Consider the following 360,517-nt stretch of genomic DNA (forward strand, 5'->3'; position numbering starts at 1 on the left):
GCGCCTTATATGGAATTGCAGGCGGATTGCTTCGCTGGAAATTTCGATAAGTATGCGGAAACGGACTTAGGCTACGCCTCTTTCATTGAAAACGCCGTACGCTCAGCGCGCGACGCGGCAGACTACTCGGAGCATGGTACGCCGCAACAGCGCGAAAGCTACACCCGTGAAGGCTATCAGAAGCGTGAGGAAGGTTGTTTCGCCATTAGCGGCGATCCCGGCGGGGATGATGGTGGAGACGACGGCGGTGATGATGGCGATTGCCCACCTTGGATCTGCGATGGCGGAGACGACGGCGATGATGGTGGTGACGACGGCGGCGATGACGGAGACTGCCCGCCCTGGATCTGCGATGGCGGAGACGACGGCGATGATGGTGGTGACGACGGCGGCGATGACGGAGACTGTCCGCCCTGGATCTGCGACGGCGGAGACGACGGCGATGATGGTGGTGACGACGGCGGCGATGATGGTGGTGACGACGACGGCGGCGATGATGGTGGTGACGACGGCGGTGATGACGGAGACTGCCCGCCCTGGATCTGCGACGGCGGAGACGACGGCGATGATGGTGGTGACGACGGCGGCGATGACGGAGACTGCCCGCCCTGGATCTGCGACGGCGGAGACGATGGAGGCGATGACGGTGGTGACGACGGCCATTGCCCGCCCTGGCTGTGCGGCGATGGCGGCGACGATCACGGTATCCCTTGTCCTGAATGGTTATGCGGCGGAGACGGCGGCACGATTCCCTGTCCACCCTGGTTGTGCGGTGGCGGGGCCAGTGGCGGAATCCCGGGCTGCCCGCCCTGGATTTGCGGACGCTTCGATCACTAAGGCAGTCAGCCCGGCCTTGAGCCGGACATGCTGAGACGCAAAGTTTACCCGGACTACGGTCCGGCGACCCTGGGCTTGGGGGCGCCGGGCTGAAGGCCCGGGACCATGCGTAAACCTAACCAATCGCAACCTGACAACAGGTGATGGAGAGGAGCAATGATAGGGAAGAAAACCATATTCGCCCTGAGCGGCGGCATGTTGGCCGTTGGCGCAGCGGTGCTCGCCACCGATAACAGTTTTACCCAGGGATGGCTGATGGCGGAGACAGGCGCTGTCGCCCGATCTGAGGTTGAGCAGAAGACGGGAGGGAAATCCGCGACGGCTGATTCAGCAGCAATGACGGATCAGGATATACCAGCGGATGCGGCGATGGACGCAACGGCGTTCAGCCCGGCAGTCGCAAATGGCGCGTCGACGGCGCAGTCCGACGCGAAAAAAGCTGACAAAGCGGACGATAAGGCCGATGCGGAAAACGCCGCGGCGGAAATGAGTCTGGCGGAGCGCTATCCCAAGCAGTGGCTTGAAGACATGGGATATCTCATTCCTCCAGAGTTGCACAGCTATGACCTCACGACGCTGGAGTCTCTGGCGACGCAGGGCGACACCAACGCCATGGTGCATCTGGGCGAGCGCTATCTGTACTTCATTAAAGACAATCCCAGACACCCCGATTTCCGTAAAGATGTGAATTACCCCGCTCTGGCGAAAAGCTATTTTGGCGAAGCGCTGAAAAGAGGGCACAAGCACGCTGCGGCGATTCTGTCCGAGGCGTATTTCTCTGAAGACCGGATGGTTGAAGCCTATGCCTGGAACCTGGTGGCGGAGAAGCTGGGAGATCAGCTCAGCGTCGACTGGTTCCGCAGCACAGACAAATACCAGACCTTGTCGGATGAGCAAAAAGCGCAGGCGGATCTGATGGCCAAGCTTTACGAGAAGCAACTTAAGGATCGCAATCAGGAGTTGGGCGGCGAGTCACTCTTCAATGAGGGGGCTGCAGCGGGATGACATCGTTCAAGGCCGTCTCTGAGCCCATGTGGAAAGAGCCGGCCGCCTGTCGACGCGCTGCTGGATTGAGTCGTTGTAGCAGGTCACTGGCTTGTTAAAGAAGTAGGTGTTTTTTTATGTTTGAATCAGAGCAGCTCGCGGCTCAATTATTATGAATGTATCTTCGCCGTTGAAAGTGTCGCGTCTGGCCATCGAGGCGGATCAGTCCCGTGATCTGCCTGTCCACTCTGAGGGGCGGTTGTATTGGTTGGAGCAGGGCGCGATTTTCTGTCGTAGCGATCGGTTTCACTGGCTGACCGCTCCTCGACAATTAACCTGGGTTCCCCCAGGTTTTCAGCATGGCGTTCGGCCTCTATTAAAGGCCAGAGGGGCGCTGCTGCAGCTTCGGGAGGATCTGGCGCCCGCTTTACCGCAAGAGCCTGTGACCCTGCAGCCTCATCGATTGTTGGAGGCGACGCTGCTCAGACTGATTGAGTTGTGTCCCGAATCAGACTGGCTGGAACGGCATGAGCACCTGCTACAAGTGCTTCTATATGAGGCAAGAGAGGCAACGCCTTTGCGGCAACGATTGCCGATGCCTCATGACGCCCGGCTATTGCGCATGGCGAATTCATTGTGGCGGGCTCCCGAAAGCAATCCAGGTCTGGACGCATTGGCGTTGGAATATGGTTTCAGCCGACGTACGTTGACCCGCAAATTCATGCAGGAAACCGGCATGTCCCTCAGCCAATGGACGCAACACGCCAAACTCCTGCGCGCCTTGGAATTACTGGCGGCGAATGAGTCAGTCAGTAGTGCTGCGTTTGCCGTGGGCTATCAAAGCGTCAGCACCTTCTGCGCCGTGTTTAAGCAGGTGTTCGGCATGTCGCCAGGGGACTACAAACGGCGCTTTCTGAGTCGCGAGAAATAGCGGGAACATCCCTGAGGCCCCGGTCAGGCGTCTTCCGGTCTGAACCAAAGCTCTTTCCTTTGCAGCGGCGTGTCCGCCGGCAGCATGGGATTGTCGAGATAGATGATGCGGCGTTGCTTTATATGAGCGCGGTGGATATCGTCGCCGAAGCGACGCTGGAAAATTTTGTCGAAGCTGCCGTTGGCGATTAACTTATTGAGGCCGTCCTCCACGCGTTGCGCCAGGCGCTCGTTGTCCTTGGACATAAAGAAATAATAGGGCCAGGGATAGTACAGCAGGATGTCTTCTTCTATTTTCAGATTGGGGTAATCTTTTTGATGGGCGGCCAGTTCGTCAAAAGCTTCATTGATGCCTCTGGGAAACAAGTCATATCGGTTGCGCGCCAATTTGGTAAATAAATCATTGTATTGGAACACCCCAAGCACCTTTACCTGGTTGTGTTTGTAAACGGCGACATCTCCCCAGTCCTCGCCTTGTCCGACTTTCAGCGCCCGTAGCGAGTCCAGTGTCTCTACGTCCCGCAGTTTCTTCTGCCCTTTGTCCGTCACCAGACTGATGCGATAACCGAGAATGCCTTTGCGTAACGGAATACGTATGGGACGTAGACGAGCTTCCTTTTCGATACTGGTGGAGCTCCAGGCGATATTGACCAGGCGGTTTTTCTCCGCCTCCGAAAGCGTTCTGGATTCGATCAGATCCGCCTTGGTGGCGCGCAATTCATAAGGGCCATATTCCTCTGTGGTGGCTTCCAGCGCAGACGTCAGCAGTTCCAGCACATCGTGAAACCGTAGGTCGATTTTAGGGTGAACGTACACATCCGTGGCGACGGCGTGTGGGGGCGATAGGGCGGCGGCGATGGTTAACATCGCCATGGACAGGGCGTAAGCGAGCTTGTGCATAACAGCGCTCCCAATGGACTTTTTATTTTATTGGGTAAGGAAGTGGGTAGTATCTTGCTGATCAGATTATTATTTGATCATAAAACTAGAATAAACATTCTATTTGGTCAACAAAAAAAGAAAATTTGTTTTATTTTGGGGGCGTTGAGAGTAGATACCGGCGCAGCCCGGGTGAGCTGCGCCTGGCAGAACAGGACTATTGTTTGTTTTCGATGGTGACTAACCATTTGCGCAGCAGACCGGCAAGCTGCTCTTGATCGTCCCCTTCCAGCTGCTTGAGAAGCTCCCATTCTGTTTCCACGTGACTTTCCACTGCCTTGTCAATCAGCTCCATTCCCGCGTCAGTAAGCGCGACGATGACGCTGCGACGATCATTTTCATCGGGCTGGCGCTGTATCAGTTGTTTGCGTTCCAGTTTGTCCAGACGGTTGGTCATGGCGCCGGAGGAAAGCATCGCCGCTGTATAGAGCTGTGTGGGTGTGAGGCGATAGGGCGCGCCGGAGCGACGTAATGTGGCGAGCACATCGAACTCGTCAATCGAGAGCCCGTAGCCAGCCAGTGTTTCCTTGATCGTTTGGTGGGTGAATGCGTGTATCCGGTGCAAGCGCCCGAATATGCCCATAGGCTGGGCCTGCAGGTCGGGTTTTTCGGTTTTCCACTGCCGCAGGATAGCGTCAACATGGTCTTTTTGATCGTTCTGATTATTTTTCTTCATATAAAGATACTTGACGTTAAGCTAGTTAAAGAGGAATATCTCCACATAAAGATATCACGTTAAAAACGAGCGTAAACAGAAAACTTGAAGGAAATGTTGTGTATTGGTTGCTTGGCGTACTCGCCCCGGCCGTATGGGGCACCACTTATGTCGTCACTCAGGCTTGGTTGAATGATCTCGGCCCCTTGTGGGTATCTGTGTTGAGAGCATTGCCCGCCGGATTGTTGTTGATGTGTCTGGATCTGAAATCCCTGCGCCATATGGACATGCGTCGTAGCGCCATGCTAGGCGCGTTGAACATCAGCGTATTTTTCTTTTTCCTGTTTACCGCGGCGCTTCGGTTGCCCAGCGGTGTGGCGGGCACTTTGATGGCGCTGACGCCGCTGACCACGCTTCTGTTTCTATGGTGGTGGCAACGACAGGCGCCGAATCCCATTCAATTGTTGTGCGCTTTCGGCGGCTTGATTGGTGTGGGAGTGGTGATATTTCAGCCTTCTTCTCAAATTGATCCCATTGGCGTCGCCGCTTCTTTTGGCGCTGTCGTCAGCCTGACTGTGGGAACGTTCCTGGCCAAAAAATGGTCTCCGCCCAAAGGTATTCTGGCGTTTACCGGATTACAGTTGTTTCTCGGCGGTATGCTGTTGTTGCCTTTGGCCTTTTTGCTGGAGGGACCCATGCCTGCGCTGAATCGTGAAGCGATGCTGGGATTGCTGTGGGTGGATCTGGTGAATACCGCTCTGGGCTATCTCGCCTGGTTTATCGCCATGCGCCGTCTGCCTGTAAGCGCCTTGAGTTTCCTGGCGCTGCTGAGTCCTGTCAGTGCGGTGATCAGCGGGCGTCTGGTGTTGGAAGAGTGGTTTACGCCTGCACAGTATGCGGGAATCGCCATGGTGCTGCTCAGCGTGACACTGGCGCAGTTCGCCAAGGCCAAACCTCAGCCGAAGATGGCGCAACAGGCTTCTTGAGTCGCGTCAGGCTCCCGGGCGCAGCCAGAAAATCATCGGTTTCGAGCTGGCTGCGCTGTCTCCAATATCTTTCCAGGAATACTGGGTGACCATATTGGGATACTTGATGTAACCCCGTTTCACCCAGAACAGATCCATCGGCCGATAGCCCGGTGGGCGCAGGGGGTGGTCAATCGGGCGTTCGACGACGCAAAACGCAGTGATGCTGTAGCCCAGTTCTTTGGCGAAAGACTCCCGCTCATCGAAAAAGCAGTGCCCCAAACCCTGTCCACGAAACTCCGGCTCCAACACGGACTCTCCGAAGTAAAACACGTTTCCGGCGGAAATATGGCGATCACGGAAAGGCTGTTGGAACTCTTCATCCGCATCGCTTAACGGCAATCCGGTGGATACGCCAATCACTTTTTTTCCTTCCAGCGCCAGCACAAATAAGCTGTTGGCGGAGTCGGCATAGTTGGCCAGATAGCTTCTCTCGTATTCCATATCACCATCGTAAAGATAGGGAAATTCACGAAATATCTTGATGCGCAGTTTGGCGAGTTCGTCCAGCCAGGGGTGAATGGCGGCTCCGGCGACACGGGTGATTTTTGCCATAGCTATGCCTCTTATGGTGGTTGGACGCCTGCTTTTATTCCAATTGGTTGCAAGCGCCGCAAGTATATTCCCAGTTAATCTAATCCTAGGCTGGTTAAACGGCGTACACTAATACTGAGTATAAATTTTTTTCAGCGAAGGAGGTCTTCGATGAAAAGGCTTTATTACCTGACGCCCACGTTGCAAAGCGCAGAAAGAGTGTCTGAAAGTCTGCATGAACATGGCGTTACTGACTGGCATTTTCATATCCTCAGCAAGGACGAGGCGGGTCTGAGTCGTAGACGTCTGCATTCCGCGAATGTGCTGCATAAGCTTGATCTGATTCACTCTATGGAGAGAGGCTTGCTATGCGGCGGTCTGTTGGGCGGAAGTTTTGTAATTACCGCAATGATCTTCAGCGAATTGGGTGATTTGGCTCCACCCGCGGTATGGATCGCGCTGTTGGTATTCTGCGTGCTGGCCGGCACCTGGATTGGCGGTATGGCGGGCGTCAACATGGAGAATTACAAAATCCGTCGTTTCCATGACGCCATTGAAAACGGCATGCACCTGTTGATGATTGACGTGCCGAGAGAAGACGAGACTGTGGTAAAAACGCTGTTGGCTCAGCAGCATCCTGACGCTGTGGAGCAAGGGGAGGATTCAACGATCATCAATCCGTTTACATCGGAAGACGGCAAAGTCCATATCGTTTGACGCCCTTCATTTGCGTGGCGGCGAATGTAGCGCCGTCAGCATATACAGGCGGGAAGCAGGGTTTCCCGCCTTTTTCTTATTGAGCCGGTTCAGACATTGAGGATGGAATGAAAGGAATTGTTTCCAGAGCCCTTCGCGGCCTGATGTTAATCGTTTTATTGACGACACAAAGCGCTGAAGGCGCGGATAAGTTCAAGGTCGAGACGGTGTTGCAGTATTTGGATCAGCCATGGAGTATGGCGTTTCTTCCCGATGGCGGCTTGCTTGTCACCCAGAAAACCGGCGATCTGTTACGCATAAACCTTAAAAAGCAAAGTTTCACGGTGGTGAAGGGGACGCCGGAATCCGTTGTTCACGGACAGGGCGGGCTGCTGGATGTGATGCTGCACCCTGAGTTCGACGCGAACCGTTGGGTCTACCTGACGTTCACGCAGAAAAAGCCGGGGGGGTATACCACCGCTTTGGCGCGAGGGCAGTTGCAAGGTGATGAGCTGACTGGAACGAAAATACTGCTCAGCGCACGCGCTGTGAGCGGTGAAGGCAGGCATTTTGGCTCGCGGCTGGCGTTTGATGAACAAGGCTTCTTATACATGACCATAGGCGATCGGGGAGATCGTCGTAATGCGCAGAACCTGCAGTCCCATGCCGGCAAAGTCCTGCGATTGACGGCGGACGGGGCTGCGGCTCCCGGGAATCCTTTTTTGAACCGCGCTGACGCATTGCCGGAAATTTTCTCCTACGGTCATCGTAATCCCCAAGGTTTGACATACGACTCAGGCAGTCAACGTTTATGGTTGCACGAGCATGGTCCCAAAGGTGGAGATGAAGTCAATCTGGTGCAAGCCGGAAAAAATTACGGTTGGCCATTGGTCACCTACGGTAAGGAATACTGGGGCGGAACCATTTCTGAGCAGACGGAAGCGCCCGGCGTGGAAAAGCCTGTCTGGTATTGGGATCCGTCCATTGCGCCGTCAGGCATGGCGATATACCGGGGGGATATGTTTCCTCATTGGCGTGGGGACTTACTGGTTGGCGCGCTCAAGTTTCAATTGCTGGCCCGGGTGGAAATGAACGAGGTGCGGGCGCAAAAGGAAGAACGCTTTCTGCAGGAGCGTAAGTCGCGTATCCGGGACGTCAGGGTTGGGCCTGATGGCGCCGTATATGTCCTGACTGACGGGAGCAACGCGGAGCTATTAAGGCTTTCCCCCGCTGATTAGACCACTTCTGCAAGCGGGCTTTGTCGCTGATAGCCGACATGTAACCATTTGATATTTAAGTATTTATTTTTACTTGCAAATCATCCTGTCGCTGATCAGAGACAGAAATCCCTTCTGCTACGCACTCAAAATCCGACTTTAGGCGCTCCAATATTCGTATCTATTTGAAAATAAGAGACTTTTCTGAATTGGCGCCGATATTGTTACTAATCTCTTCGAGGGGAAGCTGAAGTGGCCGACGCCGGATCGCTGGATGCGAACTATCGCGGCAAACAGGCCGAAGGCTTCAATTCACCGCCAATGAAAAGCGCACTCCGGAGAGAGAGCGTTATATACCACATAAAGTGAAAGAGGAAAGTTTACCATGAAGAAGATTGTTGCCTTTGCATTAGCATCTGTTCTGGCTGGCCCTGTTTTGGCTGAAGATACCCAGACTACAGACATGATGGAATCTGAAGCCGAGTTTGTCGCATTAGATGCTGACAAAAATGGTTCAATCTCCCAAGAAGAAGCTGCAGCAGACGCTGGTCTGGCGCAAAGCTTCGCTAAAGCAGACGCTGACCAAGACGGCGCTGTAAGCAAGGACGAATTCGTCCTGTACACTGGCGAAGCTACTGCAGCTGGTCAGTAATTGACCCAACCGGCGCTTTATGCGCCGGTGACACGTTCTTTACTACCTAAAGAACTGTCTTCCTAGCCCTGTTGATGTCGTTTTGAACTCTAGATGAGTTGCCGGCCCCTTCGCAGCGTTCCAGTTCGGCGGAATTAGCTGTTCTTGAAGGCGGCCGGGTCTATTTCATACTTAGCCAATAACTTGTAGAAATCCGTTCTGTTCCTTTGGGCCAGCCTGGCCGCCTGACTAACGCTTCCTTCCGTAATTGACAGCACTTTGGTGAGATAACCACGCTCAAAGGTCGCCCGCGCTTCGTTGAAAGAAGGCAGTTCCGGCGCACGATTAGCCAGCGCCTGTTTAACCAGCGCTGCGCTGATGATGGGATTGGTGGTGAGCGCAAGGGTCTGCTCCACTACATTCACTAATTGACGGATATTGCCGGGCCATTTGGCTTCGCATAACAGCGCCATGGCTTCCGGCGCAATGCCTTTCACGAAACCGTTACGCTGATCTTTGCGTGTGGAGAGGATGTGTTTCACCAGGGCGGGAATGTCCTCGGTGCGTTCTTCCAGCGGAGGCAATGCGAAATTGACCACATTCAGACGGTAATACAAATCCTCGCGGAACTCATTATCCTCCATGGCCTTTTCCAGGTCACGGTGCGTCGCCGATAAAATACGCACGTCCACCGCTTCGTTTTCTACGGATCCCAAAGCGCGAATCTGTTTTTCCTGAATGGCGCGCAGCAGTTTCACCTGCAGAGATAGCGGCATGTCGCCGATTTCGTCGAGAAACAGCGTGCCTCCAGATGCGGATCGGAACAGTCCCGGATAATCTTTGACTGCGCCAGTGAAAGCGCCTTTGGTGTGGCCGAATAATTCTGATTCCAGCAACTGTTCCGGCAAGGCGCCGCAGTTGATGGTGACGAAGGGTTTGTTGGCGCGTGGACTGGCTTTATGAATCGCCCTGGCTAACAGCTCTTTACCGGTGCCGCTGGGGCCGGTAATGAGAATGTTGACGTTGGTTTGCGCCGCCATTTTGGCCTGCTCCAGCAACTGCTGCATGCGACTGCTGGTGCTGATGATTTCCTCACACCAGGATTCGGACATGTGGTGTTGAGTCTGGGACAACGCCGCTTCAATAGTGTTGAGCAGTTGCTCCTTTTCAATCGGCTTGGGCAGGAAGCCGAACACCCCTTTTTGTGTGGCGGACACCGCCTCGGGGATGGTGCCGTGGGCGGTGATGATGATCACCGGCAGACTGGCGTTGATCGTTTGCACACGTTCGAACAGGCCGATGCCATCGATCTCGTCCATGCGCAGATCAGTGATCAGTAGATTGAATTTATGTTGCTGCAGTTGCTTCAGCGCTTCCGCTGCGGACTCGACCGCACACACGTCATAGCCCGCAGACTCCAGTCTGATCGACAGCAAACGCAGCAGGCTGCTATCGTCGTCAACTAACAGGATTCTGGGTTTGGCGGGATTTTTCATAGGCTCGACTGATTCTTGTCTGAGTTAATACTGGTCCTGCGTCTCTTTCTTTTCCGTGAGATTCTGCTCGATGTTGGTCAACGCCTCAATCTTCTTGCGCAATTGATCGACCTGACGTTCGAGACGTGCATTTTCCCTTCTTAACTGGCTGGTGGAAGTAATGCCGTCGAGGCGGAACTTCAACTCCGACTTCAGCCAGCGCACGTAGTCGCCGGGAACATCGTCCTCGGACTCCGGCATGGTGTTGATAAGCAGCATGGCTTTACGCCAATTGTCAGGACCGCTTGGCAGGGCGGCGAGTAATGTGGCCCGTTGCAGGTGTACTTTCCAGAGGGGAATGCTGTCTTGAGGAATCGCCAGCAGGCTTTCCAGGGCCAGCAGTCTGGCTGAACGCTCTTCCTGGCTTAAACGCTCTCCGGTGAGGTAGTAGTCCAGCCAGTTATACTCGGGATTTGCTTCCTGCGATACCGCCACTAACGCATCCGTCTCTCGAACCGGCGTATCGACAATCTCTAACTGCTGGATTCCGGGTTGGCTGGCGGGGCGACTCTCATCGTTGTCCCCTCGCTCCCAGTCCATCGGCCACTGGACACAGGCCGACAGCGATAAGCTCAATGGTAAGAGGTAGAAGTAGCGTTTCATAAGTAGTGAATGTTCCTATATTGCGCTGACGACTGTCCGCGGCAGATAAATGGCGAAACTGACCAACTGTCCAGTCGTGGTCAGCAGCTTGAGTTCGCCTCCCTGAGTCTGTATGCAGTCACGCGCCACAGACAAACCGATGCCCGATCCTTTCACTGCGCCGCTGCGTTTGACCGAACCCTGATAAAAAGGTTCGAAGATGCGGCTGCGTTCTGCTTCTGGAATCGGCGCGCCCGTGTTGGTGACGCGCAATATAAAGTGATCGCCTTCTATATTCCACTCCAGCCAGATGCGGCCCTCGCTGGCGCCGTAGGCGATGGCGTTGGAAATCAGGTTGTCCAAAGCCGAATGCAGCCGTGGACGCTCTGCAGTAAGCGTGAGTTGTGGCCCGCCGACGCAGATAATCTGGCGTTTGTGCGTCAGCGACAGCCAATGCAGGTGCAGCAGTTCTTCGACCAGCGCAGACATATCAAAGGTCATTTTTTGCGCTTGGCCGGAAAAATTCAAGCGATTGAAACTTAAAAGATTTTCAATTAACTGTTGCAGCGCGCGGCCATTCTCATTCACGAGATGGAGCACTTCACGCTGGCCGTGGGAGATCTGCCCCACCACCTCTTCCTGTAACAAGGCCACGCCCTCACGAATGCTCGCCAGTGGCGTTTTCAGTTCATGGGATACGTGGCGCAGGAACTGCTGCTTCTGATTCTCGACTTGCGACAGGCGCTCCTGCAATGAATTCAATTCTTCCGCCAGTTGCACCAGCTCTTGCGGTCCAAACAATTCGATAGGCTTGTGGCGCCCGATGCTGAGTGTGCGAATCGCCGCTTTGAGTTGTCTGACGGGGCGTACGATGAGATAGGTGAATAAGACAATCAGGGCCAGCGTCACTGGCGCCAGCACCAGTGTAGATTGAATCACGTTTTCTCTCGCCTGCGCAGCGGCTCGGCCCAGCTCATGCAGTTTATCTTCAGAAAAGGTGCGGGCCTGCAGAATCAAGCGGTCGGCGGAGCGTTGCAGAGAGGAGAATTCCGCCATTTCCTTGGTCAAGGCCGGACTGTTGGGCTTCTCTTTCTCCAGTTTGGTTTGCAGGTCCAGTTGTTGATCTTTGACTTCCTTCAGTAAGGCCTGCGCTTCGGGAGTCCCCAGCAACTGCGCTATTTCGGTCAGCGGCGCCAGGAATTGTTCCGAGGCCGATTTGAACAGGTCCACCAGCGCTTTATCGCCAATGACCATGTACTGACGCGCGACTCTCTCCATATCGATCAAAGAGGCTTTGGCGTTGCGGCCGTTCTGCGCCATGGCGACGGAGTCTTCGGTCACTGCGCGACTATCCAGCGCCAATGTCTGTAACGAGACGGTGGTGTGGTACAGCAACAGCCCCAAAGGCGCGACCACTGTCATCAGGGAAATAAGCACCAATTGCCAGACTGCTTGGGGTTGAAGTCGCTTGAACATGATTTTCCGGAAAATGCGCGGCGGGGCCGACAGATATAGACGTGCAATCGGCAGCCTACCGTTAAGCCGCTGTACTGTCTAGCGTTGCTACCGCGGTTTAATCTTGCGTTCAGATTCAGAGCGCAATCATTTTCAGGCTGGACAGGGTAATGCTGACGCCAATGAGCAAGAGCCCGATAAACACCATACGGCGCAATTGCGCATCAGCCAGAGGCAGGCGATAACGTTTCGCCGCCAGCGTGCTCAGCCATACTACTGGCAATCCCGCCAGCCACAGCCACCAGGACTCTGGTGAAATACTTTGTAGCGCCAGAGCCAAGGCGACCCGAAGTATGGAAGAGGTAAAGAACATCGCCTGCAACGTGCTGCGGATAGCGTCCAGGGACAGAGGCTGGCGATACATCAGGAAGGCCGCCGGGGGACCGAAAGTGGCGAAGAGTCCGCCCATCATGCCGGCGAGGGCTCCAGTGGCGGCGAAGGTCGCGTCATGACTGGGCTGAGGCGCCGCATGGGGCTTGAAGGCGATGATCAGACTGCTGACCGCCAGCGCTACGCCAAGAGTCAATTGAATATAGGCGCTATAGGCCTGCGCATATTCCAGCAACCAGACGCCGGCGGCGATACCGGGGACAGCAGCGGCCAAGCACCAGAATAACGAACGCCATTGTACATGATGAGTCATGCCCTTCAGGGCGGTGGTGGTATTGGTCAGGCTGAGCAAACTGATGGCCAGTGTGAGTGTTTTCAAGTCGGATAAACCTAACAGAGTGCATCCGCCAAGAAACACCAGGCCAAACCCGAAGCCGACCCAGGTTTGAATGGCGGCGGCGCCAGCCAGAATCACAAATATCAGCGACCAGTCAATGAAAGCCATACCATCAACAACCTGCATCAATGCGAGTGGGGTAACCGGCCAGGTCTGAAACAAGTGCGTGGGAGCGACCCTTCGCTTGCGACAAAGAGTTGTGACTGGGCCGGTGACGACTTTTGCGGGGAGCCCGCAAGAATGCCGCAGAATAGCGCAAATTTTGACGAGTGGTCTAAGTAAATGCGCAATCGGGGTGCATATGTTAGGTGTTAATACCTATAATGCATTCCGGCAATAAAGGGACAGTCTGTCTTGTTATGGTCCGCTGGGCAGGGTGAGGCGTGTCCTCCGCCTCCTCGGGCCAGGGTTGGCTTGTCGCTTGCTTGATATTGCTGTCGAAAGATGTAGGAAGTACCAACGCTATCAGGAGGAAGCATGGTCTATACAAAGGAAGCGATCGACTTACTGCAACTACTCAGACGCCGGTTTCGTGACGAGGACATCGGTCTTTTGCACCTGAATGATCCAGAAGCATTGGAACATGTGATTGTCTGGGCGCAGAGATCAACCAACGGAGAAACCAAAGATCTGGCCTTTAAACTAGCGCAGATCGCCAATATGCCGCTCAGCCGTCGTGATCTTGAACGGGCGCCAGGGGAAATGAGCCGGCGCCTGTACCGGGGCCAGGAAATTCTGGTGGAGCGTAAGTCCCGTGAGGACGGAAATGAGCGCCCTGTGCGCATGTATCGGGGGCAGGTGGTGGCCTGACCTGGTAACGGTTCAATTGGCGTTGTCGGCGGAGGCCTGACGACGCCGCAAGTTTTTGCGACGTTTCAGGTTCAACATTTCTACCGCCAGAGAGAACGCCATGGCGAAATACACGTAACCTCTTGGAATATGGAAATCCAAGCCTTCTCCCAGTAGCGCCACGCCAACCAGTATCAGGAAACTCAGCGCCAGCATCTTGAGAGTGGGGTGCGCATCAACGAAATCGCCAATAGGTTTGGCGGCGACCATCATAATCAATACGGATAAGACAATGGCTGTCACCATTACTGGGATGTGGTCGACCATTCCGACAGCGGTTATGACCGAGTCGAGACTGAACACGATATCAATGATGGCGATTTGTGTGAGGATGCCGGCGAAGCTCGCGGCTTTGGGCTTGAGGCTTTCCTCTTCGCCGCTGCTTTCTACGTCGTTGTGAATTTCATGAGTGCTCTTTGCGAGCAGGAACAAACCACCGCCGATCAGAATCAGGTCGCGTCCCGATATTTCCTGACTCAACAGGGTGAACAAGGGCTCTGTAAGCGTCATGATCCAGGTCAGGGAGAGTAATAACAAAAGGCGGGTGGCCATCGCCAGTCCCAACCCTAATATTCGCGCCTTATCGCGCTGATGTGGCGGCAGACGACCGACCAGGATGGAAATAAACACAATATTGTCGACGCCCAGCACAATTTCCAGTGCAGTCAACGTGGCGAGCGCAATCCAGGCTTGTGGATCAAGTAACCATTCCAACATCAATGTGCTCCTTTCATTATCGGTACGGTCATTGAAGGGGGAAGGCCGCCTCCCTCAAAACGTTCATCGGGCCCGCTTTTTTAATTGTAATAAGCTGTTCTTCCTTTCCGCAGAGTAGTGCGCCTACAAATCCCAGAGCGTTAATGGATATACCCTGAAAGCGCTCGTTACGGCGAGGAACCAACATCATCCAGCGGCGAGTGGCCAGTAGATTGTAGGGGGCGGGTGGCGTATCGGGCGTGACGGCCAGATCCAGCTCCCTCAGCCATTGGCGGTAAGTTTCGTGCAATGCGGCCGGCTCTGGAAGCGAATCAGAGAAGCGCATGAACCCGTGTCGGAATGGCAGCGAATCTTCAGCGCTGGGCGACGACGCCAGGCGAGCGTCCAGTGGCGTAGGCATATTTTCTTGGCTGGAAGAAAGCGGCAACGGAATCGTTTGTAGATGCTTGTGCCTTTGGCTGGCCCCCGCCAGTTTACCGCCGTTGAAGAACACCAGACCATCTACCGCCTGCAACGCCCAATGCAGCGCTTGCATGTCGGAAATGCTGAGCGCTTCGCTTTGTTCTTCGAACTGCGCCGTCACCATCAAAAAGTGATTGGGCAATACGTTGAACTTGTTCAGGAGGCAGACGTAGCCATCGTTAATGTGTCCTACGTACAGCGCTTCGTCATAGGGCAAAAACGGATTGTCGGCGGTTTTGGGCGCTGAGCCGTCCTCCTGCAGCGTGGCGTTGGCGTTTTTACGTTCAAGGTTTGTCAGCAACCGCAGAACGAAAGGAACGCCTTCATCTGGATAGATTTCCTCTCGCGTAGGAAGGGATACCAGTGCGCCGCTGGCGAGGGCGCTTTCTGAAACCTGCCGCAACCGTTCAGGCAGCGCTTGGGGCGTTAGCGTGATCTTGCTCGACATCGGCGGCGATGACTCCGTTGCTATTCATCTGGCGGACAAGTAGAGCCTTTCTATATAGTCTGCAATGAAGGGGCTCGCGTATGTCAGGTTCTGTTTTCTGCGGCTTGTCGCCGCGCAGTGGCGTTCGGGAATTCAGCGATTATTGAAAGCCAGCCCATGGCAAATAGCAACCGCTAAGACGCTGATTAACGAGATGGTCATTCAACAAATAGACATGTCCAGTTCGATAGGCCTTGGCTATCAGGCGTGTTTCCCCTAATCTTTCCGGGTTTTCCCTCAAAGCAGTCCAGAATAATGAGCGATAAGACGTTTATAGAATTTTTCGCCGGTATTGGTTTGATGCACGCCGGATTAGTGGGGACTGGTTGGCGATGTAAGTACGCCAACGATATCGACCCCAAGAAGTACCATATGTATCGTGATCGCTTTGGCGACGCCGGCTACTATCACATTGGCGATGTCTGGGAGACCGACGAGGTCGTGGGGCGGATCGAGCAGACTCCGTTACTGGCGACGGCCTCTTTTCCCTGCGTAGACCTGTCATTAGCAGGCAAGCGCAGTGGCTTGTCCGGAGACGAGTCCGGCACATTTTATGGTTTTGCCGCGGCGTTAAGGGGGCTGAAGGAAAAAGGCCGTCAGCCCAAGATGGTGCTGATCGAGAATGTCATGGGGTTTCTGACCGCCAACAAGGGCCGGGATTTTCAGGCGGCCTGTCAGGAGTTGGCGGATCTGGGCTATTGGATCGACGCCTTCTCTGTGGACGCCAAGCATTTTGTGCCGCAAAGCCGTCCGCGGATATTCATTCTTGGCTGCTTGCAGGAAGCGCTGCCGGACGGGCACAGTCTAAAACCCGACGATGTTGTCGGCGTCGCCGATTCGGAATGGCGTCGCCGTATTGACGCTCAGGAAGGGATACGCCCCAAGAGTGTCAGGGCGGCTTTGTTGGGCATGAATTTGCCCACCGGTCTTTTTTGCCAGGACGTTAAAGACTTGCCGCCGGTCAAGACCAATCTGAGGGATGTGATCGATGTTGACGCTGGCGAATGGTGGGAGCCGGAGCAAGTCAAGAAGCACTGGAATGAGATGAGCGCCGGACATCAGAATGTGCTCAGTGAGTTGAAGCGTCAGGATGAATTCAGCGTTGGCGGCATGTATCGCCGGGTGCGTAATGGCGAATCGCGGACGGAAATCCGCACGGACGGTATTGCAGGCTGTTTACGTACGCCAAGAGGGGGCAGCAGTCGGCAAATGGTGTTTGTCGCAGGCAAGGGAAAATTGAAGATGCGATGGATGTCCCCGGTCGAGTATGCGCGCCTGCAAGGCGCGTCCGACTTTCCCATCAGCGTGGGCGTCAATCAGGCGTTGTTCGGCTTTGGCGACGCAGTGTGCGTACCCGCTATTGAGTGGATCGCCCGTCATTGTCTGGAGCCGATTTATCATACTTTGACGTTGCGGGAGAGCCGTAAGGAGAGTATTCAGGCGGACTTGTTCGCCTCCAGTCCGGCCTGACGCCGGACTTGGATTCATCAGAAGGAGTGGGGCGGCGAGCAAATATGAAGCGAAGCGAAATCATGGCGGCGGTAAAGTCGAAAGACACGACCCCCGAGCTGAAAGTTCGCAAACTGCTCCACTCCCTGGGTTACCGTTACCGACTGCATGCGGGCGATCTGCCCTGCAAGCCGGATATTGTCTTTCGATCCCGCAAGAAAGTGATCTTCATCCATGGCTGTTTCTGGCATGGACACCCCTGCAAACGCGGCGCCCGCATGCCAAAGACCAACGCGGAGTATTGGGTCAAGAAAATTGGTCGCAACATCGAGCGCGACCGACGCGGCTATGAAGCGCTGCATAATCTGGGGTGGCGTTGCCTGGTTTTGTGGGAGTGTGAATTGAAGGACGAGGAAGCGTTGCAAGCCACATTGCAGGCGTTCCTGAAAGAGGATTAGTAGAACATTCGTATAAGTCTTTAATTTACAATTTCCCTAGGGTATTCCCCATCAGCCCAAAGACCTCGGGCGCTTAGGCGATGGTTATTTACTGTTCACTAACTAGAATTATTGCCTTTCTGGTTATTACAAGGACAGTATCATGCAGGAACGGACTCTGCCTCCCTCTCATCAACTTATCCCGTTGGAATACCCTCAGACTGGCTGGAGCCTGCGTAAAAAGCGCCACGGCAAGCAGGTCTACATCACCCGTGAAGCCAATCAGTTTCTACTCAATTTGAACGACTATCAGAAAAACGAAGTCTATCGCGCCCTATCCAAAATCGTCGCCGAAGGCGGCTATGGACTCACCAGCGGCGGCCTGAAAACCCGGCCCATGGCCATGCGCTCAAAAACCGACGCCATTGCAGCGGCGGGGATTCTTAATCTGGTCTACTCCGTGAACTCAGAGAAGATTGTGGTAAATGCGATTGGGTTGAATAACGAAGCTATTGGCTATAAAAATCCTGTGTCCCAAGAACAGACATGTTTATATGAAATCTCACGTAAATCATCCGTCAGATACGATGAGTACTCTTCAGCGCAAGATATTCAGGATTTAACCGGAGCATGGGGGGAACCCATAGGAGTCATTGAAATTAAAACGGATCATGCCGCGGTAAATGGTATGCAAAACCCGTTAGATAAGGCCCGATGGTTAATGGGAGTGCATCTGGATACTGCATACTGGGATGATCATATTAGTCGATATACACTCTTCCATAACCCGACTCAGGGCTTTGTTCAAGATGTTTTCGAGTGTATTCAGGACAAGATTGGAAGCTCGAAAGCCGCAAAACAACTCGCAGCAGTTATGGTGGACTGCCAAAGAAAGGGACGCTCCGTTAAGTGGGTATGTCATAGCCAAGGCGGTATCATTTTCAGTCGTGCGGTAGAGTTGGTAAATAGAATGGGGGTTACACTGGAAGGTCAAAAAGTAGCTATTCATGCGGGAGGGAACAAGAAAGCGCGTGCCGCTAAAGCATTCGACTCAGCTAACCTTGAAGTTGTCGATATGGACAGAGACAGTCCGTTTGATTTTGTGCCTAATCTAGCTGGTGGAAATAATTGGTCTTGGTCTTCAGTACGTCGCTGCTACCAGTTTGCGAAGTTGGTGGTTAGTGATAAAAACCCAATGCAGACGAGTCCCCATACGTTACCTTTTCTTAGTTTGGAATGTAGCATCCGTCACCTGCAAATGAATGGATACGAGGACGAAGCAAATCGTGTCATTCGAGAACAAAAAAGGTTGAGTCTAGGATGATGATTAAAAAGATACTGATGCCTTTTATAACTGGTAAGGGGCCAGACTTTGGACAATTAAAACCACTAAATTGTAGAGCTGGCGATTATCTGTTGCATTGCCAGCTGCCCGGCAATGTCCACATGCCCACTAAAGGGAGGGAGAAAAAGCCTGATGTGGTTAACCTTCGACAGGACATGTTTGAAAGTATGTGCGGGCAAGTGTTTAACCGACGCTGCATTTCCATTGGTTTTGAGTGGTGGTCATACAGAGGGCTCATCTTCCAAGGTGCGATGGGACAGCTTGGCGACTTGAGCTTAAATATAGACGTCAATCAAACAGCACCTACCAAGCGCTTAGTTCCCAATGACCTCTTAAACTTAGAGTCTTATTTGAGACAAGACTTCTGGGATTATTACGAGACAGAAGGCGATGGCGGTATTAACTGGAGGGCGCGAGAAAGATTTAAGAATGACCCTTTCACAAACGGCGTTGCTCCCCAGCAATATCTAGTACAGCTACCTGACAACTATGAGGTTGTTGATATCAATAATGTCAGCTGGCTTGCATACTACTTAGTGGGGGAGGGGACGACAGGCACTAAGCATAGTTATTATTGGGCTTGCCCCTTAAATGAAAACTTTTATCTAACTGTGCGATTTCAAATCAACTTTGAACTAGGCGATGCGAGCATAAGACTGGAACGCATGCTAACCGACGCAAAAAAAATCATGTCGATGGTGGAGTTGCGCAAGGAGTGAGGTCTTTCGTTGCTTCAGTTAAATCCTGAATGACCTGATCGTTCAGGCCATTCAGGCTATCCGCTGCACTTACGTTTATAATTTTATATCGTCTTACCGGGTTTACGCCGGTTTATAGAGATCGTTAATCTCAGGCCGCGCCTAAAGCAGCGTGTTGAGATCGGCATTGCTCTGAGCCACTGGACCAGTGGTAGGTCATCTGCAGAATACGGGCGTCGCCGCTGGCGCGGTGACGAGGCAGTCCCAGCATTTGTTCGACTCTGGCGCGGGTCGCGCCCCAAACTGATTTCTGCGTTTCCGACATCAGCATGCTGAGCGGCTCTACTTTAAACTCCATCGGTACGCCAGCTTCTGCGAACAGCAGAGACAACCAGGCGAAATCCTGTCCCCAGGCGTCGCTATAGATGGTTTGCCCGGCTAATTGGGCGTTAAGATCCCGGGCCACGTCCCGTACATCTTTACCCCGGGCGGCCAAGGTCTGTCGGCTGACGCCGTGGGCCTGTTGGGCGCTTTCATCCCAATCCGTCCAGGTAGGTTGTGGTTTGATCAGACTGCAATAAGAAAATCCATCCGCGCGAATAAAACCTACTTCAATGGGGTAGCTGCCCCGGCCGAAACCAGAGGCCTCCACATCGATAATCGCAGGTAAGCTAGCTTTTGGTTGGTTTTGAGCCATGTCAACCTCGCGTTGAGTTAATGGTGAGGCTTGATGTACTTCTTCTTATTTTGCTCGGGCCCTTAGGTCCAACGTTTGATACGTGGATCTACGTACCCGCTGTTGAGTGTGCAAGCATGTGTCAAAACCGGACTTTACGCAAGCTATTCTTTATCTGATTGATTTAGCTAGGATTTCTTCGCCGTAATTTCTCCGGCGCGAGGCTTGCTGATTGCCGTCCGAATTTCGTCACTGCTTAGGCCCAGGGCGCATAAATGATGCAGTTTGGCGAAAGCCGCTTCCACGGTCATATCGCCGCCTCCCAACAGGCCGGTCTTCGCCAGCTCCGAGCCAGCGGCGTAACTGCCCAGATTGACGCTGCCGGAAGTGCACTGGGTCAGACTCGTTAGGACCACGCCGCGTTTATGGGCTTGCTCCAGCGCTTTCAGGAAGGGTTTATCGAGGCTGGGTCCGTTGCCGACGCCATAAGTGCGCAAGATCAGCGCGCGACAGGGCGTCTGCGTCATCGCCTCGATGACTTCCGCTTCAATCCCCGGATACAACGACAACACGCGCACTTGGGCGAAGTTATAATCCGGCAGCTCAAAACGGATCTTATCGGGAACAGGCAGTAGCGCGTGTTGATTCAGCTCAATATAGATGCCGACGTCGGCGAGATGGGGGTAATTAGGACTGGCGAAGGCTTCAAAGCCTGTGGCGAGCAATTTGCTGCTACGGTTCCCTCGCAGCAAGACGCCGTTAAAGTACAGGCAAACCTCAGGAATACGGTAGGAACTGGCGAGTTCAATCGCGGTCACCAGATTGGTTTGAGCGTCATTGCGCAGCTCGCTGAGGGGAATTTGAGAGCCAGTGACGATGACGGGTTTGGTCAGGTCTCGCAACAGGAAAGACAACGCAGAGGCGGTGTAAGCCATAGTGTCAGTGCCATGCAAAACGACGAAGCCGTCGTAATCGTCATAGCGGTCGCTGATGTCTTTGGCGATACGGGCCCATTCCGGCGGTCTGATGTTGCTGCTATCAATGGGGTCTGGATATTCGAAGAGGTCGTAATCCGGCATGTCCATGGACAAGCGCGGAGGAATCTTTTCATCGATCAGTTTCTGCAGGCCGCTGACGGCCACATAACCTTGTGGAGAGCGCACCATGCCGATGGTGCCGCCGGTATAGATGATGAATATACGTTTGCTCATTCGGAATCCTCGTTCATCAGGAAACGTTCGGCTACGCGGGCGAAGAGTTCCGGCTTCTCCGCGTGCAGCCAGTGTCCCGTATGCGGAATGACCCGCAAGCCTGCTGCGGGAAACAAACGCGCTATATGCTCACGATGCTTGGGCTGGATGTAGTCGGAGTTTCCACCCTTGACAAACAAGACGGGCCCGGTGAAAGGCTGCTGTGCATCCTGGCCCGCCATAATATTCATGTAGTTCTGCTGAATCGCCGGTAAGTTCATGCGCCAGGAAAAGCGTCCGTCCACGCCTTTCTGCAGATTCTTCAGCAAAAACTGACGTACGGGCAATTCCGGCACGTAGGGTTTGACCTGCTCGTCGGCTTCCTGCCGGGAGGTCAGCGACGCAGGGTCCAGAGCCGTGAGCCCGGCGAGAATGTCTTTGTGATGGGGTGGATAGGCGACTGGCGCAATATCCGCCACGATCAGTTTTTCAACGCGCTGAGGGTATTCCAGCGCAATCTGCATGGCGGTCTTGCCGCCCATGGAGTGTCCCAGCAGGTGGGCTTTGGCGATGCCTGCATTGTCCATGTAGCGGATGACGTCCGCCGCCATGAGGGAGTAGTCCATCATCTGCGCATGAGGCGAGCGACCGTGATTGCGCATGTCCAGGGAGTGAATGACAAAATTATCGGCAAGCAATCGGGCGATGCCGCCCAGATTTTCCATAGAGCCGAACAGGCCGTGGATCAAAACGAGGGGCGCTTTTTCTCCAGCAGATTCCTGAGTGTTTCCCTGAACGCGATGATGCAACTGCAGCATTAATGTTTACCTTCGAATAACCAACACCAATAGGCTAGTTCGCCCAAAGCCGTGGAGTTTAGCAGATAGGCGGACTGATGTTTGCCCGCCAGCAGCTGAATCTCCCGGAATACGGTTGGAAGAGGCGTATTGTCGGGCTTGAGCTGGGAAAACTGAGAAATATAGCCCCACATATGCCAGACCGCGTTGCGTAAACCTCCCAGAGGAGGCGGCACGCGCAGGGCGGCGACCAGTTCTTCCGCCAGATCGCCCAAGGCGATTTCACGGGCGGCGACGGCGCGGCCAAGGGATTGATACATGCCTTGATTACGCGCCATGACCGAGTATTTATGCTGCGCCCACAGGGCCTGGTCGTTGCGAGGGCTGGGAAGACGCGCGCCAGCCTCTGCTTGTGGCCATTGTTCTTCCACGGGCATGCCGGGGCGGGCGGGCCAGATCAAGGATTCCCCTGAAGCGTGAATATAGGGAAGGGTGCTGTTCTGCCGCAGGTTAATCTCGCTGACCACCAGGTTATACATGGTCATCAATGCGTCAACATGTCCCCGCCACGACTTCAGATGGGGATCCTGCTGGATTTTTTCCGGTTTCCTGATGGCTCCCTGCAGCATATTTAGCTGGTGCTGCAGCTGAGGTAGGCTGAGGTAGCCTGGATCGATGTCAAAAAGAAATTGTGGCATAGGGTTCGCCAGATGGCCTCTTGTTCGGTTGGTTGTCTCGTTCTCTATAGTCGTTTTAGTTATGAGTCCGTCATTTACAGCGCCAGACGCCCAAAATAACGTTTTGCAAAGGCAAAATGTAGACGCATGTGCAGCAAAGAACGACATTAATTTCCGCACTATGTGAAAAAAGTATTGCTGTTGCGATGTGAAAGCGCCGTGGTCCCACGGTTCGGCCTAAAAAATGTCTTATTCGGCCATTGGTCTGTTGCGTGGCGGACTTTTATGATGGTTTTTACGCCGCGTTGCGGCGCATACTCTGAAGCATCGGGACCTGAGCGGTAAATATGAAAAAAAGGTTAGACAAAAAGTAACAGCTTGACGCTGCTGGCGTCAGCCAAAAAGCTCTGGTTCCCGAACTGGATATAACAATACCAAGAAGAGCGAGGTCCGCGCATGACTGTGAATACTGGCGCCGAACAAGAGTCCCGGCGACTCCATTTTAGAAACTGCACGCTGTGCGAAGCCATGTGCGGCCTGCGCATCGAAACCCATGGCGACGAAGTGGTCAGCATCAAGGGCGACGCCGAGGATCCATTCAGTGAAGGGTTTATCTGTCCCAAAGCGGTGGCGTTGCAAGACCTGCAGAATGACCCGGATCGGCTGCGTCAGCCGTTGCGCCGCACGGCCGATGGCTGGGAGGAAATATCCTGGAACGAAGCCCTGGATTATACTGCGCAGCGCCTCATTCAAGTGCGTGAGGAGCATGGACGCAATGCGTTGGGGGTGTATTTGGGGAATCCCAACGTGCATGACCACGGCAACACTCTCTTTATTCTGCCGTTCCTGCGCGCATTGGCCACCAGAAAGCGTTTTTCCGCCACGTCTCTCGACCAGCTTCCGCATATGCTGGCCAATCTCACTATGTTTGGCAATCAGGGGCTGTTTCCGGTGCCGGACATTGACCGCTGCGACCTTTTTGTCTGCATAGGCGGCAATCCTTTGGCGTCCAATGGCAGCCTGATGAGCGCAGGCGGCGTTGAGCGCAGACTCAAGGCTATTCGCGAACGCGGGGGCAAAGTCGTCACCATTGATCCGCGTAAGGCGGAAACAGCGAAAGTGGCGGATGAGCATATCTTTATCAGACCTGGGACGGATGTGTTGCTGTTGCTGGCGATCATTAACGCGCTGTTCGACGAGGATCTGGTCAACCTGGGCCATCTCGGCGAGATCATTGAGGATGTAGAGTTAATCAGGCTGGCGGGAGAGGCCTATCCCGCTGAACGCGTCGCGCAAGCCACCGGCGTGGCGGCGGAGGACATTCGGCGATTGGCCAGGGATCTTGCGCAGACCCGTCAGGCAGTTTTATACGGAAGGATGGGCGTCAGCGTGCAACGCTATGGCGGTTTATGCGTCTGGTTGATTTACTGCATCAACATACTGACTGGCCATCTGGATCGACGCGGCGGCCTGATGTTTACCCAGCCCGCTATTGATCTTCCCGCCATCGGCGCGATGTCTGGACATAAAGGACATTTTGACCGCTACCGTAGCAGCGTGCGTGGTTTGCCGGAATTTGGCGGCGAGTTGCCAGCGGCGACACTGGCGGAGGAAATTCTGACCGAGGGGCCCGAGCAGATCAAAGCCATGGTGGTGGTCGCGGGCAATCCTGTGCTGTCTTCGCCCAATGGCGGACGGCTGGATGAAGCGTTTAACTCCCTGGAGTTTATGGTGAGTATTGATATGTACGTCACCGAAACCTCCCGTCATGCGGATATCATCCTCCCGCCCGCAGGTCCCTTGCAGCGCAGCCATATTGATATCGTGTTCGCCACGCTGGCGGTGCGCAACACTGTGAAATATTCCCCGCCATTGTTTCCGAAGGAGGAGAACGAGCTGCACGATTGGGAGATATTTCTGGAGCTGTCGCGGCGTTTGAGCAGTCGTGATTTGCGTTCGTCTATTGAAGCGGAGATCAAGTACAAACTACTGAAGCGCTTGGGGCCTGATGGTCTGGCGGACATTTATCTTCAGCTGGGTCCCTATGGCCGCGACCTGCCGGCGTCGGAGCGCTGGTCCGGTTATCTGGAGAGAGCGTTGCAGGCGCTACATCCCGGACATCCGTTGCGACAGCTCTGGAAACAGGGCCCCTTGAGCGATGAAAATCGCGACTTACCGAAAGGGCTCTCAATCAAGACATTGCTACAGCATCCTCACGGCGTGGACCTGGGCCCTCTGCGTCCCTGCCTGCCGCAGCGTTTATTCACCAAGGACAAGCGCATTAACCTGGCGCCGAAGATATATCTCAGCGACTTGTCCCGGGTGAAAGCGTTACTGAGTGAAAGTGCGGACGAGGCTTTGCTGTTGATCGGCCGTCGCCATGTACGCTCCAACAATTCCTGGCTCCACAATAGCCATCGTCTGGTGAAGGGCAAAAACCGTTGTACGCTGCTGATGCATCCCCGCGACGCCAGCCGCTATGGAGTCCGTGACGGCGAAGACGCGGAGGTGCGCTCTCGGGTGGGCGTGGTGACCTTGCCTGTGGAGGTGACGGAAGACATTATGCCCGGCGTCGTCAGCATTCCCCATGGGTGGGGACACAAGCGCAGCGGCGTTAACTGGCGCACGGCCAGCGCTCATGGAGGCGTCAGCGTAAATGACCTGACTGACGAGTTATGGGTGGATCCTCTGTCCGGCAATGCGGCGCTGAATGGCGTTCCGGTGACAGTGAAGTTCGCAACTGGACGCAAAGGCAAAAGCCGAGGCGCGGCTGCGCAGAAGCAGGACGGCTCCGTGGCGGTGTGATTCAACCCCACCACTGCAACGCCGACGTCAGCAGGGAGAGCGCCAGCGGCATGGTGATCATGGCCATCAGCGTTTGCGCGCTGATGATGCCGGCCATCAATGGCGCATCGCCGCCGAGTTGGCGCGCCAGGATATAGGAGGCCGTCGCAGTAGGCAGGCAACCAAGTACGGCGAATACGGCGACATTGAGCGGCGGCAGCTGCAACGCCAACGCGCTGCCGACGAATATCAGCGGGAACAAACCCAACTTGAAGGCGCTGCTGATCATGAGTGAGCTGCCGGCACCCTTCAGGTTACGCAAGTCCAGTGCGGCGCCGACGCACAACAGGCCCAACGGCAGCGCCATGCCGCCCACCAGCTTTAATACCTGATTGACGGCGTCGGGAAAGCCGACCCCCAGACTGTTGAAGGTCAGTCCCGCCAGACTACCCAGTATCAGTGGGTTCGTGACGATCGCTTTGCCCACGCCGCGCCAGCCGGGCGCTGATTGCTCCACATAAAGCGCGAAGGCGCCGATGCACAGCACATTGATCAAAGGGATCATAATAGACATGGACAACGCCGCCAGCGCCAGTCCCTGATCGCCCTGTAACGCCTGCACGGCGGCCAAGCCCACATAAGAGTTGAAGCGTACGGCGCCTTGATAAACAGAGGTGAAACGAGAGCCTGACCAGCGCCGCCAGCGTTGTATCGCTAGCATCAAGGCGGATGCAATGGCAAACGCCAGTAGAATCGCCAGGAATAAACGATCCAGCATCAGCCCGTCCCGTTTGGCGTAGGTGAGCTTATCCACCAGCATCATGGGAAACAGAAAATAATAAAGAAACTTTTCCGCGGGCGGCCAGAAGCTGTCGCCGGGAAAGTTAAGCCGGCGCATGCCGTATCCAATGAGGATGAGTATGAAAACGGGAATGAGGGCGGCGCTGACCTGCATATATTAGCGTCCGTTAGGATGTCGAAAATGAAGATTATCGGGGCCGCCCGCCCTGTGGATCTATACGCAGTAATGGCTAAGCGGCGGAATCAGTCGATACCTAAGATTTTATGGAGCTGCACGCTCAAGCGCCATTTTGGATGGCGCATACAGAAATCCATCGCCAGCTTGGTATTGTGAATCTTGCGCTCGTCTTCGCCTTCTTGCGCCAAAGGGTTGGCCATGGGAGACAAATAATAGCGGCCGGCGCGAATATCATCGAATCGTTCCGGCGGCGCTTCCGGCTGCGGGTAGACCAACTTGAGTTCGTCGCACTCTTTGATCACCACGTCAGCACGGCCTTTGGGGCTGACGCATAGCCAGTCGATGCCGGCGGGTGTGGGCAGGGTGCCGTTGGTTTCCACGGCGACTTCGAAGCCTTTGGCGTGGAATGCCTCAATCAACGGCTCATCCAGTTGCAACAGGGGTTCGCCGCCGGTGCAGACAACAAAGCGCTCGCCTTCTTCCTGCGGCCAGAATGACAGAATGCGTTCCGCCAGTTCCTCCGCTGTCGCGAATTTGCCGCCATTCTGACCGTCCACGCCGACGAAATCCGTATCGCAGAAATTGCAGACGGCGCCGGCGCGGTCCTTTTCACGTCCCGTCCACAGGTTGCATTTACTGAAGCGGCAGAACACGGCGGGGCGTCCTTGGTGCGCCCCTTCCCCTTGCAGGGTGTAGAAAATTTCTTTTACCCGGTACATACAGACTCATACGCCACGGGATCAACCGCGTTATTCATTTCGAAGGCTTCCAGACGTTCGACGCAGGAGCCGCACTTGCCGCAGGCTTTTTCGCGACCGTTATAGCAAGTCCAGGTTTGCCCGTAATCCAGACCCAACGCCAGACCTCTGCGCAGAATTTCGATTTTCGTTTCGTACAGGTACGGTGCGCGGACTTCAACCGGCTCATAGTTGGCCAGCTTGGACGCTTCACTCATGATTTCCACGAACGCCGGGCGGCAGTCTGGATAGATCGCGTGGTCTCCGCCATGGGCGCCGTAATAAACAGCCTCGGCTTTAAGAGACACGGCATAGCCAATCGCCAGAGACAACAAAATCATATTGCGATTCGGCACCACGGTGGACTTCATGTTCTCTTCTTCATAGTGCCCTTCCGGCACTTGAATATCGTCAGTCAGAGACGAGCCGGCCAGCAGAGAATTGATGGCGGTGATGTCGATGATCTTATGGGCGACGTTCAGGCTTTCGCATACTTGTCTGGCGCATTCCAGTTCTTTGCTGTGCCGCTGCCCATAGTTGAAGGAAAGGGCGAAAACTTCTTTGCCTTCCGCCACTAACTCGTTGAGAAGAGTGAATGAGTCCATACCGCCGGAGAAGATGGCGACGGCGCGATTCGGAATAAGGGACGTGTCAGACTGATTCATTGCCTACCGCTTGTGAGAGAACAAAAGCGCATTATACCGCGGGCTATAGTGGCTGTCGTCCGTTCATGCCCTGATCCTGGCGTTGGAAAAGCGGCAATTTGGGGAAAATCTGCTATACAGAAAAGAAGGGCCGGCGTCCCGTGATGCGCCGCGCCCTGGCGTCGTTTCATCGCGATCTCCGCTCCCGGGCGAGAGAAGTACCAAGGGGGAACGCCTATGAGTCCGGTTCAGCTAGCCCTATTGGGTCAGGTCTTCGCAGTCGTACTCTGCCTGATCGCCGCTCTGGCGATGCTTGGATTGGGCGCGGAAAGAATGCGCCGTCAGCCGATCAAAATCAAAACGGAAGAGAAGCGGCGTCGCCGTCAGGGCGGCATGTTTATCATCGGCGCGTTAGTCTGGGGTGGATTGGCCTACCTGCAAACGCCTGAGCGCAGCAATTGGGAGATGGCGGCGCAAGTGGAGGATTGGCCCAGTCTGCTCAACATGATGCCCGCCGCTGCGGCAGGCATTCCTCCGCAGTTCAGCGATCTCTCCACCGAAGACAACGCGTTGATCACGGCGCGAGTGGCTAGTCTGGCGGAGGAGATGTTGTTGTTCCCGGATAATCCTGATTTCGTCAGTCTGCGTAACTATCTCGCCAGTGAGTTGGTGCAGTCTGAGCAATTTGATCGTTATCCCGATCCGGTGCTGATAGACCTCTCCAGCCGCGCCGACAAGGCCGCCATCAAGTACATTGCGGATGAGCGTCCCGGGATACTTACGGTCATTTACTATACCTCCGGCGCTAAAGATCAGAGTATGCTTGTCTACTGGCCTGAAGTAGCCGGCGACCAAATAATATACACGCCCATATCGGGAGCGTCGGCTAAAGCCGCAGTCATTCTGCTGGAAAAGGAACTTGCCGACGCCGGAGCGGGATAGGCGCTCCGCCGTGTTTAAGATCGACGTCCTCCACATCGGTCCGTTCGCTACAAGGCGCGTTGTTGAAGTGGCCGGTATTGGCGCCCCGTCTTGCGACAGGGGATCGTGGCGGATACGACGCCGCACAGAGGATGCCGTGAGGAGTATGTGAAAAACGAACCGAATATGTCCTTTGAGACAATGGCTTCGCAGATAGAAGCATTACAAGAACAACCCTGCTTTATCGATTTTGAAGCATCGAGTTTGGATCTGATTTGCAGTTATCCGATTGAAGTAGGCGTTTGTCTGCCGGATGGCGCCATCCATAGTTGGCTGCTGCGTCCCGCCCCCTTGTGGACAGACTGGTCTGAAGAGGCCTGCGCCATTCATGGCATCACTCGCCAGCAACTGCAGCAGGAAGGCGTCAATGTCGTTGATGTGGCGCATGCGCTCAACGAACTGCTTCCCGAGCATGTCTATTGCGACGCCTGGACCTTTGACAGCTTTTGGCTGCATCGTCTGTTCCGGGCCGCTAAGTTACAACCTGCCTTTAAACTGGAATCCATCGCCGCACTTCTGGCTCCGCAACAGGTGAACAACTGGGCGGATACGCGTCGTCGCGCGATTGAGATATTGGGCGTGGACACCCATCGCGCCGCCAACGACGCGCAGATTCTCTACACAACCTGGAAAATGGTCATCGAACAAGGCCTGTGACCTGAGTGGCAGGCGCAAAAAAAGCGGGAGACTGCTTGCGCCTACAGTAACCCGCTCAGGAGAGCACTTTTGTGCCTACATTAAGGAAATGCAAGAGGGTATGGAGTGCGTTGGGAGTCCAACGTTCCCGTGTCTTCTAAACCCTACAATTGACACACTAAAAAGTATGGTTCAGCCACCCTGCTTTTACTGTAGGTGAATACCGAGGCGCTTATTTTCCTAGGTCTGACGTTAGATTGAGCCTGTCTCAACCGCTTGTAATCCCTGCGCCAAAGCCTCTTGCGTTTGCTCTCTCAACCAGATGTGAGCGGGCTCTCGATCCGTGGACCTGTGCCAGTAGAGATAAGTCTCCAATGGGGGCAGCGTCAGAGGAAAAGGCATGACCTGCAATGGGATAGTTTGCGTTAGACGCCGCGCAACCTGTTCTGGCGCGCACAGGATCAAATCGCTGTTGGCCGCCGTCAACGCCGCGCCGTAAAAGTTGGGGGTGCGCAGCCCCAATTTACGCTGCAGGCCGTGCCGGGATAACTGGATATCTTCATACCCTGGTCCATGCTCGCGGGAAGAAACCTGCACATGAGGCCAACGCAACATTTCCGCCAGATTCCATTCGTCAGCCAGGGCGGGATGGTCTTTGCGCAATAGACAGCTCAAACGATCTTCAAACAGTTTTTCATGACAAATGCTGTCGTCGTGACTGATCAGCACATCCGCCGCCAGATCAATGCGGCCGCTGGCCAGATCATGCAGGATTTGCTCACGGGGCGTGCGCAGACAGTTAAACACTACTTTGGGGGCGATCGCCCGGCAATTCTTGATCAGCGCCGGTAACAGCAGCACATCGAACAGGTCCCGCACGCACAGTCTGAAGCTGGTCTCCAATTGTGCGGGGGCGAATTCCTGACCCTGTTGCAGGCCTCGTTGCAACTGATTCAGCGCCTGTCTCACCGTGCCGATTAATTGATGGGCGTAAGGGGTTGGCGTCATGCCACGGGAAGAGCGGATGAACAGCTCGTCGCCAAGCGCTTCCCGCAGACGATTGAGAGCATGACTTACGGCTGGCTGGGTCAGATGCAGCACTTCCGATGCGCGAGTGATGCCGCCTTCACTGTAGATGGCGTCGAACACCACAAACAGGTTCAGGTCGATGCGATTAATATGCATGATATTTATATTTATCTATTTCTATTATTCATTTGTTTAATTATATGGCGATGACTATGGTTTAGCCATTAACCCATGCGCTTCCAGCGCGACAGGCGATGCGCGCTCAGGCGTTCGTCTGAACTGGCCAAACTCGACTTTGAGGTGAGCAATGGAATTCGATCATTCGCCGCGTGCTGCGGGCTACATTCAGCGAGTTCGCGACTTTATCCGCGACCGGGTCTTACCTGCGGAACAAGAGTATTACGCCCACTTGGCGGAACCCGGACAGACCTGGACCCAACCGCCGATTATGGAAACTCTGAAAGCGGAAGCAAAGCGGGAAGGTCTGTGGAACCTGTTTTTACCGGAAGAGGAGTTCGGCCCCGGACTCAGCACGCTGGAATACGCGCCGTTGGCCGAGGAAATGGGCTGGTCGTTCATTGCGCCTGAGGTTTTCAACTGCAACGCGCCGGATACTGGCAACATGGAGGTGTTGGCGCGCTATGGCTCTCGCGAGCAACAAGACGCTTGGCTGAAGCCCCTGCTGGCGGGTGAGATTCGCTCCGCGTTCGCCATGACTGAAAAGGATGTTGCTTCTTCCGACGCCACTAATATGCAGGCGACCATTGTCGTTGAGGGGGATGAGGCAGTGGTGAATGGCCGCAAATGGTGGACTTCCAACGCTGGTCATCCTCGTTGTGAATTTTTTATCTTCATGGGCGTCACCAACCCTGACGCTGATCGTCACCAACGCCACTCTATGGTCATCGTGCCGCGCAACACGCCGGGTGTGAATGTGAAGCGCATGCTGCCGGTTTTTGGTCAGTTGGATGAGCCATACGGTCATGGCGAAGTACATTTCGAAAACGTGCGTGTCCCCATTGGCAATATCATCGCTGGTCCCGGTCGTGGCTTTGAAATCGCCCAGGGTCGATTGGGCCCGGGCCGCATTCATCACTGCATGCGCGCTATTGGCGCAGCGGAGAGGGCATTACAGCTCATGTGCGAGCGGTCGTTGAGTCGTATCGCTTTCGGCAAGCCATTGGCTAAGCTGGGAGGGAACGCGGATATTATCGCCAACGCGCGTATGGATATTGAAATGGCGCGGCTGCTGACGCTGCAGGCGGCGTATAAAATTGATAAATACGGTGTGTTTGCGGCGATGAGCGAGATTTCGCAAATCAAAGTTGTGGCGCCGAGTTTGTGTCAGCGTATTGTGGATCAGGCGATTCAGATGCACGGCGGCGCCGGCGTCTCAGATGACTTTCCGCTGACGGCGCTGTTTGGATATGCGCGAGTGCTACGCTTGGCGGACGGGCCCGACGAAGTGCATCGGGCTCTGATCGCCAAATATGAACTTAAAAAATACCAACGATAGACCAGAGGAGGGGATATGCATCGATTTCCAGAAAAGCGCGTTGCGATAACCGGCGCCGCCAGCGGATTGGGACTGGCCACTGCACGGCATTTTCTCAGCCGGGGTTGGCGGGTGGCTTTCGCGGATGTGCAGGATGAGACCGGGAATGCGATTGTGGCGTCGTTGGGTTTGCCCGAAAACCGCGCCTTTTATCAGCATGTAGACGTCACCAGGGTGCGGGATATACAGGCCTGGCGGCGCAAAATTGTAGAGCTATGGGGCGGTCTGGATATCCTGGTGAATAACGCCGGCGTGGCGGCCCATGGCGGAATCGGCGAAGCGCCGCTGGAAGACTGGGAATGGGTGATCGATATTGATCTCATGGGCGTGGTGCGTGGTTGCAAAGAGTTCGCCCCATTGTTTAAACGGCAACGCTCCGGCCAGATCGTTAATATCGCCTCCATGGCGGGACTGGTGCATGCCCCGGAAATGGGCTCGTATAACGCCGCCAAAGCCGGTGTTGTGGCGCTCTCTGAAACCCTGGTTGGCGAGTTGTCTCCCTTTGGCGTTGGCGTAAATGTCGTTTGTCCAGGCTTCTTCTCAACCGGACTTGCAAGTACGGCGCGCTCCCCCAATCCCAAACTCAAAGAAACCATGGAAAAGTTATTCGCAGGCTCCAAGCTGAGCGCGGCGGATGTGGCGGAACGTTTGTATGACGGTGTGGAGAAGCAGCATTTCTACATCTTGCCTCACGCCAATTACCGGCTGTTGTGGTGGTTAAAAAGATACGCGCCCGCAGTCTATTTGCGAAGCATGAAGACCCTGGGACGTCGCCTTTTGGCGAAGCGACAGGACAATGATGAGAGTGTGGAAACGGCGGAAAAGGGGCGAGCGGTAGGATGAGTGCAATGACATTTGCTGACAGCGCGGGCGCGGTTCGCGCTGGCGAAGAACTTAACGCAACGGTGATAGACGCCTTTCTTAAGCAGCATTTGACGGGGCTGTCGGGCGAACTGCAGATTCATCAGTTTCCCGGCGGCGCCTCCAATCTGACCTATCTCCTGAAGTATCCCGATCAGGAATTTGTGTTGCGACGCCCTCCCTTTGGACGCAAAGCGAAATCCGCTCATGATATGGGGCGCGAATACCGAGTAATGCAGGGCTTGCGAGGGATATATCCCTATGTGCCTGCGATGGTGGCGTTTTGTGAGGACGAGAGCGTTATCGGTGGCGAATTCTATGTCATGGAGCGTCTCAAGGGCGTCATTCTGCGTGGCGACCCGCCAGCGGGAATGCCGTTCAGTGAAGCGGATCAGCGCGCACTTTGCCATAACATGGTGGATCGACTGGTGGAGTTGCATCAAGCGGACTGGGAGAACACGCCCCTGAAAGCCTTATTGAAGGAAGGCGATTACGTCGAGAGGCAGATTGATGGTTGGTGCGATCGCTATCGACGCGCAAGGACGGAGGACGCGCCGGATTACGAAGAAGTGATGACCTGGCTGCAGCAGCACAAGCCGAAGCAGATACGGCAATGCATGGTGCATAACGACTATCGCTTCGACAATCTGGTTCTGGACGCTGACAACCTGATGAACATTATCGGTGTGCTGGACTGGGAAATGGCCACCATTGGCGATCCGTTGATGGACCTGGGCAACAGTCTGGCGTATTGGGTGCAACGGGATGACCCGGCCCCTTTGCATATGCTGCGGCGTCAGCCCACGCATTTGCCAGGGATGATGAGTCGTGCGGAGATTGTCGACTATTACCTGCAGCGAGCCGATCTCAGTATTCCCAGCTTTGATTTCTACGAGGTGTACGGCATGTTTCGATTAGTCGTCATCATTCAGCAGATCTATTACCGCTTCCACCACGGACAGACACAGGACAAACGTTTCGCCAGCTTTATTCAGGCTGTGCAGTATCTGGACGGCTACTTAAGGGACAAAATTCATGCGTCCTCTCTATCCTGATTGGGGTTACATAGTCGTGCATGGGCTTGTACACGATTTTGCGCGCGAGAACGCTTGATGGGCGCGGTCTATTTAATTCGCCATGGGCAAGCCAGTTTTGGCGACAACGACTACGACAAGTTGTCTGAGCTCGGGCGCGTCCAGGCGCAGAGGCTGGGCGGTTATCTGGCTGAGAAAGGCCTGCGTCTGGATGCATGGCGAAGCGGTTTGCTGAATCGTCAGATAGACACTGCGTCCATTGCGCTCAACGCGATGGGCTCAGAGGCGGAAGTCGCTCGCCGCCATGGCTTCAATGAATTCGACCATGTCGCTGTATTGGCCAAAGTGCTGCCTGAACTGGCGCAACGGGATGCAGATGCTGCGGCCTTTGTAGGCGGAGGGAGTGACCGCAGGCGCAGCTTTCAGAAAGTGTTTGAAAAGGTGATTGCCGCCTGGCTTGAGAGGGACGAATGGGAGGACGTGGATTCCTGGTCGATATTCAGCGACCGAGCCGTTCAGACATTTGAATCCACACTGGAGGAACTTGGCGGCGGTCGCAATATCGCCATTGTAACCTCAGGCGGCGTCATTACCGCGATATTGCAGAGAGTGCTTGGTCTGTCTTCGTCCGCGGCGTTCAGCATGAATTGGTCCATTGTGAACGCCTCCATTACCAAAATCATGTACAGCGGCGGTGGGCGTCGCTCGCTGGCTTATTTCAATAATTACAGTTATTTGCAGTGCGGCAGGGATCGCAGTTATGTCACCTGGCGCTGAACTGACGCGAACATAAAGGGCCTTATTATGCATAAAGACTTATTTCAATTGACGGGACAGATCGCGCTGGTCACTGGCGCCAGTCGCGGGATCGGCGAATCTATCGCCAGGACATTGGCGCAGTATGGGGCGCATGTGATTGTGTCCAGTCGCAAAATAGAAGGCTGCGAATCAGTGGCGCAGTCGATTCGCGACGGGGGCGGGTCCGCTGAGGCTATCGCCTGTCATATCGGTGAGATGGAGCAAATATCCTCACTGTTTGAACAGATAAAAGAAAAGCACGGCAAACTGGATATTCTGATCAACAACGCGGCCACCAACCCTTATTTCGGGCATGTGCTGGAGACGGACCTGGGCGTATTTCAGAAGACGGTAGATGTGAATATCCGTGGCTATTTCTTTATGTCAGTGGAAGCCGGCAAACTCATGCGGGCGCAGAAGAGTGGCAAGATCGTGAATGTGGCGTCGGTCAACGGCGTCATTCCCGGGCACTTTCAGGGCATCTATTCCATCACTAAAGCGGCGGTTATCAGTATGACCAAAACTTTCGCCAAGGAGTGCGCAGGCTTGGGGATTCGGGTAAATGCGTTGCTGCCGGGGGGAACAGACACCAAGTTCGCGTCTGCGCTCACACAGAATGAAGCGATACGTAAACAACTGCTGCAGCATGTGCCGATGAATCGTATCGCAGAGCCGACGGAAATGGCTGGCGCAGTGCTGTATCTGGTTAGCGACGCAGCTTCCTATACGACAGGGTCCGTGCTGGCGGTGGACGGCGGTTATCTGGTTGCGTAAACCGTAAGGGGCGCAACGCCAAGACGCTGCGTCCTATTGATTGCTGCTTCAGGATTCTGGCGGTTGTGTCTGAATAAAAGAATCGCGTTTAAACAAGCGGTCTACATAGTCCGCAAGATGCGGGTGGTTATTGCGCCATCCTGAATCGCCGAAGCGGAAATCATACCAGCCCACCACACAGCCAATGGCGATGTCCGCAAGCGTGAGGTGGTCTTCATATACCCAATGCCTGCCGACAGTGGCTTTTTCCAGGGCGGCTAATCCGCGCTCCACTTTCTGCTCCTGGCGGGCGATCCACTCCGGGCCTTGCCGCTCTGATGGGCGCTTTTTCTCCAGAAAGATGGCGATGGCCGCTTCGCAAACGCCGTCCGCAAGCGCTTCTAGCTGACGTACTCTGACTGCGTCGATAGACTTAATTGGAACCAGGCGGTGGCGGGTTTCCAGAGTCTCGATATATTCGGCGATAACTGGCGAATCAAACCAGATTTCGCCATGCTCGTCGATTAATACGGGAACTTTGCCCAATGGGTTGAATTTGGGTACGGATGTATCCGCATTCCAGGGAATCTCCTCCAGCAGGGAAAACGGAAGCCCCTTTTCCAATAACTGTATGCGGATCTTCCTGACAAAAGGACTGGTAAGTGAGCCGATGAGCTGCATATGATTTCTCCGTTAACAACTCCCTATCGTTGAGGTCTTCTATAGTCAATAACTTAGACTGTAGACGTCAACTGTTTTCGTTCACTGTAAAAAATACTGACGCTGAAACGAAAAACGCCGGCGGATGCCGGCGTTTATGTGAAAAATAGCTCTGGCTTGGTTTAAGCTGAGCGACGACGGAAAACCAGCAGTCCGGCTAACGCGATGCCGAATAAGGCCAGATTTGTAGGTTCCGGTACGCGGTAACTTCCGTCATGAGAGAACGGAGCGAAAGCCACAATCGGTTTTTTCAAGTCGAAGTCCAGCGCATACAAGTCAAAGTGCAGCCCAGATCCGATGGCTCCGGTAAAGCCTGATACGTCGAAGTTAAAGGCGTTGTAGTACAGGTAGTCGCCTGATCCACCGTACAGAGCGAAGCCATCTGGATCGTCCTGAACGTTGTAAGGCGTTGCTTTATTACCTGTGTCGAAAGAGAAATCGACTTCGTAGTAATAAGTGTCGTAAATACCATGACTTGGCAGATCAGTACTGCTGGTGACTGCTTCTATCGGCGGGGTGCCGTAAGTCATATCATCGGTAATATCAATGGTGATGCCATTAACGACAATGCTGCCCAAGTCAGTCGGCGTCGACAGTTTTGGCGTGACGGCGATGCTGAGGCGGAAATCAAATAAACCAGCGTCAACGATACCTGTATCGGCTAAGGCATAAAGTGTAAAGGCGGTGGCGCTGGTTACCGAATCCTCGGAGGCCATGTCATAGGTTCCATCTTCAATTCCAATTTGCAGCGCCGGAAGAGCGAATGCTCCTGTTGAGGCGAGCATGGCAGATGAAAAGACAAACGCTTTGAGTGAGGTTGTTGTTTGTTTCATGACTTTTGAGCCTGTACTGCGAATGTGGTTAATGACAGGGTGGACTACACGAGAAAACAGGCAATTCTCCCGCCATACTAAAAGTTAATGAATGTGAACAGGCACTTGCTGAGTTACGCGATGTTACAAATAATCGGTAAATGTAAATTTTTGTGACACATATCGTAAATTGAGTCGCGTTAATTTGACAGAACCTATCCTTAAAGCCCTGGGACCCAATGAGATGGGGATGAACTTATCGCAAGGTTTACTGTGAATTGCTTGTTTTTGTTATGCTGAGCCCCCATCAAGCGGGAAGTTATTTCGCTACGGCACTTTTTCTCAATCTTGTATGACTTAGGCGGAGATCATGGAGCGTTTTATTGAAAATTTGATGTATTCAGCGCGCTGGATACTGGCCCCGATTTATCTGGGCCTAAGCTTGGCCTTGTTAGCCTTGGGGGTGAAATTCTTCCAGGAGATTTTCCATGTGTTGCCTGTGATCTTCTCCATGAAAGAGGCGGATCTGGTGCTGGTGGTGCTGTCGCTGATTGATTTGGCTTTGGTCGGTGGCCTGTTGGTCATGGTGATGTTCAGCGGTTATGAAAACTTTGTTTCACAGTTGGATATTGCTGACGGGCAGGAAAAGCTTAGCTGGCTGGGGAAAGTGGACTCCGGCACCCTAAAAAATAAAGTGGCGGCTTCTATTGTCGCCATCTCCTCTATTCATCTGCTGAAAATATTCATGAACGCGGAGAATGTGGAGGAAACGTATCTATTTTGGTACGTGGTGATTCACATGACTTTTGTGGTGTCCGCATTCTGCATGGGATATTTGGACAAGATCACCCGCAAGGACCACTAACTTTAATCGTTGCCGGACGCAGATATTTCCCAAGCCAGGCGAGATGCGCTTATTCTGAAAAAAAACCGGGGCCTTCAAGCCCCGGTTTTCGTTTGTGTCTCAATGCAATTTGAGACGTGGACGAATGATCTTGTTAATGCGTGCGGAAAACATGATCAGCGCGGTTTTGATATAGCCATGCAGGGCGATTTGATGCAGACGATAAAGGGAAATGTAGACGAAGCGTGCGATGCGCCCCTCAATCATCATGGATTTGCCGGTCAGATTCCCCATCAAATTGCCGACAGTGGAGTAACGGCTTAGCGACACCAGTGAGCCGTGATCCTTATATATGTAGGATTTTACCGGCTTGTTGGCCAGCAGGTGGCGCAGGTTGACGTAGACATGGCTGGCCATCTGATGGGCGGATTGCGCGCGCGGGGGCACTTTGGAGCCGTCTGGCTGAGGACAGCTGGCGCAGTCGCCGATTGCGAAAATGCGGTCGTCTTTGGTCGACTGCAGGCTGGGCAGTACCTCGATCTGGTTGTTGCGGGTGGTTTCCAGTCCGTCGATGCCCTGAAGGAAATCCGGGGCTTTGACGCCTGCCGCCCAAACACGCATGTCGGCGGTGATGAATTCGCCGTCGCCGGTTTCGAACCCCTTATCCGTGACCTTGGTGACTTTGGTATTGGTCTGGATGGCTATGTTCAGTTTGCCGAGTTCTTCGACCACTGCGTTAGAGATGCGCGTAGGCAGGGCGGGCAGGACTCTGGGGCCGGCTTCGATAATGGTGACTTTCAGATTCTGGGGGCCTAACTTCAGACCGTAGGCGCTCAGCAGCGCGGTGGTGTTGTGCAGCTCCGCAGCCAGTTCCACCCCTGTGGCCCCAGCGCCGACGATGCCTATCTCCAATACTACCGGCTTACCTTCCGACGCCTGACTGCTGAGGCGCAGGTAGGTGTTGATGAGGTTCTTGTGGAAAAGGTCGGCTTGTTTGCGGCTGTCCAGGAAGGCGCAGTACTCGGCGGCGCCTGGCGTGCCAAAGTCATTAGTCTGGCTGCCGAGAGCCAGCACCAGGTAATCATAAGCGAGTGTACGTTCAGGACTGATTTCATCGCCCCTCGCGTCATGCATGGGCGCCAGGCTTATCGTGCGCGCCTGACGATCCAGACTGTGCATTTTGCCGAGGTGGAAAGTGAAGCCGTGGTAAAAAGCGTGGGAACGGTAGCTGATTTCGTCGATGCCGGAGTCCATAGAGCCTGTGGCGACTTCATGTAGTAACGGCTTCCATAAGTGGGTAGGGTTGCAATCCACTAGGTGGATCTCCGCCCGCTTCTTCTTGCCGAGCGCGTTGCCCAGGCGGGTGACCAGCTCCAGCCCCCCTGCGCCGCCGCCGACGACGACTATTTTAGGTATGCTCATAAAACAACTCCCCGAAATAGCTAGGGATTATAAGGTGAAATACCCAGGAAATCCCGGCTACGGTAAAGAAAATCCGCTGACTTGCATATGGGGGGAGCGAAGATGAAATCTGCCTTGGGCTTTCGCCCTGAGTGGCCAAAAAAGGGAGGGCCTTTTGTCCGCCTGGATCCAGCGGGTGCGCCCTCCTAAAAGCAGGCCTGTAAAACGTACGTCTCGGCGTCGGGTGAATCAGGGTCGGTCCATCACCTTCAGGAATCATGCTGAGACGTCCATTGGCGGCCGGCTTGCGTTGAATCAGCGTTGCAACCGAGAGCGGCTCTTTTGGAACCTGTCGCCCTGAATGCGCCGGCGAAATCGGTCCGCCGCCTTGATCAGGACGCCTTAACGCTGCGTTTTCCCTTGAGTGCGGCAGTCTAGGGAGAAATGCGCCCCCCTGCATCCGTATAGGATACGGACATGGGAGGGGCGTCCTGATGGGAGCTTATTCTTGTTTTGTCCCTTGCGGGGCGTACCGGCGGGGTTATCCGGTAGCCTGCAACGGCTGATCCTGGTGGTTCGACTGATACTCGGTGATGTAGCTGCCTCCCATCAACACGAGCGGAATGTGCAGTTTGTTGCGTATCAGCAAGTCAAAAAACTTGATTTTGTTGGTGATGGAAAACTTGTTTTTGATGTTTTCCCGATAAGTCTCCACCGTTCGTGGCGACAAACCCAGCACCTGGCTGCTTTCTTTCGCGGACAAACCGCATAGCCAGAGTCCGATGGTCTGCGCTTCTCGGATGGAAATTGGAACGCCGCTCAGCCGCGCTAGTGACGGCAGCAGATCGTCTTCCGCGGGCGCGCCGCGGTACACAGTGGGGAGGTCATTTCCTTTTGTAACCATGGTAAGCACTTTTACGTCCTATCCTTACATCCATTACTGTTTAACATGTCCCTTTTTGGCGCCGTCCTTGATCGGGAATCATTCCCTATCTGCGCCCAGCGAGTGCTCTAGTGTTATCTTATGACGCTAACTGATTAAAAAATAATGATTAATTTTCATTTTGTGTTGCCGTAAAGTAATCATGTTGTATTAAAGGGAAATTTTACATGACTAGGGAACAGCTACGCATATTCGCCGCAGTGGTGAGCGAAGGCGGGTTCAGGGCGGCGGCCAAAAAATTCTACCGCAGCCAATCCGCGATAAGCAAAACCATCCGCGCGCTGGAGGAGGAAATTGGTTTCCAATTGTTCCAGCGCGATCGATACCGTCCCAAACTGACCGAAAAAGGGGAGGCTTTCTCCGGAAAAGTGAACGAACTTCTGGCGAAATTCTCCGATCTTGACTCTTACACCCGCGAACTGGCCATGGGATATGAGCCAGTCATCCGCGTCGCCGTCAATCATATCTGTCCCCTGGAGAAGGTATTGCCGTCTTTGCGGGAGTGCGCCGCACGCTACGCCAATACCCAGGTGGATTTTTATATTGAAACCCTGGAAGGCGCTATGCAGCGCTTACAGGAGAATCAGGCGGATATCGCCATCACGTATCAGGAACGGGTGCATGCCTCTCTGGAAGTGGCCCCATTCAGCCAGATTGTCTTGAAAGTGGTGGCGACGCCGGATTATCTCGCCAACTTGCTGCGTTGCGACAATGGCGAGCCAGATCTGTGTCGAAGTACGCAGATAGTGGTGGAGGACAGCGCCATCAAGCGCCTCGATGAACGCTATCTGTTGGTGGATAACGGCGGTAAGTGGGCGGTCAATGACCACAATCTGAAGAAGCGCATGATCCTCGCCGGGCTGGGCTGGGGGCGTCTGCCTTTGCATGAAATCAAAGAAGAGCTGGCCCAGGGCGAGTTACTGCCGATGCCCCATATCCCATGTGACGCCACTGAAAAAGTCGATCTCTATGTGTTGCGCAAACTGGAGAAGCCCCACGGTCCCGCTGTGCGCTTTTTATGGGAAAGCCTCACCCGGGCGACGCAAAGAGTTGGCCTGGCCGAGCCAGTCGCGGCTATTTGAGGGAAAGATGCCGGTAATGTCGGGGAAAATATAAGCATCTTCCCTGATAACCGTAATAATCGCGGATACTGACCTACTGGGCCTGCTGCTAAGTTCTGCTGCGCACTCCGGCCCGCCGTCCATGATCAGGGCCGCTCATCAAGCCGGCAGGACGGTGCGCAACAGATTGTTGCCGCGCACCTATGGTCATGACCGCGTCCGGGACCATATTCCAGGGAAAACGTAAGTAAAGGAAGATGTTATGGACGCTGAAAGAGCTGTCGCCAGCGCGCTCTTACGGTTATCGCCGTTATTCTACTCAACGGGCGCAGACGCTGGGTATCGCGCCACTGTGGAGGAGTGCCTTTTATGAGCGCTCTACAGTATTTGGAAGCCGCCCAGGGCGATGCGTTGATCACCGCTCGCGAACGTATGAGTTTCGCGAAACTCCGTCAGGAAGCGGATGCGCTTGCCATCCGTCTGAAAAGCTACTCGATTTGTCGTGTGGGCATCCTGGGCGACAATGACGTCGCCTGGATTATCGCCGATCTGGCCGCCGCCCGCGCGGGCGCTCTGTGCGCGCCGCTCTCCCCGACGCTCAGCGATGAACAGCTACGTCACGCCATCCGTCAGGCGGGTCTCGAAGCGATTATCTGCTTTGACGCCGCTAGTGTGCGGTTACGCAAATTATGGCCGGAAAGTCGTCTATTGCAGGTCGGCGGCCACCAGCTGGTTTTGACCGGTTTATACAGCGACCCCATGGAGGACGTGGACCGGATCGCTTTTCATGTGGATGACGAAGACATGCTCCGTGGCGTATGCCTGAACCGCCAGGCGCTGGACGCCGTGACGGCGTCGGTGTGCGCCAGCGCCAATATCACGGCGCAAGACCGCCATTTTTGCTTATTGCCGCTGAACTCGTTGGCGGAGCAGATGGCTGGAACCGGCGCCGCCCTGGCGGCAGGCGCGGCGACAATCATGCTTCCCGCCGAGCAATGTGGATTTGGCTCAACCATCTTTAATCCGGCGGAACTTTATCGCAGCCTGGTGGATTATCGCGCCTCCACTCTGCTGATTACTCCTGAACTGTTAAAGCCCCTGCTCAGTTATATGCAGTCCCGTTCCCTGACCCTGGAGGCCATGCGCTATATGACCCTGATTGGCGCTCCGGCGTCCAGGCGTCTAATCAATGCGGCGCGACGTCAGGGGGCGCCGGTATATGCGGGGTATTGCTTGAACGAAGCTGGCTCAATGGTGTGCTTGAGTACGCCCAAGGCGTATAAGCCAGGCTCTGTGGGAAAACCTTTACCGCACTCGCGAGTGCGCATCAGTGAAGAGGGAGAAGTCATGGTGAGCGGGGCGCAGAGCCTCGGTTACCTGGGCGGCGGGCCGCGTCGCCCCAATGCACAATGGAACAGCGGAGACCTGGGATATATGGACAACGAAGGATTTTTATTTATACGCGGGCGCAAGAAAGATGTGCTGGTGACCGCTGAAGGACGCAGAATTTCCCCGGACTGGATCGAAGCGGAGCTGACCGGAGATCCGCAGATCCGACAGGCGGCGGTATTTGGTGCGGGAAAGTCCAGTCTGGTGGCGGTGATTGTAGCGGAAGATGCGGATGAACTGACCGCCGTTGTGGAAAGGGTGAACCGTCGCCTGCCGGAGTTCGCGCAGATCAAGGCGGTGGTTGGCGCAACGCAGGCGTTCAATGTAGCCAATGGATTGCTGCAGTCGTCGGGTCGTAAAAATCGCGAGGCCATCCAGCAAACCTATCAAGACGATATCGACGCGGTGTATGAGTTGCTCGAAGCCACCAAACGCATGGCCTCGCAGAAGGAGGACAGCAAGGCAGGGGAGGCGCTGTCTTGATCCCGTTTCCCGAATATGAAAAGTATGACGCCATCGGACTGGCGGAGCTGGCGCGATCTGGAGAGATGAGCCCGGATGAGCTGCTGGAGGCGGCGATCGCTCGCATTGAGTCCCGCAACCCGCTGGTGAACGCGGTGATCAACAAACTCTATGATCAGGCCAGAGCGCAACTTGACCAGTTGCACCCGCAACAGCCTTTATATGGCGCGCCGTTTTTGCTGCAGGACCTGAATGCAGAAGTGCGCAAGACGCCGACCTCCGCCGGCTCGCGTCTGTTTTGTTCGCGTCCGGTATTTCATGACTGTGAACTGGTGCAGCGTTATCGACGTGCGGGGCTGGTGATCGCCGGCAAGACTAATACGGCGGAGCTGGGACTGGCGATGACCACGGAGCCGCAACTCTTTGGCGCTTCCCGTAACCCCTGGGACCTGAGTCGTTCGCCGGGCGGCTCCAGCGGTGGCGCTGCAGCGGCGGTGGCGGTGGGCATGGCCCCGGTAGCGCATGCAGTGGATATTGGCGGCTCTCTACGGACGCCGGCGGTCTCCTGCGGTCTGTTTGGCTTCAAACCCTCCAGAGGACGGGAGCCGGAGGGACTCACTTGGGGACGGCGCCTGCAAGGCATGGCGGTGGATCATGTGATCTCCCGCAGTGTGCGCGATAGCGCCATGCTGTTAAGTGTGAGCGCGGGGCTGGATAAAACCGAGCAATGCTATCGTCGGGCGCTGACGGGACCTCGTCGTCCCTTGCGAATCGCCATTTGCGAAAAGCCCTTTTTCAGCGCCACGCTGAATAATGACAGCCTGCTGGCGCTAGACCGCGCCGCCATGGTCTGCGAGGACATGGGCCATGAAGTGATACAGCATACGCTCAGTCTGGATGAAGAAGAACTGACTCAGGCCTACCTGACTATCGTGGCGGGAGAAACCGCGCAGATGGTGCGGCAGGTCAGCCCCAGCGGCCGACCGCGTCGAGGGGACCTGGAGTTGGCGACGCATCTGTTGTTCAACTTGGGATTGAGCAAGACCGCCGCGGAATTCGCCTGGGCGACCCAGGTTATGAATCAGGCGGGACGCAGGCTGGAAGCCTTATTCCAGCAGTTTGACGTATTGCTTACCCCGGCGATGGCCGGCCCACCGGCCCGTCTTGGCGAATTAGCGCCTTCCCAACAGGAAAAACTATTGTTGGAACTGGCGCGCAGCTTTCCGATGACGCCGTTGTTGAACCTGCTGGCGCAGAATATTCGCGCCAAAAGTTTCTCACTGACCCCATTCTCGCCTTTGTTCAACATGGGGGGGCAACCCGCCATGATGTTGCCGGTATGGTGGAATCAGGATGATCTGCCCATTGGCGTTCAGTTTGCCGCGGGCATTGGTCAGGAGCGTCTTCTGTTCAGTCTGGCGGCGCAGATGGAGCGGGCCTTGCCCTGGTTTCACCGACGACCGCCGCTGGCGGAACCCGCCGATCTGACGTCAGCCGCGCATCTGGCGTGGCGGAGAACGGCGGGTTATGACTTGGGAGGTCTGATGGCGGCGGAGGGATGATCCCTCGCCGCCGTAAGAGCGTTGGTTAACTGACGGGGGCGTTCAGGTCTGGCATAAACAGCCGTCTAAAGCGTTCGATCCAGCGACCGATGGGGCCCGCCAGACACACCGGCGCGTCCAGATAAGCAAGGCAGATGCAGTCCTCGTTTTCCAGGGCGCGGGGACGATGACGTTGATCTCCGCTGCGAATGACGAAGTCGCCTTCTTCGTACACGCCCATTTCATCGGAAAAGCCTCCCTGTAACACGACAGTCACCTCCTGGCCATAGTGCGCGTGCAAAGGCGCGCGGCCGCCGGCGGAGATCTTTTGCAGACTGAGACGCTGCCGGCCTTTGCGTGAGACTTCCAGCACGTATTCGTACACTTTGAACCATTGCTTGCGCCAGTTTACGGCGTTCAAGCCGTCAGGCAGCCAGCGCTGTAGCAGATCTTCCACGGGCTTTTGCAGCGTCGCCGGCGCGCTTTCCTCCAGCTCGATACGCAACATGATGCGTTCGAATAATGCTTCGCTTAGGTCTTCCTGCGGCAGTTGCTGCAGCATTTCCCCGCCCAGGGCGCTGAGGCGCTGGATGCCGGCGCGGCAATGAGGACAGTACTGCAGGTGAACGGCTACGCACAAGGCGAGGTGCGGTGAGGCGCAACCCGCTGCGTACTCCATCAGGATGTCATCACTGGGGTGATGTTGACTCATACTGCTTTTTCCCGTTCCTGCAAAATCACCTTCAGTTTCTGCAGAGCCAGACGGACCCTGCTTTTCACAGTACCCAGCGGCAGGCTGAGTTCTTCCGCCACTCGCTGGTGAGACTTGTCTTCCAGATAGACTTTGGCGATGACGTCTCGTTGCTCTTGCGGCAGATCCCCCAGCGACTGACGGATATTGCGCACGATCACGGCCTGTTGGAACGCGCCAGTGGGCTCGTCGGAGCCCGGCAGGCTCCACAAATAGTCCGTTTCCACCTGGGTTTCCTGGCTGGAGCGCCCCAACTTGCGCAGCAGGTCGATGCGCGCATTACGGGCGATGGCGAACAACCAGGTTGAAGCCGCCGCCTTATCGCGGTCGAACTGGGCGGCGCGCCGCCACACGTTGACCATGACTTCCTGCACCAGTTCCTCTGCGTGTTCCTGCATGCCCTGTTTGATGGCGTAGGCCTTCACTTTGGGGGCGAACGTCTGGAACAGTTGACGGAACGCATCCCGGTCCCGCTGTGCGGCTACCGCTTCTATTAAGGGCGCCAGGACATCTTTTGCCGAGGAGGTGTCCTCGTCTGCGTCCTGTTTGTTTGGGTCCATCTTTCGATTAATCGGTAGCACTATGACGTTGTTACTTACCTGCATAGCGTAGCAGCTCCAAAATAAACCGGGCAAATAATGTTCTAACTACGCTGCTGGTGACGTTTTGGATCAGTTCAGTCGAGTGTTAGTTAAATTCAGTCGAATAAAGGTAGCAGCGCTTCCTTTATTTCTGTACGAAGCAGAGGAGACCAGGCGAGTCCCAGCTCCCGTTTGATGTCCGGGAATCCCTCAATCTGCGACAGAGGGATGGCGATGATCCCATCGGATGCGCTGGCGTCGATTCCCTGTGGCGCCAGACAGGCGCCGACGCCGGCGGCGACCAGCGCGAGGGCCCACTCTTCATTGTCGGTGCGGGCGGTGATGGCGAAATCCAGCTGATGCCGCTCCGCGAAGGCGCGCCATTGTCCGGACAGATCGCAGAAGGAGCGTTCCACCAATCCAATGCCGTTCAGGTCGTCGACGCCAAGTTGGTCTCGTAGGGACAAAGGATGATCGGCGGGCAGTAACAGGCAGTATTCATCGCGCCAGAGGGGATTAAAGCGGTAGTTTTCCGGACAGCGGTCGCGGCTGACGATGCAAATATCCGTGTTTTCCTCGCCGCGCAGCAGCTCCAGTTGCATCCGGGATTGCAGCGGCGCCAGGCGCGCCAGCAGCGCTTTAACCCGCTCCAGGCTGACAACGAGGTCCAGGCCAATGCGCAGTGGCGGCAACGGCGCGCTTTGCTGGAAATGCTTCACCAGGGCGTCGCTTTGCGCCAATAAACGCCGGGCCATATGATGCAGTTCGCGGCCGGCGCGTGTGGTGCGTACGCCTTTTTTGCCCCGTTCCAGCAACAGCGTATCCAATTCACTTTCCAGCTTACTGACCGCCAGGGAAATGGACGGTTGCGCCACATGACACTGTTCCGCCGCCGCAGTGATGCTGCCGGTTTCCACGGCGGCGACGTAATAACGCAAGGCTCTCAAATCCATACTGGCTCCGTTGGTGGAAAGTTAAGCCATTGTCTCTTCACTACTGTGAAGAGAACACAGGGTAATGGGGCAGGCTGGCGGCGATCAATTCATCATGCGCCGGCACAATGGTCAGGTCCGGCTCCTGCTGTTGCAAGTTGTGTAATTGAGTCACCATACGCTCAGTCAGGTCGTCGTCATCATTTAAGTTCGCCATCCAGCGCACGAATCCTGGGCGAGGACTGTCATCCTGAACCCCTTTCAGGGTCCAGGTGGCGTCGCCGATGAAGAAGTACCGCGTTTGCGGGTTCAGGGTCAAATATAGCCCTAATTGACCGCGGGTATGACCGGGAATCTCCACCAGGACGACGGAGCCGTCGCCGTATACATCCAGACTGCGTTCAAAGCCTTTGAATTCCGCGTCCTCCAGCGTCAGGAAGCGCCATTGAATGCTTGCTTCCTCCAGCTGAGAGTGCAGAAACGCCGGCGGCTCGCCCTGCAAGGCCGCACCATACTCCTTTTGCTGCACCCAGATGGGAACGCCGGGAAAGTCCACCACGCCGCTGGCGTGATCCCAATGCAGATGGGACAGCACGATCGCCTTCAGGCTTTTGGCGTCATAACCATTCGCCGCCAACTGGTCGGCGACAGGAACGCCTTTTTCATAGGCGAACAACGAGCGCGCCCACCAGGGATTGACCTCGAATTGAACGTCTACCTGACGTCCCAGCCCGGTGTCGTAAAGCAAGTCGCCGTCAGGATGGTGAATCAGCACCGCGCCATGGGATAACTTGCGGCGGGTAAACCAGCTGCCGCTGGCCACCACCATGGCTTCCTGGGCTCCGCTGGAGGCCCCGGTTTCAAGGTAAGAAAAACGAATCTCCTCGGCGTGTCCAAGTGGCGCAAGCAAAAGTTGCAACGCCATGGCTGCGACGACCGCCTGCAGTCGGCTGATGAATACTTTGTGTGAATGAGGGCTCCAGAATGTCATGTCTTATTCCTGTGGATGGGTGTCCCTGCAGAATAAGACAGACGTTTTTATAGTTAAAATATAGTGTTTTTATACGATAACAATAAAAATTATATGGATGAAGTGCGAGTGATATTTGTCAGGGGAATGATACCTGTACGCGCAGTCCGGGTTGCTGGTCTTCCCGGTCGTCTAGAGAAATGCGCGCCCGGTGCAGATCCGCAATGCGTTGGCAGATGGAGAGGCCAAGACCGCTGCCGATTTCATTCTGCTGCTTGCCGCGGTGAAATCGCTCCATCGCCTGCTGACGTTGCTCTGGAGGAATGCCGGGACCCTGATCTTCAATTACCAGGGTTTTATCCTTCACCAGTAGAGTGATCTGCGAGTTTTTGGGCGAATAGCGCAAGGCGTTGTCCAGCAGATTACGCAGCAAGATACTGAGTGCCGCGGGATTGCCCTGAATCGGCGCGCAGCCGTCTGCATTGAACTCCGCACGGATATTCTTCTCTTCAATCAAGGGCTGTGATTCCCGCAGGATGTCCTGGCACAGCATATCTATCTGCACCAGCTGGGCGTCGCTGAGGGCGCGCTCGTGGTCGAGGCGGCTGAGCTGCAGCAACTGCTCCACCATATGAATCAGACGATCCAGGCCGCGCAGGGCTTTGTGCAGGCAGTCGGACACAGGCTCGGATTGCGCCATTTCCTGGGCGTTCTGTAAATGCACTTTCACCCCGGCGAGAGGGGTGCGTAGTTCGTGGGCGGCGTCGGCGGTGAATTGTCGTTCGCGATCCGATGTGGCCTGTAGACGCTGGAACAGATCGTTGATGGCGTCGACCAGGATGGCGAGTTCAGAGGGATAGTCGGCGTCATCCAGGATTTGCAGGTTGGCGTAGTCCCTTTGCTTCAGCTCCTTGGAGATGGTGGAGAGGGGCCTCAAGGCGCGCGTGACCGCCCAACTGACGCCCAGCAGAATAATCGGAATAAGCAGCAACGACGGCCAAATCACATGCTCGGCGATTTCCTTCGTCAACTCGCTGCGAACGTCTTCCTGTTGCGCTACCTGAATCCAGATACGCAGATTCTCATCGAACAAGGTAAAGGTGCGCCATGATTCGCCAGCGACCTTATCGGAGTTGAAGCCAGCCTGATGACGGGTAAATCCCTGTGACGCGGCCTTGGTCTGAATCAACAGCTTACCGCTCTCGCTCCAGACCTGAAACGCCAGTTTCTTCTCATACTTGTGGCCCAGAGGCGTGTATTCCTCGCCGTCGCTCAATTCCGCTTCTTCTTTCTCGTCGAGAGCATAGTCCTCATACACCAGGGCGTCCTGCAGGTGTTCCAGATTGGTCCTCTTCATCTGGCTGGCCAGCAGGCTTTGCAGCATGCGGGCCATTTGCGCCAGCTCGGCGTCGAACAGTTCTTCCACCTGCTCCTGGGAGTCATGGTAATTGGCCAGGGCGGTGAAAAGGCCGCCCAGACAGATAATAGAAATCAGTGAAATCAGCAGAAAGCGTTTGATGGAGCGCATTATTCCTTCTCGATCATGTAACCCATGCCGCGAACGGTTTTAATCAGGTCGGCGTTGAGCTTTTTGCGCAGGTTGTGAATATGTACTTCCATGGTGTTGCTGGACACATCGTCGGACCAGCCGTAGACAAGCTCTTCCAACTGGTCTTTGGACAGCACTCTGCCGCGATGGGAGGCGAGTTCATACAGGAGCGCATATTCCCGGCGCGACAGGCGCACTTCCTCGTTGTTTTTATAAACCTGATAGGAAGAGGGCAGAATGCGGATATTGGCGAGCTGGATTTCCGGGTGCGCATTACCTGAGCCGCGTCGGCTCAGTGCGCGCAAACGGGCCTTGAGCTCGCTCACATCAAAAGGCTTCAGGAGGTAATCGTCGGCCCCGGCGTCGAGGCCCTTGACGCGGTCCTGTACCTGGTCGCGGGCGCTTAGAATCAGAACGGGTATCTCATCGCCGCGATCACGCAGTCGCTTCAAGACCGTGAATCCGTCGATATCAGGTAATCCCAGGTCCAGGATGACGAGATGGAATTGTTCCAGCTTCAGAGCGTGAAGAGCGGCCTCGCCGGAGGCCACCCAGTCCACTGTATTGGCCTGTTGGGTCAAACTGGTTTGGATGCCGTCGGCCAGTAATTCGTCATCTTCCACCAATAAAATGCGCATTGCGCTACATCATGCTCCGTGTTTATTTCATTTTCTTCAGTAGCGCCTGAATTTCGCCGCGACGTCCGGCGTCGGCTACTTGGCGGTCGGGGCGCGGCGTCGCCTGCAACGCCTTTTCAAGGTAAAGCTTAGCTTGTTTGAGGTCGCCTTGCTCTCGCAGATAGTCTCCGTAGAAGAAGTTGGCGTCAATACCATCCGGATTTATTTCCAGACCTTTACGCAACAGTTTGCTGGCTTCCTTATCGTCGCCGAAGCTGAGTGGCCATCCTGGCGCCTGATAATAGAGTGCGCCGAGACTGGTGTAAGCGGAGCCGCCAAAGGCGTTGGCGTCGATGCTCATGGCCTTTTCGAAGCAGTCCCGAGCCTCTTTCACCAGGGAAAGGGCTTTGAGACCGCCCTTGGCGCCGGCATAGGTGCTGGTGATGACGCCTTTCCAGATCCAGACATTGGGATCTTCAGGATGCGCATCCACCGCCTGATCCGCCTGACCTTTCAAGTCCTGGTAACCTCTCTCCTGCTCTTTGGCGTCGACTTCATAACGAACGTGCGCCCAGCCGTGATAAAGATCTTTGACGTAACCCGCAACCTCCTCCCCATGAGCGGAGGCCGCACCGAGGGACAGGGCTCCGGCTACAATCAGCGCGCGGGCCATAAGTGTGTATGACATAAAAATTCTCCTCTTTTGTTCGGACGCGATGACGTTGAGAGTCAACGGAGTCAAGCGCTCTGGCGCGCCAGATATTTGCGAATAATGGGAAGCTGTTTACTGATGGAAGCCGCCACCAGGGCTGGAAATAAGGCGTTGATACGCACGAACAGTTTCTCCGGCCAGCCCAGGTACACCCGTGGAGAGCGTCGAATGATGGCGGCGCAGATTTGCTCCGCCACCCAGTCCGGCTCGTCCATGTGGTTACCCAGCTCCGCATTCATGGATTCGACGGCGGAGCTGTTGATGGCGGTGCGAGTGGCGCGGGGCGCTACGTGCAGCACCTGCATTGGCGAGTCCGCCAGCTCTCGCTGCAAGGCCTCGCTGAAACCGCGCATGGCGAACTTGCTGGCGCAATAGGCGGCGAAACCGGGATAGCCGATGGAGCCGAACGTAGAGCCGATATTGACGATCATGCCCTGCTGAATGCGCAACAGCGGCAGCAGGCGTTGGGTGAGCAGCATGGGGCCGGTGACGTTGGCTTCCATCAGAGTGTGGATGCGTTCCGGGCTTTGGTCTTCGAACTCCTTGAAATCGCTGACGCCGGCGTTGTTGATGAGCATATTGACTTTGGGTTCCCGCGCCGCCTCCTGGGCTACTATGGACAGCCCGGCCTCCAGACTGATATCCGCCACGATGCTGCGGCAGCGTCCGCCGTTGGCCAGAATGCGCGCCTGCAGCGTTTGCAGTTTGTCAGCGTTTCTACCAGTAATGACAAGCGTCGCGCCCTGTTTGGCGAGTCGCAACGCCAGGGCTTCGCCGATGCCGCCGGTGGCGCCGGTGAGGAGGATGGTCTTATCTTTAAGCTGCATGATGACTCTCCTGGTTGTGCGCCCCGCGCTCATGGTTCCGAGGCAAAGCGCGGAAGACGGCGCCGTACAATTCGTAGAAAACCTTGCTGGCGTGGAGGATGGCCTGTTGGTCCTCATGGCGCTTGATTTTGTTCATCAGGTCCTCGAAAAAGCGGATATGCTCCTGATCCAGACTGCCGTGGGAGAACAGGTAACTGAACGCCTGATTAGGCAGTCCCAGCGTTTTCTGAATGATTTCGCCAGCCTGTGTGGCGGTAGTGACGCTGACGCCCTCCAGCACGTGCACCATGCCGAAAAATCCCAATGGGTTGATCCGCATGACGGTGTCATAGGCGTACGCCACCATCAATTCCGTGGTCAGATGCGGTCGACTGCGACGCACTTCTTCCTTGTCGCCGCCGCAAACGGCGATATCGTTGAGAATCCATTCCTGATGGCCGCGTTCTTCCTCAATGTATTCCGCCACCGCTTCCCGCAGCCATTCATAGTGTTCCGGCAGCCGTCCACCGCAGCTCATCAACAGGGGCACGGTGTGTTTGACGTGGTGGTAGGCTTGAGTCAGAAAAGCGACATACTGACTCAATGTAATTTCGCCGCGCAGCGCATCCTGGATAATTGGGCTGGATAGTAGTCGGTTGCGTTCCTGTTGGGTTTCCGCCTGCAGACGTTGATAAAAGCTCATGGCATGCTCCTGGTGAAAGGCTGGGAAGATTGAAATAAGTCGTTGAGACGGTCCTTGTGCCTGGTGGCGATGGCGCATCTACGCACCCGGCCGTTGGCGGTCAGCTGCCCATTGGCGGCGCTGAAGGGGGCGTCGCTGATAATGATGTCGCGTACCTGGGCGTAATCCGGCAAGCGCTGGTTAACCTGCGCCACCGCCTGCATCAGCAGCTCATGACCGATGTCAGGACTGGCGGGCGTCACCACCGCGACATTGAAAGGTTCGCCATCGCCGAATAAAACCGCTTGGGCGATGCAGGGCGCGGACAATAACTCACTCTCCACCCATTCCGGCGACAGGTTGCGGCCAAATGCGGTGACGATCAGGTTCTTCTTTCTGCCTTCGAGATAAAGGTAACCGTCATCGTCCAGGTGTCCGATATCGCCTGTGTGGACCGCTTTAGAAGTTTGGATGGGCTCTCCCAAATAGCCGCAATAGGCGGCGCCGGCGACAATAATTTCTCCGTCATCAGCGAAGGACAGACTGACATGAGGCAAGGGCTTGCCGACGCTGCCGGGGCGCGACGCCGAAGGGCGGTTGAGGCTGACTACGGAGGCGCATTCGGACAGACCGTAACCTTCGTATACAGGAACGCCCAGTTGCGTCGCCTGCGCCAGCAGCACGGGCGATACCTTGGCGCCGCCCACGGCGACAAATTGCAGTCTTTCCAGCCGCAGTTGCCCGCCAGCGATGAGAAACAGCAGCGCTTTCAGCAACTCTGGCGTAAGGATCAGCGTTTGCGGATTCCAATGCTGCAGAGATTGCGCCCACTGCTTCAGATCCAGGCCGCTGGAGCCGCTCAGTCCCAGGCTGGCGAGACCGGGCGCGAGAACCCTGCCGCCTTTATATAGTGCGACATACACTCCCGCGATGTTTTCCAGCAAGGTGGCTAAAGGCAACGTGCACAAGTGTCCGATAGGTTCATTGATTTCAACCGCTGTCGCCAGACTCAGCATCACTGTCTCCAACGCGGCGGCGCTTAAGCGTGCGCCTTTAGGATGACCGGTGGAGCCGGAGGTGTAAGTGATCTTGATGATGTCTTCGGCGGTCTCCTGTGCAGGCGATGGGGCCTGGGTCGCTATTGCATACAGGCCCAGATCCGCATCCAGGACCACCGCATCCGCAGTTGGAGGCTGTGCGGACTGTGCGATCAACGTCTCAATGGCTGCGTCTTTGAGCAAGTGTTCCCGCTGCGGCTTGGAGAAAAATAGAGGGACTGGAATCAGCGTGACGCCCGCGTGTAAACAAGCCAGATCGGCGCAGATCCAGGCAGGCCCATTATCCGCCTCCAACGCCAGACGGCGAACGCCCAGCCGATGCAGTTTGCGTGACAGATTTTCTACCGTGCGCCATAGCGCCTCATAAGTCAGCGCACCTTGTTCATTCTCCAGCGCGATGTGGTTGGGCGAGGTCTGCGCGTGTTCGCGCAGGCGTTGTATTAAGGCGTTTGCAGTCATGTAAGCTCTCCCTGAGTCAGTTAGTCTCTTCGTGTACTGGCTGTGGACAACGCTCCAATACCTTCGCCATCACCGGGTTGCTGATCAGGCGGTTGATGCCGTGTGGAATGGAAATGGCCATTACCGTGGGGGATTTTTCGTAGTAGCTGCCCCAGTCTGCGGCGTCCTGGCTCAGGGCTTCCGGCTTCGCCTTGGCGAGTTCGATCATAGGCAGATCAAAGCGACGGAAGCTGTTCAGTAGTTCTGGAATAACGGTCAAGGTCAGCCACTGATATTTGCGTTCGGAAAAATAGCGGCCCAGCACCAGGATCAGGCGGCGCAACGCCCCTTGGGTGGTGGACGCCAGATTGCCCACCTCGATAATCCCGCTGCGTGAACAGGGAGCGCCCTGAATCTGCGCCAGGACCTGCTCGATCGGCGCATCCAGATATTGCTCCAGAAATAACGGGTGGGATTGGGCGCATTGGTAGCCCAGGACGGAGATCAGTGTGTCCTGTTCATAACAAAGAACGAAGTTTTCCATGAAGTATCGGATGCTGGCGCCGTACTCCTGATCAAATCGCTGACGGACGAATGATTCGGCGACTGCGCGTGAACGATGTCCCAGTCCCGCATGGATGTAACGATTGCCGATAGTCGTGGTCGCCTCAGGGGCGGGAAGTATGTCCGGGTGCTGCATAAAGCCTCCTCATGGATGTCTCTACGCAGATTAATTTGGCAAGCTTAAGGAACCCTTAAGTAAAAAAAATTTCTCGAAGTATGAGAACTCGTGAACTTTTCAGAAACGGCCCAGTCAAACCAATCGTTGTCGCCAAACTGGGACGACGAAAAATTCTCAATCACTACTTTCTGCTTAAGGATACTTTTATGAACCAATCACAAAAGAAACTGACTGGCGCTGCTCTGGCTATCGCTGCGGCTGGATTTCTCGGTACTGCTGCGCTGACTTCCACGACTGCAGTCGCGGCGGAAGCACAGGTTCATTGCTGGGGCGTTAACAGCTGCGCCGGTCACAATGACTGTAAAACCGCTAACAACGATTGCAAAGGTATGGGCAGCTGTCAGGGCCAAGGTTTCCTGAGCATGACTGCGGACGAGTGCAAGGCGAAAGGCGGCACAGTCAAGTAACCACGGACGCCAATTGGCCGTTGATACGCGCTGGTCCGGCGGCGACGCCGGACGCGCCTTTTCAATAAAACGGTCTATATTGTTTTCGACTTTTCATTCCATCACGACGCATTGAATCTCTATGAATACCCGTCCCGCTTTTTCCGGTTTTGGTTTAGGGCTCAGGCCCGATTACTACTCCCATATTCTGGAAACCAGACCGCAGGTGGACTGGTTTGAGATCATCAGCGAGAACTACATGGTTGAGGGCGGTAAGCCGCTGTATTTCCTTGACCGCATTCGTGAACACTATCCCCTGGCGATGCATGGGGTGTCTCTGTCCATTGGCTCAACCGCCGCGTTGGATACAGGTTATTTAACTCGCCTGAAAACCTTAATTGATCGGGTAAATCCGCTATGGGTGTCCGACCATCTATGTTGGACCGGTCTCAGCGCCCATAATTCCCATGATCTGCTGCCATTGCCTTATAACGCTGAGAGCGTACGTCATGTGGCGGAGCGGATAAAGCAGGTGCAGTCTTTTTTAGGACGTCGCATCGTCCTGGAAAACTTATCCAGCTACGTAAACTTCAGTGAGTCCGATATGACGGAGTGGGAGTTTGTCGCGGCCGTCGCCGAGGAAGCGGACTGTTGGCTGTTGCTGGATATCAATAACATATACGTGAGCGCGCGCAATCATCAGTTTGACGCGCTGACTTATATGAACGGCATTCCACAGGATCGGGTGATTCAGTTTCATGTCGCCGGCCACTCCGATTACGGCGACTATATCGTCGATACCCATGACGCTCCCGTGGCGGACCCGGTTTGGGAGCTTTATAGGCTGGCGGTGCGTCGCTTCGGTAAAGTGTCGGCGATGATCGAGCGGGACGATAATATGCCGGAATTTTCAGAACTTATGCGCGAATTGGCGATATTACGCAGCATCGCGGAAGCGGAGTTTCCTCAGATTGCCGATGCGCGGGGCGAGGCGGCTTATGTCTGACTTATCCCGTTTGCAGCATGATTTCCTGACCGCCATTAGCGCGCAGGAGGGCGGCTCGGTGGATTCTGCGTTGAGTGCTGGACCGTTAAGCGCCGCGCAACGCATCGAGATTTATCGCAACGCCTATTTCACCCGGCTGATCGGTGTGTTGTCGGAAGACTATCCCACTGTGAGAGGGTTGTTGGGCGATGACGCCTTCAAGCAGATGAGTCGCGACTTTATTATTTTGCACCCGTCTTCGAACACATCAGTGCGCTGGTTTGGCGAGGCGTTGCCGGATTATCTGGCGCGTACGGAACCCTATAGCCGTCACGGCGTGCTGACTGAACTGGCGGAATGGGAGCGCTTATTGCGACTCATGTTTGACGCCAGCGACGCGCAGCCCATAGACATGTCGGCCTTTCAGTCGATTGCGCCGGATGCCTGGCCGACCTTGCGCTTTGACTTCATCCCGGCGCTGACGCTGCATCGCCATCGCTTCAATACAGCGCCGATCTGGAAAGCGTTGAAAGAAGAGCTTACGCCGCCTGCCCCTCAGGTTTTGGAGCATGAGGAAACCTGGCTGTTGTGGCGTGCGGAGTGGGTGACTCTATTTCGTTCCCTGGCGATAGATGAGGCGGCGGCCATTACAGCGGTGAGCGAGGGGGCCAATTTCGCTGACCTGTGCGAACTGTTATGGGAATGGCATGGCGACGCAGCGGCGCAAAGAGCGGCGCAGTTGCTACAGACATGGACGCAGGCGGGATTGCTGCAGGGGCTCACGCAAGAGGCGTGAGGCGTTCCAGAAATGCGAAAGGCGACCGAGGTCGCCTTTCCGGGTGAGGGATCAACCACTTAGTGGTGGTGTCCGCCCTCGCCGTGAACGTGGCCGTGGGACATTTCTTCTTCAGTCGGCTCACGCATTTCCATAACTTCCACGTCAAAATGCAGAGTTTGGCCCGCCAGAGGGTGGTTGGCGTCGATGGTGGCGGTGTCGTCGGACACTTCCATTACCACGATGACGCGCGCGCCGCCTGCAGTCTGTGCATGGAACTGCATGCCAGGCTCAACTTTCTCCACGCCTTCGAAGGCTTCCAACGGAACGACCTGAACCAGCTCGGCGGAGTATTCGCCATAAGCGTCGGAAGGATCGACCGATACTTTTTTCTTGTCGCCGGCGGACAGTTCCCGCAAGGCGTTTTCCAGTCCCGGAATGATGTTCTGCGCGCCTTCCAGATAGGCCAACGGCTCACCGCCGACGGAGCTGTCGATCACTTCGCCATCGTCGTTAGTCAGAGTGTAGTGAATGCTCACAACCCGGGGTTTGATATCAGACATAAAAGCACCTTTAAGGTTTGGTGAGGTGGTTGAGCACGCCGCCGTGGGCGTTCCCTCGTGTGTTTCCGCCTCGTTATCGTAAAACTCAATCGGACCGGGTTTAAAAGCGCAGATAGGCAACTGGCGTTAAAACAGGGGAACGATATTAAGAGTTAAGTTGGAGCGGTCCCATTGTCAAAAGGGGACCGCCTGCCGTACCCGCCAGTCTAGTGAGGTTATGCCCAGTTCTCAAGGGTCGCCGGACAATCCGCGGAGGATAGATTGCGACAGGCGCTGGGGTGTTTCCAGCAGCGCCGCTTACATGGACGATTCCAATTGATACTTATCCAGAACTTTCTGTGCTTCACCGTCTTTATATAATTGCCGCAAAGTCTTGTTGAACTTGTTGATCACTTTGCGCGATGTATGGCCCTTTACGAAGCCTACATAGTAGTTGATCGATTTGTGGTTCCAGGCGAAGCGAATATTTTTAAGGCCCAATTGACGCAGAATTTCAAAGCCGACATCGCGGTTGGAGTAAACCGAGTCCACTTTCTTATCGCTCAGCATGCGGAAAGACAGCAAGTCGTCTTTCGCCAGAACGATTTTCATAGTGGGCATGGCGGTGCCGATGGTCTCCAGTGTCTTAGAGGTGTTGGAGGGGCCGAAGACGCCAACCTGATGTTCGGAAAAGTTATATAGCGTTGAGTACTGCCGGGTGTCGCTTTCGTTAACAAAGAAACCATAACTGGTTTTCAGGATGGGCAGGGAATAATGCAACCATTGGCTGCGTTGTTCGTTCCAGCCAATGACATAGAGACCATCTACCTGCTTTTCCTTGGCCTGCTGCTGTGCGATTGTCCAGTCCAGTAAGTTGAACTCGCATTGGATCTCGGAAGATTTGCAGATGAGTTTGACCAGCTCAGTGCCTGGGCCGGCGACTTCGCCTTTTTCCAGAAATGTGAAAGGTCTGAAATCCTGCGTGTTGAAGATCAGCTTGTCTTCGGCGGAAGCCAGCGTCGCCGCTCCCATGCACAGTGCGGTTAGGGCCGCAGTTAGGATTTTCATTATTGCCTCCGGGTATGTGAATATTGCTTGTTATTATTTCATGTTATTCCCGATGGTTGTATTTCCTTGTTTTATATAATTTTTTGTTATGTTTTTCTGTCTCGTCGGTCAGTAAAAAAAGGGGTAGTGGGACCTACCCCTGAATATCCGCGAGAGTCTGCGGATGTTTGCGAATTTGGTTACGTTCTCTAACGCCTCCGTTATTTGTGCGCCCTTTAGTTGTATCCCTGTAGCTTGTCGATATATTCCGGCAGGAACAGAGAGATCTGAGGCACGTACGTAATCAGAATCAGGAAGCCCAGGAGGAGGCCCAGCCAGGGCAGGGCGGCGCGAATGACCCAGCCGATAGAGCGATTGGTGATGCCCGCCGTCACAAATAAGTTTAGTCCTACTGGCGGCGTTAGCATGCCTATTTCCATGTTCACCACCATAATAATGCCAAGGTGTATCGGGTCGATGCCCAACTGGGTGGCGATGGGGAACAGAATCGGCGCCATGATCAGCAGAATCGCGGAAGGCTCCATGAAGTTACCCGCCATCAGCAGCAGAATATTCACTACGATCAAGAAGCCCCAGGCCGGTAAGCCCCACTCTACGATGGTTGCAGCAATAGCTTGTGGAATGCCTTCAGAGGTCAGCACGTGAGCGAACAACATGGCGTTGGCGATGATGAATAACAGCATCAGACTGACCTTGGCCGCGTCCAGCACCACATGGCGTACTTCTTTATCCGCTACGGACTTTGGTAACGCCAAAGCGCATTGCAGGGTGTTGCGAATAACCGCGCTGGGAATCGCCTCTCCCTGGTTGCGCCAGGCGACGTCTTTCAGGGGACCGATATCGCGATAGCCGATCACGGCGATCAAGTAAGCGTATACCGCGGCTACCGCCGCCGCTTCCGTGGGGCTGGCGACGCCGCCATAAATTGAGCCCAGCACAATCACGATCAGCATGATGCCGCCCATCGCGATGACGCCTGTTTTAACCAGCGTTTTAACGCCGGGGAATGGCTGAGAAGGTAGTTTCTTTATGCGTGCGGCGATATATATGGCAATCATCAGAATGCCGCCCATCATCAGTCCGGGAATCAGGCCCGCCATGAACATGCGCGCAGCGGAGACTTCCGTGGCGGCGGCGTATACCAGCATGACGATGGAAGGGGGGATCAGGATTCCCAATGTACCAGCGTTGGCGATAAGACCGGCGCCGAAACTTTGCGGATAGCCCGCACGCACCATACCCGCGATGACGATGGAACCGATCGCCGCCACAGTGGCGGGCGAAGAGCCGGACACCGCTGCAAACAACATACAGGCCATAACGGAAGCCATTCCCAGACCACCGCGGATATGACCAACGCTGCTGACGGCGAAATCAATCAAACGGCGCGCCACGCCGCCAGTGGAAAGAAATGCCGAAGACAGAATAAAAAACGGGATCGCCAACAGCGTATAGTGGCTGGAAGTCGCCTCAAACATCTTCAGCGCAATGGACGCCAGAGAGGTATCCGGGGCGAAAAACAAAATCGTGACAATACTGGACAGTCCCAACGCCACGGCGATCGGCATGCCCATCAGCATACAGGTGAACAGCAGGATAAAGAGTACGGTGGCGGTCATGGGCGATTACCTTGCGCTGAAGTGGAAGACCCCGCCGTCTCATCAGCGAGATGCATGCTTTCTTTGGCTTCATCTACGAACTCGAAGCCGTTCGACTTTCCGGCGATGATCGCCCACAGCAATTGCAGAAAACGAATAGCCAAGAGGATGAAACCAATGAACAGGATGCTTTGCGCGGCCCAGCGAGGTACAGGAATGTCGCTGAGCTCGATACCGATCTTGTACATCTTGGCGAGGTAGATCCAACCGCCATACAAGAACAACCCGCAGTAGACCATGCACATCACGACGGCCAACGCGGCGACGGCGCGACGGGGTCCTTTCGGCAAAAGCTTCACAAAAGCGTCCACGCCAATATGGGCGTTTACCCTGACGCCATAGGACGCGCCGAATAACACCATCCAGGCGCCCAAATACAGGGTGGCCTCTTCCGCCCACAACAGGCCGGTGTTGAAAAAGAAACGAAGCATGGTTTCCGAGAACACCAGCAGGGTCATGGATACCAACAACAGACACAGAACGCTTTCTTCAAAGCGATGGACGATTCGACCAAACATGATGGGACCTAATTCTGGTTATTGTACGGCTTAAAACGGTTCTACAGCTCGAATAACAAAAGTATAGGAGCAACCAGGAGGTTGCTCCTTTTCCCTGAGAGGGTTATTGATTGGAGGCTTCAGCGGCTTTGATCAGATCCGCGCCGATTTCCTTCTCGAACTTTTTCCAGACAGGCTTCATGGCGTCAACCCATTGCTTGCGCTCTTCTGGAGTCAGAGAGGTCACCTTGGTGCGGCGGGAAGCGATGATTTCTTCTTTATCGCTGTTGTCCTTCTCGGCGGCGATGCTGTTGCCGTAGGCGATGGACTCATCCAGGCTCTTCTTGATGGTGTCGCGCATGTCATCCGGCAGATCCATCCAGAACTCTTTGGAGGTCACCACCAGGTAGTCGAGCAGACCGTGGTTGGACTCAGTGATGTGATCCTGAACTTCATAGAACTTTTTGGAATAGATATTGGACCACGTGTTTTCCTGGCCATCGATAGCGTTAGTCTGTAGCAGCGTGAACACCTCAGAGAATGGCTTTTTCACAGGGACCGCTTTGACCGCTTCGAACTGCGCCGCCAGTACGTCGGAAGTCTGGATACGGAATTTCTTACCAGCGATGTCAGCAGGAACGCGAATCGGAGCGTTAGCGGACAGTTGCTTCATACCGTTATGCAGGTAACCCAGGCCTACCAGACCTTTACGCTCCAGCGCGGACAGCAGTTCCTGACCGGCGGGTCCATTCTGGAAGCGCTCTACCGCCGCCATATCCTGAAACAGGAAAGGCAGGTCGAACACTTGCAGTTTTTTGGTGTAGTTGTCGAACTTGGACAGGGAAGGCGCGGCCAATTGGACGTCGCCCAGCAGCATGGCTTCCAGCACGTTATCGTCGCCGAACAGCTGGGAGTTGGGGAATACTTTTACTTCTACTTTGCCGGGCAGGCGTTCTTCCATCAATTGCTTGAATTTAATCGCCATCTGTCCTTTTGGAGTGTTTTCCGCCACAACGTGGGAAAACTTGATTTGGATGGGCGCGGCGAAAACGGAGAAAGACAGGGTAGCGCCAACAAGGGCGGTCAGGAGTTTTTTGAAACGCATGTTATACCTCGAATGTTGTTTTTGTTGGGTTTAGGCGAAAGCCATAGTCGATTACATAAGAGCAACCTCCGGGCCAATTTCTGTATTAACGTGAAATTTTAGTAATAACAGTGTGTTATCAGAGTCTGTCGGAAAAGCTGGATTTTTAAATGGGTGGAAATCCACCCATTTCACTGGATAGCGGTAGGCGGGAATCCGCATATTTTTCTCAGGTGGAACTGCGGAAATGACATCGGCGAGCGAGTCTGGAGGTTTAAAAGCTGGCGAAGCGAACTAAGGAAGAGGAAGAACGGGTGAAGTTCTGTAGCTCCCTCTATCGCGGCGTTTACTACAGAACTTGGTGTTGGGAAGGATTGGTTTTATTGGTGAAGATATAAATGAGGTAACGTATTGGCCCTATTAATCGGCGGCGTTCAGATAACTGAGGTAGGCGGATAAGCCTTCCTGCGCCTGTTCTCTCTTATCGTAAGGGCCAAGGGGAATTTGCTCGCGAGTCATGTAATACCACTGACCGTCCTGCTCAAAAAAGCGCTCCCTGCGCTGGTGATGTAAAACCTGCTCGTCATTGTTACGCTGGATTCTCGACATAAACTACTCCGTTAGAATCTTTTGGTACAGATTTACAAAACGGGCTGCAGTTTAATCAATGGACGGTCAGATAGTAATCAGCCTATCCCCACAGAGACTGTGAGACATCTCTCACAGAATCACATGGGGCAGATAACGGGAAAGGTCCTGCGTCACCAGGGCTTTATCTTCCCTGACAGAGATACCCGCCGGTTGGTCGTTCACCAGCCAGGAGCCGATCAGCGTGTAGTTCTCTCCGAACTTGGGGAGAGGGTGATAGGCCTGAAAGATAAAGCCTTCCTCGCCATAAGGGCCGTCCGTATCGAAAAGTACTTCGCCGTCGCGATAGAGAGCGACATTGGCGCCTTCGCGGGAGAAAATCGGCTTTTTCACCAAATCCACCCCTGGCGCATGCTCGACTTCATCCTCGAAATAAGCGGGCAGCAAATTAGGGTGATTCGGGAACATCTTCCACAACATGGGCAGTAGCGCTTTATTGGACAGCACAGACTTCCACAAGGGCTCAATCCAGCGCGTGGGGTTCTGTAAAATCAGCGGCGCAAATTCCTCCCGCTGCATGAATTCCCAGGGATACAGCTTGAACATCAGCTCAATCACCCGGTCATCCAAGTCAGTGAATTCACCGTTCTCGCCTTGCCCTATATCGTCAATATAGATAAAGCGGTTGGGAATGCCTGCTTCCGCAGCGCAGTCCTGCAGATACTGAATCGTCCCCCGATCTTCTTCGGTGTCTTTGCAGCAGCTGAAGTAGAAATCAGGTCCATCAGTTTGCGCATAGATTTCCGCCAGCCTGCGCACCAGCTTTTCCTGCAGGGAATTGAACTGGTCGCAAGCGCGTGGCAGGCGACCGCTGCGCACGTTTTCTTCCAGCCACAACCACTGCCAGAAGCCTGACTCATACAGGCTGGTGGGCGTATCGGCGTTGTTTTCGTACAACTTGGCGGGGTTGCGGCCATCGTAGGCGAAGTCCAGGCGCGAATACAGACTGGGCTGCTGATCGCGCCAGGAAGCGCGCACGGCTTCCCAGAACATCTCAGGAATGCTGAACTTCCGCAACAGGCGCTCGTCCTCCACCACACGATCGACTACTTCCAGACACATGTGGTGGATGTCCGCCGTGGGATCTTCGAGCCCGGTCTCTATCTGTTCCAGAGAGAACTGATAGTAAGCGCTCTCATCCCAGTAGGCCTCGCCATGCATGGTGTGAAACAGGAAGCCGTATTCATGGGCGAGATCACGCCAATGGGCCCGCTCCTGGATCGGTATGCGCAGCATTGCTTAACCGCCCCAACTGCTTCTTGAACTGGAGCTGGACTTGGAAGAACTGCTCCAGGAAGACTTAGCGTTCACTGTCGAGCCGAAGCCGCCGCGGGAAATGGTCCGCGTCACAGCAGGTTTGGGTTGAAACGCTTTGTTGTCCACCGTGACTTTACGGCTGTATGTGCTGCCATAGCGATAGCCATCGGAGGTCACCCAGCTGCCGTAAAACGGCGAGCCGCGATAGTAGGAGGTGAACACCGGCTGGTAATCGTAACGGCGGTTCGAGTCCAGAATCTTGGCGAACATGAAACCCGCCATAGCGGGCATGAACCAGCTCTGGCCAGAGCTGCCCTGGTAGCTGGTGCAGGCATTGGCGCCGAACTCAGCTTCACAGTCTCGCATGGACATGTATTTGGGCGCCGTTTCCGTCGCCCGTTTCAGCGCCTGCTGATACGCCGCTTCACATTCTGAGGCATAGCTTGGGTTTTCATTGATGCACTCGCTCATGTCTTTATAGACCTGAGCTTCGCGGGTATCCGAGCAGGCGGTGAGCGTGACGCCGGCGACAGCGACAGTGATGGGCCGCAGCAGGAAGCTCTGGCCGTTCTTCTTCATCCTGTCCAGATTAATTTCTTTCGTACGCTTCATTCCACTGCTCCTTAGTAGGTCATGCAAGCCGCGTTCAGGATGCCGACCGCCACGGAAAACCCGCCCAGTACGACGCCTGCGGACACTTCGCCGTCAGTGATGCGTTGCACAATTTTAGGCATGAAAATGAAGCGAATGATGGCGAAGGCGACTACCTGAGCGATCAACGCCACTGCCGCCCAGACCCAGAAATCCAGCAGGGATACGGAGTTGGAAGCGGCTCCGCCGAGTGCGATGGAAAAGCCAATCACGGCGCCGATAAGGCCTGTCGCAGCGGCGACGCTTTTACCCTCTTTGACCAGTTTCCACTCGTCGTGAGGCGTAACCAGGGTATACAGGAATTTGAACACCAACAGCAGGACTAATGAGGAAGAAAAGTAAATCGCAAAATTCGTTAGGCCTAACAGCGAATGTGCGATAGCGTCCATGGACAGCTCCTTCTTTAATAATTATGAGGTATTGTGGGTTGAGGAGGATAAACGCGGCGTCGCCGCATTTATCCGATGATAACAATGTCCGCCGGCCGCAGATTAATGCCGGTGGACAGCACCAGACAGCGGTCGGCGCGGTTATCGATGATTTTTTCTTCGCCGCAGACCATGAGAAACTCGTCCAGGTCCTCATTGACAGACCTTTCATACAGCATGGCGAACTGATCCGTTTCTGTGACCTCGCCGGCCTCGGTTGTGGTTTTTTCCGTCATAGCCACGGGTGGTGACGCTTCTCCAACGCTCTCCCAAACACGCTGGAAGCGATGGCCTTCGATACTGTATTCAGGCTGGCTGATCTGGGAGTTGATCAACATATCCCAGTCCGCCTGACTGCCGACGGCGCGGGTTTCGTAAAAGTACCAGAGTTTGACGTCTTCTACATGGTTTTCCGTCATGCCGCCGTTCAACACCACCTGGATAAAGCCATCGTCGTCGGTGTAGAAGCGCAGCAGGGTGCTGCTGGCGTCCAGCTGTACTTGACCTACCGCCTGAATTAACTGGGTTTTGGCTGCGCCTTCGAAAATCACGGAGGGCTCTATCAGCCTGAGTCTGAGTTGATCGAGTTCGAATGCGCCGCCGAGGCGTAACCCCATGATTTCCGGAGCGGAAGGGGACTTAGGTTCATCTTTTTTGAAAAACTTGCTAAACACAGAGTTTCTCCCAGTCAAGACCATCAATGCGCTCGTCCGCGATGTAGTAAATCGTGGTTCCCGGCGCAACCGTATGGCTCATAGGTGGATTCAAAGTCACGGCCCCTTTGCCGTCGCCGACGGCAATCAGGATCGCATCATAACGTTCTTTTAACGGCAGAAACAAATCCCGCAGCGGGACGCTATTGGCTTCAGCCGGGTATTTTATGGAGTACTGCGTCATGCCGTCCTGCACGTTCAGCAGGTCCTGATGCAATACGCTGGAGCCGGGATGCATGGCGGTTTTCGCCAGCAGCTCCACATCCACTGAAGGTGTGCATTCTATATTGGGGCAGTGGACTTTCAACAGACGGCTTAGATTGTCGTCATTGAAGTACGCAATCATATGCGCGTCTTTATTACGGCTGGCGCAATACAGCGCCGCGGTCATGGTGACGTCGTCTTCCGGGGCGTCGATAATAATAGTGGACGCGCGCTCCAGACAGGCCATGCTCATTTGCTCGTCGTTGTTGTAGCTTTCAACTCTGACGAAACCGATCTCTTCCGGCATCGGGTTTTCAATATCGGCTTTGGCGCACAGCACCACCGGACGGGTCTCCTCACTGCCCAACTGTTCGCGTAACAGGAGTCGGATCAAGTGAAGCGTGCGCCTTTCGTTCCAGCCGATGACGAGAATATGATTGTCGCAATCAAGTTGTTTCAAACCTTTCACTCCCTTTTTCCAGTGGTAGGAGGCGAATACGGCGACTCTACCTACGAATAACGCGAATAAACTCAGACCGAACGGAATGATGAATATGGAGACGGCGAGTTTGCCGCTGGGGGTTTGCGGAGAGAAGTCGCCATATCCGACAGTGGACGCGGTGACCACCAGCCAATACGCAAAATCCGGCAGAGACAGTAAATCCGTCTCGCCGGACAAATAAAGAAAGAAATAACTTAGTCCCACGTAGGAAAGCAATGCGATGGCGACTCCTTGCCATCGCAGCTCCATAAAGTGTCGGATAAAGATTCTCTTGATCTTATTTATTATTAGCATCAGACGAACTCTTAAACTCAGTTGCCTCCGAGTATACGCGCCAGTTCGTCATCTGCGTTAGCGTTGGAGCCGTTAATGCCAGCCGCCTTCAATTTTGCGTCCAAAGAGTCGCCGCTTTCTTCTGAAGCCAGCTCTTCCGCTGCATCCAGTTCGGCTGAACGTTGGTTCTGGCGGTTCTGAATGCGTTGCAGCGATTCCGCCGCAGTCTTCATTTTGCTGTTGGCGCCCATGTGGCGCGAGGATACGGCTACTTGAGCTTTTTGTACTGACTCAGTCGCTTTCACCATGTCGATTTGCTGCTCCATACGACGCAGGTTGGACTTGGCTTGCGCAATATTGCGACGCAACGTCTGTTCAGACTGATTGAACTGATCCACGTATTTCTGCTCTGCGTCCATTTGGTCGCGCAGCTCGACCACTTTCTGCGCGCATTCCAGCGCCAGGTTACGGTCGCTGTCCGCGGCTTTGCGGGCGTGGCTTTCATATTCGGCGATAGAAGCTTTCAGGCTCGCCACTTTCTGGTCGGCCAGTTTTCTCTTCGCCATAATCTGGGTCAGCGCGTGATCGGATTTACGCAACTCTTCTTTAGCTTCACGGATTTCCTGGTCCAGAATGCGCAACGCTTGACTGTCCACAACCGCTTCCGCCGCTTCGTTGGCTCCGCCCTTGATGGCGGTCACTAATTTTTTCCAAACGCTCATAATTCAACTCCGTTAACAAGATGGTTCTGGTATGCGTCCAAAAACGCCTCAACGTTTTGGAACAACATATCAACCTCGATCAGGATGCTTTCTTCTTTGGATTGGGCCGACAGGGCGCCGAAAGCCATGTAATAGTCCTCGCCTTCCACATTGGTGATGCCAATAGTGGTGAGAGGAAATATTTGATGCGTCTTCAAAATGTCATCATTCAGAAGGGCGCAATCTTTGACTTGGCCTTTTGCAAACAGCAGAGACTCGACAATAATTTGTTCGCCGCTGATCGCGAGATAGGCGTCGATGCCGTCACTATTAGTAATGCACAGGCAGGTCGCTTCTCTGGTGACTGCGTAGTCATCGCGTTGACTCAAAAGGCTTTCCAGCTTTAAGAGATCCCAGCTCATTTTGTTCTCCTATTAATTTTTACCCCGATTGAAGGCTTGTAGAAAAATGTACACGAAGATTTTTATTTGCACAAACTTTTTTTTGCTCTATAGTAAATTTTAACTCATAAACGTAAATTATCTTTTACATAAAGAAGAAATGGACGCCATGGCAAACGAAACCAAACCGTCAATGAACTCTTGGAGAGAACTGGCTTCGCGCATCATCAAATTCGAAATGGCCAAACGTGGCGTTAAGTATAGCGACCTTAGCGACAGACTGGCCCGAATCGGCACACAGCAGAGTGCGGATAACCTCCGCAACAAGATTAATAAAGGAATTCTCGGCGCCGATTTGTTTCTACAGATTATTCTGGTGTTGAACGTCAGGAAGCTGGCGCGAGAAGAATTAATGGACATCCTGCATGACCTCGGCGTGAACCATTCTGATCTGGAATGAACTCCCCGGCCCTGGCTCCACTAGACAGTTTCCTTCGTACGATGATTGACTCTGACCTGCTTACGCCAGGCGGCGGGTGTGGAGCCATAGTGTTTTTTAAACTGTCTTATGAAGTGAGTAACGTCGCCCCAGCCCACACTGCCGGCGATTTTGTCCACTGATTCCCCTGTGTGCGCCAGCTTCAGGCTGGCCGCCTGCAATTTGTTGCGGGTAATCCACTCGCCCACAGAAAAGCCCGTGGATTTCTTGACCGCCGCCGCCACATGGGCCGGCGTGCGATGTACCGCGGCGGCGACATCCTGCAAAGATATTTTCTCCAGACAGTGGCCTTGAATATATTCCAGCGCCCGCGTCGTCAGACTGTCCGCAGGCGGCGCGGCGTTTGGCGAGTCCGTTCGCATAGCGCGGTTGATTTCCGCCAGTATCAACAACAGCAGACAGCGCGTGACAATGCCGGTTTCGGGCGTGTTGCGCTGGCACTCTTCGCGCAGATCCGCAAACAGAGACAGCAGACGCGCCCGGCGTGCAGGTTCTATGGCGATCATCGGCGGCATGCCGGAGCGGACCCGTTTGAAGGGGGACATCAGAGGGTGAGTTTCATCGATATCCAGGCAGCCGGCGCAAAAGCCCAGCCACCAGGCTTCCAGATTGTTCGCCGACAGCAAACGGTGAGGCATGCCTGCGGGAACCAGAGTGACGACACCCGCGCCCAGCGTAATGTCATCACCGTGCCGGATACGCGCGCTGCCGTCCAGAACCAGGGATAACACGTGTTCGGCGTGGGAAGCCTCTTCACTGTGTTCGTTAAAGCTCATGACGCCGTGCTCGACGGCGATAGGTTGTGTTGCGTGCATGGGAGGAATATAGCCGATTTATGTTTTACCGGCGTAGTTAATCAAGCAATAAATCTAAATATCAGCCGATTTATTCCCATATTCCGCTCTGCGTTGAGGCGCTTGTGAGGTTTAACATTATTCGAGTGTTCAACCAGGGGATAAGCGAGTATGTCGGAGAGAAATCATCATCAACCTGAATGGGATGAGGCGGTCACGCGTTGGTATTGTGAAAACTACGGTGAGTGGCCAAGCAATGAGTTTGTGGTGGAGGCGGCGGACTTAAAGCCGGATAGCTGCGTGCTGGATATTGGTTGCGGCGGCGGGCAGGCGTTGCGGTTAGCCTCTGAGGTGGTGACGAAGGGGCGACTGGTGGGCGTTGAACCCACTCCGTTGATGCTGCAATTCGCCAAAGAACATAAGGATAACGCCGCATCGATTGAGTATCTGGCGGGCGCAGCGGAATCACTGCCGCTGGCGAACGCCTCCGTGGATATCGCCTGGGCGGTGAATACGCTGCATCATTGGCGCGATATACCAGCGGGGCTGACGGAGGCTGCGCGTGTCATCCGCCCAGGCGGGCAGTTGATCCTTGCCGAGGATGCAGACGTGACGGACCGCTCCGCTATGAGTGAGGAAGCGCTGCGCAGCGCTCTGGAGCAGGCGGGGTTTATGGATTTTCGAATTGTCCCCACCCAGCGAGGAGAAGTGCTTTGTTACCTTTACCAATGTCGCAGGGGACAGGGCTGAACGCCTTTCAGGCCGGGCTTTGGGCAATAATGGCGGCTGTCAGGCGGTTTACACTGTTTCACCATTATCTCCTTTACTAATAGGGATTATGGGCCACAATTATGATAATCGCGTTCAAGCATTTCGCCCGGGGAGGGCGTGTACGTGTATCCGCTCGGAAGCCTGTTGTTTGTGAGGTAAACACCGGTGACACGTTGGTATCTGGAATGTTATTCAGGCCAGGGTAATCAATTAAAGCGTCTACCGGTCAGGGAGTTTCCGTTTGTTGTCGGTCGCAGTGACAACGTCAGTTTCACCATAGACGCCACCGACGTATCCCGGCAGCACGCAGAGTTCCATCAAGAGGGAGGGCAGTTGTTCGTCCGCGATTTGTCCTCCACCAACGGCACTTTCGTCAATCACTGCCGTATTAATCAAGTGACCCCGGTTTGTAGCGGAGATGTTATCCACTTCGCCCATATCGAGGCGCGCGTGGTGGATGAAGAAGACCGTCCGCCTACGCCTACGGAGTCCACCTATTCCACCATGGTGATGCAAGGCGATCTGTCGCAGCGTATTCCTTTGGGAGCGAGAGATCTGAAGGAGCTGATTGCTCAAACACTGGTGAACGCCGTCTTTCAGCCCATCGTCGACATCAAAGGTAAGGCGGTCGCCTACGAGCTGTTGGGGAGAGGCGCGCATCCGAATCTGTTGCCCAGTCCGGGGCCGCTGTTCACCATTGCAGAGAGCGTTGATTTGGCGGTGGAGCTCAGCGAACTGTTCCGAGTGATTGGCATCAAAGATGCGGCTGATCATAAACTGAGACTGCCGTTGTTCGTGAACACCCACCCGCAAGAGTTACTGGATGGTCCACGTTTGCTGGCCACGCTGGAGCATGTGCGCAAGACGCACCCGAATGTAGAGCTGGTATTGGAGATCCATGAGCAGGCGGTCACTAATTTTATGGTGATTCAGGCCCTCGCCAAAGAAATCCGCACCATGGGAATTGGTTTGGCCTATGACGATTTCGGCGCTGGGCAGGCGCGTTTGGTGGAATTGGCGGAAGCCCCGCCGGATGTAGTGAAGTTTGATATCGCGCTGATTCGCAATATTCACAAATCGCCTCAGCGTCAGGAGTTATTGGAGCTGTTGGTGTCTATGGTGCACAAGATGGGAGTGAAGGCGCTGGCGGAAGGCGTCGGCTCCAAAGAGGAGGCCGTGGTATGCCAGCGCATGAATTTCGATCTGATCCAGGGGTTCGCCTTCGGTTACCCCATGCCCATCACTGAGTGGTTGAGTAAGTAGTCATTGCCTCTCCATCCCGTTGGTTATTCTGTGCGTCGTTTGCTCTTTTTACCTGTCTACCTGAACCCTCAAACAGGCGATAAAGAACCGGCGCCACAAATAACGTCAGCAATGTTGAGGTGGTGAGGCCGCCAATAATCGTCCAGCCCATAGGCGCCCACATCGATGATCCGGTGAGGGTTAGAGGGAGAAGACCTCCAATCGTGGTCAGCGACGTCAATAGGATTGGAATCAAGCGGGTTCGGGCGGACTGCGTCATCGCCTCGCTGACTTCGACGCCTTCCGTGCGAATCTGGTTGGCGTAATCCACCAGAATAATGGAATTGTTGACGACAATGCCCACCAGTGAAGTGAGTCCAACAAAGGCGGTGAACGAGAAGGTATTGCCCGTTAAGTAGAGGCCGAGTATCGCCCCGATAATGGCGAAGGGCAGGGCGGCGAAAATGATCAATGGTTGCGAGAAAGAGCGGAACTGCATCACCAGTACGGCGAAGATGCCGATAATCGCCACCAGCAAAGCCTTCGCCATGCCGCCGAATGACTCTTTGCGGTTTTCCTGCTCGCCGCCCACGGTATAGTGGACGCCCTGAGGCCAGGAATAGGCGTCCAGTTTGTCTACAATTGCGTTGGTGACGGCCTCTGTCTGATACCCGGGTTTGACGTCAGCGGTCACCATCGCCATGCGCTCCAGGTTATAGTGTTGGAACTTGGGGACGGCGGTTTCCAGCTCAACATCCGCGACCTGGATAAGCGGCGTCAGCACGCCTTCCGCATTGGCGACCATCATGCGCTGAAACTGGTCCAGCTCCGGCTCTGCGCGTTCTCGGGCGGTGACGATAATCGGGTAATCCTCCCCATCGTCATCCCGCAGTGATCCGACATTCAACCCCACCAGACCGCCGCGCACGGTGCGGTCGATGGCGTCCAGACTGACGTGATGAAACGCCGCCTTGTCGCGGTTGATGTTGACGCGAAGATCTACCTTATGGCGACTGATAGGGGCGTCCACGTTAATGGCTCCATCTGCGTTGGCGATGATGTCGCTGACATCCTGTGCCGCCTGCCGCAGACGCTCAATATTGTCTCCGGTGACGCGGATGGTGATGGGCGCCTGCACGGGCGGCCCCTGATGAAACTCCTTGAAGCGCACCTGAGCGTCAGCGAACGACTTGTAGTGTTCACGTTGCTCGCTCACCCACTGCTCAATCTCCTGGTATGGCCGTGGAGTCAGTTGCACCAGTAACTGCGCGTAATTGGGCTGCTGTTTGCTGTCCATGGTGTTGTAGTAAACCCGAGGATTGCTCTTGCCGATATTGGTGGCGACGGCGATGACCCCGGGTTGCGCCATCAGGTTTTGCTCTACTTCCTGGGCCGCTTTACGGGTGGATTCAAAGGTGGAGCCTTCCGGCGTTTCCACGTTTACCAGAATCATTGATTTCTCCGCCTTGGGAAACAGGCTCACTCCCACATGACCGAACAGAGACATGGCTCCCGCCAGAAACAGGACGGAAATCAGCAGCACCAGCCATGGCCGGCGCAGACTCCATGTCAGACCGCGAGTATAGGGGCCGTCTGCGAAGGTTGTCAGTGAGCGCAATAGCCAGCCCGGTGCGGAGGACGTTACGCCGCTTTTTAGAAAGCGACTGGCCAGAAGCGGCGTAATGGTAAGGGCGATCAGCAGGGAGGCGGCCAGTGTCAGGATGACGGTGACCGGCATTGAGCGAATAAAAGTGCCGGAGCCGCTCTGCAGTAACAGGATCGGCAGGAACGCCAGCACGGTGGTGACGGTGCCGCTCACTACCGCCCAGCCAACTTGTGAGGTCCCTTTAATGGCGGCGTCTTCCCGACTGTCGCCTTGGCGCAGATAGCGTTCCACGTTTTCCGTGACCACAATGGCGTTGTCCACCAGCAAGCCTAGAGCGATTACTAGTCCGACGATGGACATCTGCTGTAAGCCAAAACCGGTCAGGTCCAGCCATCCCAATCCGATGAGGATGGAAAAAGGGATCGCCAGCACGATGACGAAAGCGGCGCGCGCGCCTAGGGACGTCAGTACTACAACGGCGACCAACAATAGGCCCTGCCAAAGATTTTCGAAGAAGCCGTCGACCCGTTCGTTGACACTCACACTCTGATCATGGGCGAGATGCGTCTGGAAGGTCTCCGGCAGCTCCGCAGAGAAGGCGGCGAGGGCGCCTTTCACTCCCGCCATGACATCGAAGATATTGCTGCCCTTGCGTTGAACCACTGTGATAAAGACAGCGGGCTCGCCTTGATAGCGAGCGCGGTAGGTGGGCGCGCCGTCTTGCAGGCGGATATCCGCCAAGTCGCCGATGTAGACCGCATGGCCGTCGCGAGTACGTACGACGGTGCGGGCGAGCGTTTCAATGTCTTTATAATCGCCGCTGGTGCGAACGTTGAAACGGCGGTCGTCGCCGTTGACGTATCCCCCGGGCAGATTTTGCGCCGCTCTGCGCACCACTTCCGCCAGTTCGTCCAGTGACACGCCATGACGTCGCAGCAATACCCAGTCCGCTTTCACCTGCACTTCCAGATTCGCCAGCCCTTTGACGTCGACGCGTTTGACGCCGGCGACTCTCTCCAGCCGGGTTTCCAAACGCTCCGCGTAGTATTTGAACTCTTTGGTGGAGGCGGAACCGGAAACCAGAGCGATCTGCAGAATATTCACATCCGCCGGCGACAATTTCTCCGTGTTCAGACGAGCAAGATCAGGGGGTAACTCGCTGCGAATACTTTGAATGGCTCCGACGACATCCTCAAACTTATCTTCTGGATCGCTGCCGTATAGAAATTCCGTTCGCACCAGCACCAGACCGTCTTCGATCTCGGTGTAAACCGACTTCAGATCCTCCAATTCGTTGATGGCGTCCTCAATGGGATCGACCACCAGGCGTTCCATGTCCACAGGCGTTGCGCCGGGGTACAGAACGGTGGTGAGCGTGGTGGGGAAGTCGAATTGTGGATCTTCCGAACGCGGCATGGTGAGAAAGGAAACCAATCCGAGGCCGAGCAGCAGTAAAACGGCGACCCAGGCGAAGGCGTGATTACGGATCGCTAATTCCGGCAGGCGCATGGCGGGGTACTCCGATTAGATAAGTCAGGGATTGGAAGCCAGCGCGACAGGCGTCGCCAGCATACCTTCCACCAGACCGGTGGCGCCGCGAGTGACCAGGGTTTCCCCTGCCTTCAGTCCATGAGCCACAGCGACATGGGACGCGGAAAAGTCACGCAATACGATACGGCGGCGATGCGCGCGGTTATTGGCGTCCAGTACGAAAACCTCGGCATTTTTACCGCCGGCGCTGATGATGGCGCTGAGCGGAATCATGACCAGTTGCACCTCCGCTTTGGGCGTCAGCGTCACGCGCGCGACCATGCCTGATAACAGGCGTGCGTCATGGGGGTGCAGACGTACTTCCACTTCAAAAACGCCGCTGCCGGGACTGGCTTTCGCTGCGATTTCGTAAACGTCCCCACTCAGAGCCTGACCGGGATATGCGTCCAAGCGCACCTCCGCCTTGTCCCCTTCTCTCAGGCGCACAATTTCTTTGTCGCTGACGCCAACGCGAATAACCCATCCGGCATTTTCTTGTGCGAAGACGAATGCAGGACGTTGCGCGCTGACCAGTTCGTTGGGCTCAATCAGGCGGCGCAGTACAACGCCATCGCTAGGGGCGACGATTTCAGAATGTTTGAAATTGAATTGTGCGACTTTGAGACGGGCGCTCGCCACCCGCAATGCGGTTTCGGCGGACTGCACCTGCTCCAGCGGTGCGACCTTGCTGCCGTACAACTTATTGAATCGCTCCAGATTGCGGCGGGCGTCGTCACGGTAAGCTTCAGCCTGCGCCACTTCCGCGGCGATTTCCTCTCTGTCGAGGATAGCGATCAGGTCCCCGGCGCGCATTCGCTGACCTTCTTTCACTGCGATGTCCGCAACGATTCCCGACGTTTTAAAGGACAGCGTTTGTTCCGATTGATTGGCGAGGACGCCGCTGGTTTCTATGGGGAGGGAATAGGCTTCCAGACGAACGGTTTCCGTATGCACGACAGGCTCGTCTGCGGCGGCCACAGGCGCAACGCCATAGATCAGCGTCGCCAGAGAGAAGGCCACGGCATGGTAAAGGGGGCGCATGGAGGTGATCCTTGTTTATGTTTTAAGTGTAAACATTTTAGGTTTGCAAAATATTCGGTGTCAACATTTGAGTGGATGAGGGTGTGATATCTGAATCAGAAGCGTGCATTTTCAATTAAGGTATCGAATGGCGATACTTGGAGGCGGTCATTCAGCACCCATTCAGATTTAGATTCAAAAATAGCAGGGGCGACAGCAGAGTGAGCGGGACATCGGATCATACAGAGGGACAACTCATGACAGTTGCAGAAATCCAGAGTAACTCCAAAGGTTGGTTGTTTTACGTGAAGTCTTCTTTCGTCATCGCGCTGGCTGCGGTGGCCGCCGGCATCTTTTTCATGCCGGTGGATTTGCTTATCAAAGGTTATTTCAGCATCAGTACGCTGTTTCTCATCAGCTCGACTATCACGCTGTCTAAAACCATGCGTGATGAACATGAATCTCATCGCCTTATTCACAAGATCAATGAAGCCAGAACCAACCAAATGCTGCGGGACTATGCAGAGTAACCGGATGAAAGCAGGCCGCAACCCGTCCGCCAAGGACGACCTATGAATCACGAGGTGCTTTATATGTACTACATGCAAAAAATGATGACCGCCGTACGCGGCGCAACACGTGAGAGCGCTGAGCGGGTGGTGGACGCAAACGCTATCCGCATCTTTGAACAGGAAATCTACGAATGCGAATGCGCCATGGGGCAGGCCAAGCACGATCTGGCCCGGGTGATGGCGGAAAAAATGCGACTGGAGCGGGGTATCGCCCGTCGCGCCAGATATGTGGCGGAAAAGGAAACACAAGCCGGTCAGGCGCTGGAAAAAGGATTGGAGGACTTGGCTCAGGATCTGGCTACTGTGATTGCCGATCAGGAAAAAACGCTTGCGGATGAGCGCAAGGCGTCGGAAAAGCTGGGAGAGCATGAGAGAAAGTTACGCCTGAGTCTGCAATCCGCAGCCCAGAGCATCCAGAACTATCGACGTGAGCTGCGCATGGTGCAAGCCACACAGAGTACGCAGCAGGCGACGGCCTCCCTGACCGTTCGCGCCAATTCCATGGGGTCGCGTATCAGCGATATGCAGGATTCCCTGCAGCGCATTAGAGACCGTCAGGAGCGCTTCGATGATATGAAGCGCGCTATGGAGCAGTTGGATGATGGGCTGAACGACGATGGTCTGGAGGATAAGTTGCGGAAAGCGGGCATTGGTCCCAGAACCGAGGCCGACGCGGTACTGGAGCGCATTCGTAAAAAATCAGCCTGATTGTTCGCCGCAGAAACGGCAAAAAACCGCGCATTTTGCGCGGTTTTTTGCGTTAAAACTTGGAAAGTTAATCAATTACCCTTAACTTCCCGTATATGATTGGTTGACCTTTAATGAAGGCTGAGACAGCGGCTTTAAGATTGTACGGACCATGACCCACGCGTATTACCACCCCCGGGAGCAGTACCTCAAGGTAAACTCCATTCAGATTTGTTACGAAGAACTGGGCGACCCAGATGGCGAGCCGGTGTTGCTCATCATGGGGCTCGCCTGTCAGATGACGGCCTGGCCGCCGGAATTTCTGGAGCCATTGGTGGAGGCGGGCTTTCGCCTGATCCGGCTCGATAATCGGGATATCGGCCACTCCTCGGAAATTGATTGCCCCCATCGGGCGCCGGTGCCAGTAGACTTTGTGCGCTCCAAGCTGGGCTTGCCGGTCACGGCTTCCTATACGTTGTACGATATGGCGGACGACGCCATTGCATTGCTTGACGCCTTGAATATAGAGCGCGCGCATCTGGTGGGCGTCTCTATGGGGGGAATGATTTCGCAGATTGTCGCAGCGCGACAGCCGCAGCGGATCAAGTCCCTGACTTTGATGATGACCTCCAACAACAGCCCCAAGCAACCGATGCCGGATCTGGGAACGCTATGGCGCATCAACGGCGGCGGTGTTCGCGGACATCATCAGGAGGCCGCGTTGAGACGCGGCGTAGCGTTCTGGGAGACGGTGCAAAGTCCGTCCTTCCCTACACCCAAAGAGCGCATTCTGCAGCGCATCGCCAGAGATTATCAGCGCAGCTATCGACCCAAAGGCATTGTCCGGCAGATGCGGGCGATCCTCGCCACAGGCAGTCTGGAGAAGCTGGCGCGGGACATCACCATGCCAACACTGATTTTGCATGGCTCGGCGGATCCTTTGATGAAACCCAAGAATGGGCAGATGCTGAAGCAAAGCATCGCCCACGCGAAGTTAGAGATGATTCCCGGTTGGGGGCATGATCTGCCGCTGCCTTTGTTGCCGAAACTGGCGCAAAAAGTCATCGAACATGCGCGATCTGTCGGTTAAATCCAGCCTTTCTTGCGCAGATAGACGATTTCCAGCACCAGTAGAGCGACCAACAGAACCGAGAACAGCCAGAACGCATTGCCGTCATCTACGCCTGGCATGCCGCCGATATTAATGCCGAACAGGCCGGTGAGCAGGCCCAGCGGCAGGGATACTGCGGCGACTATGGAGAGCAGATACAGGTGGCGGTTCAGGCGGTCGTTCATGGCCGCCGCCAACTCGTCTTTGATCACCTGAGAACGCTCGCGGATAGCGTCCAGATCCTCCACATAACGGGTCAGCCAGTCCATTACCTCCGTTAGTCTGCGCTTGTCGTTAGCGCTGATCCAGGGCAGCTCCGACGTTTGCAGACGGGCGATCACATCCCGTTGCGGTGAGATATAGCGACGAAACACGATTGCTCGCTTGCGGGTGGAAATGATGGATTCACGAATGGACTCGTCCTGAGACACCAATACCCGATCTTCCAGATCGTCAGTGGTTTCGTTCAGTGTGGTGACAGCGCTTTGCATGTGATCATAAAGCTCGACGCACATTTCCGTGAGCCACTCGCCGGCGCCGCAGGGGCCCATGTTCTGCTCCAGCTTTTCGATTATGTCCGCCGTCGCCTTCAATTGCCGCCGCCCGGCGCTGATGACGCCGTATTCGGTGATCCAGGCCCGCAGCGACACCATGTCTTCCGGCTCCGCTCCCTGGTTCAGGTTGACGCCGCGCAGAATGATCAATACTCCTTCATTCAGCTCCATCATCCGAGGACGGGTTTCGTCGGCCATCAGCGCCTCGGCGATGAGCCAGTCCAGGCCGAGTTGATTTTCCAATAAATTAAGCGCGCCGGGATTCAACACATTGATGTGTAACCAGGTCAGGCGGGATTTGTCCTGCGCCGCCTCGGCGGCTTCTTCTACGGGGATGGGCGTTGCGCTGCCGCCGCCGTCCAGTTGAAATGCGTGAATAATCGGATGGGAGTCAGTCACCGTCTCTTCCTTCCGTTAAGGTTGATCGGGAAAACGTTGATCGGGTTAAGCAAGTCGCCGGACTAAACATCAACCTTAAGCGGTTGCATAGAGCCGGTAACGCTTTTGGCTAAGACTAGATGCAGTCGCCAGCAGGCGCAATCGGCCAAGATGCCTGCGTCTTTTCACCGGGCGCTTCACCAAAGGCTGAAGTTAAGCGTGTGCGGGCGATGGCAAACCTGTTCGTTACATGTCTGGAAATGCAGAGCCAGACGCACCGGTGAAAGTGTGGAGCGACGTAAAGTCAGCTCAATGCAACAGTGATCGTCATAGACTTCCAAGGCATTGCTTTCATTGTGATCCGTCCATACGTTTGCTGGGGGATACCGTATGTCCAGCAGGTCGTGATCAGTGTGCGACAGCAATTCCACTTGCGTGCGGTGGCCGTCAGGGGTGGGGCAGTTGTGGCTTTGAATGCGCCACCCCTCGCTCATGTGTATATCCAGTTGCACTTCCAGCAAGTGGTCCTCTTTGTATTCTTTCACAGCGACCGCGGCCCACATTTGGCCGGACGCGGCGTATTGCAGATTGACAGGATTCGGCGCCAGCCATTCGTTCAGCCCTTTCAGAAACACTGGCGCTGATAATGGATGGCGGTTGATTTGCCCGGTAAAAGCGGCGATCTGGTTCTCCGCCATGCGCTGTACGTTGAGGTCGCCAGTGCGCAGACGCAGCGCCGCCAACACCGACGCCAACTGCGAATTGCCGCTGACCGTGGCGTTGTCGCCGCAGTGTTTGCTGCGTACTAGCAGCGGGCCTTGCGCATTCTTTGGGGTGATGAAAAATCCGCCTTGTTCGGCGTCCAGAAACTGCTCTTCCAACGTGGTCGCCAAAGCTTCCATTCGCTCCAGCCAAAGGTGGTCATGGGTGTAGTCATACAACTGCAACAGTCCTTCCATGTAATGCACATAATCTTCCAGCAACGCGTCGTCGCTGGGGAGATTATCCAGACTGATGCGGTGGAACAGGCCGTCTTCCCCACGCTGACTGCGCCATAATTGGTTCGCGGCGATGACCGCCGCGTCTCCGTAAGCGCTGATGCCCGTGATGACGGCGGTTTCAGCCAGCGCGGCGATCATCATACCGTTCCATTCCGTTATCACTTTGTCATCGCGCAGAGGTGGAACGCGCTGGCTTCGAGCCTGTAATAGGGTCGCTTTCAGGTCCGCCAGTTGCTGCAGTAACTCCTCGTAAGTCAGACCCAGTGTTCCAGCGCTCTCCTGCAAAGAACAGGGTAGATGCAGAATATTGGCGCCTTCAAAATTGCCTTTCCGGGTGACGCCATAGACCTGCTTGGCCAGAGCCAGACCGGGTTTGTCGAGAAGCTGGCTCAGTTCCTGGTAGGTCCATACGAAGTACTTGCCTTCCTCGCCTTCGCTGTCTGCGTCCGTGGCGGAATAAAACACGCCTTCCTGAGAACGCATTTCTCTGAGAGCGTAATCCAGGGTTTCCCTGCTTACCCTCAAATATTCAGGATCCCGGCTCAGGTTATAGGCGCGGGCGTAGCAGCGCGCCAGCTGCGCCTGGTTGTAGAGCATTTTCTCAAAGTGAGGGACCTGCCAGCGTTGATCCACTGCGTAGCGATGAAAGCCGCCGCCCGCCTGATCGTAAACGCCGCCGGCGAGTAGCGCGTCCAGTGTGCTCTTTACCACGCTCCAGGCGGGTTGTCGGTCCAGCGGTCGGGAGTCGCGTTCAATGATGTCGAGCAGGAACAGAAGGTTGGGCTCCTGAGGAAACTTGGGTTCGCTACCGAAGCCGCCCCATTCGCGATCGCTATAACCAATTAGCTTTTCCGCCGCCGTTTCGATCAGATTTTCCGCCAGGTTTTCCGAGATCGGCTTTGGCCTGAGATAAACGTTGACGGCGTCCGCCAGCCGACGCCCCTGTTCCAGCAGGTTCTCCTGCTGATCCACCCACAGTTCATGAACTTTTTGCAGGAGGCTGATGAAACGAGGGCGGGGAAAATAGGTTCCGCCGAAGAAGGGTCTTCCCTCAGGAGTAAGAAAGCTCGACATAGGCCAGCCGCCGTGCCCGGTGATGATTTGCACGGCGGTCATATAAATCTCATCCAGGTCGGGTCGCTGCTCCCGGTCCACTTTGACGGGGATGAAGTAGCGGTTGAGGGTTTGCGCCACGTCTTCATTATCGAAGCTCTCTTCCTCCATGACATGGCACCAATGGCAGGTGCTGTAACCGATGGAGAGAAATATCGGTTTGTTCTCCGCTTTGGCTAAGGCGAAGGTATCGTCGTTCCAGGCGCGCCAGTTCACGGGATTATGAGCGTGCTGCAGCAGGTAGGGCGAGCCTTCCAGTATCAGGTGATTGGTATAGACGGGAATTCCGTCTTGACGCCGGTAACGGGTGCGCACGGGGTAACTGCCTTGTTTGCCTGCCCGGGCGAGTTGCAACGGATCACTGGCGGACATAGGTCTTTCCTTTGTGGCGATGAGTGCTTATGGCCCTGCACTACTGAACATAATGCATATCTTCCGTTTCATGCAAAATAATCCCTGATCTTTCCCCGATTTTTGAGCGTAAAAGCTGGTGCGGAGGGCGACGTTTCGCCTGTCTGGAGGCAACGGGGGGGAGGCATGATCGCCGGGGAAAGTGAAAAATACGTGCGTATGAGCGCCATTCTGGGGGCCGCGCCGCTGCTGGTTCTGGGCGTGGCCTGCGTTCTCGGCGGCGAGGAGGGCCCGCTGTTGCGGTCTATGTTCGACTACTACAGCATGGCTTTGTTGGCGTTCATGGCCGGCGGCGTTTGGTTGATCGGTATGCGGGGAGAAGGGCCGGCAACGCCATCGCGATTGTTGTGGGCCAGTATTGTCTGTCTGATTGTGGCCTGGACGGCGCCGGGACTGCCGCCCGGCCTGCGCTCATTGACGCTGGCGGCGGCGTTTCTGTTCTTTTACGGACTGGACCGATTCGTTCTGGAAGACTACTGGCGTGCGGATTACCAGCAGATGCGCTGTCATCTGACCTTGTGCGCCGCGGTGATGCAGGCGCTGGTCATGCTCGCTTGATCAGTGATTCAGAATATCGATGATTTCCCGAGTGGACTTGATAATTTTGATGATCTTGTCTTCCACATAAACTGTTTCGACGCCATCGTCATCGTGGTAAACCACGCCGTGGTCATAAACGGACTGATCCAGGATCTCGCCCTTATGCAGCTTCTTTTGCCAGCCTGGAGGCAGTTGGCCGCCCCGGTCCACTTTTTTCTGTAATCCCGGCGGCAGATCGCGCTTTTTGTCATCCTTGGTGTAAGCGTTGAAAGAAAGAGCGAAAATGGAAATCAGCAAAAGCATTTTGCGCATGAAGCTTACCTCTTGACGGCGCCGTGAAAATGGTTGTGTCCGGGCGACGCTTCAGTATAGCGGGCCCTGGCGGAATTAGGCCAGGGCGCTGCGCAGAATGAGCCTATTGCAGGGCGGAAATTTGCAGCATCGGCCAGATACGGTGCCAGCGTTTACCGTACACGCGGGAGACGAAGATATCCTCTGCATAACGCACGTCCGGATTCGGACGCACTTGCATGGACCAATTCTCCAGCAGGCCGAACTTGGCGGTGAACTTGAACTTGTCCAGATGCTCCAGTCTGACGCCCACGCAGGTCGGCACTTCGACCCAATGAGAGATAGCGTCGGCGGTATCGCGATAGGGATTATGTTGATTATGCAAGTGCATCCTGGCCTGGTTTTTCACTTCCCATTTCACGCCGGGGACCATTTTTCTCAGCTTGGCTTCGATTTCCTTATCGCGTTCTTCGGAGGTGTCGTCGGAGTCGAAATACACCAGATCAACATCATTCAGCGGGGTGGCCTGAGGAAGTTTGTGCAGGTGATCCCAGATGGCGTTGCGCAGAAATCCTGCTGCAAGATACCAGTCCTTCAGGCCCAACGATCTGGCGGCGGCCAGACAACGCATACGCAGTAAATCTTTTTTCAGCAGTACAATAGTGTCTTGTTCCATATGACAAACTCCATTCCTGTTTATTGTTTGATATCGGGGCGTTCGCGAGAACGCGTTCTGCGAATTGTCTCTCCAGATGGCCCCCGGCGTCCGTGAAAGTTTCGCACAGCAGCGTGAGAAATTATCCACTGGGAACCATTGCAATCTACCCAACCGCTTTAAAGCGCCCGTCGGGCGTCCGCCAGCACCCGATTGATCTCCTCCACCACAAAGTCCGGGTGGGATAGCGGAAGATAACGGCGGGCGTTGGCGATTACCCTGAATCGCGCTTGCGGCATATGCCGCAGCCACTCGCGGTGGCTTTCAATCCATTGTCTGCGGTCGCGATGAGTCGGTTCCGGCGTTTGCGCCGAAGTCTCTGGCGGATTGTCGCCCACAAGGATACTGGTTGGCGCGTTATTGAGAAAGGGGATGGATCGCCCCCTTTCCGTTGCGCCCAGAACGTTATGGCTCTCTGCATTGTCCGCCGCTTCTGCGTCGTCGTAACCGTCCACGAATACCTGACCGACGACTTCATTGGGATATTTATGCGCGAAGTAACGGATATGGGCGGCGCCGGCGCAATGGCCGACCAGGATGTAGGGAGGCTTGATATCGGCGACCTGGAGCAGTTTGCGCAGGTCGGCGACCATGTTTTCGGCGCTTCTGCAGGAGAGGCTGGCGTCGGTGTCCTGCAGGTCGGCGCGGTCGTAGGAAAGTGTGCGGGTAAAGAGACTGATCAGGGGCTGCACTCGCTCCCAAGCGTCAATGCCTCCGCCCAGGTCAGACTCGAAAATGACGGTGGCGTTGCCCGAACCCTCCGCCAGATAACGCAGGCTGACGTCACCAATATCCGCATAGTCATAGGATCGTTCCATCTAAGTTCCCTTTATCCTATTGAGTAGTCTTTTTTCATTTTTTTGACGTGACGCACTATCCTGACTTCGCGTCATCCAGGCCGTTGATGGCGCCGGCGCCGGTGATCTCCAGCGTACGCCTAGGCATAACGGCCATAGCGATCCGACTTATCCTGTCCGATCGCGAAAAGCAAATATAATCAACGGGATGCGCTAAAACAAGAGCGCCCGCCCAAGCGCTGCCTTTCTGTAACGAAGGGCGCTTATTCGTGATTTTCGGCGGGTGGATTATCCAAGTGTTAAGCCTTTTCTCCCCCGCGCTAGGCGCATTGCTCTACACCCTTTAACCGAGTGTTTTCCCTAAAGACAATCGCTATGGTAGCTCCGTGGATCAACGCCACGTAGAAACTATCTCATAGCCAGTCGCGTTCCTGGTGGCGCAGGCGGTGAGATAGTTTTTTCATCTCTCTCTTTCATCCCGCATAGGGGGCGAACACAGTGAAGTGCTCTAGAATTCTAAAAAGACGTGCGCTTGTAAAGAAAACATCCGCTCATATTCCGGCGTTTTTAGCGTCGGTATTCGCCGCCGGCCTGTCCCTCACCGCCTATTCCATTGCGCCTTCGGATTCAGCGCGTAGTTCCGCTTTTGTATCCAGTTCCAGCGCCGGTGTGGTGGGAACGGCTTGGAGTCAGTCTGATCCTTTTGCCGGCTCCGGTGATTTTGTTGGTTTTCAGCAGTTGTCCGATTGGCGCGGCGCCGTATCCGCGCTGGCCGATAAATCCTGTATTTCCAGTCTGTGGTATGGTCCCGTGCGCGCCAGCGATGCGGACTGTGCGACGGAGCTGAACTGGCTGGGTCGTAATGCCGGTTCCGACAGCAGTAACTCCCCGCACATATTTGACTGGGAAAGCTTGTAAGTCAGGGTATTCACCGCCAACCCTTTTAATCGTGTTTGTACGACAGAAATAATAACTACAACCTCAACCAAGACGCCCCGCGGAGCGGAAAGCTCCCCGGGGCGTCGCTTTTTGGCTCAGAAGGGCGTAAAGCGGTAATAATCCACTTTCATCTCCGCATTGGCGGCAGGATAGTCCGCGGGACTATAGTTAAACCAGTGCCAGGGCGAATGCCACAGGTTCAGCATGAAGATGGCCGGACGCTGTGGAACCATCGCCGCATCGCGCATATCCCACAATGTCACTTCTTTCCCATTCAGCTTGATGTACCAGCGGATACGGTCGGCATGCCAGTCGAAACCGACGGTGTAATAGGTATCGGCGCGGGGGAAGTCCGCCAGTTTGATATTGGGCAGAGCGCCTGCGGGAACCGTTTCGTAAGTGCCCTCCATGCCGGCCGGGGTTTCGCGATAGGCGCCGGTGGCCATGTCGATGGCGCGGCTCTTCTTGCGGAACTGGTTTTCACTATCGCCGCCGTAGTCAGTCCAGGTTGTCAGCCACAGTACGTTAGGCTCGCCGCACAACAGTTCGATATCGATTTCCGTGTTGTCCGCCAGTCCGTTGCCGTTCTTGTCCGTGCCGTCATTGTCGTAGATGAAAATGCCGTTGACGGCCTCTTCGCCGGGGCTGCAGGAGGCGAATTTCACCCGGGTCTCGTAGCGGCCGTAATGGGTTTTCTGGTTATAGCCAACTTCGGATGCGTAGTACGGCGATGCATTGTCGCCGCTGTTCAGATCGGGATTACCCGGGAACAGTAATGACAACGCGGCGTTATCCCCCGCCGCGGCGTCGGCGGCGCCAAAATCCACGGCGCCGTTGGGCTGCCGGCGTGAATACCATTGGCCCTGATTGGCGGTGAACTCGTCGTTGATCTGCGGGACGCCCGGATCGGGATCGCCATTGTCGTCGCCGTCATCGTTATCGTCGCGTGACACCAGGCTGATGTCCGCAATGTCGTATTCCACGCCGCTCTGCAGGTTATCCGCCACCAGCGCATGGACTTTGCTGAGGTCGGATAGCTTGAAGTCTTTCAGAGGGATCAACACTTCTTGAGCGCCGGGCTCCACTGTCACGTTAACGGCCTGTGAGGCTCCCTGGCGGGTGGCGCAGCTGGCGTCGCGGGTATCCAGGCTGAGCGACAGATCGGCGCGTTGGGAGGCGCTCAGGGTGAGTTTGAGGTGTGTATAGGGGGCGGCGTCGAAGCAAGTGTCTGTGGCGAGCACGCTGTACCAGTAGCCGCCGCCCCCGGATATCAACCTGAGTGCGCCGTTACTGACCTGATCGCTTTGCAGACTGCCGTCGTCGTCGGTCCAACCGCCGAGCAGATTCTGGTGCAGGCCTTCGTAGCGGGACGCATCGGCGAAGGCGTCTATCACCAGGTCAGCCACAGGCGCTTCAGGCTCAGCCAAGGACAAAGGCGCTGAATCCTGTTGACCAGGATAGCGGCTGTCTCCGTTGAAGTAATCTCCGGCGTGAATGCTGCCCGCTCTGGCGCGAACGAAGTAGGCGCCCGGCTCATCGGCCTGAAAGTCACCGTCGCAACGGAACTGGGCGCGGGTGGCGAGTTCCGGCGTACGGCATTGAAAGCTATGTGCGGGGCTTTCCTGTCCCTGTTTCATGACGTCCACATACAGAGTGAAGATTCCGGGATCGCGCAAGTTACGCAGCTCTGCGTAGGGATGCAGGTTCACGCCGGTTTGCGCCTGTTCCGTATTGAATCCTGCGGCGGCGACGCCGGCGTTGTAGGCCGCGGCGAACGTGGCTGGCGCGAGCAGGGCGCTTGCGCCCAGAGCCAGCGCTCCGATAGTCAGTGTGCGTGTCTTCAAGGCCATCCTCCTGAATTGCTTTGAGGCGGAACCGGCGCGCTTTATTGTGCGGCTGATTCGGCGTCTTTCCGATTAATTTTTGAAAGCGCTTTCATTGTAGCCCTGTCAGTTCGGAAGTGGGATGGGCGAATTGAGTTAGGCCATGTGGAATAAGGCGTAGACTGGAATAAGGGGGAGAACTGAAGCAAGGCGCTTCTGTACGCCTTGCTCGCAGAGTGCGCTTTTTATACGCCGAGAGTCGCGCCGCCGTCGATGCAGAGGTTGTGCATGGTGATGTGGCGAGCCTTGTCCGAGGCGAGAAAGGCCACCGCCTCGGCGATGTCTTCCGGGGTGGCGATGCGCTTGAGAGGAATGCCTGTGCGATAGGAGTCGAGAGAGCCGTTCAGCACGGCCTCCAGCGCCTGATCGTCGGTCCAGAACTGGCGCTGCATGGCGGTGTCGGTGGAGCCGGGCGAGACAATATTGCAGCGCACGCCGTACTCCGCCAGCTCCAGCCCCAGACATTTGGTGAAATGGGTCGACGCCGCTTTAGACGCGGCATAGGCCGCCATTTTGGTGCGTGGTATGGCGGCGGCGTTGGAGCCGACCGTGACGATGACGCCGCGACGACGCTCCTTCATCAGGCGGCTGACAGCGCGGCTCAGGAAAAATACGCCATGGGTGTTGACGGCGAAGGTGTCCAGCCAGTCGTCGGAAGTCAGTTCAGTGGCGGAGGCCAGGCGTAGAATACCCGCCACATTGACCAACACCTCCACTTCGCCCAGGCCGGCTTCGATATCGCCGACCACCGCTTCGATGGCCGCCGCGTCGCTGATGTCCACGATGAAAGGGCGCACCTGCAAACCCCGTGCGATGAGAGTGGAAGTGGTGTCGCGCAGGGCTTTTTCCTGCACGTCGAGAGCGGCGACCTTGGCGCCGCGTTCAGCCAGTGTCGCCACGACGGCGGCGCCAATGCCTTGCGCGGCGCCGGTGACGATGGCGACTTTACCGGCGAAATCCCCGCCGGCGCTCTGTGTAGTGGAATCAGACATAAGATTGCTCCTTGCTGTTGGAGGGGGACAGAGAAGAAAACGCGCCGCCCACCGCCGGAGTAACCACCGGATTGCCGTCAGGGTCGCTCAGAATGTGCGCGTCGACGTTATAGAGTTCGCGCACCATTTCCCGGGTCAGTATCTCGCGGGGCGGGCCGCTCGCCACCACCCGGCCCTCGCGCATGGCGGTGAGGGTGTCGGCGTAGCGGGCGGCGGCGATGAGGTCATGTAGCACCATCATGATGGTGATGCCTTTGGCGGAAAGGTCGCGCACCAGATTCAGCACTTCAACCTGATGCCCCAGATCGAGCATGCTGATGGGCTCGTCCAGCAGTAAAAGATTGGTTTCCTGAGCTAGCGCCATGGCCAGCCAGCAACGCTGGCGCTGACCGCCTGAAAGGTGATCCAGAGGCGCGTCCATGAGATCTGCGGTGTCGGTGGCGAGCAGGGCGCGGCGCACGGCGTCTTCGTCGGCGCTGGTCCACTGGCGGAACAAGCCCTGATGGGGATGGCGACCGTGTCGCACCAGATCCGCCACGCGGATGCCTTCAGGCGCGGTAGGCGTTTGCGGCAACAGGGCTAATCGGGTCGCCGCCTGTTTTCTGCTGAGCGACCAAACGTCTTCGCCTTCCAGAAGAATGCGGCCGGAATCCGGTCGATGCAGACGCGCCACGGCGCGCAGCAGGGTGGATTTACCGCACCCGTTGGGGCCGACGATGATCATCAATTCTCCCGGCCGGGCTTGCAGGCTGACCTCTTTCACCGTTGGCGCCGCGTCGGTTTTACCGCCGCGCCCGTTCGCGTAACTGAGGGAAACGTTCTGAATAGCGAGTCTTGGCTCGGACATCAATCAATTACCTTGCCTGGATTGGGGTTGAAACAGGATGACAGCCAGCAGGAACGGCCCGCCCATCATGGTGGCGATGACGCCCATGGGCGTCTCCACGTCGCTGTAAATGCGCCCAATGGTGTCCGCCACGATCACGAACAGGGCCCCCAGCAAGGTGGAGCGCAACACTGGCGTTTGATCCGGGCGCGCCAGAAAGCTGGCGGTCACCGGCGCCATCAGCGCTATGAAGTTGATAGGGCCGGATACAGTCACTGACAGTGCGGTCAGCACCGCCACGGTCAATACGACGGCGATCTTCAGACGCTCGGGATTCAAACCCAGGGAAGCCGCGGTGTCTTCGCCGAACTGCAATAAGGTCAGTTGTCGCGCCAGCACTACCGCAACCGGCAGCAACAGGCAGAGACCGAAAAACGCGGGAGCGGCGATGGCGTAATCTCTGCCCAGCAGCGTGCCGATGCTCCAGGTGTACATGGCGCTGGCTTCATGCAGAGGCAGGTAGGTCACCAGCACTTCCGTCATGGCGCGCAGCAGGTAGGTCAGTCCCAGACCAATCACCAGAATACGGTAACCGTTGGAGCCGAAGCGGCCGCTGAAGGCCAACACGCCCAACAGCGTGGCGGAGGCGCCGATAATCGCCGCCCACCAGGAGTCCAGCACGCCGCCAGCGCCCGCCAGCATGGCGATGACTACCGCCAAGGTAGCGCCTTGATGTACGCCGAGAATATCCGGCGTGGCCAGGCGGTTGCGGGCGAGTCCCTGCAACAGACAGCCGGCGGCGCCCAGACAAGCGCCTACCACCAGCCCGGCGGCGATGCGGGGCAGACGGATCTGCATGGTCAGCAGCTGGTGGGCGGGACTGCCTTCTCCCAATATGGCCTGCCACACCTGGGACAGAGACAGGTGCGTGGAGCCCAGCATCAGGGACGCGCAAACCGCCAACAGTATCACCAGCAGGATAAGCAGAGCGCTTATCAAGTCATGCAGGTTGAAGGTCATGGAAAGGGAGCCGATTCGGACCACCCGGCTACCGGCCGGGAGGAAGGATGCGGCGTCAGGAAGCCCGAGAGATGGGGCGGCCTGCTCGACAGAGGGCGACATACGGCTCATCGCGGATACCTCCAGGCCTAACTGAACATGCGATTGGAATGGACGATGCGAATAATGATTGGGACGCCGATAAAGGCGACCACGGCGCTGACCGGGGCTTCGAAGGGACGATTGATTACCCGCGCCAGAATGTCCGTGGACAGCAGCAGAAACGCGCCGGCGACGGCGGAATACAGCAACTGGTTGCGCAGATGGTGTCCGGCCAGCGCCCGGGCGATGTAAGCGGCGATCAGTCCCAGCAGAACGATTGGGCCGGCCAGAGCCACCGCTGCGGCGCTCAGCAGGGTGATGCTGAGGGACAACAGGGCGCGAATCAGATTTGGGTTGTGCCCCAGAGCCTTGGCGGAGTCATCCCCCAAAGTCAGTGCGGAAAGCGGTCGCGTCAGCGCCGCCGCCAGGGCCAGCGCCGCCAGCACCGCGGGAGCGATCTGGCTGACCGCCTCCATGGTGATGCCGGACAAGGAGCCCAGAATCCAGTAACGGTATTGATCAAAGGCGGCGATGTGGTCATGCAGCAGCAGGGAAGTGAATCCCTGGAACGCGGCGTTAATGGCCACGCCCGCCAGCACCAGACGCAATGGCGTCATGCTGGCCGCGCCTACTTGAGCCGCCAGCATGACGGCGCCATTGCCGACCAGCGCGCCGGAAATGGCCCAGATCAGCATGGAATAGGAGCTGCTGGCGTGAAAGAAACTGATGCCGATCACCACGCCCAGCGCGGCGCCGGCGTTGATGCCCAGCAGGCCGGGCTCGGCCAGAGGATTGCGGGTGACGTTCTGCAGCAGACTGCCGGCGACGCCCAGCGCCACGCCGATGATGACGCCGGCGAGGGTGCGGGGCAGGCGCAGCTCCGTCATCACCATGCTGACATAGGCGTCGGCGTTGTCCGCCGGAGACAGCAGGTAGGCGAGACTGTGGGCGGCGTCCAGTTGCCCGGACCCCACCAGCATGGAGGTTAATACGACGCCAGACAGCGCCAGCATCAACATGGCGACGGACGCCCAGTTACGACGGCTGACAGCCGGGCGAAGCGCCTGCGACATCAATACTCCTTTAACCTCGACTACCCTTGTTTGCCCAGCATGGCCTGCTCAATGTCGTCCAGCGCCGCCATGGCGGCCAGAGGTCCGCCGACGCTGGTCCACAAAGAGCCGTCGATCAACACCAGATGTCCTTTGTTGACGCCGGACAGCTGTTTGAAGGCGGCGTTGTCGCGAATTTCCGCAAAGGTATCCGCCGCGTCGCCTACCGGGCTGAGGGTGCCGACGAAGATCCAGTCGCCATCGATTTCATGCAGGGCTTCCAGGCTCAGAGGCGCGGAGTGAATGCCGCTTTCCTGTTGCGCGGGAGGACGGGACAGGCCGACATCCGCAATGATCTGGCTGATGAATACGTCACGCAGCATATAAGTGGGGCCTTTGGGGCTCCAGCGCACGACGCTGACGGACACATTTTCCGGATTTCCCAGGTTTTCGCGAATTTTAGCCGCTTTTTCATCGTATTTAGCTAGAAACTTTTCCGCTTCGCTCTCTTTGCTCAAGGCCACGGCGATGCGTTTGAACATGTCGCGCCAGTTTTCTGAAGACGCGGAGGTGATCACGGTGGGAGCGATCTGCTGGAGCTGGGAAATCAGCTTTTCGTCCTGAATGGTGCCGGTCAGAATCAGATCCGGCTGCGCGGCGATTACTTTGTCGATGCTGGGTTGCGCCAGGCGTCCGATGGACTCGACGTCAGCGCTGAGGTCTTTCAAATAGTTAGGCGGCGTCTGTTGACCGCGGCCATCGGTCACTCCCACCGGCTTCATGCCCAACGCCAGCATGGCGTCCATATCGAATTCGCCCAGGGCCAGTACGCGCTTGGGCTCCACCGGCACGCTGACGCGGCGGCCAGCGGCGTCGGTAATATCTTTAGTCGCGGCGGCGGTGGGTTGTTCCGCAGGCGCTGCGGACTCCGTTTGCGCCGTCTCGGGCGTTGCAGGTTTCTGCATGGCCAGCGCGGTAAAGCCCAGAGCCAGCGCGGCGCTGATAGCCAGTAGTGCGAATTTCTTGGTCGGGGAGGAGTTGTTATCTGCCATAGTCACCTGCTTCCAGCATGCTGTCGCAATCAGGGTGGATTCCTTCGGCAAGAATAAGGACGGTCAACGCAACTGTGGGCGCGGCCCGGGAAACGAAAGGGGGTTTATCATCTCCGGCGAAAATTTAACCGGACTCTTGCCGTTATCGGAGCACACTCTACGATAGAATAGAATGCTTGTAAAATGATAATCATTATCGTTTGTGTTCAAATAATCAACACCTTTCTTATTTGCACATGATTACGCATGAGCAGGCGGATCAAATTGAAAGCGCGATGATGGGAGCGAGGTGTTAGGGGTGTGGGGGGTGAAGAGGGCATTCCACCTCCTTAGCGGAGATGACTCTCCGCTCTGGTGGAACTCTTAGCAAATAGAAGTGGTTGACTTGTAACGGAGAGTGCGGCGAACCGTCTGTCTCTCCGCGAGCGATCAGGGTTTAGCTGCAGACGGCGCCGGCGCCGCTTTCATACTCGCCGCCAGCAACAGCGCCGCCAGCGCCAGAGAGACGCCTCCGGCGACGGCGAAAGTGGCGGAAATACCGTAATGATCGATCAACGGCTGGGTTAACAACGGACACAGGAACTGACCGATAAAGAAACAGGTGGTGACGCCGCCAATAATGCGGCCGCGCAGCATCGGCGGCGTGTAGGAGAACAGCCAGACGATCAGGTTCGGACGAATCATCCCGAAGCCGACGCCCGCCACCGCCATGCCCGCCAGAGCGACGCCGTAACTGGGGGCGAAGCCTAGCAGGCCCCATCCGATGGCGATCAATAGCCAGCCGGCGCCATGCAATACCGGGAACGGGAACAGGCCGCCGAATTTACGGTAATACAAGGACACCGTCGCCGTGAGCAGCAGCATGCCGGCGATGGCGAAGCCGATTTCAGAGCCGTCGGTCACGCCGAACTGGGCCACGTAGAACGGGTAATGCAGTGGCGCCATATACAGCGCTAATACTTCAAACGCCGCCAGGGCGTAGCACAAGGCCAGGGGGCCGCCGAGAGGCGTGGGCGCCGCGCCGCCCGGGTCGCCGCCGGGAATCTCTTTGCGCTCCGGTTCGTCCAGGAACAACATGGCGCCGGGCAGCACGATAAATGCGAACAGATAGATCAGGAACGGCGCCGTCCAGTCGATATCCGCTAACAGACCGGCCATGCCCAGAAACAGAACGCCGCCGAAACCGCCGAATGCCGCTTGCACGCCCATATATCGCGCCAGATGGGGACCGGCGAAATAATCTCCGGCCAGCGTGGTGCAGGCGACCATGACGCCCGCCACCGCTACGCCCAGGGCGATGCGTCCCAGCAAAATGGCGATCAGCGAGTCATGCAGGAAATAACCGGACACGCCGGAAACGCCATACAGACAGAGCGCCAGAATCAGCACCTGTTTTTTCTTCCAGTGATCCAGCAGCCAGCCCACCATGGGAGCGCAGCAGGCGATTAACAGGCCGGGCGCGGACAGGATCATTTTGACCCAGAACTCCGCGTTTTCCTCTTGCGCAAAGGCGGCCTCCATACCTGGCAGCGCCGGGGCCAGGGTGGCGCCGGCCATCACCGTCATGGTGCTGGCCAGGAGTAGAAAAAGGCTTCTTCCATTCATGGTGGGCGCAGTCATTGGGGACGTAGCCATAGCGGTTTCCTTCTCTGTCATGTTGCGTTAAACATCCTGTTTATTTGCGTTGTATGCGCGCACGCGCCGACGCTACCGCCAGACGGTAATCCGTCAGCAGTTCGGCTTCGTCGAACAGGGCGCTGCGGCCGTCCTGCACCACGATGCGGCCGGCCACCATGACGGCCTCCACATCCCGGCTGCCGCCCGCCACCAGGAAGGTGCGCAGGGGGTGATTGCCGAGGCGATAGCGCCAGTCGTCGATACCGATGACCACCAGATCCGCCTGCTTGCCGACCTCGATGGAGCCAATGCGATCGCGCCAGCCCAGGGCGCGGGCGCCATTCAGGGTGGCCATGCGCAGCGCCAGGGTCGGCGGGCAGGCGGTATTGCAATTCTGCGCTTCGTTGTGGCCCAGATGCGCGGCGCGCATGGCTTCCGGCATGCCGCCGATATAGGAGATATCGCCGTCTGTGCTGCAGGACACATGTCCGCCGTCCTTGATGAAGCGTCCGATCTGGCCGGTTTCGCTGACGGTGGCTTCGCCCAGCATGCCGTAATGGGCGGGGGAGTGGCAGATATTGACGCCGGTTTCCAGCAGACGTCGATACTCATCTTCGCTGGCGTAGGCGGTATGCACCGCCAGCAGGCGATCGGTGAGCATGCCCAAGGCGTCGAAGCGACCCACAGGCGTGCGGCCGAACACCGCTTGTACGGCGGCGGTTTCATTACGCAGCGGCGCCAGATGGGTGGCGTAGGGCGCCTGATAACGGTCGGCGATATCGCGCAGGGCGATCAACTGTTCGTCGGAACTGCCGAAAGCGCCCATGACGGAAGGCATGCCGCCGATTAGACCTGAAGCGTGGTCGTTCCAGGTTTCCATCAACGCCGCCCAGTCGTCCGCCTGCGCCTGGGTATCGGCGATGCGGCGAAACTCTTTGGCTCCGTTGGGGATCATGATGTCCGATCCCCAACGACTGACGCGGATGCGCATGCCCAGATCCAGCGCCGCCTGCGCCATGGCGTCGGCGGTGTTGGCGGAACCCACGTCGCCCAGCGCCGTGGTTCCAGAGCGCAGCTGCGTCCACATGCTCCAGCGTGCGATGGCGACGCCTTCCGCATGGGTCAGCTTCTGTCCCACGGTGGAGATGAAGGCGAACATGGAGCCTAATGCTTCAATATCGCCGCCATTGGAATAGGGCGTCGGTTCCAGACCGGCATCGTCCGGGCGCTCGAAATTAGGCGCCACGAAACTTTCGTGCCAGTGCGGATTGATCAGCCCTGGCAGCACCAGCTTGCCGGCGGCGTCGATGACCTGATCGCACTCCGGCGCCGGCTGCTCGGTGGAACCGATGGCGGCGATGCGATCGCCCACCACCAGCACCCAACTGTTTTCGATCACTGTATTGGCGTCATCGCCGGCGTACAGAAAACCGCCTTTGATCAGTGTGCGCGCACCCTCACCGGATTGCGGGCCGCCGTCACGGGCGCGGGGTTCCGCCGCCAGCCCGTTGAAGGTTTCGCCATGCGTTGACCCCTCCGATCCCGCCGCTTGTGCGGCGAGCGGCGCAGGACGGGAGGCCTGGGACAGCATCAGCTTATGCAGCCAGGACGCCGCCCCGGCGTGTTTCATGCAGCAGATCATTGAGCCGCAGCTCCCTCTTCCGCCTTGGCGAACAGGCCTGCGTCCAGCATGGCTTGCAGTGAGGCTTCCACCGCGTTGATGGCGAAGTCGATCTGCTCTTCCGTATGCACGCCGCAGATGAAGTTGACTTCGCGACGCAGCAGGACGCCGCGCTTCGCCATTTCCGCCAGGAAAGGCTCGGCGAGCTTCACGTGCTCCACGGGATTCTTGGAGAACAGGAACATGGGGATAGGATCATAGCCCACCACCTGCAGCGGCGTTCCCAGCGCTGCGGAGACTTTATTGACGCCTTCTTTCAGGCGTACGCCCAGTGCGGCGATGCGGCCGACGAAATCCGAACGACGATACTCATTCAAGACGGCGTCGCACACTTCCAGGGACAGCATTTCCCCACCGAAGGTGGTGGATACCTGCAGCTCTTCCATGCGCTTCATGTGCTTGGCGGAACCAACCACCGCAGACAGCGGCATGCCGGCGGCGATGCCTTTCGACAGAGTGACCAGATCGGCGGAGACGTCGAAGTATTCCTGCGCGCCGCCCAGAGCGAGACGGAAACCGGTGACCACTTCGTCCATCACCAGCAACACGCCTTTGTCATTACAGGCTTTGCGCACCTGGCGCAGGAACTCGCCAGTCAGCACGCGGTTGTAAGGAACCGACAGCAATACCGCCGCCAGCTTGTCGCCGCGCTCGGCGATCAGGTCCAGCACCGGTTGTTCGTCCATAGGCGTGAACAGCGGCATGCGGTGGGTGTACTGACGAATGACTTCCGGCACGCCGGGGGTGTCGAACATGTACTGATCGTGCCAGCCGTTGTAGCCGACGGTGATGATTTCTTCTTTACCGGTGATGTGGCGGGCCAGCCGCACGGCGGCGGAGTTGGCGTCAGCGCCGGTCTTGAAGAAGCGCGCCATTTCCGCGCCGGGAATGATGTCGGTCAGGGTTTGCGCCGCTTTGACTTCCACCGGGGTCGGCAGAGAGTGAATCAAGCCCTTGGACAGGTTTTCGCTGATGGCGCTGACGACAGTGGGATGATTGTGTCCCAGCGTGTTGGCGGCCAGACCGCAGATAAAATCGATGTATTCATTGCCGTCGACGTCAGTGACGATAGCGCCCTGGCCGCTGGCGATGTAAACCGGGAAATGACCGGGAGCGAACTGCTCCGGCTTTTTCATCATGGACTGGGTGAATCCCGCCACCAGCTTCTCGCTCTCTTTGGCGAGTTCGAAGGACTTGGTCAGGTTCAGCGTTTCCCCGTTGGGAGTTACCGGCAATGTCATAGTTATCCTCGTGATGAGATCAATTAGGGTTTATTCACAGCGGTCCGGTTTGCGGTGCGCAACAGGCCCGATTCAATGGCGTACTGCAGATAGCGGTGGAACAGGGGCTGATCGATGACAGGCATCGTCAGGCCCAGCTCCTCCATACGTTGTCGAAATTTGGCGTTGTCGATGCCGCCGGGCTCGAAACTGGGCGCGCCGGCGTCATGACTGCGTTGTTCAAAAAAGCCCAGGATCGCCTGATCCTCTTCCGCGCCTCTTTCTTTGACGCGCTGGCTCCACTGGGATAGCGGCAGGGTGTCGAAGTCGAAACCGTACTCCCGCAGCCAACCGAAAATGCGCGCCAGACTGACGTCCTGGGGCGGGGTGACGTTGTAAACGCCGCCGCCCGGGCGGGACATAGCGTCGGCGACGATGAATTGCGCCACCGCGTCCACTGGCGTCCAGGGCTCGCTGATAGGCAGATCCGGCAATGCGTCACTGCGCATCCCCGCCTGAATGATGCTCCACACCAGATCTTTGGCGTTGATGTAGCCAAAATCGGAGGCGCCGGTGACCCGGGCGAGTCGATACAGATTGACGGGGTAGCCTTTGTCGCGGGCGATTTCCGCCATGCGTTCGGAGGCCCACTTGCTCTGTTGATAGCCGTCGCCCAGCCCGTCATGAATGGGCGTGAAGTCCTCGCGCAGGCTGGGGGCGGCGGACGCCGGCGGCGCCACGGCGATGGTGGACACCAGATGCAGGGGAACGCCCCGCACGGCGGCCAGCTTGAGTAACTCGCCGGTGCTCAGTGCATTGGCGGCGCGCAGGGATTGGTAGTCGCGCATGACGCTGGTGACGGCGGCGTTATGGATGACTGCGTCAATGTGCTGAGCGAGCTGTTCAAAATCCGCCACGGACAGTCCCAGACGCGGCTTTTCCATATCCGCAAGCAGCACGCGCACCCGCCGAAACGCGCTGCAGGGCAGGCCCTGTTCCGACATCGCCTGCTCCAGACGATAGAAGGCTTCGGCGTCGGTGGCGCCGCGCACGGCGCACAGGATATCGGCGTCGGTTTGATAGAGCAGTTGATGCAGCAATTGCGCGCCGACGAACCCTGTGGCCCCGGTGAGCAATATCTGCCTGGGCGCTGCGCTCAGGTCGAATGCAACAGCCGGCGCCGGCGGCAGGGATTGAGCGAAAGCATCGCAGTCCGCCAGAATCTGTTCCAGCAAGTCCCGTGATTGCGGCTGCGCGTCATCCGTCGCAAACAACGCCTGAGCCAGCGCGGCGACGGTCGGACTTTGAAAAATCAAAGTGACCGGCACTTCCCGGCCAATGCGCGCGCTCAGTCTGTTGGCCACCTGAATGGATTGCAGGGACTGTCCGCCCAGCAGAAAGAAGTCGTCTTCCGGCTTGATGGCGCTTTGGCCCAGCACGTCGCGCCAGACATCAATGATGAGTTGCTGTTCCGCGCTGGCCTCAGCTTGAGGCAAGTCGCTTGTAGATGCTGTTTCGATCGCGTTGAGCTGCTTGCGGTCCACCTTGCCGGCGGCGTTTTTGGGCAGGCGCTCATGCATGACCAGCGCAGATGGCGTCATCGCCGCCGGCAGCCTGGATTTAAGCGCCTCCCGCAATTCTGCGATGGCGTAGGGCTGTCCCGCCAGATGCGCCACCAGACACTTCACACCGTTACCTTGCTGGCTCAGTGTCACGGCGGCTTCCTGTACGCCGGGCAGGGCGCTGAGCGCAGACTCAATTTCCAGTGGGTCGATGCGATGGCCGCTGATCTTGATCTGATCATCCAAACGTCCCAGGAACTCGACATTGCCTTGCGCATTGATACGCGCACGGTCGCCGCTGCGATAGGCGCGCTGCGGCTGTTTGGCCCAGGGGAAATGCGCCTGGATAAAGCTTTCTGCGGTCTTCTCCGGCAGATTGAGGTAGCCGTCGGCCAGTCCGCCGCCGAGCAACAACAGCTCGCCTTCCTCGCCCCGCGGCAGCAGTTCCATCTCTGGATTGACTACCGCGACGGCGCGACCGCCCAGAGGCTGGCCGATGCTGATGACGCCTGCGTCAGCGCTGAGGTTCGCGCTGGTGGCGACCACCGTGGCTTCACTGGGGCCGTAAGTGTTGTACAGGGCGATGCGGTCGCCGAAACAGCCGCGCCATTGCGCCACCCGCTCCGGCAATACCGCTTCGCCGCCGATAATGACAGCGCGCAGACTGGGTGGGAGTTCCAGCGACGCCGTCGCGCAGCCGAACGCCAGCTCATGCCAGTACGCCGTGGGCAGATCCAACAGGGTGACGCCCCATTGGCGGCATTGCTCCAGAAAGCGCGGAGCGGATTCCAACATGGCGTCATTGCGCAGAATAAGGCGCGCTCCCTGCGCCAAGGTGACGAAAATCTCTTCGATGCAGGCGTCAAAATGCAGCGGCGCAAACTGCAGTACGCGATCCGAAGCGGTGACGGCGTAAGCGTCGATGGCGCCGGCGACGAACTCCGCCAGAGCCTGATGTCCGATAACCACGCCTTTCGGCGCGCCGGTAGAGCCGGAGGTGTAGATCAGGTAAGCGGGGCCCGCCTGTGTCGTCGACTCCGGCCACAGTACTGTTTTGCTGACTGCGTCCAGGGATAACGCCGCCAGACTCACTACCGGCGAGTTGGCGTCGACGTTTAACTCGGAGTCCGAGTTCTCCGTCACCACCAAAGCGGGGCGGGCGTCTTCAATGATCAGGCGATTGCGGGCGATGGGCGCGGCCGGATCCAGAAAAACGAACGCGGCTTCGGCGGCCCAGGTCGCCAGCGCCGTCACGATGGCGCCTTCGCTGCGAGGCAGCGCCAGGGCGACGATATCACCCGGATTCACTCCAGATTGTCGCAGGCGTTCGGCAATTCCAGTAACGCGCTCGCCCAGCTCTTCATAGCTGAGGCAACGCCCGTTCGCCTGCAGGGCGATGGCCTGCGGGGTTGTCATAATGCGTTGGCGCAACGCAGTGAGAACAGGTTGCGGCGTCTGGCTGGTGGCGGGGCCCTGCAGCCAGGACAGCGCATCACGATCAACCTGAATGGGCTGCTCCATATCGACTGCGACCTGCTCCAGCAACGTCAGCATCTGCTGCTGAATGTTCTGCAAATCGGTTTGGCTGTAACGGTTCGGGTTGGCGTCCAGATCGAAACGCAGGCCGCCGTCCTTGTTCAGAATAAAGGCGAAGGACAAGTCCTCCACCGGACCGGCGCAGAGATTATGAGTGCGGGAGACGCAGCCCTGAAATTCCACATGGCGGTCGAACGGCATGATGTTCACCACCGGGCCGAACAGACGTTGATCACCGCCCACGCGATTGAGGTCGCGACGCAGCTGCTCATAGCGGTAGCGCTGATGCATGCGGGTCAGACGGGTTTGCTGCGCAGCGAGTTGCACCAGGTCTTTAAAGGAATCCACGCCAGCGACCTGCAGACGCAGAGGAATAATATTCATCACCATGGCGGGTACGCGCAGGGACGCGGAGCCCATGCGTCCCATGACCGGCGCGCCCAGCGTGACTTCGCGGGCGCCGGTGCGGCGATGAATCAGATAAGCGGTGGCGGCGGTGAGCGCATCCGACCACGTGGCTCCGACCGCGCTGGCCGCGGTTTGCAGTCGCTTGATCAACTCCGCCGGCAGGCTGCGCTCCACCCGCGTCGCCATGTCGGCGATGGGCGCGTTGGAGCGGCTGAGGCTGACGGGCGGCGTCTGGCCTTCCAGATAGCCTGCCCAGAAATCCCGGTCCTTGGCGAACGCCGGTGATTGGCGATAGCGCAGGTCTTCCTCCAGCACTTTATCGTAGTCGCCAAAGGCGCGTCCCACCGTGGCGGGGTCTGTTTCCGGGTTGGCCGCCAGGGCGTTGTAGATTTCCGCCACCCGTTGCGACAACAGGGCGAAGGCGAAACCGTCGCAGGCGATATGATGGATGCGTTGATGCCAGCAGTAGTGGTCGTCGCCGAGTTTGATCAGAGCCTGGGTGAACAGCGGCCCTTGCGACAGGTCCACAGTGGCGGTCAGATCGCTCAGCATCCACAGGCGCGCCTGCTCCAGCGGCGCTTCGAAGTGGCTGTAATCTTTCTGCACCAGGACGAACTCCGGCGCGTGCAGACGTTGCGCCGTTTCCCTGGCGCCGGAATGGAAGGTAGCGTGCAGCGCAGGCGCTTCGATCAACGCCTGGCGCAACGCGCGCTCAAACAGCTGGATGTGCAGCGGTCCGCGCAATTCCACATATTCAGCCGCGTTGTACATGGGGCTGGCGGGGTTGATCTGCTGGCCCAGCCATATCCCGTTCTGCGCGGCGGACAATCCTTTGATCAACGTCTCGGCCGGAGTGGTCATCAATCTCAGGCCTCCGTCGTCGTCAGGCGTGGTTCGATGGTGCGCCACCATTCACTGATGGTCAGCGACTCCGCCAGATCCACAAAGGTGATGTCGGCGCCGCGGGCGCGCCAGTTTTCCAGCAGGGACATGACGCGAATGGAGTCGAGTCCCATGTACATCAGATTCTCTTCCGGGTCCACGTCTTCCGGGCTCATCATCAGAATGGCGGCGACGTCGCGACGCAGGGCTTCCAGACTCAACGGTTCGGCTGGAGCGGCCGCGGTGTTGGCGGTTGCGCCGTTCAGCGCCGCCAGCACCACTTCCAGTGGGTCGACGTGGCCACAGCGCTGCGCCACATAGTTCAACGCCATTTTCTGTTCCTGTTCGGAAAAATCGGCGACGGCGTCCGCCACCACGAAAGGCTTGATGTCGAGCATGAAGGCTTCCAGTGAGGTGGCCAGCACGCCGATGTGAGCGTAGACGCCGCAGATGATGAGCTGGTCTTTGCCGTTTTCACGCATGTAATCCAGCAGGGGCGTGCGTTTGAACGCGCTGTAGCGCCATTTCACGTATTGGATGTCGTCGTCTTCCGGCGCCAGCTCCGCCACGATGTCGGTCAGGTTGGGATCGGCCGCCAGACCGGTTCCCCAGAAATCCGTCAACAGCGCACGGTCTTCCTGCGTCTGGTCGCCAGGCTGGGCGGTATACACCACGGGCACGCCGGCTTTTTTGCAGGCCGCCTTCAGCGCCTGGATATTGGCGAGCAGAGGGCCCATGGGCTCTCCGTCCAGATTGTAGAAGTTAACGAAATAACGCTGCATGTCGTGCACCAGCAGCACCGCCCGCGACGGATCGATAGTCCAGTCGGTCTTGTTGCTTGGCAGGGCGGATGCGTTCGCCAGGGAATAATCAGCGATTTTTGGAATAGCCATAGGGGTCCTTATCAACCTAAATCTTGTTCTGGTTTAAGCCATGGTGGGCGGCGCGATCTTATCCGCGATCATCTGCCGCAACGCCTTCTTGTCCACCTTGCCCAGACGGGTTTTGGGGAAGGCGTCGACGAACTCGATGCGGTCTGGGATCTTGAACACGGCGAGATCGCGCTCGCGCAGAAATTTGAGCAGATCCTGCGGGCGCGGGCGTTGCCCCGGCGCGGCGGCATGAGTCTGCGGAATGACGTAGGCGCAGGTGCGCTCGCCAAGGTAGGGGTCCGGCATCGCCACGACAGCGGCGTCGTGCACCAGCGGGTGCGCCAGCAAATGGTTCTCCAGCTCGTCTGCGGCCACTTTTTCACCGCCCCGGTTGATCTGGTCTTTGGCGCGACCTTCCACCACCAGATAACCGGCGTCAGTCAGGCGCACTACATCGCCGGTGCGATAGAAACCGTCGGCGGTGAAGGATTTGGCGTTGTGCTCCGCCGCCTTGAAATAACCGCGAATCGTGTAGGGACCGCGGGTCAGCAATAGCCCGGTGGCGCCAGGCGCTACCGGCTGGTCGTCCTCGTCCACGATGCGCACTTCATCCGCCGGCGAAATCGGGCGACCCTGGGTGGTGACGACGGTGTCGATGTCGTCGTCCAGGCGGGTGTAGTTCACTAGGCCTTCCGCCATGCCGAATACCTGCTGCAGCTTGCAGCCTAGGACCGGCGTGACGCGGCGGGCGGCTTCTTCAGTAAACTTGGCCCCGCCCACCTGCAATACCTGCAGGCTGGACAGATCCGGCGGCGAACCGGCGTTCTTCAGATTGTCGCAGGCGGTCATCCAGGCCAGGGCCAGTGGCGGCACCATGGCGGTCATGGTGACCCGGTGACGGGCGATCAACGGAAACGCGATATCCGGCGCGCCGGACTCGGACAGCACCACGGTTCCTCCTGCGAACAGAACGCCCAGGACGCCCGGGGAACTGAGCGGGAAATTATGCGCGGCGGGCAGCACGGAGAGGTACACGGTCTGCGGCGACAACTCGCAAATCTCGGCGCTGGCGCGCACGCTGTACAGATAGTCGTCGTGGGTGCGCGGAATCAGCTTGGACATGCCGGTAGTGCCGCCGGACAGCTGCAACAGCGCGATCGCGGAAGGATCGATCTCCGGCAGTGAACAGGGTTCCTGGAATAAACCGTCGAGAGGGACAAAGTCTCCCGCGTCGCCGGCGATGATGACATGCTGCACCAGGCGCTCGTTTTTCAATTTCCCGCCGATATCGCGATAGTCGAACCCGCCGCTTTTGGCCGGTGCGATATAGGCGACGGCGTCGGCGAATTCGCAAAAGTAGCTGATCTCGGCGTAGCGGTGGGTGGGCAGGGCCATGATCGGCGCCGCGCCCAGGCGAAACAGCGCAAAAATCACTTCAATGAATTCGCCGATGTTAGGCAGTTGCACCACGACCTTGGAACCCGGAGTAATTCCGAGGGTAATTAATCCTGATGCCAACTGATCCGCCCTGGCGTTAAGATCGCCATAAGTCCAGGAACGCTCGCCGGCGATCACCGCGGTGCGGTCGCCGAACGCCTGAGCGCCGCGGCTCAGAATGCTTCCCAGGTCGTCACCGGTCCAGTAGCCGGCGACGCGGTACAGCTCCGCCTCCGCAGCGGGCCAGGGCGTGAGTTCGATCTGCTCCATGCTCGCGGACATCAGGCGATCTCCACGCGGGTAGGCGCGGACGCATGGCTGTCGAGGCCGATGGCGTTCAGCATGGTCTTTAACTTGGTGGAGGTCTCATCCAGTTCTTTCTGTGGGTCGGAGCCTTCGACTACGCCTGCGCCTGCGTAAAGGCGAAGCAGGCGGTCCTCCACTTCCGCACAGCGGATGGTGACGGCCCATTCACCGTCGCCGGAGGCGTCGCTCCAGCCGACCATACCTGTGAAAAAGCCCCGGTTAAAGGGCTCCAGTTCACCAATCAATTCCCTGGCGCGCTCCGTGGGATAACCGCACACGGCGGGCGTGGGGTGCAGCGCCTGCGCCAAAGCATAAGAGGTGATGGCCGGATCGATCAGCTCGCCAGTGATTTCCGTGGACAGGTGCCACAGCGTCGGCGTTTGCGTCAGTGAAGGCGTGCTGGGCACATCCAGATTGCGACAGAATGGCGCCAGCGCTTTGGCCACCGCGTCGATCACGACAGCATGTTCATGCAGGTCTTTTTCCGATTGCAGCAACGCGCCGGCGCGGCGGGCGTCTTCTTTGCGGTCCGGGCTGCGCGCGACGGAACCCGCCAGCGGATTAGCGAATACGCGCATGCCACTGCGCGAAACCAGCAGCTCCGGGCTGGCCCCCACCAGAAAACGGCGGGGATGGGCCGCATCCGCCAGATTGGCGGCGAAGTTATACCCTTTCGGATTGGCGCGGCGCAGATTGGTGAGCAACTGTACAATGTCGATAGGACGGTCAGCGCGCAGTTCCAGGGAACGCGCCAACACCACTTTGCTGATGTCGCCGCGGCGAATATGCTCCAACGCGCTGTTCACGCTTTGTTTGTAGCCCGCGCCGGATGGTACTTCCTTCGCCTCATAAGACCCGAAATCGGTGATGACGCCGGTGCGCCCGGAAACCACGTCGCGACGACGCCAGGACCGGGTAGGCACAGTCAGCATGGGCGCTTCCCCTGGCAGGAAAGGAGCGGCGCCGACCACCATGGGATCTTCGATACCCTGTTCCCTGGCCTCGCGCAGGGCGGCGGGGATGGCTTCATTCAGATCTCCAGCGCCCAGACGGGCGAAGACGCCGGCGGTCATCAGGGTTTGCCGGGGTGAGGAGAAGAAAAAAGGAGTTTCCGTCAGATGTTTTTTCAGCAATTGGAGAAACGCTTGATCATCCGCCTGTGGTTCCAGATGCAACGTCAAGTCATTCATGCCTGCTCCTTAGGTGACTGGTTATCAGACAGGCTGCTCCTCAGAACCGGTGAGCCGCCCCGCGTTAAGAAATGTAAAATATAATCTAAATGAAAATAATTCTCATTTGAAGAGAAATTTTCTTGTCCCACAGGGTGGAAAATGACAAGTTCGGACCTGATTTACGTACCGCCAGGCAGGAGCGGCGCGCATCGCAAGGGAAACGGACGGGACGTCCGCCTTCGCGAAAGAAAATCAATGTTATTTGATATTGATTATTATTTGCAACCGATTGTTAGACGTATTGATTCGTCCAGAGGGCAGTCTTCACCGGTCTGACTTTACCAAAAACCGACTAAGCTCCAGCGTCGTCAACGTTCTGAGTTGCGTCGATGGCGGCGAGAAAGCGCTGGCGATGCGGCGGCGGCAGTAGCTGCGCGCGTCGGCGCATCTCCGCCAGCGGCAACGGGTTGTCGCCGCAGCGTGGAAAAGTCTTCCGTTTGTGGGCGGCGCCGAGAAACAGATAGCCGTCGAACAGCTCCCGCACAGGGCGTTCGGCGAGATAAGGAACCCGTTGACTGAGCGCGGCGAATGGCAGAGCGCCCAAGGCGCTGCGGGCGGTGTGAACCAGCGCGGGCGTCCGCCAGTTTTCACGTTGTGCGACTGCCGTGACATCGGGGCGATGGCCGAAATGAGGCCAGAGATAATAACTCTGCCCCGGATCAAGGTTGCGCAAGCGGCTGGCCAGGGGCGACCCGTTTATTCCTGGCGGGTTGTTTGTTGCTGGCTGTGTATGCATTCCCGGCATAGCGCCAGATGGGTAACCGCGAAGCAGGTGGAACGCGCCAAAGATCAACAGCGCGCGCCGATTGCGTGCGATGACTTCCTGTTCAATCAACCCCTGATAGTGGACTTCCCGTCGCTGGTTGGCCTCTCGCCACTGGCGTCCAGCGTCGGCGGCGCGCCAGTCGATAGGCGGGTCCGCCGCCAATACGCGTATTCGGGGCGCTGGCAGGCGTTGATTGATGTGTCGCACCGCTTGAAAAAAACGTCGGTAAACCTCGGCGAACCAGGCGCAAAAATGCAGGGTATCGCCGCAAACGGCGTCGATTTTGTCTTCAAGTCCTGGTTTGCCGGCGATATAGGCGTCCAACAGAGGCTGACTGCAGGCGGCGGCGAACTCAACGACGATGGTGTCCAACAATGGCGCGGTATCCGGGCGCAGCAAACAGTCGATAAGCCATTGCAGGATCGCCTCCACGCCATGGGCGTCGCCGACCCCGACGATCTGGTATTGCCTCAGCAACGCCGCCAACGCAGGCGTTGCGGATTCGTGGACAGGGAATCTGGGGGAATGCGGGGTCACGCGTCGTCTACTACCTTGGGGGCTAGTCGCTTGTTCTACAGGAAAAAAAGAGTCTACCTGTAAGACGACTTATTGTCATTTGACAATGATTATCATTTGCAATAGTCTGGGCCCGCTCGTAAGGACAGCGCGCCGTCACTCCGCCTCCCGCAGTATTTGCGGACTCTGACGCACTTCCATTTCTGGAGTCGCCTGATTTCCGCTGTCATTCCGACGTCGCCTCCGAAGACGCGCCCGGCGCGGTTTGCTTCGCAATATTCCATTTCAGTTTTATCGGTAACAGCAGTCATGAAAAACAGTTCGCATCGTATGCTCGTTCGCTCTTTGGCGTTATACGGAACCTGTGGTCTTGTCGCCGCCTCCGCCGCTGCGGCGGAAACCCAGGGAAGCGCCCAGTTATTGCAGCCGGTGGTGGTGACCGCCTCGGGTAAAGGCCAGGATGAAGCGACGGCGCCGGCCAGCGTCAGTGTTATCAGCGGTGACGAACTGCAGGCGAAACCGGTGCATGATCTGGTGGATGCGTTGGGGGAGATCGAGGGCGTCACTGTGAGTGGGAACGCCAACCGCCGCACCTTGCAATTGCGCGGTCTGGACCGCGCCTATGTGTTGATGCTGATCGATGGACGTCGCGTGGACAGCACGTCGGCGGTGTTTCGCGGCAACGATTTCGATACCGGCTGGATTCCCGTCGAAGCCATCGACAGAGTCGAAGTGATTCGCGGCCCCATGTCTTCGCTGTATGGCTCCGACGCCATTGGCGGGGTGATTAACATCATCACTAAACCGGTGAGCGAGCAGTGGCATGGCTCTGTCACGGTGGATACGGTTGTGCAGGAAGACAGCGCCGCTGGCGACAGCCGCAAGCTGGGCTTTTATGTCAGCGGCCCGTTGGCGGAGAAAAGTCTGGGCGTGAAGGTCTACGGCAGCGTGGATCGCCGCGAAGCTGACGGCGCAGTGAACCCAGACCCGGAAAGCGGCGGCGAACCGCTGGACGGTTTCGCCAGGAACGACAACCACGCGCTGAACGGCGAACTGACCTGGGCCGCCAGCGCTACGCAGAATGTCAGTCTGGCGCTGGAAAGCTCCTCCCGGGAGCACGATGAACAGGATCTCGACCGCCTCGGCGTGGCGCTGACCCACAAAGGCAAATGGAGCTTCGGCGATACTGAAATCAAGGTGTATGGCGATCGCATCGAGAACAACACCGGCAACATTGGCGGCCAAACCAATCCCAATAAGGCGCACAACGCCAGCATTGACGGCCGGGTGACCCTGCCCATCGACGCCTGGGCGCAAACCCTGACCCTGGGGGCGGAAGCGCGCTATCAGAAACTGAAAGACCCTTCCACGTTGACGGGCAGACCGGGGACGGACTCCTTCGGCCAATCCGATTCCACTGATGTCAGACAACAGGCGCTGTTCATTGAAGACGAGTTCATGCTGCGGGACGACCTGTTGCTGACTTTAGGCAACCGTCTGGATCACCATGAAAACTTCGGCAATCACAACAGCCCACGGGCGTATCTGGTGTATCTGCTGAGCGATGAAATCAGCGTGAAAGGCGGCTGGGGCAAGGCGTTTCGCGCGCCGACGCTGCTGCAGAACAGTCCTAATTGGGGCTCCGCTTCCTGCGGCAGCGCCACAGCGGGATGCTATATCGTCGGCTCCGACGAACTGAAGCCGGAAACCAGCGAGAGCAAGGAAATCGGCGTGCGCTTCGACTATTCCGAATGGGGCGGCGCGCTCACTGTCTTCCGCAACGATATCGAAGACATGATCGATATCTCCAGCCGCACCCGCGACCCGGATCTGGCCCCGACCTTCGATAACTTTGTCGGCTTCCTGCCCGATGGGCGGCCGATATTCGCCTACCAGAACGTCAGTAAAGTGAAGACGGAAGGCGTCGAGGCGTCATTCCGCTATAACCTGACGACGGATCTGGATGTGCGCGCCAGCTACACCTACCTGGACGCCAAGGATGTCAGCGACGGCCAGGACGCCAAGCCCCTGCTGTATCGTCCGCGTCACTCCGGGACGGTGAAGCTGGGCTGGTCCGTCAGCGATCAATGGGATCTGGGGCTGACCGGCAATTATGTGGGCGAGCAATACGCCTATATTTCCCGGGATGGCACCGAGCTGATCAAGCTGCCGGAATACGTCACCTTCGATCTGCAATCCCTGTACGCGATCAACGACTATTTCTCCGTCGGCGCCGGCGTGCTGAACCTGGCGGACAAACAAGTGGATCGCGAGCAGAGCTATGAAATCAATGAAGACGGTCGCCGTTATTACCTGTCATTGAAAGCTCAGTTCTGATCCTGCGCGGACAGATGGTCCTGCTCCAGCGCCGCCGCTGAGAGCAGGTCCGACGCTAGCTGCGTGGAGGTAATGCAAAACGCCGCCGCCAGGGTTCCCGCCCGTAAACGGCGGCGCATGTCCCAGCCTTGGCAATAGCCGTAGAGAAAACCGCTGAAGAAGGCGTCGCCGGCCCCGTTGCTGTCCACCAGCTCAAATCCTTCCGCAATACCCTGTTCATACCAGTTCCCCTCGTCGTCCAGCGCCGTACTTCCCTGTGCGCCATGAGTGCAGACCACAAACTCCTTGCCGGCGGCCACTTGCTGCGCCATGAAAGCGCGGTAGTCCGGAAAATTATCACTGGACAGAAACAGGGCGTCCGCCGTTTGAATAAACTCATCGTGATGCGGGTTGGCGCCGTCGTAATCATGCAGGTCAATCCACAGCGGTTTGCCCAGCTCTCGCGCCCGCGCCAACACCGGTCGGGTGTAGTTGAGTATGCTGACGGCGGCGATATCGCACTGCTTCAGCGCCGGGTCCAGGTCACTCCAATGCAGCGGCGCCTCGTCCGCGGAAGGATGCGTGAAGATGGAAATGCGTCCGCCGTCGGCGGCCATCAGGTTGGTATGCTGTTCCGTGGGTTCATCGATCAGTTCGACAATGCAGGGCAGATCGCGGCGCCGACATTCCCGCAGGATGGCGTGGCCGGCTTCGTCTTTGCCGAGAATCATGTGCAGACGCACATCCATGCCCAACTGTTTAAGGTTGAACGCTTTGCCGGCGCCAGTGCCGCCGACCGCCTGATAGCTGCCTTTGGCGAGCAGGGTCTGAGGCTGGGGTTGCGGGAAGTTATCCAAATGAATCAGAGTGTTGAAAGATGCGCCGCCGACGACCAATACGGACTTGGACATAGGATTACCGCCTGAATGCAAAAGGGAGTGTGGAGTTATTATTCGCTGGCGGACAAGGCTTCGCCTTTTGGGCAAAATAGCCGCCGCCGTTCAGGCAGAATAACCGCAAAAACGACAGGTCTGCTCCCTCGTCGCCAGGGATTCGCCGGAGTAGGGCGGGGGGGGAACCGGGCGTTCTTGGAGGACTTCGAAAGGATGAGTGAGAAACGCGAAGAAAATGGCCTTATTTACTGACATTTTGGCGGTATTCCGCCGCTATCTGCACGGAGATGTAATCCTGTCCGGTTGGATCGCGGAGTATGACGGCGCGTTGCGGGAGGAAGGGGATGAGCTGGTGTTTTCTCTTCCTGGATTATTTGAATTCTGTCTTCGTCACGGACTCTTGCGCGACCCGGATATTCAATACCCTCAGTTTCGCGCGGCGTTGTACCAGAATCCCACCAATACGGAAGTGAACGCCATGGGCGGTAACCTGCGCATCTACGCCAACGCCGGCAAAGTAGACGCCAGTTTGTATGCGTTAACGCGCCCGCCCGCAGGGGCGGACGCATCTTTGGCGCGGACGGATTAGCGTCTCAGGCGCACCGCATCCGCCGCTCTGCGGGCCAGGTTGTACATGAAGGAGGTGAATACCTTCAGGGTCCAGCGCAGGAAATTCACGGTGATGCTTTCCACTTTGGAAATTGCATAACCCACCGCATTGAGCATCTTCAGAATCAGGCGCTCCACCAGTCCCGCCATCTCTTTGCCCATGCGCACCGCCTGATCCAGCAACATCGCTAACTGGTCCATGACTGTCAAACCCGCCGCCAGGGCGACGTTGATGCCGATGCCAACGCCGTGCAGCACCTTCTTCAATACCCAGATCAACGCTTTGTTGATCATATTGAAGGAGTTGACGGTAAAGGAGATGGGGCCGTCCGACTTCAGCCACTTCTCGACGTCATCCGTCAGGCTGGCGCTGGGTTGTCTGATCTTCAGCGACTCCCAGGTCTTGCCTTCCACCGAGTCAATATAGTGGTCCATCAGGTGGTTCTTGGAGGCGAAGTTCATCCCGCAATCGATGAAGCATTCCGTTCCCGGGTTAGGCACGTGGTAGAACGGCCAGGTCGGCACCCAGGGCACGGGGTCGGTGCTGTGGGCGACGCGATAGATATTCGCGGCGTTCACCTGGCGGGTCAGATTAGAGGCGAAGCCGGATGAGCCCACCCGTGGGCTGCCGAAGGTGTACAGCACCGGCTCCGCCACGTTGTTTTCCACCAGCCACTCCGCAATCAATGACGCCAGTGCGCCGCCCAGGCTGTGCCCGACGCAATGCACCCGCCGCGGACTGTAGCCTTGAAAGAACTTGCGGATGTCCTGTTCGAAGGACTTGTAGGTGGTGTTGAAGCCGGTATGCACGAAGTTGCCGCTGCTGGAGCGCTGCACAGACGTGTGCGCGTCCGTCAGTATGTCCCGGAAGTTGGTGGCGTCGGTGCCGCGGGTGACGATGAAAGCGTCGTCGCGAAACTCGTTGCAGGTATCGCTCACGCCGCGGGCGGCGAGACCGAAGCCGGATTGATATTTGAAAATGGACGCGCCGGCGACGCCTTCGAAACGCGACTCGTTAGTGAGAGCGAACTTCCCCGCCAGCTTATTACCGAAAAGACTGACGTCTCGTTCATGAATGATGCGATACGAACGCTCTGCAGCGTACGCCGCCTCAGATGGAGTTAGAACTGCCACGACTGATTTCCCCTGTAATGACTACTTTTGTTTTGGTTATGCGGTCATTCCAATTGGCATATGCCCTTGACTACATAGGAGCGACCTTCCTTGACTGACTCCTCGTCGGCGAGGTCGCATTTAAGACGAATCTTGACGTCCTTGCCGAGTTCGGAATCTTCATCGAAATTCAGTTTACTGGTCGTCCAGGCGAGGTATTCCTGACCGTCATGGCGAATGATCATTTTCTGATGAATGACGGGTTGACCAGGTAAGTATTTGGATACAGTGCGGGAATAATATGCGGGAAATTGGAAGCGGCCCTGGGCGTCGGTGGAGGTTTCTTCGACGGCGTTTTCGTCATTGCCCCAGGTCAGCGTGCGTCGCACCTGCGCGCCGGCGACGGGGTCGCCGTTGAGGGTGACGACAGCCGACATGTGCGAAGCGAGACAGACCTTTCCGATATCGAAAATAGACATAGACCATCCTTTGCTAGACAGACATATCGATAGAACAGCAACCATCCAGATAATATTTTTGGTAGTCACGACTCTGAGTTCTTCTTATTAGTTTAGTTTCTCAATGTGCGCTGGCGATAAAACAGCCTGCAGACATTGGATATGCGTTCCCGCGGGACAATGCAATAGTAAGCGCTGACTTTTTATGAAATGCGTCAAAATATTCCGTATTTTTTTACGAGAAAATATAACTGATTGATTTTTCAGAAATATGAAAAAGGAAATATTTTTTGACCAGTTAGATCAATAGTTAGACAGGCGGTTTTTTAAGCTTGGAAAGGGGGAGACAAGGCTCCCGTCAAAAAACAGGAGCGAAGGGAAAGTGTGAAATTGCGAGGGAGTGGCTTACAAATTCTCCCGCACCCATTGAACCAGTTGTGGACCCTGTAGTGCGCCGGAAATACGGGCGACTTCTACGCCTTTCTTGAAGATCGCCAGGGTGGGGATGCTGCGGATCTGGAATTGTTGAGCCAGTTGTGGGTTGCTCTCTGTATCCACTTTCACGCAACGCACTGCAGGCTCCAATTGCGCGGCGGCCTGCTCGAAAATCGGCGCGAACATTTTGCAGGGGCCGCACCAGGGCGCCCAGAAGTCCACCAGCAGGGGCAGGTCGCTGGTCTGCAGGTGTTTGCCGAAGTTATTCTGTCCGAGGGCGACGGGATGTCCAGCGAACAGTGGTTGTTTGCAACGGCCGCATTTGCCGCCGGCGGTGAGTTTGGCTGCGGGAACCCGGTTGGTGGTGTCGCAATGGGGACAGACAACCTGTAATGTATCGCTCATTTCTTTAACGCCCTGAATGTTTGAACTCTATGCTAGATGGGGGAAGGACGAAGGTGTTTCAAGTTGATTTGCGCGCATGCGCCGCCCGTAAGAGATGATATTGGTTGTATGACAAAGGTTCCGCTGGTTTATCACCCCGAATACAGTCCTGAAATTCCCGCTGGTCACCGTTTTCCCATGGAGAAATTCCGCTTGTTGGCGGAGTTTCTGCGCGCTGAGGGGGTGCTGACGGACGCCAATCTGTTTGCGCCGGAAGCGGCGACCCAGGACGACATCGCCCTGGCTCATTGCGCGGATTACGTGCGCGACTTTCACCATGGCGAACTGTCCCCCAAGCACATGCGCCAGATTGGTTTGCCCTGGTCGGAAGGCGTCTGCACGCGGACTTTCCGGGCGGTGGGCGGCACTTTGCTGACCGCGCGACTGGCGCTGAAATACGGGCTGGTAGCGCACCTGGCGGGGGGCACCCATCATGCGCATTACGATCATGGCAGCGGCTTCTGCGTGTTCAACGATCTGGCGGTGGCGGCGCGGGTTTTGGTGCGTAGGGGCGAGGCGTCACGGGTGCTGATCATCGACTGCGATGTGCATCAGGGCGACGGCACCGCGCGCATCCTGACGGACGATCCGGACATTTTCACCTGCTCTTTCCACTGTCGTCAGAACTTTCCCTATCGCAAGGCGCACAGCGATTTCGATATCGAGCTGGATCGCGGCTCTGATGGCCGCGCTTACATGCAGACCATGGAGCATTGGCTGCCTTATATCTTCGACCTGACCCAGCCGGACTTCGTACTGTACGACGCCGGCGTCGACGTGCATGACGATGATGTGCTGGGACATTTGCATCTCAAAGACGCGGATATCGCGGAGCGGGATGAATATGTCATCCGCCAGTGTCTGGAGCGCGATGTGCCGGTGGCCTGCGTGATCGGCGGCGGGTATGACAAGGACCGCAAACGTCTGGCCGCCCGTCATGGCATTATGCATGGTGTGGCGGACCGTCTTTATCAGGAGTATGCGTTATAGGGGACGGCCAGGCCGTCCTTTGTTTCTCTCGTCCGCCATCTTCTTCCAGCCGCCGCTCTAATCACAGCTCTCTTTAATCCTCTGATTTTGCGGATAGTTCGTCACATTTTTGTCATCTGTTTCGCGTAAATCTGTCACCGGTTTCCTGTTGCATTAGACAGGTTTTCCCGGAAACGACTTCCTCCCCCGACGGTTCGATGATTTCCAGGCTGGAGCGCCTGACGGTCGCATTTATCTGCGTCCGCGTCACAAGGTAAATATCCGGAATCCGGATCAGATCGCATAATCACCGTCCGCCGATAAGCTAGACTAAGCCTGCCCGTTAGAGAAAACGGGTGGGGATAACTCGATAATAAATAAAGTAAAAAGGGAACAAACATGACTACCAAGCCAAGGTTCAAGGTATCCGCGTTGTTATTGGGCATGGCGATGCTCCATACCGGCGCGGCCCACGCAGCGGCGGACCTCTTTTTCTCTGAGTATGTGGAAGGCTCCAGCAACAACAAAGCATTGGAAATCTATAACGGAACCAGCGCCGACGTTGACCTGAGCGCCTATGAAGTGCAGATGTATTTTAACGGCTCCTCCAGCGCTGGCGTGACGCTGAATCTCAGTGGAACCCTGGCGGCGGGAGACGTCTACGTCATCGCCCACAGCAGCGCGGATCCGGCGATTCTGGCGCAGGCGGATCTAACCAGCGGCGGCGGCTTTTTCAACGGCGATGACGCCATCCTGTTGCTGAAAGGCGGCGCGGCGGTGGACTCCATCGGTCAGATCGGCGTGGACCCCGGCAGTGAGTGGGGCAGCGGCGACGTCAGCACCGCTAACAACACGATGCGTCGCAAATCCGACGTGGATGCGGGGGACAGCGATCCTTACGATGCCTATGACCCCACCCTGCAATGGGACGGTTATCCCAACGATACCTTTGATGGCTTGGGCTCCTATGGCGACGGCCCTACCGATCCGGGCGGCGAGCCGGGTGAAATTGGCGAGTGCGGCGATCCCGCTACCTTGATCAGCGCCATCCAGGGCGATGGCGCCAGCTCGCCATTGAACGGCCAGCAGGTAGTGCTGGAAGCGGTAGTGACCGCGGACCTGCAAGGCGCGGATGAGCAGAAAGGCTTCTTCGTGCAGGAAGAAGACGCGGATCAGGACGGCAATGACAAGACCTCGGAAGGCGTATTGGTGTATGCGGACGCCTCTGTGCTGGACGTAAGCGTGGGCCAGAAGGTGCGGGTGCTGGGCACGGTGACCGAATACCACGACCTGACCGAAGTGAACGCAGTGCAGGCGATTAAAGTGTGCGGCGACAACAACCAGGTGACTCCAGCGCAGGTGTCTCTGCCTCTGGATAGCGCTGACGCCCTGGAAAAAGTGGAAGGCATGCTGGTGACCTCCGCGCAGCCCTGGACCGTCAACGAAGTCTATAATCTGGGCCGCTATGGCGAGGTCTTACTGGGTAATGGCCGTCGTTATATCCCGACGCATTTAGCGGCGCCGGGAGAAGACGCGGCGGCGGTGGCGGCGGCCAACGCCCTGAACCAGTTGGTGTTGGATGACGGCAGCACTAAACAGAACCCGGCGGTGATTCCATTCCCTGCGCCGGAACTGAGCGCGCTGAACACCCTGCGGGTGGGCGACAAGGTGAACGAACTCACTGGCGTCATCAGCTACAGCTTCTCCGTATACCGCATGTATCCCACCGTTACGCCAGCGTTTGTGGCGGAAAATCCCCGCACCGACGCCCCTGTGACCACCGGCGCCGGCAACCTGACAGTGGCCAGCTTCAACGTGCTCAACTTCTTCAATGGCGATGGCCAGGGCGGTGGCTTTCCGACCCCTCGCGGCGCTTCCACAGCGGAAGAGCTGGAGCGTCAGGCGGCGAAAACCGTGGCGGCCTTGTTAGCCATGGACGCAGATGTTGTGGGTCTGATGGAGATTGAAAACGACGGCTATGGCGAAGATTCCGCGATTCAGGATCTGGTCAACCGACTAAATGCGGCGGGCGGCAATTATGCGGTCGTCAATCCGGGGCTGTCGTCCCTGGGCGGCGATGCAATCGCGGTGGGCATGATCTATAAAGCGGACAAAGTGACGCCCGCCGGCGCCGCCAAGACCTTGAGCAGCTATCCGTTCGATGACTTCAATCGTCAGCCACTGGCGCAGACGTTCTCCCTGAACGACAACGACGGCAAGCTCACCGTGGCGGTCAACCACTTCAAATCCAAAGGCTGCACCAACGCGGAAGGCGATAACCAGGATCAAGGCGACGGCCAGGGCTGCTACAACGCGAAGCGTAGCGAAGCCGCGGTGGCGCTGGCGGACTGGCTGGCGAGCGATCCTACCGGCGCGGAAGACGCGGACGTGCTGATCATCGGCGACTTAAACGCCTACGCCAAGGAAGACCCGATTATGGCGCTGCAGGCGCAGGGGTATCATAACCTGCCGGCGGAGTTGATCGGCGACGCAGCTTACTCCTACGTTTTCTCCGGTGAAACCGGCTATCTGGACCACGCTTTGGCCAGCGCGTCGCTTGCTCCGCAGGTGGTCGGCGTTTCCGAGTGGCACATCAACGGCGATGAGCCGCGGGTGCTGGACTACAACGTGGAATTCAAAACCGACGCTCAGGTGTTGAACCTGTACAGCCCGGATGCGTATCGCTCCTCAGACCATGACCCGGTCATCGTGGAAATCAGTCTCGATGGCGTCAAAGAGGAAGTGAAAGGCGACTTCGACGGCGATGGCGACGTAGACGGTCGCGACCTGTTGATGCTGCTGAAGCAACTGTTCCGTCCGGTCAATGACGACAACCGTCAGTATGACCTGAATGAAGACGGCCGCATCAGCTTCCTGGACGTGTTCGCCTTCCTGCGCCTGCTGTAGTCGGCGTGCGCCAGGATTGTTAGGCTAAGCGTCGGCGCGATGCGCTGAAACGGATTTCCTCCTCCTCGACTTCTGCGGAAGCGGGGAGGAGGAGGCTCTACCTGCCTGAACAATCTTTACGAGGGCGCTTATGTCCGTCGGCTACGAACATATCAACCAGACCAAGAAAGAACGCATCACGTTCGCCCATCTTCCCGTCAGTACGCAAAATGAGATTGTCGGCCATCCTGTCTCTGCGACTATGGTGTGCTGGTATCTGATGAATAACATCGGCGACGACATTCAGTTTGTTTCCGACACCTATGACGACTGGCCGTTTCGCTCCGGTCAGCGTAAAGATTATCTCGCCTACCCCGATCGCACCGACGCTATCATCGCAACACTTGTTCAGGAAGGCGTTTTGCAGGAGGATGGCGTTCTTTATTTGGATAAAGACGAAATGTGGACGAAGACGAACCTCATTCCGTATACATCCGGGCGTTGCGCAACGTCTGGCTGGATAACTGAATAGAGATTGATCGCAACAAAACCCAAGGAGCCACCATGATCTACAAAGGCAGCTGTCATTGTGGCAATATCGCGTTTGAAGTCGAAGGCGAACTGACGGAAGTTTTGGCGTGTAATTGTTCCATTTGTTCCCGTAAAGGGTCGCTGCTGTGGTTCGTGCCGCGGTCGCAGTTGACGCTGACGTCCGGGGAAAACGCCATGAGCACCTATACCTTCAACACACACGTTATCCAGCATCGATTTTGCCCTACCTGCGGCATTCATCCTTTCGGGGAGGGAAGCGATCCCTCCGGCGTCAAGATGGCGGCGATCAACACCCGCTGTCTGGAAGGGGTGGATCTGGACGCGTTGAAAGTGAATCACTACGACGGGCGCTCGAAATAACTCACGCGCCTGTCCTTGCTAATCTTGAGAAAACTTATGCTGGAAGAAATTAAAGAAGCCAAAGAAAACGGAACCCTGGTCTCCATCGAGCGGGATGAAGTGGACGAGAACTGTCTGCAGGCGTTTGTGCTGGATTACTCCGACGAGCTGGTGCTGTTGCAGTACGTGTATGACTTCAACCTCGACGGTTTGATGGTGATTCGCATGGGCGACATTACTGATGTCTACATGGGCGCTATCAATATCCTACAGACGCAAATGCTGAAGGAAGAGGGGCTCTACGGGAAGGTTGAGTTCGACATCCAGTGCGACCTGAGCAACTGGCGCTCTACGCTGTCCACCCTGGGGCAGCGCTACGACTACTTGATTCTGGAAGACGAAAACCCTGAAGACCCCATGTTCCTGATGGGCAAACTGACGGAAGTGAGCGACGACAGCGTGTTCGTCAACGGCTTTGACGGTGAGGGGTTGTGGGACGACGAAGCGACGGAACTGGGCTATGACGAAATCACCGCCATGAAAGTCAACAACAACTACATAAATTTCTACAAACGGTATTTCGAAAGAAATCCGTCCGCTGTCGACTACGAATAAACGCCTTTCCAGGCCGTTCGCCGCGCATTTCCATCGCTCTGCGCGGCGGGGCCTCCCCACCTTCTCCCCGTTATCACCCGCCTTGCGTAATCTCAAACATGGTCTAAAACTTTTGTAATGTCAGGTCGCCGACATCCTGGAGGGGGGATGCATCGGATGAAGCGCGACTGACCCCGCAACGGCGCGTTGTCGGGATAAAAAGTGATTGCCATGGGTGCAAAGGAGCCGTGACGTTGGCGTTGACCGCCGCGTTGCGCTCACATAGCGAGGAGGTTGCTATGCGTAAGGATGTTCTGACCCTCGTCGGCGGCGTATCCGTCTGTTTGTCGGTGTTGCTCACCAGCTGTCGTACGCCGGAGTCGGGAGCCAACTCCCCGCCAAGGTCGCAATCCGCCAGTCAGTCCGACGGTCAACCCGCCGATCTCCCGTTACCCACCAGCATGCCTTTGCGGGACTACGAAAAAGTCCTCTACACTTGGCTACTGAAATTCGATTACAAAAAGCTCGGCTGGAAGCACGACAAGGGCGTGCGCGACACTGGCCCTTTCATCCGCAACGAATATTTCGGCACGCACCCCGCCGCACGCATCTTTTACTCGCCGGAGGTCATGCGCTGGCTGGAAGGCGGCCGTCAGGGCGATATTCCCGACGGCGCCATGATCGTCAAGGAGATGTACACCGCGCCCGGCGTGCTCTATCAGGATCTCGCCAAAGACCCCAAATATCAGGCCGACCCCGACGCTTATGAAGCCATGCTCGGCAAGCTGCTCACCGCCTGGTCGGTGATGGTGCGTGATAAAGCCGGCTCCAAGGACGGCTGGTTCTGGGCGGGACCCAGCGCGGCGGGAGAAGGGCAGACCATTGAGAAAGCAGTGGACAGCCAGTTGGATAATTACAGCCACGCGCCGTACTCCAGTTTCGGCGCGCCCTGCCTGCGCTGCCACGGTTCGGCGGAGAATATGTTCACCTTCAGCGCGCTGCGTAATGTTGAAGGTTTCTTGCCGGAAGAATATCCCCTGCGCTTTTTCGTCGACACGTCCTGGCGCAGTCCCGATCATCTGAGCAGTTACCCCCTGTCTTTGTTAAAAGACGATCCCTACGCCCAGTCGGTGTTCGAAATTCCTGAATTGCAACGCCCCTGGGAAGACTCTGAAGTACCCGGTCTGCAGGCCTTCCTCAGCCAGCATATGGGGCAGGCGGAGCTCTCCGCGCTGCCGATGAAGAACGAAGCCCTGCCTAATCCGAACAGCGCGTTCCTGAAGCAATTTCCGGAGTTAGCGCGCAGCGTCTATCTAAAGGTGAAACCTTTCCCGTCGCAGTGGGCCGACCATGTGGTTCCCGGTCCCGATGGCGCGGAAGCGTTCATCACCTCCAGTAACTGTCTGGGCTGTCATGGCGGTCTGGGCGGCTTGCCGTATGGCGTCACCATGTTCCTGCAGACCGGTCCTAATTACGGCGACGGCTTTAATGTCTCCGAGTACGGGGAGTGGCGTTGGTCGCCCATGGGGCTGGCCGGGCGCGACCCCATCTTCCACGCACAGCTGGAAAGTGAAATGGCTTATGTGGCGGCGGATGGGCTGATGACCCCGACGCCGTTGAAAGGCAGCGTCGCTGATACGCAAACCGCTATCACCAACACTTGCCTGAGTTGTCACGGCGCGATGGGACAGCGTCAGTTGGAAATCGACGCCGCGGTCGATCCGTCCCTCGATCCCAACTTCAAGGTGGATTACTTCTATCTCACTCAGGTGCTCTCCGCCGCTGAGCCGAAACCCGCGGACTACGCCTATCACAAGTATGGCGAGCTGGCGCGGGAGGGCATTAGCTGCGTGGTGTGTCATCACATCAACGAGCCTTCCGCCGAGCAGGTCGCGAGCTGGAATCCAAGCAATCCCGGCTGGCTGACGCCGTTGACGCCGAAAGAGCTGGCGTTTGGCCTGTTCCACAATTCCACCGGGCGCTTCGAGCGCGGACCGGATGATGAGTACTACGGTCCCTTCAAGGATGTGTCCACCCGCCCCATGGAAGACGTGCTGGGCGTGAAGCCGGTGCATAACGGCTTCATGAAAGACTCGCAGATGTGCGGAACTTGCCACACCATCAACCTGCCCAATATCGGCATGACCCAGAATCCCTACCCGGTGCTGGACGCCGCTGAAACCAATCCGGCATTCAAGGATTACGCTCACACCATTGAACAGGCCACTTTCCTGGAATGGCAGAACAGCGCCTTCGCCCAGGGTGAAAACGACCCCAACTCCGACTTCAAAAGCTGCCAGGGCTGCCATATGCCCGGCGGTTTCGAAACTCTGGACGGCAGTATCGACATCGATCAGCTCGTCACCCAGATCGCCACGATTCAGGACGCTAACTATCCGGCGGCGGAGCACACGCTGCCGCTGGAAGACATCGATATTCCCCTGCGTCCGGACTACAACCGTCATGAACATGTGGGCCTGAACGTATTCCTGCTGGAGATGTTCGATCAGTTCCCGGACATTCTCGGCGTGGATAAAACCGACTACATGACCGGCGCGGACAACGGCGTGGATCTGGCTATCGATAACATGATTTTGCAGGCGCAGAAGGAGACCGTGGATATCGACGTGAAAGTAGAGGGCGTCAGCAACGGCGTGCTCACCGCCAACGTCACCCTCACCAATAAAACCGGCCACCGCTTCCCCAGCGGCGTGGCCTTCCGCCGGGCCTTCCTGGAGTTTCTGGTGATGGACGGCGACAAAGTGGTGTGGGGCTCCGGCCGCACCAACTCCGTTGGCGTGATCGTGGACGGCAAAGGCATCCCCCTGAAAACCGAGTTCCTGCCCAGCCCGGACGCCTACCAGCCGCATTATCAGCTGATCACCCGTGAGAATCAGGTGCAGATCTACGAAGAGCTGAACCAGAACGCGCAACACGAATTCACCACCAGCTTCGTCCACCGCGTCTACAGCCCCAAAGACAACCGCCTGCTACCCAAAGGCTGGCGCGTCTCCACTGTATTCAAACCCGAAGGGCAGGTGATGGAGCAATTCATGGCCTCCACCGACCCCCACGGCGTCGGCGACGACCCGGACTACCAGGACCAGGGCCCCGGCTTCAAAGGCCAGGACGCGCTCACCTACAAAGTCACCCTGCCATCCGGCGTCAACACCGGCGCCCTCAGCGTAAAAGCCACCCTCTACTACCAATCCATCCCCCCCTACTGGCTAAAACAACGCTTCACCACCGCCCCCAACGGCGCGGCCACACAGCGTCTGTACTACATGGTCAGCAGACTGAACCTGGAAGGAACCCAAATGGAGAACTGGAAGTTGGTGTTGAAGAGTATGAAGGTTAGTGGGTTTTGATGAGGAGGATAAATGAAAATTAAATCTATAGAAGTTAATGGACTAAGCAATAAAATAGATGCAAGGTATAAATTCAATGATGATATTAATATTATTACAGGAGTTAATGGATCTGGAAAAACAACTTTGCTAAAGCTAATTTGGTACTTGATATCTGCAAATGTGGAGAGGGTTTCCCCAGAAATAAATTACGATTATGTTAGGCTTGAAACAACAGAGTATAGTCTTGAGTTAGAAAATAGAGAAGGAGCGGTGAAGTGGAATTTTTCTAATTCTAATGTTGATAAAAAGGGTAAGTTTTATGTGGCTGCAGAAGATATTGGAGAGCTTGGAGCTCAGGAAGTTAATAGTTTAGTTATAAGTCATGATGCAAACTCCTTATTCTTTCCAACATTCAGAAGGATAGAAGGAGGGTATTCTATGGCAAACACTAGAAGAATTAGAAGGCGAATTGGCAGCGATAGGTTTGTAACTGAAATAATAGATAGAGATGATATTCAAAGTGAATTGGAAACTGTATCTGAAAGGCTAAGCGTGAGAGGCCATAAGTTCGTCTGCTCAATATCTACGCATGATATAGTTAATCTGCTTACAAAAAGATATGCATTGATATCTGAGGGTTTGAATGAGCACTATAAAAATTTCAGTACATCTATAATAGATTCAATACAAAGCGCAAAATCAAAAGGTAAAGAAAGAGTTGAGATTGACTCCTTTGAAATACTTAACTCGATTCAGTCAAAGGCTGATGAAATAAATAGAAGAAGAGAGGAGCTATTAAAGCCTTTTGATGTGCTTTCAATTCTTACAGCTAAAATATTTAGGCATAAAGGCATTAGAATCAGGACAGTAACTCTGGGGCACTCTGTGGATGCAATCGACTCTGGGACTTTGTCTGCTGGAGAAAAACAGATGCTTAGTTTTCTTTGTTACAATGCCTTTTTTTCATCTTCAATAGTATTTATTGATGAGCCTGAGCTTAGTTTGCACCCGGATTGGCAAAGACGTTTATTTCCAACTTTGTTGAAGCAACAGCCATCCAATCAATTTATTGTTGCTACTCACTCTCCATTTATTTATGCAAAGTATGAGGATAAAGAAATAGTTGTAGATGAAAATAAGGGAGAGTGATTTAGTGAACAGAATTAGTATGAATATCGATGAAACTGTTGCCTATTTGAAAAGGACCTGGCTCCAGGCAAATCGCACTATGTGGTTGAATAGTAGGCAGTAAATTCATAGAGTACGCCTCTTTTTCTCCCCTAATAAGGACTGTTATGGGCTCTTCTTTAATTGACGGCGTTAAACACCATTTCTCCAGCCTTTCTGATCCTCGTCGAGAGACGCTCAATATGCGGCATAATTTCTATGATGTTCTCACCATCGCGCTCTGCGGGATCATCTGTGGGGCTGACGATTGGGTTACCATCACTCGGTTTGGCGACGCTAAAAAAGAGTGGTTTGAGTCTTTTCTGGAGCTGCCCAACGGCATTCCCTCCCACGACACCTTCAACAACATCTTTGCGAAGTTAGATCCCGAGGCGCTAGAGACAAGCTTTCTATCCTGGGCTTCGACGCTGGCGGAGCAGATTCCAGATGATCAGATCGCAATAGACGGCAAAACGTTACGGCGCTCATACGACCGATCCTCTTCCAAACCCGCCATTCATATGGTTAGCGCCTGGTCGACAGCGAACGAACTGGTGTTGGGACAGGTGAAAACTCAGGAGAAGTCCAATGAGATCACTGCTATTCCTAAACTGTTGAAGGCATTGTCATTAAAAGGAAGTCTCGTCACCTTGGACGCGATGGGATGCCAGCGGGAGATCGTGAAGCATATCCGTCACGCGGAAGCAGACTATTTAGTGGGTGTGAAGGAAAATCAGGCCTCATTACACGATGAGATTCACGACCGGTACGTGGACGCTGAGGCTAAAGGCTTCGGCGAGGATTTTGTCGACTTTGTATGCGAACCAGGGCGCGTTGAGGATGAGAAGCGGCGCTGCCGCGTTTCAACGAATCTGGAGGGTCTGGAAAAGCAACAAAGTCGCTGGCAAGACCTGAAGAGTTTCATCGTCGTAGAAACAGAGCGAATGGAGTCAGGACAAAGAACGCTGGAGCGCCGCTTGTATATTTCGAGTCGAGAAGGCGATGCGAGATATTTCCTGAATGCGACGCGAAAGCACTGGCACATAGAGAACAAACTGCATTGGGTGCTGGATGTAGCGTTTAAAGAGGATGACTCGCGGCATCGCATGGGACACAGCGCGGAGAATTTAGCGGTGTTGAGACATATGGCGTTGAATTTACTGAAGAATGAGAAGACGGACAAAGGAGGTATAAAAACTAAGAGGCTACGAGCAGGCTGGGATCATGGTTACTTAAAAAAAGTGCTATCGGGCCTGGCTACTTTGTAGCCACATAGTGCGATTTGCCTGACCTGGCTCCCGACTGTCCTTGTAGAAGGCGAAGATGACAAAACTGTATACAGGTATATTGAAGAAAAGTTTGGTGATTTAGATATCGACATACTTCCATGCTTCGGTAGAGATGCTCTATTGAAAGTATTCAAGAGAAAGGAAGAGTACGAGGGATCTAAAGTTGCTTTCGTTGCAGATAAGGATATGTGGTACTTTACAGGAATCCCAGAAGAGTATAAAGAGAACATAATATTTTCTTATGGCTACTCGATTGAGAACGACTTGTACGTCAGAGAGATTTTTGAAAAACTTCTTGAAAAAGAAGAAAAAGAATTATACATCGGGTTAATAAAAGAGCTTTCTAAATGGTTTGCTTTTGAGGTTGAAAGATATAGGAACACAGGCGAGTGTCTATGTGATATTCATGTAAATCAGGTTGTGCCTGATTTTGAATTAAATAAAGAATACTTGGAGAAGGTTGGGTTTTCAGAACCTGCAGAAAAGTTGATTGATGAGATTTTTGAAGAATACCATAAGGCTCTTCGAGGTAAAAATTTGTTTCAAGCATTACTCCGCTTTCTTAGTAAAAAAAAGCGTGCCTCAAAATACAGTCGTGAAAACTTATTTGAAATGGGAGCAAAAATGGAAAATGGAGTAATTAATAACCTATATGAAAAGCTAAAGGTTGCGTTATACGAAACAGATTCCAAGGCAGGTTAAACGTTCACATGTGAACCTCCTATTGAGGTAAATTTGCTCCAAACTGTTTTCCAGCCCCAATGGAGCAAATCAAATGAAGGGCAATCGCATTATCAAACAAGCACTGACCATCCTGGCCGCCCGCCTGCGCGAGCCCGGCGCAGTGATCGCCAGCCCCCGCTTCGCCTACGACTTCCTGAAACTGAATCTGGCTGAACTCCAGCACGAAGCTTTCGGCGTGCTGTTTCTGGATAACCAGCACCGCGTCATCGAATTCGATCTGATGTTCCGGGGCACCTACAACGAATCCACCGTCCACACCCGCGAAATCGCCAAAAAGGCGCTCTCACTCAACGCCGCCGCCGTTATCCTCGCCCACAACCACCCCTCCCAAAATGCCCGACCAAGCCAAAGAGACATCCGCCTCACCCGAGAAGTAAAACGCACCCTTGACCTATTGGAAGTACGAGTGCTGGACCATGTGATTATTGGAGGGATGGAGGAGTTTAGTTTTGTGGAGAATGGGATTTTGTAAGGGAGGGGGATTTGAGCTACTCCGAATGTTGGAAGGCGCTGCGCTTTTCCAACCTACGAAAATTCGGCGGCGTCAGTGATAGAGATGTTCTGTTAAGAATGCGTGGCGTGCGCCCAGGAAAGCAACTGGGCGTATGGCAATAACCGTAGGTTGGATAAGCGAAGCGCCATCCAACATTGTGCGTATGTTACTGGTTCTTATCTTCAAAAGGCAGGAGATCGGCGACTTTCGTTAAAAACTCATCCAAGGGAATATAAGCGTCGCAGTGCTCCAAAGGAACGCTCCATCCAAACTCCTCATCCCAGGTCATCACGTCGTACATATAGCGAAGGGCGGCAAGACAAGGATTTGTGCGATCTGGCTCGCCATATTGCCATTGGATAATGGCGTCTGGAACTTTAGAACCATCAGAAGGATCTAGAACACCAGTGAAGGCGCCTATGACTTCAGAAACGGGTATGAAGCCGACTACCTTGGCGATTTTGGAGTCGAAGGGCACCCAGTAACTATCTCCACTTGGATCAACCTGCCAAAAGAGAACATCATAAACAGTGCCTGCTGGATACTGGATGGCGGAGACATAATAAATACCGCCTTTTTCTGGAGCGCCCTGGCGCCAATTGACTTCACTATTTGAAGCTACCATAGCATTGTCTCTCCTTTATTTACCGCTCTTTCAAACTCATCAACCATTTCTTGAAGTCTGAATTTAGAATTTGTATTGAGCTGGCCATGCGCATCAAGCCAGAAATCCAGTATTCCAAATGCGCTTCTTTCTTTATGTGGAAGTTTATCTTCTGACCAAAGCGTGCAGTATACTAGGGCGTAATTGCTTGTCCAGTCTACTTGTTTGTTAACGTTGTATCTTCTTGTCGCCTTCAGATGCGAGGGAGAGCCTTTTTCTAGAATATGTGCGTGGTATGTATCTTCTAGCTTAAGAGGATCTTTGTCATAAGGAACATCTCTCCCGATAAGATATCTAATGTTTATATAGTTATTTGTGTCATTGAATTTTAAGTTTTCTTTCTTGTACTCGATAAAATCCCTTATTAAGTCTTGAAGCTCTGGAATTGCTTGGAACTGGCTTTTTATCTGTGGACTAAGCCAAACCTTTTTAGCCTTACTCATCAACTGCTTCCCTGCGGTTTAGTAAACAATCATGGTCCACTTGTGTCCATTTATCTCTGCATCCTTTCTTGCTCTTTCGAATGCATCAGCGACTTTCTTTATATTTTCAGGGGTCGGCTTAAAACGAGGTACGTAAGCTGGCTTGTTTGGGGTTTCGTTTTTTGTCTTGTCGGTCATAGTGACTAATCCTTTAAGCGTGTGTAAGATGATTTTGAAATGCGAAATTCATATCTATTTTGACAACGATTTTTGATTATCTTGTGTGTGTCGAATGATGTATAGAAAGCTGGCTTGGTTTAATGTTAAAAATGATTAACTTTGATGGTAGGCATATAATTCTGTGAAGTTTTGGGTGGAAGGCATAAATGTGGCTATATATCGCATTGTTCATGAGGAATCCTATCTAACTTTCGTGATTCCCACGGGCGAAGTCCTGAAAAAGCTGGGTCGTGAATACCCGTTTCACATCAAGCGTTTTCCTGTGCCTTACAGCGCTATTTGGAAACCGTTAAGTATCCGATTTAAAGCGACAGACAGCGGCGTTGAAACTATCCCAGATATAGCAGCCAGAAACGGTCGACTTTTCTTTAATGAAAAGGCGTACAACACATTGAGCGGCCTTTTAGCCGAAGTAGGGGAGTTTTTACCGGTTAACTTCGATGAATCCCACGGTTACCTGTTCAACCCTTTGCGAACAGCGGAAGAAGTGGATGGCGTGGATCGGCGTTTGACGGCGTACGATGCAAATCAAAATTTGGTAAACATCGCCTTTGACGAGTCCAAGGTTGGCGGCTTTCCTATATTCCGAACGGAACTGGATACCTTCCAGGGCATATTTTGTAATGAAGCCTTCGCTGAGGCATACAAACACTCAGAACTAACCGGAATTTTTCTCCATTCGGACTTATCCAATCCGCTTGGCGAGAGCTACGGCGTAAAGCATTGATGCTCTGAACCCCAGTCACCGTAGGTTGGATGAGCGAAGCGCCATCCAACAGTTCTTCTTACTTGTCGCGATACGTTTTTCGCCTTCCGGTGATGCCTGTTTGTTTCTCTCCACGACGGACTTTAGGCGTTGTTATCGCTATATTCCTTTCGGGAAGACGCTCGGATAACATCACAGCGTTTCTCCATTTTCCGGAACCTGATCTCCCTTCACTCAACGAGTAATACTTTTACAACCTCATATGAAAAAACATTATTTGGCCGGACTGCTGTGTGGATTACTGATAAGTGGCGCCGGCGGGCGTTCCGCCCTCGCTGCAACGTCGGAAGAGTTGTTCAACAGCGGGCAGTATGAAGAATTTTTTTCTCAGGCTCATGAGGCGGCGGCCAAGGGCGACGCAGACGCTCTGTTTTTGCTTGGTAAAGCTTACGACCTGGGAAAAGGCGTTAAGGAGGACCGCGAGCAGGCTCGTGTTTTTTATCAACAGGCTCGGGAGAAAGGTTCTGCGCGGGCCAGCCATAACCTGGGCGCAATGGAGATCGACGCCGGGCGACCCAAGGCCGCTATCCCGCTTTTGCAGGAAGCGTTGGAGCGGGGGTTGAAGATGCCTACCTACATTAACCTCGCGATTGCGTATAACGAGCCCGATCCTACCTCTGTGTTCGCCGTGGCGGGCGTGCTTCCCAACATTCTCAAGTCCGGCGATTACTACGCCCAGGCGTATGAATCGGCGCCGGACGCAGGATATGACTTCGAAGCCTCCCGGCAATATGTGCGCGCTTACCAGATGTCCAGGCATCTATTGCCGGGAGAGCGTGATGGTTTTGACTCGTCCGCCATGAGAAAGCAGGCGGTGGAGTGGCTGCAGAAGGGGATGGACAGAGGTCTTAGACAGGCATGGACCAACTACGGCGTGCTAATGCTTGATGAGAAAAACTACGCGGAAGCCCAATCCGCCTTCAGCAAAAGCGCAGCGCAGGACGAGCCGGTGGCCCACTATCATCTGGCCCGCATTGCGGAAATGGGATGGGGTCAGGAAGAGCGCGACAGAAAGCAGGCGTTGGTTCATTACGAGAAAGCCGCCCTGTTAGGGTTAGAAGCGGCCCGCCAACCCGCCAAAAGCCTGTTGGAAGAAGAACTCAGATACGAAACCGACATAGATAAGCTGGAACAAGGCCTCAAACGGCTGGAGGCCCTACGCAAGCCGGATGATTATAACTACATATCGCTGAACTCGCCTGAAGCCCGCTTGATGTGGGGGAAATTTTTGCGTGATCAAAAACGAAAAGCTCAGCCTCTCCCCGCGCTGCCGATCGTTCTAAAGGCCTGCGGCTTGGGATTCAGTCAGCCTTATGGAGAGCAATTTAACATCGGAGAAAATTCGAGCTGGCGTTTGGAAGCGCACAACGCACTAGGCGAAGTCGAACCGCTTTCTTTCAGCGGTTTAGTGAACGCCGAGGGCTGCGCGGAACTGGGCCAGGAAATGCCGGCGAATGTGCGCGCTTTACTCAACGAGGGGGCGGTGCTAGCGCTCAGATTCCCCAACTACTCGTTGCCTCTGCAGTGGAAAGAAGAAGCAAAAAATATCCTCCTCGACATGCAACCCATCGGCGCTCCACTGCCAAGCGGGATTTAACTACTAAGCCGCTGACATTGCTCTATCCTGAAAACGCCCTGAACCTCTTCGATAGGCAGGGCGTTTTTCTTTATTTGGGCTTATCCAATCTGCTAGGCGAGCACTACAGCGTCAAGCATTGTTGCACCGAATCTCAGTCACCGTAGGTTGGATAAGCAAAGCGCCATCCAACAGCGCCCCAGAGCCATCACTTCATACCTCACGAATATCAACTGAGCAGGCTTAATCAGCTCCGCCAATGCCCATATAAAAGCTCAGGCTTGATTGCAGGATGTTGCTCTCTTTATTCGGCAAAAAGGAAACGCTGTATTCGACAAAATCGTCGAAGGTGAGTGGTTCTTGAGGCAACCCAAGTGAGAGAGGCTTTTGACCATCAAAAGCGTTTTTCTCCAACTCGGATGTCACTATGCTGCTCAGCGAGGGTGAATAGGTTGGCGTGAGCTGAGCGTATTGAGCGTGCTTTTCGATGATTTGCCCAATGGACTTGCTTGTGGGGGCTGGATTCTGACTGGAGAAAGCATAACTGACCTCAAAGTTATACATGTCACAGTATTTGTGCTCAATAACGGCGATATCGCCATTTTTATATACGAGATAAAGCTTTTTTATAAATTCATCGCTTTTTCTGTCTCGTTCTGTGCTCCAGTGTGAAAGCGCCACGCTGTTATCTGTTACGGGCGCCTCCTGAACAAATGACGCTTTATAGCTGCACTGGGCTTCTTCCGCACAAAAAGCGACAGGCGTAATAAGCATGAGAACAGAAAAACTAATGGCTTTCATTAATGTCATTATCTTGTCTTTATATCAAACTCATTTAAGTAGTGAAGGAGCTTCCCAAATAAGCCTGCCTGGATTTCAAAGAACTCGCTTTCATGAGCCTCATCATACTTGGGATGGCCATCACTCCAGTAGGGATACTTCAACTCCGCCTTCATATGCTCAACTATCGCTACATTTGCAAGCGCTTGAGCTTCCTCACGGGTAAGCCTAATCGCAGTCATAGTGTCAGCCGTTTCCATATCACTGGGTGAGGGCTTGTTTAGAATACGCGTCACTTCAGGATAGTTTTCGCTTTCGGCAATGGCTTTTACTTGTGCAATGAGTTCGTCGGGAAGAAACACGGTTTTCATGGCTGTTTAACTCTGATAAATGTACTCAGATGAAAGGTGAAAATCATTATCATCTCTCTCTGAGTCGTCCAAGGCATGTTCGCTAGTGCTCCAGGCATAGAAAGATTTCTTCTGCTCTAACACTTCTGCTGAAATCAATGCGATTGTTCTATTTTCTTCGGTAGGCTCGGAAAATTTTTTAGGATGATATTGCTCACACTTCCATATCGCTATAACTTCCATTTTATTCTCGCTTAAATACGCATCGAAGTTGTCTAGGGCTTCTCTTATGGTAGAACCGGGAACTATTGCAACTCCGACTAGAAAGTCAGATCCATCAAAGTTTAATGGGGACATTGCATCTAAAGATGCTCTATGGTGAAAGATCCAGGCAGATACAGGGCTCATAAATACCTCATTCAGTTGATAACAAGCAGCTTGTACTACTCTAATGCCTAATAGATGAGCAATGAGCTCGAAGGAAGAAAAATACTGCGCTCATAAACAGGTGGCGCCTTGTAATATTTTCGGAGCCCATCGCATCGATATTCATTGGGCTTAGCATAAATGGAAAGTCCTATTATGTTGTCTTTAAAATACAATGTATAGAAAGCCAGCTTGTTAACTATTTGGTAATTTCTTATCGAGTGTTTGTGTGGATATATTATTGAAGTGTTTAAATCTACGGGTGATGAAAAGAGATGGCTAGTCATGTTTGGTGAAATTAATAGATTGATTGCCTGAAGAAATAATAAGGATGAAGCATGGCCTTAAAGACAGCGACTTTATATGCATGGCTGATTTTTATCTCGTTTTGTATTGTGACCATTAGTATCGATTACATCATGAGAGTAGCTAGCGACGATTTTTATACCGGCGGACTGTCGAAAACGCTATGGACTACAATCCCAATTTTGGGCGGACTGATCAGTCTTTCTATACTGGTTAGTGGAGCTAAAAACATAAGAAAAAACTGGCGAAAGATCTGCTTAATTTTCTTAAATGCTCTTTGCGGTGCGCTGCTCTACTTCGTCGTTGTTTTTCTTTATGTCATTGAGCTTGGTATTGACTCACTGTAGAAGCGTGGCGAACATTGCCTTAATAAGTCAGAGGGGCGCCAGAAGGAGTTACTGAATGGTTACCTCGGTGAGAGACCCAATGTCATGGAAACCAAAGAGTGAATAACAGGATTATTTCAATAAACAACGAAAAGCTGGATTCGTTTCCCGCTATTGAGGATTACGCTTCTCTTCGTGAGCTGTCATTGAACGGCAATCGCATCAGCGCTATTCCGCAGGATATCGGGAGCGCGAAAGGGCTGAAAAAATTCAGCATCTTCGATAACCAGATCGCGGAGATTGCGTCTGAAATCTGGAGTCTGACTCAGCTTGAAGATTTGAATGTCAGTAAAAATCAGTTAGCCGCGATTTCCAGTGAGATTGGCAGTCTGAGCAAGTTGAAGATTATCGATATCGCGCATAACAGATTGAGCGAGATTCCGGGTTCGATTGCCAACTGTCGTGACGTGGCGTTTTTATACGCCAGCAACAACAAGATTGCTGCGCTGCCCACTGCTCTGACGCGTTTGGATAAGCTGCTTTACCTTAATCTGAGCGATAATCCGCTGGCGGCGCTGCCGGAGGATTTCAGTTTTGAGTCACTGGTGGAGTTCAGGCTGTATAACAGCGGTCTTGCCGCGTTGCCGGATTCCTTCTTTCTGTCTCGAACGCTGAAAGAAGTGTACCTCCAGAACAATCGTTTAACTGAACTGCCGAAGACGATTGGCCGCTCAATCAAGCTGCGTAAGTTATTCCTGGAGGGCAATCAGATTAAGGCGTTGCCTGATGAAATCGGGGGCTGTGCGTCGTTGGAAGAACTCGATTTGCGCAACAACCCGGTTGAGCGCCTGCCAGACTCCATCGGCGAACTGAAACAACTGCGTCTGTTGGATCTCAGAAAAAATCGTCTGGAAACGCTGCCGGAGTCGATCCTGTCGTTGGAGAATCTCTGCAAACTGGACCTGCGTTGGTCTGAGCGGCTGCAAGCGCCGGAATGGCTCGACGAACTCAGAGCACGAGGCTGTCTGGTTTACTGCTAATGCGTGTTCTCCAGAACGTTTGCTTTGACGACATTGATTATCGTGACTTAAGGCCGACAGCAGGTCTTGCGGGTTAACGGCATATATCTGGCGGCTGCGTTCAGAAATGTATCCAGCGGGATATGGCCGCGGCAGTGGGCGATGGGCGTACTCCAGCCGAATTCTTCTTCCCAGGTCAGGATATCGTAGGAGCCTGGGGCGGCGGCGATCTGGGGCGCTTTGGCGTCTGGTTCGCCGTCGCGCCAGGCCAATATGGAGTCGTCGGCTTGGTAGTTTTCATCGATGTAGTAGGCGCCGGTCAGGTAGAGCAAGGCGTCTTTGACGGGCATGTAGCCCACCACGTCTGCGGTGGGGGAATCAAAGCCGTTCCAACATCGTGTCTTGCCGCCCTGGCGGTCATAAGCGCGGTACATGGCGTCATAAACCAGCCCCGCCGGATAGGCTATCGCCACCAGATAGAGGAGACCGACTTTACACTCTGATCCAGATAGCCACATGGGCTTAGCAATCGTCGGCGATGTCATTAAATTTCACTTTTTCCTGTTCTACTTTCCCGGCGTATACTCGGGGTGAAGCGGTTCGCTTTGCGCGGAAAATTATCTATGTTGAGGGCGCAGATGTATAGAAAGCCGGCTTGGTGATGGGCGGTTAATTCTGAGAAATCCGCTGCATCCGCGCGGGGTAAATCCTTCTCCCGCTGGTTAAACCGGGAATAGTGGGCTATCTGTTTTAGCAGAGAAGAAGGAAAAGACTTTTAGTAGTGGGCATCTGAGAGACGAGTTGAGCAGGGTTATGGCTAAAGCAAGCGCGATAAATACGCCGGTGCATATTGTTCTGGTCGGCGACTCCATTTTTGATAACGCATCCTACGTCGATGAAGGCGATTCCGTTGTTGAGCTGCTTCAGGCGACGATGGACGATCAAGTGAAGGTAACTCTGATCGCGGTGGACGGCAGCGTCACCACGGATGTGTCAGAGCAGCTGGTGGATTTTCCCGACGACGCTTCTCACGTCATCGTGAGCTGTGGCGGCAATGACGCCCTGAGCGTGATTAATATTCTGGACGCCCGCGTCAACACCGTCGGCGCAGCCATGCGCGCAATGGACCGGGAGCGCGACGCGTTTCGCTCCAACTACAGCAACATGTTGGAAGCCTTGCTGGAAAGAAGCCCGAATCTGGTGGTTTGCACCGTTTACAACAATATCCCCGGACTGGGGACGGAAGCGGTGGCCGGGTTGGCTCTGTTCAATGAAATCATTCTGGAGGAAGCCATCGCCAGACGGCTTCCCATTATCGATCTGCGCAACCTTTGCCAGGACGTGGAAGATTACTCCGCTACGTCACCCATTGAACCCTCCGCCCAGGGCGGGAAGAAAATCGCCAAGGTTATTCAGCGGGTTGTGGCGCTGCATGCGTTTGGGACGGGCGAGACTCGCGTCTATGTTTGATATCGGCGCGCCAGCTTTCCCCGTCCTCCAGAATAACCAGTTGGTCCTGTAATCCCTCGCGCTCCCGTCGCGCCCGCAGCTCTGCGCGAGTGACCGGACAGTGATCCAACGCCTCCAGATGGTTGGCCAGCACGACTCCGCCGCTGAGCGCGCACATCCTGCTCACGTCGTCCGCGCCCATAATAATCTCCCCACCCAAATCAAATTGCGCGCCGCCGGCGGGCATGACGATCACGTCGGGGCGATAGGTTTCGACCGCCCGTTCGATGACATCGGTGAAAATCGAATCGCCGATAATGTAGAGCGTTGGCTGGCCGGGAAACGCCATCACATAGCCGAATCCATGGGCCATAAAGCGGCCGACCAGACCTTCGCCGTGAACGCAGGGAATCGGCGTGATCCGTCCGCCCAGAAACGCCTGACGGGACTGATCCTGGATTGGCTGGACAACCAAGCCTTTGTTTTTCAGGTACGCCGCATCCTGCTGCATGCAAAACACAGGGATGCGCCGTTCTCTTAGCCACTTCACTCCCGCCCGGTCAAGATGATCGAAATGCCCTTTTTGACAGTGGGTGATCAGGCAGTGGGTGACTTTCTCCAGGATTTCCGGCGCGGTTGGCGGCAGGCCCACCAGCGGGTTTCTGCGTCGAGTGCGGGTGGCGTACTTCAGCGACGGAATCGCGCCCTGCGGCGCCAGCATGGGGTCCACCAAAATGGCCATCTCGTTTATTTCCACGAGGAGAGTGGCGTTGCGCAACTGTGTGATGATCATGTCCGGGCTCCGGCTGTCTGTTAGCGTTGGACTCATTGTAGGGAGTCCAGACAACGGCTAGCATGTCTATCCAAGACATAAAACATACATTTTTGGACAGAGTGGCGAGACCATTATGAATATCGGTTTGCTTTTATATCCCGGATGCATTGCGTCAGGATTGCTTGCGTTGGCGGATATCTTCAAAGCGGTAAATCTGCGTTTGCATAAGCCACAGTTCGAGGTGAACTGGCTGACCCTGTCCGGTGAGATGTTTGAAGTGGGGAATGGCGTCAGCATCGCCACCAACAAATTGAGCGACGCGAATCTGGGCGCGTTGGTCGTACCCGGCGCCTGGCGGGATGCGACCACGGTGGTGACGGCGCAGGATAACGCGCTGGTGGCGGCGCTGAGCAAGCTGCCTGATCAGGTGACCTTATTAAGTTATTGCACGGGCGTATGCCTGGTTGCAGAAGCGGGCAAGCTGACCGGGCAGGCTGCAACCACCACATGGTGGCTGGCGGAGACCGCCGCAGACCGGTTTCCCAGTGTGCGCTGGAAACCGGCGTCCACGGTGGTGATGAACGCTCGCAACGCCACCGCGGCGGGCGTTAACGGTTATCTACCGCTCGGCATGGCGTTGATTGAGCAGCATTGCGGTCGCAGGGTGGCGGAGGAAATACAGAAGTACATGGTGCTGCCCCGGTTCAAGGAGCGTCACACCCCATTTCAGGGGATTCCCGGCCTGCTGCAACAAGGGCCTTTCATGCGCGCGGTCGCGTTATGGGTGGAGCAATGTCCCGCCGTGGCGCTGACCACGGAGGCGTTGGCCGATCACCTCAACTTATCCAGCCGCACCCTGGCGCGACGGATAAAACGGGAAACCGGCTACAGCAGCGGCCAGCTCATGCGGTTGATCAAACATAACCAAGTCAGCGACGAACTCATCGCCACCAGCAAGTCCATCTACCGGATCAGCGATGAGCTGGGCTTCGCCGACGACGCCACCCTGCGTCGCAGTTTCAAACAACTCACCGGCGTTACCCCAAGCGAATACCGACAGCGGTTTGAATAACCGTTTTCAGAAGATGCGCTATTATTCCGCCGGTCCAGTTTGCGCGAGATCATCCTGATAATCCGCAAGAATATGCTGGTCCAGCAGCTCCAGCCTGACCTTCAACGCCTGCGCGTATTCAGGCGTCGGCGGCGCATTCACCGGAATCAGATTCTGCACCGACTCGCCTTGCTCCACCGCCGCCACCCATTCCTCCATGGCTCCGATATAGCCATCCAGGGCGCAGGCGGCATTGGGCGCGTCTTCCGTGGTGATATACGCGGTTGGCAAATCGCCGGAAATCACCCATACCCACTCATCTACCTCCGGCCGCGCCGGGCGAATCTGAAAAAGAAACACCCCCAGAATGCCCGGCGTATACATGCCGATATAAGACTGCAAAACCTCCTCACACCAATTGTAAAAAGCGAGCTCATCTCCTGCGGCGCGCAGAAGCTCGGAAAAATCGTCTTTATCCTGTGAAAGCGTTTTTAAGTAAGCGGAGGTTTCCACCACCTTACTCATATCGACATAGTGCAAGTCAGACTCCTGATAAGCTGTCCCATTAAAATCAGCGCCTTTATGCCAAAGTTATTCGAACAGGGAAAGAGCCATCGACTGGCCTCAAGCGAAAAGAAGCGAATAAATCGGGACATAAAACCCCCCGTTCGCCCTGAGCCCGTCGAAGGGCCTCCCAGAGCGTCAACGAACCCACAGCAAAGACTAATCCAATACAACTCCCACTCACACATACTCTCATCCGTCGGGCCACCCTATGCCCAGTTCGCCCTGAGCCTGTCGAAGGGCTTCCCAGAGCGCCAACGAACCCACAGCAAAGACTAATCCAATACAACTCCCACTCACACATACTCTCATCCGTCGGGCCACCCTATGCCCCGTTCGCCCTGAGCCTGTCGAAGGGCTTCCCAGAGCGCCAAAGAAACCCCCGGTAGCCCAGACGCCTTTGCTTGAACCAAACAGCTAACCCTATACTCACCGGCGCAATAAAATACACAGGACGCAAGCAAGCGTGTGGAAGTTACTGAAGTACCTGTCTCTAACCGTTTTTATATTAGCGCTCCTGGCGGTGACGGCGCTGGCGTATTTATGGACGACCCGTGAACCGGATGAATGTTTTATTCCTGATCAATACAGCCTGCTAAGCTCCAAAGACACGAACGGCGACGCTTATCAGCTTTATTATGTCGTGGCGGGGTGGGCGGATAAGCTTGAGTTTTTGACACTGTATCGCGGCGACCTTGTTTACGATAAATGCGGTGGCGTTAGTTCCGAAGCCCTTGATAATGTTGATATCGACAGAGGACCCGAGGGCGCGGCGAATCAAGCGCCGACCAAAATTATTATTGAAGGCGAGCGGATACGTATTGAGTATGCGCCATTGAGCGAAACGATGACGCCTGTGTCTGAGTTGCCAGTCGAATGGCGACGTCCCTCGAAGAACGCGGAGAACTTATAGACGGGCTAGTACATGAACAAAAGAGTGACATTAAAAAGCGTCGGCGCTCTCCGCCGGCTGCGCGGAATGGCGGCCTTGTGCGCGCTGCTCTGGGCTGCGGCGACCTTTGGCGTTGAGAAAGACGTTGATCGACAAAAAGTACTGGCCTATGTGGAGAAGCTGAGTGAGATCAAGGCGCCGCAACAGGCCTTGGACTACTGGCGCACACTGGAGCCGGAATTGGGCGGAACGGATGGGCGTTATGAATACTGGCTGGGAAAAATCTACCAGGATCTGCAACAAAATGAAGCCGCGCTGCAGGCGTTTAACCAAAGCGTCAAACTTGATCCTGGCAATCGCTGGCCCTACGTAAAAATCGCCGAGATAGGAATCCAGCAAGGCGCCTACGAGGCGGTGGAATCACTGATGAATAAGCTCATCAACGCCTACCCCGACTGGTCTGTTCCTCCACTGATCCTGGCGCAGTCCTACTACGCCAGCGGACGCTATGACGACGCGGTGAAAGCCGTGACGTCCTCCCTGAAGATTGAGCTGACGCTGGAAGGCTACGTACTGCTGAGCAAAGCCGCACTGGAGACCCAAGACTACCTCACCGTCGTCCAAGCTGGCGTGACGGCGCAGGAAAGCGATCCACAACTGCAAAAAGACCCTGAGCTGTCCGAACGCATTGTACAGGCGCTGGTCGGGATGGAGCGTCGCGACAAAGCCGCCGTCTATCTTGATGGCCAGAAGTCCGCATTGTCTGCAGAGACGATTCGGGCGTTGCAGGAAAAATACGCGCTTAAGTAATTCCAGCCTCAGCAGTCCTGAGCTGCATGCACGCCTTGATAAGCGTTGATGCGGGCTTTTTCCAGGGCGTTGACGGCGCGCTCCACATCGCCGTGTTCAATAAACTGGCTGAAGATACGGATGGCGTCGTCAGCCATCTCTTTCGGAGTATCGCGGTCGAAGAATTGTGCGAAGCCGGCGCTCTTATGCAGTGCTTTGATGCCTTCCTTTACGAAGTAGGTATCTTGAGCCTGAGCGTCGACGTTGACTGGGATCATGAACAAACCGCTGGTAAGCAGCTCCTGAATGTCCGGACGCGCCAGAAAGGCTATCAGCTCGTTAGCATAGGGTTTGTTGGCGGCGGCTTTGCTGAGAAAAAAGACATCCGTGGGGGCGTCTTCGTAAGCCGGCACGTTTTCGGCGATGCGGGGAAAGGGGAGAAAGCGCATGGCTTCCTTAACTCTTTCCGGGATGTTGACGAGGGCGGTCTCGGCAAAATTCCCGGTTAGAGTGAAGACGGTTTTGCCCCGGTAGATTTCCGGGAACACGTCTCTCCAATCATGCTCCGCAGCGCCGGGAGAGAAATAACCGGCGTTGATCAACTCCGCCCATAACCGCATGACCTTAACGACCCTGTGATCCCAATAAGGCACGCAACCGCGGGTAAGCGCCTGATGAAAAGCCAGACCATTCAGGCGCAAGTCGATATAGTCGAACCAGCCGGCGGCGGGCCAGAAGTCTTTTGTGCCGATGCCGAAACAGTACACGTTTTGCTGTTTCAATACGCCGCAGACCTTTAACAGTTCGCTCCAGGTCTGCGGGGGCTCCAGATTGTACTGGGTCAGGGTGAGGGCGTTGTAGTAGAGCCCCCATTGATAGTACGCGAAGGGAATGGCGTAAACCCGTCCGTTATAGCTCACCGAGGCCTTGATGCCGGGCTTGAACTGCTCGTCCAGCTTCTCTTTGTTCCAGATAGCGCTGATATCCGCCACCAGATCTTTGCGCACCAGACGATAGAGGCGCTCCCCTGCGTTGCCGAAATAGATATCTGGCGCGTTGTCGCCGCCTTTCTCCAGCCAGGGCAGAGTGGAGAGCTTGAACGCCTCGTCGTATTTAGCGATGACCTCCACCTTGGCCCCCGGGTACAGCGCTTCAAAGCGGCGCACGGCTTCGGTGACGCCTTCGCGAGCGTCGCCGGAGGCGGTCAGCAGTCCCACGCCGAGTTTAAGAGGCTCCGCCGCTGTGGGGAGCCAGATCAGCAGACCGCAGATGGCCAGCAGGACGTGGTAGATCATTACAATTCCCTGTGACAAGAGTCTGTGTACGTAGCCGGTATGCAGTAAGTATATGCGGAGGTCGCCAATGTCGCCCGGACTCAGACAGGATCGCCGCAAAGTTGACGATTTTTCGGCGGCGCGCCGGCAGGGCGTTTAACTGATTGTTGAGGAATGAAATCTGTTTGTAACCCTGCTGTCACCTCTTTCCGGTATTTCTGGCCCACTGCGTTCTGAAGTGAACTCTGATGAGAAGAGGTTTGAGTATGTCCGACATAAAAAAATTCGAATTCGACAACTCCGGAATTGATCCAGTCACCAACTTTTCCGGAAACCGCCCTTTCGCTTCCGTGCTTGAAACCCGCATCGCCCGCCGCACCGTCATCAAGGGCGGCGTTAGCGCCGCGTTGGCGGGCATGCTTGGCGTGTCGCTGATCGGTTGCAGCAACGATAACGATGGCGGCGACCCAGATGACAACCAGGGCCCATTACTGGGCTTCACCGCGATCGCCACCAGCGTGGCCAATGAGGTGAAAGTAGCCGCCGGTTATACTGCGACGCCGTTCGTTCCCTGGGGCACGCCTTTGACCGGCGCGCTTCCTGACTATCTGGGCGATGGAACCAACACCGGCGCCGATCAGGAGCAACAGGTAGGCATGAACCATGACGGCATGCACTATTTCCCCATCGATGTGAAAGAGGGCGGCTCCAATTCCGAAGAAGGCCTGTTGGTGATGAACCACGAATACATCGAGCCGGACTTCCTGCACCCTGACGGCCCCACTGAAGTAGGCGGCGCCAGACCCCAGGACGAGGTGCGTAAAGAAGTGGCGGCTCACGGCGTCAGTGTTATTCACATCAAGAAAACCGCCGGCGTTTGGGATATCGTCCACGGTAGCCAGTACAACCGTCGCGTGACCGGCGCTACCGACATGGAGTTGCGCGGACCGGTGCGCGGAACCGACTATGCCGTCACCAAGCACAGCAACGACGGAACCCTGGCTCGCGGCACCCTGAATAACTGCTCCATGGGGTATACGCCTTGGGGCACCTATCTGGCCTGTGAAGAGAACTGGGCGGGCTACTTTAAGAGCGATGACGATCCCAAACCGCGCAACCTCTCCCGTTACGGGGTGGGAACCCGCTCCCGTTATGGTTGGGACACGGTGGCGGGCGTGGATGTATATGAACGTTTCGACGCCACCAGCAAAGGCGCCGGCGCTGCGGACGACTACCGCAATGAGCCCAACACCTATGGCTGGATCGTGGAAATCGATCCATTCGAACCGACCTCCACGCCGCAGAAGCGCACTGCGCTGGGCCGCTTCGGTCATGAAGGCATCATTTTCGGTCTGGTCGAAGAAGGCAAACCCATCGTTTGCTATTCCGGCGACGACTCCCGTTTTGAATACATCTATAAGTACGTGTCCAATCAAGCCTACTATGCAGACACCGCCAGCGGCGCGCTGCTGGACGACGGCAAGCTGTACGTAGCTAAATTTAACGATGACGGCAGCGGCGAGTGGCTGGAGCTGTCTCATGGCGTCAACGGCCTGACGGTGGACAATGGCTTTGCGGACCAGGCGGATATTCTGATCAATACCCGCACTGCGGCGGATTTCGTCGGCGCCACGCCCATGGATCGTCCTGAATGGGGCGCGGTGCATCCTACTACCGGCGAGGCGTACTTTACGCTCACCAACAATAGTCGACGCACCGAAGATCAGGTGAATGCGGCGAACCCACGCCCCAATAACCGATACGGCCATATCATTCGCTGGCGTGAGAGCAGCGATTCCGTGACGGCATTCCAGTGGGATATCTTTGTGCTGGGCGGTCCCGCCGGCACAGCGACGCCGGGTGAGAGCGCGGCGCTGGTGACGCTGGACGACAGCAACAAGTTCAACAGCCCGGACGGCCTGTGGTTCGATAAACGCGGCGTGTTGTGGATTCAGACTGACACTGGCGGCACAGAAGAATTCGGCAACGATCAGATGCTCGCCGCTGATCCGTCCACCCGTGAGATCCGTCGCTTCTTCACCGGTGTGGTGGACTGCGAAGTGACCGGCGTGACCTCCACGCCGGACCTGAAAACCATGTTCGTCAATATCCAGCATCCGGGCAGCAAAAACGGCGACGGCAGCTACACCAGCAACTGGCCGGATGGCGGTTCCGCGCGTCCTCGCGCCGCTACAGTCATCATCACCAAAGACGACGGTGGCGTCATCGGCAGTTAAGCCTCGCTTAGAACGTCTGCCGGCCGCGGATGAGGAACTGGACGCCGTCGATTTCCTCTCCGCCGCCTTCGTCCCGGTCTAACGGGACTGCGATATCCAGGTGCAGGACGCGTGTGACCTGGATACGGCTTGAAGTCAGACGCAGACCGATCCCGACATCGTGCAGGACGCCGTTGTTGGGACCATTATCCGCGCCGGGAAACCATGCCCGTCCCATGTCCACGAAGACCGCTCCGCCCAGGCGAAACAGTTCGAACGGATACCAGTTGGAGTAGTAACGCCGTTCCAGCGTGAGCAGAAAGCTGCGATCCCCCGTCTGATAACGCAAAGGGTAACCGCGCAGGCCGTTATCTCCGCCCAGGGTGAGCTGCAAGTCTGAGGTCAGGCCTTTGCTGTAAGCCAGGTTCAGCGCTGCGTACCAGCTGTTCTTGCGTTTGGACTCGGTGCGCAGGTAACGGGTCTGCAGGCCTAGGATCAGATTTTCCATCCGGTCTCCCGAAGGGCTCCAGTAACCGCTCTGGTCGAACTGGATATCCGCGAATTGCAGGCGCTCCGCCAGCAGCGCGCGGCTGATTCCGCTTTTCAGCACCCACTGATCCTCACTGGCGCCAAAAGATTCCGATGACCATCCCAGGCGCGCATATAAGCGCATGCCGGTGGGAATGTCTTCAATCTGTTGGATTTGATTGAAATTGTAGGTCTGGAAGTAAAGATCCTCGCTGTACTCGTAACCGATCCAGGGGTAACTGAGGATGCGGTCCTCGGGGAAGGGATCGGGGGGCGTTTCTCCTGCTTCTTCCGAGAAGTCGTAATGGGCGTATTCATAGCCATAGAGCAGGCGGTGATCATTGAAATCGTCGCCGCCAATGGAATGACCGCTGAACAGGCCGTAACTCTCCGTGCGCTGTTTGAATTCGCTGACGCTATCGCCCCGGTAGTAGAGCTTTTGCGTCAGTTGCTCCCGGTTGTAGGCGACGCCGCCGGACCAGTTGGCCCCGACTTTATAGAAGGGCCGCACGAACTGGGCGGCGCGGCGGTAGCCATCGCTGTTTTCCGAAAGCGTCAACTGAGAGGTCCAACGGGAGCCGAGCAGGTTGGGGTCCTGGTAATCGACGGTAAAGCCGGTGCGGGATTCATCCTTCTTGTGGCTGAAAGCCAGACGCTTGCCGTATCCCAGAAAGTTTTCGTCGGTCAGACCCAGTATGGTGGTGTTCTCGCCGCCGCTGCGACTGAAGCCCAGCGCGGGCAGCAACGTCCACAAATCCCGCGTGACCACGGCGATATCCACCACTCGCCCGCACACACGGAAAGGCCGCACCCAGGCGTTGTACAGGTAGGATTTGTCGCGCAGGCTGCGCTCGCTTTGCTGCAGGATATGCGGGTCGTAGGGATCGCCGCTTTTGAACAGAAGCTGGTAACGGGTGGCTTCTTCGCGGGTACGAATATGCAGGGCGTTGGTGGTGCGGTAAATCCAGTGATCTTCTTCCGGATCGGTGGCGTCGAAAATCTCCCGATTGAAGACATAGACTTCGCCAATCAACGCATTGTCCGGGATGGCTAACCCCAGCTCCTGCCGCAGTTGCTCGCGAGGGTTGTCGAAGTCCACCTCGCTGGGCTGGATGTCCGCATACTGACAGCTCAACGCCGCTTCTTGCTCGGCCCAGGCCAGTTCGACGCAGCAAACCGGCGCAAGGGCGACGCACCAGCGGAATAATTGGCGAGGAGAGATTGGGTTCATTGCGTATCCATCGAGAGGAAGTCCTGATTGATAAGCGATTTTTTATTTATAGCTTAGCGGTTAATGGCGCAAGATGGCCCTTTAACTTTACCATCTGATGACTGAGCGTTTTTCTGAGGTATCCCTAGATACTGTGGGTACCTTTGAATACTGTACGTTTGTCTGATTCATAGCGCCACTCCGTTCGCCCTGAGCCTGTCGAAGGGCTACGTACCTACTGTGCCTCAATAATCGGAATCAGCCGTTCGCCCTGAGCCTGTCGAAGGGCTACGTACCTGCTGCGTCTCAATAATCGGAATCAGCCGATCACCCTGAGCCTGTCGAAGTGCTGCGTACCTGCTGCGTCTCAACAATCGGAATCAGCCGTTCGCCCTGAGCTTGTCGAAGGGCTACGTACCTGCTGCGTCTCAACAATCGGAATCAGCCGCTCGCCCTGAGCCTGTCGAAGGGCTGCGTACCTACTGTGTCTCAATAATCGGAATCAGCCGTTCGCCCTGAGCCTGTCGAAGGGCTTCCCAGAGCGCAAAACTGAATCAGGAGTGGAAACATGCCTATTCCACCGCCGCCAACGCCGCCGCGCATTTCTCCCGCAAAAAGTCCCGCAACAAAAGCGCGGCGGGCGTCACCTGTTTCTTCCCGGGGCACACCAGATACATGCTGATTTCCGCGCAGGCGTATTGGCTCAGGGTGGCGCGCACGCGACCATGGAGCAGGTCGTCGCTCATATCGAGCATGGACTTATTGGCCAGACCGACGCCGGCGACGGCCCAGCGGTGGACGGCTTCGGCGTCGTTACTGATGCGGTCGCCATTGACGTTGACGGTGATGCGCTGGTCGCCGTCGTGAAATCCCCACTGGTCATAGGCGCGCTCATCTACCAGGTACAGCAGGCAGTTATGGTTGCGCAGGTCTTGCGGCGTCAACGGATCGCCATAACGTTCGAAATACGCCGGCGAACCGCAGATGATGCGTCGGGTGTTCACGATGTTGAAGGCGACATGGTTGGAGTCGGGCGGCGCGCCGTAGCGCAGGGCGATATCCACATTTTCCCGATTAATGTCCGCCACCCGGTCCGTCAGCTCCAGGCGCAGCACGAGATTGGGGTATTGGACTTGAAACTCGTCCAGCCAGGGCATCAGCAGATTGCGCCCAAAATCTGAAGATGCGGAGAGGCGCAAAGTCCCGCCGATTTCACCTTTCTTCGCCAGTAACTCCCGGCGTCCCGCGTCCAGGGCGTTCAGCGCCGCGCGGCAGTGATGCAGGTAGCTCTCCCCCTCGCTGGTAAGGCGCAGGCTGCGGGTGGAGCGTACGAACAGAGTGGTGTCCAGGCTCTGTTCCAGGCGCTTGATGGCGGCGCTGGCGGCGGCCGGGGTCATATCCAGTTCCCGCGCGGCGGCGGTGAGGCTGCCGTGCAAAGCGGTCTGGTGAAAAACGGTAAGGTCGTTGATGGAGGACATTTTCAAAAAATTTTTGAAAAAGAAACAACTAATAGGCTGTTTTTCGTTAACAGTCAATGGGAGAGAATGCCTCATCGCCGCACTACGGCCCCGAATTCACCTTCACAGGAGCACGAACATGAAAGCTATTGGTTATCTGCAAGCGCAGCCCATCGAGCATCCAGAATCACTATTGGACATCACTCTGCCGGACCCGCAGCCTCAAGGGCGCGACCTGTTGGTGGAGATCAAGGCGGTGGCGGTTAACCCCGTGGACGTCAAAGTACGCAGAAGTTCCTCTGCGGAAGGGGACGCTCACAAGGTGATCGGTTGGGACGCTTCCGGTGTGGTGAAAGCCGTGGGCGATCAGGTCAGCCTGTTCAAGCCCGGTGATGAAGTTTACTACGCGGGTTCTATCGCCCGTCCCGGCACAAACAGCGAGCTGCATCTTGTCGATGAGCGCATCGTCGGGCGCAAGCCTTCCAATATCGGTTTTGCGGAAGCGGCCGCGTTGCCTTTAACGGCGATCACCGCCTGGGAAATACTGTTTGAACGTCTGGAGATCGGCAAGCAGAGTGATGCAGCCGGTCCCGCCCGGCTACTGGTTGTCGGCGCCGCTGGCGGCGTGGGCTCCATCATGCTGCAGTTGGCTCGCAAACTGACTGACGCGGTGATCATCGGCACGGCGTCGCGTCAGGAAACCCGTGATTGGGCGCTGGCTATGGGCGCGCATCATGTCATCGACCATCGCCTGCCTTTGCATGAAGAACTGAAGCGTATCGGCATTGACAGCGTGACTCACGTGGCGAGCCTGACGCACACAGAGAAGCACTACGGCAGCATTGTAGAAGCGCTGGCGCCGCAGGGTCGTCTGGCCTTGATCGACGATCCCTCCACGCCGATCGATATCATGCCTCTGAAGCGCAAGAGCCTGTCTCTGCATTGGGAAATGATGTTTACCCGCTCGCTCTATGAAACCGCGGACATGATTGAACAGCATCGCCTGTTGAATCGCGTGGCGGAGCTGGTGGAGGAAGGCGCAGTGCGCACGACGCTGAAGCAGAATCTGGGCAAGATCAATGCAGAGAATCTGAAGCGCGCCCACAGTCTGATTGAGAGCGACACAGCTATCGGCAAGATTGTGTTGGAAGGATTCTGACACTTTTGGTCTCTTCGGCGTTTCCGTATTGCAACCGCTCCATGCCCGGCTAAGCCGGGCGTTTCCGCTGTTTTCAGCGGCCTTCCGCAAAGTCCAGTTACTTTATTGCAACGGATTTGTGAGTCATGCCTAGGACCTCCCCGGTCTTTTCCCCATCGAAGCTTGCATTGGCTGTCGCTTCCGATTTTTATTTTTCTTTCAACTTTATGTTTTTAAAAGGAAAATAATTCTATTGGGTTTTCTTCTTCAGTTTGTACGCATTATTCAGGTTTCCTGGTATGAAACTTGAAACTCTATCAGCAGTTTTCGTTGAACTGTTGTAGCGCCGCAGAGTGTAAGAGGAGGCTTTTAATGCAAAAAGTGAGAGTTCTTGGTTTTCTGGGCGCATTGTTCATGGCTGGGATGGCGCAGGCTTCCGTCATCGGTGAAGCGGAAGAGGCGGCTTGGAGCCCGGGTCGAACCCATGCGGGAGAAATGGCTGCGCAACGTCGCGGCTTTGCGCATGAACATCCACCCCATGAGAAACGGCAGCCGCAGGCGTCGAATGAGCCGGACGGCTGGCTGGAGGCCTACGTGCAGGAAATGTTTCAGGTAGAGGCGCGGACGCCGCGCTTCATTGGCGCTGAGCCGGTGGTCAAGCCGCATTGGTTCACCCTGCTGTTGTCCGACGTCGCCTCCGTGCGTTGGTTATTCTCGCATCTGGGCGGCAATCTGTGGGTGATCGACCACAATGGGCCGGTGTCCAATGTACCGCAGCCGTCCACGCTGGCGCTGATGGGACTGGCCGGATTCGCCACCCTGACAGTGGGATTGCGAAATAAGCATAAATATTGTTAAGACATCCGGGGCCTGGATGTGTCAATATAGGGCCCCTTCAAAAATATTCCGAATTATTAAAGAGTTGCCTGCGCCGGTCCGTTCCGCTCCGTCTTCCTGCGGACGGGCCGGCTTGGGGCTTGTTGTGCTCACGATTTGCCACGGTTTGGTGTTGAAGTATCGGCAATGAAGATTAGGCGAGCTTTCTCGGAAGAGTGTGTTGTATTGAGTGAGATCGCCATGGAAAGCAAGGCGGTCTGGGGTTATTCCCAGGAATTTATGGACGCCTGCCGGGCGGAGCTGACCTATTCCGAAGACTACATGTCCCGACACACGGTATACACAGCGGTGGCCCGCAGCGGTGAGATCGCCGGCTTCTATTCTTTGCGCGCGCTGTCTCCGGTCTGTACGGAGATGGATGCCCTGTTTGTGCGCCCGGACTACATGCGTCAAGGCATCGGCCGCGCTCTGATCGAGCATGCGGTGCTGTGGGCCTATCAATCCGGTTATCACCTAATGATGATTCAGGGTGATCCCAACGCCGCCGGGTTTTACGAATCCTTTGGCGCCACGTTGATTGGCTACGCTGACTCCCCCCGCTTCCCTGGGCGCAAGCTGCCTCTGTTCCAGGTTGCCTTGATCGATCAAGTCTCCGCAATCAGCGCGACTTTGTAATCCCCCGTAACCATTTCCCGTGTCTTTGTGTCGTTATTGGTCCTCTATGTGATTATTTTTTGAACTGTGTCACAAAAAGGACTAATTTATAAGACATCACCAAGAGTCTCTATCAGTAGCGAATTGTCTGACGCCTGACAGGCGACGATGTGTTCCTGAACGGCGCCGACGCGACAATAACAATATAAAGGCTGAGGATTATGGAAACTCTCAATGCTGTCATCACTATCGCCAGCGTGTTGCTGGTGTTGAGCGGCGTCGCTTTGTTCTTCGGGGGCAAGCTCGCCAATCATGGCGCGGAAGCGCGGCAGACGGGCATCTACGCGAACTTCAACGCGCCCACCGTGATTTTGTTGCTGGCGGGCGTCGGAATGGCGCTGACTCCGCGACTGACCAACAACAGTCAATATGGGTTCAACCAGTTACCAGCGCCGGCGGCGGGGATCGAGAACATGTCCGACGCCTCCAACAAGATCGCCGACGTGGCGCAGTCGGAAAGCCAGCCGCAAGTTCCTATTCAAGCGAAAACGTCGTTATTAACGGCGGGCGGCTACGAACTCATGAGCTATTCCCGTGACAACAAACAATTGCACCTCGTGGGCGGGATGGATCTCTATGCGCTCAAAACCGACCAATATCAGATTTTCGTGGAACTCAACGCCTACGACGACCAAGGTCTGCGTGATATCTACACCGGCAGCGGTCTGCTGTATTTCGACGGCTCCAACTGGATGCTGGATATGGAGGGCGGTGTTGGACCGGCCATGTTGACGCAGCGGGAAACCCCCGTGAAGCTCACCAAGGAAGGGGATTTTATAATGCTGGCCTACGAGACGGACGGGCGCTCTTACCAGTTGATCTGGCTGCAGGATTAAGCGCCCGCGCGGCGTTCACCAACGCCCGAACATGTGAAAAGCAGAGGGGCTGCCGATAGGCGCGCTGAAGTCGCCATGTTTGCAGTCCCGCACCAGCGTTTCGAATTGCTGATGATTCATGTGAATCAGATCCCGATGATCGCCCGCCTCCAGGTATAACTCCGCTGAACGCAGCAGTTCATCGTCGACGATGGTTTCCATCTGATAGGCCAGTCCGACGGCGGGAATAGCGCCGAGGGAACAATCGTCAAACAGGGAAGACAGGGACTTTTCATCCGCCAGCTTTAACCCTCGTTGCACGAGGGCGCCCAGTTTTCTCATCTGCACTTTGTTGATGGCGGGAAGCACCGCCATCAAGTGGCGGCCTTCATGATCCTCCATCACCACGGCCTTGGCCATGTTCTTAAAGGGCACATGGGCGGCGATGGCGGTCTGTACGGCGCCTTCGCTATAAACATGGTGGGTGACGTCATAGGAGATCTGTTGGTTGTTGAGGTACTGTCTGACTCGGTAGGCAATAGACATTTTCTCGCCCTCCTAAATCTTTTTAACGCACAAGCCACGCCTGATTGAACAGGCGCAGACGGATAAATAGTGAGGAAGCTATTTGTCCGCTGGGTTAATAAATTATAGCCCTTAAGGTGTCGGATTGATTGTTTTTTGTACGGTATTATTGGGGCTGACCCAGACGCGGATATTGGCCCTGGTCCGGATATTGCTCTAAGCCTCATTTGATTCAGGCCGCGCCAGCGCCGGCGATCCCGGCATCGACGCGGCGGCGTATTGAGCGATCCTCACATACATACAGGAGCAGTAGATGTCCGTGCAGTGGCGTAAAGGTCTTGCAATCGTTGAGGGCTGCGCCCTCGTAGCCTTAGGGCTGGTGTTTCTCAATAGTTCGCACTTGCTGGTCAGCGGCGTCGCCGGGTGGGCGCTGATCATCGAGCATTGGATTCCCCTGAGCTTCGGCGGCCTGTTTTTTCTGCTGAATTGCCCCTTCTTTGTGCTGTCATGGCTTACCTTGGGGCGCGCTTTCACCTTTAAGTCTCTGGCGGCTATCGCTTTTGTCAGTCTGTTGAGCGATGCGCTGATGGCGTCGATTGCGTTACAGGCCACGCCTCAATGGTTGGCGGCGTTGATCGCAGGCGGCCTGATTGGCGCGGGGCTGACCTGGATTATGCGTCACGGCGCTTCCCTGGGCGGCGTCAACATTGTCGCGGTCTGGGCGGAGCACCGTTACGACCTGCAGGCCGGCCAGACTCTGTTTGCGGCGGACTGTTTAGTGGCCCTCGTCGGCGCCTGGGTGTTCAATGGCTGGGAGCTGCTGTGGTCCCTGATGGGATTTGTGGTGCTGAGCTGGGTGGTGGGGCGTTATCACAAGCGGGATCGGCTGCGGAGAGAGGAGGCTGAAGGCTGCGAATCGCCCTCCGTTGAGCTGGGAGCCAGGTGATTATTGCAATCCTGGTTGTATAAACGATGTTCAAGTATTAGGTCTTAGAGTCTAGATTGGGGGTAATGTTTTAGACCGTAAAGATGATAAAAAGCCGTTTTCCCCTTTATTTTTCAGGGCTCTGAGCCTGGGGTGGTGGCGTTGCAGGCGCAGAAAAGCTATTATCGGCGGCCCATTAACCGCAACGACACTAGTATTTTGTCCCTATGAACGCCAACACGGACGTATACTTCCGAGAATCCGATGACAAATCCTTCGCCGAGCGGGTGATCCGCGAGAGCATGGCGGAGTACTTCAACAAGTATGAAGTGGAGTGGACGCCGGAGCGGGTTTCGAAATACTGGGGCGACCACGAAAATTACGATATTTTTTATCGTGAAGAGAAAGTCGGAGTGTTGCGTCTGGCGTTTGACGAAGAAGCCTGCATTGTGCGCGATATGCACGTACTGCCGGCCTACCGCAATCTCGGCGTTGGCAGTCAGGCCATCCAAAGAGCATTCACCGCCGCCTGGGTGCGCGAACTGCCCAGCGTCCGCCTGAAAACCTTCGTCTGTAATCCATCAAAAAATCTGTACCGTCGTCACGGCTTCGCCCTGATCGACAGGAAAGACAATCTGATTTTGATGGAAAAAAAGGTCGACTAAGTTACTAATCCGGCAGGCGCATGCACGCGCCTGTTGCTCACAGACTTCCCTCAGCCTGCTCATCCAGCTCTAGTATCAGCGATTCAATACGCTGCCGATAATCCCCAGGCTCCTTCCAGAGCCCGCGCTGCATGGCTTCCAGCAGACGTTCCGCCATTTCCTGCAACGCCTGCGGATTGTGTTCGCGCATAAAGGCCTGATTGGCGGCGTCGAAGGCAAGGGCCTCGGAGACATTCGCGTATTGGTAATCGTCCACCAACCCTGTGGTGGCGTCATAGGCGAACAGGTAGTCAACGCTGGCGGCCATTTCGAAAGCGCCTTTGTAAGAGTGGCGCTGCATGGCGGCAATCCATTTGGGATTGGTCACCCGTGAGCGAATAACCCGGTTAAGCTCCTCTTTCAGCGTGCGTATTTTCGGCGCAGCGGGGTTGCTGTGGTCATTGAGATAAACACTGGGCGCATCGCCGCGCAGCACGCTGACCGCATTGGTCATGCCGCCCTGAAACTGGTAGTAATCGTCGGAATCCAGAATATCGTGTTCACGGTTATCCTGATTCTGCATCACCACTTCCAATTGGCCGAGGCGATAACTGAACGCGCCGAAGGCTTCTTCACCTTTCTCATTTTGTCCGTAAGCGTAGCCGCCCCATTGCACGTAGGCGCGGGCGAGGTCGTTTGGCGTTTCCCAACAGCGCTCGTCAATCAGACCCTGAAGCCCCGCTCCGTATGCGCCGGGTTTGCTGCCGAAGACGCGGAATCCCGCCTGCCGTCTGGCTTCCTGCGTTGGCGCGCCGGCGGCCACCAGTTGCGCCTCCCGTTCCCGGATATGGCGCTGAATAAGGTTGCTGTCGCCGGGCTCCTCCAGCTCCGCCAGTTTTTGTACGGCGGCGTCGAACAGCTTGATGACATTGGGGAAGGCGTCGCGAAAGAAACCGGACACCCGCAGGGTCACGTCCACGCGGGGGCGGTTCAAATAGAACGCCGGGATTATTTCGAAGTCCACCACGCGATGAGAGCCGGGCGCCCACACCGGTTTGACCCCCATCAGGGCGAAGGCTTGCGCGATATCATCGCCGCCGGTGCGCATGGTGGCGGTGCCCCAGACCGACAGGCCGATTTGCCTGGGGTAGTCGCCGTGCTCCTGCAGGTGGCGCAGCACCACTTGCTCCGCTGACGCCTGACCCAGTTCCCAGGCGGTTTTGGAGGGAATCGCCCGACTGTCCACGGCATAGAAATTACGCCCGGTGGGAAGCGTATCCAGACGTCCGCGCGTGGGTGCGCCGCTGGGGCCGGGGGGCACGAAGCGACCCGCCAGGGCGCGCAAGCTGTGTTGAATCTCGTTGTCTGCGCTACGTTGCAACGCCGGTTTCAGCACGGTTTGCATATAGCTCAGTAAGGCGCAGGCGCTGGGCAGGCTGTCACGCAGCTCCGTTAACGCGGAGTTGGTCAGAACATATTGTTCAACCAGTTGCTGCGCAAAAAGTTCCAGACGCTCCCGCGTATGCTGCTCCGTCCGCCAGACTGACTCCAACAGCGCGACCAGCAGCTGCGGTCGTTCGCCTTGCCAGAGGCGGGCTTGCGGTTGCAGGGGATCGAATGGGTCATCGCCGTTGACGGACATCTGCATATCCGCCGCCAGCGCATGCAACAGGCCGCGATCATCAGGCTGCTCGCCACGAGGCAGTCGCACCAGCGCCGTCAGAGTGTCGCGCATTTGCGCGGGCTCCGGCAGTTCCCCCAGGCAATGCAGACCATCGCGGATCTGCGCCTCTTTGATGTCGCAGAGATAGGTGTCCAGTTCCTGCAGCACGGCGTCATCGTCCGGCTCCGCGCCTGTCCGCGACAGTTCCGTCAGCACGTTGGCGCTGCGGGCTTTTTGCAGAATTTCACGGCGCAGGTGATTCTCTCGACGGGTATCCAGGCCCATGGCCTGATAGTACTCGTCCACCATGCGCTCCAGCTCCGCCAGTTCGCCATAGACTTCCGCCCGGGTCATGGGCGGCATCAAATGGTCGATGATCACCGCCTGAGCGCGGCGCTTGGCTTGCGCGCCTTCGCCGGGATCATTGACGATAAATGGATAGATATGCGGCATGGGACCGAGGGCGATATCCGGCCAGCACTGCTCTGACAGCGCCACGCCCTTGCCCGGCAGCCATTCCAGGTTGCCGTGTTTGCCCACATGCACGATAGCGTCGACGTCGTAGGCGTGACGCAGCCAGAAGTAGAACGCCAGATAGCTGTGAGGCGGAATCAGGTCTGGATCATGATAGTTGGCGGCGAGGTCCATGTTATAACCCCGCGCAGGCTGAATGCCGACGAAGGTGTCGCCGAGGCGGACGCCGGACAGCATCAACCTGCCGGCGCGACATTTCGGATCTTGCTGCGGCGCTCCCCAGCGCTCCAGTACGGCCTGTCGGCAGCTCTCCGGCAGGCGATTAAAACAGGCTGCGTAATCAGCCAGGGCCATGCTTTGATGGCAGGGAAGCAGCTCAAGCGTATCCGGGTTGTTAGTAATGGACGACTGTAATAGCTCGATCAGCGCGGCGGAGTTTTCGGGAATATCCGACACTGGGTATCCCGCTGCTTGCAGGCCCCGCAACAGGTTTAACGTGGAGCGCGGCGTATCCAGGCCGACGCCGTTGCCAATGCGGCCGTCCCGAGTCGGGTAGTTGGCCAGCACCAGCGCAATGCGTTTGTTGGCGTTGGGCTTAACGCTCAGGCGGCTCCAACGCAGCGCCAGTTCGGCGACGAAGCGGGCGCGCTCTTCCTGCAATGCATAACGCACCACATTCAGCTGACAGCGTTCGCTATAGTAATTGGAGTCTTTGAAGCCCACTGCGCGGGTGATGATTCGGCCGTCCAATTCCGGCAGGGCGATATGCATGGCGATATCCCGGGAACGCAGGCCGCCGTTTTGCTCGCGCCAGTCCGCTTCGCTGCTGGATGCGAGAATGACCTGCAAAATAGGGATATTGACGTTCAGAGGATGGGTATAGTCAGTAGGCGTTGATGAGAGAGACGCGTTGCCGGTGTTTTGCAGCGCGAAAGCAGTGGTGTTGAGAATGACCGTCGCCGCACTGCGTTGGCACAGCAGATCTACCGTTTCCAGACAGGCGGCTTCTTTCAGGGAGGCCACCGCCAGCGGCAGCGGGTTCAAGCCTTGTTCCTGCAACACACGGATCAGCCCGTCGAACATCGCGGTATTGGCTTCCTGCAGGTGGCTACGGTAGAACAGCAATAGCGCGGTGGGCTGATCCGCGCGCCACTCATTACGCCAGTCCTGCAGGGTGGCGTCGGCGATGTGCGGATGATAGATCAGCGTGCGTGGGATAACCTGCGGCTCAAGCCACGGCAGGTTCCAAGCGAAAAAAGTCGTCGCAAGATAACGGAAAAGTTGTTCGCTGTTGCCGCGTCCGCCTTCCCGCAAATAGCGCCAGACGCGACGAGCGCAGGCGGCCTCGACGTTGCCGCCGTTCAGCAGTTGCTGGTCTTCGCCGTCATCGCCGGGAACCACAACCAATGTGCGTCCGGGACGCCGCGCCCAGTCCTGCAATTGCTCCAGTCCATAGGGCCAGTAAGACGCGCCGCCGAGCAGCGACAGCACCACGACTTTGGCGTGGTCCAGCACTTGGTCCCGATAGAGGTCGAACGCCGCCGGCTTGCTCAGGTGCATCCAGTTGGCGAGCCGCAGGCTGGGATAATCATCCTGCAGCGTCTCCGCCACCTGGGTGAGCAGCGCAAGCGCGCCGTCCGCCGCCGTCAATATAACCAGATCCGCTGGCGTTTGTTGCAGATCGACGATGCCTTCGCCGTCGTTAAAACCACCCGGTTGCGCCGCCAGCAGATGCATGGAGTTAGACTTCCGCCGCGCTCAAGGCGTCACGCAGCGCAGAGGCGTCGATGCCCTGGCCGATAAACACCAGACGGGTTTTACGGTCTTCGTCGGCGCCCCACAGGCGGTCGAAATAATGCGCGATGCGGTCGCCCACTGCCTGCACTACCTGGCGCATGGGCTTATCGCCGTTGGCGACGAAGCCTTTGACCCGGTAGATCGTATTGGCGCTGATGAGGTCGCGGGTAATCGCCAGGAGCTTGTCGCTGTCTACGGCGCCCAGCGTGATGACGCAGGAGTCAAAGTCGTCATGAGCGTGGCGATGATGATGTCCGTGATCATGGTGATGATCATGATGGGTGTGGATGGCCTCGATGCGCTCTTCCGTCGCGGCTTCCAGACCGATCAGCACTTGTGAATCGACTTCGCCATTAGCGACGAACAGGGTTTTCACCCGTTCCGGCAGTTTCGCCTGCACTTGTTGCAGCGCCTGCGCGCGGGCGTCTTCATCGAGACAGTCGCTCTTACTGATAACCACCAGATCCGCCGAACTGAGCTGGTCGTCCAGCAGCTCCCGCAGGCTGGGGTTGTGATCAAGGCTGTCGTCCGCCAGACGCTGTTGCTCTACCCGTTCCGGGTCGTGAGCGAAGCGGCCCGCCGCTACTGCCGGGCCGTCCACCACGGTAATCACCGCGTCCACGGTGCAGAACTGCTTGATGTCCGGCCAGTTGAACGCCTGCACCAGCGGCTTGGGCAGCGCCAGACCGGAAGTTTCAATCAGGATATGGTCAATCTGATCGCGGCGCTCCACCAGCTTCTGCATCACTGGCAGAAATTCCTCTTCCACCGTGCAACAGATACAGCCGTTGGCGAGTTCGTAGATGCCGGAATCGGTTTGCGTAGCGGCGTTATCGTCGCAATCCAGAGGGCAATTACGCAACAGATCGGCGTCGATATCCAGCTCGCCGAATTCATTGACGATCACTGCGATGCGTTTGCCGTTGGCTTGTTTCAACAGATTGGACAGCAGGGTGGTCTTGCCGCTGCCAAGAAATCCAGTGACGACAGTAGCGGGAATTTTATTCAGTTGCACGTTGGGGCCTCTTGCAGTGTTCCTTAAGATGCGGCGGCGCGTACACCTGCGCCTCGGTTAATGTGCCGCATTCTGCGCCAAATCTCCCGGATTTTCATCCTCTTAGAGTGGGTAAAGACGGGCGGCCAGATGAAAAAGACTGCATGCAGGCAAGCAGGATCGCGGGTAGTATTCGCGGCGCACTATTATCTTGCGCCCTGTGAATGAGGATTAGCGCGGCGGGCGCGTATTGACTTTACCGCCGGAGATTTACATCTTTAGCAAACTTAACCTTGGAAGCGTTAAGCGTCGAAAGGACCTGCCTGAAAAGGATGTGATGTGAACGCTACTGCTATTGTCCGCATTCTCTGCACTCCGTTGGCCTGGGTGGCCGGTGTTCTCTATGGCGCGTTGTTGGCGCTTATTTACTACAACCTGCGCGTCGAGTGGGGCTGTGATCCTGAAATGTATGGCGGCGGCGATTGCCTGGCGGAAGGCTGGGACGCGTGGCCGGGACAGGTCAGGTTTGTCTGCGCCGGATTGGTGAGCGCCTGCGCGGTTGTCGCTGCAACTTTTATCGCTCCCGCCTGGAAGCGCGGCGCCTCAGCGGCGGCCAGCGTGGCTGGAGGAGGTTTGATGTATCTGTTGTTGGGCATTTATGCGTTGGCCGGCGCTCTGGCCTGCGGCGCGATTGCCGGCGTGGTCTACGACGCCTTGTCACGACGCAATAAGGCGCTCAAGTGAAAGAATACTCCCGTTTGTGGGAAAGTCCCCGCGTGCAGGGCGTAGAGCTGCTTTCCGCCGCGTTTAACCATTTCTCATTCAGCAAGCACTGGCATGATCAGCTTGCCGTGGGCGTTATTCTGCAAGGCGCAGAGGGGCTGGATTATCGTGGCGGTAAAGTGGTGATTCCCCGTGGCCAGATCGTCGCCATCAATCCTGCGGAGCCGCATACCGGATTCGCCGCCAGTGATGGCGGTTGGCGTTACCGCATGTTCTATTTCGAAGAAGCCTTGCTGCGGGAGACGTTGCGTGACCATCGCAATGGTTTCTCTCCTTTTCTGCGGGGACCGGTGATTGACGACCCGGTTGTCTTCTCTTTATTGCTGGAACTGCATCAGGCGTTGGAGACGGAGAGTTTTTCTCTGGCTCAGGATTCATTGCTGACCGCGGCGCTACACCAGCTTTTTCAGCGCCATGGCGATAGCGGCGAATTAGAGGCGAAGCGCGTTCAAGACCTGCAAGGTTGCCTGCGGATTCGCGATTACTTGCACGACCACTGGCGTCGCAATGTCGCTCTGGACGAATTGGCGGGGCTGACCGGCATGAGCCGCTTTCAGTTAATTCGCGCCTTCAAGCAACGCTTTGCGCTGACCCCTCATCAATTTCTGATATTGCTGAAAACCCGTGAAGCCAAACGGCTGTTGGAGGCCGGTATGGAGCCGCTGACGGCGGCTTTGGAATGCGGTTTCTTCGATCAAAGTCATCTGCATCGTAACTTCAAACGAGTGTATGGCGTGACCCCAGGCAGTTTCGCCAAACGCAATTTCGTACAAGAACCTGTCTGATCTCCTGATTTAGATTAGCGCCTCAGTTGTCGCCAGCGGCGTTCGTTGGCGGCGGCAGGCTTGGGAAGCTATTCATGCGGCCTGACATGCGCAGGCTCTGTCGTATGTAGCCAAGCAGAAGGAAGCTGGTTGTCTGCAGGATAAATATCAGGAAGTACGTCGATGTCGTTAAGCTTTATCGCGGCCTGGCTGGCCGTCATGTTCCCCCTTGTATTCAGTCCCGGACCCGCCAATGTGGTGTTCGCCGCTTCCGGCGCGCAGTTGGGCGTAAGGCGTTCACTGCCTTTGATGGCGGGAATCGATCTGGTGTTTCTTCTCAAATCATTGCTGGTGGGCTTTGGCCTGGGAGCGGTGATGCAGGAGTATCCGCAGAGCTACGCCATTTTACGCACCGCTGGCGCTTGTTACTTGTTTTATCTGGGGTACTGCTTTTTCCGTCCGGCGCTATCCGGGGAGTCGACCTCTCCCAAAACCCTTGGCTTCAAAGACGGCCTGATCATCCAGCTGCTCAACGCTAAAGGGTGGGTGATGGTGGTTCTGATGTTCTCCTTGTTTGGCGCTCAGGGAGACGAGGCGACGGCGCGAGCGCTATGGCTGGCGGCGATGTTGGCCTGTCTTAATATCTGCACGCATTTGACCTGGATCGCCGCTGGCGCGGTGCTGGTGAAACGCCTGACCGGTGGTCTTGGCCAGCATATGCAGGCTGTTTTGTTCGGCGGCGGGTTGATCGTTGTCGGCGTCTGGTTACTCCTGGGTTGACCTACCCTATCTTGCACCCGGCTTCGGCCGGGCCTTTTTTATTTGCTCTCTTTGATTGGGAGTTTTTAATTTTCCACGACGGGTTTTCGTCACTTTCATCGCTTTCATTTCTTTGGCGCGCGATGGGCATCGTCCTCCATTGCACCCAGCGCCAACCTTTTCATGCATAGAGTTTTGGAGCAGATAATGGAAGAAGTATATAAAACCCCGGAATCCTCCCTTATTGACGGCCGCAGTAGCCGCAAGCCCGTTGGCGATTACCGTCTGTATAAGTTGCCCGCAGTAGGGCTGGCGACGTTTTTTGGCACTATTTTGGCCGGCGGCATTATCCTTTCCCACAACTTCAAGCAGCTTGGTCGTGAAGACATGGCCCGCAACGCTTTGGTCTTTTCTTTCCTGGCGTTGGTGGTGATCTTCGGATTGGCATTTTTTGTGCCGGATATTCCTGGCGTCAATGTGGTGTTCACGGTAGTGCAATTGGTGGCGATGATGCAGATCGCCAAAAAGTACCAGGGGGAGGATGTCGAACATCACATGGCGAACGGCGGCGCCATGATCTCGAATTGGGCGGCGTTTGGTATTTCGTTGCTGGTGCTGATTGTCGTGATCGGATTGTTGTTCGGCATTGGCATGTTGCTGCCGTACTGATCGAATAAAACTCATTCGGAACCTAAGAAAACGCCCGGACTAAGCCGGGCGTTTGCGTTTTAAATACTGGCGGTCTGCAGTGTGAACTTGCGTTTGCGATGCAGGGCGGCGAACGCCAGCATCAGGCCGGCCAGCCCTATCAACAGCCACTCTTCAGGCTCAGGGACGGGAGACGCGCTGAACATATCCATGGGCGCGCTGAAGGCTTCCTGCCCGGTTTCCACTTCACGATCAAAACGATCCGCCTTTTGCTCCGCTTCCTCCAGCGCTTTTTTCTGACGCTCTTCCACCAGCACGATCATGGAAGAGTAATCCGTCACCATGTGTTCGGCTTTGGCGATTGCGTGCAATTGATCCAGCACTTGGACATCAGAGGTGTCACGGGTCTGCGCCAGATACTCCAGCCAGCGGCGCGCGGCGATAGCGGAGAAGAAGTCCTCCCCGGTTTGTGTACTGCTTTTCTCCGCTTCAGCGTTTGCATTTTCTTCCGCGTACCAAAGGTAGTGGGGGGTGATGGCGAACAAGCCGTCCTCCGTTCGCCCTTGCCGGAACTGATGGGCGATGATCGCCTCCTGTAGCGACTGAGTGACGCCGCCATGGCTCTGCTTGAGCAAGTCCAGTGTCTGGTCGTGATAGGCGTAAGCCAGAGCGCCGCCCAGGTGAACCAGCCATACCGGCGGCATCCGGGTGGCTTTGAATGAGACCTGGGATTCCAACTCATAGCTGCCGGCGTCGGTCAGCAGCATCACCGCGTCATAGTTCTGCTTTGCGTTTCTGCGCCAGGCGGCTAACTGATTCATGGGCAGGCTGTCGCCATAAAATTCGTCGGCTGACGGCAGGGCTGTCATGGGCTGGCAGCGCTCATGGCATAGAAATATTTCGTGGGCGATATCAAGTTGCTGTAGCTGTTTCAAGGCCGCCGCCACCTTTTCCGCCTGTTCGCCCATGCTGTAGGAGCCATCGATAAGAATGGCGTAAGGCGTTGTTGATGCTTGGATATCCCATTGCGCATCAGCGCCGGTGCGGGGAACGGCGCGAACGCGCTGGCCAGCGACGATGGCATCATGCATCTTGCGCGAGGCGGCCGCCGACATCGGCGCAGTAGCGGGGATCCATGCATCCTTTTCAGTGTGGATTGGCTGGTCGTTCAAAGTGCGTTGGGTTTGATCGCTCCAATAGGCGTTGCGCTTTTCCAATAGCTGAGGCAACGGCCAGGCGCCGTGCTCGTTCATAGTGGCTTTGTATTCGAACGTCAAATACATGGGGCTGACTTCATAGTCCGTACCCAGTCGCAGGACCATGGAGCGGTTGTAACTGGCTCTGCGAGGCGGAACGGGAAAGGCGCGCAAACGATACTGACGAGGCCCGACCTGTTCCAGCAAAGAGGGGTCGATGCGCCGACTCACTTCGTCGTTGTAAACCTGTTGCGCTGCGCCGCGAGGCGCTACGGCATAGACAAACTTATCCAGATCTTCCGCATCGTCGCTCAGCCAGAGGCCCGTGAGCGCGGCCTCTTCCGGCAGACTGAAATGAAACGTGACTTCATGATTGTTGTAGGTCTGGTTCTCCAGGGTTTGCACTATGCGAATGCGCGCACTGTCGTCTTGCGGCTCGACCGTGATCGCCATGTTGGTGATCAATACATGCCGGTTTAGCACATCCACCAGTCCTGCAGCGGGACGGCCTTGATCGAAGGTGGCTTTGAGGGCGTTTAGAATCGCCTCCGGTTCTCCTTTTTCGATGGGCTGGTCGAAGAATTTTCGGTAGTAACGGGCGGCGCGCTCTTTATCCTCGCGGAAGTAGGCTCCATCGTAGAGAAAGGGCGTCGCCAAAAAGTCGAAGACGGCTTGCGACCCTTTCGCCAAAGCATGGTCCGCATCGTCAAAAGCGCCCAGGTAGGCGTTATACACGGCGCTGTTTCTTTCTGTCGTCGATAGATAACGATAGGGCGCCAGATAGGCGTTGATCAGCCCTTTGCGCAAGGCGTCGTGTTCTTCTCGCGGAATACTGGGGATGGTCTCGCCGGGTCTGAAACGCTGATCCAGGAACGCCATGCGTTCAAACGTCGCCTGTTGCGGCTGCTGATTCAATGCGGCGAACAGGATGGCGTTCAACCCCAGTACTCCTGCTGCGATGGCGCTGGCTTTGGCGCGCCCAAGGCGGGCGTCCGCGATGCGCCATTCACGCAGAAATTCCCGGAGGTAAAGGAAAATCAGCACAAAGGGGAGCGCCAGGAAGACGACGCAAGTCGATAAGCCACATACCAGCGCTACCAGGAGGAGTAGATAGTTAAAAATATTACCCATGTGGCGCAGGTTGATCTCTCCCAGTAATTCGAAAAAGCCCGCGGTGGCGGGAATAAAGAACGGCGCAAGCAGCAGCGCGCAATACAGACCGGTCAACAGTATGGTCATGGCGAGACAGAGTCTCAGCCACAGAGGGAAACGAGTGTTGACGCCGCCCCACAGACAGGCGAGATAGGCGAATAGCGCGACCAGTATATTGATCAGCACGTGCGTGACGCCCGGGTTCAGCTCGCGCAGCAGGAACATCGTGCTCAGCATGATAAAAATGATGGGCATCTCCACGCCGTAAAACAGTTTGATCAGCGTGCTGGGATTTTTCCGGAAACGGGTGAAACCCAGACCGATGCAGAGCGCGGGTATCGCCACCAACAGAGTGGAAAATACCGCTGTCATCCAACTATGCAGTCCGATGAATGCGCCGCTGATTGCGGGCAGCGTAAAGAAAGGAACTATCAGGACGCCCGCAAGGACGGCGTAGGTCAGGTTCCAGAACCAGAACAAAAGGTAGCAGCAAACAGCTACCCACACAGGTAACTTCTTATTTTCCATTGTCGCTCCGTTCAGCGCCGGAAGTCTCAGCTCCGGTCAGGATGTGTTGAATATGTTGGCGCAGTAAAGCCGTCGCCTGCGCCGCAAGGTCGGGGGAAATCATGCTGTTCCAGGCGACGGAAACCATCACCCAGGATTGCTCCGGCTCACTCCAGGCGGAAAAGACGCGGGAGGAGTAATCCGCGGTCTGCCTGTCTGCGGACTGAAACCAATAGAATGCGGAGCGGGCGCCTTGATCGAGGCGTAGATATTTAATCTCGCTATGGTCCGGCAGCACCCAGGTTTTCTCATCATCAATACTGACGCCCTGGGATCGGTAGCAATTGCGGGGATCGTGCTGAGCTTTCCAATAGCGACTGTGCACCAGAATCAAACTGCCCTGCATACCTTGCCAGGAAAACAGGTATTTGCGGGCGGTGGCGGCGTTGCGATCAAAAAAGCCGGCTTCAATATCTGTTAAGGGAGCAGCCTGTGCGGCGAACTGTGGCGGCGCCGGCAGGTTGATTGATGCGTCGGCCAGCGCCAGTTTTGGGTGTGGCGTATAGCCGAGCAGCGCCAGGACCAGGAGAGCGGCAATGGCGAGCTCCCCTTCACGACGCCAAACCGACGGTTCCGTCGACGCGGAGCCAGAGAAAAGGGTGAACGATGGTGGCGCATCGCTCCGGTCCGCCGGAGGACGCGACGGCGCCAGCGTTAGAGCGAGCCAGGCCAGGGCGCAGGAGAGCACGAATCCCAGCGCGCCCAGGGAAGTATGAATAAGGTCCGCCGCCTGTGGCGCCCCCAGCGCCAGGTCTGTATACACCAAGGCGGTAATGCGCAATGCGTTGAAGAATATCAGCGTGCTGAGAAACAACGCCAGGACGGCCAGCCAGCGCCAGGAGAGCGCCTTGCGCTCCAACCAGGTGAGCAGCAGAAAAAAGATCATGCCCGCCCAGATTCCTTTCAGGCCGCTGCAGGCCAGATCGACCACTGCCGCTCTGTTTTCAATCAGGATGATGGACTCATTGGACAGAGGCGGAACGCCCAACACGGTAAGTAAATCGCCTGCGAGATGGGCGCAAAGCAGGCGCAGGGGAAAGCCAAGATAGATATCGAGATAGCCCTCAAAGGGCAGTGCGAAGATCAGCAACGCACAGGGGATCAACGCGCTGCGCCACAGGCTGGGGGCGACATACAGGCCGAGCAGGCCGTAACCGGCGGTGGTCATTAGCGTGGCGGAAAAGATATGAATGCCGGTGACGTACTCGTTGAGCAGATACGCCAGACAACTCATCGTCAGCAGGGCGAAGGGAAGAGCGCGCCATTGAAACCCCAGTTCGCGTCCTGAGGGCGCTCTTCGCCTATAAGCATGAACCGCCACGCCGACCAGTAACAGGCAGGCGATCACGTGGAACTCGTTTTCCGGCGTCAGCATCTGGTTCCATACCCAGACCAGAACAGGATAGAACAGCCACAGAAAAAGGACGGCGATAACAACGCGAACGCCGAAACGATAAAGCGGCGGGCTGAACAAGGAAATTCCGGGCAGTGCGTTTGGCGACATGCGTATCTGGAGGTCAGGATGGAGAAATCAGAAAGGCATTATCTCTGCTTAATCAGGCGAAAACATAGCGGAAAAATGATGAATTATGGCGGCGCCAGGCTTCAGAACCAGTTTGTGTTCTGAAAGTAGGCGCCGAACTGATCGAACAGGCCGACGATGATGGCGTAGCGGGCGCCTTTGCCGGCGAAAGTGAGAAAAACAAAGATGGGTAGTCGTATGCGCATGAGGCCGGCGATAAAGGTCAGTGCGTCGCCAAACAGTGGAGCCCAGGCCATGAGCAGGGACCAAACGCCATAACGTTGAAACCAGCGCTGGGCGGGCCCCAGGTTTTTTTCCTTGAAAGGAAACCAGCGCCGATCTTTGAAGTGCAGTAGGTAACGTCCCAGCGCCCAATTAACGACGGAGCCAAGGGTATTGCCGACCGTGGCGAACACCCACAACAAAGCCGGATCGTAGCCGGTGGCGAGCAGACCGGCGAGCATAATTTCGGAATAGGCGGGCACCAGCGTCGCCGCCAGAAAGGCGATGAAAAACAGGCTGAAGTAAGCTTCCATCGCCAGCGCCTATTGGGAGTACACGCTGACTTCGATCAGGTTAAGGTCCGGATCGTTGAAATAGACGGAAGTAATCGCGCCCATGGCGCCGCTTTTAGTGACGGGGCCTTCCACGATATCGACTTGTTCCGCCTGCAGATGAGCGATGACGTCTTCCAGTTTCCACTGCGTGATCAGGCACAAATCTCCGGAGCCCACACCCGCGCGATTACGGGTTTCCTGTCCCAGTGTCTGCAGATTGATTTTCTGCATGCCGAATTTCAATGCGCGGCGTCCCGCGGCGAAGGTGACAGGCTCCATATGCAGGACGCGCTGATAAAACGCTACGGAACGCTCAATGTCCGCAACGGTGAGAACAATATGGTCAATATGGCTGATCATCCGAAAAATATCCCGTTTTAAGAATTTTCAGAATCTATATGCTGGATTTGTGAAATCGGTGAGTCAATCTTTTGGAGACAAAAGAATTCTGGCTCTTACCAATTTTGTGGAAGGGAGTATAATCGATCTCCTAATCGTCGTTCGGACCGGGAAGGGCCGACGGCAGAGTTGCGCGGGAAAGGCTCTGCGCCTCCCGCAGTGAAATCAGGAATAAGGCTAAGGAAGCACGCGCGACCAAAGCCGCAAGTTAAACATGGAAAGGGAGAGATCATGCAGTCAGGAGAAAGAACTACCGGCATGGTGAAATGGTTTAATAACGCAAAGGGATACGGTTTCATTGAAAGCGCCGAAGGCGATGTGTTTGTACATTACAGCGCCATCAGAAAAGACGGCTATAAAACGCTGCGCGCAGGCAGTCATGTGGAGTACGAAGTGCAGCATTCATCCAAGGGCCTCTTCGCGCAGGAGGTTAGCAGCTCGGAGTAAGTCAGCCGCTTAACTTCTATCTTCGCCCGGATAAAGAAAGGGGGAGCCTGACGCTCCCCCTTGTCGTATCTGACTTTCACTGATTAATCCGCCAGGATGCGCATTAAAGTGAAAGCAAGAATAAGCTCACATTTACTTGCGGAAGCATCTCCGCATGCCCAGTCCCAATAGTCCTGTCATAAACAACGCCAGCACGGAAGACTCGCTGACTGGCGTCGGCGGCTCAATACGCAGGCTGGTGGTGATATTGAAGTTGGACTGAGTGGTGTGGCGCTCAGCGAAAAAGATGTCGAGATCGTAAACGGTGTCTTCCAACAGGCCCAGGCCCAGTAAGTCCGAGCCAGTGAAATGGCCATTGGCCGGGCCGTGTACGCCGCCCAGATCCATCACCAGTTTGCCGTTGATAAACACCCACAGGTCGTCATCACCGGTGAAGTCAAACATATCCATCTCTTTGAAGGAGGTTTTGCCTTCCAGGTGCATGGCGAAGTGATAGTTGTGGCTGCGTCCTTCATTGCCGGACAACTCGCCATCGATAGGGAAGAATGTGGAATCGCTGTACGAGTACATGCCGCTTCCGTTGTCCGCCAGATTCAATTCCACGGATTTGGAACCATGGGAATCGCTCCACCAATTATCGAAGCTGGCTGCGCTTTGCACGCCGCCGTAGCCGCCCGTACCAATGTAATCAGGTAGTCCGTCTGAGCCCAACGTGGAAGCCAGCATACCTCGTGAAAGGCCGCTGATGGCGTCTTCGAAGTCGGCTTCAGAGGCGACGTGATCGTAAATGGTTCCGGTCAGCAAATAGGCTTGTGCGGCTCCGCTCAGGGAGAGCGCCAGAGTGGCTGCGATAAGGGTGGGATACTTACTCGGCTTCATGCCTTTATCTCCTTTCTGTCATTTATCAACATCAATGTTGCTGACTTCCGTCAACGAAGCGGAATACAGCACAAACTAGGCCGAAAAGCCTAAACGAGTGTAAATCCAACGATCTGTTACCTATAGACGGAAGACGGTAGGAGTCGAGTTGTAAAATATCTCGACTCTCTTCGCCGCAAGATTGGCTAATTCTGTAAATGCCTGGAGAATAACGTTTTTTAGTCTCTATTCGGTGCGCCGAGGGGGAAGTTTTTGCGATAGGGGCGCGCTTCATCCACGGCTCTGGCGAAGGAAGGGCGCGCCAGCAGACGCTGTCGGTATGCAATCAAACTGGTGTGCTCAGGCGGAATCGCATATGTCCAATCAGCGTAAAAAAGAGAGGGCGCAGCGGCGCAATCCGCCAGGGTGAACGCATCCCCCGTCGCCCACTCACGTCCCGTCAGGGTGGTATTCAGCCACGCGTAAGCCTTGCCCAGCCTCTGTTTCGCTTCCGCAACGCCTTGCAGGTCGTGAGCGCCTTCTTCCCGCATATGGTCATACACCAGCTTCTGCATAGGCGTCATGACATAGTTATCGAAAAAGCGATCCATCATGCGCACGGGCAGGGCGGCTTTGGGATCTTTGGGTATCAATGGCGCAGGCCCCGGATAATACAGATCCAGATGCTCAATGATCACGCTCGATTCTACAACCGTCGCTCCTTGATCCACCAACACCGGGAACTGCTTCATCGTCCACAGGGCTTCAAGCCGTCGCCACGCCTCCACATCGTCGTGAGCGACCAGACAAAACTCAAACGGCGTCTGATTTTCGTAAAGCGCGGTTAACACTTTCTGGCAATAGGAAGAAAAAGGATGAGCGTAAAGCTGGAGTGACATAATCGATTCCCTGGTAATAAACGTGTGGCTCAGATCGCCGTAAAAAGTCGGCGAAGTATAAATCCTTGTCGTTTGAGCTTAGCTGGAATCGACAGTGGTTTTTGATAACGAGTGCTAAGTTAATCGCTCTGAAAGTCGGCTGACGATATCGCGTTTTTCGTGGATGACGCCAATGATAACCGGTCTTGTGAAGCCCTCGGTTAAGTAAAATATGTAATGAAACCGGTGCTTAACTGCGCGTAGTTGTGGATAGTTGTCTGAAAACTGACGGGATGCAACTTGATTGTCGCCTATCGCGGCGAAAGTCTTCGCCAAACCAGCACGATACTCCTCTAGAGATTTCTTTCCCCACTGTATAGCGGGCGACATCTCGTAGGTCATTCTCAGCGTCTTTGGTTAATACATAAGCATTCATTCTGACGAAGACATCTCTTTCAACACTTCGTCGAAAATTTCATCCACTGATTTGGAGGAATATTCTTGGTTTTTGGCAGCATCAATCCGAGGGGCTAGAAATGACTCAAGCCTCTTTAGGGATTCCTGTTCTTCAAAGTCTGGCAAGGTTCTCTCAAGAACATAGTCCTTAATAGATTGGCCTTTTAACGCAGCGGCGGCCTTCAGGCGTTGATGTTGCTCAGGTGATATTTCGATAGACAGGCGCATGGCGTTTACCAAAGTAGTCTTACATACGTTCAAGGCTATTTTTGAAACAACAAAATGTCAATAATGCACAAAAGTTGCTTCTTGTGATGTCGCTTACCCCTTCACAATCAAATAAGCCCCACTCCCCACAAGTACCCCGCCTGCTGCGGTTTTGGCCGCACTCGCCATGGGGCTGTTAATAAATCTCGCGGTTATCTTTTGCGCCAGGCGGGCGTAGAGGAGCTTTACGCCACCGACGGTAATGACGGTGATTGCAATGATGGCGGTTATGTCGGGCGCGGTCAGTGATGACATGTCCACGAAGACAGGGAACAGGCTTGAGTAAAACAGAATGGCTTTGATATCTCCCAGCGTCAGCAGCAAGCCGGCGCTGAAACTGGTCGTCAGGCGAGATTTTGAAGACGCTGTAAACCTAAAGTCGAGGGCCGATCGCGAGCGGATCAGGCTGGCTCCAAACCAGATCAAATACGCGCCCGCCAGGTAGCGGATGATCAGGAAAAGCCCTCCCAGGGTGTCCGCCAGGGCTGTCAGGCCCAGAATCGCAAGACAGACGAATATCAAATCGCCACAAACGACGCCTGCCGTCACCGCGGCGCCATGAGCAAAGCCGGAAACGGAAGACCGGGCGACAACCAGCGCCACGCTGGAGCTGGGAAGCGCCGCCAGGGCGAGCATTATCAGGCACAGACTGAGAGCGTTGAGCGCATCCACAAGGCTTATTCTTCTCTGCTTGTAACGGAAAGTGATCCCTGAAAAGAATAACCGAATAGTCCCTTGACCTGTCTATAACTTCATACCTCAAAGTAGCTTTCGTCGGCTGCGCAGCTGTACGTTTTTCACTGAACTATCGGGAGATGAATCATGAGCGATACTGTGATGAATAAAGCGCAATGGGTGGAAGTTCTAAGGGCGGCGGGATTTGATGAGGAAGCGATGCGGCGTTGGCATCGGGAGTTCGAAGTCCGCTATCCGCAGGCGCATCAAAGCCTGTTGGAATGGTTAGGGATTTCCGCGGAGGAAATAAACCGCATCCGGGCCCTGTAGAATACTGACTAGAAACACAAAGCGGTCGTTATGACCGCTTTAATTGAACGGCAAAATGATGAGGCGGATGGATGTACACCATTGGTCAGATGGCGCGTAAGTTTGGCGTATCACGCAGCACATTACTGTATTACGACTCGATCGGACTGCTGAGTCCCAGCGCCCGGAGCGAGGCCAATTACCGGCTGTATTCCGAGGCGGACCTCGGCAGGATGGAGAAGATCGCGTTTTATCGCGAGGCGGGGCTGCCTCTGGAAAACATTGCCGACGTGTTGGCGCAACCCCATGACGGCGTGCAGGCTATTCTTGAACAGCGTCTACAGTCGATTAACCGGGAAATACAGCGCCTGCGCGCTCAACAACAGGTTATCGCCACTATCCTGAAGAGCGAGCGGGGGCGTAAGAAATCTCGTATTATCGACAAGCAGGGCTGGGTGGCCATGCTGGCGGCGGTAGGGCTGGATGAGGCGGCCATGCGGCAATGGCATGTGGAGTTTGAATCCATGTCGCCGGAGGCGCACCAGGATTTTCTGGAATCCCTGGGAATACCGGCGGAAGAAATCAAAACGATTCGGCATTGGTCCCGCAACGGGGGATAAGTCTGACGTTGTTTGAAATTTAAAAGGAATGTCTAAGGAAGTTGCATGTACGAAGTGGTTGAGAAAGTTGCGGAAGTGGATGATTTCATGCGTTTACGTCAAATCACCGGTTTGACCCCAAGGCCCAGAGACGCGGCGGTAAAAGGCCTGCCGCGCAGTTTGTTCGGCGTGTGCGTGATGCTGCAGGAGACCTGCGTTGGCATGGGACGGGTGGTCGGTGACGGCGCCCTGAACTTTGAGATTGTCGACGTCGCTGTGGACCCCGCGCATCAGGGCAAAGGGCTGGGGCGGAAAGTGATGGAAAGCATCATGGCGTACTTGCAACGGGAAGCCCCGGACGGGGCTTATATCACGCTGATGGCGGATGTGCCGGAACTCTACACCCGCTTTGGTTTCAAGCTGACGCGTCCCGAGAGCGAAGGCATGTATATCGTCAAGGGACGCTAATCAGCCAGCGTCCAGTCCTGTCAGGCCTCAGTTAGAGGCCTGTTTCATATCCGGTTTTCTTTCCGCCATATGCTTCAGATAGGCGATGAGGTCGTCGATTTCCTCGTCTTTCCAGATATCGTCCTTCACCCACACCATTTTCATGTCGGACCACTGGCGTACGGAGGTGGGGTCTTTAATAAATTGCTTCAGCGCCGCTTCATTGAAGTATTCGGTAGGGTTCATTGGCTGGTTCAGGTCAGGTCCCAGTTTCGCCGCGCCCTGGCCATTGATCTGGTGACAGTGCATGCAGCGCGCTTTATACACTTGAAAGCCTTTGCGCGCGGGATCGTTGGCGGCGAGATGGCCGGAGGGCAGGAGCGCTGGGAAGATGCGTGCGAAGCCTTCCTCCACGTCCAGCGAACTCAGTTGATAGGGCCAGAACTCTGGAGGAATGGCGGACTTTTCCGGATTGCTCCACACCAGATAGAAAGGACCGGCGCTTTGCTTGGAGGTGTTGGCGCCTTTGGGCAATGGCGGCCACTTTTTATCATCGGGTTCAATCGCCAGATAAGCCCGGGCGGCGTCAGGATCGTCATTGAGCAGATACTTCTTCTCCAGCACGCCAGAATAGCCGTCAAGACAGGTGAAAATGAGCACGGAGGCGTCCGTCAGGTGCATGTCCTGCAACAATACGGAGATGGGAACGGCGTTAATGGGGATGTCTTGGTCGGGGTAATTGAGAAGGGGAATATTGAGCACTTGTCTGGCGGGATGGTTCAGTAGCTGGCTTTTGCTCCAGTGCGCCTCCTTATCCCCGGCGCGGATGGTGAACCCCGCTTCGCTTCTGGCGTAACTCAGCGAATGCAGCGCCGCCAGCAATACGCCCAGAATTATCGGCAAAAATGATTTGTTCATACTTGATCCTATTATTTTTTAATTATGCTTCCTGAACTTGAGGTTGCGCGGCGAACACAGCAGGACCGACCCGAAGGGCGCCGCCGCAACGCTAAAATTACTCGTTAACAGGCTGATAAACAAGATGAAACGGTCTGGGCGGGGAGTGCTTTGAAGGACGATAATCTGGCGTCGATGGCGCGTCGTTTTAAGGTGTGACTGCAAACAAGACGGCGGATAAAGGCCGGCGCTGGGGCCGACCTGGTCAGCATTAGGCGTTAGCTACTTTCAACAGGATTTCCCGGAACTTGCCATGCTCGCCGTTATTGAAGTTCTTGGCGTTATCCAGCAGTCCATTGACCATCTTGTCACTGGAATGGAATAGATAACTTTGCTTGCCAATGTATTCCGCCGCGAAGGTCTTCAACGTGTCCACGTACTTCACGCCACGATCAAACTCGTACTGAGAAATCACATAGCCGTTATCGCGGAACATATTCAGGAAGTGCATCTTGTCGCCGCAGATACCGCTGTTCAGCGTGAAGGCGGCGATCAGGGCGGACTTGTCCACATAGCCTTCGAACCAATCTTTGAAGCGGATGGGGTTCTGGTGCACGCCACGGGTTTTGCCCGAGCTGATGTAAACGTTCCAGTGTGAGCGCGCCTCTTTGCAGAAATGGCGGATATGGGCGATTTCACGCAACCGCAAGATGAACAGCGTGACGGTTTCCAGACAGGTGAACACCAGATTCATCACGGCGCCGGTAATGCCGCCGATGATGAATGTGGAAGCGGAAAACGCGCCTTTGAGCGCATCGTAAAGGCCTGCGCCCATGCCTTTGCACATCTGCGTGCGCAGGGCGTCGCAAATCACCTGGGGATGGCCTTCCAGCACGTTCACGCCGCGTCCGCGCCACCAGGTGGTAACCGCTGTGACGGCGTGGTCGGTGGTGTTCACCAGGCCTTTGAAGACATCCATGCTGCCCGCTACGTAAGGTGCGGCGGAGGATGCGAACTTCACTACAATCGCCTTGATGACCGTTTTGATGGCGGTCATGGACAGCGACACCTTGTCCTTGAACTTGGACTTAAGCGCATCAACCAGTTTGCGGCAATAGTCTTCGATCCAGTGCAGCGCCTTCATAAACACATTGCGACTGGCGCCGGTCTCCGCCAGATAGCCGGAGCCCTCCACCGCTTCGATGATCTTCTGCCCCGGCAACATGACATAACCCATGTTCACGCGTTTGCTGGTCAGACTCTGGGCCGCCGCCGTATGGCCGTTGGAAGTGAGTATTTCTGAGTGCATGCGCATGCCGGCGGAAGCAATATTGATGGCTCCGGCGGCGAAGGCGCTGATCAAGGTGTCGTGCAAGTGAGTGTGGGACCAGAGGTAGACGGCTCCCAACCGGGCGTGATCCAGATCGCGTTGATAAACCTTTTTGAGGTCGTTCAGCTCAGGGCCTTGTCCGGCCATTTTTTTACTGAGCTCTTCAATGGCGCCGTGCCGGTTGCGCACGCTATTACGCCATTCGCCGTTGGGACCCTTGCTCTTCTTCCATTCCTCCAGTTTCTGATTCAGATACCATCTTTCGGCGCCGCCGCCGAACATCTCGTAGGATTTGATGTGGCTGTCCAGCTGTTTAAGGAGGCGACTGCGTGGCTTGCCCGTGGCTGCAGTCCGCTTCATCCATTCGTCGTACGAAATTAAATCGCTAGGCATTATTTAGTTCTCCTTATTTAATGCTGAATGCGCGATAACTCGCCCGTCGGGGAGGGGACCCCGGTTACAGGCGCTAATTTTCAAGACGCTCGAATCAACCGTACCTGACGCTCAAGACTGATCAAAAACTGCTGGACCGACTACACTTTGCGACTGGGCGCGGTCCGGTATGACTAAGAACTCCCGCTCTGTTCGGCATGAGATTGGATTACCAGAGCGATGCGGACTTCCGCATACCGTCCGGCGGTTTAGTTCCTTGGTTGCGACAAAACACTGTGATCCAACATCGCAGGTTTTCCTAAGTAATTACTAAGGAAACACATAGAGTTCAGTTATTTGTGGCGGGACTAATCCGTCGTTATTTGGAAAGTAGCAAACTTGTTTTAACTGGAGAACTAGGTATTTATACACCTGTTCCTTAAATCCGTTGTATATCGGCGGGTATGAGTCTTATAAGTAATTGTTGCTTGGTCTTATGGGCTAGACCATTAATGGTTTTTTCAGTCTTGTTTTCTAATGAAATATACCTGACTAATTAACTTTTCCTTTAATTAGATATTTCTTATTTAAAAGTGTTGTCTTATTCAAGTTGCTGTTTGTTATGGTATTTGTCCGATGCTTTTCTTCGCCGATTCATACGAAAGACCTGCGTGTCACGTTGCGGTGTATTGCCGAGTATCTGTGGATGAATAATGAATTGAATTCAATGTTAGGCAATTAGGTGAATGGGACTGGAGAAGAATTAATTGTATATTTTTAATGTACAAATGTGAGCTTTGTCACAATGTGATGGCGGGTTCCATTACTGTTTGCCGCTATAGCGATAAATATTCAATTTCCCCTCAAAGGATTTCCAAATGGGCAGTAAGACTAACGCCAGAGTAAAGGTGTTGAGCCTGATGGCTCTGACGGCGATATTCACCGCAGGATGCAGCGGCGATAACGCCTCCTCCAATGATGCGAACAGCCCCGGCGGCTCAAGTCCTGGCAACGAAAATCCACCAGCGCAGGAAAACACGCCTCCGGTCGCGGCGTTCGCCATGCCGTCTTCCTCCTTACTCGGCGGCGTTGTCGAACTGGACGCTTCCGCCAGCTATGACGCCGACAACGACACGCTGAGCTATCAGTGGGAGCTGATCAAACCGGATACATCCTCTTCGCAGCTCAGCGCGGACAAACAGACAGCGGGATTTACTCCCGATGTGACTGGCGACTATGTCGTCAGGCTGGTGGTGAGCGACGGCGCCAGCCAAACTGTTATTTCGAAAACGGTGCATGTGCTGAAGGCCCCGGACGCATACGCGATCAAGATAGAAAGCGCCTCGGACGCAGCGCAAAGCGATGTCCCTTTTACTTTCGCCTATGTGTTCAAGCCGGGGGAGTTCGCGGCGGATAAGGCGTTTTCGCTGACTTTCAAAGACAGCAGCCAGGTGGTGGATCTACAGACTGACGTCAAAGCCACCCACAGCGACGGCTCGATTCGCCACGCCGTTTTTTCCGGCACGCTGGCCAGCATCGGCCCCAGACAAACACTGACAGGCTCCATGGCGCCGCGAAACGCTGATTCCCGTCCTGCTCCGGTGAGCCTGGACGCACTGCTAAACGGTTCCTGGAATGCGGATTTTACAGTCACCGTGAATGGCGAGGTTTATTCCGCCAACGCCAAAGACCTGCTGCGGCAGTCCGCGACGCAATGGCTGGCCGGACCGGTCGCCAACGAGTGGTACGCCCAGGGGGCCTTGAAAAACAGCGCCAATGAGGAGCATGACCAACTCTCCGCCTTGTTCTATGTCCGCGTGTACGGCGACCTTGAACACATCCGTTTCGGCGTGGTGGCGGAAAACGGGTGGGCCTTTGGCGACCACCCAAGAAACATCACCTATGATTCCGTCATCCGCCAAAACACATTGGAACTGGATCGGCAAACCGGGCTGAATCACCTGCGCCATGCTCGTTGGAGCAAGTTTTTCTGGTCCGATAATGAACCGGCCATTAGCATCTCCCATAACCCGCAATACCTGATCGCCACCGGCGCCGTTCCCAACTTCGACCCCACTCTGATCGAAAATGTCAGCGAGACGAAGCTGGACTGGTATGAACAGCAATGGCGCGACACGCAGGTCACTGTCGCGGTGGACGATAACGGCTATATTGTGCCTGTCGGCAGCGGGGGCCATGAATTCACCTACAACAAAATCGGTCCCATGGGGCTGGGTCTGGCGCATCCGCAAATGCCGACCACCGGCGCCCGACCGGACATCGGTCCGCTGCCTACCTGGGCGGCCATGTATCTGTTGAGCCAGGATCAGCGCGCCAAACTGGCGGCGGTGCAGATGGGCAGTCAGGCTGGCTCATACTCCATACATTATCGCGATCGCCTCACCGGCAAGCCGGTTTCTGTGGATGCCTATCCATACGCCTCCACGATCTGGGATAAAAACCTGACCAAGAACCCGGACACTGGCGAGTTTGAAAATATCGCCCGCTGCGATTCCGATAAGATAAGCGACTGTGTGCTGCCCTATCGCGCTGACGCTTCGCACCAACCGTCCTTGGCTTACGTGCCTTATCTGGTCACTGGGGATCATCTCTATCTGGAGGAGCTGCAATTCTGGGCCAATTACAACTTCATCATGCTCAATCCGCATTACCGTGGATTCAGCGCCGGGTATTTTGAGCGGGCCATGCAGGATCGGGCGCAGGCCTGGTCTATGCGCACCCTGGCGCACGCCGCTTATATCACGCCGGATGCGGACCCGTTCAAGAACTACTTCCACAGCAAATTGCTGGGCAACATCGCCAAGTACAATGAGAAGTACCTCACCGCGCCGCCCAATGGCTATGGAGCGATGATTCCCAATTACTCCTATCCCACCGCTTCACCCTGGATGGATGACTTTTTCACCTGGTCGTTGAGCGCAGTGGTGGACCTGGGCTACGCGGAAGCTGCTGACCTGCTGAAATGGAAAGCGAAATTCCCCATCCAGCGTATGGGATTGGGGACTGATAACGGCGATGACTATTGCTGGATTTTTGCCTCCGCCTACCACTTGCTGGCGGCGCCGGATAAAGACAGCGATATGTTCGCTTCGATTGCAGAGGTGTATCAAAACACCAACGGTCGGGACATCCCCTACGGCGGCGCTTTTGACGATAAAGGGACCGAATGCGGCAGTATCGAACAGGCCGAGGCGCTGGGCTTGCAGCAGGGCGAAATGATCGGCTATTCATCCAGTCCTGCAGGCTTCCCTTCCAACTTGCAGATTGCCCTGGCCGCAGCGGCGGATTCCGGGGCGGACAAAGGGCGGGAAGCCTGGGAGAAATTCATGGCCCGGCCGGTGAAGCCGGACTACTCCGCCGCTCCCAATTACGCCATCGTACCCCGCTATTAGGCGGAGCGATGCGCTTTTCTAAAGGGCGAGAGTCTGCTCCGCCCTTGCTCTATCAAGCCTGACTTCTACGCACTTTGCGCGGCGTCGCCGGCTTGACCTTGGGGCGATAGATATGGGCCTGCGCCGCGTCGTACAGATAAGATTCGTTGAAGTCATCGCTGGCCAGTACATGCCCCACCAGAATCAGCGCCGTGCGGGTGATCTTGGCGGCGCGCACTTTTTCCACAATGTCTTCTAGCGTGCCCAGAATGTGTTGTTGGTCGGGCCAGCCCACCCGATAACATACGGCGACAGGACAGTCTGAACCGTAATGGGGCGTCAGGTCCTCGACAATCTGGTGCAGGCGGGTGACGCCCAGATGTATCGCCAGGGTGGCGCCGTGCTGCGCCAGAGAGACGAGGTTCTCCCGCTCGGGCATGGGCGTCTTGCCGGCGTAGCGGGTCAGGATGACGGTCTGGGAAACCCCGGATAACGTCAGCTCCTTGCCCAGCAGCGCGGCGGCGGCGCTGGTGGAAGTGACGCCGGGAATGACTTCAAAGGGAATCGCCAGCGCCTGCAGGCGTCGAATCTGTTCGCCAATAGCGCCATAGATGGACGGGTCGCCGGAGTGAATCCGCGCCACATCCAGCCCTCGCGCATGCGCGTCGACGATCAGTTCCAGAATTTCATCCAGATTCAGGGACGCGGTGTCGGTAATCTCCGCGGCGGCGTCCGCCTGCGCCAGAATTTCCTCCGGCACCAGCGAACCGGCGTAAAGAATTACCGGGCTGCGTTGAATGATGCGCTGTCCCTTGATGGTCAGCAGATCCGGGTCGCCAGGGCCGGCGCCGATAAAATATACGGTCATGGCGCGGCGCCCTCCAAGGGCGTGAGCTTGCGGGCATAGCCCCTCGGCGTGTACACCCACTGTTTGTCGCCATTCTGAAAGCAGCGAGTGGCGCTGCTGCCCACCAGCACCAGGGTCAGCATGTCCACTTGCTCCACATCCAGCTCCGCCAGCGTGCAGACGCTGACCCGTTCGTCCTGACGGGTCAGGTTGCGCCCCAATATCACCGGCGTGTCAGCGGGACGCCGCTGCATCAAGAGTTCCTTGGCGCGGGCCAACTGCCAGCGGCGCTTGCGGGATACCGGATTGTAGAAGGCGATGACGAAATCCGCCGCCGCCACGGCGCGAATGCGGGTCTCGATAGTCTCCCAGGGCGTTAGCAAGTCAGACAGGGACACGGCGCAAAAGTCGTGGCCCAGCGCGGCGCCCATGCTGGCGGCGGCGGCCTGCATGGCGCTGACGCCGGGCATGACCTGAATGTCGACCTGACGCCAGTCATGATCGTCCGCTCCTGTTTCGGCGCCGCTGAGCTGACGCTCCAGCAGCTCGAACACCAGGGTCGCCATGGCGAAAATACCGATATCCCCGCTGGAAATCAGCGCTGTGGGTTTACCGGCGGCGGCCAGATTCAGCGCCAGCCGGGCGCGCTCGATTTCCTCGCCCAGGGGCAGGTCGTGCAAGGTCTTGTCGCGGGTGCGATCCCCCAGCAACTCCAGGTACAGGCCGTAGGCCACCAGATCGCTGCTGGCGGCGATGGCTTGCTCTACTTGAGGCGTGATCATCAATTCCGAGCCTGGGCCGGAGCCCAGTACGTAAAGTCGTTTCATTCTTCTGTTTTCCGCGATAAATAGCTGCGGGCGACGGCGCAGGTGGCGCGCCGGTTTTTGTGTTTGGGCAACGCCAGTTCGGCTGGCGCGCCGCTCAGTTGGGCTGCGGCGGCCAGGGCGGCGGCTTCCGCCACTCCGTAGACGCCGGTTTCCCTGAATACAATGTCGGACTTTTGCGTTAACTGACCTTCGAACGCGGACAAGTGCGCCGGACTCCATGTCTGATACGTCCAGTTGCGGCGGCGGGCGAGCTCGATCAGACCCACTTCATCCGCTTTGATATCTATGGAGGCGAGGGTTTGAATCTGTGCTGACAGCAGCCCCATCTGGGCGAGACACTGATCCGCCAACTCTTCTAACGCTTCCAGCGGACAATGCCGCTCACAGCCCATACCGAGCGCGTACACGGGTTCCAGGTAAGGCTGCGCGGTGGTCAGCACCAGTTGGGCGCTGAGGCGTTCCGCGATCTGGCGTCCCCATTCGTTGGCGCCGCCTTCATGGCCGGACAGCAACGGGATGACGAAGCGCCCGCTTTCATCCAGCACCAGCACTGGCGGGTCCTGATACTTGTCCTGCAAAACCGGCGCGAGTGTGCGCACAACAATGCCGGCGGCGCAGATAAAAATAAGCGGCTCGCCCTGTTGAAACAAACACTGCGCCGTTTCCTGAAAGGGTTTGGGCTTGTAATGCAGCGCCATTGGCGTTGGCGACAAAATCTGCAATCGCTCCGCCAGGGCGCGTCCGGCTGGAGTCAGTGCGATTATCGCCGTCATTGCGCGCCCTTGCGGCGACTCACCAGAAACAGGGAGAAGTAAGGCCCAGGCTCTTCATCCAGCGTAGTCACGTCCCGCACGATGCGCTGCTCGGTGTGGGTCAGATGTTCCAGATACACCGCGTCCCGGGTGCGGCCGGCGGCGGCGATCAACGCCAGCACCTGACTGCGTTTGCGTCCGCCCTTGAGGATCGCCAGATTATCGAAGCGGGTCAGGGCGTCGAGAAGCTCCGCATCCGGGCAACGGGCGCTGATCACCGCCAGATTCTCGTGCTGCAGCGCCAGGGGCAGCAGCGTGGCGGCGGAGGCGGCCTGAGGCGAGCTGATCCCGGGAATGGAAACGCAGGGATAATGCGATTCCAGGCGCGCCAGCAGATAGGCGAAGGAGCCGTAAAACAACGGGTCGCCTTCGCATAGAAACGCCACATCCTGGCCTTGGTCCAGCAAGCGGGCGATGCTGACGGCGGCTTCGTCATAAGCCTGCTCCGCCTGACGCCGGTCGCTGCACATCTCGATGCGAATTGGCAGTTGCGTTTGCGCTTCCGCGCGCAGATGTGGGGTTGCGATCTGTTTGGCCAGGGAATGCCCGTCGCTGTTGACGATGTAAGCGAGCGCATCCGCTTGCTGCAGATGGCGTACGGCTTTCAGCGTCAGCAGCTCCGGGTCGCCGGGTCCGACGCCGACGCCGAAAAACACGCCGGTGGAAATGGGAGTCGTCATGAAGAAGATGTCCGTTTGCTGAACTTGACCAGAGTGACCGGCAGCTGCGGCCGCATCAATAATTGTCCCGCCAGGGTTTCCCCCCGGCTGACGGCGATTTGCGTCCACTCGGCGTCGCCGTCTTGCAGCTGTGTTTGAAACTGCAACAGACGGCCTTTGCTGTCTTCGGTGACCGCGCTGACCACCAGTCGCCCGCCAGGGGGAAGCAGTTCCCAGCAGTGATGCAGCAGCATATCCATCGCGCCGTCGCTGCCGCCGATGAACACGACATTGGGGCGGGGCAGGTCCGCCAGGGCGTCCGGCGCCCGTCCCGCCACTATGTGCAGGTTGCGGACGACGCCGAAGTGTTCGCGATTGGTGTGCAACTGGCGCAAGCGCTCTTCGTGGCGTTCAATGGCGTAAACCTGTCCCCGCGGGTTCCAGCGCGCCCACTCCACCGCCACGCCGCCGCAACCGGCGCCGACGTCCCAGCCAATATCATCGGCGCAGGGCTGGAGCAAAGACAGGATACACAGGCGCACCTCCCGCTTGCTGAGCATGCCTTTGCCGGGCTCGCCGTCGGTATGGAAGTCGGGGTCCGCAATGCCGGGAAATTCGGGCAGGACGCCGCCAGGACCGGCGGTCTGCAACAGCGTCACATGCAGAGCGTGGACGTCCGGCGGAGAAGCGAGCAGTTGCGCGACGGAAAACTCGCGAATGCGTTGCTCGGGGTAGCCTAATTGCTCGCACACCCACAGCGTCGAATCCTGCATACCCCATGTCTGCAAGGCGCGGGCGATAGCCTGAGGGTGGCTGTGCTGATCCGTCAGCAACGCATAGCGGCGACGATTGCGAAGCTGGGCGCGCAGGCTGGCGAAAGGGCGTCCGTGCAGGCTGATCACCTGCATGTCATGCTCATCCAGCCCTACTTCATGACAGGCGGCCTGCACGCTGGAAATCTGCGGGTAAAAACGCAGGCGCGAGGCTGGCAGATTGCGGTTAAGCCAGTTGCCGACGCCGAAAAACAGGGCGTCGCCGGACGCCAGCAGGGCGATCTCCTGTTCACTATCGCTGTTCAACAGCTCCAGCAAGTCGCTGAAAGGCGAAGGTAATGGCGTGGTGCGGCTCTGGGATGGATAGCTCGCCACGGTTTGCAATTGCCGCTCGGAGCCAATGATCAGATCGGCGCGAAGCAATGCCTCCTGCGCCGCGGCGCTCAACAGCGCGCGTTCGCCGACCCCCAGGCTGATGACATGCAGCAAAGGTCGATGCAAGGCGGACTGACTCATCAGAAATAGATTCCCCGGCTGATGCGCAATAACGCGTTGAAGGCGGAGGCGGTGAGGGCGCTGCCGCCCTGTCGCCCCAGTAATACAATCGCTTCCAAACCAAGTTCGCCGCAATGTCGCCAGAGCGCGTCCTTTGACTCCGCCGCTCCCACGAAGCCTACCGGCATGCCAATGACCAAGGCGGGTTGGGCGGCGCCGTCGCGCACCATTTCCAGTAAACGGAACAAGGCGGTGGGGGCGTTGCCGATCAGCACCACGCTACCCGCCAGCAGAGGACGCCACAACTCCAGCGCCGCCATGCAGCGGGTTTCGCCGCGGGCCTTGGCCAAATCCGGTGTTTCCGGCGCATTCAAAAAACAGTGAGCGGGCGTCTCCAACATGCGTTTGGTAAGGCCGTGACGCACCATTTCCACATCGCACAATACCGGCGCGCCAGCGCGAATAGCGGCGAGTCCCGCCTCCATGGCGCTAGGAGTGAAGCGCAACTGCGCCATGATCTGCGGATCGCCGCAACTGTGAATCAGACGCATCGCCACCTGGGCTTCGTCCTGAGACAGTGAGGTCAGGTCGGTCAGCGCGCGAATCTGGCGGAAACTTTCCTGCTCGATGGCCAGGGGATCTTTTTCGTAATCGAAGTGCATAGCCCCTCAGGATTTCGCCTCTTCCTGGTCATGACTGTGATCGTGATCATGATTGTGGTGAGAGTGACCATGATGACTGTGACCCTGGTCATGATGGTGGTGGCTATGGCCGTGGTGATGGTCATGATGATGGTGGTGATCGTGATGATGACTGTGGTCGCCATCGGTGCCAATGCCGCGCACATGGTGATGATGGCCTTCCTGCGGCAGCCCCACCTTGTGTTCGTTGCCGACGATCTGCACCCGGTACTGACACATCTGGCAATTCATGTTGGGGCTGCCCTTTTCGATCTCTTCCAGACGATCGGCGAAAGTATCGAGGATTAGCGGATGATCATTGAGGTAAGGCGCTTTCACCACTTTTACGTCGGGGTGTTCAGACTGATAGCTGTCGGCCCAGTCGTAGATCTTTTTCACCAGACGTCCGGTAAACAGGAAGTAGGGGAATACGATGACCTGCTTGAAGCCCAACCCGTGCGTGCGCTCCAGCGCGTCTGGAACCAGGGGCGTAGTGACGCCGCTGTAGCAGGTGATGGCCCAGCCGAAGCCCATGCCTTCCTCCAGCATGCGGGTGATCTTGCTGATATTGGAGTTGGCGTCCGGGTCGGAAGCGCCGCGCCCCACGACTACCAGCAGGGTGTCCTGACGGGAGTAGCCCTCGCCGAACTCCGGCTCCGCTTCTTCGATGCGGTCGCGGGCGGCGCGCAGCATGTTGGGGTTCACGCCCAGCTCTGCGCCGTAGTTGATGCTGACGCCTTCGAACTCTCTCTGCAATGTGTTGAGTTCGCTGGGAATGTCGTTCTTGGCGTGGCCCGCCGCCATCAGCATGCCGGGAATGGCGCTAATGCGGGTGGCCCCCTGTTTCACCAGTTCATCCACGCCGTCGGCGATGACCGGGCGGGCGAACTCCAGAAAACCGGTGGCGCAAAGGCGGTCCGGAAAGCGTTCGCGAAAATGTTTGGTCAGCTGATGAAACTGCTCCACGGCTTCGTTATCGCGAGAGCCGTGCCCGACAAATAAGATGGCGGGTTTATCGCTGTTGGACATGATCGTTTTCCTCTCGTGTGCTGTCTCGGGCGCAGGAAGGCCCTCTATCAGAGTGTTTGTTATAGGTTTGATCCGGTTGGCGAAACAGGGGCGTCATGGCGGCGCAGTGCTCAATAAAGCGCTCCAGATCGTCAAATTCCCGTGTCGCCGTGGGTGTGGGCGGGCGACGGAGCATGAATACCGGCAAGCCCCGCTCCGCGGCGACCTGCAATTTGGCTTCTGTGGCTGCGCCGCCGCTGTTTTTGCAGACCAGCGCATCCACGTTGAAGGCGTCGAACAGGTCTCTTTCTTCTTGCAGCGCGAACGGCCCACGCGCCAGGATGAAATTCACGTCATCCCGGGAGGCGAGCATCGCGGGCGCCGGCAACGCGGAGCGAATGAGCCAGCGCTGCTCCGGCGGCAGACCCAGAGACTCCGCCTGCGCCAGCAATGGAAAGGCGCTGCGCCCCAGGGTGAAAAACGGCCGTCGATAATCTTCAAGGCGACGCAACAGATCGTCGCCGCCGTCCGTCTCTATCCAGCGATCCTGTGGACCCGGCCGCCAGGGCGGACGCTGAAAGCGCCAGCAGGGAATATCACATCGTCGCGCCGCGCGGACGGCGCTGGAGGAGATCATCGCGGCGTAGGGGTGGGTCAGGTCCGCCACCGCCGTGATCTGATGGTCGCGGAGGTAGTTCGCCAGACCGCTGACGCTGTCTGCGCCGAAGCGCGCAAAGCCGCCGCTGATAATCGGGTAGGGGGCGTCGTGACGCTCCAGGAGTCCCGCGAGGCTGTAAACCAGCGGGACGCCCTGGGCGTGCAGCCGGTCTGCACAGAGTCTGGCGTCGCGCACGCCGCCGAGTATCAGCAGGGTCATAAGTCTTCTCCCGTGTAGGCGCCCACCGGCTGGCCTTGGCGATCGATCGCCACCACTTCCAGCTGCATGCTGTTGTGCATGGTGTAGGCGGCTTTTTCCCAGGCGCGACGACAGATCAGATCGCCCAGGGGCAGGTCGCCGGCCAGGCGTAACGCCTCGATACTGGTGTTGGCGGCGCGCATGGCGACCAGGGTCTCCGCCGCAGCGCCCAGGGACTCGGCGGCCTCAGCGATGAAGCCCAGGTCTATTTCCGAGGCTTTGCTGTGCAGATCCAGATGCCCGCAGGCGAGTTTGCTGATCTTGCCGAAGCCGCCCACCAGCGTGAGCCGGCGCAAAGGCGAGCGGCGCAGGTATTTCAGCAGGGCGCCGGCGAAGTCGCCCATTTCGATCAACGCCATATCCGGCAGGCCGTACTGACGGCGCGCGTAGTCTTCGCTGGCGTTACCGGTGCAGGCGGCGATGTGGCCGTAACCATTGGCGCGGGCCACGTCCACCCCCTGATGGATGGAGGCGATATAGGCGGAGCAGGAAAACGGCCGCACGATGCCGGTGGTTCCCAGGATGGAGAGCCCACCCACGATGCCCAGGCGCGGATTCATGGTTTTCTGCGCCAGCGCGGCGCCGTTCTCCACGCCGACCGCCACGTCGAAAGCGCCGTTGTAGGCGCACTCGTCCGCCAGTTCCAGCAGATGTTCGCGAATCATGCGGCGCGGAGTCGGGTTGATAGCGGGTTCGCCCACCGCCAGGGACAGGCCGTCGCGGGTCACCGTGCCGACGCCGTCGGCGGCGGAGAAGCGTACCTCTCCTGCGCCGGTTCCCAGGCTGGCGATGACGAATACCTGGGCGCCATGGGTGACGTCAGGATCGTCGCCGGCGTCTTTAACCGTGGCGGCGTAAGCGCTATACAGGTCGAGACGGCGGCATTCGGCGATGGGCAGACGCACTTTCTTGCCTTTCGGCAAAGTGACTTTGCATTCGTCACAGGACTTTCCGGTCAGCAACAGGCGGGCGGCGGCGAGGGCGCAGGCGGTGGCGCAGGTCCCGGTGGTCAGGCCTGTGCGCAGCGGCTGTTGGCGCTCGGGGCTCTCCCGCCACATGCCTCAGACTTCCGTCGCGCCCGGCCGGAACAGGTTGGCCACGGCGCTGGGATTGGAAGGGAAGAACAGATGCAAATAGGTGGCGGTCAGGCCCTTGCTGCGCACGATGAGCTCGCCGGGAGCGGGATGACGCTGACGGCGGCCATAAGCGATGGGCGGCAAGGTTCCATGGCTGCGGGAGTGATGGTGGGCGTGAGCGCGCACGTCGCCTTCCGGCAACGGCGCCGTCTGCATGCCCTGACAACCGCGCTTGGCGCGCATTTCCCCAGCGCCGGGAATCAGTCCGGCCATGGCGAAAATACGATCCTGCTGATCGGTGAGCGTCTCCTGCGCATACAGCATGCCGCCGCATTCAGCGAGTATTGGGCGGTCGTCCATATAAAAACGTTTCAACGCCGCTTTCATGGCCTGATTGGCCGACAGGCGCTCGGCGTGCAGCTCTGGATAGCCGCCGGGCAGCCACAGCGCATCCGCAGGCGGCGGCTCGCTGTCCTCCAGGGGAGAGAAGAATAGAATTTCCGCGCCCATTTCCTGTAACAGACGCAGGTTGGCGGCGTAGATAAAGCTGAACGCCGCATCCCGGGCGACGGCGATGCGCATCCCAGTGAGCATTGGTCTGACGGTGGGCAGCAGCGCGGGCTTGAACATCGCGGCGGCGGGCATATTGGCCAGCGGCGTATGGGCGATGGCGGCGGCGGCCTGATCCAGGCGCTGCTCCAGTCCCTGTTGCTCATAAGGCTGCACCAGACCCAGATGCCGCTCCGGCAGGGCGATGGCGTCATCGCGAAATATCCCGGCCAGCAAAGGAACCTGTGAGGGCAGGCTCTCGGCGATCAGTGACAGGTGCCGCTCGCTGCTGAGGGCGTTGGCGATGATCCCCACGCACTGAAAATCGCGTCGGTAATTGGCGAGTCCATAGGCCACCGCAGCGGTGGTCTGCGCCATGCCTTTGGCGTTGATCACGACGGCGACGGGAAGGTTGAAGCGGGCCGCGAGGTCGGCGCTGCTGGGGTCGCCGTCCAGTAAACCCATAGCGCCTTCAATCAGGATCAGGTCGGCTTCGCGGGCGGCGCGGTAGAGCTGGTCGCGACAATACTCCTCACCCGCCATCCACAAATCCAGGGGCTCCACCGGCGCGCCGGACGCAATCTGCAAAATCTGCGGATCGAGGTAATCCGGGCCGGTCTTGAAGACGCGCACCTTGCGTCCCTGATTGCGATGATAGCGCGCCAGGGCGGCGGTGACGGTGGTTTTGCCCTGGCCGGAAGCCATGGCGGAAATAAACAGAGCGGGACAACGGGCCTGCATCAGTGCGCTTTCTCCATCAATCTTCACTCATCATCAATATTCGATTCCCGCTTGCGCTTTCACGCCCAAACGGAAGGCGTGCTTTTCATCCTGCACCTGACTGATGGTGTCGGCGATGTCCTGCAGCTCCGTCGCCATGGTGCGCCCGGTAATCATCACATTTTGATGCTGGGGACGGTTTTGCAGCGCCTTGACCATGGGCTCCACCGGCAGATAACCGTACTTGACCATGTAGCTCAACTCGTCGAACAACAGAAAATCATAGCTGCCGTCGGTCAGTAGTTGCTCCGCCAAGGCCCAGGCCTGTCGGGCGGCGGAGATGTCCTGCTCGCGATCCTGGGTTTCCCAGGTAAAGCCATGGCCCATGACATGAAAGTCCACCCGGGGATGGTCTTTGAAAAACAGGTATTCGCCGGTGGCGTTGCGGCCCTTGATGAATTGAATCACCGCGCAGCGATGGCCATGGCCGAGGGAGCGCGCCATGGTGCCGAAGGCGGAACTGCTTTTGCCTTTGCCATTGCCCTTGAGCAGGATCAGCACGCCGCGCTTTTCTTGGGCTTGCGCGATGCGCTCGTCAATGATGCGCTTCTTGTTGGCCATGCGACGGCGGTGTTTTTCGTTTTCGTCCAGCATCAGTCGTATCTCCGAGGCGTTAGTGTTCCAGGGCGGCGCGCACCGCGGCCAGCGGGGCGTAGGCGGCTCCGAGGCGTTGCGCCAGTTGTCGGCAGCGATTGAGTCTGACGGCGGTCTGCTCGGTATCCACCACCCACAGGGGCGAGTCCCAGGTCAGATCGTCCAGCGGATCGCGGCTGCGCCCGTCAGTCAGCAGCAACGTACGGCAGGTCAGATGCGGGTTGGCGCGGGTCTGGCGCGCCAGCAGTTGGCGCGCATGCAGCAGCGCCTGTCGCAGCGGCGTACCGCCGCCAGCGGGAAGATCATTGAGCAGGGCGGCGATATCTTTGGGCGCGCGCCGACAGGGGATGACCCACTCCGTGCGCTGCGCGCCAAACGCCAGAACGGCCAGCTTCTCCCGCGCTAGATAGGCCTGCCGGGCCAGTCCCAGAATCACCCCTTTCGCCTGCGCCAGCGCCCGCTGACTAAGAGTGGAGGCGGAGGTGTCCAGCAAGACGCAGTTCAGGGTGTCGCGATTCTGGCGACGGGGTTGATAGCGTATTTCGCGCAATCCGTCGTCCCGATTGTCGGGATGGATGAGCGTGGCGAACCAGTCCGGCTGTGAGGATAGCGCCTGCCGGCTACGTTGTGCGCGCCCGAGGGCCGTGCCTTGTCGTTGTTCCGCGCCGCCGCGCTGTACGTCGCGTCGGGACGGCGGAGTACGTAGCGTTGGGATCTCGGGCAGTTGTGGCGTTACCGGCTTATCCGCCGCCATCAGTTGCGGCGGCATGGCGCCCCAGTCGCCGGAGATTCCAGAGGACGAGGAGGGTGACGAACCCCCGGAGCCGCTGGCGTCTCCGCCGCTTCCCTGTGAGGGCGGTGAACCTGTGGGCGGTGACGTATCCTGGTGATTGGCGCGATGACTAAGCGCGAACGAGCGCGTCGCCGCCACGTCTTCCGCGTTGACCTCATCGCGTCCACTCAAGGCGGCGTGGGCGATGGCGGCGCGGCGCCAGCAAATGTCCGCACGCACGCCTTCTACGCCGGCGGCGAGGCATTGGCTGGCGATGTCCCGTTGTATATCCGTCGGGCAGAGAACTTGCGGCAGGCGCTCGCGGGCGGCGGTGATGCCGGCTTTCAGTTTTTGTTGCGCATCGCGCCATTGCGCCTGAAACGCGTCGCGATCTTGTTCGAAGTCCAGACGTCGCTCCACGATGGCCATGCGCTGCTCAACGTCATAGGTTTCATCGAGGGTGACGGCGAGACCGAAACGGTCCTGTAGCTGCGGACGCAGTTCACCTTCATCCGGGTTCATGGTGCCGATCAGAATAAATTGCGCCGGATGGCTATGGCTGAGGCCGTCCCGCTCGACAAAGTTCACGCCTGAGGCCGCCGTATCGAGCAGGGCGTCCACCAAGGGGTCAGGCAGCAAATTGACTTCATCAATGTAAAGTACGCCGCCGTGAGCTTTGGCCAGCAGGCCGGGATTAAACTGCACGCGTCGCTCGCCCATGGCCTGTTGCAGATCAATGCTGCCGATCAGGCGTTCTTCAGACGCGCCCAGGGGAAGGGTGACGAACTTGTCCGCCGCCTCCGGTAGCAGATCCGCCAGTCCCCGCGCCAGCGTCGATTTGGCGGAGCCGCGGGGGCCGCTGATCAATACGCCGCCCAGATGGGGATTGATGGCGGCGAGCAGCAATGCGGTTTTTAGCGGCTGCTGACCGACCACCGCGGCGAAAGGGTAGGCGGCGAGGGCAGGCTGGGCGGCGACGTCCATTGACTCAGCGCGCCTGCAGCGCGGCGTCCTGGTTGCTCCAGCGGCGCAGGAACCAGGCGCAGGCCAACCCGACGATCACCCAGAACAGCGCGTTGGTCAGGGTGGCGGCGGTGATGAATTGATGGTGCAGCATCTGTAACGCCTGCAGCGCCTGTGGATTGGTGGCGGCGAATTCCGGCGCATTGGTGTGCGGCGCGCCCACCAGATGCGGAATGACCAGCAGAGGCAACCCGCCCAGCTTTTTCCATCCCGGCGCGAACGCCAGTAAAGCGAAACCGATAGCGGTGACCAATGCGGTCGCGACCCACCATAGCTGGCGATTTTCCAGCGCGGCGGCCTGCATGCCGGGAATCTCCGGCGGTAGTCCAATGGCGGGAGCGACAAAGAACACGCCATAGCCCGCCAGTCCCCATAATAATCCCGCGCCCCAGCCTGCGCCGCTCTTGCCACTGAGTCTGGCGGCATACATACAGGCCAGCATCAGCGCGCTGAAGCCGATACCGGCGAGCACGTTGGCAAGCAGGGTGTACAGTGTGCGCTCCAGGCCGTCTTCCGGGCCCCAGGCGTCTTCGCCATGGTGGTGGCCGCCGGCTTCGGCGCCGCCGTGCTCATGTTCATGATGGGCGTCCGCCGCAGCGTGCTGGTGATTTTCCACTACGACAGGTTCAGGCTCCTCGCCGCCTTCGTAGGTTTCCGCCTCCAGAATAATGCTGGTGACCTGGGAATGCTGTACGGCGCTCAGCAGCCCGCCGGCCAACAGGCCAACCAGCAGCGACGCCAGGATAATACGCTGAAACAACATGTCTCTTCCTCATGTAATGCGGTGTGACGTCGCTATGCGCGCAAGCGCCGTACGCAGGGTGCGGCGTCAAGACGGACAGGCGAACGTTTGGCCCTGGCGGGGCCTCAGAATTCAGTAACTGTTAGTGACAGGGGAAAGCAAACGCGTGCCGGGTGTCGTGAGCGGCGTTGTGAGCCGCATCCATGGACAGAAAGCCCACTGCGAACAGAATCAGTCCGCCGAAGCACATGGCGCCGATAAGTTGTAGCGCTGCGTTATTGGAAGCCAGCAATGGAAGAGAGAGATTTTTAGTTTGCATGATCTGCGCACCTACCCGTACGAACTGCAGTGGATTAAGCAAGGCCGGTCTCCGGGCTTACGAAAGGTCGAAGCGTTTTCGACACAACATTTGCGCCTTCCCATGTCAAAACTGACGACACAGTGGCGTTAGCAAATTACTTTCGATTACCGTTGCGGGGGCAGCACTGGATTAGCGTAATGCGCACCAGATTTCCCGATTATCTCGCGGTCGAGCACCTTGGTCAGCGGGATATGCTATTGGCTGAACGCAGGGGAAGTCAACAAGTTAGCGGGTTGCAATGCGCGCGGACCATGGTGAGAATAGGCCGCCTCATCACGAGCCTGGCGCATACTGACCAATGGATACATTGCTGATTCTTGTCCTCGCCCTGACTTTCGACGCCCTGTTGGGAGAACCGCGCCGGCTGCATCCTTTGGTTGGTTTCGGGCGTTACGCCGGCTGGGTGGAAGGAGCGATTCGCATCGCCGACTTCTCTTCATCAGCAACCCGCGCGCTTGGCGCGGCGGCGGTGACGGCGGCGATTCTACCCTGGACTGCGCTCGCCTGGCTGGCTAGCGAGTGGAGCGAATCCTCCGCCTGGGGACACATTATCTTTTCCGCCTTCGTGCTCTATCTCACCATCGGCTGGCGCAGTTTGCTGGAGCATGTGCGTCAGGTCGCTGCGCCATTGCGCAGGCATGACGCGGAGGCGGCGCGGCGCAGTCTGTCCATGATCGTCAGTCGCGACACGGCGGAACTGGGAGAGGAGGAGATCGCCTCCGCCGCCACGGAATCCGCCCTGGAGAACGGCAACGACGCTATCTTCGCCGCCATCTTCTGGTTCCTGCTCGCCGGGGTTCCCGGCGTAGTGATGTATCGCCTCAGCAATACGCTGGATGCGATGTGGGGCTATAAAAACACGCGTTATGTGCATTTCGGCTGGGCGGCGGCGCGTCTGGACGATGTCCTCAATTGGGTCCCCGCCCGTCTGACGGCGTTCAGTTACGCCTGTTGCGGCGCGTTGGACAGCGCTCTGCGGTGCTGGCGCGCCCAGGGCGGACACTGGAAAAGTCCCAATGCGGGACCCGTAATGGCGGCGGGCGCGGGCGCGCTGCGGGTACGACTCGGTGGCGCGGCGACGTATCACGGCAATCTGCAGCACCGGCCTATACTGGGCTGTGGCGACGCCGCCTCGGCGCAATCCATCGAGCGCGCCTGCACGCTCATCAACCGCACTTTGATTTTGTGGACGGCGACGGTGGCCTTGGGAGCGGGCGCGCTGTGGTTGTGGGGGGCGGTTTGAATGAACGGGAGTGACTTTGATAACGGGGCCGGCCATGCGGGCCTTCAGGCGGAAGAGCCGGCTCCCGTCCATGGCGGCGATCTGGAAAAGTACAGTCAACGCTACGGTATTGCCCCTGATGACTGGCTGGATCTGTCCACTGGCGTCAGCCCCTTTCCCTATCCGCTGACAAGCATTCCGGCAGAGGTGTTTCGACGTCTGCCTTATCCCGACCCAGCGCTGCAACAGGCCGCCAGCGCCTATTACGGGACCGATTCCCTGCTGGCGATTCCCGGCACGCAATGGGCGATTCAACACCTGCCCGCTTGTTGCGCGCCCGGTGTGGCGGCGCTGCCGGACGTCGGCTATCGCGAACATGAGCATCACTGGCGTCGTCAAGGCTTCAGAATCATTCATTACCCTGCGGGAGATCTGGCGGGCGCGACGGCGCGTCTGGCGCAGACAGAAAACTTGCGCGTCCTGGTGGCGATTAATCCGAATAACCCCGCCGCCCGTAGGACGCCATTGGCGGCGCTGCGTGAGTCGGCGCTGCGTCTGCAATCTACGGGCGCATTGATGGTGGTGGATGAAGCCTTCGCCGACGCGGAGACAGATTCCAGTCTGCTGGGCGAGACCCTGCCGGAGAACGTTGTGGTGTTGCGCTCATTCGGCAAGTTTTTCGGATGGCCGGGAGTGCGCCTGGGGTTTGCGGCGGCCGCGCCTCACTGGCTGGCTGCATTGCAGGGTCGGCTTGGTCCCTGGACGGTGAACAGCGCCGCGCAATATGTGGCGACCCGGGCGTTGCGCGACGAGGTCTGGATTGCGGCCATGCGTGAGAAGTTGTCCCGGGTGAGCCGCGACCTGCAGGCGCTTATTCTGGCGCAGCCGGTATTCAAGGGCGCGCTGGAGTGCCGGCGCACGCCGTTGTTTGTGTCCGTGTTGACGTCGACAGCGCAGGCCGAGCAGATTTTCGAACGTTGCGCGCAGCAAGGCGTGTTGATTCGCCTTTGGCGGGTGAATGCGGAGCTGGCGTACTTACGGTTTGGACTTTTTGATTTGGAGGACGCCGGTCTCGTACGGAGACTGACCGCCGCCCTCGCTGACAGATAAGGCGATTCATGACGGACAGCGGCTATTCACCTGAAGAGAAACAGGCGGTGTATCGTGCGATATATGAGCGACGCGATATGCGTCACTTCCTGCCGGACCCGGTGGACGAGGCAATCTTGCAGCGCATTCTGCAAGCCGCCCACCACGCCCCCAGCGTGGGCTTCATGCAGCCCTGGCGCTTTATTCGCATCACCGAACCCAGCCTGCGCCGGGACATCGCCGCCACGGTGGAGAAAGAGCGATTATTGACGGCGGAAGCCCTGGGTGAACGCGGCCAGGAGTTTATGCGTCTGAAAGTGGAAGGGGTGCGTGAGTGTCCGGTATTACTGGTGGTGATGCTCACGGACCGGCGTGAAAAATATATTTTTGGCCGTCGCACCATGCCGGATATGGATCTGGCGTCCGCCAGCTGCGCGATCCAGAACCTCTGGCTGGCGGCCCGTTGCGAAGGCGTCGGCATGGGCTGGGTGTCGCTGTTTGATCCTGTCGAATTAGCCGCGTTGCTGCAATGCCCGGAAGGTAGCGAGCCCATCGCCATTCTGTGTCTGGGACATGTGGATAAATTTTATGACGCGCCAATGCTGCAACAGGAAAACTGGAGCCAGCGCAAGGAGTTGCAGGAGCTGGTCTGGTTCAACCAGTGGGGCGGCGCGGGCTGACAGAATTACAATAAATAACAATTTCTCATGACTGGAAGGCGTCTCCAACGTCGCTCCCTGGATCGCACTGAAATTGGATTGGCGTTGTCTCCGCAACATTGAGTTGAGACGAGCTAAACTCTGAGATCCGTAACTAAAAAGGAGTGGGATCATGGGATTGGGATGTATAAGAAACGGCGGAACCGCGATGGTTTACCGTATGAGTTGGGACGGCAAGTTCTCTGAGAGTCAAACCAATGTCGGCGGCCCCTGGCCGAACGGCGTGGTGAAGGTGTTTGTGCCCGAGGGGCTGGACAGGGAATATGTACAGACTGTACGTACGACATTCCGCCGCTGGGAGCACTGCGTTCTGGAATATTGGGGCACGCAGCTGATCAAGTTCGTTGAAGTGGTCGCGGCGGGTAACGGCGTAGCGACGCTCAATTTCGCCAGCAACTCTGCGGATATTGGGTATTTTCCCGGCGCCAGCACCAAGCTGGGGGTTAATGGCAAAGCCAATATCAAATCGCTGCCCCATGAAGTAGGACATGCTTTGGGGTTGGCTCATGAGCATGAACGCGATGATGCGCCCGAGAGCGTGCTCCACACCTGGGGGGCCAACAAAATGGCGTTGGACGCCTACAAGCTGAACAAGCGCAACAGCACCCGCAAGTTTGAAACCTATGGCACCGACTTCGACCCCAAATCCATCATGATGTATGCGGATCAGGCGGTGGGGCTCCTGGACTCCGTCGACAACACACGTTATGGCGGCTGCAAGATTGATCCCGGCCATGTGGTCAGCGGCGATTGGAACCCCAGTATGGGCGACCTGGAGGTGCTTGGCCGCATCTACCGGCACTATTCCACTCTCTAATCCATTCCACTTTCTAATCCATTCCACTTTCTAATCCGTACTTGGAAGTCGGGCGTGTGGAGTGGCTCAGATCGCTTTGACCGACTCCCGCTCAATTATCTTGTGCGGGATGATCACGCTCTCGGCTTCCAGGGTTCCGGCGGCGGACATGTCCAGCAGCATTTCCGTCGCGCGGCTGCCCATGGCGAACAGCGGCTGATGCAGCGCGGTGAGCGGCGGCGTCGCCATTTCCGCGATGCGGGTGTCGTCGTAGGCGATAATCGACAGATCATCCGGGATGCGGACGCCATGGCGGTGAGCGCAGGACAGCGCGCCCATCGCCAACTCGTCGCTGGCGGCGAATACGGCGCTGAACTGGCCGGGCTTGTCCCCCAGTAATCCTTCCATGCACAGCGCGCCGCTGTGAAAGCCGAAAGATTCAAATTCCGCTCGAAAGCGAATCAACGACTCATCCACGCTGAGCCCATGGTCCCGCAGGGCCTGAACATAGCCCTCGATGCGGGGCGCGCCGGCGATGAGGTCGGCGCGATCGCCGCTGATCATGGCGATATGGCGGTGGCCTTTGTCGATGAGATGGCAGACGGCGCTGTAGGCGGCCTGCTTGTCATCCACCTTCACGTAGGGAAAGGGATAGGAATAGGAGAGGGTGGAAATCAGCACGACGGGCAGATTCAGGCTCAACAGCGCGTTGCTTTTCTCCGACGTCATGTACTCGCTCACCGCGAGCACGCCGTCCACCTGCTTCTCTTTCAACGTCCGCACGTATTCCTGAGAACGGTCGCCGGAATAATTGGTGTTGCAGACGATGACGCTATAGCGCTGCTCCTTGGCCACCGTCTCAATGCCCTTGAGGATCTCAGCCGCCAGCATGCCGGAAACGTCCGGTAACATGACCCCGATAGTATGAGTTTTTTTACTGACCAGACCACGGGCTACCGCGTTGGGCCGAAAGCCCATTTCGTCGATGGCGGACAGCACTTTTTTGCGTGTGTCGTTGGAATATCCCCCCAACCCGTTGATGACCCGGGACACGGTGGCGATGGAGACGCCGGTGCGTTTGGCGACGTCTTTGATAGTGGTTTTCATGGCTTCAATTTCGCCTTAAACGTCTTAATTTGGATTTGTTGACGTAAACGTTTACGTTGCCTAGCATCCGATGAAAATCCCGTAATAAGCATGAATATTCGTATTTATATAGAAAATCATGCTTTGTTTGAAACAATTTTAGTTAATCGTTTACGTTCAAGCAGATGAGGTGCGAGCCATGGCGGAGAGAAGTGCAATGCAGGGACAAACACAGCCTTCGGATTGGAGCGAGGGCGGCGTGATCTATCAGATTTATCCGCGCAGTTTTTGCGACTCCAACGGCGACGGAGTAGGGGATCTGAACGGCATCACGGAAAAGCTGGACTATATCGCCAGTCTGGGCGTGGACGCTGTGTGGATTTCGCCGTTCTTCAAGTCTCCTATGAAGGACTTCGGCTATGACGTGGCGGACTACTGCGACGTTGATCCGATATTCGGCACGCTGGCGGACTTTGACCGCATGCTGGCGGCGATGCATGAGCGCGGCCTGAAACTGCTGATCGATCTGGTTCCCTGCCATACCTCCGATGAACATCCCTGGTTTCAGGAAAGCCGCTCCGACCGCAGCAACCCCAAGGCGGACTGGTACGTATGGCGCGACGCCAAACCGGACGGCAGCCCCCCCAACAACTGGCGCGCGCACTTCGGCGGACCGTCCTGGACCTGGGACGGCCGCCGCGCCCAGTACTATCTGCATCACTTTCTGCCGGGCCAGCCCAATCTGAACTACCGCAACCCGGCGGTGACGGAAGCCATGCTGGCGCAGGCGGAATTCTGGTTCCAGCGGGGCGTGGACGGCCTGCGCATAGACGCCATCGCCACCCTGGCGTACGACCCTGAACTGACGGATAACCCGGCGCGGGATCTGGATGATCCGTTCCGGCAATCCGCGGCGGCGCGGGCTAACCCGTTCCATTTGCAGCACCATCGGCACTCGTTCAACCAGCATGATGAAGTCGTGGCCTTCCTGACCCGCCTGCGGGCGTTGGCGGATCGTTATGAGGGTCGCTTTCTGCTCGGGGAAGTTGGCGGCGACGGTATGGCGGTGAGCGCTCAATATACGGCGGGAGAAGACCGTCTGCAGTCCTGCTACAACTTCTCTCTGCTGGGCGCGCCCATCAGCGGGCGTGTGGTGAAGGACATTGTGACGGCGGTGCTGGCGGAAGTAGGGGCCGGTAAACTGACCTTCGCCGTGGGCAACCATGATGTGATGCGTGTGACCTCCCGCTGGGCGGCGGAGGCGTCGCCGGCGCAACAGCAGACGCTGGCGAAAACCGCGCTGACCCTGCTGATGACGCTGCCGGGCAAAGCCTGTGTATATCAGGGGGAAGAACTGGGGCTGACCCAGGCGGACTTGCCCTATGAACTGTTGCAGGACCCAGAAGGCATCAATGGCTGGCCGCACGCTAAAGGCCGCGATGGCTGTCGCACGCCGATGCCCTGGCGCGACAATGCCGGCGGCGGCTTCAGTGTCGGAGAGAGCTGGCTGCCTTTGCCCGAGGAACATCTTGCGGCGGCGGTGAATCGACAGGAAGACGCGGCGGATTCGGTGCTGCGTTATACCCGACAGGCGCTGGCGCTGCGCAAAGAGCGGCCGGAGCTGCGCCGGGGATGCACGGAGCTGCTGAACGCACCGGATGAGCTGTTCGTCATCCTGAGGAAAGAAGGCGATAGCCAGGTATTAGGGATATTTAACCTGTCGCCTCAGGCGCAGACTTTCGCCCTGCCTGGAAACCGCTGGAGTGAGCCATTACTCGCTTCAGAAGCAGCTGTCGCCAATGGCGTTGTCACACTTCCCGCCTTCTCCTGTAGCCTGTTGGAGAATGTGAAATAGTCGGCGCTGAATCCGACATATAGGGTCGTACTGCTTGCGAGGATGACTCCACCGCATCGCCCGATTCCGCTCCTGAGCATTCAATCAGGGCGGACGCGGGCCTGATACGGGGAATCAACGCATAAAGGAGGACCCATTATGAAAACCCCGCTGATAGGATTGACGCTCATGCTGGAGGCCGGCGCTGTGCTGGCCCAGCCTCTCGCTACGGATATTTATGGTCGCCCGCTGGGCGATGATCGCCTGACTCCGCCCATGCTGGCCCCTCGCTTAGCCACCGTCGAAGCGATGAAATTCACCGCCGAGGAAGACTCGGGATTCACGGTCGGCGTCGCCTACAAACCCGGCAAAACCTGGATCGACGCCGTCGGTTTTGGCGACGTGGACGGTGACGGCGACATGGAGCTGGTGGCGGTTTCTTCTTATTACTTCGATGCAGAAAACGACTACAGCGTTTTCGTCTTTCATCCCACCGCCGCCGGTCTCGGCGAACCCACTCGCATTGGCTATCAAGCCACCGGCAACCGTAACGGACTGTCAATCGCCGATCTGGATGGCGATGGCGCAGAAGAGATTATTGTCGGTCATGGTCAGGGCCTGACCATTATTACTCAAGATGGCGCGGGCGGTTTCCAAACCTCTCTGGTCGGCTCTGCGGCGGCGGACACATTGGATGCGGTGGATATCAATCGGGATGGTATCCCTGATCTGATCGGGTTGCCCTGGTCCGCGCCGGCGACGCAGTATTTCGGCGCCGGAGACGGCTCCATCGCCTATCAAACCACCTTGGCCACCAACGCCAGCGGTTATAACGATCAGGCGTTGGGAGACTTCAACCACGACGGGGTGATGGATCTGGCGATTATGTCCGGGCAGGGCTCCGGGCCGGATTTCTCTCTGCATTTGCATAACGGCGTCGACGCATTCACTGCGGCCATGCCCTTCTATCTGGACCTGAACGACCGCGCCAGCGGCATCGCTTCCGGCGACTTCAATGGCGACGGTCGGGACGATCTGGTTATCGCCAGAGGGCGTAACTCGCCGACTTATCTGTGGGTCTACACGCAGAACGCCGCCGGCGCCATGGATACGCCGGTGCAACTGACGTCTCATGATATTCCGGAAACCCTGCGCGCAGCGGACCTGGATGGCAATGGGTACGATGACATTCTGGTCTTGCACGGCGGCTGGAACACCTTGGGCGTGTATCTGAACGGACCGGATGGTATGGGTGAGGAAACCCGCGTGAGCATTCCATACGCAAGCCATTACGATCCAGAAGGGCTGGCGGTGGCGGACACGGATGGCGATGGTTGCCCGGATATGATCGCCATCGCCGACTATAACCAGGGCGTGGTGCCGGTGACGTTCAAACTCTGTGAAACGCCGCCGCAGCCGACCACTGGTTCACTGGAGGGGAGCATTGGCTGGGAGCCGGTTTACCATGAAGTGACGGTTTCCGGCGGTAAGATCGACGCTCTGCTGCGTTTCTCAGGCAGACGCAACGATATGGATCTGTACTTGTACAATCCCGATGGCGCGCTGGTAGCCAGCGCCGCTACTAACGAAGCGCCGGAAAAGCTCAGCTATGACACGGAAGGGGTCGCGGGAACCTATAAGTTCAAGATTGTGTCGAGGAAATCCCGTGTGGCCAACTTCAGCCTGGATTATGTCTATCTGCCCTGAAAGCAAGTCTGCAGGCTGACCAAGATACGTAAAAAAGGCGGGGAATCCCGCCTTTATTCGGATTGCGTCTGGTTGGCTGGCTCTAACAGTGAATCAGAGCGACAGCCAGTACTTGTCAGGAATATTGCTGGTGGCGTCGCTGAGGGATTTGTTCTCCTCTATGTGAAACACCTTCCGGCCCTCCATTTTCTGTAATGAGTCTTTCACCAACGGATGATTGTTGAAGAACTCCAGGAAGGCGTCGTAATGGTCGGTGAAGGCGGTGTTCAGCACGTCAATCAAATCCTGACGCTTGGGCGACACGAAATACAGCATGGGGAGTTTGTAGACCACCAGGATTTTGTCGTCCACTAGCATATTCTTGTCGGTGCAGACGTAATCCGCGCCCAGATTGCAGCGCGACCCCAGCTCGCCGTAAGGCTCGATAATGGACCGCGGGAACAAGTCCGCCCTGCCGCCGTCGACCATCTTAAACAGGTTGTCGAAGGTTGAGTTGGTCTGCATTTTGGTGAAGCCGCCGCCCACCAGAATGGGAATGTCGCCCCAACCCTGGCCTTGCACCACACTGAATTCTTTTAGCTGATCGAACGTCATATCCTTGGACAGCTTGGCGCTGGTTTCCTTGTTGGTGATGAACACCCGGTGGCCCAGCAGCCCCCGCAAAATGGGGAAGCGGACAGGCGGCACGCGTTCTTCTATCTCCGCCGTGGCCCCCAGCCAGTCAATATCGTAAGAGCCATCCTTCAACAGCATTTCCCGGCGGGTCTGCGCGCTGGAAGGCTGGAAGGAGATGAATTTAGCGTCGGTTCCGGTTTGCGCGACAAGAAACTTAAGCAATTCGAGCGCGTATTGATCCAGCGTAGAGCCCTCTCTCAGGGCGACATGACGGATTTCCATCGTCTCTGCGCGGACGGAAACAGTGAAGACAGAGATCAATACAGCGATGAGGAAAGGTCTGATCATAACTGTGCCTCGGCATGGATGTTAGATTTGTTTTAGATGACGGCGATCATTCATAGAAAAGTGTAGCAGGCGCGCTGGTATTGGGGCGTTAAACTGGGGGAAAGTGTTAAGTTTATATTTATGAACTGGCAACACGGATGGCGCGCCGGTCAGTTTGAGTGATTGGAAATGGGGAGCTGGACTGAGCCGGCGGCGGACTCTGGCGTCGCTACCGCCGATAGCTGGCGAACGCCATTGATAAGGCCAGTTGAAGATCACGCATAGGCGAACATAGGCGTGCGCTTGAAAGTCTTGTCGTACTCTGATTCTGTCATCAACTTTGCGATATCTGATTCCTCCATAATTTTAACTATGAGCAACCAGCCGTCGCCGTATGGATTGCCGGTGTCTATGGAAGGATGGTTATTGACGCCAACGATGTAGCCTGAAACGGGTATGTAAAATGGCAGCACTTCGCCATCCTGGGTTTCAAGCGTCCCAATCTGTTCTCCCGGGACGTACACCTTGTTGTAGTCCACATCACAGGACAGTTTTATAGAGCCTTTTAGACCTGATACAAACTCTGTTACGCCAACGATAGCAAAGCTGGCTAGAATGCGGACCCATTCGTGACATGAATAGTATTTTAGTGTGGATAGAGTCCCAGACATGATGTCTCCTGGTCGGTTACAGCATTTAGGGGTATTAAATTGGCAGGTGGGGGGGAAAACCTGAGAGAAATGCCGGTAGCGATACCCGAGCGCAAGCGGTAGCAAGATGCCAGTGCAAGGTGCATCTCTTACCCTATGCCTTATTCATGGGAAAAGATATCTTTTGTGTGTTTGTTGATCATATTGTAATGCGGCATTACCTAAGCCTCGGCGAGGGATGAGCATATTTCCGTTGTTTTCTTGAGTCACTGTCTTCTCCTCCCGAGACGCAAGCTTCTGCATTGGGCAAGTCGCCTCTTTTGAACTAACTTTTCTGAAGTGGGGTGTCTCACGACGATCTGTTTTTCAGGAGGAAATCAGGGTGAAAAGACGTTTCCTATTGTGCCTTGTCTGCCTGACCCAGGCGGCGACGGCGAGTGAGCGCGATGTGGATTCGCTGTTTGAATATCTCAGGATCGATCGCGATATTCCGCTGTATGAAATGCCGCGGGCGGTGCGCCAGCGAATAGCCAGCATCGCCGAGCAGGTCCGGGTCAGTCGCGAGGATGGGCTGATCATGGAGCGCAGCAGCTATACGGACCTGAAAGCCTATATCGAGGACCTGCTGAGCGACCTGGAAGTGGGATCCGGCGCCGTTTATGTCTGTCCGCCGCTGGAGATTTACGCCCAGGGAGATCGCCGCATGCCTGATGGCCGCATACGTCGCGATACGGTGGGCCGCATCAGTGTGACCGGCGATTGTCGCTGGTTCGGCGGCGGCGACAACGGGCAGACTGGCTGGCTGGATATCGATAAGTTCTGGAATTGTTCGGGCAATGTGCACTACGACTATGGGCAGGCGTATTTTGAGGCGGGAGAGAAGTCCGTTAAGGTTGCGGACACGGAGTATTATTCGGTTTATCCTCAGGAAGAGAGTCGCGATATTGTGGTGTACGGTCAGGTTTCACCCTCTCGCTGCATACGCTGTTGTCCCTGACGCGTCCTGGGCGTTTTTCATCTGAACGCGTCGCTGTTCAGGCCGGACGCACTGTTTTATCCTCTTGGTATGAACCTTAATCCACAGGCGTAAGCCAGGAGGGGCGCATGACGCAAGGGGATGTGACGCGACGCAGGCTATTGCAGGGAATGGCCGCCGCCGCGCTGATGACGCATATGCCGTCAATCCGGGCGCGTAAGCCGGAGACTGCGCCGCTGGCGCGCCCGATACCTTCCACTGGCGAAATGCTGCCCGTTGTCGGACTGGGCAGTTGGATCACATTTAACGTCGGTAATGATCGCCAGTTGCTGGACGAAAGCGCCGCCGTCATCGATGCCTTTCTCCAAGCCGGTGGCGCCTTGATTGACTCCTCTCCCATGTATGGCTCCGCTCAAGCCACTATTGGCTACGGTCTGGCGCAATCCAGATTGGGCGGGCAAGCGTTTGCTGCGGATAAAGTCTGGCTGCGCGACGCCGAGGCGGGGGCGCAGCAGATTGCGGATTCTCTGTCCCACTGGCGGAAACCCCGTTTTGACCTGTTACAGGTGCACAATCTGCTGTCCTGGGAAGCGCACCTGGATACGTTGCAGGCCATGAAGCAACGCGGCGATCTGCGCTACCTCGGCGTCACCACCTCCCATGGCCGCCGGCATGACGCCATGGAGCAGGCGATGCGCCAGCGCCCTCTGGATTTTATACAGCTCACCTACAACCCGCTTGATCGTGAAGCAGAACAGCGTCTGTTGCCGCTGGCGGCGGAGCGGGGCATTGCGGTGATCGTCAATCGACCCTTTCAGCAGGGCGACCTGACCCGTCGCCTCCGCCGCGAGCGTCTGCCGGGGTGGGCGACAGAGATTGGCGTCACTTCCTGGGCGCAGTTCATCCTCAAGTTTATTCTGTCCCACCCCGCTGTCACTTGCGTGATTCCCGCCACTACGCGGGTGGACCATGTGCGCGAGAACATGGCCGCGGCGACGTCGCCTTTCCCTGACGCAAATCAGCGCAGGCGTATCGCGGACGATGTGCGGAAACGGCTCGCATGAGTGAATGGTGGACCTATCGCCCGGAGCATTTTCTGCTGTTTTCCAACCGGGTGTATTGGCGTTTATTTGAGTTATACAACCAGGCCTGGTGGCCCTGGCAATGGCTGTTTCTGCTGGCGGGCATGGGACTGTTGACGATGATGGCGCGCCAGCGTGTCTGGAGCGGCAGGGCGATCAGTTTGATCCTGGTGGCGTTGTGGTTATTCGTCGCCTGGGCCTTTCTGTGGCGGCGCTATGCGACCATCAACTGGGCGGCGGAATATGTCGCCTATGCGTTTGTGGCGCAGGCGGCTTTGCTGGGTTGGCTGGGCGTCATCAGAGACCGGGTGAGGTTTGCGCCTCTTGCGGATAAACGCTTCTGGTTGGGAGCCAGTCTGTTTCTCTATGCTCTGCTGGCGCATCCATTGACGGCGCTGCTGTTTGACAGACCGCTCGTCGCTGCGGAAGTGTTTGGGATGACGCCGGATCCTTTGGCGATAGGGACGCTGGGGATGGCGGCGGCGATGTCAGGCGGCGTCGCCCGCTGGCTGGCGCCGATTCCCGGCGCTTGGTGTCTGGCCAGCTGGTTAACCTTGGATACCCTGGCGGAGCCTGGCGCCTGGATTCCATTACTGGCGTTGTGCTGGGCGTTGGCGGCCTTCTGGATCGGGCGGAAAGTGAAATCCGCCTCTGCTTAGGCGTGTCCCGCAGCAGACGGGCTAGGCGTCCCGCAACAGGCTGGCCGGTTTGATTTGCAGACGCCGCATTAAGTAACGCGCTCCCAGGTTTAACGTAATGGCGCTGACGCTGAATGCGGTGACGATTCCCAGCCAGATGAGGTCTTCGGAGGGCAGTTTCAGGCGCAGATGCAGCAGAGGTAAAGCAATGGCTGAGCCGAGCGCCACGGCGAACAGGGACGTTATCAACGCCAGCAGGGCGTATTCCATATGCAGGCCGCGTTTGATTACCGACATTCTGGCGCCGAGAGAGTGCAGCACGGTGGCGTCGTAAACCTGCCGGGCGCGTCCGGCCGCCATGACGCTGGTCAGCACCAGCAGGCTGGCGGCCAGACTGACGCCCGCCACCACCGCCAATCCGGCGCCGGCCTTGGCCAGCAGTTCCCGGGCTGTGCTCAGCAGGACGGCGGTGCGCACGGTGATGACATTGGGAGCGATCTGGGCGATGTGGTTTTGCGCCGATAACGCGTCAGCGTCGCTCATATAGGCGGCCCCCACATAGCGATGAATGAACGGCTCCAAGGCGCCGTCAGCAAGAATGCCTTCAAACCAGAATCGGGTTTGCAGGCCCTTTTGGCTGTAGATGGCGGCGACTTCCGCCTCCAGCTCGCGGCCTTCGATCTGAAAACGAACGACGTCGCCCAGTTGCAGACCAAGCTGGCGCGCCTCCCGGTCCTCCATGGCCAGATTGGGGAGTCCCGCCTCGCTTAAGGGCGCGTCGTCCGGCCACCAGGCGCCTTCCATCACGTTTACATTATCGATGTTATCGACGGAGTAGCTGAGCTTGTATTCATCCTGCTGGGTGTCGCGCAACCGTTCCAGATCCTGAGTGAAGCGCTCGCTTAACGGGCGACCGTTAATGCTGATAATGCGTGAGCGCACCAATGGGGCCATGTCGAGCCGGGCTTCGTGAGGGCCTTGTATGGCGGCGACTACCTCGTCGTATTGATAGGGGAAGACGTCGTACAGCACCAAGGCTGGAGATTCCTCCGGAATGGTGGAGTGAATCGCCCGCACCAGCGCGGCCACTACCAGTGTGGACGCCACCAGCAGGGTGAGCGCGGAGCCAAGAGACAACAGGGAGGTGCGCAGCGGCGCATTGGGGCGGTGCAGATTGGCGATCGCCAGCCGCAAGGTGAAACGCCCGCTGAGAACGGGGTGGCGATCCAGCGCTATGGCGCCGCGCCGCAGTACGCGCACCAGAATATCCAGCAATAACAACAGTAGACCTACCACCACAACAAAGCCGACGCCAAACAAGGGATCGGGTAATGCGGTAAGGACCAGCGCAATAATCGCACCGGCGCACAACAGGGTCGCTATCCTCCAGAGGGAGGAGGGCCTGTTGGTCGTTGCGTCGGTCCCTCGAAACAGAGCGGCCGGAGAAGCGGCGAGGGCTCTCCCGATAGCGGGCAGGGCGAAAGCATAGGCGGTAAGCAAGCCGAAGGCGAAGGCCGCCAGACTGGGCGAGGCCAATACACTGAAGGTGGCGGCGATAGGAATCTCCGTCGCCGCCGCTTCCGCGCCAAGCAGGGCCATCGCGCCGCCTGACAGCGCGCCCGCCAGGGTTGCGCCGCCAGCCATGATGCCAGTCTGCAACAGGTACAGCGCCGCCAGTCTGCCATTGCGCAACCCTAGCGCGCGTAACGTGGCGATGGTCTTCAGTTTGCCCTGCAGGTAGGCCTGAATGCTGTTGAATACGCCCAGGCCGCCAATGAACAAAGTGCTGAAGCCGATAATCAGCAAACCGGAGGCGATCTGATCCAGACGTTCGGAGATGCGTCGGCTGCGGTCTTCAAACGTGCGCACCTCCCAGGGTTGATCAGGAAAGGCCTGATAAAACTGCTCGCGCCACGCCAGAGCGGGCGTATTGGTGCGGACGCGGTATTCATAATCCACCCGGCTGCCGGGTTGTATCAGGCCGCTCGCTTGCAGCGCGTCCTGGGAGAGCAACACCGGCGCGCCCCGCCAGTTTGCGTTCAGATTACGGTCCGGCTGCTTCAGCGTCAGTGCGCGCACTTCCAGAGTCAGTGAGCCGACTTTGACCTTATCGCCGACGTGGAGGTTGAGTTTGTTCGCCAGATTGGGATCAATCGCCGCTCCCCAATGCCCATTGGCGAAGGCGGTGATCTGCGCCAAGTCCGCAGCCGGGTCCAGGGTCAGCTCGCCATAGAGAGGGTAGTTGGCGTCCGTGCTTTGCAGCTCCACCCGCAGGAAAGCCCCATCAGGTCCGCCCAGCATCGTGTCGAGTTCCGTCACCAGGGAAATATCTCCCCGTGCGCGCATCCAGTCCAGCGTCGCCGGCGGCAGTGGCGCGTTGCTGTCCACCTCCAGATCGCCGCCCAACAGCATTCGGGTATCCGCCAGCAAGGCGGCGCTGATCATACGGTAGAGCCCGCCTGACGCCGCCACCAGCGTGACGCCCAGTAGCAGGCAGGCGCAGAACACCCACAGCGAACGACCGCTGGCGCGCAAATCCCGCCAGGCCAGCTCAAGCAGGAAGCGCATGAGGCTCCTCCACCAGTTTGCCTTCATACAGGCGCAGCACCCGGTTGCAGCGTTTGGCGATTGCTTCGTCGTGAGTCACCATTAACAGCGTGGAGCCGGTTTCGCGATTGAGGTCGAACAGTATGTTGCTGACCTTCTCACCGGTATTTAAGTCAAGGTTGCCGGTGGGTTCATCCGCCAGCACCAGTTTGGGGACATGCACCAGGGCGCGGGCGATGGCGACGCGTTGCTGCTCGCCGCCGGACAACTGCGCCGGATAGTGGTTCTCCCGTTGCGCCAGTCCGACTTTCGCTAACATTTCCCGCGCTCGCTCGCGGGATTGCGGGTGGCCGGCGATGTCCAGCGGCAGCGCCACATTGGCGAGGGCGGTGAGGCTGGGAACCAGATGAAAAGACTGGAAAATAATGCCGAGTTTGTCGCGTCGCATATCCGCCAGGCCGTCCGCATCCAGCGTTGATAAGGCGGCTCCGTCAAGGCGGATTTCACCTCTTTCCGGTTGCTCCAGGCCGGCTAACAGGATCAGCAGGGTTGTCTTCCCTGAGCCGGATGGCCCTATAATGGCCACTGTTTCAGCGTCGGCGATGGCGAGGTCCACGCCGGAAAGCACGTTCAAGCGACTGTTTTCCAGCGCATAGGACATGGTCAGGTCGTTCAGTTCAATCATCGGTTCACCGGTTGGGAAGTTGGGGCTGCGGGCTATTTCAGGCGCAACAGCGGCGATCCCGAAACGACATAGACCCTAGCGGTAATCACTGACTGACTGGGGCGCGGGCATCGAATAAAAAGCCAAGTCGGCGACTGCGCCCTTTATCTCTGCAGCCATGTTAGTAAAAATAGACCTTACACCTCTAGAGACCAAAATGTTCCTTCTACATACGAGAAACCATCATGGAAATAATTAAGACCCTGGGCGAGTTCATCATCGACCGGCAGAAAGACTACCCGGACGCCAGCGGCGAGCTGACCTCGCTGTTTTCCTCCATCCGTCTGGCGGCGAAAATTCTGCACCGTGAAATCAACAAAGCAGGCCTTGCCGACATCACCGGCGCCGCGGGCGACGAAAACGTGCAGGGTGAGCAGCAACAGAAGCTGGACGTGTACGCCAACGAGCGTTTCAAAAATGCGCTGGCGCAACGTGGCGTGGTGTGCGGTATCGCTTCTGAAGAAGAAGAACAGTTTGTCCGCTTTGAAGAGACCAAGAACCTGGGCGGCAAATATGTGGTGTTGATCGATCCCCTGGACGGTTCTTCCAACATCGACGTCAACGTGTCCGTGGGTACTATTTTTTCGGTGTATCGCAGAGTGTCTCCAGAAGGCGAGCATGTGACCGAAGAGGACTTCCTGCAGCCTGGCCACAAGCAGATCGCCGCGGGTTACATCATCTACGGTTCCTCCACCATGTTGGTGTACACCACCGGCAACGGCGTCAACGGCTTCACCTATGATCCGACCATTGGCGTATTCTGTCTGTCCCACCCGAATCTGCGCATTCCGGAAGACGGCACCATTTATTCCATTAACGAAGGCAACTACATTCACTTCCCTGAAGGCGTGAAGAAGTACATCAAGTACTGCCAGGAAGAAGACGACGCCACTCAGCGCCCTTACACCTCCCGTTATATCGGCTCTCTGGTGTCCGACTTCCATCGCAACCTGATCAAGGGCGGCATTTACCTGTACCCCACCTCCAGCCGCTATCCGGAAGGCAAGCTGCGTCTGCTGTACGAATGCAACCCCATGGCGTTCCTGATCGAGCAGGCCGGCGGTAAGGCCATCGCCAACCCAGGACAGCGCATTCTTGATATCGAGCCGAAGAAACTGCACCAGCGTTGCCCGCTGTTTGTCGGCTCGCCGAAGATGGTGGACAAATTGGAGCAGTTCATCAGCGAACTGGGCTGATCACGACTACTGCTTTCTGCAAAACGGCCCCTGGCGGGCCGTTTTCTTTTGCGCGGGCGTTATAGATACAGACAGGCGTGTTGCTGTGGCGCCGCCAAGGCTTTGAGCATATCCATAAACACGGTCTTCAGGTAGGAAGAGAGCATCCCGTCGCCATGATCGACGGCGTGAAGGGCTCGGGCATAGGCCGTTAATTCCTGCTGTGTCACGTCGTCGAGCGCTGCGACCTTTTCGTACAGCTTGTCCGCAAGATAGTAAAGCCAGATGTTCTCGGCACTATCATCATCAACGGCGTCGAGTTGCGATGGATCGACCTTCCTGGCCCAGGTTTTCGCCTTCGCCGTCAGCCATTTCAACAGAATGTTGAACTCTTCCTGGGCGTCTTTGGATAATGTGGCGTAGTGACGCCGCTCTTCGGCTTTGGCCAAGTCCAGGGAGGATGGTTTGAGTTCCTCAATGGGCGCGCCGGAGGCCTGCAGCAAGGCGACGATGGCTTGATGCCTGCGTGCGGCGGCTTCGGACATCGCCGTGGCGCCGTCCGCGTCCTGCACCTCGGTCTGTGCGCCATGGGAGAGCAACATTTCCACGACGCGGATATGCCCTTTGAAGCACGCCGCCATTAGCGGTGTGCGCCCGTTGCTTTCGGTCTGGTTCACCGTGGCGCCGTGCTCCAGCAATAGCGCCAGCATTTCTTCGCTGCCTGCATGGGCGGCGAGCATCAGGGACGTCCAGCCATCGTGGCGGTTTGCGTTGACGTTTGCGCCTTGTTCAAGCAATCGCGACGCCAATTCAGGCAGGTTATAAGAGGCGGTTTTCATCAAAGGGCTGGTCCCATCGTCCATGGCGACGTTGACGTCCGCCCCAGCCTGCAGCAGGCGCTCAATAATTTCAGGATGCCGCCACTCCACCGCCATGGCCAAAGCGGTGGAGCCTTGCTTACCTTGGATATTCACATCCGCACCCTGAGCCAGCAGATAGTCGATCATATCGGCGTCGCCGACGGCGGAAGCGATAATCAACGGCGTACTGCGTTCTGTGGCGGCGAATGGGCTGCGCGTATTCAGGTCGAGTTCCGGGTTATCCAGAAACAGCTTGCGTAAGCCTTCCAGGTCCTGTTTCACCGCTGCATGAATCACCGCTTTGACTAAATCCACCTGATGACCCCACCTGCTATCTGTTTGATGGGATCATCTAAGCGGAAAGCGGTCGCCAATGCAACACACTGAGGATTGGCGTTATTTGTATTCGCCTTTGCGGGATTCCTGCAGGTATTTATCGTAACGGCCATCTTCAATCACTTTCTTCAAGCCGCGATTGAACGCGTCGAGAAGGTGTTGGGCATTGGGTGTTTTCTTGCTGATCAATACGGAATATTTGCGCGGCTCCAGGGTTTTGGGGTGTGGGATCAGCTTATCCGCAAAGCCGAAACGGGTGATGCTCTCTATACCGACTTCGGTATCTTCCAGCACGATATCCAAACGTCCAGCAGCAAGCTTTTTATAATTGCCTTCCTCGTTGCCGATACGATCGATTTTGACGGCGCCCTGATTTTCAAGCTCTTCAATCCCGTAGGCATAGCCGATGATGCCGCCGACTTTGTATTTGGCGAGATCTTCGGGCGCACTCCAGTCGATGGGGTTGTCTTTGTTATAAAACAGAGAGGTGCCCAGCGTCGCGACGGTATCGGAAAAATAGAAATCCTTGGCGCGCTCATCGTTATAACCCCAAATTAACGTCCCTTCGAATTTGCCTTCTTTGGCGTCCTCATAACCCCGCTTCCAAGGAAGAAACACATAATCCACCTCAATGCCTTCCTCTGCAAACGCATCCTTGACGATCCGGGACATAAATCCGTGATGCTTCAAATTCTCAGACAGATAAGGCGCCCATTCACCGTTCGCCAAGGTAATTTTCTCCGCCTGAGCAAAAGAAGTGATTAGACACAAAACAACACTGACAATTAACGCTTTCATATCATTCTTGCCTAATTCAACGTGCAGTTAGGAAACAAGGAAGCCGGAACGGCCGCCAACCTCAAGCGCCTAAATATAGGCGTTATTAGGAAAGTATAGACATGATTGAGAGATAAACAGGGATCTTAAGTAGGTCAGTTATCTATTGGCCCGGTACTCTAAATTGAGACTTTTCTAACGCCGAGGTTACTAAATATTGCCCAGTAACCATCGACTTGAAAGGCCCATGGATATGCATGTTTCTAACTCTAATGGCGTAACCTCAGACCAGAGCGTTTCGCCGCAATCTGTCTCGCCTCAAAGGACAAACCCAGTAGCTACTTCCACACCAGTACAAACTTCCGCATTAGCTGGGAATATGGAGGCTGGAACAAGCAGGATGGACCCAGGTCAGCTGCAGAGTTCGTTTAAGGGCTTTGAGGCAAAGCTTCCCGATGGTTCAGGGGAATATTTTAGTAAGAACTTGAAGAGCATTGACGCGACGCTAACCGCTGCAAACAACATTGGAAATAACGGATCCGCCAGTTTGGCTGAAAGCTTTTTTGTGAAAGAAGATGCGACTTACCTATCCAGAATAAAAGAAGTCATGCTGGAGAACGCAAACTTGTCCGCGAAGACTTCCAGTACTGGTGGGAAAGATAATCTGACAGGTCAGGAAGCCCGTCGGGGTGGAGATGATCAACTGAATCGTTTGGAACAGTATCGAACGCCGAATAAACCGCTGGAAGGTCAGAAGCCTCTCTCATCTGACGCTCTCAACCTCTTGGATAAGGAACTGAAAAGGACGCATAGCACATTACAGTACAAACTCAACACCATTGAAAGAATGAATAAATACTCTGGAGATGAAAAAAGTTTGGCTAAGGTGAAGGGGCTTACAAAAGGTGAAGCATACTCAACCAATATTCGGCCTAAGCTTGAGTCCAAAGATATTATGCTTTTGCCACAAGGGGCTCCGTTAGCAGGCGTATTTCCACAGAAAGACCATTTGAAGCTAAGTGGTAGTGAAGATATATCTAATTTCGACCGTCTTGTTGAGCACGCGAATAAGTTGCTGACCGAATACAATCTGACGGATGTGCCGGAAGCTAACGATAAGGGTAATCCAAAGGATAAAAGTAAAAACGATACAAATAATAGAATACTGCCAAATAAAACAGGATGCGTCTGTATTATGTACGCCAAAGAGAAAAATAAAGCAGGAGAGGTAACCTATATTCCTTTCTTTGGTGTAAGCGGAACAGCTAAGTCAAAGGACGATATGGTCGACCAATTTGGATTGCCCCCTCTGATAAACAATGATCAATTGGATAATACTGGAAGCGAAAAAACGTTGTTAGGAAAAACGATGCAGGATCGTTTCTTTGGCGTACTTGAGAATAAGCTAATACGAGATCATTTAGGCCTTAAAAATCCTTCCCTTCAGGCTACGATGAGCGCTGTGACCTATGAAAATAAGATTGATGGCGGAAGGGAGGGGCGGGTTGGCACTTGGGCTGATCAAAATTACGGCAGTGATAAGCAGGATATTCGCAAGCACAGCTCGCAGATTGAGAGTTGGAATTCTTTGCATTGCGCTGAGCCTGCAGCAGTGTTGGCGGCGGCAAATCTTTATCCAAGAATGGCGGATATGGACTTATCGATTCCGTACGAGGCAACATTATCTGATCAGCGTAATGTAAATACTTTTGGTAAGCATACATGTGGCCGATGCGCCATCTCAGAAGTGCGTTTCGCCGGCTATGCGGAAAACAACGCTAGAGTTGAAGTAAAAATGTACTCAGTTCTACTGGGTAACCAAAACACTATTGATAATGAACTAAGCCTAAAAAATACGCTAAATGATAGCAAGTTGCTAAATAATAAATCTCAGGATGGAGAAAGCAGACAGGCATATGGTTCCAAGTTCGATGACATGGAGAAAACTATTCAGCTGTTACATGATCTTGGAATACACCATAGCTCTAGTAGTCCGTTCGCAAGAGAAGCTGGCGCGGAGCCGGGCATTGTTAAGCAAACTGATCGCGTGAGGGCGCATAGATCGAATTCTTATTAATGTTTTTGCATCCGCAATCCTATCTGGCCATCTTCACTGATGGCGCGCGGGATCTGAGCCATAGAAAGCGATGGCTCCCGCGCTTTTACAAAACTGATCCGTGCGCAGAACCATAATCTGAGCATTTTCTCTCTCCATGGATAAATAGTTCGCAAGCGGGTGAAGGGGTAACGGGTCGAAAAACGCCATCCTCGTACAAGCGTAGGGAATAACGCGTATCACTCTACGCGATAAAAATAACACTTACGAACTTAACAAGGATCTATGGAATGTCAGTTCACAGAATAAATGGAATACCCGAATTTTTCGCATATATGAATACCTGGGCTGGTGGGGATGGCTGGTATGTGGTTGGCGGCTGTGCGGCCTGGATGCATATCGCCAGAGCGCCCAGAAACATGTCTGAAGGCGTGGAGGAGTATAGAGCTATTTTTCCGCATGATATTGAAGTGGTCGTGGCGCCAGCGGCCCGAGAGAGGATTATCCAGTCACTGGAAGGAAGAGAGTTGGTGGTCGCTGTTGGCAGTTTTGGCGATCTGGCTGTTGACCTGATTGGAGGCGCGGACGGGATGGTGGCGGAAAAAGTGCGATCCTGCGTGCATATCGCTGGAGGGAATGTCCTCAATATTGATGACATCATCACGGCTTATAATAAATCGGGAAATCCTGAAAAGCAGGCCAAGCGCAAAAAACGCGTCGCGATGCTGAAGTGCGTTAAGGGACACCTGGAACTCAACCAGGATAATATTGACCGTCAGAAACCCGCCCAATCCCTGTTTGAAGAAATGTTCGCAAGGACGAAGAAGTAATCGTTCTTTAAATATAAATCAGATAGTTTCTACTCTATGGGGTCTGTCTAAAGCAGGCTCCATACTTCTTTAATGAACGAAACAGTATAGCGATGCGTTCAAAACAAATAGGCAGTTCGGGGCTTTTCTGTACGATAAGGGAGAGTAAATGGCGCGCCCGAGAGGATTCGAACCTCTGACCTTTGCCTCCGGAGGGCAACGCTCTATCCAGCTGAGCTACGGGCGCTTTAGGGCAGGTTGTGATGTAGAGTTCGTTCGAGACTCAACAAAACAGGGTGCATATGATAGGTAGATTGTAGTTTTCTGTCTATGTCTGAATCGCGTTTGACGCGATTTTTCTTGATTACTCTTCTTTTATTCCGGTCTATGACGAAGATTCTGGTCGTAAGTTGATATGGCCGTTGGCTCTGGTTATGGATGTCCCGCTTCTTTTATTTATGTGTATTTATGCACCACTTTGTTAGTTTGCAGGCGCTTTAGTGGCGCGAATGTGGGCGTCAGCTGGGGCGTCTGCGGCTTGTCTGTTTGATGCTTTTTACGCTAAATCAGAAGGTTAGGGCGTGGCATATTTTATGCTGAACGATTATGGAAGCCTGGCGTTGACGCTGTAGGCCGACGCGCTGAGGGTTGGGCGCTTTTTACTGAGCTTAAAACACTACCGTAATAGTAGGAGTGGACAATGCAATCAGGTCTGGTTAGTACTTGGCGAGACGCAGCAGCCTCTTTCACCTTTGCCGATAGCCCCGGCGCATCCGTCCTTGTAGTTTTGGCGTTAGGAGCGATGGCTTATGCAATGGCGCGCGCCGCCTCCGCACAGCGAGCGCAGAAAAAAGTCTATGTAAGACGCCGGGACGATTGAAGCGATCAGGCAGGGCGAGCTTGTTTTCCCCTGCCTTTTTTTGGCCTGCGCCAGTCAACCATCGCGTTGACCTACGCCCAGCAACAAGGAGTCTAGGGATGGTGGATTTTCAGATGACCCGCGCCGCCGCGCATTTAGGTTTGCAGGTGGTCGCTGTGGCGTTAGAGGACGTGAACAACAGGGACTATACGCCTTATCTGCATGCGCTAAGAAAAGTAAAATTGGCGCAGGTGATGTCGGCGTATCAGGGTTGTGATCTGGACACTGACCCTCATATTGGAGGCTATCGTCGGTTAAAGGAATCGGTGGCGCGATCCTGGAAACGCTTCCCGGTCTCTGTGGAAAACCTGATCGGAATCCTGCGGCGCAATGGCGATATCCCGTTGATCAGTCCTGTGGTGGATATCTACAACTTGATGTCTTTGGAACGAAGAATATCCATTGGCGCCCATGATATCGACAGGCTGGAAGGCGGCGTGCGTCTGGATATCACCCGGGGCATAGAGATGTTCGCCCCCTTGGGGAGTGTGGATCGGGCGCGAGCGCCGGTAGGCGAGTTCGCTTATCTGGATGCCGCTGACCGGGTGCTGTGCAGGATGGATTGCCGACAATCCAGGGAGACTTGTCTGCAGCCGTCGAGCCGTAGGGTTTTATTGATTTTTCAGGGACATGCCGACATGGCTGCGGAGAGCGTGCGCGCCGCCGCCAACAGTTGTATCGATCTAATCCTGACCTACTGCGGCGGCGACTGTACGCAGCGGTTCGAATGTCTGCATGAATGAGGTTTATGGGGTATTTCCACGGCGGAAATATATTCCTTTTGGCGCAGTGCAACGGCCCGATATCCACTTTACAATCGACTTATATTCATTGCAGTCCACATTTACAGACACATACTGGAGTAACGCATTCATGGATCTTAGCTGTTTCAAAGCCTATGACATCAGAGGCCGCGTGCCTGACCAGCTGAATAACGATATCGCGGAACGGATTGGCCGCGCCTATGTTGAGGTGACCGGAGCTAAGAAAGTAGTGGTTGGCTATGACATCCGCCTGTCCAGCCCCGCCATGGCCGAAGCCCTGAGCAAAGGTTTGATGGCGGCAGGCGCTGATGTTTACGACATCGGGCTGTGCGGCACAGAGCAAGTGTATTTCGCGACTTTCTATCACAAGATGGACGGCGGCATCATGGTCACCGCCAGCCACAATCCCCAGGATTACAACGGCATGAAGCTGGTTGGCGTGGACTCCCGCCCGATCAGTTCCGATACTGGCCTGCTGGATATCAAAGGCAAGGTTCCAGGTGAATTCAAAGACGCCGAGAAGCCTGGCTCCTATCACAAACTGGACACCCTGGAAGCCTATATCCAGCATCTGCTGACCTATGTTGACGCGTCTGCGTTGAAGCCAATGAAGGTCGTGGTCAACGCCGGCAACGGCGGCGCAGGTTTGGTTATCGATGAGCTGGAAAAGCACCTGCCGTTTACTTTCGTCAAAGTGCATCACGAGCCAGACGGCCATTTCCCACACGGAGTGCCTAACCCTCTGTTGATGGAGAACCGCGACAGCACTCGGACTGCGCTGCTGGAGTCCGGCGCTGATTTTGGCGTAGCCTGGGATGGCGACTATGACCGCTGCTTCCTGTTTGATGAAACCGGACGCTTCATTGAAGGCTACTACATCGTAGGTTTGCTGGCGGAGCAGCTGCTGCGCAAGCATCCTGGCGCAGGCATCATCCACGATCCGCGTTTGGTCTGGAATACCATCGACGTGGTCGAAGCGGCAGGCGGCAAGGCCATTCAGAGCAAGACCGGCCATGCCTTCATTAAGCAACGTATGCGTGATGAAGACGCGGTGTACGGCGGCGAGATGAGCGCGCACCATTACTTCCGTGATTTCGCCTACTGTGACTCTGGGATGATTCCCTGGCTGATGGTGGCGGACCTGATCAACGCTACCGGCAAGTCGCTGTCCAGTCTGATTGACGATCGCATGAAAAAGTATCCCGCCAGTGGCGAGATCAACCGCACGTTGGAAGACGCTGGCAAAGTGCTGAAAGCGATCGAGGAAGAATACGCGCCCAAGGCGAAATCCGTGAACTTCGTGGATGGCCTGAGTGTGGAATTCGATGACTGGCGCTTTAACCTGCGTATGTCCAACACCGAGCCCCTGGTGCGCTTGAATGTGGAGTCACGTGGGGATCAGGCGTTGATGGAAGCGAAGACCGCGGAACTGCTGGCGAAAATCGACAGCATCTGATTCGGCTGAACTATCGGTATAAAGTCAGATACAGAAAAGGCCGGCGTTCTTCGGAGCGCCGGCCTTTTATTTTATGCGTGACCCGCCCTGAATAGATCAGGGGGCGCGTTTCCAGGAAATATCCACCAGCTTACCGGCTTCAAACCTCAGGATGAACAGGGTTTTGTTGGGCTGCAGATAAATCCAGCGCTCGATTTTGAACTCGCGCGTTTTGTCATCCGTCAGACCATAACCGATCAGACTGACATCGTCTGGCTGGCCGCATTTGGCCTGGACTTCGTAATCCAGATCTGATTCCGAGACCAGATCTTTGCCGCATCGCAGCGCCCAGCTGGAAGCGGACACAGAACAGAGTATAAGTGTCAGGAAGAGGCGCTTAACGCCTGATGAGAGGACCATGCTTGAACCACCGCCATAAACCAGATGATATATAAGGAGGCTATCAGCAGATATATGAACACTCGCTGAACAGGCTTCCTGCCAGATGCTTGCTCTTCCGTCTGACCAACGCTCTCCACCCAGCGGATATAAAGATTGCCGCAAAAACCTGAGATGACCAGAAAGCTGGAAATAATGGGTATCAGCCAAAGTCCGGGGGAGACTACTTCGCCTTGTTTCGCCATTTGGGCGAACAGATACATAGAGCCGATCAAGGCGGCGAGGGCGACGAATTCTGTGATGATGAGGTGGCGTCTATAAGGTGCGAGGCGCATCAGCGTTACCATGACGTTGCTGGATTGGAGTCTGCGCTGAGGGTAATAAGCGCGGCCCCTCCGCTTTTGGCGTCGGGGTAGGCTCGAGCCTTGTGAGCGCGAACAAGTGCGCTCGGATAAGCGCGTCGGGCATTATAGCGGGGCTGGAATGGCGAATCCACTTTTCGTCCCGAGTCGTAGAATGGAGGTCAGTTAACCGCTTTGGAGGCAGGCGATATGAGTCTTTTCAGGCTTTCGCCCGGGAACTGTCATGGATCAAAATGCGCGCCGCAGGTCCTTTGATAACCCGGAGCCTCTGCTTTATTTCTGCGGCGATGCCGTTATAATGCGCCATTAATAATTTTAAGCTGCTGATGAGGATGGGTCGTGAAGACAACCGTGAAAGCGATTACCGCAATGTTGGCGATGGTGTTTGCGGGCACTGTGTGGTCATTAACTCCAGCTGAAGAGAAGATTGCAGAGCGCATTAAGCCCGTAGGCGAAGTGTGCGTGGAAGGTCAGGAATGTAAAGCCGCTCAGGCCGCTGTCGCCGCCGCTGCGCCATCCGGCCCTCGCGAACCGGCTGATATATATGGCAGTAAGTGTTTCACCTGTCACGATACCGGCGTCGCCGGCGCGCCGAAGAAAGGCGATGTGGCGGCCTGGGCTCCACGTATCGAACAAGGCATCGACACATTGGTGACCCATGCGATCAACGGCATCAAAAGTATGCCTCCACGGGGCACTTGTAGCGATTGTACCGACGATGAGATCAAAGCTACTGTCGAGTTTATTGTAGAGCAGAGCCAATAAGCTCTTCTTACGTAGCAAAAGAAACCGCCGCGAGGCGGTTTTTTTTCGCCTGTTGTTTCCTTTTTCTATCCGCCCTCCTTTATTTTTGTGGGCGCTCTGCGTGAGACTCCATTCTTATCAATAGGTTAAATGATCGCCTTATGGCGAATAAAATTCTATTGAATGTAAAATGAATACAAAATGTATTCAAAAAGGATTTTTTATGTAAATATGATCCTTCGATAGCAATTCAGGTCTCCCTGAACCAACAAGAGGTGCAAACCCAATGAGAATAAGAAGACTCTGTTTATCCTTTCTGCTTTCGTTATCCGCATCCACTGGCTTCGCCGCCACTAAATGGGATATGCCTACCCCGTATGCGGATGGGACTCATCACACACAGAATATTCGTGAATTTGCGACGGATATTGAAAAAGCCACTGGCGGCGATCTGAAAATCGTGGTGCATTCCGGCGCCTCCCTGTTTAAGCATCCTGAAATTTTCCGCGCCGTGCGCACCGGTCAGGCTCCCATTGGCGAAGTTTTCATGGGGCTGCTGGGCAATGATGATCCCATCTATAAAGTTGATAACATTCCATTTCTGGTGACCAGTTTTGATGGCGCCAAAAAACTCTATGACGCGAGTCGCCCACACATTGAAAAGAAACTGGAGAAGCAAGGCCTTAAACTGCTCTTCAGCGTGCCTTGGCCGCCTCAGGGCATTTACACCAAGGAAAAACTGGCTGCTATCGACGACCTGAAAGGGCTGAAGATGCGCGCATACAGTCCATCCACATCGCGCTTGTCCATACTCTTGGGCGCGACGCCTACGACCGTCCAGACTCCGGAAATTCCTCAGGCGTTCAGCACCGGCATCATCGACGCCATGGTGACCTCTCCCACGACGGGCGTTTCCAGTCAGGCCTGGGACTTTTCCCGTTATTACATGGATAGCCGCGCCTGGATTCCGAAGAATATGGTGTTCGTGAATCTGCGTTCCTTCAAACGTCTGAGCAAGGAACAGCAGGATGCGGTGCTGCAAGCGGCCAAAGTGGCGGAAGAGCGCGGCTGGAAAATGGCGGAGCAGGAAACCACTGAGAAAACGGCTGATCTGGCCAAGCATGGCATGAATGTGACTGAACCCACACAGGCTTTTATCAGCGAGTTCAGTAAAGTCGGTCAGACCATGGCGAAGGAATGGCAGGACGAAGTCGGCGCCGAAGGCGTTGAAATCGTGAAAGGACTCAACGGCGGCTAATACTCTTGTAGCTATAGCGCCGGTTCTTCGGGCGGGCTCTCAAGAGTCCGCCGCACCAAATAAAAATAATACCCATAAACGCTGTGGGATGATGAAAATGCTGAGACATACGCTCGATTGCCTGTATAAGTCCGGCCTCGTCCTGGCGTCCGTCAGTATGGTGCTGATCTGTCTGCTGATGACGATGCAGATAGTGGGACGCTGGTTTGGTCTGATTGTTCCTTCCGTGGAAGATTTCGTCGGTTACTTCCTGGCCTCGGCCACCTTTTTCGCCTTGGCGTACAGTTTTCGCCACAACAGCCACATCCGCGTGACTTTTCTCACCCGCCAAGTAAAAGGCGTCGCGCAACGTTATGTGGAGCTGTTCAACCTGACCGCATTGCTGATTCTGGTCGGCTTTATCACTTATGCGGTCGGTGCCTTTGTGTGGGAAACCTATGAATTCAACGACGTCAGCTCGGGCTACATCGCCGTACCTTTATGGATGCCGCAAAGCGTGATGTTGGCGGGGCTGGCTTTGTTTTTTATCGCTGTGCTGGACGACTGGATCACCGCCCTGCTCAAACGTAAACCCAGCTACGTGACGGCTCAGGAAGCCGGCGAAGCGGCGGCGGAGTAAGTGTTGATGGATACCTTGCAATTAACGCTTGTGCTGATGGGAGTGTTATTCACTTTCCTGGCGTTTGGCTTCTGGGTTGGCGCAACCCTGTTCACGGTGGCTTTTGTCGCCATGCTGCTTAACGACAACGCGCAGATCGGCGCCATTATGGCGAATACCACCTGGGGCGCTTCTTCCAACTGGACATTGTCCGCGTTGCCTCTCTTCGTCTGGATGGGGGAGATCCTGTTTCGCACCCGGCTGTCGGAGGACCTGTTCGAAGGCCTGGCGCCCTGGCTGCGGCGTCTGCCCGGCGGACTGCTGCACGTGAATATTCTGGGGTGCGGCATATTCGCAGCGGTGTCCGGTTCCTCTGCAGCCACCACCGCCACGGTCGGAAAGATGAGTCTGCCGGAACTGAAAAAGCGTGGGTATGACGAGACCATGGCCATTGGCACTTTGGCCGGTTCCGGCACTCTGGGATTGTTGATTCCGCCCTCGATTATTTTGATCGTCTATGGCGTCGCGGCGGAAGTGTCCATTGACCGCCTGTTCATGGCGGGAGCGATTCCCGGCCTGATGCTGATCTGCCTGTTTATGGGCTACACGGCGATCTGGTCGCTGTTGAACCGGAGCAAGGTGCCTGCGGCGGAAGGCGGGACCGATATGAAAACCAAGCTGATCGCGTTGAAGCGATTGCTGCCGGTCACCTTGCTGATCGGATTCGTCATCGGCTCCATATACGCTGGCTTCGCCACCGCCACCGAGGCGGCCACCTTGGGCGTGCTCGGATCGCTGGCTCTGACTGCTCTAACCGGGTCGTTGAGTTGGGATATGTTCAAACGCAGCCTGATCGGAGCAGTGTGCACTTCCTGCATGATCACCTTTATCCTCGCTGGCGCGTCTTTTCTCACTGTCGCCATGGCGTTCACAGGCATCCCTCGAGAGCTGGCTGAATTCATTGGAGCCATGCAACTGTCTCCGGCATTGCTGATCGTGGCGCTGACGCTGTTCTTTGTTCTACTCGGCTGTTTCCTTGACGGTATTTCCGTCGTGGTGCTGACGACATCGGTCATTCTGCCATTAGCGGAAAAGGCCGGATTCGATTTGGTCTGGTTCGGCATCTATCTGGTGCTGGTGGTGGAAATGTCGCAGATCACGCCGCCGGTCGGCTTCAATCTGTTTGTTATCCAATCCCTGACCGGCAGGGATATTTTCAGGGTGGCCCGCTATGCGACGCCGTTTTTCCTGATCCTGGTGACGGCGGTGGCGCTGCTCAGCAAGTATCCGGAAATAGCGTTGTGGCTACCGCAGACGTTGAGCAGTCGCGGTTGAGCGGGTTTAGAGATTTTTTGAGGTGACAGACACAATGACAACACAGAATACAAACACGGCGGGTGCGGGCAAATGGCGTTTCTGGGTGGACCGGGGCGGCACGTTTACAGATATTGTGGCGCGGAATCCGGCGGGAGAGTTGATCACCCATAAACTGCTTTCTGAAAATCCGGCGCAATACCCTGATGCGGTGCTGGAAGGCGTGCGCGCACTGATGGGCGTTCCCCGTGGGGCGCAAGTCCCTGAGCAAGATATCGAAGAAATCAAAATGGGCACCACGGTGGCCACCAATGCGTTGCTGGAGCACAAAGGCGAACCGGCGCTGCTGGTGGTGAGCAAAGGTTTCGCCGACGTTCTGCGCATCGGTTATCAAACACGCCCGGATCTGTTCGCTCTGGATATCCGTCTGCCGGACATGATCTACGCCGAGGTGGCGGAAGTGGACGAACGCATTAATGCGCAAGGCGAGGTGTTGACGCCGCTTGACGAGACTGGCGCGGAACAGGCGTTGCGCGCGGCCTACGAACGCGGCCTGCGCTCCTGCGCCATTGTGTTCATGCACAGTTACGCGTTCCGCGATCATGAAAGCAAAGTCGCGCAACTGGCGCGGGATATCGGTTTTACCCAGGTGTCGGTGAGCAGTGAATTAAGTCCGCTGATGAAAATCGTCAGCCGAGGCGATACGACTGTGGTGGATGCCTACCTGTCGCCGATTCTTAAACGCTACGTCAACCAGGTGTCAGGACAACTGGGCTCTATGGCCAGCGAGCCGGGGCGGCTGATGTTCATGCAGTCCAATGGGGGGCTGACTGACGCCCGCGTATTCAACGGCAAAGACGCCATCTTGTCCGGTCCCGCCGGCGGCGTGGTGGGTATGGTGAAAACCGCTGAGGCGGCGGGCTTCGAGCAGTTGATCGGTTTCGACATGGGGGGCACTTCCACGGACGTGTGTCATTATCGCGGCGAGTATGAACGCAGCTTCGAAACGGAAGTGGCCGGGTTCCGTCTGCAAACGCCGATGATGTCGATTCATACGGTGGCGGCCGGCGGCGGCTCGGTGCTTAAGTTTGATGGCTCGCGCTATCGCGTGGGGCCTGAATCCGCCGGCGCTTACCCGGGACCAGCCTGTTATCGCAATGGCGGTCCTCTGACGGTGACTGACTGCAACGTCATGCTGGGCAAACTGCAGGCGGATTATTTCCCGAAAGTGTTTGGCCCCAAAGCGAATCAGTCGCTGGACGCAGAGTGCGTACGGGAGAAGTTTGCGGCCCTGGCCCAGCAGATCCAGGAACAGACGGGCGATAACCGTACGCCGGAACAGGTGGCGGAAGGCTTCCTGGCGATAGCGGTGGATAACATGGCGCACGCCATCAAGCACATCTCCACCCAGCGCGGCTACGATGTGCAGGACTATACCCTCTGTTGCTTTGGCGGCGCTGGCGGCCAGCATGCCTGTCTGGTGGCGGACGCTTTGGGAATGAAACGGGTATTTCTACATCCCTACGCCGGCGTTTTGTCCGCCTTCGGCATGGGGCTAGCGGATGTGCGGGAGATGGCGGAAACCACGGTGGAAAAACCATTGTCGAACGCGTTGATTGCGGAGTTGACGCCGCTGGTCGAGCGCATGACCCAGGACGCCGCCGCCAAACTGACGGAGCAACGGGTGCCGGCCGCGCGCATTGAGTCCTCCGCGCGTCTGCATATCAAGTATCAAGGCTCCGATACTTCCATTCTGGTGGCGCTGGATGCAGTGGATGCCGTGCGTCAGGCGTTTTCCATCGAGCATGAGAAGCGCTTCGGATTTGTCGTTGCGGACAAAACGCTCATGGTAGAGGCGGTGCAAGTGGAAGTCTCCGGTCGCGGCGATGCGCAAGTTGCGGCGACCGCGCCTTGTCAGGGCGGTGAGCTGACTCCGGATAAAGTGCTGCCGCTGACGACGGGCGGCGAGCAGTATCAGGCGCCTTTCTATGTGCGTGAGAATATTCCCCAGGGACGCGCCATTGATGGTCCTGCGGTGATTGTGGAGAAAATCGGCGCGATCGTGGTGGAACCGGGCTGGCGGGCGCAACTGACGGATCGCAATGACGTGGTGCTGGAGCGCGTCGCCGCGCGTCCGCAGCGTCATTCGATAGGCACTGACGCCGACCCGGTGATGCTGGAGATCTTCAATAACCTGTACATGTTCATCGCAGAACAAATGGGGCTGGTGCTGCAAAACACGGCGGTGTCGGTGAACATCAAAGAGCGACTGGATTTCTCCTGTGCGATTTTTGACGCAGAAGGCGAGCTGGTGGCCAACGCGCCGCACATGCCGGTGCATCTGGGCTCCATGAGCCACAGCATCAAGACGGTGATGGCGCGCAACGCCGGAACCATGCGCCCCGGCGACGTGTTCATGCTGAATGATCCCTATAACGGCGGCACCCATTTGCCGGATATCACCGTGATCAAGCCTGTGTTCGACAGCGCAGGAGCAAACATCTGCTTTTATGTGGCGTCACGAGGACATCATGCGGATGTGGGCGGTGTGGCGCCGGGCTCCATGCCGTCGGATTCCAGTCATATAGATGAAGAAGGCATTCTGCTGGATAACGTCAAACTGGTGGACGCGGGCGTCTTCCAGGAGAAAATGACTCGGGAGCTGTTCCTGTCCGGTCCTCATCCGGCGCGCAATATCGAGTTCACGATTGCGGACCTGCGCGCCCAGGTGGCGGCCTGCGAGGCGGGGGTGCAGGCGCTGCAGAAAGTCGTGTCCCAGTACGGCCTGGAAGTGGTGCAGGCTTACATGAAGCACGTGCAGGAAAATGCGGAAGAGTGCGTGCGTCGGGTCATTGATGTGCTGTCTGATGGCGAATTCGAATACGCCATGGACGACGGCCATAAGGTGCAAGTGAAGATTCAAGTGGATCGCAATCAGCGCACGGCGACAGTGGACTTCACCGGCTCCAGCCCGCAGCACCCGCACAACTACAATGCGCCGCTGGCGGTAGTGCATGCGGCGGTGCTGTATGTGTTCCGCTGTCTGGTCAATGATCAGATTCCGCTCAACGGAGGTTGCCTGCGGCCGTTGCAGATCATTGTCCCGGAAGGCTCCATGCTGAACCCTTGTTATCCCGCCGCCGTGGTGGCGGGCAATGTAGAGGTATCCCAGCTGGTGGTGGACGCGTTATTTGGCGCTTTGGGCGTGAAGGGCGCAGCCCAGGGCACGATGAACAACCTGACCTGGGGCGACGATGAGTTCCAGTATTACGAAACCATCTGCGGCGGCGACGGCGCTACGGCCAACGCCGACGGCGCCGGGCCGGTGCATACGCACATGACCAACTCGCGTCTGACCGACCCGGAAGTGCTGGAGTGGCGTTTCCCGGTATTGCTGGAGGAGTTCAAGGTGCGGCGCGGATCTGGCGGCGACGGGCAGCATCGCGGCGGCGACGGCGTATGTCGCAGTCTGCGATTCCTCAAGCCGATGCAGGTGAGCATCCTGTCCAACCGGCGGGAAGTGGCGCCTTATGGCGCATCCGGCGGCGAGCCTGGGCAAGTGGGGGTGAACAGGGTCATTCGCCGTGACGGCGGTGTCCAGAATTTAGGCGCTCAGGTCAGCCTGCAACTGGAAGCGGGAGATCGTCTGCAAATCGAAACGCCGGGAGGCGGTGGTTTCGGCGAGTCGCAAAAGGACTAGACAACGCCTGACGGAGCGGCTTTCGGCGGCGGGATTAGACATTGCCCGGCGCCGAAAGTATGCTCTGCCCACATTGGCGCGACCAAGAAGGAAACAACACACACCATGACAAAATCAAGAATCGTCTCCTCCAGCCACCTGCTCAATGAGCGCAGCGTTGAGCTCAGCGAGTTCGAGTACGCATTGATAATGGCTGAAAACACATTCCAGCGCTGGTTGGTGCACTGCATGTCCGCGGCGGGCAATAAAGAGCTCAGCACCATCGATATCCTGGTGCTGCACAACGTCTATCACCGCGAGCGCCCCAAGCGCATCGCCGATATCTGTTTCATTCTGCATATCGACGACACCCACACTGTGTCTTACTCCCTGCGCAAGCTGGCGAAAATGGGCTTGGTGACCAGTGAAAAAGTCGGCAAGGAAACCTTTTACTCCGCCACGGAAAGCGGCGCGGAGCTCTGTCTCAAGTACCGGGAAGTGCGCAATGACTGTCTGGTGGATACCTTGCTCACCACCGGCATCAGCAATGAGGAGATCGGCGAAGTGGCGCGGGTGTTGCGCACCCTGACCGGCGTTTACGATCAGGCCGCCAGGGCCGCCGCCTCCTTATAACGACTGGGGTGATTGCTAACTGAGACAAAGCGGTCGTTTTCATTCTGGGTCTTTGGGTATGATGCCTGATTGGCAGTTTCAATCGGAGAAGGAAGATTCAGATGAAGTGCGTCGCCATCAGCGATACCCATGGCATGTATGACAAGATCGATATTCCCGACGGGGATGTGTTGATTCATGCAGGAGATATATTCGGGCAAGGCAAATTAAGGGAGGTGGAAGCGTTCAACGCCTTTCTCGGCGCCTTGCCTCATCGGGTGAAAATCGTCATTGCGGGCAATCATGACTGGTGTTTCGCACGGGAAGAAGAAGCCTGCCGCACCCTGTTGACCCATGCGGTGTATCTGCAGGACGAGGCGGTCACCATTGATGGCGTCAAATTTTACGGCTCTCCCTGGCAACCCTTTTTCCACAACTGGGCGTTTAATCTGCAACGGGGGCGGGAACTGAAAGCCAAGTGGGATCTGATAGACGCAGACACTGATGTGTTGATTACCCACGGCCCGGCCTTCGGCGTTCATGATCAGACGGTTGGCGGCCTGAGCGTGGGCTGTGAGGAACTGGCCCACGCCATCACGCGCATTCGCCCCCGCTTCCACGTGTGCGGGCACATCCATGAAAGCTATGGCGTCGTTGAAAAAGGCGGCTGCACCTATATCAACGCCAGCATCGCCAATCATCGCTTTCAGCCGGAGAACACGCCGGTGATCTTCGAGGTTTAGTCTCCCAGATCCCGTAATAGCGCATCCAGAGTGGCGCGTCCGCGCGCCTGATTACGCTCTTCATTACGTTGGCCCAGGCCTTCCCACACCAGATCCTCTTGCGGCATTTCGTCGAGGAAGCGGCTGGGAATGGTCTCTATCTTCTCGCCGAACTGCTTGCGTTCGGAGCAGAAGGTCAGGCACAAACTGCGTTGAGCGCGGGTGATGCCCACATACATCAGGCGGCGCTCTTCCTCGATCTGGTTGGTTTCTATGCTGTTGCGGTGAGGCAGGATGTCCTCCTCCAGTCCCATGATGAATACATGGGGAAATTCCAGACCTTTGGACGCATGCAGGGTCAGCAGGTGCACCTTATCCTCGTCCTCTTCTTCTTTCTGCTGATCCATGATATCCCGCAACAGCAGCTTGCCAATGGCGTCCTTGAGCGTCATCTGCTCTTCCGCTGCGGCGTCGTACTCCAGCATGCGCGCTACCTGATCCAGCAGAATCCACACGTTGGCCATGCGCCGCTCCGCCTGTTGCGGCGAGGTGCTGTTCTGCAGCAACCACTCTTCGTAATCGATGCGAGTAAAAAGCTGTTTCAGCACAGGGACCGCGTCGTGCTCCTCTTCACACTTCTGGCCGGTGTGCAGGATGATCTCCGAAAACTCGCGCAGGTGATCCAGTGTTTTGCCGGTCAGCACGCTTTCCAATCCGAATTCGGAGATGGCGGAAAACAGACTGATCTTGCGTGATTCCGCGTAGGAAGACAGCTTTTCCAGGGTCACTGGCCCAATTTCCCGCCGCGGCACGTTGACCACCCGCAGGAAAGCGGCGTCGTCATCCGGGTTGGCCAGCAGACGCAGGTAAGACATGGCGTCTTTGATCTCGTTGCGGGAGAAAAAGGACGTGCCGCCGCTGATGCGATAGGGAATCTGGTAAGCCTGCAGCTTGAGCTCCAGCAGGCGGGACTGGTGATTGCCACGGTACAGCACAGAGAAATCCTTGAACTGAGCCCGTTTTTTCAGACGCATATCAATGATTTCTGAGGCGATGCGCTCCGCTTCCGCTTCTTCGTTGCGCACGCGGATAATGCGGATTTCATCTCCCATGCCCAGCTGACTCCACAGCGCTTTTTCGTAAACATGGGGATTATTGGCGATCAGGACGTTGGCGGCTTTCAGAATACGCGCGGTAGAGCGGTAGTTCTGTTCCAGCTTGACCAGTTTCAGCGTCGGAAAGTCCTTCTGCAGACGCGCCAGGTTCTCCGGACGGGCCCCGCGCCAGGCGTAAATGGACTGGTCGTCGTCGCCCACCACAGTGAAGGCCTGTCGCCCCGCCACCAGTTGTTGCACCAGCTCGTACTGGCTGAGGTTGGTGTCCTGATATTCGTCCACCAGAAGATAGCGGATACGCAGGCGCCACGCTGCCAATATTTCCGGGTGGTTGCGGAACAGCATCACCGGCATCAGGATGAGGTCGTCGAAGTCCACCGCATTATAAGCGCGCAGATAATGGTCGTAACGTTCATACAGGCGTGCGGCGGTGAGATCTTCGGGGGTGATCGCCTGCTTTATCGCCTGCGCTGGCGTCAACATGTCGTTTTTCCAGTTGGAGAAGTGCGCCTGCAATTGGTCGACGTCTTCTTCCGCTTCATCAAATTCCTTGAACAGCAGGTCTTTGATGATGGCCTTGCAGTCCTGCTGATCGAAAATGGAGAAGCCGGGCTTCAGGCCCACAGCTTTATGCTCCAGGCGAATGATGTTCATCCCCAGGTTATGAAAGGTGGAAACTGTCAGCCCTCTGGCGGCGGGTCCCGAGACCAGCGCGCTGACCCTTTCTTTCATTTCCCGCGCGGCTTTGTTGGTGAACGTCACCGCTGCGATATGTTTGGCCTTGATCCCGCATTCTTCGATCAGATAGGCGATTTTTCGCGTAATTACACTGGTTTTGCCGCTGCCTGCGCCGGCGAGCACCAGTAGGGGGCCGTCTATGTACTTAACGGCTTCACGTTGACGGGGATTGAGTTGCGACACGGTTTGCTCATGGCTGGGGGAAAACTGGGGCGGCATTTTACCAGACATTCTCATCGCGGTTGATAACGAATGCTTATAACGGGGAGACGCGCCCGCACAATAATTTCCGAGGCCGACAGGAAAAAATAGCGAAAATGGTCTAAATGTTAAGTGTTGTCACTGAAATTCTAACAATCAATATAAGCTGCAATAACGCCATAGCTAAATTGCCGTAAAAGAGGGCGTTAGTTGCAAATGTTAACCGCCGCCGTGAATAAGTTCTGCCATCACACTGCGTTAAGTCGTGGTCGAGGGGATTTATTGCATGAGCGAGCATGTCGGACAATCTCTTATGAATCCGGATCAATCTGGCGTTCGGGCCGTCTCCTGCACTGAAGACAATGTGGATGTGCTGGCGGTGGTGAAGTCGCATTGCGACTTTCTCTGGCTGCAACACCTGACCGCCGCTGAGCCGGATATTCAACTACACTGGTGCAACAGCATTCCCATGGCCATGGACATACTGCGCAAACGCAAGTTTGACATGGTGCTATGGGAGGAAAACCAGTTTGATGGCGACAAAGACAGCTTTCTGCGCATTCTTTCCCACCATGCGGATGCGCCAGTCGTTGCGCTGGGGCCCTTCGCCCAGGAACGGCACGCCCGCGGCTTGATTCTGGCCGGCGCTGCGGATTACCTGTGCAAATCTTCCCTGGATGCGTCTTTGCTGGTGCGGGCGTTGCGCAGGGTCTGGTATCGCGAGCTGTTCCGCCTGGATTTTGAAATGCGGGAGCAATTGGACAGCCTGACCGGCATCCTCGACCGCGCCCGGTTTTATGATCGTCTGCATCAGGCGATTCTGCGTGCAGAACGGGCCAAGCATCGGGTTGGCCTGATCTTCGTGAATGTGGATGAGTTCCGTACGGTGAACCAGTCCCTGGGCTATCGGGCGGGGGACATTCTGATCAAGATGATGGCGGCGCGCTTGCGTCAGGTGTTGCGGCGTTCGGACTGCCTGGCCCGGGTGGGTGGGGACGAGTTTGCGGTGATTCTTGAGGATGGACAGGAAAGCTTCAGCCTGATCAATGTGGCCAAGAAAATGGCCAATGTATTCGAGCAGGCGTTTGTGGTGAATCAACACCCGGTGAATTTGACCGCATCCATGGGCATGGCGGTGTTCCCGGAATCTGGCGACAGCGCGGACTTGCTGCTGCGTCGCGCCAACCAGGCGATGTTTGACGCCAAGAAAGAGCATGGCGTCAGTTACCGTTTCTTTAATGACCGTATGAATCGGGAACTGGATATGCGCCTGGAGCTGGAGACCGAGTTCCGGCAGGCGCTGCGGGGCGATAAGCTGGATCTCTATTATCAGCCAAAAATCGATGTGCGCAGCGGCGAGGTGGTGGGCATGGAAGCGTTGGTGCGCTGGCCGCATCCGCGCCTGGGCGTATTGACTCCGGCGGCCTTTATCGCCGCCGCCGAACGCAGCAGCCTGATTATTCCCATGGGATATTGGGTGCTGGAGCGCGCATGCCGGGACCTGAATATGCTGCAGACCATGGGATATGACGATCTGGTTTGTGCGGTGAACCTGTCATTTCGTCAGTTCTTCGACAGACGCTTGTCGGAAACGGTATTTCGCATCATCTATAACGCCAACATCGACACCACCAAGTTTGAGTTTGAGCTGACCGAGTCCGCCATGATGTTTGACCGGGACTACACGCTCAAGTGTCTGAAAGAGTTGACTCATTTGGGGCTGCATTTCGCTCTGGATGACTTCGGAACGGGGTATTCCTCGTTCACCAACTTGCGCAACCTGCCTATCTCCACTGTGAAGATAGACAAGTCCTTTATCGAAAATGTCTGCACGATTGCCGAAGACGCCACGTTGGTCAGTGGGATGATATCCCTGGCGCATAGCCTGTCCATGACGGTTGTCGCCGAAGGCGTAGAAAAACCTGAGCAGTTGGACTTTCTGCGCCAGCACAATTGCGATCAGGCCCAAGGCTATTGGTTCGCGCGCCCGCTGCCTTTCCATGAATTCTGCGATTTTCTGCAAGTGGCCGGCGACCTGCGCCGCCTGCGCAAGCAGCAATGAGTAAGGGCTGGCCTGTCCAAACCGCAATTCCCCTGTCTGTTTTGGCTCTTCTTGTTTGAGGCCTGATCTATATAATGGGACGCCCGGAATATAAGACCGTCAGCCGCATCCCCTATGTCGGAGGCGTCGCCCAAGGCCTGCTGTAACTGCAATGGCCATTGATTGATAAGGAATTTCTTGAGTAAAAGGACGGGGCCGCGCAAGACTATCGCTCCCCAATAGGCAATGGGGGAACGAGCTGGCGAAATTCAGCAGATATTATGCAAAGAACTGAGTAAACAGGTTTTTAATGGAAAAGATTTATCGCGTTATCGCCCAAGAACTCAACGCCAAAACCGAGCAGGTTGCGGCGGCCGTCACGCTGCTAGATGAAGGGGCTACCGTTCCATTTATCTCCCGCTATCGTAAGGAAGTCACTGGGGGGCTTGATGACACTCAAATGCGTCATCTGGAAGACCGTCTACGCTACCTGCGTGAAATGGAAGATCGGCGGCAGACCATTCTGAGCAGCATTGAGGAACAGGGCAAACTCACTGATGAGTTGCGCGCGCAGATCATCGATGCGGACACCAAAAACCGCCTGGAGGATTTGTATCTTCCATATAAACCCAAACGCCGCACCAAAGCGCAGATCGCCAAAGAGGCTGGACTGGAGCCTCTGGCGGAGCAGTTGCTGGCGGATCCCACTCTGGTTCCTGACACCCTGGCGGAAGGCTTCGTGGATGCGGACAAAGGCGTCGCCGATGTTAAAGCGGCGTTGGAAGGCGCTCGCTACATTCTGATGGAGCGCTTTGCTGAGGACGCTGAGTTGATTGGCCGCCTGCGTGAGCACCTTTGGGGGCAGGGCATATTGAAAGTGGCTGTCGTAGAAGGCAAAGAGCAGGACGGCGCTAAATTCCGCGACTATTTTGAGCATCAGGAGCCGCTGAAAGGCGTTCCTTCACACCGCGCGCTGGCTGTTTTCCGCGGCCGTAACGAAGGTGTACTGAGCTTCCAGATCGTGTTGCCGGACGAGCCTGAATCGCGACTGGAGCCGCATCCCTGTGAAAACATCGTCGCCGCACACTGGCGCATCAGCGACAAAGGTCGCGCCGCCGACGGCTGGTTAAAAGACGTGGTGCGCTGGACCTGGCGCGTCAAGCTGCTGACACAGTTGGAGACGGATCTGATGGGCAGAATTCGCGAGCGTGCGGAAGAAGAGGCCATCAACGTATTCGGCAGCAACCTCAAGGATCTGCTGCTGGCGGCGCCGGCGGGCGCCAAGGCCACGATGGGACTGGATCCCGGGCTGCGCACCGGTGTCAAAGTGGCGGTAATCGACGCCACCGGCAAGTTCGTCGATCACGCCACGATTTATCCTCACGCGCCGAAAAATCAGTGGTCGCAATCCATTGCGCAATTGGCGGCCCTGTGCGCCAAGCACAAAGTGGAGTTGGTCAGTATCGGCAACGGCACGGCTTCCAGAGAAACTGACAAGCTGGTTGCTGACCTGATCAAACAGTTCCCGCAACTCAAGCTGACCAAAATTATGGTCAATGAATCCGGCGCCTCTATTTATTCCGCTTCGGAATACGCCGCGAAAGAATTCCCGGATTTGGACGTGACTATCCGTGGCGCGGTGTCTATCGCACGCCGCTTGCAGGATCCGCTGGCCGAGCTGGTGAAAATCGATCCCAAATCCATCGGCGTGGGCCAGTATCAGCACGACGTCAGCCAGACACAGCTGGCGCGTACGCTGGACGCGGTGGTGGAGGATTGCGTTAACGCGGTGGGTGTGGACGTCAATACTGCATCTGCGCCTTTGCTGGCGAGGGTGGCGGGTCTGAATCAGACGCTGGCCGGCAACATCGTGGCTTATCGCGACGCCAAGGGCGCGTTTCTCAATCGTCAACAGTTGCTTAAAGTGCCGCGTCTGGGAGACAAGACCTACGAACAGGCCGCCGGTTTCCTGCGCATCATGAACGGCGACAACCCGCTGGACGCCTCTGCAGTGCACCCGGAAGCCTATGTTGTGGTAAATAAAATCGCAGAAAAAAATGGCCGGGACTTGCGATCCCTGGTTGGCGACACCACATTCTTACGCAGCCTGAAAGCGAATGATTACGTGGATGAACATTTTGGCGTTCCCACGGTCAAAGATATTCTGGCCGAGCTGGATAAACCGGGCCGCGATCCGCGCCCTGAATTCAAGTTCGCTCAGTACCAGGAAGGCGTTGAGGACATTAAGGACCTTAAGCCCGGCATGGTGCTGGAAGGCGCTGTCACCAACGTGACCAACTTCGGCGCGTTTGTGGATATCGGCGTGCATCAGGATGGCCTGGTGCATATCTCCGCTCTGTCGCACAAGTTCGTCAAAGACCCCAGGGAAGTGGTCAAAGCGGGCGACATAGTGAAGGTGAAGGTGATCGAAGTGGACGCGGCGCGTAAGCGCATCGCATTGAGCATGCGTCTGGACGATGACGTGCAAAGCGCCGGCGGCGCAGGCGCTCGCGACGCCGGACGGCAGCCTCAAAAACAAAAGAGGAATGCCGGCAACGAATCCGCTGCGGGAGGCATGGGCTCGTTCGGCGCCTTGTTGTTGAAAGCGCAGAAGCAGCAACCAGGAAAGAAAGGCTAGTATTTAAATATAACTGCCGTGATTCCAGGGACGGTCGCATCTGCGGAGATTTTTGCGCGCTCTCTGCGGATTTCGCCGGGAGCGGCGCGGCGGCGAAGGCGGGGAGAGTGTTCTCTCCTCCAATATTAGTTCCTGGAGCAAGGAATCGTGCATGAGTGAGAAGTTAGCGGCGCGACTGGAAAAGTTGAGGCGTCGTCACCCCCAAGCGCTGGCGGATATCTATCGCGGTATAGAAAAGGAAGGTCTGCGCGTCGACAGCAAGGGCTTCATCGCCCAATCCGACCATCCGCAGGCGTTGGGCTCTGCGTTGACCCATCCGAATATCACCACGGATTATTCCGAAGCATTGCTGGAGTTGATCACCCCGGTGACCCGTGAGGTGGATGAACTGCTGGCCTCTCTGCAGGAAATACATCAGTTCGTCCACGCCAATCTGCCAGCGGGCGAATCCTTGTGGGCGGGCAGCATGCCCAGCGTTCTGGATGGGGATGAAAGCATCCGTATCGCGGAATACGGTGAATCCAACTTAGGCAAAATCAAGCATGTCTACCGACGCGGGTTAGCCCACCGTTACGGTCGCATTATGCAGAGCATCGCCGGCGTGCATTTCAACTTCTCTCTGGGAGATGAGTTCTGGCGCGCCTACCAGGAAGTGCTGGCGCAAAGCGCGCCGTTGCAGGAGTTTAAGTCAGAGAGTTATTTCTCACTGATTCGTAATTTCCGGCGTTGGTCCTGGCTGCTGATGTATCTGTTCGGCGCTTCGCCGGCGTTGGATCGCAGTTTCCTGAGCGGTCGCGATCACAAGCTGGATCAATTCGGGGCTGACACCCTGGGCCTGCCTCATGCGACCTCTTTGCGAATGAGTGATTTGGGGTATCAGAATAATGCCCAGTCATCGCTGAAGATTTGTTTTAATCATCTCAGCACTTACGTCAAAACCCTGTATGACGCCACGCATACGCCGTTTCCCCGTTATGAAGCGATTGGCTTGCAGCGGGATGGCGAATACATTCAGCTCAACGCTAACCTGCTGCAGATCGAGAACGAGTACTACAACACTATTCGGCCCAAGCGGGTGGCGCAGAGCGGCGAAAAACCGATCCAGGCGCTCAAGCGGCGCGGGATTGAATACATCGAAGTGCGCTGTCTTGACCTCGACCCGTTCTCGCCTATCGGCGTCAGCGAGTCGCAAATCCGTTTCCTTGACGCCTTCTTGTTGACCTGTCTGCTGTCTGATAGCGCCAAGATCGTGGACGAAGAGTGCTCGATCATCGAAGAAAATTTCCTGACCGCAGTTTCCCGTGGGCGCGATACGGACGTCGAACTGGTGCGTTTGCAACAGAATGATTACGTTCAAGGCGGACTCCAGGAATGGGCGTTGCGTATTCTGGAGCAGGTTGAATTATGCGCCAGGGAGCTGGATTCCATTAAAGGCGGCGATAGCTATGCGGCGGCGGTACGGGACGCAAAGGCGAAAGTGCATGATCCCAGCCTGACGCCATCCGCGCGCACCTATGCGGCGGTGTCCAACGGTCAGGGTTACGTTGACTGGACCCTGGCGATGTCGCAAGCGCATCATCAAACATTGACAGTGAACCCGTTGTCTCCAGAGCGTATGCAGCACTTTGTTCGCGCTGGCGAACAATCCTGGGCCGACGAGAGAGCGCTGCGGGAAGCGGATAACCTGCCTTTCGACGCTTTTTTGAAACAGTATCTGACCTACGTCTAACTGTATCTGACCTACTTTAAGCAAGCCGGGATCGTGCTGATTCCGGCTTGACTCATCTCCCCAAGCCTCGCGCTTCCTGCTTACCCTCGTTGAAATTGTTCGACCAGCCATCGCGTCAACCAGCGCACAATTCCGCGCTATTCGCCTTGTTCTACTCCTTTTGGCGTGCTACTTTTTGCCTGCTGTAACATAAGTTTACAATTTGCTACACTTTTTGGGCATCAGAAGCTTTTTGTTATTGGTGTGTTGGATTATTGTTGTAATGCGACTAAGCCTATTGGCCTAATCCTGTGTCGCGAAGTAGCCAATGAATAAGCTCGCAGCTAACTGCAGGGGATTATCAAACGAGTCATCCACTGTGCTGGCGGCGATATAACGATAAAAGCAAATCTGAACCATCAACTTAATTTGGCATGCGAATTGGGAGGCCGGTATGGCCGCAGATCTATCTCTGAATTGGAATCTGGAAACGCTTAACAAGGCTTATCAGCAAGGATACATGGCGGGCGTCTTGGGTATGGAGCGGGTGAAGTGCCCGTACCGTGGAGAGGTCGTTATCGCAGCCTGGGAAGCGGGCTGGGAAGACGGCGCCCAAGCTGGCGATAAGAAAGGGAAGGCGAGAACGGCCTGAACCTGTCGAACCGAAGGGCTGCGCCGACGTCGCTAGCGATGGCGACGTCGGAGTCAGGCGTTGAAGCGGTCAGCGTTGCACTACAAAGTTAGTGAACAGCAGATCCTCTACCATTTTGCCTCCGGACTCCTCCTGCAGAAAATCTTGCAGCGCCTGTAGCGCTTCGGCTCGCAACTGTTCCCGGCCCTCGTTTGAGCCCATTACCTTTTCCGTTTGACGACTGAACATCAACACCAGCATGTTGCGTAACGCAGGCATGTGGTGCTCCACCGCCGCCGCCGCAGAACGAGTGTTGACCCGAACGGACACATCTATCTTTGCGAACTTGAGTTTACTGCTGGGGCCGTCGTAATTAAGCACGAACGACGGCTTCAGATCGATATATTGCACCAGCTCATCCTGACCTTCCGCGTACGCGCCGGACGCCGTCGCCAGGGCGATGATCGCCAGCAGCGCAAGCAGACGGAAATCGCGCAGAAACGCGTGCTTAAATACCATGGAAGGCGTCCTCTTGATTAAACTTTGGTTATTTCGAGCCTAGACAAGGCCTTGGAGAGCGTCAAATGGTTTTCGCGTCTTGCAAGCAAAGTTTATTCTCAGCAAAATCGAAAGCCGTTTTGACAAGCTACTCTACCGGGAGAACAGGAGATCTCATGCCCGCATGGCTCACTAACCGAACGATTTACTTCCTGTGTTTTCTGGCGATCGCCGGATTAATGGGATTCGCTTTCTACCTGCAATACGTGAAAGATCTCGAGCCTTGTCCATTGTGTATGGCGCAGCGTATCGCGTTTGTGCTGGCGGGACTGGTGTTTCTGGCGGCGGCGCTGCATAACCCGAAAAATGTGGGGACGACGGTTTACACGCTCCTGGGTTGGGTGACGACGCTGGGCGGCGCGGCGCTGGCGACGCGTCAGCTATGGCTGCAGAGTCTGCCGGCGGATCAGGTGCCTGCTTGCGGGCCCGGTTTGGAGTACATGTTACAGGCTTTTCCGTTCTCGGAAGTATTGACGATGATGTTGACCGGCACCGGCGAGTGCGCTGAGGTGCAGTGGACGTTTTTGGGCTTGAGCATACCCGGTTGGACGCTGATCGCCTTCATCGGTTTTACCGCCGTTTGGGCTTTTACGTGGGTGCGCAGGGCGCGTTGACCGTGGTTTGGTAAAACATTGAAAAAGGAATTCGGTACGCTTGTTTAGCAAACGAGTGATCGCGTATAGTTGGAAGCCACTATTAAAAATACTTATAACACTAACGGCTAGCACAGATAGATAGAGATAAGGGTGAGGTCATGCTGGAAAATTGCCAAAACGCCAAAGAGCGATGGGGTGGCGTCAGTGAAATAATCGACCGCTGGCTTAAGGAGAGGCAAGACCTGATCGTGCGCTACTGCGATCTGGTCGGCAAGAGCAAGTTTGACGATGTGGAATCGGCGGTAAAAAACTTTAAGACGTTCTGCCAGGTGCTGTTGGATTACGTTTCCGCAGGCCACTTTGAGGTGTACGAGCAATTAATCGAAGAAGCCCGCGAGTTTAACGACGGCGGTATGGAGCTGGTGAAGGAGCTGTTTCCAAAAATCCAAGCCACGACTGAAGCGGCTTTGGACTACAATGACCGGTTCGATAAAACGCCGGAAGAATTGTCGGAGCTGAATGCGCTGTTGCCTGAGCTCTCCAAACTGGGCGAACGCCTGGAAGAGCGCTTCGAACTGGAAGATATGCTGATCGAAAAGCTGCATAACGCTCACGCTGACCAAGTCGCCTGATCCGGCTCAAGTCATTAAAGCCGGTCGCCACAGGCGGTCGGCTTGTTCTAACCTGTTAATTTTCCACAAATAATTTTTGCCTATCTCACAAGGTTGTCTAAACTTCCTTAATCAACCTTGAATTCATTCTCGACCATCTGACTCAGTATGCGCGTCCCAAGGACTTACCTGTGGAAATCCCTGTCGCTGATTTTATCGGCCTGTTTGCTGCTTTCCGGCTGTGGCGGCAAAGGGCCTGAAAGTTCATTGAAAGTAGCGCAGCAAGGTTTGCTCAGCGCCGGACTGTCGGCTGACGCAGGCTATGCGCTGATCGGTTCGCTTCAGCATGGGGGGAGTTTGTGGGTGTTGGGCAAGAACGAGCGGCTCTACAACTGGAATCATGAACAGGGCGAGTTTAGCACCATCCGCGCGGTGGCGATGGCCGATGACGCCAAGCTGGCTATTACTGCAGTGGATGCAGACTTGGTTGTATGGAATGTGTCGGACGGCCACTCGCTCAATTTTTGGCGTGCGCCGGATAAAATCTCCAACATCGCTATCGGCCCTAACGATAAATACGCTTTGCTCGGCATGCGCAGCAACCAGGCGGTGTATTTTGATCTGCAAAAAGGCCAATCCCGCTATGAGTTTCCCCATAAGGCAGAAGTGACGTCGGTGGATATTTCCGGCGACAACCGTTGGGCGATTACAGGGTCGGATGACCAGAGCGCGCGTTTGTGGCGATTAGACACCGGCGCATTGGTGCATACTTTCTCTCACTCCAATCAGGTAAAAACAGTCGCGCTTTCCAACGACGGCGCGTTGGCGTTTTCCGCTGCGCAGAGAGAGGACGCCGTTATCTGGGACGCCATTAGCGGCGACGCCAAAGCCAAGCTGTCCTATCGCTATGAAAACTTCACCAGCGCCCGATTTTCCGCAGACGGGCGTCGTTTGTTACTCGGGACTTTCCGTGGTGATATTTATCTCGTTGACGTCGCGAACGGCAATGAAATCGGATACTGGTCCGCCAAGGCAAGGCGCATATGGGGCCCCGCCAGTAGCGGGGCTGTGTTGGACATGGCGTTCGCCGCAAATGGAGAAGTGATCGCCATTACGTCCGATGGCATGCTGGAGCGGTTTAAGCTCTAGACGGTTTACCTTACAAGGATGGACTGAACGCCTTTTACTACCTCCTCCGGCTCTGCTCGCTTGGGAATCTCGATACCCTTTTGAACGGCGGGGCGCGCAGCGATTTCATGCACCCAACGAGTCAGATGGGGAAGGTCCGCGATATCGACGCCAGACCAGTCATGCGTGCGCACCCAGGCCCAGTTGGCGATATCGGCGATGGAATAGTCGTCCGCCAGGTATTGATGATCCGCCAAATGCCCATCCAGCACGCCGAAAAGGCGCTTTACTTCATTCTGATAGCGATCAATGGCGGGCTGCAGTTTTTCCGGGAAATAGCGGAAGAATACGTTCGCCTGTCCCATCATGGGTCCAATGCCGCCCATCTGAAACATCAGCCACTGCATAACCTGAGAGCGCTTCTTCGCTTCCGTAGGATAAAACTTACCAGACTTTTCACCCAGATAAACCAGGATGGCGCCGGACTCGAAAACGACAAAATCATCGTTATCCCGGTCCACGATAGTCGGGATGCGACCGTTGGGATTCAGCATCAGGAATTCCGGCTTTTTCTGCACGCCGGAACTCAAATCCATCGCGATCACAGTATAGGGGAGGGCCATCTCTTCCAGGGCGATGCTGATTTTATGCCCGTTAGGAGTGGCGGCGGTGTACAGGTCTATCATGAGATTGCTCCTTAAGCGTCGCCCATGGGGCGACATTCTCTATTTAAGCTTTACTGGACGGCCGCGCCGCGACCGCCTCATACCAGCGCTGCAAATGAGTATGTTCTGGTTGAATTCGCTGCTGAATCACCTTGGCGAAGTCCACTGTGCAGAACGCGCTGATATCGGCGATGCTGAAGTAATCGCCGGCCAGATAGGCGTTATGCTCAAAATGGTTGTTCAACAGATTGAAAAACTTGCCTGATTTTTCGCGACATAGCTCGCCCCACTCGGGAACCTGACGCTTGAGTCCTTTGAAATAGTCGGACGTGTTTTGGAAACACATGCCGGTGGGGAACATGAAATAGAAGTCGCAGCGCCTGATCCACATCTCGACGATCGCTTTTTCTTTCGCGTCTCGTCCAAACAGAGGCGGCTCAGATTGAATCTCTTCGAAGTAGCGGCAGATGGCGATGGATTCCGACAAATGGGAGCCATCGTCCAGCTCCAGCACCGGGAGCAGGCCCAACGCATTTTTCTGTTTGAATTCAGGGCTGTGCTGTTCTCCTTTCTGAATGTCGACTTCGACATACTCCATCGCAATGTCTTTTTCCGCGAGGAAAATTCTTACTCTACGAGGGTTGGGAGCAATCCGTGCCTGATATATTTTCATTGTTTCGCCTTTTATTTTTGACTGATCGTTTAGAAATATAGATTTTTTCTAAATGTTCAGTCAAGAACTGCTTATAATGTAGACGACCTTTGTTCGCTAATCCGTATAAGAGCCTGAGTATTCAGAAGAGATTAATGGGAAGACCTACCGCATTTGACCCACAAGAAAAACTGCATATCGCCATGAAACTGTTCTGGCGGCAGGGCTTCGAAGCCACTTCGTTACAGCAGTTATGTGACGAGCTGGAATTGAACCGCTTCAGTATTTACAACACTTTTGGCGATAAACGCGCGCTGTTTCATTTAACGCTCGATCATTACTTGAATACGGTCATCCGGCGTATCGCCGCGCCGTTGTTGCATGACGATGCTGAGCTGGACGCGGTCGTGGAGTATTTGGCGGGGTTGAGCGCAGGGCTGTGCAGTGAAGGCGGTCGGGTAGGTTGTTATGTTCAGAATGCGGGTTCTGAGATGGGTAGCGTGGACGAACTTGTGCAGAAAAAAGTGGATGACTGGCTACGCCAACTGGAGATGTTATTAGCCCAGGCTTTGATCCGTGCGCGGGACAATAACGGTTTGCGTGGGGATATCGATGCAGAAGCCGCCGCCTGTTATCTGGTGAGCGTTACTCAGGGGCTCATCGCTTTGCGTCGCACCTGCAGCAGGCAGTGTCGGGTGGAGAACGCATTCAAATTCCTGATGCAGGAAGTAAGAGGGTGGGCGGCGTAGCGCCGCTTAGGGTGGTTAATAATTGAACGCCTGTTCATGAGGTAAACGGCGGGTGAAATTTGTTGGCGCAAGTTCAGTTAGCATTCAGGTTGACTGCATTAATCTGAACTCATCAGATAAGCGCAAGGAGATTCACTCATGAAAATCAAAACACTGGCAGTCGCCGCACTTTCAGTTACCCTGGCCACACCGGCTTTCGCCGGCGGTCGTCACCACCGCGGTGGTTCTGAATTCGATTACGCCAAAGTGGTGGACGTGGAGCCTATCACTAAATCCGTTGAGCATCGCACGCCTCGCGAGTCCTGCTGGACTGAGCAAGTGCGCCACGACGCGCCGCGTCAGTCTTCTGACTCTTACACTGGCACTATCCTTGGCGGCGTCATCGGCGGGGCCATTGGTAACGCGGTAGGGCACAAGAAGCGCAATAAGCAGGTTGGCACAGCGGTAGGCGCGATATTGGGCGCGTCTATCGGGCATGATCTATCCAATCGGGGATCAACCTCTCATTCCCAGTCTTACTACACCAATGAAAGACGTTGCGAAACCACCTACGACGTGGAATATGTGCAGGAGACTATGGGATACTGGGTGACCTATAAGTATCAGGGACGCGAATACCGCACCCGCATGGACCAGTACCCGGGTGATCGCATTCGTATCAGAGTGACTGTGGAGCCCGCCTGATTGTTTGGCGGGCGGCCCTCTACGAGAAGCTGAACCATGACCAGAACATTGCTCTTAACATCCATTTTACTGACAGCCTGGCTGCATACGCCGGCTGTGTTGGCCGCCCCGGCCTTCGGTTATTCACCCTCGCAAGCGGACTCCTTGTTGCTGGCGGACGTGAGTGAGCAGGACGCCGCCAGTCTGGTGCGTCAGGTAAGTGGAGGACGCGTGCTGAAAGTCGAGTCCCAGGGCGATGTCTATCGGGTGAAAGTTTTGCTTCCCAACGGAGTGGTGAAAACCTACGTAGTTGAGCGCAGCTCGGGAAGAGTCAGCTAACGGAGCATCGACTCCGATAAAGCGACAGGGTTTAGGAAGTTAGCGGGAATCAAGCATGCGAATACTATTGGTCGAAGACGAAGCGTTGTTACGTGGCCAATTACGGGACGAACTGGTTAAACATGGCTACGCCGTAGACACGGCGGAAGACGGCGAGGTCGCCGCTTATCTGGGTAAAGAAAACCCTTATGACCTTGCCGTCGTCGACCTGGGCCTGCCCAAACGCACCGGCCTGGAGGTGATCCAGGAGTGGCGCGGCATGGGCAAAGAGTTCCCCATTCTCATCCTTACCGCGCGCGGCCACTGGCAGGATAAAGTCAGTGGTCTGGAAGCCGGCGCGGACGATTATCTGGTGAAGCCTTTTCACGTCGCTGAATTAATGGCGCGGTTGAGCGCCTTGCTGAGACGCTCTTCCGGGTTCAGCAGTCCAGTGATACAAGCCGGCCCTATGACCCTGGATACCCGCGCCAAACTGGTGCAAATCGATGGCTCCGCTCTGGAGCTGACCGCCTACGAGTACAACACGCTTGAATATCTGGTGCACCGCGCCGGTCAGGCGGTGTCCAAAACTGAATTGACGGAGCATCTGTACGCGCAGGATTTTGATCGTGACAGCAATGTCATAGAGGTTTTTATCGGCCGCTTACGCAAAAAGCTGGACCCGGAAGGGGTCAACAAACCGATCACCACCTTGCGCGGCCAGGGCTACCGGTTTAACTGGTCGCCGCAGAAGACCGCCTGATCACTGTGCGGCGGCTCTCACTTCGCGCCCGCTTCTGGCTGCTCACCCTGGTTATTCCCTTTTTCGTGGTGTCGGCGGGGTGGGTGGTCTATGTCGCCTATCAGGAAAGTCTGGAGCGGGCTCATATCGATCGGCTCAGCGCACACCTTTATTTATTGTTGGCGGCGGCGGAGCCTTCTGGCGATAGCCTGCAACTGCCGGAAGAACTGCAGGAGAGTCGTTTTAATCAGGCCCAGTCGGGTCTGGTTGCCGTTGTGCGTAACAGCGACGGCTTTATCGTCTGGCAGTCCCGCTCCAGTTTAGGCCTCCCGCAGACCTTGCCCTGGCTGGCGCCGGAGACGGAGCCAGGCCGGATTTTCCATCGCCGCGTAGACGCCAGGCCAGGCTATCTGCAGGTGCAACTACCGGCGCTGTTCGCGGTGGATAGCGGTCTCGTTGAAAACGGCTTTCGTCGCTATGTCTTTGAGGTTTGGCAGCAGGCTTCTTTGCTGGAGCAGGAGTCCCGTTCTTTCACCACCACGCTTTCTATCGGTCTGGTGATTGTCACATTGGCCTTGTGCGCTATTGTTGCCCTGTTCCTGGGCTGGGCGCTGCGGCCTTTGCAAAATGTGACCCGGGAATTGGGGGCGATTGAAAAAGGTGAAATGGACACATTATCGGAAAACTATCCCAAAGAAATCGCCGCGTTGACCCACGCGCTGAACACGGTGTTGGACGTGGAACGGCGACAGCGGGAGCGCTATCGCAATAGTCTCGGAGACTTGGCGCATAGTCTGAAGACGCCGCTGGCGGTGCTGCGCGGCGCCATTGATATGAATGAGGAAGAGCGTCGGCGCACTCTGGGTGAGCAGGTTGCGCGCATGGACGACGTAGTGACCTACCAGCTCAAGCGCGCCAGCGCCGGTGGGGAAGGCGTCTGGCATAAACCGACGCCTATTCTGCCCTTGGTCACTCGCGTCACGTCTGTTTTGCAGAAAGTCTATGCTGACCGAGGTATGTATTGTGAAATCAACGTGGCTGAAGATGTGGCGTTTCTCGCAGATGAAGCGGACTTGATGGAGATGCTGGGCAATCTGATCGATAACGCTTTTAAATACGGCGATGCGGAAGTGTCTATTCATGCTTCCGGCGAAGTAGACGGCTTCGTGACGCTGTCGATCAACAATGATGGTCCAGGCATTCCCGCGCATGATTGGGAAAAAGCGCTACAGCGAGGTGTGCGTTTGGATAGTCGCCCGATTGGGCAGGGCATTGGGCTTTCCGTCGTGCGCGAGCTGGTGGAAAGCTATCGCGGCGAATTGAAGCTGGCTTCAGGAGTCAGCGATGGCGTGACGATTGAAATGATCATGCCCGGGCGGGTTGTTAGCTGAGACGTTGATCGGCTATAACAAGGCGGCGAAAACGGAATAATTAATGGTTGTATAGCTAGAATCAATCAGGATTTTAGTTTTAATAAAATTTATTGCTTATCGGGTTGGGCTTATTATCTTTTCAACCACTTTAAGTAACCAGGAAAGGAGACGACCATGTCAGATATCAATATCGGATTAACTGAAAACGCCCGTCAGAATATCGCGCACTCGCTGTCCAGGTTGCTGGCGGACAGCTATACCCTGTACCTGAAAACACAGAATTTCCACTGGAACGTCACCGGTCCCCGGTTTCAGGAAGTACACGCCCTGACGGAAATGCATTACACCGATCTGGCGGCCGCCATTGACGCTATCGCCGAACGTATTCGCGCTCTGGGCGAATTCGCCCCGGGCAGCTACTCCAGCTACCAGAAGCTGGCGTCTTTGAAGGAAGAGTCCGGCGTGCCTGCGGCAAATGAGATGCTGGCGGTGCTGGCGAAAGACCACGAGCAGATCGCCCGGAATATTCGCGAGGCGTTGCCTGCGGCTCAGGAAGCGACGGACGAAAGCTCTGCGTCGCTGCTTTCCGACCGCTTGAGCGTGCATGAGAAGACCGCCTGGATGTTGCGCAGCATGGTTTGATCGCTCAGCTCCTCTCTCTGCAAAGGGAGGGAGGAGCTTCCCTCCCTCTTTCTACGCCCCTCTCTCGTCCCCCCGGAAGGATAAATTTTTGTCTGATAGGTGATATTACTTAACGCCATATCATGGGCGGCTGTCTCGCGCTGAGCACTCTTGGCGGACGTCAGCCCTCGCCTTATGTCGAGAATAAAAACGGGGAAGCTTTCATGCAGTTGAACAAAGCGGCGGCGTTATTGTCGTTCAGCGTTTTGGTGGCCGGATGCAGCGGTGGCGGAAGCAGCTCTGGCGGCTCCACGCCCGCAGCACCAAGTTACCAGACTTATGCCTGTAATCAGGAAATTTACGATAAAGCCAAAGCGTTGCGCATCTATCAGGTGATGGTGGAGTCGTTCATCGATGGCGACCTGAACGCCAACTACGGCGCGGGATACGGAAGCAGTCACCATCGCGGCGACTTGCAGGGAATTACCGACTCTCTGGACTACATCAAGAATCTGGGCATGAACGCGATCTGGTTGACGCCGGTGTTTCATAGCTCTCCCATCTCCGGGCAGGATGAATGGGCGGATCGCCTTGACGCGACCGGCTATTTCACCAGCGACTACTTTTCCATCGATCCTAATTTCGGCACGATGGCGCAAGCCCGGGAGCTGGTGGAGCAGGCGCACGCACGCGGCATCTATGTTTTCTTTGATGGCGTCTTCGGCCATTTCAAGAGTAATGCCGGCGACTTCCCTTCACCGCAAGGGCGCATGGTCAGCGCTAATGGCGTCGCCCAGGCTGGGACGGGGAGAGAAGCGGTTTATCCCAATGATCTCGATTTCTTTAAGGAAGTCGCCGCCTATTGGGTGAAAGAGCTGAAGATTGATGGATGGCGTTTGGATCAGGCTTATCAGGTTCCAACCGGCGCCTGGGGAGAAATCCGCAAGTCTGTGGAAGACGCCTCTAAAAGCGTGACTTACACCATGAACGGAGAGCAGGTGAATCCGTTGGGGTATATGGTCGGCGAAGTCTGGAAAGGCGAGGCGGAAATCGCTGCGCAGGCATACGGCTCCGTAGCCCAGCCCGGCTTGTGCTCCTCTTTTGATTTCCCCATGCGTTATCGGGTTGTCCAGGCGTTGGGAGTGGAAGAAAGCGGACATCGATCCGCCGCCGTTTCGACGCTCAAGGAAGGATACGCCACCCAGGCGGTCTATCCGGCGCATGCACTGCCTAATGGCTTCCTGACCAATCATGATCTGGTGCGTTTTGGCGACCTGTTGCAACGGGGCAAAATCGCCAATCCGGGCGAAGATCGTTATGCCGACCTGCATAAAGCAGCCTACAGCTTCCTTGCCGCATACACGGGTCCTATTACGTTGTACTACGGAGACGAAATTGGCGATGAAGTGGCCGGCTTCTCGGATCGCGTCGCATGCGAGTCCGACAATGGCGTGGGCGCGAAAGCGGGCTTGTGCGACGACCATGTCTCTCGCTCCAGCGCCAAGGTGGAAGGTTTGCCGAGCGGGGAAGATGGCGCGTTATTCGCGGCTGACGCCAAACAAACGGAAATACGCGACTACATTCGCGATCTGATGGCGATACGCGCCGCCCATCCCGCCCTGTATGCAGGAACGCGGACGTCGGTCAATCATGGTCAGTCAGGTAAAGTTTATGTCGACCGTAAGCAGGCAGGGAGCGACGTGGTGCTATATCTACTGAATATTACTGGCGATCCCGTCACCGTTGAGCTGGAAGGAACGGCCGTCGGCAGTAGTGGGAACCTGAAAGATCTGATGAGCGCAGAGGAAATCGCTCTATTGTCCGGTTACCACAGTATCCCGGTAGAGCCTTACAGTGCGCGCTTTATGCTGGTGACGGCGCCCGCGCTCTAAACGATGAAGGCTTGATCTTTACAGGAAGGGAAGGGTAAACCGGCGCGCGCTGCGGTCCGGTTTACCCAGCAGAGACTTTACTCTTCCAGGTAGGTGTAGCCAGTCAGGCCCGCCTTCAGTTCCTGCAAGTAATCCTGCTTTTGCTGCTCCTGCAAATCCGACGCCGCCATCTTGTCTTCGAAGGCGCGTAATAACTGCTCAGGTTCGAAGTTAACGTAGCGCAGCACTTTGTCGACCGTGTCGCCGCTGATGGGATGTTGCAGAGACACTTCGCCTTGCTCATTCAGGCAAACGTCTACGGAGTCGGTGTCGCCGAACAAATTGTGCATGTCGCCGAGAATTTCCTGATAAGCGCCCACCAGGAAGAACCCGAGAAGGAAAGGTTGGTCCTTTTCCGGCTCAGGAATCGGCAGTGTGGTTTCAATGCCGTGACTGTCTACATATTGGTCGATACGGCCGTCGGAGTCGCAGGTGATATCCTGAATGACCCCACGTCGGGCCGGACGCTTGTGCAGACCACTTAACGGGAGTATCGGGAAAATCTGATCAATGCCCCAAATATCCGGCAGAGACTGGAACAGGGAGAAGTTCACGAACAGTTTGTCCGCCAGTTTCTCGTTCAGCTCGTCATAGATTTCCCGGTGAGCGCGGATTTCCGGTTGCAGATGCTCGCGAATATACAGGCACAACGCTTGATAGATGGTCTCCGCCTGCGCCCGGTCGTCCAGGCTCAGTACGCCGTGAATAAACAGTGTTTGCGCTTCCTGCAGGGCATGCGCGGCGTCGTGGTAGATCTCGATGACAGAACGACGATTATTGCGATCCTTCAACGCCTCGAAGTCTTGCCATAAGTCGCGCACCACAGATGGAGAGTCTGCAGTCGGCTGTTTGACCGCATCCGGCTGCGCCACGCTTTCCCTGTCGATGACGTCGGTGATCAGCACCGCGTGATGGGCAGTGATAGCCCGACCTGACTCAGTGATCACATTGGGATGAGGAATGCCCTCACGGTCGCACTCTTCTTTGATTGTACGCAAAACGTGGAAGGCGTACTCATGGACGCTGTAGTTAACCGAGCACGCGCTGCGGGAGCGGGTGCCTTCATAGTCGATACCCAGGCCGCCGCCGACGTCGACGATTTTCACGTCAGCGCCCTGGCGACGGAGCTCGCCATAAAAGCGCGCGCACTCGCGTAATCCTGTCTGAATATCCCGGATATTGGCGATTTGTGACCCCAGGTGGAAGTGCAACAGCTGGAGAGATTCCAGTGCGTTGGCTTGTTTCAACGTGTCCAGCACCTGCAGGATCTGCACGGAAGATAGCCCGAATTTTGACTTCTCGCCGCCAGTATTCTGCCAATTGCCCTTACCGATAGAGGCCAGGCGGGCGCGTACGCCAATACGTGGCGTCACGCCCATGTTACGGCTTTCTTCCAGCACATAAGTCAGTTCGTTCAGCTTCTCGACGACGATGTAGACCTTGTATCCCATCTGTTGGCCCAGCAAGGCGAGACGGATGAATTCGCGGTCTTTGTAGCCGTTACAGACAATAGTGGCGCCGGGGTTGCTCATGGCCAGGACGGCGATCAGCTCCGGCTTGCTGCCGGCTTCCAGGCCGATCTGGCCATTAGTGGCGGCGGGTTGGGCGGCGACAATTTCTTCAATGACGCGGCGTTGCTGGTTCACTTTGACCGGATAGACCGCGGTATAGCGGCCAGAATAAGCCAGTTGTTCGGCGGCGCGGTTAAACGCCTCGCATAAATGGTTGACCCTGTGATGCAGAATATCCGCAAAACGCACCAGAACCGGCAACCCAAGATTGGCGGCGCGGACTTGCTTGGCGAGCGCTTTTAGACTGACGCTGGCGTTATGTTCTGAGCCTTTGGGGCGGATGATAACGTCGCCATCGGCGTCAACATCTATATAACCGTCTCCCCAGAAAGGGATGTTGTAGGTGGACAGTGCGTGATCGCGGGTCCAATCTTCCATCAATGCGTCTCCTCGGCAATATGCCCCCGGATAAAGTGTTAAGGTTATCGTCAAGGGGCGCCATTTTAAAGCAAGCGGAATCCCTAGCGTTAATAAGTTATGGGGCTTTGTATTGCTCCGCGTTTCCTGGCCGCCGGGAAACGCCGGCGAGCCCCAAAATAATGCTGTGATCTTCGCGCCTTACGCCTACAATATGCTGCTTTAGCCGCAGGCGCATCGCGCCGACAATAATTAATCGAATCATTGGGAGAACATAATGAGCGAGCAGATCCCCGGGTGGTTTACCGAAATCTTTCAGGACCAGGGCACCGGGTTTTCCCTCAAAGTAAAAAGTAAACTGCACGAAGAGCAGAGCCAGTATCAAAAGATTGAAATCTTTGAGACGGAAACCTTCGGTAATCTGATGGTGTTGGACGGTTGCGTCATGTTGACTGACCGTGACAATTTCCTCTACCACGAAATGATGACCCATCCCGCGCTGTTCACTCATCACGCGCCGAAGAAAGTCGTAATTGTTGGCGGCGGCGATTGCGGCACATTGAAAGAAGTGCTCAAACACCCTGGCGTTGAAGAAGCCTGGCAGGTCGAGATCGACGAGCGCGTCACCCGTGTCGCAGAGAAGTATTTCCCTGATCTGTGCACGGCTAACAATGACTCGCGGGCCAATTTCTTCTTTGGCGACGGCATCAAGTGGATCGCCGACGCGCCGCTGGAGTCCATCGACCTGATTATCGTCGACTCCACAGATCCGGTCGGGCCTGCTGAAGGCCTGTTCGCCGTTGACTTCTACCGCAACTGCTTCATGGCGCTACGCGAAGGCGGCATGATTGTGCAGCAGACGGAATCCCCTTTACTGCACACGTCCAGCATTATCAAGAAAGTGCATGAAGATATGCGTCAGGCTGGTTTTGACGGCGTCAGAACGCTGCCGTTCCCGCAGCCTGTGTATCCTACCGGCTGGTGGAGTTGCACCATGGCGGGCAAGGGTAAGAAGCTGGAATTTTTCCGTGAGGAAGATGCGGCTGAGCGTCCTTTCGTTACTCGCTATTACAATGCGGAAGTGCATAAAGCGGCCTTGGCTCTGCCTGAATTCATGAAGAATGAACTTGACTTAGATTAGTCCGAACGTTTATTTCTATACATCTGTATTTTAATGCTTAAGGCCAGATACCATAAGGGAATCCGGCCTTCCGAAAAGGGTGCGAACCTACCTTTGTCCAATAGACGTACTTTTTTCGGGCGCACTAACATGCAAACCATAACTCCTGTCAAGAAACGGCAATACAGCCGGTATATGGTTGGCAGGCTATTGGACGTGATATAGAAATCGGAGTTAACTGCGTGCACGCAATAGCAGAAAACCATGGAGTGAAAGCTTCATATACGAAAGAAGAACTTCAAGCCTGCGGACAGGGACGGTTATTTGGCGAAGGCGCTGCGAAACTTCCCGTGGATCAGATGTTGATGGTCGACCGGGTGTCTCAAATCTCCGCAGAAGGCGGAGCATACGGTCACGGGGTCGTGCGTGCGCAGTTGGATATCAATCCGGATCTGTGGTTTTTTAAATGTCATTTCGTCGGCGATCCGGTCATGCCGGGTTGCCTCGGACTGGACGCAATGTGGCAGCTGGTAGGCTTTTTCCTGGCGTGGAAAGGTCACAAGGGATTGGGCCGGGCGCTGGGGGTCGGCGAGGTTAAGTTCACCGGCCAGGTGTTGCCGTCCGCAAAATCCGTCGAGTATGTTCTCGATATCAAAAGAGTAATCGCTCGTAAGTTAATCATGGCCTTGGCTGATGGAACCGTGTATGTCGACGGCAAAGCCATTTATACTGCCAAGGATTTACGAGTGGGCTTGTTTGACCCCGCCGCTATGAGCGGCGCGGAAATCAAATAAGTTATCCTTTGCAAATGTAAGAGGTTTCTGAATGAAACGCGCCGTCATAACCGGAATGGGAATCGTATCCTGCTTGGGCAACTCCAAAGAGGAGGTGGCTGAGTCACTGAAAGCTGGCCGCTCAGGCATTCGGTTTAACGAAAGCTATAAAGAAGCGGGCTTAAGAAGCCAGGTCAGTGGCAGCGTCCAGATCGATTTCGCTGAACACATCGACCGCAAACATCTGCGCTTCATGGGCGACGCGGCTGCGTACGCCTATATCGCAATGAATCAGGCCATCACGGACGCTAAAATTGACGACGAGCTGTTGGGCAGCACTCGCACCGGCATCGTGATGGGCTCCGGCGGAGCCTCCACCAGTAACGTCGTCGAATCCGTCGATATTCTGCGTGAGAAAGGCGTCAAGCGTGTGGGGCCTTATCGCGTACCCCGCACCATGAACAGTTCTGTAAACGCCTGTTTGTCCACCGCGTTTAAAATTCGCGGCGTCAACTACTCCATTACTTCCGCTTGCGCGACCGCTGCGCATTGTATCGGTCACGCCTGGGAACAAATCCAGTTGGGCAAGCAAGACGTCGTATTCGCTGGCGGCGGTGAAGAAGAGCATTGGAGCCTGGCGGTTCTGTTCGACGCCATGGGCGCGTTGTCCAGTAAGTACAACGACGATCCTTCCCGCGCGTCACGTCCTTATTGCTCCACCCGTGATGGCTTTGTCATCGCTGGCGGCGGCGCGGTTGTCGTCGTAGAAGAGCTGGAACATGCGCTGCGTCGCGGCGCGCCGATTTATGCTGAATTGGTGGGCTACGGCGCCACTTCCGATGGCGACGACATGGTGGCTCCTTCTGGGGAAGGCGCAGTACGCTGTATCCATCAGGCGCTGGCTACCGTAAATACGCCGGTGGATTACGTCAATACCCACGGCACCAGCACACCAGTCGGCGATATTATTGAGCTGAAAGCGGTAAAAGAAGCTTTTGGCGACAACCTGCCGCGCATCAGTTCCACCAAATCGCTGTCTGGCCATTCTTTGGGTGTGGCTGGCGTACATGAAGCAATCTACTGCTTGCTGATGATGGAGGGCGGTTTCATCGCACCTTCACGCCACATCGAATCACTGGACGAGAGAGCGGCGGGCTTCCCGATCGTGACTGAGCCTACCGATGCGGAACTGAACACCGTTCTGAGCAACAGCTTCGGCTTCGGCGGCACCAACGCCTGTCTGGCTTTCAGCAAATACAAAGGCTGATCCAGTACTGCGACAGAATAAAAAGCCTGCGCTTGGCGCAGGCTTTTTTATGCCTGTTTTCTGGTATTTTCATCTAACCCAGTTGGCATCTTCTTGATTGTGATGTAAAAACATCACGTACATAGCTGAGATACAAATAGAAGATGTTGGTCACAGTTCGAATCTGTGCAGGATTCTTATGTTTGCTATGCTGATAGTTAGGCGTCATCCATTCGATTTCTAAAGGGTCTCATGCAGAAAGGTTCTCTATTTCTGGCGGGTGTTCTTTTTGCTTGCAGTGTTGGCGCGGAGCAGGCGCAAACATCGCTGGCGTTGTCTGAATCCGCATATATGGCTCCTCTGGTGGATAAAGTTCAGGTAAAGAAGGCGTCCAGACTTTTGATTCTGTTGAAAGAAGGTAAGCCTTTACGGGTATATCCCATCGCCCTGGGCGATAAGCCTCAGGGACATAAACAGTTTGAAGGGGATGAGCGAACGCCTGAAGGCACCTACTCACTTGACTGGCGTAATCCTAACAGCGCTTTTCATAAATCCATTCACGTCTCTTACCCTAATGACCAGGACATTGAATACGCGAAAAGCCAGGGACGAGAGCCTGGCGGAATGATCATGATTCATGGCTGGCCCAATGGCTTTAATCACGACCGCGACAGTATCTGGCTTTACGAATTTGATTGGACGGATGGATGTATCGCCGTTAACAATCAGGCGATGGATGAGATCTGGTCTTTGGTGCCGGATGGCACACCTATAGAAATTCTGCCGTAGACGAATTTGTCGCCGGGCCGTCAGCCGTGCTTCAGCTTTAGCGCCAGTACCGTGGACGCCAATGCTAATGTCAGCGTATTAGCAATAATAATCGGCCACGCGACCATCATGATCCCATAAAGCAACCACAGAAATACGCCTAACGTAAAAATGCTATACATTCCCAGCGAGATGCCGGATGTGTTTTTCGTTTTTAACGTTTGTCTGACCTGGGGCAGGAACGCCAGTGTGGTGAGCAGCGCGGCCAGTGTGCCGATGATGGATGCTAACATCTTATTAACCCTATAGAATTGCACGCATTTTAATCACGCTGTCGGGCAGCGTAACTAGGGGAAAATATGTACGCCCCGTCGTTATGGCTGGGGGCGCAGACTTCTAATAACACCGGTATCCTGCTTACACGAAAAAGGGCCGCCGAATGGCAGCCCTCTTTGAGGTCGTTTTGCGAGGTCAGTCGCGGGTGAATTCAGGATAGGCTTCCATCCCGCATTCCGCCAGATCCACGCCTTCGTACTCTTCTTCTTCGCTGACGCGGATGCCCATGATTACTTTAATCAGGCCCCACACCACCAAGCTGGTTGCGAATACCCATACGAAGATGGTTAGCGCGCCAGCCAGCTGAGCCATGAAGCTAACGTCAGTTGTGAAGGGAACCACCAGAAGACCCAGCAGACCGCAAGCGCCGTGTACAGAGATCGCGCCAACAGGATCGTCGATTTTCAGTTTATCCAGCGTCACGATGGAGAATACCACCAGCACGCCAGCCACTACGCCAATCAGAGATGAGGCCACGGGGGATGGAGCGTCCGGGTTAGCCGTGATCGCCACCAGACCTGCCAGGGCCCCGTTAAGAAGCATGGTCAGGTCCGCTTTGCCGAACAGCAGGCGAGCGGTGATAAGTGCTGCAATCGCGCCAGTGGCCGCCGCGGCGTTAGTGTTCAGGAATACAATAGCCACGGAGTTGGCGTTGCCGATATCGCCCAGCTTCAATACCGAGCCGCCGTTGAAGCCGAACCAGCCCATCCACAGGATGAAGGTGCCCAGTGTCGCTAAAGGCAAGTTCGCGCCAGGAATAGCGTTAACTTGTCCGTTAGGGCCATATTTACCTTTACGTGGGCCAAGCAGCAATACGCCAGCCAGAGCCGCCGCCGCGCCGGCCAAGTGAACAATGCCGGAACCAGCGAAGTCTTTGAAGCCCATATCACCCAGGCTATACAGGCCGAATACGGCATTTCCACCCCAGGTCCAGGAACCTTCCATCGGATAGATAAATGCAGTCATTACCACTGCGAAAGCCAGGAACGCCCACAGCTTCATACGTTCGGCGACGGCTCCGGATACGATGGACATGGCGGTTGCTACAAACACAACCTGGAAGAAGAAGTCGGACGCGCCGGAATAGATAGCGCCCCCAGAGAAACCACCATCGCGCTCAGCGAATGATTTCAAGGTGTCGTCGACATAGGTCTCGCCAGGCATAATGGCGCTTAGGAAATATCCGCCGCTGCCATACATGATTTCATAGCCGCAGATCAGATACATGATGCAGGCGATAGCGTAGAGAGCGACGTTTTTGGTAAGAATTTCAGTGGTGTTCTTGGCGCGCACCAGGCCGGATTCCAACATGGCGAAACCGGCGGCCATCCACATGACCAATGCGCCCATCACAAGGAAATAGAAGGTATCTAATGCATATTGTAAGTGAAAAACATTGTTTTCCATGAAAAGCCCTCCGCACTAGGCTTGTCAGTTACCAGTTGTTGTTAGTTTTGGTTAAATCGCGTCTGTACCAGTCTCGCCGGTCCTTATGCGGATGGCTTGTTGCAGATCCACCACAAAAATTTTGCCGTCGCCGATCTTGCCGGTGTTTGCGGCTTTAGTGATGGCTTCTACGACTTGATCGAGCAAGTCATCGCCGATAGCGACTTCGATTTTCACCTTGGGGAGAAAGTCGACGACATACTCTGCGCCACGGTATAGCTCGGTGTGGCCCTTTTGACGACCGAACCCTTTTACTTCGGTCACGGTCACGCCCTGAACGCCAATCTCGGAGAGTGCTTCACGCACATCATCCAGCTTGAATGGCTTGATAATGGCAGTTACCAGTTTCATTTTTTTCTCCTTTGTATCTACCCGCCTGTTATAGAAATCGCACAGTCAGCAAGCTCAACCACGCACAAAAATATGTGCGGAATTTGTGCGTGATGTAGCATCTGCTGTGCCAATGATAAAAAATTTATTTAAAACAGTTAACTAGATGAATATTTCTTACCTTGTGGAAAAACCAGGGCACAATTATAGCGCAGCACGCCCCTGTTTGAGGTTAAATGGCGCCCGTGGCTGGTGCGCATTTAGAAAAATGCACAAACTTTGTGCAAAAAAGTGGATGGGCAACGTTAGAAACAGGAATTATTGTCACATTGCCTTCAGTTCTGCAGCCAATGGCGGGAAACGGGGAGGATTCCATAAACAAACCAGGATCGCCGTGGTACAATCGCCGCTCCGAAAAACGGAGGACTTTCCATGTCGGTATCACCAGTAGATTTGCTTAACGCGTTCAACCAGCATTTTGGCCAGTTTCTGCCGGATGTCGCTAAATCGGCGCATGAAGATGTCCAGCAGCAAGCCAAGGCGGCTTTATCCAGCATTATCTCCAAGCTGGACCTGGTGACCCGGGAAGAGTTCGATGTGCAATTGGAAGTATTGCGCCGCACCCGCGAGAAACTGGACAGTCTGGAAAAACGCGTGGTTGAACTGGAGGCGGCTTTACAGGCCAAGGCTGAGCAGGGCGAGTAAGCCCATCGATACTGTTTATTAACCGGCGACGCTAATCAGGTCGCCGGTCACGTTTCATTTCATACATATTAGCGCCTCAGGAACGAGGCTGAACTTATCCAAGGAGGGAGTATGTCACTCGCAATCGTCAACACGCGCGCCAAACTTGGCGTGGAAGCGCCGCTGGTAAAAGTCGAAGCCCATCTGTCAAACGGCTTGCCGGCCTTGTCTATCGTTGGGCTTCCTGAAGCCGCTGTCAAAGAAAGCAAAGATCGGGTCAGGAGCGCGCTACTCAACAGCGGTTTTGAATTTCCCACCCGTCGCATCACGATTAATCTCGCCCCCGCAGATCTTCCTAAAGAGGGAGGTCGTTATGATCTCGCTATCGCCATCGGCGTACTGGCGGCATCAGGGCAATTGCCCGATGAGGCGATTGCAGGATATGAGTTCTATGGCGAACTGGCGCTCTCTGGAGAGTTGCGACCGGTAACGGGAATGTTGCCCGCCGCGCTTCGCTGCGCCCAAGCTGGCGCTAAAATTATACTGCCGCCGCAAAATGCCCAGGAGGCCAGTCTGGTGTCTGCGCTGGATGTCTATGCGCCCGCCACCTTGGGGCAGTTGGCCGCCTTTCTGCTGGGACATGAGCGCATGACGCCGGTCCGCCAGCATGAGCGCACAGCGCCAAGGCGCGCAGCTCCGGATATGGCGGACATCAAAGGTCAGTTTCAAGCCAAGCGGGCGTTGGAGATCGCTGCAGCGGGCAATCACAATATGTTGATGTTCGGCCCGCCAGGAACAGGGAAAACCATGCTGGCGTCGCGTCTGGTGGGCATCTTACCTGAGTTGACGGAAATGGAAGCGCTGGAAACAGCGGCAGTCAATTCCGTGGCGGGAGTCAGTCTGGATATGACGCAGTGGCGGCAGCGACGCTTCCGGGCTCCTCATCATACGGCATCTGCGGTTGCGCTGGTCGGCGGCGGTTCTAATCCCAAACCTGGAGAAATTTCATTGGCGCACAATAGTGTGCTATTTCTCGACGAATTGCCGGAATTTGACCGAAAAGTGCTGGAAGTGTTGCGAGAACCAATGGAATCTGGAGAGATCGTGATTTCCAGAGCCGCGCAGCAAACGACCTTTCCAGCCCGTTTTCAGCTCATTGCTGCGATGAATCCATGCCCTTGTGGCTATTCCGGCCACCCTGAAGTGGCCTGTAAGTGCACCGAAATGCAGGTAAGTCGTTATCGACAGAAGATCTCAGGTCCCTTGTTGGATCGTTTTGATTTACATGTGGAGGTGCCGGCTGTCTCTATCAATGAGCTGCAACGCGCCGCCAGGTCGGAAAGCAGTGCTCAGATTGCTTCGCGGGTGAACGCCGCCAGACAGGCGCAATTGGCCCGTGCAGGCTGCGCCAATCAGTATCTGCAGGGCGAGTCCCTTGAGCAGCACTGTCAATTGGGAGAAAAAGAGCGACAGCTACTGGAGCGGGCCCTGCAAAGGCTTGGTTTGTCAGCCCGAGCCTATCACCGGGTTCTGCGGGTGGCGAGAACCATCGCTGACTTGTCCGGCTCGCCCCATATCCAGGCGGCGCACCTATTAGAGTCGCTCAGCTTTCGCGCTTTGGACCGTCGCAGGGAACCTCAGCATGAGATGCCGCAGACGAATTAAACATTGGTGTTTCTGTGATATGAGCGCACTTGTATGGGATTGAGTCGCCGACGAATAAGCGACTCCATAAAAAGAGGAGCCCAAGGGGGCTCCTAAATGGGGTTTAGGAAGACAATTTCGATCGCTTCAGATCGAATTTGCTTGACTGGGTGCATAGGCATGGCCCAGTCAATTAAATTGTACAAAAAATGCTCTAATCTATCTATAAAGGAACGGCGCGAGGAATGTAAACGCTTGTGAACTGAGAACGTAAAAAGGGCGTCTTGTGCCGGTTTCTGTAGGGGAGAAGCGGGTCAGGTGCCTGTGTGGTAAGAGCTGCTGTTTATCCATGTCTCCAACTCCCTGTCGGTGGCGCTTTTCAGGCGTTTCAGGCCTGCTTTGACATATTGTTTGGTTTGGAACACGAGCTGGCTGCTGTCACTGAAGAACTGATCCGCAAGTAGTCCCTCTCCCGTGCGTCCGGGCGTCAGCTCCTGAGTAATGCGATGTTCGATGCCCAGCCAGATATCCCCGAGTTTGTACCAAGGCTGTCCCGCCAGCAGTAGCTCATCCACATCATACTGGCTGCTGATGTGGTGGCTGGATTGCGTGAAGTAGCGAGACAAAAAACCAAGCCGGTCAACAAAAGCCTTCTCCTTCGCGCCTGAAGCCAGACAGTGAGTGCCGATGCCGCGAATCTGGGCGGCGGTTTCCATCAGTTCTGGCAGCTCATTCAAGGACAGGCGCGCGACGGGTTGATGGGATATGTCCAGATGTTCAAACAGAGGGCCGTTCAGAAAGTCCTTATATAACTTCAATAGCTGCTGAATAAGGTGAGTATGCAACTCGAAGTTATGAAAAGCGCTATCCTGGCGCCAATGATAATTCACCGTGAACCATTCCGCGCATAGACTCTGCCAGCTCTCATCGGAGATCAGGTCTCCGCGGAGCCGCTGTACTTCCTGTAAGTCTTTGAGTACATAGGGTTTGATCGCGGCCAGGCGGATCTCGAAGAAATCGTCGCCTCCCAATATGGCCAGTGTGGCGCCGCGATGCTGCTGAATATGGGTGATCAACTCCAGCAATTGCTGGCATAGCTCCAGGCAGCGCTGCCGGGCTTGGTGCCGTTCATAGGCTTGGCGGACTTTAGAAATAGATATGTTCATCTTCCATTTTAATTATTAGCTCTATGGTTGATGTTTCCGGAACTGCGATAGCCGGGGTTGCTATCTCCAGCTCAAGCAATATAAAGGCCAAGGAGTCCCTTGATCTTGCCGCCGTTCACGGGGCGTTAGATCATCTATCTTTAAAGCTTAGCTTAAAGCCCATGGTTTCGGGTGGCCCCGATCAATGCTTTTATTCTGGCTTCTGCGAGGCGCCTGACCAAAGTTGTGCGTTGCTGATTTTGTGGAGATAAAAAGCGCCTGTATTTTGCTTCATTTTGGTGCGCGCTGATGAGTGAAAGAGGCTAAAGTACCGTGATAGCGCAAGATTGCGGGAGGTTTCGGTGCGTTATTGCAGGATCTTTTGTTCTGAACTAAGGCGGATGCACATAAAAAATGGGGCGATAAGTCGTTGCGTGTTTTTTATACGGAGCCTATCATTCCAGCCCCTGTTTTCCGATGACGGCGAGAGTGTTTCCCTCATTGGTGTGACCAGACTTTCCTGAAGCAGTTAGAGTAACGATTTAGAGTAGCTATGGATAATCAACATTTACGCCCCATTCGCAGTTTTGTTATTCGAGGTGGGCGTATGACGACCTCCCAGCAAAAAGCGTTTGACCGCCTATGGCCGGAAAAAGGCCTGGCTGTGGAAAACGGCCTTCTGGATTTGGAAAGTGCGTTCGGCCGCCGCTCGACGGTAGTACTGGAGATCGGTTTCGGCATGGGACAATCTCTGGCGGAAATGGCGGCGAATGAACCCGATGCAGATTTCATTGGCGTTGAAGTGCACAAGCCGGGCGTCGGCGCTTTGTTGCGGCATATGGAGGAACAGTCCCTGGAGAATATCCGTATTTTTTGGGACGACGCCAACGAGGTAATTGATAAATGTCTGCCAGACGCCTCGCTTGATCGCGTGCAACTGTTCTTTCCCGACCCTTGGCATAAAAAGCGTCACAATAAGCGCCGGATTGTGCAGTTGGAGTTTGTGCAGCGAATACGCGCCAAGCTGAAGAACGGAGGCGTATTCCATATGGCGACGGATTGGGAGCCCTATGCAGAGCATATGATGGAGATCATGAGCGAAGCGCCGGGAATGGAGAATATTGCTGGAGCGGGGCAGTTTTCACCGCGCCCTGATACCCGCCCCGTCACCAAATTTGAGAAGCGCGGCGAACGTTTGGGACATGGCGTTTGGGATCTCATGTTCCGTCGGGTCGACTGATATTGCAAAAGGGGCGTTTGCTAACGCCCCTGGCTTCAGTTGGATTTCGCCGCCGCTTCCCGGGTGATTCTGATACGCAGGAAGTGCATCAGGCGGGTCAGCAGAAATCCAATGCCGGTAATCAGCAACAGGAACTTCAGGCTGGCGAAGTAATAGGCCGCAGCAGTCAGCTGTGGATATAGCCCACCGCCCAATACAAAGCCCAAGGCGACGTTCTCAACAGCGTCGCACATCCCCGCAATTAAAAAGCACACTGTAAATAAATGCTTCAGATCGCTGTCCGCGCCTCGCGACAATGCGCAAAGCAGCACGGTGTAGGCAACCAGAAACGGAAAGTCCAGAATCAGGCTCCAAGTCGCCCAGAACTGCCCCTCACGCCCCCATGAATTGAGAATGAGTTCTGCTCGGAATGGATTTTTGGCCAGTTCGAAACTGACGAAGCCCCAGGGCGCGACGTCGTTTTGCAGGTGAGGGTGTATCCAGAAAATCAGTCCGCCGAAAAGGACGGTGGCGGCGAGACTGAAAGCAATGCGGTTTTTCTGCGACGGGTGAGGGTCGTCCATAGGTATAAACCTGTATTATCCGGGAAGCGTCCAGTGTAAAACAAAGCTGTCGAGTTGGGCTAGTCCATAAAATGAGTTAAAACAGCGTTTAAGTGGCGATAGCCTAATTCTGTGCACTGTAGTCTGTCAGCCTGCAGCCAGCCTTTTTGGCGCGCTTCACTCAGTTGCGGCTCCAATAGAGAGACGCCAACGCCAGTACGGCGCAGCAGCAGTTCTTCCTCCACGCCTTCCCGTAATCTTAGCGCGTTCATCAGAAAGTCCACGCCAGCCTCATGGGCCGGAGTCACCTCTTCCCCTGCAATATAGTTGTCGATTCGGCTGAGATAGTGCTGCGGCAAGCGGGTTTTCCAGTAGCGGATTACATCTCCGGAAGTTCCCGTCAGCTTGCCATGAGCGCCTGCGCCAATGGCCAGGTAGTCACCAAAGCGCCAGTAATTGAGATTGTGTCTGGACTCCATTCCCGTTTGGGCGAAGGCGGAGATCTCATACTGGTTATAACCGGCTTGAGCTAACCGTTCGCAGCCGTTCTCATGGATTTCCCAAAGGGTATCGTCTTCTGGTAATTGGGGCGGATGGCGGTAAAACTCGGTATTGGGTTCGATGGTCAGTTGATACCAGGAAAGATGCGTGGGGCTCAGGCTAATCGCTGTGTCCAGATCTTCCATCGCATGCTGTAGGGATTGTCCCGGCAGTCCGTGCATCAGGTCCAGGTTAAAGTTATCGAATCCCGCCTGGCGGGCTTTGTGCACGGCTCTAATCGCGTCCTCGCCGTTATGTATGCGGCCAAGCGTCGTCAGTAGTTCAGGCTGGAAGCTCTGTACGCCCAGAGACAAGCGATTAACGCCGCCTTGAAACAGGTCTTTGAACTTAGCCTCGTCAACGGTTCCCGGATTGGCTTCCAGCGTGATCTCAATGTCCTCCTGGAAGCCCAGTCGCTGGCGCGCGCCATCTATGATTGACGCGATAATGTCGGGTGAGAGCAGACTTGGGGTGCCGCCGCCAAAAAAAATGGAGCTAAGAGTTCTTTGCCCACTGGTTTGCTCCAGTCGGAATATCTCTGTATCCAGATCCCGTAACAGCGCCTGTAGATATTCCCGCTCAGGCAGCTCCGATCGCGCGGTGTGAGAATTAAAGTCGCAATATGGGCATTTACGCACGCACCAGGGGATGTGAACGTAAAGCGCCAGGGGCGGTGTATGCAGCCCCGGCGTCAGAATATCAGCCATATAGGCGCGTCAACTCCGCAACCAGTTGCGCCATCGCCTGTCCGCGATGACTGAGAGCGTTTTTCTGCTCCGGCGTTAATTCCGCAGAAGTACACTGGCGGTCAGACAGCCAGAAGAGCGGGTCGTAACCGAATCCACCGCCGCCGCTTGTCTGTTCTGCAATAGAGCCCTCCCAGGCGCCGTGACAGATAATAGGGACCGGGTCGGCTTCGTGACGCATAAAGGCGAGCACGCAGTGAAAGCGTGCGGTTCTGGCGCCAGTAGGCGTATTCGCCAGCAACTGCAGCAGCTTGGCGTTATTGTCCTGATCAGAAGCGCTTTCGCCTGCGAAGCGAGCGGAATAGATGCCCGGCGCGCCTTGCAAGGCGTCCACTTCCAGGCCGGAGTCATCCGCCAGAGCCGGCAGGCCGGAGACGGCCGCTGCGTGGCGGGCTTTAAGAATAGCGTTTTCGATAAAAGTCTGTCCGGTTTCCTCGATAGAGGGAATGTTCAGCTCTTTTTGAGAGACGACAGTGATGTCGAGGGAGCCGAGCAAACGGTTCAGCTCCTTAATTTTGCCGGCGTTATTGCTGGCTAATACGATCTTTTGCATGATTTAAGGTAAGTCTAAGTGCGTAGGAAAACGGGTCCCGGGAATTATTCCGGGAACAGTTCTTGATTAAAGCGCAGAGAAAACGGTCCCTGATTGGGATCGGCCTGAATTTCCAATTGGAAGGTCAATACTTCTCCCTGGCTATACCAGAACTCAGCGATTTGGTAGAGCGCTTCGCCTTCGTTGATCCGGCGGAACTCCAGATCTCTGCTTTGCTGTACGGGGTTGTTCACCTTGCCGCGAATAAACGCCGAGACGGCGCGAAGGGAGCCGTCTTCCTGCTTTTTCAGCACGGAGATATTTACAAAGCCGGTGGACTTACTGCGAGGCAGCTTATAGCGGGTCGCCACGTCGGGGTCCAAAATGGTGGTGGGAAGAGCGATGTAGTGTATTTCATAATCGCCGAAAACTTCTTTTTGTTCGGCCAAAGCCGAGCGAGCGGCCATCGCCAGGACAATAAAAACGAAAGCGCAGTAGTAAACAGAGCGAAACAGTTTTGCGAATATTTTCATACGAGCCTCACCGTGTAACGTGGTAGATAGCGATCTGCCCCAATAAGTTTGGCCAAAGCTGATTCAGCCAGTTGGTCCGATGCTCGTCGTCCACTACGGTCCTGTGCAGAATATGGATATTCTTTTGGTAGCACAGCTCCTCAAAATCCTTGAATGTGCACAAGTGGATGTTGGGCGTGTTGTACCAAGTATAGGGTAAGGTTTTGGATACCGGCATCTGACCTTTGCGGGCCAGATAGTAACGCAGTCGCCAATAACCGAAATTGGGGAAGGTGATGATGCATTCCTTGCCCAGACGCAGCATTTCATCCAACAAAATGTCCGGTTGTCTCACCGCCTGCAACGCCTGAGTCATGACCACCATGTCGAAGCTTTTGTCTTTGAAATTGCTCAGGCCTTTGCTGTCCAGGTCCTGCTCTATGACATTGACGCCTTTGCGCAGGCATTCAGTGATATTCTCACTGCTGATTTCCAGGCCATAGCCGCGCACCTGCTTATGGGTTTGCAGATAATCCAGCAGCGTGCCGTCGCCGCAACCAAGGTCGAGCACTTCCGTTCCCGGCTGGACCCAGTCTTTGATAATGGATAGATCAGCGCGCATGGGGAATCTCCTTCGCCACGCGACCCATGAAACCATGGAAAACATCCATATAGCGTTGGGTCGGTATCAAAAATGCGTCATGGCCATGAGGGGAGTCCACCTCTGCGTAGCTGACGGACTTCTTGGCCTCCACCATTGCATTGACCAGCTCTTCCGAGCGATCAGGCGGAAAGCGCCAGTCGGTGGTGAAGGATACCACCAGATACTTGCATTTGGCTGGCTCCAGCGCCTTACTGAGGTCGCCATCGTGCGCCCGCGCTGGGTCGAAATAGTCCAGAGCGCGGGTCATTAGCAGATAGGTGTTGGCGTCGAAATTCTTGGAGAAACGTTCGCCTTGGTAGTGCAGATAACTCTCTACTTCAAACTGTACGTCCAATAAGCCGAACTTCAGCGTTTGGGCGCGCAGGTCGCGGCCGAACTTTTCACCCATGGAAGCGTTGGAAAGATAAGTGATATGCCCGACCATCCGCGCCAGCATCAAACCTTTGTCTGGATAGGTCGTGTGCTCGCCATAACGGCCTTCATGAAAGTTCGGGTCCGATGTAATCGCTTTTCTGGCCACTTCATTGAATGCAATGTTTTGTGCGGACAAGCGTGGAGTAGAGGCGATCACGGCGGCGTTATGAACGCGGTCGGGATACTCGATGGACCATTGCAACGCCTGCATGCCGCCCAAACTGCCGCCTATCACCGCCGCCCAGTGTGGAATATTGAGGCGATCCGCCAGCATGGCCTGGCTGCGCACCCAGTCCTGTACGGTGACGACCGGGAAGTCGGGGCCATAGGCTTTGCCGGTTTCCGGATTAATTGACGCCGGCCCAGTGGAGCCGGCGCAGCCGCCCAGATTATTCAGGCTGACGACGAAGAATTTGTTGGTGTCTATCGGCTTGCCGGGACCTATACAGGAGTCCCACCAGCCAGGCTTGCTGTCTTCCATGGAATGATAACCCGCGGCGTGATGATGGCCGCTGAGGGCGTGACAGATCAGCACCGCGTTGGAGCGGTCTGCGTTCAACTCCCCGTAGGTTTCGTACATCAGTTGAAAACTGTTCAACTGTTTTCCGCATTCCAGGGTGAGAGGAATATCGAATTGAGCGACTTGCGGCGTGACGATCCCGACAGAGTCAGGTGGGATGACCTCTGGCATTAGTGCGAACTATTCCTTTCAAAAACACATGCTAAGTGGCGCAGTCTATTAATCAATCCAGCGGATAGCAATAACCAACCTGGGATGGCGCAGGAGAATAAGAAAACGGGAGACTGCGGGTGGAATCGGACGCGCCGCGCAAGCCGGGCTCACGCGGCGAATGATTGGGCTATCAGCGTTGCATGCCGGGAAGGCTGACCACCTTCTGGGTGAGCATTTGCGGGGCGGGGCGACGCAACTTGCGCTGTATCTGTTCCGCCTCCTGAATCTCCTGATTGATTTCCTCCATCATGCTCACGATGCGTTTCACCTGACTGCGCGTATCTTTGGCGGTTTTCGCCAAATCTTTCAGACGACGAATCTGGTGCTCCAGCAACTGCTTTTGCTCAATGGTGTGCTGCAATATCGGCAATAGCGCCTCTTGAGGCCAACGGTCCGTTTCTTTGTGGATTTCTTCGTACAGGCGACGGGCCTCGCTGACAATAACAGTGAAGAAGCGCTTCACCACTACAGTCTGTTCGGAAACCAGAGTGCGCGGGTTGCGGCGGAATTTATCCGCGCGCATCTTCAGTCCTTCCAGTTCTCGGATTTGCCGGGTAATGGTGAAGGGCGCGGGCCTCAGATGACTTGAGCGTGAATCATTGGCGTAGCGCTGGTAGATGGAGCCTACCATCTTCTGAGCCAGTCTGGCCTCATGGTTGAGGTTGCTGATGTCGTTTTCGATTGCATGGAAGAAGCCGGCCATGGCTCGGCCCATGCCAATCGTCGTCCAGCTGTTGATCAGCTCATCGCGAGTCTTTTTGGCGTGGGATTCGAAATGCTCCAGATTCACCAGATTGTTCAGAATCATCGCTTGTGACTTCATCAGACGGCGACTGGAGCGCAGCGTAAACAGCTTTTTGTAATAAAAGTTGTAGTCGTCCTGAGTCTTGTCAGTCAGCTCACGCAGGAAATCCGCGCTGACGCCCTTACTTTCATACTCCTCCAGCTTTTCCTGATAAGTAGCGTAACGGGACTGCAGGATGGCCTGGCTGGTTTGCAGCATGCCTAGTACGTCGTTCACGACATTATGGGTGATCAGCCGCTCTTTCTGTCCCAGAATGCGGTCGGTAAGCAGGGCCTCCAAGTCGTCGAGGCGGCTGCTGCGCAGCTTCTGCTCATCGCCCTTGATACGTCCGACCAACGCCTGCTTGGCGGAGAGCAACAGCACTTCTTCTGGCTTAAGGCCCAGTTGGTCGGCGGTTTTAGCCTGTACCTTGGCGATGGCCTTGTTGGTGTGCTCTTCGCCCTGAATATCGTCCCAGAGTACGTCGATCTTGTTGAGCACCGCAAAACGACCGGCGCGGTGATCAGAGTGTTCGGTGAAGATGTGATTGGTCCAGATCTCCATATCGCTGGCGGTAACGCCAGTGTCCGCGCCGAGCATAAAGATCACGGCGTGGGCGTTGGGAATCATGCTGACGGTCAGCTCCGGCTCGGAGCCCAAGGCGTTGAGGCCAGGGGTGTCCAGTATGCGGAGCCCCTGTTGCAGCATGGGGTTTTCCAGACTGATCAACGCATGGCGCCAAGCGGGAATAATCGCCATGCCCGGATGGCTGGGGTCGCGCTCCAATGAGCCCAGCTCAAAGCCCAGACGGCGGGCTTCTTCAAAACTGACTGTTCGCGTGCGCGCCACTTGGTCCAGCGACTCGCGCATGGATTCCGGCGTCGTCATGTCCAGAGGGTAATAAACCCAGTGCTCCTGGCTGCGTTTGTAGTCCGCCAGGGACTTTTCTTCGCTACGGGTCTCTATAGGAAGCAGCTTAAGGTAAGAGCCGCCATCGCGGTCATAGAACAGCTCGGTAGGACACATGGTGGTGCGCCCGGCCTGGGAAGGCAGCATGCGCTGGCCGAACTCGGCGAAAAACAGAGCGTTGATCAGTTCGGTCTTACCACGGGAAAACTCGCCGACGAATGCGATGGTGAGGTTGTCCTCATGGAGTAACTGAGCGCAGCGCTGCAGTTTCAGCTCCAGATCGTCGGAGTTCAGCTGATTGGTGCGCAGCCAGCTTTGATAATGGGCGATCTCCCGGATCAGGGTGTTCTTCCACTGGTGGTAGGCTTCGACGTGATAACTTAGTCCACTGCTCATATTGTTGTTTCTCGCTCTGACCCTAAGGTTGCCATTATATGGGATTCCGTTGGCGCTGCTGTGTCCGTGTTGGCGACTGCGAATGATGAAAATTTGTTCAGGTTCGATTTTGTATCGGGTAGCTTTGGAAAATCAAGCGTTTATATTGCGAAAAGGACATCAAACCGTCATGTAACGGTTTGTTATCATATATAGGGTTTTAGTAGCTTTGGGACGTCCGTCAAGTTTTGCACGCGAATACGCTTTTGACGGCTGCTTTCACCGGCGAGAATGTGTACATCTTGTTGCTTGACGCCGCAGACTTTGGCGAGAAAACGGATAAGCTGCTGATTGGCTCTACCATCGATAGGCGGGGCGCTTATTTTGATTTTCAGCGCGTCGCCATGCATGCCGACAATCTCATCTTTTTTAGCTCCAGGCTGTAAATGACACTGCAGAATGAGCGTTTGCTCATCCTGCAGGTTGACGCAGCGGGAAGCAGCTGGATCAGGCAATGGACAACGCCCGGCCGATCACGAACAGCAGCAGCAACACCACCATGGGGGAAAGATCCAGCCCGCCGATGGGAGGCATGATTTTACGTACCGGACGCATCAAAGGCTCGGTGATCTGATGGACAAGTTGAGCGCCTGGGTGATAACTGCCCGGAGCCACCCAGCTGATAATGACCATGATGAAGATGGCGAACTGATAAATGTTAATAACGCACTTGATCATCAGCAACACCGCCTTGGTCACGATGAGCCCCAGAAGTGGAAGTATGTGGCTCATAGGGGTCAGACTGACCAAGATGATTAACAGTATGGACAAAAGCAGCGCCAGCGCCAGCGAGGCGAAATCCAGACCTCTCCAGCCGGGAATGACTTTTCTGAGCGGCAGCAGCAACGGGTTGGTGGCCTTAACCACGAACTGGCTGATCGGGTTGTAGAAATCCGCCCGGGATACTTGGAGGATAAACCGCATCAGCACCACGCTTATGTAGAACATGCCGATGAAATATGTGACTTCTAACAAAATTTGTAACATAGGCTTTATATCCGTCTGGAAGTTGCTCTAGCCGCCTGCAAGAAAAAACAATTCACTCACGACCGTCAAGAAGATTATTCCGGCGCGCGTTCACCGCTCAATTCATAAGACCTCTCCCAAGCCTTGCGGATAGCGGTTTTCACCATCGCTTTCATATCCTGTTCCTCAAAGCTTTTGATCGCTTGCTCCGTCGTGCCGCCGGGTGACATGACGCGTTTTTTCAGTTGCGCGGGACCTTCATCGCTGCGAGTCGCCAATTCAGCGGCGCCGCGCATGGTTTGAATCGCCAGTGTCCGGGCGCTGGCTGGATCCAGACCTAGTGAGGCTGCAGCTTCTTCCATCGCTTCCATAAACATGAAGCAATAGGCGGGACCGCTGCCAGACAAGGCCGTGACGGTGTGGATGTCCTCTTGCTTCGATGTCCAGGCGACAATGCCGACTGCGCTGAACAGGTTGTCCGCAATCTTCCGCTGCGCTTCGCTGACGCGCGGGTTAGCGTACAGCCCACTGGCGCCCAGGTGCACTTGGGCCGGCGTATTTGGCATGCAGCGCACCACAGGCAGGTCGCCTCCCAGCCAGGTTTCAATTTGTTCGCAGGAAACGCCTGCGGCGATGCTGACGATTAGTGGGCGGCGCTGCTGCACGGCATTCGCCAGTCCCTCGCAAACCGCCTGCATGACCTGTGGCTTTACACACAGGATCAGCGCATCGCAGTCCGCCATGAATTTCTGGTTATCCGTGCTGGTCGGGATACCGAACGCGTCTGCGGCTTCTTTCAACTCATGCTCGGCAGGAGCCGTTGCGGCCAGTCGGCTCGCCGGGTAGCCGTTGGCTATCAGGCCGCCAAGTATCGCGCGGGCCATGTTGCCGGCGCCGATAAAAGTAAGCTGTGGGTGTTCTTTCATAGTGTTCTCTTTGCGGATACGACTATCGCCAACTGTCTTAATAATGTTTGTGGCGGCTGATTTAAAGTACAGGCGGAAAAAAACCGCTGATTTCGCTGCATTTTATTAGTTTCTGGCGCCAAAGATTGCTGAGCCGATGCGAACGATGGTGGAGCCTGCTGCAATCGCGGCTTCCATGTCATCGGACATGCCCATGGACAAGGTGTCTACGCTATCGAACCGGGTTTGCAGCGCAGCGAAATGGCGATTCAATTCCCTGAAGGTGGCGGCCAGCGCCTCTTCTCCTTGAGACGGATCAGGAATGCACATCAGACCTCTCAGGCGCAGGCCAGGCAGAGTGCTGACAATCTCCGCCAAAGGCGCAATCTCATCTGGCGACACGCCAGACTTGCTGCTTTCATCATTAATATTGACCTGAATGCAGACGTTCAGCGGGGGCGCGCCCTCCGGTCGCTGCTCTGACAGACGGCGGGCGATTTTTTCCCTGTCCACGGTATGCACCCATTGGAACAACTCTGCTACTGGGCGCGTTTTATTGGACTGCAATGGGCCGATGAAATGCCAAGTGATAGCGAGGTCGCTTAACTGAGCGATTTTATCCTGGGATTCTTGTAGGTAGTTTTCGCCAAAATCTCTGAGCCCCGCGTCGTACGCGGCCCGAATGGCATCGGCCGGCTTGGTTTTACTGACTGCGAGCAACGTCACGGAATCCGCCGGCCGGGCCGCGGATTTTGTTGCATTTTGTATTCTTTGGCTTACTGTTTTGATGTTGTCTGCTATGCTGAACATATTATTTCTATCAATAGCTTAGGCTGCGTCGAAACGCGCAGATTGTAACCAACCCGCCGACAAAATTCAGTTCCTTCCGTCGTCGTGGGGAGGTGGCGCTGTTTGAGGGCCGCCGGAAGGCTGCATGTCATTATAAGGTTCAAAACGGGGATTCCTAATGGACATTACCGAGTTGCTTGCGTTTTCTGCTAAGCAGGGCGCTTCCGACTTACACCTATCTGCCGGGTTGCCTCCCATGATACGCGTCGACGGGGATGTCAGGCGAATTAACCTGCCCGCGATGGAGCATAAAGAAGTACACGCGCTGATTTACGATATTATGAACGATAAACAGCGTAAGGATTTCGAAGAGTTTCTGGAGACGGACTTCTCGTTCGAAGTTCCCGGTGTCGCCCGTTTCCGGGTTAACGCCTTTAACCAGAACCGCGGCGCTGGCGCCGTATTCCGGACTATCCCCTCCAAAGTGCTGACAATGGAAGACTTGGGAATGGGGCAGGTGTTCAAGGATATCGCCCTGAAGCCTCGCGGACTCTGTCTGGTCACCGGACCGACCGGTTCCGGTAAGAGTACGACGCTGGCGGCGATGATCGACTTTATCAACGATACCCGTTACGACCACATCCTCACTATCGAAGACCCTATCGAGTTCGTGCATGAAAGTAAGAAATGTCTGGTGAACCAGCGTGAAGTACACCGTGACACGCTTGGGTTCAGTGAAGCGCTGCGTTCAGCTTTGCGGGAAGATCCGGACATTATCCTGGTTGGTGAGATGCGGGACTTGGAAACCATCCGTTTGGCGTTGACCGCTGCGGAAACCGGGCACTTGGTATTCGGCACCCTGCATACCACCTCCGCCGCGAAAACCATTGACCGGGTGGTCGACGTGTTTCCTGCGGAAGAAAAAGCCATGGTAAGATCAATGCTCTCCGAATCGTTACAGGCGGTCGTCTCGCAGACTCTTCTGAAGAAGGTCGGCGGCGGTCGTGTGGCGGCCCATGAAATCATGATCGGCACGCCAGCGATTCGTAACCTGATACGCGAAGACAAAGTCGCCCAGATGTATTCGTCTATCCAGACCGGCGCCGCGTTGGGTATGCAGACACTTGACCAGTGTCTGCACAATTTGATTTCTAAAGGGCTGATCAGCCGCGAAGCCGCGCGCGAAAAAGCCAAAATGCCGGAGAATTTCTGACGCCGCGACCTTATCCCGGTTTATGCCGGTCGCTGTAGCGTTATTACCATTGGGGTGTTGTGATGGATTTCGACAAGCTGTTAAAAATTATGGTGGAAAAGGGGGCTTCGGACCTCTTTATCACAGCTGGGGTGCCGCCCAGCATCAAAGTTCACGGCCGCATGGTGCCTATCACCAAGTCGCCGCTGTCCCCTGAACAGACACGGGAAACCGTGTTTTCCATAATGTCGGAAAAGCAGCGTGCGGATTTTGAAGTCGCGCATGAGTGCAACTTTGCAATCAGCGCCCGCGGCATTGGCCGTTTCCGGGTCAGCGCCTTTTATCAGCGCAACCTGTGCGGGATGGTGTTGCGTCGAATTGAGACCAACATTCCGAAACTGGACGACCTGCATCTGCCGGAGGTTATCAAGTCTCTGTCTATGACCAAGCGGGGCCTGATTATCTTCGTCGGCGCCACCGGCACCGGTAAGTCCACGTCGTTGGCGGCGATGATCGGCCACCGGAATCGCAACAGCAAAGGCCACATCATTTCCATCGAGGACCCTATCGAATATATCCATCAGCACCACGGCTGCATTATTACGCAGCGGGAAGTGGGACTGGATACGGAGTCGTTCGAAGTGGCTCTGAAGAACACGCTGCGGCAGGCTCCCGACGTTATCATGATCGGGGAGGTGCGCTCTGCCGATACCATGGAATATGCGGTGACCTTCGCGGAAACCGGTCATTTGTGTTTGGCGACATTGCACGCCAACAACGCCAACCAGGCGCTGGACCGGATCATCAACTTCTTCCCGCCTGAGCAGCATAACCAGGTGTGGATGGACTTGTCCTTGAACTTGAAGGCCATCGTGGCGCAGCAATTGGTGCCGACTCCAGACGGTAAGGGGCGCCGGGCGATTGTTGAGATTCTCATCAACTCGCCGCTGGCCGCAGACTTGATTCGTAAAGGGGAAGTGCACAAGTTGAAAGAGCTGATGACCAAGTCGTCGGAACTGGGCATGCAGACTTTCGATCAGGCGCTATACCGCGCTTACGCTGCGGGAGAGATTACCTACGAAGACGCGTTGTCACACGCGGACTCCGCAAACGATCTGCGTCTGATGATCAAACTGGGCGCGGACAGCAATATTTCCAAGCTGCAAGGCGCCGCCAGCAGTCTGTCTTTGAGCGACGATCAGGATTATTAATCGCTGAAAAGCGCTTTCTTATAAGCGGATATAAAAACGGCGGGATCCCAAGGGAGTCCCGCCGTTTTGCGTTTCAGGGAGCGCTAGTGCGCTTCATCCCAGTTATTGCCGGCGCCGGCTTCCACCAGCAGTGGTACATTCAAGTCGGCGGCGGAAGACATAATCTGTATCAGCTTCTCCTTAACTGCCTCGACGGCGCTTTCCTCTACTTCCAGGATCAATTCATCATGCACCTGCATGATCATCTTCGCCGGCGGCGCATCTTTACCTTCCAACCAGGCGTCCACCGCCAGCATGGCGCGTTTGATGATGTCAGCCGCCGTACCCTGCATAGGGGCGTTGATGGCGGTGCGCTCCGCCGCCTGTTGCAGATTGCGATTGCTGGAGCGAATGTCCGGTAAATACAGGCGGCGTCCGAACAGGGTCTCGACGTATCCCGTGTCCTGAGCTTCCGCGCGAATGCGGTTCATGTAGTTCAATACGCCGGGATAGCGCTCGAAGTATTTGTCGATATAGCTCTGCGCTTCACCGCGCTCAACGTGGATCTGACGGGCCAGGCCGAAGGCGGACATGCCGTAGATCAGACCGAAGTTGATGGCTTTGGCTTTGCGGCGTTGTTCAGAGCTGACTTCGTCGAATGCGACGTTGAAGACTTCAGCAGCCGTCGCCTGATGTACGTCCAGGCCTTCGGAGAATGCTTTTAATAAGCCTTCGTCCCCAGACAGGTGAGCCATGATGCGCAGCTCGATCTGCGAGTAGTCGGCGGAGATCAGTTTGCAGCCCTTGGGAGCGATGAAGGCTTGCCGGATGCGACGGCCCTGCTCATTACGCACGGGGATGTTTTGCAGGTTCGGATCGCTTGACGACAAACGTCCAGTGGCGGCCACCGCCTGCTGGTAGGAGGTATGCACGCGACCGGTGCGTGGGTTAATCATCTCCGGCAGTTTGTCCGTGTAGGTCGACTTCAGCTTGGAAAGCCCACGGTACTCCAGAAGGACGCGAGGCAGTTCATACTTCTCCGCCAATTCCTGTAACACCGGCTCGGCGGTAGAGGGCTGCCCCTTCGGGGTTTTCTTGATAACGTCGAAGCCGAGCTTCTCGTAGAAAATCTCCTGCAACTGCTTGGGCGATCCGAGATTGAACTTCTGCCCGGCTTTTTCATAGGCTTCTTCTTCCAGCTCCAGCATGCGCTCAGCCAACTCCTGGCTGTGGGTGCGCAAACGCTGGCTGTCCACCAAAGCGCCGCGATGCTCCATTCGCATCAACACAGGGACCAGTGGTAGCTCGATATCGCGATATACCTGCTCCAAACGTCCCTCTTCTTTTAGTTTCGGATTCAGGGTGTGATGCAATTGTAGGGTGATATCCGCATCCTCGGCGGCGTAAGGGCCAGCTTGCTCAAGACTGATCTGGTTGAAGGTCAGCTGTTTCGCCCCTTTGCCTGCGATATCTTCAAAGTGAATGGTTTCCCGCCCCAAGTGTTTGGAGGCCAGAGTATCCATATCATGGCGGTTAGCGGTGGAGTTCAGTACGTAGGACTCCAGCATGGTGTCTTCGGCGATACCGTTGAGCTGTACGCCATGATTGGCCAATACGTGGGCGTCGTATTTCAGGTTCTGGCCGATCTTGCGATATGCAGGGTCCTCCAGCAGAGGCTTGAGTGCCGCCAGAACTTTATCACGCTCCAGCTGCTCCGGCGCTCCCATGTAGTCATGGGCTACGGGCACGTAAGCCGCTTTGCCGGGCTCGACCGCGAAGGACACGCCGACGATTTCCGCTTCCATATAATTGAGGCTGGTGGTCTCAGTGTCGAAGCTGAATGTTTTCGCGTCCGTCAGTGTTTTGATCCATTGATCAAACTGATCCTGCTCCGTAACGACTTGGTAATCCCGCACCTCGCTTTGCGCGGGGGAGGCGCTGGCTTCGGGGGTGGCCGCCTTTGCAGAGGGTGAGGCGTCCAGATCTTTTATCCAGGTTCTGAATTCCAGCTCTGTAAACCAGGTGCGCAGCGCTTCAGTATCGACGGGATTGGGGCAAACCTCTTCCAGGGTGAAAGGCAGTTCGACATCGGTCTTGATGGTGGCCAGCTCTTTTGACAGCGGCAACTGCTCCAGGCTGCTGCGCAGACTTTCGCCGATTTTGCCTTTGACCTCATCCGCCCGTTCCATCACCTGTGTCAGGGAGCCAAACTCGCCGAGCCATTTGACGGCCGTTTTGGGGCCGCATTTGTTCACCCCGGGGATGTTGTCCACGGTATCGCCGATGAGCGCCAGGTAATCCACGATCAGCTCCGGCGGCACGCCAAACTTCTCGACGACCCCTTCTCTGTCCATAGTGGTCTCTGTCATGGTGTTGACGAGAGTGACGTGAGGGCTCACCAGCTGGGCCATGTCTTTATCGCCAGTGGAAATTACTGCATCCAGCCCTTTTGTAGTTGCTTCATGGGCCAGCGTGCCTATAACATCGTCGGCCTCTACGCCTTCTATGATCAGTAAAGGCAGCCCCATCGCGCGGACAATGTCGTACAACGGCTCGATCTGGCAGGCGAGATCCTCCGGCATGGGAGGCCGGTTGGCCTTGTAATCGGGGTACATCTCGTGGCGAAAGTTCTTGCCCTTGGCGTCGAAAACGGCGACCACTTGGCTCTCCGGATAATCTTTTTGCAACTTCCGAAGCATGGAAACGACGCCTCTGATGGCGCCGGTAGGCTGTCCTTTAGAGTTCCTGAGCTCTTTCAGATTGGGAACGTGGTAGGCGCGAAACAGATACGAGGAGCCGTCTACCAGGACGACAGGCGCTGAACGGTTTTCTTTACTCATAGATGGTACTGGTTTTAAATGGTTGTATGGGCTCGGAATAAGCGTATCCCGCAGGATCGGCTAATCCCCGAAAATGGGCCCGGAAGAGGGCTGACGGAGCTGCCGGGACTACCCGGCGAATTAGCCCCAGGCGCTGCCTGATTAAACAAATGTGTAGGTTACCAAAAAACAGCGTGTAGGTTACCAATGAGTTTTTGGATACGTAAAGCTTTGCTCGCGTTAATTATTCTTCCTTTGGCGGCGCCAACGCTGGCGGAAGACTCGGCGGCGGAGCCGGAAGTGCAGATTCGTTATGGCGAAAAGGAAACCCATTACGAGTATCGGGTTAACGGCGAGCTGGTGCAGATTAAAGTCGTGCCCAAAGTTGGCCCGGAATATTATCTGGTGCCTTCCGATACGGGTGAATGGGTGCAATCGGAAAAGCCGCGGATACTGGTTCCGAGCTGGAAGCTCCTGGAATGGTAAGTTTTCGATAGGCGATAACTTTGGCGATTCAGACGCAGGATGCGTGCGAAATTAAGTTTTAGAAGTAGTGAATAAGGCGGGTTAATGGCGGTTTTTACAAGAGTGTCTCCAGAGCAATTGCAGACGTTGCTGGAATCTTATTTCGATGCGCCTGAAGTGACTGAATTTCAAGGCATTGCGGCGGGGATAGAAAACACCAATTACTTTGTCAGCGTAAAAAGCGGCGGAGAAGAAACGCGCTGGGTGCTGACAATATTTGAAATGGTGACCGCCGAAGAACTTCCTGTATTTATTGATCTGATGCAGGGGCTGGCGCAACAGGGCTTTCCTGCGCCGGCGCCGCATCCCATGCTGGATGGTTCGTCTTTGGCTTATATAGAAGGCAAGCCGTGCGTACTGGTGCCCAGAATTGCCGGCGGCCATCTAGATACACCCACCCTCGAACAGTGCGCCATCGCCGGCGATTTGCTTGGCGCTATGCACTTGGCGTCCCAGTCCGCACCCGGTCGTCGTGAAGTGGTGCGTACAGTAGCGTGGATGCAATCTCATCGGGACGACTTGGCTCCTCACATCAAGCAGGATGAACTGGCGTTGTTGAACGCTGAAATTGAACATTTTCATCATCAGACGAATATTTGGGCGCAGTGTCCAAACGGCTGGATTCATGGCGACTTGTTTGTCGACAACGTCATGTTCGATGGCGACAAGGTGAGCGGCGTTATTGATTTTTACCATGCTTGCCACGACTGTTGGTTGTTCGATCTCGCCGTCGCCTGTAACGATTGGTGCTGCGATGCAACGGGGCATTACGATCAGGACAAATTACGCGCCTTTGTGGAAGCCTACGACAAGAGGCGCCCCCTGACTGACCTTGAGAAGAGCCAATGGAGCGATGCGTTGCGGCTCGGCGCGCTGCGATTCTGGATTTCCCGCCTGATAAGCCAATATGGCAAAGGCTATCAGCATGAGGCTGAAAGAGGGAATACGCTGAAAAATCCAGATGAAATGAAGGCTAAATTACTTTCCGCGCATAAAATAGCCGCCCTGTAGGCGGCTATCGAAACTCCTGGCGCTGCTGGGAGTGAGGAAAAGCTATCCGTTATTCAGAGTAGCGGTGACCTCCTGAGAGTAGTCGCTCGCCACGCCATCATAATCAATCACTCTTACCTTAAAGCCATATTTGCCCGAAGTGAATCCCGATAGACTCAATGTGGTGACGCCAACGTCATCTATCATTACGCGTCCATCTTTGTCTTCGGATAGATTGCGATAGGCCACTTCGTATGCGGCAATTTCGCTAAGAGCGAGTGAGGAGCCGTCTTCACGGGTCCAGGGCGTGTTCCAGGAAAGGGTCTTGGGCGTAATAGGCTCTTGCACTCCCGCGCTGGGGTTGGAAGACGATGAGCCGTCGCCCTCTGTAGCGTCTCCACTATGTGCGGCGCTTTTGGGGGAATCTCCGCTGATCGAGTCGGACAGGTTGCAACCGGAGCCCGTCGCAACAACGGTTCCCAAAAACAAAAATGCAATTAGCTTCCGGGCGCGAAACAAGGCTTCGCTACCAAGCAATTCTATCTTCATGGCGATTTTAAGAAGTCTTTCGGATAAACGGCTTAATTATTGTCAAAACATCTGACTTTCTAGTTTTTAGAAAGGAACTGATTGCTCAGTAAAGTCGACATTCGGACGCGACGCTATCTTTTTATGATCAATTCGTGACTAACTACCCACAAAAATATAATTCGACTTGGTTTTGATAGCCATACTTCCATGTGGCTAGGCTTAAAGGTCTATCACGTTAAAGGTGAGCGGCTAGAGGTTTCGCATTAGTAAGCTGAAGTCCAGACGACTCGGTGCGTTTTCCGGTAACGCGAGACGAATGCGATGTCCGGAGCCGGGGGCGACGTCAATATTTTGTCCGTTTTTATTCTCCATTTTTTTGACAACAAAGTTCATATTTCCACTTGTTGTCATAATTTCGACGGAGTCTCCAATAGAAATTTTATTTTTTACGTCAATCAAGGCTAGGCCATTCTCAGGAGAGTATTCCAATACTTCGCCGACGAATTGTTGTTTGCCGGACAGCGATGTGCCATTTGCGTAATTCTGATACTCGTCATGCACGTGGCGTCGGTAAAAGCCTTCGGTATAGCCCCGATGTGCAAGCTTCTCCAGATCGTCCATCAGGGACATGTTAAACGGCGCGCCAGCGACGGCGTCATCGATGGCCTGACGGTACGCCTGCGTAGTCCTGGCGACGTAGTAATGAGATTTGGTTCGTCCCTCGATTTTTAAAGAATGCACGCCGATGCGACACAATCGCTCCACATGTTGCACGGCGCGAAGGTCTTTGGAGTTCATAATGTAAGTGCCATGTTCGTCTTCAAAGGCGGGCATAAGTTGATCGGGCCGACCGTCTTCCTGCAGCAGAAACATTTCTGAGGTAACTCCGCCATCGCCTAATGTCGAACTGCCAGACTGAGTTTGCGTTGGCTCCCAGGTCTGCGCTGTAATATTGCCAGCGTCATCTTGTACTGCTGGAATGGCGTTGTATTTCCAGCGGCAGGCATTTGTACAAGTACCTTGATTAGGGTCGCGTTTATTGATGTAGCCGGACAATAGGCAGCGCCCAGAGTAGGCGATGCATAGCGCGCCATGTACGAAGACTTCCAGCTCCATCTGCGGCGACTTTTCCTTGATCTCCGCGATTTCCTCCAAAGACAACTCCCGTGACAGTATTACCCGCTCCAGTCCTTGTCGGCGCCAGAACTCAACAGCAGCGTAGTTGACGGCGTTCGCCTGCACGGAGAGATGAACCGGCATGTCTGGCCATTTGTCGCGAACCATCATAATTAATCCTGGATCGGACATGATCAGTGCGTCTGGTCGCATCTCAACGACAGGAGCCATGTCGTCCAGAAAGGTTTTCACTTTGCTGTTGTGGGGGGCGATGTTGGCGGCGACATAAAACTTCTTGTCTTGCGAGCGCGCTGTCTGGATTCCTTCCGCTAGCGTGGCGAGATTAAAGTCATTTTCCCGCACTCTCAGGCTATAGCGAGGCTGACCGGCATAAACCGCATCGGCGCCGTAGGCGAATGCAAAGTGCATGTGTTTGAGTGAGCCGGCTGGCGCCAGGAGTTCAGGTTTGTTCATAGCGTTTACTTCGTTGTCGATTGATCTGTGATTAATAGATTTGTATAGGGTTCAGGAGCAAAATCGCCAGCCCCGCAATGCCAGAAGCAGCGAGGGCGGCCGCGACTTTAATTCCCAATGGACGATTACCGATGGTCCATGCAAGACCTGCCTTGACCAGGTTATTGCTGCAAACGGCGATAAAAATGCCCCAGGCGGCTACCAGTAACGCCACTTTCTCTGGCTCTTTGGCGAGACGGGCCAGAGATAGACTGATCGCGTCCACATCGCTAAGCCCGGATATGGCGCTGAGGGCATAGACGCCGCTGGCGCCCAGCCATTCGTGAAGAGCATTGGAGAGCAGCATGATGAAAAGCAGCAGGAAGCCAAAGAACAGAGCGGAGGATATTTCCAGCGGATTCTGTTTGAGATTAGGTTGTTCAATTTTTATTCCTGAGTGGCTGCGCCAGAAATAAAACGCCGCGGCATATACACAAAGGGCCATGAGGGCGAAGGGAGGAGCAAGTACGTAAGCCAGTGGAGGGTGGACGATATAGATAACCAGCAATAGCCTCGGGAACATGGTGCCGCAGGCGATCAACACGCCTGAAGCCAAAAGCGGCGCGTGTTCCTGATTATCTTTGGCGACCCGGGACAAATGCAGTGTGAGCGCGGTAGATGAACTTAAGCCTGCGAATAGGCTGGTAATCAATATCCCCTTGGATGGGCCGCCTATCTTGACTGCGAAATAACCAACAAAGGAAATGGCGCTGATTAAGACGATCATCCACCAAACTTCATACGGGTTGATAGCGTTCCAAGGACCGAACCCTTCGTTGGGTAAAACTGGCAGCATGACAACAGTCATCACCAATAACTTGAGTCCGGCGTCCAGCTCTTCATCTCGTATCTTTTTTAGAAAACCATGCAACTCTGGCTTGAGGTCGAGCATTATGGCGGTCACTACCGTCATAGTGGCCGCGACGGAGAATTCTCCCATGACGCACAAAGCGCCATAGAAAAAAGTCAGCATTGAGGCAATCAGGCTGGTGATGCTCATGTCCAGTCGTTGTTTCTGGCTGGTGACATAAGCGGCGATAAGAATCAGCGCCAGGGCGATGATGCCCGCCGCCAGCACCCACTCTCCCATTTGTTCGCCCAACCAGGTTGCCAGACCGCCCAGCAGCGCAATCAAAGCGAATGTTCTTACCCCCGCAACTCGATGTCCGGCTTCTTCGTTGCGGTTGACCCAGCCGCGCTGAATGCCGATGGTCAGCCCAAGCAGCAGCGCTACGGCTAGATGTGGGAGCGGATATTGCGCGTCAATCAAATTGTTCATGCTGGCGGAAGAATGGAGAAAAGCGGTTCAACGCCGCTTCAAAAAGGCGTGAAACAGGTTGGGATTGTCGCCCTTAGGTCGGCGGTATAGAGCTGTCATATTCATCAAGGGCGGGCTCTGTTTTCGATAAACGGCGAATGTCTTAAAAGTATAGCTAACGGGACCGCGTCCGTGCTGAAACGGCGACAAACCCTAGTGTAAATGGATTTTTTCCAAGTTTTTCTGAGGTAGATCAAATTGCCCTTCAGCCCCTGTGTCAGGGGCCTGGATTAGTATGATTATTCTAATTTTTGCACGTATCTTGAGGGCGCAATCAAGGCAAGGAACTGGGTTCCTTATCTCAAAGTAAACCGGTAGGAGACCAAAGATGGGCAAGCTCAAGTCATATCAGGAGCAAATTCAGGACGCTGTAGAAAAAGGAATCAAAACAGTAGAAGAGCAGCATCGCACTCTTGCTGCGAAACCTTTCGAATACGCGGAGAAAATAGAGCAGGAAGCTAAGAATTTGTCCGTTAAGTCTGTGCGTGAAATGCATGATCAATTGCTGGATAACGTTTACTCTTCGTTCCGCGCCTGGAATAAGCGTGTAAACGACTTCGCTGCGGACATGGTGGCCAAGATCGAAGGCGCAGAAAAAGACAGCGACGACGAGGCCAATAAATCCAAAGCCACGGCTAAGAAAACGACAAAAACTGCAGAAAAGCCGGCCTCTAAGACCACTGAGGAAGAAGCTGCAGCCTAAGAGAACGCACTCTTGGCAAAAGGGCGCCGACTGGCGCTCTTTTGGTTAGGTGATGCGGAAAAGCGGATCAGTTGTTTATTTTCTCAAGCAGGAATTTCAGGCGCTCAATTTTCTGAGCGTAATCAGCGGTTGTTTCTTGACGATCCTTTTCATGAGCGGCGATTTCACTTTGCAGCCGTTGTACTTGGCTAGTGTCTCGCTGAATTTCATCCAATAAATCCTGTGGCACTGTGCGTCCTGCTCTTTCCGCGTCAGCTGCCCGAGATTCTTGGGCTGCGACCTTCTTTTCCAGCACCTCAATATTATTGCGCTTGAGACTGATCAATCCGTCCAGCTCTTGCAGTTTGCGATCACGGGCGCGGGCGGCGTCATCCGGGTGGCTGAAAAGCCGCAGGAGGAGTGCATCAGCTTCGCGTTGTTTGCGGGCTTCCTCTTCCTTTTGCGCTTTTTCCGCTAGTTTGCGGTCGCGCTCGATAATTTGCTCTGGGGTTAATGCGGCGGGGATGTCCTTAATCACGCGACCGAATGCATCAACAATCTGGTAACCCTTTTTTGCCGCCTCCGGTGGTACGGAGTTCCCTAACACTAATGTGCCGTTTTGGTCCTTGTATCGATAGAATAGGGTTTCGGCCTGTACGAATGTTAGCGACATCAAGCAGAGCAGCACGCCTGCGGCAATCTTTACTCCCCTGATTTTTTTTAATGGCATCATGTAGTTATATTATGGTTACTTCGCTTGGGTAACCCCTGATTAGTGGGTTTAAAGGTCATATCGGAATTAGCATGACTTTTATAATGTTATTCATAATTTCATTAATTGCCAACGGACTATCCGCTTTGGCTGGTGGCGGCTCTGGTTTGCTGCAGCTCCCTGCATTGTTATTTTTGGGCTTGAGTTTCTCTGTGGCTTTAGCTACTCATAAAGTAGCAAGCGTCGCTTTGGGAGTGGGCGCCTCATTCCGCCATCTGCGGGAGAAAGGGCTGGATTGGCGTTTTGCGTTATTCATTTTGGCTGCAGGCCTCCCAGGTGTTTTATTGGGCGCTCAGGTTATTCTGGGGGTTGATGATAATGCGGCGCAAATGGCGTTGGGAATTTTGACAACAGGGCTGGGCGTTTATTCAATGCGTTCGCCGCAGTTGGGCATGCAGGAAAACAGCAAGCACCGCTCTACATTGGGATATGCGATAGGCTCGATAGGGCTGTTCGGGATTGGCGCGCTGAATGGTTCTATAACGTCCGGGACGGGTTTGTTCGTCACATTGTGGCTGATTGTGTGGTTCGGGCTAAGCTATCAAGGGGCGGTGGCGTATACATTGGTTTTGGTTGGCGTTTTCTGGAATGGAGCAGGCGCTCTTTCTCTGGCGCTGCAGGCTGAAGTGCGCTGGGACTGGCTTGCCCCATTGATATTGGGCGCACTGGCAGGAGGATATCTTGGCGCGCACTGGTCTATCGCCAAAGGCAGCGCGATGGTGAAGCGCGCTTTTGAAGTGCTGACGATACTGGTCGGGTTCAGTCTGATGTTCAAGGCAGCCGGGTGGCTGCCTGATTTACGTTTAGTGGAAGTTACGAATTAACTTTGCACGCCGTAAACGGCACGATACTCGGCAACCTGCTTATAGTTGTCGGAAAAGTGTGGGTCAGACTTAAGAAACTCAAGAATTTGATCTAGCTGGATAATAGCTGTGACGGGAATCTGGTAGTTTTGCTCTATCTCTTGAATCGCCGACAACTGATGCTGTCCGCGCTCTTGCCTGTCAAGAGCGATGAGCACGCCAGCGGGTTCCGCGCCATTCGCCTTGATGATCGAGATGACTTCACGAATGGCTGTGCCTGCAGTAATTACATCGTCCACGATAAGCACCTTGCCTTTCAGCGGAGCGCCAACGATGACGCCGCCTTCGCCATGGGCTTTGGCTTCTTTGCGGTTAAAGGCGTAGGGAACGTCCATGCTTTTTTCGTTGGCCAGCGTAACGGCGAGAGCGGAAACCAGGGGGATGCCCTTGTAAGCCGGCCCGAACAGCATGTCGTATTGCAGCGGGCTGGAAGTCAGGGCCGCCGCATAAAAGTGCCCGATTTGCGCTAACGTTGTGGATGTGTTGAATAATCCGGCGTTAAAAAAGTACGGGCTGCTGCGGCCGGATTTAAGTGTAAATTGGCCGAACTTCAGCACTTCGCGCTGAATGGCGAACTCAATAAACGCTTTTTGATAGTCGTGCATAAGAGTTTCTTTAGCCCTTGGATTCTTTTGCAGTAAATATGAATTAGGTATCATACACGCAAATTTTTATAGGTAACATCTATGAGGGTAGTAACAATCAGCGTAAACGGACTGAAGCGCGCAGTCGGAGAGGGATTCTTCGAGTGGATGGCGCGCCAGGACGCTGACGTCGTTTGCGTGCAGGACCACAGGATGCGGGTTTATGAGTTGGACGAAGACAAATATCGTCCCGAAGGCTATGAGCCCTATTTTCTGGATGCGGAAAAGCTGGAGGACGGCGGGGTCGGCATTTATACCCGACAGATTCCCAAAGCCATCATGATGGGCTTTTCCTATGCTCCGGCGGATATGAACGGCGCTTTTATTCAGGCCGACTTTGATGCTGTCAGCATTGCTTCTTTGATGGTTCCCTGCGCATTAATGGATGACGAAAAACAACAGGCCAAAGAAGAGTATCTGGAAGCTTTCGGCAATCATCTCCAGAAAACGTTGCGCAAGCGTCGGCAGTTTATTTTCTGTGGTAATTTCCAAACCGCTCACCTGGTGACGGACGCCAATCCCCGCTATCACCGCTTGGAAGTGTCCGGCTTTCTGCCGCAGGAACGGGCCTGGTTTGATCAGGTGTTCGATGAAATGCAGTATGTAGACGCATTTCGTAAGATCAACCGGGAAAAGAATCAATACACGTGGTGGCCGGAATCAGCGGAAGGCTGGCGTAAGCACTCGGGCTGGCGGGTGGATTATCAGATCGCCACGCAAGGGTTGCGCAGTTCTATCAAACGCGCTTGGATCGATACCGAAACCCGGTTCTCCGACCACGCGCCATTAATCGTCGATTACGATGTAGACTTCTAGGGCGGGCTTTGTCGGAACCCCGCCCGCCTATCCGGCGGGACGCGGTCAAGCAGTCGGCGCTGAGGCGCCGTCCGCCTATTTCTATTTCTATTTCTAGCTTTGTAGCACTTCTTCCTGAGCCACAAACAACTGGCGAATGCCCTTGCCGGCCAGATCCAGCATTGCCGTCAGCTCTGCGCTTGAGAATGGCGCAGCTTCCGCAGTTCCCTGCACTTCAATAAACCCATCCTGATCCGTCATGACGACGTTCATGTCCGTTTCCGCCTTGGAGTCTTCATCGTAATCAAGATCCACTACGGGGACGCCTTCGTAAACGCCTACGGAAATAGCGGCGACTTTGTGCAGAATCGGGTTGTTTTTCAGCTGGCCTTTGGCGATCAGGCTGTTGATGGCGTCCGCCATCGCGACGAATCCGCCAGTAATGGAAGCAGTGCGGGTGCCGCCATCAGCTTGTATGACGTCGCAGTCGATAGTGATGGAAATATCCGGCATTTTCTTCAGGTCTACCGCTGCACGCAGGGAGCGACCGATCAGGCGTTGGATTTCCAGGGTGCGACCGCCCTGTTTGCCTCTGGCTGCTTCACGTTGGTTACGGGTGCCAGTGGCGCGGGGCAGCATGCCGTATTCTGCGGTCACCCAGCCTTGGTCTTCACCGCGCAGGAAACGGGGAACGCCGTTTTCTACCGTGGCGGTGCAGATGACTTTGGTGTCGCCAAACTCGATTAGTACGGAGCCTTCCGCATGTTTCGTGTAGTTCTTGGTGATCTTGATGTCGCGAGTCTGGTCGGGCTGTCTTCCGCTGGGTCTCATAATGCATTGGCTCTCTTTGATTCATGTGGGGGCGGATTGTAGCACGATAGGCCTATCTGAATAAGTGAATGACATGGTTGGCAAGCTACAAAACAGCACCTGTTTTGGGGCGGGAATAAGGCCATGAGACGCGTTAAAAAAATAGTTGCGCCAGAGTCAATAAGCGCATGAATGGGCGCCTGATCTTGTGCTATTGTGATTGGGGAGGCGCCGAGTTTTTCATCTATTCCGTGGCGATTATCCATTCCGAAAGATTCATTGAGTTAACCTTTCAGGAGGTTATATGCCGGTAGTTAAAATTAAGTCGCTACCGTTAGCTCATGACACTGATTTGCCGAGGGTGCTGGAGGGAATTAGTAAGGAGTTTGCGGAAAGCGTAAAGATCAACGTCGATAACGTGTATATCACCTGGGAATACCTTTCGCCAGGGCACTACGCTCACCAAGGCAGGGTAGCCGGATTACAGGAAACCCACAGCCATCCAGTTCAGGTTCAGCTGCTGACGGCGGATATGACCGATACAAGTAAAGTTCACCAAATGTTCGAAGCGCTGGCGGAAGCGATCAGCAAGCGAACCCACGTTTATCGGGAAAATATATTTATTTGGCATTCGTCGGTAGCTAGCGGTAAGGTATTCGACAGGGGGCAGGTAGATAACTGGTAATCTGGTTTGCGCTAAAACGCCGCATATTCTTGCGGTCCGGCAGGATCGCCATCTCTGACTATCTGCATCTAATTTAAACGACTATTATTCAATGAGGCCGGCTCAGGCTCCGCGACGGCGCAAGGCGTCATGCCGTTCACCTATAGCTGCAGCAACCTGAACCGCCGAAAATAATATACTTGCCGCCGGCTGTATTGCTCATCACGGAAAGCCGGCGCGCCGTCTTTTTCAACATTCAGGAATCGCGATTGGAGACTTTATGATTCGTAGTATGACTGCTTACGCACGGCAGGAATCCAGAGGAGTTTGGGGTGTGCTCACTTGGGAGGTGCGCTCAGTGAACCACCGCTATCTGGAGCCCATGTTTCGAATCCCTGAAGTCTTACGGGAAATTGAGCCAGCTCTGCGGGAGGCTATGCGCCAATATGTGCAGAGGGGCAAACTGGAATGCCAGCTCAAATTCCAGCAGGAATCTCAGGCCACCCCTTCCTATCAGGTGAACCTTGGACTCGCCAATGAGCTGAATCAAGCTGTTAATCAGATCAATCGCATTCTGGATAATCCGGCGCATATCAACGCTTTTGACTTCCTCAACTGGCCTGGCGTCTTAGTATCTGAGGAAACGGATCTGGATCCGGTGAAAGAAGAAGCCGTGAGCCTGTTCGAACAGACTTTGGAAAGTCTGGTGAAGACCCGTGAAAGAGAAGGCGATCGCATTCGTCCTATGCTGGAGGACCGTTTAACCGCAATCACGGATATTGTCGGCCGCGTGCGTCAGAAAATGCCTATCATCCTGGAGCGCCAAAACGAAGCCTTGAAGTCCCGCTTCGAAGAGCTGGAGCTGGCGGTGGACAGCGCTCGTCTGGAGCAGGAGCTGGTCATCGTTTCCCAGAAAGCGGATGTAGCGGAAGAACTTGATCGTCTTGACGCCCACGTCCATGAAGTGCGTGAAGTCCTGGGCAAAAAAGAACCGATGGGCCGTCGCCTGGATTTCCTGATGCAGGAACTCAACCGCGAAGCCAATACTCTGTCCTCAAAATCCCTGGTCACCGAAACCACCCAGTTCGCGGTAGAGCTGAAGGTGCTGATCGAGCAGATGCGGGAGCAGGTGCAGAACGTCGAGTAAGCGTCGTCGGACAGGACTAATGCCAGAAAACCCTGTGAATACAGGGTTTTTTATTGCCCGAATAGAGCAAAAAAATCATATGGCTAAAAGCCGCCTTTCAGTTAGGATTGCTGTTTTTCTGCAGATTGCAGAGGCTCTGGATTAAGGAAAGCCATGTACGCGAAGAAGTATGGAAAGACGATAAAGCTGTTTTTGATGGACGCTGATCCAGAAGGCAGGATGGTGTGTGAAATATCCAACTGGACGGGAAAGGCCTATCGTATCCCGAGGGCAAAAGTAAAAGATTGTGCTGACCGCAGCGACCTGAAAGGAACCGCTGTGTATATACTTTTCGGTCGCGCAGACTCTTCCGCTGCTAAACCCAAAGCCTATGTGGGAGAAACTGAAAATGCCTATGAGCGTCTCGTAAAGCATGTGTCAGACAAAGAATTCTGGAATGAGTCGGTAGTCTTCACCAGCAAAGATGAGAACTTAAATAAGGCGCATATCAAGTACCTTGAATCCAGGCTTTGCGATATTGCCAAAACGGCTGGCCGATTTGATATTCAAAATGGCAATACGCCTACCCGCAGCGCCATTTCAGAGCCTGACCAAGCGGAGATGGAAGAGTTTATTGAGTATATAAAAATCCTTGTCAACACGATGGGGTTTAGGGTGTTTGAGCCTTTAGTGAAAGTTGATGACGCATCGGCGCATTCACCTGATGTTTTTTATGTGAAAGGCGCCAGAGGGGCTAGTGGTCGGGGGCGGCGTACGAGTGATGGATTTGTTGTGTTCGCCGGCTCTGAAGCGGCTACAAGTACTGTGCCGTCCTTTTCTAAAGGCTTCAACGCTCTTAGGGAAGAGCTTATGGAAGCTGGAGTACTCGGCATGTCGGGCGAAAAGTTACTTTTCAACGCAGACTATCTCTTTAGTAGTCCTTCTGCGGCGGCTGCCGTCATTATGGGGAGAAGCGCGAATGGACTTATCGAGTGGAAGGATGCGACAGGTAAGGACCTGAAGTCGGCGGAAGAGCAAGAAATATCCAGGGCGGAAAAGGCGAGATAGTCCCGAGCATTGCGATTGCATAGATCATCTTCGATGACCCTTTAATTTTAGAATTCACTACTACGTTGAGATGTACACAACTCCCATAAGCCCCAAACAACGCTACGAATCTTTGCTCAACGCGGGTGAGATTCAGGCTGATCCGTCACAGGTGACGGCTTTGAATGCGTTGCAGGATTTGTACGAGCGGTTGGCTGGCGTTGACGGTCGTCCCAAGTGGTTGATGGGGCGGTCGGAGTATGTGTCGGGGTTGTATCTGTGGGGCAAAGTAGGGCGGGGTAAGACGTTTTTGATGGATTTATTCGTCGCCAGCCTCAACCCAGAACAGGTTTTGCGTCAGCATTTTCACCATTTTATGGCGTCAGTGCATCGGCAGTTGCAGGCTTTGAGCGGAACCCCTGAGCCTTTGCGACGCATCGCCAGAGACTTCAGTCGCCGCTACTCTGTGCTGTGCTTCGATGAGTTCTTTGTCTCGGATATTGGCGACGCCATGCTGCTTGGCGGGCTGTTGCAGTCGCTGTTTGAGTTCAATGTGACGCTGGTGGCGACGAGCAATACGCCGCCGGAAAGGCTGTATTGGGAGGGTTTGCAGCGTTCTCGCTTTCTGCCTGCTATCGCTGCGATTCAGGCGCACACGCAGACCTTGCATATGGATGGCGGACTGGACCATCGTGAGCGCGCATTGCAGCCGGAAGCTATATATTTTGTCAAACATGACCGGTCGGAGTTGTCCTGTGTCGAGGGTGACTTGCTGCAGCGTTTTGAGTTAGTGGCGGAGGGAGACAAACCGCGTAGGTTGAAGGTGCTGTCCCGCGATATCGCTTATGTGGCCCGCGCCGGACGGAGGATCGCTTTCGATTTTGCAGCCCTTTGCGAAGGACCGCGCAGCCATCTGGATTACATTGATATCGCTGAACGCTTCGATCTGATTATTCTGCTCAACATACCGCCGTTAAGCGGCGAGGCGTTTGAAAGGATCAAGGCGCGGGGAACGGAAGACGGCAGCGTTGGTTCTGGCGTAACCGGGGAAAGGGCCGTGGTGCTGTCGCGTAGTGATGATGCGGCGCGTCGATTTATTGCGCTGGTGGACGAGTTGTACGAGCGCAAAGTGCGACTTTACATGACCGCCTTCGCGCCTCTGGGGGAACTCTATACTCGTGGTGCGCTGACCTTCGAATTTGAGCGTGCGCGCAGCCGATTGATAGAAATGGCGTCGCGGGAATATCAGTGTCTGCGCGAGCCGTTGGAACCGGCCTGATTTGCCGCCGGCTACAGATTGTGGGCGACATACGCCGGTATATCAAAGGCGTCGACTTTCGCATCGTAACGCTTATCCAGATCATAGGCCATGATCTCCAAAGGGGCGTTTGCATAACCGCAGGTCAGAATTTCTTTCATGTAACGCTGGATGAAGTTCAAAGCGCCCAGCTCACGCCACTGCACTACATGCACCAACTCATGAAAGTGCACTCGCAACGCGGAGGCCGCTGAGCTTCTTATATAGTAAGTATCTTTATAGGTCGTTCCGTTGACGGGCATATCTATAAAGTCGCCGAATCCCATTTGTCGCAGCTCTGGGAAGTCAGGTCTGGGAATATCGTCAGTCACCACGAAATAAGCGCTGGCCAGGAACGCTGGCGAGTAAAAGCCGGCGAACGCCTGGGCGAACTCCGTACAGGCGCGGCGGCGATCGTAGTTCTTACGGTTGGTGTCGTCGATCCAAGCGTTTATCTTTTCCAGCACAATGCCTCCTTTTGGCCCTGTTTTGCTGTAAATCTTCTCCCGGCAGTTTATTTCAATTCCCCTTTCAGGGCATGCGGATAACGCGCCCGGCGCGTCATTTCAGCGCACTATAAGTTTCCCTAATACTAGCTTTTCGGCGAAAGTGATTGTATTTGCTGGGTTTTTTGGGGCCTCCTAGAATCGGTTGGTGTTTGAAGCCTGCGCGCCTATCTTCGCGAAGAATAAGGCGTCGCCCTAGTAAACAACAATAAACAGGGGGATCAACCCATGGCCGAAACGACCGCTGCCACAGCGTCCGACAATAGTATTGCGTCTTCAACTACACATGTCGGAACGGTGGACTATGAGAATGTATCCAATGATTATCTGGAAAAACGCCAATTAAAAAAGGGAGCGGCGGGATGGATTCTGCTGGCCAGTCTTGGCGTCTCTTATGTGATTTCCGGTGATTTCGCCGGCTGGAACTTTGGCCTGGAGCAGGGCGGTTTCGGCGGCATGTTTATCGCCACGATTCTGATGGCCGCGATGTACACCTTCATGGTGTTCGGCCTGGCGGAACTCTCCTCCGCTATTCCTACCGCCGGCGGCGGCTACGGCTTCGCCCGTCGCGCCATGGGCCCGCTAGGGGGCTTTCTCACCGGCACCGCCATTCTTCTCGAATACGCCATTGCGCCCGCGGCAATCGCCATTTTTATCGGCGGTTATGTGGGGGAACTGTTTGGCCTGAACGGCCCGTTGGTGTATGCCGCGTTCTATATCATTTTTGTGGGTATTCATTTATGGGGCGCCGGCGAAGCGTTGAAGATCATGTTGGTCATCACCGCCATTGCGGCGGCGGCCTTGCTGGTGTTTATCCTGGGGATGTTGCCTGAGTTTGAACTCGCCAACCTGACGGATATCGCTGTCAACGAGTCCGCCGCAGGCGCCAGCGCCTTCCTGCCGCAGGGCTACTTTGGAATATGGGCGGCGATTCCCTTCGCCATGTGGCTGTTCCTGGCGGTGGAAGGCGTGCCCCTGGCGGCTGAAGAGACCAAGAACCCAGCTCGGGATATGCCGAAGGGAATTATCTCCGCGATGGTGATTCTGCTGATATTTGGCGGATTGGTGCTGTTTCTGGCCCCCGGCGGCTCCAGCGCGGACTTGATGAAAGATCATAGCGCGCCGCTAGTAGGCGCTCTGCAACATGCATATGGCGAAAGCTCAGCGATGGCCACCTTTGTAAACCTGGTTGGCCTGGCGGGGCTGATCGCCAGCTTTTTCTCCATTATCTTCGCTTATTCCCGTCAGGTGTTCGCCTTGTCCCGCGCAGGTTACCTGCCACGCTGGCTGTCCTTAACCGGCAGCCGCAAAGTGCCGACGATGGCGTTGGTCGTGCCGGGCGTGATTGGATTTTTGCTGTCACTGACCGGAGAAGGGGATTTGATGATCACTATGGCGGTGTTCGGCGCCACGATCTCCTACGCCATGATGATGCTGTCGCACATTATTCTGCGAGTGAAAGAACCCAATATGCATCGGCCTTACCGCACACCAGGCGGCATACTGACGACCGGGATCGCTTTGGTTTTATCTATCGCCGCGTTCATCAGCACTTTCTTGGTCAGCCGAGAGGCGGCGATGTGGTCGGCCGTGTTCTATGCGGTGATGGTGGCGTATTTCGCCTTTTATAGTCGACATCACTTGGTGGCGAAGGCCCCTGAGGAAGAGTTTGAAGCCATCGCCAAGGCCGAGGCTGAATTGAGTTAATTGGCTGAAAGGGATTGCGGGGCCGGCGCGCCGGCTCCAGGATCATTATCTGCAACAGGACTGAACAAGAATCACAATAAGGCGGATTAGAAATGATAAAGACAAGAGACGTAAAGACTATCGCCGACGCCAAACGCATTGTGGAAGAGCGCAATCTGACCCATGTGAAGGTCGGGTTGTTTGATAACGACGGCGTCATGCGCGGCAAGTATATGAGTAAGGAGAAGTTCTTTTCCTCTCTGGAAAACGGCTTCGCCTTTTGTGACGTGGTGCTGGGCTGGGATTCACAAGACCAGCTTTATGAAAACGTCGGCGTCAAATACACCGGCTGGCATACGGGCTACCCGGACGCTTCAGTGAAAATTCTGCCGGAGAGCTGCCGCGACATCCCCTTTGAGCCTGGCATGTTGTTGTTTTTATGTGATTTTGATGGGCCCGCCGCGCGTATCTGCCCGCGTAATGTGTTGTCGCGGGTACTGCGTCGTGCGGAAGACATGGGACTGGACGCCTATGCGGCCTTTGAATATGAATTTTTCATGTTCAATGAAACGCCGCATTCCGCCCGCGCCAAGGGATATCGCAACCTGGAGCCGATCACGCCGGGCTTCTTTGGCTATTCCATGCTGCGTAACTCTGTGCACGCGGAGCTTTATCACGAGTTGTTGGATCTGTGCGAGAAAATGGACTTCCCTTTGGAGGGATTGCACACCGAAACCGGACCCGGCGTGCTGGAGGCGGCATTGACAGTGGACTCGGCCTGCGCAGCGGCGGACAAGGCGGCTCTGTTCAAGACCTTCACCAAGGTGTGGGCGCAGCGTAAGAACATGATGGCCACGTTCATGGCCAAGTGGTCCAACGACTATCCCGGCCAATCCGGGCACATCCATATGTCGTTGCGCCATAAAGAAAACGGCAAGTCGGCCTTCTACGAAGCCGGTCAGCCCATGAACATGAGTAAGATGCAGCGTCATTTTATCGCCGGCCAGCAGAAGCTGATGCCGGAAATGCTGGCGATGATGGCGCAAACCGTGAACGCATATTCTCGCCTGGTACCGGGGTTTTGGGCGCCGACCGATGCGACTTGGGGCTGCGAAAACCGCACTACTGCGCTGCGAGTCATCCCCGGATCAGACAAGTCGCAACGGGTCGAATACCGACTGGGCTCCGCCGACGCCAATCCCTATATCGCCCTGGCGGCGTCTCTCGGCTCGGGTCTTTACGGAATTGAACACGAACTGGAGCCGGAAGAGATGGTATCCGGTAACGCCTACGATCAGGAGCATCCAACGCAACTGGCGTTGCCGTCCACGTTGGTGGACGCCGCCGCTGCGCTGCGTCGCTCGGAAGCGGCGCGTGAGTTATTCGGGAATGAGTTTGTTGAACATTATGCCGCCACCCGTGACTGGGAAGGCCGCGAATTCCGTCGCCATATTACGGATTGGGAGCTGGAGCGTTATTTCGAGATTATCTAGCGTGACGATCAGAATGACCTTCAGTCCCATGACTATCCTTTAAGTAAAGGTAAGAGAATCGAAGATGAGCACTATGCAGAAAACTTGGTCCCCTGTGGACGGATCTCTCTACGTTGAGCGTCCCTACGCTGATCAAGCGGCCATCGCCGCCGCCACGACCAGGACGGCGCAGGCCCAGCGCGAGTGGAAGCGCATCCCGTTGGCGCAGCGGCGGGAGATCTGTCGCAAAATGGTGGACGCCTTTGTCGCCAAGCGCGACGAGATTGCGACAGAGTTGTGTTGGCAAATGGGACGGCCAATTCGCTACGCGGCGGGAGAAGTGGGCGGTTTTGAAGAGCGCGCCCGCTTTATGATCGATGTCGCGGAAGAAGCGCTGGCGCCGATAGAGTTGGATGAGAAGCCGGGCTTTCGCCGCTATATCAAACGTGAACCTGTGGGCGTGGCCTTTGTCATTGCGCCCTGGAACTACCCTTATTTGACGGCGGTTAACGCCATTGTGCCGGCGATCATGGCTGGTAATGCTGTGCTGCTTAAGCATTCTGCGCAGACGCCTTTGTGCGCGGAACGGATCTATGAAGCCTTCCGCGAGGCAGGCCTGCCCGAGGGCGTATTCCAATACCTGCATTTGACCCATGCGGATACGGAAGCGCTGATCGGCTCGCCGGACATCCACTATGTCGCGTTTACCGGTTCTGTGCCTGGCGGCGCCATGGTGGAGCGCGCGGCCGCAGGTCGTTTTATCGGCGTAGGGCTGGAGCTGGGCGGTAAAGACCCCGCCTATGTTCGCGCGGACGCGGATATTGACCACGCTGTGGAAACCACTATTGATGGCGCTTTCTTTAACTCGGGGCAGTCCTGCTGCGGCATCGAACGCGTCTATGTCCATGAATCCGTATACGACGCCTTTGTGGAGAAAGCCGTGGCATTGGTCAGAAGCTACCGGCTGGGACGCCCGGATGATCCCAACACTACCTTGGGGCCGTTGGTGCGCGCTTCCGCGGCGGAATTCGTTCGGGGACAAGTACGTGAAGCCGTGGAGCAGGGCGCGGTCGCCCATATCAATCCCGCGGACTTTGAAATGGATAAAGAAGGATCGCCTTATCTGGCGCCACAGGTGCTGACCCATGTTGACCATAGCATGCGGGTGATGACCGAAGAGTCTTTCGGTCCGGTTGTCGGCATCCAGAAAGTGGCGTCCGATGAGGAAGCCGTGGCGCTAATGAACGACAGCGAATTCGGCCTTACCGCGTCTATTTTTACGCGGGATCTGGACGTGGGTGTGGCGCTGGGCGAACAGGTCGATACCGGCACTTTCTTTATCAACCGTTGCGATTATCTGGACCCGGCGTTGGCCTGGACCGGCGTGAAAAACTCCGGGCGCGGCTGCACCTTGTCCAAGCTGGGCTATGAATCTCTGACCCGGCCCAAGTCTTTCCATATCAAGATGCTGTAACGCCAGACATCGAATATGGCGTAACAAGAACTTTAACGAGCGTATTAAAGAGACTGTACATGAGCGCACTACAAGCCAATTGGAATTATCCGACCGCCATCCGCACCGGCGCCGGACGTATCCGGGAACTGCCGGAACTCTGTCGTCATCTCGGCATGCGGTCGCCTCTGCTGATAACCGACCCGGGTTTGAAATCCTTGCCGATGGTGCAGAACACTGTCGCCCTGTGTCGCGACGCCGGGCTGCAATGCGGGCTGTTCGCGGACATCCAAGGCAATCCCACGGGAGAAAACGTGGAAGCGGGCGTCGTCGCCTATCACGCTGGCGGTCATGACGGGGTCATCGCCTTCGGCGGCGGTTCTGCGCTGGACGCCGCCAAGGCGGTGGCGTTGATGGTTGGCCAGGATCGCCCGTTATGGGATTTTGAAGATGTCGGCGACAACTGGACGCGAGTCAATGAAGCCGGCATGGCGCCGGTGGTCGCGGTGCCCACTACTGCGGGCACTGGCTCGGAAGTAGGGCGGGCCTCGGTGATCACTGACGCCGCCAAGCATGTCAAAAAGATCATCTTCCATCCGCGTATGTTACCGGCGCTGGTGATTCTGGATCCGGAGCTAACCGTTGGCCTGCCGCCGCCCATCACCGCTGCGACAGGAATGGACGCGCTTTCCCATAATCTGGAAGCCTTGTGTTCGCCTTTTTATCACCCCTTGGCGGAAGGCATTGCGGTGGAAGGCATCCGTCTGGTGAAAGATTATTTGCCCCGCGCTGTCGCGGACGGCGGTGATATCGAGGCGCGCACGCAGATGCTGGTCGCCTCCAGCATGGGCGCTACGGCGTTCCAGAAAGGTCTTGGCGGCATGCACGCCTTGGCGCATCCGCTGGGCGCCTTGTACAACGCGCATCATGGCCTGCTCAACGCCATTCTCATGCCTTATGTGCTGAAGGCGAACCGCGACGCAATTGAAGAGCGCATCGCCCGTCTGGTGCGTTACCTGGATTTGTCAGAGCCGGGATTCGACGGCTTCCTGAGCTGGGTGCTGGCGCTGCGTGAAAGCCTCGGCATTCCGCATGCATTGTCTGCGATCGGCATTGACGACAGTGACGCCGAACGTGTCGGCGCCATGGCGGTGGAAGACCCTTCTTCCGGCGGCAATCCGGTTACGTTCGACGCAGGCCAGTATGCCGATATCTTCAGAAATGCTGTACATGGACGTCTTTGAAGACAGGGAGAGGCGGATGAGAATCGGCATTTTGCAGTGTGACGACGTTATGGAGGAATTACAGCCGGAATTCGGGAACTATCCGGCGATGTTTGAAGCGGCGCTGGGAGAACTGGCTCCAGAGTGGACCTTCGTCACCTATCGGGCGATGGACGGCGAACTGCCGGAATCCGTCGACGCCTGCGACGGCTACATTACCACCGGCAGTCGCCATGGCGTGAATGACGGCGCGCAGTGGATCGAAAAGCTGGAGAGTTTTGTGCTGGCGGTCGCTACGGCGGGGAAAAAATTTGTGGGCATCTGCTTCGGTCATCAATTATTGGCCAAAGCGCTGGGAGGCCGGGTGGAGAAGTCCAATCGCGGCTGGGGCGTAGGCATGTCCTTCAATCAGATTGGCGTGCGTAAAAACTGGATGGAGCCTTATCAGCCCTCTCTGGACCTGGTCGTAAGCCATCAAGACCAGATTACGCAGTTACCGGAAGGCGCGGAAGTGTTGGCGAGCAGCAACTTCTGCCCCTTTTACCTGTTGCAGTACGGCGCTGATCTGATGACGGTGCAGGGGCATCCTGAATTCAGCAAGGCGTACTCCAGCGCCTTGATGGACAAACGCACGGATCGTATTCCTGCGCCACGCATTCGAGAAGGCAAAACGTCTTTATCAGCGCCGGTGGATGACCGTTTGATGATGCAGTGGATCATCAACTTTTTCGCAGGAGGACGGCTGACCCGTTAAGCCCTCGCTGCTTTTTATATCGGGCGCACTGTTTATATCGGGCGCACTGTATCGGGCATATTGTATCGGACACACGCAGAGTCAGGCTCTGCGTCGTTCCCCCTCAACCCTCTTTGGCTGCGCTAGCGTCCCTTGTGGCGACGCCAGACGCGGCCGTTTTTTTACCTGGGTTTAATCCCCTAAAGTCAGAAACTCCATCATCCAGGGGTGCTCCGTCGCCATCAACGATAGAAAATCCTGTCTCAGAATTGCGATACAGTCCTGGGCGATTTCCCTGGGCAAGTCCCCCAGTTCTCCCTTGCGGGCAGTCAGAGTAATCGAGCGGAACAGCTGTTCGCCGGGCAAGCGTCGGATTTGCACATGATGTTGCTTGATGCCGCTTTGGAATAAACACAGAGGAGTGGTGATCGTCCAGCCCATGCCCGCTGACACGGCGGAGACAATGGCGTAAGAATTATCCAACTGCAACCGGTCTGGTGCCTCCACCCGCACTGCGCGTAAATGCCGCTCGATGCCCCGGGCGATGAGGGAGTGAGCGCCGTAACGGACAAAGTCCAACTCCATCGCCAGTTTGTTGAGGTCGTCAGCGGGGCCGTTGTAATCATTGGGAAGAGCCAGAATGAACGGCTCCCGCAGGATGCGGTAACGGGACAGGTCGGCATAATCCTCCAACGCGTCGTCGGAGATAATAATGTCTGTGTTGCGCGATAGCAGGGAGTGCCCGTGCAGGTGTGACAACCCCGTGCTGATCGACCAGTCATGGGCGCGTTTTTTCACCGCATCCAGCAGCGATCGTCCCACCGAGGTGACGATGGAGTCGGTTAACGCGATCTTTATGAGGCGCAATTGCGCGAAATCCGATTGCAGGATGGCCTGACTGGTCTGCTCCGCCTCCTGCAATAGCGACGTGCTGCGGTCATACAGGAAGCGCCCGGCGCTGGTCAGCTCCATGGGGCGGACCGTGCGATCGAATAAACGGGTCTGCAGCGACTCCTCCAGCTTGGACAAGGCCTGAGAGATAGAGCTTTGCGTCATTCCCAACTGTTCAGCGGAGTGGCTCATATTCCCGGTCTTGGCGACATGGGCGAAAATACTCAGAGCGCGGAGATCGAAACCGAAACGTGTTGCCATAACTTCTACGAATCACGGTTGTATGCATGGGCGTTTATCGCCTGTTGCAGGATTGCACGGAGCGACCTCTGAATGCAAAGGTCCGCTACAACCCATCACAACTCTGGTACTATTGTTGGTTAACTGGAACGCGTTGGTTAACTTGATATGTTAACTGATCGGGTTACTTATTTATTTTTCGCCAGTACCCAGAATAACGAAGGATATCTCATGGCTAGAGGTCAGTTATATATTATTTCAGCGCCCTCCGGGGCGGGTAAGACCAGTTTGGTGTCGGCTTTACTCAAAGAAGATAAACTGGCGCAAGTCTCCATTTCCCACACGACCCGTCAGGTGCGTCCAGGCGAACAGGATGGGGTGAATTACTTTTTCATCTCCCGCGAAGAGTTTCTGGCGCAGGCGCAGGCGGGAGATTTCCTGGAGCACGCGGAAGTGTTCGGCAATTTCTACGGCACGTCCCAGGCCTGGGTGGAGTCGACCCTGGCGAAAGGCGTTGACGTTATCCTGGAAATTGACTGGCAGGGTGCGCAACAGGTGCGCAAATTGCGTCCAGAAGCCAAATCCATATTCATCCTGCCCCCATCTCTGGAAGCCTTGCAACAGCGTCTGGAATCTCGCGGCCAGGATAGCGCCGAAGTGATTCAGCGTCGCCTACAGGAAGCGGCGAATGAAATTTCCCATTATCCGGAGTACGACTATCTTGTATTCAACGATGACTTCGATCGCGCGCTGGAGGACTTGAAGTCCGTTTTCCGGGCTGAGCGTTTGCGTTTGTCCGTCCAGCAAGTGCGCTTCGAAGCTGAGCTATGCGGAATGTTGTCATCCCAGTCGAGTTAGCCTAAACTACGCGGTCATTTTCTGAACTGGCACTGATAAAGGGTGTGTTATGGCGCGAGTAACCGTTGAAGATTGTCTGGATCATGTAGATAACCGTTTTGAGCTGGTCATGCTGGCTTCGAAGCGCGCTCGTCAGATCAGCCAGCAGGGCAAAGACCCTAAAGTCGAGTGGGAAAATGATAAACCCACTGTCGTCGCACTGCGTGAAATCGCCGCGGGCCTGGTTACATCTGCGATGCTTGAGCAAGACGAAGACTAATGTCTGTGGGGCCCCGCAAAGGGGCCTGACTTCGCCCTCTCTTGAAATTCCCCTCTTTATCTTTATATTGATTTATACAGCTGTAAAAAAATCTGGGCCGACTGCCCGGTTTTTTTCATCTCCGCCCTTTTTATTTTGTGTACCGCTTATGTTGTGAAGGTCCCTTGTGCCGACGATTGATGCGCTTGCTGAACGTTTGAAAACCTATCTGGATAACCACCATATCAATGTGGTGCGGCGAGCGTTTTACTACGCCGAGCAGGCGCATGAAGGGCAATACCGGCAAAGCGGCGAGCCTTACATTACCCACCCGCTGGCGGTGGCCAATCTCCTCGCGGATCTGCAATTGGATCATCAGTGTCTGGCGGCGGCCATGCTGCACGACGTGATTGAAGACACCGGTATTCCCAAAGACGCGCTCAGCAGCCAGTTCGGAGAGAGCATCGCCGAATTGGTGGACGGCGTCAGCAAACTGACTCAGATTGAGTTCAAATCCAAAGCGGAAGCCCAGGCGGAAAACTTTCAAAAGATGACTTTGGCCATGGCCAAGGACATTCGCGTTATCCTGGTGAAACTGGCGGACCGTCTGCATAACATGCGCACGCTGGGACCGCTGAAACCGGAGAAACGTCGTCGTATCGCGACGGAGACGCTGGATATTTACGCGCCGATCGCCAATCGACTGGGTATCCACACCATGTGCGTGGAGCTTGAAGACCTTGGGTTTCAGGCCATGTTCCCGATGCGCGCCAAGTATATCCAGGAAGCGGTGCGCAAACTGCGCGGCACTCATTACGAGATCATCGAAGAGATCAAACACAAGCTGGAAGGCAAACTGAAGGAGCGCGGTCTGTCCGTGCGCATTCAGGGCAGGGAGAAGCACCTGCACAGCATTTACCAGAAGATGAAGGCCAAACGACGCTCATTCCATGACATCATGGACGTATACGCCTTCCGCATCATCACCGACTCCGTGGACAGCTGTTACCGAACTCTCGGGGTGGTCCACGGCATGTACAAACCGGTGCCGGGCCGCTTCAAAGACTACATCGCCTTGCCCAAGGCCAACGGTTATCAATCCATTCACACCACTCTGTTCGGCTCCCACGTCAATATCGAAATCCAGATCCGCACCGAAGAAATGGACAAAGTCGCCAACAGCGGCATCGCGGCGCATTGGGTTTACAAGAGCGCTACCTCCGACCTGGCGGATAACCAGCAGATGCGGGCGCAGAAGTGGGTGAAGGATTTGATGGAGCTGCGCGAGCGGGCGGACGACTCGCTGGAGTTTATCGAGCACGTCAAAATCGACTTGTTCCCGGACGAAATTTACATCTTTACTCCGAAAGGCCGCATCATGGAGCTGCCAGGCGGGGCGACCCCGGTGGATTTCGCCTATGCGATTCACACGGATATCGGCAACTCCACGGTAGCTTGTCGCATCAACAAGCATCTGGCCTCTCTCAGCATGCCGCTGAAGAGCGGGCAAACCGTGGAAATCATTACCGCGCCCGGCGCCAAGCCGAATCCGGCGTGGCTCAACTTTGTCGTCACCGGCAAGGCCAAGAGCAACATACGCCACTATCTGAAGCAGCAGCGTCAGAGTGAGTCTCGTGAATTGGGACGTCGCCTGCTGAAGAAAAACCTGCAGGCGTTCGGCAAACGGCTCGACGATATCAGCGACCAGCATAAAGAGAAAGTGCTCAAGCACAATCAGGCCAGCAGTTTCGACCGGTTGCTTGAAGAAATCGGGCTGGGCAGTCGCATGGCGTATATTGTGGCCCGTCAACTGGTGTCTGATGGCGAGCCCACGGAAAGCCATGACATGGAATACCGCGAGGACGACAACAAGCCGTCCTTGATGGTGGAGGGCGCTGATGGTCAGGTGTTGAACCTGGCGCACTGCTGTAAGCCAATTCCCGGCGATCCTATCGTCGGCGTCATCAATCGCGGCGCAGGGTTGATGATTCACTCCGAAACCTGCGACAAGATCAAGAAATTCCTTCACGACCCCGAGCACTGTATTCATTTGACCTGGGCCAAGAACATCACTGATGAGTTCTCTGTGGCTTTGCGAGTCGAAGTGGAGCGTCAGCGGGGCGTCATCGCCGAAATCGCCAGTGCGGTCACGATGGCCGACGGCAATATCGAGAAAATCAATGTGGAAGAGCAGAACGCCCGTCTCAGTGTGGTGAGCCTGATCATCAAAGTTCAGGGTCGTATCCATCTGGCTCGCGTTATGCGCCGCCTGCGCCATTTGCTGGCGGTGACTTCCATTTCCAGGGTGAAACACTAAGCGGCCGGGAACGCCGCGCCAACCTTATCCATCCTGCTAGCTGATCCGTTTCCTGAATGCTGTCTGACAGTATTCGTAAACCGGAGAAATCCGGTAAGATGCCGTTCTTTCAACACAGTATCGGCGGTAACTATACCCAAGGCGGCGTTGTCCGCGGCGGAACGAGAATAATGAGGCAACAGATATGACTAATAAATCCGTTATCCAGACCGAAAATGCGCCTAAGGCGATCGGCACCTATTCCCAGGCTGTTAAAGCCGGTCAAACCGTATACCTGTCTGGTCAGATTCCATTGAATCCCCAAACAATGGAACTGGTGAGCGGCGACTTCGCTGAACAGACCAAACAAGTATTCGATAACCTGCGCGCGGTATGCCAGGCGGCTGGCGGCGATCTGGGCGATATCGTCAAGCTGAATATCTATCTGACTGACCTGAGCAACTTCGCTACCGTCAATGAAATCATGGCGACTTACTTCAAGGAGCCTTATCCGGCTCGCGCCGCCATTGGCATTTCCCAGTTGCCGAAAGGCTCATTGGTGGAAATGGACGGCATCATGGTGACATCCTGATCCGCTGATTTCTTCTCCCCGGTCCGGCTCCGGACCGGGAAGCTTGCCCCGCTAGCTCCTGAGGTTCACTCTTTTATATTCGCCTGACTATTCTGGGAAATATAAGTCTCTATCATTTCTCCATAGCCTTCTCGAAATGTGGGATAGCTGAAGTGAAAACCACTGGCCAACAGCCGTTGGCTGGCGCAGCGTTTACTGCCTGCGCGGCGCTTTTGCTGCGCGGGAGCGGCTTCCGGTGCGCACGCCATGCGGGAGCAAGCTTGTTCTCGAATCCATTGCGCCACTTCGTGCATGCGCACCGGCTCGCAGTCGCTGGCAAGATAACAAGGTTGCAGCGGCTTATCGGCGGCGAGTTCCACTAAGTGACATAACACACCCACGGCGTCCTGTTCATGGATGCGATTGGTATAACCGCTGGGACCTGCGAGGGCGACCTGTCCATCCAGCGCTTGCTGCAATAAGCGCGTGCGGCCAGCGCCATAGATGCCGGAAAAGCGCACGACAGTGGTCGCGATCTCGGAGTCCGCCAGCAAGGCCTCCGCCTGCAGCAGTGTGGCGCCAGAGAAGCTGGAAGGCTCTGTGGCGCTGTCTTCATCGACCCACTCATCGTTTTCCTGGCCATATACACTGGTGGAGGATACAAACAACAATCGCTTGATTGAGCCGCTGCGCAGGCGCTCCATCACCCGTTGCAGACTCTTCACGTAGGCGGCTTCGTAGCCTTCCGGCGTAAAGGCGGACGGCGTGAGACAATAAATGGCGACGTCGATATCGTTGGGCAGGGCGTCCAAAGCATCTCGCTCCAGATCCAGCGCATAATGAGCGACGCCCTCCGGTTGTTGCGGCGTGCGCGATACCGCGAGGATGTCAAAACGGTCATGCAGGCGCGCCGCCGCCTGGCGATTCAGCGCCCCGAAACCCAGCAGCAGCAGGCGTGGTTGATGCATTGCGTCTATCTCCAATCAGGCTTATGCTAGCTCTTGGCTATTAAGTCGAAAAGTTCAATATGGTCAGACTATTAAGCCAAGTCTGGAGGCGGTTTCTGAACCGGCGCGCCGGGCGTATAGATTGGCGCATTCGGAACCCTGGAAAACCAGTGATGCAGGGTAGAGTATTCCCTGGCGTTCTGAAATGCTTTTCCTGGGTGAAAACAGGAACTCCTGATCCCAGAGACTGTCCATAAAAAGATTTGAGCCGGTAAGTCGTCGTCCGGAAAGATGACTGGGCGCTTAACGGATGGAAAACAACATAGTGAGAAACACATGACTCTGACTGAATTGCGTTACATTGTCACTCTGGCTGAAGAGAAGCATTTCGGCCGCGCTGCTGAACGCTGTTTCGTCAGTCAGCCCACCTTGAGCGTGGCGGTGAAAAAACTGGAGGATGAGCTGGGCGTCACCTTGTTTGAGCGCAGCAAGAGCCATATCACCGTCACAGACACTGGCAAGCGTGTGGTGGAGCAGGCGCTGCGCGTGCTGGACCAGGTCAGCGTCATCAAGGATATCGCGCAGGCGGGCAAAGACCAGCTGTCCCAGCCGTTGCGCGTCGGCGCCATATACACTATCGGGCCTTACCTGTTTCCCCATCTGATGCCTGAGTTGCACCGGGCTGCGCCGCAAATGCCGCTATATATAGAAGAGAACTACACCGCCGTATTGCGGGAGAAGTTGCGCCATTCGGAACTGGACGCCATTATCGTGGCGCTGCCGTTCAATGAGCCGGAAGTTGTGACCCTGCCGCTGTATGACGAACCCTTCGTCGTGTTGATGCCGGAAGATCATCCGCTGTCCCAATACGACGAAATCGACAGCGAAATGCTGCCCGCCCACGACTTGCTGTTGTTGGGCCCGGGACACTGCTTCCGCGATCAGGTGCTGGACGCCTGCCCGGAACTGTTTAACCGTATGGGGAAAGAACCGCCCCGCAGCGACCGGCCAGCGCACATCATCACGGAAGGCAGTTCGCTGGAAACCATCCGCCACATGGTCGCTTCCGGCCTTGGCATCACCGTTCTGCCGTTGTCCGCCGTACGCGAAGATCGCTACGCCAGCGGTTTGCTGACGACGCGGCCGTTCAAATCTCCGGCGCCCTATCGCACGGTGGGCCTGGCCTGGCGCGTCACCTTCCCGCGCCCGAAAGCGATCGATATGGTGGCGTTGGCGGCGGGACAGTGCAGGGTGGTTGAGAAGCGCGCCAGTTAAAGTCGGAAAAGGATCTCCTGAGCGTGTCTATTGAACAGCCGTTAACGGAATTAAAGGGCGTTGGGCCGGCCTTGGCGGAAAAGCTGGCGAAGCTGGGCCTGCATACGGTGCAGGACCTGCTGTTCCACTTGCCCCTACGCTATGAAGACCGCACCCGGGTAACGCCAGTCGCCCAGGTGAGGGTGGGTATGCCTGCGCAAGTCGAAGCGACGGTGGTGGACGCCAGAGTCGAATTGGGACGCAAACGCAGCCTGCTGGTGCGAGTGCGCGACGACAGCGGCGAGCTGGGTCTGCGCTTTTATTATTTCACCGCGCAGCAGAAGAATCGCTTCAGCCCCGGTCGCAAGTTTCTGTGTTATGGCGAAGCGCGCCTCGGCCGTAGCGGGCTGGAAATGTACCATCCCGAAACCACGCAGGTGGATGAGCTAAAGCCGGCGGAAATGGAGCAGCGTCTCACGCCCATTTATCCGACCACAGAAGGGCTGCTGCAAAAGCGTTTGCGTGACCTGTGCCAGCAGGCGCTGATGTTGATGCGCCGCTACCCCATCAAAGACTGGCTGCCCCAGGAATTACGCAGTCATTATCAGATGCCGGAACTGAATGCCGCATTGGATTACCTGCATCACCCACCGGTGGGCGCCAACGTAGCGGCGCTGGCGGAAAGCCGGCATCCCAATCAACAGCGTCTGGTGGCGGAAGAGCTGCTGGCGCACCATCTCAGTCTCTTGCAATTGCGGCAGGAAGTGCAGTCTCAACCGGCCCCAGCTTTGCAAGCCGGCCCCTTGCAGCAGCGTTTTATCGAACAACTGCCCTTTGCTCTGACCGGGGCGCAGAAGCGCGTCATTGGGGAGATTGAGCAGGATGTGCGGGCCATGGTCCCGATGCTGCGTCTGGTGCAGGGAGACGTCGGCTCCGGCAAAACCGTTGTGGCGGCGGCGTCAGCATTGTTCGCCATTGAAGCCGGTCATCAGGCGGCGTTGATGGCGCCGACGGAAATACTGTCGGAACAGCATTTCAAGACACTGAGTCAGTGGCTGGAGCCTCTGGGCGTCAGTGTGGTGTGGCTTAACGGCAAGCTTAAGGCCAGTGAGCGGCAAAAAGTGCTGGATGCGATTTCATCCGGCGCAGCGCAATTGGCTATCGGCACCCATGCGCTGTTTCAGGATCAAGTCGAGTTCGCCCGACTTGGTCTCGCTATTATCGACGAACAACATCGCTTTGGCGTGCATCAGCGGCTCTCGCTGCGGGAAAAAGGCGCTCGTTCCGGGCAGGCGCCCCATCAGCTGATCATGACTGCGACGCCGATTCCCCGTACTTTGGCGATGAGCGCCTACGCGGATCTGGATACCTCCGTAATTGATGAGTTGCCGCCAGGGCGCACGCCAGTGGTGACGGCGGTCATACCCGACATCAAACGGGACGATGTGGTGGAGCGGGTGCGTAAAGTCTGTCTGGAAGGACGTCAGGCTTATTGGGTGTGCACCCTGATTGAAGAATCCGAAGTGTTGCAGTGTCAGGCTGCCGAAGCGGCGGCGGCGAGTCTGGCTGAAGCCTTGCCGGATTTGCGCGTAGGGCTGGTGCACGGCCGCATGAAGGCGGCGGAGAAAACCGCCGTCATGGACGACTTCAAGAACAATCGGCTGCACTTGTTGGTGGCCACCACTGTCATCGAAGTCGGCGTGGACGTACCCAACGCGAGCCTGATGATCATCGAAAACCCTGAGCGCCTAGGGCTGGCGCAATTGCACCAGTTGCGCGGTCGGGTTGGGCGCGGCAGTCACGAAAGTTACTGTGTGCTGATGTACCATCCGCCGCTGTCTCTGGCGGGCAAAGCGCGCATGCAGGTCATGCGGGACAGCAACGATGGTTTTGTCATCGCGGAGAAGGACCTGGAGATTCGCGGGCCGGGGGAAGTTCTCGGCACCCGTCAAACCGGTTTGATTCAGTTCCGTATCGCCGATCTGCAACGGGATCGTCAATGGTTGCCGGTGGTGAAGGAAATGGCCCTGAACGTCATTGATCAGACGGACGTAACGGAAGCCCTCATCCGCCGCTGGATCGGCCAGCGCGCGTTATACGGCAAGGTCTGAGCGGCGCGTAGCAATCCCTTACCAATCATTACAAAAGATACCCTAAGCCAGCAGAACCCCCGAAACCTGCTAAGCTACAATTAAAGTAATGATGAAAAATCCCCCTGATATTAGAAGCCGGTTTATTTTATTTCTCCCATACGAGGCGATAAGAGATATGGCCGTTCCAGCAGCTGTTGCGCGTTTATTAGAGGACTACAGCACTCAAAGGGGCGACTTGGCGGAAGACGCCGCCAAGGTGCGGGAGGTAACGGGCAAAGACGCGCCGACGGAAGCGAGAGTGCGGGCGATTATGCTGCACGACGAGGCCGGCGTTCTGCAAGCGGTGATACCGGAAAGCACTATCCTCGATCTGGATCGTCTCAATGAGGGCGTCGGCCGCAACTTGCGGGCGCTGCCCCTGGCGGAGCTGGATGAGCTGCGCAAGCGCCTGCAATGGTATGAGGCGCCGGCGCTGCCGGATTTAACCGGCTGCGAAGCGGTGATTGACGTCCGCTTGAGCGCATTCGAAGAGATTTATCTGCCGTCCTCGGAAGAAGGCAAATACCTGTGCATGAGCCGGCGCTTATTTGAAGCCGCTATGGGCGCAGTCAAGATCATGCAGATCAGCGTGCGTCTGCCTGAAATCGCCGTTAACCACAATCAACCGGCGAAAGACATGGATCAGATCAATAAGGCCATTTCCAGCTTCACCAGTCTGCGTATTCAACGCCGTTTGGAGGATACGCTGGAAATGCCGCCGTTGCCGGAAACCGCCCAACGCATCATCAAACTGCGCGTGGACCCGGAAGCCGGCATTTCCGAGCTGGCGGATATCGTGGAGACCGACCCCAGCCTGTCCGCTCAGGTGGTCAGTTGGGCCAGCTCCTCGTTTTACGCCGCACCGGGCAAGATCCGCTCTGTGCATGACGCTATCGTGCGGGTGCTGGGGTTTGATCTGGTTATGAATCTGTCCATGGGGCTGGCGCTGGGGAGAACACTGGAGGTGCCGGAGGAACGCGGCGATGGTTTTACTCCTTACTGGGAACAGTCAGTATGGACAGCCACCCTATGCGGCGCTCTCACTACGGCGATTCCCAAGGAGCGCCGTCCAGAATTTGGGCTGGCGTACCTGGTTGGGCTATTGCACAACTTTGGCTATCTGGTGCTGGCGCATGTCTTTCCGCCACACTTCTCACTGATTTGCCGCTATAGCGAAGCCAACCGCCATGTTGACTCCGAGAATTGCGAACAATTTCTGCTGGGCATCACTCGCGAACAGATGGGCGGCAAGTTGATGGAAATGTGGAACATGCCGGAAGAAGTCAGCGTCGCTCTGCGTTACCAGAAAAATCCTTACTACAGTGGCGATTACTCGGTATACAGCGCCCTGCTGTTCGTCGCCACGCAGTTATTGCGCAAGCACGGCATCGGCGAAGGCCCTGCCCAGCCTGCGCCCCAGTCTTTATGGGACGAACTCGGTCTGACGCGTGAGCGCGCCGAGGACGTGCTGCAGGAATTGCTCAGTATGTCCGAGGATATGAAGAACCTGGCGGACAACTTGTCAGAGGCCACGCGCAGCTGATCCGTTGCGCAGGATTGGTTTTCCTACGCTTGTTACCTTAAGTAAGCGGGAATTAAAAAATAATGTGATAGGTTTCACATTATTTCAAAACTGTGTCTATAGTTAATTTGTAAGCTCTTTAAGAACCATTAACCAACCGATCCGCTCCTAAGGCCCGCCAGTCAAGGCCGTCGGACGGACGTCACAACCCTGTACCGAAGGCGCTTAATAAACTTTACCGACAGGAGGGCTGTCATGGGCGCGCTTATTTTCAATCAAGCCAGCATTTATCACTTGCAGCAGTTGGAGTATCAGTTCCGCCGTAGATTCGGTGAGCGGTACCGGCTTTCTGAAGAAAGTTCGCGCATGGAGCTTATTACCAAGTCATCGCAGTCATCAGACATCATCATCCAGAAATATTTCCGGAAGTTCGCGCATGAGCTGGAACCGGAACTGATCAAAGAACTTGTGTCCCGAGGCGTGGTTCCTCCGAAGCTCTGGAATTGATTTTTTGTGTAAACCCCAGAGACTTTAGTCCTTTTGCCCCGTTCTGCGGGGCTTTTATTAAAGGACTAGACAGCCGCCTGTTCTCAGAACGAATGCTCCAAAATCGCTTTGGAAGCATCAATAATCTGCTCCCGATATTTCTCCTCCAGATCCCAGCGTTGTTTGTCCAGCTTAAATAGAAAGCGTTTGTCCACCTGCTTGCGGGCGCCATGAGTAGGCATGTGCTCAGTTTCTCTATAGATCTTGCTGAAGATGGCGTAGGGCTCCTGTTCATGCAGGCTGGGGTCGACAGCGTCCAGCAATACCTTGATGCGGATGCTGCCTTCGGACAACTCTACCTGATCAGACAGGATGCAGCGGGCCAGTACAGTGATGCTCTCGATGGCGTGGGCGCGATTCGCCTCAGTGCGGGTTTGCTGCTCCGCTTCCAGTTGACGATGTTCTTGCAGAATACGGAGCTGGCGACGGATGAAAAATCCCAGAAACAGACAAGCGGCCAGACCGACCAAAATAAGAATCCATTGTAAGTAAGCAGGCATTGGGCAATTCCGGTAGGTATCTATTCGCGCGGAGGCCGGCCTCGCGCCGACATGATCATGGTGCAGATTATTGGCGATCCGGCGGCAAAATGATACCCGCGCTGCAATGGCCGGGCCAGGAACATGATTCTGTCACACTGGCGCGGCAGGATGTTGGGGTAGGGGCGTGGAAGTCCGGCTCAAACGTTGGAGAACTGGTCTACCTGATTTGTCAGGCGAATGTACATGGCCAGTTCGTTTTCAGCTTCGGTGATGGATCGGTAAGGACCTTCCTGAGTGTTTTCCCGGGTCATGAAATACCATCCGTCGGAAGTATGGATGAATCGCTCACTACGGAACCAGGAACGGTCGGCTTCGCCTGCGCGTACTTTCATAGCCTGCTACCTCTTACTGCTTGGACTACGAGGAAATGGCCACAAGAACCTATTTTAAGCTTAGGTTGTTTTTTGATCTATTATTAGACTTATTGGCTATAAAAAGATCTATTTCTAAGATTGTGCAGGCATAAATGGGCGATCAGGGTAACGAAAGCGGATGGTTTGGCGCCTGCCGGACGTATTGAATTTCCAAGGCGTCCGCGCCTGTAAGCCCGGCCCCACGGGCTTTGGCGGCCAATGTGACAGCCGCGCAGGAGAGTATTAATTGATCAGGCATTTGTGAAATTTGTCTGCTATGGTGATGTGAGAGCTCGCAGTACCCGAACTTCCGCCGTGAACCGGGCGGCGCCAGCCGTCTTCTGATCCGCCGTTCGGGCAGCCTACGTCAAACCCCATCAAGAACAAGGAATAGAACCTATGGCGGTGACGAAGGAGACTCTGGCCGAATTTTTTTCAGCTGTCAGAGACGCCTCCCATGAGCTGATCCAGGGATTAAGTGTTGAGGACATGCTGCTGCAGTCCATGAACGACGCCAGTCCTATCAAGTGGCATCTCGCCCATACAAGCTGGTTTTTCGAAGAATTGATTCTCGCCCCGTTCATGAGCGGTTATGAGCGTATGAACGAAGGCTTTCGCTATTACTTCAACTCTTATTACGAAGCATTGGGGGAGAGGCATCCCCGGGCTCGACGAGGCATGCTGAGCCGGCCTTCTCTGGAAGAGGCGCTGGCGTATCGTAAGCATGTCGATCGCCACATCCTCGCTCTGTTGAGCAAGCCTGACCCGGACCCGCAATTACTGCAGCGGGTGGAACTGGGCTTGCATCATGAGATGCAGCATCAGGAACTCATGATCACCGACATGCTGCATGCTCTCAGTTTCAATCCCGCCTATCCCGCCTGGAAGCCGCCGCTTGCATCCACCACCGAATCCAGCTCCGCCGCGCAACTGGAATGGTTCGACAGCGATGGCGGCCTGTTTGAAATCGGCGCCCATAGTAAGGGCTTCAGCTATGACTGCGAAGGTCCTCGTCATAAGGTGTTTCAGGAGCCTTTTCGTCTCGCCTCCAGAACCGTGACCAATGGCGAATGGCTGGCCTTTATGGACGCCGGCGGCTATGCAGACCCTAAACTGTGGCTTTCCGACGGTTGGGCGGCGCGATTGCAGGAAGACTGGCGCGCTCCCCTTTATTGGATCCAACGTGACGGCGGTTGGCTGCGATTTACCCCCCATGGTTTAACGCCTCTCAATCCGGATGAGCCCGTGTGTCATGTGAACTATTTCGAGGCGGACGCCTACGCCCGCTGGGCTCAGGCGCGTTTACCCAGTGAAGCGGAATGGGAAATCGCCGCTCGCAGTTTCCTGGCGGGCATAGCCAAAGAAGGGGAGTCAGGCGGCGTTTTGCCTGGTCACTTTATGGAACAAGGGCGCTGGACCCCCTCTGTCAGCCGGTCACAGCAGGGGCAGGCGCTGGCGGATATGTTCGGCAATGTGTGGGAATGGACGCAGAGCGCCTATTCTTCCTACCCAGGCTTCAAACCTTTGGATGGAGCCCTGGGAGAATATAACGGCAAGTTCATGTGTGGTCAGTTTGTGTTGCGCGGGGGCGCCTTTACCTCTCCGCGGCGGTTGTTGCGGGCCAGCTATCGCAATTTCTTTTATCCCCATCAACGTTGGCAGGCGACAGGAGTGAGGTTGGCGAGAGATGATTGAACCAATCATTAAGGAACTATGTGAAGACGAAGTTATTGATGAGGCGTTTTTAGCGGATGTGGTGCAAGGCCTGTCCGGTTGGCCGAAAACGCTGCCGTGCAAGTATTTTTACGACCAGCGCGGCTCGGTGCTGTTCGAGCAGATATGCGATGTGGATGAGTATTATCTGACTCGCACGGAAATGGGCATGATCGATTACGTGGCCCGGGAAATGGCGCAGAGACTCCCGCATATCGGACAGATTGTAGAGTTTGGTTGCGGCAACTGTGAGAAGGTGCAGCGATTGCTGGATGCGCATCCCCAGGTCGATGGGTTCGTCGCCATAGACGTGTCTGAAACCTTTTTGTTGGAGAGCGTTAGAAACCTGAGCCAGCGTTATCCTGCTTTGAGGGTGACGCCGGTAGTGGGCGACTTTATGGAAGCGCAACCGTTGCCGGACGCCACGGGGCCTCGCATGGGCTTCTTTCCTGGCTCCACCATTGGCAATCTGGAGGCGAAGGACGCACGACGCTTCCTCTATCGTGTGGGGCGTACGCTAGGGGAAGGCGGCTATCTGCTGGTTGGCGTGGATACCCTGAAAGACCGGCGCATTCTGTTGCGCGCCTACGATGACGCCAGTGGCGTGACGCGGGAGTTCAATCTCAATCTGTTGCGCCGCATGCGGCAGGAGCTGGGCGCGGAGCTGACTCTGGAGCAGTTTGCCCATGAAGCCCGCTTTAATGAAGCGAAGAGTCGCATAGAGATGCACTTGCGCAGTTTGTGCGATCAGTTTATTGCTGTCGGCGGCAAGTACTTTCACTTGTCGAAAGACGAAACCATCCATACGGAAAACTCTCACAAGTACACTGTGGAGTGTTTCCAGGACCTGGCGGCGTCGGCGGGTTGGCTGTCGCGTCGGGTATGGCTGGCGGAGGACGACATGTACAGCATGCACCTGTTGCAGTATGAAGGCGACGTCAGAATGACGGATTGAGACGCGGGGCCTGGAGGCCCCGCATTCGGCGAATCAATGAGTGAAAAACATCTCGTAGAGCGTCAGCAGTATCTCAAAGACGATCAGGATGACGATATACCACTCTACCCGCAGACTGCGCTTGGCGGTGATAATATCGAGCACAGTTTGCGAGGTGCGGGAAATGATTTCCATCTTCCGCTCCAGCGCCTTGTCCCGCTCCCGTATTTCAAACTCATCGGACAGGCGCAGGTAGAAACGCTCCAGCTCGGGGAAATCCCAAAGCAGATCCGGCTTTTCGCCCACTTCGACGCGGCCCACCATAATTTGCTGATTCAGCAGCACCTTACCGATTTGCTTCAGTAGCTCCTGCGTCTTGGCGCCGGTGCGGCCTTGAGAGTGCAGAAATTCCGCAAGCGGGCTGATACGTTCCAGGTTGCGACTCTCTTCCAGCTCATAGAATTCCAGGATCACGGATTTCGCCATCACGTCGGCAATGATCTGTAGCTTCTCCACGGTGGGCGCGAACACGCTGATGATGTTGTCGGCGACGGTGTCGGACGGCGTGGTAGTGATAGTGAGCTCCGATTCTTCCACGACGGGCTTGTCCAGCGGGCGTTTGGTGTGCAGCATGATCTCACGCATCAATGCCGCCTCGTCCTGAGGTTTGACGTTGAACATCACCACTACGCCATAACGGAATATGGTTACGTAGGCGGCTTCCTGCTCCACCATCAGAGTAAGTGGGTTACGTGCGCAGGCTTTTACTTTTTCCAACTGACGAACATCTATCTGGTCGCCAATATAAAGCGCCCGGATAAGCAATGAATTGACATCCTGAAACATCGAAGGTCCTGATTTAACAAAAAATGACGGTTCCCGAATTCCCGCTGAATAACGGGCGCAAAGCGGCGCCGTCTTCAATGAGCTTAGCACGAAAGTGAACAAGGTAGCGGACGGAAAAGCCCAGGATTGGTATATTTCCTAAGGATGTTCAGCTCAAGCTGTCATGTGTCTAGACGTCGTTATTTACCAGGAGTCCCGCGCCTTTGAAATTCCTTCGTTACTTTTCCCTGGCGGCAGTCTGTCTGTGCGCTTTTTCCAGTGCGGCGCAGACCGTCTACAAGTATCAGGACGCCAGCGGGCGTTGGCATTTCACCGATAAAGCGCCCCAGCAGGGTAAGCATGAACAGGTGAAGCTGACCTCTTCCCGCGACTCCCAGGATAAGCCTGTTATCACATCCAAAGTGGAGGAAAACGTCACGATTCTGACGGCCACGAACCCATGGCGGGGGCCTGTGCAGTTCCTGCTGCAGGTGCGGGACAAGGGCGAATACAAGCGGGACAGTATCTTGGTGGATGCCGAGGCCACCCGTTATTTCAAGATTCAGGGACAGGTTGATTACCAGTATTACTATATTCCCGGCGATCCCGAGGCTAAACCAGATTACAACGTTATCTATTCGCCGCCATTCGCCAGCGGTGAGTCTTACATGATTTCCCAGGGCTTTAACGGCCAGTTTTCTCATAAAGAAGAGCCCAATACCTATGCCGTGGATATCGCCATGCCTGTCGGCAGCTATATCCATGCCGCCCGGGGAGGCGTGGTGATGGCGGTGGAGGAGAACTACAGCATCGGCAGCGCCGCTTTCGCCTATTTCCTGGATAAAGCCAACTTTGTCATGCTGCTGCACGACGATGGCACTACAGGTATGTACGCACATATTTTACAGGGCAGTTTACAGGTGCGCCCCGGTGACCGGGTGGAGCGCGGACAGGCGCTGGCGCGTTCCGGCAGCACTGGCTTTTCCACTGGGCCGCATTTGCACTTTGTCGTGCGCAGAAATGTCGGACTGGATCTGCAGTCGCTACACTTCCGCATGCAGGACGCTGCGGGAAATGACTATCCCATTAGGGAGAGGATTCGTATGGTTGGCTGGTAAAGGCCTAATCCCTGTCGGGATAAATGACGGCCAAACATCTATACAACCTGAGAGTGGACGCCAAGCGTCCATTTTTTTTACGCGTATTTCGGGCATAGGACAAAAGGCTGCTAACAAGCTGGCTTTGTTCGCAGGGCTAGGCCGATAGGCTTACGCTGTTGTCTGGCGCGGCGGAGGGGGAGAAGACAAATTCAAGTGAAAAAGTGATTTAAAGCTGACCAAGCGGTTACCTCTAGTCAGCAATTTTTACAGTTGATGGCTCATCCGCGACTTTTTTTCTCGAAATTCTCATGTGACGTGGTTCACCTTTCTTTTTTGTGAAGTTAAGTGTTTGATATTTTTCTGTTTTTATTTTTATGGCCCCAGGTGTGCAGTATAAGGGGCAATAGTGTTATACAAACAGTTGGGAGAATGAAGTATGCCTCCGATAGTAACTGTTCCCGAGCCTGCGACGTTGGCTCTCTATGGTATAGCGCTCTTGGCGATCATCCTCTATCGAGGCATGAAATCCAAGAAACACGGTTAAATTCATTGGCGGTGAATACCCCTCTTAGCGTTATGTTAAGAGGGTTTTTTTTGCCCTGAAGAAAGTACGCCGCAAATCTTCCCTGGCTTACGCATTCAATTCTAGAGAGCCCGGACTCAGCGACGCAGGCGGGAAGACAGCTCTGACGCGCGATGAGCGAGATGGCTCAGGCGACCGATTTTATCCTTGGCGGATGTCGCATTGCGTGCGGACTCGTCAGTCAGTTCCGACACTTCCTCCAGGTTCTTGGCGATATCCTCAGATACTGACAACTGCTCGTCGGACGCGGTAGCCACTTCCGTATTCAAGGCGTTCACTTTGGCGATGGCTTCGCTGATGGAAGAAAGTTTTTCTGACGCGCTGGCGAAATAACCGCTGCACTCATCGGTGATGCGATTGCTGGCTTCCATAACGGATACCGTGTTTTTGGCGCCGTTTTGCACGCTGTCGATGATGGACTCTATTTCCGCTGTGGAGTTTTGGGTTTTCTGCGCCAGCGAGCGTACTTCATCCGCCACCACCGCGAAGCCGCGCCCCTGTTCGCCAGCGCGGGCGGCCTCAATGGCTGCGTTCAGAGCGAGCAGGTTGGTTTGCTCGGCGATGCCGCGGATGACATTCAGCACGGTGCCCACGTTTTTGGTGTCCTCCGCCAGCTTCTTGACGGTTTCCGAGCTGCTCGACACCTGTTGCGCCAGACGCTTGATCGCGTCGTTGGCGCGCTTCATCGCCTCCATGCCGTCTTTCGCTGCGATATCCGTGTCATGGGCCACTTCCGCCGCGTTGCTGGCGTTTTGGGCGACTTGCTGAGAGGCGGCGGTCATCTCCTGCATGGCGGTGGCGACATGAATGGTGCGGCCGTTGGAATCCTGTGAGCAGTTAACAATATCATCTGCGGCGCGAGTAATGATGATGATGTTTTCATTAAGGTCTTCCGCTGTTTTATCCATGGCGGCGGCGAAGTCGTTAAGGAATTTCTGTAGTTCTGCGGCGGCATTCGAGAGCCGCCCCAATTCATCTTTGCGTTCTGAAGAGAAGTCGTGTCCCATCTCTCCGTGGCTAAGCTTGGTGACTTTATCAATGATGTTGCGGGTAGGGCGTACGATACGCACATTGATAAGGGATAATACGATAATCGCCGACGTCAGAGTCACGATGGCGAGAACGATACTCCAAAAAGCGAAACTTTCGCTGAACTCGACATGAGCGCTCTTGTAAGACTCAGCGACATGCGCCTTGAGGCTGTCCGCCAGATCTTGTAATAGTTTGGTGGGCTCTCTGTCGATACCGGAGACTGCATTGTCGCCAGCCTGGGAATTGAAGCCTGTATTTTTGAATACCTCCAAACCTTCGCGGTAGGCTTGTCCCATGATTTTATGTCGGTTAATAAACTGATCCAGCGTCGACTTCATTGACTCTTCCGGCAGCAGCGGCCGGATTCCTGAGACCTTTTCCTGCACTTTGGTTTCCGTTTCCACGAAGCGGTCCCAGTATTTTTTCAGATTGTCTGGGTTACCGCCGCGCAGCAACACGTTCTTCCACTCCTGGACTTGTATTTTAAACAAGGTCACGGACTCATTTGCTTTCTGCTGAAGATCTCCATTTCTGGCCAGAGACAATTCCAGTTCGCTGATGCGGCGCTCGTTGGAGATGGCGCTGAAAATGCCTGCGGCCAGCGTTAACAGCCCGCTTAAAGTGACGACTGCTAACAGTTGATTAAACAAACTTCTGGATAACCATTGCATGATTGACTCCGGAACGGATGAGAACTAAGAGTGGTATGTATCTATAAAGTAATAGCATATAAGAGGACTTTTGCTATTTATGACGGGATGCCGCCCGTTTGTTGCAGTTTTATGACAAAACGCTGAATGTTGGCGGAAGAGTGAATGATTGTTGAGCGAATATCAGGCTTGGGGGGCGGTGACCGCGCAGTGTCCGAGCAGCTCCTGCAGGAGCTGGTCGAGCTGATTCCGGTCCAGAGGTTTGCCGAGATATCCTTGCGCGCCGGATTCCATGTAAGTAGCGATGTCGGCGGGTTCGGTGTTGCCGGAAATGATGTAAACCGGTTGCGAGTATCCCTGGGCGCGCAAGGCGCGTAGGGCCTCCAAACCATCCATGACCGGCATTTGGATGTCCATCAGGATCAGGTCAAAACTTTCCGCCAGCGCCGCCTCCAGCGCTTCCTGACCATTCTCGACGGTCACCACGGTCAAGGCGGGGCCGATACGCTCGATCTGACGTTTGAACAGCAGGCGGTTGACGTCGTTGTCTTCCGCTACAAGGATACGGCCGGTGAGGTCTTCCGGCACCGTTGGCAGGTAAAGCCGCAGTTTTTGATAAAAATGCAGGCGGTCGACCGGCTTGGCGATGAAGTCGATAAAGCCCAACTGCCGGTATTCATCCAACTGATGACGCATGACATTGGCGGTCAGTGCGATTACTGGCGGCGTCTGGCTGATTTCCCGTAAATGCAGAATAGCCTCATCCCCGCCCATTTCCGGCATTTGGATATCCAGCAGGATTAGATCGAAGCGGGATGCGGATGCGGCTTCCACCGCCTGTTTGCCGTTGCTCGCCAGGGTGACGCTGAGGCCGGCTTCCACCAGAAAGCGATGAAACAGCGTCTGGTTGTCGAGATTGTCTTCCGCCAGCAGCACTTTTCCGCGCAGACGAGGGGCGCTCCATGCGGCGCCGTTCAGTTCCAGGCGCAGACGCGCTTTCTCGAATTCCTCCAGGCTGTTTATCCATGGCGTCTGGCTTAAGTCGCCGGCGCTGATGGTGACGCTGAAGCGGCTGCCTTCGCCTTGGGAGCTGTCCACCGTCAATTCACCGCCGAGCATGTGAGCCAACTGTCGGGAGATATAGAGTCCTAGCCCGGTGCCTCCATACTGGCGAGTGGTGGAACTGTCCGCCTGCACGAAGGGCTCGAAGATTTTCTTCAACTCGCCCGGACCCAATCCTATACCCGTATCCGTGACGGTGAAGCGCAGCAGATTGGCGTCCTTCTCATAACTGACGCCGAAGTGAATGCTTCCCTTGTGGGTGAACTTGGTGGCGTTGGCGCCCAGGTTGAACAAAATCTGCTTGAGGCGTGTGGGATCTGACTCGAAGTGCGCGGGCAGCGGCAATTTGGGTGTGATGTCCAGAGTTAGACCTTTTTCATGTGCGCGCAAGCCGATATGGGAACGCAAATCTTCAATCAAGTTCGGCAGTGAGATCTGCATATGTTCGATTTCGATCTTCTCCGCCTCGATTTTCGAAAGGTCGAGAATGTCATTGATGATAGTGAGCAGGTGACGGCCGCTGCGCACGATGATGTCGATAAACTGGTTGCGCTCTTCACGACTCAGGTTGCTCTCCCGCAGCGATTCCGAGTAGCCGAGAATCGCCGTCATGGGGGTGCGTATCTCGTGGCTCATATTGGCGAGGAAGCGACTTTTGGCGGCTTCGGACACCTCCGCCGCGCGTTGGGCGTTGAGCGCCTGCTCTTTGGCCTGTCGGGCCTGCTCAAAAAGCTGCGCGTTGCGTACGGCAGTGCCGACCTGCACCAGATACTCGGCGATAGATTCAATAGCGGCGGCGTCCAGATCCAGGGGTTGGACGTAATTGACGAAGCCGAAGCCGCCAATGACTTTGTTATCTACATGCAGAGGAAAATAGGCGATGGAAATAGGCGCGCGAAAGTCGTAGAGACGTTTGTCCACTTTCGAAGTCGTGGCGTCAGGGGGAGGCACCCGCGGAATAAACAGCGGCTCGTCTTTTACTAATGGGCGGACGAATATGCTGTTCTCATCTTCGGGGAGGAAAAAAGTGAACCCCTCCGATTGTTTGACTTCCTGCGCCGTCAGTGCATCGCCATAGCTTTTCACCAGCACCAGACGCTCCAGATTGTTTTCAAACAGCGTGATGTAAACCTGCTCGAAAGGCTGGATACGGCGTAGAGCCTGCATGACCCGGCCCATGATCAGGTCCAGTTCGAGGTGGGTGTTCACCGCATGAGCCAGGGAGCTGATGTCGATCAGCGACTCTTTCTGCTCCAGCAGGCGCAGCTTGGTTTGATTCAGTTTAAGGTTGATGCGATGCAGCAGCATGCCCAGGCTCATGGTGTAGCCGAACAGGCCGGCGGAGGCGATCAGGGTGGGCGTCAGCTCCAGGCTGGGACGGAAATAGAAGTCAGTGATCAACCCGGTCAGCAGGGCGCCGGTGACATTGGCGACGATGCCTTTGAAGAAGAAGATTGCTCCGTCGGCGGCCAGGTTGGTCATCCAGGCGCCGCAGATAAAAGCCAGTGTGATCAAGGGATTGAATCCCCACAGCGCAACGCAGGCGCCATAGGCGAAAGAATCGACCAGTATGTTATCCAGCTCTTGCTTCTTGGATTCGGAGAAAAAATACGCCAGATGAGGGTAAATCAGCGTGTGCAGGACAATCAGCCCCCACATCAGCGGGTGGCCGGAAAATTTGAATATCGCGATGTGCAGACACAAAACGATCATGCAGGCGATAACGCGCAACACATAACCATTGCGCACCTGGGTCGATTTCTGTGCGGACGGTAACTCGGCTTTCCTTTTCACTACTCACACGCGCGGTTGTTGGTATCCGCCACGCCGTTTCAGGCGCAGCAGTGGCGACGCCGAAATGCTGACAGACCTAATTATTATAGCAAAGGCTGTCCTGCGCTCGGCCCCTTCGGCGCTGGCGATCAGCAGCAAGCATCTAACGCCTCCACGGGCGGATAAGCCTGACGCTTGATTCGCTACAGCATTTCCATACACGACTGTGCTGGTTAGTCTAGTCGACCGGAGGGCCTATGGATATTGTCCATCTGGCACTGCGGAAAGTACGGACTCTCCGCGGCGCCTTCGTTGCTAATCGCGGTTATGTAACGACGACGCATCTATTTCATGGAGGGGCGCGAAGCCAGACTGTTGTGAGTAACTTGGGCGGCGGTCAGCAGCAGGATGACTGCGATCGATCCTGTGAGGGCTTGTTTCCACAGGTCCGGCGTTTGCAAGATTTCCGGCAGCAACAGGGCGGGAGTGACGACCACCGCCAACAGAATGCCCACCAGTTTGAGCAGGGTGCGGCTGACGCAGATAGTGCTCAGACGCAGCAAGGAAGCCGCGGCGTTACGCTCACACTCTTGCGGGCTGACTTCGTCGTCCAAGGCGCGCAATGATTCAAACACCCATTCGCGTCCCAGACGATGGCCCAGAAACATCAAAAGGAGGGGACAGATGGCGATCATGAGTCCGCCTTTCACCAGATCGCTGTGCATGACGCGGCTGCCTTCGATCATGATCGAAGCGGATAGAAAAATGGTGGAGCACTGGATGATGAGCAACAGCTTGGCGGGGGAAAGACGCATTGTGTACCGACCCTCTGCAGTGTTGTAGTGATAACTCGTGATGCTAATTAATGCTTCGGTCAATTTCAGTTGTTCTTTCTTAGCGGACGGTAACGGTTTGCAACCTGCGCCGTACATGGTCAACCGGCGCATTGGAGCTATTCGCGGGGAAACCTCCGCTACAAAAACAGGGCGACAGCGGTCAGGAGATGCCGTATCGCCGGCACGTTGGCCGCCGCGCGAGTAAAGTGTTCCTCGGGTTTCTTACCGCCAGTTTAATTTGGTTGCATTCTATCTGTGCGCTTGTTTCGCATAATGGCGGCGCTGCTACATAATCTGTCCATTAATTACGAATAATAGAGGGGAGGATATGGATAGGATCGACGCATTGCAGGTGTTCGCCCGGGTCGCGGAAACCGGCAGTTTTACCCGGGCGGCGGACTTGTGCGAGCTGCCTCGGTCCACTGTCTCTTCCGTAGTGCAGAAGCTGGAGGCCAGCCTTGGCGCGCGCTTGCTGCATCGCACTACCCGTCGTGTCAGCCTGACGCATGATGGCGCAGCCCTGTTGGAGCGCTGCCGTCATTTGCTGACGGAAATTGAAGAAATAGAAAGCATGTTTCGCGAGCCCGGGGCGAGAGTGAGCGGAAAACTGAAAGTGGATGTTCCCAGTCGCTTCGGCTCCCGGGTGATTGCGCCGGCGTTGCCAGACTTCTTTGAGCGCTATCCGGATATTGAGCTGGAACTGGGGGCGACGGATCGCACTATCGATCTGATTCAGGAGGGGGTTGACTGTGTGGTGCGGGTGGGCGATCCCGGCTCCGCCAGTCTGGTGGCCAGACCTCTCGGAAAAATGGAATTGGTGAACTGCGCCAGCCCTGTTTATTTGGCGCGTTATGGCGCGCCGCAGACTCCGGATGATTTGAGCGCGCATCGAGCGGTCAGATTCGCGTCACCCAATACCGGACGCGCTGAACCCTGGGAATATGTGCAGGATGGGGAGCTGCATTATGTGGAAATGCGCAGTTGGGTGACGGTGAACAATGCGGAGACCTATGTAGCCTGCGCCCTGGCGGGAATGGGGCTGCTGCAGGCGCCGGCTTATGACGTGAGGCATCTGCTGGCGTCAGGGGAACTGGTGGAAGTGCTGCCGGACGCCAGAGCGGAAGCCATGCAGATTTATGCGATGTATCCCCACCGGCGGCAACTGTCCCGTCGGGTGCGCGTCTTCATCGATTGGGTGGACGAACGGGTCAAGATGGTCTGCGTCTGAGCATCGGCGCGCCCGATGAGGTATACTAGGCAGGCTAAAGCGCCTGTTTAGGCACGCGTAATTGGTTGTTGAACAACCTGTCTACATGATCGCGGAAGTCGTTGGAGATTACTCTGACGCACTGCGATTGCTAGGTAACTCTAAGGCGCGCCGGATGCGCATCCTGCGACCTTATCGAATCAAATGCACGACGACTTAAGGACACATTATGAATGGGAGCCCGAAAGCGCGTTTAAATCCCCCTGTCTTTTTTACCTCCTCTGGACTGATTGTATTGTTGGTGGCCTTTGCGGCGCTCTTCCCTGAGAAAGCCAGCGAGTTGTTCACTGAGCTGCAGGCGGCCATTGTCGCCAACGCCAGTTGGTTTTACGTGCTGACAGTGGCGATCATTTTGATCACTGTCTGCTTTCTCGGGTTGTCTCGTTATGGCGAGATCAAACTGGGGCCGGATCATTCCACGCCGGATTATTCCTACGTCACTTGGTTCGCCATGTTGTTCTCCGCCGGTATGGGCATTGGCCTGATGTTCTTCGGCGTAGCGGAGCCGGTGATGCACTTCCTGTCACCGCCGGTTGGTGATGGCGGTACCGTGCAGGCGGCTCGCGAGGCCATGAAAATCACCTTTTTCCACTGGGGCCTGCACGCCTGGGCTATCTACGCCATCGTGGCGCTTATCCTGGCGTTTTTCAGCTATCGTCACGGTTTGCCGCTGACGCTGCGTTCCGCTCTGTATCCGTTGATCGGCGAGAAGATATACGGCCCTATCGGCCATGCGGTGGATATTTTCGCTGTCATTGGCACCCTTTTCGGTGTCGCTACCTCCCTGGGGTACGGCGTATTGCAGGTGAACTCCGGCTTGAATCACCTCTTCGACATTCCTGTGGGACTGACGACGCAGGTTATCTTGATCGTCTTCGTGACATTTCTGGCGATACTTTCCGTCACCACAGGCCTTGATAAAGGCATACGCCGCCTGTCCGAACTAAACATGGTGTTGGCGGTGCTTCTGCTGGCCTTTGTGTTGCTGGCGGGCCCGACGGTGTTTCTATTGCAGGCGTTCGTACAGAACCTGGGCTCATACGCATCGGATATCGTACGCAACACCTTTAATTTGTTCGCCTATGAAAAAACCGATTGGATCGGCGGCTGGACCATTCTGTACTGGGGCTGGTGGATGTCCTGGGCGCCTTTCGTGGGCCTGTTCATTGCGCGGGTGTCGCGAGGACGTACGATTCGTGAATTCGCCATGGGCGTGTTGTTTGTTCCCACGGGCTTTACGCTGATGTGGATGACCTTTTTCGGCAACACAGCCATTAACATGATTCTGAGCGATGGCCTGACTTCATTGGGAGATACCGTCTCCAGCGACGTCACCATTGCATTGTTCGCATTCCTGGAACAGTTCCCGTTTTCCGGCCTGCTATCGCTGCTGGCGACGGTGATGGTGATTGTGTTCTTCGTGACCTCTTCTGACTCCGGCTCCATGGTGGTGGATATGCTCTGCTCCAACGGACGTGACGATACGCCTATGTGGCAGCGCGTTTACTGGGCGGGAGGCGAAGGCATTGTCGCCGCCGTATTACTGGCCGCAGGCGGCCTTGGGGCGCTGCAGACCATGACCATCGCCAGCGCGCTGCCGTTCGCCGTCGTATTGCTGATCGCCACCTATGGCCTGATTAAAGCCCTGCGCATCGATGCATTCAAACGCGACAGCCTGCAGCTCAATGTGCAGCCGGCGGCGCCCATGGTGCATGACGAAAACTGGCGCGATCGCTTGTCCAACATTGTCGACTATCCAGACAAAGATAACGTTAGCCGTTTCCTGGGATCCATCGCCAAACCCGCTTGCGAGTCGGTTTGCAAAGAGCTGCGGGAACATGAGCTGGACGCGCATGTGGAAGAGGACCGAGAGCGTCATCGGGTACGACTGACGGTGATGCTGGGCAATGAAGTAGACTTCGTATACGAGGTGCGCAGTCGTTCTCATGTGAAGCCGAATTTCGTCCATCCAGAGGAGTCTGTTGAGGAGGCTCCAGAAGAGGAGCGCTACTACCGCGCCGAAGTGCATTTGCGCGAGGGCGGGCAGGATTATGATGTGATGGGCTGGAGCAAAGTTGCGGTGATCAACGACATCATCGACCAGTACCATAAGCACATGCACTTCCTGCATTTGCTGCGCTAATCAGCGCTTCTGCGCCGACGGCGAGGTTATCCCCCTTCGCCGTCGGCCACCATGCGATAAAACATCTCCACGCCCCAGGGCAATAAGCGCTCGTCAAAGTCGAAAGCGCAACTGTGATGACCGTCTCCTACCGGACATCCCAAAATCAGATGAGTGGCCAGCCCACCCTGATCCCGCACCCGCCGCACCATATAGCCAGCGTCTTCACTGGCGGGAACCAGATAAGGCCGTTGCAGTAATTCCTCCGGCAGTCCCAGGTCGCGGGCGATTTTCTCCGCCTTCGCCGCCAGTTCCGGACTGTTAGGCCACCCCGAAAATTCGGCGAAGGTGGTTTTCTCATACTCCACGCCATTCATCATCGCGGCGCCGCCCAACACTTGCTCCGCCTGCTGCGCCATGTAATCGGCCACATCGCTGTTGGCGCCGCGCACTTCATATCGGAAGCGCACATCGTCAGCGATGACATTATGGGCGTTGGCGGAATGAAAACGTCCGACGTTGATGCGTGATAAACCGCCGCTGTGTCGGGGCAGGGCGTACAGTCCCTGCACCGCCTGACAGGCGGCCAACAAGGCGTTGCGTCCATCCTGCGGCGCGTTGCCGGCGTGACTGGCGCGCCCCCGGTATCGGACGTCGTAGATTTTGGCGCATATCCAGGTGGCGTCGCAGATGATCTGGTAGGCGTCAACGATGCCCAGATGCAAGGTCATGAAGCGTTCGACTTCACGCAACTGCGGCAGGTCCGCAAAGACGACTCCGCCTCCGCCGACTTCCTCCGCGGGCTGGAAAAACAGATGAACGCGCCCGCACCATTGTTCAAGCGTGGCGGCAAGGCGCTGTGCGAGTCCCAGTCCGATGGTGAGATGTCCGTCATGACCACAGGCATGCATGACGCCAGGGTTGTCTGAAGCGAATCCCTGCGCGGCGGGAGGATGCGAGGGATCGCGGCTTTCCTGAATGGGCAGGGCGTCGATATCAAAACGGAATCCCCATACCGGGCCTGGGCGTCCACTGTCCAGCGTGGCGCAAAGGCCGGTGAGATTGCCCGCCATGGCGGCGAGGTGCGGATCGTTTCTGCCCAGGGCGGCTTCTGCGCGGGCGTAAGCCAGACGAGTGATCTCCGCTTCGGGGGGATTGGACGGTCTGCGTTCGCCATACAGCGCCTTGCCGTAAAGTACGTCGAAGCCAAGCTCAGACAGTTCGGCGCATAACCGCGCGCTGGTGCGAAACTCGGTCCAGGACAACTCGGGTTCGCGATGAAAACTCCGTCGTATTGCGTTTAACGTTGACTGCTGCACTGCATTGGGAAAATCGGGAAAGCCGCTCATAGGATCCTCATTGGCGATATGTAAATCGGGCGTCAGCGTAATTTACTGGGGTCCAGGTTAACGGATTTGCGTGCGCTAAACGCCTGCAATCCTTCCGGCGCCAGCGCCAGAGAGCCGTTGCCGGAACTGCGCTGACCAATCCAACCCAGTCGCGCGTCCACGAAATTACAGCGATTGACGAAAACCGTGCCGGTTTCCATGGCGGCGATGTACTGCTCGGCGCGCTGTCGGGACGCCGTGAAGATAGAAGAGGTCAGACCATAGGCGCTATTCAGCGCCTGTTCAATGGCTTCATCATCATTGTTGACCGACATCACCGGTAAAACAGGGCCGAAGGTTTCTTCCTGCAAGACGCGCATGTTCGGCGTCACGTCAGCCAGCAAGGTGGGCCTGAGGAAGTCGACCACGCCGATGCGCTCCGTGGTTCCGCCGCACATCAGGCGGGCGCCGTCCCGCTGCGCCTCCTGCGTCATCGCCAGCAAGTTGTTCAGCGTCGGATCGCCGCCGTGCAGTGGCCCCAGGGTCGTTGGCTCCTCCATGGGGTCGCCGTTTTTCTGTTCTTCCATGATGGCCTGCGCTTTATCCAAAAAGGCGTCGTAGATGCTGGCGTGGGCATAGATACGTTTAACGGCGCAGCAGGACTGTCCCGAATTGTGCAGACGCCCGATCCTCACCGCCCAGAAAGCGGCGTCATCAAGATCCGCGTCTTCGGCGATATATGCGGCGTCGCTACCGCCCAACTCCAGAGAACTGGCGATGAACGGGTCAGCTACATCGTTGAACGCGCGTTTGGCCACGCTGTGTTGAATGGCGCGACCGCCGTTGACTGATCCAGTGAAAACCACATGATTGATGTCGGCTTCTTCTATGATGCGCGCGGAAACATCGAAGTCCACGGTCACATTGATGAGTAGATTCTCTATGCCGGCCATGACGCCGAAGGCGTTTTCGAAATGCGCGCCGACGGACGGCGTCGTGGTGTGCTTGAGTACGACGGCGCTGCCGCTTAACAAAGCGCAGACTGTGCCGTTGATGGCGCAGAACAGGGGATAGTTCCAAGGGGTAATGATATAGACGACGCCCTTGGCGCGGCATTCGATGCGGCCCTCAAAACTGGGATCGTCATACTCGGGGTGACGACTTGGGCGCAGGGCGCCGTCTTTGGCGAAGCGACACAGGTACTCTGCACGTTCAAGCATGAAATCCAGCTCTTCTCCAGCCGCCTTCAGAGGTTTGCCGACTTCCCGGGTGACGCCCTGCGCGATATCCGGGCGATGGTGGCGGAAATAATCCAGTGCTTTCATGACATGCTCGGCGCGCTCCTCGGGCTTCAGTCTGCGCCAGTAATAGGAGGCGTCCTGGGCGTCATTGATGCGCATGTTGACGGATTCGAATGTCTGAGAGGGCTGGGAGAACTCCAGCTCGCGGGTAAAGGGATTGTAGACTTCGATCTGACTCATAGTGAGGCCTCCTGCTGTGTCGGTCGACCGCCGTCTTCGATGACGCGGTGGATAGCTGTGTGGATGAGTTTGAAAGAGAGAGTGCGCTAAGCTCCTGACTTGCTTGGAATTGTAGGTGAAAATCTTTTATGAGACGCCGGGTGCGGCGTCTGTGTTGGCGAACGTTGCGAAGCTATGAGTATCCAGGCTAACGATACAATACTTCCCGGTTTACCGTGGTTAAAAACTCGCAGCCAGTGGCGGTGACCTCCACTGTATCGGATAAAAAGGCGTCGCCAATGCCGGAATTAAGCAGCCAGCTCATCAAGTGAAACGTCATCCCTTCGCGTAACTGCAAATCTGAATTGCGACGCAGTCCCACGGGGACGCCACTGCCGGACCAACTGGGCGGATAGCCGATACCGATGGAATAGCCGCAATGATGACGGGAATAATGAGCCAGATTATTGCGGTCCAGCACCGCCTGCCATGTCTCGTATACATCGCCCGCTCTTACGCCAGGTTTGATGGCGTCGGCGGCGGCAAGCATGGCCTCCCTGCATATCGTATTGACCCGCTGCGCTTCCGAGGGCGCTTCGCCAATAAAGACAAAACGACCGATAGGCGCGTGGTAGCGGCGCACGCAGCCCGCCATTTCCAGAAACAACAGGTCGCCCCGCTCCAGCGCCATGTCCTCCCAGGTGCCGTGTTCGTGAGCGAGGGTGCGGGTTGATCGCACCAAAGGCACGAAACCGGGGTAGGTGCCGCCGCGCCGGAACATGGCGTCATAAATAGCCGCCATGATTTCCCGAGCGTTCACCCCGGGGCCCGCGGCGGCGATGGCGGAGAGCATCATGGAGTCGGAGATGGCGGCGGCTTCCCGCGTCAGCTCCAGCTCCGCAGGGGACTGAACGATGCGAACGTCGTCCACCAAGTTGTCCAGTTGGCGCCATTCCGCGTCTGGGACGCCATTCATGATCCCTTCGGCGACGGAGTAGGGCAAAAACGTACTGTTCATGTCGATGCCAATCACGCCTTGCCCCAAGCCAGCGTCATGTAAGGCTTTTACCGTTTCGCGCGCAGCAGCGGTAGGCGTGAGGCTGGGGCGTTTGCGAGTGGCGTCGCGGGTAGGGGCTCCCATGGTCATCGACCAGGCGTCTTCGGAAATGGCGACATCGTCCTCGCCAGGAAGCGGCTCGCTGCCGTCGCTGTAACCGATATGCAGGACATCCGGCGCCTGATCCCGCACTGTGGCTTTTTCCATGGCGCGGGTGATGAGGATCGGCTGACCGCTGGAAGGTAAAATCAGTAGTTGGCTGGCGAAGTAACCTTGATGGTCCAGGCCGGTGAGGTAGTAAATATTTTCAGGACTGGCGATCAGACAGGCGTCCAGCCCCCGCGACGACATGCCCGCTCTCACTTGAGTGCGGCGACGCTGGTACTCGGCGTCCTTGAAATAGCGACCGCTGACGTTATCCATCATGGCTCCACCTCCAATTTCTATGACCCAGGTTCGCGCCTGCCCGACTGTTCCTCCGGCATACCCCTTACCCCCACTGTAGAAGCCAATGGGTAAGAATTCAATTTACGATCTGAGAGCTGCAGACGATTGGCCTGGATCCAATCTGCTATTTGATGGAGTTTCGTAGGAAAGTTTGATGAAGCATAAAAAGCTGAGCATAACGTCCCTGATTTGTTTCACTCTGAGCGCCTGTGGCGGAGGAAGTGACGCGACAGGCGACGCTTCCAGACTGGCGCTTACAGCAAAAATACCGATCAGGTGCTTCTCGGTCTTGGCTCTTCTCGGATGACCATGGGCGAAAAGCCGAATCGCTTCTTGAACCTTACTGAGAATCGCGAAGCAGATTCATACCCAACTTGATACGCAATACTGGAAACTGACGCGTTAGTTGACTGTAACAATGACAAAGCCAGTGACATTCGAACATCCACAAGAATCTCGCTGAAGGTTTGTCCCTCTTTGGCGAGCTTGCGCCGAAACGTCGCCTCACTCATGGCCAGCAATCCGGCAATGTCTTGCGAAGTCCACTTCCTGTCCGGCTCCGCGCCGATAAGCAGACGCACTTTTCGCTGAACATCCGCACGCTCATCAGATCTGAATACATATCCTGTGTTCGCCAACCAGTGTAGAAGCTCGCATGCACGATGTACCGCGATGAGCTCTGGGATTACCTTCGGTTCTCTGATGGCTTGGAGGCCGCGTTCGAAGGCGAGGATGAACTCTCTTCCCAGCCCTTGCATGGAAACGATGCCTTGCACTCTTTTGTGCTTAGGAAAATCAGGCTCTATTTTGCGAATGAGCGACCGAGCGCAAACAATCCAGTCGGCCTCAAACTGACCGCCATCTGTTTCATTCTCGACATCACAGGCGGCGCCTGCCGCGATGGCGACGGCGTCGCCTGGAAGCAGCTCTACGCGTCGGTCACCTGTGAGCAAAGTCTTTTTCCCGCGTCTCACCAAGATAAGCGTTGGGTGATCGGTGACGAATTTGCCTATGAATAAATCATTTCGCGTCAGGATGGACGCCGTGGTTCCAACGCCTTCTCTGGAGATCACTGTCCGTTTGATAGAAGTCTCTGAGTTCATTTGTCGCTACAGGATGGGGCTTTATACGTCTGGGCCCACGCTTTAAGACGTATTGATCGCTTGAGCACAGTTTATGAACGGTTCGGCGCAGGTCGCGTAAATACTCTTATGTATCATTGGATTAGGTTTATCTCAATAGACAGAAAGGGAAATAAAGGAATCACTATGCTGACCGTTCACCACTTAGGCCGATCCCAGTCGGAGAGAATCGTCTGGCTTTGCGAGGAACTTGGCATCGACTACGAACTGAGATGCTATAAGCGCCGGATGGATAACAAAATGGCTCCGCCGGAATATATAAGTCTACATCCTCTTGGCGCAGCGCCGGTCATTACTGACGGTGACCTTGTGCTTGGCGAGTCCGGGGCCATCATAGAATATCTGGTGGAGATGCACGGCAGTGGTTGCATGACGATTAAGCCAGGAATGCCCGGCTACACTGACTATCTTTACTGGCTCCACTTCGCCAATGGGACGTTTCAGGCGCAGATACTAAGAATGCTATCGCTTGAGCGCGTCGACGCCTCGGACAACAACGCCCCTCTGACAATGGCGAAAGAGCGTTTTCAGTTGATGCTATCCATGATGGAAAAGAAACTCGGCGAGTCAGACTATCTTGCCGGAGACACGCTGACCGCAGCAGATATCATGATCATCTTCTCGCTCACCACGATGAGACTGTTTAAACCCTACGACCTGTCGCAATGCCCGAATATCTTGGCCTACCTGCAACGCATCGGCGAACGACCTGCATACCGGCGAGCCATGCAAAAAGCAGAGCCTGGCTTAACTCCGGTACTGGGCGCCGAATCGCCAATAATTGTGCATTAAGTGGTAGTAGTTTGGCCTGGGAGATGTCGCAGCGATACTCCAAAGCAAACATTTGTATATGCTTTACCTTTTTCAACTACTGCTCATAGCGGCCTGAGTATGTAGTCGGCAAATTAGTTTGCAGCGCTAGATGGTCTCTGTCACCAATGAGGCAGACAAGGCAGACAAGGCAGACAAGGCAGACAAGGCAGACAAGGCAGACAATGTATGGTTTGGTCGACATAGACCCTGTAAATAATTCTGTGTATCTGCCTGGTTATTAAAGATACTCTGTTAAGCGATCTTCGAACTCGATCATAAATCGGTTCAGCGCTGACTTCCAATTCCTGATCGGCATCGTCCATTTCTTCGACGCAGCCATGATCGCCAGATACACCACCTTTCTCGCGGAATCATCCGTGGGGAACAGCTTCCGTTTCTTGATCACTTTCCTAATGACGCTGTTAAGGGACTCAATGGCATTGGTCGTGTAGATGGCCCTGCGAATGTCTTCCGGGTAGCGGAACAGAGTGTTGAGGTTCTCCCAGTGAAGCCGCCAGGATCGGCTGATCTGGGGATATTTCTCATCCCATCGTTCGGCAAACCTGTCCAGCTCTGAGAGGGCTTCCTCCTCGGTGGCCGATTGGTAGATTCGCTTCAGATCTGTCGTCACCGGCTTATAGTCTTTCCACGGCACATACTTCACCGCATTGCGCACCATGTGCACGATACAGAGCTGTATCCGGGTTTGGGGATACACGGTATTGATCGCTTCGGGGAAACCCTTCAGACCATCCACACAGGCGATCAGAATGTCCTTCACGCCCCGGTTCTGTAACTCGGTCAGCACATTAAGCCAGAACTTCGCCCCTTCGGTTTCAGAGATCCACATCCCTAACAGTTCTTTGTGACCTTCCAGATCCACTCCCAAGGCAAGATAGATCGCCTTGTTGATCACCTGCTTGTCCTGGCGGATCTTCACCACAATACAGTCCAGGTATACGATGGGATAAACCGCATCCAGAGGACGAGACTGCCATTCCACCACCTGCTCAATCACGGCATCCGTCACTTTGGAGATTAAGGTGGGAGAAACATCCGCACCATACATTTCCTTGAAGGTAGCCACGATCTCTCGGGTGCTCATGCCTTTGGCGTAGAGGCTGAGAATCTTGTCATCCATGGTGGTGAAACGGGTCTGCTGCTTCTTGACCAGTAGAGGCTCAAAGCTGCCCTGACGATCTCTGGGAGTATTAACTTCAAACTGACCGTCCTCGGTACGGAGGGTCTTGCTGGAATAGCCGTTACGGCTATTGTCTGAATTTGAAGATTGATGTTTCTCGTACCCCAGATGCACATCCAGCTCTGCATTGAGCGCGGCTTCCACGGTCGCCTTGGTGAGCATCTGACGGAACTCGTTGAGATCCTTTTCTGTTTTCAGAGATTTGGCTGCCTCACGGGCAAATGCTTCTAATTCTTTCTGGTTCATTGTCTACCTATCCTTAACCCCGCTATAGGGTACTAGTGATAGGCAGATACACAAATTAAATTACAGTCTCTCGACATACATTATACTCGCACTGCGATGCGGGTCTGCCTTACGTCAATCTGGCCTTGCACCACACATATTCACCAAATGCCTTAAAGTGCGAAACCTTAACAATTTGAATTTGATGCCCAACATGAGGATACAGGAGTGCCTAATATTGGTCCCTATGCGTAAAGCTGCCCGTGCTGCTAGAGCCAGACTGGAACCTATTGTGCTTGGCAGCAAAACTCTTACAGGCCGCCTTTTTGATTATGCTGTACAAGCATTAATAGTGGTTTCACTGATCTGCTTCTCGATTGAAACACTCCCGAATATTTCTACTAAAACTAAGGAATGGCTAAGATTAATTGAGATTTTCTCGGTAGCTTTGTTCACTTTTGAATATATTCTCCGGGCCTGGGTAACTCAGCCGACCAGAAAGTATATTTTCTCCTTCTTTGGAATTATCGATTTTCTGGCTATAGCCCCATTTTATTTAACTATGGGGCTCGACTTGAGGGTTATAAGAGCTTTTAGGCTATTGCGTCTTGTGCGCGTTCTAAAATTGGCGAGATACAGCCAAGCCGCTAAAAGATTTCATTATGCATTCTTAATAGCAAAAGAAGAGTTGATACTATTTTCCTCGCTCACTCTAATCTTGATTTATCTAGCCGGAGTTGGGATTTATTACTTTGAAAACCCTGTTCAACCCGAAGCCTTCCAGTCGATATTTCATAGTTTGTGGTGGGCTGTAGCCACACTAACCACGGTGGGATATGGAGATATCTATCCGCTCACAGCAGGCGGAAAGATATTTACATTTTTTGTTCTGACAATCGGCTTAGGTATCGTGGCGATTCCAGCCGGAATCATTGCTTCAGCGCTGGGGAAGGCGAGAGAAATGGAGAGCAAAGACTGAGAGATAATTGGGCGGAGTTAAAATTTTTAATGCCCGCTCTTGGCCAGAAGAGGCCTGGCATTACTGGATGTTGTCTAAAAAGGTGGAGCTTTCTCACAATTGATACGCCTGCTGGTTTTCACGGCTGTACGGTTCCGAACCGGCGTATGTGCCGGGCATTCGTTTAGCAATAATAGGATTAAATGTATGTCATTCGAGCAAGGTATTTTAAAGGCATTAGAAGAGCAATTTAAAGATGGCGAAATCGAAGTTCTAACTCGACGTAATGAAGATGGGACTATTGATTCAGGCATTAAACTGATTCATAAACAAAGTGGAATTGAAATGGTTAATGATACCCAAACATCACAGATCAAAAATAAAGCATTCGCGCTGGTGAAATTATTAGGACAGCTAAAACAATCTTGAAGACGGGACTAGATTACAATAAGGGGTAGAATTGCGTTGTTTAAGCTGACACTGTCCATCTAGAACGTTTTTGTGAGCTACTTGGCGGCATAGTGCATTACTGCGCAGGAAGTCCTCGAGCAAGCTACTTCCAGTAGTACCTAATCCACACTCTTGCACGTAGGATGACTATCCAGCTATAGCCCGCTGTTTTCTACGCTTACTCGCTAACCTGTTTGGGACTTTATACGTGGACCTGTTAAGCACAGAGCGCTGTTAGGTAGACACTGAAAGTCGCTAAGATTAGAAAGGGAAGGGGGGCTTTGGAGAAGGTTCACTGAGGGCAGCACTAAAAAGCTGGCGTTTAGGAAAACTTTCAATTTGGCCCTGGCAGCTAGTCACAATGACAATAGCAGGACGAAATATAGCCTATATTTTGAAAAATGTTTTTTCGTATTTCGTTATTAATCAAGGAAAAGTTGGTGGGCCCACCAGGACTTGAACCTGGGACCAACGGATTATGAGTCCGCTGCTCTAACCAACTGAGCTATAGGCCCTTATAGTGTTTCTGATTTCTCAGAAGTCCCGAATTTAGTGGTCCGGGGAAGAGAGGGCGCCAATTATACCTTTCAGATATAGTTGGCGCCAGTATTTTGCTAGCTTTCGATCAATCGTCGATGAAACTGCGCAGATGGTCTGAGCGGCTGGGGTGTCTCAGTTTGCGAAGGGCTTTGGCTTCGATCTGACGGATACGCTCACGGGTGACGTCGAACTGTTTGCCGACCTCTTCCAGAGTGTGGTCCGTATTCATCTCGATACCGAAACGCATACGCAGTACTTTGGCTTCTCTTGCGGTCAAACCTGCCAGTACGCGACGGGTAGACTCTTTCAGGCCTTCAGTGGTCGCTGAATCAATCGGAGACTCTGCGTGAGAATCTTCGATGAAATCGCCCAAATGCGAATCTTCGTCGTCACCGATTGGCGTCTCCATGGAGATGGGCTCTTTGGCGATTTTCAGGACCTTACGCACTTTGTCTTCCGGCATGTCCATCTTCTTCGCCAGTTCTTCAGGCGTCGCTTCGCGGCCCATTTCCTGCAGCATATGGCGGGAAATGCGGTTCAGCTTGTTGATGGTTTCAATCATGTGCACCGGAATACGGATAGTGCGGGCCTGGTCGGCGATAGAGCGCGTGATCGCCTGACGAATCCACCAGGTCGCATACGTGGAGAACTTGTATCCGCGGCGGTATTCGAACTTGTCTACTGCTTTCATCAAACCAATGTTGCCTTCCTGAATCAGGTCCAGGAACTGCAAACCACGGTTGGTGTACTTTTTGGCGATAGAGATAACCAGACGTAAGTTGGCTTCGACCATTTCCTTCTTGGCGCGACGCGCTTTCGCTTCGCCAATGGAGATCCGGCGATGGATTTCCTTGATATCCGCAACCGGCAGATCAACTTCATTCTGAATGTTGATGATGCGACGTTGCAGACGAGTGATTTCTTCTTCTTTGGTTTGCGCCGCTTTAGCCCAATCCTCGCTTCTTGCAGCCAGACCCTTAACCCATTCAAGGTTGGTTTCATTGCCGGGGAACATCTTGATGAAGTTCTTGCGCGGCATTTTGCAGTCGCGGGTGCAGATACTCAGGATTTCGCGCTCGTACTTGCGGACGCTATCGTTAGTAATACGGATCGTATTGATAATTTCGTCGAACTGCTTTTGCGCCAGCTTGAAAGGCGCAAAAATACGACTGACCTCGTCAAAGCATTCCTGTGCTTCACGACTGGCGCGGCCATGCTTGTCAATGGCTGCGTTCAGCGTGTTGAAGGCTTCGCGCAATTCAGCAAAACGGCCGCGGGCAATTTCAGGGTCGGGGCCACTGTCGTTGTCGTCGTCGCTATCGCTGTTGTCTTCGCCATCACTTTCTTCGTCCTCGTCATCGTCGAGGTCTTTGTTTTTGGCTTTCGCGTCGTCTTTGCCTGAGCTTTCTTCAGTTTCCTCATCCTCCTCATCTTCGTCGATGTCGTCGGACTCTGGTGCTTCGTTAGCTTCGGGAATGACGCCGTCTTCTACGGGATCAAGGAACCCCGTGATAACGTCGCTGACGCGTCCGCCATCTTCGCCCTGTGTGGCGTCAAAAGCGGCAAGAATGTTGGAAACCGTGCCAGGATAGTAAACCAGCGTGGCCATTACATCGCGCAAACCTTCTTCGATGCGCTTGGCGATCTGGATCTCACCCTCACGAGTCAGCAGCTCAACCGTACCCATTTCACGCATGTACATACGCACCGGGTCAGTAGTGCGACCTACATCGTTTTCGACGGAGGCAAGCGCCGCCGCAGCTTCCGCTGCTACAGACTCATCAGTGGAATCACCATCGGTGATCAACAAGGTATCCGCATCTGGAGCTTCTTCGCAGACCATGATACCCATGTCGTTAATCATGCGTATAATGTCTTCCACCTGATCCGGATCTGCTATATCCTCTGGCAGATGGTCGTTAACTTCTGCGTATGTTAGGTAACCTTGTTCTTTGCCGCGGGCGATGAGTTCTTTCAATCGAGATTTTCGGGAATTGCCTGACATAGTCACCCTACGAATTCGGTGGCTTAATGGGAGAAAAACAAACAGCTATTATAGCCTGTATACTGTTTGCGCGCTAGAAACCCTATGTGGAGACGACTTAAAAATTTTCAAGTCCACACAAGATTAAGATTTCGGTGTGGCGATCATCGCCATTTTTTCGCTCGACATTGTTCTGAATTTTTCGTGTAACTCCTTGTTTTTAGGGTCTCTTGATAAATCCTGGTGAATTTTGTCAAAAGATCGGTCGAAATATTTTCTTTTGAGCACCAACAAACTTTCCTGGGCTCCCGCCTCAATTTCCTCCGCACCGAAAATATGCTCCAAGGAATTGAACAGGTTTTTGAAGCGTCTTTGTTGGTGTGGATCGACCGCTAACCGGTAAAGTAGGTCTTCCGCTGTCTCGATATTTTCTTTAAGCAGCCACTCCAGAAAGTAAGTCAGCGCTCTTTCATCGTCCTGAGTAATCTCATAATTCAGGGTGTTTGAGATTTCCTTCGCCCAGGATGGATTGACGTATAAGCCAAGGCAGGCGCGGGCGGCAATGCGATTAGGCACAGGGATGGGCTCTTCACGAGGCTCGTCCCGGTTCTGAAATGAAAATCCTTTTTTGCCTTTCCAATCGCCTTTCTTCCACTCGCCGCCATTTTTGCCTTGGCGGTCGCCCCAGCGAGGAGAGCGCGTCAGCTCATTCAGGCGCTGATAAAGAGCATCTTTCAGAACTGGCGCATTGATGACTTTTAATGCTGCGCGAGCCTGAGTGGATAGTATGCCTTTGTTTTCCGCAATGGACAGGTCCAAGCCTCGACTCATAGCCTGGAAAAAAAATTCTGACAGGGGAGTTGAGTTATTAACACGTTCGCGGAATGCGTCCGCGCCTTCGTTTCTGACAAATGTGTCAGGGTCCTCGCCCTTTGGGAGAATCAGGAAGCTGACCTTGTAGCCGTCCTGGAACATGGGTAGCAAGTTATTAAGCGCTTTATCGGCAGCCGCCAAGCCGGCTTTGTCGCCATCGAAGCAGAAGACAATATCCTGGCTGGTGTTCAGCAGGTGACTTAAATTGTCCTCGTTGGTGGCGGTCCCCATGGCGGCGACGGCATTAACTACGCCAAATTGGGCCAGAGAGATGACGTCAAGGTAGCCTTCAACCACGATCAGCTGCTCAAGCTTGCGAGACTGCTTGCGCGCTTCCCATAATCCATATAACACGTTGCTTTTGTGGAATATGGGAGATTCGGGGCTGTTGATGTATTTACTGCGGTCATTGCCAAGCGTGCGACCGCCGAAGGCGATGGTTCTGCCCCGGGTATCCCGGATGGGAAACATAAGGCGGTTTTGGAACATATCGAAGCGATCTTGTTCCTTCTCTATCACCAGGCGCAGTGTGCTGAGCGCCTTGATTAGATTGCGGTCGCTAGAGCCGCTAAGAAATTGACGCTGCGCTGGCGCGAAGCCTATGCCATATAAATCCGCCATTTCGGGAGAGATACCCCGGCGCTTCAGGTACTCCTGAGCGATTCCGCGTAGCGGATGGTTTCCCAGCGCCTGACGAAATGCCGCATCCGCATGTGAGGAGGCGTCATACAAGGATTTGTTTTGGCTGACCTTTTGCTCGGCTGCTCTATCGCGAGGCACTTCCACGCCACAACGTTTCGCCAACTGCTCAACCGCTTCATTAAAGGAAAGGTGTTCTGTTTCCTTGATGAAGTTGATAGCGTCGCCGTGAGCGCCACAGCCATAGCAGTGGTAATGCGCAGGATGATTTTCGTTGTATACGTGAAAGGAGGGAGACTTTTCGTCATGAAAAGGGCAGCGACCTTGGTAGGTTGCGCCAGATTTCTTGAGATTTACCCGTTCCGCAATGAGGCTTGCGAGGTCAACCCGAGAGAGTAAGTCGTCGACAAATGCTTGAGGGATCAGACCGGCCATGACTTTAACCTATTGAATAAGAAAGTCTAGTTGCAGGGAGGCGCCTGCAACCACTCTGACCTGGCGAACTCCTGAAACAGGTCGCCGTAATATTGAGAAACTTCTGGGTGATTAAAATGGTCGCAGAAGAGATCAGGACAAAGCTTTTTTAACTTTCTGCCCGATGACCGCCATATCCGCACGTCCCTGAACCTGTGGTTTCAGGATCGCCATTACCTTCCCCATATCGCGTATCGACTCCGCGCCTGATTCATTTACCGCAGTTTGGATAAATTGATCAAGTTCTTCTTCGCTGAGCGCCTCAGGCAGAAACTCCTGAATTACGTCCAGCTCAAGCTGTTCTTTGGCGGCCAAGTCATCCCGGCCCGCGGCGGAAAATTGAGTGATGGAGTCTTTGCGTTGTTTCGTCATTTTATCCAGAACTTCGAGGACGCGAGCATCATCAACTTCAATGCGTTCGTCCACTTCGATCCGCTTAATGTCGGCCAGAATCAAACGAATAGCGCCAAGGCGATCTTTCTCCTTGCTGCGCATAGCCGATTTCATAGCGTCCGTTAAACTGTCTTTCAATGACATGGCCGAATAGTCTCTGTCCGTATTGGATATTATGAGCGAAGTAGAACTGGAAAATACAAGGCTTGTAAAAACCATAATAACGCCAACAACCCGGCCTCAATAGTATTAAGACCAGGTCAATGCGGGCGTAATTCGATTAATACAGGCGCTCGAAACGTCTTTGTTCGCGTTGAACTTTCTTCGCGTGACGTTTTACAGCTGCAGCCAACTTGCGCTTTCTTTCTGAAGTCGGCTTTTCGTAGAACTCGCGACGACGTACTTCTGAAAGAATTCCTGCCTTTTCGCATGAACGCTTAAAGCGGCGAAGGGCAACGTCAAATGGCTCGTTCTCTTTAATTTTTACGGAAGGCATATCCCCTCTCTATGATCTGCAAAAACCGAATTGGTTAAATTGTGTCAACCTAAATAGGGCGCGCATTGTAATCCTGATAGGCTGTCCTTGTAAAGGTATTGGCCTGTATAAATTCTAACAAATCTGTGCGAGCGGCGCCCAATTTAAAGGTGATTGGGATTGGAATAGTTGCCACGATGGCTATAAGATGCCCGGCTTGGGCGAGCGGCCCAGCTGGTTGCTGCTGCCAGACGTTTGGGCGTTTAGCTGGTTTTTATTGTATTGTCCTGACGTAGACGACAATCAAGAGCGTCCCGATAAGTATGGTGGCCGACCTGTACGGCGATTTGATGATGGCGGAACGGAACATGTTAGTACTGGGCATAGAAACATCCTGCGACGAAACCGGAATTGCGTTGTATGACGGAGAGCGTGGACTGTTGGCTCACACGTTGTACAGTCAGATCAAATTACATGCGGATTATGGTGGCGTAGTGCCTGAGCTGGCCTCTCGTGATCACGTGCGGAAAGTTATTCCTTTGATCGAAGAGGTGCTAAGTCAGGGGGGCGTCACCAAAGGTGATGTCGATGCTATCGCGTATACGGCGGGCCCAGGCTTGGTTGGCGCATTAATGGTGGGGGGCGCAATCGCCTCGGCGCTGGCCTACGCTTTGGATATCCCCACGATTGGCGTTCATCATATGGAAGGGCACTTGCTGGCGCCCATGTTGGAAGAAAATCCACCGGAATTTCCTTTTGTCGCTCTTTTGGTTTCTGGCGGCCATACACAGTTGGTGCGTGTTGATGGCGTCGGCGAATATGAGCTGCTAGGGGAGTCTGTTGACGACGCCGCTGGGGAAGCTTTCGATAAAGTGGCCAAAATGCTTGGCCTGGATTACCCCGGCGGCCCTCAAGTCGCCAAGTTGGCGGAGCAGGGGAATCTGCAGCGCTTTAGATTTCCTCGTCCGATGACGGATCGCCCTGGGTTGGACTTCAGTTTCAGCGGGCTTAAGACGTTTACGTTGAATACGCTTCAGGAGGCGGAAGCCAGTGGTGGCGTTGACGACAATTTGCGCGCAGATGTCGCCGCCTGCTTTCAGGAAGCTGTGGTGGAGACTATGGTGATCAAGTGCCGTCGGGCGCTCAAGCAGACTGGATTGAAACGATTGATCATGGCCGGCGGCGTCAGCGCGAATCGTCGCCTGCGGGAAAAGCTTCAACAAATGGTCAAGGGCGAGAAAGCGCAGGTGTATTATGCCCGGCCGGAATTTTGTACGGATAACGGCGCGATGATCGCTTACGCTGGCTATCAGCGTCTGGCTGCCGGACAAAGAGGAGATCTTGGCGTTGTCGCCACGCCACGCTGGCCTTTAGTGGAATTGCCTTCAATTAAAGGCTAAAGGCGCGGGAGATCAAAGCGAACGCTCTTTGCCCTTGGCCAGATTGATGATGTTCTCTCGGTGTCGAATCAGGATGAACAGCGACAATATGAGGAATAGGGCGAGATGTTCTGGATTAAGTCGCCATGCCACCCAAGGCGCCATTACCGCAGCAGTCAGCGAGGCAAGGGACGAAATTCGCTTCCAATATACGACGGCCGCCCACACTAGCGTCAAAGCGAGAGTTGTCTGCCAGGCCAGCGCCAGTCCCGCTCCCAAAACGGTGGCGACGCCTTTACCTCCCTTGAAATGATGGAATGCCGGCAGCATATGGCCGACAATCGCCGCTACGGCGGTGACGCCTTGTTCATAGGGAGAAAGCCCCAGCATGGCTGCGATGCCGACGGCGGCAGCGCCCTTGGCGGCGTCCCAGAATAGGGTAAGCGCGGCGGGAATAGGGCCGCCGAGGCGGTAAATATTAGTCGCTCCAGGATTTCCGGAGCCCGCTTCGGTGGGATCGGGGAGCTCGAAGTAACGGCATACCCAGTAGGCGCCCATGATGGAGCCGAGCAGGTAGGCGATGGATGTCGCCATAAGAAGTTGAAAAGGATGCTCCATAGGCCCCCTGCAGCTTAAAATAGATCAGACTGCGTAGATTATGAGCCATAATAGAGGTTGCTTGTCTACACCCCTTTGGTCGCTGGGGAGCGCTGCTTCCCCTGTGTATAGATGACGGGCGTATGATTAGGTGTCATGGATACAGTACTTATTGAAGGTTTGCAGGTAGACGCCATAATCGGCGTTTACGAATTTGAGAAGGGATATCAACAACGGCTTTTTGTTGATATCGAGCTGGGATGCGATATTTCTGGCGCCGCGCGTGAGGATAACCTTGATCTCACCTTGAATTACGCAGCTGTCAGCGAGCGTTTGCGTGAGTATGCCGCAGCCAGTCGCTTTCAGCTTATTGAGACTCTGGCGGAGCGGTTTGCTGAATTGCTGCAGAAAGAGTTTGGCGCGCCCTGGTTGCGTCTGACGATCCGAAAGCCCGGCGCTGTCGCGGAAGCGCGTAGCGTGGGAGTAAGAATTGAAAGAGGAGCTCGCAAGAGTGGTTAAAGTGGTTGTTGGTATTGGCAGCAATATCGACCCGGATAAGAATATTGCTCTGGCGCTGGATGCACTGGACGCACACTTTCAGGATCTGCGTTTATCGCCTGTATATGAGTCGGAAGCGATTGGGTTCACTGGCGACGCCTTTATCAATTTGGTGGCGGCGTTTTACACCGAGGAGCCGGTTGGCGCAGTGCAGCGGACCTTGAAGCAGATTGAAGCTAGCAGCGGGCGTACTGGATTGGAATCCAAGCATTCTGGGCGCACGCTGGATATCGATATCCTTACCTATGGGGATGTTGTAGGGGTAGTGGAGGGGATTGCCCTTCCGCGAGGCGAAATAACCGAGAATGCTTATGTTTTGCTGCCACTGGCGGAACTTGAGCCCAATGAGCGCCATCCAGCCTTGAAGGTCTCCTATGCGGAGTTGTGGGAAAAGTACGATCGCGCCCAGCAACTTCACAGGGTCACGTTTAGTTGGCGCGATCAGACTTTCTAGCGGAACCGGGGAAAGTTAGCTCCCGGAACCGTTGGCTTTGCGGAATTTCTCTACCAGTGCGGCGCTGGATGGGTCAAGCGCATCTGTCGACGCGCCGGTGTCCAGCAGCATGGGCAATATACTGTCGCTGAGTTGTTTGCCCAGCTCTACGCCCCACTGATCAAAAGAATTCAAATTCCAGATAACTCCCTGCACGAAAACTTTTTGTTCATACAAAGCGATCAGTGCGCCGAGCGTATGCGGATTGATTTCTTCCATCACCAGCGTGTTGCTGGGACGGTTGCCAGGAATCACTTTATGAGGCGCCAGCTCGTCTGCACGCTCTGATGACATGCCTGCGTCAAGCAGTTCCTGACGCGCTTTCTCAAGAGACTTGCCGCACATTAATGCCTGACTTTGCGCAAAGCAATTGGAGGCCAGCATGGCGTGATGGCGTCCGGCGGGCTTGTGGGATCTCAGCGGAAGTATGAAGTCCGCTGGCGTCCAGCGTGTGCCTTGATGCAGTAACTGGTGATAGGCATGCTGGCCGTTAGTGCCAGCGCCGCCCCAGATAATCGGGCCTGTGGCGTAGTCGACGCTAACCCCTGCGCGATTGACGCCTTTGCCGTTGCTTTCCATATCAACCTGTTGCAGGTGCGCAGGAAGATTCTCAAGCGTCTGGTCATAGGGCAGGATAACGTAGCTGTCCGCGCCCAGGAAATTGTGATACCAGATGCCCAGCATGCCCATCAATACCGGCATATTTTGCTCAAGCGGCGCTGTTTTGAAATGCTGATCCATGGCTTCTGCACCGGCGAGCAAATCTCTGAAGGCTTTCATACCAACCTGCAGCGCAATGGGCAAACCAATGGCGGACCATAATGAGTAGCGTCCACCCACCCAGTCCCACATCGGGAATACATTTTCCGCGTCGATACCGAAATCACGGGCGCGCTGTACGTTGCTGGAAACTGCGACAAAATGCTTGCTCAGTCCCGCTTCAGAACCGCCTTCGCGTAAATACCATTCGCGAGCGGTCATGGAGTTCGCCAGTGTCTCCTGAGTCGTGAAAGACTTGGACTGGACGATGAACAAGGTGGTTTCTGGATTCAGGTTCTCAAGGGTGTAGGCAATATCAGAGCCGTCCACATTGGAGACGAAATGGCAGCGGATGTTTTCCTGCCAATAAGGACGCAGTGCTTCCACTGCAACGCGAGGCCCCAGGTAAGAACCACCGATGCCGATACTGACGACATCGTTGATCGGCTTGCCGCTATACCCTAACCATTCGCCGCGGTGAACCTTGCTGACGAACTGCTCCATTTGCGCCAGGGCGCTGCGGATTTCTGGTTTGATATCCTGGCCATCCACCAGCACTGGCGTATCGGAGCTGTCACGTAGTGCGGTATGGAGAACCGCGCGACCTTCCGTATGGTTGATTGGCTCGCCAGCGAACATAGCGTCGATGGACTTTCTCATCCCTGCGTCTTCAGCCAGTTTTACCAGCATTTCAAGCGTGGCGGAGTTTGCTCTATTCTTGGAGTAGTCCAGAGTGAGCCCCGCCGCACTGAGAGAGTAGCTTTGAACTCTAGCGGGATCGCGGTGAAAGTAATCCAGAATATGGTCGTTGGCGGTGTCTGCAGCATGTTGCTGCAATGCCCGCCAGCTTTCTTTAGCCTTATCGTTAAGCGTTTGAGGCGTGTCTTGCATTGTTTTGAATTTCCTTGGGATTGATGATGGATATCAACCTAGGTGTACGCTGATGTTGTCGATAAGCCTTGTCGTTCCCAGATAGGCTGCCGCAAGTATCGTAATGTCGCTGTCGCTGGCGACAGCCGGAGACAGAGTGTCGCTGTTCACGATATTGAAGTAGTCAGGAACGAAGCCGGCTTCTGTCAGTTTATTGTTGGCTTCTGCGCTGATAGCGGCAAAGTCCTTGTCGCCATTTTCGATCTGCTCCGCACTTTCTTGCAGGAGCTTGTACAGCAATGGCGCCGTTTGGCGTTGTTCGGCGGAAAGGTAGCCATTGCGGGAGCTCATCGCCAGACCGTCCGCTTCCCTCAGGGTTGGGCCGCTCTCAATGACGATGGGGAGATATAGGTCGCGGGTCATTTTGCGGATGACCGCCAATTGCTGAAAGTCTTTTTCACCAAATATGGCGACATCCGGCTGCACCATGTTGAACAGCATGGATACGACGGTCGTGACGCCAGTAAAGTGCCCGGGACGGCTGGCGCCGCAGTGAAGCTCGCTCAGCGCCGGTGTAATGACTTTGGTGTGGCGCTCCAATCCCTCGGGGTACAGCTGATTGACTTCCGGAGTGAACAAAAGATGGTTGCCGGCGGCGACCAACTTTTCTTTGTCTGCGTCCAGGGTTCTCGGATACTTATCCAGATCCTCGTTTGCCCCGAATTGCAGCGGGTTAACAAAAATGGAAGTCACCACATAGTCGCACACCTCCTTGGCTTGTTTGACAAGGCTGACGTGTCCCGCGTGCAAATTGCCCATAGTGGGCACCAGTCCGATGCGTTTCCCTTGCGTGCGCTGCTGCCGGATTGCGGCGCGCAGGTCTTTAATCCTGTGGATGGTGATCATATGTTGAAGCTGTGCTCCTCCGCCGGAAATGCGCCGCTCTTAACGGCTTCCACGTAACCCTTAAACGCTACTTGAATAGAATCGGAACCGGCAAGGAAGTTTTTGACGAACTTCGGTTTTTTGCCTGCGCCGACTCCTAAAAGATCGTGCATAACCAGTACTTGCCCGTCAGTGTATGGGCCTGCTCCAATGCCGACGACCGGCGCGCAGACTTCTTCCGTCAATTGCTTGGCGAGCTTGGTAGGTACGCATTCCAGCAATAATATGTCAGCGCCGGCTTGTTCCAAAGCCTTGGCGTCTTCCAGCATCAACTGGGCCTGGCTTGCTTCTTTGCCTTGCACTTTGTAGCCGCCGAACTTGTTGACGGATTGCGGCGTTAGCCCCAAATGAGCGCATACTGGGACGCCTTGGCGGGAAAGATGGGCAATGGCGTCACAAAGCCAGGCTCCGCCTTCCAGTTTCACCATGTGCGCGCCCGCCTGCATGAGCTGCTTGGCCCCGGCCATAGCCTGCTCTGGCGTGCCGTAACTCATAAAAGGCATGTCGGCGATGATAAACGCGTTGCGCGCGCCGCGTTTGACCGACGCCGTATGGTAAACCATGTCTTCCAGGCGAACTGGAACTGTGCTGTCGTGACCCTGTAAAACCATGCCGAGCGAATCGCCGACCAATATTACCTCAACGCCTGCCTGATCCATTTCGTAGGCGAAGGTGGCGTCGTAGGCGGTCATTACCGCGAATTTTTCGGATTTTTTCTTGAGGTCCAGGAGGGTGCTCAGAGTGATGGACATGCAATCATCCTGTACTGTTGGAGGCAATAGACTAAATGGAAACCTGACGTGAATAAAGTCCCGGATGCGTTGAGGCGTCGTTGCGCCCTACTGAATACGCTCAATGCCTTCTTGCGGTAAGGTCGCAAGCAGGGCGGATATCGATCCGATGCCCGGAATGACGCAGTTCGGCGCAATTTCAGCTAGGGGAATTATAACGAAGTTACGTTCGTGCATGGCGTAGTGAGGTATGGTCAGTACGTCGCTGTCGATGACTTGTTCGCCAAATAACAGCAAATCCAGGTCCAGGGTTCTGGGGCTCCAGCGCTCGCCTTGGCGTACGCGGCCTTGATTGTTCTCGATCGTCTGTAGCTCACGCAACAGGGCGAGAGGCTCCAGACTGGTTTCCAATTGCGCGACGGCGTTGACATACCAGGGCTGATCAGGCGCGCCGAGCGGCGCACTGCGATACAGGCTGGACGCCTGCAGTAATTGGACGCCGGATATGTCTTCTAAAGCACTTAGAGCCTGGTGCAGCTGTTGTTCAGGCAGGCTTAGGTTGCTGCCCAGGCCGACAAAGCAGATTGTCATTGCGACGGCGCACTGTTGTTGGTGCGGCGTGGTCGTCTGCGCGGACGTCTGCGCCCACCGGAGCCATCCCGTTTAGGGCCTTGCTGCTGTAATTTGCTGCGCCCCTGGTCATCGGCTTCCTGATAGCGCGTCCACCATTCGCCAAGTCCTTGCAGGTCTTCTCCGCTTTGTTCGCGTAAGACCAGGAAGTCGTAGGCGGCGCGGAAGCGGGGATGCTCTACCAGGCCCTGCAAACGCTTGCTTTGTTTACGAGGCAGACGAAGCTGTAATTCCCAGATTTCGCGCATGGGCTGGCTGAAACGTTTGGGCAACGCGGTATGTTTGACCTGCTGCGCCAGCACTTTGTCGATTGCTTTGTGCATAGCCTGCATGGGCGGTAAGCCGTCATCCAGATAGCGTTGCTGTAGCCTCTGCATTGGAGACCACAGCATAGCGGCGTACAAAAACGCGGGGGTGACCGGCTTGTCCTGAGCAATTCGCTTATCTGTGTTGCGCAGCGCCTGCAGAATCAGTTTTTCCGCATGGGGGTGCTCGCTTTCCAGCAGGCGGTCAGTTTCTGGAAACAGAAACTTGAATAAGTCGAACTGACGCAGAATTTCGAATGTGCGTACAGCTTTACCGGATAAGAAAAGCTTGAGTACTTCTTCAAACAAGCGCGCAGAGGGAATGTTGAGCAACAAGGGACCCAGCTCCAGGATAGGGCTGGCGGTACGTTCTTCTATTGAAAAATCCAGTTTTGCGGCGAATCTCGCGGCGCGCAGCATGCGCACAGGATCTTCCCGGTAACGGGTTTCAGGATCGCCGATCAGGCGCAGAACCCGGTGTTCAATGTCTTCAATGCCACCTGCGTAGTCATAAATACTGAAATCTCTGACGCAGTAATAAAGCGCGTTAATGGTGAAGTCGCGGCGTAGCGCGTCTTCTTCCTGGTTACCATAGACATTGTCGCGCAGGATCTGACCTGAGTCGCTGGTAACGGCGTCGCCAGCGTCATCGCCGGCATTTTGATGGCCGGCGCGGAATGTTGCGACTTCTATGATTTCACGGCCGAAACGCACATGGGCGAGTCGGAAGCGACGTCCGATCAGGCGGCAGTTGTTGAACTGCTCGCGCACCTGTTCCGGAGTTGCGCTTGTTGCGACGTCGAAGTCTTTAGGTTGTGCGCCCAGTAATAGGTCGCGAACGCCGCCACCGACTAAAAAAGCGTCATAGTTGGCGCTGTTCAGGCGGTAGAGAACTTTCAACGCTGCAGGGCTGATCTGCTTGCGTGAGACTATATGGCTGTCGCGGGGGATAATTCGCAGTTTCAAAGGTTTTGCGCCGGCTTCTTTGCGTCCCGGTTTTATCAGGCCCATTAACTTTTTCAGCATGACGATCTTGTGTCTATCAATACCAATGATTTCGAGGGCCGGAGTGTACTCTTTTGTAACGGATATTGCGACAGCAAAAGCCGTGCCTCATGCGCCGTGGAATGTGGCTGAAAGGTGTTCAGACCCTATATGCTTTAAGCATAGCGCTGATGGGGCATTAGTCGACAAAAGACGGAAATTTAAGAAGAAAATGAGAAGAGGGGAGAATAACTAAGGGGAAAGCAATGTTGCTTTCCCCCACTGAGAAGAAGGTTAGACTATTTTTTGTTTTTATTTTTGTCTTGGTCCCAAACGATTGGTCGCTCCACAATTAGAGCCTAGAGGAATTAGTTACAAACGGAACGCTTTGAATACTTCGAGTGATAATAGGGATTTGGATAGTGTTGTTTACGTCTAGAACGTCCACTGTTGTGGTTCTTCTTAATACTAGACACCCTACCCATACCTTGAAATACCACTAAAAAGCTCGGCATCCAAAACAATCAGTTCGCCACCCGTATTTTTATTTTTGTTCTGGGTTGTTCTTTTTGTTCACTCTGCTTTTTTATTTTTATTTGTGCAGTTCAGTGCATTTTTATTTTTATTTTGCACTGTAAGAGAGCATGGTGCGTGCCAAGAAATTAAAAAAACATTATAAAACAGCAATGTAGGTGTAAGTGTTCAAAAGTCATACGTGTTTTTGCTTACCTGAGTGTTACTAATGCCCACTGAAAGGGCATCATGGTGTTCCCCAAAGTAACGCTGGGTAACAACTCAAACTCAGTTGGTGTCACAAAGAGGGGCGCGAGGCGCATTTAGGCTGTTTTTTAATCAAAATTATGGCCCACATTAGTGAATATGCAAGTCAACTTCGCGTAACAATTTAAGATTGTGAGCAATAAATGCGCGTGATCGACTGAAAGTTGATCAGAAAGAAACGATTTGGGGCGTGAGAATAGAGTCTATGGGGAGGCTGCAGCCCGGATGAGCCGGGCTGGCTGGGAAAAGTGTTACTTTGCGCTTTTTTTTGTGCGCGGTATGCCCAAACGCTGTCGACGCTCCCACAAACTTTTTCGGCTGATGCCCAATTTGCGGGCTAACTCGGTTTCGCTCATGGTGTCCTGATTTTCCAGTACAAAGTGCTGGAAATAGTCCTCTAATGACAGGTCGGTGCCTTTATCCGCGCCTTTGGAGTTGGCCGGATTATCCATGCTCAGCATGCCCTCGGGGATATCCAGTTCGCCCTCCAGGTCAATCGCCAGTAGGTCCTTACCAATTTGGTCGCCGTCTGAGAGGATGACAGCGCGCTCCACGGCGTTCTCCATTTCTCGCACGTTACCTGGCCACTGGTAGCGGCGGATAAGAGTAAGGGCGTCCTTATCGAACTTAAGGTTGGGCTTATCCATGCGGTCGCCCATTTTGGCCAGCAGCATTTTAGCCAGACCGATGACATCGTCTTCCCGGTCGCGTAGTGGGGGAATGCGGAGCTGCATGACGTTAAGTCGGTAAAACAAGTCCTCCCGGAACTCGCCCACTTTCGTCATTGCCTTGAGGTTACGGTGCGTTGCTGCGATAAGGCGCACGTCCACCTGTTTGGACTGGGTGGAGCCGACCCGGCGAATCTCGCCCTCTTGGAGCACCCGTAATAAACGCGCCTGGGCTTCCAGTGGCAGTTCGCCGATTTCGTCGAGAAACAAGGTGCCGCCATCAGCCGCCTCTATCAGGCCGCTACGCGCACCCACAGCGCCGGTAAACGCGCCTTTCTCATGACCGAATAGCTCGGATTCGATCAAGGTCTCTGGAATTGCTGCGCAGTTGACGCAGATGAGGGCTCCTTCCCTGCGTCGGCTCAACATGTGCAGGGCGCGAGCGGCCAGCTCTTTGCCCGTACCTGACTCGCCTTGAATCAGGACGGTGGTGTCAGTCGGAGCGACTTTACCGATCAAATCGAACAGCTTCAGCATTTCCGTGCATTCGCCGAACATCAGATCATTGATGTCCGCACGCGCTGAGGCGTTTTCCGCTTCGAGTTTGGGAGGTGAGGGCTTGGCCGGTCGTCGGTCCAAGATGGATTTGATCGACGCCAGCATCTCGTCGTGATCGAAAGGTTTGGCGATATAGTCCACTGCGCCGAGTTTCATGGAATCCACGGCGGAGCGCAGGCTGGCGTAACTGGTCATGATCAGGACGGGAGTCTCGGTCGCCTGAATCAGATCGGTGCCGGGACGACCCGGGAGACGCAGATCGGAAATGATCAAATCCGGCTTGCTTTGCTCCGCAACTTCCAGGGCGCGATCAACGGAGTCCGCTTCGGCGACGGCGTAACCGTTATGCTGTAAGAGTCGCGTCAGGGCGGAGCGGATAATGCTCTCGTCTTCTACAATCAAGATTAAAGCCATAGCTTAAGTTTCCGTTAACTCTGCAGAGATACTTTCTGAGTCGGACTGATAAGCCGGTAGTTCGATAATGACCCGGGTTCCTTTGCCGGATTCTTTATCCGCCGGACTTTCTATCCGAATGTGGCCGTAGTGCTCTTCTATAATGCTGTACACCAGAGACAGCCCCAAACCAGTGCCCTTATCAGGGCCTTTGGTGGTGTAGAAGGGCTCGAACAGGTGATCTATCTGATCGCCGTTAATGCCGCTGCCTTCGTCCTCGACTTCGACGTGGATGGAATACTGTTGCAGCGTGGCTCTCACCCAGATATTGGCTGAAGCCTCAGAAGCGTCGCGGGCGTTGCTGAGCAAGTTGACGAACACCTGCACCAGACGTTGTCCATCGCCCATTACCTTTACCGTTTCGTCCACTTCGTTGACGTAGAGCACCTGTGGCTCTTTAGTGGATAAGGAGAGTAAGTGTATCGCTTCGTCGACGCAACGTTTTAACTCTGTCGGTCCATGCTGGGCGGACTGGGTGTAATTACCGGAGCGGGCGAAATTCATCAGGGTTTGCAAAATTCTGGAAACCCGCTGGGTCTGTACAAGAATATGCCCCGCAGTCTCCAGCACTTCTTCGTTGCTGGTCATAAGTTTGAGGTTTTGGGCGAGACAGGCGATGCCCGTCACCGGATTGCCAATCTCGTGAGCGACTCCCGCTGCAAGGCGCCCCACAGAAGCGAGGCGTTCGCTGTGGACCAGCTCGTCTTCCAGCAATTGGGTCTCCGTATAATCCTCCAGAAGCAGCACTTGCCCCGCGCCGGACGCCCCATCGCTTTCAATCGCGGCTTTGTGCAGATTGAACCAGTGCGGTGAGCCGTTAATATCCAGGCGTTTTTTGGAGACATGGCGCTCTTCCGCATTGGCGAAGCTGAAGAGCAGCGAGGACCAGGGCTTGGCGATGGCGCTGATGTGCGAGCCGATGACCTGAGGGGCGGAAATCCCCGTCAGTTGTTCCATTGCGTGATTCCACATCAACACCTCAAGGTCGGCGCCTAAAGAGCAGGTGGCGATAGGCAGATTTTGCAGGGTTTGCCGATGGTAGCGCCGCAGTGTATCCAATTCGCCGGCAAGTCCGCTGAGGCGGTTATGGTATTCCTCCAGCTTGCTTTCAACGAAGTAAATGTCCTGAGCGGGCGCAACGCTGGTGGCGGGTTTGAAGCTGAGGTTCTGCTTGACGATATCCTGCGCCAGGGCCGGGCCCAGCAGTCCTGACAGATTGGCTTCGATCTGATCGCGTAATCTGCGTAGCGCATAGGGACGGTATTCGACTTCATGCAACTGCAACTGCGCGAGGGCGTGATTCACTTCCCTTTCGGCGGCTTGGCGACCAAGAGACTCTGTCAGGAAATCCTTAAACTGCTCGGAACTGGTGGCGACTAATTCGCGCCGTGATGGACGCATCAACGTGTCCACGGAGCAGGCCTGGGCCGATCGCGCTTCCGCTTGAGAGGCGTCGGTAAACAGGCTGACCATGACGAAAACGAAGATATTCAGCGTTAGCGACGCCATCACATAGTAGTGCCAGTCGTCGGGGTTGAAACTGTAGCTGTCGCGCCATGGGTTGACCGAGAACACGTCTACGCCGAACAGGATGGGCAATGGCATAGTGACGAACCACAGACTTACGCCGGCGCACAAGCCACTGATGAACCCGTTGCGATTTCCCAGTGGCCAATAGATAACCGCCATGACTCCCGGCAGCAACTGCAGACCGGCGGAAAAAGCCAGTATGCCCAGCTCGGAGAGGGAGAAGCGGTTGTCCAGGAACAGAGAGAACAGGTAGCCGGAGCCAAGAATAAACAGGATCAACCCACGCCTTACCCAGGTCAGCCAGGAGTAAATATTGCCGCGGGACAAGGGCTGATACACCGGGAGGATAACGTGGTTGAGCATCATCGAAGCCAGCGCCAGGCAGGTTACGATCAGTAAGCCGCTGGCGGCGGTCAGTCCGCCAAGAAAGGCGACAATGCTGATCCAGGGGGCGTTAAGCACCTGTCCCAGGCCGAGGATAAAAAACTCCGGCGTAGTAGGAACGGATAGCTTGATGCCCGCCCACATGAAAATGGGGATGGGCAGGCTCATCAGGAGCAGGTACACGGGCAATCCCCAGCTCGCTTTGTAAAGCGCTGTCGGATTCAGGTTTTCCGTAAAGGTGACATGAAACATATGCGGCATCACCAAAGCGGAAGCGAAGAATATCAGCAGCATCGCCCGCCAGGGACCTTCCTCCAAATGGCGTTCCATGGCGCTGATGCGTTGCGCGTTCTCTTGCAGCCAGCTATTCACTTCTCCGAAGCCGCCGAACACCTGATAGGCGATCAATATGGCCAGGGCCAGAATGATCACCAGCTTGAGGCCGCCTTCAAGCGCTATCGCCACGATCAGGCTGGGGTGTCTTTCCGCGCGAGTCTGCCCCCGGGCGCCAAAAAAAATGGCGAAGAAAATAATCATGCCGCAAAACAGCAGACTAACGATCCGCGTATCCTCAGAAGGCGCCAGGACGTGTAGAGAATTGTCGAGTGCCTGAAACTGCAAAGCCAGTAGCGCCAGCGAAGCAAAACTGATAAAGAGCGTGCTGATGGTGCCAGCCGCCTGACTTCTATAGCGGAAAGTGAATAAATCCGCTATAGAAGAAAGTTGATAGGATTTGGTGACCCTCAGAACCGGAATCAACAACACCGGCGCAAGGAGGAATGCGCCGCAAACGCCCAGATAGAAAGCCAGGAAGCCGTAGCCGAATTCGTAGGCCAAACCGACGGAGCCGTAAAACGCCCAGGCGCTGGCGTAGACGCCAAGAGATAGAACATAGGTGGCGGGGTGCCGGACCCAGCGCAAAGGTATCCAGCCGCGCTCAGTGATGTAAGCCAAGCCAAACAATGCGCTTAGGTACAGGGCTCCGTAAGCGAGCAGGCTCCAGGCGCTAAAATTCATTCGGTCCCCGCTTTCGCTCTAACCAGTATGCGACGACGATCAGCAGGAACCAGATAATGTAAGGCCTATACCAGGCGCTACCCGGCGCGATCCACCAGTCCATGATCACTGGTGAAAATATGTAGACGCCTAAAATCAGCAGAAACACCAAGCGATAAATATACATAGACCGCGTTACCAAAATACCCGGAAGACTAGGTTTGTCCATGTTACTGGAGGAAACGGGAGCATGCAAAATACCTTTTTTGCTTCCCAATTGGTTGTTTTCGCGCACTTATTAAATATAAGCGGGTGAAAACAGGGTAACAGCTTTTAAGCGCTTTGTGCGCTGGCTATATCAGGTAGGGGAACGCTGCGAAGTCCATGGATCCTCTCGCGGGACCAATTTAGCGTTAGTAGCGGTAAAAGCTCTTGGGGCGTTTCGGCTTGCATCAGCTCTGTGTTATCGATCAGCAGCGCCGCTGCCGCCGCTCTGAGGTTGCTCATGATTTGCCGGTTATCTAGCCCGGGGGCCAGATTCTGCTTGCTGAGTTTGGCCCCGGATGCATCGATGACGACCGGGAAGTGTCCAACTTGCGGTGACTCTCTGCCCAACGCTTTATACATTTGATACTGCAATGGCGTGGAGTCAAGCAAGTCGGAGCCGCGAATGATGTGGCTGATTCCCTGTGCTAAATCATCGCAAACGACCGCCAGTTGGTAGGAGAAAAAGCCTTCTTTGCGCCGAATGACGAAGTCATCCAGTTCCCCGTGCAGATGGTAGGGAACGTCACCCTGTATCAGGTCATTGAAACTGTGTTCTGCGTCAGTTACGGCAAACCGGTAGGCGTATTCGGAGCCAGGGTTCGTTTGGCGTAGGCGGCAGGCGTCCAGGTGACGACCGTGGCGCTCAGACAGCTCTTTGCGACTGCAAGGACAAGGGTAAGCGTGACCACTCGCAAGCAATTGCGCGAGTAGCTCTGTGTAGGAGGAGAGGCGGCGAGATTGATAGACAACGCTTTCGTCCCACAGCAGGCCGTGAGCTTCAAGTGTTCGTAGTATGCTGTCAGCGGCGCCGGGGACTTCCCGTAGTGGATCGATGTCTTCGATGCGAACGAGCCAGACGCCTTGTCTGTTGCGCGCATCAAGATAGCTGGCCAGCGCGCCGACCAATGAGCCGAAGTGAAGAGGGCCTGTGGGAGAGGGCGCGAAGCGCCCTCGATAGATATCCGAAGAGACTGCCTGCATGGAGGCGAGGCCGGATTAGATGCCGGTTTGCTTTTCCCGAATCTCCGCCAGCGTTTTGCAGTCAATGCACAGTGTGGCGGTTGGGCGGGCTTCCAGGCGGCGAATACCGATTTCTACGCCGCAGGACTCACAAAAACCGTAATCTTCCCGATCAATCTGATCGATAGTCTGGTCAATTTTCTTGATCAGCTTACGCTCTCTGTCGCGAGTACGTAGTTCCAAGCTGAATTCTTCTTCCTGAGTTGCCCTATCGCTGGGGTCTGCATAGTTGGCCGCATCTTCTTGCATATGGTGCATGGTGCGGTCTACTTCTTCCATGAGCTCTTGTTTCCAGTCCAGCAGGATCTGTTTGAAATGCTCCAGCTGAGCAGGGCTCATGTATTCTTCGTTTTCACCAATTTCATACGGAGTAAAATTCGTGAACTTACCAGCGCTACCCGCTTTTTCATTTGGCATATCTTCTGCCTCGTCTAGTCACTTCTCAATACCAAGTAGTGTAGGCTCCAGCGCCCGCACTGGACTCATATTTGCTAATATTCGCGATTTGTCAGGATTTAAGCGAGCGAAACATAGCAGATAACTGAACTGATCGCCAACCCTTATTTATTTCAAAGTAGCCCAATTTAATGCGATTGCTATTTTCGGGGTTTATCAGTGCGAATAAGGAGTCATTTTTTTGAAAATAGATATAGTTTCAACGCCTGGAAGACTGCTGAAACGATACAAGCGGTTTCTGGCGGATATCCAACTTCCCAACGGCGTCGAGCTGACCATTCACTGCCCTAATACGGGGGCGATGACGGGATGCGCTGAGCCGGGGAGTCTTGTGTACTACAGCGACTCCGGCAATCCCTCCCGCAAGTATCGACATACATGGGAACTGGTGGAAACTCCGGCAGGAGAGTTCGCCTGTGTGAATACGGCGCGTCCCAATCAGCTTGTGGGCGAGGCGATTGACGCAGGTGTGATCAAGGAGTTGCAGGGATATGCTTTGAAAAAGGCGGAAGTGAAATTCGGTGATCAAAACAGTCGGGCTGATTGGGTGCTTTCCGGTTCCTCAGAGCTTCCCGACTGTTATGTAGAGGTGAAAAACGTCACTCTTTGCATAAGTGGGCGTGGCTACTTTCCCGATGCCGTCAGTACACGCGGGCAAAAGCATTTGGAGGAGCTGATGTCCGTGGTGAGAAATGGGAAGCGGGCTGCGTTGGTCTTTTGCGTCAACCATAGCGGTATTTCCGTGGTGAGCCCTGCCTCTCACATCGACGCTCGTTATGGGGCTTTGCTGACGGAAGCCATTGAGGCTGGGGTGGAAGTGTTGGCGTATAAATCAGAGATAACGCCCGGGGAAATAAGGCTTTCCCAGAAATTAGACGTGATTCCGTTCGATCTGGAAGTGTTGTAATTCTGTGTCAGCTAAGCAGGTAAAAGCGCCATTCATCGCTAGTGCGCTCCATCTCCAGTCGCTGAAGAGACTGCCCCTGGCAGGGGCCGCTGATGCACTCTCCTGAATGGATCAGAAAAAGCGCGCCGTGTGTCGCGCAGTGAATAAATTGCCGGGCGTGGTCGAGAAACTGGTCCGGCATCCACTCCAGCTCGATGCCTAAATGTGGGCAGCTATTTATGTAAGCGAAAAGGGCGTTTCGTTGCTTGACGACAAAGACGCTGTGGCCGGCTAAATGAAAGCCGCGGCTGGCGCTGTCGTCTAACTGATCCAGCTCCCAGGCGGGCACGGCGCCCAGCAGTTTTCGTAACGCCATGAAAAAGCTATAGCGCGGCGGAATCGCCAGTCAGGCGGCGGTTCAGGTCGTTGATGGTCCGAGCCATATTTTCCAGTAAATGGAAGCAGGTTTCCGGGTGGGCATGAATCAGACTGACGAACTGGGACTTGGGCACCGCCATGACCGTGCATGAATTCCCCGCCACAACAGTGGCGTTGCGAGGGGCGTTGGTCAGCGCGGCGATAGCGCCGAAAATTTCCCCTTCGTGCACTTCTCCAACTTCCTGTTCATCGATAAAGACTTTCGCGTCGCCCTTCATCATGGTGTAAACGTTATCTGCTTCTTCACCCTGACGAATGATGACGTCTCCCGGTTTGTAGCGGGTAAACCCAGCCTGGGGGCGATGTTGTTCTTTACTGATATCGCCATAGGCGTGGCTGAAAAGCGTCATCAGACCGACAACATAGCTTTGCCATGTATTGGCGAGTTGTTGGTTTTCTTTCAACAGTTCCTGAAAGGCGACGGGAGAGAAGCAATCCAGTTGCACAGGATCTTCACATACATAGCTGACAGTCGCGGCCTTAATGCCGCCTTCAATGCCTGCGACATCTCCGGGTTGAAGGATGTACGCGACGCGATTATCCATGACAGCGGAGAGCATTCCGCGTCTCACCAGACACAAGTGCCCGCGGGGAATGCGCCGGAACAGATCTGTGCCGGGGTATAGCTCAATATTGTTTGGGCTGGGAGGAAGCAATCTTTGCAGGCTGCGCGCGGAGCTGTTTACGTATTCGAGTAGGCCTTCGACGGAGGCCACGTGTTCACCAAGTAAAAACATAGGTCCGGTTCCGGTTCAACGACGGTAGCGTAGGCGCGTGCCATGGGTGACTGACATTACAATCTCATCTGGAGACAGCTCTTCAGGGAAATAACAGCCTGAGATTTTGGTGCTGGCGATACTGGCGCCTTCCAGGTCCGCTTTGCGGAAATCAATGCCGCGTAGATCCGCTCCGCGAAAGTACGCGCCTTTAAGGTCGAGGCCTGATGCATCAAGGCCTCGTAAATCCAAGCCGCGAAAATCACAGAGTTCAAAGCTGGGCACAGGGGATGACTGTTTCTGCTTATTGAACTCGTCGACCTTCTCAGAACGAAGCAGTTGATAAAGAGGGTGATCTATTATCTTGACCCGTTCCATTGAGCTGCACCTCCGGAAACAATTCTGCGACTGGGCGGATAAGGCCGCCCTGAGTAAACGCTAATCGGAGCGCCGTTATTGTAACGACGCATAATCGCAGTATAGACAGAGGTTTAAGTCAAGTCATGTAGTGTTCCGTAACAAAACAGAACGATAAAACGACGCAATCGCAGTGGCTATGGAGTGAGGCGGCGCAGCTCATGCTGCGCCGAGACGTTGTACTAACTTTTCAGTCAGGGTATGGATGTCCTCTGAGCTATCCGTGGCGACCACCAGCACATGAGGCAACTCGTCTTCCTGGAACGGCTCGTCCCGGGTAAGCTGCTTGTGCATGACCTCCACACCGGCTTCCGCAGGATCATCGTTCTTTGCTTTGCGGCGGTTTAGGCGGCGCTCAATTTCATCCAATGGCACGCGGCAATCCACCACAGCGAAGGGGATGCCTTCTTCCTCCGCCACTTTTTCCATCTGCTGGCGTTGATCGTAGCGAAGAAATGTGGCGTCGATGATTACCGCCGCTCCGCAGTGCAGCAGGGCGCGGGCGGTGTCGGCGAGATGGCTGTAAGTTTTAATAGAGGCGTCTTTGTTATAGATGCCCTGATCGCTGCCGGAAGCGCCAGTATTGTCTAGATGAGAGAAACCGAACAGGCGCTTGCGCTCTACGTCCGAACGCAGACGAATAGCGCTCAAGCGTTCCAGCAAACGCGAAGTGATAGTGGATTTGCCCGTGCCGGAAACGCCATGGGTGATGAGCAGAAAGCGCGCAGGCACATCCATGTAGCTTTCCGCCAACTCCAGGTACTTGCGATATTTGCGTACCTGTTCCGCCTTGGCCTCTTCGCTCAACCCTGGCGCGCCAAGGGTAAACAGCGCCACTTTACATCTCACCATGGCGCGGTATGACTTGTAGAAAGGCAGCAACTCAGCGCCGGCGTAATCGCCAGTCAATTCCAGGTATTTATTCAAAAACCGGTAGGACAGATGTTTCATGCCCCGATCTTCCAGGTCCATCATCAGGAAGGCGAGATCGTTATAGACATCTGTCCAGCGAAAATCCTCGTTAAACTCAATGCAGTCAAACAGAGTGACTTTATCTTCAAACAGGGTTACGTTGCCAAGATGCACATCGCCATGGCATTCGCGCACGAAGCCCTTATCTTTACGCGACTGTAGAAATGGACGCAGGCGCTCGTAGGTGCTTTGCGCCCAGCCTTCGATGTATTCCAGTTGCCGTAACTCCGCAGGATCCGACAGCATCGGGCGGACCTGATCGAAGTTTTGCTGCACTGGCGCGAATACTTGCTCAGGGTCGCCAAATTCACAGCTGCTGTCAGCGACAGCGGACTCTTGCATGTGGAAGTCCGCCAGTTGCTGGCTGAGAGCGTCCAGGTAGCGGGGCAGCTTATCTGAGTCATTGGGTAGCTTGCTGAGCAGATCGTTGGGATTGAACTGCTTCATCTTGACGGCGTATTCGATCACATCGCCATCGCCGTCAATGGAAGGCTTCGCCTCTGAGCCGGTAATTCTCACCAGCCCCTGGTAAATCTCCGGCGCCAGACGGCGATTGAGCCTCAGTTCTTCCTCGCAATAGAAGCGGCGGCGCTCCAGATCTGTAAAGTTAAGAAAGCCGAAATCCATGGGTTTCTTGATTTTGTAGGCGTATGGCCCGGTCAGGATGACCCAGGAGATGTGTGTTTCGACGAGTTGAAACTGTGTGACGGGATGTCCATAGACTGCCGGATCCTGCAGCGCTTTAATTAAGCTCTCGCTCACGCGTCGCTCCTTCTTATTTAATATTGCGAGGGTTTCATGCCACTGATTGCTGAAATTGGTTATGATAACCGCCGCGACCGCCCGAAAAACAATCATCTGGCGCACATCAAACGTCCTGAAACAACGCGTTTCAACGAGAATAAAAGGCAGCCGCGCCAGCAGACTAGAGCTTAAACCATCTACATTCCCATGTCGAAACCTAAAACAGCCCGCAAGCCTGCAAATAAGCGGCCCGGCAAGAAAAAGACAGCACCAAAAAGACGCATCCTTTCAATCCTTTTTAAAGTGACTTTGGTTCTCTCCGTATTACTGGTGATTTGGACCATTTATCTGGATGCGACCGTAAGAGAAAAGTTCGAAGGCAAACGCTGGCAGCTACCTGCACAGGTGTTCGCTCGCCCCATGGAGTTTTTTCCTGGTCAGAACTATACCCGAGGGCAGGTTGAAGAAGAGCTGAAGAGCTTGGGATACCGGCGTACGGATCGTCCGGGGCAGCCGGGAACCTATTCCATGTCTTCCAGCGCGCTGGAGGTTTACAGCCGCTCGTTCAAGTTTCCCGACGGAGATCAGAAAGCGCAGAAGTTTCGCCTGGACTTCGATAGCCAAGGCGTCAGCCGAGTAAGCGCCGGCGGTACGGATACGAACTGGTCCAGACTGGAGCCGGTGGTCATCGGCGGCATTTATCCCGCCCAGCATGAAGACCGTTTACTGGTGAGCCTTAAAGAGGTTCCGGATAGTTTAAAGAAGGCGCTGGTGGCGGTAGAGGATAAGAATTTCTACTCCCACTATGGCGTATCGCCTCTATCCATAATGCGGGCGACCTGGGTGAATATTCGCGCTGGGCGCGTCGTACAGGGCGGCAGCACACTGACGCAGCAGTTGGTGAAGAACTTTTACTTGTCCAGCGATCAGACCATTTGGCGCAAGTTCAACGAGGCCATTATGGCCTTGCTGCTGGAATGGCATTACGAGAAAGATGAAATTCTGGAAGCCTATTGTAATGAGATCTTCCTGGGCCAGGCCGGCGCCCGCGCTATTCACGGCTTTGGCATGGCCAGCCAGTTCTACTTCGGCGTGCCTGTACAGGATTTGACGCCGGAGAAGTCCGCCCTCCTGGTGGCGATTGTTAAAGGCGCTTCTTACTACAACCCGCGTAAACATCCTGAGCGTGCGCAAAAGCGTCGCGATTTGGTGCTGCAGATGATGGCGGATGGCGGGGTGATCTCCAATGAGCAAAGCGTCGGCTTCAAGAACCGTCCTCTGGGTGTGGTGGCGCAGCCGCGTTATTCAGACAGTCTCTATCCCGCATTTATGGACTTGGTTCGTCAGCAGTTGGATAAAGACTATCGCGAAGAGGATTTGCAATCAGAAGGACTGCGGATCTTTACCACTCTTGACCCTCTGGTTCAAACCCAGGCTGAGTCGGCGTTGAGTAAAACGGTGAAAGGGCTGGAGCGTAATAAGGCCAATCAGGGCCTGCAAGGCGCTTTGGTGACAACCGCGTTGGACAGCGGCGAGGTCGTGGCTCTGGTCGGCGGCAAAGACGCGCAGTTCGCCGGCTTTAACCGGGCGCTTGAGGCGAAGCGGCAGATTGGCTCTCTGATCAAGCCCGTGATCGCATTGACGGCTTTGCAGGAGAAAGACAAGTACACATTGGCGACGCCGATCAAAGATGAAGCGTTTTCCATTAAATTTGAAAATGGCGATGTGTGGGCTCCGCAGAACTATGACAAACAAACCCACGGCGAAGTGACTTTGCAGCACGCGCTGGCGCATTCCCTGAACCTGGCGAATGTTCGCTTGGGGTTGGAGCTGGGCGTGCCGGCGGTATTGGATCAAGTGCGTAAGCTGGGCGTGGAGACAGATGCGGCGCCCTATCCATCGGTGCTGCTGGGGGCGCTGAATTTGACGCCGCTTCAGGTCGCTCATCTGTATCAAAACCTGGCGTCCACCGGATTTGATACGCCTTTACGGGCTATTCGCGCGGTGACAAAACCCGATGGTGAGTTGCTGACAAGATATCCTTTTGATACTCATCAGGTTGTTGATCCCGCGTCGACTTATTTGCTCCAATACGCCATGTTCGATGTCATGCGAGAAGGCACGGGCCGACGCGTCTATCAGCGCTTTCCGGAAGACTATTCCTTGGCGGGAAAAACAGGTACGACCGACGACTACCGCGACAGTTGGTTTGTCGGCTTTAATGGCCAATACCAGACGACTGTGTGGCTGGGTAAAGACGACAACAGCGTGACCCGTCTGACAGGGGCGTCCGGCGCTTTGGAAGTCTGGATGAATCTGTATCAGCGATTGCCTCAGGTGTCCTTCGTGCCCACAACTCCGGAAACGGTTGAATGGGTGTGGGTGGATAGCGCTACGGGTAAAAAGTCGGACGAAGGGTGTGACGGTTCTGTCGCCATGCCTTTCCAGCGTGGTAGCGCGCCTGTCGAAGAGGTCGCCTGCGTCGGACGCGATAATGCACTGCAGCGTTGGCTGCGTAGCTGGTGGGATGGTTAATACCGGGGAATAATAATGATGCGATTGCTGAACAGAGTTTGTGTGTTGGGAATATTGGCGGTGATGACCGGGTGTGGCGTGAACCCTTACCGTAGCGCTACGACGGAGTCGGGGCCAGAGACGGCGCAGCCTTCGACGCCAGCGGCAGAAACGGCTGCGCCGCAGCAACCGGATCGCACGGGACGGCCCGTTTCGCCTCCGGTGCGTATTTCCCGAGTGGAGCCTACGCCGGCGGCTCGTCAAATGCTGGCGAATGCTGATGCCGCCGCTCGCGAAGGACGCTACGACCAGGCGATGCTGATGGTGGAGAGGGCGCAGCGTATGTCGCCAAAGGCTGGTGATGTTTATCTGGTGATGGCGCGTTTGCATTATGAGCAGCAGCGCTACGCCAAATCCGAGCAATTGTGTCTGAAGGCGTTGTCTCTTGCAGGGGATGATAAAGCTTTCAAGGAATCCGCGATGTATTCCCTGGATAAAGCGCGTCAGGCGCAGGGTAAGTAGCGCAGACATATTTGATTTTTGAGAAAGGGGGGAGCATTTTGGACTCCCCCTTGATCTGAACTTGTTTCAATCTGGCGACGGAGGCTCCCGCCGCTCAGCATTACATCGAAGCGAACAGGCTGGAGGCCGCATCCAGCGTCGCCTGAATGTCCTCATCGGAGTGCGCTGCGCTGACAAATCCCGCCTCATAGGCGGATGGCGCCAAGTACACGCCTTTATCCAGCATGCCGTGGTAGAACTTGCGGAAACGCTCCAGGTCACAACGGGTGACTTGCTCAAAACGGGAAACTTTCTTCTCTTCACTGAAAAAGAAGCCGAACATACCGCCAACCTGGTTGACGGTCAAAGGAACGCCCGCTGCCTGTGCGCGCTCCTGCAAACCTTTCGCCAGCGCTTCAGTTTTCGCGGCCAGTGCGTCATAAAAGCCCGGTTCGCTGATCTTGTTTAGCATGGTCAAGCCACAGGCCATCGCCAGAGGGTTGCCGGACAGCGTGCCAGCCTGATAAACGGGACCCAGTGGCGCGATGTGCGACATGACGTCGCGGCGGCCGCCAAATGCACCGACCGGCAGGCCTGCGCCGATGACTTTGCCAAGCGTGGTCAGATCGGGTTTGACGCCATAAACCTGCTGAGCGCCGCCCAGAGCAACACGGAAGCCGGTCATGACTTCATCGAAGATCAGCAGAGATCCATGCTCGTCACAAACGGCGCGTAACGTCTCCAGGAAGCCGGGTTCCGGTGGGATGCAATTCATATTGCCTGCGACAGGCTCAACGATAATCGCGGCGATTTCATCCCCGTGGCGAGCGAAAACTTCTCTGACCATGATTGCGTCGTTGTAAGTCAAAGTAAGAGTGTGTTCCGCCACGCTGGCGGGAACGCCAGGGGAGTCGGGAATGCCAAGGGTCAGCGCGCCGGAGCCCGCTTTCACCAATAGTGAATCAGCATGGCCGTGATAGCAGCCTTCAAATTTGACGATCTTGTCTCTTCCGGTGAACCCCCGAGCCAGGCGGATGGCGCTCATAGTCGCTTCAGTGCCGGAGTTCACCATTCGCACCATTTCGATGGAGGGAACCAGTTCGCATACTTTCTCCGCCATATCGATTTCGATACGGGTAGGGGCGCCGAAACCCAGGCCGTTGACAAGTTGACGCTCCAGAGCCTGACGCACGTCGGGGTGGGCATGACCCAGAATCATCGGCCCCCAGGAGCCGACATAATCGATATAGCGCTTATCGTCCTCGTCATACAGATACGCCCCTTCGCCCTTGCTGAAGAATACTGGGGCTCCGCCGACACCGCGAAACGCGCGCACCGGCGAATTGACGCCGCCGGGGATATGTTGCTGGGCTCGGCTGAAAAGTTCTTCTGAGATAGTCATGCCTGTTCCTGTATCTATGGCTTAAAAAGGACAATTATGCTGCGCATTGTCGGAACTCCGGATGGGGAATGCAAATATCGGAAATCCTGCGCTTAAAAAGGACGCACCACCACCATGATGACCACGCCGACCAACACCAGCACAGGGGCTTCGTTGATCCAGCGATAAAAGACATGGCTGCGTTGATTGCGGTCTTCTTTGAATACCTCTAACAGATGCCCGCAGTAGAAGTGGTAGCCAATCAAGGCCACGACCATTGTCAGCTTCGCGTGCATCCAGCCCTGGGCGAGATAGCCCGAGAAATTGTATGACAGCAACCACAGGCCCAAGGCCACAGTAATGACCATGGACGGGGTGGCGATGCCGCGATACAGCTTGCGCTCCATGATTTTGAAGCGCTCTTTGCTTATCTCGTCCTCGCTCATGGCGTGATAGACGAATAAGCGAGGCAGGTAAAAAATGCCGGCGAACCAGCACACCATGGCGATGATATGAAAGGCTTTTATCCAAAGCATGCTGCGCTCCTTGTTCTGCTTGATCGCATAAGTAAATGCTTATTTGCTTTTGTACTGATAATAAGATTCCAGGTCCGCACGGGTGATCACGCCTATAATGGGTTTGATCAACGGGGCGGTCGTACGCTCGACATAGAGGGCTTCCACCCCAGTGGCGTTCAGTCGGTCCAATGCTTCTTCCAGGGTGGCCTGGACATGTAGGGACGCCACGTCTCGCCGCTGCGCGGGAATACTGAGCAAGTCCAGGGACGCTTCTTCGGGGTTAAATTCGGGCTTGCCTTCTTCTTCCGTCAGATAGCGGGCTAAATCAGCAGCAGGCAGAATGGCGCGCGGGCCGCCTTCGCTCTCGATGATGATCCAGCGCGGCTCTGTGCGCAGCAGCTCTTTCGCTTCGCCCCATACTAATTTCTGCTGTGTACGCTTGATGCTTCTTTCCATGATGGCTCCCACCGCTACGCGGCGCAGAGCCAGGGTTAACGGCTCTGCACGATAATCCAGCCCCTGCAATTGCAGGATGGTCAGAAACACCGAGCGCTGCCGGAAGTAGTGGGAAGCGATCAAGCTGGACACGATGATGATCAGCATCGCAGGGAGAATGACGTTGGGATTTCGGGTTAACTCGATCACCGCCATAATGGCGGCCAGAGGAGCCTGCAGAACGGAGCCCATCATCGCGCCCATACCCAGTACTGCGTAAAATCCAGGTTCCGAGGCCAGGGTTGGCATTAGCATGTTCGCCAGAACGCCGAGCGCGCCTCCAAGAGTTGCTCCGATGAACAGGGTGGGGCCTATAATCCCACTAGGCATGCCCAAACCGATGGTGGTAGCGGTGACTAAGAGCTTCGCCAATGCGATAGTCAGAAGCAGTAGAAAGCCGATATTGCCGGCGATAGCGTCATTTACCGTGTCGTAACCAATGCCCATGATCTGAGGCAAGGCCAATGCAGCCAAGCCGGTCAATAACCCCGCCGCCAATAAACGCCAAAGAATAGGCGTTTTCACCTTCTCCATGGTTTGACTGATGATTTTGACAAAAAGGGCGGAGCACATGCCGATCAATATGGCGACAGCCACAATGTAAGGCAGCTCCACAAGAGAGTTCAGGCTGAAGTTTGGAACAACGAATGCCGGGTCATCGCCATAGATAGGCTGAGACACGACGGCGGCGGTCACTGCCGCCAGAATAATCGGCGTAAAGCCATTGATGGTGTATTCCAGCATGACCACCTCCATCGCGAAGATGACGCCAGCGATGGGTGTATTGAAGGAGGCGGACACAGCCGCAGCAGTGCCGCAACCCACCAGCATGCGGATACTGTTATTAGGGAGTCCCATCCACTGGCCCAGCAGGCTGGAGCTGGTAGCGCCAAGATGCACGGCCGGGCCTTCCCGGCCTGCGCTTTGTCCCGTGGCCAAGGTGGCGACGCCACAGAAAAACTGCAGTAGTCCGCTGCGCAGGGAAATATATCCCTGGTGGTAGCCCAGTCGCTCCATAACGTGAGTGACGCCGACTTTGCGCTGTTGCACGCCCAGGCGCATCAGCCACAGGGCTAGAATGAGCGCGCCAACAATTGGCAGGCAGAACTGCATAAGCGGCGTTAATTGCTCAAAGTTCTCCGCGCTGTCGCCGGGCAGAAGGTAGCCGAGAGGAAGCTCAATTGCCGCTCGAAACAGGAGAATGACTAAGCCGGTAGCCAGGCCGGATAAAAAACCCAATAGCGCCAGTTGCGGCAGCGCCTCATAACTGGCGACGCGGCGGCGAAAAGATTGGAACAGCAGATCCAGTTTGAGAGTCAGCGCGGAAACCTGCTGTTTTTGCGTTTTCTTCCCGTTTGGTTTGAGCACAAACCTCTCCCATTCAAACTTGTTGCTGAGTTTGCTCGACAGGTGATGCAGCCATGGCTAGCAGCCAGAGGGTGGAATGTAATAGCGCCGCCCGCAATTCAGGAAAGCTGAGTCTGCGCGGGTGTCGGAAAGCTGCTAGTATAGCGAATTTATTAGAGTATTGTCCGGCGCGCCACATGGCTGTGCTGGGAATTTAGTTCGGCATTTAGCGGAGGTCAGTAAGCTCGTGGTTAAAATTGGCATTGTCGGCGGCACTGGATATACCGGCGTTGAGTTGATCAGGTTGCTGTCGGCTCATCCTGAGGCGGAAGTGGCGGTAGTAACGTCGCGAGGAGATGCTGGCGTTCCTGTTGCGGAAATGTTTCCCAATTTACGCGGTTTTACAGATTTACGCTTTAGCGCTCCAGATGTCGAAGAGCTGTCTAAGTGCGATTTGGTGTTTTTCGCCACACCCCATGGCGTCGCCCTGGAAATGGTTCCGCAATTGCTGGCCAAAGGAACGCGGGTGGTGGATTTGGGGGCGGACTTCCGTATCCAGGACGCGGAGCTGTGGAGTCGTTGGTATGGACTGCCTCATACTGCGCCTGAAGCGCTGGCTGAAGCTGTCTACGGCTTACCGGAAATGAACCGGTCGGCGATTAAATCCGCTCGGCTCGTCGCTAACCCTGGATGTTATCCTACTGCGGTCCAGTTGGGATTCCTGCCTCTGCTAAGCAGAGGGCTGGTGGATACGCAACGCCTCATCGCAGACGCCAAATCCGGCGTGAGCGGCGCTGGAAGGCAAGGTAAAATCGCTAATCTACTGTGTGAAGTCAGCGAGAGTTTTAAAGCTTATGGCGCATCAGGACACCGCCATCTACCGGAAATAAAACAGGGGCTCAGCTTGGCGGCTGGCGCGGCGGTCGGTCTGACGTTTGTGCCTCACCTCGCGCCAATGATCCGAGGCATAGAAGCCACTTTGTATGCGGAGTTGAAACAGGATAATGAAGATCTGCAGGCGCTGTTTGAGTCGTTCTATGCGAATGAGCCTTTTGTCGATGTGATGCCTTTTGGCAGCCTGCCGGAGACGCGTTCGGTAAGGGGCTCTAACCTGTGTCGAATCTCATTGCATCGGCAGCCTGAGTCTAACGTGGTGATTGTGCTCTCGGTAATCGATAATCTAGTGAAGGGCGCGGCAGGTCAGGCCGTACAAAATATGAATATTATGCTGGGATTACCGGAGACGGCGGGATTGAACCTTATCGCGGCGCTGCCTTGATCCTGCCCTAAGCGCCCTACTGAAAAGGCGTTTTTTAAGCCAAATACGTGACGGTGTTTGGCTTGCTACCTAAATTCACAAAAAATAACTTTGCCGACAATGAGTTAGTAGAGAATACTTAATTGGCGCGTAAGGTTATGGACACTTTAGAGTCGGTATCAATCGTCAATGTCTACCAATGCAAACGAAAAACTGGTCGTCGTACCTTACCGCCCGGGAGAAACGCTTAAAAAACGGGCTCTGGCATGGCTGGCCATAATTATCAGCATTACTGGCGGCATCGCCATGGGATGGTATTTCTCTGACTTGAGAAAGGAAAAGCTTGGCTCTAAAAACCAAGAGCTCAACCGGATGCTGGTTATAGCGGAAAGGCGCGCCACTGAGCTAGCGCAACAGGTGGCTAACCTGGAGCGGGGCAAAGCAATTGATCAGGCCGCCAGCACGGATGTGCTGAAGACCATTCGTGAGCTGGAAAGCGCAAACTTGCAACTGCGTGAGGATATCGCTTTTTACAAGAACATCATGGCTCCCTCCGATGAGGATACCGGGCTGCAGGTGCAGCGTATGGAAATTCGTCCTACACGGGAAAATCGGAGGTTTCAGTATAAACTTGTATTAACGCAAGTGGCTGACAACAAAACCTACATCCAGGGTGTTGTGGCGGTAAACCTGATCGGGGTGAAAGGTGGCGAAAAGGAGATACTGCCGTTGCGGGATGTCGACGGAGCCGAGGAGTTGGGGGTTAAGTTCAGATTTCGTTATTTCCAGGATATTGCTGGAGAAATGGAATTGCCGGAAGGCTTCGTTCCTGAGCAGATTCAGGTGGTGGCGCAATCAACCGGGAAAAAAGCAACGAAAATAGAAAGAACCTTCGATTGGAAGGTCGGGGAGTAAGAATGTTCGGGAAAAAGAAAACCAAATCAAAAAACGTCAATGGCGGGCACTTCGATACACTGATTTCTCGCAGCACTGAAATCAAGGGCGACCTGCAGTTTACCGGCGGTTTGCATATTGACGGCAAGATATTGGGCAAGATTAAGGCTGACACGACCGATGAAGACGCCATTGTGCGAGTTAGCGACGTCGGCGAAGTGAATGGAGACGTCATCGCGCCGCACATCATCATCAACGGCAAAGTAAATGGCGATGTCTACTCCTCGGAGCATATCGAGCTGGCGCCGAAAGCCTCCATCACTGGCAACGTATATTACAACCTGATCGAAATGGCGATGGGTGCGGAAGTGAACGGTAACTTGGTTCACAGCAAAGAGAGCGTTTCAACCGCTACGGTGACGGCTACGGATAAATCCGAACAGAAGAAAGCGGCAAAAGAAGATAAAAAAGCAGGTAAGACTCAGGACGACGCCGGCGATCAACCTGAGCTGATCAACTTGGCCAGTCATTGATATAGTTGACCGAATAAGTAGGATAAATAGATAATTCACGTGATATCCTACTTTTAATTGCCGAGTATAGAGCGCTTGCAACGAAAGTTGCGGCGGGAGGAACTATGAGCGTCGCTGAGACATATGAACCAACCCCTATAATCTTCACTGATAACGCCGCGGCGAAGGTGAAGTCTCTGATTGAAGACGAGGGGAATGATGAGCTGAGCCTGCGTGTATTTGTTACCGGAGGCGGCTGTTCAGGGTTTCAGTATGGTTTCTCTTTTGATGAAGCCGTAAACGAAGACGACACGATTGTCGAAAAAGACGGCGTGCGTTTGATTGTGGACTCGCTTAGCTACCAATACCTTGTCGGTGCGGAAGTTGATTTTCGTGAAGGTTTGGAAGGCGCGCAGTTCGTTATTAAGAATCCAAATGCTGCGACCACTTGTGGTTGCGGCAGCTCCTTCTCTATATAAAGGGTCAGATATATGCAGTTCAGCCGCTATTTAACATTACTGTGGCTGGCTGTTTTCTCTCTCTCGTTACACGCAGCGGACAGGCCGGAAACCAGCCCCGCCATCGCAACTGACTCTCTGAACTATCTGGCAAAGATCGAACTCCATACGCCAGAGGAGATCGCCGAGTTGTTTGAACGGGCTTCAAAACTGCTGGAGGGGGAAAACGGATACTCTCTAGGTAATCCTATCGCTTTTGTCTTGCATGGACCTGAAGTCGAATATTTCGCCAAAATGAATTACCCAGAATTCAAATCCATCGTAGATAAAGCTGCGCAATTGGATGCGTTCCGCGTCATTGACGTGAGAGTGTGTAATACCTATTTGCGCATACATAATATTGATCGCAGCGCGTTGCCTCCCTTCGTCGAAATCGTGCCGTATGGCCCCGCGGAAGAAAAAAAGCTGAAAGAGAAAGGCTACGTGGACTTCTAGTCTGCGTTAATGAAGGCAAGTGGTCAGGCGGGGTAAATCGCCCCTAATATTCTCTCCCCTTGAGCGCGGGTTACCGCTGGGATGTTGCCCGGCAATCCATCTAATGTTCGCTTTGCCAGCCAGGCGAAAGCTATTGCTTCCATGAAGTCCGGATCAATGCCTGCACTGTCGGTCCCCTGCACCAAAACGTGAGGCAGATGATGACGAAGCCTTTCCATCAATAAAAGATTATGTACGCCGCCGCCGCAGACAAAGAGATGAGTGATGGCGCTGACGTTCAGCGCTTCGCAGATTGTTTGAGCTGTCAGTTCAGTGAGCGTCGCTAGAATATCTTTATCACTAACAGATGCGGCCTTTTGCAGATTGGTCTGTAGCCATTCATGGTTAAAAAGCTCTCGCCCTGTGCTTTTGGGGGCAGGGAGAGAAAAGAATGGTTCGCTTTTCATTTCTTGCAGTAACGCGTGGTTAATCGACCCTGTCCTTGCTATTTGTCCACCTTGATCGCAATGCTGTTGAAAAGCTTGTGAGCACCAAGCGTCCATAAGAATATTGCCTGGCCCACAATCAAAACCAACAACGGAGTTGGTTGTTTCCGACCATTGGGTGATATTGGCGATTCCACCGATATTAACGACGGCGCAATTGGGAAAACGATGTTGCAAAGCGTGCATATGGAATGCTGGCGCAAGAGGCGCACCTTCGCCGCCCGCTGCGATATCTCGACGCCTAAAGTCCGCAATAACGGTGATTCCCGTTTTCTCCGCCAGGAGGCTGGGGTTGGAGAGCTGACAGGTATATGGCCAACTTATCGCTGGTCGATGCCGAATGGTTTGACCGTGGCAGCCAACTGCGCGAATGCGGCTTCTATCTATATCAGCGCTGTTCAGGAGGTCGTTTATTGCTTTGGCATACAGCAAGGTTAGCTGGCTTTCAGCTGCGAACAACTCGTCTGGACGCCAACTGTTGGCGACGGCAAGATTATGAAGTCTGGATTTCAGGTCAGAAGGGAAAGGCGTAAAGGAGGTTGCGATAGTTTCAGGAAGTTCGCCCCGGAAGCTCGCCAGGGCTGCATCCACACCGTCCAAACTGGTGCCGGACATGAGTCCGGCGAATATTTCCCGATCGTTCATAAATCGGCGTTGTCAGAGCTTAGATTGTCCCGTTTTGCGACCTGATAACTGTCAGAGTAGGCCTGTAGTTGGGCCAGGGCCGTTTGCGCCTGCTCTTTGAAGCGAGACATTTCATTACTGGCGACGGGCTGTGCGTGAGGGAACTTCACGGTTACTGGGTTTTTGTGTACACCGTTGACGCGGAACTCATAGTGCAGATGAGGTCCTGTCGCGAGACCTGAACTGCCCACATAGCCGATTACTTGCCCTTGGTTGATGCGCTTGCCGTTTTTGATGCCGCGAGCGAAACCCTTCATGTGGGCGTAGAGCGTAGTTATGGATTGGCCATGCTGCAGAATGACTACATTACCGTAGCCTCCCTTGCGGCCCGCGAAAATAACCTTGCCGTCTCCACTTGCCTTGATGGGGGTGCCGCGCCCGGCTGCGTAATCTGTTCCTTTATGCGCGCGGAACTTGTGGAGTACAGGATGCTTGCGTTGCAAGTTGAAGTGGGAGGATATACGAGCGAAATCTATAGGTGTGCGTAAGAAGGCTTTTTTCAGGCTCTTTCCATCTGGGGTGAAGTAGCCGGTTTTACCTTCCTGATCTTCATAGCGCACAGCGGTGAATGTCTCACCTTGGTTTGTAAACTCGGCGGCAAGGATGTTGCCATTGGAGATCTTTTTGCCATCAAGGAATAGCTCTTCATAAACCAGCTTGAACGAGTCTCCACTGCGAATATCCAGCACGAAGTCCACATCCCAGCCGAAAATGTTCGCCAAATCCATGATCAGACTATCCGGCAGGCCGGCGTTTTTTGCGTCAATGAACAGTGCCGACTTAATAACGCCTTCAGCGTACGCGGTCTGAACATCGGGCTTGAGTACGACTTTTTCAAGTTCGAATTTATTCTCGGCGTTGGCGTTGATCAGCCAATTCTCTAACCGACTGCGATGAATGCGCAATGCGCTAAGCTTGTTCTCCGAGTTAAAAGCAAAGTCCAGCTTTTCTCCAGGAAAAAT

General features: G+C 55.5%; 342 protein-coding genes, 2 tRNA genes and 1 riboswitch (2 of these 345 running past the window's edge). Of the genes, 158 read left to right on the forward strand and 186 right to left on the reverse strand.

Translation table 11 applies throughout. The features are described 5' to 3' along the window. The 3 genes from O5O45_RS27305 to O5O45_RS27315 all read left to right on the forward strand — a co-directional run. Positions 1 to 837, forward strand: partial view of a neutral zinc metallopeptidase gene (locus O5O45_RS27305; protein WP_305902464.1) — the 3' portion only. Its footprint begins 339 nt before the window's first position; the window shows 837 of its 1,176 coding nt (coding positions 340-1,176); its start codon lies off the left edge, out of view; its stop codon occupies positions 835 to 837. A 156-nt stretch (positions 838 to 993) separates the two neighbouring features. Further along, complete coding sequence (locus tag O5O45_RS27310; RefSeq protein ID WP_305902465.1) at positions 994 to 1,842, forward strand: hypothetical protein; 849 nt, start codon at positions 994 to 996, stop codon at positions 1,840 to 1,842. A gap of 151 nt (positions 1,843 to 1,993) precedes the next feature. Continuing rightward, positions 1,994 to 2,752, forward strand: coding sequence for a helix-turn-helix transcriptional regulator (locus tag O5O45_RS27315; RefSeq protein ID WP_305902466.1), 759 nt, complete (start codon positions 1,994 to 1,996; stop codon positions 2,750 to 2,752). A gap of 23 nt (positions 2,753 to 2,775) precedes the next feature. Here O5O45_RS27315 and O5O45_RS27320 read toward each other — a convergent pair whose 3' ends face one another. Then, positions 2,776 to 3,651 (reverse strand): substrate-binding periplasmic protein, encoded by an 876-nt coding sequence (locus O5O45_RS27320; RefSeq protein ID WP_305902467.1) that lies wholly within the window; start codon positions 3,649 to 3,651, stop codon positions 2,776 to 2,778. Positions 3,652 to 3,847: 196 nt separating this feature from the next. Further along, positions 3,848 to 4,366, reverse strand: coding sequence for a MarR family winged helix-turn-helix transcriptional regulator (locus O5O45_RS27325; RefSeq protein ID WP_305902468.1), 519 nt, complete (start codon positions 4,364 to 4,366; stop codon positions 3,848 to 3,850). 98 nt (positions 4,367 to 4,464) lie between these two features. Here O5O45_RS27325 and O5O45_RS27330 point away from each other — a divergent pair, with 98 nt between their 5' ends. Continuing rightward, the gene (locus tag O5O45_RS27330) at positions 4,465 to 5,331 is read left to right on the forward strand and encodes a DMT family transporter (RefSeq protein WP_305902469.1); all 867 of its coding nucleotides are present in this window, start codon (positions 4,465 to 4,467) and stop codon (positions 5,329 to 5,331) included. Between the two features lie 6 nt (positions 5,332 to 5,337). On the opposite strand, the gene O5O45_RS27335 is transcribed toward O5O45_RS27330, so the two are convergent. Continuing rightward, the gene (locus O5O45_RS27335) at positions 5,338 to 5,925 is read right to left on the reverse strand and encodes a GNAT family N-acetyltransferase (protein WP_305902470.1); all 588 of its coding nucleotides are present in this window, start codon (positions 5,923 to 5,925) and stop codon (positions 5,338 to 5,340) included. Between the two features lie 150 nt (positions 5,926 to 6,075). On the opposite strand from O5O45_RS27335, the gene O5O45_RS27340 reads away from it, so the two are divergent. The 3 genes from O5O45_RS27340 to O5O45_RS27350 all read left to right on the forward strand — a co-directional run bounded on the left by O5O45_RS27340 (position 6,076) and on the right by O5O45_RS27350 (position 8,469). After that, positions 6,076 to 6,621: a hypothetical protein gene (locus tag O5O45_RS27340; protein ID WP_305902471.1), complete on the forward strand. Its 546-nt coding sequence runs from the start codon at positions 6,076 to 6,078 to the stop codon at positions 6,619 to 6,621. Positions 6,622 to 6,728: 107 nt separating this feature from the next. Beyond that, positions 6,729 to 7,838, forward strand: a complete 1,110-nt coding sequence (locus O5O45_RS27345) for a PQQ-dependent sugar dehydrogenase (protein WP_305902472.1) — start codon at positions 6,729 to 6,731, stop codon at positions 7,836 to 7,838. A 364-nt stretch (positions 7,839 to 8,202) separates the two neighbouring features. Next, a complete protein-coding gene (locus tag O5O45_RS27350) occupies positions 8,203 to 8,469 on the forward strand; it encodes an EF-hand domain-containing protein (RefSeq protein WP_011400347.1) in 267 nt (88 codons plus the stop codon). 134 nt (positions 8,470 to 8,603) lie between these two features. Here the strand turns inward: O5O45_RS27350 and O5O45_RS27355 are convergent, their stop codons facing one another. From O5O45_RS27355 to O5O45_RS27370, 4 genes are all read right to left on the reverse strand, one after another. Further along, positions 8,604 to 9,944, reverse strand: coding sequence for a sigma 54-interacting transcriptional regulator (locus O5O45_RS27355; protein ID WP_305902473.1), 1,341 nt, complete (start codon positions 9,942 to 9,944; stop codon positions 8,604 to 8,606). Between the two features lie 24 nt (positions 9,945 to 9,968). Next, positions 9,969 to 10,586 (reverse strand): hypothetical protein, encoded by a 618-nt coding sequence (locus O5O45_RS27360; RefSeq protein WP_305902474.1) that lies wholly within the window; start codon positions 10,584 to 10,586, stop codon positions 9,969 to 9,971. A gap of 15 nt (positions 10,587 to 10,601) precedes the next feature. Next, positions 10,602 to 12,041: a HAMP domain-containing sensor histidine kinase gene (locus O5O45_RS27365; RefSeq protein WP_305902475.1), complete on the reverse strand. Its 1,440-nt coding sequence runs from the start codon at positions 12,039 to 12,041 to the stop codon at positions 10,602 to 10,604. A 115-nt stretch (positions 12,042 to 12,156) separates the two neighbouring features. Then, entirely contained in the window at positions 12,157 to 12,915 is a 759-nt protein-coding gene (locus O5O45_RS27370) for a sulfite exporter TauE/SafE family protein (protein ID WP_305902476.1), read from the reverse strand. A gap of 369 nt (positions 12,916 to 13,284) precedes the next feature. Here O5O45_RS27370 and O5O45_RS27375 point away from each other — a divergent pair, with 369 nt between their 5' ends. Then, positions 13,285 to 13,617 carry a hypothetical protein gene (locus O5O45_RS27375; protein ID WP_305902477.1) on the forward strand — a complete coding sequence of 111 codons (333 nt, stop codon included), beginning with the start codon at positions 13,285 to 13,287 and terminating at the stop codon, positions 13,615 to 13,617. Positions 13,618 to 13,629: 12 nt separating this feature from the next. Here the strand turns inward: O5O45_RS27375 and O5O45_RS27380 are convergent, their stop codons facing one another. Then, positions 13,630 to 14,373, reverse strand: coding sequence for a TerC family protein (locus O5O45_RS27380; RefSeq protein ID WP_371747896.1), 744 nt, complete (start codon positions 14,371 to 14,373; stop codon positions 13,630 to 13,632). Between the two features lie 28 nt (positions 14,374 to 14,401). After that, positions 14,402 to 15,283, reverse strand: a complete 882-nt coding sequence (locus O5O45_RS27385; RefSeq protein WP_305902478.1) for an ATP adenylyltransferase family protein — start codon at positions 15,281 to 15,283, stop codon at positions 14,402 to 14,404. A gap of 294 nt (positions 15,284 to 15,577) precedes the next feature. Between O5O45_RS27385 and O5O45_RS27390 the strand changes: the two genes are divergently transcribed. The 4 genes from O5O45_RS27390 (at position 15,578) to O5O45_RS27405 (ending at position 19,272) form a co-directional block, all read left to right on the forward strand. After that, the gene (locus tag O5O45_RS27390; protein WP_305902479.1) at positions 15,578 to 16,792 is read left to right on the forward strand and encodes a DNA cytosine methyltransferase; all 1,215 of its coding nucleotides are present in this window, start codon (positions 15,578 to 15,580) and stop codon (positions 16,790 to 16,792) included. A gap of 44 nt (positions 16,793 to 16,836) precedes the next feature. Then, positions 16,837 to 17,229 (forward strand): very short patch repair endonuclease, encoded by a 393-nt coding sequence (locus O5O45_RS27395; RefSeq protein WP_127974064.1) that lies wholly within the window; start codon positions 16,837 to 16,839, stop codon positions 17,227 to 17,229. 142 nt (positions 17,230 to 17,371) lie between these two features. Further along, positions 17,372 to 18,532, forward strand: coding sequence for a hypothetical protein (locus O5O45_RS27400; RefSeq protein ID WP_305902480.1), 1,161 nt, complete (start codon positions 17,372 to 17,374; stop codon positions 18,530 to 18,532). Beyond that, positions 18,529 to 19,272 carry a hypothetical protein gene (locus O5O45_RS27405; RefSeq protein WP_305902481.1) on the forward strand — a complete coding sequence of 248 codons (744 nt, stop codon included), beginning with the start codon at positions 18,529 to 18,531 and terminating at the stop codon, positions 19,270 to 19,272. Before O5O45_RS27400 ends, O5O45_RS27405 begins: the two co-directional genes overlap by 4 nt. Before the next feature lie 130 nt (positions 19,273 to 19,402). On the opposite strand, the gene O5O45_RS27410 is transcribed toward O5O45_RS27405, so the two are convergent. The 4 genes from O5O45_RS27410 to O5O45_RS27425 form a co-directional block, all read right to left on the reverse strand. Continuing rightward, positions 19,403 to 19,948 (reverse strand): 3'-5' exonuclease, encoded by a 546-nt coding sequence (locus tag O5O45_RS27410; RefSeq protein WP_305902482.1) that lies wholly within the window; start codon positions 19,946 to 19,948, stop codon positions 19,403 to 19,405. A gap of 167 nt (positions 19,949 to 20,115) precedes the next feature. Beyond that, positions 20,116 to 21,138, reverse strand: a complete 1,023-nt coding sequence (gene ansA / locus O5O45_RS27415) for an asparaginase (RefSeq protein WP_305902483.1) — start codon at positions 21,136 to 21,138, stop codon at positions 20,116 to 20,118. Then, positions 21,135 to 21,935 (reverse strand): alpha/beta fold hydrolase, encoded by an 801-nt coding sequence (locus O5O45_RS27420; protein ID WP_305902484.1) that lies wholly within the window; start codon positions 21,933 to 21,935, stop codon positions 21,135 to 21,137. The genes ansA and O5O45_RS27420 overlap by 4 nt, the downstream gene beginning before the upstream one ends. Beyond that, a complete protein-coding gene (locus O5O45_RS27425; protein ID WP_164887409.1) occupies positions 21,935 to 22,612 on the reverse strand; it encodes a DUF1722 domain-containing protein in 678 nt (225 codons plus the stop codon). Before O5O45_RS27425 ends, O5O45_RS27420 begins: the two co-directional genes overlap by 1 nt. Positions 22,613 to 23,047: 435 nt before the next feature. Between O5O45_RS27425 and O5O45_RS27430 the strand changes: the two genes are divergently transcribed. Beyond that, the gene (locus O5O45_RS27430; RefSeq protein ID WP_305902485.1) at positions 23,048 to 25,396 is read left to right on the forward strand and encodes a molybdopterin oxidoreductase family protein; all 2,349 of its coding nucleotides are present in this window, start codon (positions 23,048 to 23,050) and stop codon (positions 25,394 to 25,396) included. A gap of 1 nt (position 25,397) precedes the next feature. Here O5O45_RS27430 and O5O45_RS27435 read toward each other — a convergent pair whose 3' ends face one another. The 3 genes from O5O45_RS27435 to queC all read right to left on the reverse strand — a co-directional run bounded on the left by O5O45_RS27435 (position 25,398) and on the right by queC (position 27,756). After that, entirely contained in the window at positions 25,398 to 26,330 is a 933-nt protein-coding gene (locus O5O45_RS27435; protein WP_305902486.1) for an AEC family transporter, read from the reverse strand. 89 nt (positions 26,331 to 26,419) lie between these two features. Beyond that, a complete protein-coding gene (gene queE, locus O5O45_RS27440; protein ID WP_305902487.1) occupies positions 26,420 to 27,073 on the reverse strand; it encodes a 7-carboxy-7-deazaguanine synthase in 654 nt (217 codons plus the stop codon). Then, positions 27,061 to 27,756, reverse strand: a complete 696-nt coding sequence (queC, locus tag O5O45_RS27445) for a 7-cyano-7-deazaguanine synthase QueC (RefSeq protein WP_305902488.1) — start codon at positions 27,754 to 27,756, stop codon at positions 27,061 to 27,063. Before queC ends, queE begins: the two co-directional genes overlap by 13 nt. Before the next feature lie 216 nt (positions 27,757 to 27,972). On the opposite strand from queC, the gene O5O45_RS27450 reads away from it, so the two are divergent. Both O5O45_RS27450 and O5O45_RS27455 read left to right on the forward strand, forming a co-directional pair. Next, the gene (locus O5O45_RS27450; protein WP_305902489.1) at positions 27,973 to 28,677 is read left to right on the forward strand and encodes a hypothetical protein; all 705 of its coding nucleotides are present in this window, start codon (positions 27,973 to 27,975) and stop codon (positions 28,675 to 28,677) included. Between the two features lie 165 nt (positions 28,678 to 28,842). Continuing rightward, positions 28,843 to 29,373, forward strand: coding sequence for a 3'-5' exonuclease family protein (locus O5O45_RS27455; RefSeq protein ID WP_305902490.1), 531 nt, complete (start codon positions 28,843 to 28,845; stop codon positions 29,371 to 29,373). A 231-nt stretch (positions 29,374 to 29,604) separates the two neighbouring features. Here O5O45_RS27455 and O5O45_RS27460 read toward each other — a convergent pair whose 3' ends face one another. Then, complete coding sequence (locus tag O5O45_RS27460; protein ID WP_305902491.1) at positions 29,605 to 30,537, reverse strand: LysR family transcriptional regulator; 933 nt, start codon at positions 30,535 to 30,537, stop codon at positions 29,605 to 29,607. Between the two features lie 151 nt (positions 30,538 to 30,688). Here O5O45_RS27460 and O5O45_RS27465 point away from each other — a divergent pair, with 151 nt between their 5' ends. From O5O45_RS27465 to O5O45_RS27485, 5 genes are read left to right on the forward strand one after another with little or no spacing between them, the layout of a single operon-like run. Further along, entirely contained in the window at positions 30,689 to 31,897 is a 1,209-nt protein-coding gene (locus O5O45_RS27465) for an acyl-CoA dehydrogenase family protein (RefSeq protein ID WP_305902492.1), read from the forward strand. Between the two features lie 15 nt (positions 31,898 to 31,912). After that, complete coding sequence (locus O5O45_RS27470; RefSeq protein ID WP_305902493.1) at positions 31,913 to 32,779, forward strand: SDR family oxidoreductase; 867 nt, start codon at positions 31,913 to 31,915, stop codon at positions 32,777 to 32,779. A 5-nt stretch (positions 32,780 to 32,784) separates the two neighbouring features. Continuing rightward, entirely contained in the window at positions 32,785 to 33,852 is a 1,068-nt protein-coding gene (locus O5O45_RS27475) for a phosphotransferase family protein (protein WP_305902494.1), read from the forward strand. A 57-nt stretch (positions 33,853 to 33,909) separates the two neighbouring features. Next, positions 33,910 to 34,608, forward strand: coding sequence for a histidine phosphatase family protein (locus O5O45_RS27480; RefSeq protein ID WP_305902495.1), 699 nt, complete (start codon positions 33,910 to 33,912; stop codon positions 34,606 to 34,608). Positions 34,609 to 34,635: 27 nt separating this feature from the next. Next, positions 34,636 to 35,403 (forward strand): SDR family oxidoreductase, encoded by a 768-nt coding sequence (locus O5O45_RS27485; protein ID WP_305902496.1) that lies wholly within the window; start codon positions 34,636 to 34,638, stop codon positions 35,401 to 35,403. A 48-nt stretch (positions 35,404 to 35,451) separates the two neighbouring features. Here O5O45_RS27485 and O5O45_RS27490 read toward each other — a convergent pair whose 3' ends face one another. Together O5O45_RS27490 and O5O45_RS27495 are read right to left on the reverse strand one after the other, a co-directional pair. Beyond that, complete coding sequence (locus O5O45_RS27490) at positions 35,452 to 36,063, reverse strand: glutathione S-transferase (protein WP_305902497.1); 612 nt, start codon at positions 36,061 to 36,063, stop codon at positions 35,452 to 35,454. A gap of 161 nt (positions 36,064 to 36,224) precedes the next feature. Next, positions 36,225 to 36,935: a choice-of-anchor N protein gene (locus tag O5O45_RS27495; protein ID WP_305902498.1), complete on the reverse strand. Its 711-nt coding sequence runs from the start codon at positions 36,933 to 36,935 to the stop codon at positions 36,225 to 36,227. Positions 36,936 to 37,284: 349 nt separating this feature from the next. On the opposite strand from O5O45_RS27495, the gene O5O45_RS27500 reads away from it, so the two are divergent. Beyond that, positions 37,285 to 37,779: a TIGR00645 family protein gene (locus tag O5O45_RS27500; protein ID WP_305902499.1), complete on the forward strand. Its 495-nt coding sequence runs from the start codon at positions 37,285 to 37,287 to the stop codon at positions 37,777 to 37,779. A gap of 99 nt (positions 37,780 to 37,878) precedes the next feature. Here O5O45_RS27500 and O5O45_RS27505 read toward each other — a convergent pair whose 3' ends face one another. Together O5O45_RS27505 and O5O45_RS27510 are read right to left on the reverse strand one after the other, a co-directional pair. After that, positions 37,879 to 39,180, reverse strand: a complete 1,302-nt coding sequence (locus O5O45_RS27505) for an NAD(P)/FAD-dependent oxidoreductase (protein ID WP_305902500.1) — start codon at positions 39,178 to 39,180, stop codon at positions 37,879 to 37,881. A gap of 520 nt (positions 39,181 to 39,700) precedes the next feature. After that, the gene (locus O5O45_RS27510) at positions 39,701 to 40,063 is read right to left on the reverse strand and encodes a helix-turn-helix transcriptional regulator (protein WP_083769846.1); all 363 of its coding nucleotides are present in this window, start codon (positions 40,061 to 40,063) and stop codon (positions 39,701 to 39,703) included. Positions 40,064 to 40,269: 206 nt separating this feature from the next. Between O5O45_RS27510 and O5O45_RS27515 the strand changes: the two genes are divergently transcribed. The 3 genes from O5O45_RS27515 (at position 40,270) to O5O45_RS27525 (ending at position 44,576) form a co-directional block, all read left to right on the forward strand. Beyond that, positions 40,270 to 41,184 carry a LysR family transcriptional regulator gene (locus O5O45_RS27515; protein ID WP_305902501.1) on the forward strand — a complete coding sequence of 305 codons (915 nt, stop codon included), beginning with the start codon at positions 40,270 to 40,272 and terminating at the stop codon, positions 41,182 to 41,184. Between the two features lie 348 nt (positions 41,185 to 41,532). Then, the gene (locus O5O45_RS27520) at positions 41,533 to 43,035 is read left to right on the forward strand and encodes an AMP-binding protein (protein ID WP_305902502.1); all 1,503 of its coding nucleotides are present in this window, start codon (positions 41,533 to 41,535) and stop codon (positions 43,033 to 43,035) included. Then, a complete protein-coding gene (locus O5O45_RS27525) occupies positions 43,032 to 44,576 on the forward strand; it encodes an amidase (RefSeq protein WP_305902503.1) in 1,545 nt (514 codons plus the stop codon). The genes O5O45_RS27520 and O5O45_RS27525 overlap by 4 nt, the downstream gene beginning before the upstream one ends. 25 nt (positions 44,577 to 44,601) lie before the next feature. On the opposite strand, the gene O5O45_RS27530 is transcribed toward O5O45_RS27525, so the two are convergent. From O5O45_RS27530 to O5O45_RS27580, 11 genes are all read right to left on the reverse strand, one after another. Continuing rightward, on the reverse strand, positions 44,602 to 45,267 hold the full coding sequence (locus O5O45_RS27530) for a ChrR family anti-sigma-E factor (RefSeq protein WP_305902504.1): 666 nt from the start codon (positions 45,265 to 45,267) through the stop codon (positions 44,602 to 44,604). After that, positions 45,264 to 45,911 carry a sigma-70 family RNA polymerase sigma factor gene (locus O5O45_RS27535; RefSeq protein WP_305902505.1) on the reverse strand — a complete coding sequence of 216 codons (648 nt, stop codon included), beginning with the start codon at positions 45,909 to 45,911 and terminating at the stop codon, positions 45,264 to 45,266. Before O5O45_RS27535 ends, O5O45_RS27530 begins: the two co-directional genes overlap by 4 nt. 92 nt (positions 45,912 to 46,003) lie before the next feature. Beyond that, positions 46,004 to 46,840, reverse strand: coding sequence for a LysR family transcriptional regulator (locus O5O45_RS27540; RefSeq protein ID WP_305902506.1), 837 nt, complete (start codon positions 46,838 to 46,840; stop codon positions 46,004 to 46,006). 40 nt (positions 46,841 to 46,880) lie between these two features. Beyond that, positions 46,881 to 47,810 carry an MBL fold metallo-hydrolase gene (locus O5O45_RS27545; protein WP_305902507.1) on the reverse strand — a complete coding sequence of 310 codons (930 nt, stop codon included), beginning with the start codon at positions 47,808 to 47,810 and terminating at the stop codon, positions 46,881 to 46,883. Positions 47,811 to 47,928: 118 nt separating this feature from the next. Then, positions 47,929 to 49,317 (reverse strand): ATP-binding protein, encoded by a 1,389-nt coding sequence (locus tag O5O45_RS27550; protein ID WP_305902508.1) that lies wholly within the window; start codon positions 49,315 to 49,317, stop codon positions 47,929 to 47,931. After that, on the reverse strand, positions 49,317 to 49,976 hold the full coding sequence (locus O5O45_RS27555) for a response regulator (protein ID WP_305902509.1): 660 nt from the start codon (positions 49,974 to 49,976) through the stop codon (positions 49,317 to 49,319). The genes O5O45_RS27550 and O5O45_RS27555 overlap by 1 nt, the downstream gene beginning before the upstream one ends. Positions 49,977 to 49,998: 22 nt before the next feature. Continuing rightward, a complete protein-coding gene (locus O5O45_RS27560) occupies positions 49,999 to 50,643 on the reverse strand; it encodes a tetratricopeptide repeat protein (protein WP_305902510.1) in 645 nt (214 codons plus the stop codon). A 50-nt stretch (positions 50,644 to 50,693) separates the two neighbouring features. Beyond that, entirely contained in the window at positions 50,694 to 51,494 is an 801-nt protein-coding gene (locus O5O45_RS27565) for an SDR family oxidoreductase (protein ID WP_305902511.1), read from the reverse strand. Next, positions 51,484 to 52,176 (reverse strand): TenA family transcriptional regulator, encoded by a 693-nt coding sequence (locus O5O45_RS27570; RefSeq protein ID WP_305902512.1) that lies wholly within the window; start codon positions 52,174 to 52,176, stop codon positions 51,484 to 51,486. The genes O5O45_RS27565 and O5O45_RS27570 overlap by 11 nt, the downstream gene beginning before the upstream one ends. Next, on the reverse strand, positions 52,173 to 53,672 hold the full coding sequence (locus O5O45_RS27575) for an AMP-binding protein (protein WP_305902513.1): 1,500 nt from the start codon (positions 53,670 to 53,672) through the stop codon (positions 52,173 to 52,175). Before O5O45_RS27575 ends, O5O45_RS27570 begins: the two co-directional genes overlap by 4 nt. Positions 53,673 to 53,688: 16 nt before the next feature. After that, positions 53,689 to 54,351: a thermostable hemolysin gene (locus O5O45_RS27580; RefSeq protein WP_305902514.1), complete on the reverse strand. Its 663-nt coding sequence runs from the start codon at positions 54,349 to 54,351 to the stop codon at positions 53,689 to 53,691. 188 nt (positions 54,352 to 54,539) lie between these two features. Between O5O45_RS27580 and bufA2 the strand changes: the two genes are divergently transcribed. The 3 genes from bufA2 (at position 54,540) to O5O45_RS27595 (ending at position 56,560) form a co-directional block, all read left to right on the forward strand. Then, complete coding sequence (gene bufA2, locus O5O45_RS27585) at positions 54,540 to 54,800, forward strand: BufA2 family periplasmic bufferin-type metallophore (protein WP_305902515.1); 261 nt, start codon at positions 54,540 to 54,542, stop codon at positions 54,798 to 54,800. A gap of 121 nt (positions 54,801 to 54,921) precedes the next feature. After that, complete coding sequence (gene bufB / locus O5O45_RS27590; RefSeq protein ID WP_305902516.1) at positions 54,922 to 55,785, forward strand: MNIO family bufferin maturase; 864 nt, start codon at positions 54,922 to 54,924, stop codon at positions 55,783 to 55,785. Then, positions 55,778 to 56,560: an HvfC/BufC N-terminal domain-containing protein gene (locus O5O45_RS27595; protein WP_305902517.1), complete on the forward strand. Its 783-nt coding sequence runs from the start codon at positions 55,778 to 55,780 to the stop codon at positions 56,558 to 56,560. The genes bufB and O5O45_RS27595 overlap by 8 nt, the downstream gene beginning before the upstream one ends. Positions 56,561 to 56,619: 59 nt before the next feature. Here O5O45_RS27595 and O5O45_RS27600 read toward each other — a convergent pair whose 3' ends face one another. The 13 genes from O5O45_RS27600 to O5O45_RS27660 form a co-directional block, all read right to left on the reverse strand. Next, positions 56,620 to 57,102 (reverse strand): FKBP-type peptidyl-prolyl cis-trans isomerase, encoded by a 483-nt coding sequence (locus O5O45_RS27600; RefSeq protein WP_305902518.1) that lies wholly within the window; start codon positions 57,100 to 57,102, stop codon positions 56,620 to 56,622. A gap of 297 nt (positions 57,103 to 57,399) precedes the next feature. Continuing rightward, a complete protein-coding gene (locus O5O45_RS27605; protein ID WP_305902519.1) occupies positions 57,400 to 58,149 on the reverse strand; it encodes a substrate-binding periplasmic protein in 750 nt (249 codons plus the stop codon). Positions 58,150 to 58,364: 215 nt separating this feature from the next. Then, positions 58,365 to 59,768, reverse strand: coding sequence for a TRAP transporter large permease (locus O5O45_RS27610; RefSeq protein ID WP_305902520.1), 1,404 nt, complete (start codon positions 59,766 to 59,768; stop codon positions 58,365 to 58,367). Beyond that, entirely contained in the window at positions 59,765 to 60,325 is a 561-nt protein-coding gene (locus O5O45_RS27615; RefSeq protein ID WP_305902521.1) for a TRAP transporter small permease, read from the reverse strand. The genes O5O45_RS27610 and O5O45_RS27615 overlap by 4 nt, the downstream gene beginning before the upstream one ends. A gap of 103 nt (positions 60,326 to 60,428) precedes the next feature. Further along, positions 60,429 to 61,409, reverse strand: coding sequence for a TRAP transporter substrate-binding protein (locus O5O45_RS27620; protein WP_305902522.1), 981 nt, complete (start codon positions 61,407 to 61,409; stop codon positions 60,429 to 60,431). A 399-nt stretch (positions 61,410 to 61,808) separates the two neighbouring features. Further along, positions 61,809 to 61,997, reverse strand: a complete 189-nt coding sequence (locus O5O45_RS27625) for a DUF6316 family protein (protein ID WP_305902523.1) — start codon at positions 61,995 to 61,997, stop codon at positions 61,809 to 61,811. Positions 61,998 to 62,108: 111 nt separating this feature from the next. Next, entirely contained in the window at positions 62,109 to 63,272 is a 1,164-nt protein-coding gene (locus O5O45_RS27630; protein ID WP_305902524.1) for a glutathionylspermidine synthase family protein, read from the reverse strand. A gap of 3 nt (positions 63,273 to 63,275) precedes the next feature. Then, positions 63,276 to 63,905, reverse strand: coding sequence for a DUF1190 family protein (locus O5O45_RS27635; protein WP_305902525.1), 630 nt, complete (start codon positions 63,903 to 63,905; stop codon positions 63,276 to 63,278). An 11-nt stretch (positions 63,906 to 63,916) separates the two neighbouring features. Continuing rightward, positions 63,917 to 64,333, reverse strand: coding sequence for a DUF350 domain-containing protein (locus tag O5O45_RS27640; RefSeq protein WP_305902526.1), 417 nt, complete (start codon positions 64,331 to 64,333; stop codon positions 63,917 to 63,919). A gap of 68 nt (positions 64,334 to 64,401) precedes the next feature. Next, the gene (locus tag O5O45_RS27645; protein ID WP_305902527.1) at positions 64,402 to 65,046 is read right to left on the reverse strand and encodes a YjfK family protein; all 645 of its coding nucleotides are present in this window, start codon (positions 65,044 to 65,046) and stop codon (positions 64,402 to 64,404) included. After that, entirely contained in the window at positions 65,039 to 66,085 is a 1,047-nt protein-coding gene (locus O5O45_RS27650; RefSeq protein WP_305902528.1) for a potassium channel family protein, read from the reverse strand. The genes O5O45_RS27645 and O5O45_RS27650 overlap by 8 nt, the downstream gene beginning before the upstream one ends. 17 nt (positions 66,086 to 66,102) lie before the next feature. Then, positions 66,103 to 66,786 carry a PspA/IM30 family protein gene (locus O5O45_RS27655; RefSeq protein WP_305902529.1) on the reverse strand — a complete coding sequence of 228 codons (684 nt, stop codon included), beginning with the start codon at positions 66,784 to 66,786 and terminating at the stop codon, positions 66,103 to 66,105. Continuing rightward, positions 66,783 to 67,187: a YjfI family protein gene (locus tag O5O45_RS27660; RefSeq protein WP_011400283.1), complete on the reverse strand. Its 405-nt coding sequence runs from the start codon at positions 67,185 to 67,187 to the stop codon at positions 66,783 to 66,785. The genes O5O45_RS27655 and O5O45_RS27660 overlap by 4 nt, the downstream gene beginning before the upstream one ends. A 172-nt stretch (positions 67,188 to 67,359) precedes the next feature. Here O5O45_RS27660 and O5O45_RS27665 point away from each other — a divergent pair, with 172 nt between their 5' ends. Then, complete coding sequence (locus O5O45_RS27665; protein ID WP_305902530.1) at positions 67,360 to 67,626, forward strand: DUF6471 domain-containing protein; 267 nt, start codon at positions 67,360 to 67,362, stop codon at positions 67,624 to 67,626. Positions 67,627 to 67,646: 20 nt separating this feature from the next. Here O5O45_RS27665 and O5O45_RS27670 read toward each other — a convergent pair whose 3' ends face one another. Further along, positions 67,647 to 68,480: a helix-turn-helix domain-containing protein gene (locus tag O5O45_RS27670; protein ID WP_305902531.1), complete on the reverse strand. Its 834-nt coding sequence runs from the start codon at positions 68,478 to 68,480 to the stop codon at positions 67,647 to 67,649. 150 nt (positions 68,481 to 68,630) lie between these two features. Here O5O45_RS27670 and O5O45_RS27675 point away from each other — a divergent pair, with 150 nt between their 5' ends. Together O5O45_RS27675 and O5O45_RS27680 are read left to right on the forward strand one after the other, a co-directional pair. Further along, positions 68,631 to 69,209, forward strand: a complete 579-nt coding sequence (locus O5O45_RS27675; RefSeq protein WP_305902532.1) for a class I SAM-dependent methyltransferase — start codon at positions 68,631 to 68,633, stop codon at positions 69,207 to 69,209. Positions 69,210 to 69,395: 186 nt separating this feature from the next. Further along, complete coding sequence (locus O5O45_RS27680; protein WP_305902533.1) at positions 69,396 to 70,493, forward strand: EAL domain-containing protein; 1,098 nt, start codon at positions 69,396 to 69,398, stop codon at positions 70,491 to 70,493. Here O5O45_RS27680 and O5O45_RS27685 read toward each other — a convergent pair. Next, on the reverse strand, positions 70,471 to 73,587 hold the full coding sequence (locus O5O45_RS27685) for an efflux RND transporter permease subunit (RefSeq protein ID WP_305902534.1): 3,117 nt from the start codon (positions 73,585 to 73,587) through the stop codon (positions 70,471 to 70,473). The two genes, O5O45_RS27680 and O5O45_RS27685, sit on opposite strands and share 23 nt — an antisense overlap. 24 nt (positions 73,588 to 73,611) lie before the next feature. Next, entirely contained in the window at positions 73,612 to 74,649 is a 1,038-nt protein-coding gene (locus tag O5O45_RS27690; protein WP_305902535.1) for an efflux RND transporter periplasmic adaptor subunit, read from the reverse strand. 236 nt (positions 74,650 to 74,885) lie between these two features. Between O5O45_RS27690 and O5O45_RS27695 the strand changes: the two genes are divergently transcribed. From O5O45_RS27695 to O5O45_RS27705, 3 genes are all read left to right on the forward strand, one after another. Then, entirely contained in the window at positions 74,886 to 75,158 is a 273-nt protein-coding gene (locus O5O45_RS27695; RefSeq protein ID WP_305902536.1) for a YiaA/YiaB family inner membrane protein, read from the forward strand. A gap of 42 nt (positions 75,159 to 75,200) precedes the next feature. Then, the gene (locus O5O45_RS27700; RefSeq protein WP_305902537.1) at positions 75,201 to 75,908 is read left to right on the forward strand and encodes a PspA/IM30 family protein; all 708 of its coding nucleotides are present in this window, start codon (positions 75,201 to 75,203) and stop codon (positions 75,906 to 75,908) included. A 151-nt stretch (positions 75,909 to 76,059) separates the two neighbouring features. Further along, entirely contained in the window at positions 76,060 to 76,977 is a 918-nt protein-coding gene (locus O5O45_RS27705) for an alpha/beta fold hydrolase (RefSeq protein WP_305902538.1), read from the forward strand. On the opposite strand, the gene O5O45_RS27710 is transcribed toward O5O45_RS27705, so the two are convergent. Continuing rightward, a complete protein-coding gene (locus O5O45_RS27710; protein WP_305902539.1) occupies positions 76,974 to 77,951 on the reverse strand; it encodes a zinc transporter ZntB in 978 nt (325 codons plus the stop codon). The genes O5O45_RS27705 and O5O45_RS27710 overlap by 4 nt on opposite strands. A 176-nt stretch (positions 77,952 to 78,127) precedes the next feature. After that, positions 78,128 to 80,416, reverse strand: a complete 2,289-nt coding sequence (locus O5O45_RS27715) for a thioredoxin domain-containing protein (protein ID WP_305902540.1) — start codon at positions 80,414 to 80,416, stop codon at positions 78,128 to 78,130. Positions 80,417 to 80,581: 165 nt separating this feature from the next. Here O5O45_RS27715 and O5O45_RS27720 point away from each other — a divergent pair, with 165 nt between their 5' ends. After that, entirely contained in the window at positions 80,582 to 81,013 is a 432-nt protein-coding gene (locus O5O45_RS27720) for a DUF3429 domain-containing protein (RefSeq protein ID WP_305902541.1), read from the forward strand. Here the strand turns inward: O5O45_RS27720 and O5O45_RS27725 are convergent, their stop codons facing one another. The 3 genes from O5O45_RS27725 to O5O45_RS27735 form a co-directional block, all read right to left on the reverse strand. Continuing rightward, positions 81,014 to 81,307, reverse strand: coding sequence for a hypothetical protein (locus tag O5O45_RS27725; RefSeq protein WP_305902542.1), 294 nt, complete (start codon positions 81,305 to 81,307; stop codon positions 81,014 to 81,016). It abuts the gene before it with no gap. A 103-nt stretch (positions 81,308 to 81,410) separates the two neighbouring features. Continuing rightward, positions 81,411 to 81,962, reverse strand: coding sequence for a nucleotidyltransferase family protein (locus tag O5O45_RS27730; protein ID WP_305902543.1), 552 nt, complete (start codon positions 81,960 to 81,962; stop codon positions 81,411 to 81,413). 158 nt (positions 81,963 to 82,120) lie between these two features. After that, the gene (locus tag O5O45_RS27735; RefSeq protein WP_305902544.1) at positions 82,121 to 82,819 is read right to left on the reverse strand and encodes an alpha/beta fold hydrolase; all 699 of its coding nucleotides are present in this window, start codon (positions 82,817 to 82,819) and stop codon (positions 82,121 to 82,123) included. A 477-nt stretch (positions 82,820 to 83,296) separates the two neighbouring features. Here O5O45_RS27735 and O5O45_RS27740 point away from each other — a divergent pair, with 477 nt between their 5' ends. Beyond that, a complete protein-coding gene (locus O5O45_RS27740) occupies positions 83,297 to 83,716 on the forward strand; it encodes a hypothetical protein (protein WP_305902545.1) in 420 nt (139 codons plus the stop codon). 116 nt (positions 83,717 to 83,832) lie between these two features. On the opposite strand, the gene O5O45_RS27745 is transcribed toward O5O45_RS27740, so the two are convergent. The 14 genes from O5O45_RS27745 to O5O45_RS27810 all read right to left on the reverse strand — a co-directional run bounded on the left by O5O45_RS27745 (position 83,833) and on the right by O5O45_RS27810 (position 104,699). Further along, complete coding sequence (locus O5O45_RS27745; protein ID WP_305902546.1) at positions 83,833 to 85,581, reverse strand: glycoside hydrolase family 16 protein; 1,749 nt, start codon at positions 85,579 to 85,581, stop codon at positions 83,833 to 83,835. Positions 85,582 to 85,805: 224 nt separating this feature from the next. Further along, positions 85,806 to 86,612, reverse strand: a complete 807-nt coding sequence (locus O5O45_RS27750) for a 2,3-dihydro-2,3-dihydroxybenzoate dehydrogenase (protein WP_305902547.1) — start codon at positions 86,610 to 86,612, stop codon at positions 85,806 to 85,808. After that, entirely contained in the window at positions 86,605 to 87,459 is an 855-nt protein-coding gene (locus tag O5O45_RS27755; RefSeq protein WP_305902548.1) for an ABC transporter ATP-binding protein, read from the reverse strand. The genes O5O45_RS27750 and O5O45_RS27755 overlap by 8 nt, the downstream gene beginning before the upstream one ends. A 3-nt stretch (positions 87,460 to 87,462) precedes the next feature. Then, positions 87,463 to 88,569 (reverse strand): FecCD family ABC transporter permease, encoded by a 1,107-nt coding sequence (locus O5O45_RS27760; RefSeq protein ID WP_305902549.1) that lies wholly within the window; start codon positions 88,567 to 88,569, stop codon positions 87,463 to 87,465. A gap of 17 nt (positions 88,570 to 88,586) precedes the next feature. After that, the gene (locus tag O5O45_RS27765; protein ID WP_305902550.1) at positions 88,587 to 89,612 is read right to left on the reverse strand and encodes a FecCD family ABC transporter permease; all 1,026 of its coding nucleotides are present in this window, start codon (positions 89,610 to 89,612) and stop codon (positions 88,587 to 88,589) included. Positions 89,613 to 89,632: 20 nt separating this feature from the next. Then, complete coding sequence (locus O5O45_RS27770) at positions 89,633 to 90,643, reverse strand: ABC transporter substrate-binding protein (protein ID WP_305902551.1); 1,011 nt, start codon at positions 90,641 to 90,643, stop codon at positions 89,633 to 89,635. 429 nt (positions 90,644 to 91,072) lie between these two features. Further along, on the reverse strand, positions 91,073 to 92,278 hold the full coding sequence (locus O5O45_RS27775) for an MFS transporter (protein ID WP_305902552.1): 1,206 nt from the start codon (positions 92,276 to 92,278) through the stop codon (positions 91,073 to 91,075). A 40-nt stretch (positions 92,279 to 92,318) separates the two neighbouring features. Next, complete coding sequence (locus O5O45_RS27780; protein WP_305902553.1) at positions 92,319 to 93,890, reverse strand: amidohydrolase family protein; 1,572 nt, start codon at positions 93,888 to 93,890, stop codon at positions 92,319 to 92,321. 8 nt (positions 93,891 to 93,898) lie between these two features. Continuing rightward, a complete protein-coding gene (locus O5O45_RS27785; RefSeq protein WP_305902554.1) occupies positions 93,899 to 95,182 on the reverse strand; it encodes an aminotransferase class III-fold pyridoxal phosphate-dependent enzyme in 1,284 nt (427 codons plus the stop codon). 23 nt (positions 95,183 to 95,205) lie between these two features. Further along, entirely contained in the window at positions 95,206 to 99,528 is a 4,323-nt protein-coding gene (locus tag O5O45_RS27790; protein ID WP_305902555.1) for an amino acid adenylation domain-containing protein, read from the reverse strand. A 5-nt stretch (positions 99,529 to 99,533) separates the two neighbouring features. Next, entirely contained in the window at positions 99,534 to 100,442 is a 909-nt protein-coding gene (locus O5O45_RS27795; RefSeq protein WP_305902556.1) for an isochorismatase, read from the reverse strand. A 33-nt stretch (positions 100,443 to 100,475) separates the two neighbouring features. Beyond that, positions 100,476 to 102,140, reverse strand: coding sequence for a (2,3-dihydroxybenzoyl)adenylate synthase (locus tag O5O45_RS27800; RefSeq protein WP_305902557.1), 1,665 nt, complete (start codon positions 102,138 to 102,140; stop codon positions 100,476 to 100,478). Next, positions 102,140 to 103,354 (reverse strand): isochorismate synthase DhbC, encoded by a 1,215-nt coding sequence (gene dhbC, locus O5O45_RS27805; RefSeq protein WP_305902558.1) that lies wholly within the window; start codon positions 103,352 to 103,354, stop codon positions 102,140 to 102,142. The genes O5O45_RS27800 and dhbC overlap by 1 nt, the downstream gene beginning before the upstream one ends. Before the next feature lie 334 nt (positions 103,355 to 103,688). Beyond that, positions 103,689 to 104,699: a hypothetical protein gene (locus tag O5O45_RS27810; RefSeq protein WP_305902559.1), complete on the reverse strand. Its 1,011-nt coding sequence runs from the start codon at positions 104,697 to 104,699 to the stop codon at positions 103,689 to 103,691. Between the two features lie 288 nt (positions 104,700 to 104,987). Here O5O45_RS27810 and O5O45_RS27815 point away from each other — a divergent pair, with 288 nt between their 5' ends. Further along, positions 104,988 to 107,015 (forward strand): TonB-dependent receptor domain-containing protein, encoded by a 2,028-nt coding sequence (locus O5O45_RS27815; protein WP_305902560.1) that lies wholly within the window; start codon positions 104,988 to 104,990, stop codon positions 107,013 to 107,015. On the opposite strand, the gene O5O45_RS27820 is transcribed toward O5O45_RS27815, so the two are convergent. After that, positions 107,006 to 107,905, reverse strand: coding sequence for a carbohydrate kinase family protein (locus O5O45_RS27820; protein WP_305902561.1), 900 nt, complete (start codon positions 107,903 to 107,905; stop codon positions 107,006 to 107,008). The genes O5O45_RS27815 and O5O45_RS27820 overlap by 10 nt on opposite strands. Before the next feature lie 217 nt (positions 107,906 to 108,122). Between O5O45_RS27820 and O5O45_RS27825 the strand changes: the two genes are divergently transcribed. Further along, positions 108,123 to 108,476, forward strand: coding sequence for a hypothetical protein (locus O5O45_RS27825; RefSeq protein ID WP_305902562.1), 354 nt, complete (start codon positions 108,123 to 108,125; stop codon positions 108,474 to 108,476). Here the strand turns inward: O5O45_RS27825 and O5O45_RS27830 are convergent. From O5O45_RS27830 to trxC, 3 genes are all read right to left on the reverse strand, one after another. Further along, positions 108,473 to 109,630 carry a lipase family protein gene (locus O5O45_RS27830; protein WP_305902563.1) on the reverse strand — a complete coding sequence of 386 codons (1,158 nt, stop codon included), beginning with the start codon at positions 109,628 to 109,630 and terminating at the stop codon, positions 108,473 to 108,475. The genes O5O45_RS27825 and O5O45_RS27830 overlap by 4 nt on opposite strands. Before the next feature lie 44 nt (positions 109,631 to 109,674). Then, on the reverse strand, positions 109,675 to 110,088 hold the full coding sequence (locus tag O5O45_RS27835) for a carboxypeptidase-like regulatory domain-containing protein (protein ID WP_305902564.1): 414 nt from the start codon (positions 110,086 to 110,088) through the stop codon (positions 109,675 to 109,677). 384 nt (positions 110,089 to 110,472) lie between these two features. Next, positions 110,473 to 110,907 carry a thioredoxin TrxC gene (gene trxC, locus O5O45_RS27840; RefSeq protein ID WP_216739297.1) on the reverse strand — a complete coding sequence of 145 codons (435 nt, stop codon included), beginning with the start codon at positions 110,905 to 110,907 and terminating at the stop codon, positions 110,473 to 110,475. A 108-nt stretch (positions 110,908 to 111,015) separates the two neighbouring features. On the opposite strand from trxC, the gene O5O45_RS27845 reads away from it, so the two are divergent. The 10 genes from O5O45_RS27845 to radC all read left to right on the forward strand — a co-directional run bounded on the left by O5O45_RS27845 (position 111,016) and on the right by radC (position 123,308). Beyond that, on the forward strand, positions 111,016 to 111,936 hold the full coding sequence (locus O5O45_RS27845; RefSeq protein ID WP_305902565.1) for a histone deacetylase family protein: 921 nt from the start codon (positions 111,016 to 111,018) through the stop codon (positions 111,934 to 111,936). A 378-nt stretch (positions 111,937 to 112,314) separates the two neighbouring features. Next, a complete protein-coding gene (locus tag O5O45_RS27850) occupies positions 112,315 to 114,822 on the forward strand; it encodes an ExeM/NucH family extracellular endonuclease (RefSeq protein WP_305902566.1) in 2,508 nt (835 codons plus the stop codon). A 130-nt stretch (positions 114,823 to 114,952) separates the two neighbouring features. Next, complete coding sequence (locus O5O45_RS27855) at positions 114,953 to 115,333, forward strand: hypothetical protein (RefSeq protein ID WP_305902567.1); 381 nt, start codon at positions 114,953 to 114,955, stop codon at positions 115,331 to 115,333. A gap of 32 nt (positions 115,334 to 115,365) precedes the next feature. Further along, positions 115,366 to 115,713 carry a GFA family protein gene (locus tag O5O45_RS27860; protein ID WP_305902568.1) on the forward strand — a complete coding sequence of 116 codons (348 nt, stop codon included), beginning with the start codon at positions 115,366 to 115,368 and terminating at the stop codon, positions 115,711 to 115,713. Positions 115,714 to 115,749: 36 nt separating this feature from the next. Beyond that, positions 115,750 to 116,307 (forward strand): hypothetical protein, encoded by a 558-nt coding sequence (locus tag O5O45_RS27865; RefSeq protein ID WP_305902569.1) that lies wholly within the window; start codon positions 115,750 to 115,752, stop codon positions 116,305 to 116,307. Positions 116,308 to 116,585: 278 nt separating this feature from the next. After that, complete coding sequence (locus O5O45_RS27870) at positions 116,586 to 119,654, forward strand: hypothetical protein (RefSeq protein WP_305902570.1); 3,069 nt, start codon at positions 116,586 to 116,588, stop codon at positions 119,652 to 119,654. Positions 119,655 to 119,666: 12 nt separating this feature from the next. Then, the gene (locus tag O5O45_RS27875) at positions 119,667 to 120,785 is read left to right on the forward strand and encodes an AAA family ATPase (RefSeq protein ID WP_305902571.1); all 1,119 of its coding nucleotides are present in this window, start codon (positions 119,667 to 119,669) and stop codon (positions 120,783 to 120,785) included. Positions 120,786 to 120,931: 146 nt separating this feature from the next. After that, entirely contained in the window at positions 120,932 to 122,071 is a 1,140-nt protein-coding gene (locus tag O5O45_RS27880) for an ISAs1 family transposase (protein WP_305902572.1), read from the forward strand. An 18-nt stretch (positions 122,072 to 122,089) separates the two neighbouring features. After that, positions 122,090 to 122,794, forward strand: coding sequence for a DUF4435 domain-containing protein (locus O5O45_RS27885; RefSeq protein WP_305906254.1), 705 nt, complete (start codon positions 122,090 to 122,092; stop codon positions 122,792 to 122,794). A 73-nt stretch (positions 122,795 to 122,867) separates the two neighbouring features. Then, complete coding sequence (gene radC, locus O5O45_RS27890; protein WP_305902573.1) at positions 122,868 to 123,308, forward strand: RadC family protein; 441 nt, start codon at positions 122,868 to 122,870, stop codon at positions 123,306 to 123,308. Between the two features lie 187 nt (positions 123,309 to 123,495). Here the strand turns inward: radC and O5O45_RS27895 are convergent, their stop codons facing one another. From O5O45_RS27895 to O5O45_RS27905, 3 genes are read right to left on the reverse strand one after another with little or no spacing between them, the layout of a single operon-like run. Continuing rightward, entirely contained in the window at positions 123,496 to 123,954 is a 459-nt protein-coding gene (locus tag O5O45_RS27895) for a hypothetical protein (RefSeq protein ID WP_305902574.1), read from the reverse strand. Beyond that, positions 123,948 to 124,436: a type II toxin-antitoxin system YafO family toxin gene (locus tag O5O45_RS27900; RefSeq protein WP_279501359.1), complete on the reverse strand. Its 489-nt coding sequence runs from the start codon at positions 124,434 to 124,436 to the stop codon at positions 123,948 to 123,950. Before O5O45_RS27900 ends, O5O45_RS27895 begins: the two co-directional genes overlap by 7 nt. An 18-nt stretch (positions 124,437 to 124,454) precedes the next feature. Further along, positions 124,455 to 124,613: a profilin gene (locus O5O45_RS27905; protein WP_305902575.1), complete on the reverse strand. Its 159-nt coding sequence runs from the start codon at positions 124,611 to 124,613 to the stop codon at positions 124,455 to 124,457. 163 nt (positions 124,614 to 124,776) lie between these two features. Here O5O45_RS27905 and O5O45_RS27910 point away from each other — a divergent pair, with 163 nt between their 5' ends. Together O5O45_RS27910 and O5O45_RS27915 are read left to right on the forward strand one after the other, a co-directional pair. Then, positions 124,777 to 125,382, forward strand: a complete 606-nt coding sequence (locus O5O45_RS27910; RefSeq protein WP_305902576.1) for a hypothetical protein — start codon at positions 124,777 to 124,779, stop codon at positions 125,380 to 125,382. A gap of 241 nt (positions 125,383 to 125,623) precedes the next feature. Continuing rightward, a complete protein-coding gene (locus O5O45_RS27915) occupies positions 125,624 to 127,018 on the forward strand; it encodes a tetratricopeptide repeat protein (protein WP_305902577.1) in 1,395 nt (464 codons plus the stop codon). 222 nt (positions 127,019 to 127,240) lie between these two features. Here O5O45_RS27915 and O5O45_RS27920 read toward each other — a convergent pair whose 3' ends face one another. From O5O45_RS27920 to O5O45_RS27930, 3 genes are read right to left on the reverse strand one after another with little or no spacing between them, the layout of a single operon-like run. Then, positions 127,241 to 127,807 (reverse strand): hypothetical protein, encoded by a 567-nt coding sequence (locus tag O5O45_RS27920; RefSeq protein ID WP_305902578.1) that lies wholly within the window; start codon positions 127,805 to 127,807, stop codon positions 127,241 to 127,243. After that, positions 127,807 to 128,148 (reverse strand): hypothetical protein, encoded by a 342-nt coding sequence (locus O5O45_RS27925; RefSeq protein ID WP_305902579.1) that lies wholly within the window; start codon positions 128,146 to 128,148, stop codon positions 127,807 to 127,809. Before O5O45_RS27925 ends, O5O45_RS27920 begins: the two co-directional genes overlap by 1 nt. A gap of 6 nt (positions 128,149 to 128,154) precedes the next feature. After that, a complete protein-coding gene (locus tag O5O45_RS27930; RefSeq protein ID WP_305902580.1) occupies positions 128,155 to 128,535 on the reverse strand; it encodes a hypothetical protein in 381 nt (126 codons plus the stop codon). A 356-nt stretch (positions 128,536 to 128,891) separates the two neighbouring features. Between O5O45_RS27930 and O5O45_RS27935 the strand changes: the two genes are divergently transcribed. After that, positions 128,892 to 129,206: a hypothetical protein gene (locus tag O5O45_RS27935; protein ID WP_305902581.1), complete on the forward strand. Its 315-nt coding sequence runs from the start codon at positions 128,892 to 128,894 to the stop codon at positions 129,204 to 129,206. 98 nt (positions 129,207 to 129,304) lie between these two features. Then, positions 129,305 to 130,225, forward strand: a complete 921-nt coding sequence (locus tag O5O45_RS27940; RefSeq protein ID WP_305902582.1) for a leucine-rich repeat domain-containing protein — start codon at positions 129,305 to 129,307, stop codon at positions 130,223 to 130,225. Between the two features lie 47 nt (positions 130,226 to 130,272). On the opposite strand, the gene O5O45_RS27945 is transcribed toward O5O45_RS27940, so the two are convergent. Further along, positions 130,273 to 130,749 (reverse strand): hypothetical protein, encoded by a 477-nt coding sequence (locus O5O45_RS27945; RefSeq protein ID WP_305902583.1) that lies wholly within the window; start codon positions 130,747 to 130,749, stop codon positions 130,273 to 130,275. Between the two features lie 268 nt (positions 130,750 to 131,017). On the opposite strand from O5O45_RS27945, the gene O5O45_RS27950 reads away from it, so the two are divergent. Continuing rightward, entirely contained in the window at positions 131,018 to 131,674 is a 657-nt protein-coding gene (locus O5O45_RS27950) for an SGNH/GDSL hydrolase family protein (RefSeq protein ID WP_305902584.1), read from the forward strand. Here the strand turns inward: O5O45_RS27950 and O5O45_RS27955 are convergent. Beyond that, positions 131,613 to 132,446 carry an MBL fold metallo-hydrolase gene (locus O5O45_RS27955; RefSeq protein WP_305902585.1) on the reverse strand — a complete coding sequence of 278 codons (834 nt, stop codon included), beginning with the start codon at positions 132,444 to 132,446 and terminating at the stop codon, positions 131,613 to 131,615. The genes O5O45_RS27950 and O5O45_RS27955 overlap by 62 nt on opposite strands. Before the next feature lie 115 nt (positions 132,447 to 132,561). Between O5O45_RS27955 and O5O45_RS27960 the strand changes: the two genes are divergently transcribed. Beyond that, positions 132,562 to 133,500, forward strand: coding sequence for a GlxA family transcriptional regulator (locus O5O45_RS27960; RefSeq protein WP_305902586.1), 939 nt, complete (start codon positions 132,562 to 132,564; stop codon positions 133,498 to 133,500). A 21-nt stretch (positions 133,501 to 133,521) separates the two neighbouring features. Here O5O45_RS27960 and O5O45_RS27965 read toward each other — a convergent pair whose 3' ends face one another. Beyond that, positions 133,522 to 134,019: a hypothetical protein gene (locus O5O45_RS27965; protein ID WP_305902587.1), complete on the reverse strand. Its 498-nt coding sequence runs from the start codon at positions 134,017 to 134,019 to the stop codon at positions 133,522 to 133,524. A gap of 490 nt (positions 134,020 to 134,509) precedes the next feature. Between O5O45_RS27965 and O5O45_RS27970 the strand changes: the two genes are divergently transcribed. Both O5O45_RS27970 and O5O45_RS27975 read left to right on the forward strand, forming a co-directional pair. Next, a complete protein-coding gene (locus tag O5O45_RS27970) occupies positions 134,510 to 134,956 on the forward strand; it encodes a hypothetical protein (protein ID WP_305902588.1) in 447 nt (148 codons plus the stop codon). 12 nt (positions 134,957 to 134,968) lie between these two features. After that, complete coding sequence (locus tag O5O45_RS27975) at positions 134,969 to 135,745, forward strand: tetratricopeptide repeat protein (RefSeq protein ID WP_305902589.1); 777 nt, start codon at positions 134,969 to 134,971, stop codon at positions 135,743 to 135,745. A gap of 8 nt (positions 135,746 to 135,753) precedes the next feature. Here O5O45_RS27975 and O5O45_RS27980 read toward each other — a convergent pair whose 3' ends face one another. Continuing rightward, complete coding sequence (locus O5O45_RS27980) at positions 135,754 to 137,019, reverse strand: ABC transporter substrate-binding protein (protein ID WP_305902590.1); 1,266 nt, start codon at positions 137,017 to 137,019, stop codon at positions 135,754 to 135,756. Positions 137,020 to 137,264: 245 nt separating this feature from the next. On the opposite strand from O5O45_RS27980, the gene O5O45_RS27985 reads away from it, so the two are divergent. Then, positions 137,265 to 139,235, forward strand: coding sequence for a PhoX family protein (locus tag O5O45_RS27985; protein WP_305902591.1), 1,971 nt, complete (start codon positions 137,265 to 137,267; stop codon positions 139,233 to 139,235). Between the two features lie 7 nt (positions 139,236 to 139,242). Here the strand turns inward: O5O45_RS27985 and O5O45_RS27990 are convergent, their stop codons facing one another. Continuing rightward, the gene (locus tag O5O45_RS27990; RefSeq protein ID WP_305902592.1) at positions 139,243 to 140,973 is read right to left on the reverse strand and encodes a BamA/TamA family outer membrane protein; all 1,731 of its coding nucleotides are present in this window, start codon (positions 140,971 to 140,973) and stop codon (positions 139,243 to 139,245) included. 551 nt (positions 140,974 to 141,524) lie between these two features. Further along, complete coding sequence (locus tag O5O45_RS27995; protein ID WP_305902593.1) at positions 141,525 to 142,430, reverse strand: LysR family transcriptional regulator; 906 nt, start codon at positions 142,428 to 142,430, stop codon at positions 141,525 to 141,527. Positions 142,431 to 142,548: 118 nt separating this feature from the next. Here O5O45_RS27995 and O5O45_RS28000 point away from each other — a divergent pair, with 118 nt between their 5' ends. From O5O45_RS28000 to O5O45_RS28015, 4 genes are all read left to right on the forward strand, one after another. Further along, complete coding sequence (locus tag O5O45_RS28000) at positions 142,549 to 143,568, forward strand: zinc-binding alcohol dehydrogenase family protein (protein WP_305902594.1); 1,020 nt, start codon at positions 142,549 to 142,551, stop codon at positions 143,566 to 143,568. 351 nt (positions 143,569 to 143,919) lie between these two features. Beyond that, positions 143,920 to 144,405: a PEP-CTERM sorting domain-containing protein gene (locus O5O45_RS28005; protein ID WP_305902595.1), complete on the forward strand. Its 486-nt coding sequence runs from the start codon at positions 143,920 to 143,922 to the stop codon at positions 144,403 to 144,405. A 165-nt stretch (positions 144,406 to 144,570) separates the two neighbouring features. Further along, complete coding sequence (locus O5O45_RS28010; RefSeq protein ID WP_305902596.1) at positions 144,571 to 145,059, forward strand: GNAT family N-acetyltransferase; 489 nt, start codon at positions 144,571 to 144,573, stop codon at positions 145,057 to 145,059. A 200-nt stretch (positions 145,060 to 145,259) separates the two neighbouring features. Next, on the forward strand, positions 145,260 to 145,934 hold the full coding sequence (locus O5O45_RS28015) for a hypothetical protein (protein WP_305902597.1): 675 nt from the start codon (positions 145,260 to 145,262) through the stop codon (positions 145,932 to 145,934). A gap of 15 nt (positions 145,935 to 145,949) precedes the next feature. Here O5O45_RS28015 and O5O45_RS28020 read toward each other — a convergent pair whose 3' ends face one another. Beyond that, entirely contained in the window at positions 145,950 to 146,459 is a 510-nt protein-coding gene (locus O5O45_RS28020; protein ID WP_305902598.1) for an aminoacyl-tRNA deacylase, read from the reverse strand. 292 nt (positions 146,460 to 146,751) lie between these two features. Here O5O45_RS28020 and O5O45_RS28025 point away from each other — a divergent pair, with 292 nt between their 5' ends. Together O5O45_RS28025 and O5O45_RS28030 are read left to right on the forward strand one after the other, a co-directional pair. Next, positions 146,752 to 147,384, forward strand: a complete 633-nt coding sequence (locus O5O45_RS28025; protein ID WP_305902599.1) for a YitT family protein — start codon at positions 146,752 to 146,754, stop codon at positions 147,382 to 147,384. A 206-nt stretch (positions 147,385 to 147,590) separates the two neighbouring features. Further along, a complete protein-coding gene (locus O5O45_RS28030; protein WP_216739332.1) occupies positions 147,591 to 148,028 on the forward strand; it encodes a GNAT family N-acetyltransferase in 438 nt (145 codons plus the stop codon). Between the two features lie 37 nt (positions 148,029 to 148,065). Here O5O45_RS28030 and cobN read toward each other — a convergent pair whose 3' ends face one another. Then, positions 148,066 to 151,881, reverse strand: coding sequence for a cobaltochelatase subunit CobN (gene cobN / locus O5O45_RS28035; protein WP_305902600.1), 3,816 nt, complete (start codon positions 151,879 to 151,881; stop codon positions 148,066 to 148,068). 4 nt (positions 151,882 to 151,885) lie between these two features. After that, positions 151,886 to 152,956: a cobalamin biosynthesis protein CobW gene (cobW, locus tag O5O45_RS28040; RefSeq protein ID WP_305902601.1), complete on the reverse strand. Its 1,071-nt coding sequence runs from the start codon at positions 152,954 to 152,956 to the stop codon at positions 151,886 to 151,888. A gap of 318 nt (positions 152,957 to 153,274) precedes the next feature. Between cobW and O5O45_RS28045 the strand changes: the two genes are divergently transcribed. The 4 genes from O5O45_RS28045 to O5O45_RS28060 all read left to right on the forward strand — a co-directional run bounded on the left by O5O45_RS28045 (position 153,275) and on the right by O5O45_RS28060 (position 155,910). Then, a complete protein-coding gene (locus tag O5O45_RS28045) occupies positions 153,275 to 153,679 on the forward strand; it encodes a hypothetical protein (protein ID WP_305902602.1) in 405 nt (134 codons plus the stop codon). Further along, positions 153,676 to 154,503 carry an AraC family transcriptional regulator gene (locus O5O45_RS28050; protein ID WP_305902603.1) on the forward strand — a complete coding sequence of 276 codons (828 nt, stop codon included), beginning with the start codon at positions 153,676 to 153,678 and terminating at the stop codon, positions 154,501 to 154,503. The genes O5O45_RS28045 and O5O45_RS28050 overlap by 4 nt, the downstream gene beginning before the upstream one ends. A 162-nt stretch (positions 154,504 to 154,665) precedes the next feature. Then, complete coding sequence (locus tag O5O45_RS28055) at positions 154,666 to 155,262, forward strand: LysE family translocator (RefSeq protein WP_305902604.1); 597 nt, start codon at positions 154,666 to 154,668, stop codon at positions 155,260 to 155,262. 186 nt (positions 155,263 to 155,448) lie between these two features. Next, the gene (locus O5O45_RS28060; protein WP_305902605.1) at positions 155,449 to 155,910 is read left to right on the forward strand and encodes a hypothetical protein; all 462 of its coding nucleotides are present in this window, start codon (positions 155,449 to 155,451) and stop codon (positions 155,908 to 155,910) included. Positions 155,911 to 155,969: 59 nt separating this feature from the next. Here the strand turns inward: O5O45_RS28060 and O5O45_RS28065 are convergent, their stop codons facing one another. From O5O45_RS28065 to O5O45_RS28080, 4 genes are all read right to left on the reverse strand, one after another. Continuing rightward, on the reverse strand, positions 155,970 to 158,765 hold the full coding sequence (locus O5O45_RS28065) for a TIGR02921 family PEP-CTERM protein (RefSeq protein ID WP_305902606.1): 2,796 nt from the start codon (positions 158,763 to 158,765) through the stop codon (positions 155,970 to 155,972). Continuing rightward, positions 158,755 to 160,308 (reverse strand): exosortase O, encoded by a 1,554-nt coding sequence (xrtO, locus tag O5O45_RS28070; protein ID WP_305902607.1) that lies wholly within the window; start codon positions 160,306 to 160,308, stop codon positions 158,755 to 158,757. Before xrtO ends, O5O45_RS28065 begins: the two co-directional genes overlap by 11 nt. Before the next feature lie 101 nt (positions 160,309 to 160,409). Further along, positions 160,410 to 160,862 carry a YqaA family protein gene (locus O5O45_RS28075; protein ID WP_305902608.1) on the reverse strand — a complete coding sequence of 151 codons (453 nt, stop codon included), beginning with the start codon at positions 160,860 to 160,862 and terminating at the stop codon, positions 160,410 to 160,412. Positions 160,863 to 160,871: 9 nt separating this feature from the next. Continuing rightward, a complete protein-coding gene (locus O5O45_RS28080) occupies positions 160,872 to 161,243 on the reverse strand; it encodes a VOC family protein (RefSeq protein WP_216739341.1) in 372 nt (123 codons plus the stop codon). A 270-nt stretch (positions 161,244 to 161,513) separates the two neighbouring features. Here O5O45_RS28080 and O5O45_RS28085 point away from each other — a divergent pair, with 270 nt between their 5' ends. Further along, complete coding sequence (locus O5O45_RS28085; RefSeq protein WP_127973940.1) at positions 161,514 to 161,729, forward strand: cold shock domain-containing protein; 216 nt, start codon at positions 161,514 to 161,516, stop codon at positions 161,727 to 161,729. Between the two features lie 132 nt (positions 161,730 to 161,861). On the opposite strand, the gene O5O45_RS28090 is transcribed toward O5O45_RS28085, so the two are convergent. The 4 genes from O5O45_RS28090 to O5O45_RS28105 all read right to left on the reverse strand — a co-directional run bounded on the left by O5O45_RS28090 (position 161,862) and on the right by O5O45_RS28105 (position 164,860). After that, complete coding sequence (locus O5O45_RS28090; RefSeq protein ID WP_305902609.1) at positions 161,862 to 162,608, reverse strand: fibro-slime domain-containing protein; 747 nt, start codon at positions 162,606 to 162,608, stop codon at positions 161,862 to 161,864. Positions 162,609 to 162,826: 218 nt separating this feature from the next. Beyond that, entirely contained in the window at positions 162,827 to 163,486 is a 660-nt protein-coding gene (locus O5O45_RS28095; RefSeq protein WP_305902610.1) for a glutathione S-transferase family protein, read from the reverse strand. Between the two features lie 411 nt (positions 163,487 to 163,897). Continuing rightward, positions 163,898 to 164,149, reverse strand: coding sequence for a type II toxin -antitoxin system TacA 1-like antitoxin (locus O5O45_RS28100; protein ID WP_305902611.1), 252 nt, complete (start codon positions 164,147 to 164,149; stop codon positions 163,898 to 163,900). A 93-nt stretch (positions 164,150 to 164,242) separates the two neighbouring features. After that, positions 164,243 to 164,860: a LysE family translocator gene (locus O5O45_RS28105; protein ID WP_305902612.1), complete on the reverse strand. Its 618-nt coding sequence runs from the start codon at positions 164,858 to 164,860 to the stop codon at positions 164,243 to 164,245. Positions 164,861 to 165,010: 150 nt separating this feature from the next. Between O5O45_RS28105 and O5O45_RS28110 the strand changes: the two genes are divergently transcribed. The 3 genes from O5O45_RS28110 (at position 165,011) to O5O45_RS28120 (ending at position 166,239) form a co-directional block, all read left to right on the forward strand. Next, on the forward strand, positions 165,011 to 165,193 hold the full coding sequence (locus O5O45_RS28110; RefSeq protein WP_305902613.1) for a MerR family transcriptional regulator: 183 nt from the start codon (positions 165,011 to 165,013) through the stop codon (positions 165,191 to 165,193). 71 nt (positions 165,194 to 165,264) lie between these two features. Beyond that, entirely contained in the window at positions 165,265 to 165,792 is a 528-nt protein-coding gene (locus O5O45_RS28115) for a MerR family transcriptional regulator (RefSeq protein WP_305902614.1), read from the forward strand. A 45-nt stretch (positions 165,793 to 165,837) separates the two neighbouring features. Then, positions 165,838 to 166,239: a GNAT family N-acetyltransferase gene (locus O5O45_RS28120; RefSeq protein ID WP_305902615.1), complete on the forward strand. Its 402-nt coding sequence runs from the start codon at positions 165,838 to 165,840 to the stop codon at positions 166,237 to 166,239. Between the two features lie 27 nt (positions 166,240 to 166,266). Here O5O45_RS28120 and O5O45_RS28125 read toward each other — a convergent pair whose 3' ends face one another. Both O5O45_RS28125 and O5O45_RS28130 read right to left on the reverse strand, forming a co-directional pair. After that, a complete protein-coding gene (locus tag O5O45_RS28125) occupies positions 166,267 to 167,136 on the reverse strand; it encodes a cytochrome c (protein WP_305902616.1) in 870 nt (289 codons plus the stop codon). 250 nt (positions 167,137 to 167,386) lie between these two features. Next, the gene (locus O5O45_RS28130) at positions 167,387 to 168,838 is read right to left on the reverse strand and encodes a hypothetical protein (RefSeq protein WP_305902617.1); all 1,452 of its coding nucleotides are present in this window, start codon (positions 168,836 to 168,838) and stop codon (positions 167,387 to 167,389) included. Positions 168,839 to 169,695: 857 nt separating this feature from the next. Here O5O45_RS28130 and O5O45_RS28135 point away from each other — a divergent pair. Next, the gene (locus O5O45_RS28135; RefSeq protein WP_305902618.1) at positions 169,696 to 172,230 is read left to right on the forward strand and encodes a PKD domain-containing protein; all 2,535 of its coding nucleotides are present in this window, start codon (positions 169,696 to 169,698) and stop codon (positions 172,228 to 172,230) included. Between the two features lie 52 nt (positions 172,231 to 172,282). On the opposite strand, the gene cobM is transcribed toward O5O45_RS28135, so the two are convergent. From cobM to O5O45_RS28205, 14 genes are all read right to left on the reverse strand, one after another. Next, positions 172,283 to 173,077 (reverse strand): precorrin-4 C(11)-methyltransferase, encoded by a 795-nt coding sequence (gene cobM, locus O5O45_RS28140; protein ID WP_305902619.1) that lies wholly within the window; start codon positions 173,075 to 173,077, stop codon positions 172,283 to 172,285. Further along, positions 173,074 to 173,883, reverse strand: a complete 810-nt coding sequence (cobJ, locus tag O5O45_RS28145) for a precorrin-3B C(17)-methyltransferase (RefSeq protein WP_305902620.1) — start codon at positions 173,881 to 173,883, stop codon at positions 173,074 to 173,076. The genes cobM and cobJ overlap by 4 nt, the downstream gene beginning before the upstream one ends. Continuing rightward, on the reverse strand, positions 173,880 to 174,656 hold the full coding sequence (locus tag O5O45_RS28150) for a cobalamin biosynthesis protein (protein ID WP_305902621.1): 777 nt from the start codon (positions 174,654 to 174,656) through the stop codon (positions 173,880 to 173,882). Before O5O45_RS28150 ends, cobJ begins: the two co-directional genes overlap by 4 nt. Next, the gene (gene cobI, locus O5O45_RS28155; RefSeq protein ID WP_305902622.1) at positions 174,653 to 175,375 is read right to left on the reverse strand and encodes a precorrin-2 C(20)-methyltransferase; all 723 of its coding nucleotides are present in this window, start codon (positions 175,373 to 175,375) and stop codon (positions 174,653 to 174,655) included. Before cobI ends, O5O45_RS28150 begins: the two co-directional genes overlap by 4 nt. Then, the gene (gene cbiE / locus O5O45_RS28160; RefSeq protein ID WP_305902623.1) at positions 175,372 to 176,643 is read right to left on the reverse strand and encodes a precorrin-6y C5,15-methyltransferase (decarboxylating) subunit CbiE; all 1,272 of its coding nucleotides are present in this window, start codon (positions 176,641 to 176,643) and stop codon (positions 175,372 to 175,374) included. Before cbiE ends, cobI begins: the two co-directional genes overlap by 4 nt. After that, entirely contained in the window at positions 176,643 to 177,284 is a 642-nt protein-coding gene (locus O5O45_RS28165) for a precorrin-8X methylmutase (protein ID WP_305902624.1), read from the reverse strand. The genes cbiE and O5O45_RS28165 overlap by 1 nt, the downstream gene beginning before the upstream one ends. Positions 177,285 to 177,290: 6 nt before the next feature. Next, on the reverse strand, positions 177,291 to 178,331 hold the full coding sequence (locus O5O45_RS28170) for a sirohydrochlorin chelatase (RefSeq protein WP_305902625.1): 1,041 nt from the start codon (positions 178,329 to 178,331) through the stop codon (positions 177,291 to 177,293). Beyond that, positions 178,315 to 179,187: a precorrin-6A/cobalt-precorrin-6A reductase gene (locus O5O45_RS28175; protein WP_305902626.1), complete on the reverse strand. Its 873-nt coding sequence runs from the start codon at positions 179,185 to 179,187 to the stop codon at positions 178,315 to 178,317. Before O5O45_RS28175 ends, O5O45_RS28170 begins: the two co-directional genes overlap by 17 nt. Further along, positions 179,184 to 180,284 (reverse strand): cobalt-precorrin-5B (C(1))-methyltransferase, encoded by a 1,101-nt coding sequence (locus O5O45_RS28180; RefSeq protein WP_305902627.1) that lies wholly within the window; start codon positions 180,282 to 180,284, stop codon positions 179,184 to 179,186. The genes O5O45_RS28175 and O5O45_RS28180 overlap by 4 nt, the downstream gene beginning before the upstream one ends. 3 nt (positions 180,285 to 180,287) lie before the next feature. Next, positions 180,288 to 181,592, reverse strand: coding sequence for a cobyrinate a,c-diamide synthase (locus O5O45_RS28185; protein WP_305906255.1), 1,305 nt, complete (start codon positions 181,590 to 181,592; stop codon positions 180,288 to 180,290). A 33-nt stretch (positions 181,593 to 181,625) separates the two neighbouring features. Then, complete coding sequence (gene cobO, locus O5O45_RS28190) at positions 181,626 to 182,225, reverse strand: cob(I)yrinic acid a,c-diamide adenosyltransferase (protein ID WP_305902628.1); 600 nt, start codon at positions 182,223 to 182,225, stop codon at positions 181,626 to 181,628. A gap of 19 nt (positions 182,226 to 182,244) precedes the next feature. Continuing rightward, positions 182,245 to 183,981 carry an ATP-binding protein gene (locus O5O45_RS28195; protein WP_305902629.1) on the reverse strand — a complete coding sequence of 579 codons (1,737 nt, stop codon included), beginning with the start codon at positions 183,979 to 183,981 and terminating at the stop codon, positions 182,245 to 182,247. Between the two features lie 4 nt (positions 183,982 to 183,985). Further along, complete coding sequence (locus O5O45_RS28200) at positions 183,986 to 184,783, reverse strand: CbtA family protein (RefSeq protein ID WP_305902630.1); 798 nt, start codon at positions 184,781 to 184,783, stop codon at positions 183,986 to 183,988. Positions 184,784 to 184,904: 121 nt separating this feature from the next. Beyond that, positions 184,905 to 185,081, reverse strand: a complete 177-nt coding sequence (locus O5O45_RS28205; RefSeq protein WP_083769893.1) for a CbtB domain-containing protein — start codon at positions 185,079 to 185,081, stop codon at positions 184,905 to 184,907. A gap of 25 nt (positions 185,082 to 185,106) precedes the next feature. Further along, a riboswitch (cobalamin riboswitch) is annotated at positions 185,107 to 185,318 on the reverse strand. 103 nt (positions 185,319 to 185,421) lie between these two features. Between O5O45_RS28205 and cbiB the strand changes: the two genes are divergently transcribed. From cbiB to O5O45_RS28225, 4 genes are all read left to right on the forward strand, one after another. Then, positions 185,422 to 186,366 carry an adenosylcobinamide-phosphate synthase CbiB gene (gene cbiB, locus O5O45_RS28210; protein ID WP_305902631.1) on the forward strand — a complete coding sequence of 315 codons (945 nt, stop codon included), beginning with the start codon at positions 185,422 to 185,424 and terminating at the stop codon, positions 186,364 to 186,366. After that, complete coding sequence (cobD, locus tag O5O45_RS28215) at positions 186,367 to 187,455, forward strand: threonine-phosphate decarboxylase CobD (RefSeq protein ID WP_305902632.1); 1,089 nt, start codon at positions 186,367 to 186,369, stop codon at positions 187,453 to 187,455. 8 nt (positions 187,456 to 187,463) lie between these two features. Further along, the gene (gene bluB, locus O5O45_RS28220; protein ID WP_305902633.1) at positions 187,464 to 188,114 is read left to right on the forward strand and encodes a 5,6-dimethylbenzimidazole synthase; all 651 of its coding nucleotides are present in this window, start codon (positions 187,464 to 187,466) and stop codon (positions 188,112 to 188,114) included. 151 nt (positions 188,115 to 188,265) lie between these two features. Next, positions 188,266 to 188,970, forward strand: a complete 705-nt coding sequence (locus tag O5O45_RS28225; RefSeq protein ID WP_305902634.1) for a M12 family metallopeptidase — start codon at positions 188,266 to 188,268, stop codon at positions 188,968 to 188,970. Between the two features lie 66 nt (positions 188,971 to 189,036). On the opposite strand, the gene O5O45_RS28230 is transcribed toward O5O45_RS28225, so the two are convergent. After that, positions 189,037 to 190,056 (reverse strand): LacI family DNA-binding transcriptional regulator, encoded by a 1,020-nt coding sequence (locus O5O45_RS28230; protein ID WP_305902635.1) that lies wholly within the window; start codon positions 190,054 to 190,056, stop codon positions 189,037 to 189,039. A gap of 178 nt (positions 190,057 to 190,234) precedes the next feature. Between O5O45_RS28230 and O5O45_RS28235 the strand changes: the two genes are divergently transcribed. Both O5O45_RS28235 and O5O45_RS28240 read left to right on the forward strand, forming a co-directional pair. Next, complete coding sequence (locus O5O45_RS28235; RefSeq protein ID WP_305902636.1) at positions 190,235 to 191,890, forward strand: alpha-amylase family glycosyl hydrolase; 1,656 nt, start codon at positions 190,235 to 190,237, stop codon at positions 191,888 to 191,890. A gap of 138 nt (positions 191,891 to 192,028) precedes the next feature. Continuing rightward, on the forward strand, positions 192,029 to 193,576 hold the full coding sequence (locus tag O5O45_RS28240; RefSeq protein WP_305902637.1) for an FG-GAP repeat domain-containing protein: 1,548 nt from the start codon (positions 192,029 to 192,031) through the stop codon (positions 193,574 to 193,576). Between the two features lie 93 nt (positions 193,577 to 193,669). On the opposite strand, the gene O5O45_RS28245 is transcribed toward O5O45_RS28240, so the two are convergent. Both O5O45_RS28245 and O5O45_RS28250 read right to left on the reverse strand, forming a co-directional pair. Beyond that, positions 193,670 to 194,539, reverse strand: a complete 870-nt coding sequence (locus O5O45_RS28245; protein ID WP_305902638.1) for a hypothetical protein — start codon at positions 194,537 to 194,539, stop codon at positions 193,670 to 193,672. 254 nt (positions 194,540 to 194,793) lie between these two features. Next, positions 194,794 to 195,189, reverse strand: a complete 396-nt coding sequence (locus tag O5O45_RS28250) for a glycine cleavage system protein H (RefSeq protein WP_305902639.1) — start codon at positions 195,187 to 195,189, stop codon at positions 194,794 to 194,796. Positions 195,190 to 195,550: 361 nt separating this feature from the next. On the opposite strand from O5O45_RS28250, the gene O5O45_RS28255 reads away from it, so the two are divergent. From O5O45_RS28255 to O5O45_RS28265, 3 genes are all read left to right on the forward strand, one after another. Then, a complete protein-coding gene (locus O5O45_RS28255) occupies positions 195,551 to 196,165 on the forward strand; it encodes a hypothetical protein (protein WP_305902640.1) in 615 nt (204 codons plus the stop codon). Positions 196,166 to 196,272: 107 nt separating this feature from the next. Further along, positions 196,273 to 197,208, forward strand: a complete 936-nt coding sequence (locus O5O45_RS28260; RefSeq protein ID WP_305902641.1) for an aldo/keto reductase — start codon at positions 196,273 to 196,275, stop codon at positions 197,206 to 197,208. Further along, positions 197,205 to 197,885 carry a DUF6064 family protein gene (locus O5O45_RS28265; RefSeq protein ID WP_305902642.1) on the forward strand — a complete coding sequence of 227 codons (681 nt, stop codon included), beginning with the start codon at positions 197,205 to 197,207 and terminating at the stop codon, positions 197,883 to 197,885. The genes O5O45_RS28260 and O5O45_RS28265 overlap by 4 nt, the downstream gene beginning before the upstream one ends. 21 nt (positions 197,886 to 197,906) lie before the next feature. Here the strand turns inward: O5O45_RS28265 and O5O45_RS28270 are convergent, their stop codons facing one another. Together O5O45_RS28270 and O5O45_RS28275 are read right to left on the reverse strand one after the other, a co-directional pair. Then, on the reverse strand, positions 197,907 to 200,432 hold the full coding sequence (locus O5O45_RS28270; RefSeq protein WP_305902643.1) for an ABC transporter permease: 2,526 nt from the start codon (positions 200,430 to 200,432) through the stop codon (positions 197,907 to 197,909). Beyond that, entirely contained in the window at positions 200,416 to 201,096 is a 681-nt protein-coding gene (locus tag O5O45_RS28275) for an ABC transporter ATP-binding protein (RefSeq protein ID WP_305902644.1), read from the reverse strand. The genes O5O45_RS28270 and O5O45_RS28275 overlap by 17 nt, the downstream gene beginning before the upstream one ends. A gap of 224 nt (positions 201,097 to 201,320) precedes the next feature. Here O5O45_RS28275 and fbp point away from each other — a divergent pair, with 224 nt between their 5' ends. Beyond that, positions 201,321 to 202,331 carry a class 1 fructose-bisphosphatase gene (fbp, locus tag O5O45_RS28280; protein ID WP_305902645.1) on the forward strand — a complete coding sequence of 337 codons (1,011 nt, stop codon included), beginning with the start codon at positions 201,321 to 201,323 and terminating at the stop codon, positions 202,329 to 202,331. Between the two features lie 59 nt (positions 202,332 to 202,390). On the opposite strand, the gene O5O45_RS28285 is transcribed toward fbp, so the two are convergent. Together O5O45_RS28285 and O5O45_RS28290 are read right to left on the reverse strand one after the other, a co-directional pair. Continuing rightward, the gene (locus O5O45_RS28285) at positions 202,391 to 203,485 is read right to left on the reverse strand and encodes an ankyrin repeat domain-containing protein (RefSeq protein ID WP_305902646.1); all 1,095 of its coding nucleotides are present in this window, start codon (positions 203,483 to 203,485) and stop codon (positions 202,391 to 202,393) included. Positions 203,486 to 203,566: 81 nt separating this feature from the next. Continuing rightward, entirely contained in the window at positions 203,567 to 204,304 is a 738-nt protein-coding gene (locus tag O5O45_RS28290; protein ID WP_305902647.1) for a substrate-binding periplasmic protein, read from the reverse strand. Positions 204,305 to 204,530: 226 nt separating this feature from the next. Between O5O45_RS28290 and O5O45_RS28295 the strand changes: the two genes are divergently transcribed. After that, positions 204,531 to 206,360: a hypothetical protein gene (locus O5O45_RS28295; RefSeq protein WP_305902648.1), complete on the forward strand. Its 1,830-nt coding sequence runs from the start codon at positions 204,531 to 204,533 to the stop codon at positions 206,358 to 206,360. A 314-nt stretch (positions 206,361 to 206,674) separates the two neighbouring features. Further along, a complete protein-coding gene (locus O5O45_RS28300) occupies positions 206,675 to 207,169 on the forward strand; it encodes a hypothetical protein (protein ID WP_305902649.1) in 495 nt (164 codons plus the stop codon). A gap of 149 nt (positions 207,170 to 207,318) precedes the next feature. Here the strand turns inward: O5O45_RS28300 and O5O45_RS28305 are convergent. After that, a tRNA-Arg gene (locus O5O45_RS28305) sits at positions 207,319 to 207,395 on the reverse strand. A 731-nt stretch (positions 207,396 to 208,126) separates the two neighbouring features. Between O5O45_RS28305 and O5O45_RS28310 the strand changes: the two genes are divergently transcribed. Both O5O45_RS28310 and O5O45_RS28315 read left to right on the forward strand, forming a co-directional pair. Then, the gene (locus O5O45_RS28310) at positions 208,127 to 208,810 is read left to right on the forward strand and encodes a B3/B4 domain-containing protein (protein ID WP_305902650.1); all 684 of its coding nucleotides are present in this window, start codon (positions 208,127 to 208,129) and stop codon (positions 208,808 to 208,810) included. 130 nt (positions 208,811 to 208,940) lie between these two features. Further along, on the forward strand, positions 208,941 to 210,287 hold the full coding sequence (locus tag O5O45_RS28315) for a phosphohexomutase domain-containing protein (protein ID WP_305902651.1): 1,347 nt from the start codon (positions 208,941 to 208,943) through the stop codon (positions 210,285 to 210,287). 96 nt (positions 210,288 to 210,383) lie between these two features. On the opposite strand, the gene O5O45_RS28320 is transcribed toward O5O45_RS28315, so the two are convergent. Together O5O45_RS28320 and O5O45_RS28325 are read right to left on the reverse strand one after the other, a co-directional pair. Next, positions 210,384 to 210,632, reverse strand: a complete 249-nt coding sequence (locus O5O45_RS28320; protein WP_279501494.1) for a DUF2845 domain-containing protein — start codon at positions 210,630 to 210,632, stop codon at positions 210,384 to 210,386. Between the two features lie 17 nt (positions 210,633 to 210,649). Next, entirely contained in the window at positions 210,650 to 211,000 is a 351-nt protein-coding gene (locus O5O45_RS28325; RefSeq protein WP_305902652.1) for a hypothetical protein, read from the reverse strand. Positions 211,001 to 211,366: 366 nt separating this feature from the next. Here O5O45_RS28325 and O5O45_RS28330 point away from each other — a divergent pair, with 366 nt between their 5' ends. From O5O45_RS28330 to O5O45_RS28360, 7 genes are all read left to right on the forward strand, one after another. Next, the gene (locus O5O45_RS28330) at positions 211,367 to 211,792 is read left to right on the forward strand and encodes a c-type cytochrome (RefSeq protein ID WP_305902653.1); all 426 of its coding nucleotides are present in this window, start codon (positions 211,367 to 211,369) and stop codon (positions 211,790 to 211,792) included. A gap of 265 nt (positions 211,793 to 212,057) precedes the next feature. After that, positions 212,058 to 213,029, forward strand: a complete 972-nt coding sequence (locus tag O5O45_RS28335; protein ID WP_305902654.1) for a TRAP transporter substrate-binding protein — start codon at positions 212,058 to 212,060, stop codon at positions 213,027 to 213,029. Between the two features lie 97 nt (positions 213,030 to 213,126). Next, a complete protein-coding gene (locus tag O5O45_RS28340; protein ID WP_305902655.1) occupies positions 213,127 to 213,648 on the forward strand; it encodes a TRAP transporter small permease in 522 nt (173 codons plus the stop codon). 6 nt (positions 213,649 to 213,654) lie between these two features. Next, positions 213,655 to 214,962 carry a TRAP transporter large permease gene (locus O5O45_RS28345; protein WP_305902656.1) on the forward strand — a complete coding sequence of 436 codons (1,308 nt, stop codon included), beginning with the start codon at positions 213,655 to 213,657 and terminating at the stop codon, positions 214,960 to 214,962. A 34-nt stretch (positions 214,963 to 214,996) separates the two neighbouring features. Continuing rightward, entirely contained in the window at positions 214,997 to 218,641 is a 3,645-nt protein-coding gene (locus O5O45_RS28350; RefSeq protein WP_305902657.1) for a hydantoinase B/oxoprolinase family protein, read from the forward strand. A 105-nt stretch (positions 218,642 to 218,746) separates the two neighbouring features. Continuing rightward, the gene (locus O5O45_RS28355) at positions 218,747 to 219,253 is read left to right on the forward strand and encodes a winged helix DNA-binding protein (RefSeq protein ID WP_011400127.1); all 507 of its coding nucleotides are present in this window, start codon (positions 218,747 to 218,749) and stop codon (positions 219,251 to 219,253) included. A gap of 101 nt (positions 219,254 to 219,354) precedes the next feature. Beyond that, positions 219,355 to 219,975, forward strand: a complete 621-nt coding sequence (locus tag O5O45_RS28360; RefSeq protein WP_305902658.1) for a metallophosphatase domain-containing protein — start codon at positions 219,355 to 219,357, stop codon at positions 219,973 to 219,975. On the opposite strand, the gene rep is transcribed toward O5O45_RS28360, so the two are convergent. Further along, a complete protein-coding gene (gene rep / locus O5O45_RS28365) occupies positions 219,972 to 222,038 on the reverse strand; it encodes a DNA helicase Rep (protein ID WP_305902659.1) in 2,067 nt (688 codons plus the stop codon). The genes O5O45_RS28360 and rep overlap by 4 nt on opposite strands. A gap of 256 nt (positions 222,039 to 222,294) precedes the next feature. On the opposite strand from rep, the gene O5O45_RS28370 reads away from it, so the two are divergent. The 4 genes from O5O45_RS28370 to rmf all read left to right on the forward strand — a co-directional run bounded on the left by O5O45_RS28370 (position 222,295) and on the right by rmf (position 229,047). Beyond that, positions 222,295 to 224,070 (forward strand): putative bifunctional diguanylate cyclase/phosphodiesterase, encoded by a 1,776-nt coding sequence (locus O5O45_RS28370; protein ID WP_305902660.1) that lies wholly within the window; start codon positions 222,295 to 222,297, stop codon positions 224,068 to 224,070. A gap of 289 nt (positions 224,071 to 224,359) precedes the next feature. Beyond that, the gene (locus tag O5O45_RS28375; RefSeq protein ID WP_305902661.1) at positions 224,360 to 226,687 is read left to right on the forward strand and encodes a Tex family protein; all 2,328 of its coding nucleotides are present in this window, start codon (positions 224,360 to 224,362) and stop codon (positions 226,685 to 226,687) included. Between the two features lie 151 nt (positions 226,688 to 226,838). Further along, complete coding sequence (gshA, locus tag O5O45_RS28380; protein WP_305902662.1) at positions 226,839 to 228,416, forward strand: glutamate--cysteine ligase; 1,578 nt, start codon at positions 226,839 to 226,841, stop codon at positions 228,414 to 228,416. Positions 228,417 to 228,849: 433 nt separating this feature from the next. Then, positions 228,850 to 229,047 (forward strand): ribosome modulation factor, encoded by a 198-nt coding sequence (gene rmf / locus O5O45_RS28385; RefSeq protein ID WP_011400118.1) that lies wholly within the window; start codon positions 228,850 to 228,852, stop codon positions 229,045 to 229,047. Between the two features lie 69 nt (positions 229,048 to 229,116). Here rmf and O5O45_RS28390 read toward each other — a convergent pair whose 3' ends face one another. Then, positions 229,117 to 229,545, reverse strand: a complete 429-nt coding sequence (locus O5O45_RS28390) for a flagellar basal body-associated FliL family protein (RefSeq protein WP_305902663.1) — start codon at positions 229,543 to 229,545, stop codon at positions 229,117 to 229,119. Between the two features lie 155 nt (positions 229,546 to 229,700). Here O5O45_RS28390 and O5O45_RS28395 point away from each other — a divergent pair, with 155 nt between their 5' ends. The 3 genes from O5O45_RS28395 to O5O45_RS28405 all read left to right on the forward strand — a co-directional run bounded on the left by O5O45_RS28395 (position 229,701) and on the right by O5O45_RS28405 (position 231,940). Beyond that, complete coding sequence (locus O5O45_RS28395; protein ID WP_305902664.1) at positions 229,701 to 230,198, forward strand: disulfide bond formation protein B; 498 nt, start codon at positions 229,701 to 229,703, stop codon at positions 230,196 to 230,198. A gap of 140 nt (positions 230,199 to 230,338) precedes the next feature. Further along, positions 230,339 to 230,812 (forward strand): sigma D regulator, encoded by a 474-nt coding sequence (rsd, locus tag O5O45_RS28400; RefSeq protein ID WP_305902665.1) that lies wholly within the window; start codon positions 230,339 to 230,341, stop codon positions 230,810 to 230,812. A 147-nt stretch (positions 230,813 to 230,959) separates the two neighbouring features. After that, complete coding sequence (locus O5O45_RS28405; RefSeq protein ID WP_305902666.1) at positions 230,960 to 231,940, forward strand: WD40 repeat domain-containing protein; 981 nt, start codon at positions 230,960 to 230,962, stop codon at positions 231,938 to 231,940. A 5-nt stretch (positions 231,941 to 231,945) separates the two neighbouring features. On the opposite strand, the gene O5O45_RS28410 is transcribed toward O5O45_RS28405, so the two are convergent. Continuing rightward, a complete protein-coding gene (locus tag O5O45_RS28410; protein ID WP_305902667.1) occupies positions 231,946 to 232,605 on the reverse strand; it encodes a glutathione S-transferase family protein in 660 nt (219 codons plus the stop codon). A gap of 43 nt (positions 232,606 to 232,648) precedes the next feature. Then, positions 232,649 to 233,257 carry a glutathione S-transferase family protein gene (locus tag O5O45_RS28415; RefSeq protein WP_305902668.1) on the reverse strand — a complete coding sequence of 203 codons (609 nt, stop codon included), beginning with the start codon at positions 233,255 to 233,257 and terminating at the stop codon, positions 232,649 to 232,651. A gap of 134 nt (positions 233,258 to 233,391) precedes the next feature. Here O5O45_RS28415 and O5O45_RS28420 point away from each other — a divergent pair, with 134 nt between their 5' ends. The 7 genes from O5O45_RS28420 to O5O45_RS28450 all read left to right on the forward strand — a co-directional run bounded on the left by O5O45_RS28420 (position 233,392) and on the right by O5O45_RS28450 (position 239,594). Continuing rightward, positions 233,392 to 233,985 carry a TetR/AcrR family transcriptional regulator gene (locus O5O45_RS28420; protein WP_305902669.1) on the forward strand — a complete coding sequence of 198 codons (594 nt, stop codon included), beginning with the start codon at positions 233,392 to 233,394 and terminating at the stop codon, positions 233,983 to 233,985. 138 nt (positions 233,986 to 234,123) lie between these two features. Further along, on the forward strand, positions 234,124 to 234,669 hold the full coding sequence (locus tag O5O45_RS28425; protein WP_305902670.1) for a glycine zipper 2TM domain-containing protein: 546 nt from the start codon (positions 234,124 to 234,126) through the stop codon (positions 234,667 to 234,669). A gap of 36 nt (positions 234,670 to 234,705) precedes the next feature. After that, entirely contained in the window at positions 234,706 to 234,987 is a 282-nt protein-coding gene (locus O5O45_RS28430; protein WP_305902671.1) for a PepSY domain-containing protein, read from the forward strand. A 55-nt stretch (positions 234,988 to 235,042) separates the two neighbouring features. Then, a complete protein-coding gene (locus tag O5O45_RS28435) occupies positions 235,043 to 235,729 on the forward strand; it encodes a response regulator transcription factor (protein ID WP_305902672.1) in 687 nt (228 codons plus the stop codon). A gap of 5 nt (positions 235,730 to 235,734) precedes the next feature. Beyond that, positions 235,735 to 237,099: an ATP-binding protein gene (locus tag O5O45_RS28440; protein ID WP_305902673.1), complete on the forward strand. Its 1,365-nt coding sequence runs from the start codon at positions 235,735 to 235,737 to the stop codon at positions 237,097 to 237,099. A gap of 156 nt (positions 237,100 to 237,255) precedes the next feature. Further along, a complete protein-coding gene (locus O5O45_RS28445) occupies positions 237,256 to 237,723 on the forward strand; it encodes a Dps family protein (RefSeq protein ID WP_305902674.1) in 468 nt (155 codons plus the stop codon). 203 nt (positions 237,724 to 237,926) lie between these two features. Beyond that, positions 237,927 to 239,594: an alpha-amylase family glycosyl hydrolase gene (locus O5O45_RS28450; RefSeq protein ID WP_305902675.1), complete on the forward strand. Its 1,668-nt coding sequence runs from the start codon at positions 237,927 to 237,929 to the stop codon at positions 239,592 to 239,594. Between the two features lie 77 nt (positions 239,595 to 239,671). On the opposite strand, the gene speA is transcribed toward O5O45_RS28450, so the two are convergent. Continuing rightward, the gene (gene speA / locus O5O45_RS28455) at positions 239,672 to 241,582 is read right to left on the reverse strand and encodes a biosynthetic arginine decarboxylase (protein ID WP_305902676.1); all 1,911 of its coding nucleotides are present in this window, start codon (positions 241,580 to 241,582) and stop codon (positions 239,672 to 239,674) included. A 256-nt stretch (positions 241,583 to 241,838) separates the two neighbouring features. Here speA and speE point away from each other — a divergent pair, with 256 nt between their 5' ends. From speE to O5O45_RS28475, 4 genes are all read left to right on the forward strand, one after another. Then, the gene (gene speE / locus O5O45_RS28460; protein WP_305902677.1) at positions 241,839 to 242,702 is read left to right on the forward strand and encodes a polyamine aminopropyltransferase; all 864 of its coding nucleotides are present in this window, start codon (positions 241,839 to 241,841) and stop codon (positions 242,700 to 242,702) included. A gap of 221 nt (positions 242,703 to 242,923) precedes the next feature. Continuing rightward, entirely contained in the window at positions 242,924 to 243,475 is a 552-nt protein-coding gene (gene fabA / locus O5O45_RS28465) for a bifunctional 3-hydroxydecanoyl-ACP dehydratase/trans-2-decenoyl-ACP isomerase (protein WP_127973847.1), read from the forward strand. A gap of 31 nt (positions 243,476 to 243,506) precedes the next feature. After that, positions 243,507 to 244,721: a beta-ketoacyl-ACP synthase I gene (gene fabB / locus O5O45_RS28470; protein ID WP_305902678.1), complete on the forward strand. Its 1,215-nt coding sequence runs from the start codon at positions 243,507 to 243,509 to the stop codon at positions 244,719 to 244,721. Between the two features lie 231 nt (positions 244,722 to 244,952). Further along, positions 244,953 to 245,489 (forward strand): L,D-transpeptidase family protein, encoded by a 537-nt coding sequence (locus tag O5O45_RS28475; protein ID WP_305902679.1) that lies wholly within the window; start codon positions 244,953 to 244,955, stop codon positions 245,487 to 245,489. A 20-nt stretch (positions 245,490 to 245,509) separates the two neighbouring features. On the opposite strand, the gene O5O45_RS28480 is transcribed toward O5O45_RS28475, so the two are convergent. The 3 genes from O5O45_RS28480 to glnK form a co-directional block, all read right to left on the reverse strand. Continuing rightward, positions 245,510 to 245,761 carry a SemiSWEET transporter gene (locus tag O5O45_RS28480; protein ID WP_127973844.1) on the reverse strand — a complete coding sequence of 84 codons (252 nt, stop codon included), beginning with the start codon at positions 245,759 to 245,761 and terminating at the stop codon, positions 245,510 to 245,512. 178 nt (positions 245,762 to 245,939) lie between these two features. Beyond that, on the reverse strand, positions 245,940 to 247,211 hold the full coding sequence (locus O5O45_RS28485) for an ammonium transporter (protein ID WP_305902680.1): 1,272 nt from the start codon (positions 247,209 to 247,211) through the stop codon (positions 245,940 to 245,942). A gap of 51 nt (positions 247,212 to 247,262) precedes the next feature. After that, positions 247,263 to 247,601, reverse strand: a complete 339-nt coding sequence (gene glnK, locus O5O45_RS28490; protein ID WP_011400096.1) for a P-II family nitrogen regulator — start codon at positions 247,599 to 247,601, stop codon at positions 247,263 to 247,265. Between the two features lie 411 nt (positions 247,602 to 248,012). Here glnK and O5O45_RS28495 point away from each other — a divergent pair, with 411 nt between their 5' ends. Further along, positions 248,013 to 248,285: an accessory factor UbiK family protein gene (locus O5O45_RS28495; protein ID WP_305902681.1), complete on the forward strand. Its 273-nt coding sequence runs from the start codon at positions 248,013 to 248,015 to the stop codon at positions 248,283 to 248,285. A 111-nt stretch (positions 248,286 to 248,396) separates the two neighbouring features. Beyond that, the gene (locus O5O45_RS28500; protein WP_305902682.1) at positions 248,397 to 249,929 is read left to right on the forward strand and encodes a YifB family Mg chelatase-like AAA ATPase; all 1,533 of its coding nucleotides are present in this window, start codon (positions 248,397 to 248,399) and stop codon (positions 249,927 to 249,929) included. Between the two features lie 293 nt (positions 249,930 to 250,222). Here O5O45_RS28500 and O5O45_RS28505 read toward each other — a convergent pair whose 3' ends face one another. Continuing rightward, entirely contained in the window at positions 250,223 to 251,074 is an 852-nt protein-coding gene (locus tag O5O45_RS28505; protein WP_305902683.1) for a hypothetical protein, read from the reverse strand. A 532-nt stretch (positions 251,075 to 251,606) separates the two neighbouring features. On the opposite strand from O5O45_RS28505, the gene trmB reads away from it, so the two are divergent. Continuing rightward, positions 251,607 to 252,293 (forward strand): tRNA (guanosine(46)-N7)-methyltransferase TrmB, encoded by a 687-nt coding sequence (trmB, locus tag O5O45_RS28510; protein WP_305902684.1) that lies wholly within the window; start codon positions 251,607 to 251,609, stop codon positions 252,291 to 252,293. Between the two features lie 35 nt (positions 252,294 to 252,328). Here trmB and O5O45_RS28515 read toward each other — a convergent pair whose 3' ends face one another. From O5O45_RS28515 to O5O45_RS28565, 11 genes are all read right to left on the reverse strand, one after another. Next, entirely contained in the window at positions 252,329 to 252,856 is a 528-nt protein-coding gene (locus O5O45_RS28515; protein WP_305902685.1) for a hypothetical protein, read from the reverse strand. Positions 252,857 to 252,915: 59 nt separating this feature from the next. Next, a complete protein-coding gene (hemW, locus tag O5O45_RS28520; RefSeq protein ID WP_305902686.1) occupies positions 252,916 to 254,082 on the reverse strand; it encodes a radical SAM family heme chaperone HemW in 1,167 nt (388 codons plus the stop codon). Continuing rightward, complete coding sequence (locus O5O45_RS28525; RefSeq protein ID WP_305902687.1) at positions 254,075 to 254,674, reverse strand: XTP/dITP diphosphatase; 600 nt, start codon at positions 254,672 to 254,674, stop codon at positions 254,075 to 254,077. Before O5O45_RS28525 ends, hemW begins: the two co-directional genes overlap by 8 nt. A gap of 44 nt (positions 254,675 to 254,718) precedes the next feature. Next, positions 254,719 to 255,186, reverse strand: coding sequence for a DUF4426 domain-containing protein (locus O5O45_RS28530; RefSeq protein WP_305902688.1), 468 nt, complete (start codon positions 255,184 to 255,186; stop codon positions 254,719 to 254,721). A gap of 7 nt (positions 255,187 to 255,193) precedes the next feature. Further along, positions 255,194 to 255,787: a methionine biosynthesis protein MetW gene (metW, locus tag O5O45_RS28535; protein WP_305902689.1), complete on the reverse strand. Its 594-nt coding sequence runs from the start codon at positions 255,785 to 255,787 to the stop codon at positions 255,194 to 255,196. Then, the gene (metX, locus tag O5O45_RS28540; RefSeq protein ID WP_305902690.1) at positions 255,777 to 256,934 is read right to left on the reverse strand and encodes a homoserine O-succinyltransferase MetX; all 1,158 of its coding nucleotides are present in this window, start codon (positions 256,932 to 256,934) and stop codon (positions 255,777 to 255,779) included. The genes metW and metX overlap by 11 nt, the downstream gene beginning before the upstream one ends. Positions 256,935 to 257,106: 172 nt before the next feature. Beyond that, on the reverse strand, positions 257,107 to 259,065 hold the full coding sequence (locus tag O5O45_RS28545) for a dynamin family protein (RefSeq protein WP_305902691.1): 1,959 nt from the start codon (positions 259,063 to 259,065) through the stop codon (positions 257,107 to 257,109). 185 nt (positions 259,066 to 259,250) lie between these two features. Continuing rightward, on the reverse strand, positions 259,251 to 259,559 hold the full coding sequence (locus O5O45_RS28550) for a DUF167 domain-containing protein (protein ID WP_305902692.1): 309 nt from the start codon (positions 259,557 to 259,559) through the stop codon (positions 259,251 to 259,253). Then, positions 259,552 to 260,091, reverse strand: coding sequence for a YggT family protein (locus tag O5O45_RS28555; RefSeq protein ID WP_305902693.1), 540 nt, complete (start codon positions 260,089 to 260,091; stop codon positions 259,552 to 259,554). The genes O5O45_RS28550 and O5O45_RS28555 overlap by 8 nt, the downstream gene beginning before the upstream one ends. Before the next feature lie 74 nt (positions 260,092 to 260,165). Beyond that, positions 260,166 to 260,996 carry a pyrroline-5-carboxylate reductase gene (gene proC / locus O5O45_RS28560; RefSeq protein ID WP_305902694.1) on the reverse strand — a complete coding sequence of 277 codons (831 nt, stop codon included), beginning with the start codon at positions 260,994 to 260,996 and terminating at the stop codon, positions 260,166 to 260,168. A gap of 105 nt (positions 260,997 to 261,101) precedes the next feature. After that, positions 261,102 to 261,785: a YggS family pyridoxal phosphate-dependent enzyme gene (locus tag O5O45_RS28565; RefSeq protein ID WP_305902695.1), complete on the reverse strand. Its 684-nt coding sequence runs from the start codon at positions 261,783 to 261,785 to the stop codon at positions 261,102 to 261,104. A 157-nt stretch (positions 261,786 to 261,942) separates the two neighbouring features. On the opposite strand from O5O45_RS28565, the gene O5O45_RS28570 reads away from it, so the two are divergent. Further along, positions 261,943 to 262,977, forward strand: coding sequence for a type IV pilus twitching motility protein PilT (locus O5O45_RS28570; RefSeq protein WP_011400052.1), 1,035 nt, complete (start codon positions 261,943 to 261,945; stop codon positions 262,975 to 262,977). Positions 262,978 to 263,039: 62 nt separating this feature from the next. Further along, positions 263,040 to 264,167 (forward strand): PilT/PilU family type 4a pilus ATPase, encoded by a 1,128-nt coding sequence (locus O5O45_RS28575; RefSeq protein WP_216737532.1) that lies wholly within the window; start codon positions 263,040 to 263,042, stop codon positions 264,165 to 264,167. An 83-nt stretch (positions 264,168 to 264,250) separates the two neighbouring features. Here the strand turns inward: O5O45_RS28575 and polA are convergent, their stop codons facing one another. After that, the gene (gene polA, locus O5O45_RS28580) at positions 264,251 to 266,986 is read right to left on the reverse strand and encodes a DNA polymerase I (protein ID WP_305902696.1); all 2,736 of its coding nucleotides are present in this window, start codon (positions 266,984 to 266,986) and stop codon (positions 264,251 to 264,253) included. A 186-nt stretch (positions 266,987 to 267,172) separates the two neighbouring features. On the opposite strand from polA, the gene O5O45_RS28585 reads away from it, so the two are divergent. Continuing rightward, the gene (locus tag O5O45_RS28585) at positions 267,173 to 267,451 is read left to right on the forward strand and encodes a DUF2782 domain-containing protein (protein ID WP_216737530.1); all 279 of its coding nucleotides are present in this window, start codon (positions 267,173 to 267,175) and stop codon (positions 267,449 to 267,451) included. 84 nt (positions 267,452 to 267,535) lie between these two features. Beyond that, on the forward strand, positions 267,536 to 268,501 hold the full coding sequence (locus O5O45_RS28590; protein ID WP_305902697.1) for a homoserine kinase: 966 nt from the start codon (positions 267,536 to 267,538) through the stop codon (positions 268,499 to 268,501). A gap of 42 nt (positions 268,502 to 268,543) precedes the next feature. Here the strand turns inward: O5O45_RS28590 and O5O45_RS28595 are convergent, their stop codons facing one another. The 3 genes from O5O45_RS28595 to O5O45_RS28605 form a co-directional block, all read right to left on the reverse strand. Further along, positions 268,544 to 269,029: a fibronectin type III domain-containing protein gene (locus O5O45_RS28595; protein WP_305902698.1), complete on the reverse strand. Its 486-nt coding sequence runs from the start codon at positions 269,027 to 269,029 to the stop codon at positions 268,544 to 268,546. Between the two features lie 231 nt (positions 269,030 to 269,260). After that, positions 269,261 to 270,601 carry a prephenate-dependent tRNA uridine(34) hydroxylase TrhP gene (trhP, locus tag O5O45_RS28600; protein ID WP_305902699.1) on the reverse strand — a complete coding sequence of 447 codons (1,341 nt, stop codon included), beginning with the start codon at positions 270,599 to 270,601 and terminating at the stop codon, positions 269,261 to 269,263. A gap of 31 nt (positions 270,602 to 270,632) precedes the next feature. Further along, entirely contained in the window at positions 270,633 to 271,919 is a 1,287-nt protein-coding gene (locus O5O45_RS28605; protein ID WP_305902700.1) for an MgtC/SapB family protein, read from the reverse strand. 367 nt (positions 271,920 to 272,286) lie between these two features. On the opposite strand from O5O45_RS28605, the gene O5O45_RS28610 reads away from it, so the two are divergent. Then, positions 272,287 to 272,661, forward strand: coding sequence for a hypothetical protein (locus O5O45_RS28610; RefSeq protein WP_305902701.1), 375 nt, complete (start codon positions 272,287 to 272,289; stop codon positions 272,659 to 272,661). 67 nt (positions 272,662 to 272,728) lie between these two features. Here O5O45_RS28610 and O5O45_RS28615 read toward each other — a convergent pair whose 3' ends face one another. Next, positions 272,729 to 273,373 (reverse strand): ABC transporter ATPase, encoded by a 645-nt coding sequence (locus O5O45_RS28615; protein ID WP_305902702.1) that lies wholly within the window; start codon positions 273,371 to 273,373, stop codon positions 272,729 to 272,731. Positions 273,374 to 273,456: 83 nt separating this feature from the next. Here O5O45_RS28615 and O5O45_RS28620 point away from each other — a divergent pair, with 83 nt between their 5' ends. Beyond that, positions 273,457 to 274,236: a sulfite exporter TauE/SafE family protein gene (locus O5O45_RS28620; RefSeq protein ID WP_305902703.1), complete on the forward strand. Its 780-nt coding sequence runs from the start codon at positions 273,457 to 273,459 to the stop codon at positions 274,234 to 274,236. Here O5O45_RS28620 and pyrE read toward each other — a convergent pair. Continuing rightward, the gene (gene pyrE, locus O5O45_RS28625; RefSeq protein WP_011400040.1) at positions 274,233 to 274,880 is read right to left on the reverse strand and encodes an orotate phosphoribosyltransferase; all 648 of its coding nucleotides are present in this window, start codon (positions 274,878 to 274,880) and stop codon (positions 274,233 to 274,235) included. The genes O5O45_RS28620 and pyrE overlap by 4 nt on opposite strands. A gap of 81 nt (positions 274,881 to 274,961) precedes the next feature. Here pyrE and O5O45_RS28630 point away from each other — a divergent pair, with 81 nt between their 5' ends. Further along, the gene (locus O5O45_RS28630) at positions 274,962 to 275,735 is read left to right on the forward strand and encodes an exodeoxyribonuclease III (RefSeq protein WP_127973818.1); all 774 of its coding nucleotides are present in this window, start codon (positions 274,962 to 274,964) and stop codon (positions 275,733 to 275,735) included. A 93-nt stretch (positions 275,736 to 275,828) separates the two neighbouring features. On the opposite strand, the gene rph is transcribed toward O5O45_RS28630, so the two are convergent. After that, complete coding sequence (gene rph / locus O5O45_RS28635; RefSeq protein WP_305902704.1) at positions 275,829 to 276,545, reverse strand: ribonuclease PH; 717 nt, start codon at positions 276,543 to 276,545, stop codon at positions 275,829 to 275,831. 283 nt (positions 276,546 to 276,828) lie between these two features. Here rph and O5O45_RS28640 point away from each other — a divergent pair, with 283 nt between their 5' ends. From O5O45_RS28640 to zapE, 4 genes are all read left to right on the forward strand, one after another. Next, the gene (locus tag O5O45_RS28640) at positions 276,829 to 277,209 is read left to right on the forward strand and encodes a hypothetical protein (RefSeq protein ID WP_305902705.1); all 381 of its coding nucleotides are present in this window, start codon (positions 276,829 to 276,831) and stop codon (positions 277,207 to 277,209) included. 259 nt (positions 277,210 to 277,468) lie between these two features. Beyond that, positions 277,469 to 278,335, forward strand: coding sequence for a YicC/YloC family endoribonuclease (locus O5O45_RS28645; RefSeq protein ID WP_305902706.1), 867 nt, complete (start codon positions 277,469 to 277,471; stop codon positions 278,333 to 278,335). Positions 278,336 to 278,488: 153 nt separating this feature from the next. Continuing rightward, a complete protein-coding gene (locus O5O45_RS28650; RefSeq protein WP_305902707.1) occupies positions 278,489 to 279,382 on the forward strand; it encodes a GIY-YIG nuclease family protein in 894 nt (297 codons plus the stop codon). A 70-nt stretch (positions 279,383 to 279,452) separates the two neighbouring features. Then, positions 279,453 to 280,640 carry a cell division protein ZapE gene (gene zapE, locus O5O45_RS28655; protein ID WP_305902708.1) on the forward strand — a complete coding sequence of 396 codons (1,188 nt, stop codon included), beginning with the start codon at positions 279,453 to 279,455 and terminating at the stop codon, positions 280,638 to 280,640. A gap of 11 nt (positions 280,641 to 280,651) precedes the next feature. Here zapE and O5O45_RS28660 read toward each other — a convergent pair whose 3' ends face one another. Beyond that, positions 280,652 to 281,125 carry a hypothetical protein gene (locus O5O45_RS28660; RefSeq protein ID WP_305902709.1) on the reverse strand — a complete coding sequence of 158 codons (474 nt, stop codon included), beginning with the start codon at positions 281,123 to 281,125 and terminating at the stop codon, positions 280,652 to 280,654. Positions 281,126 to 281,392: 267 nt separating this feature from the next. Between O5O45_RS28660 and eat the strand changes: the two genes are divergently transcribed. From eat to O5O45_RS28685, 5 genes are all read left to right on the forward strand, one after another. Further along, positions 281,393 to 282,871, forward strand: coding sequence for an ethanolamine permease (gene eat, locus O5O45_RS28665; protein ID WP_305902710.1), 1,479 nt, complete (start codon positions 281,393 to 281,395; stop codon positions 282,869 to 282,871). Positions 282,872 to 282,963: 92 nt separating this feature from the next. After that, entirely contained in the window at positions 282,964 to 284,343 is a 1,380-nt protein-coding gene (locus tag O5O45_RS28670; RefSeq protein ID WP_305902711.1) for a glutamine synthetase family protein, read from the forward strand. 64 nt (positions 284,344 to 284,407) lie between these two features. After that, positions 284,408 to 285,796: an aldehyde dehydrogenase family protein gene (locus O5O45_RS28675; RefSeq protein ID WP_305902712.1), complete on the forward strand. Its 1,389-nt coding sequence runs from the start codon at positions 284,408 to 284,410 to the stop codon at positions 285,794 to 285,796. Between the two features lie 59 nt (positions 285,797 to 285,855). Next, complete coding sequence (locus O5O45_RS28680; protein ID WP_305902713.1) at positions 285,856 to 287,019, forward strand: iron-containing alcohol dehydrogenase; 1,164 nt, start codon at positions 285,856 to 285,858, stop codon at positions 287,017 to 287,019. A 16-nt stretch (positions 287,020 to 287,035) separates the two neighbouring features. Next, positions 287,036 to 287,752, forward strand: coding sequence for a glutamine amidotransferase-related protein (locus O5O45_RS28685; protein ID WP_305902714.1), 717 nt, complete (start codon positions 287,036 to 287,038; stop codon positions 287,750 to 287,752). 171 nt (positions 287,753 to 287,923) lie between these two features. Here O5O45_RS28685 and O5O45_RS28690 read toward each other — a convergent pair whose 3' ends face one another. After that, complete coding sequence (locus tag O5O45_RS28690; RefSeq protein ID WP_305902715.1) at positions 287,924 to 288,883, reverse strand: LysR family transcriptional regulator; 960 nt, start codon at positions 288,881 to 288,883, stop codon at positions 287,924 to 287,926. A 210-nt stretch (positions 288,884 to 289,093) separates the two neighbouring features. On the opposite strand from O5O45_RS28690, the gene gmk reads away from it, so the two are divergent. From gmk to O5O45_RS28710, 4 genes are all read left to right on the forward strand, one after another. Then, positions 289,094 to 289,720, forward strand: coding sequence for a guanylate kinase (gene gmk, locus O5O45_RS28695; protein ID WP_305902716.1), 627 nt, complete (start codon positions 289,094 to 289,096; stop codon positions 289,718 to 289,720). Between the two features lie 49 nt (positions 289,721 to 289,769). Continuing rightward, on the forward strand, positions 289,770 to 289,979 hold the full coding sequence (rpoZ, locus tag O5O45_RS28700; protein ID WP_305902717.1) for a DNA-directed RNA polymerase subunit omega: 210 nt from the start codon (positions 289,770 to 289,772) through the stop codon (positions 289,977 to 289,979). 166 nt (positions 289,980 to 290,145) lie between these two features. After that, positions 290,146 to 292,275 (forward strand): RelA/SpoT family protein, encoded by a 2,130-nt coding sequence (locus O5O45_RS28705; RefSeq protein ID WP_305902718.1) that lies wholly within the window; start codon positions 290,146 to 290,148, stop codon positions 292,273 to 292,275. Positions 292,276 to 292,459: 184 nt separating this feature from the next. Next, positions 292,460 to 292,846 (forward strand): RidA family protein, encoded by a 387-nt coding sequence (locus O5O45_RS28710; protein WP_305902719.1) that lies wholly within the window; start codon positions 292,460 to 292,462, stop codon positions 292,844 to 292,846. Positions 292,847 to 292,911: 65 nt separating this feature from the next. Here O5O45_RS28710 and O5O45_RS28715 read toward each other — a convergent pair whose 3' ends face one another. After that, complete coding sequence (locus O5O45_RS28715; protein WP_305902720.1) at positions 292,912 to 293,793, reverse strand: sugar nucleotide-binding protein; 882 nt, start codon at positions 293,791 to 293,793, stop codon at positions 292,912 to 292,914. Between the two features lie 315 nt (positions 293,794 to 294,108). Here O5O45_RS28715 and O5O45_RS28720 point away from each other — a divergent pair, with 315 nt between their 5' ends. The 4 genes from O5O45_RS28720 (at position 294,109) to O5O45_RS28735 (ending at position 299,187) form a co-directional block, all read left to right on the forward strand. Next, positions 294,109 to 295,047: a hydrogen peroxide-inducible genes activator gene (locus O5O45_RS28720; protein WP_305902721.1), complete on the forward strand. Its 939-nt coding sequence runs from the start codon at positions 294,109 to 294,111 to the stop codon at positions 295,045 to 295,047. Between the two features lie 23 nt (positions 295,048 to 295,070). Further along, complete coding sequence (gene recG / locus O5O45_RS28725; protein ID WP_305902722.1) at positions 295,071 to 297,137, forward strand: ATP-dependent DNA helicase RecG; 2,067 nt, start codon at positions 295,071 to 295,073, stop codon at positions 297,135 to 297,137. 157 nt (positions 297,138 to 297,294) lie between these two features. Further along, complete coding sequence (locus O5O45_RS28730) at positions 297,295 to 298,701, forward strand: aminoacyl-tRNA deacylase and HDOD domain-containing protein (protein ID WP_305902723.1); 1,407 nt, start codon at positions 297,295 to 297,297, stop codon at positions 298,699 to 298,701. A gap of 234 nt (positions 298,702 to 298,935) precedes the next feature. Continuing rightward, on the forward strand, positions 298,936 to 299,187 hold the full coding sequence (locus O5O45_RS28735; RefSeq protein WP_011400010.1) for a hypothetical protein: 252 nt from the start codon (positions 298,936 to 298,938) through the stop codon (positions 299,185 to 299,187). Between the two features lie 83 nt (positions 299,188 to 299,270). On the opposite strand, the gene O5O45_RS28740 is transcribed toward O5O45_RS28735, so the two are convergent. Then, positions 299,271 to 299,726: a DUF2489 domain-containing protein gene (locus O5O45_RS28740; RefSeq protein WP_305902724.1), complete on the reverse strand. Its 456-nt coding sequence runs from the start codon at positions 299,724 to 299,726 to the stop codon at positions 299,271 to 299,273. 179 nt (positions 299,727 to 299,905) lie between these two features. After that, a complete protein-coding gene (locus O5O45_RS28745; protein ID WP_305902725.1) occupies positions 299,906 to 300,100 on the reverse strand; it encodes a DUF6316 family protein in 195 nt (64 codons plus the stop codon). A 420-nt stretch (positions 300,101 to 300,520) separates the two neighbouring features. Between O5O45_RS28745 and egtB the strand changes: the two genes are divergently transcribed. Further along, positions 300,521 to 301,816 carry an ergothioneine biosynthesis protein EgtB gene (gene egtB, locus O5O45_RS28750; RefSeq protein ID WP_305902726.1) on the forward strand — a complete coding sequence of 432 codons (1,296 nt, stop codon included), beginning with the start codon at positions 300,521 to 300,523 and terminating at the stop codon, positions 301,814 to 301,816. Continuing rightward, positions 301,809 to 302,789: an L-histidine N(alpha)-methyltransferase gene (gene egtD, locus O5O45_RS28755; RefSeq protein WP_305902727.1), complete on the forward strand. Its 981-nt coding sequence runs from the start codon at positions 301,809 to 301,811 to the stop codon at positions 302,787 to 302,789. Before egtB ends, egtD begins: the two co-directional genes overlap by 8 nt. A 33-nt stretch (positions 302,790 to 302,822) precedes the next feature. Here egtD and O5O45_RS28760 read toward each other — a convergent pair whose 3' ends face one another. Continuing rightward, the gene (locus tag O5O45_RS28760) at positions 302,823 to 303,614 is read right to left on the reverse strand and encodes an RMD1 family protein (protein WP_305902728.1); all 792 of its coding nucleotides are present in this window, start codon (positions 303,612 to 303,614) and stop codon (positions 302,823 to 302,825) included. 203 nt (positions 303,615 to 303,817) lie between these two features. Here O5O45_RS28760 and O5O45_RS28765 point away from each other — a divergent pair, with 203 nt between their 5' ends. Both O5O45_RS28765 and O5O45_RS32070 read left to right on the forward strand, forming a co-directional pair. Continuing rightward, on the forward strand, positions 303,818 to 304,711 hold the full coding sequence (locus O5O45_RS28765; RefSeq protein ID WP_305902729.1) for a peptidoglycan DD-metalloendopeptidase family protein: 894 nt from the start codon (positions 303,818 to 303,820) through the stop codon (positions 304,709 to 304,711). 418 nt (positions 304,712 to 305,129) lie between these two features. After that, complete coding sequence (locus O5O45_RS32070; RefSeq protein ID WP_127973780.1) at positions 305,130 to 305,237, forward strand: PEP-CTERM sorting domain-containing protein; 108 nt, start codon at positions 305,130 to 305,132, stop codon at positions 305,235 to 305,237. 116 nt (positions 305,238 to 305,353) lie between these two features. Here the strand turns inward: O5O45_RS32070 and O5O45_RS28770 are convergent, their stop codons facing one another. From O5O45_RS28770 to O5O45_RS28780, 3 genes are all read right to left on the reverse strand, one after another. Further along, the gene (locus O5O45_RS28770) at positions 305,354 to 306,979 is read right to left on the reverse strand and encodes a methyl-accepting chemotaxis protein (RefSeq protein ID WP_305902730.1); all 1,626 of its coding nucleotides are present in this window, start codon (positions 306,977 to 306,979) and stop codon (positions 305,354 to 305,356) included. 162 nt (positions 306,980 to 307,141) lie between these two features. Continuing rightward, positions 307,142 to 309,814, reverse strand: a complete 2,673-nt coding sequence (locus tag O5O45_RS28775) for a response regulator (RefSeq protein ID WP_305902731.1) — start codon at positions 309,812 to 309,814, stop codon at positions 307,142 to 307,144. A gap of 323 nt (positions 309,815 to 310,137) precedes the next feature. Continuing rightward, entirely contained in the window at positions 310,138 to 310,608 is a 471-nt protein-coding gene (locus tag O5O45_RS28780; protein WP_305902732.1) for a hypothetical protein, read from the reverse strand. 349 nt (positions 310,609 to 310,957) lie between these two features. Here O5O45_RS28780 and O5O45_RS28785 point away from each other — a divergent pair, with 349 nt between their 5' ends. Then, positions 310,958 to 311,857: a LysR family transcriptional regulator gene (locus O5O45_RS28785; protein ID WP_305902733.1), complete on the forward strand. Its 900-nt coding sequence runs from the start codon at positions 310,958 to 310,960 to the stop codon at positions 311,855 to 311,857. 208 nt (positions 311,858 to 312,065) lie between these two features. Further along, complete coding sequence (locus tag O5O45_RS28790) at positions 312,066 to 314,039, forward strand: BCCT family transporter (protein ID WP_305902734.1); 1,974 nt, start codon at positions 312,066 to 312,068, stop codon at positions 314,037 to 314,039. Between the two features lie 26 nt (positions 314,040 to 314,065). Here O5O45_RS28790 and O5O45_RS28795 read toward each other — a convergent pair whose 3' ends face one another. The 4 genes from O5O45_RS28795 to O5O45_RS28810 form a co-directional block, all read right to left on the reverse strand. Then, complete coding sequence (locus O5O45_RS28795; RefSeq protein ID WP_305902735.1) at positions 314,066 to 315,367, reverse strand: amidohydrolase; 1,302 nt, start codon at positions 315,365 to 315,367, stop codon at positions 314,066 to 314,068. Between the two features lie 32 nt (positions 315,368 to 315,399). Next, positions 315,400 to 316,827, reverse strand: coding sequence for an aldehyde dehydrogenase family protein (locus tag O5O45_RS28800; RefSeq protein ID WP_305902736.1), 1,428 nt, complete (start codon positions 316,825 to 316,827; stop codon positions 315,400 to 315,402). A gap of 187 nt (positions 316,828 to 317,014) precedes the next feature. Further along, positions 317,015 to 318,289 carry a M24 family metallopeptidase gene (locus O5O45_RS28805; protein WP_305902737.1) on the reverse strand — a complete coding sequence of 425 codons (1,275 nt, stop codon included), beginning with the start codon at positions 318,287 to 318,289 and terminating at the stop codon, positions 317,015 to 317,017. A gap of 293 nt (positions 318,290 to 318,582) precedes the next feature. Continuing rightward, positions 318,583 to 319,413, reverse strand: a complete 831-nt coding sequence (locus O5O45_RS28810; protein WP_305902738.1) for an AraC family transcriptional regulator — start codon at positions 319,411 to 319,413, stop codon at positions 318,583 to 318,585. 165 nt (positions 319,414 to 319,578) lie between these two features. Between O5O45_RS28810 and O5O45_RS28815 the strand changes: the two genes are divergently transcribed. Next, complete coding sequence (locus tag O5O45_RS28815; RefSeq protein ID WP_305902739.1) at positions 319,579 to 320,244, forward strand: glutathione S-transferase family protein; 666 nt, start codon at positions 319,579 to 319,581, stop codon at positions 320,242 to 320,244. 259 nt (positions 320,245 to 320,503) lie between these two features. Here the strand turns inward: O5O45_RS28815 and O5O45_RS28820 are convergent, their stop codons facing one another. Continuing rightward, entirely contained in the window at positions 320,504 to 321,712 is a 1,209-nt protein-coding gene (locus O5O45_RS28820; protein ID WP_305902740.1) for an IS256 family transposase, read from the reverse strand. Between the two features lie 226 nt (positions 321,713 to 321,938). On the opposite strand from O5O45_RS28820, the gene O5O45_RS28825 reads away from it, so the two are divergent. Together O5O45_RS28825 and O5O45_RS28830 are read left to right on the forward strand one after the other, a co-directional pair. Further along, positions 321,939 to 322,670 (forward strand): ion transporter, encoded by a 732-nt coding sequence (locus tag O5O45_RS28825; protein WP_305902741.1) that lies wholly within the window; start codon positions 321,939 to 321,941, stop codon positions 322,668 to 322,670. Between the two features lie 186 nt (positions 322,671 to 322,856). Next, entirely contained in the window at positions 322,857 to 323,078 is a 222-nt protein-coding gene (locus tag O5O45_RS28830) for a hypothetical protein (protein ID WP_305902742.1), read from the forward strand. A gap of 459 nt (positions 323,079 to 323,537) precedes the next feature. On the opposite strand, the gene O5O45_RS28835 is transcribed toward O5O45_RS28830, so the two are convergent. The 5 genes from O5O45_RS28835 to rpsU form a co-directional block, all read right to left on the reverse strand. Then, a tRNA-Ile gene (locus O5O45_RS28835) sits at positions 323,538 to 323,614 on the reverse strand. 110 nt (positions 323,615 to 323,724) lie between these two features. Then, positions 323,725 to 325,644 (reverse strand): RNA polymerase sigma factor RpoD, encoded by a 1,920-nt coding sequence (gene rpoD / locus O5O45_RS28840; RefSeq protein ID WP_305902743.1) that lies wholly within the window; start codon positions 325,642 to 325,644, stop codon positions 323,725 to 323,727. A 123-nt stretch (positions 325,645 to 325,767) separates the two neighbouring features. Beyond that, positions 325,768 to 327,570, reverse strand: a complete 1,803-nt coding sequence (gene dnaG / locus O5O45_RS28845) for a DNA primase (RefSeq protein WP_305902744.1) — start codon at positions 327,568 to 327,570, stop codon at positions 325,768 to 325,770. A 132-nt stretch (positions 327,571 to 327,702) separates the two neighbouring features. Next, positions 327,703 to 328,146: a GatB/YqeY domain-containing protein gene (locus O5O45_RS28850; protein WP_305902745.1), complete on the reverse strand. Its 444-nt coding sequence runs from the start codon at positions 328,144 to 328,146 to the stop codon at positions 327,703 to 327,705. A 136-nt stretch (positions 328,147 to 328,282) separates the two neighbouring features. After that, the gene (rpsU, locus tag O5O45_RS28855; RefSeq protein ID WP_011399974.1) at positions 328,283 to 328,498 is read right to left on the reverse strand and encodes a 30S ribosomal protein S21; all 216 of its coding nucleotides are present in this window, start codon (positions 328,496 to 328,498) and stop codon (positions 328,283 to 328,285) included. A gap of 347 nt (positions 328,499 to 328,845) precedes the next feature. Here rpsU and tsaD point away from each other — a divergent pair, with 347 nt between their 5' ends. Next, positions 328,846 to 329,877 (forward strand): tRNA (adenosine(37)-N6)-threonylcarbamoyltransferase complex transferase subunit TsaD, encoded by a 1,032-nt coding sequence (tsaD, locus tag O5O45_RS28860; RefSeq protein WP_305902746.1) that lies wholly within the window; start codon positions 328,846 to 328,848, stop codon positions 329,875 to 329,877. A 12-nt stretch (positions 329,878 to 329,889) separates the two neighbouring features. On the opposite strand, the gene plsY is transcribed toward tsaD, so the two are convergent. Beyond that, positions 329,890 to 330,474 (reverse strand): glycerol-3-phosphate 1-O-acyltransferase PlsY, encoded by a 585-nt coding sequence (plsY, locus tag O5O45_RS28865; RefSeq protein WP_305902747.1) that lies wholly within the window; start codon positions 330,472 to 330,474, stop codon positions 329,890 to 329,892. Between the two features lie 135 nt (positions 330,475 to 330,609). Here plsY and folB point away from each other — a divergent pair, with 135 nt between their 5' ends. Together folB and folK (O5O45_RS28875) are read left to right on the forward strand one after the other, a co-directional pair. Then, a complete protein-coding gene (gene folB, locus O5O45_RS28870) occupies positions 330,610 to 330,972 on the forward strand; it encodes a dihydroneopterin aldolase (protein ID WP_164887393.1) in 363 nt (120 codons plus the stop codon). After that, on the forward strand, positions 330,944 to 331,465 hold the full coding sequence (gene folK, locus O5O45_RS28875; RefSeq protein WP_305902748.1) for a 2-amino-4-hydroxy-6-hydroxymethyldihydropteridine diphosphokinase: 522 nt from the start codon (positions 330,944 to 330,946) through the stop codon (positions 331,463 to 331,465). The genes folB and folK (O5O45_RS28875) overlap by 29 nt, the downstream gene beginning before the upstream one ends. Positions 331,466 to 331,480: 15 nt before the next feature. Here the strand turns inward: folK (O5O45_RS28875) and pgi are convergent, their stop codons facing one another. From pgi to dksA, 10 genes are all read right to left on the reverse strand, one after another. After that, complete coding sequence (pgi, locus tag O5O45_RS28880; RefSeq protein ID WP_305902749.1) at positions 331,481 to 333,154, reverse strand: glucose-6-phosphate isomerase; 1,674 nt, start codon at positions 333,152 to 333,154, stop codon at positions 331,481 to 331,483. A gap of 33 nt (positions 333,155 to 333,187) precedes the next feature. Further along, complete coding sequence (panC, locus tag O5O45_RS28885; RefSeq protein ID WP_305902750.1) at positions 333,188 to 334,039, reverse strand: pantoate--beta-alanine ligase; 852 nt, start codon at positions 334,037 to 334,039, stop codon at positions 333,188 to 333,190. Continuing rightward, complete coding sequence (gene panB, locus O5O45_RS28890) at positions 334,036 to 334,830, reverse strand: 3-methyl-2-oxobutanoate hydroxymethyltransferase (RefSeq protein ID WP_305902751.1); 795 nt, start codon at positions 334,828 to 334,830, stop codon at positions 334,036 to 334,038. The genes panC and panB overlap by 4 nt, the downstream gene beginning before the upstream one ends. A gap of 87 nt (positions 334,831 to 334,917) precedes the next feature. Then, positions 334,918 to 335,400 (reverse strand): 2-amino-4-hydroxy-6-hydroxymethyldihydropteridine diphosphokinase, encoded by a 483-nt coding sequence (gene folK, locus O5O45_RS28895; RefSeq protein ID WP_305902752.1) that lies wholly within the window; start codon positions 335,398 to 335,400, stop codon positions 334,918 to 334,920. After that, positions 335,397 to 336,770 carry a polynucleotide adenylyltransferase PcnB gene (gene pcnB, locus O5O45_RS28900; RefSeq protein WP_305902753.1) on the reverse strand — a complete coding sequence of 458 codons (1,374 nt, stop codon included), beginning with the start codon at positions 336,768 to 336,770 and terminating at the stop codon, positions 335,397 to 335,399. Before pcnB ends, folK (O5O45_RS28895) begins: the two co-directional genes overlap by 4 nt. A 989-nt stretch (positions 336,771 to 337,759) precedes the next feature. Then, complete coding sequence (locus O5O45_RS28905; protein ID WP_305902754.1) at positions 337,760 to 339,148, reverse strand: sigma-54-dependent transcriptional regulator; 1,389 nt, start codon at positions 339,146 to 339,148, stop codon at positions 337,760 to 337,762. 3 nt (positions 339,149 to 339,151) lie between these two features. Beyond that, positions 339,152 to 342,118 carry a sensor histidine kinase gene (locus tag O5O45_RS28910; protein WP_305902755.1) on the reverse strand — a complete coding sequence of 989 codons (2,967 nt, stop codon included), beginning with the start codon at positions 342,116 to 342,118 and terminating at the stop codon, positions 339,152 to 339,154. Beyond that, on the reverse strand, positions 342,108 to 342,284 hold the full coding sequence (locus tag O5O45_RS28915; RefSeq protein WP_041598984.1) for a hypothetical protein: 177 nt from the start codon (positions 342,282 to 342,284) through the stop codon (positions 342,108 to 342,110). The genes O5O45_RS28910 and O5O45_RS28915 overlap by 11 nt, the downstream gene beginning before the upstream one ends. A gap of 146 nt (positions 342,285 to 342,430) precedes the next feature. Continuing rightward, a complete protein-coding gene (gene gluQRS, locus O5O45_RS28920; protein ID WP_305902756.1) occupies positions 342,431 to 343,345 on the reverse strand; it encodes a tRNA glutamyl-Q(34) synthetase GluQRS in 915 nt (304 codons plus the stop codon). 15 nt (positions 343,346 to 343,360) lie between these two features. Then, positions 343,361 to 343,801, reverse strand: a complete 441-nt coding sequence (dksA, locus tag O5O45_RS28925; RefSeq protein WP_305902757.1) for an RNA polymerase-binding protein DksA — start codon at positions 343,799 to 343,801, stop codon at positions 343,361 to 343,363. 220 nt (positions 343,802 to 344,021) lie between these two features. Here dksA and sfsA point away from each other — a divergent pair, with 220 nt between their 5' ends. Continuing rightward, positions 344,022 to 344,747 (forward strand): DNA/RNA nuclease SfsA, encoded by a 726-nt coding sequence (gene sfsA / locus O5O45_RS28930; protein ID WP_305902758.1) that lies wholly within the window; start codon positions 344,022 to 344,024, stop codon positions 344,745 to 344,747. Positions 344,748 to 344,754: 7 nt separating this feature from the next. Here the strand turns inward: sfsA and O5O45_RS28935 are convergent, their stop codons facing one another. The 4 genes from O5O45_RS28935 to O5O45_RS28950 form a co-directional block, all read right to left on the reverse strand. After that, on the reverse strand, positions 344,755 to 345,102 hold the full coding sequence (locus O5O45_RS28935; protein WP_305902759.1) for a Rieske (2Fe-2S) protein: 348 nt from the start codon (positions 345,100 to 345,102) through the stop codon (positions 344,755 to 344,757). A gap of 7 nt (positions 345,103 to 345,109) precedes the next feature. Further along, positions 345,110 to 345,901: a cyclic nucleotide-binding domain-containing protein gene (locus O5O45_RS28940; RefSeq protein ID WP_305902760.1), complete on the reverse strand. Its 792-nt coding sequence runs from the start codon at positions 345,899 to 345,901 to the stop codon at positions 345,110 to 345,112. Between the two features lie 15 nt (positions 345,902 to 345,916). Continuing rightward, a complete protein-coding gene (locus O5O45_RS28945; RefSeq protein ID WP_305902761.1) occupies positions 345,917 to 346,258 on the reverse strand; it encodes a pentapeptide repeat-containing protein in 342 nt (113 codons plus the stop codon). A 198-nt stretch (positions 346,259 to 346,456) separates the two neighbouring features. Further along, a complete protein-coding gene (locus tag O5O45_RS28950; protein WP_305902762.1) occupies positions 346,457 to 348,031 on the reverse strand; it encodes a bifunctional aminoglycoside phosphotransferase/ATP-binding protein in 1,575 nt (524 codons plus the stop codon). A gap of 36 nt (positions 348,032 to 348,067) precedes the next feature. Here O5O45_RS28950 and O5O45_RS28955 point away from each other — a divergent pair, with 36 nt between their 5' ends. Genes O5O45_RS28955 through O5O45_RS28965 form a run of 3 tightly spaced genes read left to right on the forward strand, consistent with a single transcriptional unit; the run spans position 348,068 to position 351,049 of the window. Then, positions 348,068 to 348,205: a hypothetical protein gene (locus tag O5O45_RS28955; RefSeq protein WP_305902763.1), complete on the forward strand. Its 138-nt coding sequence runs from the start codon at positions 348,068 to 348,070 to the stop codon at positions 348,203 to 348,205. Positions 348,206 to 348,220: 15 nt separating this feature from the next. Next, positions 348,221 to 350,548: a penicillin-binding protein 1B gene (gene mrcB / locus O5O45_RS28960; RefSeq protein ID WP_305902764.1), complete on the forward strand. Its 2,328-nt coding sequence runs from the start codon at positions 348,221 to 348,223 to the stop codon at positions 350,546 to 350,548. A gap of 15 nt (positions 350,549 to 350,563) precedes the next feature. Next, positions 350,564 to 351,049: a tetratricopeptide repeat protein gene (locus O5O45_RS28965; RefSeq protein ID WP_305902765.1), complete on the forward strand. Its 486-nt coding sequence runs from the start codon at positions 350,564 to 350,566 to the stop codon at positions 351,047 to 351,049. Positions 351,050 to 351,149: 100 nt separating this feature from the next. Here the strand turns inward: O5O45_RS28965 and hemL are convergent, their stop codons facing one another. From hemL to O5O45_RS28980, 3 genes are all read right to left on the reverse strand, one after another. After that, positions 351,150 to 352,430, reverse strand: coding sequence for a glutamate-1-semialdehyde 2,1-aminomutase (gene hemL, locus O5O45_RS28970; RefSeq protein WP_305902766.1), 1,281 nt, complete (start codon positions 352,428 to 352,430; stop codon positions 351,150 to 351,152). Between the two features lie 92 nt (positions 352,431 to 352,522). Further along, positions 352,523 to 352,945: a protoporphyrinogen oxidase HemJ gene (hemJ, locus tag O5O45_RS28975; RefSeq protein ID WP_305902767.1), complete on the reverse strand. Its 423-nt coding sequence runs from the start codon at positions 352,943 to 352,945 to the stop codon at positions 352,523 to 352,525. A 39-nt stretch (positions 352,946 to 352,984) separates the two neighbouring features. Continuing rightward, on the reverse strand, positions 352,985 to 354,790 hold the full coding sequence (locus O5O45_RS28980; protein WP_305902768.1) for a chloride channel protein: 1,806 nt from the start codon (positions 354,788 to 354,790) through the stop codon (positions 352,985 to 352,987). Positions 354,791 to 355,016: 226 nt separating this feature from the next. Here O5O45_RS28980 and argC point away from each other — a divergent pair, with 226 nt between their 5' ends. The 5 genes from argC to O5O45_RS29005 all read left to right on the forward strand — a co-directional run bounded on the left by argC (position 355,017) and on the right by O5O45_RS29005 (position 358,386). Then, on the forward strand, positions 355,017 to 356,048 hold the full coding sequence (gene argC / locus O5O45_RS28985) for an N-acetyl-gamma-glutamyl-phosphate reductase (protein ID WP_305902769.1): 1,032 nt from the start codon (positions 355,017 to 355,019) through the stop codon (positions 356,046 to 356,048). Between the two features lie 168 nt (positions 356,049 to 356,216). Further along, complete coding sequence (locus O5O45_RS28990) at positions 356,217 to 356,942, forward strand: DUF6776 family protein (RefSeq protein ID WP_011399947.1); 726 nt, start codon at positions 356,217 to 356,219, stop codon at positions 356,940 to 356,942. A gap of 2 nt (positions 356,943 to 356,944) precedes the next feature. Beyond that, on the forward strand, positions 356,945 to 357,454 hold the full coding sequence (locus O5O45_RS28995; protein ID WP_305902770.1) for a bactofilin family protein: 510 nt from the start codon (positions 356,945 to 356,947) through the stop codon (positions 357,452 to 357,454). A 104-nt stretch (positions 357,455 to 357,558) separates the two neighbouring features. Next, positions 357,559 to 357,912, forward strand: coding sequence for an iron-sulfur cluster insertion protein ErpA (erpA, locus tag O5O45_RS29000; protein WP_305902771.1), 354 nt, complete (start codon positions 357,559 to 357,561; stop codon positions 357,910 to 357,912). Between the two features lie 12 nt (positions 357,913 to 357,924). After that, positions 357,925 to 358,386, forward strand: a complete 462-nt coding sequence (locus tag O5O45_RS29005) for a DsrE family protein (RefSeq protein ID WP_305902772.1) — start codon at positions 357,925 to 357,927, stop codon at positions 358,384 to 358,386. A gap of 23 nt (positions 358,387 to 358,409) precedes the next feature. Here the strand turns inward: O5O45_RS29005 and O5O45_RS29010 are convergent, their stop codons facing one another. Then, positions 358,410 to 359,516 carry an anhydro-N-acetylmuramic acid kinase gene (locus O5O45_RS29010; protein WP_305902773.1) on the reverse strand — a complete coding sequence of 369 codons (1,107 nt, stop codon included), beginning with the start codon at positions 359,514 to 359,516 and terminating at the stop codon, positions 358,410 to 358,412. After that, positions 359,513 to 360,517: the 3' portion of an OapA family protein gene (locus O5O45_RS29015; protein ID WP_305902774.1), read on the reverse strand. 348 nt of this gene lie beyond the right edge of the window; the window shows 1,005 of its 1,353 coding nt (coding positions 349-1,353); the start codon falls outside the window, past its right edge; the stop codon is at positions 359,513 to 359,515. Before O5O45_RS29015 ends, O5O45_RS29010 begins: the two co-directional genes overlap by 4 nt.

This window comes from Hahella sp. HNIBRBA332 (assembly GCF_030719035.1).
In the GTDB taxonomy this organism is placed as follows: Bacteria; Pseudomonadota; Gammaproteobacteria; order Pseudomonadales; family Oleiphilaceae; genus Hahella.

Bases quoted from the DNA above. Each gene is read 5' to 3' on its own strand.
- O5O45_RS27310 (WP_305902465.1), top strand. From the start codon at position 994: ATGATAGGGAAGAAAACCATATTCGCCCTGAGCGGCGGCATGTTGGCC.
- O5O45_RS27315 (WP_305902466.1), top strand. From the start codon at position 1,994: ATGAATGTATCTTCGCCGTTGAAAGTGTCGCGTCTGGCCATCGAGGCG.
- O5O45_RS27320 (WP_305902467.1), bottom strand. From the start codon at position 3,651: ATGCACAAGCTCGCTTACGCCCTGTCCATGGCGATGTTAACCATCGCC.
- O5O45_RS27325 (WP_305902468.1), bottom strand. From the start codon at position 4,366: ATGAAGAAAAATAATCAGAACGATCAAAAAGACCATGTTGACGCTATC.
- O5O45_RS27335 (WP_305902470.1), bottom strand. From the start codon at position 5,925: ATGGCAAAAATCACCCGTGTCGCCGGAGCCGCCATTCACCCCTGGCTG.
- O5O45_RS27340 (WP_305902471.1), top strand. From the start codon at position 6,076: ATGAAAAGGCTTTATTACCTGACGCCCACGTTGCAAAGCGCAGAAAGA.
- O5O45_RS27345 (WP_305902472.1), top strand. From the start codon at position 6,729: ATGAAAGGAATTGTTTCCAGAGCCCTTCGCGGCCTGATGTTAATCGTT.
- O5O45_RS27350 (WP_011400347.1), top strand. From the start codon at position 8,203: ATGAAGAAGATTGTTGCCTTTGCATTAGCATCTGTTCTGGCTGGCCCT.
- O5O45_RS27355 (WP_305902473.1), bottom strand. From the start codon at position 9,944: ATGAAAAATCCCGCCAAACCCAGAATCCTGTTAGTTGACGACGATAGC.
- O5O45_RS27360 (WP_305902474.1), bottom strand. From the start codon at position 10,586: ATGAAACGCTACTTCTACCTCTTACCATTGAGCTTATCGCTGTCGGCC.
- O5O45_RS27365 (WP_305902475.1), bottom strand. From the start codon at position 12,041: ATGTTCAAGCGACTTCAACCCCAAGCAGTCTGGCAATTGGTGCTTATT.
- O5O45_RS27370 (WP_305902476.1), bottom strand. From the start codon at position 12,915: ATGGCTTTCATTGACTGGTCGCTGATATTTGTGATTCTGGCTGGCGCC.
- O5O45_RS27375 (WP_305902477.1), top strand. From the start codon at position 13,285: ATGGTCTATACAAAGGAAGCGATCGACTTACTGCAACTACTCAGACGC.
- O5O45_RS27380 (WP_371747896.1), bottom strand. From the start codon at position 14,373: ATGTTGGAATGGTTACTTGATCCACAAGCCTGGATTGCGCTCGCCACG.
- O5O45_RS27385 (WP_305902478.1), bottom strand. From the start codon at position 15,283: ATGTCGAGCAAGATCACGCTAACGCCCCAAGCGCTGCCTGAACGGTTG.
- O5O45_RS27390 (WP_305902479.1), top strand. From the start codon at position 15,578: ATGAGCGATAAGACGTTTATAGAATTTTTCGCCGGTATTGGTTTGATG.
- O5O45_RS27395 (WP_127974064.1), top strand. From the start codon at position 16,837: ATGAAGCGAAGCGAAATCATGGCGGCGGTAAAGTCGAAAGACACGACC.
- O5O45_RS27400 (WP_305902480.1), top strand. From the start codon at position 17,372: ATGCAGGAACGGACTCTGCCTCCCTCTCATCAACTTATCCCGTTGGAA.
- O5O45_RS27405 (WP_305902481.1), top strand. From the start codon at position 18,529: ATGATGATTAAAAAGATACTGATGCCTTTTATAACTGGTAAGGGGCCA.
- O5O45_RS27410 (WP_305902482.1), bottom strand. From the start codon at position 19,948: ATGGCTCAAAACCAACCAAAAGCTAGCTTACCTGCGATTATCGATGTG.
- ansA (WP_305902483.1), bottom strand. From the start codon at position 21,138: ATGAGCAAACGTATATTCATCATCTATACCGGCGGCACCATCGGCATG.
- O5O45_RS27420 (WP_305902484.1), bottom strand. From the start codon at position 21,935: ATGCTGCAGTTGCATCATCGCGTTCAGGGAAACACTCAGGAATCTGCT.
- O5O45_RS27425 (WP_164887409.1), bottom strand. From the start codon at position 22,612: ATGCCACAATTTCTTTTTGACATCGATCCAGGCTACCTCAGCCTACCT.
- O5O45_RS27430 (WP_305902485.1), top strand. From the start codon at position 23,048: ATGACTGTGAATACTGGCGCCGAACAAGAGTCCCGGCGACTCCATTTT.
- O5O45_RS27435 (WP_305902486.1), bottom strand. From the start codon at position 26,330: ATGCAGGTCAGCGCCGCCCTCATTCCCGTTTTCATACTCATCCTCATT.
- queE (WP_305902487.1), bottom strand. From the start codon at position 27,073: ATGTACCGGGTAAAAGAAATTTTCTACACCCTGCAAGGGGAAGGGGCG.
- queC (WP_305902488.1), bottom strand. From the start codon at position 27,756: ATGAATCAGTCTGACACGTCCCTTATTCCGAATCGCGCCGTCGCCATC.
- O5O45_RS27450 (WP_305902489.1), top strand. From the start codon at position 27,973: ATGAGTCCGGTTCAGCTAGCCCTATTGGGTCAGGTCTTCGCAGTCGTA.
- O5O45_RS27455 (WP_305902490.1), top strand. From the start codon at position 28,843: ATGTCCTTTGAGACAATGGCTTCGCAGATAGAAGCATTACAAGAACAA.
- O5O45_RS27460 (WP_305902491.1), bottom strand. From the start codon at position 30,537: ATGCATATTAATCGCATCGACCTGAACCTGTTTGTGGTGTTCGACGCC.
- O5O45_RS27465 (WP_305902492.1), top strand. From the start codon at position 30,689: ATGGAATTCGATCATTCGCCGCGTGCTGCGGGCTACATTCAGCGAGTT.
- O5O45_RS27470 (WP_305902493.1), top strand. From the start codon at position 31,913: ATGCATCGATTTCCAGAAAAGCGCGTTGCGATAACCGGCGCCGCCAGC.
- O5O45_RS27475 (WP_305902494.1), top strand. From the start codon at position 32,785: ATGACATTTGCTGACAGCGCGGGCGCGGTTCGCGCTGGCGAAGAACTT.
- O5O45_RS27480 (WP_305902495.1), top strand. From the start codon at position 33,910: ATGGGCGCGGTCTATTTAATTCGCCATGGGCAAGCCAGTTTTGGCGAC.
- O5O45_RS27485 (WP_305902496.1), top strand. From the start codon at position 34,636: ATGCATAAAGACTTATTTCAATTGACGGGACAGATCGCGCTGGTCACT.
- O5O45_RS27490 (WP_305902497.1), bottom strand. From the start codon at position 36,063: ATGCAGCTCATCGGCTCACTTACCAGTCCTTTTGTCAGGAAGATCCGC.
- O5O45_RS27495 (WP_305902498.1), bottom strand. From the start codon at position 36,935: ATGAAACAAACAACAACCTCACTCAAAGCGTTTGTCTTTTCATCTGCC.
- O5O45_RS27500 (WP_305902499.1), top strand. From the start codon at position 37,285: ATGGAGCGTTTTATTGAAAATTTGATGTATTCAGCGCGCTGGATACTG.
- O5O45_RS27505 (WP_305902500.1), bottom strand. From the start codon at position 39,180: ATGAGCATACCTAAAATAGTCGTCGTCGGCGGCGGCGCAGGGGGGCTG.
- O5O45_RS27510 (WP_083769846.1), bottom strand. From the start codon at position 40,063: ATGGTTACAAAAGGAAATGACCTCCCCACTGTGTACCGCGGCGCGCCC.
- O5O45_RS27515 (WP_305902501.1), top strand. From the start codon at position 40,270: ATGACTAGGGAACAGCTACGCATATTCGCCGCAGTGGTGAGCGAAGGC.
- O5O45_RS27520 (WP_305902502.1), top strand. From the start codon at position 41,533: ATGAGCGCTCTACAGTATTTGGAAGCCGCCCAGGGCGATGCGTTGATC.
- O5O45_RS27530 (WP_305902504.1), bottom strand. From the start codon at position 45,267: ATGAGTCAACATCACCCCAGTGATGACATCCTGATGGAGTACGCAGCG.
- O5O45_RS27535 (WP_305902505.1), bottom strand. From the start codon at position 45,911: ATGCAGGTAAGTAACAACGTCATAGTGCTACCGATTAATCGAAAGATG.
- O5O45_RS27540 (WP_305902506.1), bottom strand. From the start codon at position 46,840: ATGGATTTGAGAGCCTTGCGTTATTACGTCGCCGCCGTGGAAACCGGC.
- O5O45_RS27545 (WP_305902507.1), bottom strand. From the start codon at position 47,810: ATGACATTCTGGAGCCCTCATTCACACAAAGTATTCATCAGCCGACTG.
- O5O45_RS27550 (WP_305902508.1), bottom strand. From the start codon at position 49,317: ATGCGCTCCATCAAACGCTTTCTGCTGATTTCACTGATTTCTATTATC.
- O5O45_RS27555 (WP_305902509.1), bottom strand. From the start codon at position 49,976: ATGCGCATTTTATTGGTGGAAGATGACGAATTACTGGCCGACGGCATC.
- O5O45_RS27560 (WP_305902510.1), bottom strand. From the start codon at position 50,643: ATGTCATACACACTTATGGCCCGCGCGCTGATTGTAGCCGGAGCCCTG.
- O5O45_RS27565 (WP_305902511.1), bottom strand. From the start codon at position 51,494: ATGCAGCTTAAAGATAAGACCATCCTCCTCACCGGCGCCACCGGCGGC.
- O5O45_RS27570 (WP_305902512.1), bottom strand. From the start codon at position 52,176: ATGAGCTTTTATCAACGTCTGCAGGCGGAAACCCAACAGGAACGCAAC.
- O5O45_RS27575 (WP_305902513.1), bottom strand. From the start codon at position 53,672: ATGACTGCAAACGCCTTAATACAACGCCTGCGCGAACACGCGCAGACC.
- O5O45_RS27580 (WP_305902514.1), bottom strand. From the start codon at position 54,351: ATGCAGCACCCGGACATACTTCCCGCCCCTGAGGCGACCACGACTATC.
- bufA2 (WP_305902515.1), top strand. From the start codon at position 54,540: ATGAACCAATCACAAAAGAAACTGACTGGCGCTGCTCTGGCTATCGCT.
- bufB (WP_305902516.1), top strand. From the start codon at position 54,922: ATGAATACCCGTCCCGCTTTTTCCGGTTTTGGTTTAGGGCTCAGGCCC.
- O5O45_RS27595 (WP_305902517.1), top strand. From the start codon at position 55,778: ATGTCTGACTTATCCCGTTTGCAGCATGATTTCCTGACCGCCATTAGC.
- O5O45_RS27600 (WP_305902518.1), bottom strand. From the start codon at position 57,102: ATGTCTGATATCAAACCCCGGGTTGTGAGCATTCACTACACTCTGACT.
- O5O45_RS27605 (WP_305902519.1), bottom strand. From the start codon at position 58,149: ATGAAAATCCTAACTGCGGCCCTAACCGCACTGTGCATGGGAGCGGCG.
- O5O45_RS27610 (WP_305902520.1), bottom strand. From the start codon at position 59,768: ATGACCGCCACCGTACTCTTTATCCTGCTGTTCACCTGTATGCTGATG.
- O5O45_RS27615 (WP_305902521.1), bottom strand. From the start codon at position 60,325: ATGTTTGGTCGAATCGTCCATCGCTTTGAAGAAAGCGTTCTGTGTCTG.
- O5O45_RS27620 (WP_305902522.1), bottom strand. From the start codon at position 61,409: ATGCGTTTCAAAAAACTCCTGACCGCCCTTGTTGGCGCTACCCTGTCT.
- O5O45_RS27625 (WP_305902523.1), bottom strand. From the start codon at position 61,997: ATGTCGAGAATCCAGCGTAACAATGACGAGCAGGTTTTACATCACCAG.
- O5O45_RS27630 (WP_305902524.1), bottom strand. From the start codon at position 63,272: ATGCTGCGCATACCGATCCAGGAGCGGGCCCATTGGCGTGATCTCGCC.
- O5O45_RS27635 (WP_305902525.1), bottom strand. From the start codon at position 63,905: ATGAAGCGTACGAAAGAAATTAATCTGGACAGGATGAAGAAGAACGGC.
- O5O45_RS27640 (WP_305902526.1), bottom strand. From the start codon at position 64,333: ATGGACGCTATCGCACATTCGCTGTTAGGCCTAACGAATTTTGCGATT.
- O5O45_RS27650 (WP_305902528.1), bottom strand. From the start codon at position 66,085: ATGCTAATAATAAATAAGATCAAGAGAATCTTTATCCGACACTTTATG.
- O5O45_RS27655 (WP_305902529.1), bottom strand. From the start codon at position 66,786: ATGAGCGTTTGGAAAAAATTAGTGACCGCCATCAAGGGCGGAGCCAAC.
- O5O45_RS27660 (WP_011400283.1), bottom strand. From the start codon at position 67,187: ATGAGCTGGGATCTCTTAAAGCTGGAAAGCCTTTTGAGTCAACGCGAT.
- O5O45_RS27665 (WP_305902530.1), top strand. From the start codon at position 67,360: ATGAACTCTTGGAGAGAACTGGCTTCGCGCATCATCAAATTCGAAATG.
- O5O45_RS27670 (WP_305902531.1), bottom strand. From the start codon at position 68,480: ATGCACGCAACACAACCTATCGCCGTCGAGCACGGCGTCATGAGCTTT.
- O5O45_RS27675 (WP_305902532.1), top strand. From the start codon at position 68,631: ATGTCGGAGAGAAATCATCATCAACCTGAATGGGATGAGGCGGTCACG.
- O5O45_RS27685 (WP_305902534.1), bottom strand. From the start codon at position 73,587: ATGCGCCTGCCGGAATTAGCGATCCGTAATCACGCCTTCGCCTGGGTC.
- O5O45_RS27690 (WP_305902535.1), bottom strand. From the start codon at position 74,649: ATGCGCCCCCTTTACCATGCCGTGGCCTTCTCTCTGGCGACGCTGATC.
- O5O45_RS27695 (WP_305902536.1), top strand. From the start codon at position 74,886: ATGACAGTTGCAGAAATCCAGAGTAACTCCAAAGGTTGGTTGTTTTAC.
- O5O45_RS27700 (WP_305902537.1), top strand. From the start codon at position 75,201: ATGAATCACGAGGTGCTTTATATGTACTACATGCAAAAAATGATGACC.
- O5O45_RS27705 (WP_305902538.1), top strand. From the start codon at position 76,060: ATGACCCACGCGTATTACCACCCCCGGGAGCAGTACCTCAAGGTAAAC.
- O5O45_RS27715 (WP_305902540.1), bottom strand. From the start codon at position 80,416: ATGTCCGCCAGTGATCCGTTGCAACTCGCCCGGGCAGGCAAACAAGGC.
- O5O45_RS27720 (WP_305902541.1), top strand. From the start codon at position 80,582: ATGATCGCCGGGGAAAGTGAAAAATACGTGCGTATGAGCGCCATTCTG.
- O5O45_RS27725 (WP_305902542.1), bottom strand. From the start codon at position 81,307: ATGCGCAAAATGCTTTTGCTGATTTCCATTTTCGCTCTTTCTTTCAAC.
- O5O45_RS27730 (WP_305902543.1), bottom strand. From the start codon at position 81,962: ATGGAACAAGACACTATTGTACTGCTGAAAAAAGATTTACTGCGTATG.
- O5O45_RS27735 (WP_305902544.1), bottom strand. From the start codon at position 82,819: ATGGAACGATCCTATGACTATGCGGATATTGGTGACGTCAGCCTGCGT.
- O5O45_RS27750 (WP_305902547.1), bottom strand. From the start codon at position 86,612: ATGTCTGATTCCACTACACAGAGCGCCGGCGGGGATTTCGCCGGTAAA.
- O5O45_RS27755 (WP_305902548.1), bottom strand. From the start codon at position 87,459: ATGTCCGAGCCAAGACTCGCTATTCAGAACGTTTCCCTCAGTTACGCG.
- O5O45_RS27760 (WP_305902549.1), bottom strand. From the start codon at position 88,569: ATGAGCCGTATGTCGCCCTCTGTCGAGCAGGCCGCCCCATCTCTCGGG.
- O5O45_RS27765 (WP_305902550.1), bottom strand. From the start codon at position 89,612: ATGTCGCAGGCGCTTCGCCCGGCTGTCAGCCGTCGTAACTGGGCGTCC.
- O5O45_RS27770 (WP_305902551.1), bottom strand. From the start codon at position 90,643: ATGGCAGATAACAACTCCTCCCCGACCAAGAAATTCGCACTACTGGCT.
- O5O45_RS27775 (WP_305902552.1), bottom strand. From the start codon at position 92,278: ATGGCTACGTCCCCAATGACTGCGCCCACCATGAATGGAAGAAGCCTT.
- O5O45_RS27780 (WP_305902553.1), bottom strand. From the start codon at position 93,890: ATGAAACACGCCGGGGCGGCGTCCTGGCTGCATAAGCTGATGCTGTCC.
- O5O45_RS27785 (WP_305902554.1), bottom strand. From the start codon at position 95,182: ATGACATTGCCGGTAACTCCCAACGGGGAAACGCTGAACCTGACCAAG.
- O5O45_RS27790 (WP_305902555.1), bottom strand. From the start codon at position 99,528: ATGACCACTCCGGCCGAGACGTTGATCAAAGGATTGTCCGCCGCGCAG.
- O5O45_RS27795 (WP_305902556.1), bottom strand. From the start codon at position 100,442: ATGGCTATTCCAAAAATCGCTGATTATTCCCTGGCGAACGCATCCGCC.
- O5O45_RS27800 (WP_305902557.1), bottom strand. From the start codon at position 102,140: ATGTCCGCGAGCATGGAGCAGATCGAACTCACGCCCTGGCCCGCTGCG.
- dhbC (WP_305902558.1), bottom strand. From the start codon at position 103,354: ATGAATGACTTGACGTTGCATCTGGAACCACAGGCGGATGATCAAGCG.
- O5O45_RS27815 (WP_305902560.1), top strand. From the start codon at position 104,988: ATGAAAAACAGTTCGCATCGTATGCTCGTTCGCTCTTTGGCGTTATAC.
- O5O45_RS27820 (WP_305902561.1), bottom strand. From the start codon at position 107,905: ATGTCCAAGTCCGTATTGGTCGTCGGCGGCGCATCTTTCAACACTCTG.
- O5O45_RS27825 (WP_305902562.1), top strand. From the start codon at position 108,123: ATGGCCTTATTTACTGACATTTTGGCGGTATTCCGCCGCTATCTGCAC.
- O5O45_RS27835 (WP_305902564.1), bottom strand. From the start codon at position 110,088: ATGTCTATTTTCGATATCGGAAAGGTCTGTCTCGCTTCGCACATGTCG.
- trxC (WP_216739297.1), bottom strand. From the start codon at position 110,907: ATGAGCGATACATTACAGGTTGTCTGTCCCCATTGCGACACCACCAAC.
- O5O45_RS27845 (WP_305902565.1), top strand. From the start codon at position 111,016: ATGACAAAGGTTCCGCTGGTTTATCACCCCGAATACAGTCCTGAAATT.
- O5O45_RS27850 (WP_305902566.1), top strand. From the start codon at position 112,315: ATGACTACCAAGCCAAGGTTCAAGGTATCCGCGTTGTTATTGGGCATG.
- O5O45_RS27855 (WP_305902567.1), top strand. From the start codon at position 114,953: ATGTCCGTCGGCTACGAACATATCAACCAGACCAAGAAAGAACGCATC.
- O5O45_RS27860 (WP_305902568.1), top strand. From the start codon at position 115,366: ATGATCTACAAAGGCAGCTGTCATTGTGGCAATATCGCGTTTGAAGTC.
- O5O45_RS27865 (WP_305902569.1), top strand. From the start codon at position 115,750: ATGCTGGAAGAAATTAAAGAAGCCAAAGAAAACGGAACCCTGGTCTCC.
- O5O45_RS27870 (WP_305902570.1), top strand. From the start codon at position 116,586: ATGCGTAAGGATGTTCTGACCCTCGTCGGCGGCGTATCCGTCTGTTTG.
- O5O45_RS27875 (WP_305902571.1), top strand. From the start codon at position 119,667: ATGAAAATTAAATCTATAGAAGTTAATGGACTAAGCAATAAAATAGAT.
- O5O45_RS27880 (WP_305902572.1), top strand. From the start codon at position 120,932: ATGGGCTCTTCTTTAATTGACGGCGTTAAACACCATTTCTCCAGCCTT.
- radC (WP_305902573.1), top strand. From the start codon at position 122,868: ATGAAGGGCAATCGCATTATCAAACAAGCACTGACCATCCTGGCCGCC.
- O5O45_RS27895 (WP_305902574.1), bottom strand. From the start codon at position 123,954: ATGGTAGCTTCAAATAGTGAAGTCAATTGGCGCCAGGGCGCTCCAGAA.
- O5O45_RS27900 (WP_279501359.1), bottom strand. From the start codon at position 124,436: ATGAGTAAGGCTAAAAAGGTTTGGCTTAGTCCACAGATAAAAAGCCAG.
- O5O45_RS27905 (WP_305902575.1), bottom strand. From the start codon at position 124,613: ATGACCGACAAGACAAAAAACGAAACCCCAAACAAGCCAGCTTACGTA.
- O5O45_RS27915 (WP_305902577.1), top strand. From the start codon at position 125,624: ATGAAAAAACATTATTTGGCCGGACTGCTGTGTGGATTACTGATAAGT.
- O5O45_RS27920 (WP_305902578.1), bottom strand. From the start codon at position 127,807: ATGACATTAATGAAAGCCATTAGTTTTTCTGTTCTCATGCTTATTACG.
- O5O45_RS27925 (WP_305902579.1), bottom strand. From the start codon at position 128,148: ATGAAAACCGTGTTTCTTCCCGACGAACTCATTGCACAAGTAAAAGCC.
- O5O45_RS27930 (WP_305902580.1), bottom strand. From the start codon at position 128,535: ATGAGCCCTGTATCTGCCTGGATCTTTCACCATAGAGCATCTTTAGAT.
- O5O45_RS27935 (WP_305902581.1), top strand. From the start codon at position 128,892: ATGGCCTTAAAGACAGCGACTTTATATGCATGGCTGATTTTTATCTCG.
- O5O45_RS27945 (WP_305902583.1), bottom strand. From the start codon at position 130,749: ATGACATCGCCGACGATTGCTAAGCCCATGTGGCTATCTGGATCAGAG.
- O5O45_RS27950 (WP_305902584.1), top strand. From the start codon at position 131,018: ATGGCTAAAGCAAGCGCGATAAATACGCCGGTGCATATTGTTCTGGTC.
- O5O45_RS27955 (WP_305902585.1), bottom strand. From the start codon at position 132,446: ATGATCATCACACAGTTGCGCAACGCCACTCTCCTCGTGGAAATAAAC.
- O5O45_RS27960 (WP_305902586.1), top strand. From the start codon at position 132,562: ATGAATATCGGTTTGCTTTTATATCCCGGATGCATTGCGTCAGGATTG.
- O5O45_RS27975 (WP_305902589.1), top strand. From the start codon at position 134,969: ATGAACAAAAGAGTGACATTAAAAAGCGTCGGCGCTCTCCGCCGGCTG.
- O5O45_RS27980 (WP_305902590.1), bottom strand. From the start codon at position 137,019: ATGATCTACCACGTCCTGCTGGCCATCTGCGGTCTGCTGATCTGGCTC.
- O5O45_RS27985 (WP_305902591.1), top strand. From the start codon at position 137,265: ATGTCCGACATAAAAAAATTCGAATTCGACAACTCCGGAATTGATCCA.
- O5O45_RS27990 (WP_305902592.1), bottom strand. From the start codon at position 140,973: ATGAACCCAATCTCTCCTCGCCAATTATTCCGCTGGTGCGTCGCCCTT.
- O5O45_RS27995 (WP_305902593.1), bottom strand. From the start codon at position 142,430: ATGTCCTCCATCAACGACCTTACCGTTTTTCACCAGACCGCTTTGCAC.
- O5O45_RS28000 (WP_305902594.1), top strand. From the start codon at position 142,549: ATGAAAGCTATTGGTTATCTGCAAGCGCAGCCCATCGAGCATCCAGAA.
- O5O45_RS28005 (WP_305902595.1), top strand. From the start codon at position 143,920: ATGCAAAAAGTGAGAGTTCTTGGTTTTCTGGGCGCATTGTTCATGGCT.
- O5O45_RS28010 (WP_305902596.1), top strand. From the start codon at position 144,571: ATGAAGATTAGGCGAGCTTTCTCGGAAGAGTGTGTTGTATTGAGTGAG.
- O5O45_RS28015 (WP_305902597.1), top strand. From the start codon at position 145,260: ATGGAAACTCTCAATGCTGTCATCACTATCGCCAGCGTGTTGCTGGTG.
- O5O45_RS28020 (WP_305902598.1), bottom strand. From the start codon at position 146,459: ATGTCTATTGCCTACCGAGTCAGACAGTACCTCAACAACCAACAGATC.
- O5O45_RS28025 (WP_305902599.1), top strand. From the start codon at position 146,752: ATGTCCGTGCAGTGGCGTAAAGGTCTTGCAATCGTTGAGGGCTGCGCC.
- O5O45_RS28030 (WP_216739332.1), top strand. From the start codon at position 147,591: ATGAACGCCAACACGGACGTATACTTCCGAGAATCCGATGACAAATCC.
- cobN (WP_305902600.1), bottom strand. From the start codon at position 151,881: ATGCATCTGCTGGCGGCGCAACCGGGTGGTTTTAACGACGGCGAAGGC.
- O5O45_RS28055 (WP_305902604.1), top strand. From the start codon at position 154,666: ATGTCGTTAAGCTTTATCGCGGCCTGGCTGGCCGTCATGTTCCCCCTT.
- O5O45_RS28060 (WP_305902605.1), top strand. From the start codon at position 155,449: ATGGAAGAAGTATATAAAACCCCGGAATCCTCCCTTATTGACGGCCGC.
- O5O45_RS28065 (WP_305902606.1), bottom strand. From the start codon at position 158,765: ATGGAAAATAAGAAGTTACCTGTGTGGGTAGCTGTTTGCTGCTACCTT.
- xrtO (WP_305902607.1), bottom strand. From the start codon at position 160,308: ATGTCGCCAAACGCACTGCCCGGAATTTCCTTGTTCAGCCCGCCGCTT.
- O5O45_RS28075 (WP_305902608.1), bottom strand. From the start codon at position 160,862: ATGGAAGCTTACTTCAGCCTGTTTTTCATCGCCTTTCTGGCGGCGACG.
- O5O45_RS28080 (WP_216739341.1), bottom strand. From the start codon at position 161,243: ATGATCAGCCATATTGACCATATTGTTCTCACCGTTGCGGACATTGAG.
- O5O45_RS28085 (WP_127973940.1), top strand. From the start codon at position 161,514: ATGCAGTCAGGAGAAAGAACTACCGGCATGGTGAAATGGTTTAATAAC.
- O5O45_RS28090 (WP_305902609.1), bottom strand. From the start codon at position 162,608: ATGAAGCCGAGTAAGTATCCCACCCTTATCGCAGCCACTCTGGCGCTC.
- O5O45_RS28095 (WP_305902610.1), bottom strand. From the start codon at position 163,486: ATGTCACTCCAGCTTTACGCTCATCCTTTTTCTTCCTATTGCCAGAAA.
- O5O45_RS28100 (WP_305902611.1), bottom strand. From the start codon at position 164,149: ATGCGCCTGTCTATCGAAATATCACCTGAGCAACATCAACGCCTGAAG.
- O5O45_RS28110 (WP_305902613.1), top strand. From the start codon at position 165,011: ATGAGCGATACTGTGATGAATAAAGCGCAATGGGTGGAAGTTCTAAGG.
- O5O45_RS28115 (WP_305902614.1), top strand. From the start codon at position 165,265: ATGTACACCATTGGTCAGATGGCGCGTAAGTTTGGCGTATCACGCAGC.
- O5O45_RS28120 (WP_305902615.1), top strand. From the start codon at position 165,838: ATGTACGAAGTGGTTGAGAAAGTTGCGGAAGTGGATGATTTCATGCGT.
- O5O45_RS28125 (WP_305902616.1), bottom strand. From the start codon at position 167,136: ATGAACAAATCATTTTTGCCGATAATTCTGGGCGTATTGCTGGCGGCG.
- O5O45_RS28130 (WP_305902617.1), bottom strand. From the start codon at position 168,838: ATGCCTAGCGATTTAATTTCGTACGACGAATGGATGAAGCGGACTGCA.
- O5O45_RS28135 (WP_305902618.1), top strand. From the start codon at position 169,696: ATGGGCAGTAAGACTAACGCCAGAGTAAAGGTGTTGAGCCTGATGGCT.
- cobM (WP_305902619.1), bottom strand. From the start codon at position 173,077: ATGACCGTATATTTTATCGGCGCCGGCCCTGGCGACCCGGATCTGCTG.
- cobJ (WP_305902620.1), bottom strand. From the start codon at position 173,883: ATGAAACGACTTTACGTACTGGGCTCCGGCCCAGGCTCGGAATTGATG.
- O5O45_RS28150 (WP_305902621.1), bottom strand. From the start codon at position 174,656: ATGACGGCGATAATCGCACTGACTCCAGCCGGACGCGCCCTGGCGGAG.
- cobI (WP_305902622.1), bottom strand. From the start codon at position 175,375: ATGACGACTCCCATTTCCACCGGCGTGTTTTTCGGCGTCGGCGTCGGA.
- cbiE (WP_305902623.1), bottom strand. From the start codon at position 176,643: ATGAGTCAGTCCGCCTTGCATCGACCTTTGCTGCATGTCATCAGCCTG.
- O5O45_RS28165 (WP_305902624.1), bottom strand. From the start codon at position 177,284: ATGCACTTCGATTACGAAAAAGATCCCCTGGCCATCGAGCAGGAAAGT.
- O5O45_RS28170 (WP_305902625.1), bottom strand. From the start codon at position 178,331: ATGTCCAACAGCGATAAACCCGCCATCTTATTTGTCGGGCACGGCTCT.
- O5O45_RS28175 (WP_305902626.1), bottom strand. From the start codon at position 179,187: ATGACCCTGCTGATACTCGGCGGCGTGCGCGACGCCAGACTCTGTGCA.
- O5O45_RS28180 (WP_305902627.1), bottom strand. From the start codon at position 180,284: ATGTGGCGGGAGAGCCCCGAGCGCCAACAGCCGCTGCGCACAGGCCTG.
- O5O45_RS28185 (WP_305906255.1), bottom strand. From the start codon at position 181,592: ATGCAGGCCCGTTGTCCCGCTCTGTTTATTTCCGCCATGGCTTCCGGC.
- cobO (WP_305902628.1), bottom strand. From the start codon at position 182,225: ATGCTGGACGAAAACGAAAAACACCGCCGTCGCATGGCCAACAAGAAG.
- O5O45_RS28195 (WP_305902629.1), bottom strand. From the start codon at position 183,981: ATGGACGTCGCCGCCCAGCCTGCCCTCGCCGCCTACCCTTTCGCCGCG.
- O5O45_RS28200 (WP_305902630.1), bottom strand. From the start codon at position 184,783: ATGTTGTTTCAGCGTATTATCCTGGCGTCGCTGCTGGTTGGCCTGTTG.
- O5O45_RS28205 (WP_083769893.1), bottom strand. From the start codon at position 185,081: ATGCAAACTAAAAATCTCTCTCTTCCATTGCTGGCTTCCAATAACGCA.
- cbiB (WP_305902631.1), top strand. From the start codon at position 185,422: ATGGATACATTGCTGATTCTTGTCCTCGCCCTGACTTTCGACGCCCTG.
- cobD (WP_305902632.1), top strand. From the start codon at position 186,367: ATGAACGGGAGTGACTTTGATAACGGGGCCGGCCATGCGGGCCTTCAG.
- bluB (WP_305902633.1), top strand. From the start codon at position 187,464: ATGACGGACAGCGGCTATTCACCTGAAGAGAAACAGGCGGTGTATCGT.
- O5O45_RS28225 (WP_305902634.1), top strand. From the start codon at position 188,266: ATGGGATTGGGATGTATAAGAAACGGCGGAACCGCGATGGTTTACCGT.
- O5O45_RS28230 (WP_305902635.1), bottom strand. From the start codon at position 190,056: ATGAAAACCACTATCAAAGACGTCGCCAAACGCACCGGCGTCTCCATC.
- O5O45_RS28235 (WP_305902636.1), top strand. From the start codon at position 190,235: ATGGCGGAGAGAAGTGCAATGCAGGGACAAACACAGCCTTCGGATTGG.
- O5O45_RS28240 (WP_305902637.1), top strand. From the start codon at position 192,029: ATGAAAACCCCGCTGATAGGATTGACGCTCATGCTGGAGGCCGGCGCT.
- O5O45_RS28245 (WP_305902638.1), bottom strand. From the start codon at position 194,539: ATGATCAGACCTTTCCTCATCGCTGTATTGATCTCTGTCTTCACTGTT.
- O5O45_RS28250 (WP_305902639.1), bottom strand. From the start codon at position 195,189: ATGTCTGGGACTCTATCCACACTAAAATACTATTCATGTCACGAATGG.
- O5O45_RS28260 (WP_305902641.1), top strand. From the start codon at position 196,273: ATGACGCAAGGGGATGTGACGCGACGCAGGCTATTGCAGGGAATGGCC.
- O5O45_RS28265 (WP_305902642.1), top strand. From the start codon at position 197,205: ATGAGTGAATGGTGGACCTATCGCCCGGAGCATTTTCTGCTGTTTTCC.
- O5O45_RS28270 (WP_305902643.1), bottom strand. From the start codon at position 200,432: ATGCGCTTCCTGCTTGAGCTGGCCTGGCGGGATTTGCGCGCCAGCGGT.
- O5O45_RS28275 (WP_305902644.1), bottom strand. From the start codon at position 201,096: ATGATTGAACTGAACGACCTGACCATGTCCTATGCGCTGGAAAACAGT.
- fbp (WP_305902645.1), top strand. From the start codon at position 201,321: ATGGAAATAATTAAGACCCTGGGCGAGTTCATCATCGACCGGCAGAAA.
- O5O45_RS28290 (WP_305902647.1), bottom strand. From the start codon at position 204,304: ATGAAAGCGTTAATTGTCAGTGTTGTTTTGTGTCTAATCACTTCTTTT.
- O5O45_RS28295 (WP_305902648.1), top strand. From the start codon at position 204,531: ATGGATATGCATGTTTCTAACTCTAATGGCGTAACCTCAGACCAGAGC.
- O5O45_RS28300 (WP_305902649.1), top strand. From the start codon at position 206,675: ATGAATACCTGGGCTGGTGGGGATGGCTGGTATGTGGTTGGCGGCTGT.
- O5O45_RS28310 (WP_305902650.1), top strand. From the start codon at position 208,127: ATGGTGGATTTTCAGATGACCCGCGCCGCCGCGCATTTAGGTTTGCAG.
- O5O45_RS28315 (WP_305902651.1), top strand. From the start codon at position 208,941: ATGGATCTTAGCTGTTTCAAAGCCTATGACATCAGAGGCCGCGTGCCT.
- O5O45_RS28325 (WP_305902652.1), bottom strand. From the start codon at position 211,000: ATGCGCCTCGCACCTTATAGACGCCACCTCATCATCACAGAATTCGTC.
- O5O45_RS28335 (WP_305902654.1), top strand. From the start codon at position 212,058: ATGAGAATAAGAAGACTCTGTTTATCCTTTCTGCTTTCGTTATCCGCA.
- O5O45_RS28340 (WP_305902655.1), top strand. From the start codon at position 213,127: ATGCTGAGACATACGCTCGATTGCCTGTATAAGTCCGGCCTCGTCCTG.
- O5O45_RS28345 (WP_305902656.1), top strand. From the start codon at position 213,655: ATGGATACCTTGCAATTAACGCTTGTGCTGATGGGAGTGTTATTCACT.
- O5O45_RS28350 (WP_305902657.1), top strand. From the start codon at position 214,997: ATGACAACACAGAATACAAACACGGCGGGTGCGGGCAAATGGCGTTTC.
- O5O45_RS28355 (WP_011400127.1), top strand. From the start codon at position 218,747: ATGACAAAATCAAGAATCGTCTCCTCCAGCCACCTGCTCAATGAGCGC.
- O5O45_RS28360 (WP_305902658.1), top strand. From the start codon at position 219,355: ATGAAGTGCGTCGCCATCAGCGATACCCATGGCATGTATGACAAGATC.
- rep (WP_305902659.1), bottom strand. From the start codon at position 222,038: ATGTCTGGTAAAATGCCGCCCCAGTTTTCCCCCAGCCATGAGCAAACC.
- O5O45_RS28370 (WP_305902660.1), top strand. From the start codon at position 222,295: ATGAGCGAGCATGTCGGACAATCTCTTATGAATCCGGATCAATCTGGC.
- O5O45_RS28375 (WP_305902661.1), top strand. From the start codon at position 224,360: ATGGAAAAGATTTATCGCGTTATCGCCCAAGAACTCAACGCCAAAACC.
- gshA (WP_305902662.1), top strand. From the start codon at position 226,839: ATGAGTGAGAAGTTAGCGGCGCGACTGGAAAAGTTGAGGCGTCGTCAC.
- rmf (WP_011400118.1), top strand. From the start codon at position 228,850: ATGGCCGCAGATCTATCTCTGAATTGGAATCTGGAAACGCTTAACAAG.
- O5O45_RS28390 (WP_305902663.1), bottom strand. From the start codon at position 229,545: ATGGTATTTAAGCACGCGTTTCTGCGCGATTTCCGTCTGCTTGCGCTG.
- O5O45_RS28395 (WP_305902664.1), top strand. From the start codon at position 229,701: ATGCCCGCATGGCTCACTAACCGAACGATTTACTTCCTGTGTTTTCTG.
- rsd (WP_305902665.1), top strand. From the start codon at position 230,339: ATGCTGGAAAATTGCCAAAACGCCAAAGAGCGATGGGGTGGCGTCAGT.
- O5O45_RS28405 (WP_305902666.1), top strand. From the start codon at position 230,960: ATGCGCGTCCCAAGGACTTACCTGTGGAAATCCCTGTCGCTGATTTTA.
- O5O45_RS28410 (WP_305902667.1), bottom strand. From the start codon at position 232,605: ATGATAGACCTGTACACCGCCGCCACTCCTAACGGGCATAAAATCAGC.
- O5O45_RS28415 (WP_305902668.1), bottom strand. From the start codon at position 233,257: ATGAAAATATATCAGGCACGGATTGCTCCCAACCCTCGTAGAGTAAGA.
- O5O45_RS28420 (WP_305902669.1), top strand. From the start codon at position 233,392: ATGGGAAGACCTACCGCATTTGACCCACAAGAAAAACTGCATATCGCC.
- O5O45_RS28425 (WP_305902670.1), top strand. From the start codon at position 234,124: ATGAAAATCAAAACACTGGCAGTCGCCGCACTTTCAGTTACCCTGGCC.
- O5O45_RS28430 (WP_305902671.1), top strand. From the start codon at position 234,706: ATGACCAGAACATTGCTCTTAACATCCATTTTACTGACAGCCTGGCTG.
- O5O45_RS28435 (WP_305902672.1), top strand. From the start codon at position 235,043: ATGCGAATACTATTGGTCGAAGACGAAGCGTTGTTACGTGGCCAATTA.
- O5O45_RS28445 (WP_305902674.1), top strand. From the start codon at position 237,256: ATGTCAGATATCAATATCGGATTAACTGAAAACGCCCGTCAGAATATC.
- O5O45_RS28450 (WP_305902675.1), top strand. From the start codon at position 237,927: ATGCAGTTGAACAAAGCGGCGGCGTTATTGTCGTTCAGCGTTTTGGTG.
- speA (WP_305902676.1), bottom strand. From the start codon at position 241,582: ATGGAAGATTGGACCCGCGATCACGCACTGTCCACCTACAACATCCCT.
- speE (WP_305902677.1), top strand. From the start codon at position 241,839: ATGAGCGAGCAGATCCCCGGGTGGTTTACCGAAATCTTTCAGGACCAG.
- fabB (WP_305902678.1), top strand. From the start codon at position 243,507: ATGAAACGCGCCGTCATAACCGGAATGGGAATCGTATCCTGCTTGGGC.
- O5O45_RS28475 (WP_305902679.1), top strand. From the start codon at position 244,953: ATGCAGAAAGGTTCTCTATTTCTGGCGGGTGTTCTTTTTGCTTGCAGT.
- O5O45_RS28480 (WP_127973844.1), bottom strand. From the start codon at position 245,761: ATGTTAGCATCCATCATCGGCACACTGGCCGCGCTGCTCACCACACTG.
- O5O45_RS28485 (WP_305902680.1), bottom strand. From the start codon at position 247,211: ATGGAAAACAATGTTTTTCACTTACAATATGCATTAGATACCTTCTAT.
- glnK (WP_011400096.1), bottom strand. From the start codon at position 247,601: ATGAAACTGGTAACTGCCATTATCAAGCCATTCAAGCTGGATGATGTG.
- O5O45_RS28495 (WP_305902681.1), top strand. From the start codon at position 248,013: ATGTCGGTATCACCAGTAGATTTGCTTAACGCGTTCAACCAGCATTTT.
- O5O45_RS28500 (WP_305902682.1), top strand. From the start codon at position 248,397: ATGTCACTCGCAATCGTCAACACGCGCGCCAAACTTGGCGTGGAAGCG.
- O5O45_RS28505 (WP_305902683.1), bottom strand. From the start codon at position 251,074: ATGAACATATCTATTTCTAAAGTCCGCCAAGCCTATGAACGGCACCAA.
- trmB (WP_305902684.1), top strand. From the start codon at position 251,607: ATGGATAATCAACATTTACGCCCCATTCGCAGTTTTGTTATTCGAGGT.
- O5O45_RS28515 (WP_305902685.1), bottom strand. From the start codon at position 252,856: ATGGACGACCCTCACCCGTCGCAGAAAAACCGCATTGCTTTCAGTCTC.
- hemW (WP_305902686.1), bottom strand. From the start codon at position 254,082: ATGGCTGATATTCTGACGCCGGGGCTGCATACACCGCCCCTGGCGCTT.
- O5O45_RS28525 (WP_305902687.1), bottom strand. From the start codon at position 254,674: ATGCAAAAGATCGTATTAGCCAGCAATAACGCCGGCAAAATTAAGGAG.
- O5O45_RS28530 (WP_305902688.1), bottom strand. From the start codon at position 255,186: ATGAAAATATTCGCAAAACTGTTTCGCTCTGTTTACTACTGCGCTTTC.
- metW (WP_305902689.1), bottom strand. From the start codon at position 255,787: ATGCGCGCTGATCTATCCATTATCAAAGACTGGGTCCAGCCGGGAACG.
- metX (WP_305902690.1), bottom strand. From the start codon at position 256,934: ATGCCAGAGGTCATCCCACCTGACTCTGTCGGGATCGTCACGCCGCAA.
- O5O45_RS28545 (WP_305902691.1), bottom strand. From the start codon at position 259,065: ATGAGCAGTGGACTAAGTTATCACGTCGAAGCCTACCACCAGTGGAAG.
- O5O45_RS28555 (WP_305902693.1), bottom strand. From the start codon at position 260,091: ATGTTACAAATTTTGTTAGAAGTCACATATTTCATCGGCATGTTCTAC.
- proC (WP_305902694.1), bottom strand. From the start codon at position 260,996: ATGAAAGAACACCCACAGCTTACTTTTATCGGCGCCGGCAACATGGCC.
- O5O45_RS28565 (WP_305902695.1), bottom strand. From the start codon at position 261,785: ATGTTCAGCATAGCAGACAACATCAAAACAGTAAGCCAAAGAATACAA.
- O5O45_RS28570 (WP_011400052.1), top strand. From the start codon at position 261,943: ATGGACATTACCGAGTTGCTTGCGTTTTCTGCTAAGCAGGGCGCTTCC.
- O5O45_RS28575 (WP_216737532.1), top strand. From the start codon at position 263,040: ATGGATTTCGACAAGCTGTTAAAAATTATGGTGGAAAAGGGGGCTTCG.
- polA (WP_305902696.1), bottom strand. From the start codon at position 266,986: ATGAGTAAAGAAAACCGTTCAGCGCCTGTCGTCCTGGTAGACGGCTCC.
- O5O45_RS28585 (WP_216737530.1), top strand. From the start codon at position 267,173: ATGAGTTTTTGGATACGTAAAGCTTTGCTCGCGTTAATTATTCTTCCT.
- O5O45_RS28590 (WP_305902697.1), top strand. From the start codon at position 267,536: ATGGCGGTTTTTACAAGAGTGTCTCCAGAGCAATTGCAGACGTTGCTG.
- O5O45_RS28595 (WP_305902698.1), bottom strand. From the start codon at position 269,029: ATGAAGATAGAATTGCTTGGTAGCGAAGCCTTGTTTCGCGCCCGGAAG.
- trhP (WP_305902699.1), bottom strand. From the start codon at position 270,601: ATGAACAAACCTGAACTCCTGGCGCCAGCCGGCTCACTCAAACACATG.
- O5O45_RS28605 (WP_305902700.1), bottom strand. From the start codon at position 271,919: ATGAACAATTTGATTGACGCGCAATATCCGCTCCCACATCTAGCCGTA.
- O5O45_RS28610 (WP_305902701.1), top strand. From the start codon at position 272,287: ATGGGCAAGCTCAAGTCATATCAGGAGCAAATTCAGGACGCTGTAGAA.
- O5O45_RS28615 (WP_305902702.1), bottom strand. From the start codon at position 273,373: ATGATGCCATTAAAAAAAATCAGGGGAGTAAAGATTGCCGCAGGCGTG.
- O5O45_RS28620 (WP_305902703.1), top strand. From the start codon at position 273,457: ATGTTATTCATAATTTCATTAATTGCCAACGGACTATCCGCTTTGGCT.
- pyrE (WP_011400040.1), bottom strand. From the start codon at position 274,880: ATGCACGACTATCAAAAAGCGTTTATTGAGTTCGCCATTCAGCGCGAA.
- O5O45_RS28630 (WP_127973818.1), top strand. From the start codon at position 274,962: ATGAGGGTAGTAACAATCAGCGTAAACGGACTGAAGCGCGCAGTCGGA.
- rph (WP_305902704.1), bottom strand. From the start codon at position 276,545: ATGAGACCCAGCGGAAGACAGCCCGACCAGACTCGCGACATCAAGATC.
- O5O45_RS28640 (WP_305902705.1), top strand. From the start codon at position 276,829: ATGCCGGTAGTTAAAATTAAGTCGCTACCGTTAGCTCATGACACTGAT.
- O5O45_RS28645 (WP_305902706.1), top strand. From the start codon at position 277,469: ATGATTCGTAGTATGACTGCTTACGCACGGCAGGAATCCAGAGGAGTT.
- O5O45_RS28650 (WP_305902707.1), top strand. From the start codon at position 278,489: ATGTACGCGAAGAAGTATGGAAAGACGATAAAGCTGTTTTTGATGGAC.
- zapE (WP_305902708.1), top strand. From the start codon at position 279,453: ATGTACACAACTCCCATAAGCCCCAAACAACGCTACGAATCTTTGCTC.
- eat (WP_305902710.1), top strand. From the start codon at position 281,393: ATGGCCGAAACGACCGCTGCCACAGCGTCCGACAATAGTATTGCGTCT.
- O5O45_RS28670 (WP_305902711.1), top strand. From the start codon at position 282,964: ATGATAAAGACAAGAGACGTAAAGACTATCGCCGACGCCAAACGCATT.
- O5O45_RS28675 (WP_305902712.1), top strand. From the start codon at position 284,408: ATGAGCACTATGCAGAAAACTTGGTCCCCTGTGGACGGATCTCTCTAC.
- O5O45_RS28680 (WP_305902713.1), top strand. From the start codon at position 285,856: ATGAGCGCACTACAAGCCAATTGGAATTATCCGACCGCCATCCGCACC.
- O5O45_RS28685 (WP_305902714.1), top strand. From the start codon at position 287,036: ATGAGAATCGGCATTTTGCAGTGTGACGACGTTATGGAGGAATTACAG.
- O5O45_RS28690 (WP_305902715.1), bottom strand. From the start codon at position 288,883: ATGGCAACACGTTTCGGTTTCGATCTCCGCGCTCTGAGTATTTTCGCC.
- gmk (WP_305902716.1), top strand. From the start codon at position 289,094: ATGGCTAGAGGTCAGTTATATATTATTTCAGCGCCCTCCGGGGCGGGT.
- rpoZ (WP_305902717.1), top strand. From the start codon at position 289,770: ATGGCGCGAGTAACCGTTGAAGATTGTCTGGATCATGTAGATAACCGT.
- O5O45_RS28710 (WP_305902719.1), top strand. From the start codon at position 292,460: ATGACTAATAAATCCGTTATCCAGACCGAAAATGCGCCTAAGGCGATC.
- O5O45_RS28715 (WP_305902720.1), bottom strand. From the start codon at position 293,793: ATGCATCAACCACGCCTGCTGCTGCTGGGTTTCGGGGCGCTGAATCGC.
- O5O45_RS28720 (WP_305902721.1), top strand. From the start codon at position 294,109: ATGACTCTGACTGAATTGCGTTACATTGTCACTCTGGCTGAAGAGAAG.
- O5O45_RS28730 (WP_305902723.1), top strand. From the start codon at position 297,295: ATGGCCGTTCCAGCAGCTGTTGCGCGTTTATTAGAGGACTACAGCACT.
- O5O45_RS28735 (WP_011400010.1), top strand. From the start codon at position 298,936: ATGGGCGCGCTTATTTTCAATCAAGCCAGCATTTATCACTTGCAGCAG.
- O5O45_RS28740 (WP_305902724.1), bottom strand. From the start codon at position 299,726: ATGCCTGCTTACTTACAATGGATTCTTATTTTGGTCGGTCTGGCCGCT.
- O5O45_RS28745 (WP_305902725.1), bottom strand. From the start codon at position 300,100: ATGAAAGTACGCGCAGGCGAAGCCGACCGTTCCTGGTTCCGTAGTGAG.
- egtB (WP_305902726.1), top strand. From the start codon at position 300,521: ATGGCGGTGACGAAGGAGACTCTGGCCGAATTTTTTTCAGCTGTCAGA.
- egtD (WP_305902727.1), top strand. From the start codon at position 301,809: ATGATTGAACCAATCATTAAGGAACTATGTGAAGACGAAGTTATTGAT.
- O5O45_RS28760 (WP_305902728.1), bottom strand. From the start codon at position 303,614: ATGTTTCAGGATGTCAATTCATTGCTTATCCGGGCGCTTTATATTGGC.
- O5O45_RS32070 (WP_127973780.1), top strand. From the start codon at position 305,130: ATGCCTCCGATAGTAACTGTTCCCGAGCCTGCGACGTTGGCTCTCTAT.
- O5O45_RS28770 (WP_305902730.1), bottom strand. From the start codon at position 306,979: ATGCAATGGTTATCCAGAAGTTTGTTTAATCAACTGTTAGCAGTCGTC.
- O5O45_RS28780 (WP_305902732.1), bottom strand. From the start codon at position 310,608: ATGCGTCTTTCCCCCGCCAAGCTGTTGCTCATCATCCAGTGCTCCACC.
- O5O45_RS28785 (WP_305902733.1), top strand. From the start codon at position 310,958: ATGGATAGGATCGACGCATTGCAGGTGTTCGCCCGGGTCGCGGAAACC.
- O5O45_RS28790 (WP_305902734.1), top strand. From the start codon at position 312,066: ATGAATGGGAGCCCGAAAGCGCGTTTAAATCCCCCTGTCTTTTTTACC.
- O5O45_RS28795 (WP_305902735.1), bottom strand. From the start codon at position 315,367: ATGAGCGGCTTTCCCGATTTTCCCAATGCAGTGCAGCAGTCAACGTTA.
- O5O45_RS28800 (WP_305902736.1), bottom strand. From the start codon at position 316,827: ATGAGTCAGATCGAAGTCTACAATCCCTTTACCCGCGAGCTGGAGTTC.
- O5O45_RS28805 (WP_305902737.1), bottom strand. From the start codon at position 318,289: ATGATGGATAACGTCAGCGGTCGCTATTTCAAGGACGCCGAGTACCAG.
- O5O45_RS28810 (WP_305902738.1), bottom strand. From the start codon at position 319,413: ATGAACTCAGAGACTTCTATCAAACGGACAGTGATCTCCAGAGAAGGC.
- O5O45_RS28815 (WP_305902739.1), top strand. From the start codon at position 319,579: ATGCTGACCGTTCACCACTTAGGCCGATCCCAGTCGGAGAGAATCGTC.
- O5O45_RS28820 (WP_305902740.1), bottom strand. From the start codon at position 321,712: ATGAACCAGAAAGAATTAGAAGCATTTGCCCGTGAGGCAGCCAAATCT.
- O5O45_RS28825 (WP_305902741.1), top strand. From the start codon at position 321,939: ATGCGTAAAGCTGCCCGTGCTGCTAGAGCCAGACTGGAACCTATTGTG.
- O5O45_RS28830 (WP_305902742.1), top strand. From the start codon at position 322,857: ATGTCATTCGAGCAAGGTATTTTAAAGGCATTAGAAGAGCAATTTAAA.
- rpoD (WP_305902743.1), bottom strand. From the start codon at position 325,644: ATGTCAGGCAATTCCCGAAAATCTCGATTGAAAGAACTCATCGCCCGC.
- dnaG (WP_305902744.1), bottom strand. From the start codon at position 327,570: ATGGCCGGTCTGATCCCTCAAGCATTTGTCGACGACTTACTCTCTCGG.
- O5O45_RS28850 (WP_305902745.1), bottom strand. From the start codon at position 328,146: ATGTCATTGAAAGACAGTTTAACGGACGCTATGAAATCGGCTATGCGC.
- rpsU (WP_011399974.1), bottom strand. From the start codon at position 328,498: ATGCCTTCCGTAAAAATTAAAGAGAACGAGCCATTTGACGTTGCCCTT.
- tsaD (WP_305902746.1), top strand. From the start codon at position 328,846: ATGTTAGTACTGGGCATAGAAACATCCTGCGACGAAACCGGAATTGCG.
- plsY (WP_305902747.1), bottom strand. From the start codon at position 330,474: ATGGAGCATCCTTTTCAACTTCTTATGGCGACATCCATCGCCTACCTG.
- folB (WP_164887393.1), top strand. From the start codon at position 330,610: ATGGATACAGTACTTATTGAAGGTTTGCAGGTAGACGCCATAATCGGC.
- pgi (WP_305902749.1), bottom strand. From the start codon at position 333,154: ATGCAAGACACGCCTCAAACGCTTAACGATAAGGCTAAAGAAAGCTGG.
- panC (WP_305902750.1), bottom strand. From the start codon at position 334,039: ATGATCACCATCCACAGGATTAAAGACCTGCGCGCCGCAATCCGGCAG.
- panB (WP_305902751.1), bottom strand. From the start codon at position 334,830: ATGTCCATCACTCTGAGCACCCTCCTGGACCTCAAGAAAAAATCCGAA.
- folK (WP_305902752.1), bottom strand. From the start codon at position 335,400: ATGACAATCTGCTTTGTCGGCCTGGGCAGCAACCTAAGCCTGCCTGAA.
- pcnB (WP_305902753.1), bottom strand. From the start codon at position 336,770: ATGCTGAAAAAGTTAATGGGCCTGATAAAACCGGGACGCAAAGAAGCC.
- O5O45_RS28905 (WP_305902754.1), bottom strand. From the start codon at position 339,148: ATGGCTTTAATCTTGATTGTAGAAGACGAGAGCATTATCCGCTCCGCC.
- O5O45_RS28910 (WP_305902755.1), bottom strand. From the start codon at position 342,118: ATGAATTTTAGCGCCTGGAGCCTGCTCGCTTACGGAGCCCTGTACCTA.
- O5O45_RS28915 (WP_041598984.1), bottom strand. From the start codon at position 342,284: ATGTATATTTATCGCTTGGTGTTTCTGCTGATTTTAGGCGTCTACATA.
- gluQRS (WP_305902756.1), bottom strand. From the start codon at position 343,345: ATGCAGGCAGTCTCTTCGGATATCTATCGAGGGCGCTTCGCGCCCTCT.
- dksA (WP_305902757.1), bottom strand. From the start codon at position 343,801: ATGCCAAATGAAAAAGCGGGTAGCGCTGGTAAGTTCACGAATTTTACT.
- O5O45_RS28935 (WP_305902759.1), bottom strand. From the start codon at position 345,102: ATGGCGTTACGAAAACTGCTGGGCGCCGTGCCCGCCTGGGAGCTGGAT.
- O5O45_RS28940 (WP_305902760.1), bottom strand. From the start codon at position 345,901: ATGTTTTTACTTGGTGAACACGTGGCCTCCGTCGAAGGCCTACTCGAA.
- O5O45_RS28945 (WP_305902761.1), bottom strand. From the start codon at position 346,258: ATGGAACGGGTCAAGATAATAGATCACCCTCTTTATCAACTGCTTCGT.
- O5O45_RS28955 (WP_305902763.1), top strand. From the start codon at position 348,068: ATGCCACTGATTGCTGAAATTGGTTATGATAACCGCCGCGACCGCCCG.
- mrcB (WP_305902764.1), top strand. From the start codon at position 348,221: ATGTCGAAACCTAAAACAGCCCGCAAGCCTGCAAATAAGCGGCCCGGC.
- O5O45_RS28965 (WP_305902765.1), top strand. From the start codon at position 350,564: ATGATGCGATTGCTGAACAGAGTTTGTGTGTTGGGAATATTGGCGGTG.
- hemL (WP_305902766.1), bottom strand. From the start codon at position 352,430: ATGACTATCTCAGAAGAACTTTTCAGCCGAGCCCAGCAACATATCCCC.
- hemJ (WP_305902767.1), bottom strand. From the start codon at position 352,945: ATGCTTTGGATAAAAGCCTTTCATATCATCGCCATGGTGTGCTGGTTC.
- O5O45_RS28990 (WP_011399947.1), top strand. From the start codon at position 356,217: ATGTCTACCAATGCAAACGAAAAACTGGTCGTCGTACCTTACCGCCCG.
- O5O45_RS28995 (WP_305902770.1), top strand. From the start codon at position 356,945: ATGTTCGGGAAAAAGAAAACCAAATCAAAAAACGTCAATGGCGGGCAC.
- erpA (WP_305902771.1), top strand. From the start codon at position 357,559: ATGAGCGTCGCTGAGACATATGAACCAACCCCTATAATCTTCACTGAT.
- O5O45_RS29005 (WP_305902772.1), top strand. From the start codon at position 357,925: ATGCAGTTCAGCCGCTATTTAACATTACTGTGGCTGGCTGTTTTCTCT.
- O5O45_RS29010 (WP_305902773.1), bottom strand. From the start codon at position 359,516: ATGAACGATCGGGAAATATTCGCCGGACTCATGTCCGGCACCAGTTTG.